Raw genomic sequence first — 461,373 nt, 5'->3', positions numbered from 1 at the left:
TGAATAAAAAAAAACAGCCGATTAATACGACTGTTTTCTGCTTTAGTTTATTAGAACTGTTTCATCACTATTTAGCCTCTTTATATTTCTCCCATCGGGAGCATGAGGAACGATTGAAGTTTCGCAAGGGAATTGATGAAAGAAATCTATTTTTTATACGTTACTAAAAAATGCAGCGAACTGTTGATAACTTGGTCGTTGGCTGACATTTTCTAAATAACGTTCTATTGCAGGATGAGGTTCTATTTCATTCATTTTTAACTGCCAAAATAACATCGCGGCGACCATCACATCCGCCGCAGTAAACTGAGCCCCACACAAATATGGATCTGCTTCACTTAATCCCTGCACAAAAGCAGTATAAACATCTTGATCGTCACCATATCCAACAAACATCTTCTGTTCTGGTTTTATAGTTATACCGAGCATTTTATTGGTCGATGCGGCATCCCACGGTCCAGAAATAAACATCAGCCAACGATAGTAAATACCGCGCTGAGGATCATCCAATGCAGGTGCTAAACCTTTTTCTATAAACTTATCTGCCAAATAAGCACAAATAGCGCCTAACTCATAAATGACAACCCCATCATCAACCAAAACAGGAACTTTGCCAAAGGGATTAATTTTTAAATATTCAGGCGTTTTCATTTCCGTTTCAAAGGCAACTTCAATGCGTTCACATTCAATGCCAAGTTCGATCAGTAGCCAATCGACCACCACACCACGAGATTGAGAATTGGTATAAAGTTTAAGTGTCATTTTCATTTTTCCTTGTTTGTTGGTCTTATTTAAATTTACTCTTTTTGATTGTCAGTTTCTGTCAGTAGTCGAATGGCAGACTTCTTTTATCCACCATTGTTGAAAGAGTTGTTGTTTAAATTGGGGGTACACGTCCTGACTCAAGGTTAATTGTTGAATACGATCAATCCGAAAATTTCGAAAATCATTACGCAACTCACACCAAGCAGCTAAAACGATTTTGTCATTAAAATACCCCAACGCAAACGGCCATACAGTTCTAGCGCTTATTCGTTGCTGTTCGTCCGCATAGTTCATTGAAATTTTGACTTGTTGCCGAATCGCCAAACGTATTTGCTCAACCCATTTTTCATCGACAGGCAACCAAACATTGAAAGCTCTTAAAGTGGTTTGCTGCAATAAATGCTGGCAATGTTCAGGTAATACGGCATTTAACTTTGCCAACACCGAAGTTGATGCAGATTTTAAGGCTTGATCTGGAATGTCATTCAACCAATTTAAAGCCAAGAAAATGGCTTCTATTTCAGTTTCATTTAAGGTCATCGGCGGGAGTAAGAAATTTTCTTTAAGTTGAAAACCTACACCGGCGGCAGCCTCTATATTGACCCCTTGTGCTCGTAAACTCTCAATGTCACGATAAATACTACGTTGGCTGATCTGCAAGCGCTCAGCCAATACCTGTGCAGTCACAGGATAGCGATATTCTCTTAACAGTTGTAAAAGATTGAGCAGGCGAATTGAACGACTCATGGTTTTCCTATTTTTATTATGGTTGATGGGAAAGCGTACTTCCCCATCTTTTTTATCATCTTCAAATGGCTTAACTTTCTGTTAAAGCATTCACCTGCAAGATACGCTGTAAGTAATCCTGTAATTCCTGAACATTATGAGCAATCGCTAAAGGTTGATAACGTTGTAAAGTTTCAATGCTATGCACACCATAACTCACACCGATACGATGCATATTCAGATTTTGTGCCATCTCAAGATCATAACTGGTGTCCCCCACCATAATCGCACGTGCCGCATCCACCTGCATTTCGGCAAGAATTTCTTGCAGCATCAACGGGTCAGGCTTGGACTTGGTTTCACTGGCAGCACGGGTAATATCAAAAATATCATGGCTATTGGTTTGACTGAGTACACGATCTAAACCTTTCCGACTTTTCCCTGTGGCAACCGCAAGTTTTAAACCTTGCTGCTTTAAATCCATGAGTAATTCAGCAACGCCACTAAACCAAGCATCACCTTTAGAGTTAGCAACATAATGATCTGCATAGCATTGCAAAATATCTTGCTGTAAATGTGGCACTTGAGGAAATAAGATTTGCATCACTTCAGGCAAGCCCAAACCAATAATACTTTTCGCAGCTTCATCCGTTAACGGTTGCTGGAATTGTTGTGCTGCATGTTGCAAGCTTGCCACAATCTGCCCAACGGAATCGAATAAAGTGCCATCCCAATCAAAAATCACCAGCTCAATGCTGTGACTGATTGCTATTTTATCAATTTGGCTCAAGGCTTTTTTCTCAACTCATCTATCACCTGTTGCATATCCTCAGGCATCGGCGCTTCAATCACGGGATAGTTTGGTATTTCCAAACGCATCGCATGTAAACACAAGCGTCTTGCTTCTGGACCCGCATAAGGTGTGTTGTGTCCATATTTATCATCGCCAATCAGCGGATGACCAATACTTAAACCGTGCACACGAATTTGATGGGTACGACCCGATAACGGTGAGGCATTGATCAAGGTAGCTGTTTTAAAGCGCTCTACCACCTTCCATTCGGTTTTACTCGGTTTACCCTCTTTGGTGACGCGAACCCGACGCTCACCGTTAGAAAGCTCATAGCGAAGTAAAGGTGCATCAATCATTTGTTGATCCAAACTGACTTGCCCTTTTACAATCGCAGTATAGGTTTTCTGTATTTTATGCTCGCGCAGTAAATCCTGTAGCAGTTTTAAGGTACTCCGCTTTTTACTGATCATCACCAAACCAGAGGTATCACGGTCAATACGGTGAATCAACTCTAAATATTTTTTCCCCGTCGCGGCACGTAAAGCCTCAATTAAGCCATACGCAACACCACTACCACCATGTACTGCGATACCAGATGGCTTATTCACTACCAACAGCCCTTCATCTTCATACACGACACGACTGAGTAAGCTTTGCGCCACACCATCACTCACAGGTACATCGCTTTCATCTTTTTGTTCATAGCGAATTGGTGCGACACGAATTTGATCCCCAATCACCAAACGCGTCTCTGCTTTCACGCGTTTTTTGTTGATACGAACTTGCCCTTCGCGAATTAAACGATAAATTCGACTTTTTGGCACACCTTTCAATCGGGTAAATAAAAAGTTATCAATTCGCTGCCCTAATTGATGCTCATCCACTTCAAACCAAGTGACACTTTGCCATTGCTGTGTAGAATTCATACGCTCGATTAATCCAAGATTTACTAAATATGATTAAAAAATGATCATTTAGCTAAGTTATTTCACAAGAAACCTAAACTTAGCCCATAGGCAGATGCCGCAAGGTTTGGTATATTCATCACACGGATACCCTCGTAAGTGAGCGTCAAATCAAAAATTTTATTTAGTTAAAATTTCAGATAGATGAGAAACTCACCAATAGCTCGAATAGGTCCTAAAGAATTATGCCGACGCCGAAGGCTTATTATATCGGCAAAATGACAAACTGTTGCGTTTAATTGTGCATCTGCACATACAGTTTGTTCATAAAAAATATGTCGCCAGCAAATTTGTTGGTTATTAAACGTAAACTGATCCACATCAGACAATTTGCTCCCTGATGTCGCATTCAGGCTAAAGCGTTGATGCATTGGAACTGCTAAGCACAGATACGATGATCATTCCGTATCGAGACTTCCAGATGGATCGACTTCAATGCTTAAGACAATGAAAGTCACCATCCAATGCACCGCTCACCCGCCAGTGAAGCGTACAGGACACTTTGATTACATCGGGTCTAGTGGTATTTCACAGATGCATGACATGGATGAAATACCAATAGCTCCAAGATTGAAGCAGAATTGCTTACATCGAAAGAATCGTATCAAAGCCCGAAACTGGATATTACAGTCAGTGGTTTCAGAGCATCATATATAAAGTTGCTTCTGAGTCTTGATCGCGCCAACTTGATGTTTGTTCAAAAGTATTGAGCTCGTTGTTTGTGTGCATCACTATTAGGTGTCACACCCATGAAACGTATGTTGATTAATGCAACCCACGCCGAAGAAGTTCGCGTTGCACTTATCACTGATAATCGTCTTTACGATTTCGATTTAGAAAATCGTACTCGTGAACAGAAAAAATCAAATATCTATAAAGGTCATGTCACTCGCGTTGAACCGTCTTTAGAAGCGGTTTTCGTCGAGTACGGCGCACAGCGTCAAGGCTTTTTATCAATGCGAGAAATTGCAAACTCGTATTTCAAAGCTGACCCTCGCCAAACCTCAAATATTCGTGAACTCATCACCGAAGGGACTGAGTTACTGGTTCAAGTTGAAAAAGAAGAACGTGGCAACAAAGGTGCTGCACTTTCAACCTTTATCTCACTTGCTGGTCGCTATTTAGTATTAATGCCAAACAACCCGAAAGGTGGTGGTATTAGCCGTCAGATTTCAGGTTCAGTCCGTGAAGAGCTGAAAGAAATTTTAGCGTCATTAAATCTTCCTCGCGGCATGAGCGTGATTGTACGCACTGCGGGCATCGGTCGTACGCAAGAAGAACTGCAACTCGACTTGCAACATTTACTTGATCTTTGGGCTCAAATTCAAAGCACCTCAAGCACTGGCCCATCGCCAATGTTGGTGCATCAAGAAGCGGGTGTGGTCACACGTGCAATCCGTGACTACTTGCGTGATGATGTTTCAGAAATCTTAATTGATAGCGAACAAGCGTATAACGAAGCGTATAACTTCGTAAAAGCTGTCATGCCACGTCAACTCGACAAATTGAAAACCTATACCTTAAATGAGCCTTTATTCGCTCACTTTGGTATCGAAAGCCAAATCCAAACTGCTTACGAACGTGAAGTAAAACTTCCTTCTGGCGGTTCAATTGTGATTGACCAAACAGAAGCGCTTGTTTCGATTGATATCAACTCTGCAAAATCTACTCGCGGACACGATGTTGAAGAAACTGCTTTAAATACCAACTTAGAAGCTGCGGAAGAAATCGCTCGTCAATTGCGTTTACGCGATATCGGTGGATTGGTGGTGATCGACTTTATCGACATGACAAAAGACCGCAACCAACGTATGGTTGAAGCGAAACTTCGTGAAGCAACGCAAAGCGATCGCGCACGTATTCAGTTCGGTCAGTTATCACGTTTCGGTTTGATGGAAATGAGCCGCCAACGCTTACGTCCGTCTTTAGAAGAAGCAACAGGTTATGTCTGCCCTCGCTGTCATGGCACAGGTATGGTTCGTGACTTACGTTCTCTTTCACTTTCGATCATGCGTAAAGTTGAAGAAATTGCATTACGTGAACGTCAAGGTGAAGTTCAAGTTGAAGTGCCTGTTGAAATCGCAGCATTCCTATTGAATGAAAAGCGTCATAGTCTTGTTTATCTTGAACAAACCTCAAATGTGCGGGTTACGATCCTTCCTCACCCACACTTAGAAACACCGCATTATCAAATCCAGTTCAATCCAGAAGGTTTTGCACCTTCAAGCTATGAACGTACAGAAGCAACTCGCTCAAGTGAAAAAGAACTGGGCTATGAATCTTCTGAATGGCATATAGAGGATGCTGAGCATCAACATGCTGCACCTGTCAAAAACCAGACAGCGGCACCACAGAAAAAAGCTGGCCAAACGCAAGCTGCTCAACAACCATCACAAACTCAAGCAAAACCACAGACTTCAACGAGTCCATGTGCATGGTTAGAGAACTTATTTGTTCAAAAACAAGCACAAACCACTGATCAGTCTCGTTCTGCACAAAATGCTGCGGCAAGCATTGAACAAATGGTGAACAATGGTGCGATCAGTCGTGGCCAATTTGGTCAAGTTGCGATCCCAACACCTGTTGCATCAGAAGTGGTAACAGCACCCGTAAGCAACAATGCTTATATGTCACAACCTCCTGTGAAACAAGAAGCACGCGAATCTTTTGATAAAGACGAAAAACCACATCGTCCACATCCATCTCAAAACCAATCGCAAAATCAGAAGAAGCGTAAACACAAAGAGCAACGCGAACAACACGTGCATGTACATGCACATGAACCACAAGCGTCTGCTCCTGTGCATGAAGAAGTCGTACAGCTCTCTCGTCAAGAACAGCGTCACGAACAACGTGAGATGAAGCGCCAGCAGAAACGCCAGCAACCACAAGAGCCTCAAAACCAACAACAGCAGAATGATGCTGCTCATGGAAATGATGCTACACCGTTGCCACGTCGTGAACGCAATCAACAACGACCAAATCGACCAAATCGTCACCGTGATCAAAGCGTTTTAAATGAAGCACCTGCTGCTCCAGTAGCAGAGAATCCACAACAAGTTAAAGTTGCTGTGATTGATGCGCCACGTACTGAACCAATGAACACAGCATTGATTGTGAACATTGATCAAGGTCAAAGTGAAATTGTTGCACTTAATCCACAACAGAAAGTTGCTCCTGCAGTAAAAGCAGAGCCAACTCAATCTGTGGCAGCAGCGGTTGAAACTGCGAAGACAGCACCTGTGTCAGAACAACCAGTGGTTGTAGAAACACCTGTCGCTGAAGTCGCACAAGCACCAGCAAAACGTGCAGCGAATGATCCACGTTCGCGCCATCGTCAGCAGCGTAAAGCTCAAACGAACCAAAAAGCGGTGCCGAAAATTGCCCCATCGCAAATTCCAAGCTTGGGACAATACACACTTAGCAGCTTGATTCGTCATGTTTATGGTGAAGATTGCACCATTTTAATTGAGCAATTTGGTTTAATTACGACGTTCAATCGTGCTTTACAAAAGTTCGCTGAACAATATGCAAGCAGCCTCGTGGTTGAAACAACCGAAACTGAGGAGAAACGCCCAGTCACTCGTGACGTTGAACTTCCGAGCCAAAAACCAACCGAAGAAGCAGAACCTGCACCAGTGTTAGCACTCACGCCACCTGAAGCATCTTCTATTCGTGTTGCAAATGACCCTCGTGAGCGTCGTCGTTTAGCTAAACTTGCTGCTGAGCAAGCCAAAGAAGCACATTTAAGCTCAACGGCAGCCCCAGCTCCAGTAGAAGCAGTGCCTGTACCTGTAGAAAACACTGACGTTAAAGAAGAAGTGAAGGAAACAGAAGTCACTGCTGCTGTCGCTGAGGAAACCGTTGCGGTAACGCCTGAGCAACAACCGCTAGAACTGGCAACAACCGAAGTTTCTGAAGTTGAAGCGACTCCTGCTAAAACGGTTGAAAAACCACAACTTGCTGCGAAATCAAAAGCAGTTGCTGTAGAGAAAACAGTAGAACCAACACAAGCGACTGAAACTGAGGAGCCAACTTCAGATCCTGAAACACCAGAATCAGAAGAAGAGGCTGCGGCTAGAATCGAGAAAGAAAAATCTAACCGCCCTCGTCGCCCACGTGGACGTCCACCGAAAAAGAGTGTTCCTAGCAATGAGTAATTTGCTAAATCGCACTCAATAATCAAGAGCCTAGTCATTTCGGTGACTAGGCTTTTTTGTTATTTTGTCAAATTAGGTTGATTGCTCTAGGAACTTGCGATTAAAAACAACATCGCTAACAATGATGTTAATGGTTATGTTCTCACAGATAGCCACCTTTGGATTGATCGAAAAATAAATAGGATTGATATGAGCCAAACTACGCAGACCGATATTATTACTCTTGGTGATGTCGCAACTCGACTTCCAAACTTTCTCACCAAAGTACCTCATATTCTGAATGGTCTTAAACAAGCATATTTGCGAACGCCAACTTCTCCAGCTGGCTTAGGGGTCGCTTTTGAAAAAGCAGTAAAACGTAACCCACAAGGTATCGCGTTATTATTTGAAGATCAAAGCTACAGCTACCAAGCACTCAATGAATGGGCAAACCAGATTGCACATTACTATTTATCGCTTGGTGCAAAAAAAGGTGATGTCATCGCGGTGATGGTGGAAAACCGTCCTGAATTGATTGCCACGATCGTTGCTTTAGCAAAAATTGGGGTGACCATTGCACTGGTTAATACCTCTCAAATTGGTAAAGTGTTGGCGCACAGCATCAACTTAGTCAACCCAATCGCCGTGATTGCAGGTGAAGAAGTTCGTGCTGCAATTGATGAAGCTCGTCAAGACCTCAAGGTTGCTCAAGATCGCTTTCATTGGTTTGCGGATCAAGAAACACGCAAGGATGCAGGCACAGCACCTAAAGACTATGCCAACCTCGCTCAAGAAATTGATCAATTTCCAAAGTTCAATCCTTCAACCACACGTACCGTAATGGGTAAAGATGGTTTATTTTATATTTACACCTCAGGTACAACCGGCTTGCCTAAAGCTGTAATCTTTACCCATAGCCGCTGGACGCTAGCTTACGGTACTTACGGTCATATCCTCAATCTAGGTAAAGATGACGTGATGTACGTGACATTGCCCCTTTATCATGCCACTGGTGTCGTGGTGTGTTGGTGTGGTGTTATTGCAGGTGGCGCAACATTAGCGGTACGCCGTAAATACTCAACCAGTGCATTCTGGAAAGACGTACAAAAATTCAATGCATCAGCGATTGGTTATGTTGGTGAATTATGCCGATATCTCATGGATGCTCCTGTCACAGAGCTTGATCGCAATCATCGTGTCACCAAAATGATTGGTAACGGTATGCGTCCAAATATTTGGAGCAAGTTCAAAGAGCGCTTTGGTGTTGAAGAAGTCCTTGAGCTGTATGCATCAAGCGAAGGTAACGTTGGCTTTAGCAACATTTTCAACTTCGACAATACCGTTGGCTTCTCTCCTACACCTTATGCCATTGTTGAGTTTGACAAAGAAAAGAACGAACTTGTTCGTGACAAAAAAGGCTACTGCAAGAAAGTGAAGACAGGTGAAGTTGGCTTACTCGTTGGTAAAATTACCAGCCGTTCTCCATTTGATGGCTACACTGATCCAGAAAAGAACAAATCTGTGATCTTGAAAGATGTCTTCGTCAAAGGCGATTCATACTTCAATACTGGCGATTTAGTTCGTGATATTGGCTTCCGTCATGCGCAGTTTGTAGACCGTTTAGGAGATACCTTCCGTTGGAAAGGTGAAAATGTCTCTACAACTGAAGTTGAAAACATGGTTTGCGAATATGACAAAATTGTCGAAGCAGTGGTGTATGGAGTAGAAATCCCAAATACCAATGGTCGTGCAGGTATGGCAGCCATCACACTTGTAGATGGTGAAAAGCTAAATGAATCCGACCTCACCGATATGGTCGATGTATTCAAGAAATGCTTACCTGCATACGCAATCCCAGTATTTCTACGTGTACAGGCTAAAGTTGAAACCACAGGTACTTTTAAATATCAAAAGAATAAGCTGAAAGATGATGGCTTTGACCCAAGTAAAACCGATGAGCGTTTATTGGTTTTACTACCAGGTGCAACGCGCTATTGTGATGTAAATGCTGAAATCTTTGACAATATTCAAAGTTATCAATACCGTTTCTAGTTCGTTTTTTAGCTAAACAAGAGGAAATCGTGCTTTTTATAAACAATCATGCGGCTGTTTTTAAATTTCCTCTTGTGTTAGCTGAATAAGTTGCTAGAATACGCAGCATCAAAACGATACAGTGTTTAGAAGTTTTACTTCTCTCTGATTGGAATGACGTTATAGATTTACTCTTGCGTCATAAAAATTGATTAACAATCAATTTTTACTCCTCAGGGTCGTTAGCTCAGCTGGTAGAGCAGCGGACTTTTAATCCGTTGGTCCCGCGTTCGAATCGCGGACGACCCACCACTTATTTGTTTTGAAAGTTTGTAAAATGTATTTTACAAATGCCTGTAAGAGGTGTAACGCCATAGAAAATCAAAGATTTTCTCTTGCGCTCAGGTAAAACGTTGTTTTACTTATCCTCGCTCAGGGTCGTTAGCTCAGCTGGTAGAGCAGCGGACTTTTAATCCGTTGGTCCCGCGTTCGAATCGCGGACGACCCACCAAATTCTAAAGAACCTCATCATTTTTGATGAGGTTTTTTTTATTGGCTATCATATAAATTGTATATGTCTAAACGATGACAAAATATATTGAATGACTTCAAGTACTTTTACTCAAAGTCACCCTCTCCTTATAAAAACTTTTCTAATACCGAATTCAAGAAGACATGCCCTTGTTCAGTACAAGCAATTTTATTGAGATCTGCAACCAATAACCTCTTTTCACGAAGTTGATTTAAGGTTTCGCTCAAATCATTCAAATCCAGCCCAGTTCGTTGCGCATACAACTCAGCATCTACGCCGTCATTTAAACGCAAGGCGTTCATCATAAACTCAAATGGCAACTCATCTGCTTCGATTCGTTTCATTTGTACGTGATCGGCAGGAACCTTGGCTAAATAATCTTTAGGCAAACGTGTTTTTTGGAAACGATAAACACCATCAGGATAAGTGACTTTGCCATGTGCCCCTGCTCCAATCGCTAAATAGTCCCCAAATTGCCAATAATTCAAGTTATGCGTCGATGGCAATTCTTTACGCCACGCAGAAACCTCATAATTGAGATAACCATTGGCTTTTAAATACGCCTCGCCTTGCTCTTGGATATATTCCAAAACATCATCTTTTGGTAATACTGGCTGAGTTCGGAAAAAAACCGTATTCGGTTCAATGGTCAGTTGATACCAGCTAATATGCGTTGCGCCGTGCTCAACCGCAAGCCTAAGATCCATTAAAGCCTGTTCTTGCGTCTGTTGTGGCAAACCGTGCATCAAATCCACGTTGACCCGTTCAAAACCCGCTTGTCGGGCTTGCTGAATCGCATCAAGCGCATTGTTGGCAGAATGAATCCGTCCTAAGCGTTGTAAATGTTCGGTATCAAAACTCTGCACGCCAATCGACAAGCGATTAATGCCCGCAGCCAAATAATCTGCAAAGGGATCATGTTCGACTGTGCCGGGATTGGCTTCTAAAGTAATTTCACAACCCAATTCAAAATTTAGACGCGCTTTGAGCTGATCAAAGAGCCATGTGTAACCTTGGGCAGAAATGAGAGATGGCGTACCTCCCCCAATAAACACACTATGAATTGAACGTCCTTGCGCCATTTCCACTTGCGTTTCAAAATCGGCCACCAATGCAGCTAAGTATTGCTGCTCTAAATCCATGGACAATTGCCCATCAGGTACCGCATGCGAATTAAAGTCACAATAAGGACATTTACGCACGCACCAAGGCATATGGATATACAGTGAAAGTGGAATATTTGCTGGGTTTAAATGACTCAAAGTACAGGCTCAATAACAGAACCTCATTATTTTAACACGACTACCTTAGACGCTGTTGTGACTTCAAACACGCCAACTGACTTACCATCATGTTTGTATTCAGTTAGACTGTCAGCATAAATAACAATTAGACCAATCATATGATGAAAATTTCTAGCCAATTGCTCCTTTTTCTCCCCCTCGCCCTAGGTGTCGGTGTGGCAATGGCCTTTCAAACTGCGATTAATGCTCAACTGAGAGAATATTTACATTCTCCACTGCAAGCTGCATTTCTGTCATTTTTAGTCGGTACAGTGATCTTGGGGTTTTTAGTCTATTTTCAAAGTGCAGCAAAACCTGATTTAAGTGAACTTTCACATATTCCTTGGTTTTTATGGGTCGGAGGCTTACTTGGGGTTTATGCGATCAGTATGAGCATTTATACTGCTCCAAAATTGGGATTTCTCACATTTTCAGGTTTGGTCATCTTCGGACAAATGGTTATTTCAATGTTACTAGACCATTTTGGTTGGTTAGGTACAGATAAAACGCCAATCAATTGGCAACGTCTCCTTGGCAGTATCGTGATTTTTATCGGTGTTTTACTCACGTTACAGCGTTAATTCCTTAAGAGTATTTTTAGTGTCCCACATCACCAGCGCACGGTTTGAACTTAAACATCTGTTTCATTTAATGTTACCCATCCTAATGACACAGTTTGCTCAGGCAGGCTTTGGCCTCATTGATACCATTATGGCGGGCCACTTATCTGCTGCTGATCTCGCAGCCATCGCAGTGGGTGTCGGTTTGTGGATGCCTGTTATGCTGCTATTTGCAGGTATCATGATTGCAACGACTCCGCTTGTTGCAGAAGCAAGAGGCGCTAAAACACCTGAAAAAATCCCGACTATTGCCCGTCAGTCGCTATGGGTTGCCGCTATTTTGGGTACAATTGCCCTGTTAATTATGCAAACGCTGCCGTGGTTATTACCAGTATTTGGGGTACCTGAAAGCTTAATACCGAAAGCCAGTTTATTTTTACATGCGATTGGTTTTGGTATGCCTGCGGTGATGATGTATGCCGCGCTACGGAGTTATTCAGAAGCATTGGGTCATCCCCGCCCTGTCACGGTGATCAGCTTAGTTGCACTGGTGGCGCTGATTCCATTGAATCTAATCTTTATGTACGGCTTGGGTCCAATCCCCGCATTAGGCAGCGCTGGCTGTGGCTTTGCTACTGCGATTTTACAGTGGTTGATGCTGATCAGTTTAGCCCTTTATATTTCCAAAGCCAAAGCCTACCAACACGTTCCAATCTTTACAAAATGGGAAAAAATTGATCCAGCATGGACAAAACGGATTTTACTCTTAGGCTTACCGATTGGTTTGGCTATTTTCTTTGAAGTCAGTATTTTTAGTACAGGCGCACTGGTATTAAGTCCCTTAGGGGAAAATGCGATTGCAGCGCATCAGATTGCAATCTCAGTCACCTCAGTCCTATTTATGATTCCGTTGTCCTTGGCGATCGCATTAACCATTCGCGTCGGGATGTATTATGGTGAGAAAAATTGGCAAGCCATGCGCCAAGTTCAAAAAATTGGACTGATGAGTGCGACCTTTTTTGCAGCATGTACTATGATCCTGATCGCGATTGCACGACCGTATATCGTAGCAGTCTATACCACTGATTTAGATGTGTTTCCTGTCGCGATGTATTTACTTTGGTTTGCAATGGCTTATCAGTTGATGGATGCGTGGCAAGTCAGTGCAGCAGGTTGTTTACGCGGCATGCAAGACACGCAAGCACCGATGTGGATTACCTTGATGGCGTACTGGGTGATTGCTTTCCCAATCGGCTTATATTTGGCTCGTTATACCGCTTGGGGCGTGGCAGGGGTTTGGCTAGGACTGATTATTGGCTTAAGTATTGCCTGTGTATTCTTGATTGGACGTTTATATTTAAATAATAAACGTTTGGCTGGTGTGTAAAGTTCATACATAATTGATTAAACCTATACGACCAAAAAGTATAGGAAAATCAGTTTTAATAATTCATATCCTCGAACAGGAAATCCTCTGTTTGTATCTAAAAATCAACACATCAAACAGCAGCTAAAATAGGAATAAGGAATATACACCATGAAATTTTTAGGGATTTTATTTTTCATTACCCTGTTGTTTCCAGTTACGGCAGTGGCCTGCCCGACTGGCATGCAGTTCAATGGCAATGGTTGCAGTCCTCCGTATGAATATACGGGCTGGGACTTGATGCGTGACCGTCGGGCTGCCATTGATGCCATTGGCTCTGATCGAGCTCCTGTGGACTACGGCAAATATTTAAAAACCCCAGAGCAAATGCGTGAATTGGAAGAGGCGAGAAAACAACGAGAAAAAGAAGACGAGAAAAAAAGACAAGCACTCTCACAAGGCATCTGGAATATCGATTCCACCGCTACCCCAGAAGGCAATTTATGCGCTGCAACGTTTGCCAAATATACAAGTAACATTAATGACGGCGTAATAGGCGGTGTGATCACCATCATGGGGTTTCAACAACCAAAGCCAGATGCTTGGCTTATATTTCAAGGTGTGAAGCTTCCTAAGCCGAAAAGCGTAAAAAAAATGAAAATCACCCTCCAGCAGGATGACGAACCCGCCCAAACCCTTCAGGTCTTCAATTACAGAGAAACAAGAGACGTTGGCACGATTATGTTTGCTGTCCCTGGGCTAACTGCGATGTTAAATGGAATGAGTGACACACAAAGATTCAGATTGTCCGATAATGGAAAAATGCTCTTAGATATTGAATGGCACAATGCAGCACCTATCATTAAAAAACTGAAACAATGTGCAAAATAAAAACTGTCAATCATATGAGATCACCCACATGTGCTTGCAACACACGTGGGAAACGCATGTGATCCTCCAACTTACATCCCTTAACATTTTGTTATAGGCAATTTAAGCTTTGTCGCCTATGATCAAAACATCACAATAAAATTAGATTGATCGAGGTCAAGTAAAATGGCAAAACATGCAAGCTCTCCCAGTAAACGTTTTTTCAAACTGGCTGGTATGACCGCAAGTATTGCCAGCAAAAGTGTTGCCAATTCGATTCGAAATCTTACCGCAGATGAAGACCAAAAAAATGCCGCACGTAGTCAATTCTTTCAAGAGGTCGGTCTACAAATTGCCGATACGCTTGGAGAAATGAAAGGCGCGGTCATGAAAGTTGGACAAATTGCTTCGCAATATAAAGATATTTTTCCACCTGAAGTTGCTAAAGCAATCGCAAAACTACAACGTCAAGCTCCTGCCATGCCCTTTGCTGCGATCCAACAACAAGTCGAAAAAGAACTCGGAAAACCTCTAAAAGATATCTTTAGCTCTTTTGAGTCAGAACCTTTTGCAGCAGCTTCAATCGGTCAAGTACATCGTGCTGTGCTGCCCGATGGGCAAGCTGTTGTGGTCAAAGTGCAATATCCTGGTGTCGACCAAGCCTGCGAAAGTGATTTAAAACAAGTCCGTTTAGCCTTACGCCTGATGGGTGTTTTAAAAATAGATAAAAAACTGCAAGATCAATTGTTTCAAGAAATCCAAGACAGCCTCTCTGCTGAACTGAATTATGAAATTGAAGCACAAAATCTAGAGGTGTTTCGAACTTTCCATGAAAGTCTGGATGATCAAGTCATCATTCCAAGCGTTTTTAAAGAATATTCTTCTCGCCGAGTGCTGACCTTAAGTTTAGAACAAGGTGAATCCATTGAAACCGCAAGCACTTGGTCGGTTGACACACGCAATCAAATCGGTCGTCGCTTAATTCGTGCTTTAGGACAAGAAATGTTTTTCTTAAAACGTTTCCATTGTGATCCTCATCCGGGGAACTTTGCCTTTCGTGAAGATGGAACTGTCATCATTTACGATTATGGCAGTGTTAAAACCCTATCTCCTGAGATCATTCAGCATTTTAAAGCATTGGTAAACGCCGCCCGCCACGAAGATATTGCCCAAGTGGAAGATTTGTTGGTTGAGTTACACTCGATTGCTGAAAAACAAAAATTCCCAAGTGAGCTGTATGTGCAATGGATCGAAATTTTATTACGTCCATTAAGTACTCATTATGACTTTGCAGAAAATTCATCTCATCACGATGGTATGCGTCTGGTGAAAAAGTCATTGAAATATTGGGATGTATTTAAGCCCTCTCCAGATACTTTAATGGTGAACCGTACCATCTCAGGACACTACTGGAACTTAATTCACCTTAAAGTGCATGACAACCTGAATGATCTGTTTGAAGAGTTAGTACCAAGTTAAATAAATATAGCCCTTTTTTTCGAAGCATGGATAAAGGGCTTTTTTTTACGCTTTGCTCCAATTGAAACTATAACTTGAAATAGATTAGATTGACTCCATTTATTGTTATGTTATAACATTTCTATAAACAATAGGAGTATTTCAAATGCGTAAAGATATTCATCCTGCTTATCAACAAGTGCTTTTTCATGACACCAATGCTGATGCCTACTTTTTGATTGGCAGCACACTTCAAACGAAACAAACTAAAGAATATCAAGGTCAAGTTTACCCATATGTAACCTTAGATATTTCAAGTGCATCGCATCCGTTCTATACAGGTGAAGTACGTCAAGCAAGCAATGAAGGTCGTGTTGCAAGCTTTAACAAACGCTTTGCACGTTTTAATCGTAAGTCTTAATCTAATTTTAAGGTTAAACGATTAAAGTAAAAGAATTCGAAGTCTAAGGCTATTATCTCCTCCGCTTAGACTTCTTTTTTTATGTCTAAATTTTATCTCTGACATCTATTGGTTAAACGTCGAGTGACGCTTGCCCAATAAAACCGAACTCAATCGGTGTTTTGACATAGAACAAAGCAACGTGTTTATCACTGAGATAATTTAATAATTTTGTTGCCTGTTCAGCAGTCACTGCAAGTTGTATCTGTACAGGCTGATCCGCTAGCTCAAAGAACCCAGCAGAATGAAATTGACCGCGATGGTCTAAACCTTGACTGGCATTGATCACCGTTGCCCCACGCAAATCCATTTGTTTTGCGATGTCCAACAACCACTCTACAATTGATTGACCTGCATATTGTCGATTCTGAGCCGTATAAAAAGTAATTAAAAATCCATTCATTTCATCACTCCAAAACTAAGCCGTACTTAGCCATTGATGTAAACTCATGCCCAAAATCGTAAACAACAATGAACCCAAAACGTGAATTAGAATCGTGAGTGCCGCATATTCCAATTTGCCACTTTGCAACAAAGCAATGATCTCAGCAGAAAAGGTTGAGAAGGTGGTAAGTGCACCACAGAATCCTGTAATCACAAACAGTTTATAGTTGGGACTCAAAGAGCTTTGAGAAAAATATGAAATCGCAAAGCCAATAATAAAGCCACCAACAAAATTAACGGTGACCGTACCCAAAGGAATATTGGGAAAGATGGGATTGAGTTTTAAACCAATAAACCAACGCAACCATGCACCGAGCACAGAACCCATTGCAATTGAAATTAAGGAATAATACATCATGACTCCAAAATTAAACTTGGAGAAGAAAAAGTATTCTGCATGGATTGATCAATATTCTTCTGGAAGCTTTTCATCGGCGAACTCTTAAATTAAACAGAGCACGCACACAGCTACGCTCCCTGTTTAGGGTCACGTAGGCATCATTAGCCACAATGGCGGTTTGTTACAGGAGGAATACCATCTCCTTTATTTTTCTAAAATAACATAATTTTTAGACAACTCAACCGATCTTTTTGGGTTGTAAGGAAACTGTGCATAAGCATTCAGTTATCCACAGTTTCCTCATGTTATGATGCTCGCATTCATTTTATACACATGGAATTTTAAAATGGCTCAAACATTATTAGCGCAATTAAAAGCAGGTTCTGCCAAGTTTGCAGATGTGTTGGCATTTATTGAAGCACGCTATCAACACACTCCAACTGCTTTTCAAAATGGTGTACAATTTAATGCTGCAACGGAAAATCAAGGCAGTGCCAAAGTTTTTTCTTTTGCTAAAATTGAAGGCTTAAATGCTGAAGAAACCTTAAGTTTATTTGCTGAGCATTACGCTTCTGTGCTTGCGACACCAGAAGGAACGGATCACCAAAACATTCGTCAATTTATGCAAAATGGTTGGGATGGTGTGAAATTTGAGGGTGAGGCGCTAACTGCCCGTTGATATTGAAAAGACAGGAAGGTTTCCCTTCCTGCTTGCTATCCTATACCGATCATGCATTTGCCATTAAAGCGGTCAAAAGCCCCATTGCTAGCACATAAAACGTGATCGGGAATGCCAGAAACCAAAACTTCGCCCATCCGTTAGTATTAAACACTGAGGTTGCAGCTCGATAGCTCACCCAACATGACCAAAATATAAAGGGAATTACCACCAAGTTCAAAATTGATGAGTTTTGATACGCATCAAGATAACTGCTATACATCAATGTCTGTAATATTGTGACAATAATAACAGGCAAAGCTGTGACCAAAGATTGTAAAGCCCAAATATGTCGGGCCAGTTGTGGGTCTGCGTCTTTGGCGCCTGAAAACTGTAAACGCTTTTTATACCACCAACCGTGTATCAACCAAACAATTACAGCAGAGATCGTTCCCAGCCCTAAAACGAGTAACCAATAACTCCACCAAGCATCTGTAATATCAAGCATTAACGATGTACGATTTCCAAATTCTGCTTGAAGCAACTTTTGATCGACTCGATCCATGACAGAAAACACACCTATTAAATAGGCAGCGATCATAATACTGCGATGATGATAGCTTGCCGGCAGAGAAAAAAACGTCTTGGGTTGGAAGAACAGCATCCATAAGTTTTTGGGCGAAAATGGTAAAATTTCTTTTTGCTCTTGTTTCTCTAAAGATAATTCAGTATTCATAAATACTCTTAATAAATTGATTTAAAATATTTTATGTTCTAATAATAGCCAATGCCGCGCAGAAAAAGAAGTTTCATTTTATCACTTGATAAAATAATGCACGCCTTTACCGACCGCACATCTCATCGTGAAATACTTTTCAATTTCGACTGAATGATTCTTGAAGGTGTGAAATTTAGAAATGTAATATTCAGCGAAATAACAAATGTTTGAATAAAAAATACCTGAGGGAAATAATGACGATTAACCAAGCTGATCTATTAAAAAAACTACGACTAATTACATTAGAAGCGCAAGGTCTGAATCACAAAAAACCTTTTGGCTCAGGAAAATTGGCTGTTCTTTCGACCTTACAGCAGCTTGGATATGTGCAGATTGATACTTTATCGGTGGTTTCTCGGGCACATCATCATACTTTTTGGACAAGAATTCCAGATTATCAGCCACAACTGCTTGAGCAATTAGTCGCAGAACGTCAAATATTTGAATACTGGTTTCATGCTGCGTCGTATTTGCCCATGCAAGATTTTCGCTATGCTTTACCGCAAATGCTAAGCATTAAAAATGGTGAATCTCGTTATTTTAAAGCGGATCCTCAAGTCATGCACAATGTGTACGACAAAATCCGTATTGAGGGACCGCAAAAAGCCAGAGATTTTGAAAGCTTAAGTAAAAGTAATAGCAGTTGGTGGAATTGGAAACCAACGAAAATCGCGCTTGAGCAGCTTTTTATGCAAGGGGATCTCATGATTTGTGCCAGAAATGGCATAGAAAAAGTTTATGATCTTAGTGAAAGGGTGCTGCCCAGTACGATCAATACCACGCCACCAACCGCATTTGAATACGCTGAATATCTCGTCAAGACTTATCTTAGAGCGTATGGCTTTACCACCATTAAGCAAATAACACATTTAAAAAAGGGACAAATATTACGTCAAAATGTTGAAAAAATTCTAAGTCAAATGCTTGAGGATAAAATCATCCAAAAGTTCGAAGGAAATGAAATACAAACGATCTATGTGCGCACTGATTTACTTGAAAAAACCTATAACACGGATCATAGCAACCTTTGCTTACTCTCACCTTTTGACAACTCAATCATTCATCGTGAACGCGTAAAAACCTGCTTTGACTTTGATTTTCGTCTTGAATGTTACACGCCGCAAGCAAAAAGAAAATATGGATATTTTTGTTTGCCTATTTTATTTGGTGATGTTTTTATTGGTCGGGTGGATTGTAAAGCTCACCGTAAAAGCGCTCAGTTTGAGTTAATTCATCTGCATATTGAAAATACAGAAATTGATATCGCATTGTGGTTAATACCTTTTCTAAAAACACTACATCGTTTTGTACTTTTTAATCACTGCCAATCAATTTATATATCACGTATTAGCCCAATTGAATTATCAAGTACGATTCATGAGTTTATTAAAAATGGCTGGGATAACATTCAGTTTGAAAATGAAACCTTAACAATAAAATAAAAAATAGGAGGTGTCTCAGCTCCTACTCTACCCACTGTTTTATGGTCGTTTAAGTGTTCGCAATTCAGTGCTCAAACTATAAAAATCACCACCCATTTTCCCGACACTGTCGAGTTGCTGTTGATCAATCATTTTGCCATCCCATAAGCGATCATCCACATATATGGATTTCACATCAAGCAAAGCGACTGTTCCACCCGATGGCAACGTGCTCAGTTGAATCACTTCTCTTAGATGACACTCGTATCGAATCATAGAATCTTTGACCGACAAAGGCTGCACTTGATGGCTTGGACAGGATTCAATCTCAGCAAAATCAAATTCACTTTGTTCCGATGGAAGTGAAGCACATGTCAAATTCATCTTTTCAAGTAACTGAGCATTGACGATATGTACCACACACGCTTTGGTGTCGATCAAATTTCTTAAGGTATCTTTATCATTGCCAGTTCTTGGATTTACTTGCGAATACCAAAGAATAGGCGGATTGCAACTGGCTACATTAAAAAATGAATAGGGTGCGATATTGGCAACCCCATCAGCAGATACAGTGCTTATCCACGCAATCGGTCGAGGGGTAATTCCGCCCACCAATAATCTATAGATTTCATTTGCCTCTAATTTCGATGTCTCAAAAATCATAATCAGATACTTCGTTTAAGGACGTTCAGCATATTGTGGTAAATCATCGGCTATGCAGTCCCACTCGGCTTTGGATGCAGTGAAGATGTGCATACTCGGTTTTTGCTGTAAAGGCGTATCTAAGGTACCGATTCTTAGGCGGTAAAGCTCTGGCTGTGCATCGCGCGAACTAATCAATGGCGAACCACATTCTCCACAAAACCAACGGTAAACACCTGCTGTTGCAAACTTTTTAATTAAATTCTCGCCTTGTATAATTTTAAAATCTGCACTGTTAATCGGTGCATTGGTCGCAAAAGCGGTTCCATTGGCTTTACGGCAACGTTGACAATGACATTGGATGATCTCGCCAATTTCACCGTGAATCTCATAATGAATCCCATCACATAAACAACGACCTTGATATACAGGTGTAGTCTGAGACATTTCTTATTCCTTAAATGAATTTTCACGTAAAAATATAGGCGAGATCAGCACACCATGCAAATCGTGAATAGCATTTAGATGAGACTTTTCAATTTACTCAAACTATTCTTCTCAAAATAAAGCGCCAGCTAAACCTTTTGATCCAATACTGCCCGTGCACGTGCATGATCAATATCCTTTTCCCAATGCGCGATTGCGACTGTAGCCACACAGTTTCCGATCAGATTGGTACAAGCACGTACAATCCCGATAAACCAATCCACGGATAATAACAACACTAAACCTATGGTTGGAAGACTCGGAATGACCGACAAAGTGGCTGCCAGAATAACCAATGCAGAGCCAGGAATACCATGTGCACCTTTTGAGGTCACCAATGACACCAGTAAAATAGCCAGAAGATCGTGCATGGATAGATCAATATTGCAGGCCTGAGCGATAAAAATCACACCCAGTGTTAAATAAATAGAAAATCCGTCTAAATTAAATGAGTAACCCGTTGGGATCACTAAACCAACTGTGGAATCCTTAATCCCTAGATTTTTGAGCTTTTTCATAATCTGTGGCAGAACAGAATCAGAAGATGCAGTACCCAATACGATGGACAACTCTTCTTTAAAATAATTCAGGAATTTAAAAATATTTAACCCTGCAAATTTAAGAATCCCACCTAAGATAATCAGCACAAATAAAATACAAGTCACATAAAACAACAACACCAGATAACCGAGTTGAAGCAGTGAATCGACACCAAACTTTGCGGTGGTATATGCCACTGAACCCAACACCCCAATTGGTGCTAGCCGTATGATCAAGCCCATCATTTTAAAGAATACTTCAGAAAATGCTTCAAGTGCCTGACAGACCAAATCACCCAAATGTTTTGGGATCAACAAGAGTGCAATACCAAACAAAATCGCAATCAGTAAAACTTGTAAAATGTCACCACTGGCAAATGCATCAACAAAGGTTTTTGGAATAATGTGTAGAAGAAAATCGGATCCCGTACCCATCGTATGTGCTCGCTCGGTATAAACACTGAGGTCCTTTCCGTCGAGTTTACTGATATCGATATTCATCCCGACACCAGGTTTAAATACATAAGCAATGACGATCCCCAACACCAGCGCAATACTGGTCACAATCTCAAAATATAAAATCGTTTTTGCACCGACCTTTCCCATTTTCTTGATGTCATTGGCACCATATAGACCAAGCACTACCACACAAAAAACAATCGGTGCAATCAACATTTTGATTAGAGAAATAAAGCCATCGCCTAAAGGCTTCAATGCTAAAGAGAAATCGTGAAAGCTGATACCAACAATAATCCCAAGAATTAATGCCAGAACCACCTGAAGAAATAAACTGGATTTAAGCTTTTGCCACATCGTAAATTCATCAACCAAAATGATAAATCTCAACAGTGCAAAAAACCCGCCAACACCCGAAAATAAAGAATATTTAGAACATGAAAAATACACAAAATTTAAGCAATGCTTTGCAAAACATCATCTTAAATGAGTTTGCTCACAAGATGATGCACACCTTCGCCCGCGGCACGCCCAGTTGCAAAACACGCCGTCAGTAAATAGCCACCTGTTGGTGCATCCCAATCCAGCATTTCACCACAGCAGAACACATACGGATTTGATTGCAATTGTAGTTTTGGCGACAGCACCGCTTGTTTGACTCCACCTGCACAGCTAATCGCCTCCTCTATTGGACGGAATCCATCAAGAGTAATGCTGAGATGTTTAATCTGCTGTGCCATCTGTTTTGCATCTGACCATAGGCTTTTTTCAACCACTTCACGAAGGAGATTGATTTTGACTTGATCCAAACCTGCTTTACGCCAAATATTGGTGAGTGACTGTTTTTTATTTGCTTGTAGTTTCTTTTCTAATTGTTCAAGACTTACATCGGGCAGCAAATCTAAATAAAGTGCTAATTCTTGATTCTGAGAAATTTTTCTTCTTAAATCACGACCCAGTTTATAAATCACACCACTTTCAAAACCATAGTGCGTGATTACGATATCACCGTGTGTCTTCTGCGCTGACTCTACCCACGCATCAACGCGTTTGAGTGGCTGCCCAAAACAATCCTGCATAAATGGCGACCATGCTTTCAATACACCAGCATTGCTGGCTTGGAAAGGCTCTATCTCATCATTCGACAACCATTGCTGCCATAGACCATCGCTACCCAGTTGCGACCATGACACCGCTCCACAGGCCAATACAATCGCATCATAAGCTGCTGTAAAACGTTGACTTTGATTTTCGATGGTCAATTGATTATTGGATAAACTAACACAACGATGTCGATAGTGAAATTTGACGCCATCCACCATCAATCGTTTTAACCAAGCCCGAAGCAAAGGAGCTGCTTTCATTTCTACAGGAAACACCCGACCTGAACTACCGATATAGGATTCAATACCCAAACCTTGCATCCAGTCTTGAATCCACTTTGCATCCCATTGTTTGACCCAAGGCGCTAACCATTCGGCATGATCATAACGCTGTAAAAAGTGCGTCATCGGCTCAGCATGTGAGATGTTCAAGCCCGTTTTGCCGGCCATGAGAAACTTTCGCGCAGCAGAAGGTTTTTGTTCAAATACTTCGATTTCATAACCATATTGACTGAGAACTTCAGCCGCCATTAAGCCTGCTGGTCCTGCGCCAATAATTGCAACCCGCTTAGGCATCACGTTTCTCTTGCGCGTTTTGTCCTTGTAAAGGTGCAAAATCATCAAAGCGAGTTGTATAAGCTTCAGGTTTAGTGATAATCAATTGCTGGCAAAGCTCACCACGTTCTAAATATTTGATTTCAAAATGCGTTCGCGCAGAATCCGCTGCAATTTTTTGTTTCTGATATGGTAGCTTCCACACGTCAATTAACTGCTGCTCTGCTTCAGCAATATATTCAGGAATATTACTCGCCAAGGTAATCGTGCCATTGGCTTGAATACGCGATAGTAAAAACTCAAAGAACGGCATATTCAACCAACGCTGTGCTGGGTTATGCGGTTCTGGATTTGGATAAAGAATGAAAAATTGTTCTACCTGAGCAGGAAACAAAGCATGTACCACCCAAGGCAATGCATCGGCATGAATAGAATGTAAGTGGTCACGAGGCTCAAGCTGATGCTGTTTTTGCATGGCCACAAATTTTTCTTTGGTACGTTCAATCGCATACAATGCTGTTTGTGGATTTTGGGCAGTAAATAACAGCGCATGTTTGCCTTTTCCCGCACCTATTTCGACACAGATCGGGGTGTTTGGAATTGTGATAAAATCACGTGGTGCTTGCATGCGTTGTGCTTGAAATTGACGAATCGACATAATCCCATCAAACTATCTATAAATCGGCATAAGTCTATCAAGTGACTTTACTTTTGCCTAATCTATTTGTTTCACCTCTTAGGAATTTTCTATGTCTATACCTCGTACCTTTCCCTGCCCGCGTTGTGGAGAAGCTAGCACTTGGGAAGGCAACGCATTCCGTCCTTTCTGCTCTGAACGCTGTAAAATGATTGATTTAGGTGCTTGGGCAAGCGATGAATATAAAATCCCAACCCAAGAGTCGCCTCAAGCTGATGTAAAACGTGGTGAAGATGAGTATGAAGATTAATCTTCTTCTCTCTTGCTAAAGCCAAATTCGATTCAGTACATCTAGCCAGTTACGCCAGCACAGTTTTTCAATCAATTCACTTGAATAATGACGCTGCTGCATTCGCTCAATCAGCTTGGAGATACCTGTGACATCTTCAAGTTCTGTACTGATCAATGCGCCATCGAAGTCTGAACCAAAACCAATATACTCTTCACCAAGCCGATCCATCATATAGTCCAGATGATCTAAAATCACATCAATCGGTGTATCGGCGTTACGCTGCCCATCCGCACGTAAAAATGCCACGTCAAAATTGATGCCCACCATTCCTTGACTATCACGGATGGCTTTCAATTGTGCATCGGTCAAATTTCGTGCCTGCGGACATAAAGCATGAGCGTTGGAATGCGTTGCTACTATCGGCTGCTGTAAAATATCGACGCTATCCCAAAAGGCACGTTCATTCATGTGGGACACATCCACAACGATTTTTCGATCAGCACAACGCTGTAGAAAAGCTTTGCCCTCCACCGTAAGTCCTGCGCCCGTGTCAGGTGAATGTGGGAACTTTGCATTCAAGCCATGACCAAACCGACTCGGTCTATTCCACAGTGGCCCAATGCTGCGTAGCCCTGCCTGATAAAACACATCAAGCAAATCTGGATTGTGCTGTAAAGATTCCGCACCTTCCATGTGCAGTACCATCGCTAACTTTTGCTGCGCACGACAACGCTGAATCTCCTCAACCGATGTACAAATTTGAATGTCATGAGAGCGTTGCGCTAACTGTTGAGCTAAGTTCAATTGTTCTAAACAAATCTGCTCAATCTGCTGCTGGCTAAAATCAGTCGCACGTGGGTCAAATAATTTATTCGGATGATGTTGTTTTACATAGGCGTATGGCGGTAGGAAAATTGCAAACATTCCGCCAACAAAACCTGCTTGTTGACAACGTTTTAAATCCATATGTCCTGCGAGCCGCTGATGAATAAAAGCATGCACGGGATCAGGGTCATCACTGAGCCATAGCCGTGTTAGCGCATCATTATGACCATCAAAAATGGGCATGTTGCCGAGATTTATGCTGATCGCTTCCATCACAATGATTCATCTAGAATATTTTGAACAGGAATAAGCTGTCGAGCTATAAATCGTTTGGAATTTTTACTGTTGCGAAATAGCAATTGTTCGAGCGATGAATCTTGATGACTTTCCAAACGTGCTTGTTCAATCAGTGGATGATACGGCGATTTGCCACAGACGGGATCTGCATTGGCAGCATCCCCTGTCAACATATAGGCCTGACAGCGACATCCACCAAAATCGCGCGCTTTATCTGGGCAACTTCGGCAACTTTCAGGCATCCAAGCATCACCCCGAAAATGATTAAAACCAGTCGATTCATACCAAATTTCGGACAGGCTGTGCTCACGAACATTGGGGAAAGCAATCGGCAGTTGTCGCGCTGCATGACACGGAAGCGCAAGGCCGTCAGGTGCAACGGTAAAGAAAATTTTCCCCCAGCCATTCATACAGGCTTTGGGACGCTCTTCATAATAATCGGGCACCACAAAAATCAACTTACACGGATGATTTTGCTGGCGTAATTTTTCTCGATATTGATTGGTGATTTGTTCTGCACGAATCAGTTGTTCTTGCGTCGGCAATAAACCTTGCCGATTTAAGAAAGCCCAACCATAAAACTGACAAATCGCTAACTCCACGGTATCGGCATTAAGCTCAAGACAAAGTTCGATAATCTGTTCAATTTGATCAATATTATGCCGATGGATCACAAAATTCAGGACCATCGGATAATCATACTGCTTGATCAGTCGGCACATCTGATACTTCTGATCAAAAGCATGTTTGGAACCTGCCAAGGCATCATTGACCACCGCATCACTGGCTTGAAAGCTGACTTGAATATGATCAAGACCTGCCTGTTTCAGACCCGCAATTCGTTGTTCAGTCAGCCCCATACCAGAGGTAATCAGGTTGGTATAAAAGCCTTGTTGATGTGCGTGTGCAACCAATTGTTCCAAATCCTGACGCACCAACGGCTCACCACCAGAAAAGCCCAGTTGCACCGCCCCCATCTGACGTGCTTGATCAAACACGTCGAACCACTCTTGTGTGGTCAATTCATGCTTATGCTGTGCATAATCCAAAGGGTTTGAACAATATGGGCATTGCAACGGACAACGATAGGTCAGCTCCGCTAACAACCATAAAGGCAAACCGACACCTTCGGTCATCGTAAATCAATCCAATGTTGCTGCTGAGCAACTAACATATAATCAACCACATCTTGCTCAATGTCAGCAATATCACCAAACTGTTGTTTTAATTCGGCAATAATCGCAGAGACATTGTTCTGCCCATCAATATACTGACCAATTGCCCCTGCACTTTCATTCAGTTTGATCATGCCTTCTGGATACAAAATCACAAAACCATTTTGAGCAGGTTCAAACTGAAAACGATAACCTTGTCGCCAAGTTGGGATCAGCTTTAAATCAAATGCTGCTTTATTCACGAAATAACCCCTTATGCCATACGCGTTCTGTCGTCACAGGATGATACGGCGCTTGATGATGCACATGAGCCAGTGTCAACGCATCTAAAATGCTCCATAAAATATCCAGTTTAAACTGTAATATTTCTAACATGCGTTGTTGTTGTTCATATGTGGTAAATGAATCCAGCGTAATACTCATCCCATGCTCAACATCTCGACGCGCCTGACTGAGACGAGAACGAAAGTATTCATAACCTTGATCATCAATCCACGGGTAATGCTGTGGCCACGAATCAAGACGAGATTGATGAATTTGTGGTGCAAACAATTCAGTTAGCGAACTACTAGCAGCTTCACGCCATGTGGCACGGCGCGCGAAATTGACATAAGCATCAACGGCAAAGCGTACACCCGGCAGCACCAATTCTTCTGAAATCACTTGCTCACGGCTGAGACCTACGGCTTCCGCCAAACGTAACCACGCTTCGCGACCACCGCCATCAGGATATTCACCATCCTGATCAAGCATGCGTTGAATCCACTCCTGACGAACGCGCTGATCAGGGCAATTTGCCATAATGGCGGCATCTTTGAGTGGGATATTGATTTGATAATAATAGCGGTTTGCCACCCATGCCTGAATTTGTTGCTGGGTTGCTTTGCCCTCATACATCATCACATGAAAAGGATGATAAATATGATAATACTGCCCCTTATCCAGAATGGCTTGTCTAAATTGTTCTGTACTGAATGCTTCAGGTGTTTGTGTCATATATTCACCTTAGAGTTCAATCTGCATGCCGTCATAGGCAACCTCTACCCCATGCGCTTTCAGTTCAGCACATTGAGCAGAGTCTTCATTTAAAATTGGATTGGTATTATTAATATGGATCAGCACTTTTTTAGGTCGCTCAAGCTGATTCAAATAAGACAACGAACCACCTTCACCACTGATATAGAGATGCCCCATTTCACGACCCGTTTTAACCCCTACACCCGTTTGCTGCATTTCATCATCAGTCCAGAGTGTGCCGTCAATCATGACGCAGTCTGAATCACGCATAATCTGCATAATCAACTCATCAATTTTTCCAAGCCCTGGTGCATAAAACAATTGCTTTTGCGATTTATGGTCTTTAATGATCAAGGCAATATTATCGCCTTCATGCGGATCATGGCGATGAGGTGAGTATGGCGGCGCGGCACTTTGGATAATGAAAGGCAAAAACTCGAGCTGCTCAAAACCATCAATTTTAAAGGCCTGTTTCGGATCAATCTGGTGATATTGCAGTCCACCATTCCAGTGTTTCAGCATATTAAAAACAGGAAAACCACTGCTCAAATCTTGGTAGACCATCTCGGTACACCAAACATCCATTGGGCAACCTTCACGCAAGGTAAGTAAGCCAGTGGTGTGGTCGAGTTGGCTATCCATTAAAATGACGCTGCGAATCCCAGTATCACGTAACTGACGCGCGGGCTGAGCGGCTTTGAAATCAAACAATTGCTGGCGGATATCAGGCGATGCATTCAGCAAAATCCAATCTGTGCCATTTTCAGAAATCGCAATCGAAGACTGAGTACGCGCTTTGGCGGAAATCGTACCTGTACGAACGCCATGACAGTTGGGACAATTACAATTCCACTGAGGGAAGCCGCCTCCAGCTGCCGAACCTAAAACATAAATATGCATAAAATTAATATCTTATTAGAAAAAGATAAGCCCTAGAACATGACTAGGGCTTATGAAATATTCGAATGAGGGCGATTAACGCGCTTCGAAATACATAGTCACTTCGAAACCGATACGTAAATCAGTAAAAGCTGGTTTAGTCCATTGCATGAAATCGTCTCCAATGAGATTCATCTTGTGAAATTAAACACTTGATTCAATTTAAATGAAGTATTCAAAAAATCATTCTAAATAAAAATAGCCGCTTTGTAGACAAGCTTGTACGAAGATATTGTTCGATAATTGTGATTTTTGTTCAAATTTTAGTATTCATCACAGCGCAATCCACCACGCATTCAGCTCATATCAAAGAATAAATAGAAAAATCAAAAAGATAAATTAAAAGAAATTAAGCAATAAAAACTTACACTTTTAAAATATGTGAATTACATCACAGTAATTTACTTTTTCATGATGCTGTGCAAATCTTAATCCAATGTTGCATAGATAAACAAATAGGGTTTAAGCCCAAAAACGTGTACATCATGCTGATCCAATCGCATTGTTTGATATCGGCCCAGTTTATAAAAAATATTAAAATTTAACAGGATGTGTAAATGAATAATAATATCCCCTATCAGCTTAAAGTTTTGGCAACACAAATTGATCCCCACTTAGATCAAGATTGGCAGCGCTCATTACAAGCTTTATTTTCCGACATTTCTCCGCAAGATCGTGAGAACATTTGCCAACACATCCTGCAACACAAGAAAATCCACTGGAATAGAAAAGACAATACCTTCTCATCACTGACAAAGCCTGACCTCAATGTGCTGAGCGAAAAAATTCACTATCCGTATATTAAAATGTTGCTCAACAAGATCATTGATTCTTTAGAAAGACTCCGACAGTACCATGATATTTACGAAATCTCAGACTATCTTGAGAATATCCTAAGTCAGATCAATAACATCGACACGGAAGATGATTTTGATTTGCAAGCACAGAAAAATCAGATTCTAAAGGAGTTTATCTATGTCGCTGCACAAATGATCCTCGCCAAAGAACATATCGCGCTTCCAAACAACCATCGAGGTATTAATAACGATATTATCAAGACATTTATTACAGAGGTGTTTTTAAAACAACAGCTTTTAAAATACACGTTTAATATTATTCGCTCACATCAATTAAGAGAGGAAAAAAACCATCTCCTTAAATACGTCCTGTATAAGCAACAAAAAACCAAACAACTGGATATCGTCAAAACCTCTAAATATATATTCGCACTTGCACCAAGCACCGAAGGTATTGTAAATACCTTTTCGATTCGACGATTTTTACAAGAAGAGCAATTTGAAGCCTGTGAAAATATCTATGTGAATGCCGCAATCCTGCATCTCGATCAAATCGACGATAGCTCACAGCAACAGCAGTTCCTCTGGCAGATCAACCATATCATCACCATCGATAAACAAGTCAATCACTATGTGTCCGATATTGTTCGTAATATCGAACTGTATACAGACAAAGTGCTGCTGCCCTTTTTGATGGAACCACTCAACCCAAAAGGTATTTTTATTGAAAAACTGGTAGAACAACGGTTGATCGATTTTGAGCAAAAATTATGTCGTAATATTCTTGAGCCGATTGCAGATGCGCTAAAGCACTCAGTACATCACACCGATGAATGTCATTATTTATATATCAGTATGAAACAAACGCTGGATGAGATTATCCGCCATTTTATTGCGTTCCAATCACAACCTTCGATCATCTGCAATAAACACGTCCACCTTTTTGTCGCTCGACTCAAATCTTACGCAACGCTGCTGCACAAACGGCACGCCGATATTTTCACGGTATTTTCTTATGATGAATGGAAAAAGCATCATGCAGAGGCACTCGAACCGACCAATATGCTGAAAGATATTAGTACGCACTCTTTACAAGAATACAAGGATGCTTTCTCGGAACTAAAAGAAAACCAACGCCAGTTAAAGCAAAGTGTTAGCTTCTTAAACAAGCTATTCAACAAACCACAAAAAATAAAGGACAAGATCCTCAAGCTCAAAGAAAAAACGTCTCAAATTAAGAAAAATGCACATCAGGAAATCATTCGTATGCAACGACGCTTTCCTTCGTTAATTGTTTATTTAGAGTTTGAATCACTGATCTCTGTGAATCATAAAGAGCGACACTACGCCTTTCCAACAGGCGATAATGGCATTACCCGTTTACCTATTCTGATCCAAATTCCAGAAGACAAAGCCTCTTTTGATTTGCAAAGTATTTGTAATAGTTTGAACTTTGATATGAGTCTAGCCAATCAGAAGTGGCTTGAAACGATTTGATCTGTTCACCGAAATGATGGGAATAGGCTTCTGTATAGCTGCTATACAGAAGCATATTTCAACGGCTTAACCCGCTTTACTGGCAACAAATGGATTAAATTGTTTTTCGTAGCCAATGGTGCTGATCGGGCCATGACCTGAAATAAACTGAGTTTCATCAGGCAAACTAAAGCACTCACGTTGAATCGAATCCAACAATTGCTGATGATTGCCTTTTGGAAAGTCGGTACGTCCAATTGAACCTTTAAACAGAACATCGCCTGTCCAAAGTAAACCATGCTGTGCATTGTAGAACATCACATGACCCGGCGTATGACCTGGTGCAAAACGAACTTCAAATTCATCCTCACCGAGCTTCAGCACTTCTCCACCTTCTAACCATTGATCGACTTTGACAGGTTGCGGAATGGGAAAGCCATAACGAGCAGATACTTCCTGAATCATATCCAACCAAAACTGATCTTCTTTATGCGGACCAATCACAGGAATTTTCCATGTTTCAGCAAGCTCCCCGACTGCACCCGCATGATCTAAATGTCCATGGGTTAACCACAAAGCTTTCACCTTTAAGCCTAAATCCTCAACTTCTTTTTTGAGAACGGCAGCATCCCCACCTGCGTCGATCAAAACAGCCTCTTTGCTCTCGCTATCCCAAAGGATAGAACAATTTTGAGCAAATGCAGTAACAGGGACGATTTTGACTTGCAGCATAACAACCTCTGGCAGAGTAAAGCATCGACTTAACGATGGGCTAAGGTATGGGTAAGTGCGTCAAGATTAGCCTGAACCAGACTGGCAAGCAAATCTATATGTGCCTGATCGGTATTGAGTGCAGCGATATAAGCATATTCTCCGCCTCCAGCATGCTGGAAAATTTCTTTGTTTTGTATCGCAAGCTCTTCCAGCGTTTCTAAACAGTCCGCTGAAAAGGCGGGACTTAACACCTGAACTGATTTCACACCAGCTTCTCCCCATTGCTCAAGTAAAGCATCGGTATAGGGTTTGACCCATTCTTGTTTACCGAAACGTGACTGAAAGCTAATCGCCCATTCATCCTCATTTAAATGCAAGGCTTCAGCCACTAAACGTGCTGTGACTCGGCAACGATCTGCATAAGGATCACCTTTGTCAGCATACGGTTGCGGAATGCCATGAAAAGACATGAGTAATTTCTCAGGCTTACCATGTTGAAGCTGGTAGTTGGTCACACTGTCTGCCAATGCTTGAATAAATAAAGGGTGCTGATAATAATCTTTAATAAGGGTGATGCCCGGTAAATGACGTTGCTTAGGTATCCATTTAGCAAACGCATCAAACAACGGTGCGGTTGATGTGGCTGAGTATTGCGGAAACAAAGGCAATAAAATTACATGCTCCTGCGGATCTTGTTCAAGTTGTGCTAGAACGTTATAAATACTTGGCTGACCATAGGTCATGGCAGGAACAACATTCAGATCAAAATGATGATTTTCATCTTCTAAACGTTGTTTAATCAATTGTGCTTGTTCAAGCACAATTTCTCGCATCGGGGAATCTTTTGACCAAACCGATGCATAAGCTTCGGCCACTCGCTTAGGACGAAAAGTCAGCACAAACAATCGTAGAATAATCCACCAAAGTGCTTTAGGAATCTCAATCACACGCGTATCAGATAAAAACTGCTTTAAGAAACGACGTACTGCTGACGCAGTAGGTTCATCTGGCGTACCTAAATTTGCCAGAACCACAGTCACTTTAGGTTTTGGTGTCGCTGACATAGATCGCATCCGCTTTTCATTGAGTTTATTCAATTACTTTAGCAGTTTTCGCGCCTTTTTATAAATTGGATTAATGCATTGTCTTAAACTGAAAAACCCGATTACTATCCAATACATTACTTTCTAAAAGTTTTTGCCCTTTTGTGGTCAATTGCCAAAGCATACGCTGGCGATCATCTCGCCCTGTCGGAATAATCCATTCATTTTGGCGCATTTGTAACTTGATCTCGTGCAACGCTCGAATATTCAGTTGAGCACGTGACACCGCATGCGCTCTTGGCATTTCTTTTCGCGCATCATCCAAGCCTGTTTCATTTAAATACTCGTTCATGCGTTTCGAAAAATATTCTTCTGGCGTTGGGATTACAAACGCAGTCCCCAGTACATTTAACAACTGCGCCCATGTCATTTTTCGATGAGGTTTGACTTCTTTGAAGTTACCATCTTGATAAGCATGCATCCGATATTCAAAGGCATATATTTCATACATCGAGACTTTCGGTACGCTGGTCAGTGGATCTGCTTCTCGACTACCAATCTCTGTTTCAAGTTGTTTGACTTTAGCGCGCAAAGTATCAATTTCATCACGTAACACTTGGGTATTTTGAGGACGAACCCAGCCAACCACAGGATAACGCTCTAACATTTGCGGCATAGCCGAACGTACTGCAAGTTCCAAATCTCTTAAAGTACGATAACAAAACACTTGATCAACTTCGTGTTGCAGCTGCTTTCTAAACTCTTTAAATTTTTCTTTTAATTCAGCTTTATGATCATGCAATTGCGCCTCCCTAGATTCAGGCTCTTCATGCATAAACACAACAATCGGTTTTTGTTTGGTCATGGCATAAATATATTCCAGATGCATATAGCCCACACCTGAAACTGACTGCTCACCGTACTGACTTCCCAATAAAATCACCACATAATCACAGTCATCAATCTGACGACGAGCAATCGAGGTACTAAGCGGTGTTCGCTGTTCTAAACCCCATGAGAAAAAACCCATACCAACCAAAGTCTGGGCTAAAACCGCTCGTTCTGGCTGCATTTCATGACCAGATGTCGAAATAAAGACTTGATAACGAGTATCTTGCATAGGCTAAGCCCCAATTCACTTATCAATAATATCAAGTTCTAATCTTGATTTTTGTTAAAAGATAACCCCGATAAAATATAAAATATGGTTCGATTTGGCACTTTCATGTGCTCACAACATCCAAATTTTGAATCGTCCATGTTATTTGTTTTGGTATAAGACGCTGTAGTACGGGTTCTAATACGACAGCATTGTTACCACTGACAAAACATTCAATACGTGCAAAACTATGACGCATTTTGTCAGATAATAACCTATTTTTTATCAAAATATATGCAGTTTGTCTCGCAACTGCTTGCCCTGAATCAATTAATTTTAACTTTTCATCAAAAACCTGACGAATCGCCTCTTTTAAAAATGGATAATGAGTACAACCCAACACCAAAAAATCAGCATCTTGATCAATCACAGGTTGCAAAACTTGCTGTAGTACTGACAAGCATGCTTCGCTCAATTGCTGCCCAGCCTCAACAAAAGGCACGAGTTCTAAACTGGTCACGGTTAACACTTTCACGCCTGCAGGTTCAGCAAAATGAGACATCACATCTTTAATCAGTTGTCCACGAAACGTAGCAGGCGTCGCCAACACAGCCACTACTTTGGATTGTGTTTGTAATACAGCGGGTTTCAATGCAGGCACTAAACCGACGATTGGAAAGTGTTCGCCGTAATGCTTACGTAAATAATCCAAACTAAAAGCCGAAGCGGTATTACATGCCACCACTGCAATTTTACAGCCTTGACGATAGAGCCATTCAATTGCCTGAGCAGTGAGTTGGCGAATTTCCTGGTCAGATCGAGCGCCATAAGGCACATGCTTGGTATCAGCATAATAAAGAATCCGTTCATTTGGTAAATGCTGAGCAATCTCTTGCGCAATCGACAGTCCACCGACCCCTGAATCAAAAATCCCAATCGGTGCATCTGAGCATGCATGAGGCATAGGGTCTAATAAAAGCGGCATCGCTTGAACGGCAGTCATACAAATCATTGGTACTTGTTTATTCGCTCTTTTAAGCTTAAACCTCAGGTGCTTAAATGCAAGACCAAATCACCACTTTTTAATGTTAAAACTGCCTCACCTTGCGCATTTTCAGACAAGTTACCGTAGTTAATCAGATGATAAAAACTCTGCCGCTGAATCAAGGCATTCATCCCAAAGCGCACATGTACATAAGGGCGTAGCTCTCCCTCATATTCACGCATATAAATAGGATGTTGTTGATCCACAATCACCACATCTTGGTTGGTCGTTGTGAGCTGCAAATACGTCTTGCCTTCGATCTCAATCTGATCGGCCTGATTAATCAATAAAGGCTCATCTTCAACCTCGATTTCAATCTGTTCTACAGGTGTTTTGAGATAAAACTTTCCATCTTCTTTCCATAACACTTTACTAAACAGATCAAGTAATGCTTGTCGCTTGATCAATTGACCTTCGTGCCACCATTCACCATTGGCTTTTATCTTCAAATCCATTTTGCCACAATGCTTTGGATGCCATTGGTCTAAAGGTGGAATTGACCTTTTGTGACTTTGCTGTACATCTTTTAAGTATTGTGCAATGTTCATTAAGTTTTTATCATCAGGAAACACGATTTTTCCTGTATTCTGTGAAGAATCATTTTCATTTATCATAGTTTATGCCTTGCTGACGAGAAAATATGACCGCTCAGCCAATTGGCGAGATCAAGGTTTAAAACTATACTATCCCAAACGTTTGCAAGCACAATAGATTCTTTTTGTGTTTGGCAATTCAGAACACTCATGGCAGCACCGAATCACAATATTACGGTTGCCACCCCTAAAAATATGAGGAGTCCTACATGGAACACATCGAACGTGAAGCGATGGAGTTTGACGTAGTGATCGTAGGTGCAGGGCCTGCGGGTTTATCTGCTGCGATTAAAATTCGTCAATTAGCGATTGAAAACAACCTACCTGACCTTTCTGTTTGTGTTGTTGAAAAAGGCTCTGAAGTAGGTGCGCATATCCTTTCTGGTGCTGTACTTGAACCACGTGCCATGAATGAATTGTTCCCAAATTGGAAAGAAGAAGGTGCGCCACTCAATGTCCCTGTGACTGGCGACGAAACTTATTTCTTATTGTCTGATACTAAATCACAAAAGATGCCGTATTGGATGGTTCCTAAATCAATGCATAACGAAGGGAACTATGTTATTTCTCTCGGCAATGTGGTGCGTTGGTTAGGTCAAAAAGCTGAAGAATTAGAAGTATCAATCTTCCCTGGTTTTGCTGCATCTGAAATCCTTTACCACGAAGATGGTACGGTAAAAGGCATTCAAACTGGTGATATGGGCATTGGCAAAAATGGTGAGCCAACGCATAACTTCACACCGGGCTATGAATTACATGCCAAATACACTTTGTTTGCTGAAGGTTGCCGCGGTCATCTCGGCAAACGCCTGATTGCAGGTTTTGCACTGGATCGTGATGTTGACCCACAGCATTATGGCATCGGGATCAAAGAACTTTGGGAAATCGATCCAGCTAAACATAAAGAGGGTTTAGTGATGCACGGTGCTGGCTGGCCATTGTCTGAAACTGGCTCTGCTGGCGGTTGGTGGTTATATCACGCTGAAAACAACCAAGTGACCTTGGGTATGATTGTCGATCTTTCTTATGAAAATCCACACATGTATCCGTTTATGGAAATGCAGCGTTGGAAAACTCATCCAGTCATCAAACAGTACTTAGAGGGCGGTAAACGTATTTCTTACGGCGCACGTGCTGTAGTCAAAGGCGGCTTTAACTCTCTACCTAAATTGACTTTCCCAGGCGGTTGCTTGATCGGTGATGATGCTGGTTTCTTGAACTTCTCAAAAATCAAAGGCTCACACACTGCCATGAAGTCAGGCATGTTATGTGGTGAGGCGGTATTTGAAGCAATTGCTGCGGGTGTTGCTAAAGGTGGTGATCTTGCGATTGCACGTGTCACTGAAGGCGACGATCACTTTGCCAAAGAACTCACCGCTTATACTGAAAAATATGACAATTCTTGGTTAAAAGAAGAGTTATATAAAGCGCGTAACTTCGGTCCTGCGATGCATAAGTTTGGTACATGGATTGGTGGTGCATTTAACTTTATCGACCAAAATGTCTTTAAAGTGCCATTTACCTTGCATGACTTAAAACAAGATTATGCAACACTGAAAACAGTGGATGCTTCAACGTTCAAACCGAACTATCCAAAACCAGATGGCAAGCTTACTTTTGACCGTTTATCATCTGTATTTGTATCGAATACAGTGCATGAAGAAAACCAACCTGCTCACTTAAAGTTGACCAATCCTGAAACACCAATTCAGGTTAACTTGCCGAAGTGGGACGAGCCTGCACAGCGTTACTGCCCTGCTGGTGTGTATGAAGTCATGGAAAATGATGATGGTTCTAAGCGTTTCCAAATTAACGCTGCGAACTGTGTTCACTGTAAGACATGTGATATCAAAGATCCATCACAGAACATTACTTGGGTAACACCTGAAGGTGGCGGTGGTCCAAACTATCCGAATATGTAATTTTTAATTTGCGCTGAAATTAAGTTTTTAGCGCAAACTAAGCCAAGAAAGCCTCATAAAATATGAGGCTTTCTTAATTTAATCTTTCTGCCCTTCATCAAACTTTTTATATTGTTTGGATAACAAACTTAAACTCTTCATTTGCTTACCGAAACGCCGACACGAACTACACATCATCACATGAAACTGTAAAGCACTCAGTTCTTTGAAGTTCAGAGTTCGATCTTGTTTTTCTGAAAGCAATTGGGTCGCTTGTCGGCACGTCAACATGAACAATCCCCCTGTAGTAACCATTTATTTTCTAAGCATTCACGTAGTCTTACTCGACTGCGATACATTAAAACGTTCAAGTTTGAGATGCTTAATTCTAATTTTTCGCAGATTTCATCTGAACTCAGTTCAATCATTTCCCGCAACATAAACACTTGTGCATACTTCGCTGGTAAATGATTTAAACAGGCATCAAGAACAACCCAAAAATCATGCTGCTCCATCATTTCCTCAGGACTTTGCCATGCTTGAGGTCTTTCGGATTTGTGCCAGTGCCCAGCAGCGTCAAATAATGCATCGACACTTAGCTCACTTTCATCATCATTGAATAACTCACTCATTGTAACGAGGCGAGTCTTTTGCCGAATTAAATCAACAATCTTATTTTTTAAAATCGCAAATACCCAAGTTTTAAAAGCAGCACGGCCAGAAAAAGATGCAACATGCTGCAAGGCGCTCAACAAAGCTTCTTGAACCACATCCTCAGCTTGATGAAATGATGCAAGTTGTAAAACTGCAAATTTCATCATTTGCTGTCTAAGATCAGTTAAATATTCTGTATTTTTTAATTGCTGATTCAGATCAACATTTTCAACTGAGGCTAGAGACATTTCAATCCTCGGTTATCGAGTTTTTGGGCATATCAATCAACTCCAACTGAGTTAATAAATCGGATAAAGTATTAACTTGTAAAAGAATTTCATGTGATGACAAATCAGGTAGCGTTGCACTTATAAGCTCGCAAAGCTCAAACTCAGATAAAGGCTGTTGATGTAGTTTTTCAATTAAAAAAGCAAATAATGGTGAAAGCACTTCGACACAAACCTGATCATTTTGATTTCGCCATACCATGATTGCACTTGGATCTTGCTCAAGATCAGTTTGGTTGATTGCCCATCGATAAACTGGATATTGATATACCAAAACCCAAACTTGAGTTTTAAATTGCCATACAGGTGCTTGAACACATTGCTTCTCTGAGGTTTCTAAAGTGTCTAAATAAAGCTCTAGCCATTCATATTGTAGTAATTCAGCGAGCCAAGGATAATCCTGTAAAACAGGATGCTGCTGTTCGCTTAAATACTCTCTAAATTGTAGTGAAATCTCATTATAGAAGGGCGATTGATTTATAGATTTTTGAAAAAATTCGTCTAAAAGACATTGCCACGTTTCTTTTGGCAATATTGATCGCGCAACCGGATAAACTAAGTCAATAAAAGAACTTACATTATTAAATAATAATTCTCGATAGACACGCATACGCTCAGTTTCAAAAGATTGAGGTATCGGTTGTTTGGGATCGCGTATCCAATTACAAAATGCGTGTTGGGTCTCTTGGAAAGACTGGAGTTTCTTATTCATCTTATATCCTCATGATCCTGTTAAGCATGATGTTTTAGACAATGACGACGTAAGTAAAAATTGTTTTTGTATGCTTTGAATCATGGCAAGCTCATCTTGTAATTCTTGCCATGTCGGAATATTAAAATCACGTTCTAATAATGTCGGTTTCACACCGTATTGTTGATAAGTAAATGCCAATAGCTTCCAAACGGGATCACTGATCTTAGCCCCATGTGTATCAATTAATAAGTCATCACTCACTTGCTCATGACCAGCAATATGCAAATATCGGATGCGATCTCGGGGCATCTTTTTGATAAACTCATAAGGATTGCTCTGATGATTAATACTGTTAACGTAGACATTGTTTACATCTAAAAGTAATTCACAATCCGACTGCTTAATGACTTCAGCAACAAACTCTGCCTCACTCATTTCAGCATGCGGCATCAGATAAGTTGAGACATTTTCAAGCACCAACTTTTGTCCAAGGATATCTTGAACACGAAGAATGCGTTCTGATACATAGCGCACTGCGTCTTCAGTCATCGGGATTGGTAATAAATCATATAAATAGCCACCATCATTGGTATAGCTTAAGTGCTCTGAATAAGTACTTACCTGATAGCGTTTTAAAAATGTTTTTATCTGTTGAATAAATTCGATATTGAGTGGATGTGGGCCACCAATCGATAAAGACAGACCATGACAAATCAGAGGTGCTTTTTCAGCACATTGTTGGAGTAGCTTTGCATGTCGACCGCCAAAACACATCCAATTTTCAGGTGCGACTTCTATAAAATCTGGATATTGATCAGCCTGTAAAAAGGTATCAACAAAATCACGCCTTAAACCTAAACCCACACCCGTTAAAGCCACCATGGAATATTCCTTATTGAATGATGCAAATCAAGATTAAATCGATTTGCATCATTCATTAGCTTGTTGATTCTCGAGCAAACTATTTGGCAGCACCGCATTTGCCATCAGATGCTTTTTTATCAGCACCGCATTTTGCATCTGTTGCTTTATGTGTTGCTCCACACTTTGCTTCAGCAGTTTTTTTATCAGCGCCGCATTTGGCTTCCGTGGTTTTATGTTGTTTTTTTGCCTTATCAGCGCCACATTTGGCTTCACCACATTTTGCATCTGCAGTTTTAGTCACATGTGTTTCAGTGGTAGTCGAAGCAGCAGAGACTTGAGTCGTTGCACCAACCATCGAAAGTGCGACCAATGCAGCGACTGAAGTCATTGAGTTTAATTTATTCATTTTGGAGTTCCTTTTTTGAGTCAATTTTTAAGTTTGTACTAGGGTACATATCATTAGACGAGAGACCAATCCATTTATTACAGTTAAAACTAAAAAAATTATTGTAATAAATTAACTCTTCAACCGACTAACAATCATTGAATGCTATTTGGTGTGAAATTCTCATGAAGTACTTAATTAACTCAGTATTGCACTGGTATCAACAAAGCCTACAATATTTTAGACACCTTGATGGAATTGCTGCACTCGCGCTAAGAATCTATCTCGTTCCTATTTTCTGGATGGCTGGGCAAAATAAGCTCATGCATTTTAATGATACTGTAGCGTGGTTCGGCAATCCTGACTGGGGATTGGATTTGCCCTTTCCTACCCTAATGGCAGGACTTGCAACTTCGGCTGAACTTGGTGGCGCAGTATTATTAGCACTTGGGCTTTTTACTCGTTTAGTGAGTATTCCACTGATCATCACCATGATCGTTGCAATATTAACGGTACATCTTCCCAATGGCTGGCAAGCGATTGCGGATGCAAATGCCCCCTTTGCAAATGCGCAAGTCTTAGCATCTTCAGAAAAATTAGAAAAAGCACGTGAGATTTTACAAAACTATGGAAATTATGATTGGCTGACGTCGAGCGGTTCATTGGTGATTTTAAATAATGGAATCGAATTTGCTGCAACTTATTTGATTATGTTGTTGGCTTTGATTGTTCTTGGCGGAGGTCGGTATTTTAGTTCCGATTATTGGCTATCTCGATATATGAATAAATTTAGAAAGTAAGAGAATGATACAAAACAATCGCATGGCTTAGTTCGATCTAGCCATGCTGAGCATCAGTACCCGTTTGAAAAAACTCGGTTTTAAAGCCTACTTTCAGATAGTCTAAGGCAAAAGCTTATTTAACCTTTCTGCACCAAATAACGATATTCAGTATTACTATTTTCATCCAAACTTTCTTCTTTGAGCAATAACTCATGTCCCAAATGCATACAAAACTTAGGGATATCCCATGATGTGGAAGGGTCCGTTGCAAACACTTCAACGATGTCGCCTGACTTTGCTCTACGGATCGCCTGATGTAACATCATCACTGGCTCGGGGCAACGTAACCCTCTCGTATTGAGTTGAACAGTAGCTAGGTTTGATTGTTCAGACATCATAAAACTCAAATATTCGAATTTTCATATTTTAACATAAAGGGACGATTTAGAAATCATCTACAAGTTTTGAAAAAACTGTACGTTTCTTGCATCGTTTTGTTGATGCATATCTGCTTTTTCTTCGGTATGATGAAAATCATCTAATTGATATAGAGAGTCTTTAGGAAAGATCATGATCGAGGAATCCAGTCCGTCGTGGGGTATGCGCGGCCTAAGAAAATGGTTAGGTACTGCACCAGAAACCCGCGATGAATTACTCAAGTTAGTCCAAGACTCACGTCGCTTTTTAGAGCCAGATACTGTTGCTATGCTTGAGGGTGTTCTTGATCTGCCAGCAACAAAGATTCGAGAAGTCATGACCCCACGTACAGCGATGATTAGCTTACAAGAGGATGACCAGCTACTCGATATCTTAGATGTCCTGATTGATTCAGCACATTCACGTTTCCCTGTATTTTCAGCAGATCAAACTGACAATGTTGTCGGTGTTCTACTCGCAAAAGACCTTTTACCTTTTTTAACTGATCGCAATGTTAAAGTGGATATTAGCGCCTTAATGCGCCAGCCAGTCTTTGTTCCTGAAAGTGCGCGTACCGACCAAGTGTTGCGTATGCTCAAAAACACACAAACTCATATTGCAATTGTGATTGATGAGTATGGTTCAACGTCTGGTTTAGTGACGCTTGAAGATATTCTTGAAGAAATTGTTGGTGAAATCGAAGACGAGCATGATATTGCAGATGAAGAAGCTTTATATATCGTGCCAGACAATGACCCAACCACAGCCAATACATGGATCGTTCAGGCGCTTACACCAATTGAACATTTCAACACAATTTTAAATGCTGAATTTTCTGATGATGAAGTTGAAACTATGGGCGGCCTGCTGCTACAAGAAATCGGTTTAGTCAGTGATTTACAAGGTCAAACCATTGAGCTTGACGACTGGCAATTTACCATTATTGAAGCAGATGCACGCACTATTCATCTGATTCGAGCTGTCCGTTCATGAGAACATATTTTGAAAAGCTGTTAAATCCTTCTCAACCGCAAAAACAGCTCCCCTTTATCGTTCCACTGTTGATTGCACTCATTTCGGGTGCAATCTTTAGTTTGGCTCTTGCACCTTATTATTTTTGGTGGTTGGCGATTTTGTCACCCGCATTGCTATATGCGGTGTTACGCCAACGTAGTCCTAAACAAGCTTTCGTTTTAGGCTGGGCCTATGGATTCGGTTTATGGTTTGTTGGGGCATTTTGGCTCTACACTTCAATTCACGTCTATGGCGACACCAGTGCGATTCTAAGTGTGCTAATGATCGTCGTTATGGCGCTGTTGATGGGATTATTTACCGCCCTACAAACATGGCTATATCGTCGTTTTTTCCCAGAAACTCCCCTGACTTTTGCGCCAATTTGGGTCTTGTTTGAATGGGCTAAAACGTGGGTATTTACTGGTTTTCCATGGTTATTTGCAGGCTATGCCTTTACTGAACGACTCTTAGATGGCTATGCACCATTGTTTGGTATTTATGCTGTTTCATTCGTGGTGATTGTACTTGCTTGTGCCTTGGTCGAGATTTTAAATCGACGTTGGTTTTGGGTGATTCCATCGGCATTATTGGTTTTAGGTGCATGGGCTGTCGGATATATTCAATTCGTACAACCTAAAGCCGCTAAACCGCTCAGTGTTTCATTGCTTCAAGGTAATATTCCACAAGATCTTAAATGGTTAACTGAATACCAGATCAAGACCCTCGAAATTTATGCAACGCTAACGCGTAAAGAATGGGGTCGTGACCTGATTGTTTGGCCTGAGTCTTCAATTCCGCTATTTCAGACAGATATTCCTGAATTCTTAGCGGCAATGGATACCCAAGCCCAAGCATCAGGGAGTGCATGGGTCACTGGGATTCCATATTGGGATATACCTAAATCACAACAAGTTGGTGAGCCTCAGTACTACAACAGCATTATGGCATCTGGCAGTGACTCTTCTGGTTTATATAAGAAACAACGCTTGGTTCCATTTGGTGAATATATTCCTTTATCAGGGCTGCTGAAATGGGTACTACCTGCCATGCAAAATGATGTCAGTATGGCTGGTTTTTCTCGGGGTGAAGCGAATCAAAAACCCTTAACTGTTAAAGGACATGCTTTAGCTGCGGCGATTTGCTACGAAGTTGCCTATCCAAACCTGACGCGTCGTAATGCATTGAATAGTGACTTTCTCATTACGGTTTCTAATGATGCTTGGTTTACTGGTACAGCAGGACCTTGGCAACATTTGCAAATGGTACAAATGCGCGCCAAAGAAAATGGTCGTTGGTTTATCCGTGCCACCAATACAGGTGTTACTGCGTTTATTGACCATCATGGTCATATTGTAAAGCAAGCACCAGTCGATCAAGAGTTTGTGCTACGTGGCGATTTACCCGCCATGCAAGGGCAAACGCTATATAGTCGTTTAAGTGATTACCCGATCCTGATCTTTTCAGTTCTTTTACTGATGATGGGTTGGTTCTATCGTCCTCGCAAGGTCGATGTTTCATTTAAATCACGGCGATAAGATAAAAAGAGCGTTTTTAAATAAAACGCTCTTTTTTTTGAATCAATAAAAATCAAAATACCAGTGATAATTGCACACTTAAATACGCGACTAAACTGGATAAAAATAACATCGGAATATAGCGATAGGCTTTAAACAAAAGCTGCTCATAATTAGAAATGAATGCTTTATTATCCCAAACACTGGTTTTCAAAGCACTTAAAAAGCAAAGTACAAACCAAGCACTCAACATACTTAGTGCAAAAAAGCCAATCATGATTTGGCTACTGCCTTCCGTTGTTTGCCACAGATTTAATGCAGCTTGACTAATCGGCAACAAGCTTAAAATGAGCAACACAGATTTAAGCATGGCCCAATGAAACTGATTCAGTTCATCCAACACAAAAAAAGCTTTCATCTGCGACCTCCCCATATATCATATTTATGATCTAGATTTATTATGCAAAGCTTTGAACTAAAGGAAAAGACTATTTTTATGCATAATTTCTTTTTCTTGTAACGATTAAATATGGGAATAGTTCTTATTATAACTATCAAATAATCAGTATTTTATTATATTTTTACATTTCAAATATTTAGATTATATTTTGGAATCAAGAAACATTATCACTTCACTCTTGATTTATTTAGTGATTGAATGAAGTGATATCTTGAGTTAAAAATTATGGCTGATAATAAATATCTGCATCATTACCTTCACCACCTTCTTTACCATCCGCACCAAACGAATATAAATCAAATGAACGACCTTCACGGCCAGGCATCACATATTGCAAATCATTTTCCCAACTGTCTTTCGGATAACCACCTTTAACATAACCACCCGGTAACCAGTTTTTTGCAGATGCAGGTTGATTGACCAAAGCGTCTAAACCACCATCCTGCATTGATGGGTAACGACCATTATCTAGTTTATATTGATCTAATGCGCCAGCCACACCTTTTAAAGTAATGCTAGTGGTATCGACTTTGGCTTTTTCACCACGCCCCATCACATTGGGTACGATCAGTGCCGCTAAAACACCTAAAATTACAATCACCACCATTACTTCAATGAGGGTGAAACCTGAGGCACGATTCATTCGAGCAGCGCTCGAACGTGCCGCAAGACGAGGAGCTATGCTTCGAGTAGCAGGATTAAGCTTCTGCTCAGCGTTAAACGATGCCGCAAGACGAGAAGCTGTGCTGCGAGTACCAGAATTCAAACTATTTTCAACATTGTGTTTATTCATTAAATTATTCATTTTCATCTCAAACATCAAATTTCCTAGATCATATTATTCATATTAATAATTGGCAACATAACCGCAATGACAATCACCAAGACAATCGCCGCCATAAAAACCAGCATCAAAGGTTCAAGCAACGCCAACATCGTTGATATAAATGTGGTGACCTCGCGATCCTGCATCGTAGATGCACGGTCTAACATGCGATCCAATTCACCTGATGCTTCACCACTTCGGATCATTTGTACCATCATTGGTGGAAAATAACCGCATCGCTCTAACTGCGTTGCCAAATTACCACCTTCTGTTACACGTTCCATTGCGACTTGAATCGCATCACGTACCACCCAGTTATTGCTCACTTCTGCACCAATGCGAAGTGCTTCTACTAAAGGTACGCCTGATCGAGTCAGAATAGACAGGGTGCTGGCAAATCGTGCCGCATTTATACCACGTGAAAGTTTACCAAATAGTGGCAGTCTGAGCGTTAATCGGTCAAATGCGTAGTGCCCTGCGGTGGTTCGTAAAAAACGTGTGAATAATACAATGACAATAAAAGCCAACAGCAATATCCCAATCCATGTTTGCTTGATGAATGCACTGGCTTTCATCAACAACACCGTAATCCATGGCAACGCTTCTTTACTCTGCTCAAAAGTCTTTACAATTTCAGGAACCACATAGGTCATCAGCCCCATGACGATCGCAAATGACATCAACATCAGGATAATCGGATAGATCATCGCACCCTGAATTTTCTTTTGCATCGCAAAACGATTTTCGGTGTAATCAGAAAGCTGATCTAAAATAAGATCTAAATGCCCTGAGCGTTCACCTGCTGCCACCGTTGCAATATAGAGTTCAGGAAATCGTCCTGATTGTTGCATCGCTTGTGCAAGCGAATGACCTTCCATGACTTTTGAGCGCACGGAAGACAGTAAGTTTTGCACATGCGATTTTTCGCTTTGTTTACTGACCGCACGTAATGCTTCTTCAAGTGGAATACCGGCAGCAACCAGTACCGAAAGCTGACGGGTCATCAATGCTAAATCATAAGCACTAAAGCCTTTTTTAAACCATGAGTGCTGTTGTTGTTTATCTTTTTGTTCAACGGTTTCAACCGCAATCGGTGTCCATGCTTTATCTCGTAACTGTTGACGAATTTGACGTGCGGAATCTCCCTCAAGCACACCTTTGTGTTGCTTTCCAGAAGCATCAATAGCAGTAAATTGATAAGCTGGCATGGTTCTGTTCTAATTGTCCAAAATGTTGTTGTTAAGCTGCGTCCTTGTAAGGGATGAGAAGCCAAAGTGTCGCAAGTCATCTGAGGCAGATTGACCTTATGCACAGCACTGTAGCACAGGGCTGATTGATATTTCATCCATGTCTTGCTTTATCAGCTAAAATGATCCAAACAAGGTATGAAATCGTACCATTTAACACATGAATAAAGCCTATATGCCTACCGAAAATTCTAACGCTATTCTTTACCGTATTCGAGTCGCCATACCTGTATTTGTGTATGACATGTTTGACTACACAGTCAGTGCTGAGCAATATGCACAAGCACAGGTGGGTGCACGCGTTGCAATTTCTTTTGGTCGACAAAACCTTGTTGGCATTATTACTGAAAAAGTTGATCCTAACGAGCCATTTACGGGACAATTCAAGCTTAAAGCCATCACTGAGCTACTCGATCAGCAAGCCATTATAGATCAGCAAGTTTTAACTTTGGTGACATGGTCAGCGCAATATTATCAATTCCCCATTGGCGAAGTCATGCAAAGTGCTTTGCCCACATTATTAAGACAAGGTCGTGCTTTAGATATTCTATTTCACCAGTGGCTTATTGTACCGCACGACAACCCTGATGCTTTATTAAAACGTTCTCAAAAACAATATGATGCTTACCAAGTATTAAAATTACATCCGCAGGGTACCACTGAAAATATTTTAAATTTGAGTGGCGTAGAAACAGCAACACTCAAAGCATTAGAAAAAAAGGGGCTAATTGAGTGTCGTCTTGAGCCACATGATTTCACCCCGACGCCTGTGCAATTGGCACAAGTGCCACTCACCCCGAATGAAGATCAGAAAAAAGCCATTCAACATATCCTCAAAGCACAACAGCATTACCAAGCCTTTTTACTCGATGGCTTAACTGGTAGCGGTAAAACCGAAGTGTATTTGCAGGTGATGTATGAGGTATTAAAACAAGGCAAACAAGTATTGGTACTGGTGCCTGAGATTGGTTTGACCCCACAAACCGTTGCTCGCTTTAAATCACGTTTTCATTGTGATGTGGCATTGATGCACTCTGGTTTAAATGATTCGAAACGCTTGCAAGCATGGCAACATGCACAAGCAGGCAAAGCATCAATCATCATCGGCACTCGCTCCGCGATCTACACGCCACTTCCTCATCTCGGCCTAATCATCTTAGATGAAGAGCATGACCTCTCCTACAAACAACAAGAAGGCTTTCGCTATCATGCCCGCGATGTCGCCTTATATCGGGGGCATTTGCAAGGCTGCCCCGTGATTCTAGGTTCTGCCACACCAAGTATTGATAGTTATCATCTGGTGGAATCTGGAAAACTGCATTTGCTCGAACTCAATCAACGTGCTGGCGTCGCTGTACTCCCCAAAATGCATGTAATTGATTTAAAAATTGCCAAGAAAAAACATGGCATCAGCCAAAACTTAATCGAGCAGATCAAACTGACCTTAGAGCGCAAAGAACAAGTGCTGATCTTTCTCAATCGTCGAGGTTATGCACCGATTCTGATGTGTGAAAGTTGTGGTTGGCAAGCCAATTGCCCACATTGTGATGCCCACTTTACCCTGCACTCTCAACCTTATCACTATTTGCATTGTCATCATTGCGGTACGATTCATCGACTACCTGATGATTGCCCTGCATGCCAAAAGAAAACGCTCAAAACCATTGGTGCGGGCACGGCAAAACTTGAAGAACACTTACAAGAACTTTTCCCTCATCACGAGGTCATTCGAGTTGATCGTGACAGTACCAGTCGTGTCGGAAGCTGGCAAAAAATTTATGATCGGATTCAGCAGAACAAACCTAATATTTTGTTGGGTACACAAATGTTGGCCAAAGGACATCATTTTCCGCATGTGACGCTGGTGGCGATTTTAGACATTGATGCAGGTTTGCTCAGTGTTGATCTACGTGCGCCTGAACGTACTGCACAATTGATCGTTCAAGTTGCAGGCCGTGCAGGTCGTGGTGAACATAAAGGTAGTGTTTATTTACAAAGCCTGCGCCCAGATCATCCCATGCTCACCACTTTGATTAAGCATGACTATCGGACTGTCGCGAAGCAAATGCTGGCAGAACGCAAGATCGCCATGCTGCCCCCTTATCGTTATACGGTGTTGGTTCGAGTGGAATCCAAAGATCGAGCATATAGCCAACAATTCTTAGCTGAAATCGCGCAACAATTCAGAACGATGGCTGCTGATCTAGTCGATATCTGGGGACCGATCCCAGCACCGATGGAGCGCAAAGCAGGACGTTTCCGTGCCCACATGGTGATTTTGTCTGCTGATCGGGCAAAATTGCATTTTTATCTGCGCCAATGGTGGCAACAAGTGGTACATTTACCTCGTCTACATCAACTCAGACTGTCGATTGACGTAGATCCACAAGAGTTTAGTTAACCCTACTTAATATGTCAGACATAAAATCTCACATGAAATATGAGACTCGAAGATGTCATTCACAACCTGCATGGTTCATTTAATATATTGTTTCCGCGATATATTGGATCGCTGAAAGAAGTAAACAGGTTTTGTGGATGACAAATGGTTTTGCCTACTTTTCCCGAAAGAAAAGTAGGTCGAACCGAAGGTTTGTCCTAAAATTGGATGAGATCTCTGCAAGACTCCGTCATAATCATCCATGAATTAAAAAATTAGAAACAAGTTAAATCCGATGTAGGTTGCTTAATGTCTTTATTACTCCCGATCATTTTTTTACTGGCTGCGACTTTAATTTTTGTGCCACTAGCAAAACGCTATGCCGCAAGCACTGTTTTGGGTTATCTCATTGCAGGGCTTTTGCTTGGCTCAAGTGTGTTCGCACTGATCACCGATACACAACTGATTCGCCAATTGACCGATTTAGGCATGATCATGCTGATGTTCTTTATTGGTTTCGCTTTTCGTCCTCGACACCTCTGGGTACAACGCCGCAGCATTTTAAAAAATAGTTGTTTTCCACTCAGCATTATCAGCATCATTTTGGTGAGTGTCTGCTTTCTGTTGTTACAAAATCTTCTCAGCAGTATTATTCTCGGTATTGCCTTGGCATTTTCTTCAGTCACTTTAATTCAGCAATTACTGCATCAAAAACAACAACTCAATAGTACATTTGGGCAGTCAGCCTCCAATACCCTACAATTTCAAGTTTTCATTGCGATTATTTTAATTGCACTTTTCCCCTTATTAGAAGATACCGCAACCACTCAACACGGCATTGCTTATTTTGCTGCGATCATTGCTACTGTTTCAGGTTTGTTCTTGGCCAGTCGTTATTTGGTTCGTCCTGCATTTCGCTTCTTGGCCCGTCATCATAGTCTTGAGCTCATTCCAATACTGAGTTTATTGGTAGTTGTTGCAGTTATTTTAATCATGGATATTCTCAACATCCATGTGTTGATTGGTGCATTTCTCGCAGGATTATTACTCGCAGAAACCGAATTTAAAGCAGAAGTCGAACGCATTATTCATCCTTTTAAAGATGCGGCAATTGGACTGTTTTTCCTTGCAATCGGTTTGGGGCTTTCATTTAGTCCCCTATTGCAATCACCGTTATTGATCCTCGCATCTATTCTTGTTTTAGTGATCGTTAAAGCAGGCGTAGTTGCTGCTATCAGCTATTATCAACATCGTCATGCCAAGTTAAGTACCCTGCTTGCAGTAACGTTGGCGCAAAGTGGTGAGTTGTCATTTATCCTGCTAAAAATTGCTGAAAGTGAAAATGTATTCGCCTCTAATATGCTCGAATCGACCATGCTGATTGTTTTTGGCTCAATGCTACTCACGCCATTATTATATTGGTTATTCAACGCTAAAATATTGCCGATGATGCTGAAAAAAATAGCTATTCCAACTGAAGATGTACCCCAACATCCAATTCTGATTGTCGGTTTTGGTCGTTTCGGGCAAGTGGTCGCTCGAGCTTTACATGCGCAAGGCAAGCAATTCAGTATCATTGACAGTAACCAGCCAGATGCTGATTTTGTGCAAAAATACGGGCATCGTTTCATTGATGCCGATGTAAGCCAAGTTGAAAACTTACGTGCGGCTGGCATTGAGCATTGTAAATTACTGATCCTTGCCATTGATGATGTGGAAGACGGTATGAATCTAGCGCGTTATCTGCGTTTGAATTATCCAGACTTGAATATCATGGTTCGTGCCCGAGATCGTCACCACACCCATCTACTAAATGGTTTAGGTATTCAACATATTTGGCGTGAAACCTATGCATCATCATTGAATATGGCACAACAAGCGTTAATTGAAACAGGTCTTTCCAACGAAGAAGCACAATCACAGATTGAACAATTTAAACAACAAGATCAGCAACTGCTTGAGCAACAGCATTGGTCACATGCTGAATATGATTTGATTGGTGCTTATCCAAATGCAATTGCGGAACTCGAATACTTGTTTGAAAATACAAAAATCATCGCCCAAGATCGTGTGCCGGATGAACAAACTAAACAAAGTGATGCAAATTCACCGCATGAAACATCTTGAGTTTTAGCAAACAGACACCATTATTGACTGCATAACCATTCACCTTTTTATAAAAGCCCTAAGCGCTTTTCAAGGCAAAGCATTGCTTTGTTTCCCCAATACGGGGTGCTGGAGAAAAATATGTCTGATTTACGCCAACGCTTTTTTATTGAAGATAGTCCTATCCGCGGTGAAATAGTTCATTTAGAAGAAGCACTGCAAACCATTTTGGCGAAACGTGAGTATATGCCTGCGGTACAAAGCTTATTGGGTGAAATGTTAAGTGCAACAGCCTTACTTGCAAGCACCATGAAAATCCAAGGGCGTATTAGCTTACAAATTCAAGCAAATGGCACATTTAAATGGGCAATGGCGGAATGTAACCATTTAGGTGAAGTGCGTGCTTTGGCTGATTATGAAGAAGATCCACGCTTCGCCGAAGGTACAGATAGTCGCACGGTGCTTGCATCATTGACCAATCCAATTTTGTTCATCAATATTGAACCTGAACATGGCGAACGCTATCAAGGTATTGTTCCACTCGATAAACCGACTTTGGCAGGTTGTTTAATACAATACTATGATTTATCCGCACAAATCCCAACCCATATTGTCCTAGCGACCAATAGTCAACGTTCAGGTGGTTTATTGATTCAACTACTTCCTCGTAATGAAGAGGAACAAGAGTTCGTTGATGAAGATTTATGGCCACGTTTAACCCTGCTGACTGAGACCTTAAAGCCAGAAGAACTCACTGATCTTTCAGCCAATGAAATTCTTTATCGTTTGTATAATGAGGAAGAAGTGCGTTTGCCCGAGGCTGAGCAATTAAAATTTGGTTGTACCTGTTCTAGAGAGCGTTGTGCCAATGCTTTGATTCAAATTGGTGTAGCGGCGGTGCATGAATCCCTTGAAATCCAAAACCCAATTCAAATGGATTGCCAATGCTGTAACACACGTTACGAGTTTACCGCTGAAGAAGCTTTAGGTTTATTTGGTGAACATTTGAGTTAATTGATATTAGCTTGAAGCTGATAGCCAAATTTCAAAAAACAGACATTTCATGGAAAGTCACATATGAAGTGTCTGTTTTTTTATTTTTAATTTAAAAACCATAATTACGTATTATGGATCACACAAGACTTCTTGATTTAAATTTACTTTTTGACTCAACATCCAAGATGTTTTCTGTCCTTTATAAAGCTCAATCTTAAAAAGATAATTTTGTCTGTCTAGCAAGTGAATTTGGTAAAGTTCCAATTTCCAATTCTTTATTGGATACCGACTGACACTATAAGGCTTACATCTAGGAATATTAACAAGTGATTGGAAAGAACAAACAACCATATCTTTAGAAATAGCCTTGCAATTGTTCCAATAGCCATTACCACCTTCAGGATAAATAGAATGTAGATTTATCCACGATTGTTTCTCCTGTACCGAAGCTAAGTCATGATTATTCAAATACAGTGACCGCTCAACAGAATCAGAATATTTGAATTCTGAAATGCATATAGCACTATCTAAAAAACATGTTTTTTTAGGATTATACATTTGGTATATAAAGTATATAAGGCATAACCCAACAACAAGAAATATAGCTCTTCTCATTTTTTAGCTCTATGTGCGAACATCTATTAAAATTAACATTTAAAATAAGACCATATACAGTAAGCCATGACCATCCCTCATAACTCAAATTTTATTTATCTATTTACATAGGAATCTTCAATATCAAACTTCCTATCAAATTGGATTGCTAATTTAAAAAAACGAATAAATTTCTTCTGATGTTATAGATACTATTTTTTATTTTCTGTTATGTATGAAAGAAAATAATCTTGTAAACAAGCATCAAACGTTTCATCCCCATTTTTTAGACTAAACTCATAATCACCCTCACCTAAATCATTAGTACCATCCAAAACTCCAAATAAATTTGAAGTGGTATCAACCATGATTTGATGAATTATTTCAAAGAAAATTTCTTTATTCTCTTCAGGCAAAGAATCAAATAATGATTGTGCCTTTTTCCAGTATGGATCTTTCACATCTTCAATTCTTGTATTAAAGAATAATTTCTTATAAAGAATTAAATTTTCATCGAAAATATATTTGTTTATTTTCTCTACAAATTCTTGAGAATCCATTCGACCACCTACTTTTAAAATGCCCGCTTCTATTACATTTACACAATTTTTATTTAAATTTTAGATTTTGAGCAACCATTGATTACGACAGACTAATATTTACTATCACAGAAACATTAGACTTATTTAGTATAACATTTGGACAATCTCATTTCGGATGATCTTTATACAGTAAAACATATGGGTTCTTACTGAAACAATATCAACACATATCCTCTCTATTCTTTCTTGCCCAATCGTCAAATAATGGAATAAAAGTAAAACATTATGACAATAGACTATGGCAAAGAATTATTACGAAGACCTGGGTGTGGCACGCGATGCCTCAGCAGACGAAATCAAAAAAGCCTATCGTAAACTGGCGCGGAAATATCATCCTGACGTCAGCAAAGAGGCTGATGCTGAAGCCAAAATGCAAACGATCAATGTCGCTTATGACACCTTAAGTAACACCGAAAAAAAAGCTGAATATGATCAAATGTTAGATCATCCACAAGGCTTTGCTGGTTTTAGTCAAAATAACAATCAAGGCAGTGGATTTGATAGTTCACAATTTTATCGTCAAAGTTCGGGAGACAATGCTGACTTTAGTGGTTTTGAAGATTTATTTGGTCGCTTCGGTTCTGGATTTGGTGGTGGACAACAACGTTCGCAACGCCAACAACGTAGCTATCGCGGTGAAGATCAACATGCCAGCATTCAAGTCGATTTATCTGTCGCCTATCAAGGTTCAACTCAACAAATTAGTTTGCAAATACCAACCTACAATGCCTATGGTGAACCTGAAATACAGCGTAAGACACTAGAGGTTAAAATTCCAAAAGGAATGAAAGAAGGTCAACAGATCCGCTTAAATGGTCAAGGACAAAGCGGGATCAACGGCGGTGAAAACGGTGATCTTTATATTGAAATTCAATACAATGATACTGATCGCATCCGTGTAGAAGGTGCAGATGTATACCAAACCATTGATGTCAGTCCTTGGGAAGCTGGTTTAGGACAAAGTATTGGGGTGAATACACCCGCAGGACAACTTAATGTCAATTTACCTAAAAATGCAAAAAATGGGCAACAATTACGTTTAAAAGATAAAGGCATTCCAAACAAAATCGCAGGACATCTTTATCTGATCATTAACATCGTTTTACCACCAGCACATAGTGAACAAGAGCAACAAGCCTATCAGCAATTTGCTGATGCTTTCTCCTCTTTCCAACCTCGTGCAAGATAAGGAGTAAGATCATGACAACGATTCAATACAAAGAAATCCAATATGATGGTCACTGCCAAATTGAAATCATTGATGAACAAATGGCACTAGACCTTGAACGCTTTGCTGAAACTTGTGGTCAAAGTACAGAATGGGTACTCAAACTGATTGATTACGATATTTTGCAAGTTCAAGTTGATCCGCAAAGCTATCAATTTATTGGTGAAGATGTGGCTCGCGCACGTCGTGCTTATCGTTTACAACGCGACTTTGACGCGAGTTTATCGGCAGTTGCGGTTATGCTGGATCTAATCGATGAAGTACAACAACTGCGTAAACAGTTAAGGCATTTTCATTAAAAAAAGTCCGCATTTAGCGGACTTTTTTGTATTGCTCAGCTTAATTACGCTTGTTCAATATCTTTCATAGTCAATTTGATACGACCACGATTGTCTACATCAGCAACCTGAACTTTAAGTTCTTGGCCTTCTTTCAAGACATCAGACACATTCGCAATACGCTCATTCGAGATTTGTGAAATGTGAAGTAAACCATCAGTACCTGGCATGATGTTTACAAACGCACCAAATTCAACGATACGAATCACTTTGCCATCATAGATTTTACCTGGTTCAACTTCAGCAGTAAGCGCTTGGATTTTTGCAATCGCCGCTTTAGCAGCCGCTTTGGTTTCACCAAATACGCGAACTGTACCATTATCTTCGATATCAATCGCAGCTTTGGTTTCTTCAGTAATGGCACGAATCGTTGCGCCACCTTTACCAATCACATCACGGATTTTGTCTGGGTTAATGGTGATCACTTCAAATGTCGGTGCATGTGCATTGATTTCAGGACGCGCACGTGAAATGACTTTGTTCATTTCATTGAGGATGTGCATACGACCAGCAAATGCTTGGTTAAGTGCAGCTTCCATGATTTCTTCAGTGATGCCTTCAATCTTGATGTCCATTTGAAGTGCAGTAATACCATTGGCAGAACCAGCAACTTTAAAGTCCATATCACCTAAGTGATCTTCATCACCTAAGATGTCAGAAAGAACTGCAAAACGCTCACCTTCTTTCACTAGACCCATTGCGATACCCGCAACTGGCGCTTTCAATGGAACACCTGCATCCATAAGTGACAATGAAGCACCACATACAGAAGCCATTGAAGATGAACCATTCGATTCAGTGATATCAGATACGATACGAATCACGTACGGGAAGCGATCTGCCGCAGGAAGAACAGCCTGAACACCACGACGCGCTAAACGACCATGACCGATTTCACGACGTTTAGGACCTGATTCACGACCTGTCTCGCCTACAGAGTATGCAGGGAAGTTATAGTGCAACATGAAGTTGTCAGTTTTAGTACCCGCAAGCGTATCCACCATCAACGCATCACGTGTATTACCTAAAGTCGTTGTCACTAAAGCTTGCGTTTCACCACGTGTGAATAATGCAGAACCGTGCGCACGACCTAATACGCCCACTTGAACGTCGATACCACGAACTGTTTCAGTATCACGACCATCAATACGTGGTTTACCAGACAAGATATTGTCACGTACGGTACGGTATTTAAGCTCTTCAAATAATTCGTTTACTTCGTCAGCAATACCAGTTTCGTCATTTTCAGGAACGAACTGTGCAACTGCTTCTGCATAAAGTGCATCAAGTGCTGCATAACGGTCTTGTTTCACCGCAATGGTATATGCATCAGAGATTTTAGCTTCAAACGCTGCTTTTAATTGCTCAAGCAATGCTTCGTTTTTAGTTGGCGCAACCCAAGTTGACTCAACTGCACCCGCAGCAGCAGCAAATTCTTTAATCGCTTGAATCGCGATTTGCATTTCGTCATGACCAAAAAGTACAGCACCGAGCATTTGGTCTTCTGAAAGTTCTTTCGCTTCAGATTCAACCATTAATACTGCTGATTCTGTACCAGCAACCACAAGGTCAAGATCGCTTTCTTTTAACTGCTCATGGTTCGGGTTAAGAACGTATTCACCGTTGATCAAACCAACACGTGCACCAGCGATTGGACCACGGAATGGAACAGATGCAATTGACATTGCAGCTGAAGTACCAAGCATTGCAGCAATATCGGCATCCATCGTTTTGTCAGAAGAAATAACCGTTGCTGTTACTTGGATTTCGTTATAGAAACCTTCTGGGAACAATGGACGGATTGGACGGTCAATGAGGCGTGAAATTAAAGTTTCAGCTTCAGACTGACGACCTTCACGTTTGCCATAACCACCTGGGATACGACCCGCAGCATATTGTTTTTCTTGATAGTTAACAGTAAGTGGGAAGAAGTCTTGCCCTGCTTTTGCTTTAGGTTGAGCAACGACAGCCACAAGTACAGTGACACCACCCATCGTTACAACAACAGTATTCGCTTGACGCGCAACACGACCCGTTTCTAAAACAACTTGATGTTGACCAAATTGGAATTCTTTACGAATGATATTAAACATTGACATGTATTTTAATTTCCTAGTTTTAATTCTAGTGAGACCCCTAAGGTTTGGCATTCAGACTACAACTACTGTGTAGATAAATGACAAAGCTTAGAAGCCATCGCACTAGACCAAAGATTTTTAAAAAAGTTAAACACAAAGAAGGAGCGAACATGCGCCCCTTCTATAAAATCACCTAAGATAGATTAGGTGAAACTTTCTTCTCAGCGATAAAGCACTGTGACATGCGAAATACCGAAAACAAAGCCAAATCGAATTAACGACGTAAACCTAGTTCGCCGATCAAAGCAACATAACGACCGTGATCTTTACCATTTAAATAGTCAAGAAGTTTACGACGTTGGTTAACCATACGAATCAAACCACGACGACTATGGTGGTCGTGTTTGTGTTCTTTAAAGTGGCTCTGTAAATCATTGATTTGAGCAGACAATAAAGCAACTTGTACTTCTGGTGAACCAGTGTCGTTTTCAGCACGAGCAAATTTAGCGATGATCTCTGCGCGATCTGCGTTTGTTAAAGCCATTCGATTTCTCCGAGATGCTTAAAAAAATAAATGATATTGATCAGTTCTAAGAACTGACTGCCGTGCATCACTACAGCAAGTTGGCTATTTTAAGTGATCTCTGACTATATTGCAAAAATGTTTTAATGACACGGGCATTTCGGCAGCTGACAGCCCGTATAAAAAGATGCACACTAGCTAAGTTCTGTTTTCAATTTATGACAGAAATGAAAGAAAAACGAAAAAATGCGAGGGAATCGTGAAAATTTTATCAACCAATACCTGTTATGTACCCCATGATTTAAATCAAGTCATTCGCTCTAAAGATGAAGTTGCTGCTGAACTCGGGGGAATGACCAGTGCTCAGATTGGAAAAATTTGGAATAGTGTCGAACACTTGTACAAAACAGGTAACTATCCACTGATTACCTTGTGTCTACGTCGAAAAGGACAAATTCTAATTAACCGTAGTATTGGTTATGCTCAAGGCAACTCGCCTGATGGCTTAGCCGCCGATGCCAAAGTCGGGACACCTGACACACCTATTTGCTTATTTTCGGCATCTAAAATGGTCACCGCCATGCTGATTCATATGTTAGATGAACGCGGTGATCTAAATTTACTTGATCCGATTAGCTACTATATTCCTGAATATGGCGTAAATGGGAAACGTCGTGCGACCCTTTTTCATTTACTCTCCCACCGCGGCGGCATTCCTCGTATTGACAGTGAAGTCACACCAGAACTGCTGTTTAATCAAGAAGAAATCTTAAAACTGCTGTGTGCAGCCAAACCTGTATCCCCTTCAGGCACGCATCTCGCCTATCACGCCGTCACCGCTGGCTACATTTTAGGTGAAATTGTACAGCGAGTCACAGGTCAAAGCGTTCGTGATTTTTTGGCGGAAAACATAGAAAAACCAATGGGCTTGGACTACTTTAACTATGGTCTAAAACCTGAATATCGTGCCGATGCCGCGCTCAACTACGCAACAGGCATTCATCCAAGCTTGGGTACAGATCATTATCTGCATCGTGTATTGGGCGGTGGTTTGCAGCTTGCAGTTGATGTCACCAACGATACTCGGTTTATGGATACGATTTGCCCCGCAGGAAATATTTACACCAGTGCCGAACAAGCAGGTCGTTTCTTTGAAATGTTGTTGAGTGGTGGTGAATATCAGGGCAAACAAATCATGAGTGCCAAAACGGTTTTTCGTTCGACGCTACCAACATCAGGGATCAGTTTAGATCGCACCTTACTCGCACCAATGCGTTATGCTTTAGGTCCTATGCTCGGTAGTAACCCGATTGGTTTATTTGGCCCGATGACTGGACAAGCTTTTGGACATATCGGTTTCTCTAACATTTTATGCTGGGCTGATCCTGAGCGTGATATCAGTGTCTCACTTTTAACGACTGGGAAATCTGTCGTCGGAACACATTTACCTGCTCTGGCAAAAACCCTCTATCAAATCTCAACCAATTGTCCAAAAATCCCAAAAGATCAACGTCGCTCATTGTTTGCAACTGATCGTACGGAAAATGATTTGGTTTAGTGATTTAACATTCAAATCCATACAAAAAAGCCCAAGTTTTAGCTTGGGCTTTGCGCTTAATTTTTATTGTTTTCATTTTCATTTATTTTTGTTATTTATCTTTTTATTTACGATCATTCAAACCCTCTGAATGAGATTCACACATCATTTTTTTATATAACTGAAAAGAATTTTCTTCTCTTTATACTGATCATTCTATCACAACCAATTGTGGAGAAAAATAGCATTTCTCTTATCTCCTTGTAAGTTAAAACGTACGATTCTGTATAACAATTAACTTAATAATTAAAAATAACTGTCTAACAATGAAGTGGGGAACAAAACGATTTATTGAAGTATCAAACGGGTCGATTCCGTTTCACTTAAACAGCAAAATCCATCAAAGTGTGAATGTTCACGCTTTAAAATCAACCGATATTAAAGGTCAATATTTTTAGGCTTTTATTTGTAAAAATAAAAAAGCCCTGTAGTCTCTCCCAAAACTACAAGGCTTAGCGGCTGTAAGTTTCCTCTTTTATCACTTACTTCACTGTAAGTTCGCTGTCATCACGACGTTATTATTATATTTTTGCGATTTACCTAGTTTTCCCTACTAGGCTCTTTGTGTGTCCATAATCTCAAAAACACACAGATAGCTCTAGCGCCAATTGCTTGAATCCTTGTAAGCATTTTCTTACAAAGTTGTGAACTTTGAAGTATAAGTTCACAATCCATCCAAATTGATCTTTTGTACTAAACCACTGCGACGAACCGTTCGAATTGTAAGTGCTTGTAATAACGCATTTGGATCGGCCAAAAGTGTGACTACTTTTTTTGCACGAGTAATCGCCGTATAAATCAACTCTTGGCTAAGCAGTTTTTCCGCTGCTTGATCAAGTACCACTGCCGTATGACTAAACTCAGAACCTTGTGATTTATGAATGGTCAGAGCGAAAGCCGTTTGCATATTTCGAGGCAAACGATGTGCAGCAATCCATTTATTTAAACTCGGAAAAAATACCTCAAATTGCTGCGATTGGCTACGGTGTTTAAAGCAAATTCCAATATCACCATTGGAAATCCCAAGTTGGTAGTCGTTATACGTCATCATCACAGGACGCCCCACGTACCAATCCCCGATTGCAATCTGTTTAAGTTGTTGGTTCAACCATTGTTCAGCAAAACGATTGAGTTGCTCTATCCCTAAAGCACCATGTCGTACTGCGGCTAAAATCCGATAATCATCAAAAGACTGAATGACTCGTTCTATTTTATGTTCAGGGTCAATCGATTGTAGATAATTTTTTAACGCATCCACATAGCCCTGAAAACCATACATCAATTTTTGTTGATACGGTTCAACCTCAAAATCAGGTTGTTGTGGCAAATACTCCAGTTGAATCAGGTCTGGCATGCCCTCTGACAGTGCAATGGCTTGCAAGCTTGAAGGTGCGACTATTTCCGATTCAAGTTTGGGCAGCACAGCGTGATGTTCTATTTGATCTTGCTGAGCTTGAATAAACCGTGCCAACTGTCCAATTTTGGCTTCATCAGAGAAACGGCGACTATTTTTCAATTGTACTCGATTTTCGGTCAAGGCTTCGACCTGTTGTAAATCTGCCAAAACTGAACCGACATCGACCGAAGCCAATTGATTGGCATCACCCAATAAAATAATACGACACGAGTCAGGCACAGCTTCCAACAATAAAGTGGCAAGATTGAGATCCAACATCGATGCTTCATCGACCACGATGACATCATAAGGTAAAGGCTGTTTGGCGTGAAAGCGAGGAACCTGCTGATGTCCTAAACCGAGTAAACGGTGCAGTGTTTGTGTATTTTGATGACGTAATTCATCAGTAACTAAACCTGATTCAAGCAGTTTTGGATCATTAAATGAGTTTTGCAAAGCCTCTTGCATCCGTTGCGCCGCTTTACCTGTCGGTGCAGCCATGGCAATACGAATATCAGGAATCATCTGATTCAGCGCCGCAATAATTCTAGCCAAGGTATAGGTCTTACCTGTACCTGGTCCACCAGTAATAATGCTGAGCCATTGTTGCATTACCATTTTCAACGCCGCTTGTTGATATTCATCATTCAATAGGGCTTGATAGCTTGAAATATCCATTGCCTGAGTCGTTTGTCGCTTTAATCGACAAATCTGATCAGCGAGGCGTTGTTCTAAGTTCCAATATCGGTATAATGCCAAGCCCTGCTGATCATAGACGCATGGGGCAACTTGAATCGCTGCGATTTCGCTGCTTACAGCTAAATCACCCAAAGCTTCAAGCTGTGTTGAATCTACTTCAATGCAACTGTCGCCGTCTAAGCTGGCTTCAACCAGTTGATGCAAGATAACTGATGCGCTAACTGCTTGTGCAGATTGAGAAAATGGGGCTTGTGAGAGATAACGACTCCACGTATTGAGCCAAGGTAAAGCTTCCGACTGATTACTGATTTGTTTGTCCACAGAGTTATCCTCAAACTTACCCACACGCTTGTCCACAAGTTTATAAACAGACTTATCCACAAAATAAGTTTTTGTTTAATTTAAAATCATTCACTTTATCTACACCATTTTTCCAGCTTTATCTTCAGAGAAATACCCAAGAATTGCATCCAAACGTAGGATAAATTCGTCCTCAGGTTTCCAATAGAAACAACCCTGCTGTGCTTGTCCGTTCATACCCCGTAAATACAGATACGACGCACCGCCTAAATGCTGCTGCATATCGTAGTTCTGCAATTTCACCTGCAAATAACGATGTAATGCCACCAGATATAATGCCGCTTGTAGCCAATAGCTCGACAGCGACATACTTTCAGCAATCTGAATCGCTTGATAATCCACCTGATCACTGCCTAAGTAATTACTTTTATAATCGGCAATATGGTAACGCTGCCCATCAAAATACACCAAGTCAATCGAACCATTGAGATACCTCGCAGATTTGGCTTCAAGCAACTCAGGCATGTGGATGTCGTATTCTTCAAATAGTTGTTGTACTCGCTGCATAGCAAGGACACGATCAGACAAGGCCAAATAGAATGGGCATTCTGAAAGATATTGCCCTGTCGTCAATTGTTGTAATTGAAAGCCTTGATTCAGAGGTGTTGCCAATACTTCACGTAGCCACACAGCCATCCATTGATATAATTGTTGTTCAGCATTGTCCTGTTCTGGAAAATGTTGTTGATATTGACTCAGTAAATCTAACCATAAGCTTTGATAGGTATTTTTAAAACGACGGCGTATTTCTTCTATCCATGTTTCAGGATGTTGAAAATCAATCTGTTCAAAGATTTCATGCAGGAAATTCCCTGCCAACGTCCCTTTCGGAAAATATTGTTTAATCCAAGCGATTGGCTCAGCGCTTACTGCGTTCGTCGTAAGTTGTAGATTTAATTCATCCTCCGCTTGCTCAAAAGCTTGATCCGCATTGGCCAGCCGATCAACCAGATTGGCTTTGTGTTTGAGATGCTGTGCCAAATAACTAAAGCTGGTTTTAGCCCGAGCATAAAAACGCTGCTCAGGTAAAGGCTGTGCAGAAACAATGATTTCCTGTTGGGCTTGCTGAGTCTGCAACGCGTGTGGGCGATCTAAGATCAAGCGCTCATCGGCACTATAAGGATATTGGAAGCTTTCACCTTGATTCTTCCAAAATGCCAAACCTGAACGTTTATTTTTATCGCCCTTTTCAGGCTCAAATACCGCATAAACACGATGACTGGCTCGCGTCAGCGCCACATACCATAAACGATTTTGTTCAGCTTGCGCACGTTGCTGATGTTGATCCAATTCAATTTGTTGTAAGAAATTTTTATCGGCGATCGCCACCACACGCTGGGTGCGTGTCTGTCCAGTCTCGGGTACTTGAATTTCAGTCATTGAGAAATTTAAAGTCTTCTGCATTTCAGAAAATGCTTTGTTCGCTCCGAGTAAGAAGACGATTTTAAATTCCAAACCTTTGGATTGATGAATAGTCATCAACTGCACACCCGCTTCGCTAGAAAGCTTTTGCTCCAGCTCCCACTCGCGATCGCTGGGTGAATGCAGTTGTTTTAGATACCAGTGATACAGGTTCTGTATACCTTGCACATGTTCACTGTGCTGACTCAAAATATCACTAAGATGACGCAAATTCACCACAGCGCGTTCATTATCTTTGCTTTGAGTTGCCACCAATTGCTGCCAGATACCAAACTGATTTAAGCAGCGTTGCCATGCAGATAAAAAACCTTGATTCGACCACATTTCACGGATCTCATCGAACTGCTGAATATAATGGCTCAATCCTTCCGCACTTTGTTCCAGTGCCAATAATCGAGTGAGATCAAAACCAAATAAACGGCTCAATAAAGCACGTTTTAACTTGGCTTCATCATAAGGATGAAGCAAAGCAGTTAACAACGCTCCCACATCCTGCGCAATCGCTGAATCAAAGACACTGCGTTTTGATGGTCGATTGACCCGAATGCCCAAGCGCTGCAATACATATTGCACTTCATCCAATTGACGGTGGCTACGTGAAAGCACCGCAATATCATCTTCACAAATGGATTTTCGACCATCACCTTCTAAGTACAATTGCTGCAAATGGGCTTGATTGAGTAAGCTTAGAATTTTCCAAGCCACTTGAGTTGCTTGTTCATTGCCATCCTGAAGCTGTAACCAACGTAAAGGTGCAGGATTGATCTGCTCATCTTCAATCAGAGCAGGATGTGGACGTGAACCTGCCTGAATCGGGTCATAAAGTACCTGTTCGCCAAAATCCATTTGTCGCTGAAACAACACATCCACCACCTCGACCAATTCTTTGACCGAACGGTGGTTATGAATCAATTTATACTCATGCCCCTGCTTTGCCATAATATCTTGGTAGGCATTCAGGAAAGTCAGCATATCGCCACCACGGAAACCATAAATCGCTTGCTTACGGTCTCCGACCATAATCATGCAACCTTTTTGATAGCGCTGTGGATGCCGCCAAATACTGGCCAACATATCATCTTGATCTTGGTTGGTGTCCTGAAATTCATCCACCAAAATCAACGGATATCGTGCCTGTACAAACACCGCAAAACGTTGACCTTGCTCACCTTTTAAGGCTTCTGATAAAGTTTTGATTTGCTGAGCAAAAGTAGTTTCACCTTTTTGCTGCAATACTTGTGGTAAACGCTTCTTCACTTCGAGACACAAATAGGCTTTTAAATAAACCTGTAGTTGTTCGAACTGCTGCTGTGTTTGCTGTAGCGATTGGCAAAGTTTTTGAAGTTGTAAAATCATCGGATGTTGATAAAAACCATCCGCCACCTCAGCAGGGCATTTTTTAAAAATCTTCTGGTGGTCGAGCTTATCTAAAAACTTAAATACAGCCTCTCGTGCATCGGCAAAATAGGCATCAAACACTTGTACATTCTCAGTATCTGAGAGGGCTTTTAATAGCTGTGGTAACGCTTCGCAAAATAATTTATTAAAAGCATTGTTACGGAAAGAAGTGCCATTAATATGTGAATAATAAGCACCATCTAAATGGAAATATTCTGCCAAAGTGCTAAGTTCAATCTGCTGTGCTTGTTGTTGCCACAGTTGTAATTGCGCCAGCTCAATCTCTGGCATATCAGGCAACTTAAACTGGGCAGAGCTAAAATTCAGCGAACTTTCCACCATCCCAACAAAATGATCGACGCTTTTCAGTCCGCCCACGCTATACAAGGCATCAATGACCTGTTGTGGCTGTGATTGAATCCATTCTCGTAACACATCATGAATCAACTGGCGGGTATAACTTTTCGCATCTTCGGTAATCTGGGCACGTTCAATTTTGCCACTTTCAAAAGCAAATTCTCTTAACAGCTTTTGGCTAAAACTATCCAATGTACCAACGAATAATTCATCCAACTGATCAATGACAAGTTTTAAACGCTCACAAGCATAGGCAATGCGCGGTGCAAATGTTTGTAAAATATGCTGTTTAAGCGGATCGGATTCTTGCGCTGCAAGTTTGTAAATATCGGCATCTAATCGCGTGCGTAAGGGTTCTAAATATTGATGAATCTCAACCAAACGTGCACGAATGCGGCTTTTGAGTTCTGCGGCAGCAGCACGGGTAAATGTCGTCGCAATCACCTGATTGGGCAGATATTTTTCTAATAAAATCCGAACCATCAAGCTTGATAAGGTATAGGTTTTCCCTGTACCTGCCGAAGCTTCAATCAGATGCAAACCTTCGAATTGAATATCACCAATCGGTTGATAAGACACAGGATATTTTGAATGCATGTCTTACTCCACCCGTAAATATTCAAAAATTGGTTGATACAGCGCATAGCTATAATGATCACAGGCATATTGTAATAGTGCGGCTGCATCTTGTTCTTGTAGAATAAATTGCCAATCTCGATGCAGTTTACAAGCTTCATTTTGGCTCATATCAAAACCAGAAAAATCACCCGTATCATTCCAATCTTTCAATACTTGTTTTTGACTGTCTTCCGTTAAATGATGTTGATCATTATGTTCAGTCCATTCCAAATGTTTGGCTTTTTCAAGTGGTTTTAAAATCAGTGCCGCAGGTAAAACGATAGGCTGCTGTTGAGCAGTCTGCCAAAGCTGCAACCATGCGTGTAAATACTGCTGCGCTTGCTGAGAACTTAATCCCTCACAAATGACGGTTTGATCACTAAACACCACGATACGGCGTTTCGCTGTTGCCGAGTCGTTATTCAATATCGTCAACCAAAGTAAATATTCCAACCAAACTTTGCCAAGCCGTTTTGCGCGCGCACTGGATGCATCCAAGCTGATCCAATCCTGCGTCATTTGTTTAGGGCTAATACAGCTCATCTGGAGTTGTTTCGAGATGCGCCAAACACGTTGTGTGGTTTCTGTTGGCGCTGGGGCATATTGCTGCAATCGCTCAAGCAATCGTTGTTGCTCTAAACAACTTTGTTGCCATGCACTTTGCTGCACTTTTCCCACAGGGAGTTGATCTTGCAAAATGCGGGGTGATAGCATTTGGTTGTGCTGCTGTACATCTTGCTGCTGGAGAAAATGTCGAATCGCATATTTGCCTAAACCATCTAATAACAAAGGTTCACTTTGATCAACTAACTCTGTTGCACTTAGGTTTTCCACACCCAAAGTTTTTAAATACAGTCGCGCTGGAAAAGTCACATCCTGAATCCATTGTCGGCTATCCAAAATCGTCATTTCATTGTTTTCAACTGGATAAGGGGTATTCGCCCATGCCTGTCGCTCACCTTTGACTTGTTGAATGTGTGAAGCCACTTTAAACCACTGGTCTTGATAACGAACAGGACGCTCCGCGATAAAACCCAGTGGATCGAAAGGTTGTAAGCGATGCAGGTAATAAAGTGGGTAAAGCTGAGCAGGGATCTGGAGTTTTTCATAGCCTTCCCCAAAAGAATCCAAGGAAGTCTCTCCATCTGGGAGAGATTTAGAGAGAGGGACTTTCACAATCAAAGCCAAATGATCTCGAAAACCCTGCAACACACTCGATGGCTCTCTGACTTCGCCATCATTAATATCAAAGCCATTATAGAATAGCCATAATTGCTCTTGCGCCAACAACACTGCATCCAAAAATGCACCTTGATCATCTTCCAAACGGGAACGATCACCTAACTGTTGGCGTAATGCATCCATCAAATCAAATGGAATATGGCTGTCTCGATTTGGGAATTTTCCTGTATCTAAATTCAACAGCACAATTAAGCGATAAGGAATCGGGCGAATCTGTCCGATCTGGCTAAAAGTAATCTGTCCAGTCGGCTCAACTTGTGCCGACTGACTTTCTAAAGTGCGTTGTATTTCTTCAATGATATAAGGCAGTGGCAATGAAATTTGACGCAACTGGGTTTCGGCATCGTCATAATAACTGGCCAAGGTCAGCATACGTTCTTGCTTTTGCACGATTTCTCGGACAGCTTTTAAAGCCGTCACATCGGCCTGTTCAAACTCCTGAACATCTGCCTTGATCCGTGTTAGCCATGTTTCTACAGGCAACCGCTGACCTTGATTATGCACCGTTAACCAGTCTCGTCGAGCAGCGAAGTCTTGATAAATCTGAATCAAAATACCAATTAACTCAAAGTCACTCGGCTGTACCAACGCATAACTTAAGGTCTGTTGCACCATCACATGTGCAGGCACAGCAATCCCTAAAGCCAAACGGTCTAAGGCAAATTTAAAACTATAACGATAGTCTTGATCAGCCTCAGTGAGACTCTGTTTTAAATGTTCCGCGTCCAAACCACGTTTGAAACCAGCATCACTTAGCAACGTTAACATCCGTTGCACTTGACTATAATCTAGACCATAACGTTGTTGTGTTGCCGCTAGATTCAACCAGTCGGCAAACTCATCCTGCGTAAACCGCCCTTGGGTCAACTGCAAACGACCTAACACCGCCCGCCATGCATTCAACGCATCTAACTGTGCGACCCCTGCTATTTTGATCGGTAAAAATACATCATGCTCATTGGGCACAGCAGGAAAAACACTACGAATTAAAGGCTCAAGCTCTGCTAGGTTTGGGGTCAAAATCAGCACATCACTTGGACGACGAGGCATGGTGTCCGCTTGAGATAACCAATGCACCAACTGATCTTTTAACACTTCAAGCTGTCGCAAACTGGAATGACAGACATGAAATTGGATCGATTCATCATCAGGTGCTAATTCATATTGTTGAGCTATAGGTTCAGCCAAATAGAAAATATCCGACTGGATTTGACCAAGTAAGCTATCTGGAAAGTAATCTTCAAATGCATCAACCCAATTACCCTCTTCCCCTGTGGCCAGTTGCGATAATAGCGAGAAATGATCTCGCGCCTGTTTGCCTAAACGAGTCAACAAAGGATGACGAGATTCACGATTTAAAGCATTAAAACCCAAGCTAAAGCTTTCAAAAAACGCGGCAATTTGCGCATCCGTCGCTTTTGGATTCTTGACAATGAAACGTTCTTTTACTCCGAGATCATAACGTTGCTTCCAAAGTGGATCGACACTATCCGCCCAATATTCCTGTGACGGGTTATAGTGCAAAATCAAGACTTCAAGGTATTGCCCTAAACGACGTAAGAACTGTAATTGGCTAGGTGGAAGATCTAAAAGCGTGAAAACGATGACCTGATTCGGAAGTTGAGCCAAAGCCTGTGATCTTGTCTGCTGATTGTCCAGAAGTTTCCAGAAATCAGCATCAATACTTTGCATTTCCAAAAAGTCAGCATGAAAATAGTTGTGCCACAACCAACGTTGCCATGCTTCTAATTGCTGGGTCTGATTAAGCGTAAAAGCCGAAATTTGCTGATCTGTTTGAGAAATCAAATTTTCAATATCGAGCGCTTGGTTTTGTCCCCAAGTCGACAACCAATTACTCGAACAAGTACAATTTTGTTGACAACCGCGCTGGCAATAACCACGGTAAATCATATAGTTATTGAATAACTGTGAAACCTGTTCAGCGACCCAATACAACATACTTTGCTTTTTAAGCTGTTTTTCTGTGCCTTGTTGCAACTGATCGGCACTGTCATAGATACGCTGTACGATTGAATAGAGAGGATGTTCCACCGCCAAGCTGATTTGATCTGCTTGAATAAAGGGTTGTAAAGCTTGATGTATTCGCCATTTTAAAATCAAGCGCGGAATATTGGCTTTACGCACCTTCTCTTTATCATCGAGAACTTGTTGGTAGGCATACCATTGGAAACCACGGATTCTTTGATGGAATTGATAATTTGCAGTCATGCCCTGTTGCTCTGCGATTTTCTGCGTTAACCATTGTTCTTGAGCAGGACTAGGGACAATAAAGTGTTGCGTTTTAAACACTTGAAATGGCGTAGCGCTTGGTTGAGTGATGGATGCCATCACGCCTTGCAATAATACTTCAAGGCGTTGACTTTGAATAACATGAATCGCCATGCGTTAATACAACCTCATCAAAAAAGCACCATTTCACATGCACAAAATCGTACATAATCATTACTATACAAGCTTGTAGAACTATGTCACGTTAATCAAACAATGAAATATAAAAATTGTTTTGAAAACTGTTATTGAATAAGGTTGAATAAAGTATTGTTGACTATTTATACATACACCCCAAAAAATCCCATATTCAAAGGATAGACTTAGGTATCACTTTATGAAAATTGAAAAAACGCCTGACTTTATTGACCCAAGTTTAAATTTGGAACAAATCCGTAAAGAATGCTTAGAACGTACAAAAAAAACCGCTTATTATTCGGCAGGTGCAGCGATTATACCCATTCCATTTTTTGATGTTGTGGTTGACTTGAGCATGCTGACCCAAGTCATTCCAGATATTAATGCACGCTTTGGTCTTGCACCTGAACATATCAGCGTCTATGACCCAGAAACTAAAAAAATCCATTGGAATGAATTACGCAAGCGTGGTTTTGAGTTTTCAGGATTCCTTGTTGCACGTACCGCCATGAAAAAATCCTTTAATGGTTTCTTTGCCAAAATTGCGACCAAACAAGTGACCAAATTTATTCCTTTAGGTGGACAAATTATTGCAGCAAGTTTAGGTTATTTTATGATGAAAAAAATCACCGAACTACATATCGAAGACTGCTATAACCTAGCCAAACGTATTCAACAAAAAAGCCTGACACTCAACTAAATAAATTTCTCCGCATTAAAATATTGATTTAGACCTCGTTCATCAATCCCTTTTGTTTCTCCCAGTGAGAGAACAACACAGTGGGTGTGAATTATGATGAAAGAGGTCTTTTGTTCCCTGTAAGATGACCAGTCTCGCAGGGAAACACTGCACTACATAAAAACAACAGAAGCGTTAATATTCACTTAATTTTTTAAGTTTAGATCAAGTTTGTATTTTTATGCTCCATCACACGATGACAAATGAATGATGGAGAGTCGTTGTGCAACACGGACCAACAACGTCAAAAATACGTGCAATTTTTAATGTCACCAGCGGGAATTTTCTCGAACAATATGATTTCTTCCTTTTTGGGCTTTATGCACAAGCCATAGGTCAAACCTTTTTCCACTCCGATAGTAGCTATGCTGCACTGATGAAAACCTTTTTGGTCTTCGCAGTGAGTTTTTTAATGCGTCCGATCGGCGCTTTGGTTCTTGGTCCATACGTTGATCGCATAGGCCGTCGTAAAGGCTTAATGGTCACGTTGAGCATTATGGCCGCAGGTTCTTTGCTAATCGCGCTTACCCCAGGTTATGCCAGTATTGGATTTGCAGCCACGGTTTTGATCTTCGTCGGCCGTCTGGCGCAAGGGTTTTCAGCAGGTGTTGAACTCGGTGGTGTATCTGTCTATTTATCAGAAATAGCTGAACCACATAACCGTGGTTTTATCACCAGTTGGCAATCTGCTAGCCAACAAGTCGCTGTTATTTTTGCTGCAACATTGGGTTATCTGGTCAGCTTAGCATTTACCAAAGCACAAGTTGATGCTTGGGCATGGCGCATTCCGTTTTTTGTCGGTTGCGCCATTATTCCGTTCATTTTCTGGTTACGAAAATCTTTGCAAGAAACAGAAGCCTTTGCTTCACGTAAAGAGCATCCAAGCACGCGACAAATCATGGCGACACTCGCTGCAAACTGGAAAATTGTACTGGTGGGTATGTGCATGGTCGCGACCACCACCACCATGTTTTATTTTATTACGGTATATACACCGACCTACGGCAAGGAAGTGCTGCATTTAAGCAGTACCGAAAGTTTAATCGCAACCGTTATGGTCGGTGCCAGCAACTTTCTTCTATTACCGATTGGTGGTCATCTCTCAGATAAGTTTGGTCGAAAACCACTCTTGATCATCACAACTGTGTTGATTTTTATCAGCGCCTATCCGTTGCTCAACTGGTTAGCACATGACATTAGTCTTGCGCATATGTTGATGGCACTGTTGTGGTTATCACTACTCTATAGTTTCTACAATGGGGCACTGGTCGTTTCACTCACCGAAATGATGCCAAGCTCAGTGCGTATCGCAGGTTTCTCCGTCGCTTATAGCTTAGCAACTTCAGTCTTTGGTGGCTTAACCCCCATGATCGCAACCTATCTCGTGCAAGAAACTGGTAGCAAAAGTATGCCTGCATTTTGGCTGATGTTTGCCGCCATCATTAGTCTGATTGCCACACTCTTTGTGTTCCGCCAGCATAAAAATGTTACCGCTAAACCATCTTCAATAGATGCGGGTTTGGTTCAACAGACTTAATCGACTGAAGTTTCCAAGGTCAATAAACAACTGAGCACTTAATCTACGCTCAGTTGTTTTAATATCGCCTTTAATACATCAATACGCGCACTATATTTATCATTGGTCGCAATGATGTGCCACGGGGCATCCTTGGTACTGGTCCGTTCAAACATATCCGCGGCTGCGTTTAAATAATCATCCCATTTTTCACGGTTACGCCAGTCTTCTTCTGTGATCTTAAAACGTTTATGCGGTGTCTGTTCCCGTTCTTTAAAGCGTAATGCTTGTTCATCTTTGCTAATCGCCAGCCAAATCTTAACAATGACGGTTTGACTATCAATTAAGTTCTGTTCAAAACGATTGATCTCATCATAAGCACGTTGCCATTCAGGTATACATGCAAATCCTTCAACACGCTCTACCAACACACGGCCATACCATGTCCGATCAAAAATGGTGATTTTGCCACTGTCATTGAGTCGATTCCAAAAGCGCCATAAATAAGGACGGCGCAATTCGTAGCGCTCAGGTGCGGCAATGCTATGAATTTCGTATTCACGTGGATCAAGTTTTTTTACAATGCGCTTAATGGCTCCGCCTTTACCTGCAGCATCAATTCCCTCAAATGCAATAATCACTTTACGCTCATCACAACGTAATGCTTCAGCAACTTTTCGGGTCAGCTCATTCAACTCATCTTTATAGCGTTCTTTTTCTAAAACTTGCTGTTCTGGTTGTATCAATTGTTGAGGAATCTCTGCCTGCTGCCATGTTTTTGCTGCGGATGTTTGATGTTCTGGTAAGGCTTGCAAAGTCTGTAACACATACTGAGCAAAGCATTGATCCCGACGTTTTTCATCTTCGCCATTGATGATAAACCAGTCCTCAGTAAAGCGTTGACTGAAGCTTTGCAAAGTCTCATATTGCTTTTTATTGCGCCAATCCAATCCATGTAATTTATGCCAATGCTGCTCAGATGGATCAACTTGATCCAAACGTTTTTGCAATGCTTTCCAAGACAGATCAAACCAAACTTTAATCACATGCACATGGTTCTGCTGTAAATCATGCTCAAATGCCCGCATTTTTTCGACATAACGATCAAATGCTTTGTCATCCAAAGCCTTCGCATCCTGCATTACGGTTGCGAGTAAATCACTATACCAATTGCCAAACATCACCACGATTTGACCTTCAGCAGGTATAAAGCGCGTATACGATTGCCAAAATGCTTGGCTATTTGACATACGTTGCGGCGCATCCGCTTTAACACGGAGATAGCGTGGGTCGACCCACTCTCTTAGCTGTTTAACCGCTTCGCCCTTGCCTGCCAGTTCAATACCACTGACCAGCACTAACACACTTTTTGCATTTTTTTGATCTTGGCTTTGTTTTAATGCGTACTGCGCCTCAATCAAATCTAAAGAAAGCTCATCTTCATCACGTAATTCAAATACGGGTTGTTGTTCACTCATTTTTTGCTCTAAGTGTATGATTTATTAAAATTGAGTATAGTCATAACTGGAATAGACTTTAAAAAAACAAATGTACAATTTCTGTAGAATAAAATAAATGGAGCTTTGTAGTGACCAATTGTTAAACATTTAGCGTTTATGTTGTCATGGTTCTTGGGTATCATGCAGCCTATGATTTCATGATTTTATTTTCTTTGAGTGCGAATATGTCAAAACTCGCTGCATTTGATGATCTTTTATTACAATATCAAAATTTGAATTACCACCAAGATCCAGCGATTGCCCAACGCCTACATGATGCACAAGCATGGATGAAAGCACGCATTGCGGCAACGCATCAAGATTTCTTTGCTCAGCCTGAAAATCAGTTAATGGCGCAATATTTCTTAAATCGCTTATATGGTGGCCCTGATTTTGATGCTATGGCACAGCAAATCGAACGCTTACTGAAATATGCCCACAAAGCGGAAAGTCTACTTCCTGAAAATGCCATTAAAACAGGCACAAAGTCAGTCAGTTTGGCGGTACTTGCAACACGTTTGGATGAGCAAGTTGCCATCCAACTCTTACAAGACTACCCTTTAGACACACCGATAACCGATGAAATCATGCGCCAGACATTGGTCAAACTTGATCAAGGTGAAGCGCGTTATGAACAATTACAACTCCTTGATGAGTTGGGTGTAACCTTAGACAAATATATGCGTTCTACCATGATGTACGCTGCTTTTAAGATGTGCAAAGGTATTGCCAAAAAATATCAATTTGAAGGGATGTACGAATTCATTCAAGAAGGTTTTGCTGCAATGAAACCCTTAAAATCTGCTGCGGTTTTTATTCAAGCATTTACTGAGAAAGAGCGTGAAATTATTGACAAAGTTCATGCTGGGGATCCTGCCCCATTTCAAGTATAAATAACATACGCCCTCCCTCTTCTATAAGAGGGAGATTTTTCTCAACATAATTCAAAATAAAAACCCTTTTGAGAAAATGAGTTTCTGTATATTATTCATAACAATTACATGTCAAAGCCTGTAAAAAATTACAAAATCTGTCATCATGCATGCTGATTCGTGCCGCTAGAACGAAAGTTTAGGAGAAAACAATGTCTAACGAAAACCAACAGCCCACCCCAGAAGTTGAGCAAAAACCAAGTTCAGACAAAGTCAGCCCATTCCTAAGCTCACCCCTTCCGCAAGGCACACCACAAGGCCAGCAACAAACATTACAACAAGGTCTAACATCAACACCGACGGGTTCAGTACCGAAATACAACTTACCGCGTGGTGCAAATACAGGAAATGTCGGTGAAACCACTCACTTCGGTTATCAAACCGTAAGTAGTGATGATAAAGCACAAAAAGTTGCAGAAGTCTTCCATTCAGTTGCAAGCAAATACGACATCATGAATGACCTCATGTCATTCGGTATCCACCGTCTCTGGAAACGTTTTGCGATTAATATGTCTGGTGTTCGTCGTGGACAGCACGTATTAGATATCGCAGGCGGTACAGGTGACCTTGCGAAAGTGTTTAGTCGCGAAGTAGGTCCGCAAGGCCATGTGGTACTTTCAGATATCAATGAATCCATGTTAAATGTGGGTCGTGATCGTCTGATTGATGCGGGCTGTACCAACGTTGATTTTGTGCTTGCCAATGCAGAAACATTAGAGCCATTTGCAGACAATAGCTTCGATTTACTGACGATCAGTTTTGGTTTACGTAACGTGACCGATAAAGATGCTGCCTTACAGGCGATGTATCGTGTCCTTAAGCCAGGCGGTCGTTTATTGGTACTTGAGTTTTCAAAACCTGTATTTGAACCTTTCTCTAAACTATATGACTTTTATTCATTCACGGCGCTCCCGATCATGGGTAAATTGGTCGCGAATGATGCTGAAAGCTATAAATACCTCGCTGAATCGATCCGTATGCATCCTGACCAACGCACCTTAAAAGGAATGATGGAAAATGCAGGCTTCCAAAGCTGTGACTACCACAACTTAACAGGTGGTATCGTGGCTGTTCACCGTGGATTCAAACTGTAAGGTTCAGATTTTAAGGAATTCGCAATGTGGTCGATTTTAGCACTCGGTGCAGTCGAACGACTCATTCATCATGTGATTGATTTGGATGCGATTACACGCGTTCAACTCAATCAATTACAAGGTCAATTATTGCGAGTGGTGATTGATAGTCCCCAACTCTCTGTTGATGTGTTTTTTGATGAAAATAAAGTTCGACTGGAACCGACGGTGACAGGACAGAGCCAAGCACCATCCATCTTTGAACAACGACCTTTCGACAATCAGAATAAGATTAGTGATGCAACAGCAACCCTAAATGTTGAAAACGTAGTGGCGTTAGTCAAATTGTTATTCAGTGATATGGATCAAATTGGCAATATCCCACTACAAGGCGACTATCACTTATTACAAGATATTCAAAGAATTATGCAGCAAGCTGAGCCTGATCTCGCTGCGCATTTATCACCTTGGATTGGTCCACAACTGGCGCATGAACTCGGTAAAATTCAGCGTGCGCCAGAACAGTTAAAACGTTCATTGCAAAGTCATTTATTCTTTGTTGAAGATGCTCTAAAAGAAGACAGCGGGATATTTGCCCCGCGTTGGCAAATGGACGACCTCAATCGAGAAACACGCCAACTCAATCAAGAAATTGATCGCTTAGAAGCCAAGTTTCAGCAATTACAGGCTTCTTTCAACCCACAAAAACAATCCTCTCAAGACTAGGTAAGATTTTATATGATTCCGCATGTTACACGGTTACTCGAACTCTGGCGTATAGCAGCACACTACCGCCTTGACACCTTGTTCCCTGCGGAAGAATTACCAGCCAAAGCACGCCATGCCTTAAATGTAATCAAAATGCATCCTGCCGCATGGTCAAGTCGCGAGAAAAAAAATCCGCTCAATCTCAAAGAAGCCTTAGAAGATATGGGGCCTTTGACGATTAAGTTGGGGCAACTCCTCTCTACCCGTCGTGATCTGATTCCACCTGAAATTTTATCGCAATTGGTGTTACTGCAAGATCAGGTTAAACCGTTTGATGTACAACTGGCAAAACAACGGATTCAGGAATCATTAAAAGCAGATGTTTCCACCTTATTCTCTCGTTTTGATGAACAACCACTTGCGGCGGCATCGATTGCACAAGTACATACCGCCGCACTGCATGATGGTCGTGAAGTGGTGGTTAAAGTCACCCGTCCCGATATCCGTAATCAGATTTTACAAGACTTTGAAATCCTCGCTTGGCTTGGGGATTGGTTGGAAAATCGTTTAGAAGCTGCACGCGCCCTACATTTATCTGAAATTATTCAGGACTACCGTCAGATCATTTTAAATGAACTTGATCTCAGCCTTGAAGCCGACAATACCCGACGTATGCGCCATTACTTTACCGGTTCAAGCATGATGTATGTGCCTGAAGTCTATATGGACAGTAAAGACGTGATGGTGGCTGAGCGCATCACAGGCGTACCGATTTCTGATATCGCGACATTTGACCGTTTAGGCATGGATCGCGCTGATCTGGCAGAAAAAGGCTTAACCATTTTCTTTACCCAAGTGTTCCGTGACAACTTTTTCCACGCCGACATGCATCCGGGTAATGTCTTTGTTGAAACAATTAACCCAGACAACCCTCGCTTTATCGCGTTGGACTGCGCGATCATGGGTGAATTGTCAAAACATGATCAAATGACGATTGCTCGGATGCTACTTGCGGTGATGAACAGCAACTTTATGCAATTGGTTCAAATCGTGCATCAGGCTGGCTGGATTCCACCGGGTACCGATCAAGATGCATTGTCTCGTGAGATGCGCCGCACCGTTGGACCAATGGTCTCTAAACCAATGGATCAGCTCGACTTCGCTGGGATTTTGATTCAAGTCATGGACATTGCGCGTCGTTTCCATTTGGAAATTCCACCGCAGTTGATGTTGCTCCTCAAAACACTGGTTCACGTTGAGGGTTTAGGTACAGATCTTTATCCTCAACTCGACATCTGGAAGCTGGCCAAACCGATTCTGACGGAATGGGTCAAAGCCAATATGAATCCAGTCAAAAATATGAAAGAGCTTGGTCAGCAGATTCCCGACCTATTATTGGGCGCTCAAGATTTGCCAAGCCTACTTATTGATAGTCTAAATGGTTTAAAAAACCAATCCGCATGGCATGACAAACAGCTCAAAGAAATTCAACAAATGCGCTTACAAATGCAACAGCAACAACGCCGTAGTTGGATGTTCGGCAGTAGTATGTTGATTTTGCTCACCATTGCAATTATTAGTCCGTGGTTAATCTCAGTTGTCTTAATCGTACTGAGTGGACTTCTCGCATTTTGGCGGGTGGTCAAATAGTCTAGATATTTACCAACACCCTCACTGCAACATTAATTTTCATCATTTGATTATTTGGCATACAAGTTGCTACTTCATAATTATAAAAATCAAAGATGATTTTTTAATTCACGGCCAATGACGCTCGTAAAACTGCTTGCTCCATAGATTACATATGGATTGAGTGGTGGAAGGGCGTTGTCATCTTTTTATATGCTTTATACAGCCCCCTCTCTCACCTCTCGCTCGCATAAATAAAATATTGATCAGTATAAATCATCTGGCTGATGGCCAAGAGACAATCTGAATAGGGGTCTAACGATTATGTCACATTTAGTCAAATCAACATGTTTAATGATGTGTATGACTGCCGCGGTATTATCGCTGAGCGGATGTGGTAAAAAACCTGAAACTGCAACGAATGCATCTTCAAACACAGCAACCGAGGCTGAAAAAACCAATCTCAAACTTGGATTTATTAAACTCACCGATATGGTGCCTTTAGCAATTGCCCATGAAAAAGGCTACTTCCAAGATGAAGGATTAAATGTGCAACTCGAAGCACAATCAAATTGGAAAGTTCTCTATGACCGTGTTGCTGGCGGTGAATTAGACGGTGCGCATATGCTCGCAGCCATGCCACTCGGCTCGATGACAGGCATTACTGGAAATAAAGAAATCATTGCCCCATTTACGCTTTCCTATAATGGTGCAGGTATCACCGTATCAAATTCAGTTTGGCAAAAAATGAAGCCGAACCTAAGCATGGAAAATGGTAAGCCGAAGCACCCGATTAGTGCTGAGGCATTAAAAGTGGCCGCAAATGAATCAAAAGCTGCAGGTAAGCCCTTTAATTTGGGTATGACATTTCCAGTGGGTACACATAACTACATGATGCGCTATTGGCTTGCGGCAGGTGGTGTCAATCCGGGCGTATACGATGCAAGCGATACTTCAGGAAACAAAGGTGCAGATGTGATGCTCTCCGTCGTACCCCCACCACAAATGGTTGCCACCATGGAAGCAGGTACGACCATGGGCTATTGCGTTGGTGAACCGTGGAACCAACAAGCCGTGTTTAAAAAAATTGGCGTTCCCGTAGCCACCTCTGATCAGATGTGGAAAGACGGTACAGATAAAGTGTTTGGAATGACCAAAGACTTTGCCGAGAAAAACCCAACAACAACTGTAAAAGTCGTCAAAGCATTAATTCGCGCATCTTACTGGTTAGATCAAGACAATAATGCCAATCGTGCTGAAGCGGTCAAAATCATTTCAAGACCGAACTATGTCGGTGCTGATGAAGCTGTGATTGCCAACAGTATGACAGGAACCTTTGAATTTGAAGCAGGTGATAAGCGCCCTGTACCAAATTTCAATACCTTCTATAAAGGTCAATACGGCATTCCGTATTATTCAGATGCAGTGTGGTGGTTAACACAAATGCGCCGTTGGGGACATGTCCCTGAAACCAAGCCAGATCAATGGTATTTAGACATGGCGAAAAAAGCCTATCAACCAGAAATCTATGCGCAAGCAGCCAAAGAACTGATCGCTGAAGGCAAAATGAAAGCGGAAGATTTCCCTGACCTCAGCACCGCGACCTATATCAAAGCACCAGAAACCAGCGCTTTGGATGGTGTTACTTTTGATGCAAATCAACCCAATGCGTTCTTGGCATCCTTTAAAATTGGTTTGAAATAACTCTCTACGAACATGGGATAAGTGATGCCTGATTTGAAAAGCTCACTTATCCAGCCAAGATTATATTGATGTTATAGGGGGAATTTTCATGAAAAAACTATCAACAAAAGCACGTCACACTGTATTAAGTGTCATCTTGCCGATGATTGCGATTCTTGTATTTTTAGGGGTTTGGCAAGGTGCATCACAACAGATTCAAACCAATATTGGCAATCTACCCGGCCCTGTGGAAGTATTTAATGCCTTTAAAGGTCTAATGGCTGAGTTTTTCAATCAGCGAGAAGCTGCAAAAAGCTTTTATGCCAATTTACCCGAAGGATCGACCGCCATATTTAGTGGTCCTCCGACTTTTTTTGATCAAATTCTGACAAGTTTAAAAACGGTGCTAACCGCCTGCCTGATCTCCTCAATGATTGCCATTCCAGTGGGTTTGCTCTGTGGTCTAAGCCCTAATTTTTATCGTGCTTTAAATCCACTTATTCAGATTTTCAAACCGATTAGTCCACTGGCATGGTTACCGATCGTGAGCTTATTGGTCGCGTCCTTATATGTAAATCCAGTCGAGGGGCTATCTAAATCATTTGTCATTTCAGCCATTACCGTCGCGATGTGTACCATCTGGCCTACCCTGATTAACACCATGGTCGGCGTAGGACAAATCAGCCAAGACTTTATCAATGTCAGTAAAGTACTGAATCTCTCTTGGTACACCCACCTCACCAAAATTGTATTGCCTGCGGTTATCCCAATGATATTTACAGGTTTACGCCTATCTGTTGGGGTGGGTTGGATGGTCTTGATTGCGGCTGAAATGCTCGCCCAAAATCCAGGCTTAGGTAAATTTTTTTGGGATGAATTTCAAAATGGCAGCAGCCTATCAACTTCACGAATTTTCGTTGCCGTCATCACCATTGGTTTGATTGGTTTTGCGCTTGATCGAATAATGCTCATGCTACAACACCGTTTTAGCTGGGACAAATCTCTTGCCGCTCGCTAATAAGGAATAGACATATGAGTACAGCATATCTTTCTTTACAACATCTCGATATGGTGTTTGAAAAAGACAGCGGTGGAACTTTTACCGCTTTACAGGATATCCATCTCGATATTCATCAAGGTGAATTTGTTTCATTAATTGGACACTCTGGTTGCGGAAAATCAACTGTTTTAAATATCGTTGCAGGTCTATACCAAGCCACACAAGGCGTGGTGTTACTGGATGGCAAAGAAGTCAATACGCCAAGTAGTGATCGTGCGGTGGTGTTTCAGAACCACTCACTACTCCCGTGGCTAAGTTGTTATGAAAATATTGAACTTGCGGTCAATTCTGTGTTTAAAACGCAAATGAGCAAAGCCGAACGTCATGACTGGATTATTCACAATCTTAACCAAGTCAATATGCTGCATGCCAAAGATAAATTACCGAGTGAAATTTCAGGGGGAATGAAACAACGGATTGGGATTGGGCGTGCACTGGCAATGAAACCTAAAGTTTTATTACTCGATGAACCATTTGGCGCTTTAGATTCGCTCACGCGCAGCACGCTACAAGATGCATTAATGCAAATTCAGGCAGAGCTAAATAACACCATGATCATGATTACCCATGATGTCGATGAAGCAGTATTGTTATCAGACCGTATTGTGATGATGACCAACGGACCTGCTGCGACCATTGGTGAAATCTTGACGGTTGACCTGCCTCGCCCTCGTGATCGCCTCGCTTTGACTGAAGATGCACAATTCAATCATTATCGGGGTGAGGTGCTGGCATTCTTGCATCACAAACACAAACATGTCGAGGCTTAATCTCTGTTGAGCAATCCATGAATCGGTTTCCGATACTTCCTTCAAAAGCTAAACCTGCAAGAGCGTTTCCAAAAACGCTCTCAGGGTGCTTTTGCCCCTATGATCACCAACGTCAAGTTTGATTTGTCTATAAAACAAAGTATTATGCTTAAACGATATAATGGCTTAACAATGATATAGAGATATCTGTGTTCTTACACAAAAGGACATGATGATGGACAATATTCATTCAAAAATAATATGAAAATACCCCATTTTGCAATTATTGGTGCAGGTACAGCAGGACTCGCAACCGCAATTTTACTTGCACGCGAAGGCAATCAGGTCACCATTTTTGAACAAGTCGATGAATTATCACCGGTCGGGGCTGGCTTACTGTTACAACCTGTTGGTTTGGCGGTCTTTGAACATCTCGGTGTACTTGAGCATGCCTTACAGCTTGGAGCGAAAGTCACAGGCTTAGAAGGACAACTCCCCAATAAACGACTTTTGGTCAATAGCCATTACCAGCAAGCTGCTCCAAAGCTCTATGGTCTAGGCATTCATCGTGCCACCCTCTGTCATGTGCTCACACAAAAACTGGCTGAATACTCAAATCAAGTGACATGGCGGATGAGTCACAGCATTGAACGAATTGAAGAACGACAAAATGAAGTTCGATTATTTGGCTCATCCAAACAACATAATATTGATGAATGTTTTGATGCGGTATTGATTGCCAATGGTGCACGTAGTCAACTACGACCTAAACAATGGGTGAAAGTCGATCAAGCTTATCCGTGGGGCGCAGCGTGGAGCATCGTACCTGAATGCTTGACACTGAATCCTGAAATTTTGCATCAGTTTTATGATCGCTCAAAAATCATGATGGGTATTCTACCCACAGGTGCAATCCCCTCTGCACCGCAGCAACGGCTTTCCAGCGTATTTTGGAGTCTGCCAACGCCACAGTTGCAATCCTTTTTAAAAGATGAACAAGCAAAACGACAATGGCTACAACAGGTGTCAGATCGCTGGCCTGATGTCGCAGAATGGCTGAAACAGATTGTGTATGATGAACAAATCCAACCACAATGGCTATCCGCACAATACCGTGATGTGGTGATGTCGCAATATGGGCAAGGACGAATTGGGGTGATTGGTGATGCCGCACATGCCATGAGTCCACAATTAGGGCAAGGTGCCAATATGGCACTGTTAGATGCGTGGGCTTTTTCGCAATCCGTACAAAGTGCCAAGAAAAATCAACAAATAGAATGGGCAATGCTGTGGCAGCATTATCATCAGCATCGTCATTCTTCAACCCAGTTTTATCAGTTCCTCAGCCGTTTACTGACACCCCTTTATCAATCAAATCATTGGTGGGCAGGCAGCTTACGTGACCTTACTTTTCCTTGGATGTATCAGATTCCCTATTTTCGTAAGGAAATGGCGATGACCATTTCAGGTTTAAAAACGGGTTTATTTCAGCAAATGAGCTATCAACAAATTGCTGCATATCAACAAAATGAAAATGCATTGCTTCAAAACAATCAATCGTTGCCTGAATATGACTAACATCAAAAGGAGTTCAGTTTGAACGGACGGGGGCAATGGGGAAATTTTTATCGATTTATTTACGTGATCCAGATCAGAATTTGATTGAGATTTCAAACTATCTTTAATACCCCCATCAGCGATTTTTTAACCAACAAGCATAGCCAACCCTAGCCACACAGGCTAAACTAGCTGCTCTCCACTCAATGGATTTTCACTCATGTCAAACTGGTTAGATGAAGTTAAATTTGATTCCAATGGTCTCGTTCCTGCCATTGCACAACATCATCAAACTGGTCGAGTGTTAATGGTTGCGTGGATGAATCGTGAAGCTTTGCAATTGACCGCAGAAAAAAATCAAGCGGTGTATTACTCACGTTCACGCCAAAAACTATGGCACAAAGGCGAAGAATCAGGTCATTTCCAAACGGTGCATGAAATTCGTCTAGATTGTGATGCCGATGTCATCATTCTACAAATCGAACAACATGGCGGTATTGCCTGTCATACAGGACGTGAATCTTGCTTCTATCGCAAACTCACCCCGCAAGGCTGGGAAACTGTTGATGCACAACTGAAAGACCCCACTGCGATTTACGGCACATCTGCAAAAACAGACACTCACGATCATGTTCAAAGTGAGCAAGTCGACGTACTCGACTATTTAGGTCGTTTGATGCAACAACGCAAAAAAGCAGAAGCAGATAACTCGTATATCGCAAGCCTTTATAAAAAAGGCATCAATAAAATATTAGAAAAAGTCGGCGAAGAAAGTGTCGAAACGATCATCGCCGCTAAAGATTATGCAGTGCATGCTTCTTTGGAAAATAAGCACGATCTGATCTATGAAGTGGCTGACTTATGGTTCCATAGTATCGTCATGCTTGGTTACTTCGATCTTGATCCACAAGTGGTTTTAGATGAGTTAGCACGCCGTCAAGGTTTATCAGGTTTAGTTGAAAAAGCAAACCGTAGCAAAGAGGCGTAATCCAAACCTGTGTCAAATATCGAAAAACCCAAAGCCACTTATGAGCAAGCAGTTGCCATAGATAATGCTCGTTTAGGACAATCCTTTAAAGTGATTGCTTATGCTGGCACAGGTAAAACCACAACCTTACAAATGATCAGTGATGCTATGCCTGAGCGGCGTGGTATGTATTTGGCGTTTAACAAAGCGATTGCCACTGAGGCGCAGAGTAAATTTCATGGCAATGTCAATTGTCGTACTTTTCACTCGCTGGCATTTCGTAGTGTTCCACGTGGAATCACCGATAAATTACGTTTACCGCGTTTAAGTCCGAGTTTTATCGCCAAAGAATATCGTTTAGAACCCATTACCTTGCGACGCTTGATGGGCGGACGCTATGAAAAATATGTATTGATGCCAAGTCGGCTGGCCAGTTTAGTGTCCAATACCGTCAGTTATTTTTGCTCGACCAGTTCGCAATACCCTGCGCCACGTCATATACAAGCACCAAGTTGGCTGCATCAAGATGATATCGAATCCTTACAGCAACATCTTTATCCTGCGGTTGAACGTCGCTGGCTAGAGTCGATTGATCCCAATCATCAGGCTGGCATTGGGCATGACATTTACCTCAAATTGTGGGCGTTGTCAGAACCCAATATTCCAACGGATTATGTGCTGTTCGACGAAGCACAAGATGCTGATCCACTGATGCTCGGTATTTTGTTGCGACAGAAAAGTACCCAAGTGATTTATGTCGGCGATGCACACCAACAAATTTATGCATGGCGTGGTGCAATCAATGCCATGCAGCAAATGCCCCTGCCTGAAAGTCGGTTAACCACCTCCTTTCGTTTTGGTGATGCGATTGCAGATGTGGCCAATAGTTTATTGGGTGCACTGAATGAAAGCGTACCGCTTTTGGGTAATCCTCATGTCAAATCGAGTGTGGTAAATAAACCACATACCAAAATGCGAGATGCAATACTATGTCGGACCAATGCTCGCGCCATGGAATTGTTACTGGCAGGTTTGGTGCATGGTGATAAAGTCGGCTTGCAAGCTGATCATCAAAAGCTCAGTCGTTTTGTGGATGCAGCCAGCCTCCTCAAACAAGGCAAGCGTATCGTCGATGTTCCAGAGTTAGCTTGGTTTAACTCTTGGCACGATGTGCATGAGTACTGTGAAACCAATGATGGCAGTGACATCAAACCTTTAGTTAAATTGGTTGATGAACATGGTACAGATCCATTGAAAAGAGCACTGGCCAAAATCACCCCAATTGAACAAGCGGATTATGTGATTTCAACTGCGCATAAAGCCAAAGGTCTAGAATGGAATCGTGTGCATATCGAAGATGATTACCAATTTAAAATAAATGGACTTGAACATAAAATTACAGATGAAGAATTAAGATTACTTTACGTGGCCTGCACTCGTGCTAAAGTAAGTTTAAATATCCATCATCTTTTTGACTTAATACAACAATTAAAACTAAAACGATGCGCTCCCCCAAGCCTTCAAAAAACCGCAGGTTAAAGCGCTCATGATCGAGGTAAGCTTATGCAACTTGAATCGGTGCAATTTAGACATGTGGGCATGTTTCGAGACCTTCGTATTGAGTTTAAACCTGAACAGCATCCCATCACCCTGATCCTAGGCGATCAAGCAACTGGTAAAACCACGGTTATAAAGAATATCTATCAGGCACTGTCTTGGTTTTCAGCGCGATACAAAGATATCAGAACCGCTGGGGTGGTCATCTCAGATCAAGATATTATGCTGAGGTGCTTACAGGCCAAAATTCAAACCCAAGTGCGTATCAGCAGTGAGCTCAACCATGTCTTAACAGAAAGTAGCTCGGCGCAACAAAAAAACACCCAAAACTGCATCTGGAAGTTATTTAAAACCTTTAATAATCAAGGTGTCGGAATCAGTCAGGTTGAGACGCAACAACTCGATCAAATGGTAAGTCTGTATCAAAAAACCATTCTCCAAGATCCGTTATTTGGTCTTCCTCTGATCGCCTATTATCCTGCCGAACGCTTTGTCCAAGACATCAACTTACAAAGTAAAAATGTGCCTGGTATTTTACAAAAAAACTCAGCCTATGACCTAACCGCGATTCCTTACACGACCTTTACTCGTTTTTTTGAATGGTTCCGCGAAATCAGTGATGTCGAAAATGCTCATTCAGCGCATATCGTCAGACGTTTGATGGGCAATGATTTTAATCAACAAAACCAATCTGAAATATTGCAAGAACTACAACAAGAACTGCTCAATCATCCTAAACAGCTCTCCGCACCCAATCTGTATGCATTGAAAAAAAGCTTGAATACCGTGTTCCCCGAACTGGATGATATTTATATTCAATATGTACCAAAGCTCCAGCTCATCGTGCGCTATCAAGAACAATTGATCCCATTCCAGCAACTTTCTACATCACAAAAAACATGGATCGCGCTGGTTGGAGACATCAGTCGTCGTTTATGTTTACTCAATCAGCATTGCTTTGACCCCTGTTTAGAGGGCGAAGGTGTCCTATTGATTGACCAAATCGATGCACAACTCGATCAAGTCATGTGTGCAGAAATTCTTGAGCGCTTACATCAAGCCTTCCCTCGTTTACAAATCATCGTAACAGGCAACCGCGACGAACTCCTCGAGCATGCACTCCACTATCAATGTTTGCGCTTAGACTCAAAAGAAATTTTTGAAATCAATCTAGAGCAATCACAACAACAACTGTCTGAACTATATAGTGAACTTTCACAGACAGAAGAGGATACTGAACTGCAAAGCCCCGACTTAGTTGAGTCAGAGACCTTGACGCGTAGAGTTGATGAATTATTCAATCAGATACAAGAACTTAGTCCACAAGAAAAAAATGAGTTATTAGACTTACTTAAAATTGATGATACCCCGCAAAAAAGTGCTTTATAGCCTGCCAAGCGAATAACAGCACCCAGCTCTTTTGAGGTTTTGATCTGTGTTTTTCATGTAATAAGCCAATCTTTTTTGTTGTTTTTGTAGTAAAATAAACCGCTTTTTATTACTAAGTTGCGCAATACAACTTACTGCTCTATTAACTTGATTGGGCTTCAAGATTTAAAGCTTTGGCGTTCTCTTTGCGCGCCTGTGAGTCTTGAATAAATTTCACTTTAGGTTTTCGACCTACATCATCGACATGGATACCAGTGTGCTACCGATTATTATCCTATTACCGCTCATACTCGGCACCACCCTAATCCCACAATTGCAACGTATCTCACGTGGCATGACGGCACTTGGGGCGATTGGCATCAGTCTGAGTTGTTTTATTTTATTATTAACTCAGGCACCAACTATTCTTCAGGGCAATACCCTGCAACAAAGCTGGGATTGGCTACCACAACTTGGAATCAATCTCAGTTTCCGCCTTGATGCCTTAGGTCTATTATTTGGTCTACTGATTAGCGGTATCGGTACCCTCATTTATATTTATGCCTATTATTATCTAAGCCCTAAAAATTCGCTGACCAAACTGTATCAGTTACTGATGCTGTTTATGGCAGCGATGCTCGGGATTTCGTTTTCTAACAACCTGATTTTATTATTAGTATTTTGGGAACTGACCAGTATTTCATCCTTCCTACTGGTGGGTTATTGGAGCAATTACGATGCGGCGCAACGCGGTGCACGTATGGCGCTCACCATAACAGGCTTAGGTGGCCTTGCGATGCTGGGTGGTTTTGTCCTGCTTGGACAAATCACTGGAACATACGAGATCGACCAACTGGTGCTGATGAAAGATACCATTCAACAGCATGAACTTTTTGTACCCACGTTATTGTTGATTTTACTCGGTGCATTTACCAAAAGTGCGCAGTTTCCATTTCATTTTTGGCTTCCGAATGCCATGGCAGCACCGACACCAGTGTCTGCCTACCTACACTCCGCCACGATGGTTAAAGCAGGGATTTTCTTGCTGGCTCGTTTAGCACCGATCTTTATTGGTGCTGCGCTGTATCACAATATCGTGACTTTTGTTGGTCTGTTTACCTTGTGTATGGCCGCAGGTTTTGCCATTTTCAAAGAAGATCTCAAAGGGCTGTTGGCTTATTCGACCATCAGCCATTTAGGTTTGATCGTTTGCCTACTCGGTATTGGTTCTCCGCTTGCAGTTGCAGCGGCAATTTTTCATATCATTAACCATGCAACCTTTAAAGCCGCATTGTTTATGATTGCAGGCATTATTGACCATGAGACTGGCACACGTGATTTACGTAAGCTAAGTGGCATTTGGCAACTATTACCATTCACAGCCACGCTCACCATGATCACTGCCGCTTCAATGGCGGGTGTCCCCCTCACCAATGGTTTCCTCTCTAAAGAAATGTTCTTTACTGAGTTGCTGGTAAATCTATCTGGTCCTGTCATGATTGCTTCCGCAATTGTGGCGACTTTAGCTGGTATCTTTGCGGTGAGTTATTCAATCCGCTTAGTCCATGGCGTATTTTTTGATGGCGAAGTGGGTAAGCAGGTTCCGCATAAAGATGCGCATGAACCACACTTAGGCATGCGTATGCCTGCCATTATTTTGGCAGCCTTATGTATTTTGGTGGGTATTTTCCCAGCACTATTGGCTGAAACATTTGTCAACAGTGTAACGCGTGCCAGTTTGGCACAGCCAGAGTTTGCTGGAACACATTTAGCGATATGGCATGGCGTTAACGCACCGCTGATCATGAGTCTGATTGCCTTGGTGGGCGGTACAATATTTTACTTCGCACTGGCTAAAGATGGTCGTATCCGTAAAATTGATCTCGATCCTCATCTTGGCAAATTTCAGGGCAAAATCTTATTTGAACTGTTCCTTAAACACTTATTACTGATCAGTCGCAAAATAAAACAACGCACTGAAAATGGTTCTTTACAGCACTACTTATTTTTAATTGTGCTGTTTAGCATCGTCATGGTGGCTTTACCCCTCTTCAATCAAGGTTTAACCACAGGTACACGTGAACTGACACATGCACCTTGGGCTGCCATTGTACTTTGGCTCACATTGTTCTCTGGTTGTTGGATGATGCTTTGGTTCCATCATGAACGAATCAAAGCCATCTTGATTAGCGGCGCGGTCGGTTTAGTCGTGACCATGACCTTCGTGGCTTTATCTGCACCTGATTTGGCGCTAACGCAAATCACTGTAGATGTGGTGACCACCATTTTATTGTTAATGAGTTTGTCTTTACTGCCACAACTTACACCTTACGAATCAACGCGCCCACATCGTTGGCGCGATGCCAGTCTTGCGATTGCAGGTGGCTTAGGGATTGGCTGGATCGCATGGCTAATCCTGAGTCGAGACCATAATTCAATTTCATGGTTCTTCTTGCAGCAATCCATCCCGTTGGGTGGCGGTTCAAATGTGGTCAATGTCATTCTGGTTGACTTCCGTGGCTTCGATACCTTCGGTGAAATCGTGGTCCTTGGGATTGCTGCCATTGGTGCACTGTGCTTGATGGACGGTATGCGTACGCATGGCACCACGGTGACCCAAGGATTAACCTATCGTTTTAATCCATCTCCCTTGATGTTGCGTATTGCTGCTTCTTGGATATTGCCGATCGCGCTTGTGATCAGCATTTATATCTTCTTACGTGGACATAACTATCCAGGTGGTGGTTTTATCGCGGGTCTAGTCACCGCAATGGCGCTGATCATTCAGTATATTGCCTTGGGACAAGATCAAGCTGAAAGAATAATTAAAGCCAAGTCGGGTCGTTTATACGAAATTTGTATTGGTTCAGGCCTAATGATTGCAGGTTTAACAGGTGTTGGCGCTTGGTTCTGGGCACGCCCATTCCTCACCAGTGCACATATCTATGTAGAACCTCCTCTGATTGGAAAAATGCATTTAGCTTCTGCATTGCCATTTGATTTAGGGGTCTACATCACCGTCGTGGGTGCAACCATGTTGTTGATTTCGGTCTTAGGTGACTCACGTCACTCGGGTATGACGGGACCAATCCCAAGTGGAGACAAATAATATGCTCAGTATTGAATTTTTACTCGCTTCTGGTATTGGTTTACTGACTGCGACAGGCATTTATTTAATTCTACGTGCCAGAACATTCCCTGTGGTACTCGGACTGGTCATGATTGGCTATGCCGTGAACTTGTTTTTGTTTGCAATGGGACGAACCCAAGTCAACGCGCCTGCTGTACTGACTGAAACTACCAGAGTGTCTGACCCATTACCTCAAGCATTGGTACTGACCGCAATTGTGATTGGTTTTGCGACCACCGCATTTATCGTACAACTGGCATTGCGCAGTCGTTATGAGTCAGGCACAGATCATGTCGACTCAAAAGAAGATCCAACCTTGACTTATGACCCACGTGAGGATGAGCCATAATGTTTGATTTCTACCAATTTTGGCAGACTCATGCTCCAATTCTTAGTATTTTAATTCCAGCATTTACTAGTTTTATATTATTACTATTGGGTAATCCCGGTGCAGGGGCTTTAAAACAAGACTGGCGTCAACCTTGGCGACGTGGGATCAGTCTCTTCTCAGTCGTTTTAGGGCTCGCCACTGCGGTGAGCTATCTAGCGATCGCAAGTACAGGTCAAATTACGGTTTACCAGTTGGCTGAATGGTCTGCACCATTTGGTATCGTATTGGTGCTTGATCGTTTATCTGCATTTATGTTGGTCTTGACCTACGTACTGGCAGTGCCTGTGCTTTGGTATGCCAGTCATAACTGGGACACACGTGGTCGCTATTTCCACGTGATGTTTCATTTCTTATTGATGGGTATCACAGGCGCATTCTTAACAGGCGATTTATTTAACCTATTTGTATTCTTTGAAATCTTATTGTTGGCTTCTTATGTCCTTCTTTTACATGGTCAAGGTCGTCAACGTTTTCAGTTAGGCATACATTACGTCACCATCAACTTACTGGCTTCAGCACTATTCCTTGTCGGTTTAGGCATGATTTATGGCAGTGTTGGTAGCTTAAATATGGCGGATGTAGGTCGTCTGGTTCCAACCTTAGATGGCGATCAGCATAAACTGGCGATTGCAGGTGGTTTATTACTATTTGTGGTGTTCGGTATCAAGGCTGCAATGCTACCTGTGGGTTTTTGGCTACCGAAGACCTATGCCGTTGCCAGTACACCCGTAGCTGCGATCTTCACCATCATGACCAAAGTCGGCATTTATGCCATTTTACGCGTGAACGGCACGGTATTTGATGATGAATTAGCACAAAACATATTTAAAAACTGTTTAATGGTCATCGGTCTAATCACGTCGATTTATGGTGTGATTGGGGCTTTAGGGGCTGATCGTTTACGTCGCTTTGTTGGCTTTATGGTGTTGTCCTCTATTGGAACATTACTCATCACCATTGCGATGTTCAATACCCAAGCATGGGCCGCAGGCTTATATTACATCGTACACAGTACTTTAATTGCCGCTGCGTTCTACTTGTTTTGTGGTTGGATCACCTCTCAACGTGGTGTATTCAAGGATCACTTGAAAGTCGCACCGAAGATGAAACAAGAAAAAGCGGCTGCGTTTACTTATTTTACCATTGCACTGATGATGGCAGGTCTGCCGCCATTTAGTGGCTTCTTAGGTAAAGTCTTTATATTGCAAGCAACTGCAGAAAGTCCTTATCAAGGCTGGATCATTGCCATTGTCCTGATCGTGAGTTTATTGAGTATCATCGCCTTTACCCGTGTTGGTTTTATTCTGTTTTGGCGTGCGAGCGCACCTGAAGAAAATCCAAAAGAGGCAACCTTTACTTTATATCAAGCCCTGCCTGAGCGCGCACCAAAGCGTAATGACAAAGCGATCTATATACTGCTTGCTGGGTTAATGGCTTATGTGGTTTTCGCCTCCCCTATTCAACAATATACCGTTGCGACTGCACAGCAAATCCAAGACCATGCTCTGTATAATCAAGCGATCTTGAAAATAGATGCTCAAGGTCGTGCGATCAGCGTACAACCTTATGATCCAAGTTATTTACCAGAAACCAAATATGGTGGTGAAGTAAGTGATCATAATGCTTTGCTTATTCCAGATATCATTTCAAAAGCCACTTTACAAGGTGAGCATATTTCTGAATATAAGCAACGCCAAATCGCTGAACAGACCCTAGAAGCACCAACACGTCCAAATGCAACCCAGCTCAAGCCAATGGAGGAACACTAATGCAAAAACGCGCTTTGCTTCATCGTTGTTTTCCACATCCATTCGTATCCTGCTTGGTTTTTCTCAGTTGGTTAATGCTTGCCAATAGTGTAGAGATAGCAAGTCTTACATTTGCTTTCTTATTGGCAATCATTATTCCGCTTTTGGTTCGACCTTTTATTGCCTATACGCCACGTATTGATTGGACGGCCGCCATGAAGCTATTTTTTGTGGTGCTGTGGGATATCGTGATCTCAAATTTCCGAGTGGCGAGAATGGTGCTTGGTCCGATGCAACAGTTGCGCCCTAAATGGTATCGCGTCCCTTTAGATACTGAACATGAGCAGGTCAATACACTGCTCGCAATGATCATCACGACCACACCGGGTACTGTTTCAGCAGGCATCGATCAAGAACGTGGTGATATTCTGGTTCATGCATTGGATTGTGATGATACAGAACTGGATATCCAAGAGATTAAAAAGCGCTATGAAATGCCTTTAATCCAAGTCTTTAATGTGAAGATTGCAGAAGGAGTCACCACAAAATGACCATTTTACCTTATGCGCTGGGTATCGGTTTAATTGCCATTACCATTTCCATGTTCCTGTGCCTTATTCGTTTGATTATTGGACCTTCTGTGATTGACCGACTGCTCGCCTTGGACACCCTATTTCTCAATGCAACTTGTCTCATCGTGGTATTGGGCATTTATTGGGTGAGCACCAATTTCTTTGAGGGTGCTTTATTGGTTGCAATGCTCGGTTTTGTTTCGACTGTCGCACTTGCTCGTTATTTCACAACTGGGCATGTGATTGATTAAGGAGATACATCATGCAACTGATCTATGAGATCCTCATTTCATTCTTTTTGGTGTTCGGCGCTTTTTTCCTATTGGTTGGATCAATCGGTATGATCCGTCTACCTGATTTATTTATGCGTCTGCATGCACCGACCAAAGCAGGTACTTTAGGGTTAGGAAGCTTCTTGATCGCAGCAATGATCTTTGGTGTGACACAAGGGCGTTTTGGTTTTGCTGAGTTACTAATCACGCTGTTCATCTTTATTACCGCACCTGTATCTGCAAATTTAATGGCACAAGCTGCTATTCATTTGCGTTTGCGTTCAAATAGTGGTGAAGTTCCTGAAGCTTTAAATCGTCCGCTTCCTTGGCAACGTTATAGCCGAAAAGACAAAAAAGACCAACTGTAGTATGAAAGAGCATAGCACCCCCGAAAATTTGACATTTTGTGGGTGCATTTCTATGGCTTGAGGATGTTATGGAGCTAAATTTTGACGATATTGGATAAAACCTGCATTCACTGCAATATTATCGTATAACCTTCTGGCTTGCATATTGCTTTCATGAGTCAACCAATACACACGAGAGCATTGTTGGGCTGTGGCTTGTTCATACACCGCTTCAATCATTTTCCGCCCCAAACCCATTTCACGTGTATTTTGACCCACAAATAAATCTTGCAAATAACAATAATTCCCAATCGTCCATGTACTACGATGGAAAATAAAATTCACAAAACCAATCAATTGTTGTTCATTTTCAACCACAATACAGTGCATCGCTTCACTTGAACTCAATAAACGAGAAAATGTAATTTGTGTGATTTTCTCATCAATCTCTACCTGATAAAAAGCTTGATAAGCCTGCCATAAAAGTAGCCATTGTGAATAATCATCTTGATGTAATGCTCTGAGTTGCATCTTAACGTCCTGATTTTTAATAAATACACCGACAAAAAAGCCACCCGAAGGTGGCTTTTTAATTTATTCTTTATCTTGCTCGTGTTCAGGCAAATCCTTGACCGCTTCAGCAATCAAACCAAACATATAGTTTCCATATGCATTGGTTTTATCATAATGGAAACGCAATCTTGGCGTGATACGCGTCTTGATGCGACGACTCAATTCGTGACGCAAGAAACCAGAAGCCTTATTCAACACATCTAAAGTTTCTTTATTTGCAGCTTCACTTTGATCATCACCCAGTTCACGTCCCATAACAGTGACATAAACTTCAGCATATCCCATATCTGCACTGACTTTCACGGCTGAGATGGTCACTAGACCACCCAGACGTGGATCTTTAAGCTCCTGACGGATCAGCTCAGCCAACTCACGTTGTACTGAATCCGCCATGCGCTTTAAGCGTTGGCTACCCGCCATTAAAGACTCCGTTTAATCAGTTGAACATCATATACTTCGATCTTATCTTGTACTTTGATGTCTTTATAACCTTTCACCGCAAGACCACATTCCATACCTGCGCGAACTTCTTCAACCACTTCTTTATAACGACGAAGAGATTCAAGTTCACCTTGGAACACAACCACGTCATCACGTAATACGCGAATCGGTTTATTACGGTGTAACATACCTTCAAGTACCATACAGCCTGCTGCTGCACCAAACTTACTTGAGTGGAAGACTTCACGTACTTCCGCTACACCTAAGATCGTTTCACGATGTTCAGGTGCAAGCTTACCGCTCATTGCTGCTTTTACATCATCAATCAATTGATAAATGATGCTGTAGTAACGAATATCGATACCGTCTTGGTCAGATTTCTGACGCGCAGTGTTGTCCGCACGTACGTTGAAACCAAGTAAGACTGCTTCTGAAGATTCAGCTAGCGTAACATCTGACTCAGTGATTGCACCGACACCAGAACCGATCACACGAACTTTAACTTCATCAGTTGAAAGCTCATCAAGTGCAACATGCAATGCTTCTAAAGTACCGCGTACGTCAGTTTTAAGTACGACATTTACATACGGCACATCTTTTTTGCCCATAGACGCCATGATGTTTTCAAGACGCATCGCACTCGCGCGCTCTAAACGTTTATGACGTTCACGATCAGAACGAGCATCAGCAACTTCACGTGCTTTCTTCTCATCATTCACGACAAGAACTTCATCACCCGCCATTGGCGCTTCAGGTAAACCTAAAATCTCAACTGGAATCGAAGGACCTGCTGACTGAATACGTTTACCGTTTTCATCAACCATCGCACGTACACGACCATAAGATGAGCCAGCAAGAACTAAATCACCGATGTTCAAAGTACCATTTTGTACAAGAATCGACGTTACCGCACCACGGCCTTTATCAACACGTGCTTCAATAACAACACCTTGAGCCGCGCCATCTGCAGAAGCTTTGAGTTCCATCAATTCAGCTTGGATCAAGATCAGGTCAAGTAACCCATCGATACCGGCACCAGAATGTGCTGAAACTTTCGCGATAGGTACATCACCGCCCCACTCTTCAGGCACGATACCTTTAGTGGTCAGTTCATTCAATACGCGATCTACGTCTGCTGATTCTTTATCCATTTTGTTGATTGCAACAATAATAGGCGTACCAGCAGCACGCGCATGGTCAATTGCTTCCGCAGTTTGTGGCATTACACCATCATCCGCAGCAACAACAAGTACCACGATATCAGTCGCTTTTGCACCACGTGCACGCATAGAAGTAAACGCTGCGTGTCCAGGGGTATCTAAGAAAGTAATAATGCCTTTCTCAGTTTCAACGTGATAAGCACCGATATGCTGAGTAATACCACCCGCTTCGCCCGCTGCCACTTTAGAGCGACGGATACGATCCAGTAATGAAGTTTTACCATGGTCAACGTGACCCATGATGGTAACGACTGGAGGACGAGTTGTTTGCTCACCACGCGCTTCTTCAGCTGCAACCAATAAATTATCTTCTGCTTGAGTATCCGAAACCAGAACAGGATTGTGTCCCATTTCTTCAACTACAAGTACCGCTGTATCTTGTTCAATCGCTTGGTTCTGTGTAACCAACTCACCCATTTTCATCAGGGTTTTGATGACTTCACGAACTTTAACAGCCATTTTTTGAGCAAGATCAGCAACAACGATTTTCTCGCCAATCTCAACATCGTAAACTTGTTTTTTGACAGGTTTTTCGAAACCATGTTTGTTTGCTTGGCTGGTTTTTAAGCCACGCTTGTGATGATTCTTACTGAAACTTTGTTCAGACTGAGCATCACCGCCGCGACCGCCTTTCTTACCAGCTCGTGGGTTTGCAGTTGCACCACCACGTTTGATTTCACGGTCTTCCTTGTTAAAGGAATCTTCATATGCTTGACCAACAAGACCCGCTGCTAAAGGCGAATCATCAATCACACGAACAGTCGTAGTGGTATCATCATTTGAATATTTTGATGCCATTTTACGCATTTGTTCAAGCGTACGTTGCTGAGCTTCTTCAGCCGCCTTACGACGCACTGCTTCTTCAGTTGCTTTTAACTGAGCAGTTTGTGCTTCACGTGCTTTTTTCTGTTCAGCCGTCTCTGATGGTTTTACCACTTGAGGCGCTTTAATCACCTTATCGCTATTGCGTTTTTTCACCACAACAGCCGTTTTTGACGGTGCTTGGGTTGCGCTATCAGAAGTATGCGCTGCACGCATCGCTTCTAAAGTTGCATTGGCTTTTTTCTCTGCAACATCACGTGCATTTTGCACTGCTTCAGTACGTACATTTTGTTCAGCACGTACTTTCACATTCGCTTCTACGCGTGCTTTTGCTTCAGCAGCAAGCAATTCTGGGTTTGGTTTAGCAAAAACTTGTTTCTTACGAACTTCAACATTAATGCTTTTTGCTTTGCCCGAAGTACTTGTAACTTTAGCAGTACTCGTTGTTTTACGTTTCAACGCAATTTTTCCTGTGTTACCACTTTCCTGACCATGAACTTTTTTCAAATGATTGACTAAAGTGTCTTGTTGCTCAGTGGTAATAATATCATCTGCTTTACGCTGTGGTAGACCTGCATCACGAACCTGCTCTAGGAGTTTCTCTACAGGACGTTCTACGCTGAGCGCTAACTCTTGAATCGACTTGTCCGTCATCTATTATCTCCTAGTTAAACCATGATTCACGTGCTTTCATGATGAGTTGACCCGCTTTGTCATGACCTAAACCTTCGATATCAGAGATATCATCAGTCGCTTGGTCTGCCAAATCATCAACAGTAATCACACCACGTGCCGCCAATGCATATGCAATCTCAGTGGTCATACCTTCCATTCCGAGAAGTTCTGCACTTGGCTCTTGAATATTTTCTTGCTGTTTTAACGCATCCGTTAATGCAGCTTCTTTTGCACGACTTTGTAGTAATTCAACTAAGTCTGCATCAAGCTCGATTTCATCAAATGTCTCAGCAGGAACATAAGCAATTTCTTCTAATGAAGTGAAGCCCATTTCTACCAAAGCCATTGCTAAATCTTCTTCAATATCGAGACGTGATACGAACATATCAAGATATTGTTGTGCTTCATTTTGCTGACGAGCACGATACTCTTCTTCCAACATCATGTCGAGTTTATAACCGGTTAATTCCGATGCTAAACGAACATTCTGTCCTTGCGAACCAATCGCACGTGCCAACTGATCACTGGTCGCAAAAATGATATCTGCACTACGTGCATCTTCATCAAGTACGATACCTGAAACGTCTGCTGGTTCTAATGCACTTGCAATGTATTGCGCTGGATCATCAGACCACACCACAACATCAATACGCTCACCATTTAACTCTTGTTGTACCGCTTGGATACGCGTACCACGCATACCAATACATGCACCTACAGGGTCAATACGATGATCATTGGTTTTCACTGCAATTTTAGCACGTACACCTGGTTGACGCGCTGCAGCTTTAATTTCAATGATTTCTTCAGAAATTTCTGGAATTTCTTTTTTCATTAAAGCCATTAGCATTTCAGGACGAGCACGTGACAACAGCAATTGTGCACCACGACCTTCACGGTTTACGTTATACAAGATTGCATTGATACGTTGCTTAGGACGTAAAATTTCTTTATGGATGGTTTCTTCACGCGCCAAATATGCTTCTGCATTGTCACCAAGATCAATAATAAAGCCATCTTTAGTTTGTTTTTTCACTTCACCATAGATCAGTTCGCCAACTTTAGATGCATACGCATCCGCAACCAACGCACGTTCAGCTTCACGAATCTTTTGCACAATCACTTGTTTTGCAATTTGCGCAGCAATACGACCAAACTCGATCGATTCAACTTCAAGCTCGCGGATATCGCCAATTGACCACTTTGTTGCATCCACATCAGAAATCGCATCCTGACATGCTGGCATTTCGTGGTCTTCATCTGCAACCAGCGTCCATTGACGGAAAGTACGGTAATCACCAGTTTTACGATCAATCTCAACACGAAGTTGAGCTTCTTCTGAATTTGTGCCTTCGTAGAATTTTTTCTTCGTCGCGGCAACAAGTGCTTGTTCTAACGCTTCGAAGATCGCTTCACGACTAACACCTTTTTCATTACTAACCGTTTCTGCAACGGTAAGAATTTCGCGGCCCATAAGTCACCTACCGATTTCTTATAAAATTAAGTTAATATTAGTCTTGATAGATTAAATTTGCTTTATCAATATTATTACTATCAACTTCAAGCACCTGACCACCCTCTACTTCAACCTGAATGATTTCATTTTCTAGGTCTACAGAAAGTAATTTTGCTTGAAATTTACGACGGTTTTCGACAGCAGCAATTAATCGTAAAGCGACTTGTTGTCCAATATACCCAGACATTTGTGACAACTGAAAGAATGGGCGATCCCAACCAGGTGAAGAAACTTCTAGAGCATACTCACCCGAAATCGGATCATGAACATCTAGCATTGCGCCCACTTGTTGCGTGACCAGCACACAATCTTGAACACCAATACCACGCCCTTGGTCTGCTTCGCCATCTTCGGTGAGAAGTAGCTCTGCATTGTCATCAGTCGCTTTGTCAATATAAATACGTAATAAAGAACGTTTACCTTGTGGTAGGAATTCAATTCCCCACAGATCTACACCACAAGCAGCCACAGCTGGTGCGATAAGATCAAACAGTGCTTGAGATTTATTTGATAATTTCATTTACTCTCGTCGCTCTCATGCGAGCCAATCAATCTTAACCGTATAGTGAACACGATGATTTGATCTTGCGCCGTATACGGCTCATATCGACACTACACGATAGCTAAACAACCAATAAAAAAGGGCGTAATCGCCCCTATGTTACACAGAAAAGCAAAGCCCACTGTGCAAAAAGGCCCACCTATTGTGAGCCTCTTTTTAGAAACTTGGTAGCGGGAGCTGGATTTGAACCAACGACCTTCGGGTTATGAGCCCGACGAGCTACCAGACTGCTCCATCCCGCATCAACGTGCAAAATTATATACAATTATGAAAAAAAGTCAATCTAAGTTTTTTTTCACCATTGCTTGATTAAGTTGCACCTTAATCAAATGGTAGCGGGAGCTGGATTTGAACCAACGACCTTCGGGTTATGAGCCCGACGAGCTACCAGACTGCTCCATCCCGCATCAACAAATTACTGCGTACACCAAACTTACTGGTTATTAAGCTTGGTGCGGAAGGGGGGACTTGAACCCCCACGCCCGAAGGCACTACCACCTCAAGGTAGCGTGTCTACCAATTCCACCACCACCGCAGCTTTGTGGGACGAATTCTAGTACCTAAAACAAAAAAAGGAAAGCATTAATTCAGCTTATTCAGTCGTTTTTGGTGCATTTGGCGAAGTTTCAGCCGATGTCACTGGTGCAGACGTTGAGGTTTGAACAGTTTTTAAACTATATGCATCTGTGGTATGTTTTTTTGCAAGTACAGCCAAAGTTAGACTGGTCACAAAAAAGATTGCAGTAAAAACTGCAGTTAAACGTGTCAAGAAGTTACCTGCACCTGACGCGCCAAATACAGTTGCAGCACCACCACCACCAAACGATGCGCCTGCTTCTGCACCTTTACCTTGTTGTACTAAAACCAAAGCAATAATCAAAATTGCTAAAATGATGTGTACAACGAGTATAAAACTATACATTTCTATTCCTCGTTATTTGCTTTGTGCAAATGCTTGTGCAATTTGGTAAAAAGATTGTGCATTGAGAGATGCACCACCCACTAAGGCACCATTGATATCTGGACATGCAGCCAATTCAACTGCATTTTCAGCTTTAACGCTACCACCATATAAGATCGCCATGTTTGCGCCATATGATGTGATTTGCGTTAACCCTTCACGAATTTTTGCATGCATCGCCTGAGCATCTTCTGGTGAAGCTGTTTTACCTGTGCCTATCGCCCAAATTGGCTCATAAGCGATCACGATATTTTGCCATTGTTCAGCTTTGACCACAGCAGCAATATCACAGATTTGCTGTAATACAACTTGATCAGCCAAACCTTGCTCGCGCTGATCAAGACTTTCACCAACACAGTAAATCACAGTTAAGCCTGCATTTAATGCATGATGCAACTTCTCTTTTAAAATTTCGACATGGTCACCGAACAACTCACGGCGCTCAGAATGACCAACCAGCGCAAACTCAATGCCACTGTCTTTCAGTAATTCCGCACTCACCTCTCCCGTGTACGCACCTGTACCCGCTACTCGAGAAAGATCTTGCGCTACAGTATAAACTGTCCTAGCGGCATCTTTTAGCTCAGCCTGAATACTGGTTAAAGCGATTGTGGTCGGTGCCACACCGATATGACATTGTTCGGGAGCAATATTTTCTTGCTCTAATAACTGTTTAAATTCTTGTATTAATTGGAAAGCATTCGCATGCATTGGATTCATTTTCCAATTACCAACAACCCAAGGGGTAATGGTCGAATTCGACATACTTCGCCTGCCTAATGTTAATTTCTCAAAAATGCTGCATATTTTACACGGATTTTTATAAAATTGAGTTTTTTTCTATTGTTTAAATATAAATCAGATTGAAAACAGCATGGGCTCAACAAGAAATTCTTTGCGAACGCTCTGTTCGTTTTGATATTTATTTTAAAATTAAGTTGCTTAGGCGTTGCTACTCTTTCTAACACACATTGCATTATCGCTAAAAACGGCTCAAACTTAGATCGAATTAATCGTGTGTCTTTTAGCAACGGAACGAATAAAAGAAAATTAATTTATAAAAAACTCGATTAGTTCAAAGTTTTATCGGTGAACCAAGTCAAAAACGACACTTTCTCTAGTGGTATTTTTGCATAACAAAAGTATAATTTTTAGGATACATATTATAAACATTTATTGTCATAAGGCGGACAGATGTCAGGATTACATACGTCTCCAAAATTTTCGGGGTTTATTCGACGATTGGTCGAAGATGGTCATATGTCTGCATCAGGTATGCAAACAGCAATCGACACAGCAAAAAAAGCACAACAAGATATTGTTGCGCATCTGATTGAACATCATCGTCTTTCTCAACTTACTATTGCTGAAACCATTGCGGTAGAGTTCGGTGAGCCAGTCTTTGATTTAGCGGTTTTTGATACGGCTTTGTTGCCACGTGAGCTCGCTGACAGCAAGTTGATTCACAAACATCGGGTTGCGCCTTTGATTCAACGTGGGCAAATCCTCTATGTCGCCACCAGCAATCCAACCAATATTGATGCACTCGATGCAATTCGTTTTAACACCAAACTCAATATCGAACCGATTATTGTTGAACACAGCAAACTCGAAAAACTCATTGAGCAACAATTTGGGGACACGGACAACTTCGATTTTGGGGAAAATGAAGATTTTGATCTTGATGTCGATATACCCACTGAATCAACACAAGATGATGAAGTCCCTCAAGGTGAAGAAGCACCGATTGTAAAATACATCAACAAGTTACTCATTGATGCGATTCGTATGGGGGCATCCGACTTACACTTTGAGCCTTATGAGAAAATGTATCGGGTTCGCTATCGTGTCGACGGCGTATTACGTCAAATTGCAAATCCGCCGTTGCAACTCGCCACTCGACTTGCTTCACGTTTAAAAGTTATGTCGCAAATGGACATCTCTGAAAAACGGATGCCGCAGGATGGTCGTATTAAGCTCAAGCTATCCAAAACCAAAGCGATTGACTTCCGTGTCAACTCATTACCCACGCTATTTGGTGAAAAATTGGTGCTGCGTATCCTTGATCCATCCAGTGCAATGTTAGGCATTGAGGCACTCGGTTATGAAGAAGAACAAAAAGCATTATTTCTAGAAGCGCTCGACAAGCCTCAAGGCATGCTCTTGATCACAGGTCCAACAGGGTCAGGTAAAACGGTTTCTTTATATACAGGGATAAATATCCTCAACACTGAAGACACCAATATATCCACAGCCGAAGATCCCGTTGAGATCAACTTAGAAGGGATCAATCAGGTTAACGTCAACACCAAGACAGGCTTAACCTTCTCTGCTGCCCTTAAAGCCTTTCTCCGTCAAGATCCTGATATCATCATGGTTGGTGAGATTCGTGACCTAGAGACTGCTGAAATTGCCATTAAAGCAGCGCAAACCGGCCATATGGTGATGTCTACACTTCATACCAACAGTGCACCTGAAACCTTAACTCGCTTGCGTAATATGGGAGTCCCCTCCTTCAATATCGCGACTTCGGTCAATCTTGTTATTGCACAGCGATTAGCACGTCGCTTATGTGCACAGTGCAAACAAGCGATAGATATTCCCAAACAAAGTCTTTTAGAGTTAGGCTTCACTGAACAAGATTTAGCAAATCCTGAACTTCAGATATTTCAACCGGTTGGTTGTTCTGAATGTCGTGAAGGCTACAAAGGCCGTGTCGGTATCTATGAAGTGATGAAAGTGACCCCTGAAATTTCTAAAATCATTATGGAAGATGGCAATGCATTACAAATCGCAACCGCCTCTGCACAAGCTGGTTTTAACAATTTAAGGCGTTCAGGTTTACAAAAAGTCATGCAAGGGATCACTTCATTACAAGAAGTTAATCGAGTCACAAGTGAATAAAATTAATAAAAAGGATTAATAATCATGGCAGCTAAAAAAGCGCAAATGATGCCTACTTTTGCTTATGAAGGGGTAGATCGTAAAGGGGCAAAAATTAAAGGGGAATTACCTGCACGGAATATGGCTTTAGCAAAAGTCACTTTACGTAAACAGGGTGTCACCATTAAGAATATTCGAGAAAAACGCAAAAATATTCTCGATGGTTTAATGAAAAAACGAGTCACAACACTGGATATCACGGTGTTCACACGCCAGCTGGCAACCATGATGAAAGCTGGCGTGCCACTGGTACAAGGTTTTGAAATTGTTGCTGAAGGCTTAGAAAACCCTGCCATGCGTGAAGTGGTACTGGGCATAAAGAGCGAGGTCGAAGGGGGTAATACTTTTGCTGGTGCACTAAGAAAATACCCACAATATTTTGACAATTTATTTTGTTCTTTAGTTGAATCTGGCGAACAGTCTGGTTCGCTAGAAACTATGCTTGATCGTGTTGCGATCTACAAAGAAAAAAGTGAATTACTGAAACAAAAAATCAAAAAAGCCATGAAATACCCAGCCACAGTGGTTGTGGTTGCGGTTATTGTCACCATTATTTTGATGGTCAAAGTTGTGCCTGTTTTCCAAGATCTATTTAGCTCATTTGGTGCTGACTTACCGGCCTTTACCAAAATGGTGGTGAATATGTCGGTATGGATGCAAGAATATTGGTTTATCTTGATTATTGTGATTGGTGCGATTATTGCCTGCTTTCTCGAAGCGAAAAAACGCAGTAAAAAATTTCGAGATACACTGGATAAAATGGCGCTCAGATTGCCTATTTTTGGTGATTTAGTTTATAAAGCCATTATTGCGCGATATAGTCGTACCTTGGCAACCACATTTGCAGCAGGTGTGCCACTGATTGATGCACTTGAATCAACCGCTGGTGCAACCAACAACGTGGTTTATGAAGATGCAGTGATGAAGATCCGCGAAGATGTCGCAACTGGACAACAATTACAGTTTGCCATGCGCGTATCGAATCGTTTTCCATCAATGGCGATTCAAATGGTTGCGATCGGTGAAGAGTCAGGTGCTCTAGACAGTATGCTCGATAAAGTTGCAACCCACTATGAAAATGAAGTCGATAACGCGGTTGATGGTTTAACTGCAATGATGGAACCACTCATTATGGCAATTCTAGGTGTACTGGTCGGTGGACTTGTGATTGCAATGTACCTTCCAATCTTCCAAATGGGTTCTGTGGTCTAATGCAACAATTTTTCTCTTATTTTATCGAAAACCCAACTGCGCTCTATCTTGCAGTTGGGTTGTTGAGTTTATGTATTGGTAGTTTCCTCAACGTCGTTATTTTCCGAACACCTCGAATGATGGAACAGGAATGGCAGCAAGAGTGTCAGATGCTGCTCCACCCAGAACAACCGCTCATCGATCAAAGTAAATTAACACTCAGTGAACCGCCCTCGACCTGCCCAAAATGTCACTCTGCGATACGCTGGTATCAAAATATTCCTGTGATCAGTTGGCTCGTACTACGCGGTAAATGTGGTGCTTGTCAAAATCCAATTAGTATCCGCTACCCATTGATTGAACTCCTCACAATGGCGTGTTCTCTGGTGGTCGTGGCTGTGTTTGGTGCAACCATTCAAATGCTGTTTGCCTTGGTATTCACATGGGTTTTGATTACACTGACCTTTATTGATTTCGATACACAACTGCTTCCTGACCGTTTTACCCTTCCCCTTGCCGCACTAGGCTTAGCAATCAATAGTTTTGCGGTTTATACCACAGCAAGCTCGGCGATTTGGGGCTATGTAATCGGCTTCCTCTGTCTATGGATTGTTTATTATCTATTTAAACTCATCACAGGCAAAGAAGGAATGGGCTATGGAGACTTTAAACTACTCGCAGCCTTAGGTGCTTGGATGGGGCCGATGCTACTGCCGTTGATTGTGTTACTGTCTTCTATCGTCGGCGCAATTGTAGGGATTATCCTGCTGAAAATGCGTGGTGAAAATCAGCCCTTTGCATTTGGTCCTTATATTGCGATTGCAGGTTGGATTGCTTTTTTATGGGGTGATCAAATTATGAAAGTTTATCTTGGAGGTTAACATGCGATTTATCTTGGGAATTACAGGGGGCATTGGCAGTGGTAAATCTGCGGCGACCCAATGGTTTGAGTCTCAAGGTATCTGCGTTGTTGATGCAGATATTGTGGCGAGAGAAGTTGTTGAACAAGGTCAACCCGCATTAAAAAGTATTCAAGATGCATTTGGAGATTGGGTGTTATTGGAAGATGGCAACTTAAATCGACGTGCACTGCGCGAGCATATTTTCCAATCACCTGAAGCGCGTCAAACGTTAGAAGGAATTACCCACCCCGCGATTCGCCAGTCGATTATCCAACAACTACAAAATGCTCAAAGCCCTTATGTGATCTTGGTTTCACCACTACTCTTTGAAACCAATCAGCATGAACTTGTTCATCACACCTTACTGATTGATGCAGATGAACAAACACAGTTACAGCGTGCCAGCCAACGCGATGGACAAAATGCAGCAGAGATCAGAAAAATTATTGCAGCACAAATGCCTAGAGCTCAAAAACAACAACTCGCCCATGATGTTGTTCTCAATGATGGTTTATTAGAACATCTGCATAAGCGGTTGAAGCCCTTACATTTAAGTTATTTGCAACGTGCTGAGCAGTTCTTTTAATCTTTTTTTTGCTGAGCAAGTTGTTTACTTAAGCTGTCTTGGCGGAACCACCGCCATGGCTGTAATGCCCCGATTGCCATTCCCACCAAACCACAAGCAACGGCAACACTTAAGGGTTCATTTAACAACGGAACGGCAAGCGCAGCCGCGATAAACGGCGCTAAAGTGACAATACTTCCAGTCTTAAATGCACCTAAACGCTGAATTGCAGCGATATAAGTCAAAGTGGCAACAATCACGACCAATACGCCATGAAACAACCCTTGTACCAACAAATGCACAGCTTCGACTTCTTGAAAATGCTTTGGAATAAATAAAAGATAAATCGGCAAATAAATCAATGCTGACCAGATTGCTACACTTGCCATCGCATGCCATGCAGACAGTTTCCACTGTTTCAACAACACAGTGAATAGCCCCCACCAAACTGCACTAAAAAAGAATAACAGATCACCAAGACCAAATGACGAAGCTTGCTCATGCAACATCAAATAGCTCATCACCGCCAAAGCACTCAACATGATCATCAAACTCAACCACGTATGCTTATCAAAGGTCTGCTTAAAAAATACATAAGCAGCGACGGCAGTACATAATGGGATAAAACCATTTAAAAAAATCGCGGCATGCGCTGCTGGTGCATGTAAAAAGGCAGTATAAACGGTAAAACAGTAGGCTAAACCCCCTGTTAATGCCAATATCACTGCACGTGGATGCCATAAAAAAGCCAAATCTTTTTTATAAATCAGGATCGGCATGAGAATCGTAAACGCAATCGCAAAGCGCATTGCAACCAAATCCCACGCACTGATATGCCAATGCGCATTTAAGCGAGAGAAAATGGTAAAGCCACCCCAAATACACATGGTAATGAAGACAAATACGTAGCCTTGGGTTCGAACCGTCATGTCAAAGCACTTGAATCATCATACCGTAGTCAGATGATTATACATTGCGTTGACGACATGCTTCATACAACGCCATTCCCGTCGCCACACTCACATTCAAGCTTTGTAAATCACCTGACATTGGAATATAAACGGTGTGATCACACTGAGACTGTGTAATTGGTCGCAAGCCTGTATCTTCAGCACCCATCACGATCACAATCGGTCCACTAAAATCACACTGCTGTAGTGGCAAAGCCTTTTCATCTAACATCGTGCCGATAACGCGAGTATGTGTGGTGTCTTTTAAATGCGCCAAAGTACGTGCAAGATTAGTGACTTGAATAAATTTAACCTTTTCAGCGCCCCCTGCTGCAACTTTGCGAGCAGTTGGTGTAAGCCCTGCGGAACGGTCACGAGGCACGATCACCGCTTGAACCCCCATTGCAGCAGCGGTACGAATACAGGCACCAAGGTTATGCGGATCAGTTACTTGATCCAGTGCCAATAACAACGCATTTGGAGTCTGTTGCATCAGTTGATCTAAATCTTGTTCATTTAAGGTCGGATGTGGACGTACAGCCGCGACAACCCCCTGATGAAAAGGCAGACCCGCCAATTTTTCTAAACTGTCTCGACTGGCTTGTTGCACACTAATCCCAAAAGGTTCTGCAAGCTGTAAAATCTTTTGTAGACGTTGGTCATCACGCCCTTTCAGGGTAAACAACGTCAAGACTCGCTCAGGCTCTAACTCTAATAATGACTCCACAGAGTGAACACCATAATAATATTCAGATTTTGCCATGAACGAACGACCTCTTTAAAAATGCCCGCTTCAAAAACGGGGATTTAGGTTGTAAAAGTTTCTCTTTGAAGCAGGAACTTTTGGGAGATTTATAAAAAATAAAAATCCTGCAAAGTGACTTTACAGGTGAGGAGCGAATAGCTCCGCAAAAGAATTTAATAAAAAAATCCTGTAAAATGACTTTACAGGATTCCCTTACAGCATAAGTGTACTCGATTTAAACAGTAATAGGTTAGCCTTCTAGATGGCAAACATAATCGAGCACTTCATCCGCTTCGATATAAAAAACACTATTGCCAGGCACATAAAAAGACTGTCCAGCACGGAATAACTCACTTTCGGTGCTATCTGCAATTTTTACACGGCATTCACCAGAAATAATTTCCATACGCTCTGGTACATGTGTCTCGAATGCTAAAGGCTGTTCAGTCGGTAAAAGGACACCTAAAGTCTTTTTGGTACCATCTTCAAACTGTACTGTATGGCTAATACATGCCCCACCAAAATACACATTTGACTTTTTAATGACCGTAACATGATCAAACTGCACTGAACTCATGCCTACTCTCCAAATAATGCAGCATTTATATTAGGTTATGATGGACGTAGTTTAATTGTGCCTGCGTCACTAATCAATCCATTTTTATCATGCTTTTTGCAGCAAATTTCGAAGCACCAAAGTGCTTTATCACAGAGAGAACTGTCATATCCTAGGCAAATCAACAAATTCATCTATTCAACGCTTGTAGCAACTATAAAACTTCTCTATCTTTAAGCAAAAGATTTTGTGCATTGGATGCGTTTATGCTCACCCATTTAACTTTAATTAATTTTGCACTCGCCGACCACCTCGCTCTAGATATTGAACAAGGTTTTAATGTACTTACTGGTGAAACTGGTGCAGGTAAATCATTATTGTTAGATGCATTATCTGCCTGTTTAGGAGAGCGCACAGACACCCATTATGTCCGCTATGGTGCCGATAAAGCAGATGTGACTGCTGTATTTAGTTATCAGCCCGAAAGTGCCGAAGCACATTGGCTAAAAGAACATGAACTGGATGATGACACCGCTGAAATTCATTTAAGACGCGTGGTTTTTGCGACAGGTCGAAGTAAAGCATGGATTAATGGACGACCAAGCAGTTTAACTGAACTTAAAGAAATCGGGCGTTTGCTCGTACAACTCTATAGCCAGCATAGCCAACAACAATTACTTGAACCACCCTATCCCAAACATTGGTTAGACCGCTATAGCAACTTTGCAACGCCAGCACAGGCTGTGCGTGAGGCTTATGCGACTTGGCAAAAAAACATTCATCAACATCAAGCCGCTTTAGATGCGCAAGCAACACGTATTCAAAGAATACAAACGCTTGAATCCCAGCTTGAAGAACTCGAAGATATCATTCAGACCGATTATCGAGAAACAGAACAAGAATTTGATCGTCTGAGCCATCATGAACACATCATGCAAGACTGTGGTTTTAGCTTGAATGTGCTAGATGAAGCAGAACAAAATATTACCCAAGAAGTTGCCTCCATCATCCGTCGTTTGGAGTCTCACGCAGGACGTAGTGAGCAACTCTCCAGTATTTATAACTCATTGTTGAATGCGCAAAGTGAAATAGATGATGCAACTGCGAGTTTGCGTCAATTTATTGACCGACAAAGTTTTGATCCTGAGCGGATGGAACAGCTCAATGCAACTTTAGAAATTTTTCATCGCCTTGCTCGTAAGCATCGTAGCCAACCTGAACAACTAAAGCAGGAATACGAAGCTTGGCAACAAGAGCTAGAACAGCTCCATCATCTTGAAGATCCTGAAACCTTAGCGGAACAAGTTGAGATTTCATATCAAGAATTTATGCAAAAAGCACAACATTTAGATGAAATTCGTCGTGCTGCAGCCATTCCATTGGCACAACAACTGATCGAACAAGTCAAACCGCTCGCCTTGCCTGAAGCCTATTTTGAATTTAAGTTTGAACCATTGATGCCACCAAATGCAGAAGGTTTAAGTTCTATTCAACTGCTATTCACTGCCAATAAAGGTATCCCAGCACAACCCCTAGCACGTGTGGCATCAGGTGGTGAACTTTCACGTATTGCGCTGGTCATGCAAGTCATGAATGCCGAAAAAACTGAAGCTGAAGTGCTGGTATTTGATGAAATTGATGTCGGGATTAGTGGCGGAACTGCTGAAGTGGTTGGTCGCCTCCTCGCTGATTTGGCGCAACACGTACAATTGCTTTGTATTACTCATCAAGCGCAAGTTGCGGCACAATCTGACCAGCATCTCTTGGTGAAAAAGCAACAAACTGACCCTGCCAGTAGCACCATTATTGAACTTGACGAAGCGCAACGAATTTTGGAACTTGCCCGCATGTCTGGAGGGGTCGAAATTAGCGAAACCACCTTACAACACGCGAAACAACTACGTCAGTTGAAATTTCAACCGAGCTAGCGTCTATTAACAAAATATCAGAAAATGATTGGCGAAATCCGATCAACTCTTGTATGTTGATAAAAAGAACCTATATAGGGTCTGTTGGCATTTCACAGATGCTTGCGGCAGAGGACATTTTTTAGATGATACAAGGCATGTTTTGCGAAATTTAGTCATTCTAAATGATGAGAAACACTGTTTCGCAAGATAACGCAGTAGCGGCAAAAAATATCCCTACCCCAAAGGGTTATGGCTAAAACGTCCCCAAACTGCGTTATAAAACTTGACAAGGGGATCGCCATTGCCTGCGTTTCATGCCTTGTTTGCATCGTTTTAGCCTATAACGCAAGGCATGGCTGAAATATCAACAGGCCCTTGATAAATTAGCAGAATATTTTGATGGAGAACCGCCTAGGTGACGAAACAATATTTAACTCATCGTTGTCTAATTGCTCCACCAGACATGGCAGATGACTTCTTTGCAAATACAGTCATATATGTTGCTCGCCATGATGAAGACGGCGCTCAAGGCATTGTGATCAATCGCCCTTCTGATCTACAAATCAAAGAATTACTCAATGATTTAGAGATTGATGCCGACAATGTACAGCCACATGCAGTTTTGCAAGGTGGACCTTTGCGTCCTGAAGCAGGCTTTGTTTTACATACCGGCCAACCCACTTGGCATTCATCCATCGCTGTGGGTGAAAATGTCTGTATCACCACCAGTAAAGATATCTTAGACGCGATTGCACACAATGAAGGTGTTGGTCGTTATCAAATCGCATTGGGTTATGCGAGTTGGAGCAAAAATCAACTTGAGGAAGAAATGGCTCGAGGCGATTGGCTGATTTGTGATTCAGATATGGATTTGATTTTCAACTTACCTTATGACGATCGTTGGGATGCAGCCTACAAAAAAATTGGGTTAGATCGGACATGGTTTGCTTCAGAGATTGGTCATGCCTGATATCCAAACTTCACAATCAATTATGGCATTTGATTTTGGCACCCAAAAAATGGGGATTGCGATTGGTCAATCACGTATTGAAAGTGCCAATCCTCTCCCTCTATTCATCATGAAAGATGGCATTCCTGACTGGAATCAGTTATTGAAACTGGTCAAAGAATGGCAACCCAATCTATTTTTAGTGGGTTTGCCACTGAACATGGATGATAGTGAGTCAGAACTTTCTGCACGTGCCCGCAAATTTGCACGACGTTTACGCCATCAAACCAACATTGAAACATGGATGGTCGATGAACGATTAACCACGCGAGAAGCACGAGAAGAACTTGAATTTTATCAAGAACGTGGTCGCGCCAAGCGCTTATCCGCAGATAGTTTTGCGGCTGCTTTGCTGATTCAAAGTTGGTATCGTGATCCCACTGGAGTTACGCCTTAAAAGAACTGTCCCTCAACTTTCTAGCACAGAGCAGCATTAGTATTATTCCGCGTTAGAAAACAACTTCAAGATAACAACTCTTGAATAAAATAAGATACACGGAAGCGTCATCCACAACCTGCATGGCATAAACAAGATTTTGTTTCTGCGAAAAAGCATATAAATGAAGAAATAGAACAGGTTTTGTGGATGACAATGCCTTTGCCTACTTTGGGCTAAACCAAAGTAGGGCGAACCGCAGGTTTAACCTAAAATTGGATGGGAACTCAGCAAGACTCCGTATATCACTATTTCTCAATAATTCTAACCGTTGCCGTGCGTCCAGACACAAAAGCTAAAGGATTCTGCGGTTGTTCATCTAATACGATTTTGACAGGTACACGTTGTGCTAAACGCACCCAACTAAAGGTCGGATTCACGTTAGCAAGTAAATTAGAACTACCTGAGCGTTCACGATCTTCAATTCCCGTTGCTACCCCTTGAACATGCCCTTTAATCTGTTGACGATCACCCATGAGTTGCACCGTTGCCTGATCACCAACATGAATACGATTGAGTTTAGTCTCTTCAAAATAACCCACCACATAAAGCTGATGGCGATCAAGTAAAGCGGCAACGGCTTGCCCCACATTGACATAGCTTCCGACACGCAAATCAAAATTTGATAAAGTTCCATCAGCAGGTGCAACCACTTCTGAACGATGTAAATTTAATTGAGCTAAATGCAAACTGCTTTGTGCGACTTCTATCAGTGCTTGTTGCTGTTGAATCGCTGCATTGGACTGCTCAATACTTGCAACCAGTTGCTCACGTTCTGCGACAGCTTGATCGCGGGTTGCAAACACTTGATCCTGCTCTTGCCTTGAAATCGCACCATCCATGAGGCTAGCATAACGCGCTGCATTCTTTTCAGTCAGCTTCATATTGGCTTCGGTTTTGATCAAACTGGCTTTCGCACCTGCCAAGTTTGCATGAGCTTGTGCCAAACCCGCCTTGGCCTTAGCCAAATCAGATTTTGCTTGTTCCACATCTAAGGCTTGACGTGCGACATCAATTTTGAAAAGCACCTGCCCCTTTTTTACAGTTTGGTTATCCTGTACCAGAACCTCTGTGACCAGACCGTTGACATCTGATGCGACCTGAATCACATCACCCCGTACACGGCCATCTCTCGTCCACGGTGCGGCATTGTAGTAATTCCACAAATGCACGACCGCATAGACAGCGATCACGATCGCAACGAGTAATACCACAGGACGTATGACTTTTCGCACCTCAAATGCCTTCATGTTCATTACCTTTACCACTGATTCTTTAAATCATTAAATTTCGAATTGAGTGTTTATAAAAACCTTAGACCCACAGCCACACGAATAGCCCATGGACCAGTAGCAACAATGCCAAGTAAAAACACAGATTAAAAATACTCGGCAGTGCAATCCAACCCTTGATGACCAATCGGTCGACCCATGGACTAATCAGCTTAAACAAGACATAAGCGATGATGGCTTGCACCAAAAGAATGGGGATATAAATCCCATAAAGATTAATTTCACCCATGTGACACACCTACGCCTGACATTGCCACATCCATTTCATCGGTTGGAATATGACCAATGCTTTCACAAATATTATTCAGAGAAATCAACAGCCGTTGCTGTAATTGAGCATCTTCAATCTGCTGAGCAATGCGATGCAGTAGATTGATTTGCTGCACAATAGATGTTGAGAAATGATGCGATGCACTTTGTTTCTCTTGGGCTTGGAAATACTGAGCTAATTGCTGTTGCAATACTGCGACCTCAGTTTGCAGCGCGGATAGCTGCGGTAGTTTTTGACTAATTTCTTGTAGCCGCACCAAATCAACAATCGAGCTGCTCTCAATCAATGCATTTTGAATCGCTGTTTTAATCTCAGGATTTTGCACCAACTTGGTATTCAAAATACCCACACGATCCAACATACTGCGTAAATGGATTTTAAAATCACTACCATAAGACATGCTTAAGGCCTGACGCATGGCTTGATAATGCAAAGCCAAAATACGCGTGGCACTGGTATCTGGTGAAACGGCACGAACCAAATCAATCACAATCAGCGACACCAATACGCCCAAGATCATGGCAAAGGAACTATCCAAATAAGAAACCGCATCCATCGTATATTGGTTATGCAGATTCAAACCCATCATGGTATTGATCCCAAGTACCATACCAATCGGCATCAGCATTTGATTGGCCATCATGGTTACAGCCACAAGGAACATTGGAAACAGGACCAAAGCCAATTGCCAAAAATGTGTGACATGCGGAAAAATACCAAAGGCGTATAAAAAGACCAAACCCGCAGAAAAAATACTGCCCCAAATAAAAATCCGTAACACAGGCACAGGATTATCCAAAGCAGTCAAAATACACGCCGTCACCGCACCCATTTGCGCCATCATAAATCCAGCTTTCCAACCCGAAACAATCCATGCGCCAGTCACAATAAAAGTAATCAATACCGCACTAATGCCACCACGAACAGCGATGCCATGATCACGATGTAAACTTGGGTACTTGGTGGTAATCGCGGTAATTTCGACAGGAATATCTTTGTTGCCTTGCTGGATCTGCTGCCAAATAAGCTTTACCGCCAAAATATTGGCAATAAAATGACGCACATCCATTTTCAATGCCGCCAAGACAATTTGCTGTTCGGACGTTGCCAGAACCATAAGTTCAGCAAAATCCTGTTCAAAGCTACTCGGTAAGCCCTGTAAATCACTCGGTTTTAACACGCGATCTTGTTTTAAAAATGCCAAGCTATGCTGAAGAATCAGATCCAAATGCGGTGCTAGATTGCTCATCTGCATTTTTTCAAGCTGTTTCACGCGTTGAGACAGCGCCACCAAATTAGCGACCACTAACGACACCTGATGCAACATTTCCTGCAAAGGCTTGGTCATCCCATTCAACTCACCTTTTTCATAGGCCAAATGAACTGCCAAAGCATGAATATCAGAAGCATCACGCGTGATCACAGACAGAATTTGCGTATCATCGTCCGAACTTGCCTGCACACTCATTAGATTCCTAAAGGTACTTTCCAGATCACTTAAGGTTTTATTGACACGCTGCTTGATCATGGCACCAACATGAACGGGTAAAACCGTTGCAGAGACGACCGCTGTTGCAATCACACCGATTGAAATTTCTAACACGCGCGCCAATGCAATATCAAAAATATTGTAGACATCAATATAGGTAATCGCGTTATACACAATCATGGCGGTTGAATAGCCAGCCAACATAAAGACATAACTACGTGGCGTACGATCCAGTAATGAAACGTATAAAGCAAACCCGACCCATAAAGACAAAATAATGGTAAATAACCATGGCGTATTAATAAAATGAGGGGTTAACAATAAGGCAATCATTGCCCCAACCACCGTCCCAACTAAACGATACACACATTTTGACGACACCATCCCTGAGTAAGGATTGGCAATAATCAATACCGTACCAATCGACCACATTGGATTAATTAAATCGAGTTCAAATGAAATAAACAGTGCCAGCATGCCTGCCACAAAGGTTTTGCAGGCAAAAATAATGTCCAGTCGGCTCGGTCTAAAAGCCAACAACTGTTTAAATAGCATGAACGTGTCTCAATTCTGAGCCAGACTTTTCGCTCATATTCTTTCAACAACACCAATAAATGTGATGACGAATTCAACTGATTTGGACAGATCCAAATCAGTTCGATAAGCGTAAAGCTGATGATAGGAAGTGATGTGCAATATTCGGAAAATTTAGAGTTATAACCCAAAAAATATCCAAATAAGACATTATGTGATCTATTTTTTCAAAACACGACCAATTAGTCAATATAAATTATCACCATTTGATAATATTTAATTTTAATTTAGAACAATATTGATAAAAGTGATCTTCTTTCTCATCATGACCATTGGTTTATTCAACCATCTCGATCAGATTTAAAAGTCCATACACGAACTCAGACTTTTCTGTTATAAAACAATAAAAGTTTGATTTTCACGTTATTTTTAAGGAGTAGATGCCCCATCATGGCAATTTCGAGTTTTGGTAAGATTCTCACTGTACTGGATCTATTCTCAGTTTCACGCCCGATTATCAATGTCGATATCATTTGTGATGAGCTTGCTCTATCCAAACCTACTGCCTATCGCTATCTTAAAGAATTGGTCGCGACCGATATGCTGAAACGCATTAGTGGCACGTCAGGTGACTACACTTTAGGATCTAAAATCGCTGTTCTGGACTATATTTCGCACAGCACCGATCCATTGGTGCAAACAAGTATTCCTTTTATGCGAGATATCGTTGAAAAAACTGAACTGTGCTGTTTGCTCACCTATCTAAACCATGATTATTGTATCGACCTACATCACGAAACATTTAAAGAGTCAGAGCTACTCTCATTTGGTCGTGGTTGTCCTCGCCCTGTTTATATTGGCGCATCACCAAAAATCGTGATTGCACATTTGAGCAAACAACGCATTCAAGCCTACTATCAACAATTCAGTCATGAACTGGCTCAGGTTGGTTTCGCACAAAACTTAGATGAATTCTCTCAACACATGCGAAAAATCAAGAAACAAGGCTTTTATTTATCACAAGGTGAGATTGACCCATCTGTTTGTGGTCTTTCAGTACCAATTCGATTTTCAAACAAAGAAGCGCCGATTGCGCTCACTTTGGTGGCATCAAAAAATCGTTTTGACTTCTTAAACATTCAAAAATTGACAGAAATTCTGCAAAACAATGCCGCACAAATTGAACTTAAATTTGCAGCACTCCCAGAAAATCCATAAAGCCAAACTTGAGAATATAAAAAATATTTACATTTTTAGCCGTTGCTAAAATAGATGGATTCTCATATTATGATTATGTTCTTCAGCATACTCTCCTAAAAGAGCATGTTTCCTCAGAGAACTAAGCTCATCCTTGCTATGGGCTTTTTTCTTGCCTTTATTTTTATATAGCCAGTAAAAAGCCCTCCATCTGGAAGGCTTAGAAATTTTGAATGGATCGATCAAATATCTATTTTAAGGTTGTTTCAAGTATGGCCACGCTGCTTTGAGATAGATAAACATAGACCATAATGTCAAAATCACAGCTGCATAAAGCAAAGCATAGGCCCACATTTCGAGTGGTTTCCAATTCAACAGAAACACACTAATCGCAATCATTTGAAAAGCAGTCTTATACTTCCCTACCGTTGAAACCGCAACATTGGTACGCGCACCGAGTTCAGCCATCCACTCACGCAAAGCAGATACCGTAATTTCACGAGAAATAATCACGATGGCAGCAAATGCCATAGAAATGGTCGGTTGCCATTGCACTAAGACAATGAGCGCCGCTGCAACCATTAGTTTATCAGCAACAGGATCAAGGAAACGTCCGAAAGCTGAACTCTGATCTAATGTCCGTGCCAAATAGCCATCGAACCAATCCGTAAGCGCAGCAACGACAAAGATTGCTGTCAGCACCATATGGCGAAGCATTCCACCATGATGTTCAGCTCCAATGGCTGGTGGCCAATAAGCGATCACCAAAAACACTGGTATTAAAGCAATACGCGCCAAGGTTAAGATATTGGGAATGTTCAGGATTTGCCCTGTACTCATAAACACCGCCATGTTGTTCGCGTCAAATTTGCATATTGCACAAAGGATGTACCGAGAATGTATCCATCTGTAAGCAACTTTATACGAAATATAGTTGAATGTCGATTAGGCAAAAACGGCAACCGTCTGTCTTAACACGGCAATGAGCTGATTTTGTTGATCCCAAACATAAGCATATTCCGTTGAATACCCTTGATGGGCAAACTCAGTGACGACCTTATATTTAAACCAATCCTGAATTTGATGTGCAATTGGACTTAAATAAGTAATCTGCCATGTCAAAGAACTCGCAGGCGCTGGGGTCTTAAACATCGGCAGCACGCCTGGCGGCCAAACATCCATTAAAGCAAACAAATCTGCAAGCTGCATGTCACGATTGGGATGTAAAGCAGGTGAAAAACGACTCCAACCACCAAAATCAGGGACCTTACTTCCCGCCATTGGGTAGCTCCCCTCTGCCCAACACAATTCAAATTGTTGTAAGCATTCTGGCATCAAACCTTCGAGATAGAAGGTTTTTTCCAATTGTTCAGCCATCGGATAATCAGGAACTTGAGGCAAATTACTCACGTGGATCCGAGACTCACGCTGTGAACCAAAACTTGCAACTAAAATACTCTGTACTGCGTCATCTTGCCATAACCGTATTTCTAAGCTAGTGACTGATTTTCCCTGTCTTAAAATCTCAGCACTCAGCTTTGCTCGTCCTTGTTGTACTGGGCCAACGAAAGTGACATTACAACTTAAGAGTTGTTTTGCTGCATCATTCACCACACTCAGCGCTTTTTGAATCATTAAGCCTGCAACTAAACCACCAAATACTGTGCGACCTTGTAGCCATCCCGATGGAATATCAATCCATTCTTGTTGTTCGATCTGTTGATAAATCGGGAGTAGAGACATATTGATTTCCTTAATCGCTCTGAATAAATGTTATCTTTCTACTTTTTAACGTAAATGTGAATGATCGATCTGGCTAGAATTACAGAACAATTATGTCAATTCAGTATGCTGCCCCCTAACGCGACCTATCCCATCATCGTGCAACACCATCTACTCATGCAAGATTTTATAAATGGTGCGTGCCATCACCTCACCTAAACCTTGAACCAACATAAGCTCTTTTTCAGATGCCCTCAGTACACCTTGTATCCCACCAAAATGCGTCAGTAAATCACGACGGCGTTTAGGACCTAGCCCAGGAATCGCCTCCAATACAGAACTACTGCGACGTTTATCACGCTTCGCTCGATGCTTGGTAATCGCAAAACGATGGGCTTCATCACGGACCTGTTGAATCAAATGCAGGGCTTTATGGTCTTCTGCCAATTGCAGCTTAGTGCCATCGGTAAAATGTAGCGTTTCCAAACCCGCTTTACGCCCCTCACCTTTAGACACCCCAATCATAAAAGCATCTAGTGCTAACTCTTGCATCACCTCCATTGCCATATGCAATTGACCTTTACCACCATCGATGAGGAGTAAATCAGGCAATATATTTTTCTTATAGCGGCGGATTAACGCTTGGCGCATAGCGGCATAATCATCGCCACCCGTAATATCTTGAATCGCAAACTGACGATAGTCCCGCTTTCTCGCGCCACCTTGATCAAAGACCACGCAGGATGCAATCGGTGCTTCACCCATCGTATGGCTAATATCAAAACATTCAATTCGGTCAATCGGACGCCCCACCACTTGTTCAAGCTGATGAAAACGTTCGTTCAATTCTAGATAATTACTGAGTTTACCTTTAATGGCATGCTGCACATTCATTTGTGCTAACTCTAGCCACTCCGCCCGTGTTTCACGTACTTTATGCTTGATGTGGACTTTCTTGTTAAAGGTTTGCTGTAATGCTTCTTCGAGTTGAGGGCGATCAGGCACCTCAATATTCACAATCAGCTCAGTCGGTACTTCATCTGCTACCTGAAAATAAAAATTCGCAATAAAGTCGCTGAGCATTTGCCCGAGATCGTCTCCCAACATATCTGGAAAATAACTTTTCCCTCCGAGCATTCTTCCGTTCCGAACGTACATGATCTGCACACAAGTTACGCCCGCTTGATAGGCAATCGCTAAAATATCAGCTTCACCTTTAACTTTAAAGACTGCCTGTTGTGCCTGAACCTCACGCAATAAGCCTAAACGATCCCGATAGAACACTGCCTTTTCAAACTCAAGTGCTTCAGCCGCTTGCTCCATTTTTCCGATCAATTCTTGATTCAGCTCTTTGGTATCCCCTTGTAGAAAACGAATCGAGTTATCGACATCTTCTTTATAGGCTTCAGGGCTAATCAACCCCACGCAAGGCGCAGTACAACGTTTGATTTGATACTGCAAACACGGACGTTTTCTTTGGGCAAAATAGCTATTTTCACACTGCCGTACATTAAATAGCTTTTGCAAGGTGAGCAAAGTATCTCGCGCACTGTAAGCACTCGGATAAGGTCCAAAAAACTTACCAATTTGATGTTTACCTTTGCCACGTCCACTAGCAATACGCGGATAGGGTTTATCTGCCGAGACAAAGATATAAACATAAGATTTATCATCTCGCAGCATAATGTTATACGGTGGACGGTGCAGTTTTATAAGATTTTGTTCGAGTAATAAAGCCTCTGTTTCCGAACGAACAATCAGCGTTTCAATGTCATAAATACGCGCAACAAGGGCTTGTGTTTTAGGGTGCTCAATGGTTTTAACAAAATAGCTGGATACACGATTTTTTAAATTTTTTGCCTTACCCACATACAATAACTCACCCTCTTTGCCGAGCATTTTGTAAACACCAGGCAATTGGGTCATGTGAGTCAGGATGGTTTCAATGTGTTCACGTGCGTTAGAGTTCACAATAGATTTTCATGAGCAGAATTACTTTGATGATGTAGTCTATGCACACGAATTTCAAGCCTAACTCGGTGAAATCCATGTGCTGCTCAGTTATGATTAGAATACTCGACCCAAAAATCGATCAACCTGCTTAAATGCCGATTCATTAAAGAAGTCACACGCCAATACATTGTTCTGCTGCGCAGTATTTACCTCTCTTTCATTGTGAAAAAAGCCCCAATGCTCCTTCGCTTGATAACGAATTCGCGTATCAGCTAACTTAAACTCAGTACTCGGTTGGAAAGCAGTCCATGCGGCATTTTGCCAAATTCCTTGATTTAGAATATTACTGTTTGTACTGACATGGGAAAGGCTTTGTGTTGGATATAACTCAATATAATTTTGGGTACTGAATTGAACCTGTTTATTCCAACATGTTGCGCCTGAAGGGAACTTATCTTGAGTGGAAAATAGTAATGCTTGAATAATTTGTAAGGTTGCATCACTCATCAGGGGTGTATCTCTAGCTTGAGTGAACAAATAACCAATATAATCTGAAACGTTTAACCCCGACAAATCAATTTTTTGTAATTGATAAGTGAGTTTAAAAGATGCTTTTTGACCAAAATTATAAGGTTCGTATTCTAAAACAGAATCATTAAAAATTGCTTTTGTTCCGATCAGATATGCACCTGCTGTAGTTTGTGGCGGAAGTATGGTCGATATCTCATCTTTAGTTAAAAAGTTACGTAACGCTTCTGTCCGTAATTTTGGCGTTTCCGAGTATGTTAAAGAAAGAATTTTATCCTTATCGACTTGATATACTTTTTTGATTAATGCATTTGAAGCATTAGATGCCTCAATATCATAGCTATAAAAGCCTTTATTGTTAGAATCTACGCCACCGTAAATATCATCATTTTCTTCTGTACAAGCGACCAAACTTAATACACTCATACATATCAATAATTGTTTTTTCATTATGTATTCTCATCATTCAAAAGCGCATTGATTATCTACTTTTATACCATTTGATACAACTAGACACTGATTCTGATGATGCTCCGATGGCGATAAAAAAAGCCCTGAAAATCCGTTAAGACTTCAGGGCAGAATATAAATCTATGTGCTCAGCACAGCTAGCCAATCAAAGGTTACCGCACACCTTAAAATACATAAGGTCGAACAAAAATAACGAAGAACAAGCCAAGCATAATGAACCATTTCAAAAAGTAATAAAGTTGACGATTTGATTTCTTCAACGCCTTGGCTTTAATACGAACTTGATAGACATAACCAAATGCTTTATTTAGGCCGCCAGTTTGATCGCCCACTTCATTGGGTGAACTTGCCGCAGTCATCACACTTTTGCCAAACCAATGATTAAACTTTTCCATGAAACGCGTTTTTAATGGGCGCTCTACGTCAGCAAAAAAGATAATACGGTTTTGATCGGTTTTATTTTCAGCATAGTGAATATAGGTTTCATCAAACACCACACTCTCACCATCACGCCAAGAATAACGCTCACCATCGACATCAATGAAACAACGATCATCGTTCGGTGTAATCAAACCTAAATGGTAACGCAATGAACCTGCATAAGGATCACGATGGCGAACCAAACGGCTATCAGGTGCAAGCTCTGTAAACATTGCAGCTTTGATACTTGGGAGTGTTTTTAATAAAGCCGTTGTTTTTGGACAAAATTCTGATGCTGATGGATGTGCAGAGTCATACCATTTCAAATAGAAACGCTTCCAACCCGTTTTAAAGAATGAATTAAAACCCAAGTCATCATAAGTACTTGATGCTTTAATACCACCTTTGTCATAAAGCGCTTGCGCTTCATCACGGATCATTTCCCAGTTTTCATCCAGAACTTTTAAGTCCTTGAAATGCTGTGTGTCGATATAGGGTTGATTCGGCACGCTGGAAAACATGTACATTAAATAGTTAACGGGTGCGAATAGCGTTGAATGGTCAAAAAATTGACGATAAAACGAGTGTCTAACTTTACCACGGCGATGAACATAGAACGCCGAAATGATAAAGATCGCTAATATGATCCACTTAATCATTAGATTACTCTATCTTTTTAGCTGAAAACCAAATGCCAGTTTGAGAACCAAATATCAAAATCGCACTCAAAATAAGCTTGCTATTCTAGCAAATTTATATGACTGAATACCAATTTACTTTGTTTAAAGCGGACAAATAAGGCTTTGGAGTTATCTTTAGCAATCAAAGAGAAATAGCTAAAAACATCATTAAAAATTTATTTTTCTTCGTGACTTAAAAGTCTCACTAGAAAGTTACAACAAATTGATGACCACTGCGTCACGCCTTGATACAACTTGTTATGTCCTTTTTAGATATAGTTATCGTAAGATTAGCGAAGCTTTTTTGTGTGCCTAACCGCACACATGCTTTATGACATCAACTCAGAATCCTCCACAACAAGGGAGATCAGGCATGATCCACGCTGGCAATGCCATTACCGTCCAAATGCTTGCGGACGGAATTGCAGAATTCCGCTTTGACTTACAAGGTGAGTCGGTTAATAAATTTAACCGTGCAACCATTGAAGACTTCCAAGCAGCAATTGCTGCGGTTAAAGCCAATAACGATATTAAAGGCTTAGTTGTAACTTCTGGAAAATCAACATTTATCGTTGGTGCAGATATCACTGAATTTGGCGACAACTTCGCCGCAGGTGAACAAGCAATTGTTGATTGGCTTATGCCTGTACACGAAATCTTCAACAGCTTTGAAGATTTAGATATCCCTAAAGTTGTTGCTATTAATGGCATGGCGTTAGGTGGCGGTTTCGAAATGTGCTTAGTCTGTGACTACCGTGTCATGTCGGAACAAGCACAAGTCGGCTTACCAGAAATCAAATTGGGTATCTATCCTGGTTTTGGTGGTAGCGTACGTTTAAGCCGTTTAATCGGTATCGACAATGCAGTTGAATGGATGGCAATGGCCAATCCAAAGAAACCTGCTGCTGCACTTAAAGATGGTGCTGTAGATGCGGTTGTTGCTGCTGACAAATTACAAGAAGCTGCCATTGACTTGGTTAAACAAGCCATTGCTGGTCGTTTGGACTGGAAAACAAAACGTCAAGAAAAATTAGACGCGATTAAATTGAACCCACTTGAACAAATGATGGCGTTCAATACAGCGAAAGGTGCGGTACTTGCAAAAGCAAACCCTGCGCAATACCCTGCTCCAAAATTATTGCTTGATTCATTACAAGCAGGTGCAACATTAACACGTGATGATGCATTAAAAGCAGAAGCACAAGGTTTCGCAAAAGCTGCGATCACACCACAAGCAGGTGCATTGATCGGTTTATTCATCAATGACCAAGTTGTGAAGAAAACAGCGAAAAAATATGAGAAAGGTGCTCACCCAGTAAACCAAGCAGCGGTATTAGGTGCTGGTATCATGGGTGGTGGTATTGCTTACCAAGCGGCAAGCAAAGGCACACCAATCATCATGAAAGACATTGGTAACCCACAACTTGCACTTGGTATGAAAGAAGCGAATGGCTTACTGACCAAGCAAGTTGAACGCAAGAAAATGAAAGCTGCGCAAATGGGTGAAACACTTGCTCGTATCCGCCCGACTTTAAGCTACGATGAGTTTAAAGAAGTGGATATCGTGATTGAAGCGGTGACTGAAAATCCAAAAGTAAAAGAAATGGTATTGGTGGAAACTGAGAAAAATGTTCGTGAAAACACGATCATTGCATCAAACACTTCTACAATTTCAATTACACGTTTAGCAAAAGCATTACAACGTCCTGAAAACTTCGTTGGTATGCACTTCTTCAACCCAGTACACATGATGCCACTGGTCGAAGTTATTCGTGGTGAAAAGACTTCTGACGAAGCGATTGCAACCACAGTTGTTCTTGCTCAGAAAATGGGTAAAACACCAATCGTTGTGAATGACTGCCCAGGTTTCTTAGTAAACCGTGTATTGTTCCCTTACTTTGGTGCATTCGACCTTCTTGTTAAAGACGGTGCGGATTTCCAACAAGTAGACAATGTAATGGCGAAGTTCGGCTGGCCTATGGGTCCTGCATACTTGATCGACGTTGTTGGTATCGATACAGGTGTTCATGGCGCTGAAGTCATGGCTGAAGGTTTCCCTGACCGTATGAAGCCTGACTACAAAGGTTCTATCGAAGCGATGTACGAAGCAAAACGTCTTGGTCAAAAGAATGACGTTGGTTTCTACAAATACGTGTTAGACAAGAAAGGCAAGAAAGCGAAAACTGTTGATCCAACAGCTTACGAAATCATTGCACCTTTCGTTACGGGTGAAAAACGCGAGTTTGACAACCAAGAAATCATTGACCGCATGATGCTTGCTTTCTGTAACGAAACTGTTCGTTGCTTAGAAGACAACATCGTTGCAACGGCTGCTGAAGCAGATATGGCAATGATTATGGGTGTAGGTTTCCCTCCATTCCGTGGTGGTCCATGTCGTTACATCGACCAAACAGGTGTTGCTGAATACGTTGCGCTTTGCGACAAATATGCACACTTAGGTAAGGCTTATGAAGCGCCACAGATGTTGCGTGACATGGCTGCTAACAACACAAAATTCTACGGTTAAGGAGCGACGTGAATGGCTACTTTAAATCCACGTGACGTTGTGATTGTTGATGGCGTTCGTTCTGCCATGGGCAAATCGCGTAACGGTATGTTCCGCAATGTACGTGCCGACAGTTTATCTGCTGAATTAGTACGTGCACTGGTTGCTCGCAACCAGTTCGATACAAACGAAGTTGAAGACATCATTTGGGGTTGTGTCAACCAAACTTTAGAGCAAGGTATGAACATTGCTCGTAATATTGGTTTATTGGCTGACATCCCTAAGACTGCTGGCGGTCAAACCGTCAACCGTCTTTGTGGTTCTTCTATGCAAGCAATCCACACGGCTGCTGCACAGATTGCAACCAACCAAGGTGACGTGTTCATCATCGGTGGTGTAGAGCACATGGGCCATGTAGGTATGATGCACGGCATCGACCTGAACCCAGAAGCGTCTAAACACTATGCGAAAGCATCTAATATGATGGGCTTAACGGCTGAAATGTTAGGCCGTATGAATGGCATTAGCCGTGAAGAACAAGATGCGTTTGGTGTTGAATCTCACCGTCGCGCTTGGGCTGCAACACAAGAAGGTCGTTTCAAAAACGAAATCGTTGGTGTTGAAGGTCATGATGCCAATGGCTTCAAAATCCTTTGCGACATCGACGAAGTGATTCGTGCTGAAGCAAACCTTGAAGCGTTCAAAGCATTGAAACCTGTATTTGATCCTAAAGGCGGTTCAGTAACCGCGGCAACGTCTTCTGCGCTTTCTGACGGTGCTTCTGCAATGTTGTTGATGTCTGCTGAACGTGCACAAGCTTTTGGTTTAAAACCACGTGCCGTGATTCGCTCTATGGCGATTGCGGGTTGTGATGCTGCGATCATGGGTTACGGTCCAGTTCCAGCAACTCAAAAAGCACTTAAGCGCGCTGGTTTAACGATGGCTGATATTCAAACCATCGAATTAAACGAAGCATTTGCTGCTCAAGGCTTATCAGTCATGAAAGGCTTAGGCGTTTATGACAAACAAGACATCATCAATTTGAATGGTGGTGCGATTGCATTGGGTCACCCATTGGGTTGTTCAGGTGCACGTATCACAACAACATTGTTGAACGTGATGGAACAACAAGATACGCAAATCGGTCTTGCGACCATGTGTATCGGTCTTGGTCAAGGTATCGCGACGATTATCGAACGTGTTTAATCGACACTAAGAAAAAGAAACCCCGCTTATAGCGGGGTTTCTTTTTTTGAACTAAGTTCAAATTTTAGGGTATGAAAAATTGATTTTTAGGACCTTTTAACCCGTCTTGAATCTGTTGCTGCAATTTCAAAATATCATCCATATTGATCTTAATCGACCCATCACGGATCCCTATTATATTATTTCGATCAATATTCAAAGGTTCTAACATTTTAAACAGACCACTAGTCGGATCAGATGATTGTAGACCCTTAGCAACGGCTAAAACATGTTGCTCTAATAGCGGAGAAAGTTGCGATGAATCAGGTTCTTCCATTTTTTGTTGATAATTAACCGTAGTTACGCCCTCTTTCACTCCAGCATTCTGCATATCACTATGAACTTTGTAGATCTGATGTTGTAGAGCTTCACGTATTTTTTCATCTTCTTGGAAGGGAACAAAGCCGACTTCTTCACGTAACTCAGACTCCGCCATAATACGAATCGTTGGCAATGTAACGACCTCATCTGCTTGAACCGTTGGTAAACCAATAGCAGCAAATACGGCGATAAACACTGATCGTTTTAGAAAGTTCATGACTCGGCTCGCTCCAAAAATCCGTCACCATACGAAAAGATGATGAGTTAAATAAAAGCATCTATTCATAGGCTACAACAAAGTCGGGCTTGATTCAGTAAGGCTCAGATAAACGGTAAATATCAATAAAATTTTGAACGGAAGATCAAATGAATTATGAGTATCAAGTCATTCTATTTTCTGAGTATTTCTTTCAAATAGCGAACCAACTGAGGAAAGTCAGTATAACCATCCTCTGCCAAAAAATGCCCCGCTTTAGGAATAAGGGTAAATGGTATATCAAGTTTTTTTGCGAGCTTAATACTCAATTCAGGTGGGACATATTCATCATTTTCTGAAATAAACAGGTGTTTATTTGGGGAATTCTTCAAATTTATATGCATATTTTGACTTTTTAGAATATATGAGTCTAGTTGGGGTAACACGGGTAAAGTTTCAGTAAACCCAGCAACAAGAATAACTCCCCCAATCTTGGGAGGATTCCGCTTTGATAAAAAATTTAATAATGTGACACCACCTAAACTATGGGCTACAAAATACGTCTGTTCATCAATCATTTTAATATTTTGTTCTAAAATATGCTGCCAAGCCTCAACATCTGGCTGCATCGGATTGGGTAACTGTAAGATGGTTACCTGAGTATGTGAATCCTGCATCTGCCTCTGTACTGATTCAAACCAATGATCATGTGCTGTAGCACCATAACCATGCACAATAAATATCTGACGATGTATCGTCGCCTCTTGTGGAGGAGCAGCATATCCAAAAAAAGAAGTGAAAAACAATCCTAAAGAATAAGCCAATTTTTTCATCAATATACTCTCAGTAAAATCTACTTATAGCCATGCTAAACTATGACAGCTATGTTAAGGTCAAGTGATATTCTATGAATCTTGCAAAAGTTGCCAAATTAACGCAGGTTAGTCCTCGTATGTTGCGTTACTATGAGGACGTAGGGCTAGTTCATCCCAAACGAAACTCAAATAATTATCGCGATTACAGTCAAAAAGATATTGAAGATATTTATAAGATTAAAATATTGAATGATGCAGGGATGAATTTGAAAGATATTCAAGTTTTATTACCTTGTTTCGATTTGGATTATTACCGATTTAGTTTATGTCCAGTTGTGCAGACAAAATTAGAAAATGAACTTAAAAACGTAAATGAGCAATTAATCAAACTACAACGATCACATGAACTATTAAAATCATTTTTAGAACATGGTACAGTTGAATCAACCATTTAGGACCATACATATGAATCATATAATAAAAACGACATTATCCATTGCTTTATCAAGCATGGTTATCTCGGGCTGTGCCACCAAAACCCTCATCACCAAAGACAATAAAACTTATACTCGGACGGCAAAGGTTACTTTAGTTGAAGACAATGTGGTCGCTTTTGGACGACCGGCACAAGCAACAGCCAATTTACCAAGAGATAGCATCGTCATTGCAGGTCAAAAGAACAGTTACATTCTGACCCAAGGCGGCACTCAGTTTGTGACCATCATCAACAAGCTTGATCCCAAAAATATACAAATCACACGTGATCTAAATTTCTTCTCTGAAAAAAATGATGGTCATTTTTCAGGAACATTGCCCATTTCTTATGTCAAACTCAAAGAGGATTTAAGCAAAAAAGACTTAGAATTTTTTATTGAAAATGGTGCAAAAGAATGTTCGTCTTCAAGTGATACACGTATGCAAGCGCAACGTTTTTGTTTTGATCTAAAACTTGCGGGTGTAGTCTACCCTGTCGCAAATAATCTGACTTCATTGAAAGCATTAAGCAAACCTTATCAAGTTACAATCTATACCAATCAACAAGAAAGCTATAAATCAAGATCAAGTCTCAATCCTTTTGAAAAATTGGTGCTTCTACCTTTCGCAGTAGCAATTGATGTGGTGAGCTTACCGTTCCAAGCTGCCGAAAAGATTTTTGATTAAGCTTAAGTTAAAGGTCTTTGACTCAAAGCAATCACTTGCCTCAAAGACCTTACCTTCTTATTGCCCCTAAAATCATTTTTCCATCAACTGTGTGTCTCTTCTTCACCTTCATTATCAAAGGTTTTGGCGATTTTATCGATATTTAGACTTTTCGCCATCGCATCAAAAATATCCTTATAAACACCTTGTTGCTGATAAAGTTGATAATGCTCACCGTGCTCAACGATCGCACCATCCTGCATCACATAGGTATAATCCGCATCAATGATCTGTGACAAACTATGAGAAATAATGATCACTGTCCGCCCCTGTTTGATTTCATCTAAGCTATGTTTAATCTGTTCAGTGGCAATGGCATCCAAACTTGCTGTCGGTTCATCCAAAAAGATAATTGGTGGGTTTTTCAGAAACATCCGAGCGATTGCGATTCGTTGTTGTTGACCGCCCGATAACTGCAAGGCATCTGATTGATAGCCTTTTGGTAGTTTCAAAATTTGTTCATGAATGGAGGCTTTCTTTGCTGCTCGGATAATCTCTTCTTCAGTTGCATCCATTTTTCCATAGCAAATATTGTCTTGGATAGTGCCTTGGAAAATATGATTTTTCTGTAATACCAAGCCAATATGATCGCGTAAATATTGAGTATCCATTTGGTTTAAATCAATCCCATCCATGAGAATCTGCCCAGATTGCGGTAAGTAAAACTTATCTAACAAACTAATCAGGGTCGATTTACCTGCACCTGATAGTCCAACCAAGGCAGTAATTTTATTGGGTTGAATAACCATGTTGATATTTTTCAGGGCATGATGGCCATTGGGATAATAAAAATCGACCTGCTTTAACTCAAACTTTCCTCTCAGATGCGCTGGCTTTTGCTGCCCCGAATCCTCAATCTCATCATCTGCTTGAAGAATCTGAAAAAAACTTTCTGCATAAATCATGGCATCATTCACCTCATCATAAATGCGGTGGAGTGAACGAATTGGAGCAGATACGTTGTTAAATAACAGAATATGGAACATGATCATCCCGATACTCATGTCTCCGACCAATACAAAATAAGCCGTTAAGATGATAATAAAAACAATACCGATTTGTTCTGTAAACGTTTTCAAACCATCAAAAACAAAGCTAATTTGACGGGTATACATCTGATTATCTGTTAGCTGCTTCTGTAAGATCAGTTGTTTTTCAGCTTCGACTTTTTCCCGATTGAATGATTTGATCACCGTGATGGAATTTATAATACTCAAAATGCCCTGACTCTTACGTTCACGCCCATCACGTAAACTTCGTCTAACCCCGCCTAACTTCTGTGCTTGCTTGAATGTCAGCCAGAAGTAAATCGGCACGATACTCAGCGCAACCAGTCCAATCCAAAAATTAGCATAGAACATCAAAGCCAATGCCAAAATTGCACTGCTAAACAACGGTAAAATATCGATAAAGAAAATTTGAATCAAACGGGTAATCGAGCCAATTCCTCGATCAATCCTTGTTTGTAATTTGCCTGCCTGATTGTCATCTTGTGTAAAAAATGCCAAACGATAAGTGAGAAATTTCTCAATAATCGCCTGTGCGACATCTTGAGAAACCATAATTCTGAGGCGTTCACCAAATAACTTCTGGCCAAACTGAATCAAAGTACTGAGGACTTCCTTACTCAGCAAAATCACACTAATCGTTATTAAAATATGCAAGCCTTCCGCCAAGCCGCCGCCTGCTTCAACCAAACGATTGATCTGGTCGACAGCGTATTGAAGCGTTAAGGCATTGACCTGAGCGGTTAATGCACCGATCAAGGTCAGAACCAATGTCACAATCACCAGTAATTTATACGGTGCAACAAAGGGTTTAACTCTATTGAAAAGCTGCCATAGATTCATATTTTTACGATTTTTCCCAAAATGCTTTCGACGACAGGTTTTAACTTACAGCGATGAACTCAACGACTTCGATGCGATTCTCCAGCTTAAACATGGCGAATGATGATCTAGATGCACTATTTTTAACGGTGCAAGCAGAAAATAACTATAGTTCCTCCTCCAACACTTCGACGTTATTGTTTTTAATTTTTTCCATCTGACTATTGAGCTTAAGGACAGCTTGATACAGCGTATTAAATTTTTTCACGGGTGCATTCTCATAAAATAGAATGGTGTTATTTTTTCTTTGCCATTGATGGGTCTTTAACAGATCAAACATAACTTGTGCCTTTTCTAGGATCTGTTGTTCAATTGCAAAAATATCTTGGCTTTGATCAGCATTCAGGTTGCTTTCTAGTTTTGCTTGCAACAAATCACGCATATCACGTTGAATAGACAAACTCTTGGCTTGTTCAAGCGCGTCTAATTGAATTTTTTGACGTGTTTGCTCATATTCGGCCGAGACTTTACGCACATCGCTAAGCATCTGCTGTGTCTCTTTATAGTCCTGTTTACGATCACGATCTAATCGCTCTACATTTAAAAAGGTATCCCAATTCGCAGCTTTCAGTGCTCGTAGATACTCATTTCGTGCTTCAACATTTTGCATCCAATAGGTTAATAAGAATTCCGACATTAATTTATAATCACCAGACAAGCGATCATCTTGTACATCGAGCTGAACTGGCGTTGACCAATCTTGTGCTTGGTCATATAGCTCACGCATCTTCTCGGCCATGACCACATCAAACATTTGCTTATTGTTCTCTGCACGCTGTTGTAGCTTATGTTGATATAGAAAAAATGAACCAATACAAATCGCGATTACAGCAACAAATAATAGAAAACGGCGCATAATGCCTCCAAGCTTAATTATATTTTTTATGTCCTAACTTTAGTGTAATCATTAAAACGTATGCATTAATATGATTTTTATTTCACTTCACGTAACGGAGCATTACATATTACTCACTTTAAATTCAAGCACTTCATCCCTATTATCTCTTTAACTGAAATTGAAGAGATACGCCATGCGTGTAGATATTTGGTCAGATGTGGTCTGCCCTTTTTGTTATATCGGTAAAAAACGTCTTGAGCATGTTGCAGCAGAAGCTGGAATCGAACTTGATATTCACTGGCATAGTTTTGAACTCGATCCAGATGCGCCAGCAAAACATGACACATCCAATACAGAACGTTTAGCCAAAAAATATGGTCGAAGCTATGCTGAGATGGAAGAAATGGAACGCAATATTGCGGCCATGGCTGCTGAGGAAGGCATCGACTTTCAATGGCAAAAAGCCAATTCAGGCAATAGTTTTAATGCACATCGTATTATTCATCTCGCGCAAAGCAAAGGCATGGGCAATGAAGCAAAAGAAGCTTTCTTTCATGCCTATATGACCGAAGGTTTAGCCATTGGTGAACGTGAAGTGGTTGAAGAAATTGCTTCACGGATTGGCTTAGACAATGCTGAAGTCGAATATGTTTTGGACTCAGATGAATTGGCTGATTTTGTTCGCCACGATGAAAAGATTGCACATGAACAATTGAAGGTAACAGGTGTTCCCTTTTTTGTTTTTGATCAAAAGCTCGCTCTTCCAGGTGCACAGCCTCGTGAGATCTTCTTACAAGCACTACAAAAAGCTCAATCAACATCTGAGCAAGAAATAGTATCCACTGATGCAGCACAGTGTCATGATGATCAATGTGAAATAAAGCCGCAATAACACCACTTATGGACAAGCTTCAAATCCAAGATTGAAGCTTGTCTTGTTCCGTATAAATTTGTCTATTTTCTATTTATTTCAATATTTTATCTTAGATAATTAACCCATCTTCACTGAAAGTGATCTTTTTGCCATGCTTTTTAGCGATTGATTTGTGCAGCTGATCACAACTCATGTATAGATTTATAGATACCTTTCTATTTTATGATCTATTTATCCGATTTATTCTTTTAAAATGTTTCTATTTTTGATGCTAAAGCATGAACGACATCTCGATTTAACTGAGTCAAATGAGATTGCTTACTAACTCAAGTGCTATAGATTTTGCATTGTTTTCTTCTATAATTGTCATAATGTGACAATCTTTTGTGATGAAAATACACACATTACAGCCCGAATAGATCGTTAAATTTATGCAACAGACATCTATCTCGAATCGCTTATAGGATGAGCAAAAAATAGAAGCTCACCACTGGAAGCGACAACAACAAATTGTTAGAAATACGACGACTTAATTTTTTATCTAAAACAGGCTCAAGCCTATCTCTAAGGAAACAATAAATGGACGTATTAGAGAAAGCACTCTTGGTAGATGAGCTCCAGCATCTCATTGAAGGGCTCAATGATGATAAAACCTCACTGTTTGAAATTGCAAAATCAAAACAACGAATTAAAGACATTTGTGCCTCTTGTGACGATCCTACTTTTCAGGATCAAATCACGCCTTTTAAGGCATATATTCAAAATGAAGAGTTCTCAACGGACGAGTTGAGCAGCCACGGTTATGCCATGACTTATCGTGGTACTTATAATTTTATGGGGCGCGTAGAGAATGCTTTATTTGCCTCTGCGGATATGGGATGGGCTGCATTGCGTCAAGCCCAACATTGGCAAGTCTGGGTCATTCGCCCTGCTTTATCATTCCTTAAAAGCCCTTGGATGAATTCATCTCAGGATGCATTACAATGGCTAAAAAACCATGCCAGCGAATATGTTAAAACAGACCATGAACTACAACATTTGATTCCTGTTTTAGAGCCAATTAGCCAAAACTCAACCTCATCTTCAAGCTCAAATCAAAGCATTCACACCGATCCTTTATCCTTAATAAAAGAAGAAACGGCTCAGTTTCAGTCACAACTCGACGCGATTATCCAAGAGAGGATTCAACCCGTCTCAGCCCCAAAAACAACAGCTGTGAAAGCGAACCTTAAACAGACCACAGCGACGTCTAGCAATCTAAATAAAGCGAAACCCGTTGCACTGAATGATTTTAATTTAGATGGATTAGTTTGCCGCTTAGAGCGGATTAATGCGCGCACCTTCCCCTCGTTATATCGTGTTGACTTACACAATGAGATTGATCAAAACATCAAAATTGATTGGTTATATTTAAAAGCTGAAAATGACGTTCAGCCTGTATGGGAATCAGCACAGATTTTCATTGCAGAACAACTCTATGCACAAGGTCAATTTTCGCATTATGTGGTGCTGATTGGTACGCACAGCATCGAGTATGCCATTTCAGTCCTACAATCCTATACAAATCCTCTGCATACTCAAACCAGCTCGATTCATCAAACCCACTGGATTAACTTTAAGCAACATTATCATCAACATGAAAGTTTGTTTAATCAATGCATCATGAATGGAATATTGATCTGGCAACGTGATCAACGTGTTTATCCATATATCCCAGCTTCATTTGTGAATACGCAAAAATTCATTCCATTTGAAGAAACTTCGGCAACTTTTTTGACCCCTGTGATTTTATTAAGAGAGCGTCATAAAATTCGTGTGATTCATGGTGCTGAACGGATTAAGCTCTCCAATGAAGACCAAGCTTATCCTTATCTGTTATTGGACCGCGCCGATGGTTATACATGGCAGTTGATCCGCCAAGCTATTAGCCGCTTACCTCAACCGATTTCAGTACATGACTTATACCAAGCACTGGAAAGTAGTGCGCTATCAGAATCAACCTAGCATTGAGCGTATACAAAGCAAAAACCCTCCTATCTATCATCGACCCTACGAGATTTTCTCCGCATTTTAGGTGATAGATTTTGAGTGTACTAAGTCATTCTGTTGACTCACCTTTTATACGATTAAATTGCAGTTTTTTGTGATTATTACTTGATTTTATAGGTCGAATCATCAAGAGTTAAAAACAAGAACAATACATAAGCTTGCACCATGACAATTTCCCAAAGAACGGTATCACCTCATCTCTTTTATACGATACTCACCCTGTCCTGCGGGTTCGTGAGTATGGCAAATGCCGCTGAAGCAACGCCACAGCAGCCAAGCAACAACATGCAAACATCAAATGGGAAAAATACTGAAAGCGTTTTGAACTATATTCCCAAGTGGGTTGATGCAACACCGACTATTCTTCCAGAACAATCTAGTCAACCTGTTGTACCTCCCGTTTCAGAAACAGAGGAACGAACCTGGGTTGATCGCAAGCAACGTGATATCAGAGAATGGGCTGATCGAACCTCAGTTAAAATTGATGATTGGTTTGGTGAAGTCGATCCAGAGAAGCCTGCTTCTGCAACCATTCGGTTGATGCTCGACAATTATTGGAATGAATATGATAACTATGAAGTAAAACCACGTATCCGCGGTAAAATCAAACTACCCACACTGGAAAAAAGACTCAGCTTGGTGTTTGGTGATGATTCACTCGATGATGAGTTTGATAATCATATTTCCAGCACCAACCAACAGCCAAACCAAGATCCTGATAAACGATTCGACTCTAAGCAAAGCCGTGATAACAACGGCTCAGTCGCTTTACGCTTCTCCGACCTCTCTAAGAAACTGCCTTTTGAAACCAATGCCGATATTGGTCTGCGTTCAGGCAGTGATATTTATCTTCGTTTAAGAGCAAAAAAAGATTGGCAATTAAATAACGATTTTAGCTTCAATGCTGAGCAAATTTATCGCTATGGCAGTAAAAGTGAAAACTATCTTCGAACCAATTTAGAGCTTATCCATGCCCGTCCCAATCAAGCTTTTTTATCCAATCAGCTCAGCCTGACTTATGCAGATAAACAAGATGATGATTTACGTTGGGATAATCGAACCTTCCGTGAGCATCAGTTTTTTGCGCACAATCGTTTTAATTATGGCATTTATACGGGTGGTTATTACAATGACAATGACTTGCGCCTGAATAGCTGGGGGCCTTTCATTTCATGGAGACAACCACTGTGGCGTGAATGGTTTTATGTGCAAGGTGATCTCAATTATTTTAATGATCATCGTGAAGACAGAGACCACTATGTCCGTACCTTTGTTCGCCTTGAAACCTTATTTTAGTTTTGATGGAATTATCAACACAACTGTGGATAACTTTAATGTTATCCATAGATATAAAAAACTCTGCCGAAGCAGAGTTTTTTTATGAAAAACGTTTATTTCAATAACAAGCTATTAATGCGTTTTACGTACGCAGCAGGATCTTCAGGTAAACCGCCTTCTGCAATCACAGCTTGATCAAAAATCACATTGGCGAGATCATCAAACTGCGCAGAGCTCTCTAATTTCTTCACTAAAGGATGTTCAGGGTTAATTTCCAAGGTTGGTTTAATCTCAGGAACAGCCTGACCCGCTTGTTTCAGCATGCGAATAAGTTGTGGAGAAAGCTCACCTTCACTGGTCACCAAACATGCTGGAGAATCGACCAAACGTGTCGTGACACGTACTTCTTTGGTCTTGTCTTTTAACGATGTCGTTAAACGATCCACAACAGGTTTGAATTGTTCAGCTGCTTGTTCAAGTGCTTTTTTCTCGTCAGCATCTTGTAGATCACCTAAGTCTACCGCACCTTTAGAAACGTTCTGTAATGGCGTACCATCAAACTCAAATACAAAGTTCATCGCCCATTCATCAACACGGTCTGCCATGAGCAAAACTTCAATGCCCTTTTTCTTGAACAGTTCAAGTTGCGGCGAGTTTTTCGCTGCCATTAGGCTATCAGCAGTCACGTAATAGATGGCTTTTTGTCCCTCTTGCATACGTGCTTTATAATCAGCCAAAGACGTTGATATCTCATCATTGTTTGAAGTCGCATAACGTAATAACTTCAAGATACGATCACGATTTCCAGTATCTTCACCCAAACCTTCTTTCAGTACCGAACCAAATTCAGCATAGAACGTTTTGAACTTCTCTTGGTCTTTCTCATCTTCCGATTTCGCTAAACCATCGATCAAAGTCAGCACACGGCGCGCATTGCCTTCACGAATGGTTTTAACATCACGGCTTTCTTGCAATAATTCACGGCTGACGTTGAGTGGTAAATCAGCACTATCCACCACGCCTTGTACAAAACGTAAATAGTTTGGAATCAAATTATCCGCTTCATCCATGATGAAGACACGTTTGACGTAAAGCTTGATGCCAGCTTTGGCTTCACGGGTAAATAAATCTTGTTTGGCCTGACTCGGGATATAAAGCAACTGAGTATATTCAGTACTGCCTTCCACACGGTTATGTGCCCACGCCAACGGTTCAGCAAAATCATGGCTGAGATTCTTATAGAACTCGATGTATTGCTCATCACTGATTTCACTCTTACTGCGTGTCCATAGCGCACTAGCAGAGTTAATCGCTTCCCACTCATCACTCTTGACCATTTGACCGCCTTTCGGCTCTTCACCCTCGGCAACTTCTTCTTCCTGCCAGACTTCTTTTTGCATCTCAATTGGCAAGCTAATATGGTCAGAATACTTATTGATGATTTGCTTAACTTTCCACGACTCTAAATACTCAAGCGCATCATCACGTAGGTGCAGGATAATATCGGTACCGCGTGTCGCTTTATCGATGCTTTGAACTTCAAACTCACCTGTACCACCACTGATCCAACGTACCCCATCAGCAGCCTCTGAACCTGCTCGACGAGATTCAACCGTAATTTTATCAGCAACAATAAAACCTGAATAAAAACCCACACCAAACTGTCCAATCAACTGCGCATCAGATTTTTGATCGCCAGTCAGCTTAGACATAAAATCTTTGGTTCCCGATTTCGCAATCGTTCCCAAATTATCAATCGCTTCTTGTTGGCTTAAACCAATCCCATTATCAGAAATGGTCAGCGTTTTATGGTCTTTATCTAAAGTCACACGAACACGTAAGTTCGGATCATTTTCATAATATTCAGGATGATTGATTCCCTCAAAACGCAACTTATCACATGCATCAGAAGCATTTGAAATCAATTCGCGTAGGAAAATTTCAGGGTTGGAATAGAGAGAATGCGTCACTAAATGCAATAACTGAGCAACTTCAGCTTGGAAACTATAATTTTGTGATGCTTGTTCACTCATAAATCACTCCTTATCTGTGAGGCGTATTAAATTGGACTGATTTATGAATGGTGCATATCTTCAATTTTTCAATCCTTATTTTCTAATTTTTTTTATTCTTCTCTCCGTATTTTTTTGATACTTAAATTGCAAAAAACCCCACTAATCTGTGAGGTTTCTTTAAAGTATTTAATGATCTAATTTAAAACTTATAACTATAGCCAAGGGTATATACCATCGGATTAATATCTAAATCTGTCAATTTGGTATTGTTCAGCTTCACTTCTGGCTTCAATTGAGCATAGCGTGCATCAAAGAAGACTCCCCAATTTTTTGCATCAGCAGGCTGAAAAGTAAAACCTAACTGACCCGCAAAACCAAAATCCTCTTTCACTTTGATTTTTTCGCCTGATAACGGACCTACTGCTTTTTCATCCCAAGCAAGAAAAGCAGTACCGCCTACCCCAATATAAGGCGTAAAAGCAGTTGAGTTTTTAAAGTTATATTTCGCCGTAATTGTTGGCGGTAAATGTTTAAGCTTGACCACTTTCGTTCCGTCTAAAGAAACATCATGTGATATCGGTGTTGCAAGCAATAATTCAGCAGAAAAAGGCGTATCTCCAAAGAAATACTCAACAGACGGTGTAAATGCAAACTCATAATCCGCTTTTAACGTACCCACGCCCGCAACTGTTGTTTCATCCGTTGGTGCAATAACACTTGCCCCGACTTTAACTTGAAAACCACCCGCAAAAACAGTTGAAGACATCCCCAATAAAGTAACAATTAATAATTTTTTAAACATTTAAATGACCTCTTTAATAAAAATCTAACCGTGCTATTAATAATAATCATGGGTTTTTATTTTATGCAAGATGTATTAATTCCGACCAATTTGATTATATTTTTAAACAACTGATTAACAACAATATATATTTGTAAATATATGTAACAAACATCATACCCAACTTAATCACTCGGTTTAAACACATGAAAACCAAGCGTTTTTGTATGGATTCGCACAACAAAAAAATAAATCCACTACGTGATTTAAAAATCAAATAATGTAGTTTTATTTAAGAATAAAGCCTTGATAAAAACACAAGCAAAATCACATAAAAGACAAAAAATGTCACTTTATAACCAGATAATTAAATTAAAACCAAATTTTATAATCAACCATCGCACCATAATAAAAGTGATTCATTAGAAAACAAAAATATTATTTTAAGCATCGGTCATCTTTTTATTATTTCTTAATATTAAAAATGGCCCTAATTAGAGCCATTTTTGTATTAAAGAACCATCGCGGCGATCCAGCCAAAGACAATCAATGGAATATTAAAATGTATGAAGGTCGGTACAACCGTATCCCGCATATGGTCATGCTGACCATCGAGATTCAAACCTGATGTTGGACCCAAAGTTGAGTCCGATGCTGGAGAACCTGCATCACCTAATGCCGCAGCCGTACCAATCAATGCAATCGTTGCCATTGGGCTAAAGCCAAATTGCAAACATAACGGGACATAAATAATCGCAAGAATCGGCACCGTTGAAAATGAAGAACCGATCCCTAAAGTAATCAATAGCCCGACTAAAAGCATGACCAAAGCAGCGAGAGCTTTACTGTCACCAATCCAACCAGCAGTTGCTTTGACTAGATCAGGCACTTGATTGGTCGCCTCAATGACAGCAGCAAAACCTTGCGCAGCAATCATGGTAAATCCAACCAACGCCATCATTCGCATCCCACTGACGATGACATCATCAGCCTCTTTCCACTTAAAGATACCCGCACAACTTAATATGGCCACACCCACCAAGCCAGCAACAATCATCGAATCTGAATATAGCTGCACCGCAATGGTTGCAATAATCGCAAAGGCCGCCATCCATAAAGTAAAAGTGGCAATTTGAGGCGCTTGTTGCTGTTGAACCATCTCTCCGACAATACTACGTGTCACGTTATGTAAGGGTTTATCTTCATAAACACGCGGCTTACGGTAACTAATAAATACAGCAACCAGTAGACCTAAAAACATTCCCCCAACAGGAATCATCATCGCACGGGGAATCTGATCATTGCTGATCTGCAAGCCGTAGCCTTGACCAAAATGATTGATGTTATGTGCAAGGATATCATTTAAGAAAATTGCCCCAAATCCCATTGGCAGGAACATATAGGTTGCAACCAAACCGAAGGTCAGCACACTCGCAATTGCTCTACGGTCTAAGTGCAAGTGATTAAACACACTCAATAAAGGCGGAATTAAAACAGGAATAAATGCAATATGAACTGGAATGACATTTTGTGAGGCAATCGCAGCTAAGCCAACAGTGAAAAATATAAGAAATTTCACCTGTTTTTGAGCGCGAATGTCGGTATCATTTTTTAGAATTTTAACGAGTTTGTAGGCCAATAAATCAGGCAACCCAGAACGCGCCAAGGCCAAGGCAAATGCACCTAACACCCCATAGGCAAGTGCGATTTTCGCTCCGCCACCTAGACCATTATTAAATGCATCTAATGTTCCTTGTAACCCCAAACCAGCCAGTAAACCGCCTGTCAAAGCACCAATCACTAAAGCAAAAACAACAGGAACTCGGCCCAAGGAAAGACCGAACATGACAGCAACCGCAGCAAGAATTGCAAACATAACTTTGAACTAAATGAAACGAGGTCGCCATTTTAGCAGAGTTTAAATTCTGCGATTGCCATCACGTGATTTTTATTTATGCATTTTTCACGATAAATTGACGAATATAATCCGCAATTTTTTCGGGTTGGCTCAACACCGCCCAATGGTTGGCATCCAACTCAACATACTCAAAGTTTTCAACCCATTTCGGCATAGATTCCGTAATATATTCAGGGCTAACAAAAGCATCTCTTTTTAAGACAACAGCCTGTACAGGGCATTGAGCATAGCGTTGGCGCGGTTGAGTTAAAGACGGAATAAAATTAGCGCGGTATAGATTAATCCCATATTTGCCATCTGCCACAATATTTGCATTCAAAGGTAAATCTTGTTTTTTCTCTAGACCACTTAACACCTTGCCCCATTTCTCAGGACTAAACAAAGTCCATACCGTTGGTGCAAGTAGAGGTAAATGGAATGCGCCGATGTACCAAGATTTAGTCAACATTTTTAACACATGGCTCGGTGCTGATTTAAATTTTTCACGTAAATACAAAGATGCATGATCTAAGCAAGGCCCTGAAATCGTCGTATAAGACAATAAACGACCTTTTAATTTTGGTTCAGTCGCCGACTCCCATGATTGTAAAGAACCCCAATCATGCGCTGCCATATGAAAATTACGATTCGGTAATACCTGATCAACGACTTCTTGTAAATCTAATGATAGGCGCGGTAAACGATAGTCTTTAATGCGTTTCGGAATCGAAGATAAGCCTGCACCCCGTACATCATAGGTGACAACAAAATAATCATTCACCAGTTTTTCAATAATCGGTTCCCATACTTCTTGGTTGTCAGGATAGCCATGTACTAACACCAATGCTGGCTTTTTCTCATCACCCCATGTTTTTACACACAGCGTTTGCTGATCAGAGGTTGTTACAGTTTCTACTTGTACTTGCATAATTGTTTCCCATTTTGTTTTCAGACGGCTTGGTCGTTCAATCAGCCATTGCCAGCGATACTATAAAAATGATACTTATGCAGTATGAATTGAGTTGTAAGAAAAAAAATTGACCATGAAAAGCTTTTTCAAAAAAATTCGAACCATTCCTGTGGTTGCAAAATTTATGATCAACCACTACTCCCCGTATCGTGGTGCAGGAATTGCAATTGAGACCATGGATCTAGATAATTACCACATTCGAGTCAAAATGCCGCTTACCAGAAAAAATCGTAATATTGTGGGTACGCATTTTGGTGGTAGTTTATATTCGATGGTTGATCCGTTTTATATGCTAATCCTGATGCACCACCTCGGGCATAAATATATCATCTGGGATAAAAGCGCCACCATTAATTTTATATCACCCGGTCGCAATACGGTTTATGCAGATATTAAACTGAGTACCGTTGAAATTGCAGAAATTAAGCAATTGGCTGAAAATCATGAACCCGTGTTACGCCATTACACCTTAAATATCATCGATGACGCGGGTACACGCATTGCGGAAGTTGAGAAAGTTTTATACATCCGCCGTAAAAAGCCGAAAGCCACATCAAAATAAAAGCGCTTAAAAATAAAAAATGCCTGCACTTTATCGCTTGCAGACATTCTTATTCATCACATTTAAGGTTGTTGAAAGCTCCAAGAACTATTTCTTTTCTTGGATTGCTGCACCAGCACCACCACCGATCGCGCCACCAATCGCAGCACCCGAGTCGCCGCCAAAGATGGCTTTACCGACAACCGAGCCAATACCTGCACCGACGGCACTACTGGTCGTGGTCTTGCTACTACCACCTTGGGTATTTGCACCAACACCAGCACCTGCTGCCGCACCGACACCAGCACCGAGACCACCACCAACATGATTACCTACACCACCGCCTACAGCACCACCTAATGCAGCCGCACCAATACGTTGATCAGATGCACTCATATTTTGACAGCCTGTAAACATAACCGTAGACAACATAGCAGCAGAAATTAAAGCAATTGTTTTTTTCATGACCGTATTCACTCCTTCTGTTCTTATAAAAAGCATAGTCTTCTTTTATGAGTATTTTGATCATATTGTGTTATCACACTGTCCTAATCGATTGAAATTTTGTAAAGCACCTTCCCCCATTCAGCAATCCATCTCGCTAGAACTGCATAGCCCTGAGCCAATCAAGAGCCAAATCGAGCATAAGTTTAGTGGTTTAAATTTTGTTTAAAAATTTCTAAACATATTCATATTAGAACATGGCAGTTGTGCAAAGCGTATGACCTCCCGCAGTATTGATCCCATCATGCCGTCTGGCAATAGTCCTATTGCTATATCTCCTCTAACTAAAAAAAGCCCTTATCAATGATAAGAGCTTGTTTAATTTTAGGCTTTTGTTCTGTACTAAACTGTACGACTAGTACTTACCCTTTTTTTCGCCATACGCAGCACCAGCACTACCACCTAGTGCACCACCTGTTGCCGCACCAGCTTCACCACCTAATACTGCACCACCTAGCCATGCACCTACGCCAGCACCTATCGCACTGTTACGTGTATTCTTACTATTCGCACCTTTTGTATTCGCTGCAACACCAGCTCCAACAGCTGCACCAAGGCCTGCACCCAAATTACCACCTAGATTTTTACCTACAGCACCGCCTGCACCACCGCCAATTGCTGCAGCACCGATACGTTTACTTTCTGGACTTGCGTGCTGACAACCTGCCAAGATTGTCGTTGACATAAGCACAACACCCGTAAGCATCATCATTTTTTTCATTGGAACTACTCCTCTCTTTCTATGCAATAAGATAGTCATGTTTCATGAAGTATCTATTCAGATCCGGTAATGAAACATTAACGCTCTGAGGTGTTTTTGTAAGGCTTTGCTCTCATTTTCTCCACAAAAAAAGACACCCGAAGGTGTCTTTTTTGATTTAGCTAGAACTTAGAATTGATCAGAGTTCAACGCTTGGCTAAATGCTTGGTCAACTTCACTAAAGTCATTGTGAAGTTCTAATTCAGCAGCTTCAGCTTCTTGACGACGACGTTCTAAGTGATACGCAAGACCCGTACCCGCTGGGATCAAACGACCCACAACCACGTTTTCTTTCAAGCCACGTAAGTCATCTTCTTTACCTGTTACAGCCGCTTCAGTTAACACACGTGTTGTTTCCTGGAACGATGCAGCAGAAATAAATGAGTCAGTAGAAAGCGATGCTTTGGTAATACCCATTAATAAACGCTCAAACTTCGCAGAGAATTTATTCTGAGCAGACACCGCTTGGTTCTCTTGAACAACGCGAATGTAATCCACTTGCTCGCCTTTGATGAAGCTGGTATCACCACCCTCAGTAATATCAACTTTACGCAACATTTGACGTACGATAACTTCAATGTGCTTATCGTTGATTTTTACACCTTGGAGACGATATACATCTTGAACTTCGTTCACGATGTAGTTGGTCAATGCCACTTCACCTTTCAAACGTAAGATGTCATGCGGGTTCTGCGGGCCATCAGAAATGGTTTCACCACGATTCACATGTTCGCCTTCAAACACGTTAATGGTACGCCATTTCGGAATAAGCTCTTCGTAAATCTCAGAACCATCATCTGGTGTAATCACCAAACGGTTCTTACCTTTAGTCTCTTTACCAAAACTTACAACACCTGACACTTCAGCCAAGATTGCATGCTCTTTCGGCTTACGTGCTTCGAACAAATCAGCTACACGCGGTAGACCACCGGTAATATCACGTGTACGTGAAGTTTCTTGTGGTACACGACCAAGTACATCACCGACACCAATCGTTGCACCATCACGAACGGTTACGATCGTGTTTTGTGGTAAGAAGTAGAACTGTTCACCACCATCGGTTGTATCCAACACGATTGCAGGACGCAAATCTTTACCAGAAGCAGGACGTGCTGTAACTGGTAAGATTTCAACAGTGGTCATACCTGTTGCATCATCTGTTTTAGAGGTTGCAGTCACACCATCAGCGATTTGGCTGAAACGTGCTTTACCAGCAACTTCTGTCACAAGTGGATGAGTATGTGGATCCCAAGTCGCAACGATACCACCGGCTTCTACAGACTCGCCATCTTTCAACAAGATGCTTGCACCGTAAGGAAGTTTATAGCGCTCACGCTCACGACCTAAGTCATCCGCAATACCAATTTCACCTGAACGAGAAACTGAAACCAAGTGACCTTTGTTGTGTTCAACTGTTTTCACATTGTGGAAACGTACAGTACCTTTATTACGGACTTGAACACTGTTTGCAGCAGATGTTCGGCTCGCAGCACCACCGACGTGGAAGGTACGCATCGTTAACTGTGTACCTGGTTCACCGATTGACTGTGCAGCCATTACACCAACAGACTCACCTGGGTTCACCAAGTGACCACGTGCAAGATCACGACCATAACAACGTGCACATACACCGAAGGTAGATTCACATGCAATCACTGAACGCACTTTAACTTCATCGACACCCGCTTCTTCAAGCTGAGCAGCGATTTTCTCATCGATTAACGTACCACGTGGCAATACCACTTCATCATCAGACGCACGACGTACATCTTCAGCTGTCACACGACCCAATACGCGATCGCGTAATGGCTCAATCACGTCACCACCTTGAATGAATGGTGTCATCACTAAACCGCCAGCTGTACCACAATCAGGCTCAGTAATCACCAAATCTTGTGCTACATCGACTAGACGACGCGTTAAGTAACCAGAGTTTGCAGTTTTCAATGCAGTATCGGCCAAACCTTTACGTGCACCATGTGTTGAAATGAAGTACTGAAGTACGGTCAAACCTTCACGGAAGTTTGCTTTAATCGGTGTTTCAATGATCGAACCATCTGGTTTCGCCATCAAACCACGCATACCAGCAAGCTGACGAATCTGCGCCGCACTACCACGGGCACCAGAGTCAGACATCATATAAATTGAGTTAAATGATTTCTGCTTCTCATCAACACCGTCACGGTTTTTAACCGTAACAAAAGACAAGTTGTCCATCATTGCTTTCGCAACTTGGTCATTGGTACGTGCCCAAATATCGACAACCTTGTTGTAACGTTCACCAGCAGTTACGAAACCTTGCTCAAACTGTTGTTCGATTTCACGAACTTCTGTTTCAGCTTTATCGATAATCGTATACTTGGTTGGTGGAATCAACATGTCTTCCATACCGACTGATACACCTGAACGCGTCGCTTGACGGAAGCCCAAATACATCAATTGGTCAGCGAAGATAACGGTATCTTTCAAACCAAGTTTACGGTAACAAGAGTTGATCAACTTAGAGATGTTTTTCTTGGTCATCTCAAGGTTAATCGATTCAAAGCTTAAACCTTGTGGAACAACTTCCCACAACAAGCAACGACCAGGCGTGGTATCAACAATAATGGTTTGTTGTTCACGTTGACCATTTTCATCGATTACTGTTTGATGTACACGTACTTTTACGCGTGCATGAATCGCAACTTGACCAGTTGCCAACGCACGGTTTACTTCGTGTGTATCCGCAAACATCATGCCTTCACCTTTAGCATTTACCGCATCACGTGTGATGTAGTAAAGACCCAAGACAACGTCCTGAGAAGGAACGATGATCGGCTCACCATTTGCAGGTGACAAGATGTTGTTGGTTGACATCATCAAGGCACGAGCTTCTAACTGTGCTTCAAGCGTCAATGGAACGTGTACCGCCATTTGGTCACCATCGAAGTCGGCGTTAAACGCAGCACATACGAGTGGGTGGAGACGGATCGCTTTACCTTCGATCAGAATAGGTTCAAATGCTTGAAGACCTAGACGGTGAAGTGTTGGCGCACGGTTCAACATCACTGGATGTTGACGAATTACAGAGGCTAGAACGTCCCAGACTTCAGGTGTTTCACGCTCAACCATTTTCTTCGCAGCTTTAATGGTTGTAGCCTGACCTGATGCTTGTAATTTTGCGAAAATAAATGGCTTGAATAATTCAAGTGCCATTTTCTTCGGAAGACCACATTGGTGAAGACGTAAAGTAGGACCAACAGTAATAACCGAACGACCAGAATAGTCAACACGCTTACCAAGCAAGTTCTGACGGAAACGACCTTGTTTACCTTTGATCATATCAGCCAAAGATTTCAATGGACGTTTGTTCGAACCAGTAATCGCACGACCACGACGACCGTTGTCTAACAACGCATCGACAGACTCTTGCAACATACGTTTTTCGTTACGCACGATAATGTCTGGTGCTGATAGGTCAAGTAGACGCTTCAAACGGTTGTTACGGTTAATCACACGACGATAAAGATCATTCAAGTCAGACGTCGCAAAACGACCACCTTCAAGTGGTACAAGTGGACGAAGATCTGGTGGAAGTACTGGAAGTACTGTCAACACCATCCATTCTGGCTTGTTGTTTGAATCTTTGAAAGCTTCCATCAATTTCAAACGCTTAGACGCTTTTTTAAGTTTCGTCTCAGAGGTTGTTTGAGGAATTTCTTCACGCAAACGTGCAATTTCAGCTTCAAGATCGATATCTTTCAATAGATCTTGGATTGCTTCAGCACCCATTTTTGCAGTGAATTCATCGCCATGTTCTTCAAGCGCATTGAAGTATTCTTCGTCTGTTAAAAGTTGATACTTTTCAAACGGAGTCATGCCTGGATCTGTAACGACATATGATTCAAAATACAAGACGCGTTCGATGTCACGTAATGTCATATCAAGTAACAAACCGATGCGGCTTGGCAATGATTTTAAGAACCAAATATGCGCAACTGGCGAAGCAAGATCAATGTGACCCATGCGCTCACGACGTACTTTAGCAGTCGTAACCTCGACGCCACATTTTTCACAAATGACGCCTTTATATTTCATACGCTTGTATTTGCCACACAAGCATTCGTAATCTTTAACTGGACCAAAGATTTTGGCACAGAACAAACCATCACGTTCAGGTTTAAAAGTACGGTAATTAATGGTTTCTGGTTTTTTTACTTCACCGTGAGACCATGACTTAATCATTTCTGGTGACGCAAGACCAATACGGATACGGTCAAATTCAACAGGTGCATGACCTTCTGAATCCGTTTTCTTACGCATGATATCGAGCAAGTCTTTCAATTTTTTTCTCCGTGTGTCAGGGAGCTAAGCTCGCCCGACTGGGTCACAAATATTGTTTTTTAACTGAATAATCCTCCCTCAGTCCCTCCTTTTTCTAAGGAGGGAAGCTCCAACCCTTTCAAGTGGGAACTCCCCCCTTTCGTAAAGGGGGCTCGGGGGATTAATGGCTAATTAGTCACCATTTTTCAGTTCAATGTTGATACCTAAAGAACGGATCTCTTTGGTCAATACGTTGAACGATTCAGGCATACCCGGATCCATATAATGGTTACCATCTACAATATTCTTATAGATGCGAGTACGACCTTCGACGTCATCCGATTTCACAGTGAGCATTTCTTGGAGTGTATATGCTGCACCATATGCTTCAAGTGCCCAGACTTCCATCTCACCAAAACGCTGACCACCGAATTGTGCTTTACCACCAAGCGGCTGCTGTGTCACAAGCGAGTAAGAACCAGTTGAACGTGCGTGCATTTTGTCATCAACCAAGTGGTTCAATTTGAGCATATACATGTAACCAACAGTTACAGGACGGTCAAACTGTTCACCTGTACGGCCATCAAACAAAGTCTGTTGACCAGAACGCGGCAATTCAGCAAGTTCAAGTAATTCTTTAATTTGGCTTTCTTCAGCGCCATCAAACACTGGTGTTGCCAAAGGAACACCTGCACGTAAGTTACCTGCAAGTTTCAACACTTCTTCATCAGTTAAGCTATCAAGATCTTCTTGCTCGCCACCAACTTTGTTGTAAATCTTATCAAGGAACAAACGAAGTTCAGCAACGGTACGTTGTTGTTGCAGCATCTTATCGATCTGTTCGCCTAAACCTTTTGCCGCCAAGCCCAAATGGGTTTCAAGAATCTGACCCACGTTCATACGCGACGGTACACCCAATGGGTTCAATACGATGTCAACAGGTACACCATTGGCATCATGTGGCATATCTTCAACAGGTAAGATGTTAGAGACAACACCCTTGTTCCCGTGACGACCCGCCATCTTATCACCCGGTTGGATACGACGTTTCACTGCAAGGTAAACCTTAACAACTTTTAATACACCCGTTGTTAATTCATCACCTGTAGAGAGTTTGCGTTTCTTCTCAGCAAATTTTTCATCAATCTCGATACTCTTCTCTTTCAAGAATACCTGAATTTGAGTCAAACGTTCAGCGATTGCTTCATCTGTTGGTTGGATTTCTAACAAATCAACCAGCTCTAAACCAGACAACATATCTTCTGCAAGTTTATCGCCGCGCTTCGTTGTACCGCCACCATTAGACTCTTTGCCTTTCAACAAGCGAACAATACGTTCACGTGCTGCTTCTTCAAAGATTTTGTATTCTTCTTTCAAATCTTTACGGTAAGCATCAAGCTGTGCTTTTTCAATCGCTTGTGCACGATCATCTTTTTCCAAACCATCACGCGTAAAGACTTGAACATCGATCACTGTACCTTTGGTACCAGATGGAACGCGTAAAGATGAATCTTTTACGTCAGCTGCTTTTTCGCCAAAGATAGCACGAAGTAATTTTTCTTCAGGTGTTAACTGTGTTTCACCTTTAGGTGTTACTTTACCAACAAGGATGTCACCTGCTGTAACTTCAGCACCGATATAAACAATACCAGACTCATCCAACTTAGAAAGCGCTGCTTCACCAACGTTAGGAATATCGGCAGTGATTTCTTCTGCACCTAACTTGGTATCACGTGCGACACATGACAATTCTTGGATATGAATCGAAGTTAAACGGTCTTCTTGAAGCACACGCTCTGAAAGTAAGATCGAGTCTTCGTAGTTATAACCGTTCCATGTCATGAACGCGACGCGCATGTTTTGACCAAGCGCAAGCTCACCCATGTCCGTCGATGGACCATCAGCCAAGATATCACCACGCGCAACTTTGTCGCCCATGTTTACGATAACATTTTGGTTGATACAGGTATTTTGGTTCGAACGGGTATATTTGATCAGGTTGTAGATATCTACACCTGCTTCACCAGCAATCATTTCATCTTCGTTTACACGAATAACGATACGTGAGGCATCAACATACTCAATCGCACCACCACGGTTTGCGATCACACACACACCAGAGTCACGCGCTACGTTTGCTTCCATACCCGTACCAACAAGCGGCTTGTCAGCACGTAACGTTGGAACTGCCTGACGCTGCATGTTTGAACCCATCAATGCACGGTTCGCATCATCGTGTTCAAGGAACGGAATCAATGACGCTGCAACAGAAACAACCTGCTGTGCAGATACATCCATATGAGTGACACGCTCAGGTGACATACGAACGAAATCACCCTGATGACGTACAGAAACCATTTCTTCAGTCAAAGTACCTTCTTTATCAATTGCTGAATCGGCCTGTGCAATAACAGTACCTACTTCTTCAATCGCAGATAAATACTCAACCGCATCAGTAACACGACCATCTACAACTTTACGGTAAGGTGTTTCTAAGAAACCAAAGTTGTTTGTTTTTGCATAAACAGAAAGCGAGTTGATCAAACCAATGTTTGGACCTTCAGGCGTTTCAATTGGACAAACACGACCATAATGCGTTTGATGTACGTCACGAACCTCAAAGCCCGCACGTTCACGTGTCAAACCACCAGGCCCAAGCGCTGATACACGACGTTTGTGTGTAATCTCAGATAATGGGTTGTTTTGATCCATGAACTGAGACAATTGGCTTGAACCAAAGAATTCTTTGATCGCAGCAGCAACTGGTTTTGCGTTGATCAAATCCTGTGGAGACAGGTTATCCGCTTCAGCTTGGCTTAAACGCTCTTTAACAGCACGCTCAACACGTACTAAACCAACACGGAATTGGTTTTCTGTCATTTCACCAACAGAACGTACGCGACGGTTACCCAAGTGGTCGATATCGTCGACTTCACCTTTACCGTTACGGATTTCAACCAATGTACGAAGTACATCAATGATATCGTCGTGCGATAAAATACCTTCAACTTCACGAGACTTTTGATCAGTACCGACTTCATATGGACGACCCAAACGACGGTTAAACTTCATACGACCAACAGGCGACAAGTCATAACGCTCAGAAGAGAAGAATAAGTTATTAAATAAATTATCTGCAGCTTCTTTCGTCGGTGGCTCACCTGGACGCATTACTTTGTAAATTTCAACGAGTGCTTCTTCACGCCCCGTTGTCGTATCTGCACGTAAGGTGTCAGCAATAAAAGAACCACGGTCGATATCGTTAGTAAATAAGATGTTAAATTGCTTAACACCGCCTTCAGCCAACTTCACCATCACTTCATGGCTTAACAAGGTATTTGCAGCAATCACCTCACCATCTTTTAATGGGATATCTTCAGCGGTGATACGCTCATACAAGTATTCATCAGGTACAGAAAGCTTGGCTAAGTTAGCCGCTTCCATTTGACGTACGTGACGCGCATTAATACGTTTACCTTGCTCTACAATCACTTTGCCGTCATTGTCTGCAATATCAAACTGCGCCATTTCTCCGCGCAAGCGATCTGGAATGAGGTCAATTTGATAGCTACCCATATCAAGATATACAGGTACTTTTTCGTAGAACAAATTCAAAATTTGCGCATTGCTATAATTTAAAGCACGTAAAATCACAGTCGCCAACAATTTACGACGACGGTCAATACGTACAAACACAAGATCTTTTGCGTCAAATTCAAAGTCTAACCATGAACCACGGTAAGGGATAATACGTGCTGAATACAACACTTTACCACTTGAGTGAGTTTTACCCTTGTCATGGTCAAAGAACACACCTGGCGAACGGTGTAACTGAGATACGATCACACGCTCAGTACCATTGATAACGAAAGTACCGTTATCGGTCATGAGTGGCATTTCACCCATGTACACTTCTTGCTCACGAACGTCTTTAATTGATTTCGTTTCACGATCTTTAATGATCAAACGAATTTTTACGCGCATTGGTGCTGCATAAGTCGAACCACGTAAAATACATTCACGCACGTCAAACTCAGGCTTACCAAGACTATACTCAACAAATTCTAAAGCAGCATTGCCAGAATAACTTTCAATAGGAAAAACTGAACGAAATGCGGCTTGGAGACCGATATCTTCGCGGTTCTTTGGAGTTTTGCCACCTTGTAAAAACGTACGGTACGAATCGACTTGAATCGAAAGTAAATACGGTGCTTCCATCACTTGGGGCAATTTACCAAAATTCTTACGGATCCGTTTCTTTTCGGTATATGAGTATGCCATCTGGAGTCCTCGGGAAGTAAACTAAGCCCGCCTGCAGAACGGGCCTAGAAGGATTACGCAGGCCGATATGGCCACCACTGTTTACAAATGCTGCAATTTTTAGTGGTATTAAAACGCTTAACAATATTTTTATAAGCAAAAAACATTGTTAAGCGTTTGATATTAGTCTTTTTATTGCAAAAACCCGCATATTATATGCGAAACTAACAAAAAACGAGCCGATTATTGTAACGCAAAAAGGCTGATGACCCAAGAGCCATCAGCCATTTTTTGGAGCCGATTATCAAAAAAACCGACTCCCTACAGTATTACTTAAGTGTAACTGTAGCGCCAGCAGCTTCAAGCTTAGTCTTAAGCTCTTCGCCTTCTTCTTTAGAAACGCCTTCTTTAAGAACAGCTGGAGCGCCTTCAACAAGATCTTTCGCTTCTTTAAGACCAAGACCAGTCGCTTCACGTACTGCTTTAATTACTGCAACTTTGTTCGCGCCGAAAGAAGTCAACTCAACGTTGAATTCAGTTTGCTCTTCAGCAACAGCAGCAGCAGGACCAGCAGCTACAGCTACAGCAGCAGCAGATACGTTGAATTTTTCTTCGAAAGCAGAAATAAGTTCAACAAGCTCAAGAACAGTTTTTTCAGCAACTGCGTTTAGGATTTCTTCGTTTGTTAAAGCCATGAGAGTAACTCCAAATGGGTATTGAATGGTGTGAAAGTAGATTTAAACTTAAGCAGCTTCTGACTCGTTTTTCTCTTGAAGCGCTGTAAGTAAGCGACCCAATTTCGAAATAGGAGCTTGAAGAACAGAGGCAAGCATAGTAAGCGCTTTTTCTTGGTTCGGAAGATTTGCGATAACGCTAATGTCTGCACCTTGATAAACTTTGCCATCAAATGCGGCAGCCTTTAATTCAAATGCTTTATTAGTTTTAGCAAATTCTTCGAACAAGCGTGCAGCTGCACCCATATCGTCTTCAGAAGTTGAGAATGCTAAGATTGTTGGACCAACAAGGTCGTCATTCAAGATAGCGAATGGCGTATCTTGAAGAGCACGTTTAGCCAAAGTATTACGTACAACACGTGTAGCAACACCTAACTTACGAGCTTCAACACGGAGAGCAGTTAATTGCTCAACCGTTAAACCTTGGTAGTCAGCAACAACGGCAGCGAACGCTGTAGAAGCAATTTCACTTACTTCAGCAACGATCTGTTTTTTGTCTTCGATAAGAAGAGCCATTGTAAAACCTCCTAACGGTGATTTATGTACTCAAATGAGTACACTCCCAATTCGCAAGTCTTATTCAGACTTACACGCGGAGGAGGAATAAATCACACCACCGCGTCTACTCAGACTGGATTTTTAAGAAGAATATTCGAAAATATTCCTCGCCTGAGGTCTTTGACGCTGATAAATATTTATTTATCAATTCAAAGTTTGCCTAAGTTTGCAAGTAGTCCGAAACCGGTTTCTCTTGCGCAATATTTGAAGCAGTGCTTCAAATATTACTCAGGGCTTTAAAATTCTTTTCTAAATTATTTAGAAATATTGCTTACGTCAACGATCAAACCAGGACCCATAGTAGAGCTCAAAGTGATCTTTTTAACGTATACGCCTTTAGATGTTGCAGGTTTTAACTTTTTCAAGTCTGCAATCAAAGCTTCAACGTTTTGACGTACAGCTTCTTCGCTAAAGCCAAGTTGACCGATCGCAGCGTGGATAATACCCGCTTTGTCGACACGGTAACGTGCTTGACCAGATTTAGCGTTTTTAACTGCATTCGCAACATCAGGAGTCACCGTACCCACTTTAGGGTTTGGCATTAAGCCACGAGGACCAAGAATCGTACCAAGCTTACCTACAACACGCATAGCGTCAGGTGCAGCAATGACAACGTCAAAGTCAAGATTACCTTTCTGAATGCTTTCAGCTAAGTCTTCAAAACCAACGATATCAGCGCCTTCAGCTTTAGCAGCTTCAGCAGCAGCACCTTGTGCAAACACTGCAACACGTACAGTTTTACCAGTACCCGCAGGTAAAGTTGTCGCACCACGAACCACTTGATCAGATTTACGTGGATCAACCCCAAGGTTTACCGCTACATCTAGAGATTCTTTGAACTTAGCAGCTGGAAGGCTGTTGAGCACTTGTACTGCTTCTTCCAAAGTGTAAACTTTGTTTGCTTCTACAGCAGCAGCAATGGCTTTTTGACGTTTAGTTAACTTTGCCATGTCTTATAGCTCCACTTCCAAGCCCATAGAACGTGCAGAACCAGCGATGGTACGAACACGAGCGTCTAAATCAGCACCAGTTAAATCTGGTTCTTTAGTAGTCGCGATTTCTTCTAGTTGAGCACGAGTCAACTTACCCACTTTAGTTTTGTTAGGTACAGCTGAACCCTTTTGAATACCAGCAGCTTTCTTAAGAAGAATAGATGCAGGTGGAGTTTTCATGATGAAAGTGAACGACTTGTCGTTGTACACAGTAATCACAACAGGAATCGGCAAACCAACTTCAAGTTTTTGTGTAGCAGCATTGAATTCTTTACAGAATGCCATGATGTTTACACCACGTTGACCCAAAGCAGGACCAATTGGTGGAGATGGATTTGCTTTACCAGCTGGGACTTGCAGCTTGATATAGCCGTCAATCTTCTTAGCCATTAAAAATTACCTCTGGGTACAAACGCCGTTAGGCTCCCCAAAAATCAAGTAACGCCAAAGCATTACAACAACAATGCCCGACAAAATCGGGCGCTTTCCAACCAACTCAAATTAAATCGTTTTTTCGACTTGGCGAAACTCGAGTTCAACCTGAGTAGGTCGATTAAATACATTAATCGTCAACGTTAAACGTGACTTCTCGTATTGTACTTCCTCCACGACCCCTTTAAAGTCAGTGAACGGACCATCAATAACGAGTAATTCTTCACCTGGCTCAAACATCGTCTTAGGACGAGGCGCTTCACCAAGATTACGTACACGAGCAAGAATTGCATCTGCTTCACGCTGTGTGATTGGTGCTGGTTTTTCTGGTGTTCCACCAATAAAACCAAGAACCTTTGGACACTCTTTTACGATGTGCCAAGTATCATCATTCATTTCCATTTCGACTAACACATAGCCAGGAAAGAATTTACGTTCAGACTTGCGCTTCTTTCCGTCCTTCATTTCCACTACTTCTTCAGTAGGAACAAGGACTTCACCAAAGCTATCAGCTACTGTGCTACGTTGAATTCGTTCATTAAGTGAACGCATTACTTGTTTTTCAAAACCTGAATAGGCATGAATAATATACCAACGTTTCATTGCGCTCTTACCCGATAATTAACTTAATAAACCAGCCTAACCCGTAATCAAAACACCACAATACAATTGCTGTTACAATTACAACCAAAAGCACTTGCCACGAGGTCGTGATCGTCTCTTGTTTTGTCGGCCAAGCCACTCGACGTAGTTCTATTCGCGCATCTTGCAATAAACGCACAAAGCCCTTACCTTGATGGGTGGCGTATAATAAACCTAAAGCGACGACGATACAAGCCAAAATTACCCCGATGCGCACCCAAATATCATTTGCGGGTGCCCAATGGGCTGGCAAATACTGATTTACCATTGCTGAACCAATCAATAAAGCTAGAGCAATCAACCATAAGACGATATCTAATGGAGAGCCCGAGCGCACAACTTCTGCAGCATTATTTCTTTGGGGAATTGGCGCGTCGCTTAATGCGTCACGCGATTTATCATTCGACATTTTTTTACTCGTCGTAGAATTCGCGACTTATTATATGACAACTTAGCCAGAATCAAGCTTTTTTATTTAAAAAAAGTGGCAGGTCAGGAGGGACTCGAACCCCCAACATTCGGTTTTGGAGACCGACGCTCTACCAATTGAACTACTGACCTATTATGCAAATCGAAAGCCGAAGCTTCCGATTTGAATCGCATATCGTATTATGCAGTTACTTTCGCAACAACACCAGCACCTACAGTACGACCACCTTCACGAATCGCAAAACGTAGACCTGGGTCCATTGCGATTGGGTGAATTAATTCTACTGACATTTCAACGTTGTCACCTGGCATAACCATTTCAACGCCGTCTTGTAATTGGATTGCGCCAGTTACGTCAGTTGTACGGAAGTAGAACTGTGGACGGTAACCATTTAAGAATGGAGTATGACGACCACCTTCTTCTTTAGAAAGTACATATACTTCTGCGTCGAATTTAGTGTGCGGCTTGATCGTACCTGGCTTAGCAAGTACTTGACCACGTTGTACGTCTTCACGCTTAGTACCACGAAGAAGAACACCACAGTTCTCGCCAGCACGACCTTCGTCAAGCAATTTACGGAACATTTCAACGCCAGTTACAGTCGTCACAACAGTGTCACGAATACCAACAATTTCAACTGATTCGCCAACTTTAACGATACCAGATTCTACACGGCCAGTTACAACTGTACCACGACCAGAAATCGAGAATACATCTTCGATTGGCATTAGGAATGCTTTGTCGATTGCACGCTCTGGCTCTGGAATGTAAGAGTCAAGTGCAGCAACTAAGTCGATTACAGCTTGTTCGCCATAAGGACCGTCGTTACCGTTTAATGCTTGAAGCGCTGAACCACGGATGATTGGAGTGTCATCACCTGGGAAGTCATAAGTAGAAAGAAGTTCACGAACTTCCATTTCTACTAATTCAAGTAATTCTTCATCATCAACAAGGTCACACTTGTTTAAGAATACGATGATGTACGGTACACCAACCTGACGTGAAAGTAGGATGTGTTCACGAGTTTGTGGCATAGGACCATCAGTCGCAGCACATACAAGGATCGCGCCGTCCATCTGAGCAGCACCAGTAATCATGTTTTTAACATAATCGGCGTGGCCCGGGCAGTCTACGTGAGCGTAGTGACGGATTGGAGAATCGTATTCTACGTGTGATGTATTAATGGTAATACCACGTGCTTTTTCTTCAGGAGCTGAGTCGATTTGTGAGTAATCTTTCGCTTCACCGCCGTAAGTTTTTGCACAAATAGTTGCAATCGCAGCAGTTAAAGTTGTTTTACCATGGTCAACGTGACCAATTGTACCCACGTTTACGTGTGGTTTATTACGTTCAAACTTAGCCTTAGCCATTTGACTTTCCTCGTTTACGTCGACACCAGTTTAGAGAAAACAACCCTGAAACACTTTTCTTATCGACATTCGCCTAAAAAAACTAAACACCCAATACTTGAAAAGCAGACTATAATAGCCTGCTTCTTTAAATCTTTTGTAGAAAATCTACTAAGCTGTATATCTGGAGCTCTTATCGAGATTTGAACTCGAGACCTCTCCCTTACCAAGGGAGTGCTCTACCACTGAGCTATAAGAGCGATGTCTTCGATAATAATGGAGCGGGAGACGAGGTTCGAACTCGCGACATGCAGCTTGGAAGGCTGCCACTCTACCAACTGAGTTACTCCCGCATGTTGGTACTTACCACTTCAATCGAAGCTAAATGGTGGTGAGAGAAGGATTCGAACCTTCGAAACTTTCGTAGCAGAGTTACAGTCTGCCCCCTTTGACCGCTCGGGAATCTCACCACATCACACTTACACAGTGCTGTTCTTTACTCAAAATATCAAAACCTTAAGATGGTGCCGGCACACGGATTCGAACTGTGGACCTACTGATTACAAGTCAGTTGCTCTACCAACTGAGCTATGCCGGCGTTTCTTAGTGTTTCGTACGTTTCGTATCGGAACGGTGTGCAGTTTAGCAAAACTTACACATGATGCAAGCAGTTTTTTTAGAAAAACTGCGAAAAACTCATAAAATCAATCCGTTTGACGATAATTCAACCGCTTTGATCACTGCGCGTGCTTTTATTTGGGTTTCATTCCACTCAGACTCAGGATTTGAGTCAGCAACAAGCCCCGCACCTGCTTGTACATAGACTTTTTCATCGCGAATCACACAAGTACGAATCGCGATCGACATATCCATTTCGCCATGCCAGCCCAAATATCCAACTGCACCGCCGAAGACACCTCTTTTTACAGGCTCAACTTCATCAATAATTTCCATGGCACGAATTTTGGGAGCGCCTGAGAGTGTCCCCGCAGGAAAAGTCGCCTTAAAAACATCTAAAGCATCGACATCATCCCGCACTTCACCTTGTACATTGGAAACAATGTGCATGACATGCGAATATCGCTCGATCACCATTCGGTCAGTCACTTGCACTTTACCGATTTTAGAAACACGGCCAACATCATTACGACCTAAATCGATCAACATTAAATGTTCAGCGATTTCTTTTTCGTCAGACAGCAAATCTTGCTCTAATGCCAAATCTTCTTCTTTGGTCTTGCCTCTTGGACGCGTGCCTGCCAAAGGTCGTACTGTCGCAATGCCATTTTCCAAGCGCGACAAAATCTCTGGCGATGAACCTACGATATGAAACGGTTTTTGATCTGTCAGGGTTTGACCTTGTACCAAAAATAAATAGGGGGATGGGTTTAAGTGACGTAAAGCACGATAGACTTGTAATGCCTCACCATCAAAATCAGAGACCATACGCTGCCCAGGTACAACCTGCATGACATCTCCTGCACGGATGTATTCTTTTACTTTTTCAACTGTTTCGATGAACTTTTCTTTGCCCGTAATCGATTCAAAATGCGGTGCCGTATGTGGTTTCGCTTGCAAACTGACTGGTATTGCAAGCAACTGTTCAAGCTGATCAAGCTTCTCTTGTGCCTTTGCATAAGCATCTTCTTGATGAGCATCGACGTGATGAATCAAAAACAAGGTGTCTTTTAAATTATCAAATACAATCACAGTTTGAGACAGCATCAACCATAAATCTGGCAAAGTCACGGGATCGGCAGTTGGGATATTTTTGAGTTTTGGTTCGATATAGCGCACTGCATCATAGCCCAAATATCCAACCAAACCACCGGTAAAGTTAGGTAAGTCTGGTAGTTCCGCTTGCGTTGGCACTTTAAATTGGCTTTGAAAGTCACGAATATATTGAAATGGATCACTGCAACGCTGCTGGGTCACAGACCCATCCGCCTGCTGAACGGTTAAAATACCTTCATTACATGAAAAAACGGTCGACTCACCCAAGCCAATCATGGAATAGCGCGCCCAATTTTCCCCACCTTCAACCGATTCAAATAAATAAGCATGTTTGTGCTGTTTAAACCGTGCAAAAACAGAAAGTGGCGTTTCAGTATCCGCCAAACGTTGGCGGTAAACAGGTATCGTGTTATAGCCTGCTGACTTTAGTTGTTCAAATTGTGCGAATGTGGTCATGGGCATTCTCTATACTTTTAGCTCTATGGTTTCGATTTTTTGCGTTTCCTTGTTTCAATTGCGTCAAGCCCGCCATCGAAAAACCATAACAACATTCATGCCTTACTCCCTACTCGATCTTCTTCTATCAACTCAACTAAACGATCAACCACTTGTTGCGGCTGACAGTCATAGATACTTTCTCCATGATTATAGCCATAGCTGACCACAATACAATCAATACCTGCGCGTCTTGCTGCTTCGACATCATTGCTCGAATCGCCAATCATCAAGCTTTGTGATGCAGATGCATTTTGACTTTGCATGCAGTGCAGTAAAGGCAACGGGTGCGGTTTTCGCTCAGATAAGCTATCCCCACCAACGACCATTTTAAAATACCGACTCAATTCCAAAATATCGAGGATACCTTTTGCTAAATGTGCAGGTTTATTGGTAACACAGACCATCGAGATATCATGCGCTTGACAATGCTCCAAAAAGGCGAGAACACCATCATAAACAGTGGTGTTCACACACAACTCTTGCGCATATACCTGCATAAACGTATCAAGCAATTGCTTTTGCTGCTGTACATCTACCTGCCCAAACAAATGTTCAAGCACAGTTTCACATAATCTCGCTGCGCCTTTGCCAACCCACTCCCGAACTTGCACTTCTGTAACCAAAGGCAAGCTCAACTTCTCCAAACTCAGATTCATGGCGCGATACAAATCAGCGGCAGAATCTACCAACGTTCCATCAAGATCAAATAGGATCAGATGACGACTTTGTAACTGTGCAACAGACATGAGATTTACTCTATAAATAAAAAAGGCATACCTATTACGATATGCCTTGCATTGTAAAAGCTTAAAATGATTATTTAAAGAACAGCCAAGCAACCATCGCCAAAATGATCAACACAATAATCGAAATCAAACCAACCGAAGCATTTTTTTGTTGCTGTTTTTCCTGCATCACAGGTGATTCAGTTGCAACTGGCGATTGTTCTGAAGTAGCTTGAACATTTACATGTTCAGGAATTGGTGCTGGCTTTGGAATCGCAACTTGTTGTGGCATGCCATCACGACTGATCGGGGTCTCAACCGCACGTTCAGCAATACTCGGCATACCTTGATCGTGCGTAGCAGATGAAATAGGCTCAATTTCAATCTCTGGCAAATCTATATCCGTCGTTGTCGGCGCAAGAATCGAGAATGTAAAACTCGCAAATTGCAAAATATCACCATCATGCAATTCGGTTTCTTGTTCTATACGCAAATCATTAATAAACGTACCATTAGATGAATTTAAGTCCTGCACCCACAGCTGTTGGTCTTTTAGCACTAAAGCAGCATGACGACGTGAAATATCTGCTGATTGCAATAAAATATCAGCATCCTGATGTCGTCCCACCAACATATCACGCTCGATCGTGATTTCTTTCCCCGTAAACTCACCTGTAATGGCTTGCAATTTCCAAGTCATAAACACCAATCCTTATCCTGATTTATTGATTATCGGTTCTGGCAATCTTAACATTGTCACATATGTGCTTGTGTGCATCTACTGTGAAGATGCAGGATGAATCGTAGTGGTGGTCACTGTGTTTTTACTTCGCTCTACTGAACGCTTTTGTAAAGGTGCTTCCACCGTCGCAACTGGCGTTGTCACAACCGCTGTTTGGCTTTGTGTGGCTGTTGGCACGTTTTGATAAGGTGAGGCATTCACCGCAGGTTGTTGACGATAAATATCGTTTACACTCTCAGGTAGTTTTGCAAAGTTGCCATTTTTATCCATCGAAAGCTGCAAGCTATAAAGCTGATTATAGCGTTGCTGAGAGATACGACGGATATCATCCGAATCCCCTACAATAGTCGGATGGATAAACACCAAAAGATTACGCTTTTCGTTGCTTCGAGTATCTGCACGGAATAAACGTCCTAAATACGGAATATCGCCCAACACAGGGATACTTTGGCGAGTTAGACTTGTATCATCAGAAATCAAACCACCCAAAATCACAGTTTGTCCATGATCAGCCAATACCGAGGTCTTAATCGCCCGTTTACTGGTCACCAAATCTGTTGCCTGCCCTCGATTAGGCTGAACATTTGAAACCTCTTGTTCAACCTCAAGACGAACCGACCCTCCTTCACCAATATGAGGCACAACTTTCAGCGTTATCCCCACATCCTTCCGTTCAACCGTCGTATAGGGGTTTACGGTACTGTTACCCTGAGTTGCAACTGACCCTGTGACAAATGGCACATTTTGCCCCACCACAATATAAGCTTCTTCATTATCCATTGTGACAATTGATGGAGTCGATAAAAAGTTCGATTTAGTATTCGCTCTCAGCGCTTGTATAAGCGCACCGTACGCCCTGCGTGGGTTTTCAAAATTCCCAACACCAATTGAAGCACCATCCCCCAAAGCGCCTGCTGCACCTGCTGCACCGCCAGATAAATAACCCGCAGCAATTTTGGACAGCCCAGAACCAAGATTTGAAAAGTTAACCAGTCCAACACCGCTACTTAGATCACCTAGCACCCATTGCACACCAAGTTGATCAGCATCACTACCCACAACTTCTATAATCGCTGCCTCAATCAACACTTGCTGACGGCGGGTATCCAGTTGTTGTATTGCCGATTCAATCTCACGCATCAACTGCGGATCAGCCTTAACCACTAAAGCATTCTGCGTACCATCCGCAATAATACTGACACCGCCACTATTGAAGCTGGTCACATCATTTTGGCGGTTATTAAAGCCACTGTTGAGACTAATCCCCGAACTACCCGATGAATTACCTGACGAGCTTGTGCTTTGGTTATTTGAAATCAAATTGTTGATCGGATTTGATGCATTACTATTGTTTGATGAAGCAGACGAAGCAACCGACTGACCAGAAACTAAACCTTGTAAAATTTCAGCGAGACTTTTTGCGCTGGCATATTTCAAACGAAAGACTTTCAAGCCACCCAAACGATCTGCCGATGGCACATCCAACATCTCAATAATTTGACGCAAACGCTTACGTGAATCAGGATCACCTTTAATCAGAATACGATTGGTGCGATTGTCAGCAACGATACGTACGCGTGATCCCACAAAGTCTTTTGCTGCACCTGTTGCACTCATGGTTTCCAGCAAAGTGATCACTTCCTCAGCCTGACTCGACTGTAGGCCAATCGCCTCAATATCGTTCTGACCCGTACCATCCAAGTTACGTACAATGTTTTCAAGCTGATAAATATTGGCGGCGCGATCCGAAACAATCAATGCATTGGTTCCAGCAACTGCTGCCAAGTGTGCAAACTGCGGCATCAATGGGCGTAACGCAGGAACCAGATCATTTGGATTGGTATTTTGCAACCAAATCACCCGAGTTACGATCTGATCACCACCTGCACGATTGCGCCCGTCGTAAGGAATACCAGCATTTTTCACATTACTATCTGGCACCAAACGGATGGTATTACCAGAAGGCAATGCCACCACACCATTAACGCTAAGCACCCCCAAAAACAGATCGTAAACCTCATCTTTATTGAGCGGTTTATTCGAAATAACAGTCACATTGCCTCGTACACGAGGATCAACCGCAAAGTTCTTACCTGTAATATCTGCAACTTCATTAATAAATGCTGCTAAGTCTGCATCACGTAAATTGATCTTCCATGTTTGTGCGTGTACATGGGTACTGATTGCCGCAACCAACGGCGCTGCAGCAAGTAATGCCCAAAGTGGACGATGATGATTCAAAGAAGCCATAACCTGCACTTATTCCTAACTAATGTGATGACGTGTTATCACTGAAAACTCTGTTGTATGGTCATCACTTGATCACCACGTTTTATTTCTATTTTGGCATGTCCTTGACGACGTACTTGCTCTAATAATTGTACTTCGCTAAGTCCTTGCCCAACTGTCTGTCCATTGACCGACAGGATACGATCACCCGAGCGCAAACCCAATGTATTTTTTAAATTCGCTGGCGTTTGATCTGATATTTCATAACCATTTGTCCCACCGCTTACACCCATATTTTTCAAATACTGTTCACGGTTGTCTTGCATCTGTTGAATCGCTTGACCCAATGCAGACTGCGGCGCGTTCTGAACAGGTTCTGGTGTTTGAGGAGGGACATTATTCGGATTGCTAATAACGGGGTCGGCTGGTTGATACAACCCTTTATCTATTCCTTTAAATTTCACTTCTCGTGTCGCACCATTCCCTTGCTTCAATACCACATGATCCCAATAAACTTCCACCAACTGATAAGAGGTCGAAGCCAAGGTCTCACCAACGCGATAACGCTCAGCCGTATCATTCAGCTTAATAACCGCTGAAGACAAGAAACTCGGCGAACCCAAGAGAACGCCTTGTAATTCTAAATTGATATTGTCTTGAGCCGTTGTCGCTGCAGGCTCATTAAATAATGCAAATGAACTAATGTTGGGAACTTGGGCTTGCTGCGAACCCAGTTCAACTCGATCAAATTGCATCGGCTGTGGCGGAGCAACCACCCACCAAAACAAAGAAGCCAGTTTCCAGCAGAGCCATAAAATAAGCAAGGCTAAAATCAAAGGACTGAGTTTATCTAATTTTTGCCAACGCAGTTGTTGTATTTTCTGCATCCATGCGTCCATTACAAACCACCTTGCAGCAATGGCTGACGTGAACTAATAACAAAAGTTTCAAGTCCCGCTTTGCCTTGATAAGACGGAACATTCAAAAGCATGCGCTGTGTCAATTGCACATCGAGCATAAGACTGGCATCTACACTTAAGTTTGCCATTTTTTGACTACGCTGATCACGAACATCAAGTTGTAATTGTCCGTTGCTATCTTTTAATTCAGCAACCAGTGAAGGCATATTCATACGATCTTGACGTTGACCAAAAGTATAGGTCAGCTCACCCCCGCCCCAGTTCAATCGCCCTTCTGTTGCACTGAAGCCTTTTTCTTTCTGATAGTTTAATTGCACATCGGCCAGCTGAATTGCATTCTCTGGCCACTGCCAGTCTGCAAAATATTTCAATGTTTCAGGTGAAATTTCACCGTTCAAATCCTTAATCACGATTTTTTTCCCCAAACCATAACCAAAGATACCGTTAAATTGAGTATTGCCACTATGTATATCAAGATTGGCGCCTAAGCGAAACAACAACAGATCCAAAGGTCTCGTTTTCCAATGCACCGAACCCCGTAGCTGACCACGTTGCCAATCCGCCTGCCCCTGCCAAATGTTGCCACTGACGTTATGTAATAATTGATTATCTTTAGAAAATTTCGCAATTAGCCATGTTGCTGGAATCTGTAAAATAATAAAAATTAAAAATGCAAAAATGGCGAACAACCACCATCTCCATTGCTTGGTTTTTTTCTTCATCCTACCCATACCAACATACAAAATATCATCCTTTTTGAAATATTCGCTCTGAATGACATTATGCATAATTTTTCAACATCGCCAATTCTCTCATATAAAAAAACCAAGCTTTTTCAGCTTGGTTTTTTATAAAGGATAAAGTCAGCGTATGACAAAACGATGACTTTTAAAACTTACTTAGATTAAGAAATCTTCAAGTTTTGCACCTTTTTCTAACTCAGCAACTAACCAGCGCGGTTGTTTACCACGACCAGTCCAAGTTTCCTCAGTATTGTTTTTATTACGGTAGCGTGGCTCTACAGCTTTACGTGTTGTTTTCTTACGTTTTTGCTCACCCGCAGCCAATAACTCTTCAACCGTAAATCCAATGCCTTCAGCAATCGCAACGATTTGATTATATGCATCTTCAACAGCTTGGTCTTTTTTACTCGCAATCAATACTTCTGCTTCTGCTTGCAGACGCTTTAAGTCTTCTACCGATAAATCACTAATATCTGGTTTCATCCGAACCACTCCAACTCAATAAGGAAAAATATATATCACGCAAAATAAAATGAATTCAAAAATTCAGTTCAATATTAATTTATAAGCAATTCACTAATCAATATAAGAATAGTCGATTTAATGGCACTATAACAAAAAAATTGCTTTTTATTTACAATAAACTTCAAAAATATAAACCCAGCATAAAATATTTATTTATCTATTTTAATTTAAACCCATTCCAAACTGATCTTAACAGTGAGCATATTAAGCCCAATAAAAACACTTTTCATCCTATTGATGAGAGCGAGATTCAATTACCATCATTATTATTTAAACAATAAAAGAACCCCATTATACATACCGCCAATAAAGACATAATTGTCTTTATAATTACAGGTTTAGCTCCAAATCATTTCCAACACTCGCTTCAATCTCAACGATTTTCTGTCTAATAAGTTCTGGAATATTCGATTTCTTTGAGCTTACTTTATCAACACAGACAATTACCGCCTCACCTGTTGCAACAATCTGGTTTTGAGTTTCACTCCATAAAACATATTGCATTCGAAATGCACTGTTTCGAAGCTCTTCGACTTTCGCGCCAATATGCAAGACATCAGGGTAAAATACAGGTCTTAAATACTTACATTGGCTAGAAGCAACCACAGTCAATATATCTTGATCGAATATATTTAATGCCATTAAATAAACAATTCGGGCGCTTTCCATATAACGATAATATTGCACATTATTTACATGGCCAAAAGCATCCATATCCCCCCAAGCAACAGCTTGCTTATGCACAATTGGATAGACAGACAATTCATTCATATTTAGACTCATAGCTTAAAATTAAGAAAATTAACATCATTTTCAAATATTAAATTCAACTGTTTGATTAAATCAAGATTATCCCCAAGCATTGACTTAATTCGTAAATAACTCATTAAAATATTATCAGGATATAAAGTTAATAATTGTTCTGCTTCAAGATGACGTTGAGTTGCCACATAAATATGCCATTTGGCAAAGGTCAACATTGGCACACTGGTATAGCGCTGTTCGAGCTGCATAATGCGTTGTTCAACATAACTATAATCGGGGATTTGCTTTAACAACTGTTGTTGGAACCACAGGTAAAATACTTCTGGGTCAAAATGCTCTTGCAACAAATGTAAAGCCAAGTCTTCGTGCTGCACACTCATCTCTGGCATCCGCGCCAATAATTTTAGCCAGAGTACTTTACTCGTATAAGGGCGGGCTTGAATTTCATTTTGCAACGCGAGATAGCGCTGCTGTAAAGCTGCCAAATCATCAACTGAAGCTTGATCAAACTGAATCAAAAGCTGTTGCAACCATAAATCACGATGCGCTGGGTCAAGTAGACCAAATTGAGTCGTTTGCAGAAATAACCAAGGCTTTTGTAAAGCAAGTTTGCCCCAAAGCGCAGTCATACGTTGCTGATAAGCTGTTTCTACTTCGGCCAACCATGGAGAAAGTTGGTGCTGTGTCAAAAACTCCAAGTGTATCAGTGCTTTTTCGGTCTCTTGTTGTGCTAGAAAAATATCGATTCGTTGCAGTTCTGCCAGCTCAAAAGCCATCGGGGCTGAGCGATCCAAGCACTGTAAGGCAGTATCAAAATCACCATTTTTATAATCAAATTGTGCATCAACGATCGGGCTCAACAACCCAGATTGCGTAAAAACACGCTCAATAAACACCTGCTGATCTTTGGCTGAGTCTAGCAACCAAACGATGCCAAGCTGCTCATATGGGTGTAAATCTTTAAAATGTAGCGCCGTTTCTTTTTTGCGTTGTTCACGCACGATGTAACGCTTACTAAACAACCACAAGAGTTGCGCCAAGAAACTCACAAAAACAAACAGTGCGATCAATCCCCATGCACTGCTTTGGAATTGCCAATCACGCCAGTAAATATAGGCATAGCCATGCCCATAGCCATAGCTCAATACAGCAAACAGGGCAAATAACAATAAACTTGCAAGTAAATAGATCCGTAATAAATGCTTCATTATCGATTATCCCAACAAGCCTAATGTGATTAATTTTGGTGTTGGTACTGCAGGAAGATTTAAAATTTTATCTAATCGTTGCTTCATTTTCTGGCTATTCTGATCAGGCAACTCAGCCAATAATTTCATCACCTCTTGAATCGACTTACGATATTCAATTAATTGCCCTTGATGCAACGCTTGCGAGGCAAGCAATAAGCGCAACTGAGCCTCTTTCAAGGTAATATTACGATGCATTAAATCAGGTGAAGAACGCTGAATTTTTTCCAACTTAAACCACTGCCACCATGCAGATGATTCATTTTTTGCAATTGTCACTTTAGGATTTTGCAGCTCTTGCTGGATTCGCTGATCGATTTCCTGCAATAAATCTTGTAGCTGTTGCTGTTGTTGGTCTTGAGTCAGAATATATTGCTGAATCGCTTGTTTATCTTGTTCAATTGCTTTAACAAGGCTGTGCTGCAATGCAGGCGATAGCGCGGACTGAGCAATATGCTGATGCACCTGATTCAAATGATCCAGTGCATAAGTGAACTGCTGCTGATCTAAAGCAAACTGAACCAGTTGCAATTGTTGTTGAATTAAAATGACGGGGGCAATCCCCGTCGTTATGATCGGTGTCATGCTGTAATCAGTAGACGCGGTAGTTGCAACACCACTATTTTGTAATTGACGCTGTACGGCGACCAATTGGTCATTCAATAATGCATAACGCTGGTCTGTTTGAGCAAGTTGTTGTTGAAGTTGCGGAACACTCTGAGCATTTTTCGCAACGTCATAACTCAGCTTGGCTAGCCACAATATACTCAGCAGCAGTATCAAATACACAATTTTTCTCATACCTTTCCTTGCCAGTCACGCATGCGTTGAATAATCTCTGATGCAGATAAATTTTCAAGCTGAATAATGTTAATCGCGTCGCCTACTTGTACTTGCGAATCTGTTAGAATTTTTGTCAATCGCTCGCCCAAAACAAGATAAATCCACTGTACATCACTAGGATGCTGAGCACAAAGTTGCAACCAATTTTGCCAACTAGCCTCACTACTCACCAGCACAGCAGTAGTTTGATTAGGATCAAGTTTTTGCACAATCTTTAAAAACCCAGACCTACTTTGCTCAGGGCACTGACGGCGGTAAAGCACAAAATTAAGGATAGAGACACCCTGCTGCTGCAATTGTTGCATCATAAATTGCCGCCCGCCTTTGCCCCGCCAGAAAGCGATTTTATTTAAATTTTCTCTTTGTTTTAAAACTGGCAACTCGAGCATTCCTTCCGAGTTTTCCACATCAGGAACATCGCTGGCAATATTAAATTTCATCAGCGCTTGTGCGGTTGCCTGCCCCACCGCAATCCACTGGATATGCTTGAGCTGCGTCAACTGGATACCAGCCTGCTGCAAATAATGCATACCAATTTCAACAGCCGTCGGACTCACCACGACGATGACTTGAGTTTCATCGAGTTGCTGATAAAGGTGTTGTAATACATCAGAAAAAGGTTCAGCAACCAACTCAAGTAACGGCAAAGTCTCGACCTGATAACCCGCCCCAAGCAACGCTTGGGTGAGTGCGTCTGCGCGATCTTCAGGACGAGTATTGATAAAAAGCATTAATACAACGCTTTCAACAATTCACCAGCACCTCGATCAAGTAAGCGCTGTCCAAGCTGCTCTCCCAACTGCTCCGCCTCTGCTGCTGTACCGACCATTTGCTCCTTCAGCAAGGTCTTACCATCTACGCTGCCAACTCGCCCTTCAATCTGTAATTGATCATTGACTAAAGTGGCATAGCCTGCGATTGGCACTTGGCAACCACCCTCCAAATAAGCATTAAGGGCGCGTTCCGCACGGACACAAATCGAGGTTTCTTCATGTTGCAAGGGTTGGATCAATTTAAGCAATTCTGCATCATTTGCGCGACATTCCAAGCCTAGAGCACCTTGTCCAACCGCAGGCAAACTCACCACAGACGTTAAACAATGACGAATTCGATCCGCCAAACCTAAGCGTTTCAAACCTGCGCTGGCCAAAATAATGGCATCATACAAACCATCATCCAGCTTTGCTAAGCGTGTGCCGACATTACCACGTAAATCAATGATTTCTAGATCTGGGCGTTGTTGTAAAATTTGGCATTTACGACGTAGACTCGAAGTTCCCACTTTTGCGCCTTGTGGTAATTCATCAAAATGCTGATATTGATTTGAAACAAATGCATCTAAAGGATCTTCACGCTCACAAATGACTGCAAGCGTTAAACCTTGTGGCAAGTGCATTGGCACATCTTTCATGGAATGGACAGCCAAATCAGCACGACCATCCAATAAAGCGGCTTCCAACTCTTTCACAAACAATCCTTTGCCCCCAATCTTGGCTAATGGGGTATCTAAAATCTTATCGCCTTGTGTCACGAACTTAACCAGCTCAACCGTCAAATCTGGATAAAGCTCGTTTAAACGAGAACGAATATGCTCCGCCTGCCAAAGTGCAAGAGGGCTTTGTCGAGTCGCAATTTTTAAGGTTTTCATAAATCCAAATTAAGTATTGATCAAGGCAATTGTTCCAAACTTAACTTGATCACCTAAAATTGCAAGCAAAAAATCATAAAGCCGCCCATACGCTGCCAAAAATACGGCATTTATAATTGATGCATACATTCTCTTAAACTGGGTAAATGACGGCGACTGACCGACAGCCGCTCATCCAGTTCACGTAATCGTACCTGATATTGTCCAGCGGCAACCAACTCAAGACCTTCCAAATAATCAAGAGAAACCAATGCATTTCGATGAATTCGAATAAAGCGATCCGCAAATTCCAGCTCTAAATCTTTGAGTGTTTCATCAATCAGTACACTGCCATTTTTATGGCGCACAGTGACATATTTTTGATCGGCCAAAAAATAATAAACACTGTCTAATGGAATCAGCTCGACCCCACGATAGGTTTTCGCGGCAATTTGATGACGCTGGTTTTTTACATCATACAACTCATCTTGTTGCAAACCCGTCATTTGAGCCTGAGTCAGTTGGGTTAAATGCTGAAATACCTGTTCTAAATCTTGGAGTGCTACTGGTTTTAGCAAATACCCTTGCGCCTGAAACTTAAATGCTTCCAGTGCATGTTGATCGTAGGCTGTACAAAAAATAATGGCAGGGCGAGGATTTAAATGACGCAGTTGTTCTGCACATTCCAAACCATTCATTCCAGGCATTTGAATATCTAATAAAACGACATCAGGCGAAGCATTTTCAATATGACTTAACACATCTTGTCCATGATGTGCAGTCGCAACGACTTCATGCCCCATTTGAGTAACTAAACGTGATAAACGCTCTACCGCTAGCGGTTCATCATCCGCAATTAGGACTCTCATCCTTTCCTCCTTGTCACCGCTAACATCATCCATATTTTTTATGGTTAACTTGACTTATTATTTTACTCGATAGTGGTAACAGACCACTGTGGTATATAACGATGTGCCCCCATAAACCTGAAACTTTACGGTTTGACCATAATACGCTTTCAAACGTTGCTCTACATTTTCAATCGCAATACCATTTCCTTTTCGCGTTTTTATTGTATCGCGAGAATATGGGTTAGTAATGACTATACTGACTTGATTTTGCAATATTTCAACCAATACGCTAATTGTTGACTGCTGTAAAACCTTTTCCACCCCATGGAAAATACTATTCTCAAGCAAAGGTTGCAATGTCAATAATGGAATCGTGACCCGTTTTAATTCAAGTGGTGTCGCCTGGATGTTCCATTCTACCTTTAAACGATCCCCTAAACGTATTTTTTCGATGCTCAAATACTGCTGACATAAATCGATTTCCTCTGCCAAGCTCACCAATTTAAGTTCCTGAAAACTCGCACGGAAAAGACGTGACAAACTAATCAACATATTTTCAGCTTTATCAGGATCAATCGTAATTAAACTCACCACACTATTTAAACTATTAAATAGAAAATGCGGATGAATACGCGCCTGCATCGCTTGAATACGTGCATTCAGCTCACTATATTGCTGATTGAGCCACTGTTCTCGCATATATAAATAGCGCAAACAAAATGCACCCAACAACACCCCATAACTCAAATGCAGACTGATGCCATCAAATAAAATATCTCCTGAGAAGCCTCCTGAGCGAACCGTCCAATATTGGATAAGATTAACCGCACAGGTCGTCAACAACACGATCAGCAGCAATAAAATAAAACCGAGCGTTAATGCCACTTTCTGACTAAATTTGGCAAAAAAATCTTGAAAATAATCAACACATGCTGCAAAGGATAAAATCACCCAGTTAATAAAAAATATATATTGTAAAACACGAACACCCTGTAATGCTTGCCATGACTGAGCTTCGGCCAATGCCAACACCATTGCCAAGACATTACTGGCAACAATTAATTCCAATAAGTATTGCCATTGGCCAATTTTCGTAAAAAAATAGGAACCTGATCGATTCAACTGACGAGATTGCAATAACTTCTTACGTCGAGTTTCGGCAACTGCGTTTGGATTTGCTATACTCTTTTTTATTTTCCTGAGCTGCCATGACCACATCTTCTCAATCCTCTTCTTCAGCAAGCCCTCATCAAACCTCTGGAATGTGGGGCGGTCGTTTTTCAGAAGCAACGGATGCTTTTGTTGCAGAATTTACCGCATCTGTGCAATTTGACCAACGTTTTTATAAACAAGATATTGCTGGCTCAATCGCACACGCAACGATGCTTGCAAAAGTCGGCGTACTCACCGAAGCTGAACGTGATGACATTATTCAAGGTTTAACCACAATTCAAGCAGAAATTGAAGCAGGTAACTTTGAATGGCGCATTGATTTAGAAGATGTGCATATGAACATTGAGTCTCGCTTGACTCAACGTATCGGGATTACAGGTAAAAAACTGCATACGGGGCGTAGCCGTAACGACCAAGTTGCGACGGATATCCGCTTATATTTGCGTGATGAAATTGATGACATCCTTGGCTTATTACTCCGCTTACAAAAAGGCTTACTTGGTCTAGCAAGCAAAAATACCGACACCATCATGCCGGGTTTCACTCATTTGCAAACTGCACAGCCTGTGACTTTTGGTCATCATCTATTGGCTTGGTTTGAGATGCTGGTGCGTGACACTGAGCGTCTACAAGACTGCCGTAAACGTGTCAATCGTATGCCACTCGGTTCAGCTGCTTTGGCAGGTACAACCTACCCAATTGATCGTGCTTTTACTGCTGAACTATTAGGCTTTGAGGCGATTTCTGAGAACTCACTGGATGCGGTGTCTGATCGTGATTTTGCCATTGAATTCAATGCCGCTGCATCGCTTATTATGATGCACCTATCTCGCATGTCAGAAGAACTGATCTTATGGACTTCAGCGCAATTTAAGTTTGTGAATATTCCTGATCGTTTCTGCACAGGATCTTCAATCATGCCTCAGAAGAAAAATCCTGATGTACCTGAGTTAGTTCGAGGAAAATCAGGACGCGTATTTGGCGATTTGATTAGCCTACTGACCTTAATGAAAGGTCAACCTTTGGCATACAACAAAGATAACCAAGAAGACAAAGAGCCTTTATTTGATGCGATTGACACCGTTCGCGGCTCGTTGATGGCATTTGCCGACATGGTTCCAGCACTTGTACCAAATATCGAAATCATGCGTGAAGCTGCCTTACGTGGCTTTTCGACAGCAACTGATCTTGCAGACTATTTGGTGAAAAAGGGTGTGGCTTTCCGTGATGCGCATGAAATCGTGGGTAAAGCGGTTGCTTTAGGTGTGGCGGAAGAAAAAGATTTGTCTGAACTCACACTTGAGCAATTACAGCAATTCTCTGATTTGATTACTGCGGACGTTTTTGATAAAGCCTTAACTTTAGAAGCATCTGTCAATGCGCGTAATCATATTGGCGGAACTTCACCAAAACAAGTTGAAGCTGCTATTGTACGTGCACACACTCGCCTAGAACAGTTATACGCTTAAGGATTGATGATGACTAGACAAGTATTTTGCCGTAAATATAAACAAGAGCTTGAAGGCTTAGACTTTGCCCCTTTTCCTGGTGCAAAAGGTCAAGCATTTTTTGAGACTGTTTCAAAACAAGCATGGCAAGAATGGTTAAAACACCAAACCACGCTGATTAACGAAAAGCGTTTAAATGTGTTTGAGTCAGATGCAAAGAAATTTCTTGAAGAACAACGTGAAAAATTCTTTGATAATGATGAAAGTGTTGAAAAAGCTGAAGGCTGGAAGCCTGAGCAAGGATAAGCAAACTTAAAACATCGTTTTAAGGCTCTGCCCTTGCGCAAGACAAAAGGCCACGCCTGAAGTGCAAGGAAAACTAAAGCAACGCTTTAGTTTTCTGCAATACAAGGACGAAGTCCGCGTAGGCTGTAGTCTCAACGTTTTGATAGAAAATATTATCGCTGTGATATCGATTATCTAACCTAAAAAGAGAGCTTAAACTGGCTCTCTTTTTACGTGGCATTTACATTAGCAATAAAGCCTTACAGAGCATACACACTTGTCTACATGACAGTGATGCTCGTTGCGCTTATATTTAATTCAGAAGGACAAAGAGATACGATGATATCTCACGCAACATATGATATTTCTCTCCCAGACTTTCCCCCGAAGTCTGGGATTTTTTTATCTTTAATTTAATTCAATAAAACATATTCCCAGATCACAAAACCCAAGCCAAATCCGAGAAAGGCATAAAGGATAATAATAAAAAATACAAAACTGGCTTTATTGTTCTTTTTTAAAAATCGCATCATCTTCTGCATACCTTAATCTGAGATTAAGATCATTTTGAATGTATTGCTCCTCAAAACATAGATACAGCGCTTTTGCAAAAAACTATAACAGTCCCGCTTAGGAAGAATCATGAGGGTAAAACAATAAAAAAGCTGAGCCTGAAATTATTTCAACGCTCAGCTAATGTTTTTATTTATCGAAACCACAAAAACAGGAAAAATTATTTTCGATGTACTGTTTGTTCAATTTCTTCAATACTGGTATGACGAACATCTCTGCCCTTAGCCATATAAATCACTTGCTCTGAAATATTACGCGAGTGATCTCCAATACGTTCCAATGAACGTAATACCCACATCACGTTAATCACACGTGAAATATGACGTGGATCTTCCATCATATACGTCATTAGCGTGCGTGTCGCTGATTGGTATTCACGGTCAATATCCCCATCCGCCATCACAACTTTTAACGCTTGATCGACATCTAAACGCGCAAAAGCATCTAAGGCATCATGAATCATTACCCGTACTTGATTACCAATATGACGCGTCTCCATATAACCACGTGGCGACTCACCTTCTTCACACAAGGTTTGAGCGATACGAGCAATTTTTGCCGCTTCATCACCAATACGTTCTAAATCTGTATTGGCTTTACTCATCGCAATGACCATACGCAAATCAATCGCTGCGGGATGACGACGTGCCAAAATCAAAGTTAAACCTTCATCAATATCACGTTCGAGCTGATTAACGGTATTGTCTTTGAACTGAACATCCATTGCTAAATTGGCATCAGTATCTAAAAGCGCATGAATTGCATTGGCAACCTGTTGCTCAACCAATCCCCCCATGCTCATAAATTTGGTATGCACATCTTGTAAGTCTTCATTAAATTGAGAAGAAATATGATGACTTAACACAGGATTACTTGGACTCACAGTATGCCTCCACTAGACACATGGAAAATGATGGATGATTAAAACACAACAATGATGAAACTTTTATGACAATAGCATGGATTTGCCGATTGTCGAGTGGTATGAATTGCTACAACAAAACATAAAAAATCTGTTAGTCTAATCACCATAGCTTGACGGAGCGCAGTTAATCAACTGCTGAGATGATCTTAATCCTTTGATTTAAAGATCAGTACCGTTGAACCTGATCAGGTTAACACCTGCGTAGGAATCAAGCCCAGCAAAAACTTAGCCTCTATTTATCAAAAAGATAAATCTGCCATCGTTTTTGGTCGTGCTTGATTCGTTAATGCTCTCCATAAGGATCATGCCATGAATCAATTAACGAATCTTTCCCCTGCTGATATTTCTGCTCAACATGAGCAAGACGCTAAAGATTTAACGCGTATTTTACCCGCATCAAACAAAGTTTATGTCCAAGGTTCTCGCCCAGATATCCAAGTCCCATTCCGCGAAATCAGCCTAACTGATACCCCGACTGGCTTAGGCGGTGAGCATAATCCACCTGTGATGATTTATGACACCTCTGGCGTTTATACCGACCCAAATATACAAATTGACCTCAATAAAGGCCTACCCTCTGTTCGTCAAGCATGGATTGAGGAACGTGGCGATACCGATGTCCTTTTAGGTTTAAGTTCTGAGTTTGGACAATCACGTTTAAAAGATATTCGTACTGCTGACATTCGTTTTGCACATATTCAAAATCCACGTCGCGCCAAAACAGGCAAAAACGTTTCACAAATGCATTATGCCAGACAGGGTATTATCACCCCTGAAATGGAATATATTGCCATTCGTGAAAACCAACGCCAACGTGAAGGCGTTGATATGCGTCAGCATGCAGGTCAAAACTTTGGTGCACAAAATCTAAAAGAAATCACCCCAGAATTTGTGCGTCAAGAAGTTGCTGAAGGACGCGCGATTATTCCTGCCAATATTAACCACCCTGAAATTGAACCGATGATTATTGGACGTAATTTCTTGGTGAAAATTAATGCCAATATCGGTAACTCTGCACTCGGTTCATCAATTGATGAAGAAGTGGCCAAAATGACATGGGCCACGCGTTGGGGTGCAGATACCATTATGGATCTATCCACAGGGAAAAATATCCACGAAACGCGTGAATGGATTATTCGCAACTCACCTGTTCCAATTGGTACTGTACCAATCTATCAAGCTTTAGAAAAAGTAGACGGCGTTGCAGAAGATCTCACTTGGGAAATCTTTAAGGACACGTTGATTGAACAAGCAGAACAAGGCGTAGATTATTTTACGATTCATGCGGGTGTGTTATTGCGTTATGTACCAATGACCGCGAATCGCCTCACTGGCATCGTGTCTCGTGGTGGTTCGATTATGGCGCAGTGGTGCTTGGCGCATCACGAAGAAAACTTCTTATATACGCATTTTGATGAAATCTGCGAAATCATGAAAGCCTATGATGTGTCTTTTAGTTTGGGCGATGGTTTACGTCCCGGTTGCGTCCAAGATGCCAACGATGAAGCGCAATTCAGCGAACTCAAAACTTTAGGTGAGTTAACTCATCGCGCTTGGGAACACGATGTTCAAGTGATGATTGAAGGTCCGGGTCACGTGCCAATGCATATGATCAAAGAAAATATGGATCTACAGCTTGAAGTCTGTAAAGAAGCACCATTCTATACGCTTGGCCCATTGACGACGGATATTGCGCCGGGCTACGACCACATTACCTCTGCCATCGGCGCAGCGATGATTGGTTGGTATGGCACTGCAATGCTGTGTTATGTCACACCAAAAGAGCATTTGGGCTTACCGAATAAGAAAGATGTAAAAGACGGCATCATTACCTACAAAATCGCAGCGCATGCAGCCGACTTGGCCAAAGGCCATCCAGGCGCACAAGTGCGTGATAATGCCCTGTCGAAAGCACGTTTTGAATTCCGTTGGGATGATCAGTTTAATTTGAGCTTAGACCCAGACACCGCACGCAGTATGCATGATGAAACGCTTCCAAAAGATGCACATAAATCAGCTCATTTCTGCTCAATGTGTGGACCTAAATTCTGCTCAATGAAGATCACACAAAATGTGCGAGATTATGCGCAAAACCAACGCAATGCCAAGCAATCAGATGATGCTGAAACAGAAGTTGAAGCAGGTCTCAATGCGATGAAAGCCGCTTATCAGGAACATGGTCAAAAATTGTACCACAAAGTGTAAATCCACTAAAAAAAGATTTTCCTGCGAAACATTCTCGGTTAGGATGAGATATGTACAATCTCATCCTAATTGAAGATGAATATTCTTGAACACGCTAGCTATTCAGCATCCGATGTAAAGATAGAGTCTCGAGAGCTGTTATTTCGAGGATTCATCCAAGTTGAGAAAGTGAGTCTAAAACATCGGCTCTTTCATCGAGCTGATTATTCACCGAGCATTCAACGTGAACTTGTTCATCGTCCTGAAGCCGCTGGTGTTTTATTATATAATGACCAACAACAACGCTTTGCACTCATTGAACAGTTCCGTATCGGTGCATTCAATGATGCTGACTCTGCATGGCAACTCGAAATCATTGCAGGCGTGCTTGATGGGGATGAATCTCCTGAAAGCTGTATTCGCCGAGAAACATTAGAAGAATCAGGTTGTGAAATCACAACATTAAAACACTTATTTAGCTTCTATCCATCTGCTGGCGCTTGCTCTGAATTTTTTCATTTATATGTCGCAGAAGTTGAATTGCCAATAGATGGGGGTATTTTTGGGGTATCAGATGAAGGGGAAAATATTCAGCTTCATTTATTCGATTATTGCCAATTAGACGTATTATTACACAATGGGCGGTTGAGAAATGCACCTGTAATTATGGCATTACAATGGCTTGCTCAACATATACAACAACGATAACAAGTCTGAGGGGCTAAAGACGGTGACATTCCAAGTCTCAACATCATCTCAACAAGATTTTGTGATGGTACAGATTACTGATACACATTTATTAGAGTATCCACATTTAGAGTTCGTTGGAATGCAGCCCGAACTGAGTTTTCGTGCCGTCATTGACTTAATGCGTGAACAACATCCTCAGATCGACCTCATTGTTCACACAGGTGATTTAGCCCAAGCACCTACGCCTGTGACCTATCAGCGCTATATTCAGCATATGCAAAGCTTGGGTATTCCCTTTTTTCATACCCCTGGCAACCATGATGACGTGGCACATTTTCCATTCCATCAAGCCGACCAAACACAGCCCACGATTATTGAACTGGGGAAATGGTGCATTATTCTACTGAATAGTGCTCAACCACAACGCATTGACGGAAAAATTGCGGATATCCAGTTAAAACAGTTAGCTGAGCTGCTCCCCCAATTGCAGGATCGCTATGTCATCATTGCATGTCACCATCATCCATTTGCCATGCAGTCTGCTTGGATTGATCAGCACAAATTAAAAAACTCGTCTGATTTACTGGACATAGTTAAACCTTTTTCTAATATCAAAGCCATTGTTTGTGGACACGTCCATCAAGACTCTATTCAAACATGGCAAGGCATTGAGTTTTTATCTACCCCATCGACCTGTATTCAGTTTAAACCGAAAAGTGATAAATTTGCTTTAGATGAAGAACATCCAGGTTATCGGTATATCTGCCTCAAAGCCAACGGGGAATTAGAAACCCAAGTTTATCGTTTATCTACGTCCGAACGCTTAATGAGCTCAGAAGTTTTGGGTTATGACTAGCGGAGGTCAACAATCACCCGACTCTAAACTTTTGATTACAAATCACATCCATGATTTCTCACCAAATCTAGACAGGAATGACTACCATCTTGCTCAAAAAATCTATATGATGACGACCCCTGATGGAAAAAACCATCAACAGTTTCTATAAAAACACTTGCATATCACCATATTTTTTGCGTATAGATAGTACGTGTAAGATGAGGAATGCCCTATATGGCGAATGACAACCAAAATCAAGTCTTGGATGAACAAACAGAAGTGATTGACGAGCAAAAAGCGCCTGTAAAACGTGTGCGAAAAACCAAACCTAAAGCTTCAGAAGGTGGAACGACTGCCAGCTTATTTGGTATCGCACCTTATCAGCCAAAGAAAAACGAAGAATACATGTCTGATGGACAACTGGAGCATTTCCGCCTGATCTTAAATGCGTGGAAAGCTGAGTTGATGTCAGAAGTTGATCGCACCTTGAACACCATGCAAGACGAGTCATCTGCACTGCCTGATGTGAATGACCGCGCGACCCAAGAAGAAGAATTTGCGATTGAACTACGTACACGTGACCGTGAACGTAAACTCATTCGTAAAATCGAACAATCACTTGAAGCGATTCAAGCGGGTGATTATGGTTTCTGTGAAACTTGTGGTATCGAAATCGGCTTACGTCGCTTAGAAGCACGCCCGACTGCGACTCAGTGTATTGATTGCAAAACTTTGGCTGAAATCAAAGAAAAGCAAAATAACGGATAAGAATCCCTCCCAACCTCCCTTTGAAAAAGGGAGGAGTTCCCCTCTTAGTAAAGAGGGGTTTGAGGAGATTTACAAAATATACGAACAAAAATATTCACTTTCATGCCATACATCGGTCGCTTTGCCCCCTCTCCTACAGGCCCTTTGCATTTTGGGTCATTACTCACTGCGGTTGCCAGTTATTGCGATGCCAAAGCCCATCAAGGCGAATGGTTAGTCCGGATTGAAGATACCGATATCCCACGCATTTATCCGAATAGCGAAACACATATTCTTGCCTGTATAGAAGCTTTTCAATTTGAGCCCGATCACGAGATCATTTTTCAAAAAGATCGTTTAGATATTTATGAACAGGTAATTGAACAATTAAAATCATCTCAAGCCATCTATGCTTGTAAATGTACCCGTAAAATGCTCGGTTCAAATCACATTTATGCAGGAACATGCCGTGATTTAAATTTAGATTTTACTCAACAAGCGATCCGCCTAAAAGTCGCTGACCATCTCATCTGCTTTGAGGATCGTCTACAAGGACGACAATGCTCAAACCTACAGGATGAACTCGGTGATTTTGTCCTAAAACGTCGTGATGGCATTGTGAGTTATCAACTGGCTGTAGTGGTCGATGATTATCTACAAGGCATCACGCACGTGGTGCGAGGCGCTGACTTATTGGATAACACAGCTCGCCAAATTTGGCTCGGCTCACTGTTAGATTATCCATTATTAAGCTATATGCATCTTCCGCTTGCCATGAATGAACAAGGACAGAAACTCTCGAAACAAAATCTAGCGCAAGCCTTGGACATATCTAAAGCACCCGAATTATTACAACATGCCATTTTAGCACTCGGTCAGCCTGCTGTTGATCTTGACCAACCACGCGTCATGCTGCAACAAGCCGTTCAACAGTGGAATGTGAATTTGATTCCAAAAGGCAATCATTTGACTGGAATCTATCAATAGCCATAAAAAAAGCCCTGAGCGATTACATTCAATTGCTCAGGGCTTTTTGACTTTTTAGACCTCAACTAGAAATTTGATTCTTCTTTGACAGGATTGAGTTCTTGTGTCGATGCATCAATTTTTAGAATTAAACTAATCATTGCTGCACACATCATCAACGAAGTACCACCATAACTAATAAATGGTAGTGTTAAACCTTTGGTCGGCATCAAGCCCATGTTCATGCCCGCATTTACCAAAATCTGTAGCAAGAAAATAATACTAATCCCATAAGCCAAATACCCAGCACGCAAGTAGTTATGCTGCAAAGCACGATGTCCGATTTTGATACAACACGCCAACATGGTAAAAGACAGGATCATGACCAAGGTCACCCCGACAAAACCAAACTCCTCACCAAGCACAGCCAACATAAAGTCAGTATGCGCTTCAGGAAGATAGGAAAGCTTTTGTACACTATGACCTAAACCCGTTCCAAACCACTCGCCACGCCCAAATGCCATCAATGCATTTGATAGCTGATAACCCACACCCAATGGATCTGCCCACGGATTGGTAAAGGAGAGTAAGCGTTGAAAACGAAATGGCTCAAAAATAATCAGCGCACTAATGCCTGCTAAAATCGCACCCAACATGATCAAGAATTGTGTCGCAGGTGCACCAGCTAAGAAGAACACACCAACCATCATCAACACGATCACAACCGTTGCACCGAGATCGGGTTCCGCTACGATGAAGCCAACCGTTAAAGCCATCACGCCACTTAAACGTAACAACCCCTTCCAATGCGTTCGAACCTCTTTGGCACGGCGCACCACATAATCAGCCGTAAAAATAGCCATCACAATTTTGGCAATTTCTGTCGGCTGCAAGGTAAAACTGCCGACCTTAATCCATCGATGTGCACCATTTACTTCAGTACCAACCAGCAATACTGCCAGTAATAAAGCCATGGTGATGAGCCACAATAGAAATGCATTTTTGAACCACAGATTCATAGAAATTCGATAGGTCAGAAAAGCCACCACACCAGCCACACAAATCGAAATACCATGACGAATCAAAAAGTAAAATGGGTTCTCATGAATATATTCAGCATAAGGCATTGATGCAGATGCCACCATCACCGAACCGAAACACAATAAAGAAATAACACAGAAAATGAGTAGATTACGTGCCGTCATTTCTGCTGGAAGCTTTGGCAGACGACTCAATAATTGCGAAATTTTTTGTGCCGTATTTTGGGCTAAATCAGCCATAATGTTGTTCCTAGTTTTTATTTTCATTCAAGGCATGTACACATGCCACGAATTGATGTCCACGGTCATTGTAGCTTTTAAACATATCAAAACTAGCGCATGCAGGAGAAAGTAATACAACATCTTCCGCCTGAGTGACTTTCTGAGCAAGCTCTACCGCTTCTTTTAAGTTACTGACATGTTGGATGGCCGTCGTACCTTGTAACGCTTGTTCAATCATTGCCGCATCTTCACCGATCAGTATCACTTTCTTTACGTATTTTTGTATTGCATTACGTAGCGGTTTGAAATCTTGCCCCTTGCCTTGACCACCCATGATCAATGCCAATTTACCTTTTTGGGCTTCAATAGCAGCACCTAGACCGTCGATAGCAGCCAGTGTTGCACCGACATTGGTCCCTTTAGAATCATTGTAATAACGCACACCATCGATCGTTTCAACGTATTCACAGCGATGCTCTAAACCTTTAAAGCTTTTCAGTGTTTCAAGCATCGATGACGTTGCTAAGCCAATGGCTTCACCAAGTGCCAAACAAGCCAAGGCATTGGCGATATTGTGCATGCCCTGAATATAAAGTTCTGAGCTTTTGATTAAGCGCTCACGCCCTCGTGCCAACCACATCCCCCCATCGGCCTCTCGAAGCACCCCATATTGATTCAAATCAGGTGCATTCAGCCCAAAATTTTGCATTGGCGTTACATCAGGAACTAAAGGACGACTCAAACTATCATCGCGGTTATACACCACCTTTTTTACACCTTGGAAAATACGATGCTTGGCTTTATGGTAACCCAACATATCACCATGACGATCTAAATGATCTTCACTCATATTGAGCAATACCGCGACTTCAGCATTGAGATTCGAGGTGGTTTCAAGTTGGAAACTGGAAAGTTCCAACACAATCAATTCAGGTTGATCTTTGAGTAAATCAAGCGCTGGACGTCCAAGATTACCGCCTACAGCGACTTTTTTACCTGCATCAGCGGCCATCAAACCGATGAGAGTGGTCACTGTGCTTTTTGCATTTGACCCAGTAATTGCAACAATGGGGACTTCAGTCGCGCGACGAAGCAGTTGAATATCACTTACCACGGGGATGCCTTGGGCAATCGCCTGTTGAATCTCGGGTAATTGTGGTGCAAGACCAGGACTTAAAATAATTTCTTCTGCTTGATGCAAAAGATCGGTATCTAATTTTCCGAAACTTGTTCGAACATTTTCAGGAATTTGATCGTGTCCTGGGGGCGTTGTTCGGGAGTCCGTTACTGCAACTTGGTAGCCTTGTTCATGTAGAAAGTTTACTGCTGACACGCCTGAAATACCCAAGCCAGCCACAACTTTTAATCCACCACGTTGTATTAACATTTTTGCCCCATTTATTACGGATCACGGAATGGCAAAAATGTTAGCACTTTACTGTTTTAAATGCTTTTTCAGTTTTGGTTTTATTCAGTCTTTTTTGTGTCAGTGCGTAAAAGTAGAGGGTGATGCACAGCATCCTGATATGAGGTCAGCAATCCTAAAAATTGCCCACATTCTCAAACATGAGCAATCATTATATTTCTTAACGCCATTTTACGGTTTGTACTGGCTCAGACTTTTTCGTCTCTTTGTCATCGGTCGCACAACCACAACCGCCACCACAACCCGCAACCATTTTAGGTTTCAGCCATGTTGCTAAACGCTGCCACCCAAAACGTTGACAGACATTCGACAAAGCTAAAAATACTGAAGCTGCTGTTTTAGGAAATACCTTTTTAAAAACAATAACGGTACTCCATAGCACCAGTGCAGCAACAATTAAATACTCAAGCATAAGCCGTTCTCCAATGATCCCGCCCCTTAAAAAAGGGCTGCGCTGCGGTTATCGCAGCGCAAGGGAAGATTACAATCACCCCCAAATGCTGGATGCAATTTGGTAAGTGAAGAAGGACATCAAATAAGCCAATCCAAACAGATAAGCTGTCATGATGGCCACATGTTTCCAAGAACCTGTTTCACGACGTACTGTTGCCAAAGTCGCGAGACAATGTGGTGCATAAATAAACCACACCAATAAAGACAATCCAGTTGCCAATGACCAGCCTGAACCATCCGCACTAATTAAGCTCGCCAAGCCCTCTGCAATTGCATCATCATCAGCGCCAGACAGTGCATAAACCGTACCCAATGCAGCAACCACCACTTCACGTGCAGCCATTGCGGGAATCAAAGCAATACAAATTTGCCAATTAAAACCAAGTGGTGCAAAAATGGGTTCCATCAAATGACCCAACATCCCTGCAAAACTATAATCAATCGCAGCGCGGGTTGCATCTTCAGGTGCTTGAGGGAAAGTACACAGAAACCAAAGTAAAATCGATAAAGCGAAAATGATTCCACCAACGCGTTTTAAGAAGATTTTACCTCGATCCAATAAACCAATTGCCACACTTCTGATATCGGGAATACGGTAACTTGGCAATTCGAGTAACAATGCATGCTGTGATTTATCCTTTTGTAAAAACTTGGTCACAAAGGCAACACACAACGCACTAACAATACCAGCCATATATAAGCCGAACAGCACCAAACCTTGCAGGTTAAAGATTCCCAACACAGTTTGACTTGGAATAAATGCAGCAATTAACAGTGCATAAACTGGTAAGCGCGCGGAACAGGTCATCAACGGCGCAACCATAATCGTGGTAAAACGATCCCGATGGTCGCTAATACTCCGCGTCGCCATAATTCCGGGAATTGCGCAAGCAAAGCTAGACAATAACGGAATAAACGCACGCCCACTCAAACCGGCTTTAAACATTAACTTATCGAGTAAAAACGCTGCGCGCGGTAAATAACCTGATTCTTCTAATACCAAAATAAAGAAGAATAAAATTAAAATTTGTGGCAAGAACACCACCACACTACCCGCCCCAGCGATAATCCCATCAACCACTAAGCTATTCAGTAAAGGATTCGCAATCGATTCGCCCAACATCTCACCGAGCCAAGCAAAAAAGTCCTCGATACCATCCATAAAAGGGGCGGCCCAAGCAAAAACCGCTTGGAACACCACGAACATCATGACGGCAAGACTAAGTAGACCTAAGACTGGATGCAAAAATATTTTATCTAGAAAGTCAGTACGTTTATCTTCCTGATCAACAAAGCTCACCACATCTTTGAAAATCACCTCGATTTTCTGATGATGTTCACCCGTTAAACCACTTAACTCCGTTTGCGGGATCGCATACTTTTCTTGATCCAAAGCGTGACGTAAACTCTCGATGCCCGCACTGCGAACAGCAACCGTTTCAACCACAGGTACGCCTAAGCGCTGTGAGAGCTTCTGCGTATTAATCTGGATACCGCGACGACGCGCCTCATCCATCATGTTCAATACAACCAGTATCGGCCGACCAAGCTCAATCATTTCCAAGACCAAGCCCAAGTGCAATTTCAAGTTGGTTGCATCTACGACACATAAAAAGGCATCTTGCTGCCCTTCTTCCGCAATTTTACCTTGGCAAACATCACGGGTAATTTCTTCATCTGGACTGGTTGCTTGTAAGCTATAGGTGCCTGGCAAATCCAGCACACGCACACTTCGGCCAGAAGGCAATTGAAAGTGACCGACCTTACGCTCAACCGTTACACCCGCATAGTTGGCAACTTTTTGGCGTGTTCCGGTTAAATGATTAAATAAAGAAGTCTTACCGCAGTTTGGATTTCCCACAAGGGCAACACGTAACGCATCACTCATGCAGGTGCTCCTTCAAGTTGAATTTCAATTTTATCGGCTTCAGCTTTACGCAATGCAAAGCGCGTAAAACCGATCTGGATGAGAATGGGGTCACCACCAAAAATACCTTTGGTCACCACTTGTACTTGTGTACCTGGCACAAAGCCTAAACTCTCTAAACGAACTGCCACAAGATCTGCATGTTCCGTTTCATCGACTGAGCGATTTACTTTGGTAATCATCGCTGTTTGCTTGACTTTTAATGCTGATAAACGCACCACTTTTCACCATAAAACCTTTTGCCCAAGTATACAGACAAATGAGAATAATTACCAAAAGCAATCTCAATGGCATTTACAATAAACCTCCAATCGACAAGCCTTCTGTTTTCTTTTACAGTGCCAACACATCATGCATATCTGAATGACCATGTTAAATAAAAAACCGCGTATCCCTGCCGCCGTGAGCATTCCTGAACATTTGGGTTTTTTACAGGGTTTCCGTGATTATTTAGTTGCGCAAACCGTCAGTCCACATACCCGTAATGCTTATTTATCTGACCTGATTCAATGTAGTGAATTGCACAAAAATGGCGTATTACCACAATGGTCGAGTGATGATATTGCGGATGTATTGATTGCATTGACCAAAGCAGGAAAGAGTCCTCGCTCTATCGCTCGCTGCTTATCCGCTTTACGTCAATTTTATAAATTTCTAAGAGAACAAAAACTCAGAGATGACAATCCTGTTGCCACCCATCAATCGCCGAAAATTGGTCGAGCATTGCCAAAGGATCTATCCGAACAAGATGTGGAGGCTCTGATTCATGCACCAGACATTAGCAATGCTTTAGGTCTACGTGATCGTGCCATGCTCGAGGTTTTATATGCTTGCGGTTTGCGCGTTTCAGAGTTACTCAATTTGCGTTTAGAACTCATTAATTTAAAACAAGGTTTTTTACGTATTACGGGTAAAGGCAATAAAGAACGTCTAGTACCCCTTGGGCAATATGCTTGCGAGTGGATCGAAAAATATTTAGCAGAATCTCGACCACAACTGTATAAGAGTAGTACTGATTATCTATTTCTAACCCAACATGGTGGAATTATGAGTCGTCAAAATTTTTGGTATGCAATTAAACGCTATGCCCTGCAAGCCAACATCCAAACTGAACTATCACCGCATACCTTACGCCATGCTTTTGCAACACACCTTTTGAATCACGGTGCTGATTTACGTGTCGTCCAAATGCTACTCGGACACAGTGACCTGTCTACCACACAGATTTATACTCATGTTGCGCAACATCGTATGCAAGAACTGCACAGCAAACATCATCCGCGCGGCTAAAATGACTTTTTATCTGGGAATCAGCGAGAAGATATTCTCATTCACAGAGAGTCAGCAAGATTTAACGAAGTCATTTGATTTTTTTGGTATGCTTAGCCGCTTATAGAAATGAAAACGTACAAAAAAGGTTCTTTATGGTGTTTACTCGATCTCAGCTTGTACTTGCTTGTACATTAGCCTCAACCTTATTGGTCAGTGCTTGTTCAAAAGAAAATTCAGCACAAAAACAAGATACGCTCACAGCAAGCACACCTGCGACAGGTGAAGCATCCACGTTAAATGAGCGTAATGCACAACAACGTTTGGTCTCGACTTTAGAAAAGAATTTTAAAACCGCTAAAATTAACGCCAAAATCGTTTCAATACAAAAAACTGAAGTTCCCAACTTATTCTGGGTCAATCTTGAAGGTATGGGTTCTGTGTATGCCACCAGCGATGGTCAATATATTATTCAAGGTGACGTGATTCGCTTAGGCGACAAGCAATTGCATAATGTCAGCGAAGCACTGCAAGCCACTGAGAACAAAAAACACTTGGCTTCATTAAAAACTGAAGACCTGATTGTTTATCCAGCCAAAGGTGGTAAAGCCAAACATATCATTTATGTATTTACCGATTCGAGCTGTCCATACTGCCACCGACTCCATGAAAATATTCCTGCCATAAACGAAAAAGGCATTGAGATTCGTTATATTGCATGGCCGCGTGGTGATCAATTTATGCCAACGATGCAAGCCATCTGGTGTAGTAAAGATCGTAAAGCTGCATTTGACCAAGCGATTCAAGGCTTACCTGTGACAGCAGCCGAGTGTAAAAACCCAGTAAGCGACCAATACCAACTCGGTTTAAATATGGGTGTAAATGGTACGCCTGCAATTTATAACGTTGAGGGTGAGTATTTAGGCGGCTATATGACTGCGGATGAAATCGCTCAACGCTTAAACAAATAAGCCTTTTCTCTACTCCACCAAAAGAACGACTTGGGCGACAGATTAAAGATGATCTTAGCCCTAGTGTCGCTGCATTTTTTTAGCTATGATCAAGCTTCATTAAAATGATTGAATAAAATGGAGTGTGACGTGAAACCAGTTCGTCTGGCGATACTCGGTCTTGGTACTGTTGGTGGTGGAGCCCTTAAATTACTACAAGAAAATGCTGCTGAAATTAAACGCCGTACTGGTCGAGAAATTCAAATTACACACGTAGGCACCCGCCGTCCACGTCCAGATCTACAACTCGCAGGGATTCAGCAAAGCGCTGATTTGATGGAAATTGTACGTCAACCTGATGTTGATGTCGTGGTGGAAGTCATGGGTGGGATTCATCCTGCTTATGAACTGATTATGGAAGCCATTAAACATGGCAAGCAAGTCGTCACAGCAAACAAAGCCTTACTTGCTGAACATGGCAATGAACTGTTTAAAGCTGCTGAGGATAACGCGGTCCAAATCGCTTATGAAGCAGCCGTTGCTGGCGGTATTCCGATTATTAAGGTGATCCGTGAAGGTCTTGCTGCCAACCATATCCAATGGCTCGCAGGGATTATCAACGGTACAGGTAACTTTATCCTCACCGAAATGCGCGAAAAAGGTCGTGCATTTGCAGATGTTTTGGCTGAAGCACAACAACTTGGTTATGCTGAAGCTGACCCAACCTTCGATGTTGAAGGAATTGATGCAGCACACAAGCTTACGATTTTAGCCTCTTGTGCTTTTGGTATCCCATTACAATTTAACAAGGTGTATACCGAAGGGATCAGCAAAATCACCGCGCAGGATGTGAAATATGCCGAAGAACTTGGTTTCCGTATCAAGCATTTAGGTATTGCTCGCCGCGCAGCCAATGGTATTGAACTTCGTGTACATCCAACCTTGATCCCTGCTGAACAGTTGATTGCCAATGTAAACGGCGTTAAAAATGCAGTGTTGGTACAAGCGCATGCCGTCGGTCCTACGCTTTATTACGGTGCTGGCGCTGGTGCAAGTCCAACGGCTTCTGCTGTCGTAGCTGATGTGATTGATATTGTTCGTGACATCTCGTATACCGAAGATGGTGCGGGGACCATTCCGCAATTGGCATTTGAAGCCTTAGCCGACATGCCAATTTTAAGCCGTGAAGAAATGACGACTGGATACTATATCCGTCTAAATGCCGAAGATCAGACAGGCGTACTGGCTGATGTCACTGCGATTTTAAGCCGTACAGGTATTAGTATTGATGCCATCATGCAACAATCTCGTCTAAAAGATTTGATCCCAATCGTGATCTTAACTGATCCAATTGTTGAATCAAAAATGGATGAAGCGCTTGCACAAATTCAAGCATTACCTGCAATTCATGGCGAAATCGTCAGAATTCGTTTAGAATCGCTCGATAGTTAATCAGGTTTTTAAATCCCCCTAAATCCCCCTTTTCAAAGGGGGGACTTGCACATCGTCAAGTCCCTTTTGAAAACAAAGATTTAAAATATCTATATATTGGAACACCATCATGTCGAATGCCAATCGTTATACTGGTCTTGTAGATCGTTATCGTGACCGTTTACCTGTATCTGCAACTACGCGTGCAATTTCTTTAGGTGAAGGTAATACACCGCTCATTAAACTCGAGAATATTCCACGTATTATTGGTAAAAACGTTGAAATCTACGTGAAATACGAAGGTCTGAATCCAACAGGTTCATTTAAAGACCGTGGTATGACGATGGCGGTGACCAAAGCAGTTGAAGAAGGCTCTAAAGCGATCATCTGTGCATCTACAGGGAATACCTCAGCAGCAGCAGCAGCTTATGCAGCGCGTGCAGGCATCAAGGCATTTGTCTTGATTCCAGAAGGCAAAATTGCCATGGGTAAAATGGCTCAGGCGATGATGTACGGTGCGATTACCATGCAAATCCGCGGTAACTTTGATGATGGTATGCGTCTGGTCAAAGAAGTTGCGGATCAAGCACCTGTTACTATTGTAAACTCAATTAACCCTTATCGTTTGCAAGGTCAAAAAACCATTGCCTATGAAATCGTAGAAGCTTTGGGTCGTGCACCTGACTATCACTGCTTGCCAGTGGGCAATGCGGGTAACATCACTGCACACTGGATGGGTTATACTGAAGCTGTTGCAAATCAACCTGCTGATCAGTTTGAACAAGTGATTTATGATGCGGCTACAGATCAGTTCACAGGACCTAAGCCAGAAGGCTTACCAACGATGGTCGGTTATCAGGCTGCTGGCGCTGCACCGTTCTTACGTGGCGCACCTGTAGAGCATCCTGAAACTGTTGCAACTGCGATTCGTATTGGTAACCCACAAAGTTGGAACCATGCTAAAGCAGTAGTACGTGATTCTAAAGGTTGGTTTGATGAACTAACGGATGCTGAAATCCTAGAAGCACAACGCTTACTTTCAATGTATGAAGGTGTCTTTGTAGAGCCTGCATCAGCAGCATCGATCGGTGGTGCAATCCGTGATCTTAAAGCGGGTAAAATCGCTGAAGGTTCTGTGATTGTCTGTACGGTGACAGGTAATGGCTTAAAAGATCCTGATACCGCGATCAAGCAATGCGCTGATGCTGTGATGTTGTCGATTGATGCTACGATGGATCAAGTGAAAGATTCGATTCTTTCTAATATGTAACCATCGCGTCTTATGACAAAAAAAACCAGTTGCATGCAACTGGTTTTTTATTTGTTCAATAATAATTAAACACGTTTTGGCAAAGTATTTAACCAAGTCAATAAATTGGTTGCATCACTATTTCGTGCTTGCGTACTTGGCGCACCCAATAACACCACAACCGCTGGACGTGAATTCACAGTAGTGTGCATGACCACACAGCGTCCTGCTTCATTAATATATCCAGTTTTAGACAAATTAATATTCCAACCACCATTACGTACTAAAGCATTGGTATTATTTGACTTCAGTACACGATAACCTAAATTAAAATCATAGGTCGGTGTGGTTGAAAACTGACGAATCAAGCCATACTGCGATGCTGTACTGACTAGAATGCCTAAGTCACGTGCCGATGAAACATTGCCCGGATGTAAACCTGTGGACTCGACATAATGTGTCGCTGTCATTCCCAATTGTTTTGCTTTGCTGTTCATCGCCGCATAGAAGGCATTACGCCCACCTGGATAAGTTCGCGCTAAAGCAGCAGCAGCAGGATTTTCTGATTTCATCAAAGCGAATAGTAATAATTCTGCTCGATTCATACTATCGCCTGCGCGTAGTGTGGAACTCGAGTTCTTCCCGCCTGCGCCAGCAAAATCAATGCTCTGTAAGGTGATTTCTTCAGACATGTTCAATCGAGCATCAGCAGTAACCACGGCTGTCATGACTTTGGTGATTGACGCGATTGGCAAAGCTGAGTTGGTATTTTTGCTATACAGCACTTCACCCGTTTGCGCATCCATCACCAATGCAGCGCGTGCATTGACTGAAGGCTGGCTGATTGAACCAGAAGTATCGCGTATCTGAACGCTTTGTTGTGGCGTTGCTGATGAACTTATCGTAGCAGAGCCACCACTACGCAAGGTCGTCGTTACAGACGTAGAGCCTTGTGGACCAATATCCAATGACTCATCATCATTCATCAATTGATTGACATCACTGGCCGACCAGCTCAATGAAGCTGAACCATTGTCAATCGAAGACGCTGAATTGTTATTGACAACTAACTCAGCAAAACTTGTTGAGCTGCAAGCCAACAAGATAGACATGCCTAAAACATGCATGACGGATTTTTTAGGATTTTTCACGACACAATACTCAACTCAGGATGCTGCACATTTGCGCTTACTATCATTATGCCTTACATTTGAGCATATTGGGTAAAGCTTTTATAGACACAATTGTGTACAACTATTCTCTTAAAATGAAGAATAGCATTGCTAATTTTGTCATTTCATTGCAAGCTAATTTTGCTTTATGTAACAAAAAACCAATTTTTTAATAAAAGGAGGTCTTCTTGATCACTGTTCTCGTTGTTGATGATCATGAACTCGTACGTACTGGTATTTGTCGTATGTTAGAAGACCACCCAGAAGTTGAGGTCATTGGACAGGCCGAATCTGGAGAAGACGCGATCGCTATTGTTCGCCAAAAACACCCTCAGGTTGTGCTTCTGGATGTAAACATGCCGGGGATTGGTGGTGTAGAAACCACACGACGCTTGTTACAAAGTGCTCCGGATACCAAAGTTATCGCCGTAAGTGGTCTAGCAGAAGAACCTTACCCTTCCCTTTTACTCAAGGCAGGCGCCAAAGGATATATCACCAAAGGTGCACCGATTGCAGAAATGGTTCGTGCGATCAACAAAGTGATGCTGGGTGGTAAATATTTCAGTGCTGACATCGCTGAGCAACTGGCCAGTTCTTATCTTTCTGATACGCAGCAATCCCCTTTTGATGCGCTGTCTGAACGTGAAATGCAAGTGGCGATGATGGTGGTCAACTGTATTAGCGCCCAAGAAATCGCTGATAAATTATTTGTCAGTGTGAAGACCGTAAATACCTATCGTTATCGTATTTTTGAAAAACTGGCAATTGATAGTGATGTCAAACTCACCCATCTTGCGATTCGTTATGGACTGATTAAACCTTAAAACCCTTGTGAATCGCCTATGTTGGGAAAAATTGCATCCTCAGTGTCACAAACCATTTACCAACTAGGCGCTTGGTATAGCGGATATCGTCTGATTATTTCCGTCAGCTTATTGCTCATTTACCTATTGACCGCCGAGCAACTGGCCAACAATTACATTTACCCGTCTTTATATTTCTATACGCTGATTGCTTATGTCACGCTCAATATCGGTCAGCTTTTATTTCTAAGATTGGTTCCATCACAAATCAGTAAGCAGCTGATCTTGATCTTCATCATTGATGTGGTCTGCTTAAGTATCATCACCTTTTCGACTGGTGGCCCCAATCTGCAACTCAGCTTGCTCTACGTCATTATTATTTTTTCATCTGCGATCTTATTGGATGCCCGACTTTCCCTGATTATTACGCTTTTTGCTGTGATCATGGTGATTTACCAGCGTTTCATTGGTAACTTTCTTGATTACAACAACTTAAATCATTTAGGCAATAGTCTGCTGTTGGCATTTTTATTCTTCGTGGTGTTTGCGATTGGGCGTATTGCAGTACAACGGTTTAATATTTTAGAAGCATTGACCTTTCATCAATCGATTGAAATTCATCAACTTCAAAATATTAACCGCTATATTCTGGAACAAATTGAAGACGGCTATTTGGTGCTCGATGAAAGCAATCATATCGTATTGACCAATCCCGCTGCCAACGCCTTATTGGGCATCCACGTGCCTGTCTCGACTGAAAAAACGCCCCTCATTAAGTGGCAACCCGATCTTTTTGAACTGATTAAATTTAGTGATTTAGAAGATGGCGAAGAGTTTACATTTGAGTCACAACAGAGCCTATATACCGTCAATGTTCGGGTGAAACATTTAATCGTTCCTGAACAAGCATTGGTGTTGTTGGTATTAAAAGATGCGCAGAAGCTCACGCAACAAGTACAACAATTAAAATTAGCTGCGCTAGGTCAACTCTCGGCCAGCATTGCCCATGAGATTCGCAACCCTTTGGCTGCGATCGTACAAGCCAATGAATTATTCAAAGCCAGCGATGAGCATCAACAAGAAATGCTGTCTCGTATGATTAGCAAACAAGCGAAGCGGATTGACTGCATTGTGCAAGACACTTTGGCGATGGCACGTAACAAGCCAACAGAGCCTCAAACGATTGATCTGACCACATTCTTTGAAAGTCTATGCAATGAGGACTTAGCTGACGTCAAACACATGATTCAGCTGAATATTCCTGAAGACATCAAAGTTCTATTTGATGACAAACAATTACGCCAAGTGCTGATTAATTTAATTCGAAATGCATTGCGCCATAATGCCTCAGATGCCCCTTATATTGAGATCGAAGTTCAGCGCAATGAGGGGCGAATACGCATTGATGTCATTGATTTTGGTACGGGTGTTGCGAAACGTGACCTTTCTCAACTGTTTAAACCATTTTTTAGTACCGAAATTAATGGAACTGGTTTAGGATTGTATCTGTCTCATACATTTTGTGAGGCAAATCATGCAAAGCTCACTTATGTAGAGCGACAACAAGGAGCATGCTTCAGGGTTGAGTGCTCAATAATTAATTGATTAAATTAGGTTTTTCGGGGAATGACAACTAAACAACCACTCGTCTTGCTTGTAGACGATGAAGAGGACTTGTGTCTCTTAATGCAAATGACACTTGCACGAATGGGCATCAAGACACATCTCGCTTATCGGATTGAGCAAGCAAAAAAGTTTTTCACTGAGTTTCAGTATGATGCTTGTCTAACAGATTTAAACCTCCCAGATGGCAACGGTTTAGATTTAGTCAAACACGTCACTCAAAACCATCCTAACACACCCATCGCTGTACTAACGGCTTATGGCAATATGGACATTGCGATTGCAGCACTAAAAGCGGGTGCATTTGATTTTGTCAGTAAACCAGTCAATCAAAAGCATTTGGATCAATTGATTCAAAAAGCCTTGAATCGACCGCAACCTGAACAAGAGGCAGCCGAAACAGCGTTAGAAAATAAACTGTTAATCGGGCGCTCGCCGCCAATTCAACAGTTACGGATCGCTTTAAAGAAAATTGCGCGTTCTCAAGCGCCTGTGTTTATTACAGGTGAATCAGGAACAGGCAAAGAGGTGGTTGCAAATCTGGTCCATCGTTTAAGCAATCGTAGTGAAGGGCCATTTATTGCTATTAACTGTGGTGCGATTCCAACTGAATTGATGGAGAGTGAGTTATTTGGGCATAAAAAAGGCAGCTTTACGGGTGCGACACAAGACAAACAAGGCTTAATTCTTTCTGCACACGGCGGTAGTTTATTTTTAGATGAAATTGCTGAATTGCCGTTGAATATGCAAGTTAAATTACTGCGTGCAGTACAGGAAAAGAGAATTCGCCCTGTCGGTTCGGATCAGGAAATTGATGTTGATTTTCGAGTGATTAGTGCCAGCCATCAAGACCTTGAACTATTGGTGCAACAAGGTCGATTTAGACAAGATTTATTTTTCCGTATTCATGTGATGGATATCGTACTTCCACCCTTACGCGAACGCGGGCAAGACATCCTGTTATTGGCCAATCATTTCATCCAGAGAATTAGTCAGGAATGGGATTTATCGCCTAAATCCTTATCTACTCGTGCCGAGCAGTTCTTGCTACAGCAATACTTCCCTGGCAATGTCCGTGAATTGCGTAATATCATTGAACGCGCAATGACACTCAGCGATGACAACAGCATTGACCTCGCACACTTACAGACCGCACCTTTGCGCAGTCCGATCTCGATGCCGACAGCATCACTCTATACTCAAGAAGATGTTGAACAAGCACAATATTCAACCAGTCCAAGCACCAGTTCCAAAAAGCTTCCACCTGAAGGCTTAGAACGTTATTTAGAAAATATTGAGAAAGAAGTCCTGCTCAACGCACTAAACCTAACCCATTGGAATCGAACCTTAGCCGCTAAGAAATTAGGGATGACCTTCCGCTCTTTACGCTACCGTTTAAAAAAGTTCGGCTTAGATACTGAAGAGGATGAATAATTCTTAAAAAAATGAAGCCCCTACTAAATCAGGGGCTTCATTGCATTAAGGTTTACTTTTCAGCACTAATTCGCTGATATGCTCTAAATAATAATCTTCTTTCATTTCAGGCTGCAACGCATAGCTTTGATTCGGCTGAATACCTTGCCCTTCGATCATCTGATCTTTCGGCGTGTAATAATGCGATACTGTCATTTGTAGCGCAGCACCACTCGGTAACGGAAACAGTTTTTGTACGACACCTTTGCCGTAACTATTTTCTCCGACTACCCATGCACGTTTATGATCTTTTAAAGCGGCGGTAAATACTTCGGCTGCGGATGCTGAACGTCGATTAATTAAGATTCCCAATTTAAGCTTTTGAAACTCATTCGATGGTAACGCCTGAAATTGCTGATCACCTTCAGAACGGCTCTTGGTTGTGACGATCAGACCTTGATCCAAAAATAAATCTGCCGATTCAACTGCAGCTGAAAGTAGACCACCGGGATTATTGCGCAGATCTAACACCACAGCTTTTAATTTTTGTGAACCAAATTCCTCGATGAGTCGTTTAATTTCATTGGCTGTATCTTGTTGAAATACTCTAATTTTAAGGACTAAGACTTGATTGTGTAATAAAACGGGCTCTATATCTGTTTCTACTTTCTTATTTCTGACCAAGATCAGTGTACTTATATTGCTTTCTGGCAAAATTTGTATGGTACTGCCAATCGAACCATACAATAACCCTTGGACTTGATCTTGATTTAAGTTTTTTAACTCTTGATGGTCAATTTTAACAATCGCCTGCCCATTACGCAGACCTAGTTTATTCGAATCAGAGCCTGTTTTTAGACCTTGAATCTGCCACAATTTTGTATGCGCATCATAATTTAAATTAAAATCGACCGAAGCCAAATCACCTTCGGTATATTGAATCAGTTGACGGTATTCTTCAGCAGATAAATAACGAGAATAATTATCTAAGCCACTCACCAAACCTTTAATCGATTGCTGAAATAAAGCATCATCTGATTTTTTATCAACATAGTTATCTCGAACAATGCCATAAATCTGTACAAACTGTTGAATCGACTCAATCGGCACTTCAGCACTAGGTGATGTACTATCATCGCCCCATCCAGAAGGAGGGGCAGCATGAAGTGTAACGCCCCAACACATCAACAAACTTGCCCATAGTGCTCGATAAATGTTGTTGTGTTGAGTCATACGTTCGCCTTCTAAAAGCATCGCGCTGTATAAAGCGCGATTAAGGGGGAAATTACTGTAAAGTAATTAAGTTCTTACCTTGCATTTCTGGAGGTACAGGAATCTGCATCAAATGCAGTAAAGTTGGCGCAACGTCAGCCAAGATACCACCTTCAGCAATGGTTGCTTGGGTAGGACCAACATAGATAAATGGAACTGACTCAGTGGTATGCTGGGTATGGACTTGTCCACTGACATAGTCTTGCATTTGCTCTACATTACCATGGTCAGCAGTAATTAACATATGCCCTTTGTTTGCCATCACCGCATCATAAACACGACCTAAGCAGGTATCCACGGTTTCTACAGCTTTGATCGCAGCGTCAAATATCCCCGTATGTCCAACCATATCACCGTTGGCATAGTTCACCACCAACAGATCAAACTCACCAGAGTTTATTGCATTGACCAACTCATCCGTGACTTCATAGGCACTCATTTCTGGTTTTAAATCATAGGTTGCAACGTTTGGCGATGGAATCAGAATACGTTTTTCACCCGTATACTCATCCTCACGCCCACCGCTAAAGAAGAAGGTCACATGTGCATATTTTTCAGTTTCAGCAATCCGTAATTGAGTTTTGCCTAAACTCGACAGGTATTCACCAATCGAGTTTTTTAACCCTTCAGGCATATAAGCAATCGGTGCATCGATACTGGCTTGGTAACGTGTCAGCATGACAAATTTTGACAATTGAGGAATAACTTTACGTGTAAAACCCGCAAAATCTTTTTCAACAAAAGCACGGGTAATTTCACGCGCACGATCAGCTCGGAAATTCATAAAGACCAGACTATCGCCATCTTGTACTTTTACAACATCACCAATACGTGTTGCTTTAACGAATTCATCATTTTCATTTTCAGCATACGCTTGTTCCAAACCTTCAACTGCGGTAGCTGCAACTCGAGTTGACTCACCTTCAGTCATTAAACGATAAGCTTGCTCAACACGATCCCAACGGTTATCACGATCCATCGCAAAATAACGCCCAATCATCGAAACAATACGACCTTGATTTGGATATTGTGCAAATAAAGCATCTAATTTTTCTAATGATGGTTTAGCACTACGTGGTGGCGTATCACGACCATCTAAAAATGCATGTAAATAAACCGTTGCGCCACGCTTCAAAGCGAGTTCACACATCGCAACAATATGGTCTTCATGCGAATGCACACCACCTTCAGAGAGCAACCCCATCACATGCACTGCACCATTGGCAGCTTTGGCTTTTTCAACTGCATCGATCAGGACTTCATGCTCAAAAAAAGCACCTGTACGGATATCTTTGGTAATACGGGTAAAATCTTGGTACAACACACGTCCAGCACCAAGATTCATATGTCCAACTTCTGAGTTGCCCATTTGACCATCAGGTAGGCCGACATCTTCACCTGAACCAGAAATCAAACTATTCGGATGCTTGGCTTTCATCGCTGTAAGGTTTGGCGTTTTAGCGGCTAAATACGCATTATCTTCGACTGCTTCACGATGTCCTACACCATCCATAATTACAAGAACGTGAGGAATTTTACCAGCATTTGCATCCGTCATAATGGGCTCTCTGTGTGTCTATCATTTGATCGGCATAGTTTACCGAAATTTAAGCAAATTCTCTATGACCTTGCTGCTGGCTTTTACCCATATACAGCATAGAAATCATAGCTCGATCAAGCAACGCCTATCTGGCCCGATACAATAAATAACTACCGATGCTAAACATCAACACCACGGGTAATAATACAAACCAAGCTGGTGAAGGTGCATAGACTAAGCTCGCATACCCCATAAAGTCTTGTAGGTAGAAAAAGCCCAGTCCTGTAAATAAGGCTATTACCAAGCGGAAACCCATTGATTGCTGACGTAATGGACCAAAAATGAAGGAACAAGCGATCAACACTAATGCAATTAAAGCGAACGGCGAAGCAACTTTCTGCCAAAACGCCAATTCATAGGTTTTTGGCACTTGGCTGTATTCCTCCATATAGCGCATAAAACTAATCAGCTGACTCGGAGAGAGGTCTTCAGGATCCAAGGTCACCATATGCACATATTTCGGTTGTAGCGCCAAAGCCAAAGCTTGTTGTGCGTGGTCCGTTTTGATGGCATTGCCTTGGGCTAATAAATCAACTTGATGTGCCTGTTCTAAGGTCCATTGCCCATCTTTGACAAAGTTGCCATGTTCAGCAGTTACAAAAGACTGTAAGCGATAGTTTTCATCAAAATCAATCGATTGAATATTACGTAGCTGACCTTGTGCGTTGGCATAGTCGATATAAACAAAACGTTGCCCTTCACGTGACCAATAGCCTTTGACCTCACCTAAAGCAGCAACACTCCGTTGCTTTTTGATGCTTTGTGCTTGCTCATTGGTATACGGGATCACCCATTCACTCAAAACAAACGACAATACGATCAACAACAGTGCCGAACGCATCACCCAGCCCACAATCCGCCAAAGGCTAATCCCAGCTGAACGCATGACGATAAGTTCACTATTTGAAGCCAATGCCCCTAGCCCCAAAACCGACCCAATCAATGCAGCAACAGGTAAAATTTCATAGAGATAACGCGGCGCACCCCACATCACATAGAGGAAGGCTTGCCACGCATTATAATTGTCTTTCAGCGCGCCTAATTCACCGAGATAGGTAAATAATACCTGCAAGAAAGACAACACCAGCGTTGTACCAAGCATGGCGAGGACTGTGGTTTTTGTGACATGTTTGGCGATGATACGACGTGCTAACATTACAACCCCACTCGCTGAATACTTTTCTTGATTTTTGGTGCCAGTTTCTGTTTCCGTGCAAAAATTGCCGCGACCATTGCATAAATAAGCAATACCACTGGGTATGCCCAAACGTCTAACTCTGCTTTACTGATCCGAGTTTTAATCGCAATCATCAACACAATCAAACTGGCGAAAATAAAAATCGCAGGAATCAAACGATAATATCGCCCTTGACGTGGATTCACTTCAGATAATGCCACCGCAAGCAACAAGGCCACAAGCATGACAAATGGACCAAAAATCCGCCAACCCAGCTCACTTCTGACCACAAAATCATCACGTTTTTGCCATAATTTCGCCATCGACAAGGCTTCAACATCCTCACTTTCAAAGTTTACATCTTTATCATTTTCTAAGCGTAAACGATAAGATTGAAACTCAGCTTGGGTATATCGTGGCTGGTTTGGATAGATTTCATAACGTCGACCTTGTACCAAATCAACGACACTGGCAGTCTCATTTTCCATTTCTACCCGAGTCGCTTCTTTAGCCAAAATCATTTGATCAGGTTTATCTTCGCGATCAGACTTATAATAATAAAAAATATCTTTTAGGTTTTTCCGATCTTCTGACAGCGACCCCGCATAAATCGTATATGACCCCGAGGAAATAAACTCTCTTGGCCTCACCAAATCAAAACCTGCGCGCACCGCTTGCGTCTGCATCAGATTTTGATAACCACTGATGCCCGCGGATGCACCCCAACACATCAATATCGCTTGCACAATCAAAAACACAAAGCTCATCGGCAACAAGAGTCGTGTCAATTGATTCCGACTGACCCCACTGCCATTGAGTACCGCCATTTCATGATCGACATAGAGCCGACCAAAGACCAACATCAGACCAATAAAAAAGCCTAATGGCAAAATCAAAGTTAAGAATTCTGGCAAACGATAGGCAATAATGCTGAGTAGAACACCAGCATCCAAACGTCCTTGTGCAGCTCGTCCAAATATCTTGATGAGCTGACCACCCATAATAATTAAAGTAAGTAAGGCAGTCACAACCAGTGAAGTGGACACCACTTGTTTGACGAGGTAACGCCGAATAATCAAAGTAATGCTTCCAAAAATAGACCAATCGAGGGGTAATGCTAGTTTACCCGAATGTTAAAAATATAAAACCTATCGCGTGTTGCGGATTGCAACCTCATATCTGAAAGTGTTTAATGGGATTAACTTTATTTTTTGTCCATTAGGTTCTATACAAACAATGAAATTTACTCTTCATCGCGCATTCCCAGCGCAAACGCCAAGTGAATCTTTGTGGATTTTGGTTGATTCTGAACAATTACAACAACAGCTAAACAGCTATAAAATCAATCAGCTAGAAGACATACTTACTGCCACACAATTCAAAGCTGGCTTTAACGAAAACCTGCCGTTAATTGCTCAAGTTACTGCTCAAAATAACACTCAATTGTTAGGTCTTGGAAAAACGACTGAGTTAAAAGCGATAAAATTAGCAAAACTCGCACAAACGATTATCAAATCATCACAAAATAAATTTAAACAAATCACTATAGATTTGTCAGCGCTACCTGCTGATTTACATCAGTTGTTCACTTTAAATTTAACTCAAGCAGCTTATGCTTACGATGAATTCAAATCTAAGAAAAATGAATTTGTCTTAGAAAGCATCCAGCTTGTAGCCGATCAAAGTCCATTAAATGATCAACAATTGAATTTGATTCATGCCGTTCAATCTGGACAAAACTATGCCCGTGACTTAGGCAACCGCCCGGGCAACATCTGCTTCCCTGAATATCTTGCTGATCAAGCACTGGCCCTCGCTGCACAATACCCTGATCTGCTCACCGTGAATGTGCTGAACGAACAACAAATGGCTGACTTAGGCATGAATGCCTTTTTAGCCGTCAGCAAAGGTTCTGATCGTGAAGGACGAATCATTACCCTTGAATACAATACCCAGCTCAAACAAGCACCTGTCGTTTTGGTCGGTAAAGGGGTGACTTTTGATACAGGTGGTATTTCACTAAAACCAGGCTTAGGCATGGACGAAATGAAATTCGATATGTGCGGTGCGGCCTCCGTTTTGGGTACAATGCAGGCACTCTGTGAAGCACGATTGCCGATTCATGTGGTTGGTGCGATCGCAGCCGCCGAGAACATGCCTTCAGGTCGTGCGACACGTCCCGGTGATATTGTCACCAGTATGAGTGGTCAGACCATTGAAATCTTAAATACCGATGCAGAAGGTCGTCTGGTTCTTTGCGATACATTGACCTATATCAAACGTTTCAATCCTGCACTGGTGATTGATATTGCAACATTAACAGGTGCATGTGTGGTCGCACTGGGTAAAGTTGTCAGTGGTTTATTCACGCCAGATGACGAACTTGCACAAGACTTACAACATGCAGGCGAACAGTCACTTGACCGCGTATGGCGTATGCCTGTGATGGAAGAATATCAGGAATTGCTCGACTCGCCTTTTGCCGACATCGCGAATATCGGTGGACCGTATGGTGGTGCAATTACTGCAGCGTGTTTCCTTGAACGATTCACACGTGAATACCGTTGGGCGCACCTTGATGTTGCGGGAACAGCATGGCTATCAGGTGCAGCCAAGGGTGCAACCGGTCGTCCAGTGCCATTATTGATGCAGTTCTTAGCAAATCGTGTTGAAACGAATAGCTAAAAACATGACCCAAATCAGCTTTTACCTCTTTGAAAAAAGTGCAGAACGGCAAGTCGAAAGTGCTTGCCGTTTATGTCGAAAGATTCTAAATCAGCATCCGCATATTTGGTGGTATTGTCCTGATTTAGCGCTCCAAACTGAGCTAGATGAAAAGCTATGGACTTTCGATCCGCTTAGCTTCATTCCTCACGGCATTCATCAACCGAATAATGCAGTCTGTATTTCAGAGCAATTACCACCATCCAATGATTGGATCGTGTTTAATTTTAACAATCATGCACTTGAACTCAATCAAGATTTTCGCCACATTATCGAGATTATTGAAAATAATGAAACCGCGAAACAGATTGGGCGAGAAAAATTTAAACAGTATCGGCGTTTAGGTATTGAAGCCCGAACATTTAAATTATAAATCTGCATGCAATAACATCATTTGAGGAGTGTCTTGTGGCATTAAATGTTGGTCAGGACTTTAAGAAACGTTGGTTAAATACCCCTGAAACTGTCCGTCAGACTTATCAGGAAGATTTAGCACGTATCTGTGATCTACTGTTGCCACAAACCCTGATTCAAACTTGGACACAACATGAGGAGCACGCAGCACAACGTTCTCAGCAACGCATCGAAAAGGCCTATGCTGACCTCAAAGCCGAGTTGATCGAGCAAGCTCGTATTCGTAGACAGCAAGCACTAGAAAAGGCCCTCGCTGAAAAACGCGCTGCGGAAGCTGCGTATGCAGCACAGCTACAAGCAGATGAAGCACAGCAATTTGCTCAACAAACTGAAAATCTCGTTGCATTGCGCAGTCATATTGATCAAGAAATTGCGCAACAAACTGAGCGCTATCAAAGTAACTCTGAACAACCGAACATTGACTATGCTTCGGGGCAACAGCTCGTCATTGAGGATCATCAAATTCTATCTGAGCTAGAAAGTGTTCGGGTTCGACTTGAATTAGAAGCAGAAAGTTTGATCGAACAAGCAGTGACGGTATTTCGAGCCAAACTGCATTCGCTCGCTCAAGATGAAATTGAATATATACTGAAAAATAGTGAATTTTCTAACGAAAAATAAAGACAAAAAAGCCCAGTCGATCTGGGCTTTTCCTTACCTAAAATCTTATTTCAAAAAACCATTTTCAGCTAAAAAAGACATACTGAGTTTAGATTCAGGTTTTTGCTCGGCAGCTTTATCACCCAATAATAAACGCTCGATATAACGCGCCAACACGTCCACTTCCAAATTTACTTTAGTACCAACTTGCCAAGAACCGATATTGGTTCGTTCAGCTGTATGTGGAATCAAATTCAAACTGAGGATATTGCCACGTAGGTGATTAATGGTCAGACTAATGCCATCTACCGTCACTGAACCTTTTTCTGCTAGATATTTGGCCAACTCAACTGGTGCCGTCACCTCAAAATACAATGAGCGCGCATCTTGACGAAAGACCGTAATTTCACCCAAGCCATCGACATGCCCACTGACGATATGGCCACCAAAACGTGTAGTGGGTAACATGGCTTTTTCCACGTTGACCGCTTGTCCTACTTTCCATTGGCCTAGGGTGGTACGATTTAAGCTTTCACGGGAAACATCGGCTGCATACCAATTTTCGCCCCACTCGATCACCGTCAAACAGATACCATTAGTGGCAATAGAATCCCCTAAATGCACATCCGACATATCCAAATCAGTTTGAATTCGTAGACGAACATCACCACCTACACTTTGTAGACTTTCAACTTTGCCTAAACTTTCAATAATGCCTGTAAACATGTGACTTTTAACCTACCTTCATTCAAGTACGAGTCTCAGCGAATCAAGATACATTAATGCAAAGAACTTGAGATAACAAGCAACGCTGACGCAAATGCCGCCAAATCAAAAAGGGTGATCCTCTGATCACCCTTTTCTTATTTCATTGTCTTATTTTGATCACCACTACATATCCGAGATTTGCTTTTCAGCAGTGCTTGGCACTTCGACTTGATCACTCACTAAAAAATGGCTAAAGAATAATTTATAGCCAAGTACACCTAAGCAAGCCCCAACAATCGGCGCGGTCATCGGAACGATAAAGTATGCAATATCACGACCGCCAGTAAAGGCAACAGGTCCCCAACCTGAGAAATAGGCAATGATTTTAGGGCCAAAGTCACGGGCAGGATTCATAGCAAAACCTGTTAACGGACCAAAAGAAGCACCAATCACTGCAACCAATAAACCTACCAATAATGGCGCTAAAGCACCGCGCGGCAAGCCATTTTGATCATCACCTATTGCCATGATCAACCACAATAGCAACATGGTGATAAACATTTCGACCAAGAACGCTTGCCCCATTGAAAGTAAATGATGCGGATAAGTCGAGAAAATTCCCGCCAATTCTAAGCTTTCAACACTACCTCGGACCATGTTATGGCTTTGTTCATAATCGATAAATAAATTACTGTATAGGCCATAAACTAGTAACGCGCCAACCGCAGCCCCAGCAACTTGTGCAATGATATAGAAAGGCACTTTCCTTTTATCAAAGCCTGCAAATAATGCCAATGCGATAGTAACCGCTGGATTGAGATGTGCGCCAGAGATGCCTGCTGAAAGATAGACCGCCAAGGCAACCGCCAAACCCCAGACCACACTAATTTCCCACTGGCCAAACCCTGCACCTGTTAGCTTGAGTGCAGCAACTACACCGATACCGAATGATAAAAAAACCGCAGTAGCAAAAAACTCAGCGATACATTGTCCCAACAAAGTGGGTTCCGAGCGACTCATAACAACCTCTCTTGGCTATCGCTTCTCATCGATAAGACCCTAAATGAGCCCGGAAAATTATATTTATTTTGATATTAGGTCAATATTTTTTTAACCGAATAGTAAAATTTATTTAAGTTTTAAAAATGCAATGAAGTGGATTTAAGAGTAGAGGTTAATTTCTCATATACCCATGTATTTTATGGTTATTTTAAATAAAAATCGAAGTGAAGAAATTCTGACGAAAATTCTGCTCAGTCAAAATACAACCAAAAAATAGAAGATAATGATCATAAAAACAGCCACTTATCTAAAAATACGATTTAATTGATTATATTTACCGATCACAGCACATCTACATATAAAAACACCACTTTGTTTATAAAGTGGTGTTTGTTTGACCTTACCAAAGTGCAAGTTGAGTGCTGTTCCCTGAGGTATCCACACCACCCAATTCAGCAAAGTGGTAGAGCTGACCCAATAACTGTCGCAATGGCGGACCTGATTTTGCATGGGTATCGGTGATCACAATAAACTCAAGCACCCGTGCTCGTTCAGACTGTCGCTGCTTGCTGACGCGATAACGCGGTACGTCTTGAGTCAGCAAAGTGACTTTTCCGCGCTTTAAATTGGCGGTCAGTAAATCTTTCGGCTCAATATTTCCATCAGTCGAATAACTGGTCAAGATATAACGCGCATTGATGGTTTCCAATAACTTTTCATAGGCATTTTGAGCATGTTTAGACGAGTTATACGAACTCGGACGTTCTTTACGCCATGCCCGATCAATACCACTTTTAAAACCTTTGGTGTCAGGTGAGGGTAAGTCGTTCTGATCCCACAAGGTCAGGGCATTTAAAACATGATAATTACTGCTATAGGCATGCTGGTTATACGGCGGATCAAGATACGCCACATCCACTTCAAAGCCACTCATTTGATTGGCTAAATGCTGTGCATCGACACACCACACTTCTGCGGCAGGCCGTTTACTCTCACCAATTTCGCAAAAACGACTTGGTGTTAACCACAATAACGATTCAATCCGTTCCAATGCCGTTTGCGTTTTGCCGCCCCAACCCTGATGGAAGCTTTTAAATACGCCGCTGGTGTTACTAACAAAACTGGCCGAATACAGTAATGGTGCAAGTAAAGCACTCATTTCTACATCATTAATCGCACCTTGCGCTTGCCAAGTTGCAATTTGCTGACGAATCGCATCAATCTTCATCCCATTACGACGTTTAAAGAACAGTCGATCACGGGCAGGATCATAGATATCATCATTGCGAGGACATAAATTATGCGTTACCCAGCCTTTCACTTCAGGCAGTCGATTTAAAATATCAATCGCTTTTTGATAGCCACCTAATTCTTTAAATGCCGGCGCATCGGTACATGCCAAAATCGCGTGATTTAAGGCATGGCTATAAGGTTCCCAATCGTTGGCAATCACACGATAACCATTTTGGCGAGCCAAACGAGAAACCACACCACTGCCCGCAAAGAAATCAGCAAAAATTGGTGGATTCTTTTTCTTACTATTCAGTGTTCCCGTAATCTCAAGCGCTTCTAAAATCAGATGAAGGAGTCGGCGCTTATTACCCAGATAAGGTACGAGCTGATGAAAAAGATATTCGTCAGTGGTACGCGCCGCATGGCGACGTTTGTGATAAACCGATGCTTCAGGATTCATATCATCTCTTGGATAGGGAGCAATCTTAGGCGAATATCTTGCCCAAGTTGGGTTACATCGACCAATTCAAAACGAAGCTGCTCTGCCATTTCGCTCAATTTCGCATTGAACATTGATCGAGCAGACTGACCAAGTAAAGTTGGTGCAACATAACTAATCATTTCATCAACCAAACCTTGTTGTAAAAAGACCGTCGATAAAGTCGCACCTGCCTCAACCAATACATCATAAATTTGATGCTGTTGAGATAAGGTTTGCAATAACTGATTTAAAGGTTGCAGCGCCAATTGTATCACGCCTAAATCGGCAAGTTCTTGACGAAATGGGGTCATTACCATGACCGTTTCAGGATTCTGTAAGATCTTGGCGGTGAGAGGTAACTGTCCTTGTCGATCGAGCACAATTCGTTTCGGTTGAACAACCGTTGTAAGGTCAACACCTGCTAATGCACGAACATTCAGTTCGCAATCATCTGCCAAAACCGTCTGAATCCCAGTAATCACAGCGCCTGAAATCGCACGCCAATGCTGTACATCCTGTCGTGCGGCTGTTCCTGTAATCCACTTCGACTCACCCGATGCCATTGCAGTACGTCCATCGAGGCTTGAAGCAATTTTCAAACGCACATAGGGTAAACCTGTTGACATTGCTTTTAGAAAACCCAAATTTAAAGTTTTCGCAACTTCGGCACAGACCCCTGTTTCAACTTCAATGCCTGCATTTTGTAAAATTTGAACACCCTTGCCTGCCACCAACGGATTTGGATCAGAGCATGCCACCACTACTTTTTTGACTTGTGCCTTGACCAATGCTTCTGCACAAGGTGGGGTTCTACCGTAGTGTGCACAAGGTTCTAAAGTCACATAAGCGGTTGCATCTTTGGCATGTTCACCCGCTTGCGCTAAGGCGAAAACCTCTGCATGTGGTTGTCCTGCTTTGGGATGATAGCCCTCTCCAATCAATTGACCATCTTTTACAATGACACAGCCCACATTTGGATTAGGCTTAGTTGAATATTGTCCAAGTCGAGCTAAATCAATTGCTCGTTGTATCCAATACTGATCCTGAAAAGCTTGATCTTGAAACGTTTGATCTTGGTTTAGCTCAGACATGATTTCTCTAATTTAGGCTTCATTTTCACGTTGTTGCATTTGCTCAATCTGATGACGAAATGCTTCTACATCTTGGAAATCTTGATAAACCGAGGCAAATCGAACATAAGCGACATGATCCAATGCAAATAATGCCTGCATCACGATTTCACCAATCATTCTTGATTTGACATCACGTTCGCCTAAACGACGAATCTGCAACTGAATATCACTGAGCACCGTTTCGATTTGCTCTTGCGTCACAGGACGTTTCTGCAAAGCATGCATGAGTGAGCGACGTAATTTCGCTTCATCAAACGGTTCACTTTTACCATCGGATTTAATCACGCGTGGCATCACCACTTCATAACTTTCAAAGGTGGTGAAGCGTTCACCACAAATCGTACATTCACGACGACGGCGAATTTGACAGCCTTCGGCAGCCAAACGGGAGTCGATGACTTTACTATCAGCAGCGTTACAAAATGGACAATGCATAGTTGTGCAATTATTTACTCACTTTGGCTAAGTGTAGCAAAGTTTCTTCATTTGCTGAACTAGCCATCACAACACAAAAAAACAGCCTTGTGCAGGAGCACAAGGCTGTTCGTTTTATCGAATTATATTTTACATCCGATTATTCAACACGTTCGCCATGTTGACTTAGATCGAGACCCATACGTTCGTCATCATTGCTGACACGAATACCAATCGCTAGATCAATCACTTTCAGGATAATGAAGGTCATCACTGCACTATATGCGATCGTTGCGAGTACACCTTCAACTTGCACCCATAATTGCGCCATCATATTCGCAGGTGCAGCATCACCCATAATAAATTCACTCGCAAACACTGCTGTCAAGATCGCACCAACGATACCACCAACACCATGTAAACCGAATGCATCTAAAGAATCATCTGCTTTGAGTAAACGTTTAAGCGCCGTAATACCCCAGAAACATACCACACCACCGATGAGACCCATGATTAATGCGCCACCAACAGTCACAAAACCAGCCGCAGGCGTAATCACCACTAAACCAGCAACCGCACCTGATGCACCACCAAGAACAGATGCTTTACCACGAACAACTTTCTCAACCACTAACCAAGACAGTGCCGCTGCAGCTGCTGCAACTTGAGTAACCACGATTGCGTACGATGCAGAACCGTTGGCACCCAACGCAGAACCACCGTTGAAACCAAACCAACCCACCCAAAGTAAACTTGCACCAACCACAGTTAAAGCAAGGTTATGCGGCGCCATTGATTCGCGACCAAGGCCCATACGTTTGCCGAGCATATACGCTGCAACCAAACCTGCAACACCTGAGTTAATATGAACAACAGTACCACCAGCAAAATCTAACGCACCGTCATTACCTAACCAGCCGCCGCCCCATACCCAGTGAGTAATTGGTGCGTAAACGACAACAACCCAAATCGCAACAAAGGCAACAAAAGCACCAAATTTCATACGCTCTGCGATTGAACCACTAATAATCGCAACTGTAATAATCGCAAAGGTCATTTGGAATATGACAAATAGAATTTCAGGAATAGAGCCACTCAATGTATCGGTACCAATACCTGACAACATGATCTTATCAAGACTACCGATAAAGGCGTTCCCTTCGCCAAAAGCCAAACTATAGCCAATGACAACCCAAGCAATACTCACCACTGCCGCAGCAACAAAACTATGCGCCATGGTACTAAGTACGTTTTTCTTGCGGACCATACCGCCGTAGAATAAAGCCAAACCAGGAATCGTCATCAACAGAACCAGTGCTGTTGAAACAAGAATCCAAGCGGTATCACCCGTATCGAGTGTTGCTTCTGCTTCAGGTTCGACTTCCGCAACTGCTGGCAATTCTGCTGCAACAGTCGTTGATACTGTTTCAGTTACTGCTACAGTTTGTTCAGTCATTGGTGTAGAAGCAGCTTCTTCAGCCCAAACAACGGCTGAACCACCTAAGAGTGCGCCAGATAGACTAAGCGCCATAAGCATTTTTTTCATTCGTGTCCCCCAACCTCATTTTGTGAGCTGTGTCTCTTAATTTCTAACTCAGCAAACTTTATGCCAATTTAGACAGCATCTGGTCCAGTCTCACCAGTACGAATACGGATGACTTGTTCTAGATTAGTGACAAAGATTTTTCCATCACCGATTTTTCCTGTGCTTGCGACACGCGTAATAGATTCAATGACTGCATCTACCATTTCATCGCTAATCGCAATTTCAATTTTTACTTTCGGTAAGAAATCAACGACATACTCTGCACCACGGTACAGTTCAGTATGTCCCTTTTGACGCCCGAAACCTTTGACTTCAGTTACGGTAATCCCTTGAACACCAATATCAGAGAGTGCTTCACGAACATCATCTAATTTGAATGGTTTTACAATTGCAGTTACAAGCTTCATGTGTGTTTTCCTTCGGCTTATTTTCACCAGTAAGGTTTTATGTTCAATTTTCATGCCAATATTGGAAGGTTAGGGGGGTTCAAATACTGGACATCAGTTTTCTTTATAACCTATTTACGCTTAGAGATGTAGATCCTCAATCGAAAATAAGTTCTATTTACCAAGATTTAACTGAATCTTGCAGTCACCCATCAAGCTGTTCTGAACAGCGCTAGAGGATTGCCGCAAGCAATGATACACTGAGCAACAAATACACATAAACGATTGAGCACTTTATGATTGAAACTCTTATACAGGCTATTTTGCAGCAAGTTGATCAACCCAAAAAAGACTTAGAAAAAAATTTACGTGCTTTACTCAATGAAAGTATCGAAAAGTTAGACCTCGTTTCGAAGCAAGAGCTCGATCGTCAGAGAACAGCCTTGAATTTAGCTAACCAACGCCTCACTGAGCTACAACAGCAGATGAAATCACTTGAAGAAATTGTACAGAACAAAAAATAAGCACCAACACGGTGCAAACAGCACCGTAAAATGACTAAAAATAAAGCACCACAATGGAACAACAATAAAATGTCTTTCGCCAAAATTTATACAAGGGGTTTATTGGGGCTACATGCCCCTCAAATCGAAGTTGAAGTCCACATTAGTTCAGGGCTACCCTCGCTCACCATTGTCGGCTTGCCTGAAGCCGCAGTGAGAGAAAGTAAAGATCGGGTTCGCTCTGCAATTATTAACAGTGGATTTTTGTTTCCAACCAAACGCTTAACCATTAACCTTGCACCTGCGGATCTTCCTAAAAATGGCTCACGACTAGACTTACCCATCGCCTTAGGAATCCTAATTGCTTCTGGTCAACTCCCTGAAAATAGTACAGAGGGCTTTGAATTTATTGGAGAACTTGCACTAGATGGACATTTGCGTCCAATCTCAGGAGCGCTGACGATCGCAATGGCATGCCAACAGAGTCAACACGGCTTGTTGCTTCCCACGGCAAATCTAGATGAAGCCAATCAACTTCCAAATTTTGATGTCTATGCAGCAAATCACTTACAAGAGGTTTGTGCACACTTTTCGGGCAATTCACAAATAACAGCAGCACCTAAGCAAAAAAATGCGGCATTATCTGGCTACCAATGTGATCTCGCAGATGTTAAAGGTCAGTTACGTCCGCGTCGTGCCCTCGAAATCGCTGCGGCGGGCGGTCATTCTTTACTCTTTAAAGGTCCACCTGGCACTGGAAAAACCTTACTTGCATCAAGGTTGCCCTCGATCTTGCCGCCACTCAATGCTCAGGAAAATTTAGAAGTTGCGAGCATCTATTCGGTTGCAAATGCCCAACATCATTTTGGACAACGCCCATTTCGAGCACCGCACCACACTGCATCCGCAATTGCATTGGTCGGTGGTGGCTCACAACCAAAACCCGGCGAAATAACACTTGCGCATTTAGGCGTATTATTTTTAGATGAGCTGCCTGAGTTTGATCGTAAGGTATTGGAAGTATTACGCCAGCCACTTGAGTCTAAAGAAATTGTAATTTCACGTGCGGCAAGACAAATGACCTTTCCAGCCAACTTTCAATTTATCGCGGCAATGAATCCCTGCCCTTGTGGTTACGCCTTTAATCAAGACAGTCGTTGCCAATGTTCACCTGAAAGTATTCAACGTTATCAAAATCGTATTTCAGGACCATTATTAGACCGTATTGACCTCCACATAGATGTACCACCGTTACAAGCACAAGAATTGCAAGATCGAACACCCACTGAAAACTCTGAAATTGTACGCCAACGTGTCATCACTGCGTATGAAAAGCAGATTCAGCGACAACAGTGTTTAAATCAAGCGCTTTCTCCGAAGTTATTAGAGCGGTATGCACTTTTAGATGATAGCTCTGCAAGAATCATTGAAATGGCACAACAACGTCTCAATCTTTCCGCTCGGGCCTATCATCGAGTATTGCGTGTTGCTCGAACAATTGCAGATTTAGCTGAAAGTGACATGATCACGAGTACTCATCTCACTGAGGCACTGTCTTATCGAGGCAATCACGCTTAAAAAAAAGCGACCATATAGGTCGCTTTTGATTGTTATTATGATTAAAAAGCATAGCCCAACGCTAAAACCACTTTATTTTTCTGCTTAGCTTCATCGCGCGTGTAGCCACCAAAAATATAATCTAAACTCCAAGTTGCACCTGTTTCAGCTAACGGATGTGATACACCTAAAGTTGCGTGGCGGAAAGCAAAATCAGTTTTAGTGACATCGCCCGCTTTGGCTTGATAAGTTAAATATTCGTCATCATCACCATAATAATACGCTGCAACTTGCGCTTTACCAGTGAACCCACCTGCGAGTTTTGGTGCATAAGTTGCTAAAAAGTAGGTGTCCCCTTTATTGCCAAAAGTCACGTTATTCAAAAGCGTTTGGGCTGTCACTGTTAAATCTTTATACGTTAAACCCACAATCGTTTCGTAGCCCGTTGATTCCCAACCCGGATAATAGTAATAAACAGTTGCCCCAATTTGATAACCCAAGTCATCGGTGATTTTGCCTTTATAGCCAGCATAGAAATCATTTTCGAATGATTTTTTCTCTTTGGGTACATAGGTCGGTGATGTATTAAAATCAGCATAGGCCGCGGTCAATGTTGAAAACCAATAACCCAAATAAAATCCACTGTCATGGCTATAATCAAGCCCACCCTGAATTGCAGGTGTATCACTTTCAGGTGAATTGGTCATTCCGCGTAAGTTATAACTGGATACAACACTGATATTTCCTGAAAGTGCACCCGGAAATGGCAAAGTACTATCTTCCGCCATCACCCAAGTTGAAGTTGCAGCTATCATCCCCAAAGCAACAGCTTTACATGCAAATTTCATCATATTGATCTCCCCCATGATTTAGACATTCAACTGATTTAAGTTTTAAATTGCATCACGGGGTAATTTGCAAATGCTATGCCAAGCTTAGAGCACTTAAAAAAATATAATAAACACAATAAATACAATGGCTTAACATTAAACTAAAATCAAGATTGGATTTTATTTCTAGTTTTAAATTAAAGGAGAAGCAAATAGTGCATCTAAACCAAAGCAGTCCTGCTCGTTATGGCGCACACTTAATAAAGGTTTATGAAAAACACCTCTCAATTCAGATAAAAATGATTCCCGTATCGATAAATAAATTGAGGTAGCAGAACTTTTTTTGTTCATACCCTGAATCAGAAAAAAGCCAGCTATTGCTGGCTTTTTTCTGATTCACTCGAGATGAGATCGTATTAGAAAGATTTCGACAAGCTAAAGACCAAACCCGTGTCATACGGTTTCTTATCATTTTTGCTCATGCCAGATGTACTAATGTTGGTACCTACCACATCAAGCCCAGCATCCAAACCTAAGAAGCTATAACCAACACCCACTTTATAGTCGATATAGTCATCATCTTTTCCTGGACCACCAGCAACAATTGCTAAAGCATCTTTATTCTTTAATTTGTTATAACCAACTGAAGCTACGCCAGTGAAACCTGTATCCGCAATCGGTGCTGAATAACCCACATTGAAATACCAGAAATCATCTGTTCTGCCCCAATAATCAGGTGAATAGCTCACACCAACACTTAACTCATCCTCAGCAAAGATTGTGTTAGGGAAAGCTAAACTAGCAAAAATTTCAGTAAAAGCTAAACCATCTTTACCATTTGTTTCATTCGTATAATTTGACTTAGAGCCAATATAACCATAATGGATAACACCAACATCATAGGTTGCTTGCATATTTGGCGTTAATGCAAAGCTATTGCTATAACCTAAAGTTGCATCAGTTTCAGTTGAAACACCAGAAATGCCAAAATCAACACTTGATCCCCAAAGGCTTAAATAAGCACCCGAGTCATGAGAGAAAGTGAAGCCACCTTGAATTGCCGGATTATTGGATGACTGGGTAACACCACGAAAGCGGTAATCAGTGACAGCTGTCACGTCACCTTCAACACTAATACCATAAACGGAAGCTTTATCTTCAGCCATTGTCACTGCTGAAGTCACAGCCAAAATACTCAAAGCAATCGCCTTACATGCAAATTTCATCATATTGATCTCCCCCATATGGATATTCGACTGATTTATGTTTTAAATTGCATCACGGAATAGATAGCAAATGCTGTGCCAACTTTAAACAATCCTTACGAAATATAGTTCCTGTACCATAAAAGTGCCATTACGACACTTTAGATGCGCTTCAATTGATCCTAATGTCTTTATTTCTTAATTTTTTGATCCATTTAGAAGCAATGCAGAAATTCAGGTTGTTTATTGCACAAAAAAGACGCACTTTTCAGCACCATAAGTTGTCTAACTATTGGAAATATCAGTTATACGTATGTAATTTAATGAGTGCTCAATAAAAGTGCACCTGAGATACCTTAAAATAATCTGAATAAAGTGTTCCTTTTTCGTCGTTGTAAGATTGCCATTCGTCGGGATGTAATTTTTTGCAAATCAAGTTGCTACATTTTTAACCAATCAATAAATAACCCATTAAATTTAAACAAAATTTATATTCCATAATCACACTTTTTAAACATAACTTGTATAGAAATAACAATCGAATATTACAACCTTTATAAACACATTTAACAATTAAAATCATTAACTTAATTTTATTATGATCACTTTTTAAACGAGAAACAAATCATAAAATTGTATAAGCTTTTTATTAAAAATTAATGAAAAAATTTTAATAAAAATCTATCTTTTTCATGTATAACTTATACAATTGTTCAAAATTTGCAGTTTCTTTCCCAATTTTTTTATGAGGCTAAGCTATGCCAAAGGCACAGAAACTTACATTAGCGGTATTGATTAATGCCGCACTAATCACCTCAACATATGCAAGCGAACAAAGCGAAGCAAAAGGATTTGTTGAAGATGCAAGCGGAAATGTTTTATTCCGTACGGGTTATTTACATCGTGACAAGAAAAACGGTAATAAAGATACTAGTTCATACGCACAAACTGCAATGGTTAAACTAGACTCAGGCTTTACTCAAGGTGTTGTAGGCTTCGGTGCTGGTATTATTGGTGATGCGTCTTTTAAGTTAGGCTCTAACAATAATGCGGGTAACGGCATGATCCCTAAGCACCCAGACGGTTCTGCTTATGATCATTGGGCGCGTGGTGGCGGTTACGTAAAAGCACGCTACTCAAATACGACCGTTTCTTATGGTACTCATATCCTAGATATTCCTGTGTTGGCGAGCAATACAGCACGTTTAGTCCCTGAATACTTTGAAGGTGTGTTAGCGACGAGTCGTGAGATTGATGGTCTAGAGTTAACGGCTGGTAAATTCACGAAAGATCAATATTCTGATCAAATCAATAGTGATGGCAGACATCTTGATCGTGCCGTTGTTTGGGGCGCAAAATATAAATTCGATGATCATCTAACGACGTCTTATTTCGGTTTAGATAGCAAAGATAAACTAGACCGCCATTATATCAATGCAAACTACAAACAACCGCTCAACCAAGACAGTGGTTTGACTTACGATTTAAGCGCTTATCACACCAAGTGGGATGAAAAAGCAAGTACGTATTCAAGTACGACCGATGATTTATCTAATCGTAAAAACACCATCTGGGCACTTTCGACGACCTATAATACAGGTCCACATAGCGTGATGTTGGCTTACCAACAAAACAATGGTAATACCGGTTATGACTATGGTGAGAATGCTGACGGTGCTCAAAGTATCTATTTACCAAACTCTTACCTCTCAGACTTCATTGGTAATAGCGAAAAATCAGCTCAATTACAATACAATGTAGACTTTGGTGGCTACGGTGTTCCTGGCTTATCTTGGACAACAGCGTTTGTTTATGGTTGGGATATTAAAGTTAAGGATGTAACTGACAACGCACAAGAACGTGAATTCTTTAACCAAGTAAAATACACGGTTCAATCAGGTTTTGCTAAAGATGCCAGCTTACGTGTACGTCACTCATACTACCGTGCTAGTGATGAATACCAAGCTGGATACATCGGCGACACTAACGAATGGCGTCTCTGGCTTGATATTCCTGTGAAATTCTTCTAATTCACAGTGAATAACTCGCCATAAAAAAAACCTCCATTCAATCTGAATGGAGGTTTTTTTAAACCAAATTTTTAAAATTAGCAAATTTGGTTTAATCCTCTAAACTTACTTTTGGGCAGCTTCGATTGATTTAATGACTTCTGCTTTAGCAACTTCAGAACTTTCCCAACCATTCAATTTCACCCATTTACCAGGCTCTAAATCTTTGTAGTGTAGGAAGAAGTGTTCAATTTGGCTGATCAACAATTGTGGAAGATCTGTATATTCTTGAACATCTTTGTACAATGGAGATAATTTTTCATGTGGAACTGCGATCAGTTTCGCATCGATACCACCATCATCTTCCATATTTAATTTACCCACTGGACGACAACGAATCACTGAACCCGCTGCAACTGGATAAGGCGTCACAACAAGTACGTCTAAAGGATCACCATCTTCAGATAAGGTGTTTGGTACATAACCATAGTTTGCTGGGTAGAACATTGCTGTACCCATGAAACGGTCTACAAATAACGCATCTGAATCTTTATCGATTTCGTATTTGATTGGCGCTGCATTTGCAGGAATTTCAATGATGACATAGATGTCATTTGGCGCGTCTTTACCCGCAGGAATATTGCTATAACTCATATCAACACTCGTGTATGTGAAATTAAATATAAAAAATCGGTCAGATTATAACGTGAATACAGTCAAAATGATGCTGTATATTAGTATTAGGCGTCATGAATTTTTATGAGCAACTTGATTTAAGTCATTTTAATGGTGATCACAAACAAAAAGATTGGACACAGTAAGGAAAAAAACCAAATAATTGAGCGTAAAGTTGCAAGATTGGCTAAATAACAAATTCCATAAATGACGCGGAAAACAATATATGCCCAGCCCAATGTCAGGATAAATCGCTCAGGAATCACCATATATTCCGCCATTAAAATTGCAGCGATAAATAAAGGTAAGCTCTCGAAGCTATTTTGCTGTACAGCATTTGCTCGTGCAGACAACCCTGTGGTTCTAGCCAAAAATTCACGAGGATTGTGATTGTCTTTTGCTTGAAAACCACCTTTTGATTTCGCAACCAAAGTAAAAACATAAGGCAATAAACATGCGACGATAATAATCAATATAATGCCGCTAATACCCTGCATCCTGACATCCATCATTTGAAGTTCTTCTGATCATGCTATCATAACTTATGATTTATGAAACTTTCATTTGTACTTGTTCAAGGTGCATTTGTTTTGGTACAAGTGCGCTGCTTGGAAGTTAGATCAAATAACATTGCTATGTTTTTATATTGTTTTAGGGTCGATTTATGCAACGCCAAGATCAAAAAGAACTGTTTGATAGCCTTGATCAACAACGCCAAAACCAACTTAGGGTTGATCGGGTCTTAAAAATTGTATTCCCAATTGTTGCTTTTTTACTCAGCGTGATCTGTGCCAACCTAAACTGGCAATCGACCTTAGGCACTTTTGTTATTTTGACCATTGCCTTTTATGCCGTTGGAATTAAGCGTTTCACTCTCTGGCACTGGTTGATCATCACCACGCTATATGTCTTTGTTGATAATTATTTTAGCTTTAACGGCATTGACCCAACGCGTTTACGTTTCCAACTCATCACCATGATCATTTTCGTGGGAATTGCAGGTATTAGTCGTCGCTATATCGATCGCTGGTTTCTGAAAAAATCTTCCTAGTCAGCACAACAACAATCTATAGTCATAAAAAATGCCGCAATTGCGGCATTTTTTATGTGCCTCCCTTTAAAAAGAGAGGCGAGAAAGACTTTTAAGCTGGTTTACGAAGATCTTTACGTAAGATTTTACCTACGTTCGATTTTGGTAACTCATCGATGAACTCAACATAACGTGGGCATTTATAGCCTGTTAAGTGTTCTTTCGCATATGCAATGATTTCTTCAGTCGTTAATGAAGCATCTTTCTTCACGATGAATAATTTAGGTACTTCACCTGATTTTTCATCTGGAACGCCAATCGCTGCCACTTCCAATACTTTTGCATGTTGTGCAACGACTTCTTCAATTTCACTTGGGTAAACGTTAAAGCCAGATACCAAGATCATGTCTTTCTTACGGTCCACAATTTTGAAGTAACCACGTGGATCCATGATACCAATATCACCTGTACGGAAGAATCCGTCAGCAGTCATTACTTTCTCGGTTTCATCAGCACGATTCCAATAGCCTTTCATCACCTGAGGACCACGGATTGAGATTTCACCTTGCTCGCCTTGAGCAACTTCTTTCCCATCATCATCCAGGATCGCAACTTCAGTCAACGGCAATGGAATACCAATCGTACCACTGAATTCAGTAGTTGCTGGCGGGTTTGCTGTTGCTACAGGAGAGGTTTCAGATAAACCATAACCTTCGATGATGGTTGTACCCGTCACTTTCTTCCAAGCTTCGGCTGTAGATGGTAATACTGCCATACCACCGCCCATCGCCATCTTAAGATTGCTATGATCCAGTTGTTTAAACTCTTCGTTATTCACCAATGCATTAAACAAAGTGTTTACTGCTGGGAAGAATGAAGGTTGGTATTTACGTAGTTCACCGATTACTGCTGGTAAGTCACGTGGGTTAGGAATCAAGATATTTGCTTGACCTTTGTACATGCCGTACATCGCACAAACCATAAATGCAAAAATATGGTAAAGCGGTAATGCACAAACAATACGATCGCCTTTTTCACTATCCGCAGCACCAAACTTACTTGAGAAAATGGCTTCACACTGTAAAAGGTTTGCCACTAAATTACGGTGAGTCAGTTCAGCACCTTTAGAAACGCCTGTCGTACCACCCGTATACTGAAGGACCGCTGTATCACTTAAAGTTAAGCTTGGGCGTTTATAGTTACTTGGATTTTCTTTGTTTAATGCGGTGTTAAATTTGGTATAACCTGGAATATCCCAAGCTGGAATTTGTTTACGCACTTTACGTAATACAAAGTTGACCAATGTTCCTTTGAGGGTACCAAGCATATCTCCCACTGTCGCAACAACGACGTGTTTCACAGGAGTCTTACCAATAATGCTTTGATATACACTCGCAAAGTTTTCAATAATGACTAAAACTTCTGAACCTGAGTCATTTAATTGGTGTTCTAACTCACGCGCAGTATAAAGTGGATTGACGTTGACAAGAACCAAACCTGCACGGAATACACCTAATGCAACCACTGGATATTGGAAAACGTTCGGCATCATCACCGCAACACGTGTTCCCTTTGCCAAACCTAAACTTTGTAAATAAGCTGCAAATTTACGACTCGCAACTTCTAGCTCATTAAACGTTAAAACCTTATCCATAAAGATAAAGGCATCACGTGATCCGAATTTTTGGAAATTGCGTTCAAAAATATCAACAAGTGAAGTGTTTTCAGCAGGCAGTGCAACTGTTTCTGGGATTCCTGTCTTTTGGTATTCAGCAAACCAAATCTTTTCCATAATGCCATTATCTCCGAGTGGTAATCCTTAAAAATGTAACAACGTTACTTTCCATGGCAAAACATTTTTATTAAGTTCTTGAATTGCCCTGTAGACCTATCCAAATAATATGAATACGTCATCATATATAACGTATTTGTATCACAGAATACCAGCCTTATCTCTGAACGAGGAGTCTATTTGCTTTTTGATATCCCCGTGGTAAAAGTTGCCCCTTTGTTGCTCTTTTTCCTATATATTTTTGGAGATCATCCCCTTTCAGTTTTAAATGCTGTTGTCCTGCAGCGACTTGGATTATTTCATCTAACGTCAAGGTTGTCATGGATAAAATTTGTTCTTTCTCCTCAAGTTGTATCAACTTGTTACCTTTACCTTTATTTAGGACAGGGAGTTCAGCCAAATCAATAATAAGTAATCGTCCTGCTGAACTTAGTATTGCAACATGGCTTGCCTGCTGAATTGGTAACAACGGTAACGCCGTTGCTTTATCTCCAACCGTTAAAAAGGTTTTACCCGCTTTGGCATTGGTATCCAATTGACCTACTTGTGTTTTAAAACCGTAGCCTTTTGAACTTGCCACCAATAACTCATTCTTGTCATCATCAACTAAAACTTGGATAAATGACACCCCACTCGCTGGTGCAAGTTTCGAGCTCAACGGCTCGCCCAAACCACGAGCTGAAGGTAAACTACTGATGGGTAAAGCATAACTCCGCCCTGTTTTATCCAAGAAATAAACGCGTTGATTGGTCTTACCCACTGCATGACTTAAATACTGGTCACCCGCACGGAAGTTGAGATTTGCGGCATCCACATCGCCCCCTTTGGCTGCACGGACCCAACCTGCTTCTGACAAAACCACCGTTACCGTTTCGGCTGGCAGCAAGTCTTGTTCTTTAATTTGAACCGCATCTGCTCGTCGTACTAATGGCGAACGGCGATCATCACCAAACTTTTTCGCATCTTCTTTCAGTTCATTGATAATCAAGTTTTTCAGTGACTCAGGATTTTCGAGTTGCTCGCGAAGGATAGCGGCTTTCGCTTCCAGTTCTTCTTGCTCACGGCGAATTTCCATTTCTTCAAGCTTGGCCAAATGGCGAAGTTTAAGTTCTAAAATCGCTTCAGCTTGAATTTCATCAATACCAAAATGTTGCATCAGCACAGGTTTGGGTTTGTCTTCTTCACGAATAATACGAATCACCGTATCAATATCCAAATAGGCAATCAAAAGACCTGCCAAGATATGTAAACGCTTTTCGATTTTAGTTAAATGGTATTGCAGACGACGCGTCACGGTTTGCTTACGAATCTCAATCCATTCCAACAAAATACGGCGAATGGATTTCACCTGCGGACGACCATCCGCCCCAATCATATTCAGATTGACACGATAGCTTGATTCCAAATCAGTCGTTGCAAACAAATGGCTCATGACCGTTTCTGCATCGACACGGTTAGAACGCAATACAATTACCAAGCGCGTTGGGTTTCTATGATCGGATTCATCCCGAATATCAGCCACCAAAGGCAACTTCTTGGCAATCATTTGATCGGCGATCTGGGTAACCACTTTTGAACCTGAAACCTGATAAGGCAATTCAGTAATCACGATTTCATTTTTTTCTATCGTGTAAACCGCGCGCATACGATAACTACCGCGCCCAGTGGTTTGAATTTTGAGTAATTCTTCAGGCGGGGTAATGATTTCTGCTTTGGTGGGTAAATCTGGTGCTGGAATATACTCTGCCAATTTTTCATCTGTAGTTTCGGGATTACGAATCAGCGCAATCGTTCCTTTCACCACTTCACGCAAGTTATGCGGCGGAATATCTGTTGCCATCCCGACAGCAATACCCGTTGTCCCATTGAGCAGGATATTTGGAATACGAGCAGGCAAGGTTATCGGCTCTTTCATCGAACCATCAAAGTTATCTTGCCATTCACTGGTGCCTTGACCCAACTCATTCAGCAATAGTTCACTATAAGCTGACAGTTTGGCTTCGGTATAACGCATTGCCGCAAATGATTTAGGGTCATCAGGTGAACCCCAGTTACCTTGACCTTCAACCAATGGATAACGATAGCTAAAGGGCTGCGCCATCAACACCATTGCTTCATAACAGGCCGAGTCACCATGCGGGTGATATTTACCGAGTACATCACCAACGGTACGTGCTGATTTTTTTGGTTTTCCAGTCGACTTTAAGCCAAGCTCACTCATGGCGAAGACAATACGCCGTTGTACAGGCTTCAAACCATCACTGATATGCGGCAATGCACGATCCATAATCACGTACATGGCATAATTTAAGTAAGCTTGTTCTGTGAATTCGGCTACGGAACGGTTTTCGGTTGCATGGTGTGCAAGGCTGGTCATTTCAGCAAGTCATCCAAAATCATTGTTATCGTCAATGCTTTGTATGCTATGTGGATGCAAGCGTTGTGACAAGCCCTTGTTGTTGTTTAAACGTCAAATGGTGTCTTGCGAAAAATTAATTATCTTAATTTCTCCATTTTTTATAGATTTCCATAAACTACAATAAATTCAGCATCGATTAGTTGCTCACTCCACCAATTGATTACTGTTTCCAAGAAATCATTTATTTGAGGGTTATTTATTTGAATTTTCTGGATCTCATTCAAAATAAATAGGCTCGTTTCACGATCAAAATAGTTATCACCACACATAGCAAAAGAAGATTGTCGATCAGAAGCTAATACCTCTTGGAAAGCTTTCAGGATGTAATCAAAATCTTTTATTGGAATAAAAATGTCATTTGTATTAGTTTTCTTGCCCTGAGATTCTGCCCAGACAATAAAACCTATTTCATTTTTAACTCTTTGCTGATTTTCACGTGTTGTCAGAGTTATCACATGTGACTTGATCTTTCGAATAGACTTTTCAACATCAAAATTAGAATTCTGATATATCTCTTGTGCTATCACGGTATTACATTTAGTCGCTTGAATCACTTTTTCAATATTTTCTTTATGGAAATTATTTACAGCGGCGGACACATTATTTTGATTTTCGTTTAAAAGCTTTATTGCATAGATAAGTGGGATAGAAAGTTCGTTTCTTATTTGTTCAATTTTCTCTCTATCCATTTTTAATCTTAATGCTCATCAGTAGACGAAGCAGACTCAGCATCATCTTCTTGATAAATGAATTTCGGCATCTCTAAACCAAAGTAGATCGCGATTAAACGCAAAGTAAAACCAAAGACTAAGGTAAAAATCACCGTTAAATCATGTGGCAATCCCACTTCTAAACAGACCCAATAACAAATCACTGCGACAAAGGAGATACTGGCATATAACTCACGACGGAACACCAAAGGCACATCATTACATAAGATATCGCGCAGAATACCACCCGATACGCCTGTTAAGACCCCTGCAACCGCAGACACCACGAAACCATGCCCCATAGATAGCGCAATTTGGCAGCCAATAATCGTAAAGCCAATTAAACCCAAAGCATCCAGTACCAAGAAGATATTACGGAGATGACGCATCCATTTGGCAATAATAATCGTCACAAAAGCCGCACAACAAGTCAAAACCAAATACTCAGGATGCTTGACCCAAGTTAAGGGATAGTGCCCAAGCAATACATCTCGGACTGAACCACCACCGAGGGCAGTGACACAAGCAATTAGTGTTACGCCGAACCAGTCCATACTGCGTCGACCCGCTGACAATGCCCCTGTCATCGCTTCCGCAGTAATGGCAATAATATAAATCACGGTCAGTAACATTTGCCTGAATCCTTAAACAAGGCGGAAAAGTGTGCGCTATTTTAAGACAAACTTAGATGAATTGTGCACAACATTGCTTAAATTTTTTCCCTGAGCCACAAATACAAGGTTGCTTCATGGTGATTTGCATATCTAAAGTCGGGTCAAGGAAATACCAAAGCTGTTGATGTCGCACAAAATGTGAAATTTCGTGATGAATATGAGGTTGTTTCCCATCATGGTTTTTATCGCGGTAATGCGCTTTAAACTCAACCAAAGAATGGGTTTTATCCAATTTTGGTTGATGTTGGATGAGTTCTAATTTAAGCCATTGATTAGACTGACTCCAATCGGCAATCGCAGCCCGATCTAAACTAGCCTGCTGCCCTAGAGCCGTTGTTTCAAGAATGTAATCAATTTGCTGTAAGGCAAAAGCACTATAGCGCGAACGCATGAGTTGTTCAGCAGTTTCAGCAAATTGTTGTTTCAAATGTAGGGGCTGACAGCACGCAGCATATTGCCCTTGTCCACATGGACAGTTTGGTGAGGAAATCATTTTTCGTCAGTTTTCTCTTTCGCAATAATGCGCACTTTTTCAATCTTGTGCCCATCCATCGTCACCACTTCAAAACGATGTCCGTCTGCTTCGACCATTTCACCATTTTCAGGTAACCGACCGAGATGGAATAAGATATAGCCTGATAAAGTGGAATACTCTTCACTTTCATCCACCAGATCTTTACCTAACAATAAGGACACATGGCGAATATCGGTTGATCCCTCTAATAACATAGATCCATCATCGAGCGTTTCTGCTGTTGCTTCCAGCTCATCTTCATCAGGGAACTCACCCGCGATCGCTTCTAATATATCAATCGGCGTTGCAATCCCTTCAATCGAACCATATTCATTCAATACGATCGCCATTTGTAAGGGCGCTTGGCGTAATTGCTCCATGACCATGAGAACCTGTGCATTCTCATGCACAATCACGGGTTCGCGTAAATGTTTTGCAAAATCAATCGAACCTGTTTCAATGTATTCATTCAACACTTTATGTGTGAGTACGACACCTTCAATATTATCCAACTCTCCCCGCGCAATAATCAAACGCGAATGTGTCATCGACATTAAACGGTCTTTTAATTCTGTTGGATTATCATCTAAGTCTAACCATTCCAATTCTGGGCGTGGTGTCATCACTGACTTGACTGGTCGTTCGGATAAGCCTAATACACCTTGTACCAAAACACTGTGATAAACCCCTGTATCCTCATCAAAGACTTCTTTGGCATAGGCTTGTGTAGCGAGTACATCCTCTGTTTCTTTGTGCTGTTCGCCAGCGCCTTTACTGCCTAACATACGCAATACAGCGGATGCAGTACGGTAACGTAAATCGGTTGTGGTCACCAGTTTCTCTTGATTACGGCGCATGGTCTGATTCACGGCCTCAACCAAAACTGAGAAACCAATTGCTGCGTATAGATACCCTTTTGGAATATGGAAACCAAAGCCTTCAACAATCAATGAGAAGCCAATCATCATCAAAAAGCCAAGACACAGAATCACCACGGTTGGATGTTTATTGACAAAGTCCATCAATGGTCGAGAAGCGATAAGCATGATCCCGATCGCAATCGTCACCGCGATCATCATCACGGATAGATCTTTCACCATTCCAACAGCTGTAATTACGCTATCTAGTGAAAAGACCGCATCTAGCACCACGATCTGAACCACCACGACCCAGAACACGGCATGTACAGGATTTTCCTGCCTTAATGCTTGCTTACCTTCAATCCGTTCATGCAGCTCCATTGTTCCTTTAAACAATAAGAACGCCCCACCAAACAGTAAAATCAAGTCTCGACCTGAAAATGCATGATCAAAAATCTGAAATAATGGTTCAGTTAAGGTAATTACCCAAGCAATAGATGCGAGTAACACCAAACGCATTAACAATGCGAGAATTAAACCAATTTTACGTGCAGCATTACGTTGTTCTGGTGGTAATTTTTCAGCTAAAATGGCAATAAAAACAAGGTTATCAATACCAAGTACAATTTCAAGCACCACCAAAGTCGCTAAGCCTACCCATGCGGCAGGATCCGACATCCATTCAAAAATCATAGAGCTGACTCCTCTACAAAATCAGCTTTAAACTGATCATTGAATTGATCGGTATACATAGCCCAAATATTTTTTTTAGAAAAAGAGAACAAAGCAGAGCGACAACAACCACTACTCATAGAGGTACATTTATGAATGAAAGGATTTTTAGTATAGGTAAGATTTCAACAAAATTCATCATTTTTTATATAGGTGTTTTTTTAATTTTTTCTAACAATAGCGCAAAGGCTTTGTATGCGAAATGTGCATAAAACTGTCATAAAAGTCATTTAACCTAGACAAGTACGACGAAAATGATAAGGTAAAAATAAAGTAGATGAATAGTGTATTTAGAATGACAGTTAAAAAAACCACTCCTCCCATAAAAACAACCCTCCCACTTATTGCTTTGTATTGTGGTTCTCGTCCAGGCAACAATCCGATTTACCGTGAAAAGGCGATTGAACTTGCCCAACACCTCTCTACACAAGACTTTGGTATTGTTTATGGCGGGGCCAGTATCGGACTCATGGGACAAGTCGCGGATACTGTACTGGAGCACGGCGGCGAAGTTGTCGGCGTTATTCCTGAGTTTATGCTGGACTATGAAATCGCCCATAATCAACTGACTGAACTGCATGTTGTTGCAAGTATGCATGAACGTAAAGCCCTGATGGCTGAACGTGCGAGTGCATTTATCGCGCTACCAGGTGGACTCGGTACTTTTGAAGAAATTCTAGAAATCGCCACATGGGGACAGCTCAACCAACATCAAAAACCGATGATTATTTATAACGTGAACCGTTTTTATGATGCCTTAATTGCTCAACTCGATCATGCAGTTGAAGAAGGCTTTTTACCCCCTCAACATCGTGCCAAAGTGATTATTTGCGAAAATACCGAACAAATCTTCAATGTGATTAAAAATCTAAACTCGCCTAAACACGTGGCAATGTAAAATTAAAAAGGCGGATCAAATTTGATCCGCCTTTGGCATTTTTGACTTAGTTTGAATTGACTTGGTAAATGGTGGTTGTGCCACTGACTTCATTTCCGACCACCAACAATGGTTTGCCATTTGGCGAGTCTTTTGCAGAAATAAATATTAAACCTTCTGGTCCAAGATCACCATGTGCAGATAATGCAGTCGATGGATCAGCCTGATCCCATATTTCACGGGTATTTAAATAATCTTGGAAAATTGGCTGTTTTGGATTGCTGACATCAAACGCCATCACCCCACCCATCCGCTCAAGCCCTAGGAACAAGAATTGTTTATTGCCAATCTTACCGATGGTGAGACCTTCTGGCTCTGGACCTTTGCTGCTACTACGACCACCCAATGTATTGCCTTTTTCATGGTTGCTGTTAAACCAGTCTTTACATGGAAGATTACGCGCCTTGCCTAATTTACATTGGTCACTGTTCAGGTATTGTTCAATAAAATCACCGGAGTCATAGGCGATTTTGACCTGATTTTGTGTATCCCAAATCGAGAATGAGCGAGCGCCGAGCAGATATAACTCGTCATACATTAAATAATCGGTTAATGGATTACCATTGACTCCAATTTTATCGCCCGCTTTTGAGTAGTACACTGGTTTGCCATTTTCAGTTTGATAACCTTGTGTCCACGTAATTTTTAAGCGTCCTAATTGCTTGTCATCACGACAATCACCTGCATCACCTTTGCTTGCACCACAATAACTAAAGGCGGTTGGATTCAAATGCGCCCCAGCGGCTAAATCACGTAGTTGTGCAGGTAGGTCATCGGCACAACGGCGATCAAAACCGTCTTTGTGTACCAGATGCTTGACACGCCACTCTTCAACAAAGCCTTTGCTATTGTCATTATCACAACGTTGCAAATTATTCTTTTCAAAGTCTTTAAGTTTAGTTAAGCCAAAGTATGCAGCTGTATTTTCTCCCCATGCACGTGCATCGCCTTCATTGGCAGAGATTAAATAGGTTTTTTGATCTGCGGCGGTATAAGCAGCCATGGCATCAGGATGATAAATCCCTTTCAACCCGTTCCAAGTCTTGATCATAATATCTTGGACGGTTTTCTTGCCATCAAAGTCACTGACATCCAAGCCATTACTTGAGTTTTTAGTTGGATCAAGCATCGACTTAAAGCCACTATCGCTGAGGCCATGATCTTTATAACCCATTGCCTCAATCGAGGTCACAGTGGCTGTCGCGATGTCCAAAATGGCAATGGCATTATTTTCTTGCAGTGCGACCCAAGCAGTTTTGCCATCATCAGAAACCGCAATATATTCAGGCTCTAAATCTTGAGCAACCGTGGCATTAGGTCCAAAAATACGCACACCTTTGGCAATCAATGCCTCTTTCTGGCTATTAAAGGCTTTAAAATCAGCTGTCTTGACTGTTGGCTTACTGATATCACTGACATTAATCACACTGATCGAACCTTCTGGATCAATTTGATAATCATCTGATGGCTCACCTTCATTGGCCACCAATACTGTTTTTCCATCAGGTGTAAAGGTCAACATATCAGGCAATGCACCGACTGGCACATGGCTCAATCGTTTTAGATCACTGGCTTGATAAAATGCCACAAAACCATGATCAGTTTTATTGGCTGCTTCAACTGCCAATGCAATAATGCCATTTTGTATGCTGACACTATTTACCTTTGCACCTTCAGCAATATCATCGACTGTCAGTGATTGTAGGTAAGTTGGCTTCGCAGGATCAGAAAGATCCAATACATCCAATGCCCCTATTTCAGCATTGACCACAAAAACACGTTTCGTTGCTGGATCATAAGCTGGAATTTCAGCAGCACTTTTAGCAAAAATGCCTGATTCATAGCGACTCATAAAACTGAGCTGAATACGCTCAGGCGTTGGTTCAACCACTTCAGGTTTTGGTTCAACTTCTTTGTTCGGTGTTTTGTTTTGCTTGTTATCATCATTACACGCCACCAACCCCGCTGACAGCATTGCGGTCAATACCACTGAAATTTTAAATTTCATGATCAAATTCCATAGATTTTGTTTTGTAGGGCTAATCTAGTATTCTGAGATGCAAGTTCGATGACACTTTTATGTCAGTTCGATGACCACTCTTTGACAATTTTTGTCTTTATTTCAATGACAATTGCATTAAACTAAAACGGATATTTCATCCACCAAGGCTCATGACAACAACCACGCATCAAGCTGTACAGCCCGAATTTCGTTTGTTGGTGTTATTGGTTTCCATTGGCTTTTTTATGCAGGCACTGGATACCACCATCGTCAATACCGCGATTCCAATGATGGCACTGCAACTCAATGAAAATCCATTACAAATGCATGGGGTGATTGTCGCCTACGTGCTTTCTGTGGCTGCGTTTATACCACTGAGTGGCTGGTTGGCAGATCGCTTCGGTATCCGCAATACCTATCTCGCAGCGATGGTCATCTTCAGTTTGGCATCGCTTGGCTGTGGTTTATCTCAGAATCTAAATCAACTGTTAGTCTGTCGTGTGATTCAAGGCATGGGCGGCGCATTGTTGATGCCTGTCGGTCGACTGGCCTTATTAAAACTCATTCCACGTACGCAATTTCTATCTGCCATGAGTTTAATGAGCCTTGCAGGTTTGATTGGTCCATTGATGGGACCCACTTTAGGTGGTTGGTTGGTTCAGGTTGCGACATGGCACTGGATTTTTTTAATTAATCTACCCATGGGCGTACTCGGCGTGATCATGGCACTCAAAATCATGCCAAATCACAAAGAACCCACAGTGAAATCGTTTGACCTGAGTGGCTTTATCTTATTAATCGTCGCCATGGTCGGGCTTTCATTGGGAATTGAAAATATTGCTGCACCACAATACTCAGGTGTCGTCAGTATCAGCTTACTGGTGATCGGAAGTATTGCAACGCTAGGCTATGCTTATCATGCACATAGCCATCAAAATGCACTGTTTCATGGACGTTTGTTTCGACACAAAATCTTTTCCATCGGTGTATTGGGCAACTTTTTTGCCCGTTTAGGCAGTAATGCCATTCCCTTTATTTTACCGTTGATGCTACAAGTCGCTTTTGGTTTTGAACCTTTCATCACAGGTTTAATGATGATCCCGATGGTGTTAGGTTCATTATTTTCCAAGCCAATTGTTCGCCCGCTCATTCAACGCGTCGGCTATCGCCGCTTTCTACTGACCAATACGATTTTAGTCGGCTTGTGTATTGCCAGTTTTGCTTTAATGACTGCTGCAACACCGCTTTGGCTCAAAATTGTGCATCTCTTTATTTTTGGTACACTCAACTCACTCCAGTTTGTGGGAATGAATACCCTGACTTTAAAAGACTTACCTCAGCACGATGCCAGCAGTGGCAATAGCTTCTTATCCATGATTATGATGCTCTCGATGAGTATCGGTGTGGCTTTGGCAGGAACATTGATCAATCTGTTTAGTCAGTATTATCCAACGGTCTCTATTAACACAGCATTCCATGCATCACTGATTACCTTGGGCTGTATTAATATCATTACCGCGATGGTATTTTGGCAAATTCCCAAAGAGACTACAGATAGCTGAAATAGCATCCACCTCGAAATCAAGTTATGATCATTATTTTAAAACCACTATAAAATTTACATGTCAAAATTGCCTCACAAACCATTATTCCAACGCCATAATACCTATCTCAGTATTGGGCTTGCGAGTCTGTTGGGTGTTTTGACATATTTCGGTGTGTTCTATCAGCAAAAAGCATCTGCACAAGATTATGCCATTCGTGGCTTTGATGTATCTCATCATCAAGGTGAGATTAACTGGAAACAAATTTCACCTGTCCAATATCAATTTGTCTATCTCAAAGCCACAGAAGGCGGCGATTTTAAAGACCGAAAATTTCAGGACAACTGGCTCAAAGCACGTGAACAAGGTCTACATGTGGGTGCCTATCACTTCTATCGTTTATGTCGCGATGGCAAAGTACAGGCAGACAATTTCATTGCCACTGTGCCCAACAAAACCGATGCTTTGCCACCTGTCATTGATTTGGAATATGACAGTAACTGTATTAATACCTATACCAAAGAGCAGTTACTCAAAGAAATTCAGCTCATGCATGATCAACTGCATCGACATTATGGCAAACAACCAATTTTCTATATTTCTAAAAGTTTTTATCACATTGTCTTGATGGGAAGTTTTACCGACACACCACTTTGGGTCAGAGACTATGACGGCAAACCTGAACTCAAAGATGGGCGAAAATGGTTATTTTGGCAGTATAGTCAAACAGGTAAAATTGACGGTATTGCAAAGCCTGTTGATTTAAATGTCTATGCCGAATCACCACAGCAGTGGCGTATGTTTTTAAAAGCACAAGGCATTCAGGATGGCAAATGAACTGCGTAAAATCATCCATATCGACATGGATGCCTTTTTTGCTTCAGTCGAACTCAGAGAGCGTCCTGATCTCAAAGATTTGCCGGTGGTGATCTCCTCTCATCATCCTCGTGCGGTGGTTGCGGCTGCATCTTACCCTGCTCGAGTCTTTGGTTTACGTTCTGCGATGTCGATGGGACAAGCAAAAAAGCTGTGCCCGCAAGTGATTGTGATTGAGCCAAATTTTGAAAAATATCGTGAGGTTTCAGTACAAATCCATCAGATTTTTCAACAATACACCACGCTGATTGAACCACTGTCTTTAGATGAAGCCTATTTAGATGTCACTGAAAATCTAAAAAATATCCCAAGTGCCACCGAAGTTGCGGCACAGATCCGTTCGGATATTTTCAAAATGACAGGACTGACGGCTTCTGCAGGTGTGGCACCGAATAAGTTTTTAGCAAAAATTGCTTCGGATTGGAATAAACCGAATGGCTTATTTGTGATTAAGCCCCATCAAGTGATGCAATTTATTCAAGACTTAGCATTGAGCAAAATTCCAGGTGTCGGAAAAGTTACTCATGAAAAATTAAATCAACTGAACTTGCACACCTTAGGTGATCTACAAAAAATCGAAGAAAACGTTCTTATCCATCATTTTGGAAAATACGGCAAACAGCTTTACTTATATGCACAAGGCATCGACCACCGCCCTGTCAAAGCTGAACGAGAACGTCAGCAGATTTCTAAAGAAATCACCTTTGACGATGATTACACTCTCGATCAATGTGCGCATACATGGCAGCCATTGACGACAAAAATATGGCAAAGTTTAGATAAAAAACAACTCACCGCACGGGGTGTCAATGTCAAACTAAAGCTCAAAAATTTTCAAGTATTACAACACGGAAAAAGCTTTAAACACCCGCTACAGTCTCCACAACAATTATTACAAGTGGTGATGCAATTACTGAATGAAATGCATATTGATCCTAACTTTCAGTTTCGTTTAGTCGGTGTGGGAGTCTATCAGTTGCAACCGATTCAAGAAGAATCTCAACTTTCCTTATGGTAATGTGGTTTTTTTACACAAAAGTACCCTTCACGCTGAAATTTATGTTTGCTTTTTATGCAGTTTTCAGTACTCTAGGCAACGCAGTGGCATTATCCATGTTGCTTGCTCTTGCTAAAGAAATCCTCGCTTTTAGCATCTGCTCCTGTGGTTGGCGTGACGATCAAATCCGAATATTACAGGGCACTTCAAGTGTCCTTTTCTTATTTCCCCAACGATAAAAGATAAAAAACCACCAATCCTACTTTTCTGTATAGAACTTCAGTTCAACTCATTTTATAAAAAACAACATTACATTTTATTTTTTAGCAGCGCTCTTTAATCAAAATGGAAACTTTTAGCAGCTGATTTAAAACAAAATTACACAGCAACTAAAGGCCATCAAGTACAATCTTATAAATACATTTTTAATTAGGTAGCATCTCTATGTCTGTGCAACGACTGCATGTCACTTCACGTTTTTGCGAAGTCGCAATTTCAGGAAATCTTGTTCATTTGGCGGGTCAATTGGCAGATGATACCAGTGTAGATGTGAGCGCACAGACCCAGCAAACCTTAGACCATATTGATCGTTTACTTGCTGAAGCAGGTACCGATAAGACCCATATTTTATCGGTATTGATTTTCTTAAAAGACATCGAAAAAGACTATGCCGCAATGAATGCCGTTTGGGATGCATGGATTGCTGAGGGACACCCCCCAGCACGTACCTGTGTAGAATCTAAACTATACGCCCCTGATGTCTTAGTCGAAATGACCGTGACTGCGGTACGCCCAGATTAAAATGATTTTGCCGCAAACACATTGTATTTCATCAAATGTTCAGTTTGCGGCATCGGACTTGAGATTGTGGATGTCGCAGAACTCATTGGATCAAATAAATCAGGGATCAAGTCCTCACGTAATTCTTGCTCAGTTGGAATACTGCTGTAACGAAAAACACGATATCCAGCCAATTCAAGTAGGCTGTCTTGATAATGCTTTTGATTCAGACGATTGACATAAGATTCATCTGCAATCTCAACAATCGCAAGCACCTGATGTTGTTGATCGAGCACCACAAAATCAGCAACCAAACCCTGATACTTACGTCGTGTATGGCTAAACTTAGTCGTAAGCAAGGCATCAAACGATACATGTGCCAATATCGTATGACGGTGCAAAACAGCTTGTAAACGCATTAAAGTAATTTGCTCAGCAATATTCAAAATACCACGTCGCTTTAATGGACTATCTTGACGCCGATTTTGATGTAAATGTCGAAGTGCAAGTGCTGTAATCAACAGCAAACCAACTATTGTTATGAAATAATACATTTCTAACTAATCCCTTTAGATTTTTTATAATCATTTTTGGCTTTATGCCAATTTTTTAATCAATAACAACGATAGTAAAGTTATTTTAACAGTTCAAACTTGAAGTTCTTAATCGGTCCTACCAAAGTCGTAAAAGCTTGCTGTCTTGTTATTTATAATCAGCATATAGCAAATATTCAAGTCGATATTGTCAGTATATGTTTCCATAGAGCATAGTTTTGAAATTAGACCGCGAACCATTTATCATTTTTATATAAAAAGAAGGTATGCTTCCACATACCTTCTTTAATACTAATTAGCGATGTGTTTTCGCTTTGGCTTTCGGCTTGCCTGAAAATGGTCTTTTCTCACCAGTTTCGCGCGGTGGCAAACCCGTATGTTGGGTCAGTATTTGACCTTTTTGCGGACGTTTTTGACCCGATTGTGGTTGCGATTGATTGCGTTTTGCTGAATCTCCCGCGACGGTCGAGTTCTTCTTACGCGCAGATTTATATTCACTCTCAGCAGTACCTTGAGGCTGATAAGTTGGAATCAAATGCTGTTTTGAGTTACCAATCAAGTCAGGTCGACCCATTTCTTTTAGCGCCTCACGCAACAATGGCCAGTTATTTGGATCATGGTAACGTAAGAATGCTTTATGCAAACGACGACGCTTATCACCTTTGACAATATCGACATTTTCCGTATAACGCGCCACTTTAGACAATGGATTTTTGCCTGTGTAATACATCGTGGTTGCCGTTGCCATTGGCGATGGATAGAAGGTCTGTACCTGATCGGCACGGAAACCATTCTTCTTCAACCAAATCGCCAAGTTCATCATGTCATAATCGGTCGTACCTGGATGAGCAGCAATGAAGTAAGGAATTAAATACTGTTCCTTGCCTGCTTCCTTACTGAAACGCTCAAACATTTGTTTAAAGCGATCATAAGTGCCAATACCTGGCTTCATCATCTTCGATAATGGACCTTGTTCGGTATGCTCAGGTGCAATTTTTAAATATCCACCGACATGGTGTTGTACCAATTCCTTGACATATTCAGGATTCAATACTGCCAAGTCATAACGTAGACCTGAACCAATCAGAATCTTTTTCACACCTTTGATTTCACGCGCTTTACGATAAAGCTGAACCAATGGTGCATGATCGGTATGTAAGTTTTGACAAACACCCGGATAGACACAAGATGGCTTACGACAGTTCTTTTCAATCTCAGGATCATTACAGTGCAAACGATACATGTTTGCCGTTGGACCACCTAGGTCTGAAATAATGCCTGTAAACTGAGGTGCGGTATCACGAATCTTTTCAATTTCACGTAAGATCGACTCTTCGGAACGGTTTTGAATAATACGTCCCTCATGCTCAGTAATCGAACAGAAGGTACAACCGCCAAAGCAACCACGCATGATATTGACTGAGAATTTGATCATATCAAAGGCAGGGAAACGCGCATTGCCATAAGCAGGGTGCGGTAAGCGTGCATAAGGTAAATCAAAGACATAATCCATTTCCTCAGTGGCTAGAGGAATCGGAGGCGGATTAATCCAAACATCACGTTCGCCATGACGTTGAACTAAGGCGCGCGCATTACCGGGGTTGGTTTCAAGATGCAAAATACGGTTGGCATGTGCATAAAGGACTTGATCATTCGCGACCTCCTCATAAGAAGGTAAACGGATCACCGCGAGTTCACGTGGTGGCAGTTTATGCTTAATCGCTTTTGATGGTGCAGGTTTGAGCTGTACGATCTGTGTGTCAGGATCTAAATCATCCCCTTCACGGACAATTGGGTTTGCCACGAATTCTTTTTGAAAATCTTGATATTGTGCCAGTGAGTTGCCCTTTTCTTTTTCAACTTCACAGCCATCAATATCTTCAGTCATCACATAAGGATTGATGATCTGATCCACTCGTCCGATGGTATCGACATCATTACTGGCGATTTCAACGAACTTTGCTTTTGAATTTTTATTATGCTTATTGATAATAAATGCAGTACCACGGACATCAGTAATGTCCTGAACTTTTTCACCTTTCGCTAAACGATGCATCACATCGATAATGGCACGCTCGCCATTGCCGTACATCAATAAATCGGCCTTAGAGTCCATCAAGATTGAACGACGAACTTTGTCTGACCAATAATCATAATGCGCAATACGACGTAAACTGCCTTCAATACCACCAAGTAACACAGGTACATCTGGGAATGCCTCACGACAACGCTGGCAATAGACTGTTGCCGCACGATCAGGGCGTTTATTGGCTTCATTATTTGGCGAATATGCATCATCCGAACGGATTTTACGATCTGCCGTATAACGGTTGATCATTGAGTCCATGTTGCCTGCGGTTACACCCCACGCAATGGTTGGTTTACCGAGTACACGAAAACTTTCAGCATTGGTCCAGTCAGGCTGCGCGATAATACCGACACGAAAACCTTGTGCTTCAAGCACACGACCAATCACACCTGATACAAATGAGGGATGATCAATATACGCATCACCGCAAACTAAAATAAAGTCACATGCATCCCAGCCGAGGAGATCCATTTCTTCTCGTGACATCGGCAAAAATGGTGCGGGTTCAAAACACGACGCCCAATATTTGTCGTAATCAAACAACGCTTTTGGCGCGGTCTGCATGGTATAGGCAGTAGACATAGCTTGCGAATCTCGGCTAGCAATAAGGAAGAGAGAGGCATCTCGGAATTTTTGATGCCAAAATGAAAGCTGATCAGTTTAACATGAATTCTATTCATTTTTATAGATTAAAAAACATACAAATAAGATTCCCCATTCTCTACCATTTAGAGCATGGGGAAATATGGTGCTAACTATCTGATAATGTTTAGGCTTCGTTTAAGAAACCTTCTTTAATTTCTGCTGGCAAGTCTTTATGCCACCACGCATAAATCGATGCTTTGATATTCTCATCTTCATCAGGATCGTTGAATGGCTCATCATCTTCTCGAATTAACTCATCTCCATTAAATTTGAACCAAAACTCCCACGGATCATCATCGCCACATCCCCATGCTTGGGCGTGTATCTCTGGCAGCAACGCTTTTAAAAAAAGTAAGATATTTTCAATATTTTCATCGCCAGAAGAACCATGAACAAAATCTAAAACGGCATAACCCGCCTCATAATATAAACTCTCTGGTTCCAAATCATATTCAGGCGAATCAATTTGATCGAGCAAGTCTTGTGCGGCTTCCACACTTTCTGGATTGATGGCTAAAGCAGCTTGTAAGAACCGTTCCGCATTTCCCTCATGTTCCTTAAATAAGACTTCTAACTGCCCCATTATTTTTGCATCTGGATGCTTATAATAAACACGACTATGTAATTCCATTGTTATTTCCCCACGATAAAAAATCTAAAAATATGATGATGCTTTAAATTAGCACTTGCTTAAGTTACTAAAATCCAATGATTTTTAGCAAGCCCTCGGCGACTATATCTGTCGCTTTATTTTATGAGAATATCCTGTTTTTTTGAGTCACCTAAATAAAAGGTGAGCATAAAACCGATTGCCAAGACCATACCCACACTTAAATTAATGCCGAGCCAGCCAAAGTTTTCCCAAATCAAACCGCCGCTACTCCCCAACACACTAGATCCCATGTAATAGCAAAATAAATACAGTGATGAAGCCACTGCTCGATATTGCACGGCTTGTACCGAGACCCAACTACTTGCGGTTGAATGGGCAGCAAAAAATGAAAAGGTAAAAACAGTTAAACCAATTAAGATAGCCCAAAGCGATGGGATCAAGGTAATCAATAATCCAATCATCATACTCAACAACAAAAATGGTAGAACCTTATCCCGCCCATATTTAAAGCCCCATTGTGCCGCTTTAGGTGAACTATAAATTCCTGCCAAATAGGCAATCGAAATCACCCCAATCCATGTTTGTGATAAATGAAAAGGCGCTTCTAACAAGTGATAACTGATGTAATTAAACACCGTCACCAAACACCCCATCAGGATAAAACCTTGAGCAAATAAAATCCGTAATTTCGGATCTTTGAGATTCTGCTCAAAAGCTGCTTTAAAGCGAGAAAATCGGAATGGATAGGGTTGGAAATGCTGAGATTTTGGCAATAACCAATAGAATAAACAAGCGATTATGAGGTTGAGAAATCCAATAATATAAGTTGCAGATTGCCAAGAAATAAAGTCGACCAACACCCCTGCAATCAAGCGGCCACCCATACCCCCAATTGCAGTGCCCGAGATATAAAGTCCCATCGCGAAACCGATATCTTTTTGTGCAATTTCTTCCCCGATATAGGTCATGGCTACGGCTGCCACACCACTGACCGCTAAACCAATAAAAATACGGGTACCTAAAAACACTTCCCAAATCGGGAAAGAGGCACTAATCAACAATAAAATCGAAACCAGAAATAAGGCAAAGACCATAATCGGTTTACGTCCAAACCGATCTGAAATAAAGCCTGTAAACAGCAGACCAATTGCCAATGCAATGGTGGAGAAAGACAAAGGAAAACTACTATGCGTCGGGCTAAGCTGAAAGAATTTTGCAAAAATCGGCATCATCGGCTGAACACAATAGAGCGATGAAAATGAAGCAAAGCCTGCAAAAAACAATGACCATAAAATCGAAGTAAATGATTTTGAACCATACTCAATATGGCTTGGACGTATAACTGATTCAGACATGGCCACTCCTTATGCCTGATCAGTATACGCGCGTTTTCACTAAAATAATCCACGACAATATAGGTGACTTTTCACTTAAATTTTTATAGCAATACATTCAAGTTTAGTCAGTTGATGTTCCCTAACAATAATTCTCCTCATTCCTCAAGCCCCTCTAATTCACTTTTCACCTTTTCGAGCGAACACGGTATGATAGCGACTGGCCATACCATTTACCCGAACCACTCAAGAGGCTAACCGATGAAGGCAGCTACGCTTTTATTTCCATTAATTCTATCTTGTATCATGTCATTTCTAATTTCTGGAATCACCACTTTAAAAGCATTGGGCTTCGTTGAAAACTTCTTTTCCATGTGGATGTCAGCTTGGATGATTGCATGGATGTTTGCTTTTCCAAGTGTACTGGTCTGCGCGCCTATCGCACAGAAACTGGTCAGCCTCATTCTTAAAAACCGTTAAAGGTCATCATCGTCAAAAATTCACTGTAGGTTAAAACGCACACAACTTGCAGTGAATGGCGAATATACCCATACAAGTTTATTCCGTAATATATAAATCATAGAGAGACAGGAAGTCTCATTCAGAACAACAAGATGCACAGGACGTGGTCGTTGACAGGAGTTAACGGCAATAAACTGAATATAAAAAAGTCTCGACAGGATGTCGGGGCTTTTTTGTTTCTACTCAGTAAAATAACCACACTTGACGGCATGAATTTAACTTCATACCATCACCCTACTTTCGAATATGCGATTAAGTTTTTATTTTCACGATGATCATTCCAAAAAACGGTGCAAAACGCCATATCAGTAATATCGCGATATTACTTTTTAAACTCAGCATGATGTTTGCTGCTGTTTACTTAACCGCTTGTAGCCATTTAAGTGGTTCAAGCGCAACACGCGCTCAGAAATTATCAGTTGGGATTCAAAAAGCCTATTCAGTACAACCAGATACAGCCAATCGTGTTGCTCCGATGATCATTCAAAGTGCTAAACAACACGATGTTGATCCACTGCTTATTGCCGCAATGATTCGACAAGAGTCAAGCTACAGACCTTATGTGACCTCGTCAGCCGGTGCAGTTGGACTCACTCAAATCATCCCACGTTATTGGCAAAGTACCTGTGGCGGCAACTTATTTGATGAATATACCAACGTCAATTGTGGTACTTATATTCTTGCAAAATATAATCAATCTGCAGGTAGCTGGGAAAAAGCACTGGCTTATTATAATGTGGGACCAACGGGTTATCAGCGTAATTGGAAAATGAAACGCCAAGGTAAAAAATATGCGAAGTCGGTTAAACATCATAAAAAAATGCTGAAAGCTGCGTTATAAATCATTGCAGCAAGTATAAAAAAGCCATGCTTTAAGCATGGCTTTTTTTGCTAAACTTATAACTAAGCCTCATCAAATAAACCTTCAAACAATACTGAAGATAAATAACGCTCGCCACTATCAGGTAAAATAACCACAATAGTTTTACCTGAATTTTCAGGACGTTCTGCGATTTGAGCTGCCGCTGCTAATGCCGCACCACTAGAAATACCGACTAAAATTCCTTCTTGCATCGCACATTTTCTCGCCCATTCAATTGCATCTGCACTATTCACTGGTACAACTTCATCGACTAAATCTAGATCTAAATTTTTCGGAATAAAGTTCGCCCCAATGCCCTGAATCTTATGTGGCGCAGGTGTAATGCTTTCACCGCGTTTCGTTTGGGTGATGATTGCCGATTCAGCAGGTTCAACTGCAACAGAATACAAAGGCTGATTTTTTATTTGCTCAAAATAACGTGAGATACCTGTAATGGTACCGCCTGTACCGACACCTGCAACCAAAATATCCACTTGACCATTGGTTGCTTGCCAAATCTCAGGACCCGTTGTTTCAACATGGATCTGTGGGTTTGCTGGGTTTTCAAATTGTTGTGGTAAAAAATACAGTTCTGGATTTTCCGTAGCCAAGCGTACCGCTTCATCTACTGCACCTTTCATACCTTTGGCTGGATCAGTCAAGACTAAGTTTGCGCCCAAAGCTTTAAGCACTTTTCGACGCTCTAAACTCATACTTGAAGGCATGGTTAAAGTAATCGGATAACCTTTTGCTGCTGCCACAAAAGCCAAGGCAATACCTGTATTGCCACTGGTTGGTTCAACAATATGCATCCCTGCTTTGAGTACACCACGTTTTTCCGCATCGGCAATCAAAGCTGCACCAATACGGCATTTTACTGAAAACGCAGGATTTCGGCTTTCGATTTTTGCCAGTACCGTTGCACCTGTTTTGATAATACGATTAATACGTACTAAGGGTGTATTACCAATTGCCTCTGCATTATTTTCATAAACTGCGATACCAAGATTGGCAGGTGTTGGAAATTGTTGATCAGTAGACATGTTATTTCCTTATTAGATTTGGAATGATTCCCAATCATTATAGGCATGTCAGCCTATGAGAAAAGTAGAAAACCTTAGCTTTTATGAAAAACAATATTTTTAGAGCATAAGATCTTAAGGTTCATAATAAAAACGCATTACGCCTTAGGCACAGGCCATGACAACCCTACAACTTATCACTGCATAGAAAACATAAGCCCATAAAACCTGCGATTCATATTTTAATCATTTGAAAACCCAATCACGCCACACTGTCATGATGGTAATTGAGTTGATCCCAATTCCTCATTCAATAATACTTGCTCTGTATCACCCAGTAAAATAGCCACACGGCTACAATGAATCACTAAATGTTCTAACCAACGTTGTGCAGCGAGTTGGTCCAAGGTATAAGTAACCGATACTGTTCTTGATGAAGAGTCCTCAATAATTTTCTGCCGAACCAAATCTTGATGTGCTTGCATCTCTGAGGAAAAATCAGCTAACTCATCTACAAGTTTTTTTGGGATTCGTGCAAATGGTTCATGCATTAAATACGGAATAAATTGCTCAAGAATCGTTGCAAACTGATTGGCCAATTCATGTATATTTCTTTGATTTTGAATGCTTTCAATATGCGCAACGCTGCTTAAATCATTTTTAAGAACACGGACATACACTGCCAATCTCAATAAAATGATTAAACGATGTTGATCTTCTAAGGATTGTGAAACCGTCATTTTATCTAAATAATGCTCAACTTTAAGCAACGTTTGATCGAACTCATCCGTTTTAACCAATGAAGTAACGACGCCTCCACGAATACAACGTATAAAAATCCCATACATATCAGCTATCGATTGCAAAAGTGCACGTTCTACTGCTGCAATCGCCAAAGCAGGAACTGTATAAAGTGACTCGTCTAAATACCGTGTGATTAGCGGTTGTTTTTCAGGCAATAAACGAATAATCAATTGCTCAAATTGAGACAAAAAAGGCATGAAAATACATGCACCTAATAAACTAAAAGTCGTGTGAAATCCCGCAACTAAAATCACAGAATCCAGTTGATGAATACTTTCAATATGATGATATGCCCATATAAATACTGGAGATAATAGAATAAATGCAAAAATGGCAGTCACAATATTAAACATGACATGAACTGCGGCTGTTCGTTTAGCACTGGTAGTCGCCCCTATCGCTGCAAGGATAGCAGTTGCAACCGTTCCGACATTTTGACCAATCACTAAGGCTAAAGCTTGTTCTAAATTAATTGTTGAAGTAGACAATGCTGCTAATGTTGTTGTAATGGCTGCACTAGAGGACTGCAACAAGATCGTCATGAGGACACCAACGAACACCAAAATAAGCTTCATCATCAAAGTTGGTTCAGCCCACCGTGATAAATCAATCAATAGGGCCATACCACTCATGGCATCTTGTAAAAATTGAATCCCTAAAAATAGCAGCCCAAAGCCTGCCAAAGTGAGTCCAATAAAAGTAATTTTCTCTTTACCAAATAATTTTAGCGCCGCGCCTATACCAATCAAGGGCAAGGCAAAACTGGCAATAGAAAACTTTAAACCAAGTAATGCAACCATCCAACCTGTGCTTGTGGTGCCTATGTTTGCACCGATAATCACACCAATCGCATGACTAAAACTTAATATTCCTGCACTGACAAAACCGATCGTTGCCAAAGTGGTAGCTGTCGAGGATTGAACCACAACGGTTAAACCAATCCCCGATAGTACAGCTTTGATTGGCGAATTTGTGAATCTGACCAGCCATTGTCGCAGTGCTTCACCCGCGATTGCTTTTAGGCTATCTGTCATCAGAGACATGCCTAAAAGAAATAAACCGATTCCACCCATTAACTGCACAATGACATTGAACACAAATGTTTCCTTCTTATAATTTTAAGGTACTAAAAGTACGTCTAAATAATAGCTTACATTGTTCTGTTCAAATATTTATATTTGATTTACGACTCACAATAAAGGACTGATTAAATTTAATGTGCTGTCTAAACCCAAATTGATTATAAAACGCAGTTTTTCCCCATTTTTTATTAAATTCCACGCAATAAAAAAACCTCCCAACATAAGTTGGGAGGTTTTCGTATTTAAAAGCTGGCGATGACTTACTCTCACATGGCAAGTGCCACACTACCATCAGCGCGAAGAGGTTTCACTTCTGAGTTCGGGAAGGGATCAGGTGGTTCACTCTTGCTATTGTCGCCAGCAAACTGTTGTGGTGCTTTGGGGTCTTAATCACGTTGTGAGTTAAATTTCACAGTGTGTGCCTTACTTACGAACCAAAGAGTTATTAACGGATTAGCTTCATTGGGTCTGAATTGTAACTAGTTTTTCAACTAAATCAAGTTCAATCAGTTTAATTTACACTGACTGTTTGGATTTGAATCGAATTGATGCTTTATATACAACTGCTTGGGTGTTGTATAGTCAAGCCTCACGAGCAATTAGTATTGGTCAGCTTCATACGTCACCGTACTTCCACATCCAACCTATCAACGTCCTAGTCTCGAACGGCTCTTTAGAGGACATAAAGTCCTAGGGAAATCTTATCTTGAGGTAGGCTTCCCGCTTAGATGCTTTCAGCGGTTATCCCTTCCGAACATAGCTACCCGGCGATGCCACTGGCGTGACAACCGGTACACCAGAGGTTCGTCCACTCTGGTCCTCTCGTACTAGGAGCAGATCCTCTCAAATTTCCAGCGCCCACGGTAGATAGGGACCGAACTGTCTCACGACGTTCTAAACCCAGCTCGCGTACCTCTTTAAATGGCGAACAGCCATACCCTTGGGACCTGCTTCAGCCCCAGGATGAGATGAGCCGACATCGAGGTGCCAAACACCGCCGTCGATATGAACTCTTGGGCGGTATCAGCCTGTTATCCCCAGAGTACCTTTTATCCGTTGAGCGATGGCCCTTCCATACAGAACCACCGGATCACTAAGACCTACTTTCGTACCTGCTCGACTTGTGGGTCTCGCAGTTAAGCGCGCTTTTGCCTTTATACTCTACGCGTGATTTCCGACCACGCTGAGCGCACCTTCGTACTCCTCCGTTACTCTTTAGGAGGAGACCGCCCCAGTCAAACTACCCACCAGACATGGTCCTCGCCCCGGATTACGGGGCAGAGTTAGAACCTCAACATTACCAGGGTGGTATTTCAAGGATGGCTCCATTAGAACTAGCGTTCTAACTTCAAAGCCTCCCACCTATCCTACACAAGTAAGGTCAAAGTTCAATGTCAAGCTGCAGTAAAGGTTCACGGGGTCTTTCCGTCTAGCCGCGGGTACACCGCATCTTCACGGCGAATTCGATTTCACTGAGCCTCTGCTGGAGACAGCGCCGCCATCATTATGCCATTCGTGCAGGTCGGAACTTACCCGACAAGGAATTTCGCTACCTTAGGACCGTTATAGTTACGGCCGCCGTTTACTGGGGCTTCGATCAAGAGCTTCGCTTACGCTAACCCCATCAATTAACCTTCCAGCACCGGGCAGGCATCACACCCTATACGTCCACTTTCGTGTTTGCAGAGTGCTATGTTTTTAATAAACAGTTGCAGCGGCCTGGTTTCTGTGGCTGCCAATAGCTCAGACCGCAAGGATCATCACCGTCAGCAGCGTACCTTCTCCCGAAGTTACGGTACCATTTTGCCTAGTTCCTTCAGCAGAGTTCTCTCAAGCGCTTTGGTCTACTCGACCTGACCACCTGTGTCGGTTTAGGGTACGATTCCTGTGTAACTGAAGCTTAGAGACTTTTCCTGGAAGCATGGTATCAGCCACTTCACTGTACAAGTACAGCTTGCTATCGACTCTCAGCATAGAGCACCCCGGATTTGCCTAAGATGCATGCCTACTGTCTTCCACCTGGACAACCAACGCCAGGCTGACTTAACCTTCTCCGTCCTCTCATCGCATTACACAGAAGTATTGGAATATTAACCAATTTCCCATCGACTACGCCTCTCGGCCTCGCCTTAGGGGTCGACTCACCCAGCCCCGATTAACGTTGGACTGGAACCCTTGGTCTTTCAGCGAACGGGTTTTTCACCCGTTTTGTCGTTACTCACGTCAGCATTCGCACTTCTGATACCTCCAGCATACTTCTCAATACACCTTCATCGGCTTACAGAACGCTCCCCTACCACGTAACTTAAAAGTTACATCCGCAGCTTCGGCACATAGTTTTAGCCCCGTTACATCTTCCGCGCAGGCCGACTCGACTAGTGAGCTATTACGCTTTCTTTAAAGGGTGGCTGCTTCTAAGCCAACCTCCTAGCTGTCTATGCCTTCCCACATCGTTTCCCACTTAACTATGATTTTGGGGCCTTAGCTGGCGGTCTGGATTGTTTTCCTCTTGACTACGGACGTTAGCACCCGCAGTCTGTCTCCCGGATAGTACTCATTGGTATTCGGAGTTTGCATCGGTTTGGTAAGTCGGGATGACCCCCTAGCCGAAACAGTGCTCTACCCCCAATGGTATTCGTCCGAGGCGCTACCTAAATAGCTTTCGGGGAGAACCAGCTATCACCAGGCTTGATTAGCCTTTCACCCCTATCCACAAGTCATCCCCTGGCTTTTCAACGACAGTGGGTTCGGTCCTCCAGTTAGTGTTACCCAACCTTCAACCTGCTCATGGATAGATCGCCTGGTTTCGGGTCTACACCCAGCAACTAAACGCCCTATTAAGACTCGATTTCTCTACGGCTCCCCTATTCGGTTAACCTTGCTACTGAATGTAAGTCGCTGACCCATTATACAAAAGGTACGCAGTCACCAAACAAGTTGGCTCCCACTGCTTGTATGCATGCGGTTTCAGGATCTATTTCACTCCCCTCACAGGGGTTCTTTTCGCCTTTCCCTCACGGTACTGGTTCACTATCGGTCAGTCAGGAGTATTTAGCCTTGGAGGATGGTCCCCCCATATTCAGACAAGGTTTCACGTGCCTCGCCCTACTCGTCATCATTGTATGTGCCCTTTCGTGTACGGGAATATCACCCTCTACGTTCGCACTTCCCAGAGCGTTCCACTAGAACACATACAACTTAATGGGCTGATCCCCGTTCGCTCGCCGCTACTAAGGGAATCTCAATTGATTTCTTTTCCTAAGGGTACTGAGATGTTTCACTTCCCCTCGTTCGCCTTGCATACCTATGTATTCAGTATGCAATACCTACCTTGTGGTAAGTGGGTTCCCCCATTCAGAAATCTCCGGATCAAAGGATATTTGCCGCCTCCCCGGAGCTTATCGCAGGCTATTACGTCTTTCATCGCCTCTGACTGCCAAGGCATCCACCACATGCACTTAATTACTTGACTATACAACCCCAAACAGTCGACGTTACCTACAAGTAGTAACTTCAACATTTCAGTTTGACGCACTGTGCACTTAAGCACCGTACAGCTTCAATCTAATTCATATACCAAAACGCTTGATTCAGTTAATCGCTAGTTCTCGCATTAATCTTTCATCTAACTGCAACACTTTCGTATTACCGTTAAAATCATATTAATCGAGTTTTGAACAATTTATTTCAGACTCAATTCTACTAATCTGTTAATGAATTAATGTAACCTCGTCAGCTACATTAAACTGTGATAAATCACAGAACTTAATAAACCAAGATCATTCGATCTTCTTATTCACTAAATTCTGTAATCTTTAGCCCGTACTCCGTAAAGTACGTGGTGGAGACTAGGAGAGTCGAACTCCTGACCTCCTGCGTGCAAAGCAGGCGCTCTACCAACTAAGCTAAGTCCCCAGCTTATCATTGTGAATTCTATATCCTTAAATCTTTCAGCTTTAGCGATCAGATTTGGTGGGTCTGACAAGACTTGAACTTGTGACCCCACGCTTATCAAGCGTGTGCTCTAACCAACTGAGCTACAGACCCTCAGATATATCTTCAAGAAGAACAACTTGTTGTGGATTCTTACCGGCCATCAATCTTTCGTTAAGGAGGTGATCCAGCCGCAGGTTCCCCTACGGCTACCTTGTTACGACTTCACCCCAGTCATCGGCCACACCGTGGTAACCGCCCTCTTTGCAGTTAGGCTAGCTACTTCTGGTGCAACAAACTCCCATGGTGTGACGGGCGGTGTGTACAAGGCCCGGGAACGTATTCACCGCGGCATTCTGATCCGCGATTACTAGCGATTCCGACTTCATGGAGTCGAGTTGCAGACTCCAATCCGGACTACGATCGGCTTTTTGAGATTAGCATCCTATCGCTAGGTAGCAACCCTTTGTACCGACCATTGTAGCACGTGTGTAGCCCTGGCCGTAAGGGCCATGATGACTTGACGTCGTCCCCGCCTTCCTCCAGTTTGTCACTGGCAGTATCCTTAAAGTTCCCGGCATTACCCGCTGGCAAATAAGGAAAAGGGTTGCGCTCGTTGCGGGACTTAACCCAACATCTCACGACACGAGCTGACGACAGCCATGCAGCACCTGTATGTAGATTCCCGAAGGCACCAATCCATCTCTGGAAAGTTTCTACTATGTCAAGGCCAGGTAAGGTTCTTCGCGTTGCATCGAATTAAACCACATGCTCCACCGCTTGTGCGGGCCCCCGTCAATTCATTTGAGTTTTAGTCTTGCGACCGTACTCCCCAGGCGGTCTACTTATCGCGTTAGCTGCGCCACTAAAGTCTCAAAGACCCCAACGGCTAGTAGACATCGTTTACGGCATGGACTACCAGGGTATCTAATCCTGTTTGCTCCCCATGCTTTCGTACCTCAGTGTCAGTATTAGGCCAGATGGCTGCCTTCGCCATCGGTATTCCTCCAGATCTCTACGCATTTCACCGCTACACCTGGAATTCTACCATCCTCTCCCATACTCTAGCTAACCAGTATCGAATGCAATTCCCAAGTTAAGCTCGGGGATTTCACATTTGACTTAATTAGCCACCTACGCACGCTTTACGCCCAGTAAATCCGATTAACGCTCGCACCCTCTGTATTACCGCGGCTGCTGGCACAGAGTTAGCCGGTGCTTATTCTGCGAGTAACGTCCACTATCCTAGAGTATTAATCTAGGTAGCCTCCTCCTCGCTTAAAGTGCTTTACAACCATAAGGCCTTCTTCACACACGCGGCATGGCTGGATCAGGGTTCCCCCCATTGTCCAATATCCCCCACTGCTGCCTCCCGTAGGAGTCTGGGCCGTGTCTCAGTCCCAGTGTGGCGGATCATCCTCTCAGACCCGCTACAGATCGTCGCCTTGGTAGGCCTTTACCCCACCAACTAGCTAATCCGACTTAGGCTCATCTATTAGCGCAAGGCCCGAAGGTCCCCTGCTTTCTCCCGTAGGACGTATGCGGTATTAGCATCCCTTTCGGAATGTTGTCCCCCACTAATAGGCAGATTCCTAAGCATTACTCACCCGTCCGCCGCTAGGTAATGTAGCAAGCTACATCACCCCGCTCGACTTGCATGTGTTAAGCCTGCCGCCAGCGTTCAATCTGAGCCATGATCAAACTCTTCAGTTTAAAATCAGTAGTACCTTTAAAGGGCACCAATCTTGGCTCATCAATTTTCTGACAAATATTTCTCAAATAAACTTCGAGTAATTTCTACCATCTAATCAATGAAAATAATTTCGATCGATTAACCAGTAAAAATCCACACAAGTTGTTCTTCTTCAATTCTTAATGATCTTCTCGATGATTCGTCACCATCAAGCTAGGTCGGCTATATTACTCTCAATCTCTTAAAAGTCAACAGGCAATTTAGATATTTTTAAAACTTATTCTCAAACACAAGATTCAAACCTTTCAATCCAAATCCTTGTTTCTCAACAAGTTTTTATCTGCATCACCGCCGATGGATGTGCATTCTACAGCATTTCTAACTCCACACAACCCCTTTTTTTAACTTTTACTTTCGCTTGTTTCTTTTTTCTACAAAAACGATTGGTTTGGTGCTTTTATCGGCATAAATATGAATTTTTAGCCATTAAATAGCAAAAAAGAAGTCCCTGAGGACTTCTTTTTTGCTTGTTTTGTACTTTATCAGCTTCGCACAACGTTAAGAAAATATAAGTGGCGTTCATATTGATCAATAATATCTTGGATCAAGTCTTCTTGTGTCCAATCCATTACATCGTAATTTTGTCCACCTTCACGCAAAAATACTTCAGCTTGAAAATATTCACTATCATCTGCTTCACCCTGACCAAGCATAAAGCTCGGTGGCGTGGTCTTGCTTGAAAAGACAGTATATTCAAAGTTAATTTCTTGGTGATGATCGACACGCAAACGCAAACCTTGTTCGGTTTCATCAATAGCGACGCTTAACTTCCGACGTTTAAATTCGGCCTGTACTGCTTCAAATGCTTTTAGCACTTGAGTTGCAATATATTGCTTCACCTCATCTTCCGTATGAGGGTAATGCATAATCAAGCCTAAACGCTGTTGCCAACTGCGTGGATTGTTCATCGCTCTTGGCGTGGTTCGAGCCTCGGTCAACATTTTTGATTTGGTTGCATCGAGATTCAATGCTTTCAGTAAACCCCAAGCCATCAGCAACATAATCACGGCAAATGGTAATGCGCTCACCAACATTGAAGCCTGTAACGTGGACAAACCACCAACCAAGAGCAAACAAATCGTGAGGATCGAGATCAACACCACCCAAAATACACGCTGCCATGCAGGTGTGTTTTCATCTTTAGCCGTGAGATAGTTCACAACTAAAGCACCTGAATCCGCAGAGGTCACAAAGAAAAGTAAAACCAGTATCGCCGCCAATAAGCTCATCACAGCCGAGAACGGCAAATGATTTAAAAACTCAAAAAGTGCCACTGATGAATCTTGTTGCACCATTTGCATCAACGCAATATTGTTTTCTTGCATGATGCTAAAGAGTGCGGCATTTCCCCAGAAACCCATCCAAACAATAGTAAAACCTGTCGGAATCAGAATAACACCGAGAATAAATTCTCGAATGGTTCGACCGCGTGAAACACGCGCGATAAACATCCCAACAAATGGCGACCAAGCGATCCACCAAGACCAATAAAAAACCGTCCAGCCGCCAATCCAACCCGTCGACTCATAGGCCTGTAAATTAAAAGTCATCACAAATAAGTTGGAAAGATACTGTCCCGTATTTTCAACGGTAGTGCGGAGTAAGTGTAGCGTTGGTCCTGCCAAGAAAACAAAAACCACCAATATTACTGCAAGTATTAAATTAAGTTCTGATAGGCGCTTTACACCTTTATCTAACCCAGCAAAAACTGACAAAGCGGCCAAGATACTAACGAAAATAATTAAACCAATTTGTGTGCCAGTACTCTGCTCGATACCCACTAAATAATTTAAACCAGCATTGACCTGTAATACACCAAAGCCCAATGAGGTTGCGACACCAAAAATCGTCCCAACAGTGGCAAAGGTATCAATGGCATCGCCCCATCGACCATAAATCCTTTTACCGATCAGGGGATACAATGCAGAACGTGTTTTTAGTGGTAAATTATGGCGATAAGAAAAATAAGCGAGAGATAAGCCCACTAAGGCATACACAGCCCAAGCATGTACACCCCAGTGAAAGAAGGTGATTCTTATTGCTTCTTTAGCTGCTTGAACCGTCTCAGGATCACTACTTGGAGGAGTGACATAATGCATGACAGGTTCTGCCACACCAAAGAACATCAGTCCAACCCCCATCCCTGCGGTAAACAGCATCGCGAACCAAGAGCCGTTACTATAATCTGGCTGGCTATGATCGGGTCCCAATTTAATATTGCCGCTTGATGAGCACGCAATATAAACCAACAACACAAGGAAGATGGCAACACACAAAATATAGAACCAACTAAAAGAGTCCGTAATCCATTGTTTTGCTTGTGCAGTTAAATTTTCAAAGAGATCAGGTGCAATGATTGCAAATGAAAGAAAAACGACAATGATCAATACCGTACTAAAGAAAACATTTCGGTTAACGTTAGCCAACCAAGATGATGTTTTGGAATGCATATTTTCTCCATACTGTTCTAATAGCTATTGCTTGGCTTAGGCACACTAGAAGACGGAAATTGAATAATAAAAAACGTCTAATATGTAAAAAAACTCATCAGAGTTTATCAAATGGAAGTACCAATCTTGCTCACACAAAACTGACAACTTTCCAATAAAAACCTTTCTTTCGGTTATTTTTAGGGTAACAAAGAATGTACTAAACAGCTAATCATCAACCACTTTGCTCACCAATACACTACACATTGCAGCAAATAAAGCATGACCGTGTTCGACTTAAACTGTATCTAAAAAAGCAATAATCATTTTTCCAAGTTCTTGTTGCAATCGTTGCTCTTCGATCAAAAAAGTATTCTTACTGACATAGCGCATCATGGTAAATAAAGTACTGTTAATAATCACAAAAGATTTATGCTTCAAAGTTTCAAAATCCCAATGCGGATAATAACGCCCAAATAAATACATCCCGATTTCTAAAAAATGTCTTTCCAAAATTTGTGATGCTTCTGAATCACTATAAGCATGCCAATTTTTTAAAATTTCAATAAAAAAACCTTGATCTGATTTCAAAGATTCAAAGCCAAACGCAATACTTAATGTGATGATGTCTTGAATAGACGCTTGCTGTTGTAAGCACACCAACTGTTTTAAAGCTTGTCCTAAGTCTTCGCTTTTGCGTAATAACAATTCAGCAATAATCTGTTCTTTATTCTCAAAATACTGATAAATCGACCCAACACTAACGCCTGATTTTTCAGAAATTTTGGGCGTGGTGACATGCAACACACCATATTCTGAAATGCATTTTTGCGTTCCTTCCAAAATACTTTCCACAATCATTTTGGCACGTTGTTGCTGTGGTCGCTTCCTCATACTTCGTCTCAATTTAAATGCGAATTGAATGCGAATATTTATTCATATTATGCTTTGATTAAATAACAATCAGAGGCATTATGCAATGCAAAGTATGATTAGACCAAAACGCTTAGCGTCCTTTAAGCAAATGATTCAGTCAAATATCAAAACTAAAATCTTAAGTTATATGACTGATCAAAAAGTCCAACCCAGTTACGAAGAATATCTCGCCCTCAACATCGCATTGCAAAGTGGTGATGAACCGATGGATCAAGTGATGCGTTGGGTGATGCTCAATCCTCGACAACATCGGAAGTATTTTGAAACGGCGCTATATCAAGGTTTAGATCAACTGCCACATGAGATTCCTGAACTGACGACCTTTTTTGATTTGGTACAACAGCCCCCTACTTGGTATGAACCGAGTAAAATAGATGCCGCACTCAAATTCACCTATCGCTTAGGTGCCAATAATGGTTTTATTTTAAGAGATTTATCCTTGATGACGGGTTATATGTATCCTGGATTTAATCAACCTTTGGTACTGACAGGTGCATTAAATAAGCAAGCAGGTACACGTTTGGCTGAAACCACCAAATGGTGGATCGATATTACCGAACAAGATGGTTTTGCGCGTTTCAGCAAAGGCTTCACCTCAACGATCTATGTCCGTTTCATTCATTCACTGGTTCGTCATCAACTGCAAAAGTCAGAAAAATGGGACGCTGAAACGTGGGGTGTACCGATTAACCAGTACGATCAAGCGATGACCAATATTGCGTTTAGTGGTGTGGTTTTGATTGGCATTCGTGCACTCGGAATTTTCCCAAATCAGCAAGAAGTAGACAGTTTTCTGCATTTTTGGAAATATGCAGGTTGGTTGATGGGGATTGATGAAAAATGGCTAGTAGATAAAGAATCAGACGGTTGGAAACTGATCTATTGGATGCAATTCGCGCACCCACAATCCGATGCCAGTAGTATTTCGCTTGGCTCGAGTCTTTCTAAAGAACCTTTTGAACGTCAATATCGCTATCTAGGTACATTCCAACAAAAGCTAGCATATCGACAACATTTAGAAATGACCCAGTTCTTTATTGGACGTAAAAAAATGAAAAAATTGGGACTTGCCCCTCGATTCGCATCTTGGTTTGCTTATTATCTGCTGTTGCGCAATCTGACACTTTATACAGGCGCAAGATTCATTCCTCAATTGAATGTTTTGTTGGAGCGTAACGGTCGACACATGCAAAAATCAGGATTGTCTTTGTATCAGAGCCAATCAAAACAGCTCGCGAGCATGCATCAATAAATAAAAAAGCCCTCAATTTAGTTTGAGGGCTTTTTTAAAGGATCAAATGTGTTTAGTGATCTGAAGCACCTGTAGCACCGACACCCGTCATTGAACGCACATACTGCGCATCAAATGCTTTGCGCTCTTTTTCTGCACGTGCTGACTTATCCGTTACAGAGAAGAACCAACAGCAGAAGAAAGATAATGGCATTGCAAATAATGCTGGGCCATTAAATGGATTTGGCGCTGTTTCAGCAATACCCAACGTATCCACCCAAACCGCTTTAGAAAGAATAATCAAACTTACAGCACCGACTAAACCAACCAAACAGCCTATCACTGCACCACGAGTCGTTAAGCCTTTCCAGAACATTGATAACACAAGAATTGGGAAGTTTGCACAACATGCGACAGAGAATGCCAATCCAACCATAAATGCTACGTTTTGCTTTTCGAACAAAATACCCAAGATCATCGCAAAAATAGCTAAACCTAAAGTTGCCATTTTTGACATACGCAACTCAGATGCAGGTGTGGTTTTACCTTTTTTAAACACGTTTGCATACAAGTCATGTGAGATTGCCGATGCACCTGAAAGGGTCAAGCCTGCAACCACTGCAAGGATCGTTGCAAAGGCCACCGCCGAAATGAAGCCCATGAACAAATCGCCACCAACGGCATCACTCAGATGCACCGCAGCCATGTTGTTACCACCCATCAGTTCTAACTTGCCTGTCACTGCCATTTTTGCAAGATCAAGGAATTGCGGATTGTTCGCAACGAATAAGATCGCACCGAAACCAATGATAAAAGTTAACAAATAGAAGTAGCCAATAAAGCCCGTCGCAACCACAACTGATTTACGTGCTTCTTTTGCATCTTTCACGGTGAAGAAACGCATTAGAATATGTGGTAAACCTGCGGTACCAAACATCAACGCTAAACCAAGTGAAACTGCATCAATTGGATTTGCTGTGAGTGTACCTGGTCCCATAATTCTAAGTGCTTCATCCCAACTTAAATGGTGTGCTTGACTATAAACATCAATCGCCTGATTAAACATATTGGTAAAGCTAAAACCAACTGCTTTCATCACCATAAAGGCCATGAAGGTTGCACCGCTGAGTAACATCACTGCCTTAATGATTTGTACCCATGTGGTGGCCAACATTCCACCAAACATGACATAGGCCATCATCAATAGACCAACGATCACCACCGCAAGATTATAGTTCAAACCAAATAACAGTTTGATCAACTGACCTGCACCCACCATTTGCGCAATCAGATAGAAAGCCACCACCACCAATGAGCTAATGGCTGCCAAAGTACGGACTGGCTTCTCTTCCAAGCGGAATGAAACCACATCAGATAGATTATATTTACCTAAGTTACGTAAACGCTCAGCCACCAAGAATAAAACAATCGGCCAACCAACCATAAAACCGAGCGAGTACAACAGACCATCAAAGCCTGACATAAAGACGAGCGCAGAAATACCCAAGAATGATGCAGCAGACATATAGTCGCCTGCAATCGCTAAGCCATTTTGGAAGCCACTAATGCCCCCACCTGCGGTATAGAAATCTTGCGTAGATTGAGTTTTTTTAGCGGCCCATTTGGTGATCAATAGAGTTAAACCCACAAAGATCATGAACATGATGATCGCATGCCAGTTGGTCGCTTGTTGCTCTGCTGCACCGAGATCAGGCCCAGCCAATGCAATACTTGAACAACACATGCTGGTCAGTGCCAAGAGTGTCGCTTTAAATGATGTCCCTTTCATCTCAGTGCTTCCCTTTTTCATGTGCAATCGCCTCAACTTCCTTGAGTGCCTCTTCATTGAGTTGGTCAAGCTTATTATTGGCAATGTACGAATACACACCACATAATAAAAACGACAATACGATAATGCTCAAACCGAGAGGAATGCCCCAAGTCGTGACACCACCACTAAATGAGCTTGCTAGAAATTCTTTGTTGTAGCCAACCAAAAGCATAAAGCCAACGTAGATAAACAACATGATTGCTGTTAGCGTCCAACTTAAAATACTTTTCCTTCTCACCATTTCTTTAAACTTTGGATTTTGTAGAATCTGCTCTACTTGTGAATCATCCATAATCAACTCCTTATTTTTGTGTCCAACCATGGACCCCTTTTTCTCTATGGGATTCTTCACTATCCAACTTAGCAAGTTTATGATGATGCCGTAACTTAGACTTTGGTCGTTACAAGCAGATCTGTACGCTTCACTATGCCCACGCTTCGGGTATGATAAAAAATGGAATTGATCACGTGAGCAATATGAATAGCTGGCTTATTCTTGGCATACTCGCGCTTTATATCGCGCTGTTATTTGGCTGTGCATTTTTTGGAGAAAAACATGCCAGTCGACTCAGTACGCGTGGTCGAATGTTGCTGTTCAGCTTAACCCTAGGTGTATATTGCTCATCTTGGACATTTTATGGGGCAACTGGCGCAGCGGTTCGTGAAGGTGTGTTGTTCTTACCTATTTATCTCGGGCCATTGCTATTTCTTTGGTTTGGTTATGATATTTGGAAGCGTTTAGGTCGTATTCGCCAATACCACTCGATTTCATCGATTGCCGATTTTATTGCTGCGCGTTATGGCAAAAGTGGCAGCTTGGCCGCCCTTGTAACCATTTTGGCTGTGATTGCAATTGTGCCCTATCTGGCACTCCAGCTACATGCGATTGCACTCAGTGCTGCGGTGATTCTTGATCAAAACGCCAATATACATACCACCACCAATAGCGTTCTGATGTTAACTGCGGTACTTGCAATTTTGGCGATGATTTTTGGCACACGACATATTGCCAACACCGAACAACACGGTGGTCTGATGCTGGCAGTCGCATTTGAGTCCTTCGTAAAACTGTTTGCATTACTCTGTGTAGCAGGATTTTTCTTATTACAATCGCCTGAGAATATTAAACAAGTCAGCAATGATGTCTCGGAGCATTTTTATAATTTACAACAACTCGGTGTACCCGAAACCTTTTGGGTGCAAACCTTACTCGCTGCACTGGCGATGATCTGTTTACCTCGCCAATTTCATGTCGCTGTGGTTGAACTCCGCGATGAGAAACATATTCGTGGCGCAAGGCATTGGTTTGCGGCTTATTTAATTCTCACCATAATCGCCATCATTCCAATCGCCAGTTGGGCACTACATGCACTTCCTGAATCACTTGGCTCTTCTGATATTGCCGTTTTAGCACTGCCACTCAGCTACCAACAAGATTGGTTAGCATTATTGGCATTTTTGGGTGGTTTTTCTGCTTCAACTGGCATGCTATTGGTTTCATCAGTGGCACTTTCGATCATGCTCAGCAACGACTTGATCATGCCTGCGTTATGGCGCTTCAAGATTATTTCTCGCCATGATAGACAGTTGCCTAAAGTCCTTAAGCTGACACGGCGGATTAGCATCCTGAGCGTGATGTTATTGGGTTTCTTATTCTTTAATTTCTTTAATGATATCAATCAGCTTTCGGTCTTCGGGCTGCTGGCATTTAGTGCCGTTGCACAGTTCGCACCCGCCCTCATTGGCGGACTATATTGGCGTGGGGCAAGCCGACAAGGGGTTTATGTCGGTCTGATTGTCGGTTTTGTAATGTGGAGCTACACGCTGCTTTTTCCGACTTTGCTGCGCAGCTTACCTGAACATTATCAAAACTTTGCACAACACATTTTGTTATTCGGGCCATTTGATATTCATGGCTTACGCCCAGAAGCACTGCTCGGCTTTGAATCTTTTGCGCCACTAACGCATGGTGTGCTTTGGTCTTTGGGTCTCAACCTTGTCTTATATATTTGGATCTCGCGTCTTTATCGTCCCAGTGTTGCAGAACAGATTCAGGCAGAAAGCTTTTTTTATTATGAAAGCAAACCACTTCCCTCAGCGCAATCTGCGGCTGATCTGACGGATTTACATCAAAATGCAGCCCGCCTAAAAGTCGGTGACTTATTGGCTTTGGCGAAGCGGATCACAGGCGAAAGACCAACGACCCAAGCCTTTCAACAATTCTCTGAACAAAATCATGTACTTTTAAATGAGAATCATGTTGCCAATGGCATGTGGTGGCGCTTCACTGAGCAATATCTTGCAGGGATTATTGGAGCAGCTTCTGCACGTACCTTACTGACGACTGCCATGATCAACAATGGTTTAGCTTTGGGGCAAGTTGCCAATATTTTAGACCAAGCGTCACAGTGGCAACGTTTTAACCAAAACTTACTGATGACCATGATTGATCACATGACCCAAGGTGTGAGTGTGGTTGATAAGAATATGTGTTTGGTGGCATGGAACAATCAATATCTAAAACTATTTGATTATCCTAAAGATCTAGTTTATGTCGGCTGTCCAATTGCAGATCTAATTCGCTATAACGCTGAACGTGGTGAATGTGGACCGGGTTCAGTAGAAGAACATGTCCGCAAACGGATTCACTGGATGAAAGTCGGTAGCGCGCATGAGTTTGAACGTATTCGTAAAGATGGCTTGGTCATCCAAATGCGCGGCAACCCGATTAAAGGCGGCGGTTTTGTCACAACTTTTGCAGACATCACCGCATTCCGTACCAATGAAGCTGTGTTAGAAGAACGTGTCCACGATCGCACACAACAACTGGCAGATGCGCTCACTGAACAACAGTTGGCATTGGAACAAGCCGATAAAGCCAATCAATCCAAAAGCCGCTTTCTTGCTGCAGCCAGCCATGATTTATTGCAACCAATGCACGCTGCACGATTGTTTAGTACTGCACTGGAACAAAGCATACACTCGACTGAAGATCAACAAACCTTACAACAGCTTGATCGTGCACTATATGGTGCAGAAAGTATGTTGTCCGCGCTATTAGATATTGCACGTTTGGAAGGTGGAACCATTCAACCTAAACGACAAGCCTATGCCTTGCATGATTTACTCAATGATCTTGAACTGCAATTCAAATCCATTGCTGCTCAAAGAAACATTCAGCTCAAAGTCCATGACACCAAGTTTTGGGTCGATACTGACCCACAATGGATGCGGCGAATTATTCAAAATTTTGTCAGCAATGCGCTCCGCTATACCGCTCAGGGGCGTGTAGTCGTAGGCGTATTACGCTCCGCACAACGACCCAATCATATCCGGATCGGGGTTTGGGATACTGGGCCGGGCATAAACGAGCAACAACGAGTTAAACTGTTCCAAGAATTTGAACGTTGCGGGCACACATCACCTTGGGGAGAGCAAGGTCTTGGGCTGGGGCTGGCGATCGTACAACGCATGACCCATCTCTTAGATTTCCCCGTCCATGTACATTCCGAGTTGGGCAAAGGCTCCTGCTTTATGATTGAAGTGCCGTTGACTGCAGCCACAAAGATACATACACCTGTCGTACCAACCACAGCACTACAACACACAGCTTATAAAGTTCTTTGTCTTGACAATGATGAAACTATTTTAGATGGGATGCGAACTTTACTCAGTAAGTGGGGCTATCAAGTTTTCACCGCAACCGAACCTGAAGAAGCACTACAACTCATCACACAGCATGATATTCAAGTCTGGTTGATTGATCAGCATCTAAATCACGATCAACGTGGTTTAGATTTTATTGAACAACATCGGCCTGCACATGTTCCGGTGGCACTGATCACGGCGGATTCAGATCCTGAATTGCCACAACGACTGAAAAAACAGAATATTGTACTGCTCAAAAAGCCACTCAAACCCGCAGGTTTACGCGCTTGGTTATCAGGTTTAAAAATCTTGCCGATGTAATAGACTGCTTACATCATTATTTATACCCTCCTTGTATTTCACCATCGGGAGAATGAGGAACGATTGAAGTTCCGCAAGGGGATTTATGAAAGAAGTCGAATAAATAGCATAATATTTTGAAACATAGGCAAAAACCATCAAAAATCTGCACTTTGGTTGCTAAAAAATTGACCGAAGTGCTCAAATAGTTTTTGACTATGGCAAAAATTTCCACTTACATTAGTGAACGATTGTACACTTACTTACAATTTTATAAGATATTGTTTTTATTAGCATTTTATATCAAAAATTGCCATATAAGACTTTAGTCGTATTCTACTTGCTTTCTGAATAAAGCATAAATTTATGCGAATCAATAGAAACCTATTTGCACGTCTTTAGGATTTCTCACAATAATACCGCCAGAAAGGATATTGATCATGAATAGCCCCCAGCTTAGCTCTGAACATCGCTCGCAACAGTTTTATCGTCAATACAGCGCCAATGCGCTCTTACCACAACTCAATTGGCAAACCATCTTTGCTCAAAACAAATTAAATGATACCCATTTACGCGCATTGAATACACTCTATCAAGCTGCAGTTCCTTTAGCTTTAAATGTTTTCGATGAGCTGCATTTTGATGTATTCGCACCTGCTGCTTATCAGCCACAGGGTTTAGGTTTATTTGAAAAATTAGCCCAACAAGAAGAAATTTTCTTAAAAGCACTCGAAACTGAGTCATCTCATCTAGATCAAGATACTCGCCATCAAATGTGGAGCATGTTGTTACGCGGTGGTGCGGTACTGGTCTTTAAAGCGTGGTTGGGTCATGTAAAAGCAGGTGAAAATCAGCTCGATCGAACTCAATTTGATGAACTTTCAGATTTGCTTTTTATCAAAACACGCCCTGAAAATTTAGCGCAGCGCTTAAAAATTGAGAGTGATGCTGAAATTGAACATATTTTTTTAATGTATGAAAATGACGTCTTTTTAGATCACTTTAATAGTCTAGAAACCGCCGCATTATTTGTTGATTTAGGCGTATATGATGCTGCCTTTTTGAGTCTACGTGATGACCGTGTTGCAGAATATCTCAAAGCCGAAGGCTATGTCACTCAAGAGCAGATTGATGATTTACAATGTGCATTAAACCCACTGTATTGCGATAGTTTAATGCCAAAACAAGATTGTTTGGCTTAGATTTCCTATTTTAGAATAAAAACAAGGTGGGCAGTCCACCTTGTTTTTTGTTGCTTAGAACTTCATGCTCATGCGCATCCAGTAATTCCGTCCAATATTATTAAACTGTTCACTGGTGCCATATCCAAACATGGACGCACCCGCTTTATTGAGATGTTCGGTGTAGGTCTTATCCAAGACATTATCGACACCAACTGATACATCAACAGTATCTGTTAACTTATATGTCCCATTCAAAGCCAAAGTATCGAACGCTTTACTTGGATTCATGTCATAGCCAACCACATTGCCTTCATTTAGGCTAATACGATTTTGCTTGGCGACCACACGCCATAATAGCCCTAAACTATATTTCTCCTCGACATAACGAAGGTTAATACGTCCTTCTAAAGGTGCAATTTGCGGTAAAGCACGATCATCCGAGGTGTTTTTACCCCAAGCATACATCGTTGATACATCTGCTTGGATCTGATCATTAAACTGATAACCCACACCTGCTTCAGCACCTGCAATGGTTGCATCAACATTCCGCGCTAAAGGTTTTCGCTTATCAGGCGTATGATATTCAAGCAAAATAAAGTCTTTAATTAAACCTGCATAAGCAGAAGCCCATGTATTCCATGCGCCATGTTCAGCCTGAAAACCAATATCGAATTGGGCTGTACGTTCATTTTTCAGATTGTCTAAATTATCAATCATACGATAGGTGGTGACACCCATCATATCCGTTGCCCCCACCCCACGATCTGTTGAAGTACTATACAACTCCCAAAAATCAGGAGTTCGTTCAACATAGCCCACGCCTGCATAGCTTTTCACACCATGTTCAGGAAACGCTTTTTCAAGACGGATGAATCCACTTGGCACGGTATCTTTACGGTTTTTACCATTTTGAAGTTGATCAATTTTGACTTGATCAACACGCGCACCTGCAACTAACTTTTGGTCAGGATCAATATTATAGGTCCACTCACTAAACGCACCATAAGACTGGAACTTTAGATCTTCAGCATAAGGGGAACTCATTTTAGGCATGGCATACATCACCATGTCACCACCGTGCTTATTATGCTGGCTATCCAGCCCTGAAACCACGCTGAATTTATCCCAATCTGTCGTGACCGCCAAACGGGTATTTAACGTACGGCGATTAACACGCATCGACATTTTATTCGGTACCATCATCTGCATGCCGTGCATATTCATATTGGTCATCGGCGGAGTACGTAAACTAAAATTATCCATGATGTGATCGTTATAGCTATAGTCCACTTGTGCTTGGACTTTTTTAATCACGTTGTTCAGATTTTTCTGCTCGGCATGTAAGCTCAAACTTTCACGTTTAAATTGCGCGCCATCCATACCACGACCTGCATAGGCAGCTTCACCATCGCCTTTACCTGCACGAAGTTCTAACCAAGCATCGTCAGTCGGTTTCCAACCTAGGGCAAGATCTGCCCCCCAACGCTCCCAATTAGAGTGAACATTTTTCCCGTCACCATCTTGATAATCATTTGACACAGAACGATTGACATTCAAACGTGCATATTTCGTTTCATCACCAATTGCAGTTTCAACATTATGATCTAAACGTCCGTAAGAACCGAGCAATACACTGGCTTGACCACGATAGGGTTGATCTTTGCTTAGGTTTTCAGGCTGACGTTCAAAAATCACGGTTGCCGCAGAGCCAGGCGTTGCATATTGAACCGTTTGCGGTCCTTTAATCACCGTAATTTGGTCAAAACTTTCAGGTTGAATATAAGAGGTCGGTGCATCCATACGTGATGGACAAGCACCTAAGTTTTCACTGCCATCCACCAACATTTTAATACGCGAACCAAACATACCACGAAAGGTAACATCGCCATTGCTACCCCCATTTTTAATGGCACTGAACCCCATAATGCTTTGTAAATAATCTGCACCATCGGTTGCAGGTACAGGCTGAATGGGTTGTTTAGGATCGGCTTGAATGACCAATCCATTGCTCTGATTGGGTTGTTGTGCAGTGATGACGATCGGTGCAAGAACAACTTGAGCAGATTGTTGCGTTGATTGAGTTTCCGTACTTGCCCACACCATCGCGGTATTTGAGACAGCAAGCATCGCAACCATGAGCGGTTGTAATAAAAATTTAGGCTGAGCCATAAGAGCTTTCCCTTAAAACATAAACACGGCTTGAGCTTGCAAAATCGAATTTACAAACTCTCGTAGGGGCGAATTGGATTCACCCTATTTAAAAAGCAATGATTTATGTAAAGTGTGGCGGGGCTCGCCCTTGGGGCAATAAAAACAGTTGTTGTAGCGCAAAATAAACATGCCTAAAGGCGTGTTGATAGGCCACTAAACGGATCTGAATCCGAACCAAAACCTCTTTAATCCCAAGCTCAGGCGGCAGGATCAAATTGGCATAGACGGTACAATACTGACATTGATGATTCGGATCATGATGATCATGTTGCGGCATCGAAACTTGAGTATGTTCAAGCTGATGTGGGTGATGATGCGAAGAATGTACGGCTTGGCTTGATAGGACTTGTATTTTAGGTAATAGCAAAGCTTGGGTAATGGTTTCACACACAGGTGCGATTTGATATTGCTTCGGAAGTAATGGCTGCAAAAATACCGCGATCTGTAAACAGACCGCGGCGAATGCAAACAGGAAACCACAACGAAACAAAGTAAAAATCTCCCCTACCCCCTCTTTACTAAAGAGGGGAACTCTATTTTGACTTAACGTTTAACTGCTACTTTCTCTTTTTCACGCTGGCGAACTAATTTTTCCACTTTTTCACGGGCACGTTGGCGTTTTAATGGCGATAAATAATCCACAAAAAGTTTGCCATTTAAGTGATCCATTTCATGTTGGATGCAAACAGCGAGAAGTTCGTCAGCTTCTAACTCAAATGCTTGACCTTCAAGGTTAATTGCTTCGATTTTTACGCGTGACGGACGCTCAACTTTGTCGTATATTTGAGGCACGGAGAGACAGCCTTCTTCATAAGGCTGAGTATCTACAGTCAGCGGAGTGACTTTGGGGTTAATGAACACCATCGGTTGGTTTTTCTCTTCAGAGATGTCCATAACAATAAGCTGAATATGATGATCAACCTGAGATGCCGCTAAACCTATACCCGGTGCCTCGTACATGGTTTCAAGCATATCTGCTGCAAGCTGACGAATATCATCAGTGACTTCTTCGACTGGCTTGGCAATGGTGCGAAGGCGGGGATCAGGAAAACTTAGAATAGGTAATAAGGCCATACTGACATCCTCAACTTATGCCGTTGATCAGAAAACCGACTGAAGGGAATGCTTGATCAAAAAAAAATGTGGGTAATGTCGTTATTATAGCGCAACTACACACATAATTTTTAGGAATTATGATAATGAAAAAGGTTTTAAACGGCATACACTCATTTCATGCCTTGGGGTTAAAAAAACAACTGATTGCCGTGGCAATTTGCGCGGGATTGGGGATGAGCGTCAATATCGCACATGCTGCAAGTCCAAACGTTAGCCCTCCTGCTGTCAAAGCAGGTGCACCCCATGTTTATGTGGTGAAAAAAGGTGACACGCTTTGGGATATCTCAGGCAAGTTTTTAAGCAAACCTTGGCGCTGGCCAGAAATTTGGGCAAGCAATAAACACGTGAAAAACCCACACTGGATTTATCCAGGTGATCGTCTGTTATTGTGCACATTGAACGGCAAACCTTTAATTGGCAAAGATGAGGGCGATGGCTGTGCTGGGATTATTCGTCGCCACAGTGGCAATACCTCAACCTTACGTCCACAGGTTCGTGTTGAAGCTCTAAATAATAGTGTTCCCGTGATTCCACTGGCGCATATTCAACAATGGTTAGAACGCACCTCGATTCTTCCAGTAGACACCATTGCTCATACCCCATACATTTTGGGTACAGCTGACAAACGCGTCCTTGCAGGTAAAGGTCAAAGTGTCTATGTCCGTGGTAAAGGGCTAGAAAATGGTCAGCGCTATGGCGTATTCCGCGAAGGCGAACCCTACATCATTGTTGATGAGCACGGTAAAAAGCAGAACCTCGGCATCGAGCTGACTCAAGTGGCTTCAGGTGTTGCCATTCGCAATGAAAATGACATCACCACAGTTGAATTAACCGATAGCTACAATGGTGAAGTGCGTCGTGGCGATCGTGTGATGGCAGAGCAAGATGCAATGTTACCGACCTTGTTCTATCCAACAGATGCAAATCAAGTCAAAGATGGCGGTAAAATCATTCGTGTCATGGGTTCAATTGGGACTGCTGCTAAAAATGGTGTCGTCACCGTTGACCGTGGTACAAATGATGGCATTGAAATCGGACAAGTGTTTCATGCTTATCAAGACGGCGAAACCGTCAAAGATCCTAAAACCAAAGAAACGGTCAAATTACCTGGACAATATGTGGGTAATGTCATGATCTTTAAGAGCTTTGATCGTCTTAGTTATGCCTATGTACTTGAAAGCGATTTACCAATTAAAGTCGGTTCAAACATCAAACCGCCTCGTCTTGAAGACTAGTTGATGACTGAGCACTGATCTGAAATGTTGAATCAACTATCACCTCATCACTACCACACTGTGTTGTTGTGGTATTTGGTTCAACATTCGCTTTCTAGTTTCAAAAAAGTCATCCACTATTTTGGGGATTGTGAACAAGCGACCCAAGCAGATCGCTTTTCGGAATGGCAACAACTCGGCTTACATGCCAATCACTTAAAACGCGTAGAAACATTCCAAACAACTCAAGGGCGACAACAGTTTGAACAACTGGTTCAACTGATTTGTCAACATAGCGATTTTATTCTAACCCCTGACGATATCGGCTATCCCACCCAACTTTTACCTTATGCTGATCATCCACCAATTTTATTTGGACAAGGTCAAGCGCACGCGCTATTACAACCACAAATTGCCATGGTTGGCAGCCGAAAGCCCAGTCCACATGGGCGACAAGTCGCTTATGATTTCGCCTATTATTTAAGTGAAAAAGGTTTTTATATTAGCAGTGGCTTAGCACATGGCATCGACCAAGCCGCGCATCAAGGGGGTCTCACCCATCAGCGCACCATTGCCGTCGTCGGCACAGGTTTAGATACCGTTTATCCAGCGCAAAACAAACAACTGGCGCAACAGATTATTCAGTCAGGTGCGATTGTGACCGAATTTCTACCCACCACAATGCCTTTACAACAACACTTTCCACGGCGTAACCGTATCGTCAGTGGTTTAAGTCTCGGTGTGGTCGTGGTAGAAGCTGCATTAAAAAGTGGTTCTCTGATCACCGCAAACGAGGCGGCTCATCAAGGCAAGATGGTCTTTGCGATTCCCGGACATATTTATAGTGAGCACCATCAAGGCTGCCACCAACTGATTCGTGAAGGCGCGATTTTGGTCGATCATCCTGAGCAAGTGATTGAAGATTTGGCTTTGCCCACCCAATGGCAAGCACAACAGCAACACGCTGAAAAACCGAATACCAGCACACCGAATCTCCCCTCTCATTTGATCGGACTCTATCAACGCTTAGACTGGGTCGGACAAGACTTAGATCAACTTGCTCAAGCCAACCAAGCTGCAATTTCAGAATTAACAGCACAATTGATGGAACTTGAGTTATTAGGTTTATGCACACAACAAGCTGGACGCTATTTACGTTGTCGCCCAATGCTTTAAACTAAGCTTCTCTTATTGATACTCTGCACACCTCACATGATAACGTCCTCAATCTCTGAAGCCGCTCAGCTCCTCAAACAAGGTCAAGTACTGGCATATCCGACAGAAGCTGTTTGGGGATTGGGCTGTGATCCATTCAATGAGCAAGCTTTTCAACAGATTCTTGAACTCAAACATCGCCCAATCGAAAAAGGCGTAATTTTACTGGCGGGGAAAGTCGCACAAGTCGAACATTTATTACAAAGTTTGACTCCCAAAATACGTCAGCAAGTGATCAACAGTTGGTCTAACCGCACACCAGTTGAGCGCGCAACCACCTGGTTACTGCCTGCTGATCAACAGATTCCAACATGGATTCAAGGGCAACACCCTTTAGTTGCTGTGCGTGTCACCACCCATCCATTGTGTGTCGAACTATGCAATGCTTTTGGTGGCTTTATTGTCTCAACCAGTGCCAATCCCGCAGGTTTAACCCCTGCACATCGTTTAGAACAGGCGCAAGGCTATTTTGGTTCTGCATTGCATTATCTCGACGGTGCTTTGGGACAAAGCCAAGAACCGAGTCGAATTTTAAATGCGCTCACAGGCGAAGTGATTCGGGCATAAAACAACGGATAAAATGAGCCAAAATGCAGACAAAAAAAAGCTCAGTTATATAGGGATAACTGAGCATAAAAAGGATGTGTATAATCACATCCAGAGGGTTCGCAAATTCGGCAAGCAATCTAAACACTAAAATGTATCAATTTGCTTCTGCGCTTATTATGGATCAATCATCTCATTTATACAAATATATTATTTGCCGTGCATAAAAGGTGAAAAGCGTACCAATTTTGTCACTTCTATATTTTCAATAAAATTATATTTCTATTTTTATTCAGCTTTTTTTTGATCACAAATTTAGCATTTCTTCAAAATATACGTTTAATATCAAATAGAAAGAATTGTCTTCATATCTATTATTTTGCGCGTTTGTCTATTTTTTAAACAAACACGCATTTTAAATACATCTTAAATCGTCGGCTTTAACACTTGGGATGATAATTTCACGGTTTTTTTCTGTGCCATCACAATACCTGCAAGAATCATCGCTCCTCCAACAGTATGATAAATCGTCCAGCTTTCTGCCAACCAGAAACTGGCAATAATGGCAGTAAATACTGGCATCAAATTCATAAAAATACTGGTTCGGTTTGGACCGATCGATTGCACAGCAAGCATCCATAATAATGGCGCAATCAATGATGGGAACATGCCTGCATACAATACACTTGCGGCATTGTCAGCATTGATACGGTCTAGCCCAAACCACAGTAAAAATGGCAGGTGGTACAACAACGCAAATGTAATTTGTACATATAAACTGGTCATTAAGGGCAATTGCAATTGCCATTTTTTTAGGAATACACCATAGAAGGCATAGAAACCAACGGCAACGACCATCACCGCATCGCCCCAGTGCCCGCCTTGGGCAAATAAACTGGAAATATGCCCTTGGCTCATGACATAAATCAAACCTGCAAATGACAACAGACTACCGAAGATCGCAAAACGATTCGGTCGATCTTTCAAAATCAGATACGAAATAAATATGGTAAATACAGGGACAAAAGCATTCACAATCCCCATATTGGTGGCAGTGGTATAATGTGCGGCGGCATAAGACAAGCCTTGGTATAACACCATACCAAATGCACTCAATATGGCTAACTTACCGATCAATGGACGAATTAAAGTGCGTTGCTGCCAAACCTTCGGCAACATAAATGGCGTCAAAATAAGAAAAGCCACAAACCAACGATAAAAACTAATACTGACAGGTGAAATCAGGTCAGCCACATAACGGGTCACCACAATATTCAGTGACCAAATTAAGACCGCTATCAATGGCAGCACAAATGCCCATTTTTGATATTTTGTTAACTGCCCCATGACCTTTCTCACAATATTTCAGCAATGTGAGTATTGTGAAAGATGTCCAAATTAATTGAAATATCGTATTTCAGACATTTATATCGCAGTTACGACATCCTTTAGAATAGCTCCCAAGCACGCATCGCGTGTTCAACCACTTTGTGCAACTGTGCGACGGTTGCCCCATCTCTTGCTTGTATGGTTAAACCTTGCAAAACAGTTGCGTAGAAATCAGCCATTTCTGCTAATGGGGCTATTGCTTTCAAATCACCATCAGAAACGCCTTGCTGTAAACGTTGCAACATTTTTTGTTTAGTTTTCAACCGCTTTTCAAGAATATTGTGTTGTATCGCTTGGGTATTATCAGAACAATTCATGGTTGCAACCACCAACATACAACCCGAAGGTTTATCGGGTTGCGCTAGACGTTGTACATTGTCATAAAGAAAAAGTTCAAAAGCCACCTTTGCGGTTTTGGCTTCTAAAAAAATTGCTTCAATTGGACAAGCTTCATGGGCGAGATAGTAATCAATGCATTTATAGAATAGCCCTGTTTTATCGCCAAAACTACTATAGAGGCTCGGAGCTGTAATCGTTAAAGCCTGAGTTAAATCGCTAATCGAAGTTGCTTCGTAGCCATGTTCCCAAAATAACAACATCGCCGTTTCTAAAGCCTGCCGCTCATCAAAACACTTTGGGCGTCCACGCTTCTTTTTTAGCGTGTCATCACAAGGTGACGGCAGAGACATATCTGGATGAGTCATAAGGGTCACAAATATTTTTATAGCGATCATTATAAAATAATTGACTGAATGGCTTTTATCAACTATTTTATTTTTTAACGATCGTTATAAAACATTATTCTTTTTCAAATTTTATTGTTATCTTGCTAACAATAAAGGAATTTTTATGGAAAACTCCCTTTCTAGCGAAATACCCCCCATTCAGTCAAGCCAAACACAAGGCAATTGGTTTGCACTTCTATCCGTGACCCTCAGTGCTTTTGCCTTGGTCACAGGTGAGTTTCTTGCGGTTGGCGTACTGAATGAAATCGCGCGTGATTTTCAGATTTCTGTGGGCACAGCAGGTCTCACCGTTTCTTTAACTGCGGTTGTCGGGATGTTTGCAGCAGTACTCATTCCTGTATCTGCCAAAACACTAGATCGGCGGCCGCTGTTACTAATGTTAACCTTATTGATGATTCTCGCGAATTTCATCACGGCATTTGCACCAAATTTCACGCTTTTACTGCTCGGACGAATTATTTTAGGGATTGCAATTGGTGGCTTTTGGGCAACCGCAGTTGCTTTGAGTGGTCGTCTTGCCCCACCACATTTACCTATTGCCAAAGCAACCGCATGGGTCGCGTTCGGTGTCACGCTGGCGAGCGTACTGGGTGTGCCAATGGGTACGTGGCTCGCACAATATAATGGATGGCGTACATCTTTTACAGTCATTTCATTAATGGGAATTTTGCTTTTTATCTTCCAATACTTGTACCTACCTCAATTAAAACCATCCTCTTCGCTACGTTGGAAAGAACTCCCAATCCTCGTACAACATCCCGCTGCTCGTAAAGGACTGATTATTTTTATCTTTATGGGTTTTGCACACTTTGCCGTTTATAGTTATTTTTCTGCCTTTTTTAAGCACCAGATTGACTTTTCTGACGGTCTAATTAGCCGTTTACTTCTGGTATATGGAATTGCAGGGATTTTTGGCAATATCTTTGCGGGTTATCTCGGACAAATCAATATTCGCTATACTTTTGCAGTCAGTGGCGTTGCCTTCTTTTTGGCATTTTTAAGTCTCCCTATGTTTGGCACACATATCATGGTCGCGATCGTACTGACGGCGTTGTGGGGCTTTGCCTATGGCATCATCCCAACGGCGGTAAATATCTGGATGTTTACACATGCACCTGAAGCGGTGGAAAAAGGTATGCCAATGGTGACATTGACCTTCTTAATTTTGATTGCTTTAGGCAGTATGTTTGGCGGAATCATTGTCGATCATTTTGACGGCACGATCTTGTTTTTTGCCATGCTCCCGCTGGTACTCTGTTCTCTGGTATTGATCTTTACCCTCGCACGCGGTTTAAATAATCCTAAACTCACCTGCGAAAATTAACATGAGCGCCCCCAATGAAGCATGATGTCGCTGCACAACTTCCCTTTCTGAATGGTATCGAAGTACATGAATTTCTTTATCAAAAAGACGATGTTGTCAGTCCTCATACTTCACTTTGGGGTGACTTTAATTTTAGTTTAAACGGTACTTTAGAATTTGACATTGAAGGAAAGTACTATTTATCACCACCCAGTTATGGGCTTTGGCTACCGCCGCGTACCGAACACCAATCTTTGCCTGTTGAACACGAAATTCATTATATTTGTATTCGGATACACCCTAAATTCGGGCAGTTTTTAGGCAATAGCTGTCGTTGCTTTAGTATCCAACCTTTTTTTCGTGCTTTGATCGTGCAGATTTTAGAACAACAAAAACAAGCGGCGCAGCCTGAATACCTTGAACATTTACTGCAAGTTTTATTTGATCAACTCAAACAAGCCCCAGCCCATTCGCACTATTTGCCACAAAGTAGCCACCCGATTTTGGCACCGATTTTAGAAAAATTATCTGATCCTGATTTATTCAACATCAGCCTACAGCAAATTTTACACAACTTTTCTGTCAGCGAGCGTCATGTACTACGCTTGAGTCAACAAGAGTTACAACTCTCATTATCCGAATGGCGTAATCGAGCGAAAATCATTTTCGCCATTCACCAAATCCGCCAAGGCATGACCATTAAACAACTGGCCTTTGCATTGGGTTATCACCATAGTTCGAGCTTTATCGAATTTTTTAAACGCTATACGGGGCAAACGCCGATTCAACTTAAAAATGCGACGATATAAATATTATTTGTATGTATTCATATCAATAGCATTGCACTCTAAAAGATTAGCAGTTAAAACAAACAAGTGATTTCACAACAACAAATTAGGACATACTCCATGAGCCAATCGGTTTATCACATCCCTGTTCAGGATATCAAAGGTCAAGACGTTGATCTCGATCAGTATCAAGGCAAAGTTCTACTGATTGTTAACGTTGCTTCAAAGTGTGGTTTAACACCACAATATGAAGGGCTAGAAAAACTCTATCAAGCAAAAAAAGAGCAAGGTTTAGAAATTTTAGGCTTCCCTGCCAATAATTTCTTAGAACAAGAACCCGGTTCAAATGATGAAATCCAACAATTCTGCTCACTCAACTATGATGTGCATTTCCCATTATTTGCCAAGATCTCAGTCGCTGGCGATGATAAACATCCTTTGTACCAGACCTTAACCCAAGCGATACCTGAACGTACTGGCGAAGGCCCTTGGTGGAAAGATCTGGTTGATTATGGTCTAACACCAAATAATCCACCTGAAGTGTTATGGAATTTTGAAAAATTCTTAGTCAATAAAAATGGTGAGATCGTGGCTCGTTTTGCGCCAGATATTACCGCAGATGATGAGCGTATCGTGACTGCAATTGAAGCTGAATTGGCAAAGTAAATTAAAAAAACCAAAGGGAAGGATCATGTTGCGTTCCTTCTCTTTTCCACAAGCAAAACGCTCCCCTTGTTATTTTATTTGTTTGACTAAAATGTTAATGAATTGCAAAAATCACATTTTTCTTCATACTTTCTTATTATAGTGACGATCTTCTCATATTTTGGTGCAGTTCAGCCACGATGAAAAATCTAGCCATCAAAGCCATTTTCTCTGCAACAGTACTTGTTACTGCATTCGCGTTCGTCGGTTGTGATCAAGTGCCTAAAGAAAACCATCAAGTTGCTGAACCAAACACTGAGTTTGACTCAAACATCAGCACCGATGATGCCGATACAACAACACCGCAGGATATTCAAAAGCTAAGCAGTGGCAACCTATTTAATATGGTACGTGATATAGCACAACTACAGCTAAAAACTGATGATTATACGACTCTGCTCAAAAGCTCACAAAACCAGCTTGAGCAAGCGATTCAAGAAAAGAATACCCAGCAACTGCAAAATGCAACGACAGATCTCAAACAAAATTTGCATGCTTTACACGATACCTTACAAGCACTTCAACTAAAGAGTCATGAAGTCGATCAAATTCGTCAGAGTCTACTTAATGCAAATCAACAACTTTTAAAAATGCCACTCCTTCATGGTCAACTGGATATTAGCCAATTAGACCTTGAAAAAATTGAGCAGCAATTCAATCGTATTCAAATGGATATGCTTAAACTGGCAACACTTATATTAGGAAAAACGGATACTGAAACTCAGACAGACATCTAAATCTGCATTGTTTGCATCTGATAAGCGGGTTTAGCAACATCATTCGATGCATGTTGAACATTTGATAAGTGCAAACCATGTTGTGTCATCTGTTTATATTTTATGAGTTCGGCATTGAGTTTAATGACACGTTGTTTTAATTCAATCGACATAAACTGATCTGACTGTGCCAGAGCAACCCAGCCCGCTTGTACTCTACGCTTAGGATTTTCATAGGCAAGTTGTTGTTGCATCCATTGATGCAATTTCAATGCACGTTGATAAGCTTCAAATTTATACGCAAATAAAGTCGTGGAAATCACCGCTTCAGGAATTTTACCCATCAGCTTCATCTCAATTTGTCGAAGTTGATACGCATATAAATCAACGCGATATTTTAAAAGGTTGTGATTAAACCATTCGGCAAAATCAATGAGTAACTCCATTATCTGATTGCACTGTGCAACCAATTGTTGTTTTTCTTGCAACGGCTTTGCTTGCTCAACTTTCTGCACGCGCCAAGTACGATAAACAGCGAATCCGCCGACAACAAAAGCACCGATAGACCCCGAAACAAGTCCTCCAATCGCAGCGCCGATCGCCAAACTATTTTTGATCACGGAGTTCGATTGTTTATAAGCTAAATATGGACGGGAAACTGGCTGAGCTTGTGAGGCAGAAAAATTACGATACACCGCAAAGCCTGTATTCATCAGTGGAATTGAAACAAAGTCATCAACACCAACCACATGTTGCAAACTGGTTTGGGCAGTGCGTTGCACGGACTCATAACTCAATGCCAGATCAGCAAAAACAGAAGCATATTTCTCTTGCAGATGCGCCAATTCAATATTCACAATAATCGCAATATGCGGGTGACTTTTTGCAAAGGACTCTACTGCATCCGATGCTAAAGTACACTTCACCTGCATCGGTGTACCATCTACAATCAAGTCAAAACCTGCTAAGTGAGCGTGTTCTGCAAACTCAATCGTATGTCCCTGCTGGCTTAGGTTATAGGCGACTTGTTGCTTTGCCAAATAAGAGGATAAGCGTGTCAGAGCTGCATCATGATCATCATCAGGCGCTGGAATTTGTTTTAGATTATAAAAAGCATCAGGATGACCTTTAGACGCGGTGACCAAAGCATCCAAAACTAAGGGATTGATCTGTAAATAGTTCCAGATAAAACCCAGACGATAATGCGCAGGATGAATACCACTGACCAGTTTTAAGTCTCGACCTGTTAAAATTTTCTGCAAAGCATCATTGGCCGCTTTATGCCGATCCAAGCTCACCACAAGCTCACTGTTATTTAACAGCTTAGGTGCACTTTCAATCACATTTTTATAATAAGGCACGATAAACACATGGGTGACCAACCAATGGTTTAAAGAATGACCCATATATTTTAGTCGGTGTTGTAGATCGATCAGTAGCTTGGTTGATTCAACTGGACTGGATTGTAAGTGCTCAGGCAACATCAATGAAACAGCTCCTTGGGTTAACTGCTCATGTTTCGCTTGTTGCTGGATATGTTCTAAATTTCCCAAGTGCTGTAGGGCTTCAACTACATCACTATTACCCTGCTCATTGTGATGACGATTTCGACTCAATAGGCAGTGTATAAAATCATAATGAACACCTTCAGGCTGAATGGCTTGCTGCTGAAATACGATACGGTAGTTTTCAATTGCTGCTGACCAATCCTCTAAACGCTGATAAAAAGCAGCTAAAGCATACTTAATCTCAACATCATCATATTCAGCGTGTAATTGCTTCAATATTCTTAATTTTAGTGGGCTATCTTTACAGTTTGCTAACTGCGTTACCGTTTCATCGCGTTGTTGCTCGCTAAGGCCTTGGGTCAAATATTGCAGGCGAAATGCCACGCATTGTTCAAACCAAGCAAAACGATGGGCATGTTGCTGATAAGCAGGTATAAAAACTTGATGAATCAATGTAATTAAACGTAAAGAGCAATTTATTTCTTCTGTGGTATCGTGTTGAAAATGCCATGTTTTAGGCAAAGTGACCTGAAGTAGATGGCTGTATAAGCCCGCAGTTAATTCAGGTTGAGCAAGTGTGACCAACTTCAATTGATCTTTTACAGAAAAATGATGTCCCTGTTGTTCAATACGATCCAAGCGCAACTTTAAGACATTACTTGCTAACATATTTTTCCTAATTTTTTATTCAATATACTCGTTATTTATCGCTTAGCGTGACGTGATCCATATCGCACCAAGTCTTCATCATATTATGTTTTTAGATAATAAAAAAGCACCTTCAAGGTCGATATCAAGATCAACTTTGAAGGTGCTTAAATTGGATTTATATTTCTAATTCACCCAATTGAGAATAACAAAATAGAAGAATAGCCACCTTAAAGTGACGATTCGTTATTTCTTATCTAAACTAATCGTTGCTTTGCTACATTTACCAGACTGTGCGAATTGATATTCAGCAATCGCTTTTTTACCAGTTTGTTCATCGACTTGTTTTAGATTCGCCCCACCCGCTAACACGCCAGGTTTAATGTACTGCTGGATAAAATATTGTTTACCCGCTTCCGTCGTCAGTGCTAAATGATTTGGTGAAAACTCTGACTCTGTAGAAACCGTATGTTTTTGATTACCCGCCACTTCTTTTAAGAAGAACGTACCACGAGCCGTTTCGCCTAAACACTCGCCATCAATCCATACATCTTTTTTCAATGCAGCACCAACAATACTATTAGAGCGATAAACATAAATTGCGGCATTCCCTTCAGTGGGTGCATCCAGTTTTTTGGCTTGTTGTGACAATTGCGGTGTTGCTTGAGGCACTGAAGCACAACCAACGAATGCAAGGCTCAGTACAACAGAAAGTAAAATTTTCATTATGGTATTTCTCATTTGATTATAGAATGCGTGACGCACTTTATATGAAAATGACAATTATTTAAATATTGTTTTTAAGTTATTTTTCCATAAAAAAAGCCACCTGACGGTGGCTTTTTTTATCTCAAATCAGCAATTACATTGCACGATTTTTGATTTTACGAATCGTTTCAAGCTGAGCTGCTGTTTCAGCAAGCGAAGCAAGTGCAGCAGCAGAATCCAAATCACTCTTTTGATTCGCCAACAATTGTTCAGCTTGTTTACGAGCTTCCAAAATTGCTGCTTCATCTAAGTTGTCGGCACGGATTGCAGTATCTGCAAGCACGGTCACAACATGAGGTTGAACTTCTAACACGCCGCCTGATACATAAACAATTTCTTCTGTACCATTTTCCAACTGAACACGAATCGGTCCAGGCTGGAGTAAAGTTACAAGTGGAGCATGCCCAGGTAAAATACCAAGCTCACCACCTGCACCTTTAGCGATCAACATCGTTACTGTGCCAGAGTAAATTGACTCATTCACACTTACGACATCACATTGCATCGTCGCCATGAGAACCTCCTAAATTAGAGTTGCTAATTAAAGTTTCTCGGCCTTAGCAATCACTTCGTCAATACCACCCACCATATAGAACGCTTGTTCTGGGATGTGATCGTATTCACCAGCTAATAGACCTTTAAAGCCACGAATGGTTTCTTTAAGCGATACTAATTTACCAGGTGCACCAGTGAACACTTCAGCAACGTGGAATGGTTGAGAGAAGAAACGTTGGATTTTACGCGCACGGTAAACAACCAACTTATCTTCTTCAGCCAATTCATCCATACCCAAGATCGCGATGATGTCTTTAAGCTCTTTATAACGTTGCAAAATGTTCTGTACAGAACGTGCAATTTCATAATGCTCTTGACCAACAACCAATGGGTCTAGCTGACGTGAAGTTGAGTCAAGTGGATCGATCGCTGGATAAATACCAGAAGATGCGATGTCACGGCTCAATACAACTGTTGCATCTAAGTGAGCAAAGGTTGTTGCAGGCGATGGATCTGTTAAGTCATCGGCAGGTACGTATACTGCTTGGATCGATGTGATCGAACCCGTTTTAGTCGACGTAATACGCTCTTGAAGAACACCCATTTCCTCTGCAAGTGTCGGTTGGTAACCTACTGCAGATGGCATACGACCTAACAATGCTGATACTTCAGTACCTGCAAGTGTATAACGGTAAATGTTGTCGACGAATAATAATACGTCACGACCTTTACCATTTTCGTCTTTTTGATCACGGAAGTATTCAGCCATGGTCAAACCAGTTAACGCGACGCGTAAACGGTTACCCGGTGGCTCGTTCATCTGACCGTAGACCATTGCTACTTTGTCAAGAACGTTAGAATCTTTCATTTCGTGATAGAAGTCGTTACCTTCACGAGTACGCTCACCAACACCAGCAAACACAGATAAACCTGAGTGTGCTTTCGCGATGTTGTTGATCAACTCCATCATGTTAACGGTTTTACCAACACCAGCACCGCCGAATAGACCAACTTTACCACCTTTCGCAAACGGGCAAAGTAAGTCAATGACTTTAATACCAGTTTCCAAAAGATCAGTAGATGCAGCTTGGTCAGCATAAGAAGGGGCTTGACGATGAATCGGCAAACGCTCTTCAGTTGCAACAGGACCTGCTTCATCAATCGGGCGACCCAACACGTCCATAATACGGCCAAGCGTAGCTGGACCCACTGGAACTGAAATCGGTGCATTTGTACTGGTTACAGTAAGACCACGTTTAAGACCTTCTGTAGAACCCATTGCGATGGTACGAACTACACCATCGCCAAGCTGTTGCTGAACTTCTAATGTAGTTTCAGTACCGTCAACTTGGAGAGCGTCATAGATCTTAGGAACGCTATTGCGCTCAAACTCGACGTCGATAACCGCGCCGATGATCTGAATGATACGACCGCTACTCATTGCTGTCTCCTCAATTCAAACTTAATAATGTTAAACGGCAGCGGCACCGCCAACGATCTCGGAAATTTCCTGAGTAATCGCGGCTTGACGCAGCTTGTTGTAAATGAGTTGTAGGTCTTTAATCAACTGACCTGCGTTGTCGGTCGCTGCTTTCATTGCGACCATACGTGCAGATTGCTCACATGCGACGTTTTCAATCACACCTTGATAAACCATAGACTCGATATAGCGAACCAACAAACCATTTAACAATACTTCTGCTTCTGGTTCGTAGATATAATCCCAACCATAAGTACGGTTGAGGTCATCGCTTTCTTCTGCTGATGCTAAAGGAACAAGTTGATCTACTTTAGGCTGTTGAGTCATGGCATTGATGAAGCCATTTGAAACGAGATAGATACGATCTAATTCGCCTTTATCAAATGCATCAAGCATAACCTGCACTGAGCCAGTTAACTGTTCCAAACTCGGTGTATCACCAAGTTGGGTGGTCGCACCAAGCACTTTACCGCCGTAATTCTTAAAAAACGAAACCGCTTTTTGACCAATCAAAGCAAATTCAACTTCAATTGACTGCTGTTGTTGTGCTTTGACATGCTGCACAACTTTCTTGAACAAGTTAATGTTCAAGCCACCCGCCAAGCCACGATCTGAAGACACCACGATATAGCCAACGCGCTTTACAGGACGTTCAACCATATAACGGTGTTTATATTCAGGGTTTGCTTGTACCAAGTGAGCAATTACACGGCGCATATTATCGGCATACGGACGGCCCTGTGCCATGCGCTCTTGCGCACGACGCATTTTAGAAGCAGCTACCATTTGCATCGCGCGAGTAATCTTTTGCGTGCTCTTGATACTAGCAACTTTGGCGCGAATTTCTTTTAAATTTGCCATACGCTTAACCTAGTAGTCGAAAGCTCTTACGAGCTTCCGAAGGTTGATCCGTGAACCAAACTTAACTAAAGCTTAACTTAGTAAGTTTGAGTCGCTTTGAAGCTCTCAATACCTGCTTTGATTGCCGCTTCGATGTCTTTGTTATAATCACCAGTTTCATCGATCTGTTGCATTAACGCAGCTTTTTCAGAGCGGAAGTAAGAGATTAACGCAGCATCAAAGTCTACGATTTTCTTCACTTCAACGTCAGACATGTAGCCTTCGTTAGATGCATAAACAGAAACAGCTTGGTCAGCAATTGAGTAAGGCGCATATTGTTTCTGCTTCATTAACTCAGTTACACGTTGACCATGCTCAAGTTGTTTACGTGTTGCTTCATCAAGATCAGAAGCAAACTGAGCAAACGCAGCCAATTCACGGTATTGCGCTAAAGCAGTACGGATACCACCAGACAATTTTTTGATGATCTTCGTTTGAGCAGAACCACCAACACGCGATACAGAGATACCCGCGTTCACAGCAGGACGAATACCCGCGTTGAATAATGATGTTTCTAAGAAGATCTGACCGTCAGTAATCGAAATTACGTTGGTTGGTACGAATGCAGATACGTCACCCGCTTGAGTTTCAATGATCGGTAATGCAGTTAAAGAACCAGTTTTGCCTTTAACTTCACCGTTCGTGAATTTCTCAACATAGTCAGCAGAAACGCGCGAAGCACGTTCAAGAAGACGAGAGTGAAGATAGAATACGTCACCTGGATATGCTTCACGACCTGGTGGACGACGTAACAATAATGAGATTTGACGATAAGCAACTGCTTGCTTAGACAAATCATCATAAATAATTAACGCATCTTCACCGCGATCACGGAAGTATTCACCCATTGTACAACCAGAATACGGAGCCAAATACTGCATTGCTGCAGGATCAGCGGCCGCAGCTGCGACAACAGTTGTATACGCCATAGCGCCAGTTTCTTCTAGCTTACGTACTACGTTTGCAATTGTTGATTGTTTTTGACCAATCGCAACGTAAACACATTTAATGCCAGAGCTTTTCTGAGCGATGATCGCATCGATCGCCATTGCTGTTTTACCAGTTTGACGGTCACCAATAATCAACTCACGCTGACCACGACCCACAGGAATCATGGTGTCAACTGATTTATAACCAGTTTGAACAGGTTCGTCGACAGACTGACGCCAAATTACACCTGGTGCTACTTTTTCAACAGCATCAGTCAATTTTGCATCAATCGGGCCTTTACCATCAATTGGGTTACCCAAAGCGTCTACGACACGGCCAAGAAGTTCAGGACCAACCGGAACTTCTAATACACGACCTGTACAACGAGCTTTTTGACCTTCTTGAAGGCTTAGGTAGTTACCTAAAACAACGGCACCCACTGAATCCTGTTCTAGATTCAGTGCCATACCAAATAAGCCGCCGTCGAATTCGATCATTTCACCGTACATTGCATCTGCAAGACCGTGAATACGCACGATACCGTCAGATACCATGACGATGGTACCTTCATTCTTAGCGGTCGCGCTGGTGTCCAGATCGCTGATACGCTGTTTAATGAGCGCACTGATCTCGGATGGATTCAGTTGTTGCATTGCGCTATTCCTCAATCTTTTTTAAGTTCAGTCTTTTTGCTGTTAGGCAAGAAGACGAGTCCGCATTTTTTCAAGCTTGTTAAGCGCAGAGTCATCTATCACTTGGTCGCCTGCACGAATCACAACACCTGCGATGAGCGTTGGATCAACGTTCACAGTAACATGTACTGTTCTGTTAAAACGTTTTTCTAACGCATGAGCTAAAATATGCTCTTGTTTCGCATCCATTGGGAAAGCAGATTGAATCTCTACTTCCAATGTGTTGTTGTTCTGCGATTTAAGTAATTCATATTCTGCTGCGATTTCAGGTAACAATATTAAACGATCATTATCTGCAAGCAGTGTCAAAAAGTTCGACACCGATTGAGTTTGATCTTCACCTAGAATCTTAGCAAAAAGACCTACTTGCTCCGCAGGAGTCAGCTCAGGACGATTTAAATAAGCGGAAAATGCCTCATCTTGCACCGCAGCACTGAGCACTTGTAACGCATTTGACCAAGAGTCAGTTGCATTGTGCTCAGATGCATAAGCAAATGCTGCCTTAGCGTATGGGCGTGCCAACGTCAAGAATTCAGCCATATTTCCCTCGCTTAAAGTTTAGCAGCCAGCTGAGTCAGCATGGCATTATGAGCTTCTGCGTCAACTTGTTGGTTCAGAATTTTCTCTGCACCATCAACTGCCAAGGCAGCAACTTGTTGACGTAATTCTTCGCGAGCAGCATTGATGTCTTGATCAACAGTTTCTTTCGCCTGTTGACGAATACGTTCACCTTCAGCCGCAGCTTGGGTACGCGCTTCTTCGATCAATTGCGCTGCACGACGGTTCGCTTGTTCAATCAATTGAGCCGCTTGTGCTTTTGCTGCGTCGATCTCTTGCTTCACTTGTGATTGTGCATCAGCAAGGTCAGCTTTCGCTTTTTCAGCAGCATTTAAGCCATCAGCAATTTTACGCTGACGCTCACTAATTGCATTGATTAATGGTGGCCAAACAAACTTCATACAGAATGCGACAAATACCGCAAATGCAATCGCTTGGCCAATCAATGTGAGGTTGATATTCATTTCGCTATTCCTCAATATGTGGATTTAGGAATTAAGCTATTAACCTACAAATGGATTAGCGAAGATGAAGAACAAGCCAATACCAACACCGATCATAGGCACAGCATCAAGAAGACCCGCGATTAAGAACATACGAGTTTGAAGTTGTGGAGCCAATTCTGGTTGACGAGCTACAGCTTCTAAGAAGCGGCCACCTAAAAGACCGAAACCAATCGCAGTACCTAAAGCACCGAAAGCGATCAAGATAGCAGATGCAATTGCAACTAGACCTAAAGTGAGTTCCATGAAAAATTCCTCAGAGGTTAGGTTATTACCAAATTAAACTAAAATTTAAGCCCAACCATCAACTGATGATCAGGCAATACCATTAATGCTTTTCGCTTGCCATGCTCAAGTAAACGATGGTCAGCATCATAAAGATAAATGCTTGCAACGTGATTACAAGAATGTGGAAAATAGCCCAAGGCACAGATAATGCCCACTGGATCCAGAACGGTAATAATGCGATCAAGATGAAGATCAACTCACCCGCATACATGTTACCGAACAGTCGAAGAGCCAACGAAACTGGACGAGCAAGGAAAGTTACTAATTCCAAAATTAAGTTCACTGGAATCAATAACGCTTTTGCAAATTTGTTACTTGGGTTGAATGGGTTAAGTGCCAATTCACCGACGAAACCGCCGATCCCTTTCTCACGAACACTATAGAACAAGATCAATGCAAATACTGACAAGGACATACCTAGGGTAATGTTCGGGTCAGTAGTTGGTACGATCTTGAAGTAAACGTGGTGAGGGTCCATGCCAAATACACTTGCACCAATCTGTTGAGCTAAATAAGGAATCCAGTCAACAGGGATTAAATCCATTAAGTTCATGAGGAAAATCCACACGAAAATGGTTAATGCCAATGGCGCAATTAAACGCGATTTGCCGTGGAAAGTATCACGAACACTTGAGTCCACAAACTCGATAATCATTTCAATTGCAGACTGGAATTTTGTTGGTACACCTGCATTTGCAGCTTTCGCAACGATCCAGAACATTAAGCAAAAAATGATGCCAAGTCCGATAGACCAACCCATTGAATCCAAGTGAATTGCAGTGAACCCCATCGATTGAGCTTCTTCAGCAGTCTCAGCTAACTTCCATGAGCCGTCTGGCATTTTGCCATAGGTCATATTGGTCAAGTGATGCTTGATATACTCGGTCGAAGTCAGGGCATGTTCTTCAGCAGCCATAAATCACACCTGGTCAATGTCAATCATTAAAAGAAGGGCAATGAATATTGCGAACTGCGAATATCTCACGCTACCCTCCAAAAATCTCAAAAAAGTGTCTTACACTTGTTTTTGCAGACGTGTCACCCAAAATGGTGCGACCCACGACATCGCTTGAACAAGGATAAATCCACCAAACAATGCAACCGGTGATAGTGGTTCAACATTGCTTAAAATTAAAATAAAACCCACGATCACAATTGCAAACTTGCCGAGTATTCCTCGATACATGTTGAGCATGACTTGTTTTGATGCTCTTGCGCCCGCCGTTCTAAACGACTGCCAAGCAAAATAACAGTGTGCTAACCAACAAACCGAAGCCCCAAGCGCAGCACTCATCGCAGCAGTTATATCTTTCATCATCCATGCCAGCAAAGCTGCAATTGGAATCATACATGCTTGTAAGAAGACCAAAGCTTTTGCCAATCGTCGGTCAATCAATCGACTAGTCCGGCTCATTTTTTATCCACTCACAACATAACTGCTTGACAAGTTTTAATACGGATCGTTTCGAATCGCAGGCATTATAGAGTTACACCCCTGAACATGCAATCTTTTCTCGACCTAAGTCTGCTTTTTTCGTTACCCTATTTTCTGACGATAGAGTCAACGCTTTTTTAATTTTCTGATTAATTTTGGGCACTTAATACACATTTATCAGTTTTTGTAGCCAATTTCTTCCAAGCGGAGATAAAATTGTCCTCACCATTCATACTTTCATCCACAGTCTCAAAAATGACAGGATTCAGTCTTCGATACTGGCTACTGCTGGCTGAAATTTCAGCCAATAAACACATTTGTGTCTTAGGTCGACTGTCTTTTAAGTATTTAATTTGTGCAGCTGTAGGCGCAATATGTGGGTCATTGGTAAGTGCACCAGCAAACTTTAAATTCAATGCGCGTTCCAAGTATTGATAAGCATCATGGTATGACCAATAAGGTTTCGCTTTATTGCTTCCCTCATACTGTTGAGCTGCTTGTCGCATCTGTTGTGCGAAATCTCTAGCATTGGCTAAGTATTTGGCTTTATTTTCTGGGTACTGCTGTGAACGTAATGTCGCGATAAAAAAAGCAATACGTACTGCATTATTTGGTTCTAACCAAACATGACTGTCAATGGTATTTTCTAGTGATGCGCCACGTAAATTACGTTGCGGTAATATCGTTAAGATCCCCATATCCAATAACGCAACGGCTTTACGATTTTGATGTAGCAATCTCTCTAATGGGGCTTCGTGTGCTTTTCCAAGCCACACCACCAAAGAAGCATCTTGGATTGCTTTACGATGTGCTGGTGTGAGTTGCACATCATGCCCCGTTTGATCACTCAGTAAAAGTACTGGGGTTTCTATCCCATTGGTGACTTCTTTTGCAATCAAATAAATTGGATGTGTTGACACGACCAAACTTTGTGTCCAGCCCCATGTGCTTAACATTGAAAACGAGACAAATAGAAAAAGGCGCAACATCACAACACTACTCAACTTAGCAAAGCATGTTATAATATAACAAAAGTTAAAAAATACCTATGTCTATTTTATCTTCTTAACGTCATTCCTTGCTTGGATGACTTATATAGTTAGTTCCAAATGAATTGCATGTTATGATATACGGTCCGTTGACATTTCACAGATACTTAGCGCGCTCATCTACAGCACAAGGTATTTGGTTAGTTAAAGTTATCCGTGATAGATCAACCGATTCAAGGCAAACAATGAGGTCCATTTATGAGTTCTTGCTCACATGAACATGACAACGCTTTACACGGTGTTCATGGTCATCATGATATTAAAGCTCGACTCGCAGAAGCAGAACTTTTATGTGCTGCAACTGGCGCTCGACTGACTCCTCTACGTAAAGAAGTCCTTGAACTGATATTAAATGCATCTGCGCCCATGGGTGCTTATGACTTATTGGCAAAAATTAAAGGCCAAGCAGACCGCCCTGCTGCGCCGCCGACGGTATACAGAACATTGGATTTCTTATTAGAAAAGGGACTGATCCATCGTTTAACGTCTATTAATGCTTATATTCCGTGTTGTCACCCACGTGAAGGACATCAAGCTGCGTTTTTAATTTGTACTGAATGCCGCTCTGTCAAAGAGGCTTCCGCACAAGGGCTGCTTCAGCAACTTGATCAACTTGCAACCTCCGATCAGTTTTCTGCTCAACACAGCATCATTGAAATTTCTGGAAAATGTCATCAGTGCAGCAAATCGCAGTAAGCTCTCCCCTGATTCAGTTGGAAAATATCTCTGTCCAACGTGATGAGCGCGTTATTTTGAGAAATGTTGATTTTGCACTACAAGCAAAAGAAATTGTGACGCTGATTGGCCCGAATGGCGCTGGCAAGTCAACACTCATCAAAGTATTACTGGGCATCATGTCGCCCAATCAAGGCAAAGTTCACTTTGCTAAAAAACTTAAGATGGCCTATGTTCCACAGAAGTTCAATCCATCTGCCAGTCTACCGTTACGTGTGCAGGACTTACTCGATTTAGAAATTTGTGCAGCAAGTTTACGCCAAGAAATCATGGCGGATACAGGCATTCTTCAATTACAACACTCAAAAGTACAACAACTCTCTGGGGGTGAACGTCAACGCGTGTTACTGGCGCGTGCTTTATTGCGCCAACCTGATATTTTGGTGCTGGATGAACCGATGCAAGGCTTAGACATCCAATCTGAAGCAGAGCTATATGAATATGTCCGCAGCTTGCCCGAGCGATATGGTTGTGCCGTACTGATGGTTTCACATGACTTACAATGGGTCATGCAAGGGACACATCGTGTTGTGTGTCTGAATAAACATATTTGCTGTAGCGGTTTGCCTGAAAGCATTCAACAACATCCTGAATACCAAGCTATTTTTGGGACGCAACGCATGTTCTATCAACACCATCATGATGATTGTGCACATAGCGATCATGTCGAACCATGTACACATGACCCACGCCCTCACATTCACCCTGAACCAAAGGTCTAAGCAATGATGGAATGGTTACAACTGCTGCTCCCTGCTTGGATTATGGGTACACTTCTGGTATTTCTAACCGCCCCTTTGGGCTGCTTGATGCTGTGGCGCAGAATGTCATTCTTCGCCGATACCATGGCACACGGCACCTTACTCGGTGTTGCCATTGCAGGCATACTGAATTTACCTTTTTGGCTTGGTGTTGCGTGTTTAGCCGTCTTGCTGGTTGCTATTTTATGGATTTTGCACGATTCGCGCCTGCCCAATGATGCACTGCTTGCTTTATGCTCAGCCACCTTACTTTGTTCAGGTTTATTACTGATCCAACAAATTCCAAGCTTACGCCCAGAACTATTAAGCTACTTGTTTGGTGATTTACTCAGTGTTGAATGGGCTGAATTGCCAATCTTTGCTGTGGTGATTGCGGGCGCACTTATCGCGCTATATCGCTCTTGGTCGGCACAGATTCAAATTGCGATTGACCCAGATGTTGCCATGAGTGAAGGCGTAAATGCACACTGGCAACGTTTGATTTTCATGTTACTACTGGCATTGTTTACCGTGCTGGCATTACGTGCAGTCGGCTCGTTACTGATGGGCGCACTATTAGTTATTCCAGCGCTGAGTGCTCGCTTATTGGCACATTCCCCTAAACAAATGGTGATTTGGGCATTTATATTGGCTCAATTTGGCATCACGGTTGGCCTATGGTCAAGTGCGGCATTAAACATTGCCACTGGCTTAAGTATTGTCTTATGTATGGCACTTTGTTTTGCGCTAATTTTCACAGCACAAAAATTAAAAAGTCGATCGCAATCAATTTAACCCTGTTTAGCTTGATTGCTGAATCGCACTAAGCAATAGTGCGGCACAACCAAACATCATCGCAAAACCTCGATTTAAATACTTTTGTTGCCTAGGCGAACGCAATAATCTCAATACTTTTGAAGCCAAACCGGTATATCCCGCCATCACTATCAGATCAATCGCCACCATCGTTGCTGCCATGATCAAATATTGCAGCCATTGTGGTCGAGATAAATCTAAAAACTGAGGCAACACCGCCAATAAAAATACAATTGCTTTGGGATTACTGATATTCACCACAAAACCATTGAGCATTAGATTTAAGGCCGATTTATGCTTTTGTTCATGTTCAATTTGAATCGTTTTAATCGGTGCAGTCCACTGTTGATATGCTAAATAGATCAGATAGCCCACCCCAAACCACTTCACCACTTGAAACGCCAATGGCGTCGTCGCAAAAAGCACCCCCACCCCAGCCGCAACAATCATGATTTGAATCAGCAGTGCAATCTGTAATCCAATCACATTCCAATACCCATGCTTAAACCCATAGTTCAAGCCATTGGACATCGAAGCAATTGCACCTGCACCCGGCGAAACACTAATCGCACAGCATGCCAACATAAAAGCAAACCAGACCTGTAAAGACATAATCAAAGAGCAAAATAAAAGTTGAATTATACCGTTTTATTGAGTGCAAGCAGTACTTTTTTTAGTCGATAAAAAATGAACAAAAAAATTGTTAAGTCCTGCTTAGATCAGGCACAATGACTCCTTTTTTTGCCGCCTTAAAAATGACTAAGGAGATCTTAATGGCTGCTCAATCTGTCATTCTTCCACTACCTTCTGATCATGCGCGTTTTATTGTTCTCCGTTTAAAAGATTTAACGATCGCTGAATTAAAACGACAAATTTCAGCGCTGCTTTTAACTCGTGATCGCTTGATCACCCAACACCCAGATGCTCAGATCAAAACTGCGATCGCCTTCGGTCCTGAACTTTGGTCCAAATTGTACCCACAAACACCTGATGGGTTTAAACAACTTGATCCTGAGCAAGGTGCTTTCAATATGCCTGTGGTGCCAGCAGATGTATTTATTCACATCGCAAGTGCCCGGGCTGATTTATGCTTTGCAATGAGCCAATCGTTCTTTGCAGGTATTCAAGATAAAGTTGAAGTGCTCGATGAGCGTGCTTGCTTCCGCCAATTTGATGGTCGTGATTTAACTGGTTTTATTGACGGAACTGAAAATCCACAATTCCCCGATGATCGTGCCGAAGCAACATTGCTACCCGAATCCGCTGGTATCTTCCAAGAGGGTAGTTTTATTTTCGCACAACGTTATGTACACGATTTAGCGAAATGGCAACAACTGAAAGTCGATGCACAAGAACATGTGATTGGACGCACCAAGCTTGAATCAATTGAGCTAGATGACGAGATAAAACCTGAAAATGCGCATGTTGCTCGTACAGTGGTTGAGGATGATGAAGGTGAGGAAATGGAAATCTTGCGCCACAGCTTGCCTTATGGTGATGGAAAAGGTGAACAAGGCCTATTCTTCGTTGCTTACACCAATAATTTAACGATTATTGATGCGATGTTAAAACGCATGTTTGGTACAGCTGGTGATGGTATTCATGACCGTTTACTGCACTTCACAACGGCTGTGGATGGTGCTTATTATTTCGCACCAAGCGATATGTTACTGGAACAAATTCTGGAAGATTAAAACAGTAAGATGCTATGCCATTGGCTGGTGTAGCATCTTTATGATCACCACCAAACAAAGCGCTCAAAAAAGATTGATCGGAATATGTGAATTCCCTGCATAGACTCTCCCCTTAAGCCATCAAAATTTGCTATATTTAACGTTTTTCCGCGACATTTATTTCGGTAACTATGAATACGGCAATACAAGCAGCTCTTGATCATGCGGTACAATCCCTTCAACAACAAGGTGTACTCCCTTCAGATTGGACAAACACGAGCCATTTAACCCGTACCAAAGACCGAAGTCACGGAGACTTTGCTTCTAATATTGCCATGATTGGCTCTAAAGCGGCTGGCATGAAACCACGTGATCTTGCTGAAAAGATTTTAGCAGCACTGCCTGAAGTCGCTGACATTAACAAAGCAGAAATCGCAGGTCCTGGTTTTATTAATTTCTTTTTAAATGCAGACCAGCGCTTTGCTGTGCTCGATCAGATCCATGCACAAAAAGATCAATATGGTCGCAGCCAAGCCAATGCAGCCAAAAGAATTCAAGTCGAATTTGTGTCTGCAAACCCAACCTCTAGCCTACATGTCGGGCATGGTCGTGGTGCAGCGTATGGTATGACGGTTGCAAATTTATTAGAAGCCACAGGTGCTCAAGTTGACCGTGAATACTATGTCAATGATGCAGGTCGTCAAATGGATATTTTGGCAACTTCAACCTATTTACGTTATTTAGAACTTACGGGTCAAACACTGGTCTTTCCTAAAAATGCTTATCAAGGCGATTATGTCAAAGAAATCGCACAAAGCATTATTGACCAAGTTGGTGATGCGCATGTTCGCCCAGTCGCTGACATCTATAAAGATGTGCCAGAAGACGTTCAATACGCAGAAGAATTAGATACTGAAGGCAACAAAGTTGTGCTTTCTGGTGATAAAGAAAAACATATCGATGGTTTAATCGCAAATTCACAACAACAGTTAGCTGAAGGCTACCGCGTTTTCCATCAAGCAGCATTACATGCCATTTTAGATGACATCAAAGATGATCTTGCTGACTTTGGCGTAACCTTTGATGAATGGTTTAGTGAAGCATCACTGGCCGACAAAATTGATGAAGCACTTGCAACCTTAGATCAACGTGGCTTCCTCTATGAAAAAGATGGCAACATCTGGTTTAAATCGACTGAATTTGGCGATGAAAAAGATCGTGTTGTAAAGCGTCGCAATGGCCAAACCACTTACTTTGCATCAGACATTGCCTACCACCTCAATAAATTACAACGTGGTTATACTGACCTGATTGATATTTGGGGTTCAGACCACCACGGTTATATCTCTCGTGTGAAAGCGGCGATTGATGCGATGGGTTATGACTCGAAGAAGTTAACTGTTCTTTTGGTTCAATTCGTCAGCTTATGGCGTGGTGGCGAGATGGTACAAATGTCATCTCGTTCAGGTCAGTTCGTGACTTTGCGTGATTTACGTAAGGAAGTCGGTAACGACGCTGCGCGTTTCTACTACGTGATGCGTAAATCTGAGCAGCACATTGACTTTGACTTAGACCTTGCAGTTTCACAAAGTAAAGACAATGCGGTGTATTACATTCAATATGCATATGCACGTGTAAACAGTATTGTGAATCGCGCTAAAGAAAAAGGCATTGCATTTGATGTGACATCTGCACGACAGGTTGCTGATTTGTTGACTCTAGATACTGAAACAGAAATTCTTGCGAAATTAGCGGCTTATCCTGAAGTTGTGGTACGAGCTGCGAATGTCTGTGAACCACATCAGATCGGTACTTATTTGAAAGATTTAGCTGCGCTATTCCATGGTTGGTATGCACAAGATGGTGTGAAGTTTGTCGATGAAACAAATATTTCATTATCACAAGCCCGTTTATTATTATCAATAAACGTACAGCAAGTGATTCGAAATGGTTTAACATTACTAGGTGTGTCCGCTCCTGAGACAATGTAAATAGCAAAGCAACGCTTTGCACATTGTCGCAAGACGAGAGCTACGCTCGAAGTGCCATGTAAGTAACGCTCTTAAACAACAGTGGATAAAATACAGTAAACAAAGCATTATTTTAAACATAATGCTTTGTTTCCCAGAAGATTCAAGCTAGAAATAACATAATAGAATCAAGAGGAATTTCAGGTGTTTGGAAAAACGCAACGTGGTGTATCTGAACGACCAAATAAGCCCAAAAAACCGCTTATTCCGAAATGGCTAGGCATGTTTGTCGCCATTCTAGCGATCCTATGTGCCGCAGTCATGTTGATGCTCTGGCAGCCATGGCAACCTGTCCCTACAAAAACTCAGGTGCCTGCTGAACACTATCAAGAAGAAAACACCAACAAAGATTATCGTTTCTACGACTTGTTGCCACAACAACAAGTGACTCCGATTCCACAACAAGCTGTGCCTGAAACCAAACAACAAGGCAATATTGTGATTATTGAATCACCTAGAGTCGAAACAACAGAAGATTCAGCCAATCTCACCGCAAGTGAGCAAACACCGCCTGCACCGACCACGTATATTTTACAAGTGCGTAGCTATCCAGATCCTGATAGTGCAGATGCGCGTCGTGCAGAAATTATTCTAAATGGATTGTCTGCCGATGTGGTGAGAACTGTTGAAAATGGTCAAACATGGTACCGCGTGTTTTCTGGTCCGTATGATAGCCAAGAAGCTGCTTTAGCTGCACAACAAACACTACAGCATAGTGGCATTGACTCGATTGTCATTAAACGCTAGTCACATGATTTTAAATAAAAAAGGAACGAAAAATCGTTCCTTTTTTGCATCTCAACCACTCATGCACATTCAGAATCTAAACTCTTTTGCTCTGTGCGTTGAAAGGCTGCACGCTCCTGAACACGTTGTACAAAAGCTTGAATATGCGGATATTTGCCATGTAATCGATTTTGAATAGCGATGAGTGGGAATGCCATCTGAATATCAGCAAAAGAAAAATCCCCTGCAAAATAATCATGTTCTGACAAATAATTCTCAAGATAAAGAATATGCTCTTTTACACGCGGGCGAACAAAACCGGCTTTAACACCATCTGTAATCTTCTGAGCAATTGGGCGAATCACCCACGGCACGTGTTTACTTACACTATTCATCACCAAAGTCATCACCAATAATGGCATCAGAGAGCCTTCTGCATAATGCATCCAATAAGCATATTGCATCTGATCTTTAGCACTTTGTGGTTTGAATCTTTGCTGTTCATCATACTTTTGTTGCAGATAATCCAAAATCACAGCAGATTCAACAATCACCTGTCCATCATCCACTAAAATTGGCGCTTTGCCCAATGGGTGAATCTGTTTTAGGCTTTCTGGCGCGGTATAACTGGACGACCTTTGATAATATTCAACATGGCAATCCAAACCCAGTTCTTCTAATGCCCACAATATACGAAATGAGCGCGAGCATTGTAGATAATGTAAGGTAATCATTTTTGTGCCTGCTTTTTTGCTGTGTGATTGCTGTTTTGATCCCTCTAACAATCACACTTAGAATTATGTTTTGCCCAAGCACAATAGCACTTTAGTCTTAAAGAATCACGGTCTCTATGTCTAAACTGCGTAACAAAGTTTTAGTCACTGGTGTTTTGCTACAGACATTGAGAAGCTTTTCTTTTAAGTCTTGTGAAATAGGTTGCGTAAAGATTACGCGGCGCTGTATTTTTTCCTGTTGTTCGCGATTAGTATGAAAATCAACCTCAACTTGAAAATCACCCAACTCCATTTCCTTGTGTTTGGCATACATCCGCAAGGTAATCATGGTACATGATGCCAAACTCGCGGTGAGGAAATCATAAGGTGCGGGACCAGTATCGTGTCCGCCAGCAGCTTCTGGCTTATCGGTGAGAAATTGATGTGTACCACTCGTCACCTCACCTTTCCACGGTGCTGCCAAAGTCTGTACTTTTGCACTTGCAATCACACTCATTTCGACGCCCTCATTTGATCAGGTAATACTGGTGCTTCTAAGCGTTTGCCTTGATAGTCGGTAATCTCGCCAAAGCGCGCATCGTGATTAATCCAATCTTGGCGTGCTTGTTTTAAATCATCCATAGTACGTGCTACAAAATTCCACCATAGTAAAATAGGTGACTCAAAGGGTTCACCACCAATCAATAACACACGATGACCTTTTGTCAGCTCCACTGATATTTCAGTTAAACCTTTTTCCAAGACCACCATATTGTCTATGTTTAGCTCATGACCATTGACGCAAGCCGTTCCCTCAAGTGCCATGAAGGCATATTCAAATTCAGGATTAAGAGGAATACGTGTTTTCGTATCGGCTTGGGCGGTGAGATCTACACCAACCAAAGGGGTATGCACTTGTACAGGTGATAACGTTTCTAAAAAGTCACCCACCAGAACGGTAAATTCAACCTGATCTTTGGTGACCACAGGCAATTCTGGATAATGTTCAAAGTTCGGTTCCATCTCACGCTTATCATCTGGCAATGCAATCCAGAGCTGTGCCGCGTGCATTTTGGTTTCAGTATCAGGGGCAACCTCGGTATGTGAGATACCACGCCCTGCCGTCATAAGGTTGACTTGCTTTGGACGAATCAACTGTTTTGAACCCAGACTATCGGTATGCATCATGGTGCCTTCAATCATCCATGTGAATGTCTGCAAACCAATATGTGGATGTGGTCCTACATCTAAACCATCCCCTGCGGGGAAAGTCACAGGCCCAGCATGATCAAGGAAACACCATGCGCCGACTAAGCGTTTATGTCGACTTGGCAAAGCACGCTTAATCACGGTGCCCTTGCCAATTTCAGCCGAACGAATTGTAAAATCTTGAATAAATTGATTGATATAAGTTTCGCAGTCTTTTGAATCAGAAATATCGTAATCGTTGTTATTGCTCATGATATCGCTCTCTTTTTTACCTATGCTATTGCAATGAGTTGTTTTATTGATCTTAACAATACAAACATCAATCAATATAGTCTTTTAGTAAAACGCAGAGTGTCATGAATGAGATAATCTATTTTTATAGCGAATAAGAACATACAAAAGTTGCTTTAAGCGATTTCCGTCTGCCCCACTTGATGATAAGCGCGATTAAAATAAACTAAACTTTGATCGTGCTGACTTTGTTGAATCGCAACAATAGGACAAATAAAAATAGTGTGCGTTCCGACTTGTTGAATTTGCTCAATCTCACAATCAAAACTCACCAAAGCATCATTTAAAACGGGTGCACCAGTTTCCAATTCTGTCCAAATCCCATGTTTAAATCGTTCTTCTGGACCTAACTTAGACGAGAATACTTTAGAAATATGTTCATGATGTGCACCTAAAACATTCACGGTTAAAATTTTGTTTTCTACAAAATGCACATGTGAACTAGAGGCTTGATTCATACAGACCAATAATGTCGGAGGTGTATCAGTAACACTACACACGGCAGATGCAGTAAATCCATAACGACCAGATAAGCCTGCCGTAGTCACGACACTGATGGCACTGGTTAACAAAGACATTGCATTTCTAAAGTCTGTTGCTTCAATCATCACATTGTTCCTAAATTGCATCTTAGTTTTGAGATTTAGTGAAACCAAGCTATTCCTTCACGCAAGCACTTCATCTTTATGGAGTGGGATGAGCAGTTTGATCATGAAAAAATCCAATCAAACTACTTCATCCCTTTACACATCACGATTTTGATGAGTATTAAGCAGAAAGCTCTCTGCGAATGATCTCCGCACCTGCACTTAAAGCATTGAGTTTGCCTCTTGCGACTTCACGCGCTAAAGGTGCCATACCGCAGTTCGTCGATGGGTAGAGCTTGTCAGCATCAACAAACTGAAGTGCTTTGCGTAAGGTATCGGCAACTTGCTCAGGTGTTTCAACTTGATTGGTTGCCACATCGATCGCACCCACCATCACTTTCTTGCCTCGAATCAATTCAATCAGATCCATTGGCACACGTGAGTTTTGGCATTCTAATGAAACGATATCGATCTTGGATTTTTGCAACTTAGGAAATGCTTCTTCATATTGACGCCATTCTGAACCTAGAGTCTTTTTCCAATCAGTATTGGCTTTGATGCCATAGCCATAGCAAATATGAACGGCAGTTTCACACTTAAGACCTTCGAGTGCTCTTTCTAAGGTGGCAACGCCCCAATCATTCACTTCATCAAAAAACACATTAAATGCTGGCTCATCAAACTGAATGATATCTACACCTGCGGCTTCTAACTCTCTCGCTTCTTGATTAAGAATTTTGGCAAATTCCCAAGCGAGTTTTTCACGGCTTTTGTAGTGACCATCATAAAGCGTATCAATCATGGTCATCGGACCAGGCAACGCCCATTTGATCGGTTGCTTGGTTTGCTGACGTAAAAATTTGGCATCTTCAACAAAAACAGGTTTTTGACGACTTACAGCACCCACAACTGACGGTACACTCGCATCATAACGATCACGGATTCGAACCGTCTCACGTTTTTCAAAATCTACACCATCAAGGTGTTCAATAAAAGTGGTGACAAAATGCTGACGGGTTTGTTCACCATCGCTAACGATGTCAATGCCTGCATGCTGCTGTTCTTGCAATGACAAACGTAACGCATCTTGTTTGCCGTGAATCAGCTCTTCATCTTGCAACTTCCAAGGTGACCAAAGCTTTTCTGGTTCTGCAAGCCAAGATGGTTTTGGTAAGCTGCCAGCTGTTGAAGTCGGTAATAATATTTTCATCGTCAATCATCTTCTCAATATGAATAGTTAAACAGCAGCACAGTTTTGATCAGCGTAGTTCTTCGCCCACTGCTCAAGAATATTCTGATAGGGTTTGATGAACTGCTCTTCAACGAATTTGCCTTGTTCAATCGCCAATCGGCTACGCTCTTCTCGGTCATACACAATGCGAGTAAGTGAATAATCTTGGTTCTTCAAACTCGGTTGATAAGATGTTCCTGCCGCAGAATTAGCGTTGTAAATCTCAGGACGATAAATCTTTTGGAAGCTTTCCATGGTACTGATCGTACTGATCAACTCAAGATTGGTGTAATCACTTAACAAATCACCTGAGAAATAGAAAGCCAAAGGCGCAACACTATTTGGTGGCATAAAGTAGCGAACCTTTAAGCCCATTTTTTGGAAATACTCATCAGTTAAAGAGTATTCATCTTGCAGGTATTCGACACCCAAAACTGGATGGTGATTATCGCTACGTTGATAGACTTTACTGCTTGAAACACTGAGGCAGATCACAGGCTGTTTTTTAAAGTTAGCTTTGTAAGTATCAGAGTTAATAAAGCTCTTAAACAAGTTGCCATGTAGCTCACCAAAGTTTTCTGGTGTTTTAAATTCAGACTGATTTTTATTATGATCAAGCAATAACACACTAAAATCATAATCACGTACGTAAGAAGAAAAATTATTCCCGACAATGCCTTCAATACGCTGATTGGTTTTTTTATCAACAATATTGGTTTTCAATATTTCAATCAAAGGCAATGCATTTGTATTGCTTTCAGCATCAATTTTCATTTCAACGGAAATAATTTCAAGTTCGACAGAATAGCGATCGCTATTTGGATTATCCCAATGTGCCAAAGTATTGAAACGATTGTCGATCATTTTTAAAGTATTGCGTAAATTCTCTTGACGACTTTCGCCTCTAGCCAAATTCGCAAAGTTGGTGGTAATGCGAGTATTGTCTGAAGGGTGATAGTCTTCATCGAAACGAATACTCTTTATCGTAAATTTAAATTCTTTACTCATTGATCTGACACCCTAATTTCCGTGATAAATCTAATTTCTTTATGATGTGATTTATACCCGATTCACAACATGAATAAAAATGATTTAGTTTCATAGAAAAGTGAGTGAAATTCATCTTTGTAGATTTATTATTTATTAACAAATATTTACGAGAGAGTAGAGTTGCTTAGATTTATGATTATGCGTGTAATTAAAAGGGTTTCATGTTTAAAGTGATGGGATGGGGCTTTTTTTGTTATGTAAATCTAAGAATAATAAAAAGACGCTTTTGGCGTCTTTAAAAGTTATCTTCATCAAACCGATCTTGGTCTATTTTATAAATATGAAATCTTCGTTCTATTTGTACACCCAAACCGAACTCAATCATTAAAGAAGACAGTTTATCTCCATCAATTAAGACTATCCCAGATTTTTTTGCAGATTCAATGGCTTCCTTACTGAAACTTGAAGTCGTAATAAATACGCTTTTTTAGCAACTTGATCTGCCAAAGCTCCTTTAAACTGCTGAATATCAGGGCGGCCCACCGTATTTCCCCAACGCTTTGCCTGAATATAAATTTTGTCTAAACCCAAACGATCTTCACTAATAACTCCATCAATTCCCCCATCATTTGTTTTGCCAATTGCTTGTGCAGCATCATGATGTGAACCGCCATAACCCATAGCAACCAATAAATCTACGACTAATCTTTCAAAAAATGAAGGATGCTTTGCTTTTACAAGATTCAGCAAATCATCTTTCAAACTGGATAATAAAATTTCATTTATTCTTTGAAGTGACTCTTCGGGCGTTTCTAAATCAGATTTTCCTAACATAGAGGTGATTTGTTTATCGCCTTTAATATTTGGCGGCATTTTAAAATTACGAAAGCTTTCATATTGCATTAAAAAATCATTATCTATTTTATTTAATAACTCTAAATTTAACTTCTTAGCTTCCTCAGATAATTCACACAGTCCCCAATCTGGTTGAAAAATTAATCCTGCCTTAACTAAATATGTTTTCGCCCAGCCAACACGATCATAAAAAACCGTTCTTTTACCACTAGGAATCATCTTACTTAATTCTTCTGCCGTTAAATTTGACTGTTCAGCCAATAATTTTCCAGCATGACTAATTTGAATCGGTTGACTTTGTTTTTTTAAAACCTTTAATAACGGTAGCATCAATTCTTGATGGTTAGGTAAAGCCATACTTTTTCTCTTATAAATTTAATCTTTATAAATTATAAATCAAAAAAAGAGCACCTAAGCGCTCTTTTTTAAAGGTAATTTTATCTCGATGCGAAGATAGCTCTTAGCATAAAACTGACATGAAGCGTTGCTTCATGCCCCCGTACTGCCGCAGGCGTAGCCTTTAGCGTAAATTTGGCTAAAAGCTATCGCTTTTAGAAAGCCCAAATTTACTCCCATTCAATCGTTGCTGGTGGCTTAGATGACACATCATACACAACACGTGAAACATCTTTGATTTCATTCATGATACGGGTTGAGATTTTATCAACCAAGTCATACGGTAAATGAGCAAAACGCGCTGTCATAAAGTCAACCGTTTCAACCGCACGAAGTGCAATCACCCATGCATAACGGCGACCATCACCCACTACACCGACTGATTTTACAGGTTGGAATACAGCGAATGCTTGAGCTGTTTTGTCATACCAACCACTTGCACGAAGCTCTTGCATAAAGATGTCATCAGCAAGACGCAGAATATCTGCATATTCTTTTTTGACTTCACCCAAGATACGCACGCCCAAACCTGGACCTGGGAATGGATGACGATAAATCATGCTGTGTGGCAAACCAATGGTGGTTCCCAATTTACGTACTTCATCTTTGAACAAGTCACGTAATGGCTCAACCAATTCAAACTCTAAATCATCAGGTAAACCACCCACATTGTGGTGAGATTTGATGACGTGTGCTTTACCTTGTTTGCTTGCTGCAGATTCAATGACGTCTGGGTAAATTGTACCTTGCGCCAAGAATTTCACGCCATCCAATTTACGCGCTTCTTCAGCGAAGACGGCAATAAATTCACGACCAATGATTTTACGTTTTTTCTCAGGATCAACTTCACCCGCCAATGCAGATAAGAAACGCTGTTCCGCATCGGCACGAATGACTCGAATCCCCATGTTCTCTGCGAACATTTGCATCACTTGATCACCTTCGTTTAAACGAAGCAGACCATTGTCTACAAATACGCAAGTTAACTGATCGCCAATCGCTTTGTGCAACAATGCAGCCACAACAGATGAATCGACACCACCAGATAAACCTAACAGAACTTTTTCATTACCAATTTGTTGACGTAATTGCTCGATACGCAAATCAATGATGTGTTCAGGTGTCCACAAACCACGGCAACCACAAATCTTATGCACAAAGTTTGAAAGTAACTCAGCACCTTTTGCTGTATGCGTGACTTCAGGATGGAACTGCACACCATAGAAACGGCGGGTTTCATCACTCACTGCGGCAAATGGACAGCTCGGCGTACTTGCTGTGACTTGGAAACCTTCAGGAATCGCACCGACTTTATCGCCATGGCTCATCCAAACATGCAGTTGGTTTTCACGATCTTGCAAATGACCAATTAACTGATCACGTACCACAATATCAACTTCAGCATAGCCAAACTCATGAACTGTACCGGCTTCTACTTTTCCGCCCAGTTGTTCAGACATGGTTTGCAAACCATAGCAAATACCCAAAACTGGCACACCCAGCTCAAATACAACTTGAGGTGCACGTGGACTACCTTCTTGATGTACGCTTTCAGGGCCACCTGATAAAATAATCCCGTTTGGATTGAATGCACGAATGTCTTCTTCAGACATATCGAAGGCATACATTTCAGAGTAGACACCTGCTTCACGCACACGTCGTGCAATCAGCTGGCTATATTGAGAGCCGAAATCCAAGATAAGGATACGATCTTCAGTAATTTGAGTATTGGTCGTCATAGCTAAACATAAAAGCAAATGAAATAAGCGCCCTATTCTAACATTTTTCATGCTTTGGCGCATCGCAATTCATCACCTATCTTATTTTTTAACGCTGCTCGTCAACTGCCCCTGATATTTAAATTAAATTTTTGCTGCACAACATCGAAAAAGAGAGCTAAATCAACAATTCTTGCCAATTCTGCTCAACACAAAGCAAAAATTGGTGCTAATATGATGAAGCGAAAATTTGCATTACCATGGAAAGGTATTCAATCGACGCCATCGTTTCCTTATTTTTTTGCGATTTCGATGTCCTTGAAAAAGGAAAACTTACAAAAGGGGACTCAAAGCCTAATACATACATGTATAGGCGAATCATCAACATCTATCCTCAAATATTTAACTCTTTATCTATGGCTTGCCCTATCAAGAGCAACAATTAGGACTTGAAGGACCAATAAAATAATGTTTCAAGAAATGATTGCGGATTTTCAACAGAATTTCTGGTTATATATTTCCATCCCGTTTATTAGTGGCTTTATTGGTTATATAACCAAAGTCATCGCGGTTCAAATGATGTTCGGGCCGCTTGAGTTTAAAGGGCTTAGATTATTTGGTTTGCCGCTGGGATGGCAAGGAATTGTACCCCGTAAAGCAGAAAAGATGGCAACCACAGCCGTAGAGCTGATGACCTCTAAACTGATTCAACCAGAAGAAATTTTTGCTCGCCTCGACCCTAAGCGTATCGCCCAAGAAATTGAAAAACCATTAATGGCGGCCGCAGAAGACATTACCCGTGAAGTAGCTCAACAGTATCAACCCGGCTTGTGGGAAGGTATGCCAGAGTTTGCACGACAGAGATTGATTAAGCGAGTTCAAGCCAAAGCACCTGAAATTGTTGAACATATCATGGGTGAAGTACAAAAAGATGTCACTAAGTACTTCGATATTAAGCACATGGTGGTCAACAACCTACTTAAAGATAAACGCTTACTCAACGAAATCTTTAAAAAAGTCGGCAAACAAGAATTCAAATTCTTTAGTAATGTCGGCTTTATTTTTGGTTTCGGGATTGGTGTAATTCAGATGGTGTGTTGGGTAGTGACCCAAGGTCAGTATCCATGGATGCTCCCTTTGTTTGGTGGTTTTGTCGGCTTTTTCAGTGACTGGATTGCTTTACAAATGATGTTTAGACCGCTGCACCCGAAAAAAATTATGGGTTTTACCTTCCAAGGGCTTTTCATTAAGCGCCAAAATGAAGTCGCAGCCGATTACGCCGCTTTAATTTCAAAGCAGTTACTCACTTCTCGCAACATGATGGAAGAGCTTTTTTCAGGTACACACTCAGATAAAGTCATTGATCTGGTCAGTCGACATGTCAAACAAGAAATTGACTTACAAGCAGGCGTGGTTCGCCCTCTCGTGGTCTATGCGATTGGCGGTGAGAAGTATCAAAATATCAAAACAGAAGTAACTGAACGTATTTTGCAACAACTACCAGAAACAATGCGTTATGTAGAATCTTATGCTGAAGATGCAATGGATGTCCGCAATACTCTGGTCAAACGCATGCAACGACTCAGTCCTGAAGAGTTTGAAGGTATGCTACGCCCTGCATTTAAAGAAGATGAATGGTCATTGATCATCGTGGGTGCAGTACTTGGTTTTATGGTGGGCGAGATGCAAATTCTCTTTATGCTCTAAATTTTTCCCAATCAAAAAAGGAAGCGCTCGCTTCCTTTTTTTTTATTTTTAATCAGTGCTGATGTTTCTCAATGCTAATCACTTCTATATCAGTCGGCTTATACCGATGAGTATCCACCTCACCCACGAGTCGTACATGATCACCGACCTTTAATCCTACTTGACGCCAAATATCATCATCAATTTCAACACCAATCGTACCACTGGCATCTTTGAACTCATAGTGATCACTTTTGAGATGTTTAGTAATTTGACCCGTCAAAGTAACGCCTGTTTCATCTGCCATTTTTGCTGCCTGACTCACTGTCACGACATTCTTAGCGGCTTCTTGTACCAACACATGATCATCTTTACCTGCCCAAGCACTTGAAGATAATCCCAGTACAATCAAAAGCCCACAACTCACCATCATTCTTTTCATTTCAAATCCCGCTGTGTTTAACATCTTATGATCTAAGCAGAAATTTCGACTTGTGTTTGTAATCATCGGTAAAATTTATAGGTAAAAAAATAACCCTCACTGGTTTAAGTGAAGGTTATTTGCATCGATGATTATTTTTCGATGGCATGATCAAGACTAAAACGACCTGCGCCATGCAGCATCAGATAAAATAGACCGCCTGACATCGCCAAGTTCTTCATAAAGTTAATTTGTTGTGCTTGATCATCGGCAGCATGAAAAAGAAATGCAGTCAAAATACTAAAGATCGCTAGGCCAAATGCGGCAAAACGTGCTTGGAAACCAAATAACAGTGCTAAACCACCACCAAATTCAACCAAAATAGTCAGTGGCAACAATGCAGCAGGCACACCCATGGCTTCCATATAGCCTGCGGTAGCGCCATAGGCGGTAAGTTTACCCCAGCCAGCAATGATAAATATATAAGCCATCAAGATACGAGCAATCAGCGCCACGATATTTTCTACACCAGACTGCGTTACGATATTTTTTACAACAACATTTGGATTTAACATGCTTTATTCCACTTGATTTTTTTAAGATAGGAACAGTTTATGTATCTTTTATTTTGCAATAAACACTATATTTGTTCACGCATCGTTCTGTATTTGAAACAAAGAGGCTTTTTCTATTCCTCTAGCCGTTTAAGTGTTAGCGCAAGTAAAGTTACCAATTAATTTGCTTTTTATACTGACATTCCACACATGCGCTGTTAGGATTTAGCTCAAATTTATAGTGTTAACATTTTCATGGAACTCATTGATTTTATTCTGCACGTTGACGAGCACCTTTTAGAGTTTATCACCAATTATGGCGTATGGATCTATGCCATTTTGTTTCTGATTATTTTTGTCGAAACTGGCTTTGTGGTTATGCCATTTCTGCCGGGTGATAGTTTACTTTTTGCAGCCGGTGCACTTGCCGCTTCAACAGGTGTCATGGATCCATGGGTATTAGGTGTGTTGCTGTTTATTGCGGCCGTATTAGGCGATACCGTCAATTATCATATTGGTAACTATATCGGTCCACGTGTATTTGAAACTAATTCGCGTTTTATCAATAAACAGCACTTGTTTAAAACGCAGCAGTTTTTTGAACGTCACGGTGGAAAAACCATTATATTTGCCCGATTTATTCCATTCGCACGTACCTTTGCGCCCTTTGTTGCTGGTGCGGGTAGCATGAACTATAAATACTTCCTCACCTACAACGTCATAGGTGCTTTCTGCTGGATTTCCTCATTTATTACGTTGGGTTATCTATTTGGTAACATGCCAATTGTGAAAGACAATTTCACCTTTTTGATTTTCGGCATCATTATTCTCAGTATTTTACCGGGTATTATCGGTTTTATTCGTCAAAGAATGAATCGTCGCAAAGCCTAGCCGGCTCTGCTACTACTTGAGTTTAAAAGAAGCGAAATACCATCGGTAGCATACAAATCAGCAATAACATCGCCGATCCTTTATATAAATGGTCGGCTTTAATTCCAGCCAAACTTCCCGCCAACAAAGCACGTCCAAAGACCATCCAGAAAATAGAAACTGGAATCAATATCAACGTAAAAATCGTAAATACTAAAGCCGCATTTTGGACCGAATTCCATGTCTCAAGCGGAAAAATTCCTGCTGCCAACAGCACCGTTTTTGGGTTTTTTAAGGTCGATATAAACAATTGTGTCTTGCGTATATGTTGATGATGTTGTGAATGTTTTTGTAGATGAGAGCTTTTCCAAAGATGGAATGCCATCCAAAGCACGTAGAGTAAACCACCAACATGTAGAATCACCCCCAGCGCGGGCCAAATAGGTTCAAAAAGATGGATAAACAATGCCCATAAACTCACACCATATATATAGCCTAACCATTCTATAGGGATAAAAGCGAGTGTTTTAGGTACACCTTGTTGGTGTGTTGCACTGGCAAGCATAGCATTGGTTGGACCGGGAATAAGTAACACCGCCAACATTGCCAAAACAAAAAACCAACTCTCTATCATATATATACCGAATGACTGTTCGTGGTCGCCACCTTAAACGAATTTAGGGGGAATAGACAAGTTTTAAGCGACTGCCTGAATAGACAAGATGAAGATAATAGCACAGGAAATAAATACAAATTATTGATTTTTATAATTTTTACTTGAAACATTTTGCTAAGATTTAGTTTTTACTGCCGTAGCGAACTACGGCAATAATCGCTAAAAACTATGATTTCGGTCGTGGTTTCACAATAATTGGACAGCCTTTAAACTGTGCTGCTTGCACAATTGCGTCTTGCTGACCTAAAACTTTTGCGAGCTCAGTATTTTTGGTATTCATCGACTGGCCCATATTCACAGAAACTGATGGACCAAAGCCCCAACCGCTTTTGCCTCCCCAGCCACCACCAAGTCCCACGCCAACTCCGACACCAGTTCGTTTCGGCGTTTGTACACCATTGTCAATATAATGCTGAATACGGTTGTATTCCGCTTGTAGTTGTTGACAGTTTAAAGCTTGGTATTGTGTTGGCGAGACATAAGCGGGTTTAACCGTTGATGCACAAGCACCCAATAGCATACTCGCTGCCAAAACAGGCATCCAATATAAGCGTTTCATAACGTTCTCTTATTGCTTTGATTCAATCTCATTGAACAAGGTGACATAAGCAAGCGTCAACTTATGTTCAGATGCCAAATGAATCAAGGGTAGATTCTTTTGATGTGATTCTTTCATCAATACAGATGGGGGCAACATGCTTGCTAAAACGGGTAAACCTTCATCTTTTAACTGTTGAACCACTTCGCGCGGTAATTTTGCCTGAGACTGGAATTGATTAACCACGATTCCTTCAATCTCCAAGCGATCATTATGATCATCTTGGGTTTCGAGCACATTTTCAATCAAAGTTTGTAACGCACGTTTTGAAAATACATCACAATCAAATGGAATCAACACACGTTGTGCTGAAATCAGCGCGGATAATGTAAAGAAATTAAATGCAGGTGGCGTATCAATATAAATACGGTCATAGCGCGAACTTAGTACCTGAATCGAATCACGTAACTTATAAATTTTGTGCTTGCTTTCTAAGGCATGCTCGAGCGTACCTAAACTTGGGCTGGCAGGAATCACATCCAAATTTTCAAAAGATGTGCGATGAACATAACTGTCCAAACCTTTGCTGCGCGGCGCTTTAAGAATTGAGCCGATGGCATTGCCGATCAAGCCCTTTTGCTGTGTTGCCGCTAAAATATCGTCAAAGAAATTTTCAATGTTTGGCTCTAATGCGGCTTTGTCCGCAGAATATGTCGCATCTTCACCTAAAAGGTATTGGCTTGAATTTGCTTGTGGATCTAGATCAATCACCAAGGTTCTAAGCCCTTGTTTAGCGCTAATTGCGGCTAAATTTACAGTGATACTTGACTTCCCCACACCACCTTTTTGGTTAAATACCACACGAGTTAACATGATTTCCCTCTACACGTTTTTTTGCAAATTGCACACAGTTTAACCTAGTGCCCCAACAATTACTAAAACAATGTCAGACAATTACCCAAATACGGGCTTCATCATCACCAAGCCAAGAATCCCCACCAATGCAATTGCACCGATCAAAACACCGACACGACGTTGCACCAATAAAATATTGTTATCCTCTCGATACGTTTTAAGCATAGACGACCAAAGTACAAAAAACAGAATCACTTTGGCATAGAACCAAGGCTGTACTTCAAAGTTATTCATCACCAGTAATATTGCGCCAGTGATAATAATCAGCGTCAGCGACAAATGTTGTAAACCCACAAAACCTTTACGTACTTTAGGACTAGGTTGTTGCTGTTGTGTCCCCACGAATAATGTCGCAGCACGTGCGACAAAGACCAAAATCAACAGACTGACTGCTGACATATGAATAATCTTGGTGATTAAATGTGCATCCATAATCTATCCTTAAGGTTTTGGTGCATGTGCACATTCAGGGCTTGCGGGCGCTTGACCTTGCCACTCACTTGGCACATAGGCGTGAATGGCTAAAGCATGAATCTGCCCTGGACTCATCAGCTCAGCGGCAACTGCATAAATTTTTTGATGGCGTTGTACCAAGCGTAAGCCTTGGAACGCATCACTGACCACGATCACTTTAAAATGTGATTCTTTCCCAGGAAAATAACCGCCATGCCCTGCCGACTCATTGATCACTTCAAGATGGCTCGGAGCGAGGGTTTGTAAACGTTCAATCAACTGTTGTTCTAATTTCATCAGTCACTCGGTATGATCAGATTCAGATAGTCCATTAGTATACATGAGCGCACCTTGAGTAAAATGCTTATACAAAATTTCGCTTTTTGCCTTTTAAAAGCATAGAAGTGCTTTTATTTTATGCAATTAATCATTTTCTTTGCATAAAATTATTGACCCTATTTTTGCATAATGTATTATACACGGCATGCGGGAATAGCTCAGTTGGTAGAGCATAACCTTGCCAAGGTTGGGGTCGGGAGTTCGAGTCTCCTTTCCCGCTCAAATTTTTTAGTGTAAGTTTTAGAAAAAACTGCTCAATAAGCGGGAATAGCTCAGTTGGTAGAGCATAACCTTGCCAAGGTTGGGGTCGGGAGTTCGAGTCTCCTTTCCCGCTCCAGATTCAAAAAAAGCCCTAGTCGAAAGATTAGGGCTTTTTTCTTATCTTTTAAGCAAGATTGCCAGCTAGCCTTAATTGCATTTTAAAGCCGACTAACTTTTCGTATTCGTAGATCTCGTCCAAAATAATAAAGTTTTTACGCTCATAAAATTTTTTCGCAGTGAGTGTTGATTCAAGCGTAATTTTATCGAGTTGGTGAGAAAGAGAAATGATGAAATCAATCATTGCACTTCCTATGCCATCGCCTTGATAATCAGGCAGAACATAATTTAGAAGGATGACTCCACCTTTAGACATCAAAATAAAACCTACAATCTTATTGTCCTTTATATACACATACGAATAAGAGTTGTTTATCCAGTTAATAATATTTTCTTCAGTTTTATTTGATAACCATTCATCAATAACATTTTGATTACCTTGATGATCTAGAGAGCAGGACACTATACTTTTTTTGATAACATTTAAGATTACTTTTGCATCTTGCTGTTGAGCAATTTCAATCATATTCAAACCTCAAAACAACGATTAGCAATAAATGGTAGTTCTATAGATTATCATCTAGCATAATTTATGTCCGTGACTATAGCTAAAGTTAGATTGGGTGTTCGAGTCTTCTTTCCCGCTCCAGATTCAAAAAAAAGCCCTAGTCGAAAGATTAGGGCTTTTTTCTGTCTATACATCTATTCGCTATGATTGTTCAGTGATTTTGGTTTTCAAATCTAAATCTTCTGATTGCATATACGCACCATCCGCTCGATAAACTCGATCTCGTGGCATAAAGGTAGTGGCGACAATCGCCACCAGCGCCATCGAGCCAATATAAATCATAATCAGATAAGGATTCCCACCTCCGACGCTCAATAATTTAGTGGCGATTAATGGTGCGATTCCCCCACCCAATACGCCTGCTAATTGCACTGAGATCGAGATACCACTGTAACGAATTTCAGCAGGGAACTGACGTGCAAATAGTTGTGCTTGTGGTGCGTACATAATTGGGAAAACCACACCGATTGCCAAAACAATCGCAGTCCAGACCAATACAGGATCTTTTGTGTTTAACATACTAAAGAATGGATAGCTAAACAGTGCCAACACACATAAGCCAAACATAAACATATTGCGCTGACCAACTTTATCTGACAAATGTCCACACAGCGGTGTCATAAACAAAATCACCGCTGCACCACAGATGGTGGCAAATAAAATATCTTGTCGTGGAATCCCCAATTGTGCAGTGGTGTATGCCAAGGTAAATGTGGAAGCGATATAGAACCATGCATTTTCGGCCGCACGTGCCACGATAATGGTAATGAGTTGTTTAGGATGACGCTTAAACACTTGTAATGCAGGGACTTTGACTTGTTCGGATTGCTGTTTTACTTTTTCAAAGTCAGGTGATTCAGGCACTTTGACACGGATATACCACCCCACACCGAGTAAAACAATGCTCGCTAGGAAAGGAATACGCCATCCCCAACTAAACAATGCTGGTTCAGGAAGCAAGGACACAAGCCCAAGTGCAATTGAGGCCAGCATCAAACCACCACCAGTACTGGCTTGAGGCAAACTGCCCCAAAAACCCTTTTTCCCTTCAGGTGCATGTTCAACTGCCATGAGCACTGCACCGCCCCACTCGCCACCCATCGCCATACCTTGAACAAAGCGTAAGATCACCAAGCAAACCGCAGCCCAATAACCTATTGTTTCATAAGTCGGTAACAGCCCGATCAGAATCGTTGGAATACCCATTAACATCAAGGTCAGTAACAACATGGATTTACGACCGATCTTGTCACCAAAATGTCCAAATACTAAACCACCTAACGGTCGTCCAATGAAACCAACGGCATAAGTACCAAATGCAGCCAACACACCTGTCAGTGGATCAAGATTTGGGAAAAATAACTTATTAAAAATCAGCGCTGCCGCCGCGCCATAGATAAAAAAGTCATACCACTCAATGGTGGTACCGACCATGCTAGAAATCCCTGCCAATCGATGTGACGACTTTTTAGGGGTTGAACCGTTTCCATTTGCTGTTTGCATCACAATTTTCCTTTCTTGGATCTTCTTTTTTTTGCGTTTTGATGCTTATGGGCAACCCTGACCATAAGCATTTCAAATCTCACTGTCTTTCTGTGCGCTTTTTTATTTTTTTTATAATGTGTTTAGCTCAGTTTTTCTAAAATTTGCTCCAGTTCAGGGTTGGCTTTCTTCCATTGAGGTTGTTTGTCTTTATCCACAATCAGCGCACGTACCCCTTCAATAAAGTCGCCATGCTCAAACCAAATATCCTGCAAATCACGCTCAAGTTGCATACATTGCTCTAATGAAAGACCACGCCCTAAATGTTGCAGTTTTAAACTGGTTTGTTTGGCGACAAAAGAACGTTGTTGCAGAAGATGGAGCATTTTGTTTGCCCACGGTTGTAGCTGCTCGTCTTGTTCATTTGCAAGGCTCTGCTCAATCTCATCCAAATGTTGAAAACCAAAATGTTTACGAATCGCTTGCGCCAATTGCTTTAATTCACTTTCAACAGGACGCGTAATAAAACGGCTGACAATTTGTTCTATGTGTTCTTTGCTCAAATCTGACGCATCGATCAGTGCATCTTGCAGCGCTTGTAACTTCTCGCTCGGTACGTGATAGTCAATCAAATCAAGATAAAGGGCATCACTGCTACTGATTTGCTCGCCCGTGATCGCCATATACACGCCAATATCATCCAGTCTGGAAAGGAAATGCGTTGCCCCAACATCTGGGAAAAAGCCAATCGCAGTTTCAGGCATCGCGAAACGAGATTTTTCGCTACTGACAATAATGTGACAGGCTTGTGCGAGACCAAAACCACCACCGAGTACATAACCATCAAGCAGAACAATGACGGGTTTTACGTACTCACGTATGGTGGTTAGCATTTTATATTCGGCACTAAAATAGCCTTGATGATCGGTTGTTCCCTGTTTATAGCTGTCATACAGATAGCGAATATCACCACCTGCACAAAAAGCTTTTGGGCTATTCGATTTGATTAAAACCGCTTGGATAAAAACATCATCTCGCCAAAGTTCAAGTTGTGCTCGAACCCCATCAATCATTTCAAGAGACAAGGCATTGAGATGGGTCACCCGATCCAATGTGATCATGCCAAGACCACCTTGTTGCTCAATCATTAAGTGATTTTCTTTGTTCATTTTGTTGATCTCTTATTGATTTTTAAAATTTGCCTGCCGCTTTTCAACAAAAGCTTGCATACCTTCTTTCTGATCCGAAGTCGCAAAAATCGAATGGAACATGCGTCGTTCAAAACGTAAACCTTCGGTCAAATTGACTTCGAATGCACGATTAATGGTTTCTTTCAGCATCATATTGGCGGTAAGTGATCGTGCCGCAATTTGTTCTGCTGCTTGTAAAGTTTGTTCGAGTAGATCTTCTTTGTTAAATACACGTGCGACTAAACCACTCAACTCAGCTTCAACTGCCCCCATTTGTCGTGCGGTGAGGCACATTTCCATGGCTTTGGCTTTACCAATCGCATGGGTTAAACGTTGTGTACCACCGATCCCCGGAATCACACCTAAAGTCACTTCAGGTAAACCGAACTTTGCATTGTCAGCGCAGTAGATAAAGTCACACATCAGAGCCAACTCACAACCGCCACCCAAAGCATAACCACTGACAGCAGCAATCAAAGGTTTACGGCGTTGAGCAATACGATCTGCAAGATGGAAAAAATCATCAAAATAAATATCAGGAAAATTCAGCTCTGCCATTTCCTTAATATCTGCACCTGCTGCAAAGGCTTTTTCAGAACCCGCTAACACGATACACCCAATCTCACGATCTTTTTCTAGTTGATCGAGGGCTTGATTCACCTCACTGATCAATTCACTGTTTAGCGCATTTAAGGCTTTGGGACGATTGAGGGTAATTAACCCAACACCATTACGCTTTTCCAATAAAATAGTTTGCCACTGCATCATTCATTCCTTGTTTTGGTTTTATAGGCTACGTGCGATCACTAAACGCTGGATGTCACTGGTGCCTTCATAAATCTGACAAATTCGTGCATCACGGTAGATACGCTCAATCGGAAAATCTTTGAGATAGCCATAGCCACCAAAGACTTGTAGCGCATTTGAGCAAACGCGCTCCGTCATTTCCGAGGCAAACAGTTTCGCCATGGATGCTTCATTCAAACAGGGTTGGCCTGCTTCTTTCAGACGTGCGGCATAGTGCACCAACTGTCGTGCTGCCTCGATTTCGGTGGCCATGCTGGCCAAGCGAAAGGCAATCGCTTGATGCTCAAAAATCGGTTTGCCAAAAGTCAGACGTTCTTTGGCATAGCGCGTTGCTTCTTCTAGTGCCGCTCGTGCTAAACCCACTGCTTGTGCAGCAATACCAATACGACCACCTTCCAAGTTCGCGAGTGCAATTTTTAGACCTTCACCTTCTTTGCCCAGCATCAAACTTTTGTGCACACGAACATCAGTCAAGGCGATCTGACAGGTATCCGAAGCATGTAAGCCTAATTTCTCTTCGACACGAATGACTTCATAACCTGGCGTATCGCGCGGTACTAAAAAGGCACTGATCCCTTTTTTGCCTGCACTCGGATCAGTAACCGCAAACACAATAATCACCCCTGCATTATGACCCGAGGTAATAAACTGTTTCGCACCATTGAGAATGTAATCGTCACCATCTTTAACCGCGCGGGTTTTAATAGCTGCGGCATCCGAACCCGTATGGGGTTCGGTTAGGGCAAATGCACCGATCATTTCACCTTGCGCCAAAGGCTTTAAGAAACGTTGTTTTTGCTCGTCATTACCAAACTTTAAAATGGGTACACAACCCACCGAGTTGTGCACGCTCATAATGGTCGAAGTTGCACCATCAGCCGCAGCAACTTCTTCGAGTGCCAGTACATAGGCGAGATTACCCGTGTCAGATCCTCCCCATTGCTCTGGTACTAACATGCCCATAAAGCCGAGCTGCCCCATTTGCGCCAAAGCGGTTTTGGGAAAGGTGCCGTCTCGATCCCAATCACTGGCATACGGTCTGATTTGTTCTTGGGCGAAGCTTTTCGCCATATCACGAATGAGTAATTGTTCTTCGGTCAACTGCATATTTTCGTCCTTTAACCTGCTTTCGCTTGTTGTTTCGCAATTTCCTGATTACGTAATAAAAAGCGCTGAATTTTGCCACTTGGTGTTTTCGGCAGTTCTGTCACAAATTCAACTAAACGTGGATAGGCATGTGCGGAAAGGCGTTTTTTGACGAATTGACTCAATTCTTCAATCAGCACACTTGAAGGCTGAACGCCTGCCGCTAAAATCACAAAGGCTTTGACCAATTCAGTCCGATCTGGATCAGGTACACCAACCACTGCGGCTTCGATCACAGCATCATGTTCGAGCAACGCACTTTCGACATCAAAGGGTCCTATTCGATAGCCTGATGTGGTGATCACATCATCACTTCGCCCAACAAAACTCATGCTCCCATCGGCATGTAATTCAGCAGTATCACCCGTCAAATAGTAATGACCGACAAAAGGCGATTTACGACTTTCCTTGTAGCCACCAAACCACATCATCGGTGATTGGCTGATATCCACCGCCAAAATTCCTGCGGTGTCTGATGGGAGTTCTTCACCTTGTTCATTCACCACGGCAACCCGATAACCCGGACTTGGAAAACCTGCTGCGCCTGCACGTATTTCATGGCTTAAGCCGTGATGGTTACACACCACCATACCCACTTCAGTTTGTCCGTAATGATCATAAATCGGTGCATCAAGTACCTGTTTAAACCATCGAATCACTTCTGGATTGAGCGGCTCACCTGCACTACTGACCACACGGAACTGACCTTTTAACACTGCCATTTGTGCTGGATCGGCCGCCATCATCATACGATAGGCGGTTGGTGCACCTGCTAAGTTGGTGATCTGATAATCTTTGACGATTTGACACAGGCTGTCGGTGCTAAAAGCACCTTCATAAAACAAAGTGGCATGACCCAAGAATAACGGTCCAATAATGGCGTAGTACAAACCATAGGCCCAACCCGGATCGGCAATATTCCAAAAGGCATCCTCTTCAGTTAAACCAATCGCATCTTGCATATAGCGACCAAATGCAATCAAGGCTTTTAGTGGCACCTCGAGCGGTTTGGCAGGTCCAGTTGTGCCTGAAGTAAACATCAATAAGAACGGGTCTTGGATCGTACGCATGACCAATTCACATTGATCAGACTGCTGATTCAGCTCATTCCAAAAATTAAAATCACCCGCTTTCAGCGCTGTGCCTTTTGTATCAGCAACCGTCACAATCGCAGGACATTGCTCAATCTCATCCAGCTTGCTACGGTTGCCCACATCGGTCACCACCAACTTACTTTGTGCAAGTTGTATACGATGTTCAATCGCTTTAGGGCCAAAAGCCGTAAACAGTGGTTGATATACGGCACCAATTCGCCATGCGGCTAAAATCGTCACGATCAGTTCGGGCGTTCGTGGTAATAAACCTGAAATACGATCGCCTGCTTGTACACCTTGTGATTTTAAAAAGTTGGCAAATTGACTGGACCACTGTTGTAATTGAGCAAAGGTGTATTGTTGCTTGCGTCCATCTTTGCCTTGCCAATACAAAGCCACTTTTTCACCGTCTACATGTCGGTCACAACACTCAAAGCACGCATTCAGTGCATCCACCGAACCTGACAACATGTGTTGAGCCGTATTTTCTAAATCAAAAGCTTGTGCCACATCTTTATAATTTAACATCTCTATTCCCTCAGTCTGGATTTGTAGTTATTCATGACAGAGTTTCATGATTCAAAGCCATCCTATGGCTTCATGCTTATAGCTTGGTACTTAGACTTCTTCTGGAAGGTACTGCTGGATAATGCTGGAGAAATCAAGGTGGGCATTACCACGCATACACATTTGCTGATATAGCTGTTGCACCATGCCACCCAACAAAATCGGCTGTTTAACCTGCCCTGCCGCTTCGACTGCGAGACCTAAATCTTTCAGCATCAACTGTGTGGCGAAACCATCTTGATAGCCACGAGAGGCAGGCGCATTCTCATTGATATGTGGCCACGGGTTACAGATCTCTGAGCTCCAGCAACGACCACTTGAGGTATTCACCACACCAGCTAATGCTTGCGGATCAATGCCAAGTTTCGCACCCAACGCCATGCCCTCTGCCACAGCAGCCATCGAGATCCCGAGAATTAAGTTATTGCAAATCTTGGCAATTTGCCCTGCACCGACCTCGCCACAATGGATGACATTTTTACCCATGTGGCTGAGTACAGGTTTGACTTCCTCAAAAGTCTGATCATTGGCACCCACCATAAAAGTGAGGGTGCCCGCTTGCGCACCAATAGTGCCACCCGACACAGGCGCATCACAGATGTGAATATTTTTACTTTGTGCAAGTGCTGCGATATCTTTGATGGTCTGTGGATCAATGGTACTGCTATCAATACACAATGCCCCTGCTTTCAAGACTTCCAAAACGCCCGCTTCACCGAGATAAACCTCTTTGACATGCTTGGCTGCTGGTAACATGGTGATCACCACATCCGCTTGTTGCGCTGCTGCTTGTGGACTGTCGCAGACCACACCACCTGCTTCAGCAAAGTGCTGGTTCGCCACCTCGCTGAGGTCATAACCATAGACTGTAAGACCTGCTTTGAGCAGGTTATGGGCCATTCTGCCGCCCATATTTCCAAGACCGATAAAGGCGATATTCATCCCTGATTCCCCCTTAACGTAAACTAATGGTGGTATTTACACCGCCCACTTCGTGGCTATCTTCAAACCAACGACTGGTAATGGTTTTGGTTTGGGTATAGAACTGCACGGCCTGCTTGCCGTATGGTCCCAAATCACCCAGTTTTGAACCACGCGAACCTGTAAAGCTAAAGAATGGTACTGGTACAGGGATTGGAATATTAATCCCGACCTGACCAATATCAATCAAGTTTTGGAAAGTACGTGCTGTCGCACCGCTTTGAGTGAAGAGTCCAACACCGTTGCCAAATGGATTGGCATTGATCAGCGCAATCGCTTCTTCTAAAGTGTCTACAGCAATAATTGCGAGCACTGGTCCAAAGATTTCTTCTTTATAAATGCGCATATCAGTGGTCACGCCATTAAAAATGGTCGCACCAACAAAATTACCTGATTCATAACCTTTGACCTGCACATCACGGCCATCAAGTAATAGCGCTGCACCTTGCTCGACACCGCTATTAATCAAGTCAATCACGCGTGCTTTGGCGCGTTGAGAAATCACAGGACCAATGTCTGTATTCGGCTCATGCCCCGCATTCACAGTTAAAGTTTTGGCTTTTTCAACCAGCTCTTGAACCCATTGCTTGCTCTCACCGACCATCACCGCAACCGATAACGCCATACAACGCTGTCCTGCTGCACCGAAAGCCGCGCCAACCAAGGCATTGAGGGTTTGTTCTTTATTGGCATCTGGCATGACTACGACATGGTTTTTCGCGCCCATCATCGATTGCACACGTTTGCCATGTTGTCCTGCGAGGTTATACACATGGGTACCCACTGCGGTCGAACCGACAAAGGAAATCGCTTTAATATGATGATGCGTGCATAGACGATCCACCACTTCTTTGCCGCCATGAACCACATTCAACACACCAGCAGGTACACCGGCTTGAAGCGCAAGTTCAACCAACATCATGGTGCTTAAAGGATCTTGTTCAGAGGGTTTCAATACAAAGGTATTGCCGCAGACGATTGCCATTGGGAACATCCACAATGGAATCATGGCTGGGAAGTTAAATGGGGTAATACCTGCACAAACACCTAACGGTTGTTGTAAGGTATAAGTATCAACCCCACGTGCCACACCTTCGATGTACTCACCCATTTGCAGTGTACCGACGGAACACGCATGCTCAACCACTTCTAAGCCACGTTGAATATCACCTTCAGCATCCGCTAAAGTTTTACCCTGTTCAGCGGTAAGTACCTGTGCAATTTCTTTCATGTTGGCACGAATCAAATCTTGCAACTTGAGCATGATGCGCATACGTGTCTGAATCGGGGTTAGACGCCAAGTGGGAAAAGCATCTTGTGCAGCTTGAATGGCAGCATCCACTTCCTGAATCGTCGCAAAAGGCACACGACCAATTACCTCCTGAGTTGCAGGATTGACGATGTCTTGCCATTGCTGTGTTTCAGATTCGATGAATTGTCCGTTAATGAGTAATTTAGCGGTTTCCAATTCGATTTTTTGGATTGTATTCATAACCTCTCCATAGGCACTATTTTTATTGTGTTCAGATGTTCGAAAATAGCGATTCGTCGTATTTTCTTTTTTTAACCATTGGTTGAGACTAACAAACAAATCTTTGACCACCAACGCAAATTAATGCACGATTGGTGTGCAAATATGCACAAGGGATACAATAACAATGAAAGTGGATTGGGATCATCTGCAATTTTTTTTGGTTCTGGCACGGACCAAGACCTTGACCAGTGCTGCACGTATTATTGGTGTCGAACACAGTACCGTGGCACGGCGTATTCAGGCTTTGGAACAGGCTTTAGGCACGACACTCTTTAAACGTGAAGCCACTGGATATGAACTGACCTTTGAGGGTTTGGCGCTTGTTCCGCAGGTTGAACAAATGGAACAAGCCTTCTTACAAATCGAAAAACCACATCAGCCCTTGCAAGGTCGTGTGCGAATTGGCACACCTGAAGGCTTTGGTACGGCATTTCTTGCACGTTTATTGGCAGAGTTTTCGATTCGATATCCGTTACTGACCATTGACCTCATTCCTGTACCGAAAATGATTAAGCTTTCACATCGTGAAGCCGATATCGTGGTATCGATTGAGCGCCCGACCTCTGGCCCTTATATCATCACGCGCTTATCAGATTACTGTTTAAAAATTTATGGCAGCAAAAATTATCTGTCGCAAAACCCACCGATCCGTAGGCTGGAGGATTTAACCCAACATCGTTTTGTGAATTACATTGATGATCTGGTGTATAGCCCTGAATTGTATTGCCTAGAACGCTTACCCTTAAAACTGAATGCGAACTTTCGCAGCAGCAGTATTTTGGCGCAACAGATTGCGGTGAGTGCAGGTGCAGGGTTGGCGATTTTACCCAAATTTTTGGCAGACGACAAAGCTGAGCTTGAAGAAGTTTTAGAGCAACAGGTTCGCTTTAACCATACCTTCTGGATGCTGACTTTTGTTGATTTACAGCATGAACCACGGATTAAACTGGTTTGGGATTATTTGCGTAAACAAGCTGATCAATATCAACATTTGCTCATTGATTAACGATTTAAATGGCAGATAAAAAAAGAGCCAATCCTTTAGGATCAGCTCTTTTAGCTATCGTTTGATACCTAAATTATGCCAACTCTCGTTGCAGTTTTCGCATCCGTGGTTTGTACACGAACTGATAGGTCACAGCTAAAATTAGCAACCAGACTGGACTGACATAAAGTGCTTTTAATGTATCTGGTTCAAGTGCCAAGATCACCAAGGCAAACAGCAAGAATGCAATCACCAGATAAGACATCCAAACCCCGCCCGGCATTTTAAAACTCGACTGTAGGTGTAACTCAGGGCGCAACTTACGGTAGCGGATATAGCACACCATAATCAGGCTCCAAACACTGATAAATAAAATCACACACAGCGCGCTCGCCAAAGTAAAGGCTTCTAGCGTATTCGGTACAAAGTACTGTAACACCGCCCCACCCATGATAAAAACACAAGAGAAAAATAAGCCATTGGCAGGTACGGCTTTTTTCGACAGTCGCCCCAATGCCGCAGGCGCTTGGCCATCTTTAGATAAACCAAACAACATCCGACTAGTCGAGAACACGCCACTGTTCATGGATGACATCACCGAAGACAGCACTACTAAATTCATAATAATCGCAGAGGTGACGATCCCTGCATTCATGAACAACTCAACAAATGGACTTTTATCCGCACGAATACTGTCCCACGGCGTGACCGCCATCACCACCAATAATGCCAAGACATAGAACAAGATGATCCGAATCGGAATCGCATTAATCGCTTTCGGGAGATTCTTATGTGGATCTTTGGTTTCAGCCGCAGTAGTACCAACCAGCTCCACCCCAACAAAGGCAAACACCGCAATTTGGAAACCCGCTAAAAAGCCATCCAAACCTTTGGGGAACATACCACCATGTGACCAGACATTGCTTAACGATGCCACAGCACCTTCAGGCGCTTGGAAATGACTAAAAATCATATAACCGCCGACACCAATCAAGCCGATAATCGCGAGAATCTTAATCAAGGCAAACCAAAATTCGATCTCACCAAATAAGCGTACGGTCAGCAAGTTAAGACCCAGTACAAACAGCACACAACCCGCACTAATCAAAGCCTGACCCATTGGGGTGAATGACACCCCATCTGGCAGCCAGAAACCCAGATAATTGATCACCGCAGCTAGATCTGCAATCCCAACCAGCACCCAACCGAGCCAATAGGTCCAACCGATGTAATACCCTGCCCATGGTCCAATCAGATCATGTGCCATATCTACGAAAGATTTATACTGTAAATTGGCAAGCAATAACTCACCAAGTCCACGCATCAGAAAAAAGAACATCGTCCCGATGATGATGTAAATAAAAAGAATCGAGGGACCTGCCAGAGAAATGGTTTTGCCTGAACCCATAAATAGTCCAGTGCCGATCGCACCGCCAATGGCAATCATTTGTAAATGACGATTGGAAAGCTTGCGTTGTAAATCGTTCGGTGCGTGTTGATCTTCTGAATGCTGTTGCATAACCGTCATAAAAAGTTCCCTTTTTCTTATTCCTGTATGAGCCAGCCTTTTTATTTTGTTGCGTTGATTCACGCTCTGTTAAAATGGCTGGCGCATATTCATTGCAAGAAAATACGCATCTGCTGCTGTTTTATCTACAATAAATACGTTACTTTTCATCTTTTTTAATATTATTTAAGCAAAACGATCACTGTTTGCTTTATTTTTGTGCTGCAATCACTGCAATTTCAATGAGCCAGTTCGGATTGACCAAATCAGCTTGAATCGTGGCACGCGACGGTGCGACACAACCTTTTAACCAATCCACATAAATCGCATTGACCGTCGGAAAATCAGAGAGATCTTTTAAAAACAGTTGAACCGACAATAGGCGTGATTTATCGGTATTTGCCGAAGCCAAGAGCTGCTCAATCGTCGCCAGAATATCTCGCGTTTGTCCTTCAATATCGAGGTCTGGATTTTTAGGCACTTGTCCTGATAAATACACCACCTTGTTAAAAACAGTGACGGCACTCATGACCTCAGTCGAGTTGATTTTCTGAATATCAGAATGTGACATGATGATTTCCTTCGTCTTGATTGATAAATTTGACACGTGCGGTCACCCCACACATCAGTTCATAACCGACGGTGCCTGAGGCTGCTGCAACATCATCAATGGGTAAAATACTTCCTGTTTTTGAGGTCCCCCAAAGCACAACTTCACTGCCAATCACAGCATTTGGGATGGGCGTTAAATCGACAGCCAACATATCCATGCTGACTCGACCAATGGTGCGGGTACGAATGCCATCCACTAAAATAGGTGTGCCTGTCGGTGAAATACGTTGATAACCATCGGCATAACCACAGGCGACGATGCCTATGCTCATTGGCTGTTCTGCGACAAAACTAGAACCATAACCGACGCTTTGATGGGCATTTAATTGTTGTATTGCAATAATTTCACTACGTAGACTCATGCTTGGGGCGAGTCCCCAATCTTGAATCGTGTGTTTTGGATAATCAGGCGAACTGCCGTAAAGCATAATGCCAGCACGGACATAATCAGATTGCAGTTGAGTGGAGTATCTGAGGATGGCGGCACTATTGCTGATCGATCTTTCACCGGGCAAATCTTGAATATTGCTCTCAAATTCGGTCAGTTGATAATCCACCCCGACTTGGCCGAAACGCTCTCCATCCGCATCAGAAAAATGCATCATATGGGTGACTTTTGCGACATTACTCAGACGCTGAAGATGTCGCCAAACTTGACGATATTGTTGTGGCTTGAAGCCTAAACGATTCATCCCACTGTTCATTTTCAGGAAAATATCGAACTGGGCAGGATAGATATGTTGTTGTAACCATTCTACTTGTTGTTCATTATGAATGGTGAAACTGAGTTGATATTGCGCGCAGTCAAACAAGTCTTGGGGTGAAAAAATACCCTCAAGCAACAGAATCGGTCCTGACCACCCCAATGCGCGTAAACGTTTGGCTTCATCAATATCGAGTAAGGCAAAACCATCCGCTGTTTTAAAAGCATCATAGACACGTTCGATCCCATGTCCGTAAGCGTTGGCTTTCACCACAGCAAAGACCTTGCTATTCGGCGTAGATTGCCGAACACGCTCAAGATTTTGGCGTAAAGCTTGGTTGTGAATCACCGCAGTAATTGGACGAGGCATGATTAACTTCCTTGTAAACTCAACTTATGCCGCGTGTGAATAACGCTGAATCGACAAACCATCGGTACTAATCTCGGTACGATGATTCATGACCAAATCGCTGATCAACTTGCCCGAACCACAAGCCATGGTCCAACCTAGCGTGCCATGCCCTGTATTCAGGAATAAATTCTTATATTTGGTCGCACCAATGATCGGAGTACTGTCTGGGGTCATCGGACGTAAACCAGTCCAGAATGATGCCTGTTCCAAATCTCCACCGGGAAATAGATCTCGTGTCACCATTTCTAAAGTGCCACGGCGGTCTTCATTCAAGCCCAGATTAAAACCGCTTAACTCCGCCATACCACCGACACGAATCCGTTGATCAAATCGCGTCAGCGCCACTTTATAGGTTTCATCCAATACAGTTGATTGTGGCGCAAGGCTAGGATCAACAATCGGCACAGTGAGTGAATAACCTTTCACGGGATAAACAGGTAAATTCAGTTCAAGTGGTTTCAGGAAGTCACGTGAATAACTGCCAAAGGCCAGCACAAATCGGTCTGCAGTCAGGATTTCACCATTGACCATCACGCCTTTGATCTGATCGCCTTCAACAATCAGTTTTTCCACATTTTGATCAAATTTGAATTCGACACCCAAGTCTTGAGCGATTTTTGCCAAAGCATTGGTAAAGAGGTAACAATCACCTGTTTCATCATTCGGCAAATGCAAACCACCCACCAGTTTATCGCTATGCGCTAATGCAGGCTCAACACTGCCAAGTTGTTCAGCATTGAGCAAATTGAAGTCCACACCACATTCTTTTAACACTTGAATATCACGTTGTACCGCTTCAAGTTGTGCGTCATTGCGAAACACTTGTAGTGTGCCCTTAGAGCGATTTTCATAATGAATACCAGTTTGCGCTCTGAGGTCACGTAAACAGTCACGGCTATATTCAGCCACACGCATCATGCGTTCTTTGTTGACCGCATAACTTTGTGGATTACAGTTTTTTAGCATTTGTGCCATCCACTGTAGCTGCCACATACTACCGTCCACACTTATTGCAAGCGGTGCATGATGTTGGAACATCCACTTCACTGCTTTAAATGGAATACCGGGTGCAGCCCACGGTGTTGAGTAACCCGGCGAGATTTGTCCTGCATTACCAAAACTCGTTTCTTGGGCAGGGCCAGACTGACGATCAAGTACAGTCACTTGAGCACCTTGTTGCGCAAGGTAGTAAGCACTTGCTACACCAATAACACCACTTCCTAAAACGATAACGCGCATAATAGGTCCCTCTCGCCCACTAGTTTATTTAACTAGTATATTTTCGTATCAATAGTTTTTTTGACTGTTTTTAGGCTTATAATCTAGGTAATTTAATCGATTTGTCATGAAAAAATTAAAATAAAAGGAAATAATCTATGCGTACATTAGATCGTATTGATCGCCTGATTTTAGAGATTTTGCAGCGTGAAGGTCGTATTGCAATTAGTGAGCTGGCCTCACGTGTCAATTTATCGACCACGCCCTGCTCAGAACGTGTGAAACGATTGGAGCGTGAAGGTGTGATCATGGGCTATTACGCTCGGCTCAACCCTGCGTATGTGGATCGCAGCTTATTGGTATTTTTAGAAATTAAGCTGTCTGCCAAATCAGGTGATGTATTTGATCAGGTCGCGAGAGATCTGGTCGATATTCCTGAAGTATTAGAATGTCATTTAATCTCAGGTGAATTTGATTATTTAGTCAAAGCACGACTCAAAGAAATGAGTGCTTATCGACGCTTATTGGGTGACTTATTGAAAAAACTACCCGCATCTGCATCTTCACATAGTTATGTGGTGATGGAGGAAGTAAAAGAGTCTTTATATTTAGATATGAGTAGGAGCTGACGCTCGCCGCTGTTTACGACAGCCCTAAGCTAAAGCGCGTCTGGCTCGGACACGCTTTAGAGATATAGATATTTCACGATTAAAAATATTTTAAAATCGCGATGTGTTTATTTTGATGTTTGAATGTTGAAAACCACTTCACCACAGGATAAAGCGCAAAAGACAATCCAATCGAAATCAGCCACAGCATCCATACATGCGCAACCGAAAGATAAGCGCCTTGATTGACACCCCAAATACTTACCGCAAGTACATAAAGTAACTTCAGCACATACAAATGCAGTAGATAAAAGAACATCGGCACTGAACCAAACACCACCAAAGGTTTAAACCACTTTTGTTGCTGCCAACGATCAAATACCACCAAAAGGATCAGCCCCACACTGACATTCCACAAAAGGAAAAGTAAAGAGGGTGGATATTTCGTCAGATTAAAAAAGCTCATGATACTGAGTTGTAAACTATCAAAATGCTGCCAAGGCTGATCGCCATAGATATTGATCAAACGCAGTAAAATAAACAATCCGAGACTGATCAAGCCGATGCCCAATAAATACTGATTTCTTTGTTTGGCGGTGTATTTTTGACTAAAGAAATGTCCCAAGGCATAGCCCAATAAGATCACGCCAATCCACGGTAAAATAGGATATGAAGTACGTAATTTGATTCCTGCAAACTCGATCCAGCCACGCTCATGCAAAACCAGCCACAATGTCTGTATTGCAGTTCCTTCGGAGAAATGCACGCTGTCTAAAAGATTATGCCCAAAAATAACAGTCAGGCCGCTCAGGACCATCACAGGTAAAGGCAAACGAATACACGCCGCCAAGACCACCATACTGATCCCGATCGCCCAAATCACTTGTAAATAAATCACGTCAGGTGGGAATGTTGCGGTCCAAGCAAAATTGACCAACGTCAACTCAAGTGCAATTAAAAACAGACCACGCTTTAATAAAAAAGCCCGTGTTTGTTGCAAACTTTGTGTTTTTGAATAGAACAAAAAAGCGGAGATACCCGTCAACAACACAAAAATAGGTGCACAAAGATGTGCCAACACACGACTGCCAAATAAAGCGGGTTCAGTCGCGGATACATCCATTGGATCTGGTACTTGTTTATGCAGATAGAAAGTTTCTCTGACATGATCGAGCAACATGATCAGAATGACCAAACCTCGCAATGCGTCAATCGACTGTAACCGTTGGCTCGTTTTCACTAAGGACATAACAAAAAAAGATTTAAAAATTAATGTAATGTTATACTATTACAAAACACTCCTTTTGTCTTTCTTTGGTTGATGATTTATGCAACGCACACTTGGATTTTGGTCTTGCTTGGGGCTTGGTCTTTTCTCTACAACAACATGGGCAGATGACCCGACCACGGTACTTGAAACCATCCGTATTCAAGCGGATACATCTCAACAGGATATCCAGCAAAACAGTAGCGCAAGCAAATTCTCCCACGATGTACTCGATATCCCCTTTAACCGCTCTTTTATCTCTCAACAAGTGATCGAGCAACAAGATGTGCAACGCATTGACGATGCCTTAACCTTGGTCAGTGGTGTGTTTCATCAAAATAACTATGGCGGCGGATTTTGGGATAATTATTCCTTTCGTGGTTTTAGTAGCGATCCCAATCTCGGTGCTGCAACCATTCGTAATGGTTTAAGCGTGAATCGTGGGGTCAGCGCACCCAAAGATATGGTCAATATCGAATCACTGGATTTTCTAAAAGGACCGATGGCTGCACTGTATGGGCGTGGAGAAACAGGCGGGCTACTCAATATCAATAGTAAAAAACCACAGTGGCAAAGCGAGAGTGAAATAAATCTTCGTGCCAATAGCCAAGAGCAATACCGCATCAGCCTCGAACACACTGCGCCAATCAATGATACGCTGGCTTATCGTTTTGCTGTTGCTCATGAAGACAATCAAAGCTTCCGTAATCATGTCAGTAGCGAACGTTGGTTCTTTTCACCACAACTGACTTGGAAAATTTCAGACCAAACCCAACTCGATTTTGACAGTGAATTTACCCAACATTTAGGCACCTTTGACCGCGGCATCAGTACTGTTCAGAAACAGTTTGTGATGAATCCAAAAACCTTCACTGGTGAACCCAGTGATGGCGATATGCGCGTCAAAGACCATTTTTATCAATTGCGTTTAAGCCATGAATTTAATGATGCATGGAAACTCAACAGTGCACTCAGTTATAAAGATGCGCAAATGGTTGGTTTCTCAACTGAACCACGGCGTATGCAAGCCGATGCTCGAACATTGGAACGCCAACGTCGTTATCGTGATTATCAAAGCGAAGATGTACTGGCACAAACCGAACTGCTGGGAAAATTAGACAGCACATGGGCACGTCATGAAGTTGTTGTTTCAACAGAATTGGGACAATTGGACTATCGTCAATATCAATTACGTCGCAATCATAGTGCTGACCGCCCCAATACCATTGATATTTATCAGCCAAATTATAGACAGTACACACCAAGCTTAGCGCCATTTACAGATACCGATGAGCGACAACGGTATTTTGCGCTCAACCTACAAGATCAGATGTTCTTCAATGATCAATGGAGCGTCTTAGTCGGGACTCGCTTTGATCGAGTCGAACAAAACTTTGAAAATCATCTGAGCCAAACCCAACACAAGCAAAGCCTTAACCAAGCCAGTCCACGCGTCGGTGTCAATTTCAAAGCATCGGATCAATGGTCGTTTTATAGTAATTATGGGCGCTCATTTGCGATGAACAGTGGTATGGATCGCAACGGTGAAAACTTTGCCCCTGAAAAAGGTCAAAGCTATGAAGTTGGAAGCAAATATCAGCTCAATGATCACAGCTTGCTCAGCCTCGCATTATTCAAAATGCAGAAGCAAAATGTGCTGACAACCGACCCCATGGATAGCAATTTTCAAACTGCAGCAGGTGAAGTTAGCAGCCAAGGCATTGAGTTGGATCTCAATAGCCAAATCACGGATCGCTGGTCACTCAATGCCAACTATAGCTATACCGATGCCAAGATCGAAAAAGACCAAGACTTAGCAAAAGGAGCACGCCTCAGCAATGTGCCTAAACAGCAAGGCTCTATCAGTACCAATTATGAATTTTTACAACAAGATGCGAGAACAGCAGGTGTAGGTGCCAACCTCACTTATGTCGGTGAGCGTAGTGGTCATAATCTTGATAATGGTTTTAATCTGCCAAGCTACACACTGGTCAATTTAAATGCCTATTACGCACCGTCTGATCGCTTACGCTATCAATTCAACCTGAATAATCTGTTTGATAAAACCTATTATGTTTCGAGTTATAGTGATTTATGGGTTCAGCCGGGTGAACCTTTGAATGCCTCCGTGTCAGCTCAATTCAAATTCTAATCAATATGACTCAGCCCGTATCAAGCGAGCTGAGTCATATTTTATCCATGATTATTCATCTTCTTCATCATAGATGTAACTCATACAGCCCCAACCATCGTACTCACCCTCAAACTCTTGAGCGATACGAGTCATCCACTCTTCCAAATCTACAATATCTTCATGTTCAAGCATCATATTGACATGAATATTCAGCACCCACATGTCCGAACCGTCTGAGTGCAATTCTTCTTGAAACATTGAGATTTTTTGCTCTTGATGTAAAAGATGCAAAGCACATTTTTCAATTTGTTCTTGTTTCTCAAACACAATCGAAAACTCCACCTCATGGGGTTCGCTCAGGTCGTTGCCATCTTCAAACATTTGCCATAGCACATTGCCGTTGTCGTCATCGGGAAATTGTTCAGGGTCGCGTGTCATAAGAATATCCTTTGTTATGTATTTGACTTGATCGTTTGGCTATAGATTAAACCATTTTTATGTCAGTTTTTAGACGCATTAATATAATTATTGTAGCCAGAACTTGAACCAAATCATCGCTGTGAATTATCGCGCAAGGTGATTAAATTCGATTGAAAGCACCACTTGATCCAGACACCGAATGCCATTTTCAAAAATAGGTTCAGGATAGTTTTTAAAAGCATCGCGCTCGATACGCGACATGCGAAAACCGCATTTTTGATACAGCCCGAGTTGATTTAGACTAGAATTACCTGTTTTCACCCATAAAGTTTGCACTGCCAATGGCGCGACATATTCAATCGCAGATTGAATTAAAGCCTTCGCCAAACCCTGCCCTTGCATCCTTTGATCTACTGCAATATTTTGAATCTCTGCCTCATGGTCATTTTGAGTTAGACACAGTTGCGCAATGATATGATTCTGCTCATCAACAATCAGAAAGATATTTGCTTGTTCTAGATAAGTCGAGATTTGTGCCCAATTGGGATCAGCTTCCAATAACAACAACTTTAATTGTGCTTGTTGTTGTTCGGATAATGCGACCCACGATGTATGCTGAATTGAAACCATCATCTCACCCTTTTATTTTTTAGAATTTTACCTCAGCGTGAATTTCAATATTTTGCATATTTAAAGGATGTTGAAAAGCCAGATAAGCGGCATGCAAAGCCATCCGTTTTAAATGAAACTTGGCAGGTTCAGGATGATAGAGTTTATCCCCCATAATCGGATGCCCAATATGCATCATATGGACCCGAAGTTGATGCGAACGTCCTGTCACAGGCTCTAAACGCACACGGCTTTGATCCATTTCTGCATCATAGTGCAACGATTGAAATAAGGTTTTGGCAGCCTTACCTATTTCAAAATGCACCATCTGACGTGGACGATTTTCCCAATCGGTAATCAACGGAACCTCGACACTGCCTTCAGCCTGAATCTGCCCCTGCACCAAAGCCACATAGTGTTTTTTCACGCTACGCGCCTGAAACATTTTACTGACTGCAACTTCTGCATCACGATGCTTAGCAAACATCAACAAGCCAGAGGTCGCCATATCCAGACGATGGGTGACTTTGGCGGTCGGATATTTTTCCAAAACACGCAAATAGGCACTATCTTGATGTTCAGGTAAACGCCCCATCACCGACAATAACCCAGCAGGTTTATTCACCACCACCAAGTCTTCATCTTCATACAAGATTTCTAACGGATCTTGCGGTGGCATATAAACAAAGTTGTCATTTAAAGGCATAAGGGCGCAATTGGCTAACAAATATCAGCGCAAATCATAAAGAAATTCCCGTCATTCGGCAAAAGCATTTTGGCGAGGTCACAATAATAATAGAAGGTGTTCCACGTGAAACAAGATCAGCTAATGCTCTGCTCAAGAACGCGTTGGCTGTATGTGCATACTGCTATCGGACTCATCCAATTTAAAAAATGGCAATAACAGCGCTTCCATACTATAAAAACCTTTAGGCTTATCTTTTAGGTTTTCGATGGCAAATAAGATGCCATTGCCAAAAGCTTCACGCGTAATTGACTCATGTTTGAGTCGAACGGTTTGAAATGGAAAACCAAATAAGATTTCATGCACCCCCACAATCCCACCAGCCCGTACTGATTTAATCGTGTCTTCAGACAGCCCTAACTCACGTGTAATCACTTTGGCTGTGCCTGACACCTCAGACTTGGCTTTAAAGTGTTCTTCAATGACATCAATATCCGTATAAGGGGCGATATTTTTTAATATTTTGGCGGCAAGAATCAGAAAGTTAATTCCGATCGTAATATTCGGTGAATGCAAGACACAGGTGCTTTCAGCAAGCTGATGGAGCTGATTGATGCGAGCATCGGGATACTGGGACACGGCACTGACAATGGTAATGCCTCTTTTTGCCGCTTCTTCAGCGTAGTAATCTAAGCCTTGCTCTGAGGAAAAATCGACAATCACATCAACTGGATAGCGATCGAGAAGTTCAACGATAGAATACTCATCTTTTGAATGGATAATGCCTGGATCATCTGCCTCAACCCCCAAAAATTCAGGAACAGATCGGTGCTCAAGCTGTTTAGACTGACGAATAACCCATTGTAAACTGGTCTTTTTTGACTCTAATAATACGGATGCAACTGCACGGCCTGTTTTACCAAAGCCCATGATACCCACTTTCATTTTAATTGTCCTTTTCTGCACTTAGGGGCTTCCAACTATCCCCCTATAAAGATTTATCAGATGCGAGCCATCTCATAAATAAATAGTGTAAAAAATCTCCAGCCTGCCAAAGTTAGGCCCAAACTAACAACTCAACATAAGCCTGTCAATCAATGCACCTTCATTTAAACTGAGACAATGAGAGCTAAATAATTGAAAATATTTAACTTATTAAAATGTCACATGATGTTTAGTCAGCGGAAATTATTGACAATCAATCACTTAAATACGGTCATTGAAGAGGATGGAGGAGCTTTGCAGCGAGGAAAAGTGAGATGTTTTTTTATTTTTCTTATTTATTGTTGTTTCGCAGAATTTTTAAGGGTATCAAGGGAAAACATGTTGTTTACTTCAACACCTATGACTTTGTAAGTCACAACCTTTGCCTATAAACTTTTGATTTATAGCGTCCTAAGCCGAATCGAGACCTTTTGGGTAAGTACACACTTGCTTTGTAAGCTTCGGCGCATGCTACTCTTTTCGATCCCTTTCACACCCTTGAGACATAGTTTAGGGGGATCGCTGTGGGATTGTTTTCCTAAAAAAATGGTATTTTCCGCCAATTTTGGAATAATTTTGCATCTTTATTTTTAAAATCAGAATTATTTACCATTATTATGATTTAAATACAGTTAAAATTCTCTATAAATCATATTTAATCGAAATTTTAATCAAAAATAGACGTGGAGAAATGGTACGTTTTCAAGATAAATAGACACTACGCCCAAATCACCATAATTGCCGCCACAATAACTAACCACAATCCGAGATGGTCTGTTCTTGCCAGTTTCTCTTTAAAGAAAAACGCCGAGATGAGTAAGCTAAATAAAATCTCAACCTGCCCGAGCGTTTTAACAATCGCCACCGTCTGCATACTCATGGCACTAAACCAGCCCAATGAAGCAAGGAAACTACAGACACTGACTTTAAAAGTTAGCCCGAGTCGTTGCCACATGCTATACAAAGTTTTTCGACTAAACAGTCCGAGATACAACAACATAATGATGCATTGGAAACTGATCAGACTGCACAGTACCCAAGCTGCACGATGTAGAAATGGCAACATGCCCAGTTCCAAACTGGCTTCACGCACCAACAATGACGTAATCGCAAAGCATAAACCACTGCCTAAACCGATCATCAAAGTTTTGACTGATAATTGGGCCTGCTGATGACCTTTACTCAGGAGAAAAACCGCCACAGCCCCGATTGAAACGCCAATCCAGCCCCACACAGTTAAATGTTCTTGTAAGAATAAAACACCGACTAAGGCCGCCAAGATCGCTTCACTTTTGGCCAGTCCAACCCCAATCGCATAGTTTTTTTGTTGAAATAATTTGACCATCAATGCAGTCGCATAGATTTGGCTAATGCCTGCAATCACTACATAGAACCAAAATTTATTGGAAAAATGGACTTCAGTAGCAACAGGTTGGTGAAAATAAAGAAATGCGAGATAACTAAAGGCAAAAATCGGAGCAAAGAAGAACCGTGCGAGTGTCGTACCATAAACATCAACGGTGGTACTAAGTTGTTTTTGAAATGCATTGCGCCAAGCCTGCATAAATGCAGCCATAAGAGTGAACAAGATCCAAGTGATTGCCATAAGCTTGAGCGCAAAATCAAATATGCGTGTAATTTACTCGCTTCACTGTGATTTTTCGAGCGTTAGTTTAGAAAAATCACCTTGATTGATACGGTTTTAATTGCTTGTTTTTAAGTGAAAGATCACCGAAAGTACAGCGTTACTAAAAATCAAAAATAGCGGGCTTATGCTTAGTTTTGCCATGGAAACTTTTTAAAGCGATGTCGGAGTCGATACATTAAACCGCCATGAAGATTACCCAGACGCCACGCCAATTTTGAAGTTACGGTCATATCTGGAATCCAGTAACGCGGCTGCACTTGATCCAAAGGCTGCGGCTCAACGATTTCAACTTCTGCCGCAATATAGCCCTCGCCATCCTGCAAACTCATCCGTGCCAATACCTTGCCTGATGCATCGCAGATTTGAGTCTCACCCACCATTTCAGTCAACCATTTCACATGCGGTAACAGAGGCATATCACTCATTACCTCCCCCACATGTGCGGCATGTACCACAGGTATGCCTGTCAACCGTGCCATTTGGGCAGGCAAAGCTTCACTTTGTTGTTTATAGATTTCATGTTCGTGTCGCATCCACTTACCTAACACGCCATACCAGTTGATCGGCATGGAGTACCAACACATGCCGCCTAAAATCAGTTGTGCGCGCTGATCTCGGATGCGTTTCGCAGTACCGTAACGTGCCCACTCCCACCCTGACACTAAAGCAACTTTGCATTTCAAGGTGGTTGAATCGACTACGCCATCATCGACACCACCACGATAAAAGTTTTGCTCCCATGCCGTCGGGATATCTTTGTCATGCAGATGATAGTCACCATTCGCCTCGACCAAGATATAAGTGCCGTAAGCGTGCCCATCCCGAATTGCAACAAATCCACCAGTCATAACCACATTGAGCTGCGTTGCTAATCGAATTAATAGTTGAAAAGGTTCGCCTTGTAATGGTTGTGGTGTCTGCAATGCCAGTGGTGAATAAACATTTGGGGAAGTCATGGACTCAGGCAGCACGATAACATCAGGTTGATGCTCCTGATATGCTGCTAAAATCAGTTGTTCAAGCTTTTTTAGATTTGCTTCGACTTGTCCAAGTTTTAATGCAGGTTGAATCGCTACAATTTTCATGAGAACCTTTTTCTGTCGAAATTTTATTCTCAAAAGATTAGCATTAAATTTTTAAAAAACTGTGGCGCTGCTCGATACATTTTCGGCTTATTTATCTAATACTCCAGCAATGACCATAAACTCTAGATTCATCGCACCATATATAAACTACAATAAAGGGCTTATATTTTCTCGCTTATTTGCCCGTACCCAACGTACAGTTACCACTACAAAAACAATCACCAATACCGTAATCGCCACAGGCATCACAAACGCCAAAACTGACAATAAAATTGAGCCAATCAATTCCCCTGTCGCCACCATAAAGTTACCGAGTCCGCCTGTGGTTGCCGTCGAGACTCCACGCAAAGCGACGGTATTGAACTGAACTGCACCTGCTGTTCCACCACCAACGATAATCGCGGCTGCCCAAGTTGCAAACTGAGACATTTCTCCACTAATTACTGCCATCGTGGTCAGCGTTCCAGCAATCACTGCCGCAGGTGTTGCGACGGTATCCAATAGATTATCGACCCATGGCACATAGTACGCAGCAATTTCACAGATCGTCGCAAAACCGAGTGCGACACAAACAGCGGGAATCGCCAGCCATTCAAAGCCTTTTGCGGGTTCATACCATCCCATTAAGGTCGCAATACTCATCACCAATAAAGGAACAAAAACACGAAAACCACAGGCAGCACTTAATCCTACGCCTATACAGAGTCCTAAAATTGTTTCCATATTGGTTTTCCTTGTTTGCTGTATAGGGTCGATCTATTTATTTCATATTTTAAGCCAACAAAAAAGCCCTATCGCGAGATAGGGCTTTTTTTAAAACAGTGGATAACTGTTTGTTGTTTGCGGCTTAGGCATTCTTGCTGTTGAATTGATTGCCAAGGCATTTGGTACACGGAGGTAAACGATCAGTACCAATTTCTAAATAAGCGCGATGTCCGCATTGGACACAAAAATAGAAACCAGTTCCGGGTCTTTCGCCAGCAGTCACCATCTTTGTTCTCCATAGATTTTAGAAATGGTACATATACTATAACTTGATAGTATTGATTATTTATTGACCTTTTTGACGAGAGTTAGTGGCGGAAAGGTTAAAAACTCACATAGGTTTTTCAACCAAATATTTCTTGCTGAAAAATTTCTCCTCTACGAACACGAGCCTTTCTACTATTTGTTCCAGAATACATATAACCATAATACTCACCATAAATATTCGCATTAGACCCCTTATTATTCAAAATATTTTTCTCAAGATGTAATAGCTTTTCCTTTAATTCAACTTTATTTGTTTTTTGAACTTTAGTAATCTCAATAACTAATGTATAAAAATTTGACTTTCTAAACCAAATCGAATCTAAAGGAAGTTCCAATTTGTCCAATATAGAAAAAGCGTAGAGTATTTCGGATTTTCTTAAATTTTCATTTTCAAATACTTCATTAAACTCAGCAATACACTTCTCAATTTCTGTATCTCTTACAAAATAACCACCCCTCTCAAGTGTTGACATGACGGATAGAAAAAAATGTACATCGACCATCCTTGTTATTTCCGAATCATCAAATACATTATATTTGCTCAAATCAATTTCATTTGATAATTTTTTTGCAACTTGAATAAACTTTCCATCATAAATAGCATTATGGATTTCAATATCATCTAACTTAAACTTCGTAAGGTTTATTCGTCTAAAAACTTCTTTTACAATGTCCTCATTAACCTTACCAATATCACGCATAACCACCTGATATTCTAGGAAATTTGAACGCTCAATATCATTAAGTTCTGAAAATCTTTTGACCAATTTCAAAGGTCTTTCGAATTCATCACTGATATAATTTATAATAGTAGTTAGACGCTGTTGCCCATCTATGACTTTTTGCTTTGTAATTATCTTTTTAAGATCTGTTTCTCCTTGACACACATAGATCTCAGGAAAAGGAAAACCTTTTAAAATTGTATCTATAAATTGCTCTTGGTGCTCTTGAGTCCAAACAAAACGCCTTTGAAAGGATGGTGCTAAATCCAGCTTTTGATCTGATATTTTTTGAAATATATCTGCAATAGTAGGATTAGTAACAGACGGCTTAATTTGATGACTCATTATTTAATTCCTTGAATAATATATTTTTTCTGCAAACCTACAAACCCACTCACAATGTAACTTTCATAGTGTTGATATGTTTTAAATACACCACCTGAAACTTTATAGTTTCCGATTTCTGATCGATTATAGGAAAGGCTATTAAAAAACTCGAACCAACTATTCTTTAATTCTTTCATTTGAAATGAAACTGGAAGTTTATCTGGGCGAATCCAACCTAATGCCGTATATTCTAAGAAATCATGATATTTCTGTACCTCTGAATAGTTTAAAGTCTTTCTTGATGCTCTATATTCTTGTTGGAATTTATTAATTTTCCACATTATCTCTTCGAAGAATTTTTCTGAAATAATAGCTACATCAATATCTGAATCTAAATCAAAATCTTTATCTTTGAATGGGCTAAATCCCAACTTAGCTGAACCAGTAATATATACTTCGTGAAATGAAACACCAAATTGAATGGCAATTCTTTTTCTGAATTCATAGTAGTTATGTTCATTTTCTCTAAAAATAAAAGGAATACCGTGCAATACTAATTTTCTACAGAAATCACTTACTTCACTTTCATTTTTAAGGCTTGAAAGTTGCCTTTTAAATTCACTATTATCCATTTCGAACCACACAAAAAACCCCATCATTAAGATAGGGCGTTTTTTAAACAATATCAACAACCTTTAACTAAAGTATCAAGCCACTTGACCTTCTAAAAAGTCTTGAGCAAAACGCTGTAATACACCGCCTGCTTCATACACAGAAACTTCTTCTTCTGTATCTAAACGACAAGTTACAGGCACTTCAACGATTTCATTTCGACCATCAGCCGTCGATCGTTCAATCACCAAAGTTAAGTCAGAACGTGGTGAGATATTACCAATCACACTATAAAGCTCAGTACCATCTAACTTTAAGGTCTTACGGTTGACACCTGGCTTAAACTCAAGCGGTAAAACGCCCATACCCACTAAGTTCGTGCGGTGAATACGCTCAAAACCTTCAGCCACGATCGCTTCAACACCTGCGAGACGAACACCTTTGGCAGCCCAGTCACGACTAGAACCCTGACCATAATCCGCACCCGCAACGATGATCAACGGTTGCTTACGGTTCATGTAAGTTTCAATCGCTTCCCACATCCGCATCACTTCGCCTTCAGGCTCGACACGCGCTTTTGAACCTTGCTTAATGGTGCCGTCTGAACGAACGACCATTTCATTAAACAATTTCGGGTTAGCAAATGTCGCACGTTGTGTAGTGAGATGGTCGCCACGATGGGTTGCGTATGAGTTAAAGTCTTCCTCAGGCACACCCATTTTCGCCAAATACTCACCAGAAGCACTATCTAACACAATCGCATTCGACGGTGACAAATGATCTGTGGTGATGTTGTCACCCAAGATTGCAAGTGGACGCATATTGGATAAAGTGCGTGGCGCAGCCAATGCCCCTTCCCAATACGGCGGACGGCGAATATAAGTACTCATTGGACGCCAATCATACAATGGGCTTGCCGCTTGTTCATTGACACCCAAATCAAACATTGGAATGTAGATTTTACGGAACTGTTCAGGCTTGACCGACTCTTTCACTAAAGCATCAATTTCAGCATCCGATGGCCAGATGTCTTTCAGGTAAATTGGATTACCATCTTTATCGTTTCCAAGTGAATCGGTTTCGATGTCAAAACGAATCGTTCCTGCAATCGCATAAGCAACAACCAGTGGCGGCGATGCCAAGAATGCTTGTTTTGCGTAAGGATGAATACGACCATCAAAGTTACGGTTACCTGAAAGTACCGCAGTCGCATACAAATCACGATCAATAATTTCTTGTTGAAGGACTGGATCTAATGCACCTGACATACCATTACAGGTGGTACATGCATAGGCCACGATACCAAAACCAAGTTTCTCTAGGTCTTTCAGTACGCCTGCTTCTTCAAGATATAGCGCAGCAGCTTTTGAACCCGGTGCAAATGATGATTTCACCCATGGCTTACGCGTTAAACCAAGTTCATTGGCTTTACGTGCCAATAGACCTGCCGCCACGGTATTACGTGGGTTTGAAGTATTAGTACACGAAGTGATTGCGGCAATGATGATTGCACCGTCAGGCATCAAACCATCAGTACGGTGCTCAACCACACCAGCAATGCCTTTGGCTTTCAAATCAGCCGTAGACACACGCGCATGTGGGTTTGATGGACCAGCGATGTTGCGCGTTACGCTTGAAAGATCAAAACGAAGTACACGTGGATATTGTGCTTGGGTCATATCTGATGCCCAAAGACCGATTTCTTTGGCGTATTGTTCAACCAGTTTGACTTGGTCTGCTTCACGACCTGTCAAAGTTAAATAGTCAATGGTGTTTTGGTCGATGTAGAACATCGCCGCAGTTGCACCATATTCTGGGGTCATATTGGAAATGGTCGCACGGTCACCAATCGACATGGTGTCTGCGCCTTCACCGAAGAACTCAAGGTAAGCACCGACCACACGCTCTTTACGCAAGAACTCTGTGAGCGCCAAAACGATATCAGTTGCAGTGATGCCTGCTTGACGTTGACCGACAAACTCAACTCCAATAATGTCAGGTAGACGCATCCACGAAGCACGACCCAACATGACATTTTCAGCTTCTAAACCGCCGACACCAATCGAAATTACGCCAAGCGCATCGGTATGTGGTGTGTGTGAATCTGTACCGACACAGGTATCTGGGAATGCGATTCCATCACGCGCCTGAATCACTGGAGACATTTTCTCCAAGTTGATTTGGTGCATGATGCCGTTACCCGCAGGGATCACGTCGACATTTTTAAATGCTGTCTTCGTCCACTCAATAAAGTGGAAACGGTCTTCGTTACGACGGTCTTCAATGGCACGGTTTTTTTCAAACGCGTCAGGATCAAAACCGCCAAACTCAACTGCAAGTGAGTGATCCACAATCAATTGTGTTGGAACCACTGGATTGACTTTCGCTGGATCGCCACCTTGCTCCGCAATGGCATCACGCAAACCTGCGAGATCAACCAAAGCGGTTTGACCTAAGATGTCATGACAAACTACACGTGCAGGATACCAAGGAAAATCCATGTCCTGACGGCGTTCGATTAACTGAGTTAAGGCATCATTGAGCAATGCTGGGTCGCAACGACGCACCAATTGCTCTGCCAATACTTTCGAGGTATACGGTAAAGTCGCGTATGCGCCTGGCTGAATATCTTCAACGGCTTGACGCACGTCATAGTATTCGAGCTGGGTATCGCCATCATAATTTGGCAGCGGTTTACGGTATTGTGTGTTATTCATATTAGCCACGCTCCGCCAAAGCTTTGAATTCTAAGTTTTCAGGACCCGTATAGTTCGCGCTTGGACGGATAATTTTGCCGTCTTGACGTTGCTCAATCACATGCGCTGACCAACCTGCGGTACGTGCAATCACGAACAATGGCGTGAACATTGCGGTTGGCACACCCATCAAGTGATAGCTCACTGCACTGAACCAATCAAGGTTCGGGAACATGTTCTTCACTTCTTTCATCACCGCTTCTAGACGTTCAGCGATCAAATACATTTTGTTATTTTCTTGCGCTTCAGCAAGATCATAAGCCACTTTCTTGATCACTTCGTTACGTGGATCAGAAATGGTATATACAGGGTGACCAAAACCGATGATCACTTCTTTCTTTTCAACACGACTACGAATGTCTGCTTCTGCTTCGTCGGCATTGTCATAACGTTGTTGGATGACGAAGGCAACTTCGTTTGCACCACCATGTTTTGGTCCACGCAACGCACCAATACCGCCTGTAATCGCTGAGTACATGTCAGAACCTGTACCTGCTACGACACGTGAGGTAAATGTTGAGGCATTGAACTCATGCTCTGCGTACAGAATCAATGAGGTATGCATCGCTTCAATCCATTCTTCAGATGGTTTTTCGCCATGAAGTAGATGCAGGAAATGTGCAGCAATCGAGTCATCATCAGTTTCGACTTCGATACGGCGACCATTGTTGCTGAAGTGATACCAATACAACAACATTGAGCCTAGGCTTGCCATCAATTTATCAGCAATGTCTTTTGCACCCGCTTCGTTGTGATCTTCGTGTTCAGGCGTTAAACAGCCCAAAACTGAAACGCCAGTACGCATCACGTCCATCGGGTGTGCTGACGGTGGAAGTTGCTCAAGCGCAGTTTTAAGTGCAGCAGGTAAGCCACGCAGTGCTTTGAGTTTTGCTTTATAAGCTTTGAGTTCGGCTTTGTTTGGCAGTTTGCCATGTACTAGTAAGTGTGCCACTTCTTCAAATTGGCTGCCCACTGCGAGGTCAAGAATGTCATAGCCACGATAGTGCAAGTCATTGCCGCTACGCCCTACGGTACACAGTGCAGTGTTTCCTGCAACTTGACCACTGAGTGCAACTGATTTTTTTGGTTTGAAGCCTGTTGTTGGCGTTTCATTACTGCTCATAAGATTGTCCTTTTTTTATATCTTTGGGTTAAAACTTGCCAATTCCCTAATCCCCCTAAATCCCCCTTTTAAAAGAGGGATTTCACATTCATCCTAGACAATCTAAGATTTATGTTATTCCCCTCTTTTTCAAAGATGAGGAACATGGTTCCGCAAGGGGGGGAGATTTATTACTTATTTCTTTTCAAAAGTTCCATCTAGATATTGTTCAAACGCATGGTAGTTAATACGCTCATACAATTCTTGACGAGTTTGCATGGTGTCCACCACATTCTTTTGTGTACCTTCTTTGCGTAAAGTCTCATACACATTTTCTGCTGCTTTATTCATCGCACGGAATGCAGAAAGTGGATATAAAGCAATACTGACATCGGCAGAAGCCAATTCTTCCGTGGTGAAAAGTGGCGTAGAACCAAATTCAGTAATGTTCGCCAATACAGGAACTTTGGTCAAATCAGCAAACTGCTTATACATAGCCAATTCAGTAATTGCTTCAGGGAATAACATATCCGCACCTGCTTCAATATATGCACCTGCACGATCAATCGCTGCTTGTAAGCCTTCAACCGCCAAAGCATCCGTACGTGCCATGATCACAAAACTGTCATCAGTACGTGCATCAACCGCTGCTTTGATGCGGTCAACCATTTCTTGTTGTGTCACGATTGCTTTATTTGGGCGGTGACCACAACGTTTAGCACCGACTTGATCTTCGATATGCATCGCTGCTGCACCGAACTTAATCATCGACTTGGTGGTACGAGCAATATTAAATGCAGATGCGCCGAAACCAGTATCCACATCCACCAATAATGGTAAGTCACAAACATCAGTGATACGACGTACATCTGTCAATACGTCATCAAGGTTGCTAATGCCTAAATCAGGTAAGCCCAACGAACCTGCCGCGACACCGCCACCTGATAAATAAATGGCTTTATAACCTGCACGTTTTGCCAATAAAGCATGGTTTGCATTAATTGCCCCCACCACTTGTAATGGTTTTTCTTGTGCGACCGCGTCGCGGAATAGCTGACCAGCAGACTGTTTAGCCATGTTGATATTCTCCTTGAGTTTGCAGCAATGTTTGCTCAACAATTTTGTAGGATGCATTGATGTGACGGTGCATCAGCATTTCGGCGAGTTCACCGTCACCTTCAGCAATCGCATCTAAAATGCGGATATGTTCGTCCAAAGCTTTGCTTGGTCGATCAGGGGTATTTGAAAACTGGATTCGATACATGCGAATGAGGTGGTACAACTCATCACAGAGCATTTTTTCTAAGGTTTTATTGCCACTGCTTTTGATGATGCAGTAATGAAAGTCGTCGTGCCCTTCTTGTAAATAATAACCTTTACCTGCTTTAAAATTTTCATCCTCGGCATGCAAACGTAATACATCGCGTAACGCCAAGATTTGTTTTTTATCAATATGCTGAGCAGCGAGTTTACACGCCAACCCTTCTAAAGAAGCACGAATCTGATACAGCTCTTGGAACTGTTGCAGCGAGAGAGACACCACACGGGCACCAATATGCGCAGTACGCTCCACCAACTTCTGTCCTTCGAGACGATGAATCGCCTCCCGCAAAGGCCCACGGCTAATCCCATAAATACGTGCCAGTTCAGGTTCAGAAATCTTACTTCCCGCAGGAATCTGCCCCAGAACAATCGCCGATTGAATTTGCTTAAATACGTGTTCCGTCAGTGTTCTTCCCTGACTGGTGCTGATGGCTTGTGGAACAAGGGTATCCTGCATATTGTCGACAATCTCTACCGTTTTGATGATTTTATAACGAAATATAAGCAAAAATGCAATAGGATTGTCGACAATAAAAATCAGGTCTCGGACAATCTCACCAGTGGCAGACCCTGCCTAAACAAATCAGCAACCAAATCAAGAGTCATATTAATAACAAATAAAACAAAAACTTATAGAACACGATCAACTCAATGTTGTTTTGATCCTTGTTACAAAGCTGACTTTATCTTTTTTATTCTACGACGATGGTATGACAGCTTGATTGTCGACAATCCTGATAATCTGTTGGTCTTTGACTGATTTTGTAAGTAAATACTGCACTAGAAATGCAAATAATAGAGTGCTTCATCTGCACTTTATTGGTACATTATTGGGCATTCAAAAACACCTCCATGCCCCTTGTTGAATAAAAGGACATTGTTAATGTTTCAACATATCCCACCTTATGCAGGCGATCCAATTCTTTCATTAATGGAACAGTTCAATGCTGATCCACGCGCTGAAAAGGTGAACCTCAGTATTGGTTTGTACTATAACGAAGACAGCATCGTTCCTCAGCTTGATACCATTATCGAAGCGCAAAAACGGATTGCACCGAAGAATACGCAAACCAAGCTTTATCTTCCAATGGAAGGTTTCAAACCTTACCGTGAAGCGATTCAAGCCTTATTGTTTGGCGCAAATAGCCCAGCAATTCAACAAGGTCGTGTTGCGACGATTCAAACATTGGGTGGATCAGGTGCATTGAAAGTCGGTGCTGACTTTCTAAAAACATATTTTCCAAATTCAGAAGTTTGGGTGAGTCAACCGACTTGGGATAACCATGTTGCCATCTTCAATGGTGCAGGCATCAAAAGTAATTTCTATCCATACTTCGATGCTGAAACGCGTGGTGTCGATTTTGATGGCATGTTGTCTACGCTGAAAACACTACCTGAACAAAGCATTGTGTTGTTACACCCTTGCTGTCATAACCCAACAGGTGCGGATTTGAATCCAGCACAATGGGATCAAGTGATTGCGGTATTAAAACAAGGTAATTTGATTCCATTCCTAGACATCGCCTACCAAGGTTTTGGCGATGGTATGGAACAAGATGCCTATGCAATCCGTGCCCTAGATCAATCTGGTTTAAACTTCATCGTCAGCAACTCATTCTCTAAAATCTTCTCGCTTTACGGTGAGCGTGTTGGTGGTTTGACTTTCGTTTGTGATGATGCAGAAGCAGCAAAATGCACATTTGGTCAGTTGAAAGCAACGGTTCGTCGTATCTACTCTAGCCCACCAACAACAGGTGCATGGTTAGTGGATCAAGTGTTAAATGACGCTGAGCTAAACCAACAGTGGCAAGATGAAGTTAAAGAAATGCGTGAACGTATCCTTAAAATGCGTAGCATCTTAAGAGATGAACTGACCAAAGCATTGCCAGAACGTGACTTTAGCTACTTGGTGAATCAAAAAGGCATGTTCAGTTACACAGGTTTAACTGCTGAACAAGTGGATATCTTGCGTGAAGAATACGCAATCTACCTCGTTCGTAGTGGTCGTATCTGCGTTGCTGGTTTAAACATGAATAATGTCTATAAAGTTGCGAAAGCGGTTGCTGAAGTTTTAGCGAAATCTGCTTAACTTATAAATTCATCTACACTTCTTTACTTAAGAATGGCTGTTTCAACTGAAGCAGCCATTTTTTATTTTCCGCTGTCTTTGTATACTGCAAGGTATTAATAAACAACAAACAGCGCTTTCAAATATGACACAACTCACTTGCTTTAAAGCCTATGATATTCGTGGCAAACTCGGTACAGAGCTCAATGAAGAGATTGCCTATAAGATTGGTCGCGCTTATGGGCAAATCTATCAACCGAAAACTGTGGTGATCGGGTGTGATATCCGTTTAAGCAGTGAAGGCTTAAAACAAGCCACCATTCGTGGTCTCAATGATGCAGGCATCAATGTACTTGATTTAGGGATGATAGGGACTGAAGAAGTCTATTTCGGTGCATTCCACCTCGATGTTCAGGGCGGTATTGAAATCACTGCCAGCCATAATCCAATGGATTACAACGGCATGAAATTGGTCCGCGAGAATGCCCGTCCAATCAGTGCGGATACAGGCTTAAAAGAGATTCAAGCCTTAGCTGAATCAGGTCAGTTCGTTGAAGTCGTACAAAAAGGTACGACAGAAAACTATAATATTCTGCCTGAGTTCATCGAGCACCTACTGACCTATATTGACCCACAAAAAATTAAACCGCTTAAATTGGTGGTAAATGCTGGTAACGGTGCAGCTGGTCATGTGATTGATGCGATCGAACAGAAGTTCCAACAGCTCAATATTCCAGTGGAATTTATTAAGATTCATCACGAAGCAGATGGCACATTCCCAAATGGTATTCCTAATCCGATCCTGATCGAGAATCGTGACAGCACTCGTGATGCAGTGCTTAAACATCAAGCCGATATGGGGATTGCATGGGATGGTGACTTTGACCGTTGCTTCCTATTCGATGAAAAAGGCCAGTTCATTGAGGGCTATTATATCGTTGGCTTATTGGCTCAAGCATTCCTGATCAAACAATCAGGTGAGAAGATCGTGCATGATCCACGTCTGGTTTGGAACACCTTTGATATTGTCGATCAATACCAAGGGATTGCAGTACAGTCAAAATCTGGTCATGCATTTATTAAAGATGTGATGCGTGAACACAATGCCGTTTACGGTGGCGAAATGAGTGCACATCATTATTTCCGTGATTTTGCTTATTGCGATAGCGGGATGATCCCTTGGCTACTCACCGTTGCGCTACTTTCTGAAACAGATCAATCACTTTCGACTCTCGTTGAAAATATGATTGAAAAATTTCCATGTAGTGGTGAGATCAATTTTAAAGTCGCTGATACACAGGCAACGGTACAAAAGATCTTTGATCATTATGCCGATCAAAATCCACAGATCGACCGTACTGATGGGGTAAGTCTTGATTTTGGTGCCTGGCGTTTAAATGTACGCGCATCAAATACAGAGCCGTTGTTGCGCTTGAATATTGAAAGCCGTGCCGACAAAAACCCTCAACCAATGCAGGTTTATGTCGATGAGTTGACGCGTTTAATTTCAGCTTAGCAAACAAAAGAAGGAAATCTTTTTAGACCAAAAGATTTCCTTCTATAGCACAATCGTATTTTAAGTTTCTGTCTTGCCTAATAATACTCTCAATAGACCTTGTGTCGATGCATCAAATACAGATAAATCATCTTGTTCGCGGTTTAAAATTGGCAAAAGCTGATTCGCGATTTCTTTGCCTTTTTCTACGCCCCATTGATCAAATGGATTGATATTCCATAGTACAGATTGCACAAAAACTTTATGTTCATAAAGCGCAATCAACATACCTAAACTATAAGGATTCAACTCTTTTAATAAAATGGTCGAACTTGGCTGATTGCCTTCGTATTGTTTATATGCGGGTAAATCTCTGAGTTCATCTGCTCCGAGTGCCTGATTACCAAATGCCAATAAACGAGATTGGGCTAAACAATTTGATAATGCGAGATGATGCTGTTCAACCAATGCATCGGCACTTTCGACATAGGTAAATTGATTGGCATTATACCGTTTAACAGGAGCAATAAAATCACAGCTGACCGAATGTGTGCCTTGATGTAACAACTGATAGAACGCATGCTGCGCATTTGGACCCACTTCACCCCATACAATTGGACAGGTTGCCGTTTCTACTTTTTCACCATTACGTTGAGTTGACTTACCATTGGACTCCATTTCTAATTGTTGTAGATAGGAGGCAAAATACTTAAGTCGACCATCATAAGGCAAAACAGCATGGGTCTGAATATCAAGAAAATTATTATTCCAAATGCCCAACAACCCCATCAATACTGGAATATTCTGAGCAAACGGTGCGGTTTGGAAATGTTGGTCAATCGCATAAGCACCCGCTAAAAGCTGCTTAAACCCATCCACACCAATCATTAATGCGATGGGCAAACCAATACATGACCACAGTGAATAACGACCGCCCACCCAATCCCACAATAACAATTGCTTATCAGGAGCGATTCCCCATTCCGTCATTTTTTCTGCTTTGGTTGAAACCCCAATAAAATGATTGGTCAGAATTTTGGCATCTGTACCCAAGGATTTTTCTAACCATTGACGTACCGTTTCGGCATTCGAAAGCGTATCAATCGTACCAAAAGATTTTGACGAAATAATAAATAAAGTCGTTTCAGGACGTAGCTGATGGAGTAATGCCGAAAGCTGACTACCATCCATGGTTGAAACAAAATGAACATCCAAGGGTTTTGCGGTCTTGACCTTAAAATCTGACAGTGCATGCGTCACCATCAATGGACCCAGATCAGATCCGCCCACCCCAATATTCACCACATCCTGAATCACTTCACCTGTTGCACCACGATATTGTCCAGTATGGATCTTTTCCACCAAGGCATACATGTGCTCGAGTTGTGCTTGAACATGCTGATTAATATTAGAAAAATCTGGACTGGTTTTTGGTAACCTTAAGGCCCAATGCATCGCAGCACGATGCTCTGTGAAGTTAATCTGCGCTGATGAAAATAGTTTTTTGATCCATTGCGTTAAATCTTGGCTGTGCGCTAAATCCACTAATCCATCTAGAATAGGCTGATCAATCCGGTGTTTACTAAAATCTAAAACAATTTGATCGTATTCCACTGAAAACTTGTTAAAACGTGATGCATCCGCAGCAAATAATTGATTCAGGTGCATTTCTTTAAATTGTGCTTTCAAACGAGATAAGTGTTCCAATACAGTACGCTGATCTTTGACTGGAAATGGATGCATAGGATTCATCATCATTAACGCCCCACGCCCATGTATGCAAAGCCTTGTGCTTTCACATACTGTGGGTCATATATATTACGTCCATCTAACACCAACGGATGTGTCATACACTGTGCCAATCGCTTAAAGTCAGGACTCCAATATTGTTTCCATGCCGTCAAAACACATAAACCATGAACATTTTGAACAGCCGCATATTGATCATCACATAAGATAAGATCATCACGCTGACCATACATCGTACTAATTTCTTCTAAGGCTTGCGGATCATGTAACTGAACAGTTACCCCCTGCGCCCAGAGTGCAGCCAACATTTGATGAATCGGGGACTGTTGAATACTCGAGGTATTCTCTTTAAAAGAAGCTCCCCAAATGGCAACTGTTTTGCCTTGTAAATCACCGTGGTAATAATTCCAAAACTTACGGAATAAGATTTCTTTCTGCTGCTCGTTGATCTCCCACACTTGAGCAAGCAGTTGGCTTTTGACCCCTGTATTGGCCACAGTATTGGAAAGTGTCAAAATATCATGCGAAAAGTTCTCACCACCAAAACCAGCACCAGGTGCTAAATAAGCTGCACCAATCCGATTATCCGCAGCCATGCCCTGACGTACCGAGGCAATATCAATACCCAATTTTTCTGCCACAACTGCAAGATCATTAATATAACTAATCCGTGTTGCTAACATGCCAGAAATACTCAGCTTAGTGAATTCCGCATCTAAAACAGGCATGAATAAATAATGCTGTGCCAATGGGAAAAAAGGCCGTAATAGTTCTTTCACTTTTGCTTGCACATCAACTTGCATACACCCAACGATCAACTGCTTCGCCTGCGTTAAGCTCTGTAAAGCATTACCTTCCTGCATAGTATCAGGCAAATAGACCCAGTCATCATCTGACAAGATCTGTTGGAATTTCTCAGTGCCATGCAAACCAAAGGTTGAAGCATTGATCATCAATTTAGGATGGATGATTGGACGTTGTCTTAACGATTGCAAAAGTTGAAAAACTTGCGCTTCTTGCGTCTGATTAAAACTAAACAGATAGACATCAATATCTAAAGGGATACCATCCAGATCACGATAGTTGAGAAAACCACTGCTCTGTTGTTTTTCCAGCAGCCGACTGACATTTTCATCGTGAAATGAATACTGTAGATCACCTGTTACGGCACTGGGATGCGAACACCAATATACAAAATGACCTGATTCCGATAATAAAGCGGACATTACCCCTGCATATAGGGTATTGCCAAAAATTGCAATCTTCATAACTATTAATCCTGAACTATAGTGCTAATTCACGAATTAAGCCCTTGAAATCTTTACCCAATTTTGGATGTTCAATACCGTAGTGTAACACCGCTTTGAGATATCCAAGCTTACTACCACAATCAAAAGTCTGACCTTTCATCCGATAAGCTTCAACAGCTTGCGTTTTTTGCAATGCTGCAATGGCATCTGTGAGCTGAATTTCATTTCCAGCCCCGCGTGGGGTATTTTCCAATAATTGCATGATTTCAGCAGGCAGAATATAACGGCCAACCACAGATAAATTTGAAGGTGCTGTTCCTACAGCAGGTTTTTCAACAATACCCTGCATGACGATACTTTCGCCTTCATTCGGTGCAACCGCCACATCAACAATACCATACTGATCCACTAAATGATCAGGAACTGCCTCAACCATGATTTGTGCAGCCTGAGACTGCTCAAAACGTTGAATCATAAGTGATAAATCATTTTCAGAAACAGCGTTCTTCACCAACACATCTGGCAATAACACCGCAAAAGCATCGTCACCAACAATATCTTTGGCACACAATACCGCATGACCCAAGCCTAAAGGTTGAGGCTGGCGCACACTGATCACACTGATATGTTTGGGTAAAATCTCAGTAATTTCTTTGAGTAAATCAAATTTCTTTTTTTGCTCTAAGGTCGTTTCAAGCTCAAAATTACGATCAAAATAATTCTCAATCGAAGCCTTGGAAGAGTGAGTCACCAAAATAATTTGTTCAATGCCTGCCTCTACCGCTTCTCGAACCACATATTCAATCGCTGGGCGATCCACAACGGTGACCATTTCCTTTGGAATTGACTTGCTCGCTGGTAAAAACCGTGTACCTAAACCTGCAACAGGTAAGATTGCTTTTTTGATCATGTTATTTCTCAATTTAGTTAACTCGAACGTCACCGCTACGTTTATACCCATCGACATAATGTTCAAGCTGCATTAAAGCCCAATCCACATCATGGTCAACGGCCGTCATTTGATTGATTTTAGCAAAAATCGCTTGTATCTCTGGTAAAGGATAATGCTTTTCAAATGAACGTAAGATCCGAGTATGTTGCGTATATTCAGTATTATCCTGATCGATCAATAGTTCTTCATAGAGCTTTTCGCCTGGGCGTAAACCACTATATGCGATTTCAATATCACCCTCAGTCGAACCAAGCTCACGAACTTTTAGACCACTCAATTTGATCATTTGACGTGCCAAATCTTGGATTCGAACAGGCTCTCCCATATCCAACAAGAATACGTCGCCACCTGATCCTAAAGCACCTGCTTGAATCACCAACTGCGATGCTTCTGGAATAGTCATAAAATAACGCGTCACGTCTGGATGAGTCACGGTAATCGGACCACCCACTGCGATTTGCTGTTTAAACAAGGGAACCACTGAACCTGAAGAGCCTAAAACATTACCAAAACGAACAATACTAATTTGAGTCTTGGGTTTAGTTTCAGCAACCGCTTGGCAGTATAACTCTGCCATACGCTTAGATGCTCCCATAACATTGGTTGGTCGCACCGCTTTATCGGTTGAAATCAGTACAAATGTTTCAACCCCTTTTTCGACAGCCGCATTCAAACTGTTTGCCGTACCAATCGCATTATTTTTCAAACCTGCAATCGGATTACATTCAACCAAAGGCACATGTTTATAAGCAGCGGCATGATAGACCGTTTGTACATGATATTGTTCAAGAATTCGTTCTAATTTTTGCTGATCTTGCACCGTACCCAAAATCGATACAATCTCACAGTTTGCAGTTAAACGTAATTCTTTATCAATACTGTATAAAGCAAATTCAGTTAACTCATATAAAACTAATAGTTTCGGTTGATTCTTAATAATTTGACGGCACAACTCTGAACCAATCGAACCACCTGCACCAGTGACCATCACCACTTTATCTTGAATATTTTTAACCAAAAGATGGGCAATAGGCGGAATAGGATCACGCCCGAGTAGATCAATAATATCCACTTCTTGAATATCCGAGACTCGTATTTCTCCATCGACCAACTGGGTCAAGCCTGGTAATTCAGTAATTTTTAAATCTGAAGATTCAAACTGTTGAATAATTTCAGTTTTTCGCACTCGCCCCACAGAAGGCAGTGCAAGTAAAATTTCATCAATATGTTCTTTTTCAAAACGCTGTAAGGCTTTTTCAACAGAGTAAACGTTTAAACCGCCAACGATTTGCCCTTGTAACGACGCATAATCATCAATAAAAAAGATCGCCAGATGATCATCAGAACGATGTAATGCCGCTGCAATTTGCTGTCCTGCATCACCTGCACCATAAATCGCGATCCGCTTGCGCCCCAACTCCGAATAGAATGAAACTTTGACCACAAACCGAACGAATGCTCGACTCATCCAAACCCAAGTAAACATCATAAAACCAAACATAAACGGAATAGACATCGGAATATGTGCTTTGGTAATATATGTCAGTGCATATAAACCCAACATAGTCAAAAAAACAGCCAATGCGAGTTTGACGATAAAAACTTCATTAAAGGTGCGGACAATAAAACGATAGACACCTGTAAGTGCAAGACTACAAATCGCAATCAAACTAACGAACAAAGATCCATGATCGATGCCTGAAACAACTTCTGCTTTCAAATCAAACAAACGGATGACATAACACAACCACAAAATAATAGGAAAAGCTAACACATCCAAAAAAACAAGGAAGAATTGTTTATACAGCCTTGGTGCTGAGGCAAATTGATGAATAATCTTTTTCACAGTGATCTTCTAATCATCCCACATTCAGTTCGAACTTTATACGCACTTCTAATGTAACTGAAAATAACTTTTACACATCAAATACGCAATACTTAAAATAGCAGGATATACGTCTCATATCCTATGGTTTACTTTGATTATATTTGCAATTTTAGCTGCATATTTAATGCGCAAGGATTGAGCCTGCTGATAAAAAAGTAAAAGGAGCTACCATTTTATTTCCTGTAATTTTAACGCCAACACTAAGATGTGCAAACATTCCAATCTCACTATCGTGATCAATAGCCGAACTTAGGTTCACAATTACACCTTGTTCTATCCTAACATCAACACCAATAACACATCCCGCTAAAATACAACTCCCTTCTCCCAATTCAGCCGTCGGACTGATCATTGCAGAAGGGTGAATCACTGTTGCGATAGGAATCGCCAATTCCTTTAGTTTTTGAAACCAAACCTGTCTAACATGGTTATTTCCGACAGCAGGGATGGCAGCTGAAATATTAGGCACAATTTGCACAATCATCTCTAAATTCGCAACAATCGGAAAACCAGCGAATTCTGTTCTTTGAGGCCAACTATCATCAGCAAATACAATACTGCTCCATTGTCCTGATAGTAATGCAGCTTCCGCGACAGACTTGCCATGGCCACCTGCACCTAAAATCAACAAAACATCTTGCTTAAGCATTTTCTGTTTTACCTGCACCAAAATATATGGCTAAAAGAATCAATGGAATATAAGCAATTAAAATTAAGAGTTCTGGCATCAAAACACTTTGCGATGCTAGATATGCAATTGGCAACAGCCATACAACATTAATCGCCAATACTCCAAATGTCACAACGGTATGACTATTATACTTTCTAGATGCGTATTGGTAGGCATGACTTCTATGTGCATCATACATCTTGTGACCATTAATCACACGACGAATCAAAGTAAAGGTTGCATCGACAACGAATACGCCCAAACAAATCAACCAAGCACAAAATAAGGCAACATCTTGTTTTAACGCTATTAACGCAAGAATACCCAAAACCAACCCTAAGAAACCACTACACGCATCTCCCATAAAGATACGCGCTTTGGGAAAGTTCCATAGTAAAAAACCAGCGGTACAGGCTGCTAATAGAAAAAGTGCCTGACTCGAAAGTCCAGATATAAACAAGAGATAAATGCTGCCCATGCTCACAGTTGCTGAAATCGCTTCAATACTGGCAATACCATTAATGCCATCCATAAAGTTATACAGATTCAGTAACCACACTAAAAAAAGTACCGCAATAATATTAGCGAACCATCCCAGCTGAATAGTGTCATTAAATAATCCAACTTCAGAAAAACCACCCAATGAAACCACGGCAGCAATCGCGACAAGGAAATGAACGGCTAATCGCGCCAAAGCATTAATATGCCCATGGTCATCCAAGAAACCTAGCAATGCAATTGTAAAACAAGCCGCTATAAGTGTTAGACCAATAGATAGAGATAAATAGCTAAGATAAATAAGTACAACTAATCCTAGAAGATAACTAATAACAACGGCTACACCTCCACCTCTTGGCGTTGGAATGCTGTGTGAGCTCCGTTCGTTGGGATTATCTATAATGTTTTTCTTCAGTGCATATATCCGCATAAGATAAGTCAGCATAAAAGAAAGTAAAAAGAAAGTAAGAACAAACATCATTAAACCTATTTCATTTCTCTAAACATTTTAGCCAAACTTTGCTCTGTCGAGTATGGCGCATTCCAATCGAGTACTTGTGTATTTTTTGACGTATCTACAACTAGCTCAGAACACAAGCGAGATGCGATTGCTGAACGCCCAACGAGACTAGCAAAGAGGAATATTAGACTTTTAGGTACAGGTATTTTGATTAATTTATTATTTTGAAAAGCTGCTAACTGCTCAAAAAGCTGTTTCACAGAAATATCATCTTGATCACTGGCCAGAAAAACCTGCCCAGGTGCATTGCAATGCGACAAGCATACTTGTATCAAATCAGCGAGGTTATAAACACTGACCATACTGCGTTTATTATCTAAACATCCGATCGGCAGAGGAATTCTTTTGGAAGCAAGTGAAACCATACTTTTAAAGTTAGCTTTTACATTTGGACCATAAATAAGAACAGGACGGATAATAACAAGTTCTAAGCCTGTTTCTGAAGACAGTTTAGTTAATGCTTGCTCAGCTTCATATTTAGATAAACCATAGGGATCATCTGTATCAATTAGATCATCAGCAGTAAATGGTTTTTGTTGAGTGGCTTCATCACCATTCACCTTGATACTACTCAAATAAATAAAACGTTTTACACCACTTTGAGCAGCTTTCTTGGCAAGATTCAAAGTTCCCTCAACATTAATATGTCTGTATGCATCTAAAGGAGAAGACGCTGTTTCGTTCATCACATGGGCACGCCCAGCACAATGTATGATTGCATCAACACCTTTAAAGTCGAACTTATCTAGGTTTTCATTTAAATCAAAATTTATATTATCTATGTTAGGACATGAATACTGTTTTGGAAGCCGAGTGTGAGCGACAATCGAATCATTTCGTTCGGATAAATAATCACAGAGAAACTTTCCCAAAAAACCATTGCTACCTGTAATTAATACTTTCATTGTTAGCTCTCATACCCATCTAATTTTCTAATAATGTTTAGGATTTTTTGCATTGCAATTGGCTCTGCATAATTTTTGATCAGCACATCTCTTGGTGAGTTCAAAACTAACTGATTAAAACTGGAAGAAATTTCATCTAATTTTTCTGCTAAAGCATCAACATTATTCGGTGAAACAGCCCAACCTATATTATGCTCCTTAACCATACATGATACTTCGGCATCAACATCCATAATCGCTAGAATTGGCTTATTCGCCGCCATTGTGAAGTAGGACTTGCTTGGTACTCCTAACCCCAACATACCCTCTGTTAACGTCACAAGTGCGACATCACAAGCATTTAAACCAGTCGACTTTTCTTTTTGATCAAGCGGTCCCCAATATATTACGTTATCAAGATTTAACTCATTAATTTGGTTTTCTAGAATCGAGGCGTAAGCACCATCCCCAATAAAAATGAATTTTGCCAAATGTCGATAATGCATTTTTTGAATTGCTTTACAGATAATATCAACGCCTTGAACACGACCAATATTACCGAAAAACTGAAAAACTATTGATTTAGAGTTATTCCAAGATAACTCCTTTAAAATCTTATTATTCAATTTGCTCTGTACTTCAACATCATCGTAATCTATCCAGTTTTGGACAACATGAATATTATTTAAGTTAGTTTTTCCATACACCAACTCTTTCATATCATGTCCTATCACAATCACCTGATCGGCACTCGCATATATTTTATCAAAAAAGTATTTTAAAGTTTTGTATAAAAAACTATTTTTCTTTAATACATTTGCGGCAATTAAATTCTCTGGAAAAACATCATGTACCAATAAAACCCATTTATATCCAATTATTTTTTTTGTGAGAAAGATAACCATGAGTAGAAAAATCGGCGTAGTACCTGTAAAAACGATACCTCCCTTTTTTACATTTCTTAAGATTTCCCAAAAAAACTTCAAAGAGATGATAATTTCATATAGAAGTCGCTTTAACAAACTTTTTTTATTTAACTTTGGGGAGGTTATAAAATGTGCATTTTTGTGTTTGGGGCAGTTATCATCTTTTTTGGCAATCAAAACAAGATCTATATCACTTTGCTGATTCAAGAAACCATAAAGTTTACCTAACAAATATCCAGTTGTATTCTGATTTTCATGATAATACTCAGTGATTAAATAGATCTTATTTTTCATCTTTGACAGCCCTAGTATTTCTTCCAAATCACACGATTTACATAGTCTGTATAACTCATAATGATACGAACGACCTTATCACTCACATTTGGCATACTGTAATCGGCCACCAAGCGTAATAAACGTTCTTCTCCGCGTGCTTGAGACTCTAAAATTTCTAGACCTTGTAAGATTCGTTCGGCAGTTAACCCCACCATCATAACCGCAGCTTCTTCCATACCTTCTGGACGCTCATGCGCTTGACGTAAATTCAATGCAGGGAAATTCAAAATCGAAGATTCTTCATTGATTGTTCCACTATCAGATAAAGCCGCTTTAGCTGAAAGCTGTAGTTTATTATAGTCACTAAAACCAAGCGGTTTTAATAACTGAACCAAAGAATGAAATTCAATATTGAGTTGCTCAATACGTTTTCGTGTTCTTGGATGTGTAGAAACGATAACAGGGAACTGATATTTTTCAGCGACTGCATTTAACATAGCAACAAGATCTAGGAAGTTTTGATCAGAGTTGATATTTTCTTCGCGATGTGCACTCACAATAAAGTACTGCTGTTCTTTCAAGCCCAAACGCTCAAGCACATCTGATGCTTCAATCTTGGCCTTGTAATGATTCAGCACTTCAAACATAGGACTGCCTGTTTTGATCACCAAATCAGCAGGCAAACCTTCAGCCAATAAATAATCACGAGCAATCGTACTATAAGTTAAATTGATATCTGCTGTATGATCTACGATTCGACGATTGATTTCTTCAGGAACACGCATATCAAAACAGCGATTGCCTGCTTCCATATGAAATGTTGGAATCTTACGACGCTTAGCAGGTAAAACAGCCATGCAGCTATTGGTATCACCAAGAACCAATAATGCTTCTGGTTGTACTTCATCTAAAATTTTATCGACGGTAATAATCACATTACCAATCGTTTCCGCACCAGTTCCACCCGCAGCATTTAAAAAATGATCAGGCTTGCGAATCCCTAAGTCTGTAAAAAAAATCTCATTCAATTCGTAATCATAGTTTTGCCCTGTATGTACCAAAATGTGATCAAAATATTGATCACATGCTGCCATCACTCGAGACAAACGGATAATTTCAGGACGCGTACCTACAACGGTCATTAACTTTAATTTTTTCACAACGATTCAACTCTTAATCTGTAATTGGCATTGAATAAGTATCAGGTTTACTACGATCAAAAATTTCATTTGCCCATAGCATCACGACCATTTCATCATCACCAATATTGGTGATGTCATGAGTCCATCCAGGAACTGTTTCTACAATTCTTGGCTCATCACCATGCGTTTCGAGTTGATAAAACTCACCTGAAACTACATGCTTAAATTTAAATAAGGCTTTCCCTTTAATGACAAGGAATTTTTCAGTCTTGGTATGGTGATAATGCCCCCCCCTAGTAATACCAGGATGAGCGGTAAAATAAGAGAACTGACCAGCATTAGGCGTTTTCAACATTTCTACAAATACACCACGAGCATCGCCGTATTTAGGTACACTATAATCAAATTGCTCAGGTCTTAAAAAACTAAGGTAGGTTGAATATAGCGCTCTGGTTAATCCTACTCCAACATGATCAGTAATCATCGTTTCTCTTGAGCCTTTAAATCCTTTTAAAGTCTCAGCTAAATCACCAACTGTAATATCATACTCAGGTTGTATTTCAAAAGTCTGTTCGACAATTATCGTCTGATTGATGATATTCCAAAAAGTTTCTACAACATCATCAACATAAACCAATCGGATGACGGCCATTGGATCATTGATTTGTATTGGTAAATCATTAGCAACGTTATGGCAAAACGTTGCTACCGCAGAATTATAATTTGGACGTGACCACTTTCCAAAAACATTAGCTAGTCGACAAATGTAAACTGGGTTTCCCTGCTGTTGATGCAAATTCAACAATATTTGCTCACCACCTAATTTACTTTTTCCATATGCATTATCACGCTCAGCCTGAATTGATGAAGATAAAATCACAGGAGTAAGTCTATTGGCTTTTCTTAGAACTTGAGCAATTCTTTCAGTTAGAGAAACATTTCCTTCAATAAACTCACTGTCATCCAGCGGGCGATTCACACCAGCTAGATGAACGATCCAATCTGCAGATAAAGCCAGCTTTTCAAGCTCCTGCTCTGAAGATTCTCTATGTAGCTTTAAAATTTCAATCTCAGACTTTTCAGATAAGAATTGAATCAAATTTTTTGCTATAAAGCCATTTGAACCTGTTATCAAAACTTTCATTTTAAGCCTCTGGATCGATATATTGACCTTGCGTCAATGCTCGTACAAAATCTAATTTGAGTAGAAGATTCTTCATACCCTCAACATCTAAACGCTCAGTATTGTGTGAGTTGTAATCTTCGAGCTCAGTAATTTTTAAATCACCCGTTTCGACATATTTTTCATAGTTTAAATCACGTTGATCAGCTGGTACACGGAAATAGTAGCCTTGATCTATAGCTACCGCCATTTCCTCTCGACTTAACAAAGCTTCATAAGCTTTTTCACCATGTCGAGTGCCCATAATAGAAAGAGGGTATTCACTCACATCCATTAATTCTTTTAATGCTTGAGCTAAAACCTCGATAGTTGCAGCTGGAGCTTTTTGAACAAAAATATCACCATTTTGTCCATGCTCGAAAGCATAGAGAACTAGATCTACAGCGTCCTCAAGCGTCATCATAAAGCGAGTCATATTTGGATCAGTAATCGTCAAAGGTTTGTTTTGACGAATCTGATCTACAAACAACGGAATCACTGAACCACGTGATGCCATAACATTGCCGTAACGCGTACAACAGATAACCGTATCTAAATCTTCTAAATTGCGCGATTTAGCTACAATAACTTTTTCCATCATAGCCTTAGAAATACCCATCGCATTGATTGGATAAACTGCTTTATCTGTACTTAGGCAAACGATACGCTTTACTCGGTTCTGAATCGCAGCTTCCAAAACATTTTCTGTACCAACAACATTCGTTTTCACCGCTTCCATTGGATGAAATTCACATGAAGGTACTTGTTTCAATGCAGCAGCATGATAAATGTAATCAACACCACGTGTTGCATTCAATACACTATTGAAATCACGCACATCACCAATATAAAATTTTAGCTTAGAAGACTGGTATTTCTTACGCATATCATCTTGCTTTTTTTCATCACGGCTAAAGATACGAATCTCTTTAATTTCAGTATCTAAAAAGCGTTTGAGTACAGCATTACCAAATGAGCCTGTACCACCTGTGATGAGCAGTGTTTTACCAGAAAAATAGCTTTTTTCCATTTTAAATATCCATTAAAATTTAAATAAATTGATAGTATTCGCTACAATTGAAGAGTTATTGAAATTTGACTCATAGAACTTCAAACATTTCAATTGTTTATCAGCTCTGTCACCCAGACTTGAATTTGCATAATTATCAATAACTTTTGAAAATTCTTCAACCTTACTCAAACTCAAATCCCACCCAACACCGGTATCATTAAGTTCGCGCCAAGGTGTTTGATCACTAATTAAAACGGGAGTTCCCGCAGAGAAGCTTTCTGCTATAACATGCCCAAAGTTTTCACCGAGCGTGGGAAATAGGAACAGATCATATTTGGAAAGGACTGTGGAAACAAAAACTGGTGAAACCTCACCTTTATAGTTAACAACTACGTTTGAACTTATTTGAGAAAATTCCGATAAACAAAAATTATAATATTCAGTATCTTCAACAGGCCCATAAAAATCAAAATTAATTTTTGCAGAACAGTTTTTCAAAATACTAGCAATTAAATGTAAATTTTTCTTAGGAGATATTCTAGATAAGAAGCAGATATTCAAACTACCATTATCTACTAATGTATCTAAATAACACTTCAAATGATTAGGTAGCTTGCTCGCATTATTCACCAGATTCAATGATAAGTTAGGTACCACTTCAATCTGATCTTGACGAGTAAATCTATAAGATTTAATTATTTCTTCGATATCATTTTTTTCAAGTTCTGACGTCGCATGCCAGCGAGAAATCTTATTAAAAATTGGGGTGAACCTCAAAAGAGATAAGAATATTTTTTTCTTAATCGGCTTTAGTGACAATGCTCCAGGTGAAAACTCACCTCTAGGTGCAAGAATAATTTTTTTACTAGAAGCGATTTTAATCAGAGGATAAATAGAGAAATTAAATGAGAAAAAACTATTTAAATAACAGATATCATAATGAGTATTTTTTAAGATACTATTTAAATTATTACGATATTCGGATTTCGAAGAATAAAATACTTGCACATTATTAGAAAAATCTAACCATTGATTTTCTACAACATCCTCGTAAATTGAACCACCAAGATCAAAGTTGTAGCATAAAATCTTGAATTGATAGTTTTCTGACAAAGAAGATACAATAGAGGCAATGCTCTTTACTGGTCCACCACCTTTAAACCCAGGCAAAAAGTAAGGAGTCAATATTAATATCGTTGGAAGCATTTTACTCTACTCTCTTTAAAATATTTGAAACAGGAAACTTCCATTGATATTTAGAGATAGCTTCAAACCTCAGATTTAGATCGCTATCAGGTTTCTGCATAATTAGGTTTAGATTAGAAAGATCTTCCTCAACAATTAATAAAAATGGCTTTAGATCACTTGGTAGATTCTTAAAGTCATTCACAATTAGTTGACCCTTATAGCATACCAAGTTAAAGAATTTAGATGGGAAAAAGAACTCCTCATCCAAACCATCACTAAATCTAAAGCAAAAATTAAATTTTGCTCTAACTTGCCATGAATAAACATATTCTGAACTCTTAAAACCATGAAAAACAATATTTTTGTTTTGCAGAGACTCGATATACTCTTGTAAGCTTCCACGCCCAAATATATGCAATGGAGTACTTATAGACTGAGCTATCCATTGATCAACCAGTTTCTTTACACCATTATGCTTCTCTAGTGCACCAGCATAAACGGCAAAATCTTCCAAGGTGTTATCTTTCATCTTTGATAAAGAATCAAGTCCATGTAATGTTATAGCCCCAGGGAAAACCACACTTTTCTCTGCATCCAAATGAAAATACTCTATAAATTTATTTGTAATCGGGATATATCCATCAAAATATCTAAGTAACTTAGACGCTATTTTATCTGCAAATAAATCTTTCTTTGAAAATAGAGTACCAACCCTAAAGTCTTGCAATATAATAATTGACTTATAGTTCATAATGTTCTTAAATAAAACTATAACTAAATTAGTAAAAAAATAGCTATTATATTGAATAACCGCACTAGCTTTACCCAAACTCATCAAAATACAGAGTGAAAATATTAATTCCCGTAAAACTGGAAGGTTTAGATAACTAATAAACTTGCCATCATCTTGCTTACTTCCTTTAATAAATAAAGGACCTTTTGGCCATACAGGTGCAGGACTGATTGCTACAAAGTATTTTTGATTACCATTACGGCACTCTACACTTTCAAATATCTGCCTTTGGACCAAATCTCCAGCTACAGACAAAGTTTTTTTGGAGGAACTCATTCGAAGAACATATATACTTTTCATTTTTACGTAAAACCCATTAAAAATATTAACTTAAAGTCTTTTAAATACAGCTCAGCATTTATAAACACTCTAGTTAAAATATCCTCTCAATACAAAAACCATCTCTAAAACTCTTCTAAACCCATATTAGCATTAACATCGTTTAGAGCTCTCAGCCCTCACAAACGCCAATAGAAAAATATACAATAAAAACAACTTCAACTCACCAATCATAACATTAATAAAAAAACAAAGGAAAAAAGGAATAATAAAAAAATATTTTTTATTTATTTTAAATTTAAAGAAAGTATACATAAAAAATATTAACGCAAAAAAACCATATGCAAAAAATATCAATAAAATACCATTATGAGGTTTTATTAGTATATCCTTGTAATGTAGCTGATACCCTTGTCCCCAAAAAATATACTTATACAGATCACCATTATAATATGATAAAACATTGCTCCAAATTTCAAATCGTGAACCACCACTCTCTGTACCAATATTATTTTCTTGAAAACGTTCAAATGAATTAACAGCTACATCAGATGCTAAAATATTTGAAATAAACCTCATACCAAAGAACATGACAACCATAGCTACCAAAGCTATAAAGGCGAGATTTCTTGGATTTTTAATATTCAACCTATAAATAAAACAAGGTAGTACAAATGTTAATAAAATTAACCATGCAGAGGTACTCATTGAGTTTAAACACACGAATAAAACCACAAAAAAATAAAGCAGAATCTTATTAATATTTAACTTAAGGTTAAATAAACAAAAAACAAATACACCCAATATTGCATATGCTATATTATTTGGATCAGTCCAAATGTAGCTAAATCTATAATATTGATTTTCACCCAGGTAATACCTTTCAATAAAACTATCATTACTATTAAATATATTTTTAAGAGTTAGAAATGTATCCAATGAAATATAATATATAATTGACCAAAAAAATACAGAAACAAAAAAAACATCTAAGATTAAAATAATTTTTTTAGAAGATTCATTTCTTGAAAAAAAATTATAAAAGTAAAAATAAAATAAATAAAATAAAATCAGCTGAAAGAAACGCTTCAAATTTTCTGAAAAAACCCCAAGACTATATTTATCATTAAAAAAAGAAAGGACCGTTGAAATTAGAGAGACCCCTACAAACAATAAAAAACAAAAAAATATTTTCTTATCTACCACTAATTTTCTTTTAAAAAGAAAATCAAAAAAAATCAGGAAAAATAAATTATTGATTGCAAAGAAAGGAAAGTATGGAAGTATCAATATATCAATCACTACCAAAAAAAATATTAAATTAGACAGATTGCTTTTATTAAATATCATTTTTTTAATCCAAAAAATTTTCCCTTAATTTGACTAATTAATATATAAAATATTTCTCTTGGACTGTTAATTCTAAAAAGATATTTATATACCACAACATTATTATCAACTTTAAATCTATTTTTAAATTCACGCTTACCAATATTGTATAAATAAATCCCCTCACCTTTCACTCCAGCAATAACATTCGCCTCCCAAGGCTTCATCCTTAACGCGTAACTTTCCACTATCTCAAAATTAAGTTGTTTCGTACTTAGAACATACTGATTGTATAGATATTTTTGACCATATAGGTCAATACTAACATTGTGATAAGGTATAGTTTCTTTTATATTCTCATTTTCAAAAAACTCATCATACCTAATTGCTTCGTGGATGCTATTTGGTAACTTATAATCGTGCTTAATATCTTTCAATATCTCTACTTGATAAGTCGAATCTAAACTTGCATGCTCACCTGGCTCAGAAAAGTTGGTACTCAATGCAACTCTAGGATATACAAAGTATTTGTTTTCCAAAGCGCAATATGCATGATGAAATTTCAACCAAGACTTATCATCCCATCTTTTGATATGCATAGGAATATGCATGTCTTCTAGCTTTTTATCTTCTTGTAACCAATTTAAAAAAGATTGCCATTTATGTCGTGACCATACTTGCCCCCAACTTGAAGCAATCTTCATAAAGTAGACATCAAATTTATCTTGTTGAGGATAAAAAGGTAAGTTTGCATATTGATTTCGCGGATAGTTATACAAAGATATCCCTGCGATATCGTCATCCGCTTCATACTTGACGATCATTTCTTTTGTATACTGATAAAATCCTGGAGAAACATAGAGATCATCTTCAAGCACAACAATATGCTCGTAAGACTGTAAGATTTCCCCGCAACGCATTACATGCTGCTTTAAGCCAAGACGTACAGGAGTTGTTCTAATTTCTACTTTGCCATGTGGCCATTGTATAGTTGAAGCATAATTGTACATCTTTTCAAAAATGTCACTACGATCAATGCTAACAATTAAATCAACTTGATCATCGTAATTTGCGAGAAGCAATGAATGTATGAGCCTTTTAAGGCTATCTAAACGATTATACGTAATAACAACAATAGCCACATTAATCATCAATTTTCACCGAATAAATCACGTGTGTAGACCTTTTCTTCTGCAGTACTCAAATCAGCATGCATCCTATTGGCTAAAATAACATCACATTCACGCAAAAACTCACTTAAATCATTGTTTACAACATAGTTTTCAAAAGTCTCTACATTGAGCGTTGGCTCAAAGATAACAATCTGAACATTATACTCTTCCAACTCTCGGATAATATCTTGTATGGCAGAATCACGGAAATTATCCGAATCAGCTTTCATCGTTAAGCGATAAATACCGACAACATTTGGTCGTTTTTTTAGGATTTCTTTGCTAATAAATTCTTTGCGTGTTTTATTCGAATGAATAATTGCTTGAATCAAATTTTGTGGTACGTCTTTATAGTTTGCCAATAGTTGCTTCGTATCTTTAGGCAAACAATATCCGCCATAACCAAATGATGGATTGTTATAGTGTTGTCCAATTCGGGGGTCTAAACTTACACCTTGAACGATATCATGACTATTCAACTCATGTTTGGCACAATAGGTATCCAGCTCATTAAAGTAGGCGACACGCATCGCCAAATAAGTATTCGAAAACAACTTGACCGCCTCAGCTTCTGTCGACTCCATACACAACGTTGGTGCTTTTTGATCGATAGTCGCATCTAGATACAGTTGAGCTATTTTCTCTGCTCGTTCAGATTTTTCACCTACAATAATTCTGGAAGGATATAAATTATCATACAATGCCTTACCTTCGCGTAAGAATTCTGGGCTAAATATCACCTGCTCAGTATTAAATTTTTCTTTAACTTGTGAGGTATATCCAACAGGAATCGTGGACTTGATAATAATGATTGCCTTTGAATTCAGTGGTAATATCTCAGCGATAACACTCTCTATTGATGAAGTATCAAAATAATTTGTGTCTGAATCATAATTTGTTGGTGTTGCGATAATGATGTAATCCGCTTCTGAGTAGGCTTGCTTCGGATCACATGTTGCATTTAAATTCAATTTTTCTTCTTTTAAGAATTTTTCAATATATTCGTCGACAATAGGCGATATTCCTTGACTCAGTAATTCTACACGCTGAGCATTAATATCCAAACTAGTTACACAATGTTGTCTTGAAAATAAGACTGCATTTGATAAACCGACATACCCTGTACCAACAACTGTAATATTCATTAAGACTCACCAAAAATTATTTCAGATACTTTCTTTTCAGCAGATTCAGGTACAAATCTTTGGTTTGCACCAGCATGACAATTTGTTATTTCACCAACAAAACATTCTTCACCATCTGAGTAAATGTCAATACGAATAAAGTCCAAATCTTCAGCCAATTTTTCTGCTACAGCAATCATTTCTTGTAGGTTTTTTGGGCACTCTAACTCACCTTCAAAAAGAGGGTAATGTAAGGAAAAATCTTGTTTCTCCCATTTAGGGCTATAAAAAACTCGTTTATACCCAGTATATTTCCCGACATCAATTCCAATTATTTTTACTTTTCCATTAAAACAGAACAAACGATAATCCATTAAGTCTTTGCTTTTAAACAACAATGGTTCAACAATAACCTTTGGCTTCAAGTATTTATAGTTTCTTTCTCTTGTTTTTTTATAATAATTTAGATTAAACCAATCTTTAATTGGAGGAATTTCGATAGGCTCATTATCCTTTCTCAAAATAACTGCTTGGCTTGCCTGTGTAGGTTTTATACAACAATTCTCTGGAAAATCGAAATTTTCCAACTCTTCGTAACTATTAAAAATAGCTATTGTTGGAACATTATATTTCTCCCCCACTTTGGCTCGAATATAATCTTTCACCAAATATTTATCACTAATAAACTGACGAATTGGGTTCAACATTTCATCAGAGCTTTTTATGTTAAACAAATAATCATTAAATGTATTTTGTTTTTTTGGAAATCTCTTCTGCCAAATACAAAATTTTAAATAATTCATAAAAAAATCAACCCTATCATTATAAGGAAGAGTTTTATGAAGTATCGAGTAAAATAACATTAAAATTTTATACATACACCAACTCCAAGCAATACCCTTTTAGCGATTTATTTAAAAATCATCTTTAAGTGCATTTTTAATATTAATCCATTCTTAAAAAAATAATTCGCTACAGTCAAAGAGATTAGCTCGACCAATACAAAGCAAATTGCAGCACCCATCGCGCTATGGTATTTAATTAAACTGAATGACAAGGGAATACTAACCACGCTGACCAATAACATTTTTATAGATAAGTAACTATAACCATTGAATTTAATCATATACCGATAACCAATCGTACCAAAGGCAGAGAGCATCGTTGCGATAACAATAAATGGCAATAATTTAGCGGCTTCAATGAAAGCTACACCATATAGCATTTCAATGAACCAAGCACCAAGAAAAATGACAGCCAAAAGTACAATAAACGATAAACCTAAAATTAAGCCATGAATTTGTCTTAAATATTGCAACTCATCGACATCATTCTTTGTAGTGTAAATCCTCGAAAAATAACTTGTAATCAAGGCAATATTTACAAACCCCCATGCCCCCCCCAATACTAAAGCAACATTATAAATACCTAAATCAGCAAACGATGAAAACTTTGCTAAAAATATATTTGAAATTTGGGTATATAACGCAATTGATAGAGTAGAAAGCACCAAGCTCCCACCTGTAAAAAACATATATTTATTATAACGACGTTTATTTTTTATATTCTTAATTTTTTTGTTTTTATTATGAAAATACATTTTTCTAGTTGCATATGGTATTAATGCTAATAGTATAATTGGAAAAATCATTGTATAGGCTTCTGCTTCTACAAAAACCAAAACAAACCTCAAGAGTAGTGCTGCACCAAGACCCAATATATTAGTTAAGGCATTAACAAATGAATTCAACTGGCTATTATTATGTATAGTAAAAATATCACTGATAATAAAATAACTTGCAACAAAATTACCTAAGCCAAAAATAAAGGTTAAAGTATCGGAGAAGAACCACAAATAACTTAAGGCAAAAAAAGAGGTAATAAAGTATAAAGAACGCCGAAGGATCTGAGATGCCAATGCTAGTCTGAGCCCCGAATCCACATTCTCACTTAACCGTTTGAATAGAACATTTTGTGCACCGAACCATGCAACCGTTTGTACAAATACAAAGATAGACGCTACAAAAGCCAGTTTTCCAAAGTTTTCAGGTCCGATATATCTAGCCATATACGCATTAACGAATATCAAACCGAAGATACCTAGGAACTTTTCCAACACCATCCATGCTGTGTTAGAAAATATTTTTCTATCAAAAGTCATCTTTGAAACCAGCATTTGTTTTTTCTAACTTCAAGATTGAATTGCATTTTCCTAATTCCTACGAATACACTAGAGTCGCTGAAGTTTATTCTCACTGTATTGACTTAAAGTGCTCTATTCTTTCGAAATATTTCCACAAACAAAGATTCAGACCTGATCGCCACTGTTAAAGAACTATAAACATCTAAAATTCCCTTAACTTGCTAATATGATAATAGCCCCTATCTTTCCGATGATTTAAGTCTAGCTGATGTAAAAAGTCACTAAAAAATTGCGGGTACTATATCAGAATATTTATAACAGCCACATTTCAATTGTATGAATGTGTTAACAAGCTGCGTACTGGTTCACATTTTAATCGAAAGCCTACTTATGTGGATTTCTTTTTTAGAAATACTAAACATACAAAGCCCCTATATTTCTCAATGCTTTTTTGCTACTTTTCAGCTAGAATTGGACAAATTCTGGGCCTCAAGACGAATCCGTTTTTGGCAACTGATATTAATTAGATATAAATAATGCAAGGGTCGTGTGTGAAGTACTATCAGCTTTTTTCTATTCTTACCATTAGTATTGCTGCTGCAAGTTGTGCTGTTACCTCAGGTTTGCAAACGCATGACATTCCGACTGAGGGTGTATATACCACTGGCTTAGGTGCTACAGTTAACGTCATCAAAATCGAGCAAGATAACTTAGCTGCACTGCAACCAGCGCAAGTCGACTACCAACACGACTACATAGCTTTATTTCAAAAACAACAAACAGGCTATCGTTTAAGTGCAGGTGATGTACTTTCTATTCAGCTCTGGGCATACCCAGAAATTACTCCACCGACCACATCGGTCAACAACGAACAAGCTGTTCAGGCTTTGGGCTACCCAATTGATGCGAGCGGTTATATTCAACTGCCTTTAGTTGGACGCTATAAAGCCGCTGGAAAGAGTTTGACTCAACTCAATACCGAGCTACGTGGCCAGTTTGCGCGGTATGTAAAAACGCCTGATGTTATTGTTCGTGTCTTGTCATACCAAGGACAGCGCTATTCGGTACAGGGTAGTGTACTTAGAGGTGGACAATTCTATTTAAATGACCAACCAACCAGTATTTATACAGCACTGGGTATGGCTGGTGGTATCAATGATCAAGGTGCAAATACCTATATCCAATTGATTCGCAATGGTCAAACCTATGATCTCAACACTATAGAGCTTGAAAAAACAGGCTATTCATTACATAAACTTTTGGTTCAGCCCAATGACACCATTTATGTCAGCACCAGAGAAAATCAAAAAGTTTATATTATGGGTGAATCAGGTAAAAACCAAGCCTTGCCGATGCGGGATCAAGGTATGACACTGAGCGATGCCTTAGGTGAAAGCTTAGGAATTAACCCAAATTCTGCCAGCGCCAGCCGTATCTATGTACTCAGAAGCAATCCAAATGATCGTAGTACTGCACTCTATCATATGAACTTAATGAGCTTGGGTGATTTTGGCTTGGCTAACCAGTTTAGGTTGCGTAGCAATGATATTGTGTATGTCGATGCAACAGGTTTGACACGTTGGCAACGTATCGTCAATCAAGTCATTCCTTTTTCTAATGCGTTATATAATATTGATCGTTTGGGCAACTAATGCAGATTAAAAATATCTTAATTGTTTGTGTTGGAAATATCTGTCGCAGTCCAATGGCAGAGTATTTGCTCAAACAAGCTCACCCTCAACTCTATATTGAGTCTGCGGGTATCTCTGGATTAACTGGCCATCCGGCAGATGAAAAAGCTAAACACTGTATGCACGCACTCAATATTGATATGAGTGCGCATATCGCCAAAAAACTCACGGCTGAACATCTTAAAAAAGCGGATTTAGTGTTAGTCATGAGTCAGAATCAGCAAAAACATATTGAGCAAACTTGGCCATTTGCTAAAGGTAAAGTCTTTCGCCTCGGACATTGGCAAAATAAAAATGTGTCAGATCCCTATCAACACGATCAAGCTTTTTTTGATAGTACATGCCAGCTGATTCAGCAGTGTGTGACTGATTGGAAAAATTACATTTAACTTTTAGATTTAAGATTATGAGCCAAAATATCAATACTGAAGATACAATTGACCTAAAAGAACTTTTCTTCTCCTTGCTCGCGCAATGGAAGCTTATCGCGTTATGCGTCATTCTAAGTCTTGTATGTGCATTATTGTATCTGCGCACAACACCAAATACATATGCTGTTGATGCCCTAGTACAGGTTGAAAGTAGTAAAGGTGCTTCTGCCGCACTATTAGGTGATCTTTCACAAATGGTGGATCAAAAATCCCCGGCTCAATCTGAGATCGAAATATTAAAATCACGCTTAGTGTTAGGTTCAGTAATTGAGGCAATGCATCTTGATTTAAGTATTTCCAGTGCTGACGATACATTTGCTCAGCGTTTATTAGGCAAACCCAGTTATGCCACGGAGTACACACCTAAAGCTGTGATTTTTCATGACGCTGAAAAATCTCTTCAATTTCGTCAGTTTGAGGTACCACAAAACTTCCTCGATAAAACTCTCCGTCTAAACTTAAACGAAGGGAAATTCCAATTAATAGATAGCAAAACTGATGAGATTTTACTTGCTGCACCGTTAAATCAGATCAATCAACTGTCAAACAGATATGGCATTTGGAAAGTTAGTATTTTTTCAAAAGATCAATTCACTAACGATTATTTAATCCGTAAGCGATCTTTACCAACTGCTGTTAGCGCCATCAGTGCAAATTATTCTGTTGCTGAAAAAGGCAAGTTGACTGGTATATTGGGTCTTAGTTATCAAGGCCAAGACAAAGAACACATTACAAAAGTACTCAATGCAATCCTATCTGCTTATAGCGCACAAAATGTGGCACGCAAATCTGCAGAAACCGCCCAAACCTTGAAATTTCTTGATGAACAACTCCCAGAGTTAAAACAACAACTTGATGTGGCTGAAAGAGAGTTCAATAAATTCCGCCAACAATACAATACCGTTGACGTCACCAAAGAGTCAGAGTTATACCTCACTCAAAGTATTACCTTAGAAACGAAAAAAATTGAGTTACAGCAGCAACAGGCAGATATCGCTGCAAAATATACTGCTGAACACCCTGCAATGCGTGAGATTAATGCTCAGATTGCATCATTAAATAAAATGATTGGTGAGCTCAATAGTACATTAAAACAATTGCCTGATTTACAAAGACGTTATCTGCAACTGTATCGTGAAGTTGAGGTGAAAACGCAGCTCTATACTGCGCTTTTGAACTCTTATCAACAGCTAAGAATTGCAAAAGCTGGTGAAATCGGCAATGTCCGTATTGTTGATACTGCTATTGAACCTGTTGAACCGATTAAACCAAAGAAACTCCGCATTCTTATTCTTGCAGTTTTCCTCGGTGGCTTCCTCGGTACGTTATTTGCTCTATTGCGCAATATGCTCCGTACAGGAATTAAAGACTCAAGTCAGATCGAACGCGAGCTTGATCTACCAGTCTATGCGACTGTACCTCGTTCGCCAGTGCAAGAAACGCGCATGAGTATTCTGAAGAAGAAGAAGAATATCCCTATTCTTGCGGTTAAAAACAGTGATGATATTGCGATTGAAAGCTTACGCAGTATTCGTACCGCGATACATTTTGCACTGAGTAATGCAAAAAATAATATCATTATGATCGCTGGTCCATCGCCAGAAGTCGGTAAATCATTTATTTCCACCAACCTTGCAACCATCTTTGCCCAAAGCAATAAAAAGGTTTTATTGATTGATGCGGATCTACGTCGCGGCTATCTACATAAATACTTTAATCTAGATGTGAAACCAGGCTTATCTGAGGTGCTGAGTAGCCAAGCTGAGCTAGGTCAAGTGATTCATGAAACTGAAGTCGCTGGTTTAAGTATGATTACGCGAGGGAAAAACCCAACAAATCCTTCTGAAATTTTAGGTTCTGAGCAATTTAAAGCTTTACTCGAAAAACTCAGTTCTGAATATGACCATATCATTATTGATACGCCGCCTATTTTGGCAGTGACTGATGGTATTATCATTTCGCAATATGTTGGCGTCACTTTACTGGTTGCTCGTTATGCTAAATCACAAATGAAAGAGCTTGAACTGAGCTTAAATCGCTTTGAGCAAGCTGGCGTTAAAGTGAATGGCTTTATTCTGAATGATATTCAACGTGCAAGTGCTGGATATGGCTATGGCTATGGATATAACTATGCGTATGCTTACAAAGCACAGAAAGATGATTAATTAAGCTGCAAACATGAGCAAAAAAGCCAGATCGTATGATCTGGCTTTTTTATACTTATTTTAAAAATATAATAAAACCGAATAAACATAAACCCTATAAAAAATACACGCATTTTTCAGATCAGTTATTCAATGCTGAAGCGTAGACATGCTAAGATCAGTGCCATATTTTTTACTAAAATCTCACCTTTGGACATCTCATGAGTAAAGCTTTACCTGTTATTGTCGCAGCCGTTTTAGGCGGAGCAGCCCTTATACCGATTTATTATGCAACTCAACACCCTACCACTGAACTTGGCACAAAAGCAGACAAAAATGCAGGGCCAGGCGCAAAAATCAGTTATGCCTTAGGTTATGAAGTTGCCAAGCAAACACCGCCTGAACTAGAAACAGCGGCTTTCATCACAGGCTTCCGTGATGGTCATGCAGAAAAACCTGCGGCCTACACCGAAGAAGAACTACAAGCTGCTTATGTAGAATTCCAAAAAGAATTACAGCAAAAACAAATCGAAGCAACCCAGCAAGCAGAAGCAACAGGTAACTCCTTCTTAGCTGAAAATTCGAAAAAAGCAGGCGTGAAAACCACAGCCTCAGGGTTGCAATATAAAATCATTACAGCAGGAACAGGTAAACAACCAACGGCTGCGTCTGTGGTCAAAGTTCATTATAAAGGTCAATTGACCGATGGCACTGTGTTTGATAGTTCATATGATCGTGGTGAACCAATCGAGTTCCCGCTCAATCAAGTCATTCCTGGCTGGACCGAAGGCTTACAATTAATGAAAGAAGGCGGTAAGGCAACACTTTATATTCCTGGCAACTTAGGTTACGGCGAACAAGGTGTACCAGGGTCTATTCCACCGAATAGTACATTGGTTTTTGATGTCGAACTCATCGCAGTAAAATAACAGATATAGGGAGAGCATGTGCTCTCCCTTATTTTTGCAAAAGCACTTTGGAAGAAATAATGAAAAAATTAAGTCTTATTTTAATGACATCCGTGATGGGTACTGCTTATGCAGCACCGATTACTTTAAAAAGCCCACAACAAGAGCAGTTGGGTTATAGTTACGGTTATTTGATGGGTAAAGGCAATGCCAATACCTTGAAAGATTTGGATATTAATGCATTCGTGCAAGGCTTGAAAGAAGCGACACAGGGAAAAGCAGCATCTTTGACTGATGAAGACATGGCAAATGTGCTTAATCAATATAAAAAACGTATAGAAGCAAAGCAACTGGTTGAATTTCAAGAGATCGCTCAAAAGAATGATCTCGCAGGAAAAGCCTTTCTCGCTGAAAATGCGAAAAAGGCCAATATCGTGACCAGAAAATCTGGCTTACAGTATCAAGTGCTTCAAGCTGGAAAAGGTAAATCACCGAGAGCGAGCTCTACGGTTAAAGTCAATTATGAAGGGCGTTTACTTGATGGGACCGTGTTTGATAGTTCGATCGCACGCAACCATCCTGTCGAGTTTCAATTGAATCAAGTAATCGCAGGTTGGACTGAAGGCGTTCAAACCATGAAGGTCGGTGGTAAAAGCCGTTTCTTTATCCCAGCCAATCTCGCCTATGGTGAGGTGGGTGCTGGTGATGGAATTGGTCCAAATAGCACCCTGATTTTTGATATTGAATTACTGGAAATAAAATAATTTAAAATCCCCCTTTGAGCTGCGACAACAGCAGTTCAAAGGAGGCAACGTTCAAATTCAATGCTTTAAATGTCTCGGTCTAAAGCCTGTGAGCAATAATCCGACAACATAAGCCACCACACCAAGCACACATAAACCCGTGACTTCAGCAACACGTAGCCATTGGGAAATATCACTTTGATACCACGTTAGACCATACCATAACGCGATAATCATAATCAGATTGGCCACCGCAAACTGGAATGCCAGTTTTTTCCAATGTGCGCCAAATCGATAGATATTGCGTTTGTGCAAATAGAAATAAAGCAGACCTGCATTGACCAAAGCTGAACCTGAAGAAGCCATCGCCAGCGCCATATGCTCTGCTTGCCAACCATTGAACTTAAAGATACCAATAAATATCACGTTTAAAATCGCATTGGTCGCCACAGCGATTAACCCGACCCGTACTGGTGTTTTGGTGTCCTGCTGGGCATAAAAACCAGGAGCAAACACCTTAATCAACATAAACGAGATCACACCAGCACTCATACACTGCAAGGCCAAAGCAGTCATTTGTGTATCTTCTAGCGTGAATTCACCACGTTGGAACAGCGCTTGAATAATCGGTGTGGACAGCATAAATAAAGCAATACTGGCTGGAATCCCGACCAGCATGATGATTTTAGCCGCCCAATCCAACATCCCTCGAAATTTACTCTGATCTTGTTCAGCATGGCGTGCTGAAAGTGATGGCAAGATCACCGTCCCAATCGCCACCCCAATCAATCCCAGTGGTAGTTCAGTCATACGCTCTGCACTATATAGCCAAGACACCGAACCATCCTGCATAAAGGATGCCCAGATCGTATTCAACAATAAGTTAATTTGCGTAACGGATACACCAAATAAAGCAGGTAACATTAACTTTAAAATACGATTCACACCTTCGTGTTTAAAGTCAACTTTCGGTGGAATCAGTAAATTTTTCTTCCAGAGTTCAGGAATTTGAATGGCAAGCTGCAAAACACCAGCGACCACCACGGCCCATCCAAGCGCCATAATCGGCTCTGCCATATAGGGAGTTAACCACCACGCCCCTGCAATCATGGCAATATTCAACAATACTGGAGCAAATGCAGGTGAAGCAAATGAACCATAACTATTTAGAATACTGCTAGCAAAAGCCGTCAGTGACATAAACATCAGATAAGGGATGGTTAGACGAAATAGGTCAACAGCAAGGTTAAACTTCTCAGTATCACTATGGAAACCGGGCGCATAGATATAAATAATCACAGGTGCAGCAACCATCGCCACAAAGGTAAGCAATGTCATTGCGGTCAGCAAACAACCAAAAACACGACTAATTAGAATTTGAACTTCTGCATGGGTGCGACTGGTTTTATATTCCGTCAGAACAGGAATAAAGGCTTGAGAAAACGCCCCTTCAGCAAATAAGCGCCGAAAAAAGTTGGGAATACGAAAGGCAACCACAAAGGTGTCAAAATCTTTGCCCGCCCCAAATACATTCAGCAGCACGATATCACGCACCAATCCCAGAACTCGGGATAACATCGTCATTGCACTGACAATTACTGTCGATCGCCACAATGCCATCGCACTCACCTACGGCTTATATTTCAAAAGCGTTATTGTAATGAAAGTAAAAACAGATTTCGTTGTGAAATCATAAATTCGATCATGTTTTTTTAGAGATTGCCTGAATCGCTAGCAAACGACGGAACAACGACCAATCAAAGTGTAAACCGGGATCTGTTTTACGTTTAGGCGCAATATCAGAATGACCTGCAAGATGATTTTGGATTTTGGGATAAGCTTGGCGCAGTATGTTCACCACTTCGACCAGTGCCTGATACTGTTCTGGTTCAAACGGCAAGTCATCACTACCCTCTAGCTCAATGCCAATCGAATAATCATTACATTCTGGTTGGGCTAAATAACTAGAACGACCTGCATGCCAAGAGCGATCATTAAAATTGACAAATTGAATCACTTCACCTGTGCGTAAAATCAGCAGATGCGCTGAAACTTGCATACCTTCGATGGTTTGAAAATAAGGATGTACCGACCAATCCAGCTGATTCTGAAAGAATTGTTGAATATAGCCCCCACCAAATTGAGATGGCGGCAAGCTAATATTATGAATGACAATCAGTTGAATATCCGTCTCAGCAGGACGCGCATTAAAATTAGGTGACGCAATCTGCGTTGCACCTTGTAATATTCCATCTCGAACTTGAGCAAATCTAGATTGCGGCATTGTCACTCGAATCAGCAATTTAATCTTAATATTTTCCATTCTGACATGCTTTATCACGAATAATCGAGATCAAATACTTATTTTTTATGTGGACGGTGCTAATATAACGCACACGTTTTTTGGTTACTAATCTACTGGAAATAGTATGAGCATCCCACAGTCTTTGCTTGAACAATCTATTCAAATCAATATTCAACAAGCATTACAAGAAGATATTGGGGACGGCGATATTACCGCCATGCTCACACCTGCGGATGAACAAGCCACAGCCACCATTATCACGCGTGAAGATATGGTCTTGGCAGGTCAACCTTGGGTTAACGCTTTAATTCAGGCTTTTGACAGCTCAGTACAGATCACATGGTTAAAACAAGAAGGTGATGTGGTTGCTGCCAATGAAGCCTTTTTAAAACTTGCAGGTTCGGCACGTAGTTTGTTAACGGTGGAACGCCCAGCTTTAAACTTTGTACAAACTCTTTCCGCTGTGGCGACCAAAACAGCCAACTACGTGAAACAACTCGATGGCCTACATACCAAACTGCTAGATACGCGTAAAACCTTACCGGGTTTACGTATCGCGCAGAAATATGCCGTTGCCGTCGGTGGTGGTCAAAATCATCGTCTTGGTTTATTTGATGCTTTTTTGATTAAAGAAAATCATATTATGGCGGCTGGTGGTATTGTTCAAGCGATTGCTCAAGCGCATCAGATTGCACCTGGAAAACCCGTCGAAGTTGAAGTTGAAACGTGGGATGAACTTAATCAAGCACTTGAAGCAGGTGCTGATATTGTGATGTTGGATAATTTCAGCCAACAACAAATGATTGATGCAGTGAAGTATGTTGCGGGGCGCTGTAAATTAGAAGCTTCTGGCAATATCACCATTGAAAATTTGCGTGAAGTTGCCAGCACAGGTGTGGATTACATTTCGATGGGTGTTTTAACCAAAGATGTTCGCGCTGTGGATTTATCTATGCGTTTTAATGCTTAAACCTGTTGGTCTTTTTGCTGCTGAGTCGATTGTGGCGAATCCAGTGCTTGAGATTCGGTCTCTTGCCATGCTGATTTCGCTTCAGTCGATTGGCTAGATCGTGGGTCAATCGCCATTAAAATAAAAGTGACGGCGGTGAGAAATATTAAAAAAACTTGTAACATCATTATCTCTTTTCTTGCAGTGCCCTCAATATAGCAAAGCAAAATGGGGCAAATTCGCATGCTCTGTTACAGTATGCAAAGGCTCAGTGTGCTTATGTTTAAGATATAATTCGTATCAGCTTCCTCGCTTGGCTATTTATTATTTTACTTTGTGTTTACTGCTTCTTTTTTCGTTAGCTGTTCAACATAAGCAGCCTAGCATCCGCTTAGACTGCTTATTTCAAACAAATATAAAGCCCTTATGATTCAATAAAGCCCATATATGGGTCAGAAATAGAATCTTCATTGGTTTCAATGCGCCCAGCAAAACGACGGCGATAACTTGGTTCGTTTTGAATGCTGACGGTGAAATCATACCATCCACCAAACTCAGACATATCCCAACTGAGTTCCTTTTCATTCGCCGCAGTTTCGATTTGCCATGTTTTATTGGGTAAATAAGCATTGGCTGTTACAACCAACTGCGCTGTTTGTGCTGCATCATTTCGCACTTTCAAGAAAAGCTTGGAATCGCACTCCTCCATACACACGCGAATTTCTGGAAGTGCTTCTAACTGCGTGGCTTGTACCAAGTCCCCAGCAAAACTGCGATGGAAACCATTCGGTCCCAACACCCATAGGTCATATTGATGATCTTTGGTCTGCCAGACATCATCAAGTTGCTTCCCTGCTTCCACCATGTAACGGCGTGGGATCGCGTCTAAATTCAATTTGTCATAAACATGGAATACTGCGGCTTGTGCTCCTGTATTGGAGAATATTAATTTAACAGTTTTCGTGAACACATCGACTTTGGCACTGCTATGCAAAATATACGGCAATGCACGTGATGGTCGTATTCCCATGTCTTGAACAGGATAAGTTTGGCTTAAAGGACGACTGACCTGTGCCAAGCCTTCTTGTGCTTTACGAATCGCATCAGCTTCTGCTTTTGTTTTCTTACCAGATAAATCAGGTAAAGGGAGAAGATTTGGTGTTTTAAAGTTAAAAGCCGAGCTTAAATCACCACAAACCGCACGACGATACGGACTAATATTAGGTTCTTCTACATCAAAACATTGTTCCAAGAAACGAATCACCGAAGAGTGGTCAAATACTTGTGAGTTGACCCAGCCACCACGACTCCATGGGGAAATAATGTACATCGGTACTCGAACACCTGGGCCGTATACACCCACGCCATTACTTACTTTTGGATCAGTAAAGTTTGGCTGTCCTGCTGAAGCTTTAGCATGCGTGGCATATTCATATGACATCTGATCATCGCTTAAGGTGGATTTGCCATGTACTGCACCTGAAGCATCCATCGAAGGTGCACTTGGTGAAGGTATATGATCAAAGAAACCATCATTTTCATCAAAATTGATTAAGAAAACCGTCTGACTCCATACTTCTGGATGCTCGGTTAACGCATTTAACGTTTCTTGGATATACCACGCTCCTTGAACTGGGCTAGACGGTCCAGGATGTTCGCTATAGGTTGCCGGTGCAATTAACCAACTTACTTGGGGTAACTGCCCATTGGCAATATCTTGTTTAAATGAACCCAAAAAACCACCATCTGGCATGGTATTGGCGATCCCTTTATACAAAGGCTGAGTGGAATCAATAGCCGGATCATAGGCTGGGCAAATGGTAATATTGTTCACTGGTTTACCTGATAACACATTGGCACGACGGTATTGTTTAAAACCAGCCAAGGGATTGTCGGTAAAATTATCAGGCATGTTTTGATAGACCTTCCACGTTACACCCGCCTGTTGTAAGCGTTCAGGATAGGTGATCCAGTCATAGCCAACGGTGGATGGCCCGATTGAATCTAAATCATTGACCACACTGGCAACGTTGGCACCTGTTGGGCCATTGGTTCCTGTCCAGATAAACATACGGTTTGAGTTGGTTCCTGTATGCATGGCACAGTGATATGCATCACACAGGGTAAAAGCATTAGCTAATGCGAATTGGAATTCAACCTCTTGTTGCTTGTAATAGCCCATTGACTGTGGCTGCTTATATTGCACCCAATTGCCCATCCGTCCATGATCCCAAGCATATTGACCATCTGTCCATGAATGTGGTGTACCACTCACCCGCTGTGCATTGCCACGGCTACTATCCAAATGATAGGGATAAAATTTATTTTTATTGGCATCATATTGTTCCCACACTGTACGACCTTGGCTTAAAGGAATGGTAAAACGATCACCAAAGCCACGTACCCCTTTTAACGTCCCAAAGTAATTGTCAAAAGAACGATTTTCTTGGGTCAAGATCACCACATGTTTAACGTCTTTAATGGTTCCTGTCTCGACCTTGGCATCAATCGCGAGGGCTTTTTGAATACTCATTGGAAAACTGGTAAGTGCAGCGGTACCAAACAGTGCTTTGGTCGAATTTAATAAAAAGTCACGACGGTTCATTGATTATTTCCTTATTGTTATTATTTAGGGTGCACAGTGAATAGTACAGTCTGAAGTCGGCGGTTTTGGCGTTGGCGTGGTATTGTTGTTATCATTTTCATTACAAGCACTTAATAAGAAAATACTACTGGTGAGTAAAGCTAAGAAGGTATTTCGCATTTTACTATCCGTTAAAATATTTGTGCAGATAGTCAATACAATATAAATGACAATTCGATGATTGTTTGATAGCAATTCAATGACAGAAAAAATAGACAAAAAAAAGGCGGTCTAAAATTTCCAGACCGCCCGCACTATCAACTGGAGCTTACCAACCGAGTGCTTGCTGTTGCTTCAGAATCAATTCCGCAATTCCTTTTTCAGCAATCTCTAACATGGCATTACACTGTTGGCGAGTGAACGGTTTATCTTCTGCCGTTCCTTGAATCTCAATAAATTCGCCCGCCTGTGTCATCACCACATTTAAATCAGTTTGGCAATTTGAATCTTCTTCGTAGCACAAGTCGAGGTGAACTTCGTCTTGATACATCCCCACCGAGATGGCTGCCACTAAACCTTTTAACGGGTCATGTTTAATCTTTTTATTACTTAACAACACATTCATGGCATCAACCAATGCAACGGCTGCTCCTGTAATCGCTGCGGTACGCGTACCACCATCCGCTTGGATCACATCGCAGTCGATGTTAATGGTATTTTCACCAAGTTTTTTCAGGTCAACCATCGCTCTGAGGCTACGACCAATCAGACGTTGAATTTCCTGTGTCCGACCTGACTGCTTACCACGCGCTGCTTCACGATCACTACGGGTATGGGTTGAACGCGGTAACATGCCGTATTCAGCCGTGACCCAACCCTGTCCTTTCCCTTTTAAAAAGCGTGGAACCGAATTGTCGATACTTGCAGTACACAATACTTTGGTATGACCAAACTCAACCAGAACTGAACCTTCTGCGTAACGGGTATAATTACGGGTAATTTTTACCTCACGTAATTGGTCTAATGCTCTTTGGTCAATACGCATAACGATTCCTTAAAACGATGGCACAAATATAATTGCCCCATAGTATATCTCAATTACACGCACTTTCCCTTTTACTTATTGGTGACGAGCACCGCTTTATGGCTCAAACGATGCTCTATCTTGATTAAGCAGCTTTGCCAAATATACCTTTCACTGCTTCAGTAAAGGTACGCTTAGTCGCCACCAAACGATCTACCATATTGTCAGGCAAAGAGTGAACCGCCAGACGTTTATACACACTCACGATCTGAGATCCAAAGGGAGCGGTATTGTATTGTTGACCATACTCTGCACAGACTTCACGTACCTTAGGTGCCATCTCGATATAACGGTTGGCAGGTACATCAGGGAACAAATGATGTTCGATTTGATGGCTCAAGTTACCGCTCAAGAAATGCATGATTTTACCGCCAGTAAAGTTTGCTGAACCACGTATCTGACGCAAGTACCATTCTGCTTTGGTTTCATTATCAATGTTGTCAGTGATAATTTCAGAGTCTTCTGTGAAATGACCACAATAAATCACGGTCGATGCCCAGTAGTTACGGATCAAGTTGGCAACAAAGTTACCCGCCAATACGGGCAAGAACATTGGACCAGCAATCACTGGGAACAACACATAATCTTTACCAAACTGACGTAGCATTTTTTTACGTAGATTTTTAGATTCTACATATACTTCTTTCCAGGTTTTGGTGCCATCAAACAACACTTTTTCCATCTCTAAGCGTTGCAAAGCCAGTAGCCATTCAAAACCCGTTGACAATACAAAACCTATCGGCACGTTGAACAAAAAGCGTGGTTCCCACTCTTGCTCACGGCTCATGCGCATCACACCATAGCCGCTAATGTCATGATCCATGCCATACACATTGGTATAGGTATGGTGCTTATAGTTATGGGTATATTTCCAGTCTTCACCCGTACACACCGTATCCCAGTCATAAGTTGCACCGTTAAGCGATGGATCGTTTAACCAATCAAACTGACCGTGCATCACGTTATGACCCAATTCCATGTTTTCGACGATCTTAGACACACCCAACATCGCTGTGCCAAGCAACCAAACTGGTGGAATCCAGCCACCGAACATCAACATGCCACGTGATGCAATTTCGGTGTAGCGTACAAAGTTACGTACTTTATAGATATAATCAGAATCTTCTTTGCCAATTTTAGCCATGGTTTCAGTACGGATGGCATCAATCTTACGGCCAAACTCTTGTACTTCTTCTGGTGTTAATGCACGGCTTATGTTACCGCCAAATTTGATTGGAGGAATCGTTTTAGTCGGATTTACTGTCATCATGTTCATAATATTATACTCTATCTGGTCAATATGAATTAAAGGTCAATCTCAACGGGACTCACTGCTTCACTCACACACAACTTGATTTGCACATTGTTTTGGTTATCGATTTCACCTGTAAGTTGATTTTTCACTGCACCACTGATCTTGGTACAAACACAGGTATTACAAATCCCCATACGGCAACCAAAAGATGGTTTCAAACCCGCAGCTTCAGCACTGGCCAACAGGTTGCCACGGCCTTCAAACTCTTGCATACTGCGACGGAAATTGACTGGTTGGATTTGAGCATCCACATCCATCGTCACTGGCAAAAAGCTTTCTTGCGTTAAACGGTCTAACCAACCACGTTTCGTCCAAATTTGACGTGTCGCTTTCATCAAACCTGGAGCAGCACACACATAGGTTTGACGTTGAACAGCATCGGCACACAAACGGTCCAACGTTTCTTCATCAAAATAAGCAGGTTGTTCAGGACTATCGACAATAATGTGTAGGTTAAAGTGCGCATATTCTGCTGCCAGTGTTTCCAATTCAGTACGGAACGCTGGATCACGTGAGTAATAAATCAATGTCACAGGTTGATTTGAACGTGCTAATGCCTGTTTCGCAATCGGAATAATCGGCGTAATACCACTACCCGCAGATACCAAAAGAATCGGTTGTTTACCTTCTTCTGTATCAAAGTCTTTTAGCGTAAATTCGCCCATCGCCTGAGTAATTTCAATCACATCACCAGCACGTGCGCTGTTAGCTAAATAGTTAGATACACAACCTTGTTTTTTGATACCTAACACCAATTTGTCGTGACTTGGTGAACTCACCAAGCTATACGCTCGTTGATGCTGCACACCATCAATACGAACCGTCACCATCACAAATTGACCAGGCTGATAGGTTGTAAATTTATTGTTACTGCTTAAAGTGACCTTGATCATTTCATCTGCAATAGGCTCAATCGCTTCGATTTTTGCCATAATGCGGCGCAAAGTCCACATCGGGTTAACTTTTGCAAGGATAAAATCAACGAAATCTTCTCTAACCCAATGTGGCTGATAGCTTAACTGTGCGCTCATAAGTTCCTCGTTTTGTATCTGGCTATTTATATTGAGTGAACAACTGTTCGTATAGTGAACATGTGTACACTATATTTATTTGTGTTCACTGAGTCAACACTTGTTCACTAATTTTTTGATTATTTTTTCTACTTTTTTTTAAATAATTAAAAAGAATGAAGAAATAAGTAAGGCATGGAGCACATTTAGCCGTTAAAACAAAGCCATTCATTTTAAAAGCCGAAGAATCTATCTGATTTAGCAACCGATTAAGACTAAAAAAAACCTATTTTTTTTGCTAGACTCTATAGTATAAATTTTATGGATCTTATTCATGTCGATTAGAGATGAACGAAAACAACAGAGTCGTCAGGCTCTACTGGATGCAGCGCTCCATCTCAGCACGTCTGGGCGCTCATTTAGTAGTATTAGTTTGCGTGAAGTTGCTCGCGAAGTTGGTTTAGTACCAACCGCTTTTTATCGTCATTTCCAAGATATGGAGGCACTGGGTCAAGAATTGGTTGATCAGGTGTCATTACATCTTAAGAGCTTGATTCACCAATTGGGTCAAAGCTATCTAAAACACAGCGGCGCAGCCAAAACACGTACCAGCATCGAACTTTTTGTACAAGCGGTGAATCATAGCCCGCAACAATGGCAGTTTATGATTGCGGAACGTTGGGGTGGCTCTGAAACGGTACGCATTGCTATTGCACGTGAAATTGAATTTTTGATTGAAGATTTGGCAGTTGATTTATATAAACTTGACACCTTTAAGCACATTAAAGAAGAAAAGTATCTGCAAGTCTTATCAACCATCTTGATCAACATGTCGTTTACATGGGCGATGACATGGATCAATCTACCCAAACAAGTTACGATTGATGATTTATTAGAACAACAAAATCTGTTTATTGACAATGCCACCACTCAAGTGAGTTTGTTATTTCGTGGTATCTCCAACTGGGAACCACAAAACGCTTGACCATATCGAAGACTCGGTTTGATATATAAAAGCATTGCTTAGCGTTAGTATGCATTAGACAATAATGCGATGCCGTTTAGAACACTATGAGGAGCTTATAAGCATCATGAATCCTGATCGTCATACTCAGTTCTTAATTCGTAAAGAAAAAATTTTACAGGTTGCTGAAAAGTTATTATTAGAAAATAACCAAGAAATGACCCTCGATGAACTGGTTGCCGAATTGGACATCGCCAAAGGAACCTTATACAAGCACTTCAGAAGTAAAAATGAATTATTGCTTGAACTTATTATTCAAAATGAAAAAGAAATTTTAAAAATTTCAGACCAATACCATACTGATATCAAAGAATATGCGCCGCGCTATATGTTGCATCACCTTATGGCGCCTAGTCGTACTATTTTGCTGCATCAGCTAGAAGAACACTTGACCATGACGGAGTCTAAGCTGAAGCATCTCTTTGATGAGCTGTATGCGATTCGACAGCAACGTATTGTTTCACTCAAAGACATGACTGAGAAATATTTAAAATCACTCAATTATGATATGTCGATTCGTGATTATCTATCTTATATCTGGTCACTGACTTACGGCGCAGCACTATTACTTAATTCGAGCTATTACCAACGTTCAATTGGTTCTCGTGAAAAACTGATTAATTTATATGTCAACCAAGCTTTGTCTTTACCCACTCAAACTGTGAAAATTGACTTAACCGAGTTCCAACAAGAACAACAATAAATGCAAAAAAGGACTGTTGATACAGTCCTTTTTAGTCTAAAGCATTGGTAATTTACTTAGCTTTACGCTCTTTTTCTAATAAATAATCAACCACTTGAGTGACTTTAGCATCCTCACCCTGCACCACATATTTACCATTGACCACAACCGCTGGAACACCAGTCAACTGATATTGCTGTGCCAATTTATTTGACTCCGCGATTTTTGCAGTAATCGGGAACGAGTTAAACATGCTATTAAACTTCTGTTCAGGCACACCATAACGCGCAAAGAATTTTGCTTGAGACGCTTGATCAAAAATTTGCTGACCACCGTCATGAATGGCATGGAAAAGTGGAATATGGGTTTTCTTACGCACGCCTAGAGCTTCTGACACATAGTAACCACGAGCACCCTGTTCCCATACCTTATTCATGGCTGCTGGGGTGCGTAGGAAATAAACATCTTTTGGAATTTTCTTTAGCCATGTTTGCATGTGTGGTTCAAGGTTAAAACAATGTCCACAACCGTACCAAAAAAATTCGCGCACTTCGAGTTGACCAGCAGGTGCAGTCGTTTTAACCGGATTTGCCACCACGGTATAATCTTTGCCTGCTACAAAATCTGCAGCCATTGCGTTCATCGAAAATGAGATAACAGCCGTGCTTAAAACACCTAATACTAACTTTTTCATTGCCTTTGCTTTTCCTCTAAGCATTTTTCGTAAGTTTATATGCTAAATATAAAACAAACACGAGCAATTCGTTTTGCTTCTGTGAAGTTTTTTATTCGATTTATCGCTTTTTTTGCCAGAATCGCTACACTAAGCTAAGTTCAGAATCAAAATACTCTCTGAAATTAGATACTCGACAACGTCATCTGCAACCTGTTGGTTATCTACAATATATTGTTTTTGCAATAGATTAGATAAGTGAAAGAAGTGAACAGGTTTTGCAGATGACAATGGTTTTGCCTACTTTTCCCGAAAGAAAAGTAGGTCGAACCGAAGGTCTATCCCGAAATTGGATGAGAACTCGGCAAGACTCCGCCTAGTTCAACATTCTAGGAATTCGATCAACCCCACATCTCCATAAAATATTGATAGAGGTACGTCCATGTCGCAATTGAATGTTGACCCGCAAGAAATCGCAAAATTTGAAGCATTGGCTGCCAAATGGTGGGATCAACATTCGGAGTTCCGTCCACTGCATCAAATCAACCCATTACGTCTTAACTGGATTGATGAACGCGTCGGCGGCTTGGCGGGCAAAAAAGTCCTTGATGTTGGTTGTGGTGGTGGCATCTTGGCGGAAAGCATGGCACGTCGTGGTGCAGATGTATTAGGTATTGATATGGGTGAAGCGCCACTTGCTGTTGGTCGCTTACATGCCCAACAAGACAATGTGCAAAACATTGAATATCGTCAAATTCCTGTAGAACAACTGGCACAAGAACAAGCAGGTCAATACGATGTGGTCACTTGCATGGAAATGATGGAGCACGTACCAGATCCAGCTTCTATCGTAAAAGCCTGTCAAACACTGGTCAAACCTGGTGGCCACGTGTTCTTCTCCACCATTAACCGTAATCCAAAATCCTATTTATTCGCGATTATAGGCGCGGAATATGTGTTGCGTTTATTGCCTAAAGGCACCCACGACTATCATAAATTTATTCGCCCATCAGAAATGGCGCATGATATTCGCAGTGCAGGTCTAAGCCTAAAAGAGATGACGGGCTTACATTACAACCCGATCACCAAACATTATTGGTTAGCGCCGAATGTCGATGTCAATTACATGGTTCACACTACGAATACAGGTGCGTAATGAAAGCTGTTTTATTTGATCTTGATGGTACGCTAATTGACACGGCTGCGGACTTTATTCGTATTATTCAGCAGATGTGTCGGGATGAGCAACGCCCAGTTGTAGATGCAGAAACCATTCGTACTCAAGTTTCTGAGGGTGCGCGCGCCATGGTGAAGTTGGTTTATCCAGAATTGGATGTCACTGATCCCGTATTTCTCGCACACCGTCAACGCTTTTTAGATGCCTATGGCGACAATATCGTGGTCGATACCGACTTATTCATAGGCATGTATCCTTTACTTGAAGCGTTAGAAGCACATCAGATTCCGTGGGGCATAGTGACCAATAAACCACGTGGTTTAAGTGAGTTACTGCTCGCTGCATTACAGCTCACAGAGCGTTGTGCGGTGTTGGTTTGCCCAGAAGATGTCAGTAAGACCAAACCCGATCCTGAACCGATGTATTTGGCTGCTAAGCAGTTAGGTCTTGATGCCAAAGACATTATTTATGTTGGTGATCATCCACGTGATATAGACGCAGGTCGCAACGCAGACATGTATACCATTTTAGCTGCCTATGGTTATTTACCAGTCGAATCACGAGATGATCTCGCCGCTTGGCAAGCAGATGCAGTTATTCAAACCGTCCCTGAACTTCATCAACTGCTCAAACAGAAAATCACGGTGTTGTCAGAAAATCAGGGTATGATGAGTTAAATAAGCAAGATAACAGGAGGCATAACAATGAAATATTCAGAATATCAACCTCGGCCAGATTTACTTAAAGATCGTATCATCCTCATTACTGGTGCGGGTGATGGTATTGGTCGAGCTGCTGCGATGAGTTATGCCCTGCACGGCGCAACGGTTGTATTGCATGGCCGAACCCTCAATAAACTCGAAGTCATCTATGATGAAATCGAAGGTTTAGGTGCGCCACAACCTGCTATTTTACCTTTGCAACTTTCAACAGCGTCTAGCCATGACTATGAGCTTTTAGTTGATACGCTACAACAACAATTCGGACGTTTAGATGGCATTTTGCATAATGCAGGGATGTTAGGTGATCGGGTTGAGCTGGCAAATTATCCTGTAGATGTGTGGGATGATGTGATGGCGGTGAATTTACGTGCACCCTTTGCTATGACTCAAGCATTGCTACCTTTACTCGAACAATCTGAACATGCTTCTGTGATCTTTACCAGTTCAGGTGTCGGGCGTGAAGCGCGTGCATTGTGGGGCGCTTATTCGGTGTCTAAAATTGCGACTGAAGCCATGAGCAGAATTTTTGCTCTAGAAAATAGTTATGCAAATATTCGCTTTAATTGCATCAATCCAGGTGGAACGCGTACCGCAATGCGGGCCAAAGCCTATCCCGATGAAGATCCTAAAGTATTGCCAACACCAGATAGCATCATGCCTGCATATCTTTATTTGATGGGCGATGATAGTTTAGAGATGAATGGGCAAAGCATTGATGCGCAAAGTTAATAACGTGATTAGAACAATTTAAAACAACATTGAAAACTGACCTTAAGCCTGCCTTTGTGATCGAAACTGGGAGAGATGCTCCATATTTTTAATCGAATACTGAATCGATCTTCACAGTTTCTCTGCATTTTTAAGGTACAGTTTTCACATGAGAGACATCCGATCTTAGGTGTATCATGAGAAATAAATTCATTATCTTAATCTTAGGTTCAGCCACCCTGTTTAGCAGCATGGTGAGTTTTGCAAATCCGCGTTTTGATCGTGATGATGATTCGCGTGGTCATAAACACAGTCGCAATTTTGAACGTCCAGATAATGACAATCGTATGCGTGAACGCCGTATGCGTGAAGAACGTGGCGTGGAGCGGTTAAAACAACATCGCTGGCAAGCAGGCTATGTCATGCCTCAACATTATCGAGGAAACAGCTACAAGATTGATTATAAAGAAAATAATCTACCCAAACCAGGGCGAGATCAGCAGTGGTATAAAGTCAATAATGATTATATCTTAGTCAACTCCAATGATAATAGTATTGTTCGTATCATGGGTTTCTAAATACTTTGTGCTTATTAAACTGTAGAAAAGTCGGTTGTTGTTTTAGGAATCGGTTTATCTTTTGGTTTTTTTAGTTAAAATCAGATTCATTGATGTATATCTGAGATCAACATGGCGAACCAAATAACCGAAACTTCACAAAGTACAACACAAGATTATGTACATTGGTTTCGCCATTCTGCACCATATATCAATGCACACCGCCATAAAACCTTTGTACTGATGTTTAGCGGTGAGGCGGTCCAACACCAAAACTTCCAACATATCATTCATGATATTGCGCTCTTACACTCTCTCGGTATTCGATTGATCTTGGTGTATGGCGCACGCCCGCAAATCAATCAGAATCTACTTGAAAGAAAGATTGAAACGCCTTTTCATCAAAATCGCCGTATGACCACTCGTGAATCGTTGCCTGCGGTGATGAATGCGGTGGGTTCAATTCGTTTAGAGATTGAAGCGCTCCTTTCCATGGGATTGGCAAACTCGCCAATGTACGGCGCTCGCATTGATGTGGTTTCAGGTAATTTTGTGACGGCTAAGCCCTATGGTATCCGTGATGGCGTTGACTTCCAGTTGACAGGGGAAGTGCGTTCCATCGATACCGATGCGATTCAGCGGCATTTGGACAACCACAATATCGTATTATTGGGACCTACGGGTTACTCAACCACAGGTGAAGTTTTCAACTTATTGGCGGAAGAAGTAGCAACCAAAACGGCGACTGCATTAAACGCGGATAAACTTATTTTCTTGGGCGAAAAACAGGGTCTAATGAATGAAAAACAACAATTATTACGTGAGTTAAGCCCTCGTCAACTTGAATCCTATATTCAACAATACCAAGCACACCATCCAGAATTTGCCCTGCATCTCAAACAAGCACAACAAGCCTCTTTATCTGGCGTGCATCGCGTGCATTTGATTTCTTATACCTATGATGGCGCGTTGATTGAAGAGCTATTTACCCGTGATGGGATTGGCACCATGATCACCGATGCGCATTATGAAGAAGTGCGTATTGCCAATATCAACGATGTCGGTGGTTTAATTAATTTACTTCGCCCACTTGAGCAAGAAGGGATTTTGGTTTACCGCTCTCGCGAACTGCTTGAAAGTGAAATCGAGCAATTTGCCGTAATTGAACGCGATGGAATGATCTTGGCATGTGCTGCACTCTACCCGATTTCTTCGGCATTGAATGAAACGCGTTCGGCTGAAATTGCCTGCGTTGCGGTTGATTCTAGCTACCGTAAATCCAATCGTGGCAGTCAAATTCTGCAATTCTTAGAAAACAAAGCCAAACAACAAGGGATTCAACAGTTATTCGTACTCACGACACGAACAGCGCACTGGTTTTTAGAACATGGCTTTGTACCCGCTCATATTGATGATTTACCCAATGCACGCCAAGCCCTATATAACTACCAACGTAACTCGCTGGTGTTTAAAAAAGTACTGGCCTAATGAAACTGGAGATATTTTTATTTCTGATAAAGATATCTCCAATTTATCATGATTTCTGTTTAACAACTGCCAGAGCATCTATTTACTTGATCTATAAAAATAATAAAACCGAATTAAAACAATATCTTAATAAGATAAAAATGATTTTCTGTTATTCCATCTAAAGATAAGATTATTCGTTCTTCTTTTTTGCACTTTTCATCATAAGTAATGCCCGATTATTTATTTTTTATGGATTAAAAAAAGTTTTAGCTTGGTTGCTCATCTTATTGAAGTCTTTTTGATTTTTCGGGGAGCACCACCAACATGACCAGTCCTATTCATCGTTCATGGGCAACATACACTCTTCTGGCAGCAGGTCTTGCCAGCGTGATCGGAGTTGCAGGTTGTGCAAAAAAATCTGAGCAGCAAGACACCACAAAACAACAGACCACAACATTAAGCATCGGCTTTCAAAAATATGGCATCTTGCCGATTGTTAAAGCAAAAGGTGAATTAGAAAAAAGTCTTGCTGCTCAAGGTATCCATGTCAAATGGGTGGAATTTCCAGCGGGTCCCCAGCTTTTAGAAGGTCTCAATGTTGGCAGTGTGGTTTTTGGTGAAGCAGGTGAAGCGCCTCCAATTTTTGCGCAAGCAGCCAATCCAAACTTGGTGTATGTCGCCAATCAACCTCCTGCACCAACTGCCGAAGCACTCATTGTGCAAAAAGACTCACCTATTCGATCCATACAAGATCTCAAAGGGAAACGTATTGCGCTCAATAAAGGCTCGAATGTCCACTACTTATTACTCAAGCTTTTAGAGGCAAATAAGCTCAGCTTAAATGACATTCAACCCGTCTATCTTCCACCCTCCGATGCCCGCGCTGCCTTTGAAAAAGGTGCGGTTGATGCTTGGGTGATTTGGGATCCTTTCTTCGCAGCGGCACAACATCAAATTCATGCACGTGTGCTTGCAAGCGGTGAACAGCTCGTTAGCAATCATCAGTTTTATTTAGCAGATCGTAAATTTGCGGAAAATCACCCTAACGCACTGAAAACGCTGGTCAGTACCCTCAATCAAACCACAGATTGGGTTAAAAGCCATCCTGACGATGCTGCAAAATTATTAGAAAAACCGACTGGACTTGGGTTTGATGTTTTAAAAACCTCCATTTCACGTATGGGATTTGGTGTTCAACCCATTTCTGCACAAGTCGCCAAAGAACAACAGTATGTTGCCGATGCATTCTTTGCTCAAAAACTCATTCCAAAGCAACTTGTGATTCAAGATGCTGTCTTAAAAAACCAACTTAAAAAATAGAGGCTCAGTATGAAGTGGTTCGTTAAAGTTTCGGTTATTGGTTTAGCCTTCAGCACATTTACACTCAGTGGATGCCAAAAACCAGAACAAACGCTTGGAAAAACCACTTCATCAACTGAAATGCAAAGCGTCAAAACTCTTTCGATTGGCTTTCAAAAATCATCACTCAATTTATTGGTTGCAAGACAACACAAGCTGTTTGAACAAGCATTTCCAAATGCCAAAATTGAGTGGCGGGAATTTCCTGCAGGCCCGCAAATGTTAGAAGCCCTCGCAGTTGGCGCGGTTGATTTTGGCTATGTTGGAAACACGCCACCGATCTTTGCCCAAGCCGCAGCAAAACCCTTGAGCTATGTGGCTTATGAAATAGTGGCACCGACGGCACAAGCGGTTCTAGTTCACGCAGATCACACGATTCATTCGCTTCAAGATTTGAAAGGTAAACGTGTTGCTGTACAGAAAGGCTCAAGTGCGCATGAATTATTAGCTAAAACTTTGCAAAAAGCAGGTTTATCTTGGCAAGACATTCAACCCATTTGGTTAGCCCCAGCCGAGGCACGTGCCGCATTTGATAAACAAGCGGTTGATGCATGGGCGATTTGGGAACCCTACTTAGGCACTGCCGAAATACAAGGTCACACCCGAACGTTGGTTGATGGCCGCGCGTTCCCAACCACGTATTCTTTTTATATTGGCAATCCTGACTTCATTCAAAAATATCCTGATTCCGTCCAGAAACTGATCAAAACCAACAATCTTGCAGATCAATGGATTGTGCAACACCCAGATCAAGCACTACAGATTTATGCCAAAAGCACGGGGCTCAGTATACCAGTCGCCCAACGGGTACTAGACAAACGACCAAAACCCTCACCTGTTCAGCCGCTCCTTCCAGAGGTCATACAGCATCAACAACAAATCGCCGATTTATTTAAACAAGCGCAACTCATTCCTACGCAGATTGATATCCAACAAAGTGTTTGGTCTGCCCAATAATCATTGCTTTTATTTTCATGAGGAACATCGACATGAATATTTTCTGGTTTATCCCCACTCACGGTGACAGTCGTTATTTAGGTACCAGTAAGGGTGCTCGTCAGGTCGATCATGCTTATATGAAACAAATTGCCGTTACAGTCGACCATTTAGGTTATGCCGGTGTCTTGATTCCTACAGGTCGTTCTTGTGAAGATCCGTGGATTACGGCGGCAAGCTTACTCGATGCAACCAAACAACTTAAATTCCTCGTTGCATTACGTCCGGGGATCACCACAGCGTCACTCGCTGCGCGTATGGCAGCAACTTTTGATCGTTTGTCGAATGGTCGTATTCTCCTCAACCTTGTTACGGGCGGAGATGAGCAAGAATTAAAAGGTGATGGTCTGTATGAAGACCACAGCACTCGTTATCAGACAGCTTCTGAATATGTAAAAATTTGGCGAGAAATTCTCACTCGCTCGCATACGGGTGAATCATTTACTTTTCACGGCGAACGTCTCAGTGTCGATGATGCCAAACTGCTCTACCCACCCGTACAAAAGCCTTATCCACCTTTATGGTTCGGTGGCTCATCAGACGCGGCAACTGAGCTTGCCGCTGAGCAAGTGGATACCTATTTGACTTGGGGTGAGCCACCTGCTGCGGTGAAAGAAAAAATCGAACACCTACGTGCCAAAGCGGCGGCTAAAGGACGTACGCTCAATTATGGTATTCGCTTACATGTCATCGTCCGCGAAAGTAATGAACAGGCTTGGGCTGCTGCGGATGAATTGATCCAATACCTCGATGATGAAACCATTGCCGCAGCACAGAAAAAATTTGCTCAAATGGATTCGGTTGGGCAACAACGTATGGCGGCGCTACATGGGGGCCGTAAAGATCAGCTTGAAGTCTCACCTAACCTTTGGGCGGGTATTGGTTTAGTTCGTGGCGGTGCAGGAACTGCTTTAGTCGGTGATCCTGAAACCGTTGCAGCACGTATCCAAGAATATGCTGATTTGGGGATTGATACCTTTATTTTCTCTGGCTACCCACATCTAGAAGAATCAATTCGGTTTGCTGAATTGGTGTTCCCTTTACTGCCACTTAAAACTCGAGAGAAATTGGCACAACCGCATTTAACAGGACCATTTGGTGAAATCATTGCCAATAACTATGTGCCTGAGGTCAAGCAACCCAGAAAAGTGGTTAAGGAGAGCGTATGAGTGCACAGACGCTATTCAATGATGTTTCACGTGGAACAAAAAGTTTAGGGAGAGGTTTGCTGCCGTGGTTGTTCCCCATTTTATTGGTCATGATTTGGCAAATCGCCTCAAGTGTGGGTGTATTACAAAGTCGAGTGCTACCCGCACCAACGGCTGTCGTGAGTGCTTTTTGGCATTTATTGGTCAGTGGTGAGCTTTGGCAACATGTCAAAGTCAGCGCTGGTCGGGCTTTGTTGGGTTTATTGGTCGGGGGTGGTTCAGGGCTTATTTTAGGTCTGGTGAATGGTTCATCACGGATTGCTTCGACCTTGCTTGATACCACCTTACAGATGATCCGTAACATCCCAGCACTGGCACTGATTCCATTGGTGATTTTATGGTTCGGAATCGATGAAACGGCCAAACTATTCTTGGTTGCTGTCGGTGTATTTTTCCCAATGTATATCAATACCTACCACGGTATTCGCTCAGTCGATCCTCAACTGATTGAAATGGGTAAGAGTTACGGACTCAATCGCTGGCAACTCTATAAAGACATTATTTTACCCAGTGCAATGCCTTCTATTTTGGTCGGGCTGCGTTTTTCTTTAGGGTTGGTTTGGGTCTTACTTATCGTGGCGGAAACCATTTCAGCGCAAGCAGGAATCGGCTATATGACCATGAATGCACGCGAGTTTTTACAAACTGATATCGTGTTGGTCGGCATTTTACTCTACGCCTTACTGGGCAAATTAGCGGATGTATTGGCACAAGCTTTAGAACATTATTTATTGCGCTGGCATGCAGGCTATCAAAAATAAAAAGGAGATGAATATGAGTAACTTAAATTTAAATTTCTTTGATGACAGTTTGATCCAACCTGTGGCTGAGCCAGAAACGCCAACCACTCCTGCAAATGGTGCAGATATTCTGATTGAACAACTCTATAAGTTTTATGGTGAGGTCAAGGTTTTAGAGGATTTAGATCTAAATATTCAAGCTGGGGAATTTGTTGCCATTGTAGGACGTAGTGGTTGCGGCAAAAGTACGCTACTGCGTCTGATTGCCCAACTGGAAAAACCGAGTTACGGTGAAATTAAATTCCAGTCGGCACGTAACTTTCGGGAAGGCATTACCAGTGCTGATATTCGAGTGATGTTTCAAGACCCTCGCTTACTGCCATGGAAGAACGTTTTGCAAAACGCACAATTAGGTTTAGCCAAAACCCAACATCACCTAGCAGAAACGCTTTTAGAAAAAGTTGGTTTAAAAGACAAAGCCATGCAGTGGCCCACTCAACTTTCTGGGGGACAACGTCAACGGGCAGCTTTAGCACGTGCCCTCTCCCATACGCCACGTATTTTGTTGCTGGATGAACCATTAGGGGCATTAGATGCATTAACTCGTTTGGAAATGCAAAAGCTCATTGAACAGTTATGGAAAGAACAAGGCTTTACGGCGATTTTAGTCACGCATGATGTTAGTGAAGCAGTCCAACTTGCCGATCGAATTATTTTGCTCGATCAAGGACACATCGCTCACAACTTTCAGGTCAACCTGCTACGTCCACGTAAAAAAAGTATTGCGTTTGCACAACTCGAACAGCAAGTCCTTAATGCGGTTTTAGCCACCTAAAACCGCCTTATCAACATTAAAATGTTATTAAAACCATAAAATGCGAAGCGCTTTCCCTTCAATGCAGCAGGAATAATTTACAAATCATGTAATTCAATTTTTAGATATCCATCATTTTCAAACACATCGTTACCGTTAATCTAAGAACTACATTTTTTTTAATAAAAAACTGTGTTCTTGTGCACAAAACCGACAATTTATCTTACAATGTCAATGACATTTTTTGAATCAAGCTCGCAGATGGAACAGAAAAAAAGTACACAAAAGCGCAATCAACTGCTGAATGCTGCCCTAGATGTTTTTTCCGTCTATGGGTTCAGTGGCGCTAGTTTGGATGAGATTGCACAACTCGCTAGTATGCACAAATCTAATATTTTCTATTACTATGAAAATAAAGAGTCTCTATACGTCGAGGTGCTAACCACGGTGTTGCAAAAGTGGCTTGCGCCCTTGCAAACATTGGAATCAGAACTTGAGCCGACCGAAGCACTCACCCACTATTTAATTCAAAAGCTAGAAAGCTCACGCGATCAACCGAAAGCATCGCGTTTGTTTGCACTGGAGATTATCCAAGGTGCACCGCATATTTTACCGATCTTAAAAGGTCCTTTGAAAAAGCTATTTAAACGCAAAACCAAAGTGATCCAAATTTGGCAAGAACAAGGTAAATTGTCTAAAGAAATTGATCCTGAACTGTTTATTATCAATATCTGGGCAATCACCCAAAACTATGCTGATTTTTCCACTCAAATGGAAATGGTGACGGGTAAAACCTTGCGCAATCGCAGCATGTACCAACGCTCTGTTGAACACACAGTACATTTGATGCTGTACGGCGCATTACCACGTTAAATTTTCTTTAGTTAAAAGCCTTAATTTTAGCGATTGAAATAAAAAAGCGACTTTGATAGTCGCTTTTTTTTATTGTATGCGTAATAAAAACCATTTCAGTGCTCAGAACACTGAAACGGTTTTGAGATAAAACTTCAATTATTTCGTATAAGGCGTAGTATGTTAATGCCTCTAATTGGCTTTGAAACTATATCCAAAATCTATGTCATCTAGATCTGTTTCATCAGTAAATAAAATTTCTAATAAATATTTAAATCTTTCATATCTATCAAAAATAGTTGGAATTCCCCAATCTTCATCTAGTGTATATAATTCATGTTCTTTAAAAATAGAAAATTTATCCCAATCAGAAACAATCATTAATTGCGTGATCCTCATAACACCCCATAAAATATTTCGAGGAATCGGTGTATTCTTTGGATAATGAAAATTGATACTTAATAAATCCTTTTCTAATTTCCAGTATTCAAGATCAGACCAAACACCTTCATCGAGCCACAAACCTATAAATGAATTAGGGTCATATATCTCTTCGCCTAAAAAAGTTATATTTCTATTAAAGTTTTCAAACACAGTATTCAATCTCCAATTCTATTCATATTTATATCATATGTGCCATTTCGTGTAGTTTTAATATTTAAGATAATGGTCGTTATGCGAATTTAAAGGAAAATAATTATATGTTTTTCATTAACTTATAAAAAATACAAGGTTTACCCATACATACTAAAGGGTTAAACTTTTTCATTTAAAAAATGTGCCTGATACAAAGCCAATAACTTTTGAGCACCCAAGAGTAAGTTCTCTTCCCAATCTAGATGGGCCGTATCATCCGCACCATCGGTAATATATTTGACTGAAATCAAACGCACATCCAACTTACGGCAGACTTTTGCCAAGGCATAGCCTTCCATATCCACTAAATTACAGCTTACTTTCGGCTGCCCTGTTTCGAAGGAGTCTCCCGTTCCACAAATCCCTTTGGGTAAATACTCAAAATGGGGCTGTGCATGAATTTCGGCAGGAATATCATCATCCATTGGCGTGACACCCACCGCAAAACCTAAGGGAGATACATCCATATCCCGCTGCACAAATGTGGTTACTTCAACCAGACTATGTGCATTAAAATGCGAACTTCCCGCACTACCTAAGTTAATTAAAGTCTTACATCCTGTTTTCTGAATCACTTCAAAGGCTTTAAATGCCGCATTGATTTTGCCAATTCCGCTGTAATGAACATCAATCCCCGCCTGTTCAAACAGACCTTTAGATTCATTTGGCAAAGCCATAATCAAGGCAACATCAGCACGCATACACTAGAACTCGTTTTAGGTGAAATTGAAAACCATATATAAAAAAAGCCGTGGTCTGCCACAGCTCAAATATTATTGCATCTTCTGCTGCAATGCGACCAAGCATGGAGAGAAAAATAATTGGCCACTATATGCGCCCGCCACTGTTTTCTTCATTACCAAAGCCCATAAGCCAACTAAAAGTAGACTTAAAACCACAGCAACATACTGTAGCGCATCAATATGTAACTGATGTGCCAAATTAAAGATCGCTAAGATAAAGACCCCAAATGGAAAGGTCAGACCCCACCACCCTAAGTTAAATGGAATGCCAGTTCGCGCATGTCTCAGTGTGGTTAAAATGGCGATACCGAACCACCACACTCCAAAGCCTAACAAAACTAGACTCGCCACAATCCCAAGAGCTGGCAATAATATTGCTAAGCTTTCAAAACCCATGGCTTGCATAATCCGTGGTGCTTGCTCACCCAATAAAAGTAATGCCAACGCCCCTGTGCCAATCGGTCCTAAACACAACCAACTTGAGATCGCCACTTCTTTCTCAGGTAGTTGATGCAAAGCCAAGCGCAACATCAAAATCGTCAATACTGCAAAAGCAGGTAAAACAGAAATTCCCCACAACACATAACCCGTGATCAAAATATAAAAAGCATGTTGATCTGCTGCCAAATGTTGTACTAACAGACCCGCAGAGCTTGCTGCAACCTCACACGCCACAATGGGTAATAACCAAACTGCTGTCATACGATGTAAATGATGATCTTGACAGCTAAACATACAAAATGGCACGAGCCACGCAATCACAACCGCAAGGAACACATCGATGTACCAAAGATACTGTGCAATTTGAATAGCAATATCACCATATAACGCTGTACCAAAACTGAGAAAACCATTGGCTATGGTTGCCAAGCCCATCGGAATTGCACCCAAAAATAAGCTCATATTGGGATGCGTGAAAATCTGCTTGGCTTCTGCTGGAAACAGAATCCAACGTAAGATATAGAGAACACTAAAAGTGCTAAATAACAGAATATTGAACTGCCATAATTTGGTCGCCAGCATAAACATGAGCGATGACGCAAAAGGTAACTGTGCTAAAATCATTGCCACCACCCCCGTTCCCATGGTTGCAGTAAACCAGTTCGGGGTAAAATGACGAATCACATCTCTGCTCTGTTGTAACTGGTAAAATGGCTTTTTCATCTTTAGCTCTAAGTAAAGCGACGATAAGAGAATCTTAGTCTAACTTATTAATAAGAAAAATTGATTTATTTTTATTTAATAGATCAATTTAATTGATATATAGTTCTTAAATATTGAAAATATCTTGTATAAAAACACAACAACAAGACGAAACGCTGAGAATATGGCAAAATACAGCCTTTGCAAAATTCGCTGAATTTAACGCCCATGAAGTTGCTTCGTCTCAACGCTTTATCGCCAGATTTTCAGTTACCGCCGACTGCGGTAACGATTGGCAATTTTGATGGTGTCCATTTAGGGCATCAAGCGATGATTGCTCAACTTAAAACGTTGGCAGCAGCCAAAGGCTTAAAAACATTAGTGATGATTTTTGAGCCGCAACCCCTCGAATTTTTTAAAGGCTATGATGCGCCACCACGTATTAGCTCTCTACGCGAAAAAGTAGAATATTTAACAGAGCTGGGCGTCGACTATATTGCTGTGGCCAAATTTAATCATTATTTTAGAAGTTTAAACGCCACTGAATTCGCTGAATTACTCAAACTCAAACTCAATGCCCAAAGCTTGGTGTTAGGCGATGACTTTCATTTTGGCAAAGATCGTCAAGGCAATAGCAGTTTTTTACGCGATTATGGTTTTGATGTGATCAACCTTAATACCGTTGCCTTAAATGGTGACCGTGTTAGTTCAACCCGTATTCGTCAAGTCTTACAAGAAGGTGATCTCGCATTAGCAGCAAAGTTACTGGGTCGCCCTTATAGCATCACAGGTCGTGTGCAATACGGTGATCAAATCGGACGTACGCTTGATTTCCCAACGATTAATGTCCGCTTAAACCGCCATAAACCGTGTTTAAGTGGGATTTATGCTGTAGATGTCGTATGTGAAAATGCTTCACTTGCAGCAAAAATAAAACATGCAGATCCTGCGTTAAATGGTATTGCAGGATACCAAGGTGACAGTTTGTTTGGTGCAGGTCATGTGGGGACACGCCCTGCAATTCAACAAGCTCAACCTGAATGGCGATTAGAGGTACATTTCCCCGATGTTTCTGCTAATCTGTATGGCTTATTAATGCGGGTAACCTTTCTTCACTATTTACATGGTGAACTGAATTATCCTTCGCTTGAAGCACTCAAAGCTGGAATTGATGATGATGTACAGCAGTTACGAGATTATCGTAAGCGTACACCAGAATTTCCTTTTTAAATTTAATTGTAAAACCTGTCAGTTTAGACTGATCAAACTGGAAGACAACTTGCATGAGCGATAAGCAAACTCCTGAAAATGCAGTGGATTATAAAACCACACTCAATTTGCCTGACACTCAATTTGCCATGAAGGCAAATTTGGCTGTGCGTGAAGCCAAATGGTTAGAAGAGTGGTATGCCGACAACATTTATCAGCAGATTCGTGCATCGCGTATTGGTAAGAAAAAATATATTTTGCATGATGGCCCTCCGTATGCGAACGGTACCATTCACTTAGGTCACGCCGTCAACAAGGTGCTTAAAGACATTATCGTCAAAAGTCGTACTTTGGCAGGTTTTGATGCGCCTTATGTACCCGGTTGGGACTGCCACGGTTTACCGATCGAACTTAAAGTTGAAGAAAAAGTCGGTAAAGTCGGTGAGAAAGTGGATGCTGCGACGTTCCGTAAGCACTGCCGTGAATATGCACAACAACAAATCGATATACAACGCGCTGATTTTAAACGCTTAGGTGTGTTAGGTGATTGGGATAATCCCTATCTAACCATGAACTTTAAGCAAGAAGCCGATATTGTGCGTGCTTTAGGTCAAATTCAAAAAAATGGTCACGTACAGCCGGGTTTAAAGCCCGTGAACTGGTGTATGGACTGTGGCTCTGCACTTGCTGAAGCTGAAGTTGAATACGAAGATAAAAAATCTGATGCAATTGACGTTGGTTTTACCGTTGTTGATCTCAAGGATTTAAGTGCGCGTCTAGGTGTAGAAGTCCAAGACGTGACTGATATCGTGATTTGGACTACCACACCGTGGACCTTGCCTGCCAACCAAGCTGTGGCATTACACGCTGAAATTGACTACCAGTTGGTTCAGGTCAGCACTGATCGCGCTAAGCAAAACTTTATTTTGGCCAAAGATTTAGTCGAATCGGCGATTGAGCGTTACAAGCTTGAGCATCCTGTTGTTTTGGCTGATTTTACTGGTAACAAACTTGAAAACTTGTTGCTTCAGCATCCATTACTGGTAGATCGTCAAGTTCCAATCATTTTAGGTGAGCACGTTATTGCAACCAGCGGTACAGGGGCGGTACACACTGCACCTGGACATGGTGTGGATGACTATAAAGTCGGCTTACAATATAACCTTAAAGTCGATAACCCTGTGGGTGGCAATGGTGTGTATTTACCGACTGCCCCTATCTTTGCTGGCGAGCACATCTATAAAGCCAATCCAAAAATCATTGAAGCTTTAGGGGCGACAGGTCGTTTGTGGGCGCATCAACCGATCAAACACAGCTACCCACATTGCTGGCGTCATAAAACGCCGATTATCTTCCGTGCGACACCGCAATGGTTCATTAGCATGGATCAAGAAAACTTGCGTAGTAAAGCACTCAATGCAATCGAGAATGACATTGAGTTCGTACCAAGTTGGGGTAAGAGCCGTATTGAGTCAATGATTGATGGCCGTCCAGACTGGTGTATCTCTCGTCAACGGACTTGGGGTGTTCCAATCCCATTCTTCGTGCATAAAGACACCAATGAATTACATCCTCGCACCCCTGAATTGATCGAGGAAGTTGCAAAACTGATCGAGCAAGAAGGCATTGATGCTTGGTTTAATCGTGAAGCCAAAGACTTCATTGGTGCAGATGCTGAACAATATAATGCTATTCGCGACACCTTAGATGTTTGGTTCGATTCAGGTACGACACACTATGCAGTTCTTGAGCAGCGTGAAGAACTGGAATGTCCTGCTGATTTATATCTAGAAGGTTCAGACCAACATCGTGGCTGGTTCCAATCTTCGCTACTCACCTCAATCGCAACCCATAATCGTGCACCCTACAAAGCATTGCTAACGCATGGTTTCACGGTTGATGAAAATGGTCGTAAACTCTCTAAATCATTGGGGAATTACATTCCATTAGAAGAAATCATCAAGCAATTGGGTGCAGATGGCTTACGTCTGTATGTTGCATCAAGCGACTACCGCTATGAAATCGCAGCGAGTAAAGAGATCTTTAGTCGTGTCAGCGATAGCTATCGCCGTATTCGTAATACCTTACGTTTCTTACTTGCCAACTTAAATGGTTTTAAACCAAGTACCGATGCGCTCCCTGTAAACCAATTGATCGAGCTTGATCAATATATTTTACAACGTGCTCACGACGTACAAAAAACCATTGTTGCAGCTTATGAAGAAATGAACTTCCATGCGGTGTGTAGCGCATTAACCACGTTCTGTATTAACGATTTGGGTGGTTTCTATCTCGACATCATCAAAGATCGTCAATACACCACTAAAGCCGATTCACAAGCTCGTCTATCTGCTCAAACTGCGCTGTATCATATCGTTCAGGCCTTTGTCCGCTGGATGTCTCCTATCTTGAGCTTTACTGCGCAAGAAGCTTGGTCACTGATTCCAGAACAAACTGAAAAATACGTGTTCACCGCTGAATGGTACGACATCCCTGTTGCCTCAGCTGAAAGACAAATCACTGAAGCAGATTGGCAAACATTGATTAGCGTAAAGTCAGCAGTAAATAAACAGATCGAAGCAGCACGTAACGCTAAACTGGTGGGCAGTAACTTATCTGCTAAAGTTGAACTTTGGGCAGATGAAGCGCTAGAAAAAGTATTAAACCAATTGGCTAACGAACTTCGTTTCGTCTTGATTACCTCACAAGTCATCGTTCACCCTTATGCTGAGCAAGGTGAAAGCACAGACCTTGCAGGTTTACGTGTTCGAATTTCGGCTGCTGAAGGTGAAAAATGTGTACGTTGCTGGCATGTATTGCCTGATGTAAATACACATGTTGGTCATGCTGGTTTATGCTCCCGCTGTATCGTCAACGTCACTGGCAGTGGCGAAGTGAGAAAGTATGCCTAATTCACAAACCAAAACGGGCTTGTTCCAATTTTACCCACACAATCTACTTTGGCTTGGACTTTCACTCCTTGCCATCGTGTTGGATCAATGGACCAAATGGATTGCGAGCTCGCATTTAAATTATGCAGATCCTATTCCAGTATTGCCTTTTCTAAATTGGACATTACTGCATAATTATGGCGCAGCATTTAGTTTCTTATCTGATGCTGGTGGATGGCAACGCTACTTTTTTACCTCGTTAGCAGCATTAGTTTCAGTCATTTTTATTTTCTGGCTGATGCGCATGCCGAAGAAAATGATCGTTTTACCGATGGCGATTGCATTGATTCTTGGTGGTGCGCTTGGTAATTTAATTGACCGCGTCAGTTTGGGCTATGTGGTGGACTTTATCCATGTTTACTATCAAAACAGCCACTTCCCAGCATTCAATATTGCAGACAGTGCCATTACCTTAGGGACTATTCTGCTATTGATTGATACCTTCTTCCTTGAAAAGAAACGCAACCAAAACAAGGATGCATAACATGACTGACATTATCCAACCAAACGAAGAAACCCGTATCCAAGATGGCTCAAAGGTCGATTTGCATTTTTCTGTTTCGATTGAAAATGGCGTTGAGATTGACAACACACGCGGTCGTGAAGAACCGGTTAGTCTTGTGATTGGTGATGGTAACTTGTTACCTGGATTTGAAAAGGCTTTATTTGGCTTACGTGCAGGCGACCGTCGTACCGTACATTTGCCACCTGAAGATGCTTTTGGTCCTTGGAATCCTGAAAATATACAAACCTTTGATACAGTAAAGTTTGAACAACCTCCAATCGTTGGTCATATGATTGAGTTCGAAGATAAAGCCAAAGCAAGCTTGTTTGGTATCGTGAAATCAGTCAATGATGACATCACAGAGATCGATTTTAATCACCCACTGGCAGGGAAAAACATTACTTTTGAGGTCGAAATCTTTAAAGTCACTCCTGCGGGTCAGCAAGCCATTAAACTGATGTAATACAAAAGCTCTCAAATGAGAGCTTTTTTTATCCCTCAAGATAAGTATAAGATTATTTAGACCTTCTCATATTCGTGAAAATTAAATCGTCAAACAAATAAATTATAGGAATTAATAAATGCTCATTCATATTATTGTTGGAAGTGTTCGTGAAGGACGCACTGCGATTAAAGTTGCTAATTGGCTACAGCAGGCGATTACAGCATTTTCATTGGAAAACATCCAAACAGAAATCGTAGACTTGAAAGAATGGGATCTGCCTATTTTTGCAGGTGCTCACCCTCCTGCCTCAGGGATTTATGATCAACCCAAACAACAACAGTGGGCCGATAAAATTGCGACTGCTGATGCTTTTATCTTGATTAGCCCTGAATATAATCATGGTTATAGCCCAGCACTTAAGAATGCATTGGACTACTTAGGTAAGGAATGGCAAGGTAAACCTGCTGCTTACATCGGTTATGGCTCAACCAATGGCTCTCGTTCAATTGATCAGATCCGTCAGGTGGGTACACAACTTGGCATGATTGATTCTAATGCGACCTTAGAAATTCGGGATATTTTCAAACGTAATAAAGAACAAACCTTTGAAGCAAATGAGTTTGAGGTGAAAGGTTTAAAAGGAATGGTTGAGAAATTACAGAAATATCATTCAGCTTAGCTGTAAGCCTGAACTTACATGGATCGGGGTTATTGACGAATATACAGTGCCCCGTATTCACTTTAATATACAAAGCATACAGAGACAGGAAGTCTCCTTCAGAATAACAAGACCCACAGGAAGTGGTTGTTTATAGGAAATAAACGACAATAAACTAAATACGAAAAAGCCCCGTCAGGACGATGGGGCTTTTTTTATTACTTTTATTAGGATGTAACAGAACTAGACATCTTGTCTCTTAAGATACAATCTGCCACTTAAAGCACTACATTTCTCCCGCTTTTGCATTGCTAACCTAACTAAAAGTAATCTCGAGGAGAAACTACGATGGCTAAAAAAGCATTATTTATAACTTCAAATTTTGGTGTTGAACACGATGAACTTATCCAGCCCCTTGAGTTCTTAAAAACTAAAGGGGTTGAAGTCATACATGCCGCAGAGACATCTCAAACAGTACAAACAGTGAAAAGTGATAAAGAAATAGGACCTAGCTATTCCCCTCAAACTTCTTTAGATCAGGTTTCAGCAGAAGATTATGAAATTTTGATCATTCCGGGCGGTACTGTAAATGCAGATAGCCTTCGCCTCAATGAAACAGCACATAAAATTATTCAATATTTTACTAATCAGAAAAAACCTATTGCTGCAATTTGTCATGCACCTTGGGTTCTAATCAATGCAGAGCGAATCAAAGATAAGAATCTAACCTCATATAAAAGTATTCGCTTAGATCTTGAGAATGCAGGAGCGAATTGGGTGAATGAAGCTGTACATCGCTGCAACACCAATGACTGGCCTCTGATTACCTCACGTTGCCCAGATGACATTCCGCAATTTAACGAAGCAATTCTAAAAGAGCTTACTCAAACCTAAGATTAAAGTTTAGTTTATTTTTCTACTAATAATTTTACTTTTCACTCCCCAATAAAAACACCCCCAACCGCTAGGTTGGGGGTGTTTAGATTTAAAAGCTGGCGATGACTTACTCTCACATGGCAAGTGCCACACTACCATCAGCGCGAAGAGGTTTCACTTCTGAGTTCGGGAAGGGATCAGGTGGTTCACTCTTGCTATTGTCGCCAGCAAACTGTTGTGGTGCTTTGGGGTCTTAATCACGTTGTGAGTTAAATTTCACAGTGTGTGCCTTACTTACGAACCAAAGAGTTATTAACGGATTAGTATATTAAGTCTGTTTTTACGGTGTTCATTATATCTAGCTATTTCACTAAATCAAGATGAATTGATGTTTTATGAATCGAATTGATGCTTTATATACAACTGCTTGGGTGTTGTATAGTCAAGCCTCACGAGCAATTAGTATTGGTCAGCTTCATACGTCACCGTACTTCCACATCCAACCTATCAACGTCCTAGTCTCGAACGGCTCTTTAGAGGACATAAAGTCCTAGGGAAATCTTATCTTGAGGTAGGCTTCCCGCTTAGATGCTTTCAGCGGTTATCCCTTCCGAACATAGCTACCCGGCGATGCCACTGGCGTGACAACCGGTACACCAGAGGTTCGTCCACTCTGGTCCTCTCGTACTAGGAGCAGATCCTCTCAAATTTCCAGCGCCCACGGTAGATAGGGACCGAACTGTCTCACGACGTTCTAAACCCAGCTCGCGTACCTCTTTAAATGGCGAACAGCCATACCCTTGGGACCTGCTTCAGCCCCAGGATGAGATGAGCCGACATCGAGGTGCCAAACACCGCCGTCGATATGAACTCTTGGGCGGTATCAGCCTGTTATCCCCAGAGTACCTTTTATCCGTTGAGCGATGGCCCTTCCATACAGAACCACCGGATCACTAAGACCTACTTTCGTACCTGCTCGACTTGTGGGTCTCGCAGTTAAGCGCGCTTTTGCCTTTATACTCTACGCGTGATTTCCGACCACGCTGAGCGCACCTTCGTACTCCTCCGTTACTCTTTAGGAGGAGACCGCCCCAGTCAAACTACCCACCAGACATGGTCCTCGCCCCGGATTACGGGGCAGAGTTAGAACCTCAACATTACCAGGGTGGTATTTCAAGGATGGCTCCATTAGAACTAGCGTTCTAACTTCAAAGCCTCCCACCTATCCTACACAAGTAAGGTCAAAGTTCAATGTCAAGCTGCAGTAAAGGTTCACGGGGTCTTTCCGTCTAGCCGCGGGTACACCGCATCTTCACGGCGAATTCGATTTCACTGAGCCTCTGCTGGAGACAGCGCCGCCATCATTATGCCATTCGTGCAGGTCGGAACTTACCCGACAAGGAATTTCGCTACCTTAGGACCGTTATAGTTACGGCCGCCGTTTACTGGGGCTTCGATCAAGAGCTTCGCTTACGCTAACCCCATCAATTAACCTTCCAGCACCGGGCAGGCATCACACCCTATACGTCCACTTTCGTGTTTGCAGAGTGCTATGTTTTTAATAAACAGTTGCAGCGGCCTGGTTTCTGTGGCTGCCAATAGCTCAGACCGCAAGGATCATCACCGTCAGCAGCGTACCTTCTCCCGAAGTTACGGTACCATTTTGCCTAGTTCCTTCAGCAGAGTTCTCTCAAGCGCTTTGGTCTACTCGACCTGACCACCTGTGTCGGTTTAGGGTACGATTCCTGTGTAACTGAAGCTTAGAGACTTTTCCTGGAAGCATGGTATCAGCCACTTCACTGTACAAGTACAGCTTGCTATCGACTCTCAGCATAGAGCACCCCGGATTTGCCTAAGATGCATGCCTACTGTCTTCCACCTGGACAACCAACGCCAGGCTGACTTAACCTTCTCCGTCCTCTCATCGCATTACACAGAAGTATTGGAATATTAACCAATTTCCCATCGACTACGCCTCTCGGCCTCGCCTTAGGGGTCGACTCACCCAGCCCCGATTAACGTTGGACTGGAACCCTTGGTCTTTCAGCGAACGGGTTTTTCACCCGTTTTGTCGTTACTCACGTCAGCATTCGCACTTCTGATACCTCCAGCATACTTCTCAATACACCTTCATCGGCTTACAGAACGCTCCCCTACCACGTAACTTAAAAGTTACATCCGCAGCTTCGGCACATAGTTTTAGCCCCGTTACATCTTCCGCGCAGGCCGACTCGACTAGTGAGCTATTACGCTTTCTTTAAAGGGTGGCTGCTTCTAAGCCAACCTCCTAGCTGTCTATGCCTTCCCACATCGTTTCCCACTTAACTATGATTTTGGGGCCTTAGCTGGCGGTCTGGATTGTTTTCCTCTTGACTACGGACGTTAGCACCCGCAGTCTGTCTCCCGGATAGTACTCATTGGTATTCGGAGTTTGCATCGGTTTGGTAAGTCGGGATGACCCCCTAGCCGAAACAGTGCTCTACCCCCAATGGTATTCGTCCGAGGCGCTACCTAAATAGCTTTCGGGGAGAACCAGCTATCACCAGGCTTGATTAGCCTTTCACCCCTATCCACAAGTCATCCCCTGGCTTTTCAACGACAGTGGGTTCGGTCCTCCAGTTAGTGTTACCCAACCTTCAACCTGCTCATGGATAGATCGCCTGGTTTCGGGTCTACACCCAGCAACTAAACGCCCTATTAAGACTCGATTTCTCTACGGCTCCCCTATTCGGTTAACCTTGCTACTGAATGTAAGTCGCTGACCCATTATACAAAAGGTACGCAGTCACCAAACAAGTTGGCTCCCACTGCTTGTATGCATGCGGTTTCAGGATCTATTTCACTCCCCTCACAGGGGTTCTTTTCGCCTTTCCCTCACGGTACTGGTTCACTATCGGTCAGTCAGGAGTATTTAGCCTTGGAGGATGGTCCCCCCATATTCAGACAAGGTTTCACGTGCCTCGCCCTACTCGTCATCATTGTATGTGCCCTTTCGTGTACGGGAATATCACCCTCTACGTTCGCACTTCCCAGAGCGTTCCACTAGAACACATACAACTTAATGGGCTGATCCCCGTTCGCTCGCCGCTACTAAGGGAATCTCAATTGATTTCTTTTCCTAAGGGTACTGAGATGTTTCACTTCCCCTCGTTCGCCTTGCATACCTATGTATTCAGTATGCAATACCTACCTTGTGGTAAGTGGGTTCCCCCATTCAGAAATCTCCGGATCAAAGGATATTTGCCGCCTCCCCGGAGCTTATCGCAGGCTATTACGTCTTTCATCGCCTCTGACTGCCAAGGCATCCACCACATGCACTTAATTACTTGACTATACAACCCCAAACAGTCGACGTTACCTACAAGTAGTAACTTCAACATTTCAGTTTGACGCACTGTGCACTTAAGCACCGTACAGCTTCAATCTAATTCATATACCAAAACGCTTGATTCAGTTAATCGCTAGTTCTCGCATTAATCTTTCATCTAACTGCAACACTTTCGTATTACCGTTAAAATCATATTAATCGAGTTTTGAACAATTTATTTCAGACTCAATTCTACTAATCTGTTAATGAATTAATGTAACCTCGTCAGCTACATTAAACTGTGATAAATCACAGAACTTAATAAACCAAGATCATTCGATCTTCTTATTCACTAAATTCTGTAATCTTTAGCCCGTACTCCGTAAAGTACGTGGTGGAGACTAGGAGAGTCGAACTCCTGACCTCCTGCGTGCAAAGCAGGCGCTCTACCAACTAAGCTAAGTCCCCAGCTTATCATTGTGAATTCTATATCCTTAAATCTTTCAGCTTTAGCGATCAGATTTGGTGGGTCTGACAAGACTTGAACTTGTGACCCCACGCTTATCAAGCGTGTGCTCTAACCAACTGAGCTACAGACCCTCAGATATATCTTCAAGAAGAACAACTTGTTGTGGATTCTTACCGGCCATCAATCTTTCGTTAAGGAGGTGATCCAGCCGCAGGTTCCCCTACGGCTACCTTGTTACGACTTCACCCCAGTCATCGGCCACACCGTGGTAACCGCCCTCTTTGCAGTTAGGCTAGCTACTTCTGGTGCAACAAACTCCCATGGTGTGACGGGCGGTGTGTACAAGGCCCGGGAACGTATTCACCGCGGCATTCTGATCCGCGATTACTAGCGATTCCGACTTCATGGAGTCGAGTTGCAGACTCCAATCCGGACTACGATCGGCTTTTTGAGATTAGCATCCTATCGCTAGGTAGCAACCCTTTGTACCGACCATTGTAGCACGTGTGTAGCCCTGGCCGTAAGGGCCATGATGACTTGACGTCGTCCCCGCCTTCCTCCAGTTTGTCACTGGCAGTATCCTTAAAGTTCCCGGCATTACCCGCTGGCAAATAAGGAAAAGGGTTGCGCTCGTTGCGGGACTTAACCCAACATCTCACGACACGAGCTGACGACAGCCATGCAGCACCTGTATGTAGATTCCCGAAGGCACCAATCCATCTCTGGAAAGTTTCTACTATGTCAAGGCCAGGTAAGGTTCTTCGCGTTGCATCGAATTAAACCACATGCTCCACCGCTTGTGCGGGCCCCCGTCAATTCATTTGAGTTTTAGTCTTGCGACCGTACTCCCCAGGCGGTCTACTTATCGCGTTAGCTGCGCCACTAAAGTCTCAAAGACCCCAACGGCTAGTAGACATCGTTTACGGCATGGACTACCAGGGTATCTAATCCTGTTTGCTCCCCATGCTTTCGTACCTCAGTGTCAGTATTAGGCCAGATGGCTGCCTTCGCCATCGGTATTCCTCCAGATCTCTACGCATTTCACCGCTACACCTGGAATTCTACCATCCTCTCCCATACTCTAGCTAACCAGTATCGAATGCAATTCCCAAGTTAAGCTCGGGGATTTCACATTTGACTTAATTAGCCACCTACGCACGCTTTACGCCCAGTAAATCCGATTAACGCTCGCACCCTCTGTATTACCGCGGCTGCTGGCACAGAGTTAGCCGGTGCTTATTCTGCGAGTAACGTCCACTATCCTAGAGTATTAATCTAGGTAGCCTCCTCCTCGCTTAAAGTGCTTTACAACCATAAGGCCTTCTTCACACACGCGGCATGGCTGGATCAGGGTTCCCCCCATTGTCCAATATTCCCCACTGCTGCCTCCCGTAGGAGTCTGGGCCGTGTCTCAGTCCCAGTGTGGCGGATCATCCTCTCAGACCCGCTACAGATCGTCGCCTTGGTAGGCCTTTACCCCACCAACTAGCTAATCCGACTTAGGCTCATCTATTAGCGCAAGGCCCGAAGGTCCCCTGCTTTCTCCCGTAGGACGTATGCGGTATTAGCATCCCTTTCGGAATGTTGTCCCCCACTAATAGGCAGATTCCTAAGCATTACTCACCCGTCCGCCGCTAGGTAATGTAGCAAGCTACATCACCCCGCTCGACTTGCATGTGTTAAGCCTGCCGCCAGCGTTCAATCTGAGCCATGATCAAACTCTTCAGTTTAAAATCAGTAGTACCTTTAAAGGGTACCAATCTTGGCTCATCAATTTTCTGACAAATATTTCTCAAATAAACTTCGAGTAATTTCTACCATCTAATCAATGAAAATAATTTCGATCGATTAACCAGTAAAAATCCACACAAGTTGTTCTTCTTCAATTCTTAATGAATTTTTCACCACCTCATCAGTGGCAAATCAACGCAATAAATACTCATAAACTTAACCAGTAAAGCTAAGTTCTGTTTGCTTCATCGCGTCGGGATGTGTGCATTATAGGAGATTTTTTTTGGTGCGCAAGTCTTTTTAAACATATGATTTATTGAGTGTTGCTTTTTTAGACCAAAGCCTGCACAACAAACCACCAAAAACATCATAAACAAATGATATTAAGGAAGAAATATTAATTTTATATTTCTTCCTTATTTTTTACTTTTTGCTCTTTATCTGAACACTTATGATTTTAACCGGTTGTTTTGGTACATTTTGATGCATTCCTTGGTTTCCTGTAGGTACATTTACGATTTTATCAATCACCTCCATACCCTTAGTCACTTTACCAAACACTGCATAGCCAGCATCTCTTTGTGAACGATTGAGGAAACTGTTATCAGCAACATTTATAAAAAATTGACTCGTTGCAGAGTTAGGGTTATTGGTTCGAGCCATCGCTAATGTGCCACGGGTATTCTTCAGACCATTATCTGCTTCATTCACAATAGGTGCTTTTGTTTTCTTCTCAACCATATTCTCATCTAAACCACCGCCCTGAACCATAAATCCAGGAATCACACGATGGAAGATCGTACCTGTATAGAAGTTGCTTTTAACATAGCTTTCAAAATTCTTCGCTGACACAGGAGCTTTATCATCAAAAAGCTCTATTTCAACATTCCCCATGCTGGTTTTCATTTCAACCATTGTATTTGCAAATAAATGACCACTGGCCAAAAGTAAACTTGTTGTAATGAACAACGTTTTCATCATTGCTTTTCTCAACTTGAAAATAGGTTTTTTGTGGACATTCATCTTAGTTTTACAAATTCATTTTTGCTATTTTTATTTGTTACGCTAAACAACACCTATGTTTCACGTGAAACATAGGTTCATCGGCAAATTAACTATGTTTATCCCAAAATTTTCTAAAGTTTCTCGCAAGCTCAATCGTATTACGTTTAGCTTTGCTTGAAATTGGGGTTAGGTTGATAAAACCATGAGTCTGATCAACATAATTGACATATTGAACTTTGACGCCGCTTTGTCTGAGTTTATGACTATAGATCTCCCCTTCATCATGGAGTAAGTCGTGCCCAGCCGTAAGTACGTATGCAGGTGCAAGCTTGCGAAGGTTGCCATAGGTAGGTGAAACAAGCGGATCATCTAAAGCAACGTTGTGCTGTGTCACATAATAGTCTGTCACATAATCCACATCCTTACTGGTCAACACTAAGCCTTGACCATACGCATAGAAAGATGGGTGTCTACTTTTAAAATCTACAGTTGGATAAATTAACAGTTGTGCTTGTGGTGCGTATGCCTTGCCCACTGTGTGCTGTGCCACAACGGTACTGATATTGCCACCAGCACTGTCGCCAGCAACCGCAATACGATTTTTATAGATCTTGAGTTGGCGACGATTCTGATAAACCCAAGCCAAAGCATCTTCACATGATTTAATCAGTAGTTGCGGTGATGCTTCTGGTGCAAGCGGATAATCAATACTCAAGACTTGTACTTTTGCGTATTTCGCGATTAAGCGGCATGCTTCATCATGTGTGTCCAAACCACCTACGACAAAACCACCGCCATGATAAAAAACAATCATCGGTAGTTTTTTGTTTGGCGCTGGGTGAAAGTGACGGGCAAAAACCGTTCCACTTTGCAAAGGTAATCGAATATCTTCAACCGATTCAATCGAAGTCGGCTTATTTAATATAGCCAACATCTGCGCATCAAATTGGCGTCTTGACTCGATCGGATCGTCACTCAAAAAACCAATACGTCCCTGTTTAATTTGGACGGCCATCAAACATTTGGTAAATGCATCCAAATCTGGGTACTGATATGCATAGCCTAAAACCTTAGCGAGAGACTCTTGTACGATTTTAGGCAGCTTATCCAGCACTCGTGCAGCAGGACCTTGTCCATTATCTAAAATTGTTTGAATTTTTTGAGGTAATGCTGTCACGTTTTTCCCCTTCTCATGTTGTCCATCATTCTTGTTCTATTCGACTATATGCCCTTATAAAGTCATAGATCAAGAATTTAAAAATAAAATCTAAGCTAAATGGCTGATCTGCAAAAGTCATTACCCATTCTGCTTATCTATATACTATTTTTAGGTCAATCAATATTTTTGCGTTGATGAGAAATAAAAAACTCAAAAAACAAAATTCCGCTTTTTGAGTTTTTATCACGTCTATATTTTTATTAACGACCAGCCGATGCTGAACCTGAGACATTAACTCCAACTTGTCCTGGTTGGACTTGTGCCTTTACGCCAGCACCTGTTTTAACACCATGAGAACCAACCCCCACATTTGTAGAACCAGTTGCCTCCACAGAAACACAACCAACCATTGGGCTTAACGCAATACACAGTAGCGAAATGAAAGTGAACTGTTTCATAAATTTTTCTCTCGATTAGATCAATACAAACAATTTGGTTTGTGAAATATCATCATTGCTGTTTTGTCTATCAATCTACAAGTCCACATGGCTTATTTTTACTGTCAGTTTGGCAAATCTTTATGCGTTTTAAATTCGCTCTAAAAGTAAAAAAACTAGAATCATTTTATTGATTCTAGTTTTTATTTACCAATTAATCTGTATCACTTAAGAGCATCATATATAGCAGTATATGTTTAGAGTGATCTGCTGGCATCAACAGACAATCTATTGCCCGACTAAGTTTAGATTATTGTACTGATGCCTCAGCATCAACCGCACCAGATACGTCAGCAGATGGGCTAGCTGACTCAACACCCATAGAAGTATCCGCTTGTATGCCTACACCAGCTTGCGCGCCAGTTGGGCTTGCGCTGGTTTGAGCAGAACCAGAAGCTTCTACACCGCCTTGAGATGTACAACCTACCGCTGTGAATGCTACACCTGTTACAACCATTGAAATCAATGCTAATTTTTTCATTGCTTACTTCCTTTCATTATGACAAAAAGCAAAGTCGCCTTTGCGTTGCCTATGATTCACAATTTTTTTCTCAGACGTGATGCGGATTGGTTGTAGTTTGTAGTGGAAGCTGCATTATTTTGCAATTTTTCTTATATCAGCCGTCTTCACAATTCACATATCTTTTCATTTAAACAGCCTTACTAAATAACTATTAATACAGCATTTTTTTATTTTTATTTTGGCTCTATATCGCAAATTGTTGTTTATATTATGTTTTTATAATTCATAGAAATACTGTACAACCGTCTTAAAAGATTACAATTGCGTAGTTTTTATTGATAATGAATTAAGCACCAATAAAAAACCGTGGTCTAAGCCACGGTTTTTATGTTTTTCGACCATAAATTTACGGCCACTGCATTTCACCTTTTACCACTTTTGCACCCAAATCCAAACTATCAGACTCACCTAAAGCTGGATATTGTTTTTGCATGGATTGTATTAACTGGGCTGAGTCTTTCGTGGCTTTCACCGCTTTCTCATATTGCTTTAAATAGTCAATCGAGAAGTTCACTGCATCTAAACCTTCAGCCGCCCCTGCTTTCATATGTGCTGGTACCACAGTTGTCGGTTTTAATGCTTTGATACTTTCTAAAGCCTGAATCACCTCAGCACGGTCTTTTGTGGTCGGAGTATCAGCCATCCATAAATGAATTCCTGATGAAACTGGAATCCCACCCACAACCGCTTTAGCACTTGGGATCCACAAATACGTCAGCTCTTTTTTACCCTTAATTTCAATGCTTTCATTTTCAAACTTTAAGGTTTTCGCTGTATAGGCTTGAGGAATGATAATTTGAGTCGGTGCATTGGCGCCCATTTTAGGTCCCCAATACTGCACTTTCAAAGCTTGTGTATCTTGAATATGTTTAACGGTTTCAGGCGTCGCAATGATTTGTACATTTGGGAAGTATTGCTTAAATACATCTAAACCAAAGTAAAAGTCTGGATCACCATAACTCACAAAAATCGTTTTTAACGTTTTACCGCTATCAAGGATGTCAGCCGCGACACGCAAAGCTTCTGATTTAGAAAATTGTGCATTGACCAATAAAACTTCTTTATCACCTTCAATTAAAGTTGACGTGACTCCAAAGTGCTCAGGTTTCGCCAGAAAATTTTGAATTTTTAATTCTTGTGCGAAGGTGTTTGATGCTGCCGCGAGTGTTGATAATGCAGTGAATGCAATTGCATAAGGTTTCATGTTCATTTTTTCATCTCCAATCTGATAGAAAACACTATAAATTGCATTTACTACTGAATAAACAGCCTAAATTAAGATAAAATGTTGCATATCTTGCAACAATCAAAAATAAATATGGATACATTAAAAGCCATTCAGGTCTTTGTTTGCATTGCACATCAAGGCAATCTCAGTAAAGCCGCAGAACATTTAGATTATTCTAAAGCGATGGTGTCTCGTTATCTGGAACACCTCGAACAAACCTTTTCAACTCGACTGTTTCAACGTAACACGCGTAAAGTATCACTGACACCTGCTGGCGAAAAAGCACTGGTGTATTGCGAAAATATTTTACAGCAGCAACAACTATTAGCCGGCTTGGCTGCTCCAGAGCAACATACAGGTACGATCCGCTTTACCTGTGGCTTATTTTTATTTCAGCTCGGGGTGAATGAATGTATTCGACAGTTTAAAAAGCGCTATCCTCATATCCAATTTGATGTGTATTTGACTGAAAATACCGTTGATTTGATCGATGCACAGGTTGATCTCGCACTCCGCATTACTCAAAAAGTCGCTGATGGACTAATTGCACGTCCCGTCTGTCAAATTGGCTCTATTTTTTGTGCTCATCCACATTATCTAAAAGATCATACGGCCCTTTCACACCCCAGCCAATTGATTCAGCATGAATGTATTGCCCACTATACTCATAATCAATATTGGACTTTGTTTGATCAAGATCAACAACCTCAGAACTACCCCTTAAATGTGACCTTTAAAAGCAATGACGTGATTGCGCTGTATCAAATGTGCCTCGCAGCGCAAGGGATCGCCATGTTGCCGACGTTCCTCGTCCGTCAAGATATCGCAGCTAACCGTCTGCAACAGGTGTTTACAGATTTTTCTGCACCCGATCTGACTTTGTCTTTAGTCTATGCATCTAGACAACATTTACCAAAAATAACCCAAGAATTTATTGCTTTCGTGATCGAAAACTTAAATTTTTACCTAGATCAGCAAAATTAAAAGATTTAAATCGACCTGAACGCTTGAATTTTGTCGGGTTGCCCATACTTCATCCATATCTATGAATGACCAATATGTGGCAGTTCGGGTTTGATCCTATGAGCATTCACGCCAAAAGGACTGTACATGTTTAAGAACTTTTTTAAACGGAGATCATCAATGGCTAATGAGCACAATGAGCAAGCTCAAGACATTCAAAATGAGCAACAACCTGAACAAACTCAAACTGAAGGTGTAGAGCAAGCAACAAACGAGCTTAGCGTTGAAGATTTACAAGCGCAAATCACCACACTTGCAGAAGGTTTAAAACTAGAAAAAGCACGTGCAGCGAATGCAACCTATGAAGCAGAAAAAGTGAAAGAACGTTTAGAGCGTGAAGCTGAAACTGCGAAAAAATTTGCTTTAGAAAAATTTGCCAAAGATTTACTCGACTCGGTCGACAACCTTGAGCGCGCGATTCAAGCTGCGGGCGATGAGCAGTCGCCTTTACTTGAAGGTGTGCAACTGACCTTGAAATCATTGCTCACCACACTCGAAAAATTTGATGTGGTGGCAGTAGATACTACCAATGGCTTCAATGCAGATCATCACCAAGCAGTCGGTCTTGACCCAAATGCCAAAGCAGGTGAAATCGGCACGGTACTACAAAAAGGTTATACCTTGTCTGGTCGTCTCTTGCGTCCAGCGATGGTCATGGTTGGTCAATAATGCACAAGAGCAACCTGTAAATTTGCTCAAAGTACAAAGAATTTGAGAGTTTTTTGATTTTTTTTCATAAAAATGCTTGAAAAAAACCGAATGACTCTCATATCGAATAACAAGCAAATCCCCTTTCGGAAGCAACGCTTTTCAGCCCCTTAATTAAGGGTGGAAATGAGGGGATTCAAAAAATTTTAGAGGAACACACCAAATGGCGAAAATTATTGGTATTGACTTAGGTACTACCAACTCATGTGTTGCTGTACTTGAAGGCGATAAAGTAAAAGTAATCGATAATGCAGAAGGCGCACGCACAACTCCATCAATCATTGCCTATAAAGATGGCGAGATCTTGGTTGGTCAAAGTGCAAAACGTCAGGCTGTAACTAACCCAAAAAATACATTATTCGCAATCAAGCGTTTAATTGGTCGTCGCTATGAAGATGCTGCGGTACAAAAAGACATCGGTCTTGTACCTTACAAAATCATCAAAGCTGACAACGGTGATGCTTGGGTTGAAGTGAATGATAAAAAATTAGCACCTCAACAAATTTCTGCTGAAATCTTGAAAAAGATGAAAAAAACTGCAGAAGATTATTTAGGTGAAACTGTAACAGAAGCGGTTATTACTGTTCCTGCTTACTTCAACGATGCACAACGTCAAGCAACTAAAGATGCGGGTCGTATTGCGGGTCTTGATGTTAAACGTATCATTAACGAACCAACTGCTGCTGCACTTGCGTTCGGTATGGACAAAAAAGAAGGCGATCGTAAAATCGCGGTTTATGACTTAGGTGGCGGTACGTTTGACGTATCAATCATCGAAATCGCAGACCTTGATGGCGACCAACAAATCGAAGTACTGTCAACCAATGGTGATACTTTCCTTGGTGGTGAAGACTTTGATAACGCATTGATCGAATACTTGGTTGAAGAATTTAAGAAAGAACAAAGTGTGAATCTGAAAAATGATCCACTTGCGTTACAACGTTTAAAAGAAGCAGCTGAGAAAGCAAAAATCGAGCTTTCTTCATCAAACGCAACTGAAATCAACCTTCCATACATCACTGCTGATGCGACTGGTCCTAAGCACTTAGTGATCAACGTTACACGTGCAAAACTTGAAGGTTTGGTTGCAGACTTAGTTGCTCGTACCATTGAACCTTGCCGTATCGCACTTAAAGATGCTGGACTTTCAACCTCTGAAATTTCAGACGTGATCTTAGTTGGTGGTCAGTCTCGTATGCCACTTGTACAACAAAAAGTACAAGAATTCTTTGGTAAAGAGCCACGTAAAGACGTGAACCCTGACGAAGCTGTGGCAATGGGTGCTGCGATTCAAGGTGCGGTATTGTCTGGTGACAAGAATGACGTACTTTTACTCGACGTAACACCATTAACCCTTGGTATCGAAACAATGGGTGGCGTGTTAACTGCAATTATTGAGAAAAACACCACGATTCCTGCGAAGAAATCACAAGTGTTCTCAACTGCTGCTGACAACCAACCTGCTGTAGACATTTCTGTGTTCCAAGGTGAACGTAAAATGGCTCAGCAAAACAAATTGTTAGGTAACTTCCAACTCGGCGACATCCCACCTGCTCCACGTGGTGTGCCGCAAATTGAAGTTTCATTCGATATCAACGCTGATGGTATCTTAAAAGTATCTGCGAAAGATAAGAGCACAGGTAAAGAGCAGTCGATCCAGATTAAAGCAAACTCAGGTTTGTCTGATGCTGAAATCGAAGCAATGATCAAAGATGCTGAAATCAATGCAGAAGAAGACCGTAAGTTTGAAGAGCTTGCGAAAGCACGTAATGAAGCAGACGCTTTAATTACTAGCTCAAACAAAGCAGTGAAAGATCTTGGTGAACAAGTGACTGCTGATGAAAAAACTGCGATTGAAACTGCGGTTTCTGAACTTGAAGCTTCAACAAAAGAAAATGATGTTGAAGATATCAAAGCAAAAACTGAAGCTTTACAAAACATCTTGATGCCAATCACACAACGTGCTTATGAACAAGCACAAGGTGCTGCGGGCGGTGCTGAAGGTTTTGATCCAAATGCATTCCAAGGTGGCGATGCGGGTCAACAACAAAAAGCGGACGATGGCGTTGTAGATGCTGAGTTCACAGAAGTAAAAGACGACAAAAAATAATTTGTCGCTCTAAAAAAAGACCGCGCGAAAGCGCGGTTTTTTTGCATTAAATTTTTTATATCAATACTTAAATTCAAATTAGTTTTAGCTACAGTGAGGCTGTGACTTTCATAAATGAATTAAATCTTATTTCTAGAAAGTAACTATTAGGTAGATTTAGATTGATCAAAATACAGTTCACCTAAGATCGGCATAAATAAAGGCACTACCCCACAATCCCTAATTTCTTCTATAAATTCAGGGATATTCACATCAGGTAATAACTGCGGTGTCTCATCAATCGGAGTCACCATACTATCCCAATGGCATGGGATAATATATTTTGGCTTGAGCAGTTGCACCACATCTCTGACGTAATTTGGTCGGTATTTACGTCCAATTGCACATAAACAAACGATATCCGCCCGCCGCCCTTGCAATTCTTGTTCGATAAAATCCGCTGAATCGATATGTACCACGCTCAGTTTGCCAGTATCAATCCACCAATTAAAGACTTGTCCATGCTTTAGCTGATGAAATTTGGGTGGGTAAGGTGGTGGTGTGGTCATGTCTCCAGGTAACGGCACACGACCAAATAATGCTTTGCCATGAATCGAAGGCAATCCAATAACTTGCCACCTTCCACAATCAATCACTTCTCGCCCTTTTGTCTCTAGCATCTGCTGTTCAGCTAGTCCTGCTGAACGTCCATACATGAGACTCGCTTTAGATCCAATTAATCGTGCGCCTGTTTGTTTACACACTTCAGGGGCATCCAAAATATGATCATAATGTGCATGTCCAATCAGCACATCATCTGCCTGTGGAATGTATTGTTTAACCAATTCTGGATCACTGAGCAAAGGTTGAGTGAGTGTATGCCATAGGCTTGGACGACTAATAAATGGGTCCAAAACCAAAGTACGATATTGATCTGATAGGATAAAACCTGCTGTACCTAAATATTTAATTTTTAAATTTTCGTTTTTCGCTTCGGCTGGAGAGCAAGCTATCCATGTCGGATCAGGTGTTTTGAGTAAATATTTCAGCATTTAGATTCCCTTTCATTTTACTTATCCGTTTTTACTTAGAACAGCTTAAATATGGCAGCTGTACTCATACATAACAAGTGCAATGTTAGCGCTCAAGGAGCGGTATCACAGATCACCAACTTGATACACACAAACTTTATGTATAATTCAAAACACTAAAACATTAGGCTATAAAAAATGAAAACTGACCCTATTATCACAAAAACCAAATTTAGATTAATGCTAATTTCTTCTCTGCTCTTCGCCACTCTTAGTACAATATCTGATGCATATGATGAAACATCTATCTCAATAAATGAGGCTTTATCAATAAATCCCCAAAACTGGGAATTAGTCATTATCTATATTCTTTTGATTGGTTTTTTTGCTGTATTGATCGGTTTATTTAGATTTAAAGAATGGGCAAGAAAACTATACATATACGGTTTTTTCCCAGTCTTATTAATTTATCTGCTACCAAGTTTCTCATGGTCTTTTATGCAAGGCATCGGAGCAATTTTTTATGAATTAGGTAATATTATCTCTACACTAATCTGGGGTATTTTAGTTGTACCTAGCCTCTACCAACCATTATTCCAAAAAAATGTTAAATGATACGAATCGTTTTTATATGTCTTACACTCTTTATTTTATGGTCTGGCTATCAAAGCTACCAGCATCCTCAGCTCAAATTTAACTCGCTTTTGGATCGGATCACCCACCCTTTCGATACACGGCTTCGCTATCGTATAGCAGAAGTTGACCCTCGCTTTAAACTCAGTGTTGAACAAGTGAAAGAGATTAGCCAACAAGCCACACAAATTTGGAACGATGGGACAGGAAAAGAATATTTTGTATACGATCCTAACGCTCAACTGAGTATCCATTTAATTTATGATGAGCGTCAAATTGAAAGTGAACTACGTCGACAACATTTGACTGAGCTAGATGCAAACCAACAACAATGGCGAAATAAGAAGAAACAGCTTGATCAAATCGAACAAACAATGATGCAAAACAAACAATCTCTAAACTTAAAACGACAACAGCTCGATCAGCAAATTCAACACTACAATCAAGAGCAACACGCTGCCCGACTCAAGCCGTCATCGACCGCGCATCAGCAATATTTCCAACAACGGCAACAGGTTTTACAACAAAATATTGAATTATTAAAACAAGAAATAGCACAATACAATCAAAAGGTTATTGAGCTAAATCAAAAAGTTGATGAGCTGAACGCACTGGATCAACAATTAAGCACCTCAGTCAGTCAGTATAAACAACGTTTTCAACCCCATTTATTTCATAAAGGCTTATTTAATGGAAAACAGATTCTCATTTATGAGCTTGAATCCAAGGATGACCTAAAGTTAACACTGGCGCATGAGTTTGGACATGCTCTAGGGCTAAAACACAGTGATGACCCGCATGCTCTCATGCATCCGATTATGAAAGATCAAAATGCTGCTCATTTTCGTTTAACACCAGCCGACCTGAATTTATTGTTGGCACGTTAATCCAAACAACCTGTTGAAATCTGATCAAGCCAGAATCTAATCAAAATTCTATTCAATGTTATGCATGGTGATTTATAGCTAAGAGGCAGCGCATGACCAAAATACCAGTAGACCATTCATGTCACTAATAAACAATTTTTTGTCCAAAGGGAAAAAACTTTTCAGTTCGGGATGATTCTTACAAAAGTTAACAATTTGATCATTTTACAGCCAGTTTTACTTTTATTTTAGTCATATAAAGCTTAATCCTTTGATATTTTTCGACTTATGATAAAAAAACAACCTGTTTTTTGATTTATTTATTGTGTATATCATTCGTTTCATTGTTCGCTTTATTAGAACAAAATCACAATTTTTAGCTTTATTTATTAAATAGATAGCACTTTGACCTAAGCAAAAAATTACTCAAGAATAAATTTTATTTTGGGGACTTTACATGCGTGATCAAGGTTTAATGATCGTCATTGCGACATGCTTATACATGGGCGTGCCTCATGCAAGTTATGCTCAAAATCATTCGCATGGCGCAACTCCCCATAACCACCATACGGTTGAAACCCCCATACATTACCGTATTGCAGAGATCGACCCAAGATTCAACTTAAGCAGCCAGCAGATGCTTGAGCTAACCCAACAAGCTGCAAATATCTGGACACAAGAAACGGGAAAACAACATTTTATTTATGATCCACACGCCAAATTTAGCATTCACTTGGTTTATGATGAACGTCAACAACAGAGCACTCATCGTGTTCAAAGCTTGGATCAAATCTCACAACAACAAAAACAATGGGAAAATCAGCATCAGCAGCTACAACACGTCAAAGATGAAATCGAAAAAACCACAACCCAGCTCATCAATAAACAAGCGCAGCTCACCGCCCAATTTCAACAATATAACGCAGATGTACAGCATTTTAATCAACAACGTTCATCGTCAAAAAACTTAGCGAATCAGCTCGCGCAGCGCCAAAAAACACTGCAACAACAAGCTGCTACACTACAGCATGACATGCTGTTGCATAAGCAAAAAACACAGCAAATTAATCAGGAGATTAAAAACTTAAATCAAAAAAACCAGCAGCTTGTTGCCGCAGCGAATCAATTTAATCAAGTCTTTCAACCGCGTCTATTTCATAAAGGTCATTTTAATGGCAAACAGATTGTTATTTATGAGTTTACGACTGCAGATGATTTACGTTTAACGCTCGCACATGAGTTTGGACATGCTTTGGGATTGGCACATACGGATGATCCTAAGTCTCTAATGTATCCCGTTATTCAACAGCAAAATTTGCAAAGATTTTCACTTACTGATTCTGATCGAAACTTGGTAAAAGCAATATACTAAGTATAAAAATACCTCCAGCGCTGAACTATACAACCAGACAGGCAGTCTATTTTTTAGACAAATAGATTTTTAATTTTACATGATATAGATCGTATTTTATTCAGTTAATTATCGCTATTTATACTGATTATTTTTGCTAAAACTATCATTTTTTTCATCCGAGAATAAAAAATAAATAATTGTTGCTACATTAATTTTAGCTCAACCAGCCTTAAAACTAGAGAATTTTGGCTCAATTAAGCATTTATTTTCTACAGATGTATTTTATTCATTGTCTATAAATATTTTTCAACCCCGTGAATTTAAATACATTTCATCAAATTGACTAATCATAAAAGCTGATTAAAATACAGCCCTTTTCAAGCTTTATCTCCTGCTATGCGTTTATGTTCTCTCCTATTGGCCGCATGTTTTTTTATGCTGGCTCAAGCATCGGCTTTTGCTCAAATTTCCTCAAATTCTACCCAAAACCAAGTCCGCTATAATACAGCGCACCCTTTGCACTACCGTATTGCCAATTTTGATCCTCGCTTAAAGATTAGTCAGCAGCAAATGATTGATTTAAGCAAACAGGCGGCAGCAATTTGGGAAAAAGACACAGGACAACATTATTTTGTTTATGATCCTGAAGCTGAGTTTTCCATTCATTTAGTCTTTGATCAGCGTCAAATTCGCAGTATGAAACGCGCTGAAAGTTTGAATCAATTAGAACATGAACAACAAATTTGGCTAAATGAAAATCAACAATTACAACAGCTCAAACAAAATGTAGCGCAATCAAAACTGCAACTTGAATTACAGAAAACTGAATATCAAACCCGTGTTGAGAATCAGCAACAACATAAACAGCGAAGCTCGATTAAAACCTTATTTACGTCAATTCAAAAACAACAACAAGATCTTGAACAACAGTCTGTACAGCTACAAAATCGTATTGCTAAACATCAGCAGCTGGTTCAGCAACTTGACCTACAAACAGAAAAGTCCAAACAACTTTACCAACAATTAACCCAATCAATTGCTGAATTTAATAAAACCTTTAAGCCACAGACTCTACACAAAGGTCAATTTGATGGGGACAAAATTTTTATCTATGAGTTTTCTTCAATCGATGACCTACGGCTAACTTTAGCGCATGAATTTGGACATGCCTTAGGACTAAAGCATACCCAAGATCCAAAATCTTTGATGTACCCGCGCATCAAAGCACAAGATGCCAAAGATTTTAAACTCACCAATACAGATTTGGAGCTATTGGGTTTTTCTCGCTAAGGCTTGAGCTGTACAGGCTAACGGACATTTATAAGCTGATGTTTTTGTAAGATGACAAGAATGGGTCGATTGTTTTGATTTATTCATGTTATTGTGGAGTGAAAACATCATCTTAGTCTAAATGGAGATCAGCATGAGTTATTATCATATCTTAATTGAAGTGAATGACCACATCAGTACGATTGAGCAGACTCGTGATATCGAAATCTTGGATATTCAAAATATTAGCCCTTATCTTCATTCGATTTTGATTCCTTATTTCAATGAGCAAATCCTCGAGCTTGAAGATGAAAATATTGCGCATGATGAAATTCTACATTTAGAGGTCAAACAGACCTTATTGCCGATTGAGCATTTAATCGAAGAAGAACAAAAACAATTGCCGAGTGATACTGATGTCACCATTACCGCTTATGAAATTTTTAATGATCGTGATTTGAGCCAAGATGTGACTGCGGTGATTTTTGATATTTTAGAAGCTGTAAAATTAGATGCCGCACCATAAATAAAAAAGGTCTGCTATTCAATAAGCAGACCTTTTTTATTACTACAATTTATTGCATCATTTTTTTGGCTTGTTCTTGACGGAACGCAGCTAAAATCTGCTGTCCTGCACGGCCTGTTGGATTAAGTCCCAAACGTGTTTGTTCTTGACGAATCGCTTGACGACTTTTGTCTCCAATTAATCCGTCTACAGCACCAATATCATGACCACGTTGAATCAAAAATTGTTGAATTTCACGACGTTCTGCTCTTGATGTTCCCGCATCATCTGTCGGCCATGTCGTTAAAAATGGCGTCCCACCTCGCAGACGGTCAGACAAATGTGCAATAGCTAAACCATAACTTTCAGCTGCATTATAGCTATAAATCGCATCGAAATTTTTAAACACCAAGAACACAGGACCATTGGCACCTGAAGGTGCAATCAAACCTGCAGGCGTACTGCCTGATAAATTTCCTTGCACCAAAGCCCGACCATCCGCACGCGTTACGCCCTGAGCAATCCAACTATTTAGTGATTTTTTATTACGACGGCTTTCACCAGAAATCGACATGCCTTGTGGAATTTTCACCTCAAAGCCCCAAGGCATCCCTGTTTGCCAACCCGCACGTTTTAAAAAGTTTGCTGTTGATGCCAAAGCATCTGGAATACTGGAAACAAGGTCACGGCGACCATCACCATCAAAATCTACGGCTAAACGCTCGTAGGTAGATGGCATAAATTGAGTATGTCCAAACGCACCTGCCCAAGAACCAAAGAGCTGATCTTGAGTGACATCACCACGTTGTAAAATACGCATGGTGGCAAAAAACTCACCACGGAAATAACTCTGACGGCGGCCTTCACAGCTCAATGTCCCTAATGCTTGTAATAAAGGATAGCGTCCAGAAATATCACCAAAATTACTTTCCACACCCCATACCGCGACAACGGTTTCGGCGGGAACGCCATAAGCTTGCTCTACTCGTCTTAAGACATCACGATGTTGCGCGAGTTTTTGCTGTCCCGCTTGGACTCGCTCGTTATCGACCAAGCCCGATAAATAATCCCAAATCGGTGTTGAAAACTCAGGTTGATAGTTCAGTCGATCAATCACCGAATAATCCGCAGTCAAATTTTGGGTATAGCGGTCATAATTCGCGGCTGAGACACCAGCAGCAACAGCTGAAGATCGTAAACTCGCCAGACAACTCTGAAAATTCCGAGTCGGCGTAAAACTGCTGTTATTTGCAGCTGTTGGCGTTGTTGTAGTGGTCGTAACTTTTGCGCCATTGATGATCAGCTCAGCATGGGCACTATAAGATAAGGTCAACAAGGCAGAGCCTAGAAAAAAAGGGAAATAATGTTTCATGTCTTAACCATAATTTTTGAATTCAAATTTCTTGTTCACCTTAACACGCTCTATCAAGATGTATAGTTTGGAAACGTAACTTTGAATTCATTCTTCCTCGTTTAAATTTAAAGTTCTCTTTTTAAATTCAAAACACAGACACTATTTAAATTTAAAAAGCCCAAGCGCCATGTTTTGAATTTAAAATAAGCTTAACTCAACACATCAACTTTGAATTTAAAACACAACCAGAACGTCGCATCAGTTTTAAATTCAAAAAACACTCCGATTTAAATTCATTTTAACAACCCAACTCATGAGATCAGAAGAGAAAATTGCTGATTTATAGCTTTTTTCTCACTTCTAAATACTTAGAACCCAAGAAAATAGATACCCACAGGCCCATCATTTAAATTCAAAGCAATGATACTCACCACTTTTAAATTTAAAACTTGAGCGCATTTTTAAATTCAAAAACAACACAAGCAAATCCTCGTGTTTTGAATTCAAATTAAGCCCATAATTTAAATTCAAAAGTCAGAAACAAAGTTATCCACACCTCAGCATAAATCCAACAGCATTCATTTTTTGAATTTAAAAAATAACGGGCATAAAAAAGCGATCCGAAGATCGCTCAATTGTGGATAAATATTTTAAATTTAAATACTCATTTCATCCGTCAAGGCCAACGGAACAGGTAAAATCTGAGCAAGTTGACGACATAAAACAGTTAAATCATCGCGATTATTCGGCATCAACGTAATATGACCCAACTTACGACCTGCACGCTCAGACTTATTATAAAGATGTAAATGCGCACCGTTGAGTGCCAAAACGTCTTCTGATCGAGGATGCTGACCAATAATATTGATCATTACCGTAGGACGAATCACCTCAGTTGAACCTAACGGTAATCCCGCAACTGCGCGAATATGGTTTTCAAATTGCGAGCAAATCGCACCTTCAATCGACCAATGCCCCGAGTTATGGACACGACATGCCATTTCATTGGCATATAAACCTTGTTCAGTCACGAACAATTCAAGCGTCAGCACACCCACATAATTGAGGTGATTCAACAAACGGGTAATATAGTCTTGCGCAACAGGTTGTAAATCAGTGCTATTTGGCGCAGGCACAATGGAGTGTGACAAAATACCATTGTGATGGTGGTTTTCAGCAAGTGCCCATGTTTTGACATCGCCATCTTGACCACGCACCGCAATAATGGATACCTCACGGCTGAATTTCACAAAACTTTCTGCGATCAAGCTTTTTGCAGGGCCAAGCTCAGCCCAAGCGGTATCAATTTGATCTTCTGATCTTAGAACGAATTGACCTTTGCCATCATAGCCGCCAGTCACGGTTTTTAAGACAATGGGTAATCCAAGCTCAGCGACTGCTTGCTTTAAACCATCTAAGCTATCTACAGCACGATACGGCGCAACAGGGATATTCAATTCATCGAATAAGCTTTTTTCAGCTAAGCGGTTTTGTGCAGTGGCCAAAGCAAGTCGAGGAGGGTGCAATGTCTTGGTTTGGGTCAAAACATCGACATCCGCGACAGGGGTATTTTCAAACTCAAGGCTAAATACATCTGCACTAGCAATAAAATCCTGCAAAGCATGCTCATTTTTACTTGAGAACACAGGCCCTAAAATCGCCGCAGGACAATCTGTTTCTGCTTCAAAAAAGCTACATTGAATATTCAGTGGAAGGGCTGCTTGCGCCATCATGCGTCCAAGTTGCCCGCCGCCAAAAATACCGATGGTTTTATTCATGATCAACCTCGTTATACTTGACCAGGAATGTTTTTGCTCGACACTTTCTCAGTTTGTGCCGTACGGAAATCCGCAACATTTTTTGCGATCTCAGGACGGGTTAAACCGAGAATTTGAGCTGCCATGATTGCTGCATTAGTCGCACCAGCTTGACCAATCGCCAATGTTCCCACCGCAATGCCCGCTGGCATTTGTACGATTGAAAGCAATGAGTCGACACCATTTAAAATAGAAGATTTAACAGGTACGCCGAGTACCGGTAAATCAGTCTTGGCTGCACACATCCCCGGTAAATGCGCTGCACCACCAGCACCCGCAATAATCACTTGGATACCACGATCACGGGCTGTTTCAGCATATTCAAATAAACGGTCTGGGGTACGGTGCGCAGAAACCACTTCAGCTTCAAATGCAACACCCAATTGTTTGAGCATATTTGCTGTATGTTCAAGCGTTGCCCAATCTGATTGAGAACCCATGATAATCCCGACTAAAGGTTGGCTATCTGTTGCGACCGCATTCATTGGCTTTTCCAAAACTTGATAAAAATAGAGCAGTGTCTCGACTTACGCCAAGCACAAAGGAATAAATTGGCAGATATTATAGCGGTTTTTTCAAGCATCCCCAACTAAAGAACGCTTTTAAAACCCGCCAAAAATTTAGCTTTGATTGCGAAAAACGAAATAGACACAACCAAGTAAACACAACATTGCCCAGACATAATCCAGCTTAAAAGGCTGTTTAAACATAAACAGTAAAAATGGCACAAAGACCAATAAGGTCACCACTTCCTGAGTAATTTTCATTTCCCCCAAACCCCAGCCATGTTGACTCAATAGTTTGGTGGCAGGAATCATAAAACTGTATTCGAGTAGGGCAATACACCAACTCAGTAAAATCGCCTGCCATATCGGTGCATCATGTAAATATTTTAAATGGCCGTACCATGCCAAGGTCATAAAACAATTGGAAATCACCAATAGACAAAGCGCTAAAAGAGTAGGGCTCAAGTTCATGTCCTTCTGATTCAGAATACAAGCTTAATAGGGAGATTGGAGTCAGTATAAAAGCGTTGAAATCTTAACACTTCTCGCTTTAATTTTAAGTAAACAACAACGAATTTTGACTATCTTTTCCATATCAGCCTTGCTATCTTTTGAGGCAAATTTTTAATTGCATTACACACGTTTATTGCGTGATTGGATAAAGAGAGAAGCATGATGCATCTGCATATTTTGGGTATTTGTGGCACATTTATGGGGTCTTTGGCTCTATTGGCACGAGATTTAGGACATAAAGTCACAGGCTCAGATGCCAATGTTTATCCACCGATGTCGACTCAATTGGAAAATGCAGGCATTGAGCTGATGCAAGGCTATGACCGTAGCCATTTGCAACCGCATCCAGATCTAGTCATCGTCGGCAATGCCATGAAACGTGGCATAGATGCGATCGAATACATGCTCAATGAAGGTTTGCCGTATATATCAGGTCCACAATTCTTAGCAGATCACGTGTTGCAAGGTAAACATGTACTGGGGGTCGCAGGAACACATGGTAAAACCACGACCACAACCATGCTGGCTTGGGTACTCGATCAAGCAGGTTTAAACCCCGGCTTCTTGATCGGTGGTGTACCACTTGGTTTTAGTGAAAGCGCGCGTTTAGGCGGTGGTCAATACTTCTGTGTTGAAGCAGATGAATATGACTCTGCTTTCTTTGATAAACGTTCTAAGTTCGTTCACTATCACCCTAAAACGGCGATTTTAAATAACCTTGAATTTGACCATGCCGACATTTTTGATGATCTTGCTGCGATTCAAAAACAGTTCCACCATCTCGTGCGCACCATTCCAAGCGAAGGGCGTATTATTGCACCGATTACCGAAACCAATATTGATGAAGTGTTGGAACAAGGCTGCTGGACACCTGTCATCCGCACCAGTCTTGAACCGAATGCTCAAGCAGCGTTATCGGCTGAATTGATCAGTGCCGATGGCAGTCATTTTAAAGTGCTTGAACAGGGCAACGTGATCGGTGAAGTGAAATGGAGCATGACAGGCCAGCATAGCGTTGCCAATGCTTTAGCGACTATTGCTGCCGCGCAACATGTTGGTGTCAGCCTTGAACAAGCCTGCGATGCATTATCAAATTTTGGTGGTGTAAAACGTCGTATGGAATTGTTAGGTACTATACGTGGCATCGAAGTCTATGATGACTTTGCCCATCATCCAACCGCGATTGAAACCACACTGGACGGCGCACGTAAGCGTCTAGGTCAGCGTAAACTTTGGGCGATTATTGAGCCACGTTCAAACACCATGCGTATGGGTAGCCACAAAGATGGTCTAGCGCATTCAGCACGTTTAGCGGATGAAGTGATTTGGTATCAACCAGAAGGTTTGGATTGGGATTTACAACCCATCATTTCTGCATCATCAAACAAGGCCGAGGTCAGCCGTTCTTTGGATGACATCATTGCCCGTGTGGTGAATGAAGCAGGTGAGGGCGATGCGGTGGTGATCATGTCCAATGGTGGTTTTGGTGGTTTACACCAAAAATTGATTACGGCTTTGTCGTGATCTTTAAACGACATTTAACCTAAGTGCAACTTCAATATTTTCTCTCACTTATTGAAAAAATTGTATTTCAACGGAGTCTTACAAGTTCTCATCCAATTTCAGGATCAGCCTGCGGCTCGCCCTACTTTTCTTTCGGGAAAAGTAGGCAAAACCATTGTCATCTGCAAAACCTGTCCTCTTCTTGCACTTATTAAGATATATCGCAGAAACAATATCTTATTTACACCACGCAGGTTGCAGATGACATTTCCGAGTATCATATTTCATCGAAGTCATGTTAATTCAGTATCGTGACAGGCAGCATCCATACCAAATACAGATATATTCCATCCAATATTAAACTGCAATCAACTCAATTTATTCACCAATTTTAATGGCAAAATCTTCATTGCAATCCCTACAGGCAACCACGGCCACTGCGGCACATACGCTTTTACAGGCGCTTTCTCAATCGCTTTCACTAAAGCACGGCAACCTGTTTTTTCATCCACTTCAAACGGCAATTTTTTCGCGCCTTCATTTAGCTCAGTTCGAATATAACCAGGGAAAATCGTTGAAACTTTGATCGGGGTATTCAACAATTCAGCACGAATCCCTTCTGCCAAATGCGCCACTGCGGCTTTACTGGCTGCATAAGTCGATAAATGCTTCGGTAAACCACGCATCGCACTCATCGAAGAAATTACCACCAAATGACCTTTATTTTGCGCTCTAAAGATTTCAACTGCTGCTTCACATTGTGCCAATGCGGAAATAAAGTTGGTTTCTGCCGTGGCGCGATTAATTTCAAAATGACCTTTGCCTATACGGCGTCCTTCACCGACACCTGCATTGACAATAATACGATCAATGGTGCCAAATTCTTGCTGAAAGGCTTTAAACACTGTAAAGACATCATCATAACGAGTGACATCCAAAACTTTAATTTTGACCTGAACCGAAAATTGGTTTTCTAGCTCTTGTTTGAGGGTTTCTAACCGCTCTAAACGTCGTGCACAAAGCGCAAGGTTGTAGCCTTTGGCAGCAAACTCACGCGCCATACCTGCGCCTAAACCTGAACTTGCACCTGTAATTAAAATCGTCTTTGCCATGTCTGCCACCTATTCTTGTTTAAATCCATGTTAAAAGTTCTGCATCTTGTGCTTTTAAATAATGATGCTCATTAAAACTAAGTAATTGCAAATGACCATTGTTCCAACGCAACGTCGTGATACTGGCATTGGCAAGTGACCAATTCAGTGCAAAAATTTGTTTGGCATTTAGCCCCAACACCTTGCCCACCGCCACTGAAATCACACCGCCTGAGCTAAACACCACCGCTTGACGATGTTGTGTGGCGTCCATGCTTTCACACAGTCCTTGCAACGCTATTTCCACTCGTGTTTGAAAGGCTAACCATGTTTCATGATATTCATGGTCATATTGCTCTCCAATCCAACGATCAATCGCACCATCAAAGATTTTAGCCAGATAAGCACGCAGGTTTGCCACTTGTGCAATATCCTGTTTGAGCAATTCAGGTTGCTTAAAACGCGGTTCGTATTGTGCAAATACCTGCTGATGATCAAACTCGTTCCATGCAGACTCAGTTTGAATCAGCGCATCCTGAAAACTTTGTGCCAAAGCCAATTGCGCGGTTTGTTGATGACGTTGCATTGAACCTGCAAGCACAAATGGAGTTTGCTTTAAGCTGCGCTTAAAAAAATCACCCACCATCTGCGCTTGTTGCTCGCCTTTGGCTGAGAGCTGGTCATAACTTGCTGCACCAAAGGACGCTTGCCCATGTCGCACCAAATATATTGTGCTCATGGCTTTAAAATATCCTGTAATTTCGCCACACATTCAGGAATAAGTTGCTGCGCCGCTGTATTGTCTTGAGCAATCAGTTTTAAGGCCCGAATATGCAAAGCATGAATCATGATCCAGAAATCTTTAAAGGCTGGATTATCGGTTTGTTGATGGTAGTAGCGATAATAAATTTGTTGCGCAATCACGGCTAAACGGAACAGACCAAACACTTCATAGAAAGCCCAATTTTCAGGTTGTAAGCCTGTTTTCTCAAGATAATAATTCACCACTTGTTGACGCGTCAGCATGCCTTTTAGATTGGTGGGCTGACGGCGAGTGGACTTCATCAACGCATCATCATCATCCTGAATCCAATAAGCGAGGGCGCTACCTAAATCCATCAACGGATCGCCCAAGGTCGCCATTTCCCAATCCAGCACGCCAATCACTTTGGTTGGCTGTTGTGGATCTAAAATCACATTATCAAAACGCCAATCGTTGTGAATCACACAGGTTTTGGCATCGGTAGGAATGTGTTGCTGTAGCCACTGACGTACAAAGGCAAAATCAGGAACATTCGGGGTCAAGGCTTTTTCATACCGCGCATCCCAGCCCTCCACCTGACGTCGACAATAGCCGTCACCTTTTCCGATTTTTTCTAACTCATTGCCCTGATAAGGGACTTGATGCAGTTCAATCAATTTATCTAAGACATTCAAACAAAGTTGCTGTACCTGTTGCTCATCGAGTTGTAATTCTTTGGGTAAATTGGCACGCGGAATAATGCCCTCAATCCGCTTCATCACATAAAAATCACAACCGATGACACTCTCGTCTTGGCATAGGGCAACCATTTCAGGCAGCACTGGATAGAACGGGGCGAGGTGCTTTTGCACATTGTATTCACGGGCCATATCATGCGCGGATTTGGCTTTGGTGCCTTTGGGTGGGCGACGTAAAATCAGATCTGCATTGTCATATTGCAAGCGATAAGTCCAGTTGGAAGCCCCACCTGAATATTGGGTCACTTGCACTTGTCCTTGTAAACTTACATCCTGAGTTTTTAACCACATTTCAATTGCGGCAACATCCAGTTCCTCACCGTTACGAACTTGATCAGCTACATCAATCACTGCCATTTTCTTATATCCTTATTTACGACCATAACCACGTTTTTTCAGTTCTAATTTGGCAATCATGCCCTTATGAACTTCATCAGGTCCATCAGCTAAACGTAAACTACGCGCTTGATTAAAAAATGCTGTGAGTGGGGTATCTCGTGAAACACCTTCACCACCGTGGATCTGAATCGCCATATCCACCACATTTTGCAATACCGTTGGAGCAACCACTTTAATCGCAGAAATTTCAGTCAGTGCAGCCATATTCCCCAAAGTATCCATCTTATAAGCGGCATACAGCGTCAATAAACGGGCTTGGTCGATTTGTACACGCGCTTCCGCCACGCGCTCTAAATTTCCACCCAATTTCAGGATTTCTTGACCAAAAGCTTTACGTGACATACCCCGATCAATCATCAGCTCCAAGGCTTTTTCTGCTGCGCCGATACATCGCATACAATGGTGAATCCGCCCGGGCCCTAAACGACCTTGCGCAATTTCAAAGCCTTGTCCTGCACCACCAATAAAACTACTGACAGGAACACGAACATTGTCAAAGCTGACTTGGCCATGACCATGTGGCGCATCGTAATCACCAAATACAGGTAACATTCGCTCAATCGTTACGCCTTGCGTATCAATCGGCACCAATACCATCGAATGTTGATGATGACGGTCTTTGCTCGAATCAGGCGTATAGGCCATAAAAATAATCACTTTAGCATTGGGATCGCCCAAACCAGATGACCACCATTTACGCCCATTGAGTACAATCTCATCACCGTCAATCACGGCAGTGGCTTGCATATTGGTGGCATCACTGGAAGCAACCGCAGGTTCAGTCATACAAAAGACCGAGCGAATCTCTCCATTCAGTAAAGGTTGCAGCCATTGTTGCTTTTGCGCTTCACTCCCATAACGCCATAACACTTCCATGTTGCCACTATCCGGTGCATTACAGTTAAAAACGGTAGGGGCGAGCAAGCTACGTCCGGTAAGTTCGGCAATATGTGCATACTCTTGTACCGATAAGCCAGCACCAAGTTCAGGATCAGGCAAAAACATATTCCATAAACCAGCGGCTTTGGCTTTACTTTTCAATTGTTGTAATTGTTCAGGCCATTGCCATTTGGTCCAGTCGCCATCGACATTTAAACGATGCACTTCATCCCAAAACGCTTTTTCAATCGGTTCTATTTCTTGTTGAATAAAGGCTTGCGTTCGTGCAATAAAATCCTGCGCGCGTTCAGATAATGCAAACATCATCAGCTCCCTCAAGGTAAAATGTGGCGAAACATCATTCGCTGCTTTACATCACCATAAGCGAAATTTTATTATGAATGAAATGATTTTATTTTATTCAGAACTATGAACAATATTCATAATACAACCACCTTAGAAGTAGGGCATTTCCATCGTATTGATATTAATTTATACCCGCTTTTTATTGCCATTTTTGAACAAAAAAGTATCTCTAAAGCCGCACAACTGCTGTGTATTAGTCAATCTGCAGTGAGTCATGCCTTACAACGCTTACGCACACAGTTGAATGATGAACTATTTGTGCGTAGCGGCCAAAAAATGTTGCCTACACCCTTTGCCGAGCAGATTTACCAACCGATTCAAACCGCTTTACTGAGTATTCAAAGTATTGCCATGCCGCAACAAACATTTGTACCGAGTATGCTACAAAGCCTTAAAATTGCCATTCACGATGAAATCGAGCCGATTATTTTTCCACAATTGGTCAATCACTTTGCAGCGTTGAATCTCGATATTCAGTTTCTCAGCTCAAAACTGGATCGTAAAAACATGCTGGCTGATCTGTCCGCCCAACAAATTGATTTTGTGATTGATTTAGTGCAACCCTACCAAGCAAATTTACAATTTGAAAACCTGATTGAAGATCACTTTGTGGTGTGTACTCAACAAGCGGAAATGGATTTATCGCTGTATTTATCCTCACCGCATATCGGCGTGTCTTCACGGCGCACAGGCATACTGTTGGAAGATATTTACCTTAATCGCCAACAACTGTCTCGACAAATCTTTCTACGTTGCCAGCATTATTCAACCGCTTTGCAAGTCCTCTCACAATACCCAAATTCGATTTTGACCATTCCACAAAGCATTTTAAAGCACCTCAATTATGCAGAAAATCTGCATATTCATGCCTTACCGATCGAACTGCCGAAAATCAGCATGGGCATGTATTGGCATGACCATGTGAAACAAAATCCACGTCATCAGTTTTTACGTCAAGAGATCTTAAAAATTTTTAATTAAGCTCATAAGCACTATGCACACAAGCCACAGAGATGGAGGATATCGGCGATTCGAGCCTTAGACACAATCATTTGCGGTTCATCTAAAAATATGTAATGCTACGCGCAGATTTGGATGTCACCATCCATACGAAATTCGTTTGACAAGGGGAGTAGCCTCCTCCAAACCGAAGCGCTGAAATTAAAATGCTTCGGTGTCAGAGCTCCGTCATTACACTTTGCAAAAAGTCGGACTCTGAGCATCATCCTCATCGGTGATGTAGGCAAGACCTTGATCATGTTGAAACAGATGTTTTTTTAATTCATCTGGCAACTGGTCAAGGTTTTTTTATGCCGCTTCCATTTGCCAGATCGGGAGTGGTAATGGAATCTATCGGCAACTTATGGTTGTATCTTGTATTCTTTGGCATCGTCACTGTGATGCTATTGATCGATTTTTTAGGTTTTAAACAGAAACAAAACCAAGACGTGCCGATTCGGCAAGCCGCTTATTGGAGTGTGGCATGGGTCACTGCGGCCATCCTATTTGGTGGAGGTCTATGGCTGTATTTACAGCAAACCATCGGAACAAATATCGCCAATCAAAAAACCATGGAATACTTCGCCGGTTATCTGCTTGAGAAATCATTGGCGATTGATAATGTCTTCGTTTGGCTGATGATCTTTGCCGCATTCGCCATTCCACCGGCCTTACAACGTAAAATTTTGCTCTATGGTGTACTCGGTGCGATCGTGCTGAGAACGATCTTCATTTTCATCGGTGCTTGGTTCGTTCAAGAGTTCTCTTGGGTACTGTATATTTTCGGCGCATTCCTTGTGTATACAGGCTTTAAGTTCCTAAAAGGACAAGAGCAAGAAAGCAATATTGAAGACAATTTTTTACTCAAATGGTTACGTAAACATATCCGTATCACCCCTCAACTTGAAGGTAACAAATTCTTCGTCCGACAAAACGGACTTTTGTGGGCGACGCCGTTATTTTTGGTGTTGGTATTGGTAGAAGCTTCCGACGTGATTTTTGCGGTGGATTCGATTCCTGCAATATTCGCCGTGACCACCGACCCGTTTATTGTCCTCACAGCGAACTTAATGGCGATTTTAGGCTTACGTGCGATGTTCTTTTTACTGGCAGGTGCTGCAACCAAATTGCATTATCTACCTTATGGCTTGGGCATTATCCTGTTGTTCATTGGGACAAAAATGCTGTTGCTGGATGTGTTCCACATGCCGATTTGGATCTCACTCGGTTTTATCATCATAGTATTAAGTATTACGGCGTATTTATCGTTACGTCACAATAAGCGTCAAGCGCAATAATACGCTGAACATGAACAAAGGGATTTCAATCAAGTCCCTTTGTTCTATTCAAGCATCATGTGTTTCCGTTGGAACAACCCATTTTAATTTAGGCCATTGTTGCTACCATTTTTTAGACTCAACACGATTTTTGAAGGTGGTATAGCTGACCAGTGCAGGATTCCAACAGAGTCGTAATTCAAATAAATCTTGTAAACCAAATGGTGCAATCAGCTCCAGCTCTCCAGATGAGTTCAAACGAAGCGCGATAGCGGTTGCCGTTTCAGGCCATAATGATAAAGCATGTTCGATAGATGCTATTGGCTGAATTTGTTCGCCATTTTCCTTGCGATACCATGTATGCACCAAAGCTTGATTCACCACATCCCATTGCTGCTGAGGGAATAAGTCTTCTAATGTTTGTTTCACTCGCTGCTGTACATGGTTATTCCGTTCCTGCCCATCATAATAAATCACGTCAATTTCGCTATCGTTTAAATCAAAAGTCTGACCATGCAAAAATGCCCAAACCGTATTGCGAATCACACCTGCACTTAAATATGCACGTGGTTCGATCCGTGCAAGTTGTTTTAACATTGCATAGAGTTCGGGGGTATTTAGGATCAAATCGAAAAGAATTTTTCGATGGTGTATTTGATACAGTGTCATTGTTGTTTAAATCCTTAAATTATCCAAACAGCTTCCCCATATTCACCCAAAAGTAGAGTGAATTGACTCAAAAGATTACTCACATTTATACACTTTTTAGCCGCTTAATTTAGGCGAATATTCCAGTAACTTGGGCAAAATCAGGTACAATCAACCGAAAAAAGTAAAACTGTAGGTTGTTATGACATTGGCTACTCAGATCACGGTTGTTCGTGGTCGCTTCTTAGATATTCAAAAAACCGTTTCCCAAGCAGCAGAAATCGCCGATCAAGTGCGTTATATCGAAGATGGCGTACTCATCACCGAAAATGGCAAAATTCGCTGGTTTGGCGCTTGGAATGAAGCCCAAGACCATCTTCCTACAAACGTTGACATTCAGCATTATCCTGAGCAATTGATCATTCCGGGGATGATTGACACCCACATCCATTTTCCACAAACAGAAATGGTCGGTGCCTACGGCGAACAACTCCTCAGTTGGTTAAATACCTATACTTTCCCAACCGAAATCCAGTTTAAAGACCCTGCTTATGCCCAAGAAATTGCCGCATTCTTTGTCAATGAACTGCTTAAAAATGGCACCACTACGGCACTGGTGTTCTGCACTGTCCATCCTGAATCAGTTGATGCCTTATTTGAAGCCGCACAACAGCACCAGATGCGTTTAATTGCAGGTAAGGTGATGATGGACCGTCATGCACCTGAAGCACTTTGCGACACCGCAGAGAGCTCCTATGACGATTCTAAAGCACTGATTCAGAAGTGGCATGGTCAGGGCCGTGCCCTATACGCGATCACACCACGTTTTGCACCGACTTCTACACCAGAACAATTAGAAAAAGCAGGGCAACTTAAAGCAGAGTTTCCTGATGTGTATGTGCATACGCATTTAAGTGAAAATAAAGATGAGATTGCATGGGTCAAAGATTTGTTCCCAGCGCAAAATGGCTATCTGGATGTTTACCACCATTATGGTCTAACAGGTCAGCGTTCGGTATTCGCGCATTGTGTTCACTTAGAAGATACAGAATGGCAATGCATGCATGACACAGACTCCGCAATTGCTTTCTGCCCAACCTCAAACCTGTTTTTGGGCAGCGGATTATTTCCATTGAAAAAAACATGGGATCAACAAGTCAAAGTTGGTTTAGGCACTGATGTCGGGGCGGGGACTTCATTTAGCTTATTGCAAACGGTCAATGAAGCCTACAAAGTACAACAGTTGCAAGGTGATAAACTCTCCGCTTTTGAATCGCTTTATCATGCCACTTTGGGCGGGGCAAAAGCGCTCGATCTGGACGATAAACTCGGTAACTTCAATATAGGCAAAGAAGCGGATTTTGTGGTGCTAAATCTGCAACCCACCGCTTTACAACAACTGCGTCAGTCACGGTCAAAATCCATTGATGACAGCTTATTTGCACTGTTTACCATGGGCGATGACCGCAATATTGAGGCCACTTATATCTATGGACAAAAAGCCTATAGCCAAAACTAAAGCCTCAAACAAACAAAAACTTGGTTTGATGTTGTTGGCGATTGGAACTGCGATCTTGCTGAAACGAGATAGCACTTCTCAGCAAAATGGCAGATATTCATCATCAAAAGATGCATGAAAGCTGATTTTGTTTTAAAATTCTCCCATTCGCTCAAATTTTCGAGGTGTTGCAGGTCAACACCTTTTTTATTTTCCCATATTTAATTTTTTAGGAATCTGCCGATGACCATTGCAATGCGCATTATGATTTCAAGTGAAGAGATTCAAGCCAAAGTGAAAGAGCTTGGCGAAAAAATCAATGCACACTATGCTCAAAGTGATAAAGAACTGGTATTGATTGGTTTACTGCGTGGTTCCGTCATTTTTATGGCAGATTTATGTCGTGCTATAGAAAAACCACACGAACTCGATTTTATGACAGTATCTAGCTATGTAAACGGTACAACCGTTTCTTCACGCGATGTCAAAATTTTAAAAGATCTTGATGGTCAAATTCGTGGTAAAGATGTGCTCGTTGTTGAAGATATTATTGATTCAGGACGGACATTAAGTAAAGTTATGCAAATGCTGCAAACCCGTAAACCAAATTCAATTGAACTGTGTACGCTGGTGAGCAAACCATCGCGCCGTGAAATTGATTTAGACGTAAAATTCTTAGGTTTTGAAGTCGAAGATCGCTTTATTGTCGGTTATGGTCTCGATTTCGATCAGAAATATCGTCATTTACCTTTTATTGGTGAGATTGGTCTTTAAACGATAAGTTAAGGCGCTATTAAGCGCCTTTTTTATAACTATATTCATCAAAGACCGCTAAATCTTGCACAAAAATACGACATAAATAAGCAATCTACTACAGACAGCACGCGCTTGATCTAGCAGGATAAAAAAATAAATCGCTTTATGAAACAAGGAGAAAAACAATGTGGACGCTGATTGTTGCAATTGTCGTAGGTTTTTTTGCAGGTCTAATCGCCAGAGCCCTACATCCAGGGGATGATAAAGCAGGTTTTATCGTCACCACTTTACTCGGTATTGCGGGTTCTTTATTGGCGACCTATGGGGGGCGATTACTCGGTTTATACGGGGAAAATTCAGCAGCAGGATTTATTGCATCCGTGATCGGTGCAGTGATTATTTTATTTGTTTATAACCTCGCCACCAAGAAAAGTTAAAATCGTTGGATCACGCCCAATTCATCCAAAATAATGAATTGGGCGTATTATTTTTTATAGTCCTAATTCCTTCCAAATCATTTGAATATCTTCAGCACTACGTCCACCGACCATTTTCAAACCATTTGAGAAGATTAAAGTTGGTGTACCACTCACACCCAACTTACGTCCTAACTCTAGATTTCGATCTATCGGATTAGCACAGGTTTTAGCTTTAGGTTGAACATTCTTTTGCAGTAAATTTTTCCATGCGTACGATGGATTTGCATCACACCAAACTTGCTTAGAAACAGCGATAGATTGCGGTTTTAAAGCATAGATAAAGGTATAAATCGTCACATCATTGAGCTTGTCCAATTCAGCTTCTAATTGCTTGCAGTACGGACAGTTTGGATCTGAAAAAATTGCGAGCTGACGTTTGCCATTGCCTTTGACCGTTTTGATCGCATCCTGCAAGGGAAGTTGTTTCCAATCAATTGAATTTTGCTTTAATACCAAATCCTTGGTGAGATTTTTCTGATCTTTTAAGCGCACCATTGATCCAATAAACATATGCTCTGCAGTGTCATCGAGATAGATGATTTGATTATCCAGATTTGCACTGTATAAACCTGCCATTTCAGTGCTTTGAATATTGGTCACTTGGATATTGGGATAGTTCTTATTTAAATTACTTTTGAGCGTTTCCACATTGGCTAAACTCAGAACAGAAACACAGCTCAATAATGAGAATATCCCAATTTTTTTTAACATGACTGATACTCGAATCAAAAATCAGCAGCTATTGTAATCCGTCTCTCATAGCTAAACAGCTCGACTTACTGAGTCGCAACCAAAATCAAACCAATAGGGGGGATGTTTCACGTGGAACATTTATTCTTGATTGGAATTACTCCCAATACAGAATATCCTATTTTAAAGTTTCTTTCTAATCATGACAGATTCTTCATAATTAAAACTAAACCTATTCAGTGCTTAAGTTTTCTTATTGCGTGGTTGTTGCTTAGCAATTTTTTTTACATCTTTAATCGCTTCCTCAAAATGCCGCTCTACTGGTGTTTGGTAGTCAACATATTGTTTCTTATATATTGCATATTCTAATTGTGCTTTTTGTTTGGCTTGAGCTTGTGAAATTTTCCCAGCATGGGTTAAAAGCTGCCTATCAGATGCAAGCAAGAACTTATCTAGTTTTGACACCCAATCACGCATATACATTGGTGTACCATTCAAAGCCTGTAACTCTGCAAAATCTAGGTACATGGTCACTATACGATTAAGCACATCAATTTCTTTTTCTTCTAAATAATTTTTAGCGATAGAAATATCTTTCGTTTTAGGATGTCCAGAACCACCAAAACTTGTCATTCCCATGTTCGGCTTTGTACCATCTACACGACTAAAAACGACTTCTGCGGCAGTATGTCCATGAGCTGCCCAGTGCATTTTATTTTGTACTGTCTGAAAGAATTTTAGAGATTCAGCCGTTTTATGGTCATAATCAACACTGGTTGCATAGATCTCTAAGACCTTTTGATAAAACAGTTTTTCAGATGCTCGAATATCTCGAATACGAGCAAGTAATTCATCAAAATAGTTATTATTTCCGCCGTTTTTAAGTCTTGCATCGTCCATCGCAAAACCTTTAACGATATATTCACGTAAAACTTTTGTCGCCCATATACGGAATTGTGTGCCGCGGTTAGACTTAACCCGATAACCAACGGAAATAATGACATCTAAATTATAGTGTTGCGTATCGTAGCTTTTACCATCTGTTGCAGTTATCCGGAAATTCCGGATAACTGAATTTTGATCAAGTTCACCTTCATCAAATACATTTTTAATATGCTCGCTAATCGTTCTAACATCTTTTAGAAACATTTCTGCCATTTGCTTTTGAGTCAACCAAACAGTTTCATCTAATAATCTGACATCAATTTTTAGCTCACCATCTTCGGAAGCATATAAGATAAATTCTCCAGTATTTTTATCAGTCACAAGTCTCTCCCAAATAATTATTTAACGGCTTTTATGTTACTTTACCTCATTAAAAAATATATGATTCGGCTGATAGCTCAAGCTGAATATAAAATCATAGCGCCGTGTAAACTTATTGAATTGAACACCACTGAATTACCAATAGGCATAAAGAACATTAAGTCACTACAACTTATTAATGCTTTATAAATTACATGTATAACTTGTTAAATAACAACAATTTATATCACTTCCCAATACAGAATGAACCAAAGATCTTACCCAATAAATCATCGGCATTAAAATCACCTGTGATTTCACCGAGGGCATTTTGGGCTAATCGTAATGACTCAGCCACTAACTCGCCCGCATTAAACACCACCAGTTGCTCACGGGCTTCAGCCAAATAACGCTGAGTGCGCTTCATTGCATCTAAATGGCGTGTTCGAGCAATAAAGGTATCTTCTTCTGGCTGGAAGCCTGCATGCGCTGTGATCGCATCTATGAGCGCCTGAACGCCCATTTCTTGCTTGGCAGAAACACAGATATGGCGGAAACCTTGATAATCGCTTAATTCAGCACGTTGCCCCGTCAAGTCGCACTTGTTGCCGATCAAAAGTAATCGTTTCGGTTCAAGATGGTCAGCAAAATATTCACGCGCCAATTGTAACGGTTCATCACCTTGATTTAAGTCATACACCAATAGCAATAAATCCGCTTGCTCAATTTCTTTGATGGCACGACGAATGCCTTCTTGTTCCACAATATCACCTGTTTCACGTAAACCAGCGGTATCGGTCAAGGTCATCGGTAAACCATTCAAACTGATCTTTTCATGCAACACATCACGGGTTGTTCCTGCAATATCAGTCACAATAGCGCGTTCATGTCCCGCTAATGCGTTTAATAGGCTGGATTTGCCTGCATTTGGTTTACCTGCAATGACCACCTGCAAACCTTCACGTAATAACTGTCCTTGACGCGCAGATTGCTGAACTGCATGAACAGAACTTTGCACATCATCCAATAACGCTAAAATTTTACCATCCGCCAAGAAATCAATTTCTTCTTCAGGAAAATCAATAGCGGCTTCAACATGCAACCGTAAGTGAATGAGTTTTTCTAAAACGGTATTAATTTTGGTTGAAAATGCACCCTGTAATGATCGTACTGCTGAACGTGCTGCCGCTTGAGACGTGGCATCAATCAAATCAGCAATCGCTTCAGCTTGAACTAAATCCATTTTGCCATTTTCAAAGGCGCGCATAGAAAACTCACCGGCTTTGGCTGCAATTGCGCCTAAATCAAGTAAGCGTGCCAGCAATGCATTTTGAATCACAGGACCACCATGTCCTTGGATTTCAACCACATCCTCACCAGTAAAAGAATGCGGATTTGGAAAACACAAGATAATGCCTTCATCCATCACTGAACCATCCGCATCATAAAACTTGCGGAAACCAGCCATACGGGCAGCAGGTAATGTTTTCTGTGTAAGTTGTTCGGCAATCACATAGGCTTTCGGTCCAGACAGACGAATCACCCCCACACCACCACGACCTAAAGGTGTAGCGATCGCAGTAATTGTGGTTTGATGTTGCATATTATTCACCTAACAACCCTAATATTCAGCCAAAAAAAATCCGCTTAAGATTACCATCTTAAGCGGATTTATTCAGTAAAAGTTCGAGATTAAGAGGTGGTCTCAACCTTGTTGAGACGATCTTTCTCTACGCTTTTATTGATAAATGACTGTTGCAGGATCGTAATACTGTTGTTGACGATCCAGTACAGCACTAAACCTGCAGGGAAGAACAACATGAAGACCGTAAACATGATTGGCATGATACGGAATACTTTCGCTTGCATTGGATCAGTCGGTTGTGGGTTTAACATTTGCTGCACGTACATGGTAACACCCATGATCAATGGCAAAATAAACCAAGGATCCATCGCAGATAAATCTTGAATCCAAGCCAACCATGGCGCATGACGAAGTTCAACTGATTCCATCAATACCCAATACAAAGCTAAGAAAATTGGCATTTGCAGCAATAACGGCAAACATCCAGACAATGGATTGACTTGCTCGCGCTTATACAACGCCATCATTTCTTGCGAAAAACGCATACGATCTTCGCCAAACTCTTCTTTCATGCGTTGCATTTCAGGTGCAATCACACGCATTTTCGCCATTGAGCGATAACTTTTCGAAGAAAGTGGCCATAAAATCAATTTCACTAAGATCGTCAATAAGATAATTGACCAACCCCAGTTACCTACGATGTTATGGAAGAACTGTAAGCCTAAGAACAATAATTTGGCAATTGGCCATAACCAACCATAGTCCACTGTCTGATTTAAACCAACAGCAAGATCTTTTAACTCAGATTGGATTTTTGGGCCAGAATAAAATTTAGCATCTACTTCCATTGATGTACCTGCAGGTACATTAATCACTGGAGAAGTGAAACCAATAATATTCATTTTATCAGCAGACTGACGTGATTCTAGCTTAGCAACATAAGGTTGACCATCTGCTTGAGTCAGCTTTAAATGACCTGGAATCCAAGCACTGACAAAATAGTGTTGCACCATCGCAACCCAAGCATCTTTCGCGTCAAGACTCAATTTCTCATCAGAGAAATTAGCAAACTTTAACTTATTGTAATTTGCTTCAGGTGTACCCCATGCGCCACCCAAGAAAGTCCCTAAAGTGAAAATCCCTTGGTCAGATTTGCCTGGATCATCAGAATTATCACGCTTTAATTGACCAAACATCTGACCTTGCCAGTTTTGCTGACTGCGGTTGATGACTTGGTGTTTAACCGTAATCGGATACTCACCTTGGCTAAAAGTGAAGGTCTTAATCACTTCAACGCCTTCAGGCGTTTTAAAGACCAATGGAACCGTCAAGACTTGACTGGTTGCTCCATCTTTGGTCGCCACACTTTTCGCATCTGCCAAGGTATAAGTTGTTTTTTCAACATCATACATTGGACGACCGCTACGGCTACTGTCCGGTCCGTTTAAACCAATTAAACCAGATTGAGCGACGTAAGTACGGTTCGCATCATTTTCAAGCATCACAAACGGCTGATCACCGTTTTTGCTTTGATCGTGGCTTAATAGCTCAATACGAACAATATCGCCACCTTTAGGATTGATCCAAAGATGGTAAAGGTCGGTTTGTACTGAAATCAGTTGCTGACTCACAGAAGGACTTTCTGTGGCTTGTGATGCAGTCACATTTGCTTGTGGCAAGTCTGAAGCCGCGGTTGCATTTTGAGCATTTGGCAAATCTGCAGATACTTCATGCGTAGTAACAACAGCCGCTTGTTGTTGCGGTGCTGTTGCAGCATGACCATAATCTTTTTGCCAAGCCAAAATAAGCAAATATGCGGTAACAAACATGGCTCCAAGAATTGCAAATCTGGCCCATTGTTGCATATCTAATATCCCAAATGATTAGAGAAATTTTGCTTAAATAAACGATCACGAAAGGGTACAGCAACGTGATGCATTTGAGAATCTATTTGATGAAACGAAATGAAACGAAGTGCTTTGCGTGGCACGGGATCATAGCCTGAACCACCCCAAGGATGACAACGGCAAACGCGCTTGGTCGATAGCCATACACCTTTTACAGCGCCATGGGTCTGTAAAGCTTCAATTGCATATTGAGAGCAAGTTGGAATATAGCGGCAACGCGGCCCCAATAATGGACTAATTGCGATTTGGTAGCATCTTATCAACCAATGCAGTAAACGTACCATTGGAGATCTCTAATTTTGGAGAGGTGTTACAACGACTTTGGAATGCTTTTTAGCTAAACGCTGTAATTTTTGCCAAGCTAAATCTAATTGTTGATGTAATTCTTGATTTGAAATTGCTTCTATACCTACTTTAGGCATCACGACAATATCGATATCAGCATTAAATTGAGCTTGATGTAAACGAAAGCTCTCCCGAGCAAGGCGTTTTATTCTATTTCGCTCATGTGCGCGACGTACCTTTTTTTTAGCAACGACAATACCCAAACGGCTATTCGGCTGTTCGGTTAATTTTGCTAAAAAAAGGAAATGGGGCTGATGCACTTTAAAAAGCGCACCATCAAACACACTTTTATAATCTGCAGCACAACGAATACGGAATTCAGTGCTAAAACTGTAAAGTGACATCACCCAAATCTGGTCAGCTTAACAGTATTAAACAGTTAAGCTATGACGACCTTTTGCACGACGACGAGCTAAAACTTGACGACCAGCTTTAGTTGCCATACGAGCACGGAAACCATGAACACGCTTGCGCTTTAATTCAGATGGTTGGAAAGTACGTTTCATATTGAAACTCCCAAAATTGATCTTTCTGTAAGGTCCGCGATTTTATGGGGCAAAGGGTCCGCTGTCAATCAAAAAGCTAAAACTTTACATATTGTTTTTATTGTTTGGCATAAAGCGAACAATTCTAATTTTATACAAAAACATCGAAAACAAAAAACATACACAAGCTATCTATTTAAATTATATCAGTATTGCGTTATATTCACAGCTTATCGACAAGCTTATACACACTTCAATTGCTGTTTTAAATTTAAACCTTGGATTTTGAATTTAAATTTCGATATGCTCAGTTATCCACATTCGCAGTGATCCTTATAAGTAAATTCAAATTTTAAAATTTAAGTTTATTATTATTAGTAAGGCTTTTTTCTGTGGAAAGTCGAGTATTTCTTAAGATAAACATAAAGTTACTCTGTGGATAACTATGTTTCTATTGATTTTATACATTGTGGATAACTTTGGACTTAAAACTATCCACAGGATGTGCTAAAAGTTATGCACAATCGGTTTAAATTTGAATTTAATTCACGAATGCTTTTTTTTTCAGCGAAACTCGCCTGAATGTGCCTGACAGATGTGGATAACTTGGTTAGAATGGCGACCCCTTTGAAAAGTGAAGGGGCGGTTTTTGTTTTTTTAAATTTAAAATGGATATATAGGGGATGCACATGCTCTGGACGGACTGCTTAACTCGCTTGCGACAAGAGCTATCTGATAACGTCTTTGCGATGTGGATTCGTCCCTTGGTTGCTGAAGAAGTTGATGATGTAATGCGTTTATATGCGCCGAACCCTTATTGGACGCGTTATATTCAAGACAATCATTTAGAGCTGATTTCAATACTGGCAGAACAATTGTCTGAAGGGCGGATACGTCAGGTCGAGATTTTAGTTGATTCGCGTCCAGGGACCATTTTGTCTTCGAGTGAACAACGTGAACAACCTGCCACCACGACGGCCGCGTTAAGCAGCCAACCCACACCTATTAAAATCAAAAAAGAATCTGATTTAGCCCAACCGAGTCAAAATCCAACCAAAATAGCGAAGAAAAGACAATTAAATCCGTTGTTTAGCTTCTCACTATTTGTTGAGGGGCGCTCTAACCAAATGGCGGCAGAAACTTGTCGTAAAGTGCTCACACAATTAGGTGCTTCACAGCACAATCCTCTATTTTTATATGGTCCAACGGGTTTGGGTAAAACGCATTTGATGCAAGCCGTTGGCAACGCATTATTGCAAGCAAAACCCAATGCACGTGTCATGTACATGACCTCTGAAAGTTTTGTACAAGACTTTGTGAGTTCTTTGCAAAAAGGCAAAGTTGAAGAATTTAAGAAAAATTGTCGCTCTTTAGATTTATTGTTGGTCGATGATATTCATTTATTGGCGGGTAAAGAAGCGAGTTTGGTTGAATTCTTTTATACTTTCAATGCTTTGCTCGATGAGTCTAAGCAAATTATTTTGACTTCTGATCGCTATCCAAAAGAGTTAACCGAATTGGATCCACGTTTGGTTTCTCGTTTTTCTTGGGGATTATCGGTTGGTGTCGAGCCGCCTGATATCGAAACGCGTATCGAAATTTTACTGAAAAAAGCTGAAAACAGTGGTGTTGATTTACCAAGAAACTGTGCTTTGTTTATCGCTCAACAAGTTGTTGCCAACGTGCGTGAGCTGGAAGGTGCATTGAATAAAGTGGTGGCAATTTCACGTTTTAAAGGCACCGTCATTGATTTAGATGTGGTGCGTGAATCTTTAAAAGATGTGTTGGCAATTCGAGCACGGACCATTAGTGTCGAAAATATCCAACGCGTCGTGAGTGAATATTTCCGTATTCCATTAAAAGAATTGGTTGGACCAAAACGGACGCGTATTTATGCGCGCCCTCGTCAGTTGGCGATGGGCTTAGCGCGTGAACTGACAGGCGATAGCTTTCCTGAAATTGGAATGGCTTTCGGTGGTCGTGATCATAGTACGGTGATGCATGCCTGTGAAAAAGTGAATAGCCTACGTCAAGAAGATCCAATTTTTAATGAAGACTATAAAAACTTAATGCGTCTATTACAAAGTTAATCGCGGGTTTAATGACAATAGACCCTACTTTCAGAGTTGCAAACTGCTTTTAAGTGCAGCATAGTACACTGCTAACATTCATATCGGCTTCTGTTGTAAGAGGAATAAAATCGTGCGTTTGAAAATCGCTAAAGAAAGTTTACTCAATGTTTTATCACATGTGGTAGGAGCTGTTGAACGCCGTCATACCTTGAATATTCTTTCAAATGTCAAAATTCAAACCACGCAACATGCCTTAACCATTATTGGCTCAGATCTAGAAGTTGAATTGGTGGCGAGTACCACACTGGCGGAAGGCGCTTGTTTAGAAGCAGGGGAAACGACTGTTCCAGCACGTAAACTGGTCGAGATTTGTAAGTCACTTCCGAGCGCAGCACTGATTGATCTACAAATTACCGAAGATCAACGCTGTATTTTAAAATCGGGAAATAGTCGTTTTGTTTTGGGAACGCTTCCTGCTGAAGATTATCCATTGCTCACCACTGAAAATAGTCAAGGCACGCAAGTGCAAGTCACCCAACGCGAATTAAAACGTCTTTTTGAAAAAACAGCCTTTGCGATGGCGGTGCAAGATGTTCGTTTTTATCTAACAGGAACTTTACTTGAAATTGATCAAAATCAATTACGTACCGTAACAACAGATGGGCATCGTTTAGCTTTGTGTGAAGTGTTGGCATCGTCAACCGCATCTTCATCGATTCAGGCGATTGTGCCGCGTAAAGCCGTAGGTGAGTTGCAACGTTTACTCAGTATTGAAGATGAACAACTGACGTTGTTGATTGGACGTGAATTACTCAATGTCACCATTAATACGCCGAGTCGAGATAAAGAGCAGGGCGATATTATTGTCCGTTTTACCACCAAATTGATTGATGGTAAGTTCCCGGATTATCGCCGTGTGATTCCTCGTGGTGGTGACAAACACGTATTTATTGGACAAGACGTGTTTAAACAATCATTGCAACGTGTGGCGATTTTAAGTAATGAAAAATTACGTGGTGTGTTCTTGAACTTTAATCAAGACTCATTGCAGTTGCGTGCCAACAATCCTGAACAAGATGAAGCGGTAGAAGATATCGCCATTCAATATCAGGATGTACCTTTGGAAATGTCATTTAATGCACAATATATTCTCGAAGTTCTCAGTGTATTGGATGGTGATGATGTCAAGATGACCATGACTGAAGCGAATCAGTCTGTTCTTGTACAAGATCCAGCACACCCAGATCAAACTTATGTTGTAATGCCAATGCGAGTTTAATTTGCATTGATCATTTGAGTTTTAAATCATGCAAATCACGCGTTTAAATATCGAACGTGTACGGAATTTAAAAGCGGTTGCACTGAATGAGTTGCAACCGTTTAATATTTTTTACGGGGCAAATGGCTCTGGTAAAACCTCTATTTTAGAAGCAATTCACTTATTGGCCACAGGACGGTCATTTCGCACCCACATTCCTAAGCACTATATTCAGTATGAAGCAGCTGACTCAATCGTATTTGCCCAATCAATCAATGAGCGGATTGGGATGCAAAAGCTGGCTTCTGGTGAGCAACTGATCAAAGTCAATGGCGACACCATTGCCACGCAAGGACAGTTGGCAAAACTATTGCCTTTGCAGCATATTGATCCACAAAGTACCGATATTATTGACCACGGGGCGAAACCACGGCGACAGCTGTTAGATTGGCTAATGTTCCACGTGGAACCTGAATTTTATTTTGCATGGCAATATTACTCGCGTGCATTAAAACAGCGGAATAGCTTGCTTAAGACACGGCGTAATTTAACTTTGGCTGATTTAGAGCCATGGAATAAAATGCTGAGCGATTATGGTGAGATTTTGCACTCACAACGGGTGGGTATTATTGAGCAATGGAATCAATTTTTTAAAGAAGATCTACAGCAACTGTTGCCTGATGTTCAGATCGAACTTGAGTACAGTGCTGGTTTTCATACCGAGCAAGGTTTGATGCAAGATCTGATTTCTCAACATCACCGAGACCTTGAGCGACGCTATACTGAGTATGGTCCGCATCGTGCAGATTTACGCTTAAAAACAGGGGGCGATGCCTTGCGCAGCGATGCTGTTCATGTGTTATCGCGTGGACAAAAAAAGTTGTTAATCATGGCATTAAAACTGTCACAAATTGCAATGCTGCATGCGAGTAATAAGGAAACTGTGGTATTATTAGATGATCTGACAGCAGAGTTGGATTTAGCTGCACAACAACGTTTAATTGAGCGATTGAGTCAGTTGGGGAGTCAAGTTTTTATGACCACCTTAGACCATACGTCGGTATTAAAACACTTGCATGATTTGTCGATTTCTTTTCAATTATTCCATGTTGTTCACGGTCAAGTCAGCCTTGCTGCGCCATAATTTTATTTCCTCATCTTTTTTGATAGATTAATTTTTACTAGGGAGTAACCATGAGTTCAGAGTCTCAATCCGTCTCTCAAACAGAACAAACAAATGAAAAGGCTTATGATTCCTCTAGTATCAAAGTATTACGTGGATTAGACGCAGTTCGTAAACGTCCTGGTATGTATATCGGTGACACTGACGATGGTACTGGTTTGCACCATATGGTGTTCGAGGTGGTGGATAATGCCATCGATGAAGCACTTGCTGGACATTGTGATGAGATTGTCGTCACCATTCATGAAGACGAATCTGTCAGTGTTTCAGACAATGGTCGTGGTATTCCGACGGATATCCATCCAGAAGAAGGAATATCCGCTGCCGAAGTTATTCTAACGATTCTGCATGCTGGTGGTAAATTCGACGATAATAGCTATAAAGTATCGGGTGGTTTGCATGGGGTCGGGGTATCCGTCGTCAATGCTTTGTCGAAAAAATTACATCTGATTATTCATCGTGCAGGACAGACCCATGAGCAGGAATATTGTCATGGCGATTCACAATATCCATTAAAAGTAATTGGCGAAACGGATAAGTCTGGGACAGTCATTCGTTTTTGGCCAAGTGAGCTGACGTTTAGCCAAACCATTTTTAGCGTTGAAATTTTAGCGCGTCGTCTACGAGAGTTGTCGTTCTTAAATGCTGGTGTACGTATTGTACTGCGTGATGAGCGAGTCAACTTTGAACACGTCTATGATTACGAAGGTGGTTTATCTGAGTTCGTTAAATATATTAACGAAGGCAAAACCCATTTAAATGAGATTTTCCATTTCACTACGGATACCGATAGTGGGATTGCAGTGGAAGTTGCATTGCAATGGAATGAAAGTTATCAGGAAAATGTTCGTTGTTTTACCAACAATATTCCACAAAAAGATGGTGGTACGCACCTTGCTGGTTTCCGCGCAGCTTTAACGCGTGGTTTAAACCAGTATCTTGAAAGCGAAAATATCCTCAAGAAAGAAAAAGTTGCGGTCACTGGTGATGATGCCCGTGAAGGTCTAACGGCGATCATTTCGGTTAAAGTTCCTGATCCAAAATTCTCTTCGCAAACCAAAGAAAAATTAGTTTCAAGTGAAGTGAAGCCTGCGGTTGAACAGGCGATGAACAAGGAATTTTCTGCTTATTTGCTTGAAAATCCTCAAGCAGCGAAATCAATTGCTGGCAAGATTATTGATGCGGCACGCGCACGTGATGCGGCTCGTAAAGCACGTGAAATGACACGTCGCAAGAGCGCACTTGATATTGCGGGCTTGCCAGGTAAATTGGCAGATTGTCAGGAAAAAGATCCTGCACTTTCTGAACTCTATCTAGTCGAGGGTGACTCTGCTGGTGGTAGTGCTAAGCAAGGTCGTAATCGTAAAATGCAGGCGATCTTACCGTTAAAAGGTAAAATTTTAAACGTTGAGCGTGCGCGTTTTGACAAGATGATTTCGAGTCAGGAAGTAGGTACGCTGATCACGGCTTTGGGCTGTGGTATTGGACGTGAAGAGTATAATCCAGACAAGTTACGCTATCATAAAATCATTATTATGACCGATGCGGACGTGGATGGTTCACATATTCGTACCTTGCTGTTGACATTCTTCTTCCGTCAAATGCCAGAGTTGGTTGAGCGCGGTTATATTTATATTGCACAGCCGCCTTTGTACAAGTTGAAAAAAGGCAAGCATGAGCAGTACATGAAAGACAATGATGCATTGGAAACCTTCTTGATCTCCAATGCGATTGATGAACTTTCATTACATGTTAGTGCAGATGCACCTGCCATCACAGGCGCAGCATTGGCAAGTGTGATTGCTGATTATCAAGTATCGCAAAAAAGTTTGTTGCGTTTAACCCAGCGTTATCCTGCAAGTTTATTAGATGCTTTACTTGAGCTAGATGCATTTAAGATTGATCACACGCATGAACGTGAATATGTCGAAGCATGGGCTGAGCAATTACGTGGTGCAATTGTGAAATTGCAACCAAGTTTGCGTCCTGAAATTACCTTTGAAGCGTTTGATCGTGAAAATGCACAAGGTGAAAAATCAGCACATTATTGGCCGCGTGTAACGGTTTATGTGCATAACTTACCGACCTCTTATTTACTGGATGCTGGTCTGTTAAATTCTGCTGAATATGCGCGTTTACTTAAAAACTCGAAGAGCTGGTTTACCTTGCTTGAAGAAGGTGCTTACTTACAAAAAGGCGAGCGTCGTATTCAGGTCAATACATTCCATCAAGTATGGCAGCATATTTTACAAGACTCGCGTCGTGGCATGATGATCCAACGCTACAAGGGTTTGGGTGAGATGAATGCTGAACAGCTTTGGGAAACCACGATGGATCCTGAAAACCGTCACATGCTGCAAGTCACCATTGATGATATGATTGAAGCAGATCGTATGTTCTCTTGCTTGATGGGTGATGACGTAGAACCACGTCGAGCATTCATTGAGGAAAATGCACTCAATGCGGACATTGATGCTTAATTAAATAGTTATTCATGATCTAGCTCAGCTTTCATATCCTGAGCGAAAAAAAGGCGATACCAAGATGGGTATCGCCTTTTTTTTAATTGCTTTACGTTCCACGTGAAACGTTATTCTTAATTAGCTTTCTACAAAATCGCTGACTTGAATAATTGCATGGCCAAATAAATAACCCGCCGTGACCAAGACACTGATCCACAGCAAAGCACCTAAAATATTATAGATGACAAAGTGGCTGTAATTCATGTTGCTTGAACCTGCCGCTAAAGGGGCAAATGAACGCGCAAAGGGAATGAAGCGAGCAAGCAGAATGGTTTTTCCACCGTGCTTTAAAAAGAAGGTATTGGTTTTCTGTAGATAGGCTTGCTTAATAAAGCGCGATTCGGTATTGAAGATACGATCGCCAAAGTGGCGACCAATATGATAATTCACCATATAGCCGAGCGCAGCAGCAAAAAAAAGTAAGCTGATCATATAGCCGAGATGCATGATTTCAACGACAGAACACAGCGCACCAACTGCGAGTAATAGGCTATCCCCAGGTAAAAAGAACATAAAAACAAAAGCTGTTTCCGAAAAAATAATCAGAAATAAAATAGCGTAAATCCATAAACCATATTCTTGAACTAAAATTGGCAGGAAGTGTTCGAAATTAAAAATAAAGTCTAAAGAATTCATTCAGTTTACGTTGTCCCAAATAGCGTACTCACCACACTGGAGTACAAAAATATTAAATGAATCATACCCTCAGGATTCATTTGTAAGAGATAACTTTACAATAATAGGGGCTTGAGTATATCGAGCCTGAAGCCAAAGCTCAATTTTTTGGGAATATTCCAACAGTTACTGTAACTGAGCTTGTTGAAAAAATCATGACATCTTGAGTGGTTTTTCTTAATGATGAAGCACTTGAGAGATTGTTTAAGTTTTATGCGTGGCGATGAAAATGTAGTATCCACAGACGCGCTTAGATTCGAGCATCTATGGATACTTGATTAGATTAGTCTACAAAAGCGCTTTCTAACTCTTCTAACTCCATCATGAGCGTTAACAGTTGTTCTTCATGCAGCTCAAGTTTGGCTTTCAGTTCGTTTTGCTCATTCATTAACTTGATGAGGTCATCTTTACGACTTTCTTCGTACAGTGCAGTGTCAGCCAACAAATTCTCAATTTCAGCTAAACGAGGCTGAAGTTTCTCAATTTGTCCCTCAGTTTTCTCAATATTTTTACGGATCGGTCTTGTGAGTTCACGGTGGCGTACCGCAGCTTTACGTTGCGCCTCTTTATCTAGCTTTACCGATGTCATTTGAGTGGTCGATGTTTTTTGCAAGGCCTTTTGAGCATTGATTTGTTGCTGACGCGCTTCACGTAACCATTTGGCGTAGTCTTGCAAATCTCCGTCAAACTCAGTGCATTTCCCCGCATGTACCAATAATAATTCATCACAGACACTGGTAATCAATTGACGCTCATGCGAGACCAATACCACAGCACCATTAAAGTCTTGCAATGCCATGCTGAGGGCATGGCGCATATCCAAATCTAAATGGTTGGTTGGCTCATCCAGAATCAGGACATTTGGACGCTGCCAAACGATCAATGCCAATGCCAAACGCGCACGCTCACCACCAGAGAAGCTTTCACAAGGGGTATCCATACGTTCACCACTAAAGCCAAAGCCGCCTAAAAAGGCACGTAAAGCGGCTTCACTGATGTGTTTATCTGCGATGCGAGCCAATTGCAGCATTGGACTGGCATTTGCATCCAAGGCATCCATTTGATGCTGAGCAAAATAACCGATATTGAGCAGTTCAGATGCTTTGTATTCACCTGCCATTAAGGGTAAATCACCCACCAGTGTTTTGATCAATGTTGATTTACCAGCACCATTCATTCCCAACAAGCCAATACGAGAGCTTGGGGTAATTTGCAGACGAATCTTCTCCGCGATCATGGTCTCACCATAACCAATGCTGGCTGCATCTAGACTGAGTAGCGGCGAGCTCATTTTGGTGGGTTCACGAAAGCTAAAGGTAAAGGGGGTGTCGACGTGTGCAGGTGCAAGTTGTTGCATCCGTTCAAGTTGTTTGATACGGCTTTGTGCTTGACGTGCTTTCGTCGCTTGGGCTTTAAAACGATCAATATATTTTTGTAAATGTGCACGCGTTTCTTGCTGCTTTTCAAACGACTGTTGTTGTTGTGCCAAGCGTTCACTACGTGTGGTTTCAAAGGTTGAATAATTGCCTGTGTACAGTGTTAATTCTTTATTTTCAATATGCAGAATACGATCGCAAATGGCATCCAAGAAATCACGGTCATGTGAAATAAGAACCAATGTTCCTTCATAGGCTTTTAACCAGTCTTCTAACCATAAAATAGCATCTAAATCTAAATGGTTGGTCGGCTCATCCAGTAAAAGTAAGTCCGAACGGCTCATCAACGTGCGCGCCAAATTTAAACGCATTCGCCATCCACCAGAAAAACTAGAGACATTTAATTGGAGTTGGTGATCGAGGAAACCTAAGCCCGCCATCAGTTGAGCGGCTTTAGCAGGGGCGGCATAGCCATGAATCTCATCAAAACGACCATGCAGATGCGCTAACTCATCATTGCTGAGCTGATCTGGATCGGCCAATTTTTGTTGTATTCCCCAACACTCCTCATCGCCTGAAAGCACAAAATCGATTGCTGCCATTTCTAAGGCTTTAATTTCTTGTGCCATATGCGCCACGGTCCAAACCGCTGGACGCGTTAGATTGCCTTCATCTGCGACGACGTCACCTAAAAATGCGGCAAATAAAGTCGATTTTCCTGCGCCATTTACACCTGTAAGACCAATCTTCCAGCCTGGATGAAGCTGCATTGACGCTTTTTGAAAGAGGACTCGCCCACCACGGCGTAATGAAACTTGGTCAAATTGGATCATGAGCATGCAAAATAGCGATAGATTGCTGCATTTTAAGGTGATCGAGCGTGAATGCAAATTTTATCTTGTAGATGTGTGGCGGCTGACATTTTACAGCGGCTAAATGAGCGCTTAAAAATGTGATGAATATGATTAAAACTGATAAGAACCCGATGTATGTATATAAAAGCACTATGATTTTGATCAAAATTTGACTATATTCATTCGGTGCTGATGGAAAAATATGCAAAATAGTAAATAAGGAAAAACAAGATGAAAAAAGGATTTTGGGCATTGAGTGCCGCGACTCTATTCGTCATGAGCACGCAAGTGCAAGCAAAACAAAAAGTTTGTGTATTCGACTTATTGGGACGAGCGGGAGAGTCATATAAGCTGATTGAGGAGTGGCGACTTTCGGCTCAAACTTGGCAAGGGGATATCGAGCTTATTCCATATCAGGATGAAGAAAAAGCTGAGCGTGATTTTGATGCGGGCAAGTGTGATGGCGTGTACATGACCTCTATGCGAGCGCGGAAATACAATAAGTTTGCAGGTTCGATTGATGCCGTTGGTGCTGTAACCAGTAATGCAATTGCGCAAAAAGCAATTTCTTTTGTACTTGATAAACGTAATCAGCACCGTCTAATCGCGACTTTAAATGGCGAAAAATTTGAGGTTGCTGGAATCATTCAAGTGGGGCTGGCATATATTTTTGTACGCGATAAAAATATAAATACCATTGAAAAAGCCAAAGGTAAGAAATTTGCTTATTTACATTATGACCAAGCGCAAAAAACCATTGTTGAAAGTATGAATCTGATTGCTGTGCCCTCAAATATTTCAGACTTTGTGCAGAAATTTAATCGTGGTCAAGTTGATGTGATTGCAGCACCTGCTTATGCCTATAAACCCTTAGAGATCAATAAAGGTTTAGCCAATGGCGCATTATTTAATTTCCCTGTCGTGAATATTACTGGTGATTTAATTATTCGTCCTGAAAAATTCCCGACCGCTTTCGCAGTTCAATCTCGACAATGGTTTGTTCGGAAGTTACCTGCCAACTTTGCAATGGTGCAACGTCTAGAAGCTGGTATGGATGCCGCAAAAATTACCTTGTCAAATGATGACAAGGTGCGTTATCAGAAAATGTTACGTGACGGGCGCATGAATTTAACCAAGCAGGGCGTGTATGATGCCACTATGATGAATGTACTGAAACGGGCGCGGTGTACCGTTGAAAGAACCAATTTTGAATGTTCTTTAAGTGGTGAGTAAAATAAACTGGTTAAAAAATGACAAAAAATAGCAATACCGACACAAAAAATAGAGCATTAGCTCTATTTTTTTCCATAAAACATGATTAATATTTGCTTTGAACATGGAGTACAGACACATTAGTTTGTAGAGGGATGAAAAAATGAAAAAAATTGCATTAGCTGCGATCACCGCATCAATCGTTGGTTTTTCTGCTTCGGCGCAAGCAAATAAAGTTGAAGTTTGTGTATTTGATCTATTGGGTAGATCTGGTGAATCATACAAAATGATGCAGGATTGGGCACTGGCAGCCAAAGGTTGGGGTGCAGATGTTAACTTGGTTGCAATGACGGATGAGGCTGTTGCGGATAACAACTTCAAAGCAGGTAAATGTGATGCAGTTGCGATGACATCGATGCGTGCTCGCCCATATAATAAATTTGCGGGTTCAATCGATTCGTTAGGTGGTGTAACCAGCAATGAGATTGCACAACGTGCAATTACCTTTGTTTTAGATACACGTAATGCTGCAAAAATGACAACCAATTTGGGTGGCAACAAATATGAAATCGGTGGTATCGCGCCACTTGGTTCTGCGTATATCTTTGTACGTGACAAGAACATCAACTCAATTGAAAAAGCAGCAGGTAAGAAATTTGCGGTATTGGGTTATGACGATGCACAAAAAATCATGGTTCAACGCGTAGGCGCTCAAGCTGTACTTTCTGATATTTCGAACTTTGCTGCGAAATTTAATAATGGTCAGGTCGACATGGTTGGTGCGCCAGCCTATGCGTATAAGCCATTAGAGTTGAGCAAAGGTCTAGGTGCAAATGGTGCGATGTTTGATTTTCCTGTATTGCATGTGACTGCTGATCTCGTCCTTCGTCCAGAAAAATTCCCAGCTGGTTTTGGTCAAAAATCTCGTGATTGGCATGTGAAGCAATTGCCGAAAGCATTTGCAATGATCAAGCGTTTAGAAGCTGAAATCCCAGCAAAATACAAAATGAAATTAAGTGATGAAGATAAACTTAAATATCAAAAATTACTCCGTGATGGCCGTATGGATTTAACCAAGCGTGGTATCTATGATGCGAGCATGATGTCTGTATTGAAGAAAGCACGTTGTTCAGTTGACAAAGCAAACTTCGAGTGTGCATTGCCGGGTGAATAATCAAAGATTGCTATAGAGCATACTTAAAGCCTAGATTTATCTAGGCTTTTTGTTTTTTTGTTTGTGTCATTTCAGTCATTGTCTTTACTTGGAAAGACCGTAATCATAGAGATATAAGAATCAGATGAAATCGTGAAGATTTAAAAATATGTTTGATCAGGAAGATGAAACACCATTAAATTTAAGCCCATATTCATTTGATAAACTTCGATTCGAGACTAACTCATTGTTTGGTTTTTTGATCTCATGCAACAACAATTAGCCTCGCTGCAAAGGAAAAAATAAAATGCCATGGTTTAAAACGTTTTTACTCGCGTCAAGCGTAGCAACATTTTCTCTGAGCACACATGCAAAACAAACGCTTTGTGTATTTGATTTGGTTGGAAGGAATGGCGATGTATACGCCTTGATGAAAGACTATCAACTTGCTGCGAAAGCATGGGGTGCAGACATTGAGTTACGTGTAGGACAAAATGAAGCCGTACTTGCTGAAGACTTTAAAGCAGGTAAATGTGATGCTGTCAGTATTACAGGGATGCGTGGTCGCCAGTTTAATCAATTTACAGGTTCACTCGATGCCATTGGGGCAATTACCGATTTAAAGTTTGCAGTCAAAGTGATGCAAGGTTTGTCGAGCCAGACCTTTGCCAAAGCAATGGTCAATGGTAAATATGAAGTGGTCGGTGTCATTCCGATTGGTGATGCTTATCTGATGGTCAACGATCGCGAGATTAATACGGTTGCGAAAGCTGCAGGAAAGAAAATCGCGGTTCTGGACTATGATGAAGCCCAGAAAATTATGGCTTCTCAAGTCGGTGCTCAGGCGGTGAGTTCAGATGTCACTAACTTTGGTGCCAAATTTAATAATGGCCAAGTGGACATCATTGGTGCACCAGCAGCTGCATTTAAACCTTTGGAACTGCATAAAGGTTTGGGTACTAAAGGCGCAATTGTCAATTATCCAATTTTACAAGTGACTGGAAATATTATTATTCGCTCAGATAAATTCCCAGAAGGGTACGGGCAAAAATCAAGACAATGGGTCAGTTCACAACTGCCACGTGCGGTTGATATTTTAGGCAAAATGAAAGCAGACATTCCACAAAAATACTGGATGGAAGTCCCTGCATCGGATAAACCTGGCTATCAAAAATTAATGCGTGAAGCGCGTATTGATTTAACCAAACGCGGTATTTATGACAAACGCATGATGAAATTGTTATGGCAGTTCCGTTGTCGTGAAGATGCCAAGAATTTTGAGTGTGGTTTACAAGATGAGAATTATAAATAATCTTGTAAAAAGTCATTAACTGCACTTTAAAACTTCAAAGACAGACCCGATATTGAGTATGCTATACTTATTGTCGGGTCTTTTAATTTATTAAAGACGTATTGAAGTCTGAGGAATATCCACCATGAACGCCCAAGCTCTCGAATTGTCAGATAATGCTGCCAAAAAAGTTCGCCAATTGCGCGAAAGTGAAGGGAATGACGACCTCATGCTACGTGTTTATGTCACGGGTGGCGGTTGTTCAGGATTCTCTTATGGCTTTAATTTTGCTGAAAGCGTCAATGAAGATGATGCTGAGTTCAGCAACGGTGATGTCAAAGTTTTGGTCGACTCGTTAAGCTATCAATACTTAGTTGGGTCAGTGGTTGATTATCTTGAAGGATTGGAAGGTTCTCGTTTTGTGATACAAAACCCGAATGCGACGACCACTTGTGGATGTGGGTCATCTTTTTCGATCTAATAAATGCTTGATCTCAAAAAAGCTTCTCCGATTGAGAAGCTTTTTATTGCTCATACCGCCGTCATCGTGCCTAAAATACGATCGCCTGATGCGCCTGTGACGGCTGGTAAATTGCCACTGAGCTGTTCAACGAAGCGCATTGCCAGCCAAGCAAAAGCAGTTGCTTCGACCCACGTCGGCGCTAAACCAAGCACATCGGTTGTTTGCACTGACCAATTATGTTTACGTAAACGCCAGCGTAATTGTTCAAGCAGAAATGAGTTATAAGCCCCACCACCACAGACATAGACCTCACCTGTCGGCATCAAATCTTTGCTTCGATAAATCGCTTTCTTGATCGCACGTGTGGTCAGTTTCATCAGCGTGGCTTGGACATTTTCAGGTGTATCTTCGAGCTCTTCATATTCGAGATCATTGCGCCAATCACTGATTTGATCATCTAACCATTCAAGATTAAAGTCTTCACGACCCGTGCTTTTTGGGGGTTCTTTAGAAAAATATTCATGTGTCTGTAAACGATCAAGTAGTGAGCGAATCGGTTGTCCATACGCGGCCCAATCGCCATTTTCATCATAGGGATGACCAGTATGGCGGTGACACCAAGCATCCATGAGAATATTGGCAGGGCCTGTATCAAAGCCATAAACCGCGTTTGGATTATTCGCAGGCAGCATGCTGACATTGGCGATACCGCCTAAGTTCAAGATGACACGATGGATACTGTCATGTTGGAATAATGCTTGATGGAATGCTGGTACCAATGGTGCACCTTGTCCACCTGCAGCCATGTCACGTCGACGAAAATCGGAAATAACAGGGAGTTGGGTGATCTCAGTAATGATATTCGGATCACCAATTTGTAGAGTAAAACCATATTCAGGACGATGGCGAATGGTTTGCCCATGTGAACCAATTGCTTTTATTTGCGTTCGATCTAAATGATTCTTTTCAATCAGCGCATTAATGCCATGCCCAATCATTTTCGCTAAAGCAACATCCGCTTTGCCCATACGATCAATTTCATTGTCATCTGGTAGCGTTAATGCCATGAGTTCGTCACGTAACTCAGGCTCAAAAGGTACTGTTAAAGTGGCATGTACGGTTAAAGGTTCAAATGAAGTTGCAACAATATCAACACCATCCATGCTTGTGCCTGTCATTACACCAATATAGATTGCGCTCATGTACAACTTCCCCTGCAAGACGCTGAAAAAATGTTAGTATATCGCACAAATTGAATAACTGATGTGTTTAGGTTTTGTGATGTCAAATTTCTTGCCAGCCGAAGAACAGCTTGCTCTCATTCAACGAGGCACGCACGAGATTATTTCTGATGAAGATTTACTGAAAAAGCTCAAAGAGAATCGTCCACTGCGTGTAAAAGCAGGCTTTGACCCAACGGCTCCTGATTTACACTTAGGACATACGGTGCTGATTAATAAGCTTAAAACTTTTCAAGATTTGGGACACGAAGTGACATTCTTGATCGGTGACTATACTGCGATGATTGGTGACCCATCTGGGAAAAGTGCGACACGTCCGCCGTTGTCTCGTGAACAAGTTGAAGCCAATGCCAAAACCTATCAAGAACAGGTTTTTAAAATATTAGATCCAAACAAAACCAAAGTACGCTTTAACTCGGAGTGGTTTAATCAAAAAACTGCGGCCGATTTAATTCAATTGGCAAGTCAACAAACCGTATCTCGTATGTTAGAACGTGATGACTTTACCAAGCGCTATAACAACCATCAGCCTATTGCAATTCATGAGTTCTTGTATCCGTTAGTCCAAGGTTATGACTCCATTGCACTTGAAGCAGATGTGGAGTTAGGTGGAACAGACCAAACTTTTAACTTGCTGATGGGGCGTACTTTACAAAGTCGCTATGGTCAAGAATCACAAGTCTGCATCACTGTGCCGATTCTTGAAGGTTTAGATGGCGTCAATAAAATGTCTAAATCTTTGGGTAATTATATTGGTGTATTTGACACACCGGGTGCGATGTACCAAAAAATCTTGTCGATGCCAGATAGCTTGATTGAACGTTACTTTGATTTACTTAGCTTTAAATCACTGGATGAAATCAAAGTTTTGCTTGATGAAATGGCAGCAGGACGTAATCCGCAGGAAATTAAGCGTATCTTGGCGCTTGAACTGGTTGAACGGTTCCATGATGCGGAAGCGGCTGAAAATGCGCATAAGAGCGCAGGTAATCGTGTTACTGAAGGTGAAGTACCAGAAGATACCCCTGAAGTGACCATCTCACGTGGTGAGTTTGGTGGCGAGTTATTCATTGCAACCATTTTGCGTGTGGCAGGTTTGAATCCGAATGCTGCTGCTGCAAAAGATGCGGTTGGTCGTGGTGCCGTTAAAGTGGATTGGAATGTGGTCGATATGAGTTTCTCTGTAAAAGAGAATGTCACTTTAATCATCCAATCGGGTAAAAAAGCAATTGCACGCGTCACATTTACCGACTAAATCAAATAGAAATAAATAAAAAGCAGGCCTTGAGCCTGCTTTTTATCCATAAATAGATGATAAAAACAACGAAAGCATTAAATTAGTAGAAAAAAGAAACAAGCGAAAGTAAAAGTTAAAAAAAGGGGTTGTGTGGAGTTAGAAATGCTGTAGAATGCACATCCATCGGCGGTGATGCAGATAAAAACTTGTTGAGAAACAAGGATTTGGATTGAAAGGTTTGAATCTTGTGTTTGAGAATAAGTTTTAAAAATATCTAAATTGCCTGTTGACTTTTAAGAGATTGAGAGTAATATAGCCGACCTAGCTTGATGGTGACGAATCATCGAGAAGATCATTAAGAATTGAAGAAGAACAACTTGTGTGGATTTTTACTGGTTAATCGATCGAAATTATTTTCATTGATTAGATGGTAGAAATTACTCGAAGTTTATTTGAGAAATATTTGTCAGAAAATTGATGAGCCAAGATTGGTGCCCTTTAAAGGTACTACTGATTTTAAACTGAAGAGTTTGATCATGGCTCAGATTGAACGCTGGCGGCAGGCTTAACACATGCAAGTCGAGCGGGGTGATGTAGCTTGCTACATTACCTAGCGGCGGACGGGTGAGTAATGCTTAGGAATCTGCCTATTAGTGGGGGACAACATTCCGAAAGGGATGCTAATACCGCATACGTCCTACGGGAGAAAGCAGGGGACCTTCGGGCCTTGCGCTAATAGATGAGCCTAAGTCGGATTAGCTAGTTGGTGGGGTAAAGGCCTACCAAGGCGACGATCTGTAGCGGGTCTGAGAGGATGATCCGCCACACTGGGACTGAGACACGGCCCAGACTCCTACGGGAGGCAGCAGTGGGGAATATTGGACAATGGGGGGAACCCTGATCCAGCCATGCCGCGTGTGTGAAGAAGGCCTTATGGTTGTAAAGCACTTTAAGCGAGGAGGAGGCTACCTAGATTAATACTCTAGGATAGTGGACGTTACTCGCAGAATAAGCACCGGCTAACTCTGTGCCAGCAGCCGCGGTAATACAGAGGGTGCGAGCGTTAATCGGATTTACTGGGCGTAAAGCGTGCGTAGGTGGCTAATTAAGTCAAATGTGAAATCCCCGAGCTTAACTTGGGAATTGCATTCGATACTGGTTAGCTAGAGTATGGGAGAGGATGGTAGAATTCCAGGTGTAGCGGTGAAATGCGTAGAGATCTGGAGGAATACCGATGGCGAAGGCAGCCATCTGGCCTAATACTGACACTGAGGTACGAAAGCATGGGGAGCAAACAGGATTAGATACCCTGGTAGTCCATGCCGTAAACGATGTCTACTAGCCGTTGGGGTCTTTGAGACTTTAGTGGCGCAGCTAACGCGATAAGTAGACCGCCTGGGGAGTACGGTCGCAAGACTAAAACTCAAATGAATTGACGGGGGCCCGCACAAGCGGTGGAGCATGTGGTTTAATTCGATGCAACGCGAAGAACCTTACCTGGCCTTGACATAGTAGAAACTTTCCAGAGATGGATTGGTGCCTTCGGGAATCTACATACAGGTGCTGCATGGCTGTCGTCAGCTCGTGTCGTGAGATGTTGGGTTAAGTCCCGCAACGAGCGCAACCCTTTTCCTTATTTGCCAGCGGGTAATGCCGGGAACTTTAAGGATACTGCCAGTGACAAACTGGAGGAAGGCGGGGACGACGTCAAGTCATCATGGCCCTTACGGCCAGGGCTACACACGTGCTACAATGGTCGGTACAAAGGGTTGCTACCTAGCGATAGGATGCTAATCTCAAAAAGCCGATCGTAGTCCGGATTGGAGTCTGCAACTCGACTCCATGAAGTCGGAATCGCTAGTAATCGCGGATCAGAATGCCGCGGTGAATACGTTCCCGGGCCTTGTACACACCGCCCGTCACACCATGGGAGTTTGTTGCACCAGAAGTAGCTAGCCTAACTGCAAAGAGGGCGGTTACCACGGTGTGGCCGATGACTGGGGTGAAGTCGTAACAAGGTAGCCGTAGGGGAACCTGCGGCTGGATCACCTCCTTAACGAAAGATTGATGGCCGGTAAGAATCCACAACAAGTTGTTCTTCTTGAAGATATATCTGAGGGTCTGTAGCTCAGTTGGTTAGAGCACACGCTTGATAAGCGTGGGGTCACAAGTTCAAGTCTTGTCAGACCCACCAAATCTGATCGCTAAAGCTAAAAGATTTAAGGATATAGAATTCACAATGATAAGCTGGGGACTTAGCTTAGTTGGTAGAGCGCCTGCTTTGCACGCAGGAGGTCAGGAGTTCGACTCTCCTAGTCTCCACCACGTACTTTACGGAGTACGGGCTAAAGATTACAGAATTTAGTGAATAAGAAGATCGAATGATCTTGGTTTATTAAGTTCTGTGATTTATCACAGTTTAATGTAGCTGACGAGGTTACATTAATTCATTAACAGATTAGTAGAATTGAGTCTGAAATAAATTGTTCAAAACTCGATTAATATGATTTTAACGGTAATACGAAAGTGTTGCAGTTAGATGAAAGATTAATGCGAGAACTAGCGATTAACTGAATCAAGCGTTTTGGTATATGAATTAGATTGAAGCTGTACGGTGCTTAAGTGCACAGTGCGTCAAACTGAAATGTTGAAGTTACTACTTGTAGGTAACGTCGACTGTTTGGGGTTGTATAGTCAAGTAATTAAGTGCATGTGGTGGATGCCTTGGCAGTCAGAGGCGATGAAAGACGTAATAGCCTGCGATAAGCTCCGGGGAGGCGGCAAATATCCTTTGATCCGGAGATTTCTGAATGGGGGAACCCACTTACCACAAGGTAGGTATTGCATACTGAATACATAGGTATGCAAGGCGAACGAGGGGAAGTGAAACATCTCAGTACCCTTAGGAAAAGAAATCAATTGAGATTCCCTTAGTAGCGGCGAGCGAACGGGGATCAGCCCATTAAGTTGTATGTGTTCTAGTGGAACGCTCTGGGAAGTGCGAACGTAGAGGGTGATATTCCCGTACACGAAAGGGCACATACAATGATGACGAGTAGGGCGAGGCACGTGAAACCTTGTCTGAATATGGGGGGACCATCCTCCAAGGCTAAATACTCCTGACTGACCGATAGTGAACCAGTACCGTGAGGGAAAGGCGAAAAGAACCCCTGTGAGGGGAGTGAAATAGATCCTGAAACCGCATGCATACAAGCAGTGGGAGCCAACTTGTTTGGTGACTGCGTACCTTTTGTATAATGGGTCAGCGACTTACATTCAGTAGCAAGGTTAACCGAATAGGGGAGCCGTAGAGAAATCGAGTCTTAATAGGGCGTTTAGTTGCTGGGTGTAGACCCGAAACCAGGCGATCTATCCATGAGCAGGTTGAAGGTTGGGTAACACTAACTGGAGGACCGAACCCACTGTCGTTGAAAAGCCAGGGGATGACTTGTGGATAGGGGTGAAAGGCTAATCAAGCCTGGTGATAGCTGGTTCTCCCCGAAAGCTATTTAGGTAGCGCCTCGGACGAATACCATTGGGGGTAGAGCACTGTTTCGGCTAGGGGGTCATCCCGACTTACCAAACCGATGCAAACTCCGAATACCAATGAGTACTATCCGGGAGACAGACTGCGGGTGCTAACGTCCGTAGTCAAGAGGAAAACAATCCAGACCGCCAGCTAAGGCCCCAAAATCATAGTTAAGTGGGAAACGATGTGGGAAGGCATAGACAGCTAGGAGGTTGGCTTAGAAGCAGCCACCCTTTAAAGAAAGCGTAATAGCTCACTAGTCGAGTCGGCCTGCGCGGAAGATGTAACGGGGCTAAAACTATGTGCCGAAGCTGCGGATGTAACTTTTAAGTTACGTGGTAGGGGAGCGTTCTGTAAGCCGATGAAGGTGTATTGAGAAGTATGCTGGAGGTATCAGAAGTGCGAATGCTGACGTGAGTAACGACAAAACGGGTGAAAAACCCGTTCGCTGAAAGACCAAGGGTTCCAGTCCAACGTTAATCGGGGCTGGGTGAGTCGACCCCTAAGGCGAGGCCGAGAGGCGTAGTCGATGGGAAATTGGTTAATATTCCAATACTTCTGTGTAATGCGATGAGAGGACGGAGAAGGTTAAGTCAGCCTGGCGTTGGTTGTCCAGGTGGAAGACAGTAGGCATGCATCTTAGGCAAATCCGGGGTGCTCTATGCTGAGAGTCGATAGCAAGCTGTACTTGTACAGTGAAGTGGCTGATACCATGCTTCCAGGAAAAGTCTCTAAGCTTCAGTTACACAGGAATCGTACCCTAAACCGACACAGGTGGTCAGGTCGAGTAGACCAAAGCGCTTGAGAGAACTCTGCTGAAGGAACTAGGCAAAATGGTACCGTAACTTCGGGAGAAGGTACGCTGCTGACGGTGATGATCCTTGCGGTCTGAGCTATTGGCAGCCACAGAAACCAGGCCGCTGCAACTGTTTATTAAAAACATAGCACTCTGCAAACACGAAAGTGGACGTATAGGGTGTGATGCCTGCCCGGTGCTGGAAGGTTAATTGATGGGGTTAGCGTAAGCGAAGCTCTTGATCGAAGCCCCAGTAAACGGCGGCCGTAACTATAACGGTCCTAAGGTAGCGAAATTCCTTGTCGGGTAAGTTCCGACCTGCACGAATGGCATAATGATGGCGGCGCTGTCTCCAGCAGAGGCTCAGTGAAATCGAATTCGCCGTGAAGATGCGGTGTACCCGCGGCTAGACGGAAAGACCCCGTGAACCTTTACTGCAGCTTGACATTGAACTTTGACCTTACTTGTGTAGGATAGGTGGGAGGCTTTGAAGTTAGAACGCTAGTTCTAATGGAGCCATCCTTGAAATACCACCCTGGTAATGTTGAGGTTCTAACTCTGCCCCGTAATCCGGGGCGAGGACCATGTCTGGTGGGTAGTTTGACTGGGGCGGTCTCCTCCTAAAGAGTAACGGAGGAGTACGAAGGTGCGCTCAGCGTGGTCGGAAATCACGCGTAGAGTATAAAGGCAAAAGCGCGCTTAACTGCGAGACCCACAAGTCGAGCAGGTACGAAAGTAGGTCTTAGTGATCCGGTGGTTCTGTATGGAAGGGCCATCGCTCAACGGATAAAAGGTACTCTGGGGATAACAGGCTGATACCGCCCAAGAGTTCATATCGACGGCGGTGTTTGGCACCTCGATGTCGGCTCATCTCATCCTGGGGCTGAAGCAGGTCCCAAGGGTATGGCTGTTCGCCATTTAAAGAGGTACGCGAGCTGGGTTTAGAACGTCGTGAGACAGTTCGGTCCCTATCTACCGTGGGCGCTGGAAATTTGAGAGGATCTGCTCCTAGTACGAGAGGACCAGAGTGGACGAACCTCTGGTGTACCGGTTGTCACGCCAGTGGCATCGCCGGGTAGCTATGTTCGGAAGGGATAACCGCTGAAAGCATCTAAGCGGGAAGCCTACCTCAAGATAAGATTTCCCTAGGACTTTATGTCCTCTAAAGAGCCGTTCGAGACTAGGACGTTGATAGGTTGGATGTGGAAGTACGGTGACGTATGAAGCTGACCAATACTAATTGCTCGTGAGGCTTGACTATACAACACCCAAGCAGTTGTATATAAAGCATCAATTCGATTCATAAAACATCAATTCATCTTGATTTAGTGAAATAGCTAGATATAATGAACACCGTAAAAACAGACTTAATATACTAATCCGTTAATAACTCTTTGGTTCGTAAGTAAGGCACACACTGTGAAATTTAACTCACAACGTGATTAAGACCCCAAAACACCACAACAGTTTGCTGGCGACAATAGCAAGAGTGAACCACCTGATCCCTTCCCGAACTCAGAAGTGAAACCTCTTCGCGCTGATGGTAGTGTGGCACTTGCCATGTGAGAGTAAGTCATCGCCAGCTTTTAATTCTAAACACCCCCAACCTAACAGTTGGGGGTGTTTTTTATTGGGGAGGAAGTTTACTATAATTCTAGAAAATGGATTGAAAGAAAAACTATGAATAAACTATATGATAGAGCGCATAAATTATGTTTTTTTATACATGATATTATGGTTGATTTTCTAGAAACTGGTGAGAAAAATAATATTTTCTTAAGTAAAATTGAATTATCTAACTTAGAAAAAAATGAATTGTTGGACTATGATGGAAGTATTCTAAATTGGTTAAAGAATAAAAATAAGCAAAGTGATTATGAATCAGTGATTAAAAAAACAATTATCCAAGCAATATTATCAGATATGTTGCATTGTATTTATGAATCTTTGAAAGCTATGGAAAAAGGAAAAGTTAGTATAGCTTATATGTTAATTAGAAAGCCAATCCAAGAAAATTTGTATTTATTAGAAGAAATGATCTTAAAAGATAATTTTATCGATATTTTTGAAAGTAATCCATTAAAGCTAAGGCATAAAAATGGTGGTGATGTAAATGGACATGATCTACGGATAAAAAAAATTCTTGAGGATTTAAATTTTGATCAAATTCTAGATTCACATTATTTAGCAGCCTTACGATATGATAAAAAGAGTGAGGATAGTTTTGATGGCGTTTGTAATCAAGCAATGCATTTATTTACTGAGCATCAAGCTATTAAAACTGAAAATTTGAATATTAATTTCATTTTTGGTACAAATGAATCCAAAGAAACTTTATATCAATTTATGTATAGTCGTTTACCATATTTAATGTACTATATTTATTTGGTTTTCGAAAAAATTGCTAATAATATAGCCAACACTTCACCTGTATATTTATTGGATGTACAAAATAGGATTTCTGCCTTGTATTTGTTAGCATGTGTAAATGTTGAAAATAATTACCAAACTAAAGAAGTTGATAAATTATGTATCATGTTTGAAGCTATTTTATCTGAAAATTTTAAATGTGAATTAAGCTTAGATAAATTGGAAAATATTGTTTCAACTGGAATGACTAATTAAATCTTAATTTTATTATATGATTTTGAATTATTTATGAAATTTAACACATTTTCTCTAATTCCTGATGAAGAATTGCATCTTCCTGAGCTGGTGTATTGGGCATCCCTCGGTGATGTTGAACAAGTTGAGCAATTATTGGCAGCAGGAACAGACCCAAATCAAACTGACGATGAAGGCTATAGTGCGTTACAGGCAGCAGCTGAGAACGATCATTTAGCAGTGGTGAAGCTGTTAGTGAGTAAAGGTGCAAACGTGGCTTATAAAGGCGAATATACTGCGCTACAGCTTGCAGAAATGGCAGAACATGCCGAAGTGATTGAGTATTTAAAAAGTCTTTAAATTGCCTATAAAAATGATAGATAAAAAAAGCCCCATCATCCTGATGGGGCTTTTTTCGTATTTAGTTTATTGTTGCTTACTTCCTATAAACAACCACTTCCTGTGGGTCTTGTTATTCTGAAGGAGACTTCCTGTCTCTGTATGCTTTGTATATTAAAGTGAATACGGGGCACTG

404 protein-coding genes, 18 tRNA genes, 9 rRNA genes, 3 pseudogenes and 2 riboswitches are annotated in these 461,373 nt (G+C 41.5%); of the genes and pseudogenes, 168 read left to right on the top strand and 266 right to left on the bottom strand.

Annotated features, from left to right (window positions below):
* Positions 1-153: 153 nt before the first annotated feature.
* The 4 genes from F903_RS04530 to F903_RS04515 all read right to left on the bottom strand — a co-directional run bounded on the left by F903_RS04530 (position 154) and on the right by F903_RS04515 (position 3,210).
* Positions 154-762: a glutathione S-transferase family protein gene (locus tag F903_RS04530; RefSeq protein WP_005194913.1), complete on the bottom strand. Its 609-nt coding sequence runs from the start codon at positions 760-762 to the stop codon at positions 154-156.
* 51 nt (positions 763-813) lie between these two features.
* Complete coding sequence (locus F903_RS04525; RefSeq protein WP_005194911.1) at positions 814-1,512, bottom strand: helix-turn-helix transcriptional regulator; 699 nt, start codon at positions 1,510-1,512, stop codon at positions 814-816.
* A 70-nt stretch (positions 1,513-1,582) separates the two neighbouring features.
* Positions 1,583-2,257, bottom strand: coding sequence for an HAD-IA family hydrolase (locus tag F903_RS04520; protein WP_171065206.1), 675 nt, complete (start codon positions 2,255-2,257; stop codon positions 1,583-1,585).
* A 20-nt stretch (positions 2,258-2,277) separates the two neighbouring features.
* Entirely contained in the window at positions 2,278-3,210 is a 933-nt protein-coding gene (locus tag F903_RS04515) for an RluA family pseudouridine synthase (protein ID WP_005194907.1), read from the bottom strand.
* A 474-nt stretch (positions 3,211-3,684) separates the two neighbouring features.
* On the opposite strand from F903_RS04515, the gene F903_RS16640 reads away from it, so the two are divergent.
* The 5 genes from F903_RS16640 (at position 3,685) to F903_RS04495 (ending at position 9,930) form a co-directional block, all read left to right on the top strand.
* Positions 3,685-3,906, top strand: a complete 222-nt coding sequence (locus tag F903_RS16640; protein ID WP_171063372.1) for a hypothetical protein — start codon at positions 3,685-3,687, stop codon at positions 3,904-3,906.
* A gap of 92 nt (positions 3,907-3,998) precedes the next feature.
* Positions 3,999-7,409: an Rne/Rng family ribonuclease gene (locus tag F903_RS04510; RefSeq protein WP_005194906.1), complete on the top strand. Its 3,411-nt coding sequence runs from the start codon at positions 3,999-4,001 to the stop codon at positions 7,407-7,409.
* Between the two features lie 189 nt (positions 7,410-7,598).
* Positions 7,599-9,440: a long-chain-acyl-CoA synthetase gene (locus F903_RS04505; RefSeq protein WP_005194904.1), complete on the top strand. Its 1,842-nt coding sequence runs from the start codon at positions 7,599-7,601 to the stop codon at positions 9,438-9,440.
* A gap of 215 nt (positions 9,441-9,655) precedes the next feature.
* Positions 9,656-9,731 (top strand) — tRNA-Lys (locus tag F903_RS04500).
* A 123-nt stretch (positions 9,732-9,854) separates the two neighbouring features.
* Positions 9,855-9,930, top strand: a tRNA-Lys gene (locus tag F903_RS04495).
* A gap of 128 nt (positions 9,931-10,058) precedes the next feature.
* On the opposite strand, the gene hemW is transcribed toward F903_RS04495, so the two are convergent.
* Positions 10,059-11,213, bottom strand: a complete 1,155-nt coding sequence (gene hemW / locus F903_RS04490) for a radical SAM family heme chaperone HemW (protein ID WP_005194903.1) — start codon at positions 11,211-11,213, stop codon at positions 10,059-10,061.
* A 140-nt stretch (positions 11,214-11,353) separates the two neighbouring features.
* On the opposite strand from hemW, the gene F903_RS04485 reads away from it, so the two are divergent.
* From F903_RS04485 to F903_RS04465, 5 genes are all read left to right on the top strand, one after another.
* Complete coding sequence (locus F903_RS04485; protein ID WP_004668485.1) at positions 11,354-11,815, top strand: DMT family transporter; 462 nt, start codon at positions 11,354-11,356, stop codon at positions 11,813-11,815.
* 19 nt (positions 11,816-11,834) lie between these two features.
* Complete coding sequence (locus F903_RS04480) at positions 11,835-13,181, top strand: MATE family efflux transporter (RefSeq protein ID WP_034594843.1); 1,347 nt, start codon at positions 11,835-11,837, stop codon at positions 13,179-13,181.
* Between the two features lie 150 nt (positions 13,182-13,331).
* Positions 13,332-14,051, top strand: a complete 720-nt coding sequence (locus tag F903_RS04475; protein ID WP_005194899.1) for a hypothetical protein — start codon at positions 13,332-13,334, stop codon at positions 14,049-14,051.
* A 165-nt stretch (positions 14,052-14,216) separates the two neighbouring features.
* Positions 14,217-15,509, top strand: a complete 1,293-nt coding sequence (locus tag F903_RS04470; RefSeq protein WP_005194897.1) for an ABC1 kinase family protein — start codon at positions 14,217-14,219, stop codon at positions 15,507-15,509.
* Between the two features lie 145 nt (positions 15,510-15,654).
* Entirely contained in the window at positions 15,655-15,909 is a 255-nt protein-coding gene (locus F903_RS04465) for a type B 50S ribosomal protein L31 (RefSeq protein ID WP_004668481.1), read from the top strand.
* A gap of 112 nt (positions 15,910-16,021) precedes the next feature.
* Here F903_RS04465 and F903_RS04460 read toward each other — a convergent pair whose 3' ends face one another.
* Both F903_RS04460 and crcB read right to left on the bottom strand, forming a co-directional pair.
* Positions 16,022-16,351 carry a DUF190 domain-containing protein gene (locus tag F903_RS04460; protein WP_005194895.1) on the bottom strand — a complete coding sequence of 110 codons (330 nt, stop codon included), beginning with the start codon at positions 16,349-16,351 and terminating at the stop codon, positions 16,022-16,024.
* A gap of 15 nt (positions 16,352-16,366) precedes the next feature.
* Positions 16,367-16,747 carry a fluoride efflux transporter CrcB gene (gene crcB, locus F903_RS04455; protein ID WP_004668476.1) on the bottom strand — a complete coding sequence of 127 codons (381 nt, stop codon included), beginning with the start codon at positions 16,745-16,747 and terminating at the stop codon, positions 16,367-16,369.
* A gap of 130 nt (positions 16,748-16,877) precedes the next feature.
* Positions 16,878-16,944, bottom strand: a riboswitch (Fluoride riboswitch).
* A gap of 134 nt (positions 16,945-17,078) precedes the next feature.
* On the opposite strand from crcB, the gene F903_RS04450 reads away from it, so the two are divergent.
* Positions 17,079-17,411 carry a HopJ type III effector protein gene (locus tag F903_RS04450; RefSeq protein ID WP_005194893.1) on the top strand — a complete coding sequence of 111 codons (333 nt, stop codon included), beginning with the start codon at positions 17,079-17,081 and terminating at the stop codon, positions 17,409-17,411.
* 49 nt (positions 17,412-17,460) lie between these two features.
* Here the strand turns inward: F903_RS04450 and F903_RS04445 are convergent, their stop codons facing one another.
* The gene (locus F903_RS04445) at positions 17,461-18,126 is read right to left on the bottom strand and encodes a hypothetical protein (RefSeq protein WP_005194891.1); all 666 of its coding nucleotides are present in this window, start codon (positions 18,124-18,126) and stop codon (positions 17,461-17,463) included.
* Between the two features lie 236 nt (positions 18,127-18,362).
* On the opposite strand from F903_RS04445, the gene F903_RS04440 reads away from it, so the two are divergent.
* Positions 18,363-19,610 carry a winged helix-turn-helix domain-containing protein gene (locus F903_RS04440; RefSeq protein ID WP_005194889.1) on the top strand — a complete coding sequence of 416 codons (1,248 nt, stop codon included), beginning with the start codon at positions 18,363-18,365 and terminating at the stop codon, positions 19,608-19,610.
* Positions 19,611-19,649: 39 nt separating this feature from the next.
* Here F903_RS04440 and F903_RS04435 read toward each other — a convergent pair whose 3' ends face one another.
* The 5 genes from F903_RS04435 to F903_RS04415 all read right to left on the bottom strand — a co-directional run bounded on the left by F903_RS04435 (position 19,650) and on the right by F903_RS04415 (position 24,028).
* A complete protein-coding gene (locus F903_RS04435; protein WP_005194887.1) occupies positions 19,650-20,252 on the bottom strand; it encodes a flavin reductase family protein in 603 nt (200 codons plus the stop codon).
* Between the two features lie 15 nt (positions 20,253-20,267).
* On the bottom strand, positions 20,268-20,678 hold the full coding sequence (locus F903_RS04430) for a GFA family protein (RefSeq protein WP_005194882.1): 411 nt from the start codon (positions 20,676-20,678) through the stop codon (positions 20,268-20,270).
* A gap of 128 nt (positions 20,679-20,806) precedes the next feature.
* Positions 20,807-22,069, bottom strand: a complete 1,263-nt coding sequence (dctA, locus tag F903_RS04425; RefSeq protein ID WP_005194880.1) for a C4-dicarboxylate transporter DctA — start codon at positions 22,067-22,069, stop codon at positions 20,807-20,809.
* 125 nt (positions 22,070-22,194) lie between these two features.
* Entirely contained in the window at positions 22,195-23,391 is a 1,197-nt protein-coding gene (locus F903_RS04420) for a TIGR03862 family flavoprotein (protein WP_005194879.1), read from the bottom strand.
* Positions 23,384-24,028 carry a class I SAM-dependent methyltransferase gene (locus F903_RS04415; RefSeq protein ID WP_005194876.1) on the bottom strand — a complete coding sequence of 215 codons (645 nt, stop codon included), beginning with the start codon at positions 24,026-24,028 and terminating at the stop codon, positions 23,384-23,386. The genes F903_RS04420 and F903_RS04415 overlap by 8 nt, the downstream gene beginning before the upstream one ends.
* Positions 24,029-24,125: 97 nt before the next feature.
* On the opposite strand from F903_RS04415, the gene F903_RS04410 reads away from it, so the two are divergent.
* Complete coding sequence (locus tag F903_RS04410; RefSeq protein ID WP_034594877.1) at positions 24,126-24,317, top strand: DNA gyrase inhibitor YacG; 192 nt, start codon at positions 24,126-24,128, stop codon at positions 24,315-24,317.
* Positions 24,318-24,332: 15 nt separating this feature from the next.
* On the opposite strand, the gene F903_RS04405 is transcribed toward F903_RS04410, so the two are convergent.
* From F903_RS04405 to pqqA, 6 genes are all read right to left on the bottom strand, one after another.
* Positions 24,333-25,397, bottom strand: coding sequence for a dipeptidase (locus tag F903_RS04405; RefSeq protein WP_005194873.1), 1,065 nt, complete (start codon positions 25,395-25,397; stop codon positions 24,333-24,335).
* Positions 25,397-26,557 carry a pyrroloquinoline quinone biosynthesis protein PqqE gene (gene pqqE, locus F903_RS04400; protein ID WP_005194871.1) on the bottom strand — a complete coding sequence of 387 codons (1,161 nt, stop codon included), beginning with the start codon at positions 26,555-26,557 and terminating at the stop codon, positions 25,397-25,399. Before pqqE ends, F903_RS04405 begins: the two co-directional genes overlap by 1 nt.
* Positions 26,554-26,838, bottom strand: coding sequence for a pyrroloquinoline quinone biosynthesis peptide chaperone PqqD (pqqD, locus tag F903_RS04395; RefSeq protein ID WP_005194869.1), 285 nt, complete (start codon positions 26,836-26,838; stop codon positions 26,554-26,556). The genes pqqE and pqqD overlap by 4 nt, the downstream gene beginning before the upstream one ends.
* Complete coding sequence (gene pqqC / locus F903_RS04390; RefSeq protein ID WP_005194867.1) at positions 26,831-27,592, bottom strand: pyrroloquinoline-quinone synthase PqqC; 762 nt, start codon at positions 27,590-27,592, stop codon at positions 26,831-26,833. Before pqqC ends, pqqD begins: the two co-directional genes overlap by 8 nt.
* Before the next feature lie 9 nt (positions 27,593-27,601).
* Positions 27,602-28,513: a pyrroloquinoline quinone biosynthesis protein PqqB gene (pqqB, locus tag F903_RS04385; RefSeq protein WP_005194865.1), complete on the bottom strand. Its 912-nt coding sequence runs from the start codon at positions 28,511-28,513 to the stop codon at positions 27,602-27,604.
* Positions 28,514-28,588: 75 nt separating this feature from the next.
* Positions 28,589-28,663: a pyrroloquinoline quinone precursor peptide PqqA gene (gene pqqA, locus F903_RS16360; RefSeq protein ID WP_001982218.1), complete on the bottom strand. Its 75-nt coding sequence runs from the start codon at positions 28,661-28,663 to the stop codon at positions 28,589-28,591.
* Between the two features lie 446 nt (positions 28,664-29,109).
* On the opposite strand from pqqA, the gene F903_RS04380 reads away from it, so the two are divergent.
* Entirely contained in the window at positions 29,110-30,846 is a 1,737-nt protein-coding gene (locus F903_RS04380) for a hypothetical protein (RefSeq protein WP_005194863.1), read from the top strand.
* 66 nt (positions 30,847-30,912) lie between these two features.
* Here F903_RS04380 and F903_RS04375 read toward each other — a convergent pair whose 3' ends face one another.
* From F903_RS04375 to F903_RS04355, 5 genes are all read right to left on the bottom strand, one after another.
* The gene (locus F903_RS04375) at positions 30,913-31,557 is read right to left on the bottom strand and encodes an MBL fold metallo-hydrolase (protein WP_005194861.1); all 645 of its coding nucleotides are present in this window, start codon (positions 31,555-31,557) and stop codon (positions 30,913-30,915) included.
* Between the two features lie 29 nt (positions 31,558-31,586).
* A complete protein-coding gene (gene hemH / locus F903_RS04370; RefSeq protein ID WP_005194858.1) occupies positions 31,587-32,603 on the bottom strand; it encodes a ferrochelatase in 1,017 nt (338 codons plus the stop codon).
* A 70-nt stretch (positions 32,604-32,673) separates the two neighbouring features.
* A complete protein-coding gene (locus F903_RS04365) occupies positions 32,674-33,702 on the bottom strand; it encodes a DUF4062 domain-containing protein (protein ID WP_005194857.1) in 1,029 nt (342 codons plus the stop codon).
* Between the two features lie 103 nt (positions 33,703-33,805).
* Positions 33,806-34,684, bottom strand: a complete 879-nt coding sequence (murI, locus tag F903_RS04360) for a glutamate racemase (protein ID WP_005194855.1) — start codon at positions 34,682-34,684, stop codon at positions 33,806-33,808.
* A gap of 44 nt (positions 34,685-34,728) precedes the next feature.
* Positions 34,729-35,340 carry a DUF1285 domain-containing protein gene (locus F903_RS04355; protein ID WP_005194852.1) on the bottom strand — a complete coding sequence of 204 codons (612 nt, stop codon included), beginning with the start codon at positions 35,338-35,340 and terminating at the stop codon, positions 34,729-34,731.
* 188 nt (positions 35,341-35,528) lie between these two features.
* Here F903_RS04355 and F903_RS04350 point away from each other — a divergent pair, with 188 nt between their 5' ends.
* Complete coding sequence (locus F903_RS04350; RefSeq protein WP_005194851.1) at positions 35,529-37,241, top strand: electron transfer flavoprotein-ubiquinone oxidoreductase; 1,713 nt, start codon at positions 35,529-35,531, stop codon at positions 37,239-37,241.
* A 78-nt stretch (positions 37,242-37,319) separates the two neighbouring features.
* Here F903_RS04350 and F903_RS04345 read toward each other — a convergent pair whose 3' ends face one another.
* From F903_RS04345 to F903_RS04325, 5 genes are all read right to left on the bottom strand, one after another.
* Complete coding sequence (locus tag F903_RS04345) at positions 37,320-37,511, bottom strand: zf-HC2 domain-containing protein (RefSeq protein ID WP_005194850.1); 192 nt, start codon at positions 37,509-37,511, stop codon at positions 37,320-37,322.
* Complete coding sequence (locus F903_RS04340; protein ID WP_005194849.1) at positions 37,505-38,122, bottom strand: RNA polymerase factor sigma-70; 618 nt, start codon at positions 38,120-38,122, stop codon at positions 37,505-37,507. The genes F903_RS04345 and F903_RS04340 overlap by 7 nt, the downstream gene beginning before the upstream one ends.
* Before the next feature lies 1 nt (position 38,123).
* A complete protein-coding gene (locus F903_RS04335) occupies positions 38,124-38,873 on the bottom strand; it encodes an HvfC family RiPP maturation protein (protein WP_005194848.1) in 750 nt (249 codons plus the stop codon).
* A gap of 9 nt (positions 38,874-38,882) precedes the next feature.
* Positions 38,883-39,737 (bottom strand): HvfB family MNIO-type RiPP peptide maturase, encoded by an 855-nt coding sequence (locus F903_RS04330; RefSeq protein WP_005194847.1) that lies wholly within the window; start codon positions 39,735-39,737, stop codon positions 38,883-38,885.
* A 79-nt stretch (positions 39,738-39,816) separates the two neighbouring features.
* A complete protein-coding gene (locus F903_RS04325; protein ID WP_004668438.1) occupies positions 39,817-40,125 on the bottom strand; it encodes an HvfA family oxazolone/thioamide-modified RiPP metallophore in 309 nt (102 codons plus the stop codon).
* Positions 40,126-40,289: 164 nt separating this feature from the next.
* On the opposite strand from F903_RS04325, the gene F903_RS04320 reads away from it, so the two are divergent.
* Positions 40,290-40,904: an HvfX family Cu-binding RiPP maturation protein gene (locus tag F903_RS04320; protein ID WP_005194844.1), complete on the top strand. Its 615-nt coding sequence runs from the start codon at positions 40,290-40,292 to the stop codon at positions 40,902-40,904.
* Positions 40,905-41,023: 119 nt separating this feature from the next.
* Here the strand turns inward: F903_RS04320 and tusA are convergent, their stop codons facing one another.
* Positions 41,024-41,281, bottom strand: coding sequence for a sulfurtransferase TusA (tusA, locus tag F903_RS04315; RefSeq protein WP_005194842.1), 258 nt, complete (start codon positions 41,279-41,281; stop codon positions 41,024-41,026).
* A gap of 175 nt (positions 41,282-41,456) precedes the next feature.
* Here tusA and F903_RS04310 point away from each other — a divergent pair, with 175 nt between their 5' ends.
* Together F903_RS04310 and lnt are read left to right on the top strand one after the other, a co-directional pair.
* Entirely contained in the window at positions 41,457-42,296 is an 840-nt protein-coding gene (locus F903_RS04310; protein WP_005194840.1) for an HlyC/CorC family transporter, read from the top strand.
* Positions 42,293-43,852 carry an apolipoprotein N-acyltransferase gene (gene lnt, locus F903_RS04305; RefSeq protein WP_005194838.1) on the top strand — a complete coding sequence of 520 codons (1,560 nt, stop codon included), beginning with the start codon at positions 42,293-42,295 and terminating at the stop codon, positions 43,850-43,852. The genes F903_RS04310 and lnt overlap by 4 nt, the downstream gene beginning before the upstream one ends.
* A 52-nt stretch (positions 43,853-43,904) precedes the next feature.
* On the opposite strand, the gene F903_RS04300 is transcribed toward lnt, so the two are convergent.
* The 3 genes from F903_RS04300 to gspF all read right to left on the bottom strand — a co-directional run bounded on the left by F903_RS04300 (position 43,905) and on the right by gspF (position 46,325).
* The gene (locus F903_RS04300) at positions 43,905-44,249 is read right to left on the bottom strand and encodes a hypothetical protein (RefSeq protein ID WP_004668433.1); all 345 of its coding nucleotides are present in this window, start codon (positions 44,247-44,249) and stop codon (positions 43,905-43,907) included.
* Positions 44,250-44,514: 265 nt separating this feature from the next.
* Positions 44,515-45,111, bottom strand: a complete 597-nt coding sequence (gspG, locus tag F903_RS04295; protein ID WP_005194836.1) for a type II secretion system major pseudopilin GspG — start codon at positions 45,109-45,111, stop codon at positions 44,515-44,517.
* A gap of 8 nt (positions 45,112-45,119) precedes the next feature.
* Entirely contained in the window at positions 45,120-46,325 is a 1,206-nt protein-coding gene (gspF, locus tag F903_RS04290) for a type II secretion system inner membrane protein GspF (RefSeq protein WP_005194835.1), read from the bottom strand.
* 214 nt (positions 46,326-46,539) lie between these two features.
* On the opposite strand from gspF, the gene F903_RS04285 reads away from it, so the two are divergent.
* The 3 genes from F903_RS04285 (at position 46,540) to F903_RS04275 (ending at position 51,864) form a co-directional block, all read left to right on the top strand.
* Positions 46,540-48,765 (top strand): primosomal protein N', encoded by a 2,226-nt coding sequence (locus F903_RS04285; protein ID WP_416202013.1) that lies wholly within the window; start codon positions 46,540-46,542, stop codon positions 48,763-48,765.
* A gap of 288 nt (positions 48,766-49,053) precedes the next feature.
* Complete coding sequence (locus F903_RS04280; protein ID WP_005194829.1) at positions 49,054-50,871, top strand: cation:proton antiporter domain-containing protein; 1,818 nt, start codon at positions 49,054-49,056, stop codon at positions 50,869-50,871.
* 120 nt (positions 50,872-50,991) lie between these two features.
* Entirely contained in the window at positions 50,992-51,864 is an 873-nt protein-coding gene (locus tag F903_RS04275; RefSeq protein ID WP_004668427.1) for an Hsp33 family molecular chaperone HslO, read from the top strand.
* Between the two features lie 111 nt (positions 51,865-51,975).
* Here F903_RS04275 and F903_RS04270 read toward each other — a convergent pair whose 3' ends face one another.
* Both F903_RS04270 and F903_RS04265 read right to left on the bottom strand, forming a co-directional pair.
* The gene (locus F903_RS04270; protein ID WP_005194828.1) at positions 51,976-52,461 is read right to left on the bottom strand and encodes a hypothetical protein; all 486 of its coding nucleotides are present in this window, start codon (positions 52,459-52,461) and stop codon (positions 51,976-51,978) included.
* 191 nt (positions 52,462-52,652) lie between these two features.
* Positions 52,653-53,000 (bottom strand): hypothetical protein, encoded by a 348-nt coding sequence (locus tag F903_RS04265; RefSeq protein ID WP_005194827.1) that lies wholly within the window; start codon positions 52,998-53,000, stop codon positions 52,653-52,655.
* Positions 53,001-53,280: 280 nt separating this feature from the next.
* Here F903_RS04265 and F903_RS04260 point away from each other — a divergent pair, with 280 nt between their 5' ends.
* Positions 53,281-54,231, top strand: coding sequence for a DnaJ C-terminal domain-containing protein (locus F903_RS04260; protein ID WP_005194826.1), 951 nt, complete (start codon positions 53,281-53,283; stop codon positions 54,229-54,231).
* Positions 54,232-54,242: 11 nt separating this feature from the next.
* Positions 54,243-54,569, top strand: a complete 327-nt coding sequence (locus F903_RS04255; protein ID WP_005194825.1) for a chaperone modulator CbpM — start codon at positions 54,243-54,245, stop codon at positions 54,567-54,569.
* Between the two features lie 44 nt (positions 54,570-54,613).
* Here the strand turns inward: F903_RS04255 and pnp are convergent, their stop codons facing one another.
* Complete coding sequence (gene pnp / locus F903_RS04250; RefSeq protein ID WP_171063386.1) at positions 54,614-56,701, bottom strand: polyribonucleotide nucleotidyltransferase; 2,088 nt, start codon at positions 56,699-56,701, stop codon at positions 54,614-54,616.
* Positions 56,702-56,960: 259 nt separating this feature from the next.
* The gene (rpsO, locus tag F903_RS04245) at positions 56,961-57,230 is read right to left on the bottom strand and encodes a 30S ribosomal protein S15 (RefSeq protein WP_004668422.1); all 270 of its coding nucleotides are present in this window, start codon (positions 57,228-57,230) and stop codon (positions 56,961-56,963) included.
* Positions 57,231-57,468: 238 nt separating this feature from the next.
* Here rpsO and F903_RS04240 point away from each other — a divergent pair, with 238 nt between their 5' ends.
* Positions 57,469-58,767 (top strand): serine hydrolase domain-containing protein, encoded by a 1,299-nt coding sequence (locus tag F903_RS04240; RefSeq protein WP_005194824.1) that lies wholly within the window; start codon positions 57,469-57,471, stop codon positions 58,765-58,767.
* 703 nt (positions 58,768-59,470) lie between these two features.
* Here F903_RS04240 and recD read toward each other — a convergent pair.
* The 3 genes from recD to F903_RS04225 all read right to left on the bottom strand — a co-directional run bounded on the left by recD (position 59,471) and on the right by F903_RS04225 (position 68,701).
* The gene (gene recD, locus F903_RS04235; protein ID WP_212749521.1) at positions 59,471-61,222 is read right to left on the bottom strand and encodes an exodeoxyribonuclease V subunit alpha; all 1,752 of its coding nucleotides are present in this window, start codon (positions 61,220-61,222) and stop codon (positions 59,471-59,473) included.
* A gap of 99 nt (positions 61,223-61,321) precedes the next feature.
* Complete coding sequence (locus F903_RS04230; protein WP_005194819.1) at positions 61,322-65,035, bottom strand: UvrD-helicase domain-containing protein; 3,714 nt, start codon at positions 65,033-65,035, stop codon at positions 61,322-61,324.
* A 3-nt stretch (positions 65,036-65,038) separates the two neighbouring features.
* Positions 65,039-68,701, bottom strand: coding sequence for an exodeoxyribonuclease V subunit gamma (locus tag F903_RS04225; RefSeq protein WP_005194817.1), 3,663 nt, complete (start codon positions 68,699-68,701; stop codon positions 65,039-65,041).
* Between the two features lie 223 nt (positions 68,702-68,924).
* Here F903_RS04225 and F903_RS04220 point away from each other — a divergent pair, with 223 nt between their 5' ends.
* Complete coding sequence (locus F903_RS04220; RefSeq protein WP_004668411.1) at positions 68,925-69,425, top strand: hypothetical protein; 501 nt, start codon at positions 68,925-68,927, stop codon at positions 69,423-69,425.
* A 262-nt stretch (positions 69,426-69,687) separates the two neighbouring features.
* Positions 69,688-71,001, top strand: a complete 1,314-nt coding sequence (locus tag F903_RS04215; RefSeq protein WP_005194814.1) for an MFS transporter — start codon at positions 69,688-69,690, stop codon at positions 70,999-71,001.
* Positions 71,002-71,039: 38 nt separating this feature from the next.
* Here F903_RS04215 and F903_RS04210 read toward each other — a convergent pair whose 3' ends face one another.
* Positions 71,040-72,458 (bottom strand): polyphosphate:AMP phosphotransferase, encoded by a 1,419-nt coding sequence (locus F903_RS04210; protein WP_005194813.1) that lies wholly within the window; start codon positions 72,456-72,458, stop codon positions 71,040-71,042.
* Between the two features lie 206 nt (positions 72,459-72,664).
* Between F903_RS04210 and F903_RS04205 the strand changes: the two genes are divergently transcribed.
* The 18 genes and pseudogenes from F903_RS04205 (at position 72,665) to F903_RS04125 (ending at position 92,243) form a co-directional block, all read left to right on the top strand.
* Positions 72,665-73,372, top strand: a complete 708-nt coding sequence (locus F903_RS04205) for a DUF8198 family protein (protein ID WP_212749520.1) — start codon at positions 72,665-72,667, stop codon at positions 73,370-73,372.
* 191 nt (positions 73,373-73,563) lie between these two features.
* Complete coding sequence (gene ubiE / locus F903_RS04200; protein ID WP_004668404.1) at positions 73,564-74,505, top strand: bifunctional demethylmenaquinone methyltransferase/2-methoxy-6-polyprenyl-1,4-benzoquinol methylase UbiE; 942 nt, start codon at positions 73,564-73,566, stop codon at positions 74,503-74,505.
* A gap of 24 nt (positions 74,506-74,529) precedes the next feature.
* Positions 74,530-75,210, top strand: coding sequence for a ubiquinone biosynthesis accessory factor UbiJ (locus F903_RS04195; RefSeq protein WP_005194809.1), 681 nt, complete (start codon positions 74,530-74,532; stop codon positions 75,208-75,210).
* Between the two features lie 12 nt (positions 75,211-75,222).
* Complete coding sequence (locus tag F903_RS04190) at positions 75,223-76,842, top strand: ABC1 kinase family protein (protein ID WP_005194807.1); 1,620 nt, start codon at positions 75,223-75,225, stop codon at positions 76,840-76,842.
* Between the two features lie 303 nt (positions 76,843-77,145).
* Positions 77,146-78,525, top strand: a complete 1,380-nt coding sequence (locus F903_RS04185) for a CmpA/NrtA family ABC transporter substrate-binding protein (protein ID WP_005194805.1) — start codon at positions 77,146-77,148, stop codon at positions 78,523-78,525.
* A gap of 88 nt (positions 78,526-78,613) precedes the next feature.
* Positions 78,614-79,522, top strand: coding sequence for an ABC transporter permease (locus F903_RS04180; RefSeq protein WP_005194804.1), 909 nt, complete (start codon positions 78,614-78,616; stop codon positions 79,520-79,522).
* Between the two features lie 14 nt (positions 79,523-79,536).
* Positions 79,537-80,334 carry an ABC transporter ATP-binding protein gene (locus F903_RS04175; protein WP_005194803.1) on the top strand — a complete coding sequence of 266 codons (798 nt, stop codon included), beginning with the start codon at positions 79,537-79,539 and terminating at the stop codon, positions 80,332-80,334.
* 240 nt (positions 80,335-80,574) lie between these two features.
* A complete protein-coding gene (locus tag F903_RS04170) occupies positions 80,575-81,891 on the top strand; it encodes an FAD-dependent oxidoreductase (protein ID WP_005194802.1) in 1,317 nt (438 codons plus the stop codon).
* A 20-nt stretch (positions 81,892-81,911) separates the two neighbouring features.
* A pseudogene (locus F903_RS16355) lies at positions 81,912-81,998 on the top strand (VOC family protein); the annotation flags it as partial.
* A 92-nt stretch (positions 81,999-82,090) separates the two neighbouring features.
* Positions 82,091-82,858: a bifunctional phosphoribosyl-AMP cyclohydrolase/phosphoribosyl-ATP diphosphatase HisIE gene (gene hisIE / locus F903_RS04165; RefSeq protein WP_005194801.1), complete on the top strand. Its 768-nt coding sequence runs from the start codon at positions 82,091-82,093 to the stop codon at positions 82,856-82,858.
* Positions 82,859-82,867: 9 nt separating this feature from the next.
* Positions 82,868-84,376 (top strand): UvrD-helicase domain-containing protein, encoded by a 1,509-nt coding sequence (locus F903_RS04160; protein WP_005194800.1) that lies wholly within the window; start codon positions 82,868-82,870, stop codon positions 84,374-84,376.
* 24 nt (positions 84,377-84,400) lie between these two features.
* Complete coding sequence (locus F903_RS04155; protein WP_005194799.1) at positions 84,401-85,783, top strand: AAA family ATPase; 1,383 nt, start codon at positions 84,401-84,403, stop codon at positions 85,781-85,783.
* A gap of 244 nt (positions 85,784-86,027) precedes the next feature.
* Complete coding sequence (locus F903_RS04150; RefSeq protein ID WP_005194798.1) at positions 86,028-88,871, top strand: monovalent cation/H+ antiporter subunit A; 2,844 nt, start codon at positions 86,028-86,030, stop codon at positions 88,869-88,871.
* Position 88,872: 1 nt separating this feature from the next.
* Positions 88,873-89,241: a Na+/H+ antiporter subunit C gene (locus tag F903_RS04145; protein ID WP_004668383.1), complete on the top strand. Its 369-nt coding sequence runs from the start codon at positions 88,873-88,875 to the stop codon at positions 89,239-89,241.
* On the top strand, positions 89,241-91,052 hold the full coding sequence (locus F903_RS04140) for a monovalent cation/H+ antiporter subunit D (RefSeq protein ID WP_005194797.1): 1,812 nt from the start codon (positions 89,241-89,243) through the stop codon (positions 91,050-91,052). Before F903_RS04145 ends, F903_RS04140 begins: the two co-directional genes overlap by 1 nt.
* Positions 91,052-91,582, top strand: coding sequence for a Na+/H+ antiporter subunit E (locus tag F903_RS04135; RefSeq protein ID WP_005194796.1), 531 nt, complete (start codon positions 91,052-91,054; stop codon positions 91,580-91,582). The genes F903_RS04140 and F903_RS04135 overlap by 1 nt, the downstream gene beginning before the upstream one ends.
* Positions 91,579-91,854 carry a monovalent cation/H+ antiporter subunit F gene (locus tag F903_RS04130; RefSeq protein ID WP_005194794.1) on the top strand — a complete coding sequence of 92 codons (276 nt, stop codon included), beginning with the start codon at positions 91,579-91,581 and terminating at the stop codon, positions 91,852-91,854. Before F903_RS04135 ends, F903_RS04130 begins: the two co-directional genes overlap by 4 nt.
* 11 nt (positions 91,855-91,865) lie before the next feature.
* Positions 91,866-92,243, top strand: a complete 378-nt coding sequence (locus F903_RS04125; RefSeq protein WP_005194792.1) for a Na+/H+ antiporter subunit G — start codon at positions 91,866-91,868, stop codon at positions 92,241-92,243.
* Positions 92,244-92,309: 66 nt separating this feature from the next.
* On the opposite strand, the gene F903_RS04120 is transcribed toward F903_RS04125, so the two are convergent.
* The 10 genes from F903_RS04120 to tpiA all read right to left on the bottom strand — a co-directional run bounded on the left by F903_RS04120 (position 92,310) and on the right by tpiA (position 99,757).
* Complete coding sequence (locus F903_RS04120; RefSeq protein ID WP_005194783.1) at positions 92,310-92,753, bottom strand: GNAT family N-acetyltransferase; 444 nt, start codon at positions 92,751-92,753, stop codon at positions 92,310-92,312.
* Between the two features lie 63 nt (positions 92,754-92,816).
* Positions 92,817-93,215 (bottom strand): ribosome-binding factor A, encoded by a 399-nt coding sequence (locus F903_RS04115; protein ID WP_004668375.1) that lies wholly within the window; start codon positions 93,213-93,215, stop codon positions 92,817-92,819.
* Positions 93,215-95,932 (bottom strand): translation initiation factor IF-2, encoded by a 2,718-nt coding sequence (gene infB, locus F903_RS04110; protein WP_004668374.1) that lies wholly within the window; start codon positions 95,930-95,932, stop codon positions 93,215-93,217. The genes F903_RS04115 and infB overlap by 1 nt, the downstream gene beginning before the upstream one ends.
* Positions 95,933-95,942: 10 nt before the next feature.
* Positions 95,943-97,427 carry a transcription termination factor NusA gene (gene nusA / locus F903_RS04105; RefSeq protein WP_004668373.1) on the bottom strand — a complete coding sequence of 495 codons (1,485 nt, stop codon included), beginning with the start codon at positions 97,425-97,427 and terminating at the stop codon, positions 95,943-95,945.
* Between the two features lie 37 nt (positions 97,428-97,464).
* Positions 97,465-97,989: a ribosome maturation factor RimP gene (rimP, locus tag F903_RS04100; RefSeq protein WP_005194780.1), complete on the bottom strand. Its 525-nt coding sequence runs from the start codon at positions 97,987-97,989 to the stop codon at positions 97,465-97,467.
* A 207-nt stretch (positions 97,990-98,196) separates the two neighbouring features.
* Positions 98,197-98,273, bottom strand: a tRNA-Met gene (locus F903_RS04095).
* Between the two features lie 88 nt (positions 98,274-98,361).
* Positions 98,362-98,438 (bottom strand) — tRNA-Met (locus F903_RS04090).
* Positions 98,439-98,481: 43 nt separating this feature from the next.
* Positions 98,482-98,566: transfer RNA gene (locus F903_RS04085), tRNA-Leu, on the bottom strand.
* Positions 98,567-98,623: 57 nt separating this feature from the next.
* Positions 98,624-98,953, bottom strand: a complete 330-nt coding sequence (gene secG, locus F903_RS04080) for a preprotein translocase subunit SecG (protein WP_004668371.1) — start codon at positions 98,951-98,953, stop codon at positions 98,624-98,626.
* 12 nt (positions 98,954-98,965) lie between these two features.
* Positions 98,966-99,757, bottom strand: coding sequence for a triose-phosphate isomerase (tpiA, locus tag F903_RS04075; RefSeq protein ID WP_004668369.1), 792 nt, complete (start codon positions 99,755-99,757; stop codon positions 98,966-98,968).
* Between the two features lie 429 nt (positions 99,758-100,186).
* Here tpiA and pilB point away from each other — a divergent pair, with 429 nt between their 5' ends.
* From pilB to coaE, 4 genes are read left to right on the top strand one after another with little or no spacing between them, the layout of a single operon-like run.
* Positions 100,187-101,896, top strand: a complete 1,710-nt coding sequence (pilB, locus tag F903_RS04070) for a type IV-A pilus assembly ATPase PilB (RefSeq protein ID WP_005194777.1) — start codon at positions 100,187-100,189, stop codon at positions 101,894-101,896.
* Between the two features lie 24 nt (positions 101,897-101,920).
* On the top strand, positions 101,921-103,147 hold the full coding sequence (locus F903_RS04065; protein ID WP_005194775.1) for a type II secretion system F family protein: 1,227 nt from the start codon (positions 101,921-101,923) through the stop codon (positions 103,145-103,147).
* On the top strand, positions 103,147-104,007 hold the full coding sequence (locus F903_RS16915) for a prepilin peptidase (protein ID WP_005194773.1): 861 nt from the start codon (positions 103,147-103,149) through the stop codon (positions 104,005-104,007). The genes F903_RS04065 and F903_RS16915 overlap by 1 nt, the downstream gene beginning before the upstream one ends.
* A 1-nt stretch (position 104,008) precedes the next feature.
* Entirely contained in the window at positions 104,009-104,614 is a 606-nt protein-coding gene (gene coaE / locus F903_RS04055) for a dephospho-CoA kinase (RefSeq protein ID WP_004668363.1), read from the top strand.
* Here coaE and F903_RS04050 read toward each other — a convergent pair.
* From F903_RS04050 to F903_RS04040, 3 genes are all read right to left on the bottom strand, one after another.
* The gene (locus F903_RS04050; RefSeq protein ID WP_005194771.1) at positions 104,611-105,522 is read right to left on the bottom strand and encodes a DMT family transporter; all 912 of its coding nucleotides are present in this window, start codon (positions 105,520-105,522) and stop codon (positions 104,611-104,613) included. The genes coaE and F903_RS04050 overlap by 4 nt on opposite strands.
* A gap of 37 nt (positions 105,523-105,559) precedes the next feature.
* Complete coding sequence (gene rlmB / locus F903_RS04045; protein WP_005194769.1) at positions 105,560-106,306, bottom strand: 23S rRNA (guanosine(2251)-2'-O)-methyltransferase RlmB; 747 nt, start codon at positions 106,304-106,306, stop codon at positions 105,560-105,562.
* A gap of 232 nt (positions 106,307-106,538) precedes the next feature.
* Complete coding sequence (locus tag F903_RS04040; RefSeq protein ID WP_005194767.1) at positions 106,539-106,865, bottom strand: pyrimidine/purine nucleoside phosphorylase; 327 nt, start codon at positions 106,863-106,865, stop codon at positions 106,539-106,541.
* A 245-nt stretch (positions 106,866-107,110) separates the two neighbouring features.
* Between F903_RS04040 and recN the strand changes: the two genes are divergently transcribed.
* The 3 genes from recN to ruvX all read left to right on the top strand — a co-directional run bounded on the left by recN (position 107,111) and on the right by ruvX (position 110,160).
* Positions 107,111-108,772: a DNA repair protein RecN gene (gene recN, locus F903_RS04035; RefSeq protein ID WP_004668354.1), complete on the top strand. Its 1,662-nt coding sequence runs from the start codon at positions 107,111-107,113 to the stop codon at positions 108,770-108,772.
* A 397-nt stretch (positions 108,773-109,169) separates the two neighbouring features.
* Complete coding sequence (locus F903_RS04030; RefSeq protein ID WP_005194764.1) at positions 109,170-109,724, top strand: YqgE/AlgH family protein; 555 nt, start codon at positions 109,170-109,172, stop codon at positions 109,722-109,724.
* The gene (gene ruvX, locus F903_RS04025) at positions 109,717-110,160 is read left to right on the top strand and encodes a Holliday junction resolvase RuvX (RefSeq protein WP_005194762.1); all 444 of its coding nucleotides are present in this window, start codon (positions 109,717-109,719) and stop codon (positions 110,158-110,160) included. The genes F903_RS04030 and ruvX overlap by 8 nt, the downstream gene beginning before the upstream one ends.
* 287 nt (positions 110,161-110,447) lie before the next feature.
* Here the strand turns inward: ruvX and F903_RS04020 are convergent, their stop codons facing one another.
* From F903_RS04020 to F903_RS04010, 3 genes are all read right to left on the bottom strand, one after another.
* Positions 110,448-111,449 carry an HlyD family secretion protein gene (locus F903_RS04020; protein WP_005194760.1) on the bottom strand — a complete coding sequence of 334 codons (1,002 nt, stop codon included), beginning with the start codon at positions 111,447-111,449 and terminating at the stop codon, positions 110,448-110,450.
* Between the two features lie 64 nt (positions 111,450-111,513).
* On the bottom strand, positions 111,514-111,720 hold the full coding sequence (locus F903_RS04015) for a DUF1656 domain-containing protein (protein WP_004668345.1): 207 nt from the start codon (positions 111,718-111,720) through the stop codon (positions 111,514-111,516).
* The gene (locus F903_RS04010) at positions 111,713-113,806 is read right to left on the bottom strand and encodes an FUSC family protein (protein WP_005194750.1); all 2,094 of its coding nucleotides are present in this window, start codon (positions 113,804-113,806) and stop codon (positions 111,713-111,715) included. Before F903_RS04010 ends, F903_RS04015 begins: the two co-directional genes overlap by 8 nt.
* Before the next feature lie 429 nt (positions 113,807-114,235).
* Between F903_RS04010 and F903_RS04005 the strand changes: the two genes are divergently transcribed.
* Positions 114,236-115,003 carry an IclR family transcriptional regulator gene (locus F903_RS04005; protein WP_004668341.1) on the top strand — a complete coding sequence of 256 codons (768 nt, stop codon included), beginning with the start codon at positions 114,236-114,238 and terminating at the stop codon, positions 115,001-115,003.
* A 234-nt stretch (positions 115,004-115,237) separates the two neighbouring features.
* Here the strand turns inward: F903_RS04005 and pgsA are convergent, their stop codons facing one another.
* The 5 genes from pgsA to lpxO all read right to left on the bottom strand — a co-directional run bounded on the left by pgsA (position 115,238) and on the right by lpxO (position 120,735).
* Positions 115,238-115,822, bottom strand: a complete 585-nt coding sequence (gene pgsA / locus F903_RS04000) for a CDP-diacylglycerol--glycerol-3-phosphate 3-phosphatidyltransferase (RefSeq protein WP_004668339.1) — start codon at positions 115,820-115,822, stop codon at positions 115,238-115,240.
* A gap of 105 nt (positions 115,823-115,927) precedes the next feature.
* Positions 115,928-116,725 carry a thioesterase family protein gene (locus tag F903_RS03995; protein ID WP_004668338.1) on the bottom strand — a complete coding sequence of 266 codons (798 nt, stop codon included), beginning with the start codon at positions 116,723-116,725 and terminating at the stop codon, positions 115,928-115,930.
* Positions 116,726-116,875: 150 nt separating this feature from the next.
* The gene (gene uvrC, locus F903_RS03990) at positions 116,876-118,675 is read right to left on the bottom strand and encodes an excinuclease ABC subunit UvrC (RefSeq protein WP_034594839.1); all 1,800 of its coding nucleotides are present in this window, start codon (positions 118,673-118,675) and stop codon (positions 116,876-116,878) included.
* 96 nt (positions 118,676-118,771) lie between these two features.
* Positions 118,772-119,635, bottom strand: a complete 864-nt coding sequence (locus F903_RS03985) for a hypothetical protein (protein WP_005194744.1) — start codon at positions 119,633-119,635, stop codon at positions 118,772-118,774.
* A 185-nt stretch (positions 119,636-119,820) separates the two neighbouring features.
* Positions 119,821-120,735 carry a lipid A hydroxylase LpxO gene (lpxO, locus tag F903_RS03980; protein WP_004668333.1) on the bottom strand — a complete coding sequence of 305 codons (915 nt, stop codon included), beginning with the start codon at positions 120,733-120,735 and terminating at the stop codon, positions 119,821-119,823.
* 394 nt (positions 120,736-121,129) lie between these two features.
* Between lpxO and fadB the strand changes: the two genes are divergently transcribed.
* Entirely contained in the window at positions 121,130-123,283 is a 2,154-nt protein-coding gene (fadB, locus tag F903_RS03975) for a fatty acid oxidation complex subunit alpha FadB (RefSeq protein WP_005194742.1), read from the top strand.
* Positions 123,284-123,295: 12 nt separating this feature from the next.
* Positions 123,296-124,468, top strand: a complete 1,173-nt coding sequence (gene fadA / locus F903_RS03970; protein WP_004668297.1) for an acetyl-CoA C-acyltransferase FadA — start codon at positions 123,296-123,298, stop codon at positions 124,466-124,468.
* Between the two features lie 64 nt (positions 124,469-124,532).
* Here fadA and F903_RS03965 read toward each other — a convergent pair whose 3' ends face one another.
* Positions 124,533-125,045 (bottom strand): hypothetical protein, encoded by a 513-nt coding sequence (locus tag F903_RS03965; RefSeq protein ID WP_005194739.1) that lies wholly within the window; start codon positions 125,043-125,045, stop codon positions 124,533-124,535.
* A 173-nt stretch (positions 125,046-125,218) separates the two neighbouring features.
* Positions 125,219-125,857 carry an RBBP9/YdeN family alpha/beta hydrolase gene (locus tag F903_RS03960; RefSeq protein WP_005194737.1) on the bottom strand — a complete coding sequence of 213 codons (639 nt, stop codon included), beginning with the start codon at positions 125,855-125,857 and terminating at the stop codon, positions 125,219-125,221.
* Between the two features lie 74 nt (positions 125,858-125,931).
* Here F903_RS03960 and F903_RS03955 point away from each other — a divergent pair, with 74 nt between their 5' ends.
* Together F903_RS03955 and F903_RS03950 are read left to right on the top strand one after the other, a co-directional pair.
* Positions 125,932-126,294: a MerR family transcriptional regulator gene (locus F903_RS03955; protein ID WP_005194735.1), complete on the top strand. Its 363-nt coding sequence runs from the start codon at positions 125,932-125,934 to the stop codon at positions 126,292-126,294.
* Between the two features lie 10 nt (positions 126,295-126,304).
* A complete protein-coding gene (locus F903_RS03950; RefSeq protein WP_005194732.1) occupies positions 126,305-127,000 on the top strand; it encodes a YidX family protein in 696 nt (231 codons plus the stop codon).
* 83 nt (positions 127,001-127,083) lie between these two features.
* On the opposite strand, the gene F903_RS03945 is transcribed toward F903_RS03950, so the two are convergent.
* Complete coding sequence (locus tag F903_RS03945; protein ID WP_005194731.1) at positions 127,084-128,889, bottom strand: ABC transporter ATP-binding protein; 1,806 nt, start codon at positions 128,887-128,889, stop codon at positions 127,084-127,086.
* Between the two features lie 145 nt (positions 128,890-129,034).
* Entirely contained in the window at positions 129,035-129,784 is a 750-nt protein-coding gene (locus F903_RS03940) for a hypothetical protein (RefSeq protein WP_005194729.1), read from the bottom strand.
* Between the two features lie 175 nt (positions 129,785-129,959).
* On the opposite strand from F903_RS03940, the gene F903_RS03935 reads away from it, so the two are divergent.
* The 3 genes from F903_RS03935 (at position 129,960) to F903_RS03925 (ending at position 133,985) form a co-directional block, all read left to right on the top strand.
* The gene (locus F903_RS03935; protein WP_005194728.1) at positions 129,960-130,658 is read left to right on the top strand and encodes a DsbA family oxidoreductase; all 699 of its coding nucleotides are present in this window, start codon (positions 129,960-129,962) and stop codon (positions 130,656-130,658) included.
* Between the two features lie 561 nt (positions 130,659-131,219).
* Complete coding sequence (locus tag F903_RS03930) at positions 131,220-132,644, top strand: hypothetical protein (protein WP_005194727.1); 1,425 nt, start codon at positions 131,220-131,222, stop codon at positions 132,642-132,644.
* Positions 132,645-132,854: 210 nt separating this feature from the next.
* Positions 132,855-133,985 carry a hypothetical protein gene (locus F903_RS03925; protein WP_005194726.1) on the top strand — a complete coding sequence of 377 codons (1,131 nt, stop codon included), beginning with the start codon at positions 132,855-132,857 and terminating at the stop codon, positions 133,983-133,985.
* A 95-nt stretch (positions 133,986-134,080) separates the two neighbouring features.
* On the opposite strand, the gene htpG is transcribed toward F903_RS03925, so the two are convergent.
* The 4 genes from htpG to F903_RS03905 form a co-directional block, all read right to left on the bottom strand.
* A complete protein-coding gene (gene htpG, locus F903_RS03920; protein WP_005194724.1) occupies positions 134,081-136,000 on the bottom strand; it encodes a molecular chaperone HtpG in 1,920 nt (639 codons plus the stop codon).
* Positions 136,001-136,181: 181 nt separating this feature from the next.
* Positions 136,182-136,784 carry an OmpW/AlkL family protein gene (locus tag F903_RS03915; protein WP_005194722.1) on the bottom strand — a complete coding sequence of 201 codons (603 nt, stop codon included), beginning with the start codon at positions 136,782-136,784 and terminating at the stop codon, positions 136,182-136,184.
* Between the two features lie 490 nt (positions 136,785-137,274).
* Positions 137,275-138,639, bottom strand: a complete 1,365-nt coding sequence (locus F903_RS03910; RefSeq protein WP_005194720.1) for a Na+/H+ antiporter family protein — start codon at positions 138,637-138,639, stop codon at positions 137,275-137,277.
* A gap of 76 nt (positions 138,640-138,715) precedes the next feature.
* Positions 138,716-139,588, bottom strand: coding sequence for an alpha/beta fold hydrolase (locus tag F903_RS03905; RefSeq protein ID WP_004668279.1), 873 nt, complete (start codon positions 139,586-139,588; stop codon positions 138,716-138,718).
* A gap of 115 nt (positions 139,589-139,703) precedes the next feature.
* Between F903_RS03905 and F903_RS03900 the strand changes: the two genes are divergently transcribed.
* Positions 139,704-140,192, top strand: coding sequence for a DUF4442 domain-containing protein (locus tag F903_RS03900; protein WP_005194719.1), 489 nt, complete (start codon positions 139,704-139,706; stop codon positions 140,190-140,192).
* 87 nt (positions 140,193-140,279) lie between these two features.
* Here the strand turns inward: F903_RS03900 and F903_RS03895 are convergent, their stop codons facing one another.
* The 30 genes from F903_RS03895 to F903_RS03750 form a co-directional block, all read right to left on the bottom strand.
* Positions 140,280-140,636 (bottom strand): YMGG-like glycine zipper-containing protein, encoded by a 357-nt coding sequence (locus F903_RS03895; RefSeq protein WP_005194718.1) that lies wholly within the window; start codon positions 140,634-140,636, stop codon positions 140,280-140,282.
* A 394-nt stretch (positions 140,637-141,030) separates the two neighbouring features.
* Complete coding sequence (locus F903_RS03890) at positions 141,031-141,396, bottom strand: hypothetical protein (protein WP_004668275.1); 366 nt, start codon at positions 141,394-141,396, stop codon at positions 141,031-141,033.
* A 168-nt stretch (positions 141,397-141,564) separates the two neighbouring features.
* Positions 141,565-145,758 (bottom strand): DNA-directed RNA polymerase subunit beta', encoded by a 4,194-nt coding sequence (gene rpoC, locus F903_RS03885; RefSeq protein WP_004668274.1) that lies wholly within the window; start codon positions 145,756-145,758, stop codon positions 141,565-141,567.
* A gap of 171 nt (positions 145,759-145,929) precedes the next feature.
* A complete protein-coding gene (gene rpoB / locus F903_RS03880; protein WP_004668270.1) occupies positions 145,930-150,018 on the bottom strand; it encodes a DNA-directed RNA polymerase subunit beta in 4,089 nt (1,362 codons plus the stop codon).
* A gap of 308 nt (positions 150,019-150,326) precedes the next feature.
* A complete protein-coding gene (gene rplL / locus F903_RS03875; RefSeq protein WP_004668267.1) occupies positions 150,327-150,692 on the bottom strand; it encodes a 50S ribosomal protein L7/L12 in 366 nt (121 codons plus the stop codon).
* Between the two features lie 48 nt (positions 150,693-150,740).
* Positions 150,741-151,247, bottom strand: a complete 507-nt coding sequence (gene rplJ, locus F903_RS03870) for a 50S ribosomal protein L10 (RefSeq protein WP_004668265.1) — start codon at positions 151,245-151,247, stop codon at positions 150,741-150,743.
* 296 nt (positions 151,248-151,543) lie between these two features.
* Complete coding sequence (gene rplA / locus F903_RS03865) at positions 151,544-152,239, bottom strand: 50S ribosomal protein L1 (protein ID WP_004668264.1); 696 nt, start codon at positions 152,237-152,239, stop codon at positions 151,544-151,546.
* A 3-nt stretch (positions 152,240-152,242) separates the two neighbouring features.
* Positions 152,243-152,671 carry a 50S ribosomal protein L11 gene (rplK, locus tag F903_RS03860; protein ID WP_004668262.1) on the bottom strand — a complete coding sequence of 143 codons (429 nt, stop codon included), beginning with the start codon at positions 152,669-152,671 and terminating at the stop codon, positions 152,243-152,245.
* A gap of 111 nt (positions 152,672-152,782) precedes the next feature.
* A complete protein-coding gene (nusG, locus tag F903_RS03855; protein ID WP_004668261.1) occupies positions 152,783-153,316 on the bottom strand; it encodes a transcription termination/antitermination protein NusG in 534 nt (177 codons plus the stop codon).
* Between the two features lie 7 nt (positions 153,317-153,323).
* Positions 153,324-153,764 (bottom strand): preprotein translocase subunit SecE, encoded by a 441-nt coding sequence (gene secE / locus F903_RS03850; RefSeq protein WP_004668260.1) that lies wholly within the window; start codon positions 153,762-153,764, stop codon positions 153,324-153,326.
* Between the two features lie 76 nt (positions 153,765-153,840).
* A tRNA-Trp gene (locus F903_RS03845) sits at positions 153,841-153,916 on the bottom strand.
* Positions 153,917-153,964: 48 nt separating this feature from the next.
* On the bottom strand, positions 153,965-155,155 hold the full coding sequence (tuf, locus tag F903_RS03840) for an elongation factor Tu (protein ID WP_005194714.1): 1,191 nt from the start codon (positions 155,153-155,155) through the stop codon (positions 153,965-153,967).
* A gap of 164 nt (positions 155,156-155,319) precedes the next feature.
* A tRNA-Thr gene (locus tag F903_RS03835) sits at positions 155,320-155,394 on the bottom strand.
* 17 nt (positions 155,395-155,411) lie between these two features.
* Positions 155,412-155,487: transfer RNA gene (locus tag F903_RS03830), tRNA-Gly, on the bottom strand.
* A 33-nt stretch (positions 155,488-155,520) separates the two neighbouring features.
* Positions 155,521-155,604, bottom strand: a tRNA-Tyr gene (locus F903_RS03825).
* Between the two features lie 52 nt (positions 155,605-155,656).
* Positions 155,657-155,732, bottom strand: a tRNA-Thr gene (locus F903_RS03820).
* A gap of 98 nt (positions 155,733-155,830) precedes the next feature.
* Entirely contained in the window at positions 155,831-157,324 is a 1,494-nt protein-coding gene (gene trpE, locus F903_RS03815) for an anthranilate synthase component I (RefSeq protein WP_005194713.1), read from the bottom strand.
* A 95-nt stretch (positions 157,325-157,419) separates the two neighbouring features.
* A complete protein-coding gene (locus F903_RS03810; RefSeq protein ID WP_005194712.1) occupies positions 157,420-158,112 on the bottom strand; it encodes a phosphoglycolate phosphatase in 693 nt (230 codons plus the stop codon).
* 70 nt (positions 158,113-158,182) lie between these two features.
* On the bottom strand, positions 158,183-158,791 hold the full coding sequence (locus F903_RS03805; RefSeq protein ID WP_005194711.1) for an FHA domain-containing protein: 609 nt from the start codon (positions 158,789-158,791) through the stop codon (positions 158,183-158,185).
* A 78-nt stretch (positions 158,792-158,869) separates the two neighbouring features.
* Complete coding sequence (gene gspD / locus F903_RS03800; protein WP_005194710.1) at positions 158,870-161,083, bottom strand: type II secretion system secretin GspD; 2,214 nt, start codon at positions 161,081-161,083, stop codon at positions 158,870-158,872.
* Positions 161,084-161,121: 38 nt separating this feature from the next.
* Entirely contained in the window at positions 161,122-161,961 is an 840-nt protein-coding gene (locus F903_RS03795; protein WP_005194709.1) for a type II secretion system protein N, read from the bottom strand.
* The gene (gene gspN, locus F903_RS03790) at positions 161,961-162,704 is read right to left on the bottom strand and encodes a type II secretion system protein N (protein ID WP_034594874.1); all 744 of its coding nucleotides are present in this window, start codon (positions 162,702-162,704) and stop codon (positions 161,961-161,963) included. The genes F903_RS03795 and gspN overlap by 1 nt, the downstream gene beginning before the upstream one ends.
* Before the next feature lie 177 nt (positions 162,705-162,881).
* Complete coding sequence (locus F903_RS03785; protein ID WP_004668250.1) at positions 162,882-163,208, bottom strand: H-NS histone family protein; 327 nt, start codon at positions 163,206-163,208, stop codon at positions 162,882-162,884.
* Positions 163,209-163,580: 372 nt separating this feature from the next.
* Positions 163,581-164,021, bottom strand: coding sequence for an acyl-CoA thioesterase (locus tag F903_RS03780; RefSeq protein ID WP_005194707.1), 441 nt, complete (start codon positions 164,019-164,021; stop codon positions 163,581-163,583).
* A gap of 8 nt (positions 164,022-164,029) precedes the next feature.
* Positions 164,030-165,223, bottom strand: coding sequence for a hypothetical protein (locus F903_RS03775; protein ID WP_005194706.1), 1,194 nt, complete (start codon positions 165,221-165,223; stop codon positions 164,030-164,032).
* A gap of 6 nt (positions 165,224-165,229) precedes the next feature.
* Entirely contained in the window at positions 165,230-166,063 is an 834-nt protein-coding gene (locus F903_RS03770) for a hypothetical protein (RefSeq protein ID WP_005194704.1), read from the bottom strand.
* Positions 166,060-166,836, bottom strand: a complete 777-nt coding sequence (locus tag F903_RS03765) for a uroporphyrinogen-III synthase (protein ID WP_005194703.1) — start codon at positions 166,834-166,836, stop codon at positions 166,060-166,062. Before F903_RS03765 ends, F903_RS03770 begins: the two co-directional genes overlap by 4 nt.
* Entirely contained in the window at positions 166,836-167,753 is a 918-nt protein-coding gene (hemC, locus tag F903_RS03760) for a hydroxymethylbilane synthase (RefSeq protein WP_005194702.1), read from the bottom strand. Before hemC ends, F903_RS03765 begins: the two co-directional genes overlap by 1 nt.
* A gap of 110 nt (positions 167,754-167,863) precedes the next feature.
* Positions 167,864-168,601 carry a LytR/AlgR family response regulator transcription factor gene (locus F903_RS03755; RefSeq protein WP_004668243.1) on the bottom strand — a complete coding sequence of 246 codons (738 nt, stop codon included), beginning with the start codon at positions 168,599-168,601 and terminating at the stop codon, positions 167,864-167,866.
* Between the two features lie 57 nt (positions 168,602-168,658).
* Entirely contained in the window at positions 168,659-169,801 is a 1,143-nt protein-coding gene (locus tag F903_RS03750) for a sensor histidine kinase (protein WP_005194701.1), read from the bottom strand.
* Between F903_RS03750 and argH the strand changes: the two genes are divergently transcribed.
* Both argH and F903_RS03740 read left to right on the top strand, forming a co-directional pair.
* A complete protein-coding gene (gene argH / locus F903_RS03745; protein ID WP_034594833.1) occupies positions 169,792-171,225 on the top strand; it encodes an argininosuccinate lyase in 1,434 nt (477 codons plus the stop codon). The two genes, F903_RS03750 and argH, sit on opposite strands and share 10 nt — an antisense overlap.
* Positions 171,226-171,234: 9 nt before the next feature.
* A complete protein-coding gene (locus tag F903_RS03740; RefSeq protein ID WP_005194700.1) occupies positions 171,235-171,510 on the top strand; it encodes an oxidative damage protection protein in 276 nt (91 codons plus the stop codon).
* Between the two features lie 392 nt (positions 171,511-171,902).
* On the opposite strand, the gene F903_RS16550 is transcribed toward F903_RS03740, so the two are convergent.
* Positions 171,903-172,019, bottom strand: a complete 117-nt coding sequence (locus F903_RS16550; protein ID WP_121930643.1) for a hypothetical protein — start codon at positions 172,017-172,019, stop codon at positions 171,903-171,905.
* 203 nt (positions 172,020-172,222) lie between these two features.
* Positions 172,223-172,945 carry a phosphate signaling complex protein PhoU gene (phoU, locus tag F903_RS03735; protein ID WP_004668238.1) on the bottom strand — a complete coding sequence of 241 codons (723 nt, stop codon included), beginning with the start codon at positions 172,943-172,945 and terminating at the stop codon, positions 172,223-172,225.
* 146 nt (positions 172,946-173,091) lie between these two features.
* A riboswitch (TPP riboswitch) is annotated at positions 173,092-173,212 on the top strand.
* Positions 173,213-173,296: 84 nt separating this feature from the next.
* Between phoU and thiC the strand changes: the two genes are divergently transcribed.
* The 5 genes from thiC (at position 173,297) to gluQRS (ending at position 178,433) form a co-directional block, all read left to right on the top strand.
* Entirely contained in the window at positions 173,297-175,192 is a 1,896-nt protein-coding gene (gene thiC / locus F903_RS03730; protein WP_005194699.1) for a phosphomethylpyrimidine synthase ThiC, read from the top strand.
* A 75-nt stretch (positions 175,193-175,267) separates the two neighbouring features.
* On the top strand, positions 175,268-175,879 hold the full coding sequence (locus tag F903_RS03725; RefSeq protein WP_004668235.1) for an NUDIX domain-containing protein: 612 nt from the start codon (positions 175,268-175,270) through the stop codon (positions 175,877-175,879).
* Positions 175,880-175,901: 22 nt separating this feature from the next.
* Positions 175,902-176,717 carry a 3',5'-cyclic-AMP phosphodiesterase gene (gene cpdA / locus F903_RS03720; protein ID WP_005194697.1) on the top strand — a complete coding sequence of 272 codons (816 nt, stop codon included), beginning with the start codon at positions 175,902-175,904 and terminating at the stop codon, positions 176,715-176,717.
* 216 nt (positions 176,718-176,933) lie between these two features.
* A complete protein-coding gene (gene dksA, locus F903_RS03715) occupies positions 176,934-177,467 on the top strand; it encodes an RNA polymerase-binding protein DksA (protein WP_004668232.1) in 534 nt (177 codons plus the stop codon).
* A 102-nt stretch (positions 177,468-177,569) separates the two neighbouring features.
* Complete coding sequence (gluQRS, locus tag F903_RS03710; RefSeq protein WP_005194695.1) at positions 177,570-178,433, top strand: tRNA glutamyl-Q(34) synthetase GluQRS; 864 nt, start codon at positions 177,570-177,572, stop codon at positions 178,431-178,433.
* 65 nt (positions 178,434-178,498) lie between these two features.
* On the opposite strand, the gene ftsW is transcribed toward gluQRS, so the two are convergent.
* From ftsW to F903_RS03685, 5 genes are all read right to left on the bottom strand, one after another.
* Positions 178,499-179,692, bottom strand: coding sequence for a putative lipid II flippase FtsW (ftsW, locus tag F903_RS03705; protein ID WP_005194692.1), 1,194 nt, complete (start codon positions 179,690-179,692; stop codon positions 178,499-178,501).
* Positions 179,693-179,702: 10 nt separating this feature from the next.
* A complete protein-coding gene (gene murD / locus F903_RS03700) occupies positions 179,703-181,061 on the bottom strand; it encodes a UDP-N-acetylmuramoyl-L-alanine--D-glutamate ligase (protein ID WP_005194690.1) in 1,359 nt (452 codons plus the stop codon).
* A gap of 199 nt (positions 181,062-181,260) precedes the next feature.
* The gene (locus F903_RS03695) at positions 181,261-181,512 is read right to left on the bottom strand and encodes a DUF6587 family protein (RefSeq protein WP_005194689.1); all 252 of its coding nucleotides are present in this window, start codon (positions 181,510-181,512) and stop codon (positions 181,261-181,263) included.
* Between the two features lie 75 nt (positions 181,513-181,587).
* Complete coding sequence (feoB, locus tag F903_RS03690) at positions 181,588-183,441, bottom strand: ferrous iron transporter B (RefSeq protein WP_005194687.1); 1,854 nt, start codon at positions 183,439-183,441, stop codon at positions 181,588-181,590.
* A complete protein-coding gene (locus tag F903_RS03685; protein ID WP_034594829.1) occupies positions 183,438-183,698 on the bottom strand; it encodes a FeoA family protein in 261 nt (86 codons plus the stop codon). The genes feoB and F903_RS03685 overlap by 4 nt, the downstream gene beginning before the upstream one ends.
* 151 nt (positions 183,699-183,849) lie before the next feature.
* On the opposite strand from F903_RS03685, the gene xerD reads away from it, so the two are divergent.
* From xerD to thrC, 4 genes are all read left to right on the top strand, one after another.
* Positions 183,850-184,770 (top strand): site-specific tyrosine recombinase XerD, encoded by a 921-nt coding sequence (gene xerD, locus F903_RS03680; protein WP_034594872.1) that lies wholly within the window; start codon positions 183,850-183,852, stop codon positions 184,768-184,770.
* A gap of 134 nt (positions 184,771-184,904) precedes the next feature.
* Positions 184,905-185,720 (top strand): DsbC family protein, encoded by an 816-nt coding sequence (locus tag F903_RS03675; RefSeq protein ID WP_005194684.1) that lies wholly within the window; start codon positions 184,905-184,907, stop codon positions 185,718-185,720.
* Between the two features lie 129 nt (positions 185,721-185,849).
* Complete coding sequence (locus F903_RS03670; protein WP_004668219.1) at positions 185,850-187,151, top strand: homoserine dehydrogenase; 1,302 nt, start codon at positions 185,850-185,852, stop codon at positions 187,149-187,151.
* Positions 187,152-187,260: 109 nt separating this feature from the next.
* The gene (thrC, locus tag F903_RS03665; protein WP_005194683.1) at positions 187,261-188,400 is read left to right on the top strand and encodes a threonine synthase; all 1,140 of its coding nucleotides are present in this window, start codon (positions 187,261-187,263) and stop codon (positions 188,398-188,400) included.
* Positions 188,401-188,465: 65 nt separating this feature from the next.
* Here the strand turns inward: thrC and pbpG are convergent, their stop codons facing one another.
* Complete coding sequence (gene pbpG / locus F903_RS03660; protein ID WP_004668215.1) at positions 188,466-189,530, bottom strand: D-alanyl-D-alanine endopeptidase PBP7/8; 1,065 nt, start codon at positions 189,528-189,530, stop codon at positions 188,466-188,468.
* A 209-nt stretch (positions 189,531-189,739) separates the two neighbouring features.
* Between pbpG and F903_RS03655 the strand changes: the two genes are divergently transcribed.
* Genes F903_RS03655 through F903_RS03645 form a run of 3 tightly spaced genes read left to right on the top strand, consistent with a single transcriptional unit; the run spans position 189,740 to position 193,411 of the window.
* Positions 189,740-190,375, top strand: a complete 636-nt coding sequence (locus tag F903_RS03655) for a response regulator transcription factor GacA (RefSeq protein WP_004668213.1) — start codon at positions 189,740-189,742, stop codon at positions 190,373-190,375.
* A gap of 18 nt (positions 190,376-190,393) precedes the next feature.
* Positions 190,394-191,959, top strand: a complete 1,566-nt coding sequence (locus F903_RS03650) for a sensor histidine kinase (RefSeq protein ID WP_005194682.1) — start codon at positions 190,394-190,396, stop codon at positions 191,957-191,959.
* Between the two features lie 21 nt (positions 191,960-191,980).
* Positions 191,981-193,411 carry a sigma-54-dependent transcriptional regulator gene (locus F903_RS03645; protein WP_005194681.1) on the top strand — a complete coding sequence of 477 codons (1,431 nt, stop codon included), beginning with the start codon at positions 191,981-191,983 and terminating at the stop codon, positions 193,409-193,411.
* A 45-nt stretch (positions 193,412-193,456) separates the two neighbouring features.
* On the opposite strand, the gene F903_RS03640 is transcribed toward F903_RS03645, so the two are convergent.
* From F903_RS03640 to lptF, 4 genes are all read right to left on the bottom strand, one after another.
* Positions 193,457-194,623, bottom strand: a complete 1,167-nt coding sequence (locus tag F903_RS03640) for a S41 family peptidase (protein ID WP_004668208.1) — start codon at positions 194,621-194,623, stop codon at positions 193,457-193,459.
* Positions 194,624-194,675: 52 nt separating this feature from the next.
* Positions 194,676-196,220 carry a 2,3-bisphosphoglycerate-independent phosphoglycerate mutase gene (gene gpmI / locus F903_RS03635; RefSeq protein ID WP_005194677.1) on the bottom strand — a complete coding sequence of 515 codons (1,545 nt, stop codon included), beginning with the start codon at positions 196,218-196,220 and terminating at the stop codon, positions 194,676-194,678.
* A 127-nt stretch (positions 196,221-196,347) separates the two neighbouring features.
* Positions 196,348-197,418, bottom strand: a complete 1,071-nt coding sequence (lptG, locus tag F903_RS03630; RefSeq protein WP_005194675.1) for an LPS export ABC transporter permease LptG — start codon at positions 197,416-197,418, stop codon at positions 196,348-196,350.
* Positions 197,418-198,518 (bottom strand): LPS export ABC transporter permease LptF, encoded by a 1,101-nt coding sequence (gene lptF / locus F903_RS03625; RefSeq protein ID WP_005194667.1) that lies wholly within the window; start codon positions 198,516-198,518, stop codon positions 197,418-197,420. Before lptF ends, lptG begins: the two co-directional genes overlap by 1 nt.
* A 157-nt stretch (positions 198,519-198,675) precedes the next feature.
* Here lptF and F903_RS03620 point away from each other — a divergent pair, with 157 nt between their 5' ends.
* Genes F903_RS03620 through F903_RS03610 form a run of 3 tightly spaced genes read left to right on the top strand, consistent with a single transcriptional unit; the run spans position 198,676 to position 201,198 of the window.
* Complete coding sequence (locus tag F903_RS03620) at positions 198,676-200,124, top strand: leucyl aminopeptidase (protein WP_005194666.1); 1,449 nt, start codon at positions 198,676-198,678, stop codon at positions 200,122-200,124.
* Positions 200,125-200,128: 4 nt separating this feature from the next.
* The gene (locus F903_RS03615; protein ID WP_005194665.1) at positions 200,129-200,536 is read left to right on the top strand and encodes a DNA polymerase III subunit chi; all 408 of its coding nucleotides are present in this window, start codon (positions 200,129-200,131) and stop codon (positions 200,534-200,536) included.
* 35 nt (positions 200,537-200,571) lie between these two features.
* Positions 200,572-201,198: a cell division protein BlhA gene (locus tag F903_RS03610; RefSeq protein WP_005194664.1), complete on the top strand. Its 627-nt coding sequence runs from the start codon at positions 200,572-200,574 to the stop codon at positions 201,196-201,198.
* Between the two features lie 45 nt (positions 201,199-201,243).
* Here the strand turns inward: F903_RS03610 and F903_RS03605 are convergent, their stop codons facing one another.
* The 7 genes from F903_RS03605 to glnK all read right to left on the bottom strand — a co-directional run bounded on the left by F903_RS03605 (position 201,244) and on the right by glnK (position 208,101).
* Complete coding sequence (locus F903_RS03605) at positions 201,244-201,903, bottom strand: riboflavin synthase (protein WP_004668198.1); 660 nt, start codon at positions 201,901-201,903, stop codon at positions 201,244-201,246.
* Positions 201,904-202,068: 165 nt separating this feature from the next.
* Positions 202,069-202,905, bottom strand: a complete 837-nt coding sequence (locus F903_RS03600) for an MIP/aquaporin family protein (RefSeq protein ID WP_005194662.1) — start codon at positions 202,903-202,905, stop codon at positions 202,069-202,071.
* A 382-nt stretch (positions 202,906-203,287) separates the two neighbouring features.
* The gene (locus F903_RS03595; protein WP_004668195.1) at positions 203,288-204,580 is read right to left on the bottom strand and encodes a DNA adenine methylase; all 1,293 of its coding nucleotides are present in this window, start codon (positions 204,578-204,580) and stop codon (positions 203,288-203,290) included.
* Complete coding sequence (ribD, locus tag F903_RS03590; protein ID WP_005194659.1) at positions 204,577-205,692, bottom strand: bifunctional diaminohydroxyphosphoribosylaminopyrimidine deaminase/5-amino-6-(5-phosphoribosylamino)uracil reductase RibD; 1,116 nt, start codon at positions 205,690-205,692, stop codon at positions 204,577-204,579. Before ribD ends, F903_RS03595 begins: the two co-directional genes overlap by 4 nt.
* 12 nt (positions 205,693-205,704) lie before the next feature.
* Positions 205,705-206,169, bottom strand: a complete 465-nt coding sequence (nrdR, locus tag F903_RS03585; protein ID WP_004668188.1) for a transcriptional regulator NrdR — start codon at positions 206,167-206,169, stop codon at positions 205,705-205,707.
* A 139-nt stretch (positions 206,170-206,308) separates the two neighbouring features.
* Positions 206,309-207,694, bottom strand: coding sequence for an ammonium transporter (locus F903_RS03580; protein ID WP_005194657.1), 1,386 nt, complete (start codon positions 207,692-207,694; stop codon positions 206,309-206,311).
* Between the two features lie 68 nt (positions 207,695-207,762).
* A complete protein-coding gene (glnK, locus tag F903_RS03575; protein ID WP_000780326.1) occupies positions 207,763-208,101 on the bottom strand; it encodes a P-II family nitrogen regulator in 339 nt (112 codons plus the stop codon).
* A gap of 275 nt (positions 208,102-208,376) precedes the next feature.
* On the opposite strand from glnK, the gene F903_RS03570 reads away from it, so the two are divergent.
* Both F903_RS03570 and F903_RS03565 read left to right on the top strand, forming a co-directional pair.
* Positions 208,377-208,604 (top strand): accessory factor UbiK family protein, encoded by a 228-nt coding sequence (locus tag F903_RS03570; protein ID WP_005194655.1) that lies wholly within the window; start codon positions 208,377-208,379, stop codon positions 208,602-208,604.
* Positions 208,605-208,673: 69 nt separating this feature from the next.
* A complete protein-coding gene (locus F903_RS03565; RefSeq protein ID WP_005194654.1) occupies positions 208,674-210,161 on the top strand; it encodes a YifB family Mg chelatase-like AAA ATPase in 1,488 nt (495 codons plus the stop codon).
* Between the two features lie 41 nt (positions 210,162-210,202).
* Here the strand turns inward: F903_RS03565 and F903_RS03560 are convergent, their stop codons facing one another.
* Complete coding sequence (locus F903_RS03560; protein WP_005194652.1) at positions 210,203-210,991, bottom strand: TorF family putative porin; 789 nt, start codon at positions 210,989-210,991, stop codon at positions 210,203-210,205.
* 395 nt (positions 210,992-211,386) lie between these two features.
* Positions 211,387-212,199, bottom strand: a complete 813-nt coding sequence (locus F903_RS03555) for a TorF family putative porin (RefSeq protein ID WP_005194650.1) — start codon at positions 212,197-212,199, stop codon at positions 211,387-211,389.
* Between the two features lie 734 nt (positions 212,200-212,933).
* Between F903_RS03555 and F903_RS03550 the strand changes: the two genes are divergently transcribed.
* Entirely contained in the window at positions 212,934-214,205 is a 1,272-nt protein-coding gene (locus tag F903_RS03550) for an OprD family outer membrane porin (protein ID WP_005194648.1), read from the top strand.
* Between the two features lie 105 nt (positions 214,206-214,310).
* Here the strand turns inward: F903_RS03550 and ppa are convergent, their stop codons facing one another.
* Both ppa and F903_RS03540 read right to left on the bottom strand, forming a co-directional pair.
* Positions 214,311-214,838: an inorganic diphosphatase gene (gene ppa, locus F903_RS03545; protein WP_005194646.1), complete on the bottom strand. Its 528-nt coding sequence runs from the start codon at positions 214,836-214,838 to the stop codon at positions 214,311-214,313.
* Between the two features lie 119 nt (positions 214,839-214,957).
* Positions 214,958-215,356 (bottom strand): MAPEG family protein, encoded by a 399-nt coding sequence (locus F903_RS03540; protein WP_005194645.1) that lies wholly within the window; start codon positions 215,354-215,356, stop codon positions 214,958-214,960.
* Between the two features lie 167 nt (positions 215,357-215,523).
* Between F903_RS03540 and F903_RS03535 the strand changes: the two genes are divergently transcribed.
* The gene (locus F903_RS03535; protein ID WP_005194643.1) at positions 215,524-215,910 is read left to right on the top strand and encodes a hypothetical protein; all 387 of its coding nucleotides are present in this window, start codon (positions 215,524-215,526) and stop codon (positions 215,908-215,910) included.
* A 91-nt stretch (positions 215,911-216,001) separates the two neighbouring features.
* Here the strand turns inward: F903_RS03535 and F903_RS03530 are convergent, their stop codons facing one another.
* The 6 genes from F903_RS03530 to F903_RS03505 all read right to left on the bottom strand — a co-directional run bounded on the left by F903_RS03530 (position 216,002) and on the right by F903_RS03505 (position 223,551).
* Positions 216,002-217,681, bottom strand: coding sequence for a long-chain-fatty-acid--CoA ligase (locus tag F903_RS03530; protein WP_005194642.1), 1,680 nt, complete (start codon positions 217,679-217,681; stop codon positions 216,002-216,004).
* Between the two features lie 157 nt (positions 217,682-217,838).
* The gene (gene parC / locus F903_RS03525; protein WP_005194641.1) at positions 217,839-220,058 is read right to left on the bottom strand and encodes a DNA topoisomerase IV subunit A; all 2,220 of its coding nucleotides are present in this window, start codon (positions 220,056-220,058) and stop codon (positions 217,839-217,841) included.
* 140 nt (positions 220,059-220,198) lie between these two features.
* Positions 220,199-220,789 (bottom strand): hypothetical protein, encoded by a 591-nt coding sequence (locus tag F903_RS03520; RefSeq protein WP_005194640.1) that lies wholly within the window; start codon positions 220,787-220,789, stop codon positions 220,199-220,201.
* Between the two features lie 8 nt (positions 220,790-220,797).
* Positions 220,798-221,442, bottom strand: coding sequence for a trimeric intracellular cation channel family protein (locus tag F903_RS03515; RefSeq protein WP_004668163.1), 645 nt, complete (start codon positions 221,440-221,442; stop codon positions 220,798-220,800).
* 52 nt (positions 221,443-221,494) lie between these two features.
* Positions 221,495-221,977 (bottom strand): YchJ family protein, encoded by a 483-nt coding sequence (locus tag F903_RS03510; RefSeq protein WP_005194637.1) that lies wholly within the window; start codon positions 221,975-221,977, stop codon positions 221,495-221,497.
* Complete coding sequence (locus F903_RS03505) at positions 221,974-223,551, bottom strand: TerC family protein (protein ID WP_005194636.1); 1,578 nt, start codon at positions 223,549-223,551, stop codon at positions 221,974-221,976. Before F903_RS03505 ends, F903_RS03510 begins: the two co-directional genes overlap by 4 nt.
* Before the next feature lie 316 nt (positions 223,552-223,867).
* Here F903_RS03505 and F903_RS03500 point away from each other — a divergent pair, with 316 nt between their 5' ends.
* The gene (locus tag F903_RS03500) at positions 223,868-224,488 is read left to right on the top strand and encodes an LOG family protein (protein WP_034594822.1); all 621 of its coding nucleotides are present in this window, start codon (positions 223,868-223,870) and stop codon (positions 224,486-224,488) included.
* 46 nt (positions 224,489-224,534) lie between these two features.
* Here F903_RS03500 and F903_RS03495 read toward each other — a convergent pair whose 3' ends face one another.
* On the bottom strand, positions 224,535-226,535 hold the full coding sequence (locus F903_RS03495) for a choice-of-anchor I family protein (RefSeq protein ID WP_005194632.1): 2,001 nt from the start codon (positions 226,533-226,535) through the stop codon (positions 224,535-224,537).
* A 164-nt stretch (positions 226,536-226,699) separates the two neighbouring features.
* Here F903_RS03495 and mdtD point away from each other — a divergent pair, with 164 nt between their 5' ends.
* The 4 genes from mdtD to F903_RS03475 all read left to right on the top strand — a co-directional run bounded on the left by mdtD (position 226,700) and on the right by F903_RS03475 (position 230,747).
* On the top strand, positions 226,700-228,091 hold the full coding sequence (gene mdtD, locus F903_RS03490; RefSeq protein WP_005194630.1) for a multidrug transporter subunit MdtD: 1,392 nt from the start codon (positions 226,700-226,702) through the stop codon (positions 228,089-228,091).
* Positions 228,092-228,151: 60 nt separating this feature from the next.
* A complete protein-coding gene (locus tag F903_RS03485) occupies positions 228,152-228,910 on the top strand; it encodes a glycoside hydrolase family 25 protein (protein WP_005194628.1) in 759 nt (252 codons plus the stop codon).
* A gap of 1 nt (position 228,911) precedes the next feature.
* The gene (gene dinB, locus F903_RS03480; protein WP_171065201.1) at positions 228,912-229,967 is read left to right on the top strand and encodes a DNA polymerase IV; all 1,056 of its coding nucleotides are present in this window, start codon (positions 228,912-228,914) and stop codon (positions 229,965-229,967) included.
* A 423-nt stretch (positions 229,968-230,390) separates the two neighbouring features.
* Positions 230,391-230,747: a RidA family protein gene (locus F903_RS03475; RefSeq protein WP_005194624.1), complete on the top strand. Its 357-nt coding sequence runs from the start codon at positions 230,391-230,393 to the stop codon at positions 230,745-230,747.
* Here the strand turns inward: F903_RS03475 and F903_RS03470 are convergent.
* From F903_RS03470 to F903_RS03455, 4 genes are all read right to left on the bottom strand, one after another.
* Complete coding sequence (locus F903_RS03470) at positions 230,744-231,280, bottom strand: DUF2726 domain-containing protein (RefSeq protein WP_004668153.1); 537 nt, start codon at positions 231,278-231,280, stop codon at positions 230,744-230,746. The two genes, F903_RS03475 and F903_RS03470, sit on opposite strands and share 4 nt — an antisense overlap.
* 295 nt (positions 231,281-231,575) lie before the next feature.
* Complete coding sequence (locus tag F903_RS03465; protein WP_005194622.1) at positions 231,576-233,951, bottom strand: YgiQ family radical SAM protein; 2,376 nt, start codon at positions 233,949-233,951, stop codon at positions 231,576-231,578.
* A gap of 187 nt (positions 233,952-234,138) precedes the next feature.
* On the bottom strand, positions 234,139-234,645 hold the full coding sequence (locus tag F903_RS03460) for a hypothetical protein (RefSeq protein ID WP_005194620.1): 507 nt from the start codon (positions 234,643-234,645) through the stop codon (positions 234,139-234,141).
* Positions 234,646-234,761: 116 nt separating this feature from the next.
* Positions 234,762-235,982, bottom strand: coding sequence for an MFS transporter (locus tag F903_RS03455; RefSeq protein ID WP_005194619.1), 1,221 nt, complete (start codon positions 235,980-235,982; stop codon positions 234,762-234,764).
* A gap of 240 nt (positions 235,983-236,222) precedes the next feature.
* On the opposite strand from F903_RS03455, the gene F903_RS16345 reads away from it, so the two are divergent.
* Together F903_RS16345 and F903_RS03445 are read left to right on the top strand one after the other, a co-directional pair.
* Positions 236,223-236,441: a DUF2798 domain-containing protein gene (locus F903_RS16345; RefSeq protein WP_004668147.1), complete on the top strand. Its 219-nt coding sequence runs from the start codon at positions 236,223-236,225 to the stop codon at positions 236,439-236,441.
* Positions 236,442-236,823: 382 nt separating this feature from the next.
* A complete protein-coding gene (locus F903_RS03445; RefSeq protein ID WP_034594865.1) occupies positions 236,824-237,324 on the top strand; it encodes a lytic transglycosylase domain-containing protein in 501 nt (166 codons plus the stop codon).
* Positions 237,325-237,386: 62 nt separating this feature from the next.
* Here F903_RS03445 and cysK read toward each other — a convergent pair whose 3' ends face one another.
* From cysK to F903_RS03400, 9 genes are all read right to left on the bottom strand, one after another.
* Entirely contained in the window at positions 237,387-238,388 is a 1,002-nt protein-coding gene (gene cysK, locus F903_RS03440) for a cysteine synthase A (RefSeq protein WP_005194617.1), read from the bottom strand.
* A gap of 254 nt (positions 238,389-238,642) precedes the next feature.
* Positions 238,643-240,268: a Na/Pi cotransporter family protein gene (locus F903_RS03435; RefSeq protein WP_005194616.1), complete on the bottom strand. Its 1,626-nt coding sequence runs from the start codon at positions 240,266-240,268 to the stop codon at positions 238,643-238,645.
* Positions 240,269-240,500: 232 nt separating this feature from the next.
* A 5S ribosomal RNA gene (gene rrf, locus F903_RS03430) occupies positions 240,501-240,615 on the bottom strand.
* Positions 240,616-240,831: 216 nt separating this feature from the next.
* Positions 240,832-243,725, bottom strand: a 23S ribosomal RNA gene (locus F903_RS03425).
* Between the two features lie 367 nt (positions 243,726-244,092).
* Positions 244,093-244,168, bottom strand: a tRNA-Ala gene (locus tag F903_RS03420).
* A 55-nt stretch (positions 244,169-244,223) separates the two neighbouring features.
* Positions 244,224-244,300: transfer RNA gene (locus tag F903_RS03415), tRNA-Ile, on the bottom strand.
* A gap of 61 nt (positions 244,301-244,361) precedes the next feature.
* Positions 244,362-245,899: ribosomal RNA gene (locus F903_RS03410) — 16S ribosomal RNA — on the bottom strand.
* A gap of 522 nt (positions 245,900-246,421) precedes the next feature.
* Complete coding sequence (locus F903_RS03405; RefSeq protein ID WP_005194615.1) at positions 246,422-248,389, bottom strand: BCCT family transporter; 1,968 nt, start codon at positions 248,387-248,389, stop codon at positions 246,422-246,424.
* Between the two features lie 276 nt (positions 248,390-248,665).
* Positions 248,666-249,262 (bottom strand): TetR/AcrR family transcriptional regulator, encoded by a 597-nt coding sequence (locus tag F903_RS03400; protein ID WP_005194614.1) that lies wholly within the window; start codon positions 249,260-249,262, stop codon positions 248,666-248,668.
* Positions 249,263-249,347: 85 nt separating this feature from the next.
* On the opposite strand from F903_RS03400, the gene F903_RS03395 reads away from it, so the two are divergent.
* On the top strand, positions 249,348-250,556 hold the full coding sequence (locus F903_RS03395; RefSeq protein WP_005194613.1) for an oxygenase MpaB family protein: 1,209 nt from the start codon (positions 249,348-249,350) through the stop codon (positions 250,554-250,556).
* A 52-nt stretch (positions 250,557-250,608) separates the two neighbouring features.
* Here the strand turns inward: F903_RS03395 and F903_RS03390 are convergent, their stop codons facing one another.
* Positions 250,609-252,324 carry a cation acetate symporter gene (locus tag F903_RS03390; RefSeq protein WP_034594862.1) on the bottom strand — a complete coding sequence of 572 codons (1,716 nt, stop codon included), beginning with the start codon at positions 252,322-252,324 and terminating at the stop codon, positions 250,609-250,611.
* Position 252,325: 1 nt separating this feature from the next.
* Positions 252,326-252,658 carry a DUF485 domain-containing protein gene (locus F903_RS03385; protein WP_004668136.1) on the bottom strand — a complete coding sequence of 111 codons (333 nt, stop codon included), beginning with the start codon at positions 252,656-252,658 and terminating at the stop codon, positions 252,326-252,328.
* 185 nt (positions 252,659-252,843) lie between these two features.
* Here F903_RS03385 and F903_RS03380 point away from each other — a divergent pair, with 185 nt between their 5' ends.
* Positions 252,844-256,335 carry a hybrid sensor histidine kinase/response regulator gene (locus F903_RS03380; protein WP_005194609.1) on the top strand — a complete coding sequence of 1,164 codons (3,492 nt, stop codon included), beginning with the start codon at positions 252,844-252,846 and terminating at the stop codon, positions 256,333-256,335.
* Positions 256,336-256,754: 419 nt separating this feature from the next.
* A complete protein-coding gene (locus tag F903_RS03375; protein ID WP_004668132.1) occupies positions 256,755-257,516 on the top strand; it encodes a hypothetical protein in 762 nt (253 codons plus the stop codon).
* 54 nt (positions 257,517-257,570) lie between these two features.
* Here F903_RS03375 and F903_RS03370 read toward each other — a convergent pair whose 3' ends face one another.
* The 3 genes from F903_RS03370 to def form a co-directional block, all read right to left on the bottom strand.
* Positions 257,571-259,667, bottom strand: coding sequence for a TonB-dependent copper receptor (locus tag F903_RS03370; protein WP_005194607.1), 2,097 nt, complete (start codon positions 259,665-259,667; stop codon positions 257,571-257,573).
* Between the two features lie 103 nt (positions 259,668-259,770).
* The gene (locus F903_RS03365) at positions 259,771-260,208 is read right to left on the bottom strand and encodes a DUF2946 family protein (RefSeq protein WP_034594816.1); all 438 of its coding nucleotides are present in this window, start codon (positions 260,206-260,208) and stop codon (positions 259,771-259,773) included.
* Between the two features lie 44 nt (positions 260,209-260,252).
* The gene (gene def / locus F903_RS03360; protein ID WP_004668129.1) at positions 260,253-260,783 is read right to left on the bottom strand and encodes a peptide deformylase; all 531 of its coding nucleotides are present in this window, start codon (positions 260,781-260,783) and stop codon (positions 260,253-260,255) included.
* A 125-nt stretch (positions 260,784-260,908) separates the two neighbouring features.
* Between def and F903_RS03355 the strand changes: the two genes are divergently transcribed.
* Genes F903_RS03355 through F903_RS03345 form a run of 3 tightly spaced genes read left to right on the top strand, consistent with a single transcriptional unit; the run spans position 260,909 to position 263,821 of the window.
* On the top strand, positions 260,909-262,060 hold the full coding sequence (locus F903_RS03355) for a LysM peptidoglycan-binding domain-containing protein (RefSeq protein WP_005194605.1): 1,152 nt from the start codon (positions 260,909-260,911) through the stop codon (positions 262,058-262,060).
* Between the two features lie 24 nt (positions 262,061-262,084).
* On the top strand, positions 262,085-263,215 hold the full coding sequence (dprA, locus tag F903_RS03350) for a DNA-processing protein DprA (protein ID WP_005194604.1): 1,131 nt from the start codon (positions 262,085-262,087) through the stop codon (positions 263,213-263,215).
* A 36-nt stretch (positions 263,216-263,251) separates the two neighbouring features.
* Complete coding sequence (locus F903_RS03345; protein WP_004668126.1) at positions 263,252-263,821, top strand: L-threonylcarbamoyladenylate synthase type 1 TsaC; 570 nt, start codon at positions 263,252-263,254, stop codon at positions 263,819-263,821.
* 405 nt (positions 263,822-264,226) lie between these two features.
* Here the strand turns inward: F903_RS03345 and F903_RS03340 are convergent, their stop codons facing one another.
* On the bottom strand, positions 264,227-265,147 hold the full coding sequence (locus tag F903_RS03340) for a DMT family transporter (RefSeq protein WP_005194603.1): 921 nt from the start codon (positions 265,145-265,147) through the stop codon (positions 264,227-264,229).
* A gap of 101 nt (positions 265,148-265,248) precedes the next feature.
* Positions 265,249-265,893 (bottom strand): TetR/AcrR family transcriptional regulator, encoded by a 645-nt coding sequence (locus F903_RS03335; RefSeq protein WP_005194602.1) that lies wholly within the window; start codon positions 265,891-265,893, stop codon positions 265,249-265,251.
* Between the two features lie 145 nt (positions 265,894-266,038).
* On the opposite strand from F903_RS03335, the gene F903_RS03330 reads away from it, so the two are divergent.
* From F903_RS03330 to F903_RS03315, 4 genes are all read left to right on the top strand, one after another.
* Positions 266,039-267,259, top strand: coding sequence for an MFS transporter (locus tag F903_RS03330; RefSeq protein WP_004668121.1), 1,221 nt, complete (start codon positions 266,039-266,041; stop codon positions 267,257-267,259).
* A 14-nt stretch (positions 267,260-267,273) separates the two neighbouring features.
* A complete protein-coding gene (locus F903_RS03325; RefSeq protein ID WP_005194601.1) occupies positions 267,274-268,047 on the top strand; it encodes an AraC family transcriptional regulator in 774 nt (257 codons plus the stop codon).
* Between the two features lie 99 nt (positions 268,048-268,146).
* Positions 268,147-268,692, top strand: coding sequence for a glutathione peroxidase (locus tag F903_RS03320; protein ID WP_004668118.1), 546 nt, complete (start codon positions 268,147-268,149; stop codon positions 268,690-268,692).
* A 179-nt stretch (positions 268,693-268,871) separates the two neighbouring features.
* Positions 268,872-269,468: a hypothetical protein gene (locus F903_RS03315; RefSeq protein ID WP_005194600.1), complete on the top strand. Its 597-nt coding sequence runs from the start codon at positions 268,872-268,874 to the stop codon at positions 269,466-269,468.
* Here the strand turns inward: F903_RS03315 and F903_RS03310 are convergent.
* The 12 genes from F903_RS03310 to F903_RS03255 all read right to left on the bottom strand — a co-directional run bounded on the left by F903_RS03310 (position 269,465) and on the right by F903_RS03255 (position 280,641).
* A complete protein-coding gene (locus F903_RS03310; RefSeq protein WP_005194597.1) occupies positions 269,465-271,624 on the bottom strand; it encodes a hypothetical protein in 2,160 nt (719 codons plus the stop codon). The genes F903_RS03315 and F903_RS03310 overlap by 4 nt on opposite strands.
* Positions 271,625-271,849: 225 nt before the next feature.
* Positions 271,850-272,329 carry a DUF2846 domain-containing protein gene (locus F903_RS03305; RefSeq protein ID WP_005194595.1) on the bottom strand — a complete coding sequence of 160 codons (480 nt, stop codon included), beginning with the start codon at positions 272,327-272,329 and terminating at the stop codon, positions 271,850-271,852.
* A gap of 136 nt (positions 272,330-272,465) precedes the next feature.
* Positions 272,466-272,885: a F0F1 ATP synthase subunit epsilon gene (locus F903_RS03300; RefSeq protein WP_004668114.1), complete on the bottom strand. Its 420-nt coding sequence runs from the start codon at positions 272,883-272,885 to the stop codon at positions 272,466-272,468.
* Between the two features lie 27 nt (positions 272,886-272,912).
* Positions 272,913-274,307, bottom strand: a complete 1,395-nt coding sequence (gene atpD / locus F903_RS03295; protein WP_004668113.1) for a F0F1 ATP synthase subunit beta — start codon at positions 274,305-274,307, stop codon at positions 272,913-272,915.
* A gap of 30 nt (positions 274,308-274,337) precedes the next feature.
* Positions 274,338-275,207 (bottom strand): F0F1 ATP synthase subunit gamma, encoded by an 870-nt coding sequence (atpG, locus tag F903_RS03290; RefSeq protein ID WP_004668112.1) that lies wholly within the window; start codon positions 275,205-275,207, stop codon positions 274,338-274,340.
* A 77-nt stretch (positions 275,208-275,284) separates the two neighbouring features.
* Positions 275,285-276,829 carry a F0F1 ATP synthase subunit alpha gene (atpA, locus tag F903_RS03285; protein ID WP_004668110.1) on the bottom strand — a complete coding sequence of 515 codons (1,545 nt, stop codon included), beginning with the start codon at positions 276,827-276,829 and terminating at the stop codon, positions 275,285-275,287.
* A gap of 42 nt (positions 276,830-276,871) precedes the next feature.
* Positions 276,872-277,408 carry a F0F1 ATP synthase subunit delta gene (locus F903_RS03280; protein WP_004668108.1) on the bottom strand — a complete coding sequence of 179 codons (537 nt, stop codon included), beginning with the start codon at positions 277,406-277,408 and terminating at the stop codon, positions 276,872-276,874.
* 11 nt (positions 277,409-277,419) lie between these two features.
* Positions 277,420-277,890, bottom strand: a complete 471-nt coding sequence (locus F903_RS03275) for a F0F1 ATP synthase subunit B (protein ID WP_004668107.1) — start codon at positions 277,888-277,890, stop codon at positions 277,420-277,422.
* 39 nt (positions 277,891-277,929) lie between these two features.
* Complete coding sequence (atpE, locus tag F903_RS03270; RefSeq protein ID WP_000424060.1) at positions 277,930-278,175, bottom strand: F0F1 ATP synthase subunit C; 246 nt, start codon at positions 278,173-278,175, stop codon at positions 277,930-277,932.
* Positions 278,176-278,257: 82 nt separating this feature from the next.
* Positions 278,258-279,133, bottom strand: a complete 876-nt coding sequence (atpB, locus tag F903_RS03265) for a F0F1 ATP synthase subunit A (RefSeq protein ID WP_004668106.1) — start codon at positions 279,131-279,133, stop codon at positions 278,258-278,260.
* A gap of 99 nt (positions 279,134-279,232) precedes the next feature.
* Positions 279,233-279,631, bottom strand: coding sequence for an ATP synthase subunit I (locus F903_RS03260; protein WP_005194588.1), 399 nt, complete (start codon positions 279,629-279,631; stop codon positions 279,233-279,235).
* A gap of 170 nt (positions 279,632-279,801) precedes the next feature.
* Positions 279,802-280,641, bottom strand: coding sequence for a metal ABC transporter solute-binding protein, Zn/Mn family (locus tag F903_RS03255; protein ID WP_005194587.1), 840 nt, complete (start codon positions 280,639-280,641; stop codon positions 279,802-279,804).
* A gap of 258 nt (positions 280,642-280,899) precedes the next feature.
* On the opposite strand from F903_RS03255, the gene F903_RS03250 reads away from it, so the two are divergent.
* From F903_RS03250 to znuB, 3 genes are read left to right on the top strand one after another with little or no spacing between them, the layout of a single operon-like run.
* The gene (locus F903_RS03250) at positions 280,900-281,397 is read left to right on the top strand and encodes a transcriptional repressor (protein ID WP_005194585.1); all 498 of its coding nucleotides are present in this window, start codon (positions 280,900-280,902) and stop codon (positions 281,395-281,397) included.
* Positions 281,370-282,158 carry a zinc ABC transporter ATP-binding protein ZnuC gene (gene znuC, locus F903_RS03245; protein WP_004668102.1) on the top strand — a complete coding sequence of 263 codons (789 nt, stop codon included), beginning with the start codon at positions 281,370-281,372 and terminating at the stop codon, positions 282,156-282,158. The genes F903_RS03250 and znuC overlap by 28 nt, the downstream gene beginning before the upstream one ends.
* Before the next feature lie 3 nt (positions 282,159-282,161).
* Positions 282,162-282,971 carry a zinc ABC transporter permease subunit ZnuB gene (gene znuB, locus F903_RS03240; protein ID WP_005194582.1) on the top strand — a complete coding sequence of 270 codons (810 nt, stop codon included), beginning with the start codon at positions 282,162-282,164 and terminating at the stop codon, positions 282,969-282,971.
* A 6-nt stretch (positions 282,972-282,977) separates the two neighbouring features.
* Here znuB and F903_RS03235 read toward each other — a convergent pair whose 3' ends face one another.
* Positions 282,978-283,604 (bottom strand): LysE family transporter, encoded by a 627-nt coding sequence (locus F903_RS03235; RefSeq protein WP_005194580.1) that lies wholly within the window; start codon positions 283,602-283,604, stop codon positions 282,978-282,980.
* 161 nt (positions 283,605-283,765) lie between these two features.
* Between F903_RS03235 and F903_RS03230 the strand changes: the two genes are divergently transcribed.
* The 3 genes from F903_RS03230 (at position 283,766) to F903_RS03220 (ending at position 287,442) form a co-directional block, all read left to right on the top strand.
* Positions 283,766-284,686 carry a Dyp-type peroxidase gene (locus F903_RS03230; protein WP_005194579.1) on the top strand — a complete coding sequence of 307 codons (921 nt, stop codon included), beginning with the start codon at positions 283,766-283,768 and terminating at the stop codon, positions 284,684-284,686.
* Positions 284,687-284,856: 170 nt separating this feature from the next.
* Positions 284,857-286,656, top strand: coding sequence for an arginine--tRNA ligase (gene argS / locus F903_RS03225; protein ID WP_005194577.1), 1,800 nt, complete (start codon positions 284,857-284,859; stop codon positions 286,654-286,656).
* 183 nt (positions 286,657-286,839) lie between these two features.
* On the top strand, positions 286,840-287,442 hold the full coding sequence (locus tag F903_RS03220) for an SPOR domain-containing protein (RefSeq protein WP_005194574.1): 603 nt from the start codon (positions 286,840-286,842) through the stop codon (positions 287,440-287,442).
* A 59-nt stretch (positions 287,443-287,501) separates the two neighbouring features.
* Here the strand turns inward: F903_RS03220 and F903_RS03215 are convergent, their stop codons facing one another.
* From F903_RS03215 to guaA, 8 genes and pseudogenes are all read right to left on the bottom strand, one after another.
* A complete protein-coding gene (locus tag F903_RS03215) occupies positions 287,502-288,155 on the bottom strand; it encodes a glutathione S-transferase family protein (RefSeq protein WP_005194573.1) in 654 nt (217 codons plus the stop codon).
* A 97-nt stretch (positions 288,156-288,252) separates the two neighbouring features.
* A complete protein-coding gene (locus tag F903_RS03210) occupies positions 288,253-288,651 on the bottom strand; it encodes an OsmC family protein (RefSeq protein ID WP_005194571.1) in 399 nt (132 codons plus the stop codon).
* Positions 288,648-289,595 (bottom strand): pirin family protein, encoded by a 948-nt coding sequence (locus tag F903_RS03205; RefSeq protein WP_005194569.1) that lies wholly within the window; start codon positions 289,593-289,595, stop codon positions 288,648-288,650. The genes F903_RS03210 and F903_RS03205 overlap by 4 nt, the downstream gene beginning before the upstream one ends.
* Positions 289,596-289,750: 155 nt before the next feature.
* Positions 289,751-290,242 carry a flavin reductase gene (locus F903_RS03200; protein ID WP_005194567.1) on the bottom strand — a complete coding sequence of 164 codons (492 nt, stop codon included), beginning with the start codon at positions 290,240-290,242 and terminating at the stop codon, positions 289,751-289,753.
* A gap of 160 nt (positions 290,243-290,402) precedes the next feature.
* Positions 290,403-291,431, bottom strand: a complete 1,029-nt coding sequence (locus tag F903_RS03195) for a methionine synthase (RefSeq protein ID WP_004668092.1) — start codon at positions 291,429-291,431, stop codon at positions 290,403-290,405.
* Between the two features lie 27 nt (positions 291,432-291,458).
* Positions 291,459-292,460: a DUF1852 domain-containing protein gene (locus tag F903_RS03190; RefSeq protein WP_005194566.1), complete on the bottom strand. Its 1,002-nt coding sequence runs from the start codon at positions 292,458-292,460 to the stop codon at positions 291,459-291,461.
* Between the two features lie 277 nt (positions 292,461-292,737).
* Positions 292,738-293,654 (bottom strand): annotated as a pseudogene (locus tag F903_RS03185) (restriction endonuclease).
* 209 nt (positions 293,655-293,863) lie between these two features.
* Positions 293,864-295,432: a glutamine-hydrolyzing GMP synthase gene (guaA, locus tag F903_RS03180; RefSeq protein ID WP_034594860.1), complete on the bottom strand. Its 1,569-nt coding sequence runs from the start codon at positions 295,430-295,432 to the stop codon at positions 293,864-293,866.
* Positions 295,433-295,891: 459 nt separating this feature from the next.
* Between guaA and F903_RS03175 the strand changes: the two genes are divergently transcribed.
* Positions 295,892-297,118, top strand: coding sequence for a DUF445 family protein (locus F903_RS03175; RefSeq protein ID WP_171065199.1), 1,227 nt, complete (start codon positions 295,892-295,894; stop codon positions 297,116-297,118).
* Positions 297,119-297,170: 52 nt separating this feature from the next.
* On the opposite strand, the gene F903_RS03170 is transcribed toward F903_RS03175, so the two are convergent.
* Both F903_RS03170 and F903_RS03165 read right to left on the bottom strand, forming a co-directional pair.
* Positions 297,171-297,539, bottom strand: a complete 369-nt coding sequence (locus F903_RS03170) for a NirD/YgiW/YdeI family stress tolerance protein (RefSeq protein WP_005194560.1) — start codon at positions 297,537-297,539, stop codon at positions 297,171-297,173.
* A 131-nt stretch (positions 297,540-297,670) separates the two neighbouring features.
* The gene (locus tag F903_RS03165; protein ID WP_005194558.1) at positions 297,671-298,093 is read right to left on the bottom strand and encodes a DoxX family protein; all 423 of its coding nucleotides are present in this window, start codon (positions 298,091-298,093) and stop codon (positions 297,671-297,673) included.
* Between the two features lie 234 nt (positions 298,094-298,327).
* Between F903_RS03165 and F903_RS03160 the strand changes: the two genes are divergently transcribed.
* Positions 298,328-298,963 (top strand): DedA family protein, encoded by a 636-nt coding sequence (locus F903_RS03160; RefSeq protein WP_005194556.1) that lies wholly within the window; start codon positions 298,328-298,330, stop codon positions 298,961-298,963.
* Positions 298,964-298,985: 22 nt separating this feature from the next.
* Here F903_RS03160 and F903_RS03155 read toward each other — a convergent pair whose 3' ends face one another.
* The 5 genes from F903_RS03155 to F903_RS03135 form a co-directional block, all read right to left on the bottom strand.
* Positions 298,986-299,576, bottom strand: coding sequence for a LysE family translocator (locus F903_RS03155; protein WP_004668082.1), 591 nt, complete (start codon positions 299,574-299,576; stop codon positions 298,986-298,988).
* Positions 299,577-299,784: 208 nt separating this feature from the next.
* Complete coding sequence (locus F903_RS03150) at positions 299,785-300,177, bottom strand: hypothetical protein (protein WP_004668081.1); 393 nt, start codon at positions 300,175-300,177, stop codon at positions 299,785-299,787.
* Positions 300,178-300,186: 9 nt separating this feature from the next.
* Positions 300,187-301,029: a ParA family protein gene (locus F903_RS03145; protein WP_005194554.1), complete on the bottom strand. Its 843-nt coding sequence runs from the start codon at positions 301,027-301,029 to the stop codon at positions 300,187-300,189.
* An 81-nt stretch (positions 301,030-301,110) separates the two neighbouring features.
* The gene (locus F903_RS03140; RefSeq protein WP_005194552.1) at positions 301,111-301,503 is read right to left on the bottom strand and encodes a SirB2 family protein; all 393 of its coding nucleotides are present in this window, start codon (positions 301,501-301,503) and stop codon (positions 301,111-301,113) included.
* 9 nt (positions 301,504-301,512) lie between these two features.
* Positions 301,513-301,821 carry a BolA family protein gene (locus F903_RS03135; protein WP_004668077.1) on the bottom strand — a complete coding sequence of 103 codons (309 nt, stop codon included), beginning with the start codon at positions 301,819-301,821 and terminating at the stop codon, positions 301,513-301,515.
* A 189-nt stretch (positions 301,822-302,010) separates the two neighbouring features.
* Here F903_RS03135 and F903_RS03130 point away from each other — a divergent pair.
* Positions 302,011-302,083 (top strand) — tRNA-Gly (locus F903_RS03130).
* Positions 302,084-302,124: 41 nt separating this feature from the next.
* Positions 302,125-302,200, top strand: a tRNA-Gly gene (locus F903_RS03125).
* 48 nt (positions 302,201-302,248) lie between these two features.
* Here F903_RS03125 and F903_RS03120 read toward each other — a convergent pair.
* The 8 genes from F903_RS03120 to F903_RS03085 form a co-directional block, all read right to left on the bottom strand.
* A complete protein-coding gene (locus tag F903_RS03120; RefSeq protein WP_005194551.1) occupies positions 302,249-302,707 on the bottom strand; it encodes a GNAT family N-acetyltransferase in 459 nt (152 codons plus the stop codon).
* Positions 302,708-302,890: 183 nt separating this feature from the next.
* On the bottom strand, positions 302,891-304,252 hold the full coding sequence (locus F903_RS03115) for an MFS transporter (RefSeq protein ID WP_005194550.1): 1,362 nt from the start codon (positions 304,250-304,252) through the stop codon (positions 302,891-302,893).
* A 122-nt stretch (positions 304,253-304,374) separates the two neighbouring features.
* The gene (locus tag F903_RS03110; protein WP_005194549.1) at positions 304,375-305,400 is read right to left on the bottom strand and encodes an enoyl-CoA hydratase/isomerase family protein; all 1,026 of its coding nucleotides are present in this window, start codon (positions 305,398-305,400) and stop codon (positions 304,375-304,377) included.
* 12 nt (positions 305,401-305,412) lie between these two features.
* Complete coding sequence (locus F903_RS03105) at positions 305,413-306,186, bottom strand: enoyl-CoA hydratase (protein ID WP_005194548.1); 774 nt, start codon at positions 306,184-306,186, stop codon at positions 305,413-305,415.
* 21 nt (positions 306,187-306,207) lie between these two features.
* Complete coding sequence (locus F903_RS03100) at positions 306,208-307,335, bottom strand: acyl-CoA dehydrogenase family protein (protein ID WP_005194547.1); 1,128 nt, start codon at positions 307,333-307,335, stop codon at positions 306,208-306,210.
* Positions 307,336-307,346: 11 nt separating this feature from the next.
* Complete coding sequence (locus tag F903_RS03095) at positions 307,347-308,996, bottom strand: AMP-binding protein (RefSeq protein ID WP_005194546.1); 1,650 nt, start codon at positions 308,994-308,996, stop codon at positions 307,347-307,349.
* Positions 308,997-309,086: 90 nt separating this feature from the next.
* The gene (mmsB, locus tag F903_RS03090) at positions 309,087-309,977 is read right to left on the bottom strand and encodes a 3-hydroxyisobutyrate dehydrogenase (RefSeq protein WP_005194544.1); all 891 of its coding nucleotides are present in this window, start codon (positions 309,975-309,977) and stop codon (positions 309,087-309,089) included.
* Between the two features lie 13 nt (positions 309,978-309,990).
* Positions 309,991-311,508 (bottom strand): CoA-acylating methylmalonate-semialdehyde dehydrogenase, encoded by a 1,518-nt coding sequence (locus F903_RS03085; protein WP_005194541.1) that lies wholly within the window; start codon positions 311,506-311,508, stop codon positions 309,991-309,993.
* A 166-nt stretch (positions 311,509-311,674) separates the two neighbouring features.
* On the opposite strand from F903_RS03085, the gene F903_RS03080 reads away from it, so the two are divergent.
* Positions 311,675-312,556 carry a LysR family transcriptional regulator gene (locus tag F903_RS03080; RefSeq protein WP_004668017.1) on the top strand — a complete coding sequence of 294 codons (882 nt, stop codon included), beginning with the start codon at positions 311,675-311,677 and terminating at the stop codon, positions 312,554-312,556.
* Between the two features lie 73 nt (positions 312,557-312,629).
* On the opposite strand, the gene F903_RS03075 is transcribed toward F903_RS03080, so the two are convergent.
* The 4 genes from F903_RS03075 to F903_RS03060 all read right to left on the bottom strand — a co-directional run bounded on the left by F903_RS03075 (position 312,630) and on the right by F903_RS03060 (position 317,008).
* A complete protein-coding gene (locus F903_RS03075) occupies positions 312,630-314,054 on the bottom strand; it encodes an amino acid permease (RefSeq protein ID WP_171065198.1) in 1,425 nt (474 codons plus the stop codon).
* 199 nt (positions 314,055-314,253) lie between these two features.
* Positions 314,254-314,613, bottom strand: coding sequence for a RidA family protein (locus F903_RS03070; protein ID WP_005194535.1), 360 nt, complete (start codon positions 314,611-314,613; stop codon positions 314,254-314,256).
* Positions 314,600-315,727, bottom strand: coding sequence for an alanine racemase (gene alr, locus F903_RS03065; RefSeq protein WP_005194533.1), 1,128 nt, complete (start codon positions 315,725-315,727; stop codon positions 314,600-314,602). Before alr ends, F903_RS03070 begins: the two co-directional genes overlap by 14 nt.
* Before the next feature lie 24 nt (positions 315,728-315,751).
* Positions 315,752-317,008: a D-amino acid dehydrogenase gene (locus F903_RS03060; RefSeq protein WP_005194531.1), complete on the bottom strand. Its 1,257-nt coding sequence runs from the start codon at positions 317,006-317,008 to the stop codon at positions 315,752-315,754.
* Between the two features lie 137 nt (positions 317,009-317,145).
* Between F903_RS03060 and F903_RS03055 the strand changes: the two genes are divergently transcribed.
* Positions 317,146-317,616 carry an Lrp/AsnC ligand binding domain-containing protein gene (locus F903_RS03055; RefSeq protein WP_004668012.1) on the top strand — a complete coding sequence of 157 codons (471 nt, stop codon included), beginning with the start codon at positions 317,146-317,148 and terminating at the stop codon, positions 317,614-317,616.
* A 79-nt stretch (positions 317,617-317,695) separates the two neighbouring features.
* On the opposite strand, the gene F903_RS03050 is transcribed toward F903_RS03055, so the two are convergent.
* Positions 317,696-318,844, bottom strand: a complete 1,149-nt coding sequence (locus F903_RS03050; RefSeq protein ID WP_005194530.1) for an acetyltransferase domain-containing protein — start codon at positions 318,842-318,844, stop codon at positions 317,696-317,698.
* 79 nt (positions 318,845-318,923) lie between these two features.
* Between F903_RS03050 and F903_RS03045 the strand changes: the two genes are divergently transcribed.
* A complete protein-coding gene (locus F903_RS03045) occupies positions 318,924-321,014 on the top strand; it encodes a TonB-dependent siderophore receptor (protein ID WP_005194529.1) in 2,091 nt (696 codons plus the stop codon).
* Between the two features lie 51 nt (positions 321,015-321,065).
* Here the strand turns inward: F903_RS03045 and F903_RS03040 are convergent, their stop codons facing one another.
* The 14 genes from F903_RS03040 to F903_RS02980 all read right to left on the bottom strand — a co-directional run bounded on the left by F903_RS03040 (position 321,066) and on the right by F903_RS02980 (position 334,758).
* Positions 321,066-321,434, bottom strand: a complete 369-nt coding sequence (locus tag F903_RS03040; protein WP_004668009.1) for a ribonuclease E inhibitor RraB — start codon at positions 321,432-321,434, stop codon at positions 321,066-321,068.
* A gap of 126 nt (positions 321,435-321,560) precedes the next feature.
* Positions 321,561-322,046 carry a GNAT family N-acetyltransferase gene (locus tag F903_RS03035; protein ID WP_005194528.1) on the bottom strand — a complete coding sequence of 162 codons (486 nt, stop codon included), beginning with the start codon at positions 322,044-322,046 and terminating at the stop codon, positions 321,561-321,563.
* 19 nt (positions 322,047-322,065) lie between these two features.
* Positions 322,066-322,731 (bottom strand): pseudouridine synthase, encoded by a 666-nt coding sequence (locus F903_RS03030; protein WP_005194527.1) that lies wholly within the window; start codon positions 322,729-322,731, stop codon positions 322,066-322,068.
* 132 nt (positions 322,732-322,863) lie between these two features.
* Positions 322,864-323,655 carry a 4-hydroxy-tetrahydrodipicolinate reductase gene (locus F903_RS03025; RefSeq protein WP_004668005.1) on the bottom strand — a complete coding sequence of 264 codons (792 nt, stop codon included), beginning with the start codon at positions 323,653-323,655 and terminating at the stop codon, positions 322,864-322,866.
* Positions 323,656-324,412: 757 nt separating this feature from the next.
* Positions 324,413-325,300 (bottom strand): DMT family transporter, encoded by an 888-nt coding sequence (locus tag F903_RS03020; protein ID WP_005194524.1) that lies wholly within the window; start codon positions 325,298-325,300, stop codon positions 324,413-324,415.
* Positions 325,301-325,470: 170 nt separating this feature from the next.
* Positions 325,471-326,427: a carbon-nitrogen hydrolase family protein gene (locus tag F903_RS03015; RefSeq protein WP_005194522.1), complete on the bottom strand. Its 957-nt coding sequence runs from the start codon at positions 326,425-326,427 to the stop codon at positions 325,471-325,473.
* Positions 326,428-326,574: 147 nt separating this feature from the next.
* Entirely contained in the window at positions 326,575-327,150 is a 576-nt protein-coding gene (locus tag F903_RS03010; protein ID WP_005194520.1) for a DUF4126 domain-containing protein, read from the bottom strand.
* A 124-nt stretch (positions 327,151-327,274) separates the two neighbouring features.
* Positions 327,275-327,418: a zinc ribbon-containing protein gene (locus F903_RS16335; RefSeq protein WP_005194518.1), complete on the bottom strand. Its 144-nt coding sequence runs from the start codon at positions 327,416-327,418 to the stop codon at positions 327,275-327,277.
* 118 nt (positions 327,419-327,536) lie between these two features.
* Complete coding sequence (locus F903_RS03005; protein ID WP_005194516.1) at positions 327,537-328,526, bottom strand: DUF262 domain-containing protein; 990 nt, start codon at positions 328,524-328,526, stop codon at positions 327,537-327,539.
* Positions 328,526-329,140: a hypothetical protein gene (locus F903_RS03000; RefSeq protein ID WP_034594857.1), complete on the bottom strand. Its 615-nt coding sequence runs from the start codon at positions 329,138-329,140 to the stop codon at positions 328,526-328,528. Before F903_RS03000 ends, F903_RS03005 begins: the two co-directional genes overlap by 1 nt.
* 75 nt (positions 329,141-329,215) lie before the next feature.
* Positions 329,216-331,837: a Fe/S-dependent 2-methylisocitrate dehydratase AcnD gene (gene acnD / locus F903_RS02995; RefSeq protein WP_005194512.1), complete on the bottom strand. Its 2,622-nt coding sequence runs from the start codon at positions 331,835-331,837 to the stop codon at positions 329,216-329,218.
* 1 nt (position 331,838) lies between these two features.
* On the bottom strand, positions 331,839-332,999 hold the full coding sequence (gene prpC, locus F903_RS02990; protein WP_005194510.1) for a bifunctional 2-methylcitrate synthase/citrate synthase: 1,161 nt from the start codon (positions 332,997-332,999) through the stop codon (positions 331,839-331,841).
* Between the two features lie 174 nt (positions 333,000-333,173).
* Positions 333,174-334,055, bottom strand: coding sequence for a methylisocitrate lyase (gene prpB / locus F903_RS02985; RefSeq protein ID WP_004667983.1), 882 nt, complete (start codon positions 334,053-334,055; stop codon positions 333,174-333,176).
* A complete protein-coding gene (locus F903_RS02980; RefSeq protein ID WP_005194508.1) occupies positions 334,048-334,758 on the bottom strand; it encodes a GntR family transcriptional regulator in 711 nt (236 codons plus the stop codon). The genes prpB and F903_RS02980 overlap by 8 nt, the downstream gene beginning before the upstream one ends.
* A 426-nt stretch (positions 334,759-335,184) precedes the next feature.
* Here F903_RS02980 and F903_RS02975 point away from each other — a divergent pair, with 426 nt between their 5' ends.
* Entirely contained in the window at positions 335,185-336,390 is a 1,206-nt protein-coding gene (locus F903_RS02975) for an amino acid aminotransferase (RefSeq protein WP_005194506.1), read from the top strand.
* A gap of 124 nt (positions 336,391-336,514) precedes the next feature.
* A complete protein-coding gene (locus F903_RS02970) occupies positions 336,515-337,885 on the top strand; it encodes a phosphohexomutase domain-containing protein (protein ID WP_005194504.1) in 1,371 nt (456 codons plus the stop codon).
* Positions 337,886-337,945: 60 nt separating this feature from the next.
* Here the strand turns inward: F903_RS02970 and pgi are convergent, their stop codons facing one another.
* The 18 genes from pgi to F903_RS02880 form a co-directional block, all read right to left on the bottom strand.
* Positions 337,946-339,622: a glucose-6-phosphate isomerase gene (gene pgi / locus F903_RS02965; protein WP_005194502.1), complete on the bottom strand. Its 1,677-nt coding sequence runs from the start codon at positions 339,620-339,622 to the stop codon at positions 337,946-337,948.
* On the bottom strand, positions 339,622-340,881 hold the full coding sequence (locus tag F903_RS02960; RefSeq protein ID WP_005194499.1) for a nucleotide sugar dehydrogenase: 1,260 nt from the start codon (positions 340,879-340,881) through the stop codon (positions 339,622-339,624). Before F903_RS02960 ends, pgi begins: the two co-directional genes overlap by 1 nt.
* Positions 340,882-340,897: 16 nt before the next feature.
* Positions 340,898-341,773: a UTP--glucose-1-phosphate uridylyltransferase GalU gene (galU, locus tag F903_RS02955; RefSeq protein ID WP_005194497.1), complete on the bottom strand. Its 876-nt coding sequence runs from the start codon at positions 341,771-341,773 to the stop codon at positions 340,898-340,900.
* Positions 341,774-341,786: 13 nt separating this feature from the next.
* A complete protein-coding gene (locus F903_RS02950) occupies positions 341,787-343,661 on the bottom strand; it encodes a polysaccharide biosynthesis protein (RefSeq protein WP_005194496.1) in 1,875 nt (624 codons plus the stop codon).
* Between the two features lie 163 nt (positions 343,662-343,824).
* Positions 343,825-344,352, bottom strand: coding sequence for a PglD-related sugar-binding protein (locus F903_RS02945; RefSeq protein ID WP_005194494.1), 528 nt, complete (start codon positions 344,350-344,352; stop codon positions 343,825-343,827).
* The gene (locus F903_RS02940; protein WP_005194492.1) at positions 344,345-345,349 is read right to left on the bottom strand and encodes an MraY family glycosyltransferase; all 1,005 of its coding nucleotides are present in this window, start codon (positions 345,347-345,349) and stop codon (positions 344,345-344,347) included. The genes F903_RS02945 and F903_RS02940 overlap by 8 nt, the downstream gene beginning before the upstream one ends.
* An 8-nt stretch (positions 345,350-345,357) precedes the next feature.
* A complete protein-coding gene (locus F903_RS02935; RefSeq protein WP_005194490.1) occupies positions 345,358-346,296 on the bottom strand; it encodes an NAD-dependent epimerase/dehydratase family protein in 939 nt (312 codons plus the stop codon).
* Positions 346,297-346,298: 2 nt separating this feature from the next.
* Positions 346,299-347,495, bottom strand: coding sequence for a glycosyltransferase family 4 protein (locus F903_RS02930; protein WP_005194488.1), 1,197 nt, complete (start codon positions 347,493-347,495; stop codon positions 346,299-346,301).
* A gap of 11 nt (positions 347,496-347,506) precedes the next feature.
* Positions 347,507-348,637 carry a non-hydrolyzing UDP-N-acetylglucosamine 2-epimerase gene (wecB, locus tag F903_RS02925; protein WP_005194486.1) on the bottom strand — a complete coding sequence of 377 codons (1,131 nt, stop codon included), beginning with the start codon at positions 348,635-348,637 and terminating at the stop codon, positions 347,507-347,509.
* Positions 348,638-348,650: 13 nt separating this feature from the next.
* Positions 348,651-349,763, bottom strand: a complete 1,113-nt coding sequence (gene wbjC, locus F903_RS02920) for a UDP-2-acetamido-2,6-beta-L-arabino-hexul-4-ose reductase (protein WP_005194484.1) — start codon at positions 349,761-349,763, stop codon at positions 348,651-348,653.
* A 1-nt stretch (position 349,764) separates the two neighbouring features.
* Positions 349,765-350,811 carry a polysaccharide biosynthesis protein gene (locus F903_RS02915; protein ID WP_005194482.1) on the bottom strand — a complete coding sequence of 349 codons (1,047 nt, stop codon included), beginning with the start codon at positions 350,809-350,811 and terminating at the stop codon, positions 349,765-349,767.
* A gap of 12 nt (positions 350,812-350,823) precedes the next feature.
* Positions 350,824-351,999: a glycosyltransferase gene (locus F903_RS02910; protein WP_005194480.1), complete on the bottom strand. Its 1,176-nt coding sequence runs from the start codon at positions 351,997-351,999 to the stop codon at positions 350,824-350,826.
* Position 352,000: 1 nt separating this feature from the next.
* The gene (locus F903_RS02905) at positions 352,001-353,050 is read right to left on the bottom strand and encodes a glycosyltransferase family protein (protein ID WP_155757041.1); all 1,050 of its coding nucleotides are present in this window, start codon (positions 353,048-353,050) and stop codon (positions 352,001-352,003) included.
* A gap of 156 nt (positions 353,051-353,206) precedes the next feature.
* Positions 353,207-354,403 carry an O-antigen ligase family protein gene (locus F903_RS02900; RefSeq protein ID WP_005194475.1) on the bottom strand — a complete coding sequence of 399 codons (1,197 nt, stop codon included), beginning with the start codon at positions 354,401-354,403 and terminating at the stop codon, positions 353,207-353,209.
* Positions 354,400-355,533: a glycosyltransferase gene (locus F903_RS02895; protein WP_005194473.1), complete on the bottom strand. Its 1,134-nt coding sequence runs from the start codon at positions 355,531-355,533 to the stop codon at positions 354,400-354,402. The genes F903_RS02900 and F903_RS02895 overlap by 4 nt, the downstream gene beginning before the upstream one ends.
* The gene (locus F903_RS02890; protein ID WP_005194470.1) at positions 355,533-356,699 is read right to left on the bottom strand and encodes a nucleotide sugar dehydrogenase; all 1,167 of its coding nucleotides are present in this window, start codon (positions 356,697-356,699) and stop codon (positions 355,533-355,535) included. Before F903_RS02890 ends, F903_RS02895 begins: the two co-directional genes overlap by 1 nt.
* Positions 356,699-357,556 (bottom strand): ATP-grasp fold amidoligase family protein, encoded by an 858-nt coding sequence (locus F903_RS02885; protein WP_005194468.1) that lies wholly within the window; start codon positions 357,554-357,556, stop codon positions 356,699-356,701. The genes F903_RS02890 and F903_RS02885 overlap by 1 nt, the downstream gene beginning before the upstream one ends.
* 32 nt (positions 357,557-357,588) lie before the next feature.
* Entirely contained in the window at positions 357,589-358,839 is a 1,251-nt protein-coding gene (locus F903_RS02880; protein ID WP_005194467.1) for a lipopolysaccharide biosynthesis protein, read from the bottom strand.
* A 533-nt stretch (positions 358,840-359,372) separates the two neighbouring features.
* On the opposite strand from F903_RS02880, the gene F903_RS02875 reads away from it, so the two are divergent.
* From F903_RS02875 to F903_RS02855, 5 genes are all read left to right on the top strand, one after another.
* Positions 359,373-360,473 carry a polysaccharide biosynthesis/export family protein gene (locus F903_RS02875; protein ID WP_034594854.1) on the top strand — a complete coding sequence of 367 codons (1,101 nt, stop codon included), beginning with the start codon at positions 359,373-359,375 and terminating at the stop codon, positions 360,471-360,473.
* Positions 360,473-360,901 carry a low molecular weight protein-tyrosine-phosphatase gene (locus F903_RS02870; protein ID WP_005194465.1) on the top strand — a complete coding sequence of 143 codons (429 nt, stop codon included), beginning with the start codon at positions 360,473-360,475 and terminating at the stop codon, positions 360,899-360,901. Before F903_RS02875 ends, F903_RS02870 begins: the two co-directional genes overlap by 1 nt.
* Positions 360,902-360,918: 17 nt before the next feature.
* Positions 360,919-363,108, top strand: coding sequence for a polysaccharide biosynthesis tyrosine autokinase (locus F903_RS02865; RefSeq protein ID WP_005194464.1), 2,190 nt, complete (start codon positions 360,919-360,921; stop codon positions 363,106-363,108).
* A gap of 200 nt (positions 363,109-363,308) precedes the next feature.
* On the top strand, positions 363,309-364,016 hold the full coding sequence (locus F903_RS02860; protein WP_005194462.1) for a BamJ family beta-barrel-assembly machinery protein: 708 nt from the start codon (positions 363,309-363,311) through the stop codon (positions 364,014-364,016).
* Positions 364,017-364,075: 59 nt separating this feature from the next.
* Positions 364,076-364,759, top strand: a complete 684-nt coding sequence (locus tag F903_RS02855; protein ID WP_005194460.1) for a BamJ family beta-barrel-assembly machinery protein — start codon at positions 364,076-364,078, stop codon at positions 364,757-364,759.
* Between the two features lie 57 nt (positions 364,760-364,816).
* Here the strand turns inward: F903_RS02855 and murJ are convergent, their stop codons facing one another.
* Both murJ and ampD read right to left on the bottom strand, forming a co-directional pair.
* Positions 364,817-366,367 (bottom strand): murein biosynthesis integral membrane protein MurJ, encoded by a 1,551-nt coding sequence (gene murJ / locus F903_RS02850; protein WP_171065193.1) that lies wholly within the window; start codon positions 366,365-366,367, stop codon positions 364,817-364,819.
* A gap of 73 nt (positions 366,368-366,440) precedes the next feature.
* On the bottom strand, positions 366,441-367,022 hold the full coding sequence (ampD, locus tag F903_RS02845; RefSeq protein ID WP_005194457.1) for a 1,6-anhydro-N-acetylmuramyl-L-alanine amidase AmpD: 582 nt from the start codon (positions 367,020-367,022) through the stop codon (positions 366,441-366,443).
* A 145-nt stretch (positions 367,023-367,167) separates the two neighbouring features.
* Here ampD and nadC point away from each other — a divergent pair, with 145 nt between their 5' ends.
* Positions 367,168-368,013, top strand: coding sequence for a carboxylating nicotinate-nucleotide diphosphorylase (gene nadC, locus F903_RS02840; protein WP_005194456.1), 846 nt, complete (start codon positions 367,168-367,170; stop codon positions 368,011-368,013).
* Here the strand turns inward: nadC and F903_RS16635 are convergent.
* The 6 genes from F903_RS16635 to F903_RS02820 form a co-directional block, all read right to left on the bottom strand.
* Positions 368,010-368,180, bottom strand: a complete 171-nt coding sequence (locus F903_RS16635) for an ABZJ_00068 family colistin stress protein (protein ID WP_155757132.1) — start codon at positions 368,178-368,180, stop codon at positions 368,010-368,012. The genes nadC and F903_RS16635 overlap by 4 nt on opposite strands.
* A 236-nt stretch (positions 368,181-368,416) precedes the next feature.
* On the bottom strand, positions 368,417-370,597 hold the full coding sequence (locus tag F903_RS02835; protein ID WP_005194455.1) for a phosphocholine-specific phospholipase C: 2,181 nt from the start codon (positions 370,595-370,597) through the stop codon (positions 368,417-368,419).
* Positions 370,598-370,621: 24 nt separating this feature from the next.
* Positions 370,622-370,756: a hypothetical protein gene (locus F903_RS16910; protein ID WP_265596652.1), complete on the bottom strand. Its 135-nt coding sequence runs from the start codon at positions 370,754-370,756 to the stop codon at positions 370,622-370,624.
* 148 nt (positions 370,757-370,904) lie between these two features.
* On the bottom strand, positions 370,905-371,621 hold the full coding sequence (rph, locus tag F903_RS02830; RefSeq protein WP_004667930.1) for a ribonuclease PH: 717 nt from the start codon (positions 371,619-371,621) through the stop codon (positions 370,905-370,907).
* A 124-nt stretch (positions 371,622-371,745) separates the two neighbouring features.
* The gene (locus F903_RS02825; protein ID WP_416202012.1) at positions 371,746-372,927 is read right to left on the bottom strand and encodes a fatty acid desaturase family protein; all 1,182 of its coding nucleotides are present in this window, start codon (positions 372,925-372,927) and stop codon (positions 371,746-371,748) included.
* Positions 372,928-372,965: 38 nt separating this feature from the next.
* A complete protein-coding gene (locus F903_RS02820; protein WP_005194453.1) occupies positions 372,966-374,006 on the bottom strand; it encodes a ferredoxin reductase in 1,041 nt (346 codons plus the stop codon).
* A 313-nt stretch (positions 374,007-374,319) separates the two neighbouring features.
* Between F903_RS02820 and F903_RS02815 the strand changes: the two genes are divergently transcribed.
* Positions 374,320-374,970 (top strand): TetR family transcriptional regulator, encoded by a 651-nt coding sequence (locus F903_RS02815; RefSeq protein ID WP_004667927.1) that lies wholly within the window; start codon positions 374,320-374,322, stop codon positions 374,968-374,970.
* 106 nt (positions 374,971-375,076) lie between these two features.
* The gene (locus tag F903_RS02810; RefSeq protein ID WP_005194452.1) at positions 375,077-375,712 is read left to right on the top strand and encodes a TetR/AcrR family transcriptional regulator; all 636 of its coding nucleotides are present in this window, start codon (positions 375,077-375,079) and stop codon (positions 375,710-375,712) included.
* Between the two features lie 52 nt (positions 375,713-375,764).
* Here the strand turns inward: F903_RS02810 and F903_RS02805 are convergent, their stop codons facing one another.
* Positions 375,765-376,385, bottom strand: coding sequence for a thiol:disulfide interchange protein DsbA/DsbL (locus F903_RS02805; RefSeq protein WP_004667924.1), 621 nt, complete (start codon positions 376,383-376,385; stop codon positions 375,765-375,767).
* 421 nt (positions 376,386-376,806) lie between these two features.
* Between F903_RS02805 and ubiG the strand changes: the two genes are divergently transcribed.
* The 11 genes from ubiG (at position 376,807) to F903_RS02750 (ending at position 386,988) form a co-directional block, all read left to right on the top strand.
* Complete coding sequence (gene ubiG, locus F903_RS02800; RefSeq protein WP_004667922.1) at positions 376,807-377,520, top strand: bifunctional 2-polyprenyl-6-hydroxyphenol methylase/3-demethylubiquinol 3-O-methyltransferase UbiG; 714 nt, start codon at positions 376,807-376,809, stop codon at positions 377,518-377,520.
* On the top strand, positions 377,520-378,218 hold the full coding sequence (locus F903_RS02795) for an HAD family hydrolase (RefSeq protein ID WP_005194450.1): 699 nt from the start codon (positions 377,520-377,522) through the stop codon (positions 378,216-378,218). Before ubiG ends, F903_RS02795 begins: the two co-directional genes overlap by 1 nt.
* Positions 378,219-378,245: 27 nt before the next feature.
* Positions 378,246-378,992 carry a YciK family oxidoreductase gene (locus F903_RS02790; protein WP_004667918.1) on the top strand — a complete coding sequence of 249 codons (747 nt, stop codon included), beginning with the start codon at positions 378,246-378,248 and terminating at the stop codon, positions 378,990-378,992.
* A 176-nt stretch (positions 378,993-379,168) separates the two neighbouring features.
* Positions 379,169-379,549, top strand: a complete 381-nt coding sequence (locus F903_RS02785) for an RcnB family protein (RefSeq protein WP_004667917.1) — start codon at positions 379,169-379,171, stop codon at positions 379,547-379,549.
* Between the two features lie 111 nt (positions 379,550-379,660).
* Positions 379,661-381,016 (top strand): amino-acid N-acetyltransferase, encoded by a 1,356-nt coding sequence (gene argA, locus F903_RS02780; RefSeq protein WP_005194447.1) that lies wholly within the window; start codon positions 379,661-379,663, stop codon positions 381,014-381,016.
* A gap of 306 nt (positions 381,017-381,322) precedes the next feature.
* Positions 381,323-382,318, top strand: a complete 996-nt coding sequence (locus F903_RS02775) for a sulfonate ABC transporter substrate-binding protein (RefSeq protein WP_005194445.1) — start codon at positions 381,323-381,325, stop codon at positions 382,316-382,318.
* A 9-nt stretch (positions 382,319-382,327) separates the two neighbouring features.
* Positions 382,328-383,314, top strand: a complete 987-nt coding sequence (locus tag F903_RS02770; RefSeq protein WP_005194444.1) for an aliphatic sulfonate ABC transporter substrate-binding protein — start codon at positions 382,328-382,330, stop codon at positions 383,312-383,314.
* Between the two features lie 32 nt (positions 383,315-383,346).
* A complete protein-coding gene (gene ssuD / locus F903_RS02765) occupies positions 383,347-384,522 on the top strand; it encodes an FMNH2-dependent alkanesulfonate monooxygenase (protein WP_005194441.1) in 1,176 nt (391 codons plus the stop codon).
* Positions 384,519-385,322 (top strand): aliphatic sulfonate ABC transporter permease SsuC, encoded by an 804-nt coding sequence (gene ssuC, locus F903_RS02760; protein WP_005194439.1) that lies wholly within the window; start codon positions 384,519-384,521, stop codon positions 385,320-385,322. The genes ssuD and ssuC overlap by 4 nt, the downstream gene beginning before the upstream one ends.
* 13 nt (positions 385,323-385,335) lie before the next feature.
* The gene (locus F903_RS02755) at positions 385,336-386,136 is read left to right on the top strand and encodes an ATP-binding cassette domain-containing protein (protein WP_005194438.1); all 801 of its coding nucleotides are present in this window, start codon (positions 385,336-385,338) and stop codon (positions 386,134-386,136) included.
* Positions 386,137-386,376: 240 nt separating this feature from the next.
* A complete protein-coding gene (locus F903_RS02750) occupies positions 386,377-386,988 on the top strand; it encodes a TetR/AcrR family transcriptional regulator (RefSeq protein ID WP_004667910.1) in 612 nt (203 codons plus the stop codon).
* A 171-nt stretch (positions 386,989-387,159) separates the two neighbouring features.
* Here F903_RS02750 and F903_RS02745 read toward each other — a convergent pair whose 3' ends face one another.
* From F903_RS02745 to F903_RS02735, 4 genes are all read right to left on the bottom strand, one after another.
* Complete coding sequence (locus F903_RS02745) at positions 387,160-387,561, bottom strand: Imm41 family immunity protein (RefSeq protein WP_005194435.1); 402 nt, start codon at positions 387,559-387,561, stop codon at positions 387,160-387,162.
* A gap of 5 nt (positions 387,562-387,566) precedes the next feature.
* On the bottom strand, positions 387,567-387,632 hold the full coding sequence (locus tag F903_RS16945) for a toxin C-terminal domain-containing protein (RefSeq protein WP_416202011.1): 66 nt from the start codon (positions 387,630-387,632) through the stop codon (positions 387,567-387,569).
* A 90-nt stretch (positions 387,633-387,722) separates the two neighbouring features.
* Positions 387,723-388,304, bottom strand: a complete 582-nt coding sequence (locus tag F903_RS02740) for a 5'-methylthioadenosine/S-adenosylhomocysteine nucleosidase family protein (RefSeq protein WP_005194432.1) — start codon at positions 388,302-388,304, stop codon at positions 387,723-387,725.
* Between the two features lie 72 nt (positions 388,305-388,376).
* Positions 388,377-389,510 carry a TDT family transporter gene (locus F903_RS02735; RefSeq protein WP_005194430.1) on the bottom strand — a complete coding sequence of 378 codons (1,134 nt, stop codon included), beginning with the start codon at positions 389,508-389,510 and terminating at the stop codon, positions 388,377-388,379.
* A 207-nt stretch (positions 389,511-389,717) separates the two neighbouring features.
* On the opposite strand from F903_RS02735, the gene ribF reads away from it, so the two are divergent.
* From ribF to F903_RS02705, 6 genes are all read left to right on the top strand, one after another.
* A complete protein-coding gene (gene ribF, locus F903_RS02730) occupies positions 389,718-390,719 on the top strand; it encodes a riboflavin biosynthesis protein RibF (protein ID WP_005194428.1) in 1,002 nt (333 codons plus the stop codon).
* Between the two features lie 53 nt (positions 390,720-390,772).
* Positions 390,773-393,610: an isoleucine--tRNA ligase gene (gene ileS / locus F903_RS02725; RefSeq protein WP_005194426.1), complete on the top strand. Its 2,838-nt coding sequence runs from the start codon at positions 390,773-390,775 to the stop codon at positions 393,608-393,610.
* Positions 393,603-394,133: a signal peptidase II gene (lspA, locus tag F903_RS02720; RefSeq protein ID WP_004667903.1), complete on the top strand. Its 531-nt coding sequence runs from the start codon at positions 393,603-393,605 to the stop codon at positions 394,131-394,133. Before ileS ends, lspA begins: the two co-directional genes overlap by 8 nt.
* 1 nt (position 394,134) lies before the next feature.
* Positions 394,135-394,617 (top strand): FKBP-type peptidyl-prolyl cis-trans isomerase, encoded by a 483-nt coding sequence (locus F903_RS02715; RefSeq protein WP_004667902.1) that lies wholly within the window; start codon positions 394,135-394,137, stop codon positions 394,615-394,617.
* Positions 394,618-394,735: 118 nt separating this feature from the next.
* The gene (locus F903_RS02710; RefSeq protein ID WP_005194422.1) at positions 394,736-395,278 is read left to right on the top strand and encodes an NADPH-dependent FMN reductase; all 543 of its coding nucleotides are present in this window, start codon (positions 394,736-394,738) and stop codon (positions 395,276-395,278) included.
* Positions 395,279-395,605: 327 nt separating this feature from the next.
* On the top strand, positions 395,606-396,151 hold the full coding sequence (locus tag F903_RS02705; protein WP_005194420.1) for a type 1 glutamine amidotransferase domain-containing protein: 546 nt from the start codon (positions 395,606-395,608) through the stop codon (positions 396,149-396,151).
* Between the two features lie 96 nt (positions 396,152-396,247).
* On the opposite strand, the gene rrf (F903_RS02700) is transcribed toward F903_RS02705, so the two are convergent.
* The 10 genes from rrf (F903_RS02700) to F903_RS02655 form a co-directional block, all read right to left on the bottom strand.
* Positions 396,248-396,362: ribosomal RNA gene (gene rrf / locus F903_RS02700) — 5S ribosomal RNA — on the bottom strand.
* A gap of 209 nt (positions 396,363-396,571) precedes the next feature.
* Positions 396,572-399,465 (bottom strand): 23S ribosomal RNA (locus F903_RS02695).
* A gap of 367 nt (positions 399,466-399,832) precedes the next feature.
* Positions 399,833-399,908, bottom strand: a tRNA-Ala gene (locus F903_RS02690).
* A gap of 55 nt (positions 399,909-399,963) precedes the next feature.
* Positions 399,964-400,040, bottom strand: a tRNA-Ile gene (locus tag F903_RS02685).
* Positions 400,041-400,101: 61 nt separating this feature from the next.
* Positions 400,102-401,639: ribosomal RNA gene (locus F903_RS02680) — 16S ribosomal RNA — on the bottom strand.
* Between the two features lie 424 nt (positions 401,640-402,063).
* Positions 402,064-402,621, bottom strand: coding sequence for a peptidylprolyl isomerase (locus F903_RS02675; protein ID WP_004672167.1), 558 nt, complete (start codon positions 402,619-402,621; stop codon positions 402,064-402,066).
* Positions 402,622-402,751: 130 nt separating this feature from the next.
* Positions 402,752-403,822, bottom strand: coding sequence for an alpha/beta hydrolase (locus F903_RS02670; RefSeq protein WP_004672170.1), 1,071 nt, complete (start codon positions 403,820-403,822; stop codon positions 402,752-402,754).
* 242 nt (positions 403,823-404,064) lie between these two features.
* A complete protein-coding gene (locus tag F903_RS02665) occupies positions 404,065-404,262 on the bottom strand; it encodes a hypothetical protein (RefSeq protein ID WP_005194417.1) in 198 nt (65 codons plus the stop codon).
* Positions 404,263-404,551: 289 nt separating this feature from the next.
* Entirely contained in the window at positions 404,552-404,782 is a 231-nt protein-coding gene (locus F903_RS02660) for a hypothetical protein (RefSeq protein ID WP_005194415.1), read from the bottom strand.
* 388 nt (positions 404,783-405,170) lie between these two features.
* Complete coding sequence (locus tag F903_RS02655; protein WP_005194414.1) at positions 405,171-406,034, bottom strand: MBL fold metallo-hydrolase; 864 nt, start codon at positions 406,032-406,034, stop codon at positions 405,171-405,173.
* A 108-nt stretch (positions 406,035-406,142) separates the two neighbouring features.
* Here F903_RS02655 and F903_RS02650 point away from each other — a divergent pair.
* From F903_RS02650 to dnaK, 3 genes and pseudogenes are all read left to right on the top strand, one after another.
* Positions 406,143-407,101, top strand: a pseudogene (locus tag F903_RS02650) (LysR family transcriptional regulator).
* 94 nt (positions 407,102-407,195) lie between these two features.
* Positions 407,196-407,744 (top strand): nucleotide exchange factor GrpE, encoded by a 549-nt coding sequence (grpE, locus tag F903_RS02645; protein WP_004672181.1) that lies wholly within the window; start codon positions 407,196-407,198, stop codon positions 407,742-407,744.
* A 202-nt stretch (positions 407,745-407,946) separates the two neighbouring features.
* Positions 407,947-409,893 (top strand): molecular chaperone DnaK, encoded by a 1,947-nt coding sequence (dnaK, locus tag F903_RS02640; RefSeq protein WP_005194411.1) that lies wholly within the window; start codon positions 407,947-407,949, stop codon positions 409,891-409,893.
* Between the two features lie 146 nt (positions 409,894-410,039).
* On the opposite strand, the gene F903_RS02635 is transcribed toward dnaK, so the two are convergent.
* Positions 410,040-410,924 carry an MBL fold metallo-hydrolase gene (locus tag F903_RS02635; RefSeq protein WP_005194409.1) on the bottom strand — a complete coding sequence of 295 codons (885 nt, stop codon included), beginning with the start codon at positions 410,922-410,924 and terminating at the stop codon, positions 410,040-410,042.
* 177 nt (positions 410,925-411,101) lie between these two features.
* Between F903_RS02635 and F903_RS02630 the strand changes: the two genes are divergently transcribed.
* From F903_RS02630 to F903_RS02610, 5 genes are all read left to right on the top strand, one after another.
* Positions 411,102-411,518, top strand: a complete 417-nt coding sequence (locus F903_RS02630; RefSeq protein ID WP_005194400.1) for a hypothetical protein — start codon at positions 411,102-411,104, stop codon at positions 411,516-411,518.
* Entirely contained in the window at positions 411,515-412,423 is a 909-nt protein-coding gene (locus tag F903_RS02625) for a matrixin family metalloprotease (protein ID WP_005194398.1), read from the top strand. Before F903_RS02630 ends, F903_RS02625 begins: the two co-directional genes overlap by 4 nt.
* Positions 412,424-412,859: 436 nt before the next feature.
* The gene (locus F903_RS02620) at positions 412,860-413,774 is read left to right on the top strand and encodes a matrixin family metalloprotease (protein WP_005194396.1); all 915 of its coding nucleotides are present in this window, start codon (positions 412,860-412,862) and stop codon (positions 413,772-413,774) included.
* A gap of 378 nt (positions 413,775-414,152) precedes the next feature.
* Positions 414,153-415,046, top strand: a complete 894-nt coding sequence (locus F903_RS02615) for a matrixin family metalloprotease (RefSeq protein WP_005194394.1) — start codon at positions 414,153-414,155, stop codon at positions 415,044-415,046.
* A 121-nt stretch (positions 415,047-415,167) separates the two neighbouring features.
* Positions 415,168-415,551 (top strand): hypothetical protein, encoded by a 384-nt coding sequence (locus tag F903_RS02610; RefSeq protein ID WP_171063489.1) that lies wholly within the window; start codon positions 415,168-415,170, stop codon positions 415,549-415,551.
* Positions 415,552-415,600: 49 nt separating this feature from the next.
* Here F903_RS02610 and F903_RS02605 read toward each other — a convergent pair whose 3' ends face one another.
* The 4 genes from F903_RS02605 to F903_RS02590 all read right to left on the bottom strand — a co-directional run bounded on the left by F903_RS02605 (position 415,601) and on the right by F903_RS02590 (position 419,678).
* Positions 415,601-416,902, bottom strand: a complete 1,302-nt coding sequence (locus F903_RS02605; RefSeq protein ID WP_004672200.1) for a lytic murein transglycosylase — start codon at positions 416,900-416,902, stop codon at positions 415,601-415,603.
* A 638-nt stretch (positions 416,903-417,540) separates the two neighbouring features.
* On the bottom strand, positions 417,541-418,662 hold the full coding sequence (locus F903_RS02600; RefSeq protein WP_005194391.1) for a 5-(carboxyamino)imidazole ribonucleotide synthase: 1,122 nt from the start codon (positions 418,660-418,662) through the stop codon (positions 417,541-417,543).
* An 11-nt stretch (positions 418,663-418,673) separates the two neighbouring features.
* The gene (purE, locus tag F903_RS02595) at positions 418,674-419,186 is read right to left on the bottom strand and encodes a 5-(carboxyamino)imidazole ribonucleotide mutase (RefSeq protein WP_005194389.1); all 513 of its coding nucleotides are present in this window, start codon (positions 419,184-419,186) and stop codon (positions 418,674-418,676) included.
* 135 nt (positions 419,187-419,321) lie between these two features.
* The gene (locus F903_RS02590) at positions 419,322-419,678 is read right to left on the bottom strand and encodes a DMT family protein (protein WP_005194387.1); all 357 of its coding nucleotides are present in this window, start codon (positions 419,676-419,678) and stop codon (positions 419,322-419,324) included.
* Between the two features lie 204 nt (positions 419,679-419,882).
* Between F903_RS02590 and mpl the strand changes: the two genes are divergently transcribed.
* The gene (mpl, locus tag F903_RS02585; RefSeq protein WP_005194385.1) at positions 419,883-421,244 is read left to right on the top strand and encodes a UDP-N-acetylmuramate:L-alanyl-gamma-D-glutamyl-meso-diaminopimelate ligase; all 1,362 of its coding nucleotides are present in this window, start codon (positions 419,883-419,885) and stop codon (positions 421,242-421,244) included.
* Positions 421,245-421,591: 347 nt separating this feature from the next.
* Here the strand turns inward: mpl and F903_RS02580 are convergent, their stop codons facing one another.
* The 4 genes from F903_RS02580 to F903_RS02565 are packed head-to-tail and all read right to left on the bottom strand — an operon-like array spanning position 421,592 to position 425,416.
* On the bottom strand, positions 421,592-422,335 hold the full coding sequence (locus tag F903_RS02580; RefSeq protein ID WP_005194383.1) for an SDR family oxidoreductase: 744 nt from the start codon (positions 422,333-422,335) through the stop codon (positions 421,592-421,594).
* 19 nt (positions 422,336-422,354) lie between these two features.
* Positions 422,355-423,053, bottom strand: a complete 699-nt coding sequence (locus tag F903_RS02575; RefSeq protein WP_005194381.1) for a histidine phosphatase family protein — start codon at positions 423,051-423,053, stop codon at positions 422,355-422,357.
* Positions 423,050-424,171, bottom strand: a complete 1,122-nt coding sequence (locus F903_RS02570; RefSeq protein ID WP_005194380.1) for a phosphotransferase family protein — start codon at positions 424,169-424,171, stop codon at positions 423,050-423,052. The genes F903_RS02575 and F903_RS02570 overlap by 4 nt, the downstream gene beginning before the upstream one ends.
* Before the next feature lie 12 nt (positions 424,172-424,183).
* Positions 424,184-425,416 (bottom strand): acyl-CoA dehydrogenase family protein, encoded by a 1,233-nt coding sequence (locus F903_RS02565; RefSeq protein WP_171065192.1) that lies wholly within the window; start codon positions 425,414-425,416, stop codon positions 424,184-424,186.
* Positions 425,417-425,521: 105 nt separating this feature from the next.
* Here F903_RS02565 and F903_RS02560 point away from each other — a divergent pair, with 105 nt between their 5' ends.
* Positions 425,522-426,439, top strand: a complete 918-nt coding sequence (locus F903_RS02560) for a LysR family transcriptional regulator (protein WP_005194373.1) — start codon at positions 425,522-425,524, stop codon at positions 426,437-426,439.
* 362 nt (positions 426,440-426,801) lie between these two features.
* On the top strand, positions 426,802-427,755 hold the full coding sequence (locus F903_RS02555; RefSeq protein ID WP_004672221.1) for a TerC family protein: 954 nt from the start codon (positions 426,802-426,804) through the stop codon (positions 427,753-427,755).
* A gap of 102 nt (positions 427,756-427,857) precedes the next feature.
* On the opposite strand, the gene F903_RS02550 is transcribed toward F903_RS02555, so the two are convergent.
* Entirely contained in the window at positions 427,858-428,403 is a 546-nt protein-coding gene (locus tag F903_RS02550; protein WP_005194364.1) for a nucleotidyltransferase family protein, read from the bottom strand.
* 181 nt (positions 428,404-428,584) lie between these two features.
* Here F903_RS02550 and guaD point away from each other — a divergent pair, with 181 nt between their 5' ends.
* The 3 genes from guaD (at position 428,585) to F903_RS02535 (ending at position 431,073) form a co-directional block, all read left to right on the top strand.
* Complete coding sequence (gene guaD / locus F903_RS02545) at positions 428,585-429,901, top strand: guanine deaminase (protein WP_005194362.1); 1,317 nt, start codon at positions 428,585-428,587, stop codon at positions 429,899-429,901.
* Positions 429,902-430,123: 222 nt separating this feature from the next.
* On the top strand, positions 430,124-430,654 hold the full coding sequence (gene hpt, locus F903_RS02540) for a hypoxanthine phosphoribosyltransferase (protein ID WP_005194361.1): 531 nt from the start codon (positions 430,124-430,126) through the stop codon (positions 430,652-430,654).
* A 167-nt stretch (positions 430,655-430,821) separates the two neighbouring features.
* On the top strand, positions 430,822-431,073 hold the full coding sequence (locus F903_RS02535) for a GlsB/YeaQ/YmgE family stress response membrane protein (protein WP_004672229.1): 252 nt from the start codon (positions 430,822-430,824) through the stop codon (positions 431,071-431,073).
* 54 nt (positions 431,074-431,127) lie between these two features.
* Here the strand turns inward: F903_RS02535 and F903_RS02530 are convergent, their stop codons facing one another.
* The 7 genes from F903_RS02530 to rpmH all read right to left on the bottom strand — a co-directional run bounded on the left by F903_RS02530 (position 431,128) and on the right by rpmH (position 437,393).
* The gene (locus tag F903_RS02530) at positions 431,128-431,826 is read right to left on the bottom strand and encodes a DsbC family protein (RefSeq protein WP_005194358.1); all 699 of its coding nucleotides are present in this window, start codon (positions 431,824-431,826) and stop codon (positions 431,128-431,130) included.
* A 222-nt stretch (positions 431,827-432,048) separates the two neighbouring features.
* The gene (locus F903_RS02525) at positions 432,049-433,071 is read right to left on the bottom strand and encodes a virulence RhuM family protein (RefSeq protein WP_005194355.1); all 1,023 of its coding nucleotides are present in this window, start codon (positions 433,069-433,071) and stop codon (positions 432,049-432,051) included.
* Positions 433,072-433,297: 226 nt separating this feature from the next.
* Entirely contained in the window at positions 433,298-434,653 is a 1,356-nt protein-coding gene (mnmE, locus tag F903_RS02520) for a tRNA uridine-5-carboxymethylaminomethyl(34) synthesis GTPase MnmE (protein WP_005194353.1), read from the bottom strand.
* Positions 434,654-434,742: 89 nt separating this feature from the next.
* Positions 434,743-436,500 (bottom strand): membrane protein insertase YidC, encoded by a 1,758-nt coding sequence (gene yidC, locus F903_RS02515; protein WP_004672253.1) that lies wholly within the window; start codon positions 436,498-436,500, stop codon positions 434,743-434,745.
* A gap of 2 nt (positions 436,501-436,502) precedes the next feature.
* Positions 436,503-436,826: a membrane protein insertion efficiency factor YidD gene (gene yidD / locus F903_RS02510; RefSeq protein WP_004672254.1), complete on the bottom strand. Its 324-nt coding sequence runs from the start codon at positions 436,824-436,826 to the stop codon at positions 436,503-436,505.
* Positions 436,827-436,835: 9 nt separating this feature from the next.
* Positions 436,836-437,231 (bottom strand): ribonuclease P protein component, encoded by a 396-nt coding sequence (gene rnpA / locus F903_RS02505; RefSeq protein ID WP_004672256.1) that lies wholly within the window; start codon positions 437,229-437,231, stop codon positions 436,836-436,838.
* Between the two features lie 27 nt (positions 437,232-437,258).
* Positions 437,259-437,393 carry a 50S ribosomal protein L34 gene (gene rpmH, locus F903_RS02500; protein ID WP_000831329.1) on the bottom strand — a complete coding sequence of 45 codons (135 nt, stop codon included), beginning with the start codon at positions 437,391-437,393 and terminating at the stop codon, positions 437,259-437,261.
* 668 nt (positions 437,394-438,061) lie between these two features.
* Between rpmH and dnaA the strand changes: the two genes are divergently transcribed.
* From dnaA to gyrB, 4 genes are all read left to right on the top strand, one after another.
* Positions 438,062-439,462, top strand: a complete 1,401-nt coding sequence (gene dnaA / locus F903_RS02495; protein ID WP_004672259.1) for a chromosomal replication initiator protein DnaA — start codon at positions 438,062-438,064, stop codon at positions 439,460-439,462.
* A gap of 112 nt (positions 439,463-439,574) precedes the next feature.
* Complete coding sequence (gene dnaN, locus F903_RS02490) at positions 439,575-440,723, top strand: DNA polymerase III subunit beta (RefSeq protein ID WP_005194347.1); 1,149 nt, start codon at positions 439,575-439,577, stop codon at positions 440,721-440,723.
* Between the two features lie 28 nt (positions 440,724-440,751).
* Entirely contained in the window at positions 440,752-441,846 is a 1,095-nt protein-coding gene (gene recF / locus F903_RS02485; protein ID WP_004672263.1) for a DNA replication/repair protein RecF, read from the top strand.
* A gap of 50 nt (positions 441,847-441,896) precedes the next feature.
* Complete coding sequence (gyrB, locus tag F903_RS02480; RefSeq protein WP_005194344.1) at positions 441,897-444,365, top strand: DNA topoisomerase (ATP-hydrolyzing) subunit B; 2,469 nt, start codon at positions 441,897-441,899, stop codon at positions 444,363-444,365.
* A gap of 120 nt (positions 444,366-444,485) precedes the next feature.
* On the opposite strand, the gene F903_RS02475 is transcribed toward gyrB, so the two are convergent.
* On the bottom strand, positions 444,486-445,043 hold the full coding sequence (locus tag F903_RS02475; protein ID WP_005194342.1) for a VTT domain-containing protein: 558 nt from the start codon (positions 445,041-445,043) through the stop codon (positions 444,486-444,488).
* A 322-nt stretch (positions 445,044-445,365) separates the two neighbouring features.
* Complete coding sequence (locus F903_RS02470; protein ID WP_004672269.1) at positions 445,366-447,291, bottom strand: ATP-binding cassette domain-containing protein; 1,926 nt, start codon at positions 447,289-447,291, stop codon at positions 445,366-445,368.
* 252 nt (positions 447,292-447,543) lie between these two features.
* On the opposite strand from F903_RS02470, the gene F903_RS02465 reads away from it, so the two are divergent.
* The 4 genes from F903_RS02465 to erpA all read left to right on the top strand — a co-directional run bounded on the left by F903_RS02465 (position 447,544) and on the right by erpA (position 451,449).
* Entirely contained in the window at positions 447,544-448,545 is a 1,002-nt protein-coding gene (locus F903_RS02465) for a putative solute-binding protein (protein ID WP_004672271.1), read from the top strand.
* 142 nt (positions 448,546-448,687) lie between these two features.
* Complete coding sequence (locus F903_RS02460) at positions 448,688-449,698, top strand: putative solute-binding protein (RefSeq protein ID WP_005194339.1); 1,011 nt, start codon at positions 448,688-448,690, stop codon at positions 449,696-449,698.
* Between the two features lie 286 nt (positions 449,699-449,984).
* Positions 449,985-450,989 (top strand): putative solute-binding protein, encoded by a 1,005-nt coding sequence (locus tag F903_RS02455; protein WP_004672275.1) that lies wholly within the window; start codon positions 449,985-449,987, stop codon positions 450,987-450,989.
* A 124-nt stretch (positions 450,990-451,113) separates the two neighbouring features.
* A complete protein-coding gene (gene erpA, locus F903_RS02450; protein WP_004672277.1) occupies positions 451,114-451,449 on the top strand; it encodes an iron-sulfur cluster insertion protein ErpA in 336 nt (111 codons plus the stop codon).
* 50 nt (positions 451,450-451,499) lie between these two features.
* Here erpA and F903_RS02445 read toward each other — a convergent pair whose 3' ends face one another.
* The gene (locus F903_RS02445; RefSeq protein WP_005194336.1) at positions 451,500-452,633 is read right to left on the bottom strand and encodes an anhydro-N-acetylmuramic acid kinase; all 1,134 of its coding nucleotides are present in this window, start codon (positions 452,631-452,633) and stop codon (positions 451,500-451,502) included.
* A gap of 61 nt (positions 452,634-452,694) precedes the next feature.
* On the opposite strand from F903_RS02445, the gene tyrS reads away from it, so the two are divergent.
* The 8 genes from tyrS to F903_RS02405 all read left to right on the top strand — a co-directional run bounded on the left by tyrS (position 452,695) and on the right by F903_RS02405 (position 461,198).
* The gene (tyrS, locus tag F903_RS02440) at positions 452,695-453,927 is read left to right on the top strand and encodes a tyrosine--tRNA ligase (protein WP_155757040.1); all 1,233 of its coding nucleotides are present in this window, start codon (positions 452,695-452,697) and stop codon (positions 453,925-453,927) included.
* Positions 453,928-454,427: 500 nt separating this feature from the next.
* Positions 454,428-455,965, top strand: a 16S ribosomal RNA gene (locus tag F903_RS02435).
* Between the two features lie 61 nt (positions 455,966-456,026).
* A tRNA-Ile gene (locus F903_RS02430) sits at positions 456,027-456,103 on the top strand.
* 55 nt (positions 456,104-456,158) lie between these two features.
* A tRNA-Ala gene (locus F903_RS02425) sits at positions 456,159-456,234 on the top strand.
* Positions 456,235-456,601: 367 nt separating this feature from the next.
* A 23S ribosomal RNA gene (locus tag F903_RS02420) occupies positions 456,602-459,495 on the top strand.
* Positions 459,496-459,704: 209 nt separating this feature from the next.
* Positions 459,705-459,819, top strand: a 5S ribosomal RNA gene (rrf, locus tag F903_RS02415).
* Positions 459,820-459,914: 95 nt separating this feature from the next.
* Positions 459,915-460,859, top strand: coding sequence for a hypothetical protein (locus F903_RS02410; protein ID WP_005194193.1), 945 nt, complete (start codon positions 459,915-459,917; stop codon positions 460,857-460,859).
* Positions 460,860-460,892: 33 nt separating this feature from the next.
* Positions 460,893-461,198, top strand: coding sequence for an ankyrin repeat domain-containing protein (locus F903_RS02405; protein ID WP_005194192.1), 306 nt, complete (start codon positions 460,893-460,895; stop codon positions 461,196-461,198).
* The last annotated feature ends 175 nt before the right edge of the window (positions 461,199-461,373 follow it).

The sequence above is a fragment of the Acinetobacter sp. NIPH 298 genome (assembly GCF_000369505.1).
Taxonomy (GTDB): Bacteria; Pseudomonadota; Gammaproteobacteria; order Pseudomonadales; family Moraxellaceae; genus Acinetobacter.
The sequence above is the reverse complement of the archived record's forward strand: the minus strand, read 5'-3'. Positions and strand labels throughout refer to the sequence as shown.

Bases quoted from the DNA above. Each gene is read 5' to 3' on its own strand.
- F903_RS04530 (WP_005194913.1), bottom strand. From the start codon at position 762: ATGACACTTAAACTTTATACCAATTCTCAATCTCGTGGTGTGGTGGTC.
- F903_RS04525 (WP_005194911.1), bottom strand. From the start codon at position 1,512: ATGAGTCGTTCAATTCGCCTGCTCAATCTTTTACAACTGTTAAGAGAA.
- F903_RS04515 (WP_005194907.1), bottom strand. From the start codon at position 3,210: ATGAATTCTACACAGCAATGGCAAAGTGTCACTTGGTTTGAAGTGGAT.
- F903_RS16640 (WP_171063372.1), top strand. From the start codon at position 3,685: ATGCTTAAGACAATGAAAGTCACCATCCAATGCACCGCTCACCCGCCA.
- F903_RS04510 (WP_005194906.1), top strand. From the start codon at position 3,999: ATGAAACGTATGTTGATTAATGCAACCCACGCCGAAGAAGTTCGCGTT.
- F903_RS04505 (WP_005194904.1), top strand. From the start codon at position 7,599: ATGAGCCAAACTACGCAGACCGATATTATTACTCTTGGTGATGTCGCA.
- F903_RS04485 (WP_004668485.1), top strand. From the start codon at position 11,354: ATGATGAAAATTTCTAGCCAATTGCTCCTTTTTCTCCCCCTCGCCCTA.
- F903_RS04475 (WP_005194899.1), top strand. From the start codon at position 13,332: ATGAAATTTTTAGGGATTTTATTTTTCATTACCCTGTTGTTTCCAGTT.
- F903_RS04470 (WP_005194897.1), top strand. From the start codon at position 14,217: ATGGCAAAACATGCAAGCTCTCCCAGTAAACGTTTTTTCAAACTGGCT.
- F903_RS04465 (WP_004668481.1), top strand. From the start codon at position 15,655: ATGCGTAAAGATATTCATCCTGCTTATCAACAAGTGCTTTTTCATGAC.
- F903_RS04460 (WP_005194895.1), bottom strand. From the start codon at position 16,351: ATGAATGGATTTTTAATTACTTTTTATACGGCTCAGAATCGACAATAT.
- crcB (WP_004668476.1), bottom strand. From the start codon at position 16,747: ATGTATTATTCCTTAATTTCAATTGCAATGGGTTCTGTGCTCGGTGCA.
- F903_RS04450 (WP_005194893.1), top strand. From the start codon at position 17,079: ATGGCTCAAACATTATTAGCGCAATTAAAAGCAGGTTCTGCCAAGTTT.
- F903_RS04445 (WP_005194891.1), bottom strand. From the start codon at position 18,126: ATGAATACTGAATTATCTTTAGAGAAACAAGAGCAAAAAGAAATTTTA.
- F903_RS04440 (WP_005194889.1), top strand. From the start codon at position 18,363: ATGACGATTAACCAAGCTGATCTATTAAAAAAACTACGACTAATTACA.
- F903_RS04435 (WP_005194887.1), bottom strand. From the start codon at position 20,252: ATGATTTTTGAGACATCGAAATTAGAGGCAAATGAAATCTATAGATTA.
- F903_RS04430 (WP_005194882.1), bottom strand. From the start codon at position 20,678: ATGTCTCAGACTACACCTGTATATCAAGGTCGTTGTTTATGTGATGGG.
- dctA (WP_005194880.1), bottom strand. From the start codon at position 22,069: ATGTGGCAAAAGCTTAAATCCAGTTTATTTCTTCAGGTGGTTCTGGCA.
- F903_RS04420 (WP_005194879.1), bottom strand. From the start codon at position 23,391: ATGCCTAAGCGGGTTGCAATTATTGGCGCAGGACCAGCAGGCTTAATG.
- F903_RS04415 (WP_005194876.1), bottom strand. From the start codon at position 24,028: ATGTCGATTCGTCAATTTCAAGCACAACGCATGCAAGCACCACGTGAT.
- F903_RS04405 (WP_005194873.1), bottom strand. From the start codon at position 25,397: ATGGAAGCGATCAGCATAAATCTCGGCAACATGCCCATTTTTGATGGT.
- pqqE (WP_005194871.1), bottom strand. From the start codon at position 26,557: ATGACCGAAGGTGTCGGTTTGCCTTTATGGTTGTTAGCGGAGCTGACC.
- pqqC (WP_005194867.1), bottom strand. From the start codon at position 27,592: ATGACACAAACACCTGAAGCATTCAGTACAGAACAATTTAGACAAGCC.
- pqqB (WP_005194865.1), bottom strand. From the start codon at position 28,513: ATGCATATTTATGTTTTAGGTTCGGCAGCTGGAGGCGGCTTCCCTCAG.
- F903_RS04380 (WP_005194863.1), top strand. From the start codon at position 29,110: ATGAATAATAATATCCCCTATCAGCTTAAAGTTTTGGCAACACAAATT.
- F903_RS04375 (WP_005194861.1), bottom strand. From the start codon at position 31,557: ATGCTGCAAGTCAAAATCGTCCCTGTTACTGCATTTGCTCAAAATTGT.
- hemH (WP_005194858.1), bottom strand. From the start codon at position 32,603: ATGTCAGCGACACCAAAACCTAAAGTGACTGTGGTTCTGGCAAATTTA.
- F903_RS04365 (WP_005194857.1), bottom strand. From the start codon at position 33,702: ATGCAAGATACTCGTTATCAAGTCTTTATTTCGACATCTGGTCATGAA.
- murI (WP_005194855.1), bottom strand. From the start codon at position 34,684: ATGACTGCCGTTCAAGCGATGCCGCTTTTATTAGACCCTATGCCTCAT.
- F903_RS04355 (WP_005194852.1), bottom strand. From the start codon at position 35,340: ATGATAAATGAAAATGATTCTTCACAGAATACAGGAAAAATCGTGTTT.
- F903_RS04350 (WP_005194851.1), top strand. From the start codon at position 35,529: ATGGAACACATCGAACGTGAAGCGATGGAGTTTGACGTAGTGATCGTA.
- F903_RS04345 (WP_005194850.1), bottom strand. From the start codon at position 37,511: ATGTTGACGTGCCGACAAGCGACCCAATTGCTTTCAGAAAAACAAGAT.
- F903_RS04340 (WP_005194849.1), bottom strand. From the start codon at position 38,122: ATGTCTCTAGCCTCAGTTGAAAATGTTGATCTGAATCAGCAATTAAAA.
- F903_RS04335 (WP_005194848.1), bottom strand. From the start codon at position 38,873: ATGAATAAGAAACTCCAGTCTTTCCAAGAGACCCAACACGCATTTTGT.
- F903_RS04330 (WP_005194847.1), bottom strand. From the start codon at position 39,737: ATGGTGGCTTTAACGGGTGTGGGTTTAGGTTTAAGGCGTGATTTTGTT.
- F903_RS04325 (WP_004668438.1), bottom strand. From the start codon at position 40,125: ATGAATAAATTAAACTCAATGACTTCAGTCGCTGCATTGGTCGCACTT.
- F903_RS04320 (WP_005194844.1), top strand. From the start codon at position 40,290: ATGAAGTACTTAATTAACTCAGTATTGCACTGGTATCAACAAAGCCTA.
- tusA (WP_005194842.1), bottom strand. From the start codon at position 41,281: ATGTCTGAACAATCAAACCTAGCTACTGTTCAACTCAATACGAGAGGG.
- F903_RS04310 (WP_005194840.1), top strand. From the start codon at position 41,457: ATGATCGAGGAATCCAGTCCGTCGTGGGGTATGCGCGGCCTAAGAAAA.
- lnt (WP_005194838.1), top strand. From the start codon at position 42,293: ATGAGAACATATTTTGAAAAGCTGTTAAATCCTTCTCAACCGCAAAAA.
- F903_RS04300 (WP_004668433.1), bottom strand. From the start codon at position 44,249: ATGAAAGCTTTTTTTGTGTTGGATGAACTGAATCAGTTTCATTGGGCC.
- gspG (WP_005194836.1), bottom strand. From the start codon at position 45,111: ATGTTTGAGATGAAAATGAATAATTTAATGAATAAACACAATGTTGAA.
- gspF (WP_005194835.1), bottom strand. From the start codon at position 46,325: ATGCCAGCTTATCAATTTACTGCTATTGATGCTTCTGGAAAGCAACAC.
- F903_RS04285 (WP_416202013.1), top strand. From the start codon at position 46,540: ATGCCTACCGAAAATTCTAACGCTATTCTTTACCGTATTCGAGTCGCC.
- F903_RS04280 (WP_005194829.1), top strand. From the start codon at position 49,054: ATGTCTTTATTACTCCCGATCATTTTTTTACTGGCTGCGACTTTAATT.
- F903_RS04275 (WP_004668427.1), top strand. From the start codon at position 50,992: ATGTCTGATTTACGCCAACGCTTTTTTATTGAAGATAGTCCTATCCGC.
- F903_RS04270 (WP_005194828.1), bottom strand. From the start codon at position 52,461: ATGAGAAGAGCTATATTTCTTGTTGTTGGGTTATGCCTTATATACTTT.
- F903_RS04265 (WP_005194827.1), bottom strand. From the start codon at position 53,000: ATGGATTCTCAAGAATTTGTAGAGAAAATAAACAAATATATTTTCGAT.
- F903_RS04260 (WP_005194826.1), top strand. From the start codon at position 53,281: ATGGCAAAGAATTATTACGAAGACCTGGGTGTGGCACGCGATGCCTCA.
- F903_RS04255 (WP_005194825.1), top strand. From the start codon at position 54,243: ATGACAACGATTCAATACAAAGAAATCCAATATGATGGTCACTGCCAA.
- pnp (WP_171063386.1), bottom strand. From the start codon at position 56,701: ATGTTTAATATCATTCGTAAAGAATTCCAATTTGGTCAACATCAAGTT.
- rpsO (WP_004668422.1), bottom strand. From the start codon at position 57,230: ATGGCTTTAACAAACGCAGATCGCGCAGAGATCATCGCTAAATTTGCT.
- F903_RS04230 (WP_005194819.1), bottom strand. From the start codon at position 65,035: ATGCATTCAAAATATCCTGTGTCTTATCAACCGATTGGTGATATTCAA.
- F903_RS04225 (WP_005194817.1), bottom strand. From the start codon at position 68,701: ATGGCGATTCATGTTATTCAAAGTCAACGCCTTGAAGTATTATTGCAA.
- F903_RS04220 (WP_004668411.1), top strand. From the start codon at position 68,925: ATGAAAATTGAAAAAACGCCTGACTTTATTGACCCAAGTTTAAATTTG.
- F903_RS04210 (WP_005194813.1), bottom strand. From the start codon at position 72,458: ATGAGTGAACAACAACCCGTATTTGAATTACGTGATGAAGATGAGCTT.
- F903_RS04205 (WP_212749520.1), top strand. From the start codon at position 72,665: ATGTCAAAACTCGCTGCATTTGATGATCTTTTATTACAATATCAAAAT.
- ubiE (WP_004668404.1), top strand. From the start codon at position 73,564: ATGTCTAACGAAAACCAACAGCCCACCCCAGAAGTTGAGCAAAAACCA.
- F903_RS04195 (WP_005194809.1), top strand. From the start codon at position 74,530: ATGTGGTCGATTTTAGCACTCGGTGCAGTCGAACGACTCATTCATCAT.
- F903_RS04190 (WP_005194807.1), top strand. From the start codon at position 75,223: ATGATTCCGCATGTTACACGGTTACTCGAACTCTGGCGTATAGCAGCA.
- F903_RS04185 (WP_005194805.1), top strand. From the start codon at position 77,146: ATGTCACATTTAGTCAAATCAACATGTTTAATGATGTGTATGACTGCC.
- F903_RS04180 (WP_005194804.1), top strand. From the start codon at position 78,614: ATGAAAAAACTATCAACAAAAGCACGTCACACTGTATTAAGTGTCATC.
- F903_RS04175 (WP_005194803.1), top strand. From the start codon at position 79,537: ATGAGTACAGCATATCTTTCTTTACAACATCTCGATATGGTGTTTGAA.
- F903_RS04170 (WP_005194802.1), top strand. From the start codon at position 80,575: ATGAAAATACCCCATTTTGCAATTATTGGTGCAGGTACAGCAGGACTC.
- hisIE (WP_005194801.1), top strand. From the start codon at position 82,091: ATGTCAAACTGGTTAGATGAAGTTAAATTTGATTCCAATGGTCTCGTT.
- F903_RS04155 (WP_005194799.1), top strand. From the start codon at position 84,401: ATGCAACTTGAATCGGTGCAATTTAGACATGTGGGCATGTTTCGAGAC.
- F903_RS04150 (WP_005194798.1), top strand. From the start codon at position 86,028: ATGGATACCAGTGTGCTACCGATTATTATCCTATTACCGCTCATACTC.
- F903_RS04145 (WP_004668383.1), top strand. From the start codon at position 88,873: ATGCTCAGTATTGAATTTTTACTCGCTTCTGGTATTGGTTTACTGACT.
- F903_RS04140 (WP_005194797.1), top strand. From the start codon at position 89,241: ATGTTTGATTTCTACCAATTTTGGCAGACTCATGCTCCAATTCTTAGT.
- F903_RS04135 (WP_005194796.1), top strand. From the start codon at position 91,052: ATGCAAAAACGCGCTTTGCTTCATCGTTGTTTTCCACATCCATTCGTA.
- F903_RS04130 (WP_005194794.1), top strand. From the start codon at position 91,579: ATGACCATTTTACCTTATGCGCTGGGTATCGGTTTAATTGCCATTACC.
- F903_RS04125 (WP_005194792.1), top strand. From the start codon at position 91,866: ATGCAACTGATCTATGAGATCCTCATTTCATTCTTTTTGGTGTTCGGC.
- F903_RS04120 (WP_005194783.1), bottom strand. From the start codon at position 92,753: ATGCAACTCAGAGCATTACATCAAGATGATTATTCACAATGGCTACTT.
- F903_RS04115 (WP_004668375.1), bottom strand. From the start codon at position 93,215: ATGGCGGGTAGCCAACGCTTAAAGCGCATGGCGGATTCAGTACAACGT.
- infB (WP_004668374.1), bottom strand. From the start codon at position 95,932: ATGACGGACAAGTCGATTCAAGAGTTAGCGCTCAGCGTAGAACGTCCT.
- nusA (WP_004668373.1), bottom strand. From the start codon at position 97,427: ATGGGCCGCGAAATTCTTACCGTTGCAGAAACGGTTAGTAATGAAAAA.
- rimP (WP_005194780.1), bottom strand. From the start codon at position 97,989: ATGAAATTATCAAATAAATCTCAAGCACTGTTTGATCTTATCGCACCA.
- secG (WP_004668371.1), bottom strand. From the start codon at position 98,953: ATGTATAGTTTTATACTCGTTGTACACATCATTTTAGCAATTTTGATT.
- tpiA (WP_004668369.1), bottom strand. From the start codon at position 99,757: ATGTCGAATTCGACCATTACCCCTTGGGTTGTTGGTAATTGGAAAATG.
- pilB (WP_005194777.1), top strand. From the start codon at position 100,187: ATGTCAGGATTACATACGTCTCCAAAATTTTCGGGGTTTATTCGACGA.
- F903_RS04065 (WP_005194775.1), top strand. From the start codon at position 101,921: ATGGCAGCTAAAAAAGCGCAAATGATGCCTACTTTTGCTTATGAAGGG.
- F903_RS16915 (WP_005194773.1), top strand. From the start codon at position 103,147: ATGCAACAATTTTTCTCTTATTTTATCGAAAACCCAACTGCGCTCTAT.
- coaE (WP_004668363.1), top strand. From the start codon at position 104,009: ATGCGATTTATCTTGGGAATTACAGGGGGCATTGGCAGTGGTAAATCT.
- F903_RS04050 (WP_005194771.1), bottom strand. From the start codon at position 105,522: ATGACGGTTCGAACCCAAGGCTACGTATTTGTCTTCATTACCATGTGT.
- rlmB (WP_005194769.1), bottom strand. From the start codon at position 106,306: ATGGCAAAATCTGAATATTATTATGGTGTTCACTCTGTGGAGTCATTA.
- F903_RS04040 (WP_005194767.1), bottom strand. From the start codon at position 106,865: ATGAGTTCAGTGCAGTTTGATCATGTTACGGTCATTAAAAAGTCAAAT.
- recN (WP_004668354.1), top strand. From the start codon at position 107,111: ATGCTCACCCATTTAACTTTAATTAATTTTGCACTCGCCGACCACCTC.
- ruvX (WP_005194762.1), top strand. From the start codon at position 109,717: ATGCCTGATATCCAAACTTCACAATCAATTATGGCATTTGATTTTGGC.
- F903_RS04020 (WP_005194760.1), bottom strand. From the start codon at position 111,449: ATGAAGGCATTTGAGGTGCGAAAAGTCATACGTCCTGTGGTATTACTC.
- F903_RS04015 (WP_004668345.1), bottom strand. From the start codon at position 111,720: ATGGGTGAAATTAATCTTTATGGGATTTATATCCCCATTCTTTTGGTG.
- F903_RS04010 (WP_005194750.1), bottom strand. From the start codon at position 113,806: ATGCTATTTAAACAGTTGTTGGCTTTTAGACCGAGCCGACTGGACATT.
- F903_RS04005 (WP_004668341.1), top strand. From the start codon at position 114,236: ATGGCAATTTCGAGTTTTGGTAAGATTCTCACTGTACTGGATCTATTC.
- pgsA (WP_004668339.1), bottom strand. From the start codon at position 115,822: ATGAGTACAGGGCAAATCCTGAACATTCCCAATATCTTAACCTTGGCG.
- F903_RS03995 (WP_004668338.1), bottom strand. From the start codon at position 116,725: ATGTCTCTACTCCCGATTTATCAACAGATCGAACAACAAGAATGGATT.
- F903_RS03985 (WP_005194744.1), bottom strand. From the start codon at position 119,635: ATGAAAAAACAATTATTGATATGTATGAGTGTATTAAGTTTGGTCGCT.
- lpxO (WP_004668333.1), bottom strand. From the start codon at position 120,735: ATGATTAAGTGGATCATATTAGCGATCTTTATCATTTCGGCGTTCTAT.
- fadB (WP_005194742.1), top strand. From the start codon at position 121,130: ATGATCCACGCTGGCAATGCCATTACCGTCCAAATGCTTGCGGACGGA.
- fadA (WP_004668297.1), top strand. From the start codon at position 123,296: ATGGCTACTTTAAATCCACGTGACGTTGTGATTGTTGATGGCGTTCGT.
- F903_RS03965 (WP_005194739.1), bottom strand. From the start codon at position 125,045: ATGAACTTTCTAAAACGATCAGTGTTTATCGCCGTATTTGCTGCTATT.
- F903_RS03960 (WP_005194737.1), bottom strand. From the start codon at position 125,857: ATGAAAAAATTGGCTTATTCTTTAGGATTGTTTTTCACTTCTTTTTTT.
- F903_RS03955 (WP_005194735.1), top strand. From the start codon at position 125,932: ATGAATCTTGCAAAAGTTGCCAAATTAACGCAGGTTAGTCCTCGTATG.
- F903_RS03950 (WP_005194732.1), top strand. From the start codon at position 126,305: ATGAATCATATAATAAAAACGACATTATCCATTGCTTTATCAAGCATG.
- F903_RS03945 (WP_005194731.1), bottom strand. From the start codon at position 128,889: ATGAATCTATGGCAGCTTTTCAATAGAGTTAAACCCTTTGTTGCACCG.
- F903_RS03940 (WP_005194729.1), bottom strand. From the start codon at position 129,784: ATGCGCCGTTTTCTATTATTTGTTGCTGTAATCGCGATTTGTATTGGT.
- F903_RS03935 (WP_005194728.1), top strand. From the start codon at position 129,960: ATGCGTGTAGATATTTGGTCAGATGTGGTCTGCCCTTTTTGTTATATC.
- F903_RS03930 (WP_005194727.1), top strand. From the start codon at position 131,220: ATGGACGTATTAGAGAAAGCACTCTTGGTAGATGAGCTCCAGCATCTC.
- F903_RS03925 (WP_005194726.1), top strand. From the start codon at position 132,855: ATGACAATTTCCCAAAGAACGGTATCACCTCATCTCTTTTATACGATA.
- htpG (WP_005194724.1), bottom strand. From the start codon at position 136,000: ATGAGTGAACAAGCATCACAAAATTATAGTTTCCAAGCTGAAGTTGCT.
- F903_RS03915 (WP_005194722.1), bottom strand. From the start codon at position 136,784: ATGTTTAAAAAATTATTAATTGTTACTTTATTGGGGATGTCTTCAACT.
- F903_RS03910 (WP_005194720.1), bottom strand. From the start codon at position 138,639: ATGTTTGCAATTCTTGCTGCGGTTGCTGTCATGTTCGGTCTTTCCTTG.
- F903_RS03905 (WP_004668279.1), bottom strand. From the start codon at position 139,588: ATGCAAGTACAAGTAGAAACTGTAACAACCTCTGATCAGCAAACGCTG.
- F903_RS03900 (WP_005194719.1), top strand. From the start codon at position 139,704: ATGAAAAGCTTTTTCAAAAAAATTCGAACCATTCCTGTGGTTGCAAAA.
- F903_RS03895 (WP_005194718.1), bottom strand. From the start codon at position 140,636: ATGAAAAAAACAATTGCTTTAATTTCTGCTGCTATGTTGTCTACGGTT.
- F903_RS03890 (WP_004668275.1), bottom strand. From the start codon at position 141,396: ATGAAAAAAATGATGATGCTTACGGGTGTTGTGCTTATGTCAACGACA.
- rpoB (WP_004668270.1), bottom strand. From the start codon at position 150,018: ATGGCATACTCATATACCGAAAAGAAACGGATCCGTAAGAATTTTGGT.
- rplL (WP_004668267.1), bottom strand. From the start codon at position 150,692: ATGGCTTTAACAAACGAAGAAATCCTAAACGCAGTTGCTGAAAAAACT.
- rplJ (WP_004668265.1), bottom strand. From the start codon at position 151,247: ATGGCTCTTCTTATCGAAGACAAAAAACAGATCGTTGCTGAAGTAAGT.
- rplA (WP_004668264.1), bottom strand. From the start codon at position 152,239: ATGGCAAAGTTAACTAAACGTCAAAAAGCCATTGCTGCTGCTGTAGAA.
- rplK (WP_004668262.1), bottom strand. From the start codon at position 152,671: ATGGCTAAGAAGATTGACGGCTATATCAAGCTGCAAGTCCCAGCTGGT.
- nusG (WP_004668261.1), bottom strand. From the start codon at position 153,316: ATGAAACGTTGGTATATTATTCATGCCTATTCAGGTTTTGAAAAACAA.
- secE (WP_004668260.1), bottom strand. From the start codon at position 153,764: ATGTCGAATGATAAATCGCGTGACGCATTAAGCGACGCGCCAATTCCC.
- tuf (WP_005194714.1), bottom strand. From the start codon at position 155,155: ATGGCTAAGGCTAAGTTTGAACGTAATAAACCACACGTAAACGTGGGT.
- trpE (WP_005194713.1), bottom strand. From the start codon at position 157,324: ATGACCACATTCGCACAATTTGAACAACTAAAGTCAGCAGGCTATAAC.
- F903_RS03810 (WP_005194712.1), bottom strand. From the start codon at position 158,112: ATGTCTGTTGCACAGTTACAAAGTCGTCATCTGATCCTATTTGATCTT.
- F903_RS03805 (WP_005194711.1), bottom strand. From the start codon at position 158,791: ATGACTTGGAAATTGCAAGCCATTACAGGTGAGTTTACGGGGAAAGAA.
- gspD (WP_005194710.1), bottom strand. From the start codon at position 161,083: ATGGCTTCTTTGAATCATCATCGTCCACTTTGGGCATTACTTGCTGCA.
- F903_RS03795 (WP_005194709.1), bottom strand. From the start codon at position 161,961: ATGGACGCATGGATGCAGAAAATACAACAACTGCGTTGGCAAAAATTA.
- gspN (WP_034594874.1), bottom strand. From the start codon at position 162,704: ATGAAGAAAAAAACCAAGCAATGGAGATGGTGGTTGTTCGCCATTTTT.
- F903_RS03785 (WP_004668250.1), bottom strand. From the start codon at position 163,208: ATGAAACCAGATATTAGTGATTTATCGGTAGAAGACTTAAAGCGTCTG.
- F903_RS03780 (WP_005194707.1), bottom strand. From the start codon at position 164,021: ATGAATGAATTGTCTGTCTATCCAATTGTGCATAAGCAAGCTGTTGCT.
- F903_RS03775 (WP_005194706.1), bottom strand. From the start codon at position 165,223: ATGAAGCATTTATTACGGATCTATTTACTTGCAAGTTTATTGTTATTT.
- F903_RS03770 (WP_005194704.1), bottom strand. From the start codon at position 166,063: ATGAGAAAAATTGTGTATTTGATACTGCTGCTGAGTATATTGTGGCTA.
- F903_RS03765 (WP_005194703.1), bottom strand. From the start codon at position 166,836: ATGCTTTTTATCAATACTCGTCCTGAAGATCGCGCAGACGCACTCACC.
- hemC (WP_005194702.1), bottom strand. From the start codon at position 167,753: ATGAAAACCTTAAAAATTGCGACTCGACAAAGCCCTCTTGCACTTTGG.
- F903_RS03755 (WP_004668243.1), bottom strand. From the start codon at position 168,601: ATGAGAGTCCTAATTGCGGATGATGAACCGCTAGCGGTAGAGCGTTTA.
- argH (WP_034594833.1), top strand. From the start codon at position 169,792: ATGACCACATCTTCTCAATCCTCTTCTTCAGCAAGCCCTCATCAAACC.
- F903_RS03750 (WP_005194701.1), bottom strand. From the start codon at position 169,801: ATGTGGTCATGGCAGCTCAGGAAAATAAAAAAGAGTATAGCAAATCCA.
- F903_RS03740 (WP_005194700.1), top strand. From the start codon at position 171,235: ATGACTAGACAAGTATTTTGCCGTAAATATAAACAAGAGCTTGAAGGC.
- F903_RS16550 (WP_121930643.1), bottom strand. From the start codon at position 172,019: ATGCGATTTTTAAAAAAGAACAATAAAGCCAGTTTTGTATTTTTTATT.
- thiC (WP_005194699.1), top strand. From the start codon at position 173,297: ATGAATCAATTAACGAATCTTTCCCCTGCTGATATTTCTGCTCAACAT.
- F903_RS03725 (WP_004668235.1), top strand. From the start codon at position 175,268: ATGAATATTCTTGAACACGCTAGCTATTCAGCATCCGATGTAAAGATA.
- dksA (WP_004668232.1), top strand. From the start codon at position 176,934: ATGGCGAATGACAACCAAAATCAAGTCTTGGATGAACAAACAGAAGTG.
- gluQRS (WP_005194695.1), top strand. From the start codon at position 177,570: ATGCCATACATCGGTCGCTTTGCCCCCTCTCCTACAGGCCCTTTGCAT.
- ftsW (WP_005194692.1), bottom strand. From the start codon at position 179,692: ATGGCTGATTTAGCCCAAAATACGGCACAAAAAATTTCGCAATTATTG.
- murD (WP_005194690.1), bottom strand. From the start codon at position 181,061: ATGTTAATACAACGTGGTGGATTAAAAGTTGTGGCTGGCTTGGGTATT.
- F903_RS03695 (WP_005194689.1), bottom strand. From the start codon at position 181,512: ATGCTTGAGTATTTAATTGTTGCTGCACTGGTGCTATGGAGTACCGTT.
- feoB (WP_005194687.1), bottom strand. From the start codon at position 183,441: ATGAGTGATGCGTTACGTGTTGCCCTTGTGGGAAATCCAAACTGCGGT.
- xerD (WP_034594872.1), top strand. From the start codon at position 183,850: ATGTTAAATAAAAAACCGCGTATCCCTGCCGCCGTGAGCATTCCTGAA.
- F903_RS03675 (WP_005194684.1), top strand. From the start codon at position 184,905: ATGGTGTTTACTCGATCTCAGCTTGTACTTGCTTGTACATTAGCCTCA.
- thrC (WP_005194683.1), top strand. From the start codon at position 187,261: ATGTCGAATGCCAATCGTTATACTGGTCTTGTAGATCGTTATCGTGAC.
- F903_RS03650 (WP_005194682.1), top strand. From the start codon at position 190,394: ATGTTGGGAAAAATTGCATCCTCAGTGTCACAAACCATTTACCAACTA.
- F903_RS03645 (WP_005194681.1), top strand. From the start codon at position 191,981: ATGACAACTAAACAACCACTCGTCTTGCTTGTAGACGATGAAGAGGAC.
- F903_RS03640 (WP_004668208.1), bottom strand. From the start codon at position 194,623: ATGACTCAACACAACAACATTTATCGAGCACTATGGGCAAGTTTGTTG.
- gpmI (WP_005194677.1), bottom strand. From the start codon at position 196,220: ATGACGGATGCAAATGCTGGTAAAATTCCTCACGTTCTTGTAATTATG.
- lptG (WP_005194675.1), bottom strand. From the start codon at position 197,418: ATGTTAGCACGTCGTATCATCGCCAAACATGTCACAAAAACCACAGTC.
- F903_RS03620 (WP_005194666.1), top strand. From the start codon at position 198,676: ATGAAATTTACTCTTCATCGCGCATTCCCAGCGCAAACGCCAAGTGAA.
- F903_RS03615 (WP_005194665.1), top strand. From the start codon at position 200,129: ATGACCCAAATCAGCTTTTACCTCTTTGAAAAAAGTGCAGAACGGCAA.
- F903_RS03605 (WP_004668198.1), bottom strand. From the start codon at position 201,903: ATGTTTACAGGCATTATTGAAAGTTTAGGCAAAGTTGAAAGTCTACAA.
- F903_RS03600 (WP_005194662.1), bottom strand. From the start codon at position 202,905: ATGAGTCGCTCGGAACCCACTTTGTTGGGACAATGTATCGCTGAGTTT.
- F903_RS03595 (WP_004668195.1), bottom strand. From the start codon at position 204,580: ATGAATCCTGAAGCATCGGTTTATCACAAACGTCGCCATGCGGCGCGT.
- ribD (WP_005194659.1), bottom strand. From the start codon at position 205,692: ATGTCTGAGCTAAACCAAGATCAAACGTTTCAAGATCAAGCTTTTCAG.
- nrdR (WP_004668188.1), bottom strand. From the start codon at position 206,169: ATGCATTGTCCATTTTGTAACGCTGCTGATAGTAAAGTCATCGACTCC.
- F903_RS03580 (WP_005194657.1), bottom strand. From the start codon at position 207,694: ATGAAAAAAATGCTTATGGCGCTTAGTCTATCTGGCGCACTCTTAGGT.
- glnK (WP_000780326.1), bottom strand. From the start codon at position 208,101: ATGAAGCTTGTAACTGCAATTGTAAAACCATTCAAATTAGATGATGTT.
- F903_RS03570 (WP_005194655.1), top strand. From the start codon at position 208,377: ATGATTGAAACTCTTATACAGGCTATTTTGCAGCAAGTTGATCAACCC.
- F903_RS03565 (WP_005194654.1), top strand. From the start codon at position 208,674: ATGTCTTTCGCCAAAATTTATACAAGGGGTTTATTGGGGCTACATGCC.
- F903_RS03560 (WP_005194652.1), bottom strand. From the start codon at position 210,991: ATGATGAAATTTGCATGTAAAGCTGTTGCTTTGGGGATGATAGCTGCA.
- F903_RS03555 (WP_005194650.1), bottom strand. From the start codon at position 212,199: ATGATGAAATTTGCATGTAAGGCGATTGCTTTGAGTATTTTGGCTGTG.
- F903_RS03550 (WP_005194648.1), top strand. From the start codon at position 212,934: ATGCCAAAGGCACAGAAACTTACATTAGCGGTATTGATTAATGCCGCA.
- ppa (WP_005194646.1), bottom strand. From the start codon at position 214,838: ATGAGTTATAGCAATATTCCTGCGGGTAAAGACGCGCCAAATGACATC.
- F903_RS03540 (WP_005194645.1), bottom strand. From the start codon at position 215,356: ATGCAGGGTATTAGCGGCATTATATTGATTATTATCGTCGCATGTTTA.
- F903_RS03535 (WP_005194643.1), top strand. From the start codon at position 215,524: ATGCAACGCCAAGATCAAAAAGAACTGTTTGATAGCCTTGATCAACAA.
- F903_RS03530 (WP_005194642.1), bottom strand. From the start codon at position 217,681: ATGGAAAAGATTTGGTTTGCTGAATACCAAAAGACAGGAATCCCAGAA.
- parC (WP_005194641.1), bottom strand. From the start codon at position 220,058: ATGACCAGCCTTGCACACCATGCAACCGAAAACCGTTCCGTAGCCGAA.
- F903_RS03520 (WP_005194640.1), bottom strand. From the start codon at position 220,789: ATGGATAGAGAGAAAATTGAACAAATAAGAAACGAACTTTCTATCCCA.
- F903_RS03515 (WP_004668163.1), bottom strand. From the start codon at position 221,442: ATGTTACTGACCGTGATTTATATTATTGCCATTACTGCGGAAGCGATG.
- F903_RS03510 (WP_005194637.1), bottom strand. From the start codon at position 221,977: ATGATTTCCTCACCAAACTGTCCATGTGGACAAGGGCAATATGCTGCG.
- F903_RS03505 (WP_005194636.1), bottom strand. From the start codon at position 223,551: ATGATTTTTGAATGGATGTCGGATCCTGCCGCATGGGTAGGCTTAGCG.
- F903_RS03500 (WP_034594822.1), top strand. From the start codon at position 223,868: ATGAATAGTGTATTTAGAATGACAGTTAAAAAAACCACTCCTCCCATA.
- F903_RS03495 (WP_005194632.1), bottom strand. From the start codon at position 226,535: ATGAAATTTAAAATTTCAGTGGTATTGACCGCAATGCTGTCAGCGGGG.
- mdtD (WP_005194630.1), top strand. From the start codon at position 226,700: ATGACAACAACCACGCATCAAGCTGTACAGCCCGAATTTCGTTTGTTG.
- F903_RS03485 (WP_005194628.1), top strand. From the start codon at position 228,152: ATGTCAAAATTGCCTCACAAACCATTATTCCAACGCCATAATACCTAT.
- F903_RS03475 (WP_005194624.1), top strand. From the start codon at position 230,391: ATGTCTGTGCAACGACTGCATGTCACTTCACGTTTTTGCGAAGTCGCA.
- F903_RS03470 (WP_004668153.1), bottom strand. From the start codon at position 231,280: ATGTATTATTTCATAACAATAGTTGGTTTGCTGTTGATTACAGCACTT.
- F903_RS03465 (WP_005194622.1), bottom strand. From the start codon at position 233,951: ATGTCTACTGCCTATACCATGCAGACCGCGCCAAAAGCGTTGTTTGAT.
- F903_RS03460 (WP_005194620.1), bottom strand. From the start codon at position 234,645: ATGGAATTACATAGTCGTGTTTATTATAAGCATCCAGATGCAAAAATA.
- F903_RS03455 (WP_005194619.1), bottom strand. From the start codon at position 235,982: ATGTCTGAATCAGTTATACGTCCAAGCCATATTGAGTATGGTTCAAAA.
- F903_RS16345 (WP_004668147.1), top strand. From the start codon at position 236,223: ATGAAGGCAGCTACGCTTTTATTTCCATTAATTCTATCTTGTATCATG.
- F903_RS03445 (WP_034594865.1), top strand. From the start codon at position 236,824: ATGATGTTTGCTGCTGTTTACTTAACCGCTTGTAGCCATTTAAGTGGT.
- cysK (WP_005194617.1), bottom strand. From the start codon at position 238,388: ATGTCTACTGATCAACAATTTCCAACACCTGCCAATCTTGGTATCGCA.
- F903_RS03405 (WP_005194615.1), bottom strand. From the start codon at position 248,389: ATGCATTCCAAAACATCATCTTGGTTGGCTAACGTTAACCGAAATGTT.
- F903_RS03400 (WP_005194614.1), bottom strand. From the start codon at position 249,262: ATGAGGAAGCGACCACAGCAACAACGTGCCAAAATGATTGTGGAAAGT.
- F903_RS03395 (WP_005194613.1), top strand. From the start codon at position 249,348: ATGCAAAGTATGATTAGACCAAAACGCTTAGCGTCCTTTAAGCAAATG.
- F903_RS03390 (WP_034594862.1), bottom strand. From the start codon at position 252,324: ATGAAAGGGACATCATTTAAAGCGACACTCTTGGCACTGACCAGCATG.
- F903_RS03385 (WP_004668136.1), bottom strand. From the start codon at position 252,658: ATGGATGATTCACAAGTAGAGCAGATTCTACAAAATCCAAAGTTTAAA.
- F903_RS03380 (WP_005194609.1), top strand. From the start codon at position 252,844: ATGAATAGCTGGCTTATTCTTGGCATACTCGCGCTTTATATCGCGCTG.
- F903_RS03375 (WP_004668132.1), top strand. From the start codon at position 256,755: ATGAATAGCCCCCAGCTTAGCTCTGAACATCGCTCGCAACAGTTTTAT.
- F903_RS03370 (WP_005194607.1), bottom strand. From the start codon at position 259,667: ATGGCTCAGCCTAAATTTTTATTACAACCGCTCATGGTTGCGATGCTT.
- def (WP_004668129.1), bottom strand. From the start codon at position 260,783: ATGGCCTTATTACCTATTCTAAGTTTTCCTGATCCCCGCCTTCGCACC.
- F903_RS03355 (WP_005194605.1), top strand. From the start codon at position 260,909: ATGAAAAAGGTTTTAAACGGCATACACTCATTTCATGCCTTGGGGTTA.
- dprA (WP_005194604.1), top strand. From the start codon at position 262,085: ATGTTGAATCAACTATCACCTCATCACTACCACACTGTGTTGTTGTGG.
- F903_RS03345 (WP_004668126.1), top strand. From the start codon at position 263,252: ATGATAACGTCCTCAATCTCTGAAGCCGCTCAGCTCCTCAAACAAGGT.
- F903_RS03340 (WP_005194603.1), bottom strand. From the start codon at position 265,147: ATGGGGCAGTTAACAAAATATCAAAAATGGGCATTTGTGCTGCCATTG.
- F903_RS03335 (WP_005194602.1), bottom strand. From the start codon at position 265,893: ATGACTCATCCAGATATGTCTCTGCCGTCACCTTGTGATGACACGCTA.
- F903_RS03330 (WP_004668121.1), top strand. From the start codon at position 266,039: ATGGAAAACTCCCTTTCTAGCGAAATACCCCCCATTCAGTCAAGCCAA.
- F903_RS03325 (WP_005194601.1), top strand. From the start codon at position 267,274: ATGAAGCATGATGTCGCTGCACAACTTCCCTTTCTGAATGGTATCGAA.
- F903_RS03320 (WP_004668118.1), top strand. From the start codon at position 268,147: ATGAGCCAATCGGTTTATCACATCCCTGTTCAGGATATCAAAGGTCAA.
- F903_RS03315 (WP_005194600.1), top strand. From the start codon at position 268,872: ATGAAAAATCTAGCCATCAAAGCCATTTTCTCTGCAACAGTACTTGTT.
- F903_RS03310 (WP_005194597.1), bottom strand. From the start codon at position 271,624: ATGTTAGCAAGTAATGTCTTAAAGTTGCGCTTGGATCGTATTGAACAA.
- F903_RS03305 (WP_005194595.1), bottom strand. From the start codon at position 272,329: ATGAAAATTTTACTTTCTGTTGTACTGAGCCTTGCATTCGTTGGTTGT.
- F903_RS03300 (WP_004668114.1), bottom strand. From the start codon at position 272,885: ATGGCGACGATGCAATGTGATGTCGTAAGTGTGAATGAGTCAATTTAC.
- atpD (WP_004668113.1), bottom strand. From the start codon at position 274,307: ATGAGTAGCGGTCGTATCATTCAGATCATCGGCGCGGTTATCGACGTC.
- atpG (WP_004668112.1), bottom strand. From the start codon at position 275,207: ATGGCAAATTTAAAAGAAATTCGCGCCAAAGTTGCTAGTATCAAGAGC.
- atpA (WP_004668110.1), bottom strand. From the start codon at position 276,829: ATGCAACAACTGAATCCATCCGAGATCAGTGCGCTCATTAAACAGCGT.
- F903_RS03280 (WP_004668108.1), bottom strand. From the start codon at position 277,408: ATGGCTGAATTCTTGACGTTGGCACGCCCATACGCTAAGGCAGCATTT.
- F903_RS03275 (WP_004668107.1), bottom strand. From the start codon at position 277,890: ATGAATATCAACCTCACATTGATTGGCCAAGCGATTGCATTTGCGGTA.
- atpE (WP_000424060.1), bottom strand. From the start codon at position 278,175: ATGGAACTCACTTTAGGTCTAGTTGCAATTGCATCTGCTATCTTGATC.
- atpB (WP_004668106.1), bottom strand. From the start codon at position 279,133: ATGGCTGCTGAAGAACATGCCCTGACTTCGACCGAGTATATCAAGCAT.
- F903_RS03260 (WP_005194588.1), bottom strand. From the start codon at position 279,631: ATGAGCCGGACTAGTCGATTGATTGACCGACGATTGGCAAAAGCTTTG.
- F903_RS03255 (WP_005194587.1), bottom strand. From the start codon at position 280,641: ATGTTGCGCCTTTTTCTATTTGTCTCGTTTTCAATGTTAAGCACATGG.
- F903_RS03250 (WP_005194585.1), top strand. From the start codon at position 280,900: ATGAGTTCTTGCTCACATGAACATGACAACGCTTTACACGGTGTTCAT.
- znuC (WP_004668102.1), top strand. From the start codon at position 281,370: ATGTCATCAGTGCAGCAAATCGCAGTAAGCTCTCCCCTGATTCAGTTG.
- znuB (WP_005194582.1), top strand. From the start codon at position 282,162: ATGATGGAATGGTTACAACTGCTGCTCCCTGCTTGGATTATGGGTACA.
- F903_RS03235 (WP_005194580.1), bottom strand. From the start codon at position 283,604: ATGTCTTTACAGGTCTGGTTTGCTTTTATGTTGGCATGCTGTGCGATT.
- F903_RS03230 (WP_005194579.1), top strand. From the start codon at position 283,766: ATGGCTGCTCAATCTGTCATTCTTCCACTACCTTCTGATCATGCGCGT.
- argS (WP_005194577.1), top strand. From the start codon at position 284,857: ATGAATACGGCAATACAAGCAGCTCTTGATCATGCGGTACAATCCCTT.
- F903_RS03215 (WP_005194573.1), bottom strand. From the start codon at position 288,155: ATGATTACCTTACATTATCTACAATGCTCGCGCTCATTTCGTATATTG.
- F903_RS03210 (WP_005194571.1), bottom strand. From the start codon at position 288,651: ATGAGTGTGATTGCAAGTGCAAAAGTACAGACTTTGGCAGCACCGTGG.
- F903_RS03205 (WP_005194569.1), bottom strand. From the start codon at position 289,595: ATGAGCAATAACAACGATTACGATATTTCTGATTCAAAAGACTGCGAA.
- F903_RS03200 (WP_005194567.1), bottom strand. From the start codon at position 290,242: ATGATTGAAGCAACAGACTTTAGAAATGCAATGTCTTTGTTAACCAGT.
- F903_RS03195 (WP_004668092.1), bottom strand. From the start codon at position 291,431: ATGAAAATATTATTACCGACTTCAACAGCTGGCAGCTTACCAAAACCA.
- F903_RS03190 (WP_005194566.1), bottom strand. From the start codon at position 292,460: ATGAGTAAAGAATTTAAATTTACGATAAAGAGTATTCGTTTCGATGAA.
- guaA (WP_034594860.1), bottom strand. From the start codon at position 295,432: ATGACGACCAATACTCAAATTACTGAAGATCGTATCCTTATCTTGGAT.
- F903_RS03175 (WP_171065199.1), top strand. From the start codon at position 295,892: ATGATTGCGGATTTTCAACAGAATTTCTGGTTATATATTTCCATCCCG.
- F903_RS03170 (WP_005194560.1), bottom strand. From the start codon at position 297,539: ATGAAAAGAATGATGGTGAGTTGTGGGCTTTTGATTGTACTGGGATTA.
- F903_RS03165 (WP_005194558.1), bottom strand. From the start codon at position 298,093: ATGTTAAATCCAAATGTTGTTGTAAAAAATATCGTAACGCAGTCTGGT.
- F903_RS03160 (WP_005194556.1), top strand. From the start codon at position 298,328: ATGGAACTCATTGATTTTATTCTGCACGTTGACGAGCACCTTTTAGAG.
- F903_RS03155 (WP_004668082.1), bottom strand. From the start codon at position 299,576: ATGATAGAGAGTTGGTTTTTTGTTTTGGCAATGTTGGCGGTGTTACTT.
- F903_RS03150 (WP_004668081.1), bottom strand. From the start codon at position 300,177: ATGAAACGCTTATATTGGATGCCTGTTTTGGCAGCGAGTATGCTATTG.
- F903_RS03145 (WP_005194554.1), bottom strand. From the start codon at position 301,029: ATGTTAACTCGTGTGGTATTTAACCAAAAAGGTGGTGTGGGGAAGTCA.
- F903_RS03140 (WP_005194552.1), bottom strand. From the start codon at position 301,503: ATGGATGCACATTTAATCACCAAGATTATTCATATGTCAGCAGTCAGT.
- F903_RS03135 (WP_004668077.1), bottom strand. From the start codon at position 301,821: ATGAAATTAGAACAACAGTTGATTGAACGTTTACAAACCCTCGCTCCG.
- F903_RS03120 (WP_005194551.1), bottom strand. From the start codon at position 302,707: ATGATTGAAATTGCTCAACAGCAAGATGCAAAAGTAATCTTAAATGTT.
- F903_RS03115 (WP_005194550.1), bottom strand. From the start codon at position 304,252: ATGCAAACAGCAAATGGAAACGGTTCAACCCCTAAAAAGTCGTCACAT.
- F903_RS03110 (WP_005194549.1), bottom strand. From the start codon at position 305,400: ATGAACAAAGAAAATCACTTAATGATTGAGCAACAAGGTGGTCTTGGC.
- F903_RS03105 (WP_005194548.1), bottom strand. From the start codon at position 306,186: ATGCAGTGGCAAACTATTTTATTGGAAAAGCGTAATGGTGTTGGGTTA.
- F903_RS03100 (WP_005194547.1), bottom strand. From the start codon at position 307,335: ATGCAGTTGACCGAAGAACAATTACTCATTCGTGATATGGCGAAAAGC.
- F903_RS03095 (WP_005194546.1), bottom strand. From the start codon at position 308,996: ATGTTAAATTATAAAGATGTGGCACAAGCTTTTGATTTAGAAAATACG.
- mmsB (WP_005194544.1), bottom strand. From the start codon at position 309,977: ATGAATATCGCCTTTATCGGTCTTGGAAATATGGGCGGCAGAATGGCC.
- F903_RS03085 (WP_005194541.1), bottom strand. From the start codon at position 311,508: ATGAATACAATCCAAAAAATCGAATTGGAAACCGCTAAATTACTCATT.
- F903_RS03080 (WP_004668017.1), top strand. From the start codon at position 311,675: ATGAAAGTGGATTGGGATCATCTGCAATTTTTTTTGGTTCTGGCACGG.
- F903_RS03075 (WP_171065198.1), bottom strand. From the start codon at position 314,054: ATGCAACAGCATTCAGAAGATCAACACGCACCGAACGATTTACAACGC.
- F903_RS03070 (WP_005194535.1), bottom strand. From the start codon at position 314,613: ATGTCACATTCTGATATTCAGAAAATCAACTCGACTGAGGTCATGAGT.
- alr (WP_005194533.1), bottom strand. From the start codon at position 315,727: ATGCCTCGTCCAATTACTGCGGTGATTCACAACCAAGCTTTACGCCAA.
- F903_RS03060 (WP_005194531.1), bottom strand. From the start codon at position 317,008: ATGCGCGTTATCGTTTTAGGAAGTGGTGTTATTGGTGTAGCAAGTGCT.
- F903_RS03055 (WP_004668012.1), top strand. From the start codon at position 317,146: ATGCGTACATTAGATCGTATTGATCGCCTGATTTTAGAGATTTTGCAG.
- F903_RS03050 (WP_005194530.1), bottom strand. From the start codon at position 318,844: ATGTCCTTAGTGAAAACGAGCCAACGGTTACAGTCGATTGACGCATTG.
- F903_RS03045 (WP_005194529.1), top strand. From the start codon at position 318,924: ATGCAACGCACACTTGGATTTTGGTCTTGCTTGGGGCTTGGTCTTTTC.
- F903_RS03040 (WP_004668009.1), bottom strand. From the start codon at position 321,434: ATGACACGCGACCCTGAACAATTTCCCGATGACGACAACGGCAATGTG.
- F903_RS03035 (WP_005194528.1), bottom strand. From the start codon at position 322,046: ATGGTTTCAATTCAGCATACATCGTGGGTCGCATTATCCGAACAACAA.
- F903_RS03030 (WP_005194527.1), bottom strand. From the start codon at position 322,731: ATGCCTTTAAATGACAACTTTGTTTATATGCCACCGCAAGATCCGTTA.
- F903_RS03025 (WP_004668005.1), bottom strand. From the start codon at position 323,655: ATGAAAGTGGGTATCATGGGCTTTGGTAAAACAGGCCGTGCAGTTGCA.
- F903_RS03020 (WP_005194524.1), bottom strand. From the start codon at position 325,300: ATGGCAATCACTTGGATCTTGTTCACTCTTATGGCTGCATTTATGCAG.
- F903_RS03015 (WP_005194522.1), bottom strand. From the start codon at position 326,427: ATGAAAATTGTAGCGATTCAACCTGCATTAAAACTTGGACAAGTCGAA.
- F903_RS03010 (WP_005194520.1), bottom strand. From the start codon at position 327,150: ATGGAAACAATTTTAGGACTCTGTATAGGCGTAGGATTAAGTGCTGCC.
- F903_RS16335 (WP_005194518.1), bottom strand. From the start codon at position 327,418: ATGGTGACTGCTGGCGAAAGACCCGGAACTGGTTTCTATTTTTGTGTC.
- F903_RS03005 (WP_005194516.1), bottom strand. From the start codon at position 328,526: ATGAGTCATCAAATTAAGCCGTCTGTTACTAATCCTACTATTGCAGAT.
- F903_RS03000 (WP_034594857.1), bottom strand. From the start codon at position 329,140: ATGGATAATAGTGAATTTAAAAGGCAACTTTCAAGCCTTAAAAATGAA.
- acnD (WP_005194512.1), bottom strand. From the start codon at position 331,837: ATGAATAACACACAATACCGTAAACCGCTGCCAAATTATGATGGCGAT.
- prpC (WP_005194510.1), bottom strand. From the start codon at position 332,999: ATGAGCAGTAATGAAACGCCAACAACAGGCTTCAAACCAAAAAAATCA.
- prpB (WP_004667983.1), bottom strand. From the start codon at position 334,055: ATGGCTAAACAGTCTGCTGGTCAGCTATTCCGCGACGCGGTCGCACAA.
- F903_RS02980 (WP_005194508.1), bottom strand. From the start codon at position 334,758: ATGCAGGATACCCTTGTTCCACAAGCCATCAGCACCAGTCAGGGAAGA.
- F903_RS02975 (WP_005194506.1), top strand. From the start codon at position 335,185: ATGTTTCAACATATCCCACCTTATGCAGGCGATCCAATTCTTTCATTA.
- F903_RS02970 (WP_005194504.1), top strand. From the start codon at position 336,515: ATGACACAACTCACTTGCTTTAAAGCCTATGATATTCGTGGCAAACTC.
- pgi (WP_005194502.1), bottom strand. From the start codon at position 339,622: ATGATGATGAATCCTATGCATCCATTTCCAGTCAAAGATCAGCGTACT.
- F903_RS02960 (WP_005194499.1), bottom strand. From the start codon at position 340,881: ATGAAGATTGCAATTTTTGGCAATACCCTATATGCAGGGGTAATGTCC.
- galU (WP_005194497.1), bottom strand. From the start codon at position 341,773: ATGATCAAAAAAGCAATCTTACCTGTTGCAGGTTTAGGTACACGGTTT.
- F903_RS02945 (WP_005194494.1), bottom strand. From the start codon at position 344,352: ATGCTTAAGCAAGATGTTTTGTTGATTTTAGGTGCAGGTGGCCATGGC.
- F903_RS02940 (WP_005194492.1), bottom strand. From the start codon at position 345,349: ATGTTTGTTCTTACTTTCTTTTTACTTTCTTTTATGCTGACTTATCTT.
- F903_RS02935 (WP_005194490.1), bottom strand. From the start codon at position 346,296: ATGAAAGTATTAATTACAGGTAGCAATGGTTTTTTGGGAAAGTTTCTC.
- F903_RS02930 (WP_005194488.1), bottom strand. From the start codon at position 347,495: ATGAAAAATAAGATCTATTTAATCACTGAGTATTATCATGAAAATCAG.
- wbjC (WP_005194484.1), bottom strand. From the start codon at position 349,763: ATGAAAGTTTTGATAACAGGTTCAAATGGCTTTATAGCAAAAAATTTG.
- F903_RS02915 (WP_005194482.1), bottom strand. From the start codon at position 350,811: ATGGAAAAAAGCTATTTTTCTGGTAAAACACTGCTCATCACAGGTGGT.
- F903_RS02910 (WP_005194480.1), bottom strand. From the start codon at position 351,999: ATGCTTCCAACGATATTAATATTGACTCCTTACTTTTTGCCTGGGTTT.
- F903_RS02905 (WP_155757041.1), bottom strand. From the start codon at position 353,050: ATGAGTTCCTCCAAAAAAACTTTGTCTGTAGCTGGAGATTTGGTCCAA.
- F903_RS02900 (WP_005194475.1), bottom strand. From the start codon at position 354,403: ATGATATTTAATAAAAGCAATCTGTCTAATTTAATATTTTTTTTGGTA.
- F903_RS02895 (WP_005194473.1), bottom strand. From the start codon at position 355,533: ATGATTAATGTGGCTATTGTTGTTATTACGTATAATCGTTTAGATAGC.
- F903_RS02890 (WP_005194470.1), bottom strand. From the start codon at position 356,699: ATGAATATTACAGTTGTTGGTACAGGGTATGTCGGTTTATCAAATGCA.
- F903_RS02885 (WP_005194468.1), bottom strand. From the start codon at position 357,556: ATGTATAAAATTTTAATGTTATTTTACTCGATACTTCATAAAACTCTT.
- F903_RS02880 (WP_005194467.1), bottom strand. From the start codon at position 358,839: ATGACTTTTGATAGAAAAATATTTTCTAACACAGCATGGATGGTGTTG.
- F903_RS02870 (WP_005194465.1), top strand. From the start codon at position 360,473: ATGCAGATTAAAAATATCTTAATTGTTTGTGTTGGAAATATCTGTCGC.
- F903_RS02865 (WP_005194464.1), top strand. From the start codon at position 360,919: ATGAGCCAAAATATCAATACTGAAGATACAATTGACCTAAAAGAACTT.
- F903_RS02860 (WP_005194462.1), top strand. From the start codon at position 363,309: ATGAGTAAAGCTTTACCTGTTATTGTCGCAGCCGTTTTAGGCGGAGCA.
- F903_RS02855 (WP_005194460.1), top strand. From the start codon at position 364,076: ATGAAAAAATTAAGTCTTATTTTAATGACATCCGTGATGGGTACTGCT.
- ampD (WP_005194457.1), bottom strand. From the start codon at position 367,022: ATGCCGCAATCTAGATTTGCTCAAGTTCGAGATGGAATATTACAAGGT.
- nadC (WP_005194456.1), top strand. From the start codon at position 367,168: ATGAGCATCCCACAGTCTTTGCTTGAACAATCTATTCAAATCAATATT.
- F903_RS16635 (WP_155757132.1), bottom strand. From the start codon at position 368,180: ATGATGTTACAAGTTTTTTTAATATTTCTCACCGCCGTCACTTTTATT.
- F903_RS02835 (WP_005194455.1), bottom strand. From the start codon at position 370,597: ATGAACCGTCGTGACTTTTTATTAAATTCGACCAAAGCACTGTTTGGT.
- F903_RS16910 (WP_265596652.1), bottom strand. From the start codon at position 370,756: ATGCGAAATACCTTCTTAGCTTTACTCACCAGTAGTATTTTCTTATTA.
- rph (WP_004667930.1), bottom strand. From the start codon at position 371,621: ATGCGTATTGACCAAAGAGCATTAGACCAATTACGTGAGGTAAAAATT.
- F903_RS02825 (WP_416202012.1), bottom strand. From the start codon at position 372,927: ATGACAGTAAATCCGACTAAAACGATTCCTCCAATCAAATTTGGCGGT.
- F903_RS02820 (WP_005194453.1), bottom strand. From the start codon at position 374,006: ATGAGCGCACAGTTAAGCTATCAGCCACATTGGGTTAGAGAAGATTTC.
- F903_RS02815 (WP_004667927.1), top strand. From the start codon at position 374,320: ATGTCGATTAGAGATGAACGAAAACAACAGAGTCGTCAGGCTCTACTG.
- F903_RS02810 (WP_005194452.1), top strand. From the start codon at position 375,077: ATGAATCCTGATCGTCATACTCAGTTCTTAATTCGTAAAGAAAAAATT.
- F903_RS02805 (WP_004667924.1), bottom strand. From the start codon at position 376,385: ATGAAAAAGTTAGTATTAGGTGTTTTAAGCACGGCTGTTATCTCATTT.
- ubiG (WP_004667922.1), top strand. From the start codon at position 376,807: ATGTCGCAATTGAATGTTGACCCGCAAGAAATCGCAAAATTTGAAGCA.
- F903_RS02795 (WP_005194450.1), top strand. From the start codon at position 377,520: ATGAAAGCTGTTTTATTTGATCTTGATGGTACGCTAATTGACACGGCT.
- F903_RS02790 (WP_004667918.1), top strand. From the start codon at position 378,246: ATGAAATATTCAGAATATCAACCTCGGCCAGATTTACTTAAAGATCGT.
- F903_RS02785 (WP_004667917.1), top strand. From the start codon at position 379,169: ATGAGAAATAAATTCATTATCTTAATCTTAGGTTCAGCCACCCTGTTT.
- argA (WP_005194447.1), top strand. From the start codon at position 379,661: ATGGCGAACCAAATAACCGAAACTTCACAAAGTACAACACAAGATTAT.
- F903_RS02775 (WP_005194445.1), top strand. From the start codon at position 381,323: ATGACCAGTCCTATTCATCGTTCATGGGCAACATACACTCTTCTGGCA.
- F903_RS02770 (WP_005194444.1), top strand. From the start codon at position 382,328: ATGAAGTGGTTCGTTAAAGTTTCGGTTATTGGTTTAGCCTTCAGCACA.
- ssuD (WP_005194441.1), top strand. From the start codon at position 383,347: ATGAATATTTTCTGGTTTATCCCCACTCACGGTGACAGTCGTTATTTA.
- ssuC (WP_005194439.1), top strand. From the start codon at position 384,519: ATGAGTGCACAGACGCTATTCAATGATGTTTCACGTGGAACAAAAAGT.
- F903_RS02755 (WP_005194438.1), top strand. From the start codon at position 385,336: ATGAGTAACTTAAATTTAAATTTCTTTGATGACAGTTTGATCCAACCT.
- F903_RS02750 (WP_004667910.1), top strand. From the start codon at position 386,377: ATGGAACAGAAAAAAAGTACACAAAAGCGCAATCAACTGCTGAATGCT.
- F903_RS02740 (WP_005194432.1), bottom strand. From the start codon at position 388,304: ATGCGTGCTGATGTTGCCTTGATTATGGCTTTGCCAAATGAATCTAAA.
- F903_RS02735 (WP_005194430.1), bottom strand. From the start codon at position 389,510: ATGAAAAAGCCATTTTACCAGTTACAACAGAGCAGAGATGTGATTCGT.
- ribF (WP_005194428.1), top strand. From the start codon at position 389,718: ATGAAGTTGCTTCGTCTCAACGCTTTATCGCCAGATTTTCAGTTACCG.
- ileS (WP_005194426.1), top strand. From the start codon at position 390,773: ATGAGCGATAAGCAAACTCCTGAAAATGCAGTGGATTATAAAACCACA.
- lspA (WP_004667903.1), top strand. From the start codon at position 393,603: ATGCCTAATTCACAAACCAAAACGGGCTTGTTCCAATTTTACCCACAC.
- F903_RS02715 (WP_004667902.1), top strand. From the start codon at position 394,135: ATGACTGACATTATCCAACCAAACGAAGAAACCCGTATCCAAGATGGC.
- F903_RS02710 (WP_005194422.1), top strand. From the start codon at position 394,736: ATGCTCATTCATATTATTGTTGGAAGTGTTCGTGAAGGACGCACTGCG.
- F903_RS02705 (WP_005194420.1), top strand. From the start codon at position 395,606: ATGGCTAAAAAAGCATTATTTATAACTTCAAATTTTGGTGTTGAACAC.
- F903_RS02675 (WP_004672167.1), bottom strand. From the start codon at position 402,621: ATGATGAAAACGTTGTTCATTACAACAAGTTTACTTTTGGCCAGTGGT.
- F903_RS02665 (WP_005194417.1), bottom strand. From the start codon at position 404,262: ATGAAACAGTTCACTTTCATTTCGCTACTGTGTATTGCGTTAAGCCCA.
- F903_RS02660 (WP_005194415.1), bottom strand. From the start codon at position 404,782: ATGAAAAAATTAGCATTGATTTCAATGGTTGTAACAGGTGTAGCATTC.
- F903_RS02655 (WP_005194414.1), bottom strand. From the start codon at position 406,034: ATGAACATGAAACCTTATGCAATTGCATTCACTGCATTATCAACACTC.
- grpE (WP_004672181.1), top strand. From the start codon at position 407,196: ATGGCTAATGAGCACAATGAGCAAGCTCAAGACATTCAAAATGAGCAA.
- dnaK (WP_005194411.1), top strand. From the start codon at position 407,947: ATGGCGAAAATTATTGGTATTGACTTAGGTACTACCAACTCATGTGTT.
- F903_RS02635 (WP_005194409.1), bottom strand. From the start codon at position 410,924: ATGCTGAAATATTTACTCAAAACACCTGATCCGACATGGATAGCTTGC.
- F903_RS02630 (WP_005194400.1), top strand. From the start codon at position 411,102: ATGAAAACTGACCCTATTATCACAAAAACCAAATTTAGATTAATGCTA.
- F903_RS02625 (WP_005194398.1), top strand. From the start codon at position 411,515: ATGATACGAATCGTTTTTATATGTCTTACACTCTTTATTTTATGGTCT.
- F903_RS02620 (WP_005194396.1), top strand. From the start codon at position 412,860: ATGCGTGATCAAGGTTTAATGATCGTCATTGCGACATGCTTATACATG.
- F903_RS02615 (WP_005194394.1), top strand. From the start codon at position 414,153: ATGCGTTTATGTTCTCTCCTATTGGCCGCATGTTTTTTTATGCTGGCT.
- F903_RS02610 (WP_171063489.1), top strand. From the start codon at position 415,168: ATGGAGATCAGCATGAGTTATTATCATATCTTAATTGAAGTGAATGAC.
- F903_RS02605 (WP_004672200.1), bottom strand. From the start codon at position 416,902: ATGAAACATTATTTCCCTTTTTTTCTAGGCTCTGCCTTGTTGACCTTA.
- F903_RS02600 (WP_005194391.1), bottom strand. From the start codon at position 418,662: ATGAATAAAACCATCGGTATTTTTGGCGGCGGGCAACTTGGACGCATG.
- purE (WP_005194389.1), bottom strand. From the start codon at position 419,186: ATGAATGCGGTCGCAACAGATAGCCAACCTTTAGTCGGGATTATCATG.
- F903_RS02590 (WP_005194387.1), bottom strand. From the start codon at position 419,678: ATGAACTTGAGCCCTACTCTTTTAGCGCTTTGTCTATTGGTGATTTCC.
- mpl (WP_005194385.1), top strand. From the start codon at position 419,883: ATGCATCTGCATATTTTGGGTATTTGTGGCACATTTATGGGGTCTTTG.
- F903_RS02580 (WP_005194383.1), bottom strand. From the start codon at position 422,335: ATGGCAAAGACGATTTTAATTACAGGTGCAAGTTCAGGTTTAGGCGCA.
- F903_RS02575 (WP_005194381.1), bottom strand. From the start codon at position 423,053: ATGAGCACAATATATTTGGTGCGACATGGGCAAGCGTCCTTTGGTGCA.
- F903_RS02570 (WP_005194380.1), bottom strand. From the start codon at position 424,171: ATGGCAGTGATTGATGTAGCTGATCAAGTTCGTAACGGTGAGGAACTG.
- F903_RS02565 (WP_171065192.1), bottom strand. From the start codon at position 425,416: ATGTTTGCATTATCTGAACGCGCGCAGGATTTTATTGCACGAACGCAA.
- F903_RS02560 (WP_005194373.1), top strand. From the start codon at position 425,522: ATGAACAATATTCATAATACAACCACCTTAGAAGTAGGGCATTTCCAT.
- F903_RS02555 (WP_004672221.1), top strand. From the start codon at position 426,802: ATGGAATCTATCGGCAACTTATGGTTGTATCTTGTATTCTTTGGCATC.
- F903_RS02550 (WP_005194364.1), bottom strand. From the start codon at position 428,403: ATGACACTGTATCAAATACACCATCGAAAAATTCTTTTCGATTTGATC.
- guaD (WP_005194362.1), top strand. From the start codon at position 428,585: ATGACATTGGCTACTCAGATCACGGTTGTTCGTGGTCGCTTCTTAGAT.
- hpt (WP_005194361.1), top strand. From the start codon at position 430,124: ATGACCATTGCAATGCGCATTATGATTTCAAGTGAAGAGATTCAAGCC.
- F903_RS02535 (WP_004672229.1), top strand. From the start codon at position 430,822: ATGTGGACGCTGATTGTTGCAATTGTCGTAGGTTTTTTTGCAGGTCTA.
- F903_RS02530 (WP_005194358.1), bottom strand. From the start codon at position 431,826: ATGTTAAAAAAAATTGGGATATTCTCATTATTGAGCTGTGTTTCTGTT.
- mnmE (WP_005194353.1), bottom strand. From the start codon at position 434,653: ATGCAACATCAAACCACAATTACTGCGATCGCTACACCTTTAGGTCGT.
- yidC (WP_004672253.1), bottom strand. From the start codon at position 436,500: ATGCAACAATGGGCCAGATTTGCAATTCTTGGAGCCATGTTTGTTACC.
- yidD (WP_004672254.1), bottom strand. From the start codon at position 436,826: ATGGTACGTTTACTGCATTGGTTGATAAGATGCTACCAAATCGCAATT.
- rnpA (WP_004672256.1), bottom strand. From the start codon at position 437,231: ATGTCACTTTACAGTTTTAGCACTGAATTCCGTATTCGTTGTGCTGCA.
- rpmH (WP_000831329.1), bottom strand. From the start codon at position 437,393: ATGAAACGTACTTTCCAACCATCTGAATTAAAGCGCAAGCGTGTTCAT.
- dnaA (WP_004672259.1), top strand. From the start codon at position 438,062: ATGCTCTGGACGGACTGCTTAACTCGCTTGCGACAAGAGCTATCTGAT.
- recF (WP_004672263.1), top strand. From the start codon at position 440,752: ATGCAAATCACGCGTTTAAATATCGAACGTGTACGGAATTTAAAAGCG.
- gyrB (WP_005194344.1), top strand. From the start codon at position 441,897: ATGAGTTCAGAGTCTCAATCCGTCTCTCAAACAGAACAAACAAATGAA.
- F903_RS02475 (WP_005194342.1), bottom strand. From the start codon at position 445,043: ATGAATTCTTTAGACTTTATTTTTAATTTCGAACACTTCCTGCCAATT.
- F903_RS02470 (WP_004672269.1), bottom strand. From the start codon at position 447,291: ATGATCCAATTTGACCAAGTTTCATTACGCCGTGGTGGGCGAGTCCTC.
- F903_RS02465 (WP_004672271.1), top strand. From the start codon at position 447,544: ATGAAAAAAGGATTTTGGGCATTGAGTGCCGCGACTCTATTCGTCATG.
- F903_RS02460 (WP_005194339.1), top strand. From the start codon at position 448,688: ATGAAAAAAATTGCATTAGCTGCGATCACCGCATCAATCGTTGGTTTT.
- F903_RS02455 (WP_004672275.1), top strand. From the start codon at position 449,985: ATGCCATGGTTTAAAACGTTTTTACTCGCGTCAAGCGTAGCAACATTT.
- erpA (WP_004672277.1), top strand. From the start codon at position 451,114: ATGAACGCCCAAGCTCTCGAATTGTCAGATAATGCTGCCAAAAAAGTT.
- F903_RS02445 (WP_005194336.1), bottom strand. From the start codon at position 452,633: ATGAGCGCAATCTATATTGGTGTAATGACAGGCACAAGCATGGATGGT.
- tyrS (WP_155757040.1), top strand. From the start codon at position 452,695: ATGTGTTTAGGTTTTGTGATGTCAAATTTCTTGCCAGCCGAAGAACAG.
- F903_RS02410 (WP_005194193.1), top strand. From the start codon at position 459,915: ATGAATAAACTATATGATAGAGCGCATAAATTATGTTTTTTTATACAT.
- F903_RS02405 (WP_005194192.1), top strand. From the start codon at position 460,893: ATGAAATTTAACACATTTTCTCTAATTCCTGATGAAGAATTGCATCTT.